General features: G+C 68.6%; 405 protein-coding genes, 5 tRNA genes, 2 pseudogenes and 3 riboswitches (2 of these 415 cut by a window edge). Of the genes and pseudogenes, 221 read left to right on the top strand and 191 right to left on the bottom strand.

Annotated elements, in window-relative coordinates:
* The 3 genes in view from ipdB to echA20 are tightly spaced (at most 5 nt apart) and all read right to left on the bottom strand, a layout consistent with a single transcriptional unit that may run on beyond the window.
* Positions 1 to 152, bottom strand: the 5' end (the start) of a protein-coding gene (gene ipdB, locus JWS13_RS18735; RefSeq protein WP_206006949.1) for a cholesterol ring-cleaving hydrolase subunit IpdB. Its footprint begins 610 nt before the window's first position; only the first 152 of its 762 coding nucleotides appear in the window; the start codon lies at positions 150 to 152; the stop codon falls past the left edge of the window.
* Entirely contained in the window at positions 149 to 1042 is an 894-nt protein-coding gene (gene ipdA / locus JWS13_RS18730) for a cholesterol ring-cleaving hydrolase subunit IpdA (protein ID WP_087558145.1), read from the bottom strand. Before ipdA ends, ipdB begins: the two co-directional genes overlap by 4 nt.
* Positions 1043 to 1047: 5 nt before the next feature.
* Positions 1048 to 1824 carry a (7aS)-7a-methyl-1,5-dioxo-2,3,5,6,7,7a-hexahydro-1H-indene-carboxyl-CoA hydrolase gene (echA20, locus tag JWS13_RS18725; RefSeq protein WP_072938840.1) on the bottom strand — a complete coding sequence of 259 codons (777 nt, stop codon included), beginning with the start codon at positions 1822 to 1824 and terminating at the stop codon, positions 1048 to 1050.
* Between the two features lie 80 nt (positions 1825 to 1904).
* Here echA20 and JWS13_RS18720 point away from each other — a divergent pair, with 80 nt between their 5' ends.
* The 6 genes from JWS13_RS18720 to JWS13_RS18695 all read left to right on the top strand — a co-directional run bounded on the left by JWS13_RS18720 (position 1905) and on the right by JWS13_RS18695 (position 7755).
* Positions 1905 to 2675 (top strand): SDR family oxidoreductase, encoded by a 771-nt coding sequence (locus JWS13_RS18720; RefSeq protein ID WP_420855014.1) that lies wholly within the window; start codon positions 1905 to 1907, stop codon positions 2673 to 2675.
* The gene (locus JWS13_RS18715) at positions 2672 to 3586 is read left to right on the top strand and encodes an SDR family oxidoreductase (protein WP_206006947.1); all 915 of its coding nucleotides are present in this window, start codon (positions 2672 to 2674) and stop codon (positions 3584 to 3586) included. Before JWS13_RS18720 ends, JWS13_RS18715 begins: the two co-directional genes overlap by 4 nt.
* Positions 3587 to 3735: 149 nt before the next feature.
* A complete protein-coding gene (locus JWS13_RS18710) occupies positions 3736 to 4599 on the top strand; it encodes a TIGR03619 family F420-dependent LLM class oxidoreductase (protein ID WP_206006946.1) in 864 nt (287 codons plus the stop codon).
* A gap of 89 nt (positions 4600 to 4688) precedes the next feature.
* On the top strand, positions 4689 to 5936 hold the full coding sequence (locus tag JWS13_RS18705) for a glycosyltransferase family 4 protein (protein WP_206006945.1): 1248 nt from the start codon (positions 4689 to 4691) through the stop codon (positions 5934 to 5936).
* Positions 5930 to 6670, top strand: coding sequence for a class I SAM-dependent methyltransferase (locus tag JWS13_RS18700; RefSeq protein ID WP_011597010.1), 741 nt, complete (start codon positions 5930 to 5932; stop codon positions 6668 to 6670). Before JWS13_RS18705 ends, JWS13_RS18700 begins: the two co-directional genes overlap by 7 nt.
* A complete protein-coding gene (locus tag JWS13_RS18695) occupies positions 6667 to 7755 on the top strand; it encodes a prenyltransferase (protein WP_206006944.1) in 1089 nt (362 codons plus the stop codon). Before JWS13_RS18700 ends, JWS13_RS18695 begins: the two co-directional genes overlap by 4 nt.
* Here JWS13_RS18695 and JWS13_RS18690 read toward each other — a convergent pair.
* From JWS13_RS18690 to JWS13_RS18670, 5 genes are read right to left on the bottom strand one after another with little or no spacing between them, the layout of a single operon-like run.
* A complete protein-coding gene (locus tag JWS13_RS18690) occupies positions 7731 to 8393 on the bottom strand; it encodes a class I SAM-dependent methyltransferase (protein ID WP_206006943.1) in 663 nt (220 codons plus the stop codon). The genes JWS13_RS18695 and JWS13_RS18690 overlap by 25 nt on opposite strands.
* A complete protein-coding gene (locus JWS13_RS18685) occupies positions 8390 to 8782 on the bottom strand; it encodes a carboxymuconolactone decarboxylase family protein (protein ID WP_206006942.1) in 393 nt (130 codons plus the stop codon). The genes JWS13_RS18690 and JWS13_RS18685 overlap by 4 nt, the downstream gene beginning before the upstream one ends.
* Entirely contained in the window at positions 8779 to 9660 is an 882-nt protein-coding gene (locus JWS13_RS18680; RefSeq protein WP_206006941.1) for an NAD(P)-dependent oxidoreductase, read from the bottom strand. Before JWS13_RS18680 ends, JWS13_RS18685 begins: the two co-directional genes overlap by 4 nt.
* Positions 9657 to 10406, bottom strand: coding sequence for an SDR family oxidoreductase (locus JWS13_RS18675; protein ID WP_206006940.1), 750 nt, complete (start codon positions 10404 to 10406; stop codon positions 9657 to 9659). The genes JWS13_RS18680 and JWS13_RS18675 overlap by 4 nt, the downstream gene beginning before the upstream one ends.
* A gap of 42 nt (positions 10407 to 10448) precedes the next feature.
* Positions 10449 to 11918, bottom strand: a complete 1470-nt coding sequence (locus tag JWS13_RS18670) for an aldehyde dehydrogenase (protein ID WP_206006939.1) — start codon at positions 11916 to 11918, stop codon at positions 10449 to 10451.
* Positions 11919 to 12031: 113 nt separating this feature from the next.
* Between JWS13_RS18670 and JWS13_RS18665 the strand changes: the two genes are divergently transcribed.
* Positions 12032 to 12928, top strand: coding sequence for an SDR family NAD(P)-dependent oxidoreductase (locus JWS13_RS18665; RefSeq protein ID WP_206006938.1), 897 nt, complete (start codon positions 12032 to 12034; stop codon positions 12926 to 12928).
* 95 nt (positions 12929 to 13023) lie between these two features.
* Here JWS13_RS18665 and JWS13_RS18660 read toward each other — a convergent pair whose 3' ends face one another.
* The gene (locus tag JWS13_RS18660) at positions 13024 to 13179 is read right to left on the bottom strand and encodes a hypothetical protein (protein ID WP_206011965.1); all 156 of its coding nucleotides are present in this window, start codon (positions 13177 to 13179) and stop codon (positions 13024 to 13026) included.
* A 230-nt stretch (positions 13180 to 13409) separates the two neighbouring features.
* Between JWS13_RS18660 and JWS13_RS18655 the strand changes: the two genes are divergently transcribed.
* Entirely contained in the window at positions 13410 to 14603 is a 1194-nt protein-coding gene (locus JWS13_RS18655; protein ID WP_206006937.1) for an NAD(P)-dependent malic enzyme, read from the top strand.
* A 392-nt stretch (positions 14604 to 14995) separates the two neighbouring features.
* Complete coding sequence (locus JWS13_RS18650; RefSeq protein ID WP_206006936.1) at positions 14996 to 17236, top strand: NADP-dependent isocitrate dehydrogenase; 2241 nt, start codon at positions 14996 to 14998, stop codon at positions 17234 to 17236.
* Between the two features lie 121 nt (positions 17237 to 17357).
* On the opposite strand, the gene JWS13_RS18645 is transcribed toward JWS13_RS18650, so the two are convergent.
* The 3 genes from JWS13_RS18645 to JWS13_RS18635 all read right to left on the bottom strand — a co-directional run bounded on the left by JWS13_RS18645 (position 17358) and on the right by JWS13_RS18635 (position 19238).
* Entirely contained in the window at positions 17358 to 17939 is a 582-nt protein-coding gene (locus JWS13_RS18645; protein ID WP_206006935.1) for a Clp protease N-terminal domain-containing protein, read from the bottom strand.
* Between the two features lie 58 nt (positions 17940 to 17997).
* Positions 17998 to 18522, bottom strand: a complete 525-nt coding sequence (locus JWS13_RS18640) for a hypothetical protein (RefSeq protein WP_206006934.1) — start codon at positions 18520 to 18522, stop codon at positions 17998 to 18000.
* Between the two features lie 113 nt (positions 18523 to 18635).
* Positions 18636 to 19238: a TetR/AcrR family transcriptional regulator gene (locus JWS13_RS18635; protein WP_206006933.1), complete on the bottom strand. Its 603-nt coding sequence runs from the start codon at positions 19236 to 19238 to the stop codon at positions 18636 to 18638.
* An 84-nt stretch (positions 19239 to 19322) separates the two neighbouring features.
* Between JWS13_RS18635 and JWS13_RS18630 the strand changes: the two genes are divergently transcribed.
* The 9 genes from JWS13_RS18630 to JWS13_RS18590 all read left to right on the top strand — a co-directional run bounded on the left by JWS13_RS18630 (position 19323) and on the right by JWS13_RS18590 (position 28159).
* A complete protein-coding gene (locus tag JWS13_RS18630; RefSeq protein WP_206006932.1) occupies positions 19323 to 20540 on the top strand; it encodes a cytochrome P450 in 1218 nt (405 codons plus the stop codon).
* A 63-nt stretch (positions 20541 to 20603) separates the two neighbouring features.
* Positions 20604 to 21164, top strand: a complete 561-nt coding sequence (locus JWS13_RS18625) for a TetR/AcrR family transcriptional regulator (RefSeq protein ID WP_160095594.1) — start codon at positions 20604 to 20606, stop codon at positions 21162 to 21164.
* Between the two features lie 5 nt (positions 21165 to 21169).
* A complete protein-coding gene (locus JWS13_RS18620; protein ID WP_206006931.1) occupies positions 21170 to 22396 on the top strand; it encodes a cytochrome P450 in 1227 nt (408 codons plus the stop codon).
* A complete protein-coding gene (locus JWS13_RS18615) occupies positions 22389 to 23174 on the top strand; it encodes an SDR family oxidoreductase (protein ID WP_206006930.1) in 786 nt (261 codons plus the stop codon). The genes JWS13_RS18620 and JWS13_RS18615 overlap by 8 nt, the downstream gene beginning before the upstream one ends.
* Entirely contained in the window at positions 23171 to 24523 is a 1353-nt protein-coding gene (locus JWS13_RS18610; RefSeq protein WP_206006929.1) for a cytochrome P450, read from the top strand. The genes JWS13_RS18615 and JWS13_RS18610 overlap by 4 nt, the downstream gene beginning before the upstream one ends.
* Complete coding sequence (locus tag JWS13_RS18605; protein WP_206006928.1) at positions 24523 to 24738, top strand: ferredoxin; 216 nt, start codon at positions 24523 to 24525, stop codon at positions 24736 to 24738. The genes JWS13_RS18610 and JWS13_RS18605 overlap by 1 nt, the downstream gene beginning before the upstream one ends.
* Positions 24738 to 25286 carry a nuclear transport factor 2 family protein gene (locus JWS13_RS18600; protein WP_206006927.1) on the top strand — a complete coding sequence of 183 codons (549 nt, stop codon included), beginning with the start codon at positions 24738 to 24740 and terminating at the stop codon, positions 25284 to 25286. Before JWS13_RS18605 ends, JWS13_RS18600 begins: the two co-directional genes overlap by 1 nt.
* Complete coding sequence (locus JWS13_RS18595) at positions 25280 to 26536, top strand: hypothetical protein (protein ID WP_206006926.1); 1257 nt, start codon at positions 25280 to 25282, stop codon at positions 26534 to 26536. The genes JWS13_RS18600 and JWS13_RS18595 overlap by 7 nt, the downstream gene beginning before the upstream one ends.
* A 12-nt stretch (positions 26537 to 26548) precedes the next feature.
* Positions 26549 to 28159 carry an acyl-CoA synthetase gene (locus tag JWS13_RS18590; protein ID WP_206006925.1) on the top strand — a complete coding sequence of 537 codons (1611 nt, stop codon included), beginning with the start codon at positions 26549 to 26551 and terminating at the stop codon, positions 28157 to 28159.
* Between the two features lie 43 nt (positions 28160 to 28202).
* On the opposite strand, the gene JWS13_RS18585 is transcribed toward JWS13_RS18590, so the two are convergent.
* The 3 genes from JWS13_RS18585 to JWS13_RS18575 all read right to left on the bottom strand — a co-directional run bounded on the left by JWS13_RS18585 (position 28203) and on the right by JWS13_RS18575 (position 30657).
* Entirely contained in the window at positions 28203 to 28868 is a 666-nt protein-coding gene (locus JWS13_RS18585) for a GNAT family N-acetyltransferase (protein WP_124393257.1), read from the bottom strand.
* Between the two features lie 100 nt (positions 28869 to 28968).
* Positions 28969 to 29484, bottom strand: coding sequence for a nitroreductase family deazaflavin-dependent oxidoreductase (locus tag JWS13_RS18580; protein WP_275957303.1), 516 nt, complete (start codon positions 29482 to 29484; stop codon positions 28969 to 28971).
* 9 nt (positions 29485 to 29493) lie between these two features.
* A complete protein-coding gene (locus JWS13_RS18575; protein WP_206006923.1) occupies positions 29494 to 30657 on the bottom strand; it encodes a steroid 3-ketoacyl-CoA thiolase in 1164 nt (387 codons plus the stop codon).
* A gap of 160 nt (positions 30658 to 30817) precedes the next feature.
* On the opposite strand from JWS13_RS18575, the gene JWS13_RS18570 reads away from it, so the two are divergent.
* Positions 30818 to 32074, top strand: a complete 1257-nt coding sequence (locus JWS13_RS18570) for a cytochrome P450 (protein WP_206006922.1) — start codon at positions 30818 to 30820, stop codon at positions 32072 to 32074.
* A gap of 95 nt (positions 32075 to 32169) precedes the next feature.
* On the top strand, positions 32170 to 33426 hold the full coding sequence (locus JWS13_RS18565; RefSeq protein ID WP_206006921.1) for an erythromycin esterase family protein: 1257 nt from the start codon (positions 32170 to 32172) through the stop codon (positions 33424 to 33426).
* 9 nt (positions 33427 to 33435) lie between these two features.
* Here the strand turns inward: JWS13_RS18565 and JWS13_RS18560 are convergent, their stop codons facing one another.
* Genes JWS13_RS18560 through JWS13_RS18540 form a run of 5 tightly spaced genes read right to left on the bottom strand, consistent with a single transcriptional unit; the run spans position 33436 to position 37973 of the window.
* Positions 33436 to 33849: a nuclear transport factor 2 family protein gene (locus JWS13_RS18560; protein WP_206006920.1), complete on the bottom strand. Its 414-nt coding sequence runs from the start codon at positions 33847 to 33849 to the stop codon at positions 33436 to 33438.
* A 10-nt stretch (positions 33850 to 33859) separates the two neighbouring features.
* On the bottom strand, positions 33860 to 34723 hold the full coding sequence (locus JWS13_RS18555; RefSeq protein ID WP_206006919.1) for a TIGR03619 family F420-dependent LLM class oxidoreductase: 864 nt from the start codon (positions 34721 to 34723) through the stop codon (positions 33860 to 33862).
* 17 nt (positions 34724 to 34740) lie between these two features.
* Entirely contained in the window at positions 34741 to 35916 is a 1176-nt protein-coding gene (locus JWS13_RS18550) for a thiolase domain-containing protein (RefSeq protein ID WP_206006918.1), read from the bottom strand.
* A complete protein-coding gene (locus tag JWS13_RS18545; protein WP_206006917.1) occupies positions 35916 to 36980 on the bottom strand; it encodes a thiolase domain-containing protein in 1065 nt (354 codons plus the stop codon). Before JWS13_RS18545 ends, JWS13_RS18550 begins: the two co-directional genes overlap by 1 nt.
* Before the next feature lie 12 nt (positions 36981 to 36992).
* A complete protein-coding gene (locus JWS13_RS18540; RefSeq protein ID WP_206011650.1) occupies positions 36993 to 37973 on the bottom strand; it encodes a Zn-ribbon domain-containing OB-fold protein in 981 nt (326 codons plus the stop codon).
* Positions 37974 to 38052: 79 nt separating this feature from the next.
* Here JWS13_RS18540 and JWS13_RS18535 point away from each other — a divergent pair, with 79 nt between their 5' ends.
* A complete protein-coding gene (locus JWS13_RS18535; protein ID WP_206006916.1) occupies positions 38053 to 39090 on the top strand; it encodes an LLM class F420-dependent oxidoreductase in 1038 nt (345 codons plus the stop codon).
* A gap of 57 nt (positions 39091 to 39147) precedes the next feature.
* Here JWS13_RS18535 and JWS13_RS18530 read toward each other — a convergent pair whose 3' ends face one another.
* Both JWS13_RS18530 and JWS13_RS18525 read right to left on the bottom strand, forming a co-directional pair.
* A complete protein-coding gene (locus tag JWS13_RS18530; RefSeq protein ID WP_206011649.1) occupies positions 39148 to 40107 on the bottom strand; it encodes a hypothetical protein in 960 nt (319 codons plus the stop codon).
* A gap of 172 nt (positions 40108 to 40279) precedes the next feature.
* Positions 40280 to 41104, bottom strand: a complete 825-nt coding sequence (locus JWS13_RS18525) for a crotonase/enoyl-CoA hydratase family protein (RefSeq protein ID WP_206006915.1) — start codon at positions 41102 to 41104, stop codon at positions 40280 to 40282.
* A gap of 79 nt (positions 41105 to 41183) precedes the next feature.
* Between JWS13_RS18525 and JWS13_RS18520 the strand changes: the two genes are divergently transcribed.
* Both JWS13_RS18520 and JWS13_RS18515 read left to right on the top strand, forming a co-directional pair.
* Positions 41184 to 42836, top strand: a complete 1653-nt coding sequence (locus tag JWS13_RS18520) for an acyl-CoA synthetase (RefSeq protein ID WP_206011648.1) — start codon at positions 41184 to 41186, stop codon at positions 42834 to 42836.
* Entirely contained in the window at positions 42837 to 43952 is a 1116-nt protein-coding gene (locus JWS13_RS18515) for an NAD(P)H-dependent flavin oxidoreductase (RefSeq protein ID WP_206006914.1), read from the top strand.
* Between the two features lie 36 nt (positions 43953 to 43988).
* Here the strand turns inward: JWS13_RS18515 and JWS13_RS18510 are convergent, their stop codons facing one another.
* Genes JWS13_RS18510 through JWS13_RS18500 form a run of 3 tightly spaced genes read right to left on the bottom strand, consistent with a single transcriptional unit; the run spans position 43989 to position 47870 of the window.
* A complete protein-coding gene (locus JWS13_RS18510) occupies positions 43989 to 45560 on the bottom strand; it encodes a long-chain-fatty-acid--CoA ligase (RefSeq protein WP_206006913.1) in 1572 nt (523 codons plus the stop codon).
* Positions 45557 to 46678 carry an acyl-CoA dehydrogenase family protein gene (locus JWS13_RS18505; RefSeq protein WP_206006912.1) on the bottom strand — a complete coding sequence of 374 codons (1122 nt, stop codon included), beginning with the start codon at positions 46676 to 46678 and terminating at the stop codon, positions 45557 to 45559. Before JWS13_RS18505 ends, JWS13_RS18510 begins: the two co-directional genes overlap by 4 nt.
* A 10-nt stretch (positions 46679 to 46688) precedes the next feature.
* Positions 46689 to 47870, bottom strand: a complete 1182-nt coding sequence (locus tag JWS13_RS18500) for an acyl-CoA dehydrogenase family protein (protein WP_206006911.1) — start codon at positions 47868 to 47870, stop codon at positions 46689 to 46691.
* 247 nt (positions 47871 to 48117) lie between these two features.
* Here JWS13_RS18500 and JWS13_RS18495 point away from each other — a divergent pair, with 247 nt between their 5' ends.
* From JWS13_RS18495 to JWS13_RS18435, 13 genes are all read left to right on the top strand, one after another.
* The gene (locus JWS13_RS18495; RefSeq protein WP_072947890.1) at positions 48118 to 48309 is read left to right on the top strand and encodes a ferredoxin; all 192 of its coding nucleotides are present in this window, start codon (positions 48118 to 48120) and stop codon (positions 48307 to 48309) included.
* 104 nt (positions 48310 to 48413) lie between these two features.
* Complete coding sequence (locus JWS13_RS18490) at positions 48414 to 49331, top strand: 3-oxoacyl-ACP reductase (protein WP_206006910.1); 918 nt, start codon at positions 48414 to 48416, stop codon at positions 49329 to 49331.
* 577 nt (positions 49332 to 49908) lie between these two features.
* Positions 49909 to 50673, top strand: a complete 765-nt coding sequence (locus JWS13_RS18485) for an MlaE family ABC transporter permease (RefSeq protein WP_015888557.1) — start codon at positions 49909 to 49911, stop codon at positions 50671 to 50673.
* 20 nt (positions 50674 to 50693) lie between these two features.
* The gene (locus JWS13_RS18480) at positions 50694 to 51545 is read left to right on the top strand and encodes an MlaE family ABC transporter permease (RefSeq protein WP_072947894.1); all 852 of its coding nucleotides are present in this window, start codon (positions 50694 to 50696) and stop codon (positions 51543 to 51545) included.
* Between the two features lie 12 nt (positions 51546 to 51557).
* Positions 51558 to 52733, top strand: coding sequence for an MCE family protein (locus tag JWS13_RS18475; protein WP_206006909.1), 1176 nt, complete (start codon positions 51558 to 51560; stop codon positions 52731 to 52733).
* Positions 52730 to 53752 carry an MCE family protein gene (locus JWS13_RS18470; RefSeq protein WP_257890603.1) on the top strand — a complete coding sequence of 341 codons (1023 nt, stop codon included), beginning with the start codon at positions 52730 to 52732 and terminating at the stop codon, positions 53750 to 53752. The genes JWS13_RS18475 and JWS13_RS18470 overlap by 4 nt, the downstream gene beginning before the upstream one ends.
* A gap of 2 nt (positions 53753 to 53754) precedes the next feature.
* Entirely contained in the window at positions 53755 to 54810 is a 1056-nt protein-coding gene (locus JWS13_RS18465) for an MCE family protein (protein WP_124393274.1), read from the top strand.
* On the top strand, positions 54807 to 56099 hold the full coding sequence (locus JWS13_RS18460) for an MCE family protein (protein WP_206006908.1): 1293 nt from the start codon (positions 54807 to 54809) through the stop codon (positions 56097 to 56099). The genes JWS13_RS18465 and JWS13_RS18460 overlap by 4 nt, the downstream gene beginning before the upstream one ends.
* Entirely contained in the window at positions 56096 to 57325 is a 1230-nt protein-coding gene (locus tag JWS13_RS18455; RefSeq protein ID WP_206006907.1) for an MCE family protein, read from the top strand. The genes JWS13_RS18460 and JWS13_RS18455 overlap by 4 nt, the downstream gene beginning before the upstream one ends.
* Positions 57322 to 58731, top strand: a complete 1410-nt coding sequence (locus JWS13_RS18450; RefSeq protein ID WP_206006906.1) for an MCE family protein — start codon at positions 57322 to 57324, stop codon at positions 58729 to 58731. Before JWS13_RS18455 ends, JWS13_RS18450 begins: the two co-directional genes overlap by 4 nt.
* Positions 58728 to 59489, top strand: coding sequence for a hypothetical protein (locus JWS13_RS18445; protein ID WP_206006905.1), 762 nt, complete (start codon positions 58728 to 58730; stop codon positions 59487 to 59489). The genes JWS13_RS18450 and JWS13_RS18445 overlap by 4 nt, the downstream gene beginning before the upstream one ends.
* Positions 59486 to 60004, top strand: a complete 519-nt coding sequence (locus JWS13_RS18440) for a h domain protein (RefSeq protein WP_206006904.1) — start codon at positions 59486 to 59488, stop codon at positions 60002 to 60004. The genes JWS13_RS18445 and JWS13_RS18440 overlap by 4 nt, the downstream gene beginning before the upstream one ends.
* 174 nt (positions 60005 to 60178) lie before the next feature.
* On the top strand, positions 60179 to 61189 hold the full coding sequence (locus JWS13_RS18435) for an NAD-dependent epimerase/dehydratase family protein (RefSeq protein ID WP_206006903.1): 1011 nt from the start codon (positions 60179 to 60181) through the stop codon (positions 61187 to 61189).
* Here the strand turns inward: JWS13_RS18435 and JWS13_RS18430 are convergent.
* Both JWS13_RS18430 and JWS13_RS18425 read right to left on the bottom strand, forming a co-directional pair.
* Positions 61159 to 62706, bottom strand: coding sequence for an alpha,alpha-trehalose-phosphate synthase (UDP-forming) (locus tag JWS13_RS18430; protein ID WP_206006902.1), 1548 nt, complete (start codon positions 62704 to 62706; stop codon positions 61159 to 61161). The genes JWS13_RS18435 and JWS13_RS18430 overlap by 31 nt on opposite strands.
* A gap of 33 nt (positions 62707 to 62739) precedes the next feature.
* A complete protein-coding gene (locus JWS13_RS18425; protein ID WP_005244525.1) occupies positions 62740 to 62913 on the bottom strand; it encodes a hypothetical protein in 174 nt (57 codons plus the stop codon).
* 166 nt (positions 62914 to 63079) lie between these two features.
* Between JWS13_RS18425 and JWS13_RS18420 the strand changes: the two genes are divergently transcribed.
* Both JWS13_RS18420 and JWS13_RS18415 read left to right on the top strand, forming a co-directional pair.
* A complete protein-coding gene (locus tag JWS13_RS18420; RefSeq protein ID WP_206006901.1) occupies positions 63080 to 64810 on the top strand; it encodes an ABC transporter ATP-binding protein in 1731 nt (576 codons plus the stop codon).
* Positions 64807 to 66555: an ABC transporter ATP-binding protein gene (locus tag JWS13_RS18415; RefSeq protein WP_206006900.1), complete on the top strand. Its 1749-nt coding sequence runs from the start codon at positions 64807 to 64809 to the stop codon at positions 66553 to 66555. The genes JWS13_RS18420 and JWS13_RS18415 overlap by 4 nt, the downstream gene beginning before the upstream one ends.
* Positions 66556 to 66581: 26 nt before the next feature.
* On the opposite strand, the gene JWS13_RS18410 is transcribed toward JWS13_RS18415, so the two are convergent.
* On the bottom strand, positions 66582 to 67517 hold the full coding sequence (locus JWS13_RS18410; protein ID WP_206006899.1) for a methionyl-tRNA formyltransferase: 936 nt from the start codon (positions 67515 to 67517) through the stop codon (positions 66582 to 66584).
* Between the two features lie 110 nt (positions 67518 to 67627).
* Between JWS13_RS18410 and JWS13_RS18405 the strand changes: the two genes are divergently transcribed.
* The 5 genes from JWS13_RS18405 to JWS13_RS18385 all read left to right on the top strand — a co-directional run bounded on the left by JWS13_RS18405 (position 67628) and on the right by JWS13_RS18385 (position 88482).
* Positions 67628 to 68431, top strand: a complete 804-nt coding sequence (locus JWS13_RS18405) for an alpha/beta fold hydrolase (RefSeq protein ID WP_087561113.1) — start codon at positions 67628 to 67630, stop codon at positions 68429 to 68431.
* Positions 68432 to 68510: 79 nt separating this feature from the next.
* Positions 68511 to 69710 (top strand): sensor domain-containing diguanylate cyclase, encoded by a 1200-nt coding sequence (locus JWS13_RS18400; RefSeq protein WP_206006898.1) that lies wholly within the window; start codon positions 68511 to 68513, stop codon positions 69708 to 69710.
* Between the two features lie 299 nt (positions 69711 to 70009).
* On the top strand, positions 70010 to 86725 hold the full coding sequence (locus JWS13_RS18395; protein WP_206006897.1) for a non-ribosomal peptide synthetase: 16716 nt from the start codon (positions 70010 to 70012) through the stop codon (positions 86723 to 86725).
* Positions 86726 to 86887: 162 nt separating this feature from the next.
* Positions 86888 to 88234 carry a lysine N(6)-hydroxylase/L-ornithine N(5)-oxygenase family protein gene (locus tag JWS13_RS18390; protein WP_206006896.1) on the top strand — a complete coding sequence of 449 codons (1347 nt, stop codon included), beginning with the start codon at positions 86888 to 86890 and terminating at the stop codon, positions 88232 to 88234.
* Positions 88231 to 88482, top strand: coding sequence for an MbtH family protein (locus JWS13_RS18385; RefSeq protein WP_005244517.1), 252 nt, complete (start codon positions 88231 to 88233; stop codon positions 88480 to 88482). Before JWS13_RS18390 ends, JWS13_RS18385 begins: the two co-directional genes overlap by 4 nt.
* A gap of 109 nt (positions 88483 to 88591) precedes the next feature.
* On the opposite strand, the gene JWS13_RS18380 is transcribed toward JWS13_RS18385, so the two are convergent.
* Positions 88592 to 90031, bottom strand: a complete 1440-nt coding sequence (locus tag JWS13_RS18380; protein WP_087561109.1) for a threonine/serine exporter family protein — start codon at positions 90029 to 90031, stop codon at positions 88592 to 88594.
* A gap of 1 nt (position 90032) precedes the next feature.
* Complete coding sequence (locus JWS13_RS18375) at positions 90033 to 90413, bottom strand: nuclear transport factor 2 family protein (protein WP_124393289.1); 381 nt, start codon at positions 90411 to 90413, stop codon at positions 90033 to 90035.
* Positions 90414 to 90485: 72 nt separating this feature from the next.
* Here JWS13_RS18375 and JWS13_RS18370 point away from each other — a divergent pair.
* Positions 90486 to 90560: transfer RNA gene (locus tag JWS13_RS18370), tRNA-Thr, on the top strand.
* A 144-nt stretch (positions 90561 to 90704) separates the two neighbouring features.
* Positions 90705 to 90911 (top strand): RNA polymerase sigma factor, encoded by a 207-nt coding sequence (locus tag JWS13_RS18365; RefSeq protein WP_206006895.1) that lies wholly within the window; start codon positions 90705 to 90707, stop codon positions 90909 to 90911.
* Between the two features lie 4 nt (positions 90912 to 90915).
* On the opposite strand, the gene JWS13_RS18360 is transcribed toward JWS13_RS18365, so the two are convergent.
* From JWS13_RS18360 to JWS13_RS18345, 4 genes are all read right to left on the bottom strand, one after another.
* The gene (locus JWS13_RS18360; protein WP_206006894.1) at positions 90916 to 92328 is read right to left on the bottom strand and encodes a lipase family protein; all 1413 of its coding nucleotides are present in this window, start codon (positions 92326 to 92328) and stop codon (positions 90916 to 90918) included.
* Positions 92329 to 92429: 101 nt separating this feature from the next.
* Positions 92430 to 93065 (bottom strand): TetR/AcrR family transcriptional regulator, encoded by a 636-nt coding sequence (locus tag JWS13_RS18355; RefSeq protein ID WP_206006893.1) that lies wholly within the window; start codon positions 93063 to 93065, stop codon positions 92430 to 92432.
* 43 nt (positions 93066 to 93108) lie between these two features.
* Positions 93109 to 95001 (bottom strand): glycoside hydrolase family 15 protein, encoded by a 1893-nt coding sequence (locus tag JWS13_RS18350; protein ID WP_206006892.1) that lies wholly within the window; start codon positions 94999 to 95001, stop codon positions 93109 to 93111.
* An 84-nt stretch (positions 95002 to 95085) separates the two neighbouring features.
* Entirely contained in the window at positions 95086 to 95973 is an 888-nt protein-coding gene (locus JWS13_RS18345; protein WP_206006891.1) for a sigma-70 family RNA polymerase sigma factor, read from the bottom strand.
* Between the two features lie 79 nt (positions 95974 to 96052).
* Here JWS13_RS18345 and JWS13_RS18340 point away from each other — a divergent pair, with 79 nt between their 5' ends.
* Positions 96053 to 96814: an SDR family oxidoreductase gene (locus JWS13_RS18340; RefSeq protein WP_206006890.1), complete on the top strand. Its 762-nt coding sequence runs from the start codon at positions 96053 to 96055 to the stop codon at positions 96812 to 96814.
* Here the strand turns inward: JWS13_RS18340 and JWS13_RS18335 are convergent.
* The 3 genes from JWS13_RS18335 to JWS13_RS18325 all read right to left on the bottom strand — a co-directional run bounded on the left by JWS13_RS18335 (position 96799) and on the right by JWS13_RS18325 (position 98112).
* On the bottom strand, positions 96799 to 97707 hold the full coding sequence (locus JWS13_RS18335) for a SigB/SigF/SigG family RNA polymerase sigma factor (RefSeq protein ID WP_206006889.1): 909 nt from the start codon (positions 97705 to 97707) through the stop codon (positions 96799 to 96801). The genes JWS13_RS18340 and JWS13_RS18335 overlap by 16 nt on opposite strands.
* Positions 97708 to 97750: 43 nt before the next feature.
* Positions 97751 to 97897 carry a hypothetical protein gene (locus JWS13_RS18330; protein WP_206006888.1) on the bottom strand — a complete coding sequence of 49 codons (147 nt, stop codon included), beginning with the start codon at positions 97895 to 97897 and terminating at the stop codon, positions 97751 to 97753.
* 71 nt (positions 97898 to 97968) lie between these two features.
* A complete protein-coding gene (locus JWS13_RS18325) occupies positions 97969 to 98112 on the bottom strand; it encodes a hypothetical protein (RefSeq protein WP_167372176.1) in 144 nt (47 codons plus the stop codon).
* Positions 98113 to 98333: 221 nt separating this feature from the next.
* On the opposite strand from JWS13_RS18325, the gene JWS13_RS18320 reads away from it, so the two are divergent.
* Entirely contained in the window at positions 98334 to 98660 is a 327-nt protein-coding gene (locus tag JWS13_RS18320; protein WP_124395687.1) for a MerR family transcriptional regulator, read from the top strand.
* An 11-nt stretch (positions 98661 to 98671) separates the two neighbouring features.
* Here the strand turns inward: JWS13_RS18320 and JWS13_RS18315 are convergent, their stop codons facing one another.
* From JWS13_RS18315 to JWS13_RS18285, 7 genes and pseudogenes are all read right to left on the bottom strand, one after another.
* A complete protein-coding gene (locus JWS13_RS18315) occupies positions 98672 to 99055 on the bottom strand; it encodes a hypothetical protein (protein ID WP_206006887.1) in 384 nt (127 codons plus the stop codon).
* A 240-nt stretch (positions 99056 to 99295) separates the two neighbouring features.
* Entirely contained in the window at positions 99296 to 101122 is a 1827-nt protein-coding gene (locus tag JWS13_RS18310) for a zinc ribbon domain-containing protein (protein ID WP_206006886.1), read from the bottom strand.
* A 726-nt stretch (positions 101123 to 101848) separates the two neighbouring features.
* Positions 101849 to 103012: an epoxide hydrolase family protein gene (locus tag JWS13_RS18305; protein WP_206006885.1), complete on the bottom strand. Its 1164-nt coding sequence runs from the start codon at positions 103010 to 103012 to the stop codon at positions 101849 to 101851.
* Between the two features lie 54 nt (positions 103013 to 103066).
* Complete coding sequence (locus JWS13_RS18300) at positions 103067 to 103417, bottom strand: hypothetical protein (RefSeq protein WP_124395682.1); 351 nt, start codon at positions 103415 to 103417, stop codon at positions 103067 to 103069.
* A 29-nt stretch (positions 103418 to 103446) separates the two neighbouring features.
* Positions 103447 to 104303: pseudogene (locus JWS13_RS18295) on the bottom strand (TIGR03620 family F420-dependent LLM class oxidoreductase).
* A gap of 41 nt (positions 104304 to 104344) precedes the next feature.
* Positions 104345 to 105151: an ABC transporter gene (locus JWS13_RS18290; RefSeq protein ID WP_206006884.1), complete on the bottom strand. Its 807-nt coding sequence runs from the start codon at positions 105149 to 105151 to the stop codon at positions 104345 to 104347.
* A gap of 48 nt (positions 105152 to 105199) precedes the next feature.
* Entirely contained in the window at positions 105200 to 105514 is a 315-nt protein-coding gene (locus JWS13_RS18285; protein WP_072942865.1) for a DMT family transporter, read from the bottom strand.
* Positions 105515 to 105524: 10 nt separating this feature from the next.
* A riboswitch (guanidine-III (ykkC-III) riboswitch) is annotated at positions 105525 to 105586 on the bottom strand.
* A gap of 774 nt (positions 105587 to 106360) precedes the next feature.
* Between JWS13_RS18285 and JWS13_RS18280 the strand changes: the two genes are divergently transcribed.
* Together JWS13_RS18280 and JWS13_RS18275 are read left to right on the top strand one after the other, a co-directional pair.
* Entirely contained in the window at positions 106361 to 107077 is a 717-nt protein-coding gene (locus JWS13_RS18280) for a response regulator transcription factor (RefSeq protein WP_192582108.1), read from the top strand.
* Positions 107078 to 107157: 80 nt separating this feature from the next.
* Entirely contained in the window at positions 107158 to 108540 is a 1383-nt protein-coding gene (locus JWS13_RS18275) for a sensor histidine kinase (protein ID WP_206011646.1), read from the top strand.
* A 3-nt stretch (positions 108541 to 108543) separates the two neighbouring features.
* Here JWS13_RS18275 and JWS13_RS18270 read toward each other — a convergent pair whose 3' ends face one another.
* On the bottom strand, positions 108544 to 108969 hold the full coding sequence (locus JWS13_RS18270) for an HIT family protein (protein ID WP_206006883.1): 426 nt from the start codon (positions 108967 to 108969) through the stop codon (positions 108544 to 108546).
* Positions 108970 to 109108: 139 nt separating this feature from the next.
* On the opposite strand from JWS13_RS18270, the gene JWS13_RS18265 reads away from it, so the two are divergent.
* Both JWS13_RS18265 and JWS13_RS18260 read left to right on the top strand, forming a co-directional pair.
* Positions 109109 to 110362 (top strand): bifunctional glycosyltransferase family 2/GtrA family protein, encoded by a 1254-nt coding sequence (locus JWS13_RS18265; protein ID WP_206006882.1) that lies wholly within the window; start codon positions 109109 to 109111, stop codon positions 110360 to 110362.
* Positions 110359 to 112500 carry an ArnT family glycosyltransferase gene (locus JWS13_RS18260; RefSeq protein ID WP_206006881.1) on the top strand — a complete coding sequence of 714 codons (2142 nt, stop codon included), beginning with the start codon at positions 110359 to 110361 and terminating at the stop codon, positions 112498 to 112500. Before JWS13_RS18265 ends, JWS13_RS18260 begins: the two co-directional genes overlap by 4 nt.
* 58 nt (positions 112501 to 112558) lie before the next feature.
* On the opposite strand, the gene JWS13_RS18255 is transcribed toward JWS13_RS18260, so the two are convergent.
* Both JWS13_RS18255 and JWS13_RS18250 read right to left on the bottom strand, forming a co-directional pair.
* The gene (locus JWS13_RS18255) at positions 112559 to 112957 is read right to left on the bottom strand and encodes a hypothetical protein (protein WP_087557772.1); all 399 of its coding nucleotides are present in this window, start codon (positions 112955 to 112957) and stop codon (positions 112559 to 112561) included.
* Positions 112941 to 113327 (bottom strand): hypothetical protein, encoded by a 387-nt coding sequence (locus JWS13_RS18250; protein WP_087557771.1) that lies wholly within the window; start codon positions 113325 to 113327, stop codon positions 112941 to 112943. The genes JWS13_RS18255 and JWS13_RS18250 overlap by 17 nt, the downstream gene beginning before the upstream one ends.
* Before the next feature lie 101 nt (positions 113328 to 113428).
* Here JWS13_RS18250 and JWS13_RS18245 point away from each other — a divergent pair, with 101 nt between their 5' ends.
* From JWS13_RS18245 to JWS13_RS18175, 15 genes are all read left to right on the top strand, one after another.
* Positions 113429 to 114568 (top strand): acyl-CoA dehydrogenase family protein, encoded by a 1140-nt coding sequence (locus JWS13_RS18245; RefSeq protein WP_206006880.1) that lies wholly within the window; start codon positions 113429 to 113431, stop codon positions 114566 to 114568.
* Between the two features lie 123 nt (positions 114569 to 114691).
* On the top strand, positions 114692 to 115480 hold the full coding sequence (locus tag JWS13_RS18240; RefSeq protein WP_087557770.1) for an enoyl-CoA hydratase/isomerase family protein: 789 nt from the start codon (positions 114692 to 114694) through the stop codon (positions 115478 to 115480).
* 39 nt (positions 115481 to 115519) lie between these two features.
* Positions 115520 to 115897: a Zn-ribbon domain-containing OB-fold protein gene (locus JWS13_RS18235; protein ID WP_206006879.1), complete on the top strand. Its 378-nt coding sequence runs from the start codon at positions 115520 to 115522 to the stop codon at positions 115895 to 115897.
* On the top strand, positions 115897 to 117045 hold the full coding sequence (locus tag JWS13_RS18230) for a thiolase family protein (protein ID WP_206006878.1): 1149 nt from the start codon (positions 115897 to 115899) through the stop codon (positions 117043 to 117045). The genes JWS13_RS18235 and JWS13_RS18230 overlap by 1 nt, the downstream gene beginning before the upstream one ends.
* Positions 117046 to 117054: 9 nt before the next feature.
* Positions 117055 to 118260 (top strand): acyl-CoA dehydrogenase family protein, encoded by a 1206-nt coding sequence (locus JWS13_RS18225; RefSeq protein WP_225858466.1) that lies wholly within the window; start codon positions 117055 to 117057, stop codon positions 118258 to 118260.
* A complete protein-coding gene (locus tag JWS13_RS18220) occupies positions 118257 to 119219 on the top strand; it encodes a phosphotransferase family protein (protein WP_206006877.1) in 963 nt (320 codons plus the stop codon). Before JWS13_RS18225 ends, JWS13_RS18220 begins: the two co-directional genes overlap by 4 nt.
* Before the next feature lie 52 nt (positions 119220 to 119271).
* A complete protein-coding gene (locus JWS13_RS18215) occupies positions 119272 to 120474 on the top strand; it encodes an acyl-CoA dehydrogenase family protein (protein WP_206006876.1) in 1203 nt (400 codons plus the stop codon).
* Positions 120471 to 121232 carry an SDR family NAD(P)-dependent oxidoreductase gene (locus tag JWS13_RS18210; RefSeq protein ID WP_206006875.1) on the top strand — a complete coding sequence of 254 codons (762 nt, stop codon included), beginning with the start codon at positions 120471 to 120473 and terminating at the stop codon, positions 121230 to 121232. Before JWS13_RS18215 ends, JWS13_RS18210 begins: the two co-directional genes overlap by 4 nt.
* 35 nt (positions 121233 to 121267) lie before the next feature.
* Positions 121268 to 122029, top strand: coding sequence for an SDR family NAD(P)-dependent oxidoreductase (locus JWS13_RS18205; protein ID WP_206006874.1), 762 nt, complete (start codon positions 121268 to 121270; stop codon positions 122027 to 122029).
* Positions 122030 to 122040: 11 nt separating this feature from the next.
* Positions 122041 to 123090, top strand: coding sequence for an NAD(P)-dependent alcohol dehydrogenase (locus JWS13_RS18200; protein WP_206006873.1), 1050 nt, complete (start codon positions 122041 to 122043; stop codon positions 123088 to 123090).
* A 72-nt stretch (positions 123091 to 123162) separates the two neighbouring features.
* Complete coding sequence (locus JWS13_RS18195; RefSeq protein ID WP_206011645.1) at positions 123163 to 124665, top strand: class I adenylate-forming enzyme family protein; 1503 nt, start codon at positions 123163 to 123165, stop codon at positions 124663 to 124665.
* An 87-nt stretch (positions 124666 to 124752) separates the two neighbouring features.
* Entirely contained in the window at positions 124753 to 125361 is a 609-nt protein-coding gene (locus JWS13_RS18190; RefSeq protein WP_083395629.1) for a TetR/AcrR family transcriptional regulator, read from the top strand.
* A 74-nt stretch (positions 125362 to 125435) separates the two neighbouring features.
* Positions 125436 to 125771 (top strand): EthD family reductase, encoded by a 336-nt coding sequence (locus JWS13_RS18185; RefSeq protein WP_179220216.1) that lies wholly within the window; start codon positions 125436 to 125438, stop codon positions 125769 to 125771.
* Between the two features lie 11 nt (positions 125772 to 125782).
* Positions 125783 to 126784, top strand: a complete 1002-nt coding sequence (locus tag JWS13_RS18180) for an MBL fold metallo-hydrolase (protein ID WP_206011644.1) — start codon at positions 125783 to 125785, stop codon at positions 126782 to 126784.
* Positions 126785 to 126823: 39 nt separating this feature from the next.
* A complete protein-coding gene (locus JWS13_RS18175; RefSeq protein WP_206006872.1) occupies positions 126824 to 127855 on the top strand; it encodes an NADP-dependent oxidoreductase in 1032 nt (343 codons plus the stop codon).
* 95 nt (positions 127856 to 127950) lie between these two features.
* Here JWS13_RS18175 and JWS13_RS18170 read toward each other — a convergent pair whose 3' ends face one another.
* From JWS13_RS18170 to JWS13_RS18145, 6 genes are all read right to left on the bottom strand, one after another.
* The gene (locus tag JWS13_RS18170) at positions 127951 to 128715 is read right to left on the bottom strand and encodes an SDR family NAD(P)-dependent oxidoreductase (protein ID WP_206006871.1); all 765 of its coding nucleotides are present in this window, start codon (positions 128713 to 128715) and stop codon (positions 127951 to 127953) included.
* A gap of 45 nt (positions 128716 to 128760) precedes the next feature.
* Positions 128761 to 130461 carry an ABC transporter permease gene (locus JWS13_RS18165; RefSeq protein ID WP_206006870.1) on the bottom strand — a complete coding sequence of 567 codons (1701 nt, stop codon included), beginning with the start codon at positions 130459 to 130461 and terminating at the stop codon, positions 128761 to 128763.
* Positions 130461 to 131627 carry an ABC transporter ATP-binding protein gene (locus tag JWS13_RS18160; RefSeq protein ID WP_206006869.1) on the bottom strand — a complete coding sequence of 389 codons (1167 nt, stop codon included), beginning with the start codon at positions 131625 to 131627 and terminating at the stop codon, positions 130461 to 130463. The genes JWS13_RS18165 and JWS13_RS18160 overlap by 1 nt, the downstream gene beginning before the upstream one ends.
* A gap of 150 nt (positions 131628 to 131777) precedes the next feature.
* Positions 131778 to 132554, bottom strand: coding sequence for an SDR family NAD(P)-dependent oxidoreductase (locus tag JWS13_RS18155; RefSeq protein WP_206006868.1), 777 nt, complete (start codon positions 132552 to 132554; stop codon positions 131778 to 131780).
* The gene (locus JWS13_RS18150; protein WP_206006867.1) at positions 132551 to 133588 is read right to left on the bottom strand and encodes an ABC transporter substrate-binding protein; all 1038 of its coding nucleotides are present in this window, start codon (positions 133586 to 133588) and stop codon (positions 132551 to 132553) included. The genes JWS13_RS18155 and JWS13_RS18150 overlap by 4 nt, the downstream gene beginning before the upstream one ends.
* 85 nt (positions 133589 to 133673) lie before the next feature.
* On the bottom strand, positions 133674 to 134369 hold the full coding sequence (locus tag JWS13_RS18145) for an alpha/beta fold hydrolase (protein ID WP_206006866.1): 696 nt from the start codon (positions 134367 to 134369) through the stop codon (positions 133674 to 133676).
* Between the two features lie 105 nt (positions 134370 to 134474).
* Between JWS13_RS18145 and JWS13_RS18140 the strand changes: the two genes are divergently transcribed.
* From JWS13_RS18140 to JWS13_RS18125, 4 genes are all read left to right on the top strand, one after another.
* On the top strand, positions 134475 to 136409 hold the full coding sequence (locus JWS13_RS18140; protein WP_206006865.1) for an oxidoreductase: 1935 nt from the start codon (positions 134475 to 134477) through the stop codon (positions 136407 to 136409).
* 73 nt (positions 136410 to 136482) lie between these two features.
* Positions 136483 to 137352, top strand: a complete 870-nt coding sequence (locus JWS13_RS18135) for a branched-chain amino acid ABC transporter permease (RefSeq protein WP_206006864.1) — start codon at positions 136483 to 136485, stop codon at positions 137350 to 137352.
* A 5-nt stretch (positions 137353 to 137357) separates the two neighbouring features.
* Complete coding sequence (locus JWS13_RS18130) at positions 137358 to 139931, top strand: branched-chain amino acid ABC transporter ATP-binding protein/permease (protein ID WP_206006863.1); 2574 nt, start codon at positions 137358 to 137360, stop codon at positions 139929 to 139931.
* A 74-nt stretch (positions 139932 to 140005) separates the two neighbouring features.
* Complete coding sequence (locus JWS13_RS18125) at positions 140006 to 140809, top strand: SDR family NAD(P)-dependent oxidoreductase (RefSeq protein ID WP_206006862.1); 804 nt, start codon at positions 140006 to 140008, stop codon at positions 140807 to 140809.
* Between the two features lie 68 nt (positions 140810 to 140877).
* On the opposite strand, the gene JWS13_RS18120 is transcribed toward JWS13_RS18125, so the two are convergent.
* A complete protein-coding gene (locus JWS13_RS18120; RefSeq protein WP_206006861.1) occupies positions 140878 to 142038 on the bottom strand; it encodes an ABC transporter substrate-binding protein in 1161 nt (386 codons plus the stop codon).
* A gap of 191 nt (positions 142039 to 142229) precedes the next feature.
* Between JWS13_RS18120 and JWS13_RS18115 the strand changes: the two genes are divergently transcribed.
* Both JWS13_RS18115 and purD read left to right on the top strand, forming a co-directional pair.
* Positions 142230 to 143552 (top strand): FAD-dependent oxidoreductase, encoded by a 1323-nt coding sequence (locus JWS13_RS18115; protein WP_206006860.1) that lies wholly within the window; start codon positions 142230 to 142232, stop codon positions 143550 to 143552.
* A 59-nt stretch (positions 143553 to 143611) separates the two neighbouring features.
* Complete coding sequence (purD, locus tag JWS13_RS18110; protein ID WP_206006859.1) at positions 143612 to 144865, top strand: phosphoribosylamine--glycine ligase; 1254 nt, start codon at positions 143612 to 143614, stop codon at positions 144863 to 144865.
* 70 nt (positions 144866 to 144935) lie between these two features.
* Here the strand turns inward: purD and JWS13_RS18105 are convergent, their stop codons facing one another.
* Together JWS13_RS18105 and JWS13_RS18100 are read right to left on the bottom strand one after the other, a co-directional pair.
* Positions 144936 to 145688 carry a 3-hydroxybutyrate dehydrogenase gene (locus tag JWS13_RS18105; RefSeq protein WP_206006858.1) on the bottom strand — a complete coding sequence of 251 codons (753 nt, stop codon included), beginning with the start codon at positions 145686 to 145688 and terminating at the stop codon, positions 144936 to 144938.
* Positions 145685 to 147073, bottom strand: a complete 1389-nt coding sequence (locus tag JWS13_RS18100) for an MFS transporter (protein WP_206006857.1) — start codon at positions 147071 to 147073, stop codon at positions 145685 to 145687. Before JWS13_RS18100 ends, JWS13_RS18105 begins: the two co-directional genes overlap by 4 nt.
* A 113-nt stretch (positions 147074 to 147186) precedes the next feature.
* Here JWS13_RS18100 and JWS13_RS18095 point away from each other — a divergent pair, with 113 nt between their 5' ends.
* The 6 genes from JWS13_RS18095 to JWS13_RS18070 all read left to right on the top strand — a co-directional run bounded on the left by JWS13_RS18095 (position 147187) and on the right by JWS13_RS18070 (position 151627).
* Complete coding sequence (locus JWS13_RS18095; protein ID WP_206006856.1) at positions 147187 to 148113, top strand: LysR family transcriptional regulator; 927 nt, start codon at positions 147187 to 147189, stop codon at positions 148111 to 148113.
* 23 nt (positions 148114 to 148136) lie between these two features.
* Positions 148137 to 149303 (top strand): pyridoxal phosphate-dependent aminotransferase, encoded by a 1167-nt coding sequence (locus JWS13_RS18090; protein WP_206006855.1) that lies wholly within the window; start codon positions 148137 to 148139, stop codon positions 149301 to 149303.
* A gap of 91 nt (positions 149304 to 149394) precedes the next feature.
* On the top strand, positions 149395 to 149682 hold the full coding sequence (locus JWS13_RS18085) for a PLDc N-terminal domain-containing protein (RefSeq protein ID WP_072942926.1): 288 nt from the start codon (positions 149395 to 149397) through the stop codon (positions 149680 to 149682).
* Positions 149683 to 149738: 56 nt separating this feature from the next.
* A complete protein-coding gene (locus JWS13_RS18080) occupies positions 149739 to 150158 on the top strand; it encodes a DUF1707 SHOCT-like domain-containing protein (RefSeq protein WP_206006854.1) in 420 nt (139 codons plus the stop codon).
* 105 nt (positions 150159 to 150263) lie between these two features.
* On the top strand, positions 150264 to 150860 hold the full coding sequence (locus JWS13_RS18075; RefSeq protein ID WP_206006853.1) for a PepSY domain-containing protein: 597 nt from the start codon (positions 150264 to 150266) through the stop codon (positions 150858 to 150860).
* Positions 150861 to 150946: 86 nt separating this feature from the next.
* The gene (locus tag JWS13_RS18070) at positions 150947 to 151627 is read left to right on the top strand and encodes a DUF998 domain-containing protein (RefSeq protein ID WP_206006852.1); all 681 of its coding nucleotides are present in this window, start codon (positions 150947 to 150949) and stop codon (positions 151625 to 151627) included.
* Here JWS13_RS18070 and JWS13_RS18065 read toward each other — a convergent pair.
* A complete protein-coding gene (locus JWS13_RS18065) occupies positions 151614 to 153137 on the bottom strand; it encodes an alpha/beta fold hydrolase (protein WP_206006851.1) in 1524 nt (507 codons plus the stop codon). The genes JWS13_RS18070 and JWS13_RS18065 overlap by 14 nt on opposite strands.
* Before the next feature lie 99 nt (positions 153138 to 153236).
* Between JWS13_RS18065 and JWS13_RS18060 the strand changes: the two genes are divergently transcribed.
* From JWS13_RS18060 to JWS13_RS18050, 3 genes are all read left to right on the top strand, one after another.
* Complete coding sequence (locus JWS13_RS18060; RefSeq protein WP_087557852.1) at positions 153237 to 153866, top strand: TetR/AcrR family transcriptional regulator; 630 nt, start codon at positions 153237 to 153239, stop codon at positions 153864 to 153866.
* Between the two features lie 22 nt (positions 153867 to 153888).
* A complete protein-coding gene (gene purB, locus JWS13_RS18055; protein ID WP_087557742.1) occupies positions 153889 to 155310 on the top strand; it encodes an adenylosuccinate lyase in 1422 nt (473 codons plus the stop codon).
* Between the two features lie 74 nt (positions 155311 to 155384).
* Complete coding sequence (locus JWS13_RS18050) at positions 155385 to 155798, top strand: HIT family protein (RefSeq protein ID WP_160099670.1); 414 nt, start codon at positions 155385 to 155387, stop codon at positions 155796 to 155798.
* A gap of 37 nt (positions 155799 to 155835) precedes the next feature.
* Here JWS13_RS18050 and JWS13_RS18045 read toward each other — a convergent pair whose 3' ends face one another.
* Positions 155836 to 156579, bottom strand: coding sequence for an NRDE family protein (locus JWS13_RS18045; protein WP_206006850.1), 744 nt, complete (start codon positions 156577 to 156579; stop codon positions 155836 to 155838).
* Between the two features lie 180 nt (positions 156580 to 156759).
* Here JWS13_RS18045 and JWS13_RS18040 point away from each other — a divergent pair, with 180 nt between their 5' ends.
* Entirely contained in the window at positions 156760 to 157599 is an 840-nt protein-coding gene (locus JWS13_RS18040; protein WP_206006849.1) for a pyruvate, water dikinase regulatory protein, read from the top strand.
* 11 nt (positions 157600 to 157610) lie between these two features.
* Positions 157611 to 159992 carry a phosphoenolpyruvate synthase gene (gene ppsA, locus JWS13_RS18035; RefSeq protein WP_206006848.1) on the top strand — a complete coding sequence of 794 codons (2382 nt, stop codon included), beginning with the start codon at positions 157611 to 157613 and terminating at the stop codon, positions 159990 to 159992.
* Positions 159993 to 160064: 72 nt separating this feature from the next.
* On the opposite strand, the gene JWS13_RS18030 is transcribed toward ppsA, so the two are convergent.
* The 4 genes from JWS13_RS18030 to JWS13_RS18015 form a co-directional block, all read right to left on the bottom strand.
* A complete protein-coding gene (locus JWS13_RS18030; RefSeq protein ID WP_087557851.1) occupies positions 160065 to 160487 on the bottom strand; it encodes a nitroreductase family deazaflavin-dependent oxidoreductase in 423 nt (140 codons plus the stop codon).
* Between the two features lie 86 nt (positions 160488 to 160573).
* Complete coding sequence (locus JWS13_RS18025) at positions 160574 to 162226, bottom strand: (2,3-dihydroxybenzoyl)adenylate synthase (RefSeq protein ID WP_206006847.1); 1653 nt, start codon at positions 162224 to 162226, stop codon at positions 160574 to 160576.
* A 36-nt stretch (positions 162227 to 162262) separates the two neighbouring features.
* Positions 162263 to 163033: an SDR family oxidoreductase gene (locus tag JWS13_RS18020; RefSeq protein ID WP_206006846.1), complete on the bottom strand. Its 771-nt coding sequence runs from the start codon at positions 163031 to 163033 to the stop codon at positions 162263 to 162265.
* Positions 163030 to 164172, bottom strand: a complete 1143-nt coding sequence (locus tag JWS13_RS18015) for an isochorismate synthase (protein ID WP_206006845.1) — start codon at positions 164170 to 164172, stop codon at positions 163030 to 163032. Before JWS13_RS18015 ends, JWS13_RS18020 begins: the two co-directional genes overlap by 4 nt.
* A 182-nt stretch (positions 164173 to 164354) precedes the next feature.
* Here JWS13_RS18015 and JWS13_RS18010 point away from each other — a divergent pair, with 182 nt between their 5' ends.
* The 9 genes from JWS13_RS18010 to JWS13_RS17970 all read left to right on the top strand — a co-directional run bounded on the left by JWS13_RS18010 (position 164355) and on the right by JWS13_RS17970 (position 188540).
* On the top strand, positions 164355 to 172157 hold the full coding sequence (locus JWS13_RS18010; protein ID WP_206006844.1) for a non-ribosomal peptide synthetase: 7803 nt from the start codon (positions 164355 to 164357) through the stop codon (positions 172155 to 172157).
* Positions 172158 to 172261: 104 nt separating this feature from the next.
* A complete protein-coding gene (locus JWS13_RS18005) occupies positions 172262 to 173299 on the top strand; it encodes an ABC transporter substrate-binding protein (RefSeq protein WP_206006843.1) in 1038 nt (345 codons plus the stop codon).
* Positions 173300 to 173405: 106 nt separating this feature from the next.
* Positions 173406 to 182660 (top strand): non-ribosomal peptide synthetase, encoded by a 9255-nt coding sequence (locus JWS13_RS18000; protein WP_206006842.1) that lies wholly within the window; start codon positions 173406 to 173408, stop codon positions 182658 to 182660.
* A gap of 35 nt (positions 182661 to 182695) precedes the next feature.
* The gene (locus tag JWS13_RS17995) at positions 182696 to 182935 is read left to right on the top strand and encodes a phosphopantetheine-binding protein (RefSeq protein ID WP_206006841.1); all 240 of its coding nucleotides are present in this window, start codon (positions 182696 to 182698) and stop codon (positions 182933 to 182935) included.
* A complete protein-coding gene (entS, locus tag JWS13_RS17990) occupies positions 182932 to 184203 on the top strand; it encodes an enterobactin transporter EntS (RefSeq protein ID WP_420855012.1) in 1272 nt (423 codons plus the stop codon). Before JWS13_RS17995 ends, entS begins: the two co-directional genes overlap by 4 nt.
* Before the next feature lie 71 nt (positions 184204 to 184274).
* Positions 184275 to 185225 carry an Lrp/AsnC family transcriptional regulator gene (locus JWS13_RS17985; RefSeq protein ID WP_206006840.1) on the top strand — a complete coding sequence of 317 codons (951 nt, stop codon included), beginning with the start codon at positions 184275 to 184277 and terminating at the stop codon, positions 185223 to 185225.
* 152 nt (positions 185226 to 185377) lie between these two features.
* Entirely contained in the window at positions 185378 to 185647 is a 270-nt protein-coding gene (locus JWS13_RS17980) for a hypothetical protein (RefSeq protein WP_206006839.1), read from the top strand.
* On the top strand, positions 185644 to 187116 hold the full coding sequence (locus JWS13_RS17975; protein WP_206006838.1) for a sodium:solute symporter family protein: 1473 nt from the start codon (positions 185644 to 185646) through the stop codon (positions 187114 to 187116). The genes JWS13_RS17980 and JWS13_RS17975 overlap by 4 nt, the downstream gene beginning before the upstream one ends.
* Positions 187113 to 188540, top strand: coding sequence for an amidase family protein (locus JWS13_RS17970; protein ID WP_206006837.1), 1428 nt, complete (start codon positions 187113 to 187115; stop codon positions 188538 to 188540). The genes JWS13_RS17975 and JWS13_RS17970 overlap by 4 nt, the downstream gene beginning before the upstream one ends.
* Before the next feature lie 65 nt (positions 188541 to 188605).
* On the opposite strand, the gene dctA is transcribed toward JWS13_RS17970, so the two are convergent.
* A complete protein-coding gene (dctA, locus tag JWS13_RS17965; RefSeq protein WP_420855011.1) occupies positions 188606 to 190081 on the bottom strand; it encodes a C4-dicarboxylate transporter DctA in 1476 nt (491 codons plus the stop codon).
* 125 nt (positions 190082 to 190206) lie between these two features.
* Entirely contained in the window at positions 190207 to 191301 is a 1095-nt protein-coding gene (locus JWS13_RS17960; protein ID WP_206006836.1) for a tartrate dehydrogenase, read from the bottom strand.
* A gap of 191 nt (positions 191302 to 191492) precedes the next feature.
* On the opposite strand from JWS13_RS17960, the gene JWS13_RS17955 reads away from it, so the two are divergent.
* Both JWS13_RS17955 and JWS13_RS17950 read left to right on the top strand, forming a co-directional pair.
* Positions 191493 to 192428, top strand: coding sequence for a LysR family transcriptional regulator (locus JWS13_RS17955; protein WP_206006835.1), 936 nt, complete (start codon positions 191493 to 191495; stop codon positions 192426 to 192428).
* Positions 192429 to 192461: 33 nt separating this feature from the next.
* Complete coding sequence (locus tag JWS13_RS17950) at positions 192462 to 193805, top strand: diacylglycerol/lipid kinase family protein (protein ID WP_206006834.1); 1344 nt, start codon at positions 192462 to 192464, stop codon at positions 193803 to 193805.
* A 22-nt stretch (positions 193806 to 193827) separates the two neighbouring features.
* Here the strand turns inward: JWS13_RS17950 and JWS13_RS17945 are convergent, their stop codons facing one another.
* The gene (locus tag JWS13_RS17945) at positions 193828 to 194862 is read right to left on the bottom strand and encodes a D-2-hydroxyacid dehydrogenase (protein ID WP_206006833.1); all 1035 of its coding nucleotides are present in this window, start codon (positions 194860 to 194862) and stop codon (positions 193828 to 193830) included.
* Positions 194863 to 194872: 10 nt separating this feature from the next.
* The gene (locus tag JWS13_RS17940; protein WP_206006832.1) at positions 194873 to 196321 is read right to left on the bottom strand and encodes an MDR family MFS transporter; all 1449 of its coding nucleotides are present in this window, start codon (positions 196319 to 196321) and stop codon (positions 194873 to 194875) included.
* Positions 196322 to 196483: 162 nt separating this feature from the next.
* On the opposite strand from JWS13_RS17940, the gene JWS13_RS17935 reads away from it, so the two are divergent.
* Both JWS13_RS17935 and JWS13_RS17930 read left to right on the top strand, forming a co-directional pair.
* Positions 196484 to 197368: a phosphoribosylaminoimidazolesuccinocarboxamide synthase gene (locus tag JWS13_RS17935; protein WP_206006831.1), complete on the top strand. Its 885-nt coding sequence runs from the start codon at positions 196484 to 196486 to the stop codon at positions 197366 to 197368.
* 3 nt (positions 197369 to 197371) lie between these two features.
* Positions 197372 to 199501: a S9 family peptidase gene (locus JWS13_RS17930; protein WP_206006830.1), complete on the top strand. Its 2130-nt coding sequence runs from the start codon at positions 197372 to 197374 to the stop codon at positions 199499 to 199501.
* A gap of 101 nt (positions 199502 to 199602) precedes the next feature.
* On the opposite strand, the gene JWS13_RS17925 is transcribed toward JWS13_RS17930, so the two are convergent.
* From JWS13_RS17925 to JWS13_RS17915, 3 genes are all read right to left on the bottom strand, one after another.
* On the bottom strand, positions 199603 to 199782 hold the full coding sequence (locus tag JWS13_RS17925; RefSeq protein WP_206006829.1) for a hypothetical protein: 180 nt from the start codon (positions 199780 to 199782) through the stop codon (positions 199603 to 199605).
* Positions 199783 to 199912: 130 nt separating this feature from the next.
* On the bottom strand, positions 199913 to 200602 hold the full coding sequence (locus JWS13_RS17920) for a response regulator (protein WP_015888664.1): 690 nt from the start codon (positions 200600 to 200602) through the stop codon (positions 199913 to 199915).
* Positions 200599 to 202164: a sensor histidine kinase gene (locus JWS13_RS17915; RefSeq protein WP_206006828.1), complete on the bottom strand. Its 1566-nt coding sequence runs from the start codon at positions 202162 to 202164 to the stop codon at positions 200599 to 200601. Before JWS13_RS17915 ends, JWS13_RS17920 begins: the two co-directional genes overlap by 4 nt.
* 161 nt (positions 202165 to 202325) lie before the next feature.
* On the opposite strand from JWS13_RS17915, the gene JWS13_RS17910 reads away from it, so the two are divergent.
* The 3 genes from JWS13_RS17910 (at position 202326) to JWS13_RS17900 (ending at position 205090) form a co-directional block, all read left to right on the top strand.
* Positions 202326 to 203711: a cation:dicarboxylate symporter family transporter gene (locus JWS13_RS17910; RefSeq protein WP_206006827.1), complete on the top strand. Its 1386-nt coding sequence runs from the start codon at positions 202326 to 202328 to the stop codon at positions 203709 to 203711.
* An 82-nt stretch (positions 203712 to 203793) separates the two neighbouring features.
* A complete protein-coding gene (locus tag JWS13_RS17905) occupies positions 203794 to 204288 on the top strand; it encodes a glutathione peroxidase (RefSeq protein ID WP_206006826.1) in 495 nt (164 codons plus the stop codon).
* Positions 204289 to 204385: 97 nt separating this feature from the next.
* Positions 204386 to 205090, top strand: a complete 705-nt coding sequence (locus JWS13_RS17900; RefSeq protein ID WP_206006825.1) for a DUF2334 domain-containing protein — start codon at positions 204386 to 204388, stop codon at positions 205088 to 205090.
* A gap of 50 nt (positions 205091 to 205140) precedes the next feature.
* Here the strand turns inward: JWS13_RS17900 and JWS13_RS17895 are convergent, their stop codons facing one another.
* Positions 205141 to 205788: an MBL fold metallo-hydrolase gene (locus JWS13_RS17895; RefSeq protein WP_206006824.1), complete on the bottom strand. Its 648-nt coding sequence runs from the start codon at positions 205786 to 205788 to the stop codon at positions 205141 to 205143.
* Positions 205789 to 205919: 131 nt separating this feature from the next.
* Between JWS13_RS17895 and purS the strand changes: the two genes are divergently transcribed.
* Positions 205920 to 206159, top strand: coding sequence for a phosphoribosylformylglycinamidine synthase subunit PurS (purS, locus tag JWS13_RS17890; RefSeq protein ID WP_005244409.1), 240 nt, complete (start codon positions 205920 to 205922; stop codon positions 206157 to 206159).
* Positions 206156 to 206833: a phosphoribosylformylglycinamidine synthase subunit PurQ gene (purQ, locus tag JWS13_RS17885; protein ID WP_206006823.1), complete on the top strand. Its 678-nt coding sequence runs from the start codon at positions 206156 to 206158 to the stop codon at positions 206831 to 206833. The genes purS and purQ overlap by 4 nt, the downstream gene beginning before the upstream one ends.
* Positions 206834 to 206889: 56 nt before the next feature.
* Here the strand turns inward: purQ and JWS13_RS17880 are convergent, their stop codons facing one another.
* Positions 206890 to 207537, bottom strand: coding sequence for a HemK2/MTQ2 family protein methyltransferase (locus JWS13_RS17880; RefSeq protein ID WP_206006822.1), 648 nt, complete (start codon positions 207535 to 207537; stop codon positions 206890 to 206892).
* A gap of 195 nt (positions 207538 to 207732) precedes the next feature.
* On the opposite strand from JWS13_RS17880, the gene malQ reads away from it, so the two are divergent.
* A complete protein-coding gene (gene malQ / locus JWS13_RS17875) occupies positions 207733 to 209838 on the top strand; it encodes a 4-alpha-glucanotransferase (protein ID WP_206006821.1) in 2106 nt (701 codons plus the stop codon).
* A gap of 7 nt (positions 209839 to 209845) precedes the next feature.
* Here malQ and JWS13_RS17870 read toward each other — a convergent pair whose 3' ends face one another.
* A complete protein-coding gene (locus tag JWS13_RS17870) occupies positions 209846 to 210436 on the bottom strand; it encodes a TetR/AcrR family transcriptional regulator (RefSeq protein WP_206006820.1) in 591 nt (196 codons plus the stop codon).
* Positions 210437 to 210529: 93 nt separating this feature from the next.
* On the opposite strand from JWS13_RS17870, the gene JWS13_RS17865 reads away from it, so the two are divergent.
* From JWS13_RS17865 to purM, 9 genes are all read left to right on the top strand, one after another.
* Entirely contained in the window at positions 210530 to 211735 is a 1206-nt protein-coding gene (locus tag JWS13_RS17865) for a macrolide family glycosyltransferase (RefSeq protein WP_420855010.1), read from the top strand.
* Positions 211736 to 211775: 40 nt separating this feature from the next.
* Positions 211776 to 212129, top strand: a complete 354-nt coding sequence (locus JWS13_RS17860) for a VOC family protein (RefSeq protein ID WP_206006818.1) — start codon at positions 211776 to 211778, stop codon at positions 212127 to 212129.
* A 25-nt stretch (positions 212130 to 212154) separates the two neighbouring features.
* Positions 212155 to 213438 carry a M18 family aminopeptidase gene (locus tag JWS13_RS17855; protein ID WP_206006817.1) on the top strand — a complete coding sequence of 428 codons (1284 nt, stop codon included), beginning with the start codon at positions 212155 to 212157 and terminating at the stop codon, positions 213436 to 213438.
* A 143-nt stretch (positions 213439 to 213581) separates the two neighbouring features.
* Complete coding sequence (gene purL, locus JWS13_RS17850) at positions 213582 to 215867, top strand: phosphoribosylformylglycinamidine synthase subunit PurL (RefSeq protein WP_206006816.1); 2286 nt, start codon at positions 213582 to 213584, stop codon at positions 215865 to 215867.
* Positions 215868 to 215870: 3 nt separating this feature from the next.
* Positions 215871 to 217640, top strand: coding sequence for an alpha/beta hydrolase (locus JWS13_RS17845; protein ID WP_124392583.1), 1770 nt, complete (start codon positions 215871 to 215873; stop codon positions 217638 to 217640).
* Positions 217637 to 218281, top strand: coding sequence for a CPBP family intramembrane glutamic endopeptidase (locus tag JWS13_RS17840; protein ID WP_206006815.1), 645 nt, complete (start codon positions 217637 to 217639; stop codon positions 218279 to 218281). The genes JWS13_RS17845 and JWS13_RS17840 overlap by 4 nt, the downstream gene beginning before the upstream one ends.
* 4 nt (positions 218282 to 218285) lie before the next feature.
* A complete protein-coding gene (locus tag JWS13_RS17835) occupies positions 218286 to 218672 on the top strand; it encodes a sterol carrier family protein (RefSeq protein WP_206006814.1) in 387 nt (128 codons plus the stop codon).
* A gap of 213 nt (positions 218673 to 218885) precedes the next feature.
* Positions 218886 to 220469, top strand: a complete 1584-nt coding sequence (gene purF / locus JWS13_RS17830; RefSeq protein WP_206006813.1) for an amidophosphoribosyltransferase — start codon at positions 218886 to 218888, stop codon at positions 220467 to 220469.
* Positions 220470 to 220589: 120 nt separating this feature from the next.
* Complete coding sequence (gene purM / locus JWS13_RS17825; RefSeq protein WP_124392587.1) at positions 220590 to 221669, top strand: phosphoribosylformylglycinamidine cyclo-ligase; 1080 nt, start codon at positions 220590 to 220592, stop codon at positions 221667 to 221669.
* A 112-nt stretch (positions 221670 to 221781) separates the two neighbouring features.
* On the opposite strand, the gene JWS13_RS17820 is transcribed toward purM, so the two are convergent.
* The 4 genes from JWS13_RS17820 to ygfZ form a co-directional block, all read right to left on the bottom strand.
* Entirely contained in the window at positions 221782 to 221982 is a 201-nt protein-coding gene (locus JWS13_RS17820) for a DUF3073 domain-containing protein (protein ID WP_005244376.1), read from the bottom strand.
* A gap of 181 nt (positions 221983 to 222163) precedes the next feature.
* Positions 222164 to 223117: an asparaginase gene (locus tag JWS13_RS17815; protein ID WP_206006812.1), complete on the bottom strand. Its 954-nt coding sequence runs from the start codon at positions 223115 to 223117 to the stop codon at positions 222164 to 222166.
* Positions 223114 to 223782 (bottom strand): MOSC domain-containing protein, encoded by a 669-nt coding sequence (locus tag JWS13_RS17810; RefSeq protein ID WP_206006811.1) that lies wholly within the window; start codon positions 223780 to 223782, stop codon positions 223114 to 223116. The genes JWS13_RS17815 and JWS13_RS17810 overlap by 4 nt, the downstream gene beginning before the upstream one ends.
* On the bottom strand, positions 223779 to 224900 hold the full coding sequence (ygfZ, locus tag JWS13_RS17805) for a CAF17-like 4Fe-4S cluster assembly/insertion protein YgfZ (RefSeq protein WP_206006810.1): 1122 nt from the start codon (positions 224898 to 224900) through the stop codon (positions 223779 to 223781). Before ygfZ ends, JWS13_RS17810 begins: the two co-directional genes overlap by 4 nt.
* 62 nt (positions 224901 to 224962) lie before the next feature.
* Between ygfZ and JWS13_RS17800 the strand changes: the two genes are divergently transcribed.
* The 5 genes from JWS13_RS17800 to cydC all read left to right on the top strand — a co-directional run bounded on the left by JWS13_RS17800 (position 224963) and on the right by cydC (position 231867).
* Complete coding sequence (locus JWS13_RS17800; RefSeq protein ID WP_072943033.1) at positions 224963 to 225835, top strand: aminodeoxychorismate lyase; 873 nt, start codon at positions 224963 to 224965, stop codon at positions 225833 to 225835.
* A 133-nt stretch (positions 225836 to 225968) separates the two neighbouring features.
* Positions 225969 to 227465, top strand: a complete 1497-nt coding sequence (locus tag JWS13_RS17795) for a cytochrome ubiquinol oxidase subunit I (protein ID WP_206006809.1) — start codon at positions 225969 to 225971, stop codon at positions 227463 to 227465.
* Between the two features lie 10 nt (positions 227466 to 227475).
* Positions 227476 to 228513, top strand: coding sequence for a cytochrome d ubiquinol oxidase subunit II (gene cydB / locus JWS13_RS17790; protein ID WP_206006808.1), 1038 nt, complete (start codon positions 227476 to 227478; stop codon positions 228511 to 228513).
* Positions 228510 to 230198, top strand: coding sequence for a thiol reductant ABC exporter subunit CydD (cydD, locus tag JWS13_RS17785; protein ID WP_206006807.1), 1689 nt, complete (start codon positions 228510 to 228512; stop codon positions 230196 to 230198). The genes cydB and cydD overlap by 4 nt, the downstream gene beginning before the upstream one ends.
* Positions 230188 to 231867 (top strand): thiol reductant ABC exporter subunit CydC, encoded by a 1680-nt coding sequence (cydC, locus tag JWS13_RS17780; RefSeq protein WP_206006806.1) that lies wholly within the window; start codon positions 230188 to 230190, stop codon positions 231865 to 231867. Before cydD ends, cydC begins: the two co-directional genes overlap by 11 nt.
* A 243-nt stretch (positions 231868 to 232110) precedes the next feature.
* Here cydC and JWS13_RS17775 read toward each other — a convergent pair whose 3' ends face one another.
* Positions 232111 to 233220, bottom strand: a complete 1110-nt coding sequence (locus tag JWS13_RS17775) for a type IV toxin-antitoxin system AbiEi family antitoxin domain-containing protein (RefSeq protein ID WP_206006805.1) — start codon at positions 233218 to 233220, stop codon at positions 232111 to 232113.
* An 87-nt stretch (positions 233221 to 233307) separates the two neighbouring features.
* Entirely contained in the window at positions 233308 to 234030 is a 723-nt protein-coding gene (locus JWS13_RS17770; protein WP_420855009.1) for a heme-binding beta-barrel domain-containing protein, read from the bottom strand.
* Between the two features lie 242 nt (positions 234031 to 234272).
* On the opposite strand from JWS13_RS17770, the gene JWS13_RS17765 reads away from it, so the two are divergent.
* Entirely contained in the window at positions 234273 to 235544 is a 1272-nt protein-coding gene (locus tag JWS13_RS17765) for a cutinase family protein (protein ID WP_206006804.1), read from the top strand.
* A 124-nt stretch (positions 235545 to 235668) separates the two neighbouring features.
* Here JWS13_RS17765 and JWS13_RS17760 read toward each other — a convergent pair whose 3' ends face one another.
* The 5 genes from JWS13_RS17760 to JWS13_RS17740 all read right to left on the bottom strand — a co-directional run bounded on the left by JWS13_RS17760 (position 235669) and on the right by JWS13_RS17740 (position 238820).
* Positions 235669 to 235974 (bottom strand): DUF1416 domain-containing protein, encoded by a 306-nt coding sequence (locus JWS13_RS17760; protein WP_072943045.1) that lies wholly within the window; start codon positions 235972 to 235974, stop codon positions 235669 to 235671.
* Between the two features lie 3 nt (positions 235975 to 235977).
* Complete coding sequence (locus JWS13_RS17755) at positions 235978 to 236814, bottom strand: sulfurtransferase (protein ID WP_206006803.1); 837 nt, start codon at positions 236812 to 236814, stop codon at positions 235978 to 235980.
* Positions 236815 to 236881: 67 nt separating this feature from the next.
* Complete coding sequence (locus JWS13_RS17750; RefSeq protein WP_206006802.1) at positions 236882 to 237334, bottom strand: DUF4395 domain-containing protein; 453 nt, start codon at positions 237332 to 237334, stop codon at positions 236882 to 236884.
* A gap of 236 nt (positions 237335 to 237570) precedes the next feature.
* The gene (locus tag JWS13_RS17745; RefSeq protein WP_206006801.1) at positions 237571 to 238044 is read right to left on the bottom strand and encodes a thioredoxin family protein; all 474 of its coding nucleotides are present in this window, start codon (positions 238042 to 238044) and stop codon (positions 237571 to 237573) included.
* Positions 238041 to 238820 (bottom strand): LmeA family phospholipid-binding protein, encoded by a 780-nt coding sequence (locus tag JWS13_RS17740; protein ID WP_124392600.1) that lies wholly within the window; start codon positions 238818 to 238820, stop codon positions 238041 to 238043. Before JWS13_RS17740 ends, JWS13_RS17745 begins: the two co-directional genes overlap by 4 nt.
* A 195-nt stretch (positions 238821 to 239015) precedes the next feature.
* Between JWS13_RS17740 and JWS13_RS17735 the strand changes: the two genes are divergently transcribed.
* The 6 genes from JWS13_RS17735 (at position 239016) to pstB (ending at position 244896) form a co-directional block, all read left to right on the top strand.
* A complete protein-coding gene (locus JWS13_RS17735) occupies positions 239016 to 239774 on the top strand; it encodes a winged helix-turn-helix transcriptional regulator (RefSeq protein ID WP_124392601.1) in 759 nt (252 codons plus the stop codon).
* Positions 239771 to 240688, top strand: a complete 918-nt coding sequence (mshD, locus tag JWS13_RS17730; RefSeq protein WP_206006800.1) for a mycothiol synthase — start codon at positions 239771 to 239773, stop codon at positions 240686 to 240688. Before JWS13_RS17735 ends, mshD begins: the two co-directional genes overlap by 4 nt.
* A 215-nt stretch (positions 240689 to 240903) precedes the next feature.
* Positions 240904 to 242022 carry a phosphate ABC transporter substrate-binding protein PstS gene (gene pstS / locus JWS13_RS17725; protein ID WP_206006799.1) on the top strand — a complete coding sequence of 373 codons (1119 nt, stop codon included), beginning with the start codon at positions 240904 to 240906 and terminating at the stop codon, positions 242020 to 242022.
* Positions 242023 to 242090: 68 nt separating this feature from the next.
* Positions 242091 to 243164, top strand: coding sequence for a phosphate ABC transporter permease subunit PstC (gene pstC, locus JWS13_RS17720; protein WP_206006798.1), 1074 nt, complete (start codon positions 242091 to 242093; stop codon positions 243162 to 243164).
* Positions 243165 to 243167: 3 nt separating this feature from the next.
* The gene (pstA, locus tag JWS13_RS17715) at positions 243168 to 244076 is read left to right on the top strand and encodes a phosphate ABC transporter permease PstA (protein WP_206006797.1); all 909 of its coding nucleotides are present in this window, start codon (positions 243168 to 243170) and stop codon (positions 244074 to 244076) included.
* A gap of 43 nt (positions 244077 to 244119) precedes the next feature.
* Positions 244120 to 244896 carry a phosphate ABC transporter ATP-binding protein PstB gene (gene pstB, locus JWS13_RS17710; RefSeq protein WP_015888703.1) on the top strand — a complete coding sequence of 259 codons (777 nt, stop codon included), beginning with the start codon at positions 244120 to 244122 and terminating at the stop codon, positions 244894 to 244896.
* A 142-nt stretch (positions 244897 to 245038) separates the two neighbouring features.
* Here pstB and phoU read toward each other — a convergent pair whose 3' ends face one another.
* From phoU to JWS13_RS17690, 4 genes are all read right to left on the bottom strand, one after another.
* Positions 245039 to 245737, bottom strand: a complete 699-nt coding sequence (phoU, locus tag JWS13_RS17705) for a phosphate signaling complex protein PhoU (RefSeq protein ID WP_206006796.1) — start codon at positions 245735 to 245737, stop codon at positions 245039 to 245041.
* 82 nt (positions 245738 to 245819) lie between these two features.
* A complete protein-coding gene (locus JWS13_RS17700; RefSeq protein WP_206006795.1) occupies positions 245820 to 247874 on the bottom strand; it encodes an LCP family protein in 2055 nt (684 codons plus the stop codon).
* Positions 247875 to 247993: 119 nt separating this feature from the next.
* Positions 247994 to 249136, bottom strand: a complete 1143-nt coding sequence (dusB, locus tag JWS13_RS17695) for a tRNA dihydrouridine synthase DusB (protein WP_206006794.1) — start codon at positions 249134 to 249136, stop codon at positions 247994 to 247996.
* Positions 249137 to 249214: 78 nt separating this feature from the next.
* Positions 249215 to 250171 (bottom strand): acyl-ACP desaturase, encoded by a 957-nt coding sequence (locus JWS13_RS17690; protein WP_206006793.1) that lies wholly within the window; start codon positions 250169 to 250171, stop codon positions 249215 to 249217.
* 405 nt (positions 250172 to 250576) lie between these two features.
* Here JWS13_RS17690 and JWS13_RS17685 point away from each other — a divergent pair, with 405 nt between their 5' ends.
* The gene (locus JWS13_RS17685) at positions 250577 to 251017 is read left to right on the top strand and encodes an MmcQ/YjbR family DNA-binding protein (RefSeq protein ID WP_124392608.1); all 441 of its coding nucleotides are present in this window, start codon (positions 250577 to 250579) and stop codon (positions 251015 to 251017) included.
* Positions 251014 to 251607 carry a hypothetical protein gene (locus JWS13_RS17680; protein ID WP_206006792.1) on the top strand — a complete coding sequence of 198 codons (594 nt, stop codon included), beginning with the start codon at positions 251014 to 251016 and terminating at the stop codon, positions 251605 to 251607. Before JWS13_RS17685 ends, JWS13_RS17680 begins: the two co-directional genes overlap by 4 nt.
* A gap of 3 nt (positions 251608 to 251610) precedes the next feature.
* On the opposite strand, the gene JWS13_RS17675 is transcribed toward JWS13_RS17680, so the two are convergent.
* Together JWS13_RS17675 and JWS13_RS17670 are read right to left on the bottom strand one after the other, a co-directional pair.
* Positions 251611 to 252699 carry an NAD(P)-dependent alcohol dehydrogenase gene (locus JWS13_RS17675; protein WP_206006791.1) on the bottom strand — a complete coding sequence of 363 codons (1089 nt, stop codon included), beginning with the start codon at positions 252697 to 252699 and terminating at the stop codon, positions 251611 to 251613.
* Between the two features lie 49 nt (positions 252700 to 252748).
* On the bottom strand, positions 252749 to 253222 hold the full coding sequence (locus JWS13_RS17670; protein ID WP_206006790.1) for a DUF4334 domain-containing protein: 474 nt from the start codon (positions 253220 to 253222) through the stop codon (positions 252749 to 252751).
* A 120-nt stretch (positions 253223 to 253342) separates the two neighbouring features.
* On the opposite strand from JWS13_RS17670, the gene JWS13_RS17665 reads away from it, so the two are divergent.
* On the top strand, positions 253343 to 253933 hold the full coding sequence (locus JWS13_RS17665; RefSeq protein WP_206006789.1) for a TetR/AcrR family transcriptional regulator: 591 nt from the start codon (positions 253343 to 253345) through the stop codon (positions 253931 to 253933).
* A gap of 7 nt (positions 253934 to 253940) precedes the next feature.
* Here the strand turns inward: JWS13_RS17665 and JWS13_RS17660 are convergent, their stop codons facing one another.
* The 4 genes from JWS13_RS17660 to JWS13_RS17645 form a co-directional block, all read right to left on the bottom strand.
* The gene (locus JWS13_RS17660; protein WP_206006788.1) at positions 253941 to 255086 is read right to left on the bottom strand and encodes an RNA polymerase sigma factor; all 1146 of its coding nucleotides are present in this window, start codon (positions 255084 to 255086) and stop codon (positions 253941 to 253943) included.
* Positions 255079 to 255498 (bottom strand): YciI family protein, encoded by a 420-nt coding sequence (locus JWS13_RS17655; RefSeq protein ID WP_206011641.1) that lies wholly within the window; start codon positions 255496 to 255498, stop codon positions 255079 to 255081. The genes JWS13_RS17660 and JWS13_RS17655 overlap by 8 nt, the downstream gene beginning before the upstream one ends.
* A gap of 428 nt (positions 255499 to 255926) precedes the next feature.
* Positions 255927 to 256241: a hypothetical protein gene (locus JWS13_RS17650; RefSeq protein WP_206006787.1), complete on the bottom strand. Its 315-nt coding sequence runs from the start codon at positions 256239 to 256241 to the stop codon at positions 255927 to 255929.
* A gap of 177 nt (positions 256242 to 256418) precedes the next feature.
* Positions 256419 to 256997, bottom strand: coding sequence for a DUF2510 domain-containing protein (locus tag JWS13_RS17645; RefSeq protein WP_206006786.1), 579 nt, complete (start codon positions 256995 to 256997; stop codon positions 256419 to 256421).
* A gap of 103 nt (positions 256998 to 257100) precedes the next feature.
* Between JWS13_RS17645 and JWS13_RS17640 the strand changes: the two genes are divergently transcribed.
* On the top strand, positions 257101 to 257910 hold the full coding sequence (locus tag JWS13_RS17640; protein WP_206006785.1) for a hypothetical protein: 810 nt from the start codon (positions 257101 to 257103) through the stop codon (positions 257908 to 257910).
* Between the two features lie 126 nt (positions 257911 to 258036).
* Here JWS13_RS17640 and JWS13_RS17635 read toward each other — a convergent pair whose 3' ends face one another.
* From JWS13_RS17635 to JWS13_RS17575, 14 genes are all read right to left on the bottom strand, one after another.
* Complete coding sequence (locus tag JWS13_RS17635; protein WP_206006784.1) at positions 258037 to 261633, bottom strand: phage tail tape measure protein; 3597 nt, start codon at positions 261631 to 261633, stop codon at positions 258037 to 258039.
* The gene (locus JWS13_RS17630) at positions 261633 to 261887 is read right to left on the bottom strand and encodes a hypothetical protein (protein ID WP_206006783.1); all 255 of its coding nucleotides are present in this window, start codon (positions 261885 to 261887) and stop codon (positions 261633 to 261635) included. Before JWS13_RS17630 ends, JWS13_RS17635 begins: the two co-directional genes overlap by 1 nt.
* Before the next feature lie 155 nt (positions 261888 to 262042).
* Positions 262043 to 262240 carry a hypothetical protein gene (locus tag JWS13_RS17625; protein ID WP_206006782.1) on the bottom strand — a complete coding sequence of 66 codons (198 nt, stop codon included), beginning with the start codon at positions 262238 to 262240 and terminating at the stop codon, positions 262043 to 262045.
* 14 nt (positions 262241 to 262254) lie between these two features.
* Positions 262255 to 262911 carry a hypothetical protein gene (locus JWS13_RS17620; RefSeq protein ID WP_206006781.1) on the bottom strand — a complete coding sequence of 219 codons (657 nt, stop codon included), beginning with the start codon at positions 262909 to 262911 and terminating at the stop codon, positions 262255 to 262257.
* A 106-nt stretch (positions 262912 to 263017) separates the two neighbouring features.
* Positions 263018 to 263587 carry a helix-turn-helix domain-containing protein gene (locus JWS13_RS17615; RefSeq protein WP_206006780.1) on the bottom strand — a complete coding sequence of 190 codons (570 nt, stop codon included), beginning with the start codon at positions 263585 to 263587 and terminating at the stop codon, positions 263018 to 263020.
* 55 nt (positions 263588 to 263642) lie between these two features.
* Positions 263643 to 264083 (bottom strand): helix-turn-helix domain-containing protein, encoded by a 441-nt coding sequence (locus JWS13_RS17610; protein ID WP_206006779.1) that lies wholly within the window; start codon positions 264081 to 264083, stop codon positions 263643 to 263645.
* Positions 264080 to 264337, bottom strand: a complete 258-nt coding sequence (locus tag JWS13_RS17605) for a hypothetical protein (protein WP_206006778.1) — start codon at positions 264335 to 264337, stop codon at positions 264080 to 264082. The genes JWS13_RS17610 and JWS13_RS17605 overlap by 4 nt, the downstream gene beginning before the upstream one ends.
* Positions 264334 to 264510 carry a hypothetical protein gene (locus JWS13_RS17600; protein ID WP_206006777.1) on the bottom strand — a complete coding sequence of 59 codons (177 nt, stop codon included), beginning with the start codon at positions 264508 to 264510 and terminating at the stop codon, positions 264334 to 264336. The genes JWS13_RS17605 and JWS13_RS17600 overlap by 4 nt, the downstream gene beginning before the upstream one ends.
* Positions 264507 to 264746 (bottom strand): FDXHR family putative zinc-binding protein, encoded by a 240-nt coding sequence (locus JWS13_RS46450; RefSeq protein ID WP_420855008.1) that lies wholly within the window; start codon positions 264744 to 264746, stop codon positions 264507 to 264509. Before JWS13_RS46450 ends, JWS13_RS17600 begins: the two co-directional genes overlap by 4 nt.
* Before the next feature lie 96 nt (positions 264747 to 264842).
* Positions 264843 to 266810, bottom strand: coding sequence for an AAA family ATPase (locus JWS13_RS17595; protein WP_206006776.1), 1968 nt, complete (start codon positions 266808 to 266810; stop codon positions 264843 to 264845).
* Entirely contained in the window at positions 266807 to 266998 is a 192-nt protein-coding gene (locus JWS13_RS17590) for a DUF6011 domain-containing protein (protein ID WP_206006775.1), read from the bottom strand. Before JWS13_RS17590 ends, JWS13_RS17595 begins: the two co-directional genes overlap by 4 nt.
* Positions 266991 to 267191, bottom strand: coding sequence for a hypothetical protein (locus tag JWS13_RS17585; RefSeq protein WP_206006774.1), 201 nt, complete (start codon positions 267189 to 267191; stop codon positions 266991 to 266993). The genes JWS13_RS17590 and JWS13_RS17585 overlap by 8 nt, the downstream gene beginning before the upstream one ends.
* Positions 267191 to 267517, bottom strand: coding sequence for a hypothetical protein (locus tag JWS13_RS17580; RefSeq protein ID WP_206006773.1), 327 nt, complete (start codon positions 267515 to 267517; stop codon positions 267191 to 267193). The genes JWS13_RS17585 and JWS13_RS17580 overlap by 1 nt, the downstream gene beginning before the upstream one ends.
* Before the next feature lie 172 nt (positions 267518 to 267689).
* Positions 267690 to 267938, bottom strand: a complete 249-nt coding sequence (locus tag JWS13_RS17575) for a DNA-binding protein (RefSeq protein ID WP_241032234.1) — start codon at positions 267936 to 267938, stop codon at positions 267690 to 267692.
* 122 nt (positions 267939 to 268060) lie between these two features.
* Between JWS13_RS17575 and JWS13_RS17570 the strand changes: the two genes are divergently transcribed.
* Both JWS13_RS17570 and JWS13_RS17565 read left to right on the top strand, forming a co-directional pair.
* A complete protein-coding gene (locus JWS13_RS17570) occupies positions 268061 to 268531 on the top strand; it encodes a helix-turn-helix transcriptional regulator (RefSeq protein WP_206006772.1) in 471 nt (156 codons plus the stop codon).
* Positions 268528 to 269685: pseudogene (locus tag JWS13_RS17565) on the top strand (site-specific integrase); the annotation flags it as partial. The gene JWS13_RS17570 and the pseudogene JWS13_RS17565, both read left to right, overlap by 4 nt.
* 218 nt (positions 269686 to 269903) lie before the next feature.
* Here the strand turns inward: JWS13_RS17565 and JWS13_RS17560 are convergent.
* Positions 269904 to 269976: transfer RNA gene (locus JWS13_RS17560), tRNA-Lys, on the bottom strand.
* A gap of 328 nt (positions 269977 to 270304) precedes the next feature.
* On the opposite strand from JWS13_RS17560, the gene JWS13_RS17555 reads away from it, so the two are divergent.
* From JWS13_RS17555 to JWS13_RS17535, 5 genes are all read left to right on the top strand, one after another.
* Positions 270305 to 270961 carry a TetR/AcrR family transcriptional regulator gene (locus tag JWS13_RS17555; protein ID WP_206006771.1) on the top strand — a complete coding sequence of 219 codons (657 nt, stop codon included), beginning with the start codon at positions 270305 to 270307 and terminating at the stop codon, positions 270959 to 270961.
* 98 nt (positions 270962 to 271059) lie between these two features.
* Positions 271060 to 271132 (top strand) — tRNA-Glu (locus JWS13_RS17550).
* Between the two features lie 95 nt (positions 271133 to 271227).
* Positions 271228 to 271301, top strand: a tRNA-Asp gene (locus JWS13_RS17545).
* Positions 271302 to 271367: 66 nt separating this feature from the next.
* Positions 271368 to 271444 (top strand) — tRNA-Phe (locus JWS13_RS17540).
* Between the two features lie 157 nt (positions 271445 to 271601).
* Positions 271602 to 272255 carry a TetR family transcriptional regulator gene (locus JWS13_RS17535; protein ID WP_206006770.1) on the top strand — a complete coding sequence of 218 codons (654 nt, stop codon included), beginning with the start codon at positions 271602 to 271604 and terminating at the stop codon, positions 272253 to 272255.
* 5 nt (positions 272256 to 272260) lie between these two features.
* On the opposite strand, the gene JWS13_RS17530 is transcribed toward JWS13_RS17535, so the two are convergent.
* From JWS13_RS17530 to JWS13_RS17500, 7 genes are all read right to left on the bottom strand, one after another.
* Positions 272261 to 272998: an ABC transporter ATP-binding protein gene (locus tag JWS13_RS17530; RefSeq protein WP_206006769.1), complete on the bottom strand. Its 738-nt coding sequence runs from the start codon at positions 272996 to 272998 to the stop codon at positions 272261 to 272263.
* Positions 272995 to 274818: a branched-chain amino acid ABC transporter ATP-binding protein/permease gene (locus JWS13_RS17525; protein ID WP_206006768.1), complete on the bottom strand. Its 1824-nt coding sequence runs from the start codon at positions 274816 to 274818 to the stop codon at positions 272995 to 272997. Before JWS13_RS17525 ends, JWS13_RS17530 begins: the two co-directional genes overlap by 4 nt.
* Positions 274819 to 274821: 3 nt before the next feature.
* Entirely contained in the window at positions 274822 to 275679 is an 858-nt protein-coding gene (locus tag JWS13_RS17520; protein WP_206006767.1) for a branched-chain amino acid ABC transporter permease, read from the bottom strand.
* Between the two features lie 22 nt (positions 275680 to 275701).
* On the bottom strand, positions 275702 to 276919 hold the full coding sequence (locus JWS13_RS17515) for an ABC transporter substrate-binding protein (protein ID WP_206006766.1): 1218 nt from the start codon (positions 276917 to 276919) through the stop codon (positions 275702 to 275704).
* A 118-nt stretch (positions 276920 to 277037) separates the two neighbouring features.
* Positions 277038 to 277862, bottom strand: a complete 825-nt coding sequence (locus JWS13_RS17510; RefSeq protein ID WP_206006765.1) for an SDR family NAD(P)-dependent oxidoreductase — start codon at positions 277860 to 277862, stop codon at positions 277038 to 277040.
* Positions 277863 to 277923: 61 nt separating this feature from the next.
* The gene (locus JWS13_RS17505; RefSeq protein ID WP_206006764.1) at positions 277924 to 278982 is read right to left on the bottom strand and encodes a lysylphosphatidylglycerol synthase transmembrane domain-containing protein; all 1059 of its coding nucleotides are present in this window, start codon (positions 278980 to 278982) and stop codon (positions 277924 to 277926) included.
* A 26-nt stretch (positions 278983 to 279008) separates the two neighbouring features.
* A complete protein-coding gene (locus JWS13_RS17500) occupies positions 279009 to 279791 on the bottom strand; it encodes an SDR family NAD(P)-dependent oxidoreductase (RefSeq protein ID WP_206006763.1) in 783 nt (260 codons plus the stop codon).
* Between the two features lie 139 nt (positions 279792 to 279930).
* Here JWS13_RS17500 and JWS13_RS17495 point away from each other — a divergent pair, with 139 nt between their 5' ends.
* A complete protein-coding gene (locus JWS13_RS17495; protein WP_206006762.1) occupies positions 279931 to 280668 on the top strand; it encodes a VIT1/CCC1 transporter family protein in 738 nt (245 codons plus the stop codon).
* Between the two features lie 12 nt (positions 280669 to 280680).
* On the opposite strand, the gene JWS13_RS17490 is transcribed toward JWS13_RS17495, so the two are convergent.
* Genes JWS13_RS17490 through JWS13_RS17480 form a run of 3 tightly spaced genes read right to left on the bottom strand, consistent with a single transcriptional unit; the run spans position 280681 to position 284143 of the window.
* On the bottom strand, positions 280681 to 281565 hold the full coding sequence (locus JWS13_RS17490) for a universal stress protein (protein ID WP_206006761.1): 885 nt from the start codon (positions 281563 to 281565) through the stop codon (positions 280681 to 280683).
* Between the two features lie 46 nt (positions 281566 to 281611).
* Positions 281612 to 283141, bottom strand: coding sequence for a CYTH and CHAD domain-containing protein (locus JWS13_RS17485; RefSeq protein ID WP_206006760.1), 1530 nt, complete (start codon positions 283139 to 283141; stop codon positions 281612 to 281614).
* A 45-nt stretch (positions 283142 to 283186) separates the two neighbouring features.
* A complete protein-coding gene (locus JWS13_RS17480; protein WP_206006759.1) occupies positions 283187 to 284143 on the bottom strand; it encodes a pseudouridine synthase in 957 nt (318 codons plus the stop codon).
* 84 nt (positions 284144 to 284227) lie between these two features.
* On the opposite strand from JWS13_RS17480, the gene JWS13_RS17475 reads away from it, so the two are divergent.
* Together JWS13_RS17475 and JWS13_RS17470 are read left to right on the top strand one after the other, a co-directional pair.
* Positions 284228 to 286270, top strand: coding sequence for a CocE/NonD family hydrolase (locus JWS13_RS17475; RefSeq protein ID WP_206006758.1), 2043 nt, complete (start codon positions 284228 to 284230; stop codon positions 286268 to 286270).
* A gap of 40 nt (positions 286271 to 286310) precedes the next feature.
* Positions 286311 to 287189 (top strand): oxidoreductase, encoded by an 879-nt coding sequence (locus tag JWS13_RS17470; protein ID WP_206006757.1) that lies wholly within the window; start codon positions 286311 to 286313, stop codon positions 287187 to 287189.
* Between the two features lie 21 nt (positions 287190 to 287210).
* Here the strand turns inward: JWS13_RS17470 and JWS13_RS17465 are convergent, their stop codons facing one another.
* Together JWS13_RS17465 and JWS13_RS17460 are read right to left on the bottom strand one after the other, a co-directional pair.
* Positions 287211 to 287633 (bottom strand): organic hydroperoxide resistance protein, encoded by a 423-nt coding sequence (locus JWS13_RS17465; protein WP_160102727.1) that lies wholly within the window; start codon positions 287631 to 287633, stop codon positions 287211 to 287213.
* 2 nt (positions 287634 to 287635) lie between these two features.
* Positions 287636 to 288088, bottom strand: a complete 453-nt coding sequence (locus JWS13_RS17460) for a MarR family winged helix-turn-helix transcriptional regulator (protein ID WP_206006756.1) — start codon at positions 288086 to 288088, stop codon at positions 287636 to 287638.
* A gap of 73 nt (positions 288089 to 288161) precedes the next feature.
* Positions 288162 to 288266: riboswitch (TPP riboswitch) on the top strand.
* A gap of 49 nt (positions 288267 to 288315) precedes the next feature.
* Here JWS13_RS17460 and JWS13_RS17455 point away from each other — a divergent pair.
* The 3 genes from JWS13_RS17455 (at position 288316) to JWS13_RS17445 (ending at position 291907) form a co-directional block, all read left to right on the top strand.
* Positions 288316 to 289080, top strand: coding sequence for a 3-oxoacyl-ACP reductase (locus JWS13_RS17455; RefSeq protein ID WP_206006755.1), 765 nt, complete (start codon positions 288316 to 288318; stop codon positions 289078 to 289080).
* A 1-nt stretch (position 289081) separates the two neighbouring features.
* Positions 289082 to 290377 (top strand): LLM class flavin-dependent oxidoreductase, encoded by a 1296-nt coding sequence (locus JWS13_RS17450; protein WP_206006754.1) that lies wholly within the window; start codon positions 289082 to 289084, stop codon positions 290375 to 290377.
* A gap of 84 nt (positions 290378 to 290461) precedes the next feature.
* Positions 290462 to 291907, top strand: coding sequence for a CitMHS family transporter (locus tag JWS13_RS17445; RefSeq protein WP_338050753.1), 1446 nt, complete (start codon positions 290462 to 290464; stop codon positions 291905 to 291907).
* A gap of 20 nt (positions 291908 to 291927) precedes the next feature.
* Here JWS13_RS17445 and JWS13_RS17440 read toward each other — a convergent pair whose 3' ends face one another.
* Positions 291928 to 292113: a hypothetical protein gene (locus JWS13_RS17440; RefSeq protein ID WP_206006752.1), complete on the bottom strand. Its 186-nt coding sequence runs from the start codon at positions 292111 to 292113 to the stop codon at positions 291928 to 291930.
* Between the two features lie 141 nt (positions 292114 to 292254).
* Between JWS13_RS17440 and JWS13_RS17435 the strand changes: the two genes are divergently transcribed.
* Positions 292255 to 292596, top strand: a complete 342-nt coding sequence (locus JWS13_RS17435; RefSeq protein WP_206006751.1) for a histone-like nucleoid-structuring protein Lsr2 — start codon at positions 292255 to 292257, stop codon at positions 292594 to 292596.
* Positions 292597 to 292677: 81 nt separating this feature from the next.
* Here the strand turns inward: JWS13_RS17435 and JWS13_RS17430 are convergent, their stop codons facing one another.
* Positions 292678 to 293082 carry a C40 family peptidase gene (locus JWS13_RS17430; RefSeq protein ID WP_206006750.1) on the bottom strand — a complete coding sequence of 135 codons (405 nt, stop codon included), beginning with the start codon at positions 293080 to 293082 and terminating at the stop codon, positions 292678 to 292680.
* Between the two features lie 282 nt (positions 293083 to 293364).
* On the opposite strand from JWS13_RS17430, the gene JWS13_RS17425 reads away from it, so the two are divergent.
* Positions 293365 to 293586, top strand: a complete 222-nt coding sequence (locus JWS13_RS17425; protein WP_087557655.1) for a hypothetical protein — start codon at positions 293365 to 293367, stop codon at positions 293584 to 293586.
* Here the strand turns inward: JWS13_RS17425 and JWS13_RS17420 are convergent.
* Positions 293583 to 295907 (bottom strand): FHA domain-containing protein, encoded by a 2325-nt coding sequence (locus tag JWS13_RS17420; RefSeq protein WP_206006749.1) that lies wholly within the window; start codon positions 295905 to 295907, stop codon positions 293583 to 293585. The genes JWS13_RS17425 and JWS13_RS17420 overlap by 4 nt on opposite strands.
* 132 nt (positions 295908 to 296039) lie before the next feature.
* Here JWS13_RS17420 and JWS13_RS17415 point away from each other — a divergent pair, with 132 nt between their 5' ends.
* Both JWS13_RS17415 and JWS13_RS17410 read left to right on the top strand, forming a co-directional pair.
* A complete protein-coding gene (locus JWS13_RS17415) occupies positions 296040 to 296804 on the top strand; it encodes an ABC transporter permease (RefSeq protein ID WP_206006748.1) in 765 nt (254 codons plus the stop codon).
* 102 nt (positions 296805 to 296906) lie between these two features.
* Positions 296907 to 298523 carry an FAD-dependent monooxygenase gene (locus JWS13_RS17410; protein WP_206006747.1) on the top strand — a complete coding sequence of 539 codons (1617 nt, stop codon included), beginning with the start codon at positions 296907 to 296909 and terminating at the stop codon, positions 298521 to 298523.
* Here JWS13_RS17410 and JWS13_RS17405 read toward each other — a convergent pair.
* The 3 genes from JWS13_RS17405 to JWS13_RS17395 all read right to left on the bottom strand — a co-directional run bounded on the left by JWS13_RS17405 (position 298492) and on the right by JWS13_RS17395 (position 303363).
* The gene (locus tag JWS13_RS17405) at positions 298492 to 300516 is read right to left on the bottom strand and encodes an APC family permease (RefSeq protein WP_206006746.1); all 2025 of its coding nucleotides are present in this window, start codon (positions 300514 to 300516) and stop codon (positions 298492 to 298494) included. The two genes, JWS13_RS17410 and JWS13_RS17405, sit on opposite strands and share 32 nt — an antisense overlap.
* Before the next feature lie 74 nt (positions 300517 to 300590).
* Entirely contained in the window at positions 300591 to 301856 is a 1266-nt protein-coding gene (locus JWS13_RS17400; RefSeq protein ID WP_206006745.1) for an amidohydrolase, read from the bottom strand.
* Between the two features lie 31 nt (positions 301857 to 301887).
* Positions 301888 to 303363 (bottom strand): MFS transporter, encoded by a 1476-nt coding sequence (locus tag JWS13_RS17395; protein WP_206006744.1) that lies wholly within the window; start codon positions 303361 to 303363, stop codon positions 301888 to 301890.
* Positions 303364 to 303504: 141 nt separating this feature from the next.
* On the opposite strand from JWS13_RS17395, the gene JWS13_RS17390 reads away from it, so the two are divergent.
* The 3 genes from JWS13_RS17390 to JWS13_RS17380 all read left to right on the top strand — a co-directional run bounded on the left by JWS13_RS17390 (position 303505) and on the right by JWS13_RS17380 (position 307885).
* Complete coding sequence (locus JWS13_RS17390; protein ID WP_206006743.1) at positions 303505 to 304497, top strand: Lrp/AsnC family transcriptional regulator; 993 nt, start codon at positions 303505 to 303507, stop codon at positions 304495 to 304497.
* Positions 304498 to 304596: 99 nt separating this feature from the next.
* A complete protein-coding gene (locus JWS13_RS17385) occupies positions 304597 to 307020 on the top strand; it encodes an ATP-dependent Clp protease ATP-binding subunit (RefSeq protein WP_206006742.1) in 2424 nt (807 codons plus the stop codon).
* Positions 307021 to 307099: 79 nt separating this feature from the next.
* Complete coding sequence (locus JWS13_RS17380; protein ID WP_206006741.1) at positions 307100 to 307885, top strand: IclR family transcriptional regulator; 786 nt, start codon at positions 307100 to 307102, stop codon at positions 307883 to 307885.
* A 36-nt stretch (positions 307886 to 307921) separates the two neighbouring features.
* On the opposite strand, the gene JWS13_RS17375 is transcribed toward JWS13_RS17380, so the two are convergent.
* Genes JWS13_RS17375 through JWS13_RS17360 form a run of 4 tightly spaced genes read right to left on the bottom strand, consistent with a single transcriptional unit; the run spans position 307922 to position 312555 of the window.
* Positions 307922 to 308917: a 2-hydroxyacid dehydrogenase gene (locus JWS13_RS17375; RefSeq protein WP_206006740.1), complete on the bottom strand. Its 996-nt coding sequence runs from the start codon at positions 308915 to 308917 to the stop codon at positions 307922 to 307924.
* Positions 308914 to 309852, bottom strand: a complete 939-nt coding sequence (locus tag JWS13_RS17370) for a hydroxymethylglutaryl-CoA lyase (protein ID WP_160098729.1) — start codon at positions 309850 to 309852, stop codon at positions 308914 to 308916. The genes JWS13_RS17375 and JWS13_RS17370 overlap by 4 nt, the downstream gene beginning before the upstream one ends.
* Positions 309849 to 311102 (bottom strand): CaiB/BaiF CoA transferase family protein, encoded by a 1254-nt coding sequence (locus tag JWS13_RS17365; RefSeq protein WP_206006739.1) that lies wholly within the window; start codon positions 311100 to 311102, stop codon positions 309849 to 309851. Before JWS13_RS17365 ends, JWS13_RS17370 begins: the two co-directional genes overlap by 4 nt.
* A gap of 25 nt (positions 311103 to 311127) precedes the next feature.
* Positions 311128 to 312555, bottom strand: coding sequence for a GntP family permease (locus JWS13_RS17360; RefSeq protein WP_206006738.1), 1428 nt, complete (start codon positions 312553 to 312555; stop codon positions 311128 to 311130).
* Between the two features lie 55 nt (positions 312556 to 312610).
* Here JWS13_RS17360 and JWS13_RS17355 point away from each other — a divergent pair, with 55 nt between their 5' ends.
* Complete coding sequence (locus JWS13_RS17355; protein ID WP_241032233.1) at positions 312611 to 312970, top strand: hypothetical protein; 360 nt, start codon at positions 312611 to 312613, stop codon at positions 312968 to 312970.
* Positions 312971 to 312993: 23 nt separating this feature from the next.
* Here JWS13_RS17355 and JWS13_RS17350 read toward each other — a convergent pair whose 3' ends face one another.
* The 4 genes from JWS13_RS17350 to JWS13_RS17335 are packed head-to-tail and all read right to left on the bottom strand — an operon-like array spanning position 312994 to position 316457.
* On the bottom strand, positions 312994 to 313602 hold the full coding sequence (locus JWS13_RS17350; RefSeq protein WP_124392651.1) for a response regulator transcription factor: 609 nt from the start codon (positions 313600 to 313602) through the stop codon (positions 312994 to 312996).
* Positions 313599 to 314714, bottom strand: coding sequence for a sensor histidine kinase (locus JWS13_RS17345; protein WP_241032232.1), 1116 nt, complete (start codon positions 314712 to 314714; stop codon positions 313599 to 313601). Before JWS13_RS17345 ends, JWS13_RS17350 begins: the two co-directional genes overlap by 4 nt.
* A 19-nt stretch (positions 314715 to 314733) precedes the next feature.
* On the bottom strand, positions 314734 to 315510 hold the full coding sequence (locus JWS13_RS17340) for an ABC transporter permease (RefSeq protein WP_206006736.1): 777 nt from the start codon (positions 315508 to 315510) through the stop codon (positions 314734 to 314736).
* The gene (locus JWS13_RS17335; RefSeq protein WP_206006735.1) at positions 315507 to 316457 is read right to left on the bottom strand and encodes an ABC transporter ATP-binding protein; all 951 of its coding nucleotides are present in this window, start codon (positions 316455 to 316457) and stop codon (positions 315507 to 315509) included. Before JWS13_RS17335 ends, JWS13_RS17340 begins: the two co-directional genes overlap by 4 nt.
* Positions 316458 to 316739: 282 nt before the next feature.
* Here JWS13_RS17335 and JWS13_RS17330 point away from each other — a divergent pair, with 282 nt between their 5' ends.
* On the top strand, positions 316740 to 317828 hold the full coding sequence (locus tag JWS13_RS17330; RefSeq protein ID WP_206006734.1) for a 3-deoxy-7-phosphoheptulonate synthase: 1089 nt from the start codon (positions 316740 to 316742) through the stop codon (positions 317826 to 317828).
* Here JWS13_RS17330 and JWS13_RS17325 read toward each other — a convergent pair whose 3' ends face one another.
* The 3 genes from JWS13_RS17325 to thpD form a co-directional block, all read right to left on the bottom strand.
* Complete coding sequence (locus JWS13_RS17325; protein WP_206006733.1) at positions 317829 to 318476, bottom strand: alpha-ketoglutarate-dependent dioxygenase AlkB; 648 nt, start codon at positions 318474 to 318476, stop codon at positions 317829 to 317831.
* A 57-nt stretch (positions 318477 to 318533) separates the two neighbouring features.
* Positions 318534 to 320684 carry an MMPL family transporter gene (locus JWS13_RS17320; RefSeq protein ID WP_206006732.1) on the bottom strand — a complete coding sequence of 717 codons (2151 nt, stop codon included), beginning with the start codon at positions 320682 to 320684 and terminating at the stop codon, positions 318534 to 318536.
* A gap of 172 nt (positions 320685 to 320856) precedes the next feature.
* Complete coding sequence (thpD, locus tag JWS13_RS17315) at positions 320857 to 321768, bottom strand: ectoine hydroxylase (RefSeq protein ID WP_206006731.1); 912 nt, start codon at positions 321766 to 321768, stop codon at positions 320857 to 320859.
* Between the two features lie 145 nt (positions 321769 to 321913).
* Here thpD and JWS13_RS17310 point away from each other — a divergent pair, with 145 nt between their 5' ends.
* The 3 genes from JWS13_RS17310 to JWS13_RS17300 all read left to right on the top strand — a co-directional run bounded on the left by JWS13_RS17310 (position 321914) and on the right by JWS13_RS17300 (position 324170).
* Complete coding sequence (locus tag JWS13_RS17310; RefSeq protein ID WP_206006730.1) at positions 321914 to 322561, top strand: LysE family translocator; 648 nt, start codon at positions 321914 to 321916, stop codon at positions 322559 to 322561.
* 88 nt (positions 322562 to 322649) lie between these two features.
* A complete protein-coding gene (locus tag JWS13_RS17305) occupies positions 322650 to 323693 on the top strand; it encodes a zinc-binding dehydrogenase (protein ID WP_206006729.1) in 1044 nt (347 codons plus the stop codon).
* A gap of 51 nt (positions 323694 to 323744) precedes the next feature.
* Positions 323745 to 324170, top strand: coding sequence for a VOC family protein (locus JWS13_RS17300; RefSeq protein WP_206006728.1), 426 nt, complete (start codon positions 323745 to 323747; stop codon positions 324168 to 324170).
* Between the two features lie 12 nt (positions 324171 to 324182).
* Here JWS13_RS17300 and JWS13_RS17295 read toward each other — a convergent pair whose 3' ends face one another.
* A complete protein-coding gene (locus JWS13_RS17295) occupies positions 324183 to 325214 on the bottom strand; it encodes an AraC family transcriptional regulator (protein ID WP_206006727.1) in 1032 nt (343 codons plus the stop codon).
* Entirely contained in the window at positions 325211 to 326398 is a 1188-nt protein-coding gene (locus tag JWS13_RS17290; RefSeq protein ID WP_206006726.1) for a pyridoxal phosphate-dependent aminotransferase, read from the bottom strand. The genes JWS13_RS17295 and JWS13_RS17290 overlap by 4 nt, the downstream gene beginning before the upstream one ends.
* 120 nt (positions 326399 to 326518) lie before the next feature.
* Between JWS13_RS17290 and JWS13_RS17285 the strand changes: the two genes are divergently transcribed.
* Positions 326519 to 327118, top strand: coding sequence for a carboxymuconolactone decarboxylase family protein (locus tag JWS13_RS17285; protein ID WP_206006725.1), 600 nt, complete (start codon positions 326519 to 326521; stop codon positions 327116 to 327118).
* Here JWS13_RS17285 and JWS13_RS17280 read toward each other — a convergent pair.
* A complete protein-coding gene (locus tag JWS13_RS17280; RefSeq protein ID WP_206006724.1) occupies positions 327093 to 328013 on the bottom strand; it encodes a sigma-70 family RNA polymerase sigma factor in 921 nt (306 codons plus the stop codon). The two genes, JWS13_RS17285 and JWS13_RS17280, sit on opposite strands and share 26 nt — an antisense overlap.
* Positions 328014 to 328292: 279 nt before the next feature.
* Between JWS13_RS17280 and JWS13_RS17275 the strand changes: the two genes are divergently transcribed.
* The 8 genes from JWS13_RS17275 to JWS13_RS17240 are packed head-to-tail and all read left to right on the top strand — an operon-like array spanning position 328293 to position 336376.
* Positions 328293 to 329363, top strand: coding sequence for an ABC transporter substrate-binding protein (locus JWS13_RS17275; protein WP_206006723.1), 1071 nt, complete (start codon positions 328293 to 328295; stop codon positions 329361 to 329363).
* Positions 329364 to 329401: 38 nt separating this feature from the next.
* Positions 329402 to 330490 (top strand): ABC transporter substrate-binding protein, encoded by a 1089-nt coding sequence (locus tag JWS13_RS17270; RefSeq protein WP_206006722.1) that lies wholly within the window; start codon positions 329402 to 329404, stop codon positions 330488 to 330490.
* A complete protein-coding gene (locus JWS13_RS17265) occupies positions 330487 to 331323 on the top strand; it encodes an ABC transporter ATP-binding protein (protein WP_206006721.1) in 837 nt (278 codons plus the stop codon). Before JWS13_RS17270 ends, JWS13_RS17265 begins: the two co-directional genes overlap by 4 nt.
* Positions 331316 to 332191, top strand: coding sequence for an ABC transporter permease (locus JWS13_RS17260; RefSeq protein ID WP_206006720.1), 876 nt, complete (start codon positions 331316 to 331318; stop codon positions 332189 to 332191). Before JWS13_RS17265 ends, JWS13_RS17260 begins: the two co-directional genes overlap by 8 nt.
* 24 nt (positions 332192 to 332215) lie before the next feature.
* Positions 332216 to 333559 carry an LLM class flavin-dependent oxidoreductase gene (locus JWS13_RS17255; RefSeq protein ID WP_206006719.1) on the top strand — a complete coding sequence of 448 codons (1344 nt, stop codon included), beginning with the start codon at positions 332216 to 332218 and terminating at the stop codon, positions 333557 to 333559.
* Positions 333556 to 334776: an MFS transporter gene (locus tag JWS13_RS17250; protein ID WP_206006718.1), complete on the top strand. Its 1221-nt coding sequence runs from the start codon at positions 333556 to 333558 to the stop codon at positions 334774 to 334776. Before JWS13_RS17255 ends, JWS13_RS17250 begins: the two co-directional genes overlap by 4 nt.
* A 13-nt stretch (positions 334777 to 334789) precedes the next feature.
* Positions 334790 to 335779 (top strand): LLM class F420-dependent oxidoreductase, encoded by a 990-nt coding sequence (locus JWS13_RS17245; protein WP_124392671.1) that lies wholly within the window; start codon positions 334790 to 334792, stop codon positions 335777 to 335779.
* A gap of 33 nt (positions 335780 to 335812) precedes the next feature.
* Entirely contained in the window at positions 335813 to 336376 is a 564-nt protein-coding gene (locus JWS13_RS17240) for a GNAT family N-acetyltransferase (RefSeq protein WP_206006717.1), read from the top strand.
* A gap of 7 nt (positions 336377 to 336383) precedes the next feature.
* On the opposite strand, the gene JWS13_RS17235 is transcribed toward JWS13_RS17240, so the two are convergent.
* Together JWS13_RS17235 and JWS13_RS17230 are read right to left on the bottom strand one after the other, a co-directional pair.
* The gene (locus tag JWS13_RS17235; RefSeq protein ID WP_206006716.1) at positions 336384 to 337052 is read right to left on the bottom strand and encodes a DUF3239 domain-containing protein; all 669 of its coding nucleotides are present in this window, start codon (positions 337050 to 337052) and stop codon (positions 336384 to 336386) included.
* 37 nt (positions 337053 to 337089) lie between these two features.
* On the bottom strand, positions 337090 to 338769 hold the full coding sequence (locus JWS13_RS17230; protein WP_124392674.1) for a DNA repair helicase XPB: 1680 nt from the start codon (positions 338767 to 338769) through the stop codon (positions 337090 to 337092).
* Positions 338770 to 338942: 173 nt separating this feature from the next.
* Between JWS13_RS17230 and JWS13_RS17225 the strand changes: the two genes are divergently transcribed.
* The 7 genes from JWS13_RS17225 (at position 338943) to JWS13_RS17195 (ending at position 349118) form a co-directional block, all read left to right on the top strand.
* Positions 338943 to 339704, top strand: a complete 762-nt coding sequence (locus JWS13_RS17225; protein ID WP_072944856.1) for an LppU/SCO3897 family protein — start codon at positions 338943 to 338945, stop codon at positions 339702 to 339704.
* A 148-nt stretch (positions 339705 to 339852) separates the two neighbouring features.
* Positions 339853 to 341064: an ROK family transcriptional regulator gene (locus JWS13_RS17220; RefSeq protein ID WP_206006715.1), complete on the top strand. Its 1212-nt coding sequence runs from the start codon at positions 339853 to 339855 to the stop codon at positions 341062 to 341064.
* 285 nt (positions 341065 to 341349) lie between these two features.
* Positions 341350 to 342417 (top strand): PhnD/SsuA/transferrin family substrate-binding protein, encoded by a 1068-nt coding sequence (locus tag JWS13_RS17215; protein WP_206006714.1) that lies wholly within the window; start codon positions 341350 to 341352, stop codon positions 342415 to 342417.
* Positions 342414 to 343283, top strand: a complete 870-nt coding sequence (locus JWS13_RS17210) for an ABC transporter permease (protein ID WP_206006713.1) — start codon at positions 342414 to 342416, stop codon at positions 343281 to 343283. The genes JWS13_RS17215 and JWS13_RS17210 overlap by 4 nt, the downstream gene beginning before the upstream one ends.
* Entirely contained in the window at positions 343259 to 343993 is a 735-nt protein-coding gene (locus tag JWS13_RS17205; protein WP_206006712.1) for an ABC transporter ATP-binding protein, read from the top strand. The genes JWS13_RS17210 and JWS13_RS17205 overlap by 25 nt, the downstream gene beginning before the upstream one ends.
* 11 nt (positions 343994 to 344004) lie before the next feature.
* Positions 344005 to 345366: an LLM class flavin-dependent oxidoreductase gene (locus tag JWS13_RS17200; RefSeq protein WP_206006711.1), complete on the top strand. Its 1362-nt coding sequence runs from the start codon at positions 344005 to 344007 to the stop codon at positions 345364 to 345366.
* A complete protein-coding gene (locus tag JWS13_RS17195) occupies positions 345363 to 349118 on the top strand; it encodes an ABC transporter ATP-binding protein (RefSeq protein WP_206006710.1) in 3756 nt (1251 codons plus the stop codon). The genes JWS13_RS17200 and JWS13_RS17195 overlap by 4 nt, the downstream gene beginning before the upstream one ends.
* A gap of 37 nt (positions 349119 to 349155) precedes the next feature.
* On the opposite strand, the gene JWS13_RS17190 is transcribed toward JWS13_RS17195, so the two are convergent.
* Positions 349156 to 350139 (bottom strand): alpha/beta hydrolase, encoded by a 984-nt coding sequence (locus JWS13_RS17190; RefSeq protein WP_206006709.1) that lies wholly within the window; start codon positions 350137 to 350139, stop codon positions 349156 to 349158.
* A 147-nt stretch (positions 350140 to 350286) separates the two neighbouring features.
* Positions 350287 to 352605, bottom strand: coding sequence for a helicase-associated domain-containing protein (locus JWS13_RS17185; RefSeq protein ID WP_206006708.1), 2319 nt, complete (start codon positions 352603 to 352605; stop codon positions 350287 to 350289).
* Between the two features lie 60 nt (positions 352606 to 352665).
* Here JWS13_RS17185 and JWS13_RS17180 point away from each other — a divergent pair, with 60 nt between their 5' ends.
* Complete coding sequence (locus JWS13_RS17180) at positions 352666 to 352854, top strand: hypothetical protein (RefSeq protein ID WP_015888783.1); 189 nt, start codon at positions 352666 to 352668, stop codon at positions 352852 to 352854.
* A 66-nt stretch (positions 352855 to 352920) separates the two neighbouring features.
* Here the strand turns inward: JWS13_RS17180 and JWS13_RS17175 are convergent, their stop codons facing one another.
* From JWS13_RS17175 to JWS13_RS17165, 3 genes are all read right to left on the bottom strand, one after another.
* On the bottom strand, positions 352921 to 353502 hold the full coding sequence (locus tag JWS13_RS17175) for a transglycosylase family protein (RefSeq protein WP_087557610.1): 582 nt from the start codon (positions 353500 to 353502) through the stop codon (positions 352921 to 352923).
* Between the two features lie 8 nt (positions 353503 to 353510).
* Positions 353511 to 353724: riboswitch (cyclic di-AMP (ydaO/yuaA leader) on the bottom strand.
* Between the two features lie 234 nt (positions 353725 to 353958).
* Positions 353959 to 354336 (bottom strand): YccF domain-containing protein, encoded by a 378-nt coding sequence (locus tag JWS13_RS17170; RefSeq protein WP_124392684.1) that lies wholly within the window; start codon positions 354334 to 354336, stop codon positions 353959 to 353961.
* A 44-nt stretch (positions 354337 to 354380) separates the two neighbouring features.
* Positions 354381 to 354620: a hypothetical protein gene (locus JWS13_RS17165; RefSeq protein ID WP_124392685.1), complete on the bottom strand. Its 240-nt coding sequence runs from the start codon at positions 354618 to 354620 to the stop codon at positions 354381 to 354383.
* A gap of 169 nt (positions 354621 to 354789) precedes the next feature.
* Here JWS13_RS17165 and JWS13_RS17160 point away from each other — a divergent pair, with 169 nt between their 5' ends.
* The gene (locus tag JWS13_RS17160; protein WP_087557839.1) at positions 354790 to 355200 is read left to right on the top strand and encodes a cold-shock protein; all 411 of its coding nucleotides are present in this window, start codon (positions 354790 to 354792) and stop codon (positions 355198 to 355200) included.
* Positions 355201 to 355264: 64 nt separating this feature from the next.
* Here JWS13_RS17160 and JWS13_RS17155 read toward each other — a convergent pair whose 3' ends face one another.
* The 3 genes from JWS13_RS17155 to JWS13_RS17145 all read right to left on the bottom strand — a co-directional run bounded on the left by JWS13_RS17155 (position 355265) and on the right by JWS13_RS17145 (position 358293).
* Positions 355265 to 355750, bottom strand: a complete 486-nt coding sequence (locus tag JWS13_RS17155; RefSeq protein WP_206006707.1) for a DUF2771 domain-containing protein — start codon at positions 355748 to 355750, stop codon at positions 355265 to 355267.
* A gap of 6 nt (positions 355751 to 355756) precedes the next feature.
* A complete protein-coding gene (locus tag JWS13_RS17150; RefSeq protein ID WP_206006706.1) occupies positions 355757 to 357427 on the bottom strand; it encodes an MFS transporter in 1671 nt (556 codons plus the stop codon).
* A 71-nt stretch (positions 357428 to 357498) separates the two neighbouring features.
* Positions 357499 to 358293, bottom strand: a complete 795-nt coding sequence (locus JWS13_RS17145) for a glutaminyl-peptide cyclotransferase (protein ID WP_206006705.1) — start codon at positions 358291 to 358293, stop codon at positions 357499 to 357501.
* Between the two features lie 38 nt (positions 358294 to 358331).
* Between JWS13_RS17145 and JWS13_RS17140 the strand changes: the two genes are divergently transcribed.
* From JWS13_RS17140 to JWS13_RS17130, 3 genes are all read left to right on the top strand, one after another.
* Entirely contained in the window at positions 358332 to 359165 is an 834-nt protein-coding gene (locus JWS13_RS17140; protein WP_206006704.1) for a DUF3027 domain-containing protein, read from the top strand.
* A 176-nt stretch (positions 359166 to 359341) separates the two neighbouring features.
* On the top strand, positions 359342 to 361909 hold the full coding sequence (locus tag JWS13_RS17135) for an NACHT domain-containing protein (RefSeq protein ID WP_206011639.1): 2568 nt from the start codon (positions 359342 to 359344) through the stop codon (positions 361907 to 361909).
* Positions 361899 to 362435 carry a phosphatase PAP2 family protein gene (locus JWS13_RS17130; RefSeq protein WP_206006703.1) on the top strand — a complete coding sequence of 179 codons (537 nt, stop codon included), beginning with the start codon at positions 361899 to 361901 and terminating at the stop codon, positions 362433 to 362435. Before JWS13_RS17135 ends, JWS13_RS17130 begins: the two co-directional genes overlap by 11 nt.
* Before the next feature lie 22 nt (positions 362436 to 362457).
* On the opposite strand, the gene JWS13_RS17125 is transcribed toward JWS13_RS17130, so the two are convergent.
* A complete protein-coding gene (locus JWS13_RS17125) occupies positions 362458 to 362709 on the bottom strand; it encodes a DUF2530 domain-containing protein (protein WP_206006702.1) in 252 nt (83 codons plus the stop codon).
* Between the two features lie 76 nt (positions 362710 to 362785).
* Here JWS13_RS17125 and JWS13_RS17120 point away from each other — a divergent pair, with 76 nt between their 5' ends.
* The 3 genes from JWS13_RS17120 to JWS13_RS17110 all read left to right on the top strand — a co-directional run bounded on the left by JWS13_RS17120 (position 362786) and on the right by JWS13_RS17110 (position 366284).
* Positions 362786 to 364240, top strand: coding sequence for an NCS2 family permease (locus tag JWS13_RS17120; protein WP_087557600.1), 1455 nt, complete (start codon positions 362786 to 362788; stop codon positions 364238 to 364240).
* A gap of 33 nt (positions 364241 to 364273) precedes the next feature.
* On the top strand, positions 364274 to 364705 hold the full coding sequence (locus JWS13_RS17115; RefSeq protein ID WP_072944816.1) for an Rv0880 family HTH-type transcriptional regulator: 432 nt from the start codon (positions 364274 to 364276) through the stop codon (positions 364703 to 364705).
* Between the two features lie 247 nt (positions 364706 to 364952).
* Positions 364953 to 366284 (top strand): MFS transporter, encoded by a 1332-nt coding sequence (locus JWS13_RS17110; RefSeq protein ID WP_206011638.1) that lies wholly within the window; start codon positions 364953 to 364955, stop codon positions 366282 to 366284.
* A gap of 12 nt (positions 366285 to 366296) precedes the next feature.
* Here the strand turns inward: JWS13_RS17110 and JWS13_RS17105 are convergent, their stop codons facing one another.
* From JWS13_RS17105 to JWS13_RS17080, 6 genes are all read right to left on the bottom strand, one after another.
* Positions 366297 to 367151 (bottom strand): FAD binding domain-containing protein, encoded by an 855-nt coding sequence (locus JWS13_RS17105; RefSeq protein WP_206006701.1) that lies wholly within the window; start codon positions 367149 to 367151, stop codon positions 366297 to 366299.
* Positions 367148 to 369523: a xanthine dehydrogenase family protein molybdopterin-binding subunit gene (locus JWS13_RS17100; protein WP_206006700.1), complete on the bottom strand. Its 2376-nt coding sequence runs from the start codon at positions 369521 to 369523 to the stop codon at positions 367148 to 367150. Before JWS13_RS17100 ends, JWS13_RS17105 begins: the two co-directional genes overlap by 4 nt.
* Positions 369520 to 370044: a (2Fe-2S)-binding protein gene (locus JWS13_RS17095; RefSeq protein ID WP_206006699.1), complete on the bottom strand. Its 525-nt coding sequence runs from the start codon at positions 370042 to 370044 to the stop codon at positions 369520 to 369522. Before JWS13_RS17095 ends, JWS13_RS17100 begins: the two co-directional genes overlap by 4 nt.
* A gap of 96 nt (positions 370045 to 370140) precedes the next feature.
* A complete protein-coding gene (locus JWS13_RS17090) occupies positions 370141 to 371265 on the bottom strand; it encodes a vWA domain-containing protein (RefSeq protein ID WP_241032231.1) in 1125 nt (374 codons plus the stop codon).
* Positions 371262 to 372155 carry an AAA family ATPase gene (locus JWS13_RS17085; RefSeq protein WP_206006698.1) on the bottom strand — a complete coding sequence of 298 codons (894 nt, stop codon included), beginning with the start codon at positions 372153 to 372155 and terminating at the stop codon, positions 371262 to 371264. The genes JWS13_RS17090 and JWS13_RS17085 overlap by 4 nt, the downstream gene beginning before the upstream one ends.
* Before the next feature lie 77 nt (positions 372156 to 372232).
* Entirely contained in the window at positions 372233 to 373072 is an 840-nt protein-coding gene (locus JWS13_RS17080; protein ID WP_206006697.1) for an SDR family NAD(P)-dependent oxidoreductase, read from the bottom strand.
* A 70-nt stretch (positions 373073 to 373142) separates the two neighbouring features.
* Here JWS13_RS17080 and JWS13_RS17075 point away from each other — a divergent pair, with 70 nt between their 5' ends.
* Together JWS13_RS17075 and JWS13_RS17070 are read left to right on the top strand one after the other, a co-directional pair.
* Positions 373143 to 373949, top strand: a complete 807-nt coding sequence (locus JWS13_RS17075) for a TrmH family RNA methyltransferase (RefSeq protein ID WP_124392698.1) — start codon at positions 373143 to 373145, stop codon at positions 373947 to 373949.
* Between the two features lie 2 nt (positions 373950 to 373951).
* Entirely contained in the window at positions 373952 to 374248 is a 297-nt protein-coding gene (locus tag JWS13_RS17070) for a DUF2537 domain-containing protein (protein WP_206006696.1), read from the top strand.
* Positions 374249 to 374260: 12 nt separating this feature from the next.
* On the opposite strand, the gene JWS13_RS17065 is transcribed toward JWS13_RS17070, so the two are convergent.
* Together JWS13_RS17065 and sepH are read right to left on the bottom strand one after the other, a co-directional pair.
* Positions 374261 to 375043: a DUF6928 family protein gene (locus JWS13_RS17065; RefSeq protein WP_206006695.1), complete on the bottom strand. Its 783-nt coding sequence runs from the start codon at positions 375041 to 375043 to the stop codon at positions 374261 to 374263.
* A 72-nt stretch (positions 375044 to 375115) separates the two neighbouring features.
* Positions 375116 to 375973, bottom strand: a complete 858-nt coding sequence (gene sepH / locus JWS13_RS17060) for a septation protein SepH (protein WP_087557591.1) — start codon at positions 375971 to 375973, stop codon at positions 375116 to 375118.
* 303 nt (positions 375974 to 376276) lie between these two features.
* On the opposite strand from sepH, the gene JWS13_RS17055 reads away from it, so the two are divergent.
* Positions 376277 to 376762, top strand: coding sequence for a nucleoside deaminase (locus JWS13_RS17055; protein ID WP_206006694.1), 486 nt, complete (start codon positions 376277 to 376279; stop codon positions 376760 to 376762).
* 64 nt (positions 376763 to 376826) lie between these two features.
* On the opposite strand, the gene serC is transcribed toward JWS13_RS17055, so the two are convergent.
* Both serC and JWS13_RS17045 read right to left on the bottom strand, forming a co-directional pair.
* Positions 376827 to 377948: a phosphoserine transaminase gene (gene serC, locus JWS13_RS17050; protein ID WP_206006693.1), complete on the bottom strand. Its 1122-nt coding sequence runs from the start codon at positions 377946 to 377948 to the stop codon at positions 376827 to 376829.
* Between the two features lie 41 nt (positions 377949 to 377989).
* The gene (locus tag JWS13_RS17045) at positions 377990 to 379120 is read right to left on the bottom strand and encodes a citrate synthase 2 (protein WP_005244097.1); all 1131 of its coding nucleotides are present in this window, start codon (positions 379118 to 379120) and stop codon (positions 377990 to 377992) included.
* 270 nt (positions 379121 to 379390) lie between these two features.
* Here JWS13_RS17045 and pdxH point away from each other — a divergent pair, with 270 nt between their 5' ends.
* The 5 genes from pdxH to JWS13_RS17020 all read left to right on the top strand — a co-directional run bounded on the left by pdxH (position 379391) and on the right by JWS13_RS17020 (position 384540).
* Complete coding sequence (gene pdxH, locus JWS13_RS17040) at positions 379391 to 380062, top strand: pyridoxamine 5'-phosphate oxidase (protein ID WP_206011636.1); 672 nt, start codon at positions 379391 to 379393, stop codon at positions 380060 to 380062.
* A 42-nt stretch (positions 380063 to 380104) separates the two neighbouring features.
* The gene (locus tag JWS13_RS17035; RefSeq protein ID WP_206006692.1) at positions 380105 to 381391 is read left to right on the top strand and encodes an MFS transporter; all 1287 of its coding nucleotides are present in this window, start codon (positions 380105 to 380107) and stop codon (positions 381389 to 381391) included.
* A gap of 52 nt (positions 381392 to 381443) precedes the next feature.
* Complete coding sequence (locus JWS13_RS17030; protein ID WP_206006691.1) at positions 381444 to 382406, top strand: aldose 1-epimerase family protein; 963 nt, start codon at positions 381444 to 381446, stop codon at positions 382404 to 382406.
* A 428-nt stretch (positions 382407 to 382834) separates the two neighbouring features.
* A complete protein-coding gene (locus JWS13_RS17025; protein WP_206006690.1) occupies positions 382835 to 384130 on the top strand; it encodes a citrate synthase in 1296 nt (431 codons plus the stop codon).
* Positions 384131 to 384177: 47 nt separating this feature from the next.
* On the top strand, positions 384178 to 384540 hold the full coding sequence (locus JWS13_RS17020; RefSeq protein WP_015888813.1) for an FKBP-type peptidyl-prolyl cis-trans isomerase: 363 nt from the start codon (positions 384178 to 384180) through the stop codon (positions 384538 to 384540).
* Between the two features lie 29 nt (positions 384541 to 384569).
* On the opposite strand, the gene JWS13_RS17015 is transcribed toward JWS13_RS17020, so the two are convergent.
* Both JWS13_RS17015 and JWS13_RS17010 read right to left on the bottom strand, forming a co-directional pair.
* Positions 384570 to 385910: a sensor histidine kinase gene (locus JWS13_RS17015; protein ID WP_206006689.1), complete on the bottom strand. Its 1341-nt coding sequence runs from the start codon at positions 385908 to 385910 to the stop codon at positions 384570 to 384572.
* Positions 385907 to 386623, bottom strand: coding sequence for a response regulator transcription factor (locus tag JWS13_RS17010; RefSeq protein WP_206006688.1), 717 nt, complete (start codon positions 386621 to 386623; stop codon positions 385907 to 385909). The genes JWS13_RS17015 and JWS13_RS17010 overlap by 4 nt, the downstream gene beginning before the upstream one ends.
* 82 nt (positions 386624 to 386705) lie before the next feature.
* Here JWS13_RS17010 and JWS13_RS17005 point away from each other — a divergent pair, with 82 nt between their 5' ends.
* Positions 386706 to 387623 (top strand): mechanosensitive ion channel family protein, encoded by a 918-nt coding sequence (locus tag JWS13_RS17005; protein WP_206006687.1) that lies wholly within the window; start codon positions 386706 to 386708, stop codon positions 387621 to 387623.
* A gap of 29 nt (positions 387624 to 387652) precedes the next feature.
* The gene (locus JWS13_RS17000; RefSeq protein ID WP_206006686.1) at positions 387653 to 388993 is read left to right on the top strand and encodes a cryptochrome/photolyase family protein; all 1341 of its coding nucleotides are present in this window, start codon (positions 387653 to 387655) and stop codon (positions 388991 to 388993) included.
* A gap of 21 nt (positions 388994 to 389014) precedes the next feature.
* Here JWS13_RS17000 and JWS13_RS16995 read toward each other — a convergent pair whose 3' ends face one another.
* Positions 389015 to 390223, bottom strand: coding sequence for an MFS transporter (locus JWS13_RS16995; protein WP_206006685.1), 1209 nt, complete (start codon positions 390221 to 390223; stop codon positions 389015 to 389017).
* 98 nt (positions 390224 to 390321) lie between these two features.
* On the opposite strand from JWS13_RS16995, the gene JWS13_RS16990 reads away from it, so the two are divergent.
* Positions 390322 to 390888: a TetR/AcrR family transcriptional regulator gene (locus JWS13_RS16990; RefSeq protein ID WP_206006684.1), complete on the top strand. Its 567-nt coding sequence runs from the start codon at positions 390322 to 390324 to the stop codon at positions 390886 to 390888.
* A 4-nt stretch (positions 390889 to 390892) separates the two neighbouring features.
* Here the strand turns inward: JWS13_RS16990 and JWS13_RS16985 are convergent, their stop codons facing one another.
* On the bottom strand, positions 390893 to 392827 hold the full coding sequence (locus tag JWS13_RS16985; protein ID WP_206006683.1) for a propionyl-CoA synthetase: 1935 nt from the start codon (positions 392825 to 392827) through the stop codon (positions 390893 to 390895).
* Positions 392828 to 392969: 142 nt separating this feature from the next.
* Positions 392970 to 394007, bottom strand: coding sequence for an alpha/beta hydrolase (locus JWS13_RS16980; RefSeq protein WP_206006682.1), 1038 nt, complete (start codon positions 394005 to 394007; stop codon positions 392970 to 392972).
* Positions 394008 to 394018: 11 nt separating this feature from the next.
* On the opposite strand from JWS13_RS16980, the gene JWS13_RS16975 reads away from it, so the two are divergent.
* The 3 genes from JWS13_RS16975 (at position 394019) to asnB (ending at position 398463) form a co-directional block, all read left to right on the top strand.
* Positions 394019 to 394642: a GOLPH3/VPS74 family protein gene (locus JWS13_RS16975; RefSeq protein WP_206006681.1), complete on the top strand. Its 624-nt coding sequence runs from the start codon at positions 394019 to 394021 to the stop codon at positions 394640 to 394642.
* Between the two features lie 290 nt (positions 394643 to 394932).
* Positions 394933 to 396447: an HNH endonuclease signature motif containing protein gene (locus JWS13_RS16970; RefSeq protein WP_206006680.1), complete on the top strand. Its 1515-nt coding sequence runs from the start codon at positions 394933 to 394935 to the stop codon at positions 396445 to 396447.
* A 174-nt stretch (positions 396448 to 396621) separates the two neighbouring features.
* Positions 396622 to 398463, top strand: coding sequence for an asparagine synthase (glutamine-hydrolyzing) (gene asnB / locus JWS13_RS16965; protein ID WP_206006679.1), 1842 nt, complete (start codon positions 396622 to 396624; stop codon positions 398461 to 398463).
* On the opposite strand, the gene JWS13_RS16960 is transcribed toward asnB, so the two are convergent.
* The gene (locus JWS13_RS16960; RefSeq protein WP_206006678.1) at positions 398460 to 399953 is read right to left on the bottom strand and encodes an acetyl-coenzyme A carboxylase carboxyl transferase subunits beta/alpha; all 1494 of its coding nucleotides are present in this window, start codon (positions 399951 to 399953) and stop codon (positions 398460 to 398462) included. The genes asnB and JWS13_RS16960 overlap by 4 nt on opposite strands.
* A 179-nt stretch (positions 399954 to 400132) precedes the next feature.
* Between JWS13_RS16960 and JWS13_RS16955 the strand changes: the two genes are divergently transcribed.
* Genes JWS13_RS16955 through JWS13_RS16940 form a run of 4 tightly spaced genes read left to right on the top strand, consistent with a single transcriptional unit; the run spans position 400133 to position 405156 of the window.
* On the top strand, positions 400133 to 400960 hold the full coding sequence (locus JWS13_RS16955; RefSeq protein ID WP_206006677.1) for an FAD binding domain-containing protein: 828 nt from the start codon (positions 400133 to 400135) through the stop codon (positions 400958 to 400960).
* Positions 400957 to 403674 carry a molybdopterin-dependent oxidoreductase gene (locus tag JWS13_RS16950; protein ID WP_206006676.1) on the top strand — a complete coding sequence of 906 codons (2718 nt, stop codon included), beginning with the start codon at positions 400957 to 400959 and terminating at the stop codon, positions 403672 to 403674. Before JWS13_RS16955 ends, JWS13_RS16950 begins: the two co-directional genes overlap by 4 nt.
* Positions 403675 to 403691: 17 nt before the next feature.
* On the top strand, positions 403692 to 404666 hold the full coding sequence (locus tag JWS13_RS16945) for an antibiotic biosynthesis monooxygenase (protein WP_206006675.1): 975 nt from the start codon (positions 403692 to 403694) through the stop codon (positions 404664 to 404666).
* A gap of 22 nt (positions 404667 to 404688) precedes the next feature.
* Complete coding sequence (locus JWS13_RS16940) at positions 404689 to 405156, top strand: SRPBCC family protein (RefSeq protein ID WP_206006674.1); 468 nt, start codon at positions 404689 to 404691, stop codon at positions 405154 to 405156.
* 9 nt (positions 405157 to 405165) lie between these two features.
* Here JWS13_RS16940 and JWS13_RS16935 read toward each other — a convergent pair whose 3' ends face one another.
* The 5 genes from JWS13_RS16935 to JWS13_RS16915 all read right to left on the bottom strand — a co-directional run bounded on the left by JWS13_RS16935 (position 405166) and on the right by JWS13_RS16915 (position 411391).
* Positions 405166 to 408348, bottom strand: coding sequence for a multicopper oxidase family protein (locus tag JWS13_RS16935; protein ID WP_206011635.1), 3183 nt, complete (start codon positions 408346 to 408348; stop codon positions 405166 to 405168).
* A gap of 89 nt (positions 408349 to 408437) precedes the next feature.
* Positions 408438 to 409631 (bottom strand): ABC transporter permease, encoded by a 1194-nt coding sequence (locus tag JWS13_RS16930; protein ID WP_206006673.1) that lies wholly within the window; start codon positions 409629 to 409631, stop codon positions 408438 to 408440.
* A complete protein-coding gene (locus JWS13_RS16925; RefSeq protein ID WP_206006672.1) occupies positions 409628 to 410524 on the bottom strand; it encodes an ABC transporter ATP-binding protein in 897 nt (298 codons plus the stop codon). Before JWS13_RS16925 ends, JWS13_RS16930 begins: the two co-directional genes overlap by 4 nt.
* 29 nt (positions 410525 to 410553) lie before the next feature.
* Positions 410554 to 411093 carry a hypothetical protein gene (locus tag JWS13_RS16920; RefSeq protein ID WP_206006671.1) on the bottom strand — a complete coding sequence of 180 codons (540 nt, stop codon included), beginning with the start codon at positions 411091 to 411093 and terminating at the stop codon, positions 410554 to 410556.
* A complete protein-coding gene (locus JWS13_RS16915) occupies positions 411086 to 411391 on the bottom strand; it encodes a helix-turn-helix transcriptional regulator (protein WP_072944757.1) in 306 nt (101 codons plus the stop codon). The genes JWS13_RS16920 and JWS13_RS16915 overlap by 8 nt, the downstream gene beginning before the upstream one ends.
* Positions 411392 to 411536: 145 nt before the next feature.
* Here JWS13_RS16915 and fdxA point away from each other — a divergent pair, with 145 nt between their 5' ends.
* Positions 411537 to 411863 (top strand): ferredoxin, encoded by a 327-nt coding sequence (gene fdxA / locus JWS13_RS16910; protein ID WP_005244047.1) that lies wholly within the window; start codon positions 411537 to 411539, stop codon positions 411861 to 411863.
* On the opposite strand, the gene JWS13_RS16905 is transcribed toward fdxA, so the two are convergent.
* Together JWS13_RS16905 and JWS13_RS16900 are read right to left on the bottom strand one after the other, a co-directional pair.
* On the bottom strand, positions 411864 to 413504 hold the full coding sequence (locus JWS13_RS16905) for an ABC-F family ATP-binding cassette domain-containing protein (RefSeq protein ID WP_206006670.1): 1641 nt from the start codon (positions 413502 to 413504) through the stop codon (positions 411864 to 411866).
* Positions 413505 to 413572: 68 nt separating this feature from the next.
* The gene (locus JWS13_RS16900; RefSeq protein WP_206006669.1) at positions 413573 to 414166 is read right to left on the bottom strand and encodes a class I SAM-dependent methyltransferase; all 594 of its coding nucleotides are present in this window, start codon (positions 414164 to 414166) and stop codon (positions 413573 to 413575) included.
* A 139-nt stretch (positions 414167 to 414305) separates the two neighbouring features.
* Here JWS13_RS16900 and JWS13_RS16895 point away from each other — a divergent pair, with 139 nt between their 5' ends.
* Positions 414306 to 415154, top strand: coding sequence for an aldo/keto reductase (locus JWS13_RS16895; protein ID WP_206006668.1), 849 nt, complete (start codon positions 414306 to 414308; stop codon positions 415152 to 415154).
* Between the two features lie 58 nt (positions 415155 to 415212).
* Here JWS13_RS16895 and JWS13_RS16890 read toward each other — a convergent pair whose 3' ends face one another.
* Positions 415213 to 415653, bottom strand: a complete 441-nt coding sequence (locus JWS13_RS16890; RefSeq protein ID WP_206006667.1) for a cupin domain-containing protein — start codon at positions 415651 to 415653, stop codon at positions 415213 to 415215.
* Positions 415654 to 415803: 150 nt separating this feature from the next.
* Between JWS13_RS16890 and JWS13_RS45995 the strand changes: the two genes are divergently transcribed.
* Together JWS13_RS45995 and JWS13_RS16885 are read left to right on the top strand one after the other, a co-directional pair.
* Positions 415804 to 415932 carry a hypothetical protein gene (locus JWS13_RS45995; protein ID WP_009478066.1) on the top strand — a complete coding sequence of 43 codons (129 nt, stop codon included), beginning with the start codon at positions 415804 to 415806 and terminating at the stop codon, positions 415930 to 415932.
* A gap of 4 nt (positions 415933 to 415936) precedes the next feature.
* Positions 415937 to 416308: a tail fiber domain-containing protein gene (locus tag JWS13_RS16885; RefSeq protein WP_206006666.1), complete on the top strand. Its 372-nt coding sequence runs from the start codon at positions 415937 to 415939 to the stop codon at positions 416306 to 416308.
* Here JWS13_RS16885 and JWS13_RS16880 read toward each other — a convergent pair.
* Positions 416268 to 418385 carry an MMPL family transporter gene (locus JWS13_RS16880; RefSeq protein WP_206006665.1) on the bottom strand — a complete coding sequence of 706 codons (2118 nt, stop codon included), beginning with the start codon at positions 418383 to 418385 and terminating at the stop codon, positions 416268 to 416270. The genes JWS13_RS16885 and JWS13_RS16880 overlap by 41 nt on opposite strands.
* A 57-nt stretch (positions 418386 to 418442) precedes the next feature.
* Positions 418443 to 421721: an ATP-binding protein gene (locus JWS13_RS16875; RefSeq protein WP_206006664.1), complete on the bottom strand. Its 3279-nt coding sequence runs from the start codon at positions 421719 to 421721 to the stop codon at positions 418443 to 418445.
* Between the two features lie 66 nt (positions 421722 to 421787).
* Here JWS13_RS16875 and JWS13_RS16870 point away from each other — a divergent pair, with 66 nt between their 5' ends.
* Positions 421788 to 422462 (top strand): hemerythrin domain-containing protein, encoded by a 675-nt coding sequence (locus tag JWS13_RS16870; protein WP_206006663.1) that lies wholly within the window; start codon positions 421788 to 421790, stop codon positions 422460 to 422462.
* On the opposite strand, the gene JWS13_RS16865 is transcribed toward JWS13_RS16870, so the two are convergent.
* Positions 422435 to 423928 (bottom strand): phospholipase D-like domain-containing protein, encoded by a 1494-nt coding sequence (locus JWS13_RS16865; protein ID WP_206006662.1) that lies wholly within the window; start codon positions 423926 to 423928, stop codon positions 422435 to 422437. The genes JWS13_RS16870 and JWS13_RS16865 overlap by 28 nt on opposite strands.
* A 114-nt stretch (positions 423929 to 424042) precedes the next feature.
* Here JWS13_RS16865 and JWS13_RS16860 point away from each other — a divergent pair, with 114 nt between their 5' ends.
* On the top strand, positions 424043 to 425143 hold the full coding sequence (locus tag JWS13_RS16860; protein WP_206006661.1) for a lipase family protein: 1101 nt from the start codon (positions 424043 to 424045) through the stop codon (positions 425141 to 425143).
* Here the strand turns inward: JWS13_RS16860 and JWS13_RS16855 are convergent.
* Positions 425136 to 426233, bottom strand: a complete 1098-nt coding sequence (locus tag JWS13_RS16855) for an NAD(P)-binding domain-containing protein (protein WP_206006660.1) — start codon at positions 426231 to 426233, stop codon at positions 425136 to 425138. The two genes, JWS13_RS16860 and JWS13_RS16855, sit on opposite strands and share 8 nt — an antisense overlap.
* Positions 426234 to 426377: 144 nt before the next feature.
* Here JWS13_RS16855 and JWS13_RS16850 point away from each other — a divergent pair, with 144 nt between their 5' ends.
* The 14 genes from JWS13_RS16850 (at position 426378) to JWS13_RS16785 (ending at position 441271) form a co-directional block, all read left to right on the top strand.
* Positions 426378 to 427109 (top strand): enoyl-CoA hydratase, encoded by a 732-nt coding sequence (locus tag JWS13_RS16850; protein WP_206006659.1) that lies wholly within the window; start codon positions 426378 to 426380, stop codon positions 427107 to 427109.
* A gap of 44 nt (positions 427110 to 427153) precedes the next feature.
* Complete coding sequence (locus JWS13_RS16845; protein ID WP_241032230.1) at positions 427154 to 428269, top strand: MBL fold metallo-hydrolase; 1116 nt, start codon at positions 427154 to 427156, stop codon at positions 428267 to 428269.
* 49 nt (positions 428270 to 428318) lie between these two features.
* Positions 428319 to 430769: an HAD-IC family P-type ATPase gene (locus JWS13_RS16840; protein ID WP_206006658.1), complete on the top strand. Its 2451-nt coding sequence runs from the start codon at positions 428319 to 428321 to the stop codon at positions 430767 to 430769.
* A gap of 126 nt (positions 430770 to 430895) precedes the next feature.
* Positions 430896 to 431087: an antitoxin gene (locus JWS13_RS16835; RefSeq protein ID WP_124395001.1), complete on the top strand. Its 192-nt coding sequence runs from the start codon at positions 430896 to 430898 to the stop codon at positions 431085 to 431087.
* Positions 431088 to 431192: 105 nt separating this feature from the next.
* On the top strand, positions 431193 to 432809 hold the full coding sequence (locus JWS13_RS16830) for a Na+/H+ antiporter (protein ID WP_206006657.1): 1617 nt from the start codon (positions 431193 to 431195) through the stop codon (positions 432807 to 432809).
* Positions 432806 to 434071, top strand: coding sequence for a lipase family protein (locus JWS13_RS16825; RefSeq protein ID WP_206006656.1), 1266 nt, complete (start codon positions 432806 to 432808; stop codon positions 434069 to 434071). The genes JWS13_RS16830 and JWS13_RS16825 overlap by 4 nt, the downstream gene beginning before the upstream one ends.
* Positions 434068 to 434433 (top strand): MmcQ/YjbR family DNA-binding protein, encoded by a 366-nt coding sequence (locus JWS13_RS16820; RefSeq protein WP_206006655.1) that lies wholly within the window; start codon positions 434068 to 434070, stop codon positions 434431 to 434433. The genes JWS13_RS16825 and JWS13_RS16820 overlap by 4 nt, the downstream gene beginning before the upstream one ends.
* Complete coding sequence (locus tag JWS13_RS16815) at positions 434430 to 435638, top strand: histidine kinase (protein ID WP_206006654.1); 1209 nt, start codon at positions 434430 to 434432, stop codon at positions 435636 to 435638. The genes JWS13_RS16820 and JWS13_RS16815 overlap by 4 nt, the downstream gene beginning before the upstream one ends.
* Positions 435639 to 435671: 33 nt before the next feature.
* Positions 435672 to 436466: a LytR/AlgR family response regulator transcription factor gene (locus JWS13_RS16810; RefSeq protein WP_206006653.1), complete on the top strand. Its 795-nt coding sequence runs from the start codon at positions 435672 to 435674 to the stop codon at positions 436464 to 436466.
* Positions 436463 to 436822 carry a cofactor assembly of complex C subunit B gene (locus JWS13_RS16805; protein WP_072944889.1) on the top strand — a complete coding sequence of 120 codons (360 nt, stop codon included), beginning with the start codon at positions 436463 to 436465 and terminating at the stop codon, positions 436820 to 436822. Before JWS13_RS16810 ends, JWS13_RS16805 begins: the two co-directional genes overlap by 4 nt.
* Before the next feature lie 7 nt (positions 436823 to 436829).
* Positions 436830 to 438587, top strand: a complete 1758-nt coding sequence (locus JWS13_RS16800) for a sodium/solute symporter (RefSeq protein ID WP_206006652.1) — start codon at positions 436830 to 436832, stop codon at positions 438585 to 438587.
* 184 nt (positions 438588 to 438771) lie between these two features.
* Positions 438772 to 439134, top strand: a complete 363-nt coding sequence (locus tag JWS13_RS16795) for a DUF485 domain-containing protein (protein ID WP_206006651.1) — start codon at positions 438772 to 438774, stop codon at positions 439132 to 439134.
* Positions 439131 to 440765, top strand: a complete 1635-nt coding sequence (locus JWS13_RS16790) for a solute symporter family protein (RefSeq protein ID WP_206006650.1) — start codon at positions 439131 to 439133, stop codon at positions 440763 to 440765. The genes JWS13_RS16795 and JWS13_RS16790 overlap by 4 nt, the downstream gene beginning before the upstream one ends.
* 74 nt (positions 440766 to 440839) lie before the next feature.
* Entirely contained in the window at positions 440840 to 441271 is a 432-nt protein-coding gene (locus JWS13_RS16785; RefSeq protein ID WP_206006649.1) for a type II toxin-antitoxin system Rv0910 family toxin, read from the top strand.
* Here the strand turns inward: JWS13_RS16785 and JWS13_RS16780 are convergent, their stop codons facing one another.
* A complete protein-coding gene (locus JWS13_RS16780) occupies positions 441272 to 442186 on the bottom strand; it encodes an ABC transporter substrate-binding protein (RefSeq protein ID WP_206006648.1) in 915 nt (304 codons plus the stop codon).
* A gap of 88 nt (positions 442187 to 442274) precedes the next feature.
* On the opposite strand from JWS13_RS16780, the gene JWS13_RS16775 reads away from it, so the two are divergent.
* Entirely contained in the window at positions 442275 to 444548 is a 2274-nt protein-coding gene (locus tag JWS13_RS16775; protein ID WP_476748554.1) for an ATP-dependent DNA ligase, read from the top strand.
* On the opposite strand, the gene JWS13_RS16770 is transcribed toward JWS13_RS16775, so the two are convergent.
* Together JWS13_RS16770 and JWS13_RS16765 are read right to left on the bottom strand one after the other, a co-directional pair.
* Positions 444545 to 444814 (bottom strand): hypothetical protein, encoded by a 270-nt coding sequence (locus tag JWS13_RS16770; protein ID WP_206006646.1) that lies wholly within the window; start codon positions 444812 to 444814, stop codon positions 444545 to 444547. The two genes, JWS13_RS16775 and JWS13_RS16770, sit on opposite strands and share 4 nt — an antisense overlap.
* Positions 444815 to 444835: 21 nt before the next feature.
* Positions 444836 to 445516 (bottom strand): hypothetical protein, encoded by a 681-nt coding sequence (locus JWS13_RS16765; RefSeq protein ID WP_241032229.1) that lies wholly within the window; start codon positions 445514 to 445516, stop codon positions 444836 to 444838.
* A gap of 106 nt (positions 445517 to 445622) precedes the next feature.
* On the opposite strand from JWS13_RS16765, the gene JWS13_RS16760 reads away from it, so the two are divergent.
* The 3 genes from JWS13_RS16760 to JWS13_RS16750 all read left to right on the top strand — a co-directional run bounded on the left by JWS13_RS16760 (position 445623) and on the right by JWS13_RS16750 (position 448855).
* Positions 445623 to 446309, top strand: coding sequence for a response regulator transcription factor (locus JWS13_RS16760; RefSeq protein ID WP_206006645.1), 687 nt, complete (start codon positions 445623 to 445625; stop codon positions 446307 to 446309).
* A gap of 23 nt (positions 446310 to 446332) precedes the next feature.
* On the top strand, positions 446333 to 447301 hold the full coding sequence (locus JWS13_RS16755; RefSeq protein WP_206006644.1) for a HAMP domain-containing sensor histidine kinase: 969 nt from the start codon (positions 446333 to 446335) through the stop codon (positions 447299 to 447301).
* 78 nt (positions 447302 to 447379) lie between these two features.
* Complete coding sequence (locus JWS13_RS16750) at positions 447380 to 448855, top strand: DUF4153 domain-containing protein (protein ID WP_206006643.1); 1476 nt, start codon at positions 447380 to 447382, stop codon at positions 448853 to 448855.
* Between the two features lie 108 nt (positions 448856 to 448963).
* Here JWS13_RS16750 and JWS13_RS16745 read toward each other — a convergent pair whose 3' ends face one another.
* Positions 448964 to 449770 carry an ABC transporter ATP-binding protein gene (locus JWS13_RS16745; RefSeq protein WP_206006642.1) on the bottom strand — a complete coding sequence of 269 codons (807 nt, stop codon included), beginning with the start codon at positions 449768 to 449770 and terminating at the stop codon, positions 448964 to 448966.
* On the bottom strand, positions 449767 to 450459 hold the full coding sequence (locus tag JWS13_RS16740) for a FadR/GntR family transcriptional regulator (protein ID WP_206006641.1): 693 nt from the start codon (positions 450457 to 450459) through the stop codon (positions 449767 to 449769). The genes JWS13_RS16745 and JWS13_RS16740 overlap by 4 nt, the downstream gene beginning before the upstream one ends.
* 95 nt (positions 450460 to 450554) lie before the next feature.
* Here JWS13_RS16740 and JWS13_RS16735 point away from each other — a divergent pair, with 95 nt between their 5' ends.
* Positions 450555 to 451016, top strand: a complete 462-nt coding sequence (locus JWS13_RS16735) for a PPOX class F420-dependent oxidoreductase (protein ID WP_206006640.1) — start codon at positions 450555 to 450557, stop codon at positions 451014 to 451016.
* A gap of 11 nt (positions 451017 to 451027) precedes the next feature.
* Here JWS13_RS16735 and JWS13_RS16730 read toward each other — a convergent pair whose 3' ends face one another.
* Genes JWS13_RS16730 through JWS13_RS16705 form a run of 6 tightly spaced genes read right to left on the bottom strand, consistent with a single transcriptional unit; the run spans position 451028 to position 457818 of the window.
* The gene (locus JWS13_RS16730; RefSeq protein ID WP_206006639.1) at positions 451028 to 452170 is read right to left on the bottom strand and encodes a CaiB/BaiF CoA transferase family protein; all 1143 of its coding nucleotides are present in this window, start codon (positions 452168 to 452170) and stop codon (positions 451028 to 451030) included.
* The gene (locus tag JWS13_RS16725; RefSeq protein ID WP_206006638.1) at positions 452167 to 454380 is read right to left on the bottom strand and encodes an acyl-CoA dehydrogenase family protein; all 2214 of its coding nucleotides are present in this window, start codon (positions 454378 to 454380) and stop codon (positions 452167 to 452169) included. The genes JWS13_RS16730 and JWS13_RS16725 overlap by 4 nt, the downstream gene beginning before the upstream one ends.
* A gap of 11 nt (positions 454381 to 454391) precedes the next feature.
* Positions 454392 to 455261, bottom strand: a complete 870-nt coding sequence (locus JWS13_RS16720) for an SDR family oxidoreductase (protein WP_206006637.1) — start codon at positions 455259 to 455261, stop codon at positions 454392 to 454394.
* A gap of 10 nt (positions 455262 to 455271) precedes the next feature.
* Positions 455272 to 456147, bottom strand: coding sequence for a MaoC/PaaZ C-terminal domain-containing protein (locus tag JWS13_RS16715; protein WP_206006636.1), 876 nt, complete (start codon positions 456145 to 456147; stop codon positions 455272 to 455274).
* Between the two features lie 7 nt (positions 456148 to 456154).
* On the bottom strand, positions 456155 to 456586 hold the full coding sequence (locus tag JWS13_RS16710; protein WP_206006635.1) for a type II toxin-antitoxin system Rv0910 family toxin: 432 nt from the start codon (positions 456584 to 456586) through the stop codon (positions 456155 to 456157).
* 47 nt (positions 456587 to 456633) lie between these two features.
* Positions 456634 to 457818: a lipid-transfer protein gene (locus tag JWS13_RS16705; RefSeq protein ID WP_206006634.1), complete on the bottom strand. Its 1185-nt coding sequence runs from the start codon at positions 457816 to 457818 to the stop codon at positions 456634 to 456636.
* A gap of 102 nt (positions 457819 to 457920) precedes the next feature.
* On the opposite strand from JWS13_RS16705, the gene JWS13_RS16700 reads away from it, so the two are divergent.
* Together JWS13_RS16700 and JWS13_RS16695 are read left to right on the top strand one after the other, a co-directional pair.
* Complete coding sequence (locus JWS13_RS16700; RefSeq protein ID WP_087556856.1) at positions 457921 to 458616, top strand: TetR/AcrR family transcriptional regulator; 696 nt, start codon at positions 457921 to 457923, stop codon at positions 458614 to 458616.
* 32 nt (positions 458617 to 458648) lie between these two features.
* Positions 458649 to 460949, top strand: coding sequence for a serine/threonine-protein kinase (locus tag JWS13_RS16695; RefSeq protein WP_420855007.1), 2301 nt, complete (start codon positions 458649 to 458651; stop codon positions 460947 to 460949).
* Here the strand turns inward: JWS13_RS16695 and JWS13_RS16690 are convergent.
* A protein-coding gene (locus JWS13_RS16690) for an Nramp family divalent metal transporter (RefSeq protein WP_206006633.1) crosses the window boundary here: on the bottom strand, positions 460939 to 461373 show its 3' portion. 840 nt of this gene lie beyond the right edge of the window; 435 of the gene's 1275 nt are visible here — the last part of the coding sequence; its start codon lies beyond the right edge, outside the window; its stop codon occupies positions 460939 to 460941. The genes JWS13_RS16695 and JWS13_RS16690 overlap by 11 nt on opposite strands.

Below are 461373 nucleotides of genomic sequence, written 5' to 3'. Positions count from 1 at the left end.
TCGGGTTCGGTGGTCAGTCGCGCGAGCCGGGCGCCGATCAACGGCAGCGTCGCCATCGGGCTGGCCATGATCTCGCCTGCGCCGGAGAAGATCTCGGCGCACGCGATCGCGCAGTACTCGGCGCGGGTGACGTCGGTGGTGGTCTCGGTCATGCCTGGGACTCCTCTGCAAATCGCTTCACGGCCGCCTGGTAGTCGTCCTCGCTGCCGGACAGGTAGGTGTCGACGAACTGCTGCCATCCCTCGGGGGTCTTCGCCGACTCGGCGTAGTGGCGCTGGAACTTCTCGTCGCGGCCGTAGCTGTCGCCTGCGAGGGTGAAATGGGCGCCGTTCGGTGCCTCGACGACGCCGTCGACCATCATGCGGTTGAGGATCAGATTCTGCAGCGGAACGGTTTTCACCAGTTCTTCGGTCTCGACCACGCGTTCGACGGAGACGAACCGCTTCTCGGCGGCCGCGCAGTACAGGTCGTCGAAGTACGGGTCGACGCCGGTGTAGGCGGCGTTGCCGTGCTTGTCGCCCAGGTTCAGATGCACCAGTGCCGCATCGAGATTCAGGGCCGGCATCGCGATCAGCGTCTCCGATTTTCCGGACGCGTCGGGGTAGGGGGAGGTGACGGTGCGCAGTTCGTCGCCCCAGAAGTTCCGGACGTCGGAGCCGAGTCCGGCGCGGATCGGCAGGAACGGCAGCCGGGCGGCGGCGGCCTCGAGTCCGCACTTGACCATGCCCTCGTCCATTTCGCGGACCTCGATCTCGCCGCCGGTGCGCGCCTTCGCGAACCACGGGTCGTAGAACGGGGCCGAATCGAGGGACACGAACCCGTAGTACGCCTTCTTGACCTTGCCCGCCGAGCAGAGCAGCCCCAGGTCGGGGCCGCCGTAGGTGACGACGGTGAGGTCGGTGACGTCCGAGCGCAGCAGCGCCCTGACCAGTGCCATCGGCTTACGGCGCGAACCCCAGCCGCCGAGGCCGATGGTCATTCCGCTGCGCAGTTCCCCGACCGCGTCGTCGAGCGACATCCTCTTGTCGCGCTTGCTCGCCATCGATGTCAGCCTTTCCTGTTGTTCGAGTTGGAGCGGGGCTTGCCGGTTTCGACGAACTCGTCGCGGTGCTCGTCCGCGACGCCCGCCAGGTTGAGTTCGAAGGTGTAGCCCTGCTCGAGGCGGTAACTGGTCTTCACGTCGACGGGGTCGATGCCGTTGATCGCTTCCTTGGCGCAGCGGATGACCCGGGTGTCCTTGGCCGCGATCTTGGCGGCGATGTCGCGGGCGGTGTCGTCGAGTTTCTCGCGCGGCACCACCTCGTACACCGACCCGAAGTGCTGGAGTTGCTGGGCGGTCACGTTCTGCGCCGTGTAGTACAGGGTCCGCATCATGTGCTGGGGCACGAGCCGGGCGAGGTGGGTGGCGGCGCCGAGCGCGCCGCGGTCGACCTCGGGCAGTCCGAAGACGGCGTCGTCCGATGCCACGATCACGTCGGCGTTGCCGACCAGCCCGATGCCGCCGCCGACGCAGAACCCGTTGACGGCGACCACCACGGGCACGGCGCAGTCGTAGACGGCGGCGAACGCGGCCGCGCAGCCCCGGTTGGCGTCGACCAGCGCGCCGTACCCCTCGGTGGCCTGCATTTCCTTGATGTCGACGCCGGCGTTGAACCCGCGTCCCTCGGCTCGCAGGATCACCACGTGGGTGTCCGGGTTCCGGCCCGCGTCGAGCACGGCGTCGGCCAGCTCGAACCAGCCCCGGGAGGGGATGGCGTTCACGGGCGGGTAGTCGACGGTGACCGTGGTGATGCCCCCCGGATCTGTCTCGCTCCGAATTCCCACTGTATTTCTCCTCGTCAGATCCGCACTTCACGCACCAAGCAATTGCTTGGTAGGGTAGCACGATGGAAACAGGTTCCAACATGACCGGAAGTGTCGTGCTCGTGACCGGCGGAGTTCGCGGGGTGGGCGCGGGCATCAGCCGCACCTTCCTGCGGGCGGGTGCGACGGTGATCGCCTGCGCTCGCCGGCCGGGCGACGACCCCGTGGAGGTGGACGGACGCGCCGCCGAATTCCTGCCGTGCGACATCCGCGACCCGGAGCAGGTGCAGGGTCTCGTCGACCGGATCGTCGAGCGCCACGGCCGCCTCGACGTGCTGGTCAACAATGCGGGCGGGGCGCCGTTCGCCCTCGCGGCGGACGCGAGCCCGAAGTTCCACTCGAAGATCGTCGAGCTGAACCTCCTTGCCCCGCTGCTCGTCTCGCAGGTGGCGAATGCTCAGATGCAGACGCAGGATTCGGGTGGCGCGATCGTCAACATCTCCAGCGTCAGCGGATCGCGGCCCTCGCCCGGCACCGCGGCGTACGGGGCGGCGAAGGCCGGGGTCGACAGCCTCACCACCAGCCTGGCGGTCGAGTGGGCGCCGAAGGTGCGGGTCAACTCGGTGGTCGTCGGCCTGGTCCGCACCGAACTCGCGCACCTGCACTACGGGGACGAGGCGGGGATCGCCGCGGTCGGGAACACGGTCCCGCTGGGCCGGATGGCCTGCCCCGAGGACGTCGGCAACTGCGCGGTGTTCCTGGCTTCACCGCTGGCGGCGTACGTCAGCGGTTCGACACTGACCGTCCACGGCGGCGGGGAACGTCCCGCCTTCCTGGCGGCAGCAACGGTATCTACAGAGGAGAAGGCATGAGTGGAGTGGTCGACGGTCGCGTCGTCATCGTGACGGGCGCCGGGCGCGGAATCGGACGCGCCCACGCGCTGGCGTTCGCCGCCGAGGGGGCGAAGGTCGTGGTCAACGACATCGGGGCCGGACTCGACGGTTCCGCGACCGGGGAGAGTCCCGCCGAGCAGGTGGTCGCGGAGATCGTGGCCGCGGGCGGCGAGGCCGTCGTCAACGGCGACGACGTCGCGGACTGGGCCGGGGCCGAGAACCTGATCCGGACGGCGATCGACACGTACGGGCGGCTCGACGTGCTGGTGAACAACGCCGGGTTCCTGCGCGACCGCATGCTCGTCGGGATGAGCGAGCAGGAGTGGGACGCCGTCGTGCGCGTGCATCTCAAGGGGCATTTCGCGACGCTGCGGCACGCCGCCGCGTACTGGCGGGCCGAGGCGAAGGCGGGCAATCCGGTCGACGCCCGGATCGTCAACACGAGTTCCGGTGCCGGACTGCAGGGCTCGATCGGGCAGGGCAACTACGCCGCCGCGAAGGCGGGGATCGCGGAGCTGACCATCCAGGCGGCCGCGGAGTTGAAGAACTACGGCGTCACCGTCAACGCGATCGCACCCGCCGCCCGCACCCGGATGACCGTCGGCGCCGGCGGCGCGATGGCCGAGGCGATGGCCGCCCCCGAGGAGGGGTTCGACGCGATGGCGCCGGAGAACATCTCCCCGCTCGTCGTGTGGCTGGGCAGTGTGGAGTCGAAGGATGTGAGCGGGCGGGTGTTCGAGGTCGAGGGCGGCAAGATCACCGTCGCCGAGGGCTGGCGGCACGGCCCTGCCCAGGACAAGGGCGCGCGCTGGGAGCCGAGGGAGATCGGGCCGGTCGTCGCGGACCTGCTCGCGAAGGCGGAGGACCCGGTCCCGGTCTACGGCGCCTGAGCAGGTGAGTGGCGATGTGTGCTCGGGGACGCATTGCCACTCACCTGTCCGGCCGCGCGGAGAACTGGAGAGTTGTTTGGACACATTGATAAACAGGTGTCCAGAAGTTAGTGTGCATGAAGGAAAAGGCTCTCGGCCAAGGAGAATTCGTGAAATTCGGCATAACGTTGTTTACGAGTGACCGCGGGATCGAGCCGGTCTCCGCCGCGAGAGGTGCAGAGGCCAACGGATTCGACTCGTTCTACGTGCCCGAGCACACGCACATTCCGGTGAAACGCGATGCGGCGCATCCCCAGACGGGGGACGCGTCGCTGCCCGACGACCGGTACATGCGCACCCTCGACCCGTGGGTGGCGCTCGCCACGGCGGCGGCGGTCACGGAGCGGATCGAACTGGGCACGTCGGTGGCGCTGCCCGTCGAGCACGACCCGATCACACTTGCCAAGACGATCGCTTCGCTCGACCACCTCAGCCGCGGGCGGGTGATCCTCGGCGTGGGGTACGGGTGGAATCTGGACGAACTCACCGACCACAATGTCCCGCCGGGGCGGCGGCGGACGATGCTGCGGGAGTACCTCGAGGCGATGCGCGCGCTGTGGACGCAGGACGAGGCGTCCTACGACGGCGAGTTCGTGAGCTTCGGTCCGAGCTGGGCGTGGCCCAAGCCGGTGCGGGTGCCGCCGGTGGTCGTCGGCGCCGCCGGAAACGACAAGAACTTCAAATGGATCGTGAAATCCGCCGACGGCTGGATGACCACCCCGATCGAGCAGGACATCGACGACCGCGTCTCCGCGCTGCGACGGATGTGGCACGAGGCCGGCCGGGACGGCGAGCCGCGGATCGTCGTGCTCGACGGCAAACCGGACCTCGACAAGTTGCGTCGCTGGAAGGACCTCGGCGTCACCGAAGTGGTGTATGGAGTGCCCGACCGTAGCGAGGAGGAGGTCCTCGCCTACCTCGGACGGCTGGCGGGAAAACTCGAGGGATTGCGCGAGTCGACCGCGGTGGGGTGAGTGAGTGCGGTTGGATGGAACGAGGACACACTCGGGTAAGAACGTGTTCTAGTATTGCTTGCCAGTTGCTCGAGGAGAGGCCGAAGTCCGTGCGCATCGCACTCTTGTCGTACCGAAGCAAGCCCCACTGCGGTGGGCAGGGTGTGTACGTCCGCCATCTCAGCCGTGAACTGGTCGAACTCGGCCATCAGGTCGAGGTGTTCTCGGGCCAGCCGTACCCGGACGTCGACCCCCGGGTGACGCTGACGAAGGTCCCCAGCCTCGACCTGTACCGCGAGCCGGATCCGTTCAGAACGCCGCACCCGCGCGAGTTCCGCGACGCCGTCGACGTGCTCGAGGTCGCGACCATGTGGACGGCCGGTTTCCCGGAGCCGCTCACGTTCAGCCTCCGCGCCGCCCGGCTGCTGAAGGGGCGCGCCGACGAGTTCGACGTGGTGCACGACAACCAGTGCCTCGGCTACGGGCTGCTGCAACTCCAGAGGGCCGGGCTCCCCGTCGTCGCCACCATCCACCACCCCATCACCCGCGACCGCGAACTGGATCTCGCCTCGGCGAAGTGGTGGCGCAAGGTGACGGTCCGCCGCTGGTACGGCTTCCTGCGCATGCAGAAACGGGTGGCGCGCGCCATCCCCGCACTGCTGACGGTGTCGCAATCGTCCGCCGACGACATCAGTGCCGCATTCGACGTTCCCGCCGCGAACTTGAAGACCGTCCCGCTGGGTGTGGACACCGAGGTCTTCCGTCCCCCGACGGCCGCGCGGGTGCCGGGCCGCATCGTGTGCGTCGCCAGCGCCGACATGCCGCTGAAGGGGGTGTCGACGCTCCTCGAAGCGGTCGCGAAGGTGCACACCGAACGCGCCGTCGAACTGGTGCTCGTCACCAGGCTGGCACCCGGCGGCGTCACCGAAAAGCTCATCGAGGCATTGGCCATCGGCGACGTCGTCCGCACCGTGTCGGGCATCGACGACGACGAACTGGCGACGCTGCTGGCGTCGGCCGACGTCGCGTGCGTGCCGTCGCTGTACGAAGGCTTCTCGCTGCCGGCCGTCGAGGCGATGGCGTGCGGCACCCCGCTGGTCGCGAGCCGCGCGGGCGCCATTCCCGAGGTGGTGGGAACGGACGAGGAGGCGGGGGTGCTGGTGACGCCCGGCGACCCGCAGGAACTCGCGGACGTGCTGGGCGCGTTGCTCGACGACCCGCAGCGCCGCGCCCGACTCGGGGACGGTGGCCGCCGTCGCGTGCTCGAGCGCTACAGCTGGGCCGCAGTGGCCGCGACAACCGCGCAGACCTATGCCGAAGCGATAGCGCAGACCCGTCAAGGAGGCCAACCGTGCTGACCGTGGACTTCGACCGGCTGGGTGTGAAGCCCGGCGACAAGGTGATCGACATCGGGGCGGGCGCCGGACGGCACTCGTTCGAGCTGTATCGACGCGGCGCCGACGTCATCGCCTTCGACCAGAACGCCGACGAACTCGCGGACGTCGAGAAGATGTTCGTGGCGATGGCCGAGGTCGGCGAGGTCCCCGCAGGCGCCTCGGCGCGGGTGGAGGTCGGCGACGCACTGAACCTGCCGTACGAGGATGCGACGTTCGACGTCGTCCTCATCTCCGAGGTCCTCGAACACGTTCCCCGCGACGGCCGCGCGATCGCCGAGCTGACCCGCATCCTCAAGCCGGGTGGTGTTGCGGCGGTGACGGTTCCGCGGTGGCTGCCGGAGAAGATCTGCTGGGCGCTGTCCGACGCGTACCACGAGGTGGAGGGCGGCCACGTCCGCATCTACCGCGCCGACGAACTGGCGGAGAAGCTCACCGCCGCCGGGCTGGAGGTGCGGGGCCGGGACCACGCGCACGCCCTGCATTCCCCGTACTGGTGGCTCAAGTGCGCGGTGGGAGTGGAGAACAACGACAATCCGCTCGCGAAGGCCTACCACCAGGTTCTGGTGTGGGACATGATGAAAGCGCCCTGGCTGACGCGCACCGCGGAGAAGGTGCTCAACCCGGTGGTCGGCAAGAGCGTCGTGTTCTACCTCGAGAAGCCGAGGGAACCGAGCGTGGTGAAGGCGCCGCGGTGAGAGCCGCCGGCGTCCCGTCGGTGCCGAACGTGCTGTCGGAGAGCCAGGTCCGGCAGACGGCACGGTCGATCGCGGCAGCGCAGGAGTCGTCGGGGGCGCTGCCGTGGTTTGCCGGCGGGCACACCGACCCGTGGGATCACGTCGAATCCGCCATGGCCCTCACCGCGGCCGGACTGCGCGACGAGGCGGAGGGCGCGTACGAGTGGTCGCGGCGCACGCAGCGGCCGGACGGTTCGTGGCCGATGAAGTTCCGCGACGGGACGGTCGAGAATCACGATTCCGACAGCAATTTCTGCGCCTATCTCGCGGTGGGGGTGTGGCACCACTACCTGGTCACCGGGGACCGGAACTTCGTCGACAGGCTGTGGCCGTCGGTGCAGGGCGGCCTCGACCTCGTCGTCGACATGCAGGCGCTCAGCGGCGAAATCTGGTGGGCCCGCGGCGAGAACGGCCAGGACTGTGCCGAGGCGCTGCTGACCGGGAACTCCAGCATTCACCACAGCCTGCACTGCGGTCTCCTGCTCGCCCGGTTGGTCGACGACCCGCAGCCGGAATGGGAATTCGCGAAATACACACTCGGCCACGCGATCAGGCAGCACCCGGAGTCGTTCGCGATCAAGGACGAATACTCCATGGACTGGTACTACCCGATCCTCGGGGGTGCCGTCCGCGGCGAGGCCGCGTCGGACCGCATCGACTCGCGGTGGGACGACTTCGTGGTCGAGGGGCTGGGCATCCGCTGCGTGGACCACCGGCCGTGGGTGACCGGCGCCGAAACGTGCGAACTGGTGCTGGCGCTCGACGCGATGGGGGAGCACACCCGCGCGCTCGCACAGTTCACCGCCATGCAGCACCTGCGGGACCCGGACGGCTCGTACTGGACCGGCCTCGTCTACAGCGACGGCAAGCGGTGGCCGGTCGAGCAGACCACGTGGACGGGCGGTGCGATGATCCTCGCCGCGGACGCGTTGTCCCGCACCACGCCCGGACACGGAATCTTCCGGGACGCGGCGCTGCCCGTGGGACTACCGATCGGCCACGACCGGTGCGGCGACTACTGTCACGCCAGCGGTTCGCCCGTCTGACCGCCCACCCGCTCGAGCACCCGCAGTGACCCGGTGACGGATGTTTCCTTGAATTGTCCCGTCGCCAGTGCCCGTTCGTAGATCTCGAACGGCGGGCGCCCGCCGTCGGCGGGGTCCGGGAACACGTCGTGGATCACCAGGGCGCCGCCGACGGTCACCCACGGCGCCCACCCCTCGAGATCCGCCGACGCCGCTTCCGACGTGTGGCCGCCGTCGATGAACACGAAGTCCACGGGTGTCCGCCAGAACGTCGCCACCGTCGACGACCGGCCCAGCACCGCCACCACGTACTCCTCGAGCCCCGAATCCGCCATCGTGTGCCGGAACCCGCCGACCGTGTCGAGCAGACCGGTGTGCGGGTCGACGAACGCCGGTTCGTGATACTCCCAGCCCGGCTGGTGCTCCTCGGAACCGTGATGGTGATCGACGGTGACGACGCGGGCGCCACGCGCCTTCGCCGCCGCCCCGAGGTAGATCGTGGAGCGGCCGCAGTACGTGCCGATCTCGACGCCCACCCCACCGGGAGTCAGGTACTGCATCGCGGCCTCGTGCAGGGCCGTCCCCTCGTCCTCCGGCATGAAGCCGGGGACGGAGTCGGCGAGTCGAAGTAGCTCTGGTGTCAGATGTTCGGTGCTCATGTGGCCTCTGCGTCCGGGGCGGCCGCTCTGGCCGCTTTCTTCCGCTTGTGTAGCACCCCGCCGATCATCGCGTCGAGTTTCGTCCCCAACGGCCAGCCCACGTAGTGGCACAGGAACAGGGCGATCTCGCGGAGTTGGTTCTCGTCCAGTTCCTCGTTGTGCAGGGCCGCGCCCACCTGGATCTCGGCGACGTCGACGAGTCCCTGCGCGGTGAGCGCCCCGAGCAGCAGAAGCCGGCGGTCGCGGATGCTCAGCCCGGGCCGCGACCAGATGTCGGCGAACAGGTGGTCGGCGGTGACGGCGAAATGCGCGCCGGGGCCGTCCTGCATCTCGAATCCGTAGACCTTCTCCATCATGGCCAGGCCCCGGGTGCGGGTGTCGTCGGTCATGGCTGCTCCTCCTTGTCCTCGTCCACGGTGCTGTCGACGCCGAGTCCCGGTCCGAGACCCGCCAACGCGAGGTGCGCGAGTGGCAGCGCGACGTCGAGCCGGGCGCCGAGCCCGATCGCCAGCGACAGATCCTTCTCCCCGAGGTCGCGGACGTGGGACATGATCGGGTACCAGTTGTCGTCCTCGTCGAGCGCGTCGGTGGTGTCGCGGAGCATGATCGCGCCGGCGCCGCCGGTGATCGCATCGGTGTGGCGGACCACCTCGCCGAGTTCGGTGATGTCGAGACCGGCGGCCTCGGCGAGTCGCTGCGCCTCGGCGGCGGCGGTGAACGACACGAAGTGCAGCAGGTTCCGGGCCAGCTTCATCCGGGTGCCCGCGCCCACGTCGCCGGCATGTACGACGAGTTCGGCCCAGTGCCCGAACGGCTCCCGGACCTTCTCGAACGCGTCTTCGCTCCCCCCGACCATCACCGCCAGCTTCCCCTGGTGCGCCCCGGGGGCGCCGCCGCTGACGGGTGCGTCGATCAGGTCGACGCCGCGGTCCCGGCACCGGTCGGCGAGTTCGACGGCGGTGACGTCGCTGATGGTGGAGTGCACCGCCACAACGGTGCCCGGTCGCGCGGTGTCGAGCAGTTCGGTGACCACCGCGCGGACCTGCTCGTCGTTCAGCACGGTCACCGAGATGACGTCCGCGTTCGCCGCCACCTCTTGCGGACTCGTCGTGATCTTCGCTCCCGCCTTGCCGAACGGTTCCAGCGCCTCCGGCCGGGTGTCGCACACGATGAGAGTGCCCGGCCGGTCGAGCAACCGCTTCGCCATCGGCGCACCCATGTTGCCGAGGCCGATGTAGCCGACGGACACCTGTTCTGTCGCGGTCATCGGAAGATCTGCCCGCCGTCGACGTTGAAGATCTGCCCGGTGATCCAGGCGGCCTCGTCGGAGAGGAGGAACAGGCAGGCGCCGACGAGGTCGTCGGGGGTGCCCATCCGTTTGAGCGGCAACGTTTTCACCATGTCTGCCACCATATTTCCCGGCGTCACGGTGCGGGTGGCTTCGGTGTCGATCGGCCCGGGCGCGATGGCGTTGACCCGGATGTTCATGCCGCCCACCTCGTGAGCCAGTTGCTGGGTAAGTCCGTTGATCCCGACTTTCGCGAGACCGTAGAAGCCGGAGTACAGCCACGCCGCCGTCGACGACTGATTGACGATGGAGCCGCCCCCGCGCTCGTTCATCGCCGGCCACACAGCGCGCGTCACGTTGAGGGCACCGTCGAAGTTCACGGCCATGAATTTCTTGTAGTAGTCCCACGGCACGGTGATCAGCAGGTCGAGTTTCATGCCGCCGTAGATCGCGGCGTTGTTCACCAGATGATCGATGCCGCCGAACTTCTCGACGGTGAACGCCGCGAGTTCCTGTGCCGAAGCCTCGTCGGCGACGTCGACGTCCTTGAACACCGCCGTCCCGCCGTCGGTACAGATCTGCTTGGCCACCGTCTCGCCGAGTTCCGCGTTGAGGTCGGCCACCACCACGTTGGCGCCCTCGCGGGCAAGAGCCCGCGCGTACCCCTCGCCGATGCCCTGTGCGGCGCCGGTGACGATGGCCGTCTTACCGTCGAAACGTCCCATATCGATTGACTCCCTGCATTATCGGGCCGGCTCGCCGGCGAATTATCGGGCCGGCTCCGCGACCAGCTTGGTTTCCAGGTATTCCTCGAAACCGGCCACACCCATCTCGCGGCCGATCCCGGACTGCTTGTATCCGCCGAACGGGGCGTCCGCGGAATACCAGACGCCGCCGTTGACGCTGAGCGTCCCGGTGCGCACCCCGTCGACCACGCGTTGCACCCGCGCGGGATCAGTGCCCCACACCGACCCGGACAGCCCGTACGGCGAGTCGTTGGCGATGCTGATCGCGTCCTCGTCGCCGTCGTGCGGAATGATCACGAGCACCGGTCCGAAGATCTCTTCCCGCGCCACCCTCGCGGAGTTGTCGAGGCCGCTGATCAGGGTGGGTTCGACGAAGAATCCGCGGTCCCGATCGGCCGGGCGGCCGCCACCGACCACGATCGTGCCGCCCTCCTCCCGGGCGAGTCGCAGGTACTCCTCGACCCGGGCGCGTTGCCGGGCGGAAATCAGCGGCCCGCAGATGGTGCCGGGCTTCGCAGGATCGCCCGCGCTCAGTCCGCCGAGTGTGCGGGCCGTGGCCTCGACGGCCTCGTCGTACTTCTCGCGGGGCACCAGCAGTCGGGTGGTGATGGCGCAACCCTGCCCCGCATGGGTGGACACGGTGAACGCGGCGACCCCGCACGCCCCCGCGAGGTCGGCGTCGTCGAGCACGATGAACGCGGATTTTCCGCCCAGTTCGAGGAAGACCTTCTTCAACGACTCGGACGCCGCCGCCATGACGGCCTTCCCCGTGGTGGTCGAACCGGTGAACGACACGAGATCGACGCGGGGGTCGGTGGACAGCTGTGCGCCGAGGGCATGGTCGCTCGACGTGACGATGTTGACGACGCCCGCCGGGAGATCGGTCTCCTCGGCGATGAGATGCCCGACGAGGGCGGCGCACCAGGGAGTGTCGGGGGCGGGTTTGAGCACCACCGTGTTGCCGGCCGCCAGCGCGGGGCCGATCTTGGCGAAGTTGATCTGGTGCGGGAAATTCCACGGTGTGATGGCCCCGACCACCCCGACGGCCTCCTTCAGGACGCGTCGGCGGGTCCGGATGCCCATCGGTTCGGCGACGCCCAGATCCTGTTCCCAGGCATAGCTTTCGGCGAGGTCCGCGAAATAGCCGAGGTCGGCGACCGGGCCCTCGAGTTGCGGTCCGGCGGTGAGGAAGGCGGGCGCGCCGACTTCCGCGATGGTGATGTCGCGCAGTTCCTCGATGTGGGACTGCAGTACGTCGCGCAGCTGTCGCAGGCAGCGGGCGCGGAAGGCGTGGTCGCGCGACCACGTGGTGTGGTCGAAGGCTCGCCGGGCCGCGGCGATCGCGGCGTCCATGTCGGAGTCGGTCGCGTCGGCGGCCCGTCCCAGCACGTCTTCGGTGGCCGGGTTGATCACCTCGAACGTGCCGCCGGAACCGGGAATCAGTTTGCCGTCGATCAGGAGAGCAGAGCTGTCGGTGGGGCGCAGAGTCATGGATTTTCGCTTCCGAGTCGGGTGAGTGTCACAGCGATCTCTGAAAACTGGACATGTGTCTGGACTATAGTTTGAACAACTGGATGCCGCAATGACGAGTTCCCGGAGGCGCGATGACGACAGGCGAGAAAAGACGACTGGACGGGCGAGGGGCCGTGGTCACCGGCTCGAGCAGGGGCATCGGGCGGGCCGTGGCGCACGCGCTCGCCGCGGAGGGTGCCGGTGTCGTCGTCAACGGCCGCGATCGGGACGCGGCGGAGAAGGTGGCCGACGAGATCGTGCTCCGCGGCGGCCGCGCGATCGCGGTCGCGGGTTCGGCCGCCGCCGACGGCGTCGCGGAGGCTTTGGTCGACGCCGCGGAATGCGCGTTCGGTGACGTGGACGTCCTGATCAACTGCGCGGGCGTCGCGGAGCCTGCCGGGTCGTCCATTCTCACCGTCACCTACGAGCAGTGGCGGGAACTGATCGACGCGCATCTGACGGCGACGTTCCGCACGTGCCGGGCCGTGGCGCCGCTGATGGCCGAACGGGGCAGGGGAGCGATCGTGAACACGGGATCGTTCGCATTCCTGGGCGACTACGGCGGAACCGGATATCCAGCGGGCAAGGGTGCCGTCAACAGCTTGACCCTCGCCATCGCCGCCGAACTGGCCGAATCCGGTGTGCGCGCCAACGTCGTGTGCCCCGGCGCGAAAACGCGGCTGTCCGAGGGGGCGGAATACGAACAGCACATCGACGAACTGCACCGACGGGGAATGCTCGACGACGCAACGCGTTACGGCTCACTGCATCCCGCGCCCGCCGACTACGCCGCCCAGCTGTACCTCTTCCTCGCCAGCGACCTCGCCGCAGGCATCACCGGCGGAATCTTCGCCGGATCGGGTTGCTTCGTCGGCAGATTCGACCGACCGACTCCGGCACTGCTGGCCTACCGCGACCACGCGACCGAGCCGCCGTGGTCACTCGACGAACTGGCAAAGCTGGTGGGTGAGGTATCACCTGACTTGTGAGGGTGCTCGATACACCAACGATGTCTATAACTACGTTGGAGGGGCTCAAAGTAAGTTAAGGCGCGCACCACCGAGCACCTGTAATCGACGGACAGTCACACTCCCACGGTCGCCGATGCGCGGACGGACACCTCTTCCGCGACGGTGGCTGCGGCGTCGATCGTCAACTCGTGCCTGCGCGCGGTGACCGTCGTGCCGTGGGCCCGGGGCAGCGCGCGCACGACCAGTTGCTCACGTCGAGAAGTACTCATCGAACCGCCTCGTAGAAGTCTGCGGCGGTGTTCCCACCTGTATTCAACACGCCTGCAAGCCATTCGACCGCATCTGCTCCGATGGGGCGTCACGTGGATCGGGGCCGTACTGACGCCACGGCGTCGAGCACCACGGAGGCGAGGGTTCCCTGTGCACCGCACTCCCACACTGATCGATCGTGACGACACGCTGACGTGGATCGTCGATACCGAAAGGGATTGGGTAGAGAATGACCATTGTGTCCGAACCCACCGCATCGCAGAAGGTCGAGCTGACCGACGAGGAGATTTTCGCCGGCCACGTCGGGGGAAAGCTGTCCGTGGAGTTGACGACTTCGCTGGACAACCAGCGCGACCTGTCCATCGCCTACACCCCCGGTGTCGCGCAGGTCTCCCGCGCCATCGCGGCCGACGAGACCCTGGCCGACCGCTACACCTGGACCAACCGCCTGGTGGTCGTCGTCTCCGACGGCTCCGCGGTCCTCGGCCTCGGGGATATCGGCCCCCGTGCGTCGCTTCCGGTGATGGAAGGCAAGTCGGCCCTGTTCAAGAACTTCGCCGGGTTGAACTCGATCCCGCTGGTCCTCGACACCAAGGACCCCGACGAGATCGTCGAAACCCTGATCCGGCTGCGCCCCAGCTTCGGTGCCGTCAACCTCGAGGACATCTCCGCACCCCGCTGTTTCGAGATCGAAAAGCGCGTCATCGAGGCCCTGGACTGCCCGGTCATGCACGACGACCAGCACGGCACCGCGATCGTCGTCCTCGCCGCGTTGAAGGGTGCGGTGAAGGTCCAGGACCGGGACATTCGTGGGTTGCGGGTCGTCATCTCCGGTGCCGGCGCCGCCGGCGTCGCGTGCGCGAACATCCTGCTCGCCGCCGGGATCGCGGACGTGACGGTGCTGGACTCGAAGGGCATCGTGTCTGCGGATCGTCGGGATTTGAACGCGGTAAAGGTGGACCTGGCCGGACGCACCAACCCGGCCGGTCGCCGCGGCGGCGTCGTCGAAGCCCTCGACGGTGCGGACGTGTTCCTCGGCGTGTCCGCGGGCACCGTCCCGGAGGAGCTCATCGCGACCATGGCGGCGAACGCCATCGTGTTCGCACTGTCGAACCCGGACCCGGAAATCCACCCCGACATTGCCCGCAAGCACGCGGCGATCGTCGCCACCGGACGCTCGGACTTCCCGAACCAGATCAACAATGTGCTCGCCTTCCCCGGTGTGTTCAAGGGCGCCCTGGACGCCGGCGCCCGCCGCATCACCGAAGGCATGAAGCTCGCCGCCGCCGAGGCAATCCTCTCGGTCGTCGGTGACGAGCTGGCTGTGGACAGGATCGTTCCCAGCCCGCTCGATCCTCGCGTCGCCCCCGCTGTCGCGGAGGCAGTCGCCGCCGCAGCTCGCGCAGAAGGCGTCACCGACTAGCGAGACCCCCTATCCGAGCATCCCGACCCCGGAACCCACCACCCATGGTTCCGGGGTCGGGGTGTCCGCGAGGAGTACTCGATAAAGGTTGTAATACCGAGGGATGCAAGAATTTCAGTCCCGATCGATACGCTGCCGGTGGTCGTGAAGGTAGTAAACCTACGGCGGTGTGCGGCCGATGGTCCCCGCGATCTTCCCCCGGTCGTCTTCCGGGACTTCTGTCCCGGGCCCGAACTGGACCCCGGAAGTTAGTGCGGTTTGTTACTCGCGGGTAGCGGTGCTCGGACAAGTCGCCGGCGATGCCGCAACGTAACCTGATACTCGTCGCGATCCGATAACTGCACGCTGAACCTGTGAATTTAACCGAACTGACGCGGGAGAACAACAAACAAATGAGCGCCCATAAGCCGCCGACCATCATCTATACGTTGACCGACGAGGCGCCGCTGCTCGCGACGTACGCCTTCCTGCCGATCGTGCGGACCTTCGCCGGTGCCGCGGGCATCGAGATCGATTCCAGCGACATTTCCGTGGCGTCGCGAATCCTGGCAGAGTTCCCGGAGAACCTCACCGAAGAGCAGCGCGTCCCCGACAACCTCGCCGAGCTGGGTCGCCTGACGCAGCTGCCCGAGACGAACATCATCAAGCTGCCCAACATCAGCGCGTCCGTGCCGCAACTCCTGGCCGCCATCAAGGAACTGCAGGGCAAGGGCTACAAGATTCCCGACTTCCCGGACGACCCCAAGTCCGACGAGGAGCGCGACATCCGTCAGCGCTACGGCAAGATCCTCGGCAGCGCCGTCAACCCGGTCCTGCGTGAGGGCAACTCCGACCGTCGCGCACCCCGGGCTGTCAAGCAGTACGCCCGCAAGCACCCGCACAGCATGGACGAGTGGTCGATGGCTTCGCGCAGCCACGTGGCGCACATGCGGCACGGCGACTTCTACCACTCCGAGAAGTCGATGACGCTGGACCGGGCGCGCAAGGTCCGGATGGAGCTGGTCACGAAGGCCGGCGAGACGGTCGTCCTCAAGCCCGAGGTGGACCTGGGTGAGGGCGACATCATGGACAGCATGTTCATGAGCAAGAAGGCGTTGCTCGACTTCTACGAGGAGCAGATGGAGGACGCGCGCAAGACGGGCGTCATGTTCTCGCTCCACGTCAAGGCGACGATGATGAAGGTTTCGCACCCCATCGTCTTCGGTCACGCGGTGAAGACCTTCTACAAGGATGCCTTCGCCAAGCATCAGGCACTGTTCGACGAACTGGGTGTCAACGTCAACAACGGTCTCGGTGATCTCTACGACAAGATCGAGACGCTGCCCAGCACGCAGCGCGAGGAGATCATCCAGGACCTGCACGACTGCCACGAGCACCGCCCCGAGTTGGCCATGGTCGACTCCGCCCGCGGCATCTCGAACTTCCACTCGCCCAGCGACGTGATCGTGGACGCCTCGATGCCCGCGATGATCCGCTCCGGCGGCAAGATGTACGGCGCGGACGGACGGCCCAAGGACGCCAAGGCCGTGATGCCGGAGTCCACGTTCGCGCGCATCTACCAGGAGATCATCAACTTCTGTAAGACCAACGGCGCATTCGACCCGACGACGATGGGCACCGTCCCCAACGTCGGGCTCATGGCGCAGAAGGCCGAGGAGTACGGCTCGCACGACAAGACCTTCGAGATTCCGGAGGAGGGCGACGCCAACTTCGTGGACGTCGAGACCGGTGAGGTGCTGCTCACCCAGCACGTCGAGGCAGGCGACATCTGGCGCATGTGCACCGTCAAGGACGCGCCGATCCGCGACTGGGTCAAGCTCGCGGTCACCCGGGCACGCAACTCCGGCATGCCGGTCCTGTTCTGGCTCGACCCGTACCGCCCGCACGAGAACGAGCTGATCAAGAAGGTCAACCTGTACCTGCAGGATCACGACACCGAGGGCCTCGACATCCAGATCATGTCCCAGGTGCGCTCGATGCGGTACACCCTGGAACGCCTGATCCGCGGTCTGGACACCATCGCTGCGACCGGCAACATCCTGCGCGACTACCTCACCGACCTGTTCCCGATCCTGGAACTCGGGACGAGCGCCAAGATGCTGTCGATCGTCCCGCTGATGGCCGGCGGCGGCATGTACGAGACGGGTGCCGGCGGCTCGGCGCCCAAGCACGTCAAGCAGCTGGTGGAGGAGAACCACCTGCGCTGGGATTCGCTCGGTGAGTTCCTGGCGTTGGCCGTCAGCCTCGAGGAACTCGGCACCAAGACCGACAACGAGCGCGCGAAGATCCTGGCCAAGACGCTCGATGCGGCCACCGGCAAGCTGCTCGACGAGAACAAGAACCCGTCGCGCAAGACCGGCGAACTCGATAACCGGGGCAGCCAGTTCTACCTCGCGAAGTACTGGGCGCAGGAACTTGCCGCGCAGAGCGAGGACAAGGAGCTGGCGGAGCGCTTCGCCGCCCTCACCCAGGCGCTGGACGAGAACGAAGACACCATCGTGCGCGAACTCATCGAGGTGCAGGGAAGCGCGGTCGACATCGGCGGCTACTACAAGCTGGACGGCGAGAAGACCGCCGCCGTGATGCGTCCGAGCGCGACGTTGAACAGCACGCTCGAGGCCGTGCGAGACTGAGCCTGAATCACGACACCCCCGGGTCTGACCCGGGGGTGTCGTGGTTTTCGGAGTTGTTTCCGAACAAGGTAATTCAGCGATGATGCTGTCTAGATCGTGGCGGCGGGACGATGGCCGGCGCCTATTCGGGTTGTTCGAGGGCGTCGACGATGCGGTCGTGAAGCCAGGTGTCGAGGCGTTGTCCCGCGGCGCGGGCGGCGAGATCGGCGCGGGTGTGTTCGTCGTCGCTGAGTCGGATGGGGATCACGTGAGTCGGGCCGGTGGTCGGATGCTGTTCGAGCTCGCGGCGGAGGTGTTCGCGCATCTCGGTGATGCCGATCGGGGCGATCTCGGTGAGGATCCGTGCCCCGGTGGAGGCGGGGTCGTCCAGGAGGGCGAGCAAGATGTGGGCGGTGCCGATTTCCTCGTGCCCGAACAGTGCCGTCTGGCGCAGGCTGGATTCGATGACCTTCTTGGTCTTCGGGGTGAACGGGATGTGCCCGGTGGGGTCGAAGCCTGCGTCTGGGCGGGTGTCGGTGAGCTTGCTCTCGATGGCGTGCGTGGTGACTTCCCAGGACGTGAGCGCGTCGCCGCCGGGTCCGCCGGCCTCGAGAATCCCGACGAGGAGATGCTCGGTGCCGACGGCGGGTTGGTGGTGTGCGCGGGCGGTCTCGGCGGCGACGATGACGACCCTGCGTGCGTGGTCGGAGAACCTTTCGAACATCCGCACCCTTCCTTGCCTGCGCCGCGGACGATCAGCCGTGTTTCGGTGACGAATGCGGTCAGCTGCCGAAGATCTTGCCCAGATCACCCGCATCTGGGATGGCGGCGGGTGGCGCGGGGGCGACACTCGGCACGGTGACGACCGAGGATGCTTGCTCCACGGTGTAGGCGGGCATCGGGAACTGGACCAGGAACTGCTCGATGCCGGGGTAGTCGGACACCCACAGAGCCGGGTCGTCGCCCTCGCGCCCGCAGGAGGCGAGTGCGACGTAGGAGCCGTCGGGGACGTCGAGCACCGACTGTGTGGTCGTCCCGGGTGGGATCTCGTCTTGCTGGTAGAGCGATTGCCCGGGGCCGACGACTTCGGCGATCGGTGGGAGCACGCCGTCGGGGGCGAGGGCGAGCGAGGTCGTGCAGCCGATGGTGGCACCGGTGTTGTTGGTGATCGTGTTGGTGACGGTCGATCCGTCGACACCGAAGGCGTAGGTGACGTCGGTGGCCTCGGCGGCCGATGCCGGCGCGGCGGTGATGGCCAGGGGGATGGTCGCTGCGGCGAGGAGGGTGGTGCGGGCGATCGTGCGCATCCTGGAGTCCTGTTCGTCGGGGCGTGAGTCGTCCTCTGTGAATGGTGCAGCAAAAAGCGACCGATCGGAATGGTTTCGGTGAATTGCCGTCGGGTCGTCGCAGGCCGCTGCTGTCAGGACCGTGTGGGCGTGTGCTCCGGCCACCCGACGCTGGCGAGTGCGCCGCGCAGTACGGATTCGTAGATCGAGTCGAGGTCCAGTTCGTTGCCGAGGAAGTCGGTGTTCACCAGCATCACGAAGCCGTGCATGGCGGCGAAGACGCTGACGGCGGCGTCGCGGGTGTCCTCGGGCGGCAGTCCGCACGACGCCAGCATCGTGCGGAGTGCCGTGTTGGCGTCGAGTGCGGCGGAGATGAAGGCGTCCCGGTCGACTGGGCTGGTGGTGAGTGTCTGGTACCGGTGCGGATGCGCGGTCGCCCAGGCGCGGTGCGCGTCGACGAGCGCACGGAGACCGTCGGGACCGGTTCGGCCCATGGCGATTTCGCGCAGATGCGCGCCGAGTTCCGTCATGGTGCGCACCTGGACGGCGCCGCGGATGTCGTCGAGGTTGCGGACGTGGTTGTACAGCGAGGCGGTGACGACGTTCAGCCGGGCTGAGAGGCTCGTCATCGACAGTTGTTCCCAGCCGTGCTCGTCGATGATCTCGATTGCGGCATCGACGACCTTGTCGCGGGTGAGGGTGCGACGTCGGATCGGTGCGTTCTGTCCTTTCGCCATGGCCTCAGCATACGGTCTTCCATTCTAAATGAAAGTGTGTAGTTTAAGACGCATCCCATTCGTTTATCGATCGAGGAGCAGTGAATGACCGCATCTCGGATTGATCTGAAGTCCCCCGACGTCTACGCAGAGGGGGTGCCCTACGCGTTCTTCGACCACCTGCGGTCGAGTGAACCCGTCTACTGGCAACCCGAGGAGAACGGCACCGGATTCTGGGCGGTGACCAGGCACGCCGACGTCGTCGCCGTGTCCCGCGACAGCGCGACGTTCTCGTCGGCGGTGGGCACCACCCAGATCGACGACTTCGACGAGCAGACCCGCGCGAAGCAGGCCGCCATGCTCGTCAACCTCGACCCACCCGACCACACCCGGTTGCGGCAACTGGTCAGTCGCGGATTCACCCCGCGCACGGTCAAGGTGCTCGAGGGGCACATCCGCGACATCTGTACCCGGATCGTCGACCGACTCCTCGAGGCGCGTGACGTCGACTTCGTCCCCGAGGCGGCGGCGCCGCTACCGCTGGAGGTCATCGCGGCACTGCTGGGTGCGCCGCCCGGGGACGTCGACAGGCTGTACGACTGGTCCAACCGGATGATCGGCTTCGACGACCCCGAGTACGGCACTACCCAGGCCGACGGCGAGATGGCCGCCGCCGAGATCTTCCTGTACGCGAACGAGCTTGCCGCGCAACGCCGCATCGAGCCGCGGGGCGACATCGTCACCAAACTCGTGCAGCCGGACGAGAACGGCGACACGCTGACCGAGATGGAATTCAACATGTTCTTCGTCCTGCTCGTGGTGGCGGGAAACGAGACGACGCGCAACGCGACCGCCGGTGGGATGCAGGCGTTCATCGATCATCCCGATCAGTGGCGGCGACTGCAGTCCGAGCCCGACCTGGCCGCGACCGCGGTGGAGGAGATCCTGCGGTGGGTGACCCCGGTGATGGATTTCCGGCGCACCGCCACCCGGGACGCGTACATCGGCGACCAGTTGGTCCGGGCCGGCGACAAGGTGGTGATCTACTACCCGAGTGCGAACCGGGACGAGGCGGTGTTCGACGACCCGTACCGGTTCGACATCGGCCGGAGTCCCAACCCGCAGATCGCGTTCGGTGGCAGCGGGGTGCACTTCTGCCTCGGCGCGCACCTGGCGCGCCTCGAACTGAGGATCCTGTTCGAGACCCTCGCCGCGCGAATCGACCGCGTGGAATCCACCGGTCCGGTGTCCCGGCTGCGGTCGAATTTCATCAGCGGCATCAAGACGATGCCCGTGCGGATTCACCCGCGCAGTCCGGTGTGAGACCCCGATTTTCGTTGCCAGCCGCCGGTAACTGTAGTAGCGTCCAGACACGTGTCCAGTAGTATGAATTTCGAGTCCACCCGCCGCCGTCTCACCGAGAAGCAGGCCGACACCGTCGACCGCCTCACCAGGGCGGCCGTCGAAGTGTTGCGTGAAGAGGGATTCGCCGGGCTCACCGTCCGTTCGGTGGCCGGGATCGCCGGTGTCGCGCCCGCCACGGCGTACACGTACTTCTCCTCGAAGGAGCACCTCGTCGCCGAGGTCTTCTGGCGGCGTCTCGCCGGCTCACCGCAGCCGGTGGACGACGGACTCGATCGCACTGGACGCGTCGTCGCCGTGCTCCGCCACATCGCCCTGCTGGTGGCGGACGAACCCGAACTCGCCGGAGCCGTCACCAACGCGCTACTCGGCCGCGACCCCGACGTGGAGCACCTCCGCGCCCGCATCGGGCTGGAGATCCGTGATCGCCTCGCCACCGCACTGGGCGAAGGCCATGATCCCGACGTCCTCGAGGCGCTCGAGCTGCTGTACGCCGGCGGCCTGGTCCGCGCGGGCATGGGATACGGGTCCTACGCCCAGTTCGCCGATCGACTCGAAACTTCCGCCAAGCTGATTCTGGAGTAGATGCCATGACCGCAGCCTCGATGCCCGGGGTGTCACACAATCCGGTGACGTTCAATCCGTACGACTATGGCTTCCACGAAGATCCGTACGTCACGTATCGAAGACTGCGGGAAGAAGCGCCGGCCTACTACAACGAGGAACTCGACTTCTGGGCGTTGTCCCGGCACGAGGACGTCGTCGCGGCCTTTCGCGACAACCAGCGCCTGTCGAGCGCGAACGGGGTGTCGCTCGACCCGGCGGCCTACGGTCCGCACGCCCACAAGACGATGTCCTTTCTCGCGCTGGACGATCCGCGGCACATGCGGATGCGTCAGTTGGTGTCCCGCGGGTTCACCCCGAGGCGGGTGAACGAACTCGAGGGGCGGATCCTGGACCTCACCCGGCAGTACCTCGACCCGGCGCTCGAGGCGGGCGAGTTCGACTGGATCGCCGAATTCGCGGGCAAACTGCCGATGGACGTGATCTCGGAACTGATGGGGGTGCCGGAGTCCGACCGCGGCGAACTCCGCCGGCTCGCCGACCTGGTGGTGCACCGCGAGGAGGGCGTCCTCGACGTGCCGCACGCCGCGATGGAGGCGTCGCTCTACCTCGTTGGCTACTACGCCGACATGCTGGCGGAGCGGCGCAGGAAGCCGACCGAGGATCTGACGTCCGCTCTGCTCGAGGCGGAGATCGACGGCGACCGGCTCACCGACGACGAGATCATCGCCTTCATGTTCCTGATGGTGGTGGCGGGCAACGAGACCACCACCAAGCTGCTCGGCAACGCGCTGTACTGGGGGTTCCGCTATCCGGACGAGGTCAGGCACGTGTTCGAGGACGCGAGCCGGGTGCCGGACTGGGTGGAGGAGACCCTCCGCTTCGACACGTCCAGCCAGATGGTCGCGCGGACGGCGGCCGTCGACCTCGACTTCCACGACCGGACGATTCCCGCCGGCGACAAGGTGCTGATCCTCATCGGCTCCGCGAACCGCGACTCGGCGGTATTCGAGGACGCCGACGAATACCGGATCGGCAGGGACACGTCCAACAAGCTCGCGAGCTTCGGCGGCGGCACCCACTTCTGCCTCGGCGCCCACATGGCGCGGCTCGAAGCGCGGATCGCCCTCACCGAACTCGTCTCCCGCATAGACGATTACGACGTCGACGAGGCGAACAGCGTGCGGGTTCACTCGACCAACGTCCGCGGTTTCGCCACCCTTCCCCTGAAAGTGCAGGTCCGCGATGCCTAGGTTCGAACCCAATCCGCAGCGCCGGCCGTCGATCGTCGCCGGGGCGTCGTCGGGAATCGGCACGGCGACGGCCTACGCGCTCGCCGAGGCCGGCCACCCCGTCGCGCTCGGCGCCCGCCGGGTCGCGGAGTGCGAGGAGATCGCGGAGAAGATCCGCAGCAACGGGGGAGAGGCGTTCGCGCACTTCCTCGACGTCACCGACACCGCGTCGGTCGACGACTTCGTCACCGCGGCGGAGAACGCCTTCGGCCCCACCGAGATCGCGCTGTCGGGGGCCGGCGACCTGGAGTTCTCCGTCGCACACGAGATGGACCCGGACCAGTTCCTGGACCAGGTCAACGTCCACCTCGTCGGGGCGCAGCGTCTCGCGCACCGCATCGTGCCCGGCATGATCGACCGCCGGCGCGGAGACTTCGTCCTCATCGGATCCGACTGCGCGGACACGCCCCGGCCCCGGATGGGCGCCTACAACGCCGGTAAGGCCGGTGTCGAAATGATGGGCAGGCAGATGCGGATGGAACTGGAGGGCACCGGTGTCCGGGCATCGGTCGTGCGCCCGGGGCCCACCCAGACGTCGATGGGAATGAACACCACCGAGGAGGTCATCGGACCCGTCCTCGAAGACTGGGCGAAATGGGGATTCGCCCGGCACTCGTACTTCCTGCGCGCCTCCGCGATCGCCGACGCCGTCGTCGCCGCCGTCGGTGCGCCCCGCGGCGCACACCTGGTGCTGATCGAGGTGCAGCCCGAGGCGCCCCTGCGAAAGGATGGAGAATGAATCTGGCTACCCCGCAGCGTGTGTCCGGCGGTGAGCACGAGCACGGACATCTCGACGAGCTGCGCACCGACCCGATCGCGCTGATGCGCCGCGTCCGGGAGGAGTGCGGAAACGTCGGCGTCTTCCAGCTCGCGGACAAGAAGGTGGTGTTGCTGTCCGGCGCCGAGGCCAACGAATTCTTCTTCCGCTCCACCGACGAGGATCTCGACCAGCAGGCCGCCTACCCGTTCATGAAGCCGATCTTCGGTGAGGGAGTCGTGTTCGACGCCAGCCCCGAGCGCCGCAAGGAGATGCTGCACAACCAGGCGTTGCGCGGTGAGCAGATGAAGGGGCACGCCGCGACGATCGCCCACGAGGTTGACCGGATGGTCGCGCAGTGGGGCGACGAGGGGGAGATCGATCTCCTCGAATTCTTCGCCGAGCTGACCATCTACACGTCCTCGGCCTGCCTGATCGGCAAGAAGTTCCGGGAGCAACTCGACGGCCGGTTCGCGCATCTCTACCACGAACTAGAGCAGGGCACCGATCCCATCGCCTACGTCGACGCGTACGCCGACATCGAGAGCTTCCGCCGGCGGGACGAGGCGCGGGTGCAGTTGGTGGCCCTCGTCCAGGACATCATGACGGGACGCATCCAGAATCCTCCGCAGGGCAAGGAGGATCGGGACATGCTCGACGTGCTCGTCTCGATCAAGGACGAGAACGGCGACGAGCGCTTCAGCGCCGACGAGATCACCGGCATGTTCATCTCGATGATGTTCGCCGGGCATCACACCACGTCCGGCACCGCGGCCTGGACGCTGATCGAACTGCTGCGGCACCCGGACTACGCCAAGCAGGTGGTCGCGGAACTCGACGATCTCTATTCGGACGGCTCCGACATCAGCTTCGGGGCGCTCAGGCAGATCCCGAAACTCGAAGCGGTGCTGAAGGAGACGCTGCGGCTGCATCCTCCGCTGATCATCCTGCTGCGCGTCGCGCGGGGCGAGTTCGAGGTCGGCGGCTACCGGATCGCCGAGAACGACCTCGTGGCGGCGACCCCGGCGATCTCCAACCGGATCGCGGAGGACTTCCCGAACCCGGACACGTTCGACCCGGAACGGTACATCGACCCCAACCAGGAAGACATCGTCAACCGCTGGACGTGGATCCCGTTCGGCGCGGGCAGGCACCGCTGCGTCGGAGCGGCGTTCGCACTGATGCAGCTGAAGGCGATCTTCTCGATCCTCCTGCAGGACTGGGAGTTCGAGATGGCACAACCGTCCGAGACGTACCGCAACGATCACAGCAAGATGGTGGTTCAGCTGCAGCAGCCCTGCACGGTGAGGTACCGGAAGCGAAGCACGTGATGAAAGTCGAAGCCGATCTCGACCTGTGCCAGGGCCACGCCGTGTGCGAAATGGAGGCACCCGGCGTCTTCGTCGTCCCCAAGCACGGCAAGGTCGAAATTCTCGACGACGACCCACCGGAGAACCTGCGCGCGGAGGTCGAGAGCGCCGTGCGTTTCTGTCCGACCCAGGCCCTGCGGATCCTCGCGCACACCGACTCAGAAGGAGATTCCTGATGGCCCCTTTCGACCGCGCCGAACTCGACGAGATGGTGCAGCGCTGGGTGGACGAGAACAAGCGGTGCGAGTCGGTCGGCGACTGGAAGCCGCTGGCCGAGATGTACACCGAGGACGCCACGTACGGGTGGAACTACGGGCCCAAGGACGACTTCATGGCCGTCGGCCGGGCCGAGATCCGCGACCTGGCGCTCGGGCAGGAAATGGACGGCCTCGAAGGCTGGGAATATCCGTACCAGCAGTTCGTCGTCGACGACCGCAGCGGCGACGTCATCGGATTCTGGAAGCAGGTGTCCGAACGCACCCGGGACGACGGCAGCCACTACCAGGTCACCGGGATCGGCGGCAGCTGGTTCCGGTACGGCGGCAACTTCCAATGGTCCTGGCAGCGTGACTTCTTCGACTTCGGCAACGTCTCGAGCCTGTTCCTCGAGATGATCACGAACAACGCGATGTCCGACGGCATGAACGCGCGGATCCAGCGCGCGACGTCCGGTCGGCTGCCGGGGTGGTATCCGGTCGGGAAGGCCCCGGTCTCGCTGTGGTGAGCACGGTGAAGGTGCCGGCGTCGTTCGCGGATCTGTCCCGCGAGGATCTGGCGATCCTCGTGCCGGAACTGCTGCTGTGCGGTCACCTCATCGACCGTTCCGGGATGCCGCACCTGATCGGGGCGTTCGGCCGCGAGGGCATGACGCAGGTCGCGATCGAGGAGTGGATGGCGTCGAGCCCGATCTACGCGCGGCGAATGCAGCGCGCGCTGGGGTTCGAAGGCGACGGCGTCGTGACGATCTTCAAGGGTCTGCAACTCGACATCGGTGCGCCGCCCCAGTTCATGGACTTCCGGTACCGCGTCACCAATCACGACCACGGCGAGTTCTGGCTGGAGCACTGCGGGGCGCTGATGGACGTCGAACCGATGGGCGACGAGTACGTCACGGCCATGTGCCACGACATCGAGGACCCGACGTTCGACGCCACCGCCCTGGCCACCAACCCGCGCGCGCAGGTGCGTCCCGTGCACCGTCCGCCGCGACGGCCCGCGGACCGGACACCGCACTGCCTCTGGACGGTCACCATCGACGACGCGCACGAGCCGCCGCCGGTCCCGGAAGGGCTGGTGACGGTGCGGAAGTCGCGGGCGGCGACGGTCGGGCTGTCGCCGATCGACACCGGCGGTCCGGGACAGCACGACTACGCGGGCGCGCTCCTCGCCGACCTGCGGTTCCCGGACTTCTCCCATTCGGCGCTGACCCGGATCGCGGAGGAGGTGTGCGTGCAGCAGCATCTGCTGACCCTCGGGTTCCTGCTCGCGGTGCGGGCACGTACCGATGCCGGTGCCGCGCTCGACATCGCCCGCAAGCAACTCACCGGCATCGCCGGCCTCACGGCGGAGCGGATCCGGAACGCGCTGGGTCTGCCCGCGGATCTGGAGGGGCTGGCCGTCGTCCTCGCCGTGCATCCGGCGCTGAATCCCCGTCAGTACGTGGACGTCACGATCTCCCTCGGCGACCGACTGCTGCTGACCCTCGGCCGGGAGTGCGGCGCGTCGGAGGACGGGGCGTGGCCGTCCATGATCGACGGCGATCACCTCGCGCCGTTGACCGCCCTGGTGCGCGGGGTGTCGCCGAAGTTCGCCGTGCAGGTGGTGGAGGAGACGGACACGGCGCTGACGGTGGAGGTCGTGACCGGTGAACCGCCGGCGAAGGAGGCGCCCGAGGTCGCGCTCACCCGGTTCAGCACCGGGGCCGACTTCGCCTTCACCGATCGAGGAATTCCCCTCCCACTCACAGTCGTCTGAGAGGACACTCCCGTGGCCTACAACCTGGCAGACCTGTTCGAGCACTCCGTCGACGTGATGCCGGAGCGGGTGGCGCTGATCTGCGGCGCTCGCCGCGTCACGTACCGGGAACTGGAGGACCGGGCCAACCGGCTGGCCCACCACTTCCTGGACGCGGGACTGACCGCCGGTTCGCACATCGGCGTGCACCTGCACAACTCCATCGAGACCATGGAGACGCTGCTGGCGGCGTACAAGATTCGCGCGGTGCCGGTGAACATCAACTACCGGTACACCAGCGACGAACTCGCCTACGTGTACGGCAACGCGGAACTCGACGCCGTGGTCCACCATCGGGTCTACGCGCCACGCATCGCGGAGGTCCTGCCCTCGCTGCCGAGGATCCGGCACACCGTCGTCGTCGAGGACGATCTCGGCGGCGCCGGTCTGCCCAGCGACTCCGTCCCGTACGAGGAGGCGCTGTCCGGCAGCGGCGACCGCGACTTCGGCGAACGCAGTTCCGAAGACCTGTTCATGATGTACACCGGCGGCACCACCGGACGTCCGAAGGGGGTGGTGTGGACCCACGAGGCCATCTGGCGCGTCCTCGGCGGTGGTCTCGACTTCTACACCGGTGAGGCGATCGACGACGAGTACCAGCAGTCGCGGGTCGGGGCGCAGGGGGAGCCGACGCTGTGGTTCGCGTTGCCGCCGCTGATCCACGCCGCCGCGATGATGCCGACGTTCACCGCGCTGTTCAGCGGAAACACGGTGCTGCTGGAATCGAAATTCGACGCCGACCGGACGTGGGAACTCGTCGAGCGGCACCGGGTGCAGATCCTCATCATCACCGGCGACGCGATGGGCCGGCCGCTGATCGAGGCCCTCGACCCGGCCCGGACCGACACGTCGAGCCTCGGTGTCGTCGCGTCGGGCGCCGCGCTGTTCTCCCCGGTGGTCAAGGACGCGTTCCTCGAGGCGTTCCCGGGGCTGCTGGTGTCCGATTCGATCGGTGCGTCCGAGACCGGTTTCGGGGGAATCGGTTTCGCGGCCAAGGGGGAGACCCAGGTGGGCGGTCCCCGGGTGCCGGCGGGGCGGTACGCGCTGGTGATCGACGACGCGGGCCGTCCCGTCGAACCCGGCTCCGGGATCGACGGCTGGTTCGCCAAGGGTGGGTACGTTCCGCTGGGGTACTACAACGACCCGGAGAAGACGCGGGAGATTTTCCGGGAGGTCGACGGACAACCGGTGGTCGTCACCGGCGATCGCGCGCGGATCGAGGCCGACGGGTCGATCACCCTGCTCGGTCGCGGCAACATGGTGATCAACACCGGCGGCGAGAAGGTGTTCGCCGAGGAGGTCGAGAGCGCGGTGAAGGCGTACCGCGACGTCTACGACGCCATCGTGGTCGGCGTCCCCGACGAACGGTGGGGGCACCGGGTCTCCGCGGTCGTGCAGGCGCGCGACGGCCGGGGCGTCGACTTCGCCGGCCTCGAGGACCACGTGCGGCAGAGTCTGGCCGGTTACAAGATTCCGCGGCTGGTGTGGGTGGAGGACACCGTCCAGCGCACACCGAGCGGCAAACCCGACTACCGCTGGGCCCAGGGCGTCACCAAACAGCGCGACCCCGACCACCGCACGTGAGTGGCGAAGTGTGCTCCCGCACGCTTCGCCACTCACCTGGGGGTCAGGCGGGAGCGCGGACGACCAGGACGGTTCCCGGGAACTCGGCGGCGAGTTCCTGACGGCTGTGCTTCACGGCCGCGGTGCCGTAACCCTTCTTCCGGGCGTCGGGGGAGATCCAGATCGCGACGTCGACCTCGCGTCCCGACAACTCGCCGAACACCATGCCGACGGCCGTGTTCTCCGCGGTGTCCTCACACACGAACCACGCGGCGGACTCGTCGTCGACCCGGCTCAGGCCCTCCGCGCGCTCCTTCTCGACCCGCTCCTCGGACCATTGCGTGCCCGCGTCGTCGACCTGCTCGACGCACCGGCGCCGGAACAGGGCGGCGTCCTCGTCGGTTTCGGTGAACGGGCGGAGGCGGAAGTTCCGGCCGGTGCTCGCCGGCCGGTCCGTCGCGGTCCACTCCAGCGTGGCGTCGAGGTCCTTCAGTTCCGTCTGGATGCGGCGCCGTTCGACCTTCGTGAGGCGGCGGAACGTCAGGTTGAGGACGGCTTCCGCGTACGCCTCGGTCGTCTCGAGGAGCCCGGCGACGGTGGTGAGGGCCTCGGCGTGGTCCTCACTGTCGACGATGGCGTCGAGAACCTCGTGCCGCTGCTCGAGTGCGCGCAGCAGGACCGCGGTGAGCTCTCGACGGTCGTGTATCCGATCTTGAACCTGTGTACTCATCTGCAATTCCTCGCCCTCGGCCGTCCTACAAGTCCGTACGCGTCAATACTGCAAGATGTCCTGCGACATGGCACGCGTTACCCGACGGTACATACAACTGCTAGCGGGGAGTGCAGACGACGACGGGGATCGTGCGGTCCGTCCACGCCTGGTAGTTGTCGAAGTCCGCGTACATGTCAACGAGCCGAGGCCACAGTCGCGCGCGTTCATCGGGGTCTGCCACCTGGGCGGTCATCGGCCGGACCCGCGACTTCACCTGAACGGTCACCTGCGGGTTCGCGCGCAGGTTGAGGTACCACATCGGGTGCTTCGGGAGGCCGCCCTGCGACGCGACGAGGATGATGCGGTCGCCGTCCGCCAGGAACAGCAGCGGGCTGATCCGGGGTTCGCCGCTCTTGCGGCCGGTGGTGGTGAGCAGGCAGACGGGCAACCCGCGGGGGAACGCGCTGCCCACCCGCCACTTGCTGCCCAGTCGCCCGCCCGTCCGCCGGTACAGCACGACGTTGACCTTCGACATCCACTTGATGAAGGATGCCGTCCACTTCGAGTCGAGGCCCGGCGGGCGAGCGGAGCGAGGGGAATTTGGCTCAGGTCGGGCGGGGACGGGCGCATTCATCGGGTGGCCCTAGATCCGCTCGATGATGGTGCCGGTGGCGAGCGCGCCGCCGGCGCACATCGTGATCAGGGCCGTCGACCCGTCGGTGCGCTCGAGCTCGTGCAGGGCCGTCGTGATGAGCCGGGACCCGGTGCTGCCCACGGGATGTCCGAGCGCGAGCGCGCCGCCGTTGACGTTCACTCTGTCCATGTCGGGTTCGTGCACCGACGCCCACGACAGCAGGACCGACGCGAAGGCCTCGTTCACCTCGAACAGGTCGAGGTCGCCGATCTTCATGCCGCTGCGTTCGAGGACGCGTGCCGTGGCCTGGACGGGTCCGTCGAGGTGGAATTCGGGTTCGGAACCGACGAGCGCCTGGGAGACGATGCGGGCCCGCGGTTTCAGGCCGAGGGCGCGCGCCCTGGCCTCGTCCATCAGCATGACGGCGGCGGCACCGTCGGAGATCTGCGAGGAGGTGCCCGCCGTGTGGATGCCGCCCTCGAGGACGGGCTTCAGCTTGGCGAGCGACTCCGCGGTGGTGTCGCGTAGACCCTGATCGCGGGTCACGACCCGGGTCTCACCGGTGAGGTTGCCGTCCTTGTCGACGACGGGTGCCGTCACCTGCAGCACCTCCCGGTCGAAACGTCCTTCGTCCCACGCCTGCTTGGCGCGGGCCTGCGACCGCACTCCGAGGGCTTCGACGTCGGCGCGGGTGATTCCGCGGCGGCGGGCGATGCGCTCCGCGGCCTCGAACTGATTGGGCATGTCGATGTCCCAGTCGGCGGGCCTGCGCGGGCCGGCGTTCTCCCCGACGTTCGCCCCGAGCGGCACCTGGCTCATGGCCTCGATGCCGCAGGCGATTCCGACGTCGATAGCGTCCGTGGCGATCAGGCCCGCGATCAGATGGTTGGCCTGCTGCGCGGAGCCGCACTGGCAGTCGATGGTGGTGGCGCCGACCTGCCAGGGCAGTCCGGCGTGCAGCCATGCGGTTCGGGTGATGTTGTTCGATTGCGCGCCGGCCTGGGTGACGCAACCACCGATCACTTGCTCCACCAGTTCGGGGTCGATGCCGGCGCGGTCGAGGATGCCCCGCTGAGCGGCGCCGAGGATCTTGGCGGCGTGCAATCCGGACAGCCAGCCACCGCGCTTTCCGATGGGGGTGCGAACTGCCTCGACGATGACGGGTGTGCCCACGGCGGGCTCCTTTCCTTGTCCTCAGAAAATAGAACAGGTTCTGCTATCCGGGCAAGGTCTGAATGAGCTTTCCTTTGCTAGTCGCCCGGCTTGTGCTTCAATGCTAGTAGAACGTGTTCCACATCACTGAGTGGTGTATGGCTTAGGGCAGGAGACAGCAGTGGCGCAGCCCAATCTTCCAGAGGGTTTCGACTTCACCGACCCGGACATCTACGCAGAACGCATCCCCTACCAGGAGTTCGCCGAACTGCGGAAGACTGCGCCGATCTGGTGGAACCCGCAGCCGCCGGAGATCGGTGGCTTCCACGACGACGGCTACTGGGTCGTCAGCAAGCTCGAGGACGTCAAGGAGGTGTCGCGGCGCAGCGACGTCTTCTCCACCCACGAGAACACCGCGATCGTGCGCTTCGCCGACGACATCCCGCGCGAAAACATCGAGATGCAGCGTTTCATCCTCATCAACAAGGACGCTCCCGAGCACACGAAACTCCGCAAACTCGTCTCCCGCGGCTTCACGCCGCGCGCGATCAACAGCCTGCGCGAAGAACTCACCGAACGCGCCGAGCGGATCGTGAAGGCCGCCGCCGACTCGGGGGCCGGCGACTTCGTCACCCAGGTGGCATGTGAGCTTCCACTGCAGGCGATCGCCGAACTGCTCGGCGTGCCGCAGGAGGATCGCCAGAAGGTATTCGACTGGTCGAACCAGATGACGGGCTACGACGACCCCGAACTGGACATCGACCCGAACGCCGCGTCGATGGAGATCCTCGGCTACGCGTACCAGATGGCGGACGAGCGCAAGAAGTGCCCCGCCGACGACATCGTCACGACGCTGATCGAAGCGGACATCGATGGAAATGAGCTCTCTCCCGAGGAATTCGGCTTCTTCGTGATCCTGCTGGCCGTCGCCGGAAACGAGACCACCCGCAATGCCATCACGCACGGCATGATGGCGTTCCTCGACCATCCCGATCAGTGGGAGCTCTACAAGAAGGAGAGACCCAAGACGGCGGCGGACGAGATCGTCCGGTGGGCGACCCCGGTCAACTCGTTCCAGCGCACCGCGCTCGAAGACACCGAGCTCGGCGGCGTGCACATCAAGAAGGGTCAGCGGGTCGTGATGCTGTACGGCTCGGCCAATTTCGACGAGGACGCGTTCGAGAATCCCGAGACGTTCGACATCCTGCGGGAGAACAACCCGCACGTCGGATTCGGCGGCACGGGCGCGCACTTCTGCCTCGGAGCCAACCTCGCGCGCCTCGAGATCGACTTGATCTTCAATGCGATTGCGGACCACCTGCCCGCTATCAGTAAGCTGGGAGATCCGCGGCGGTTGCGCTCGGGCTGGCTCAACGGTATCAAGGAGTTTCAGGTCGATTACAAGACTGCGTCAGGCGATTGCCCGGTCAGACACTGACCCCCCTGATTCAGCGGCGTCGGAGGGCACCCTCATCCTCTCCGACGCCGCTGTTCCCTTTCGCCGGCGTGGTGTCCGAGGGAAGGTGAGCCACCATGAGCGTGCGGGCCGTCGTCGAAGACTCGGGTGCCGGTTTCTCGGCGCCGGGCGATCCGAGCGTCACCGCCGCCCTCGGCGCGTTCCTTCGCCGCCTGGACACGGCGCCCCGCCTGCTCGGTTTCGGCGAGCCCATGCACGGGGAGGAGAGCTTTCTGCTGCTCCGCAACCAGATGTTCCGGTACCTCGTCGAACACGAGGGCTACCGCTCCCTCGCCGTCGAAAGCAGTTGCCTGAAGGGGATACTCGTCGACTCCTTCGTGCGGGGCGCGAACGGCCTGCCCCTCGACGACGTCATGGCCCAGGGTTTCAGCCACGGCTTCGGCGAGTCCCGGGCCAACCGCGACCTGGTCGGGTGGATGGCCGACTACAACAGCCGACGCGAACCGGGCGAGCACGTGCGGTTCTCCGGTTTCGACGCCCCCATCGAGATGACGTCCGCCGACAGTCCCCGACAGGCCCTGACCTTCCTCGACTCCTACCTGCGGACCCACCTCGACGAGCGGGACCTGCCCTGCACTCCGGACCGGATCTCCGCGCTGATCGGGGACGACGCCCGGTGGAGCGACCCGGCCGTCGCGATGGACCCGACCCGATCCGTCGGTGCCACCGCCGAGGCCGGACAGTTGCGTCTAATCGCCGACGACCTGATGACGCTGCTGGCGTCGGAAGCGCCTCGTCTCGTCGCCGCGGGCACCCGAGACGCATGGTGGGAGGCCGAACTGCACGGCCGCGTCGCGACCCGCCTACTCAGCTATCACGCCGGAATGGCGGAGAACTCCCCACGCCGCATCGCGAGGCTCCTGGGTATCCGCGACACCCTCATGGCGGACAACCTGTCCGCGCTGGCGCGGCGTGAGGCCGATCGGGGCCCGACGTTCGTCTTCGCCCACAACGGCCACCTGCTGAAGGGCGAAACCCACTGGGATCTCGCCGGAATGCACCTGCAGTGGTCGTGCGCAGGCGCCCACCTGGACCTGCGGTTCGGCGACGCCTACACGGTCATCGGTTCCGCCGTCGGTGAGGCGCCCGGCCACGGCATCGGACAGCCGCCACCGGGCACCCTCGAGGATCGGCTCTTCGCGGTCGGCGAGAGTTGTCTCGTGCCCGCCGCGCCGGTGGCGGACGCCGTCCGCGGCGCGGAGAAGCGCGCCGACGCGTCGGGCAACTCCACGTACTTCCCGCTGGACCCCGCGTGCCTCGGCGAACTCGACGCCGTCCTCTTCCTGCGGCACGTCGACGAGACCGCGGGGTGACCCGAACCCTCAGGCCTTGCGCAGTGTCTTCATCGCCCGCTCGACCTCCCAGAAGGCCCGCAGCGACGTGATCTTGCCTTCGTCGTTCACGCGGTAGACGAACACGCCCTCGGCGTCGATCTGCGATCCCGCCACCGTGGACCGGATGGTCCCGATGTTCACGTTCTCGTTGCCGCACACCAATGAATCGGTGATGAGGAATTCGAGCGATTCGGTGGTCGCGATCGTCATGTCGTAGAACCGGGAGATCGCGTCGAGGCCGTGATGACCCTTCCCCTCGGGGTCGAAACCCGAAGGGCCGACCGGATCTTCGACACACGCGTCCTCGGCGAACAGGGCCAGCCACTCGTCCTTGCGTCTGCCGCTGGCCGCCGCGCGGGACGCCTGTCCGGCGAGTCGGGCGGGATGGTCGGTCGTCGTCATGTCCACACTCCTATCCGATGTACTGGTCGGCGAACTTGCGCAGCGACTCCTGCTTGGCGTCCAGGGGTCCGTCGAAGCCGATGCCGTCGAACACCCACGGGACGACGATCGTGTCGGTCACCCCGGCATCGGCCAGTTCGGCGTAACCGTCCTTGCCGAAACGGTCGATGCAGACGGTCTGGATCTCGTACGGCAGCTCGGCGCGGCCGTACTCTTCCCGCAGTTCCCGCAGTCGCGCGATGACCTGGACGAGATCGTCGAACTTGATCATCGCCGACGTCCAGCCGTCGCCGACCCGGGCTGCGCGTCGCAGGGCCACATCGGTGTGTCCGCCGACGTAGAACGGCACCGGCTTCGTCGGGGCCGGGCTCATCTGCAGGCGGTCGAAGTCGTAGAACTCGCCGTGATACTCGACCATCCCGCCGCCGAGGATCAGCTTGATGACGTCGATCATCTCGTCGACGCGTGCCCCGCGCTTCGCGTACGGCACCCCGCACCATTCGAATTCCTCCGGTGCCCAGCCGATCCCGACACCGAATCCGAACCGGTTGCCGATCAGGTTGGCCACCGACCCCACCTGGCGGGCCAGGAGCACCGGATTGCGGGACCCCAGCTTGAGGACCTGGGTGTAGAACTCGATCTTCGACGTCACCGCGCCCATCGCGGCCGCCGCGATCAGCGGATCCACCCACGGCGTCTCCTCGGTCCACATCCGGGATCCGTCCGGTGTGTACGGGTAGTCGGCGCTCTGCTTCTCCATGAAGAACAGCGAGTCGGGGAGTGCGATCGACGAGAACCCGCACTCCTCGGCTGTTTTCGCGAGAGCCGGCAACTGATCGAGGGGATTCATGGCGATGCCGACGGTGAATTTCACTGGTGACGTCCCTACTACTAGTTGTTCGGCCGGTCGGAACCGACCACCCACATCGAGAAGTACTGCGAACCGCCGCCGTAGGCGTGGCCGAGTGCCTTGCGTGCGTCCTTCACCTGGTGGTCGCCGGCGCGGTGCATCACCTGCATCGCCGCCTCGGCGAACCGGATCATCCCGGAGGCGCCGATCGGGTTGGACGACAGGACGCCGCCGGACGCGTTGAGGGGGAGCCGGCCGCCGATGGCCGTCTCGCCGGCCTCGGTGAGTTTCCAGCCCTCGCCCTCGGCGACGAAGCCCAGATTCTCGAGCCACATCGGTTCGAACCAGGAGAAGGGGACGTAGATTTCGGCGACGTCGATCTCGTCGAGCGGATCCTTGATGCCCGCGGCCTTCCACAGCGCGGCCGACGCGTCCCGTCCGGCCTGCGGATTCACCTGGTCGCGTCCGGCGAACGTGGTGGGCTCGGTGCGCATCGCGGTCGCGTGAATCCACGCCACCTCACGACCGTCCGCGACGACCTGCTCGGCGGCCTCCTCGTTGCCGATCACCAGAGCGCAGGCGCCGTCCGAGGACGGACACGTCTCGTCGTAGCGGATGGGATCCCACAGCATCTGCGAGGCCTGCACCGATTCGAGGGTGATGTCGGGCTGCTTGAGGTGGGCGTACGGGTTGAGGCTGCCGTTCAGCCGGTCCTTCACCGCCACCATCGCGCCGATGTGATCGGGTGCGCCGGACCGTCGGATGTACGAGCGGACGTGCGGCGCGAAGTATCCGCCCGCGCCTGCGCCGACCGGCATGTGGAACGGAATCGGGGTGGACAGCGCCCACATGGCGTTCGACTCGGACTGCTTCTCCCACGCCACCGTGAGCACCCGCTTGTGCACCCCCGACTTCACGAGGCTCGCCGCCACGCACGCGGTCGAACCGCCGACCGAGCCCGCGGTGTGCACACGCAGCAGCGGTTTGCCGTTGGCGCCCAGTGCATCCGACATTGCGAGTTCCGGCATCATCGACCCCTCGAAAAGGTCGGGGGCCTTGCCGATCACGACGGCGTCGATGTCTTCCCAGCCCACCCGCGCGTCTTCCATCGCGCGGTCGATCGCCTCGCGCACCAGTCCAGCCATGGACACGTCGTGCCGTTTCGCCACGTAATGGGTCTGACCGGTGCCCAGTACGGCGGCCAATTGATTCGCCATCAGTTGCGTCCCTCCAAGACTGCGACCAGATTCTGTTGCAGCACAGCGCCACTCGTGGCGTGCGCCAGCGTGCGCCCGGCGTTGCCGTCCATGATGGCCTTGGCTGCGTAACCTATGCGTTCCAGACCCGCCGAGAACATCGGATTCCCGCTCAGCGGGCCACCCGACGGGTTGATCGTCGTCGCATCGGACAGTCCGATGGCCTCACGGAGGATCAGTTCCTGATGGGTGAACGGTCCGTGCAGTTCGGCCACGTCGATACCGCCGACGTCCCCGCCGGTGGCGGCGCGGGCCGCGGCCGTCGTCGACGGCGACACCGTGAGGTCGCGGGCTCCGAAGCCGGGCGAATCGATCCGGTGGTCGACCCCGGTGATCCACGCAGGTCGCTCGCACAGTTCACGCGCGCGGTCGCCGGCCGCGAGCACGACCGCCGCGGCACCGTCGGTGATCGGAGCGCAGTCGTGGGCGCGCAACGGATCCGCGACGAACGGGCTCGCGAGCAGTTCGTTGATGTCGACGTGCCCCGACAACTGGGTGTTCGGGTTGCTCTCGGCCGCGGCCCGGCTGCGCGCGGCCACCGCCGCCATCTCCTCGGACGTCCACTTCCCGGCGTCGAGTCCGAGGCGCGCCTGCAGTCCGGCGAGCGACACCGAGTCGAGGGCAAGCGGCGCGACCAGGTAGGGGTCGAGTTGCATCGAGAGGATCTTGCGGAGATTGCCCGCCGACGACTTGCCGAAGCCGTAGACCAGGGCGGTGTCGACCTCGCCGGTCATGATCTTGATCCAGGCCTCGTAGAACGCCCAGGCCGCGTCCATCTCGACGTGCGACTCGTTGATCGGCGGTACCGCCCCGATCGAGTCGACGGCCGAGATGAAGGAGAACGAACGGCCGGCCAGGTAGTCCGAGGAGCCCGAGCACCAGAAGCCGATGTCGGACTTCGTGATTCCCAGTTCCTCGTACAGCTGCTGGAAGCAGGGAACCAGCATTTCGACGCCGTTGGTGGTGCCGGAGGTCTCACGCACGTGCGGTGCGTGCGCGAACCCGACGACTGCGATATCTGTCATTGTGCCGCGCCCTTACAGGTGGTGTTTGTAGGTGTCGTACTCGGCGTCGGGCTCGCCCGTCGGCCTGAAGTACTCGATGTTCTCGAGCGTGTAATCCCACTCCTCGCGCGGTTTCCACTTGGCCTCCACACGCATGCCCATCCGGACGTTGGCGGCGTCGCAGTCGAGGATCAGGTGCAGGAACGCGATGTCGGCGCCGTCGAGCAGCACGTAGGCGGCGACGTACGGCGGCTTGATCCGCTGCCCGAGAAAGGGGACGTTCACGATGCAGAACGTCGTGACGATGCCCCGGTCCGGCAGTTCCACCTGCTCCTTCGTCGGGATGCCGTCGGTGGGGTTGGCGCTGCGCGGCGGGATGTACACCTTGCCGCCCGGTCCGGTGCGGCCACCGATCAGCTTGCCCTCCTTCAGCCCTCGGAGGTAGAAGCTCTCCTCGGCGGACGCGGAGTGCATATAGTCGAGGTCGATCGGCGTCGTGACCATCGTGACCGGTTCCGACTCCGACGACGGTCCGGATTCGCCGGTCGACTCCCCGGGTTCGAAGCACGCGATGTCCTGGATCCGCCCGACGCGTTCCTGCGCCCACCGCGCCCGCACCCGCATGCCGGTGCTCATCCCGGCGGGGGAGGCGACGTCCACGGCGTGCACCAGCGACGTGTCGGCGCCGTCCAGCTTGATCAGCGCCCACGCGAACGGGGTGGTGAGTGGCTGTCCGGCAATCGGTTCCGGCATCCACGTCCAGCTCACCACGGTCCCGGCGTCGGAGACCCCGACGAAATCGGTGAGGGGTTCGGCGGTGTTCGGGTCGAATTCGGGCGGTGGGACGTAGACGCGTCCGTCCGAGCCGCGGGCGCCGATGACCTTGCGGTCGCGCAGCGCGGTCACGAAGGCTCCGACGGTCGGGCCCACCGATCGGGTGTAGTCGAATTGAAGTTTCAGCGGGGCGCTCAACGGTTCGTTCGAGAATTTTTCGGCCACCGCGCTCTTTCCCATGCTCACAACTTCGAGTAGAACAGGTTCTAGTGTTTGTGGCAAGGGTCACTTCTGACGACGGTCGATGCGGAGGCACACGATGAAGCTCGGGTTGCAACTGGGATACTGGGGCGCACAACCGCCTGCGAATGCTCCGGAGTTGATCGCCGCCGCCGAAGCCGAGGGATTCGACGCCGTCTTCGCCGCCGAATCGTGGGGATCCGACGCCTTCACCCCACTCGCCTGGTGGGGTTCGAGGACCGAACGCGTCCGGCTCGGCACGTCCGTCGTCCAGATCTCGGCGCGCACACCCACCAGCACCGCCATGCACGCCCTCACCCTCGACCACCTCAGCGGCGGCCGGGCCATCCTCGGCCTCGGCGTCTCCGGACCGCAGGTCGTCGAAGGCTGGTACGGGCAGCCGTTCACCAAACCGCTCGCCCGCACCCGCGAATACGTCTCCATCGTCCGCAAGGTGCTGTCGCGGCAGGAACCCGTCACCAGCGACGGCCCGCACTTTCCCCTTCCCTACACCGGTCCCGGCAGCACCGGCCTCGGCAAGCCCCTCAAACCCATCACCCACCCACTCCGCCCCGACATCCCGATCTGGCTCGGCGCCGAAGGTCCCAAGAACGTCGCACTCGCCGCCGAGATCGCCGACGGCTGGCTCGCCATCTATTACTCACCCCGCCTCGCCCCCATGTACAACGAATGGCTCGACGAAGGCTTCGCCCGCCCCGGGGCCCGACGCAGCCGCGAGGACTTCGAAGTCGCGGCCACCTGCCAAGTCATCGTCACCGACGACCGGGACGCCGCCATCGCCGGCCTCAAACCCGTCACCGCCCTGTACGTCGGCGGCATGGGCGCCCCCGAACTCAACTTCCACGCCCAGGTCTACACCCGCATGGGCTACGGCGAGCAGGTCGAAGAAATCGGGCGCCTCTTCCGCGCAGGCCGCAAAGACGACGCCGCCGCCGTCGTCCCCGACGAGATGGTCACCGAAACCATGATCATCGGCAACGTCGACGAAGTCCGCGCCGACGTCAAACGCTGGGCCGACGCCGGCGTCACCATGCTCCTCGTCTCCTGCCGCGACGCCGACCACGTCCGCGAACTGTCCTCCGCGGTCCTCGGCTGACTCCCGCGCGCCGGGCGAATGTACCTTTCGGCGCATCTGAGGCGCTGAAAGGTACGTTCACCCGCGCGCGTCGAGCATCCGGACCTCCGGCCGGGGGCGGGACGACGCCAGTTCGTAGTGCGACCGGAGGTCGGTGATCACGCGGTCGGGGTCGTCGCGGACAGCGCTCGGCAGCGTCGGAAGGACGATGATGCCGTGGTTCTGCATCCGGGTGCGGCGCTCGACGGTCGACTTGTACGCCTTGGGTGCCAGATGCCAGTCGAGAGAGTCGATGTCCCACGCGAACGCGACCTCGTCGATCCAGCCGTCCGGCATGGCGATGAACTGCCCGGCGGCGTCGACGATCCTGCGGTTGAAGACCATTGGGGGTAGTCCGCTCCGCAGCCACAGTCTGCGGGCCTCGGCCTCGGACACCGAGTGGACGTCGGCGCTCACCTCGCGCAGTACGGCGCGGGGGAGTGCTGCGCCTCGGCCGCTGCCCGAGTCCAACTCCGCGATCAGCTCGGCGACGCTCACCTCGCCCCGCTGGACGACCTCGGCGATGAGGGATCGGGCGCTGTCGAGGGTGCGGCACCGTCGCGCCGCGTCGAGTAATGCGCGCGGTAGCGGTGCGCAGGGAAGACCGTTGCGTGTCACCGGTGCCGGCAACCGTGTCGTACGTTCGACGAGAACGAATCCCGTGGACTGTACGCGCCGGTGCGTGGCGATCAGGACGTGGGCATCGCCGGAGTAGGACGTTCCGTAGCCGTACTCGTGCAGCGCGGCACGACCGGTGAGGACGGCGTTCTCACCGCTGAGCACGATCGCGGCCACTGCACGCTGACGCGCGGTCGGGTGGCCGTTACCGAGCATCACGACACCCGGAAGGAGGCGTTGCCACGGCCCGCCCGGACGGCATCGAGCGTCGATCGCCGAATTCGACACACCCCACCGCCTCAACTCGGCGGTGCGGATGATTCCGGACCGGCTCACTCCGTACAGGTCTTCGAGGCGATGCCCCCACTCTCCGCGTCGCATGGAGTCGATCATGGCCCACCCGCCGTCGGCGGCAGTCCCGGTCACCAGGCGTTTTGGTGTGGCCTGTGGATAACTAGGGGCTGTGGATAACCCTCACACGCTGGGCGAATGTACCTCTCGGCGCCTCAGATGCGCTGAAAGGTACATTCGCCCGGCGGGAAGGGGTCGAGAGTCAGCGGCCCTCGAACTTCGGCGCCCGCTTTTCGGAGAAGGCGCGGGGACCTTCCTTCGCGTCGGCGCTCTTGAAGACCTCGGTGCCGAGGGCGGCGTCGATCTGGAAGGCCTCTTCCTCGTGCATGCCTTCGGTGTCGCGGATGGTCTTCAGGATGGCCTGGACGGCGAGGGGGCCGTTGGCGGAGATGAGGTCGGCGAGTTCGAGGGCCTTGTCGAGGGCCTGGCCGTCGGGGACGACGTGCCCGATGAGACCGATCTCCTTGGCTTCGGGGGCCTTGATGTGACGTCCGGTGAGCAGGATGTCGGCTGCGACGGTGTACGGGATCTGCCGAACCAGGCGGACGGCGGAGCCGCCGAGGGGGAAGAGTCCCCATTTTGCCTCGGAGACACCGAATTTGGCGCTCTCTCCGGCGACGCGGATGTCGGTGCCCTGCAGGATTTCGGTGCCGCCGGCGATGGCGGGACCCTCGACCGCGGCGATGAGGGGTTTGGTGAGACGCCGGCCCTTCAGCAGCGCCTCGATCTTCGACAGGTCCCAGCCGCCGCCGGAGAAAGAGTCGCCGGGGTGCTGCGAAGTCATGGCCTTGAGGTCGGCGCCGGCGCAGAAGGCGCCGCCGGCGCCGGTGAGGATGGCGACCCGGATGTCCGGGTCGGAGTCGACCTGATCCCACGCGTCCCGCATGATCGTCATCATTTCGCCGGACAGCGCGTTCTTCGCCTCGGGGCGGTTCATCGTGACGATCAGGACGTGCCCGCGTTTCTCGACGAGGCAGTGCGGCGACTGTGCCGAAATGTCGGATTTCTCGGTCGTTGTAGAGGACACTGAAGTCTCCCGAAGGGTGTGTGAGCTGGCTCTCAAATTGGGTCTTGCCAGAAACGGTAACACGTTCTACTTTGTTGACGTGGCCCTTAATATCGCAGACCTCGTAGAGCACGCAATCGACCTCGTTCCGGACCGCGTCGCGTTGGTGTCCGACGACCGGGAAGTGACGTACGCGCAGATGGAGGAGCGGGCCAATCGCCTCGGCCACTACCTGCGCGAACGGGGTGTCCGGCCCGGTGACAAGGTGGGCATCTACTGCCGGAACCGCATCGAGGCCATCGAGGCCATGGTGGCGGTTTTCAAGATCCGTGCGGTGATGGTGAACGTCAACTACCGCTACATCGAGAACGAGTTGCAATACATCTTCGACAATTCGGACATGGTCGCGCTCGTTCACGAACGTCGGTACTCCGACAAGGTGGCGAACGTGCTCCCCGAGACGCCGCTCCTGAAGACCACCGTCGTGGTCGAGGACGGCACCGATCTCGACTACGAGGGGGTCGAATACGAGGCGGCGCTCGCGCAGGGTTCCCCGGACCGTGACTTCGGCGAGCGCAGCAACGACGACCTGTACATGCTCTACACCGGTGGCACCACCGGAAAGCCGAAGGGCGTCATGTGGCGTCACGAGGACGTCTGGCGGGTGCTCGGCGGCGGCATCAACTTCATGACCGGTGAATACGTCGAGGACGAGTGGGATCTCGCGAAGCTGGGCGCGGAAAGCCCTGGCATGACGCGTTTTCCGATCCCGCCGATGATCCACGGCGGCAGCCAGTGGGCGGTGTTCCAGAGTCTGTTCGGCGGCGGAAAGTGTGTCATGCACCCCGAATTCGACGGCCATGACGTGTGGCGGATCGTCGATGAGCACAAGGTCAACCTGATCTTCATCACCGGAGACGCGATGGCGCGCCCGATGCTCGACGCGCTGGTGGAGGGCAACGAGGCGAGCGGCGAACCGTACGACCTGTCTTCGCTGTTCCTGATGGCGAGTTCGGCGGCGCTGTTCTCGCCCAGCATCAAGGAGAAGTACCTCGAACTGCTGCCCAATCGGATGATCACCGACTCCATCGGTTCGTCCGAGACCGGTTTCGGCGGCCTCAGCGTGGTCGCGAAGGGCGACTCGCACGGTGGCGGCCCGACGGTGAAGATCGACGCGTCCACCTCCGTCCTCGGCGAGGACGGCAACCCGGTGGAGCCCGGCTCCGGCGTGGTCGGCATCCTGGCGCGCAAGGGGCACATCCCGATCGGCTACTACAAGGACGAAGAGAAGACCAAGGCCACGTTCAAGGAGATCAACGGCATCCGCTACTCCATCCCGGGCGACTTCGCGCAGGTGGAGGCGGACGGCACGGTGACGATGCTGGGCCGCGGTTCGGTGTCCATCAACAGTGGCGGCGAGAAGATCTTCCCGGAGGAGGTCGAGGGCGCACTCAAGTCGCATCCCGACGTCTTCGACGCCCTGGTGGTCGGCATCCCCGACGAACGTTTCGGCCAGCGGGTGGCCGCCGTCATCCAGACCCGCGGTGCGACGCGCCCGAGTCTGCACGAGATCGCCGACGCGGCACGCAAGGAGATCGCGGGATACAAGGTTCCGCGCAGCCTCTGGTTCGTCGAGGAGATCAAGCGCTCGCCGGCGGGCAAGCCTGACTACCGCTGGGCGAAGGAACAGACCGAGACCCGGCCGGCCGACGACCACAACGGCAACGGTTCGCCCGAAAGTAAAGGCGCGTAAATGCATACGAGTTTGAGCGAGAAGTTCGGCATCGAGTACCCGGTCTTCGGGTTCACACCGTCCGAACACGTGGCGGCGGCGATCTCCCGGGCCGGCGGTTTGGGAGTGCTCGGCTGCGTCCGGTTCAACGATCCCGAGGAACTCGAGGCCGTCCTGGCGTGGATGGACGAGAACACCGACGGCAATCCGTACGGCGTCGACATCGTGATGCCCGCGAAGGTGCCCACCGAGGGCACGTCGGTGGACCTGGAGTCGCTGATCCCCGCGGAACACCGCGCGTTCGTCGACCGCACACTGTCCGAACTCGGGGTGCCGCCGCTGGATTCGGGTGCCGAACACGCGACCGGTGTGCTCGGCTGGCTGCATTCGGTGGCGCGTTCGCACGTGGACGTCGCTCTGAATCATCGAATTGCGTTGATCGCCAACGCTCTCGGCTCACCCCCGAAGGACGTCATCGACCAGGCCCACGAGAAGGGTGTTCCGGTGGCCGCGCTGGCCGGCGCCGTGGAGCACGCGCGCAGGCACGTCGCGAACGGTGTCGACATCGTCATCGCGCAGGGGTACGAGGCCGGTGGGCACACCGGTGAGATCGCGTCGATGGTGCTGGTTCCCGAGATCGTCGACGCCATCGGCGATTCCGCCGCCGTACTCGCGGCCGGTGGCATCGGCAGCGGACGCCAGGTCGCCGCGGCGCTGTCGCTGGGGGCGGAGGGGGTGTGGATGGGGTCGTACTGGCTCACCACGTCCGAGTACAAACTGGGCAGCGCGTCGGCGGAGGGACCGTCCGCGATCCAGCGCGCCCTCCTCGGGGCGACGTCGGCGGACACGGTGCGGTCCCGGATCTACTCGGGCAAACCCGCGCGCCTGCTCAAGACCAAGTGGACCGACGCCTGGTCGAAGCCGGACGCGCCGGCCCCGCTGCCGATGCCGCTGCAGAATCTGCTGGTCAGCGAGGCACATCAGCGGATCGCCGCGTCCGAGAACCCGGATGTCGTGGCGATGCCGGTGGGGCAGATCGTCGGGCGAATGAACGAGATCCGGCCGGTGGCCGAGGTGATGGACGAACTGGTCAAGGGCTTCGACTCGGCGGTCTCCCGCCTCGACAGCTTCCGGTAGGTGAGTGGCAAAGCGTGCGCCAGCACACTTTGCCACTCACCTGGGGGAGTAGCGGTCCCCGGCGAGGAACCACACCGGATCGGTGCATCCCGTGGCCTCGGCGCTCAGCACGCGGGTGAGCACCTTGAACGTGGCCGTCCGCGGGAACTCCGCACACACCCGGATCAGACTCGGGCGCTGCTTCGGACCCAGATCGGATTGCGCGTCGAGGAAGGCCGCGAACGCCACGGGATCGAAATCCCGCGTCGGCACGACGGCCGCCATCACCCGGTCCCCGACCTCGACGTCGGGTACCCCGTACACCGTCACCTGGGCGAAGCCGTCGTACCGCAGGAGGATGCGTTCGATGGGTGCCGATCCGAGGTTCTCGCCGTCGACGCGCAGCCACCCGGAACTGCGGCCGGCGAAGTAGACGAACCCGTCGGCGTCCCGGTAGGCGAGGTCGCCGCTCCAGTACTTTCCGTCGCGGATCCGTTCGGCGTCGGCCTCGGGGTTCTTGTAGTAGCCCGCGAACGCCCCCGACCCCGCGACGTTGACGAGTTCACCCGTCGCGGCCTCCGCGTTGACCACCCGGTCGGCAGTGTCGAATTCGGCAGGCGGGCAAGGATCTCCGGTGTCTGGATCGAGGATCGCGACACCCTCGGGGAGCCTGCCCAGAGAACCCGGTGGCGCCTCCGGTGTCGAGGAGATGGCGATGCCGCCCTCGGTGGAGCCGAACCCGTCGATCACTTCGGTGCCGAAGCGACGCGCGAACGCCGCGACCGCGGGCGCGGAGCCCTCGTTGCCGTACATCACCCGCAGGGTGTTGTCGGCGTCGTCGGGCCGTTCGGGATTCGCCAGCACATACGACAGCGGCTTCCCGACGTAGTTGGCATACGTGACGCCGAACCTCCGCACGTCGGGCAGGAAGTTCGACGCGGAGAACCTGCGCCGCAGCGCAATCGAGCTGTGCCCCGCGAGCGCCACGGACCACGCCGCCATCATGGCGTTGGAATGGAACATCGGCATCGACATGTACACGACGTCGTCCGGGGACAGCGCGAAACGCTCGGCGAGCATGACGCCGGGTCCGGTGATCTTCGCGTGCGTGCACCGCACCGCCTTCGGGTCGCCGCTCGTGCCCGACGTGAAGATGAGCATGAACAGGTCTTCGGGCGCGGCGGCCCTCGGCGTGAAGTCGGGGCGTTCCTCGGCGAGCAGATCGGACCATGCCGGTGAATCCACGTCGACGACGGGAACACCGGGGTCGACGCCGTCCAGCAGGGCGGACCGGCCGGATTCGGTGAAAACCACCTGGCAGTCGGCCAGCGCGATGTCGCGGGCCAGCGACTCCCCGCGCCGAGTGGTGTTGAGCCCCACGAGCACGGCGCCGGACAGCGCCGCCGCCCCGGCCAGGAGGGAGAACTCGGGGACGTTGTCCATCAGGACCCCGAAGTGCCGGGGCCGCTGCGCGTCGAGGAGGTCGTCGAGAATCGCGGCGCGTCGCAGGCTCGCCCGCACGTGCTCGGACCACGACACGAACCCGTCCTCGAAGTACAGGCCCCGTGCGCCGGAATCCGCGACACCGAGCAGCAGGTCCGACACGGTGCGGGCGAGCGTGGCGGTCATGCCGGGACGGTGGCCAGTTCGGCGCCGAGGACCCGCAACTGCTGCGTGGCCGAACCGAGCCGGAACTCGAGCGCCTTGGCGGCGAGGAAGTACCGGTGCACGGGGTGGTCCTCGTCGAGTCCGACGCCGCCGTGGACGTGGACGAGGGTGTGCGACACCCGGTGTCCGGCGTCGGACGCCCAGAAGTTGGCGGTCTGGACGTCGCCTTCGCTGGGCAGTCCCTCGCTGAGCCGCCACGCCGCCTGCCACAGTGTGAGCCGGACGCCCTTCACGTCGATGTAGCCGTCGGCGAGTCGCTGGGCCACGGCCTGGAAGCTGCCGATGGGCCGGCCGAACTGCACCCGCTCCCGGGCGTAGGCCGCGGTGAGTTTCAGGGATTCGTCGAGGACGCCGTACTGGTACGCGCACGCGCCGAGCGTGCCGCGCTCGACGATCCAGTCGACGATCTCGCTGCCCTGCTCGACGGTGCCGAGCAGGCGGTCCCCGGACAGCGACACTCCGCGGAGGGTCACCTCACCGACACTGGCCAGGTCGACGGTCTGCTGGCGGGTGACGGTCACCCCGGCGTCGTCGGGGCGGACGAGGAACACCGCGACCCCGTCCGGGGTGGTTGCCGGGACCAGGAAGAGGTCGGCGGACGGTGCCGCGTCGACCACGATCTTGGTGCCGTCGAGCGTCCAGCCGTCCGCGCCGGGTTCGGCACGGGTGGTGGGCGCGGCCGGGTTGTCGCCCAGTTCCTCGTCGAGGGCCACGGTGAGGATCTTCTCGCCCCGCGCGGCCGGAGTGCCCCAGTCGGCACGCTGCTGTTCACTTCCGTATTGCGCGATCGCCCCGGCCGCCATCACGATCGACGACAGGTAGGGGACCGCCGCCACGGCCCGGCCCAGTTCGACGAGGATGCTGCACTGCTCGAGGACGCCGAAACCGTCGCCGCCCACCGATTCCGGCAGCGCGGCACTGAGGACGTCCGACGACGCGAGCGCGGACCACAGCCGGCGATCGAGACGGTCCTCCGCCGCGTCGAGTTCGCGCAACCGGTCGTTGGTGACGAGATCCGAGACGATTCCTCGGGTGAGCCCGGCAAGATCCTGCTGGGCCTCGGTGGGAGTGAAGTCCATGGTGGTAGTCCTAACGCTTCGCGGGGGGCAGGCCGAGGGCGGTCATGGCGATGATGTCGCGCTGCACCTCGTTGGTTCCGCCGCCGAACGTGAGGATCAGCGACGACCGGTGCATCCGCTCGAGCCGCCCGCGCAGCAGGACGCCGGGGGAGTTCTGCCGCAGCGTGGCCGACGGTCCGAGGATCTCCATCAGCAGCCGGTACGCCTCGGTGGCGAACTCCGTGCCGTACACCTTGTTCGCCGACGCCGCCTCGGGGCCGGGAGCCTGATCGGTGGAGGAAGCGATCTCCCAGTTCATGAGTTTTAGGTACTCGGCCTTCGCGTGGACGCGTGCGAGATTGATCTGCACCCACTCCTGGTCGATGACGCGGCGGCCGTCCGGCAGCTTGGTGTTCTGCGCCCATTCGCGCACCTCCCGCTGGGCGGTGAGGACCGGCCCGGCGGACGTCAGGGCGACGCGTTCGTGGTTGAGCTGGTTGGTGATCAGCGCCCAGCCGCCGTGTTCGGGGCCGACGAGCGCGGACGAGGGCACCCGGACGTCCTGGTAGTAGGTGGCGCTGGTGTCCGGTCCCGCCATCGTGTGGACGGGGGTGTACGAGAAGCCTTCGGCGGTGGTCGGGACGATCAGCATGCTGATGCCCTTGTGCTTCTTCGCGCCGGGGTCGGTGCGGCATGCGAGCCACACGTAGTCGGCGTACGCGATCAGGCTCGTCCACATCTTCTGGCCGTTGATGACGTAGTCGTCGCCGTCCTTGACCGCGGTGGTGCGGAGGCTGGCGAGGTCGGTGCCCGCTTCGGGCTCGGAGTAGCCGATGGAGAAGTGCAGTTCGCCGGCCGAGATCTTGGGAAGGAAGAACGATTTCTGCTCGGGGGTGCCGAAGTGCATGATCGTCGGCGCCACCGAGTTGATGGTGAGGAAGGGGACGGGCGCGCCTGCGATGGCCGCCTCGTCGGTGAAGATCAGCTGTTCCATGGCGGATCGTTCCTGGCCGCCGTACTCCCTGGGCCACCCGAGTGTCAGCCAGCCGTCCCTGCCCATCTGGGCGACGACGTCACGGTAGACGTTGCCTTCGCCGTATTCGCCGGTGGTGGCGGCCAGTGCCTCTCGACGCTCCGGCGTCATCAGCTTCGCGAAGTACGCGCGCAGCTCTTCCCGCAGCTGTTGCTGCTGCGGTGTGTACGTGATGTGCATCGAAATACCTCTCCGGTCCGAGAGCGAAATCAGCTGAAATCTGGCACAGGTTCCAGTCTCTGCGGTGCATCGGCGGAGTCGGCTCGGGCCGGCCCCGGAGCGTGCCCGGTGGGCGTGCCCGCAGTCGTGGAACGAATCATTGCACACGACTGGAACAGGTTCTAGTGTTATCGCAGGAACGGCGTGCGCCACAGCCTGGCCGCACCCGGATCCATGAGTGACGAGACGAGATGAAGTGAGGGTTGCCATGGAGGTCAGAGTCGATTTCGACCGTTGTGAGGCCAATGGTGTGTGCGTGGGGATCGCACCCGACATCTTCGAGCTCGACGACGACGATCAGCTGCACATCACGAGTGCCGTTCCTCCCGCTGACCGGGAGGAAGACGTGCGTACGGCGATCGCCCAGTGTCCGAGGGCAGCGCTCACCGAGCACCCCTGAGGATTGTTGCCCGGAATGAGAACACGTTCTACAGTGACGTCGACCTACCGCCGCGCCGTGGTTCACGACCTCCGGCGAGCGCACAGAACCAGGAGAGCGTGTTCATGAATGCTGTGGCTGACCGCGAAGTGAACTTGGACGGCAAGGTTGCTGTCGTGACCGGTGCCGGATCCGGCCTCGGGAAGTTCGAGGCGATCGCACTGGCCCGCGCGGGTGCGTCCGTCGTCGTCAACGACCTGGCCGCGAACGAGGCGGTCGAGGCGACCCTGGAGGAGATCCGGGGCCTGGGCGCGAAGGTCGAGTTCGTGGCAGGGGACATCGGGGAACGGTCTACCGCCGACGCGATCATGGAGGCGGCGCAGAGCCGGCTCGGCAGCCTCGACATCCTCGTGAACAATGCGGGCATCACGCGGGATCGCATGCTGTTCAACATGTCCGACGAGGACTGGGACCTGGTGCTGAAAGTTCATCTGCGCGGCCACTTCCTGCTGTGCCGTTCCGCCGCGTCGTACTGGCGGGGCAAGTCGAAGGAGGCCGGCGCGCCCGTGTACGGGCGCATCGTCAACACCTCGTCCGAGGCGGGGCTCCTCGGCCCCGAGGGGCAGGCGAATTACGGCGCCGCCAAGGCGGGCATCACCGCGCTCACCCTGTCCGCCGCCCGAGGACTCTCCCGGTACGGCGTCCGGGCCAACGCGATCTGCCCTCGGGCCCGCACGTCGATGACCGAGAACGTCTTCGGGGAGGCCCCCGCGGAGGGGGTCGATCCGTTGTCGCCCGAGCATGTCGCCGCGCTGGTCGCTTACCTCGCATCTCCCGCCGCCGACTCCGTGAACGGTCAGGTCTTCGTCGTCTACGGCCCGATGGTGGCGTTGATGGCAGCCCCGGTCGTGGAGCGGCGCTTCGACGCCGCGGACGGCCGGTGGACGCCCGATGCGCTCGCCGCGGAGCTCGGAACCTACTTCGGGGACCGGGATCCGGCCGCGATGTTCTCGGCCTCCGCGGCGCTGCGCGAACTGGGCTGATCCGCGTCCCGCGGGGCGAAGAATCGACACGAAGCGGGTTTGCGTATCGTTTCCGCAGGTAATGCGTCCGCGATGGGCGATACTGAAGGCAACTGAACAGCTGCGGAGCGGGGCCGGGTGACGGTGGAGGGGTTGTGGAACGCGTGCCGGATTTGACTAGATCGTGTTCTAGTTTTCCGTCGTCGACCGGTTCGATCACCCTTGCCCGCGACACTCCCGAAGCGCCGGCGCCCAGCGGGCGCGCGCGGCCACCGGAATCGGACGCACAGACGATTCCCACGCTCGGCCTTATGCGATGATATTCATCTAAAGTTCTTGTGCTATAACGTCTTAGCGATACCGCTCCGTGCTTCCGGCCGGCACGAACTGCCTGGCTCGGTCGGGCGGCGACACGCCCGGACTTTCGGTCGAATCCGGCCCTCGGGGCGTGCTGAATGTGGGACGATTCTTGCTGATGAGCGACCACCTTTGACAGGTGAACACGTTCTAGTTAATATGACCTGAGTCACAGACCGCTGGGGGGGCTGGGCTCGAACTGACAGTCGGTGCTGGGCGAGATCATGGACGAGGAGGACGGATGGTAGACCTCCTCGAGGTGCCGTTGCGTGCGGTCGGCGGGTTCTTCACGATGTCGGGCGAAACGTTGAGGGCAGTCTTTTCGAGGCCCTTCCAGCGTCGTGAGTTCGTCGACCAGGCGTGGTTCGTCGCCCGGGTCTCGATGGTGCCCACCGTGCTGGTGGCCATTCCGTTCACGGTGCTGGTGAGCTTCACGATCAACATCCTCCTGCGCGAGATCGGCGCGGCAGACCTCAGTGGCGCGGGCGCCGCTCTCGGCACCGTCACCCAGGTCGGCCCCATCGTCACCGTGCTCATCGTGGCGGGTGCGGGTGCCACCGCCATCTGCGCAGACCTCTCCGCCCGCACCATCCGCGAAGAGATCGACGCGATGCGGGTGCTGGGCATCAATCCGATCCACCGCCTGGTCGTGCCGCGCGTGCTGGCCTCGACCGTCGTGGCGCTCCTGCTCAACGGGCTGGTCTGCACCATCGGCATCCTCGGCGGTTTCGTCTTCTCGGTCTACATCCAGGACGTCAACCCGGGTGCGTTCGTCAACGGCATCACGCTGCTCACCGGTTTCGGGGAGCTCGTGATCTCGGAAGTCAAAGCCGGTCTGTTCGGCATGATCGCCGGCCTCGTCGCCGCCTACCTCGGCCTGAACGTCAAGGGCGGCGCGAAGAGTGTCGGTGACGCCGTCAACCAGACCGTCGTGTTCTCGTTCATGGCCCTCTTCGTGGTCAACGTTCTCGTCACCGCCGTCGGCATCAAACTGACGGCAGGGTGATCGACTTGGTGGTGGAGTAGATGGCACTAGCGGCGGCCGGGCGCTTTCCCCGAACTCGCAGACGGTTCGCGTCGGCGTCCCGTTCGATCGACCGGCTCGGTGAGCAGGCACTGTTCTTCGCGCGGGCCATCGGCTCGGCACCCCGCGCCCTGATGCACTATCCGAGGGAGACGCTGCGGCTCATCGCCGAGATCAGCATGGGCACCGGTGCGCTCGCGGTGATCGGCGGAACGGTCGTCATCGTCGGCTTCCTGACCCTGTTCACGGGTGGCACCATCGCGGTGCAGGGATACAGCTCGCTCGGCAACATCGGCGTCGAGGCACTCACCGGCTTCTTCGCGGCGTTCATCAACGTGCGCATCGCAGCGCCGGTCATCGCGGGTATCGGGCTGGCGGCCACCATCGGCGCCGGCTCCACCGCCCAGCTCGGTGCGATGCGCGTGTCGGAGGAGATCGACGCGCTCGAGACGATGGCGATTCCGTCGATCCCGTACCTGGTCAGCACCCGCGTGATGGCGGGCATGATCGCGATCATTCCGCTGTACGCCCTGGCGGTGATCGCGTCGTTCATGGCGAGCCGGTTCGCGACCGTCGTGCTGTACGACCAGTCGTCCGGCGTCTACGACCACTACTTCTCGACGTTCCTGATACCCACGGACATCCTGTGGTCGTTCGCCCAGGCCATCGTCATGGCGATCGCGATCATGCTCATCCACACCTACTACGGCTTCAACGCGTCGGGCGGCCCGGTCGGCGTCGGTGTGGCCGTCGGCAACGCGGTGCGGTCCTCGCTGATCGCCGTCGTCACCGTCACCCTGCTCATCTCTCTCGCCATCTACGGCGGGTCCGGCAACTTCAACCTTTCGGGATAGGAGTGCCGGTAGATGACTGATTCGGGTGGGAAGAAGAAGCTCGCGGCACTCGTTCTCGTGGTGAGTCTTCTCGCGATCATCGGTGTGTCACTGGCCATGTTCAACGGCACGTTCGACGAGACCACGCCCGTCACCGTGACGTCGGATCGCTCCGGGCTGGTGATGGAACCCGACGCCAAGGTCAAGCTCCTCGGTGTCCAGGTCGGCCGCGTCGCCTCCATCGAACACGTAACGGACGGCGCCGAGCTGAAGCTGGCGATGTACCCCGACATGATGTCGCTGATCCCGTCCAACGCGACCGTGGAGATCAAGTCCACCACCGTGTTCGGCGCCAAGTACGTCGACTTCGTGATGCCGGAGAACCCGTCGTCCACCCCTCTGCAGTCGGGGGACGTCATCGCGTCCGAGAACGTCACCGTCGAGTTCAACACGGTCTTCCAGCATCTGTCCGACGTGTTGGCCAAGGTGCAGCCGGAGAAGCTCAACGCCACCCTCGGTGCCATCTCCTCGGCGCTGCACGGGCGGGGTGACGAACTCGGTGCCCTGCTCGAGCAGAGCGACAGCTACCTGGCGGAGATGAACCCGAGTCTGCCCCAGCTGCAGGAAGATCTGGCGAAGGCGGCGCAGGTCACCGACGTGTACGCCGACACCGCACCCGACCTGCTGCGGGTGCTCGACAACGCGACGGCCACCAGCGGCACCGTCGTCGACGAACAGGACAATCTGGACGCCGTGCTGCTCAACGTCACCGGGCTGGCCGACACGGCGAACACCGTCCTGACCGAGAACGAGCAGAACCTGGACTCCGCTCTCGGCCTGCTGCTCCCGACGACGGATCTGCTGGCCGAGTACTCGCCCGAGATCTCCTGCTTCATCGTCGGCCTGAACAACGTGATCCCCCTCGCCGAACAGCTCATCGGCGGCAATCAGCCGGGTATCGCGCTGAGTGCCAGCTTCATGTACGGGCAGGAGCCGTACACCTATCCGAAGGACCTGCCGAAAGTGAACGCGACAGGTGGGCCGAACTGCCACGGTCTTCCCAACCCTGATCTCAGCAAGCACGCGAATTTCGTCGTGGCCGACACCGGCACGGTGCCGTTCGTGCCGTCGACGGAAGTCCAGGTGCATCTGCCGAAGGTGTTCCAGCTGTTGTTCGCGGGTGTGTACCCCGGGCAGGGTGGGCAGTGACTGTGCGAGCGACCACGGTCAAGCTGCTGATCTTCGCGACGGTGATGTCGGTGATCTTCGCCGGGCTCGCCCTGGTGTTCAGCCAGTACCGTTTCAGCAGCTCCGACGGCTACCACGCCACGTTCACCGACGTGTCCGGGCTCAAGCCCGGCGACAAGGTGCGCATCGCCGGCGTTCCCGTCGGCGCCGTCGAGAAGGTGGGCATCGACGACGACAACCTCGCCGACGTCGACTTCACCGTCGACACCAAGTACTCGCTGTTCGACGGGACCAAGGCCACGGTGCGGTACGAGAACCTCGTCGGCGACCGGTACATGGAACTCCTCGAAGGCGCCGGATCGGTGGAACCGCTGCCGGACGGCGGGTCGATCCCCGTCGAGAACACTTCTCCCGCACTCGATCTCGACCTCCTGCTGGGCGGGTTCAAACCGCTGCTGCGGGCGCTGGACCCGCAGCAGGTCAACGACCTGTCACAGGCGCTGGTCCAGGTGTTCCAGGGGCAGGGCGGCACGCTCGTCTCGCTGCTCGGCAGCACGAGTTCGTTCACGAACACCCTCGCCGACCGGGACCAGTTGATCGGCGAGGTGATCACGAACCTCAACCAGGTGCTCGGCACCATCAACGACCGCGGCGACCAGTTCCGCTCGACGCTCGACCAGTTGCAGCAGTTGGTGAGCGGCCTCTCCCAGGACCGCGACCAGATCGGTGACGCCATTCCCCGCATCGCCGGGGCGACGGGCGATCTCGCCAATCTGCTCGAGGGTGCGCGGCCGCCGCTGCAGAGCACGATCGCCGAGGCCAACCGCACCGCGACGCAACTCCAGGCGGGCGAGGACGACCTCGACTGGGTGTTCCAGAATCTGCCCGACGCGTACCGCAGGCTCATCCGCATCGGCACGTACGGCAGCTTCTTCCAGATGTATGTCTGCACGGTCAAGTTCAAGTTCTCCGGCCCGGACGGATCGGATCTGCTCCTCAACATGCCGGGCGGTCAGACGGCAGGGAGGTGTGCACCGTAGCCATGAAGAGTGAACGCAATCCCGTACAGGTGGGACTCATCGGTGTCGCCGTCGCGAGCATGATCGTGATCGCGACCCTGCAATACGATCAGCTGCAATTCCTGTCGGGCGGTACGCAGTACTCCGCCTACTTCGAGGACGCGGGTGGGCTGATGACCGGCGACACGGTGACCCTCGCCGGTGTCGATGTCGGGAAGGTCGCCGAGGTGGAACTCGACGGTCAGAACGTGCTCGTCACGTTCACCATCCAGGACGGCATCGCCCTCGGCGACGCCACCGAGGCGAACATCAAGACCAACACCGTTCTCGGGCGCAAGTCGCTGGCGGTCACCCCGCTCGGGCACGACACGATGCGGGTGGGATCGACGATTCCATTGGAGCGCACCAACTCTCCGTACTCGCTCAACGACGCGCTCGGCGATGTGTCGACCACCGTCTCCGAGCTCGACACCGACCAGGTCAACAACGCGTTGAACGCGATGTCCGGTGCGCTCGAGAACACACCGCCCGAACTGCGCACCGCGCTGGACGGCCTGACCCGGTTGTCGGAGAGCATCAACTCGCGGGACGAGAGCCTGCGGCAGCTGCTCTCGCGGGCCGAGAACGTGACCGGAATCCTCGCCGAGCGCAGCGGGCAGATCAACTCGCTGATCGTCGACGGAAACCAGTTGTTCGGTGAGCTCGACCGTCGCCGCGCGGCGATCAGCCAGCTGATCGTGAACATCTCCGAGGTGTCCCGGCAGCTCACCGGACTGGTCCAGGACAACGAGGAGCAGATGAAACCGACGCTCGACAAGCTGAATTCGGTGGTCGACGTCCTGCAGCGCAACAAGGACAACATCTCGCAGGCGCTCGACGGGCTCGCGCCGTACGCTACGCAGCTCGGCGAGTCCGTCGGTAGCGGCCCGTTCTTCATGGCGTACGTCTACAACATCGGCATCGGCAACCTGTTCCAGGGACTCAGCGACGCCGTGACGTGGCCGGAGCATCTGCCCAACGACCTCCAGGCCTACCTGCAGACGGGTCCGTCCATCGAACTGAGGGAACCGCCGCGATGACGACGAACCCGGAAATCACCAACACGCGGAAGAAGTGGCTGATCCGCGCCAGCGTCGCCGCGGTCGTGGTGGTGCTGATCGTCGGCGCCGCAGTGATGTTCGTGCCCAAGCTGTTCCAGAACACGATCACCGCGTACTTCCCGGCGACCACCGGGCTGTACACGGGCGACGACGTCCGCGTGCTCGGCGTGAAGGTGGGGACGATCGATTCGATCGAGCCCGGCGCCGACTTCGCGCGGGTGACGATGAACGTGAACAAGAGCGTCGAGATTCCGGCCGACGCGAAGGCCGTCATCGTCGCACCCAGCCTGGTGTCGGGCCGGTTCGTCCAGCTGACACCCGTGTACGCGGGTGGGCCGACGATGGGCGACGGCGCGAGCATCCCGGTGGAGCGCACCGCCGTCCCGGTGGAGTGGGACGAGATCAAGACCGAGCTGAACAAGCTGTCGGAGGCGCTCGGACCGCAGGGCGCCGACCCGCAGGGCTCGCTCGGCACGTTCATCGACACCGCCGCCGCCAACCTCGACGGCAACGGCCAGTCACTGCGCGACACACTGCGGGAACTGTCGGAGACCATGCGGACCCTGTCCGACGGCCGCACCGACCTGTTCTCGACCATCCGCAACCTGCAGACGTTCGTGGCGGCACTGTCGTCGAGCAACGAGCAGATCGTCCAGTTCGAGGGCAGACTCGCGTCGGTGTCGAACATGCTCGCCACCAACTCCGACGAACTCGGAACCGCCCTGAACGACCTCGACCTGGCGCTCGGCGACGTCAACCGGTTCGTGGCGGAGAACCGCGCCGCCCTCAGCGAGCAGGTCGGCCGACTGGCGGACGCCACCCAGGTGCTCGCGGACAAGAGGCCGCAGATCGAGCAGGTGCTCCACGTGGCGCCCACGGCCCTGGCGAATTTCAGCAACATCTACAAGCCGGCGCAGGGGTCACTGGTCGGCGCGGTCGCGTTTGCGAACCTCGCGAACCCCGTGAACTTCATGTGCGGTGCCATCCAGAGCCTGCAGGCCAACGAGGCGAATCGCAGTGCCGACCTGTGCACCCAGTACCTGTCGCCGGTGCTGAACTCGCTGACGATGAACTACCTGCCCGCCCTGATCAACCCGACCACGGGTGTGAATGCGTTCCCGGATCAGATCGAGTACAGCCCGCCGAGTCTCGAGGCCTCCGTGCCGCCGCGGTCCGCGCCCCCGGTGACCGGCACCCTCGCCGGGATGCCGACGGTGGACGTGCCCCGGGACCTGAACGATCTGCTGCAGCCGGGAGGTGGGCGATGACGAAGCACGCACGGGTGCGTCGCGGCGGCATCGCCGCCGTGGCGATCACACTGACGCTGACCCTGACCGGATGCGAGTGGGAAGGGCTGAATTCGCTTCCCCTGCCGGGCACCGAGGGGCAGGGCGACGACGCCTACACCGTCGAGATCCAGATGCCCAATGTGACGACGCTGTCGCAGAACTCGCCCGTCCGGGTGAACGACGTGACGGTGGGTTCGGTGACGGGCATCGAGGTGCAGGACTGGCACGCCCTGGTCACCGTGTCGATCAACGGCGACGTCCAGTTGCCCGCCAACGCGACCGCCAAGATCGGCCAGACCAGCCTCCTCGGTTCGCAGCACCTGGAGCTGGCTCCGCCGACCGACGTCGAGCCCGAAGGCACACTCGAGAACGGCGACGTGATCCCGATCGAGCGGGCGGGCGCCTACCCGACCACCGAGCAGACGCTGTCTTCGCTGTCGGTGGTGCTCAACGGCGGCGGCATCGCCCAGATCCGCGACATCACCCAGGAACTCAACGCCGCGCTGGGCGGACGGGAGGACTCGATCCGCGACCTCCTTCCGCAACTCGACCAGCTCGTCACGAGCCTCGATCAGCAGCGTGGCGACATCATCGGTGCGATGGAGGGGCTCGACCGGTTGTCGGGCACCGTCAACGAGCAGAAGGCCACCCTGGACGCGGCGCTGGACGGCATCCCGCCGGCGCTGGACGTGCTCGTCACGCAACGGCAGAATCTCACCACCGCACTGGTCGAGGTGGGCAAGCTCAGCGACACCGCCACCCGCCTCGTCGAGAGCAGCGGTGAGGACCTGAAGGCGAACCTGCGCAACCTCACCCCGGTGCTGCGTGAACTCGCCAACTCGGGGAGCGCGCTGACCGAGGTGCTGACCCTGATGCTCACGTACCCCTTCCCGATGAAGACGATGGACAAGGCGATTCAGGGCGACTACGCGAACCTCATGATGACGATCGACATGACCAACGAACGCGTCGACAGCAACTTCCTCACCGGAACCGGTCTCGGAGGATCACTCGGCGGCGTCGAGGGCGCCGTGGGATCGCTCGCCGGGGTGGCCGGACAGTCCGGCGATCCGCTGCAGGCGCCTTTGCAGCCGGCGCCGAAACCGGCACCCGCACCGCCGGTGATTCCGGGGCTCCCGCAGATACCCGGACTGCCGCAGATACCGGGCCTTCCGCCGCAACTGGGAGGGGCTCCGACACCATGAGAATGACGAGATTCGTTCGCATTCAGCTGATCATCTTCTCGATCCTCACCGTCATCGGGCTCGTCGTGATGTCGATCCAGTACATCAAGGTGCCGGTGCTGTTCGGCGTCGGACGCTACGAGGTGAGCGTCCGGCTGCCGTCCACCGGTGGGCTCTACTCCCACGCCAATGTCGCGTACCGCGGCACCAACATCGGTGTCGTCGAGAACGTGACGCTCACCGGCGAGGGTGTGGAGGCGAAGATGTCGCTCGACAGCGACTACAAGATCCCGGCCGACGTCGACGCGGCGGTCAAGAGCGTGTCGGCGGTCGGCGAGCAGTACGTCGACCTGATTCCGCGGGAAGGAGCCGCCGACGGCCCGTACCTCGCGGACGGCGACGTGATCCCGGAGGATCGGGCCACCATCCCGCAGGACGTCGGCGAGATGCTCGACCAGGCCGACGAACTGCTCGCCAGCATCTCGGACACCAGGCTGCAGACGGTGATCGACGAGGCGTTCACGGCGTTCAACGGATCCGGTCCCGACCTGCAGCGGCTCATCGACTCGGCCCGCTTGTTCGTCGAGGAGGCCGACGCGAACAGCGACGCGACGAAGGCTCTGATCGACCAGGTCGGCCCGCTGCTCGACACCCAGACGGTCAGCAGCGACGCCATCCGCTCCTGGACCCAGGACCTCGTGACGTTCACCGACCAGTTGCGGGCGAGCGACCCGAGCCTGCGGTCGGTGCTGGAGAAGGGCCCCGGCGCGGCGCAGGAGGCCACCCAGCTGTTCCAGGACCTGCAGCCGACGCTGCCGATCCTGCTGCGGAATCTGGTGAGCGTCGGCCAGGTCGGGGTGATCTACAACAAGAGCATCGAGCAGGTTCTGGTCATCTACCCGCCGCTGACCGCGGCGCTCGTGACGGCAGCGACGGGTGGGCCCGTGGAGGACGGCGCGATCGTCGACTTCGCCCTGCAACTGCACGACCCCCCGGCGTGCACGACGGGATTCCTGCCCCCGGACCAACGCCGGTCGGGAGATCAGACCGACCCCATCGCGACACCGAACGACCTGTACTGCAAGGCCGCTCCGGACGACCCGTCCGTCGTGCGCGGTGCGCGGAACCTGCCGTGCATGGAGTTCCCCGGACGTCGCGCACCGACGGTCGAGGCGTGCCGCGAGGGCTGGGAGGCGTCGGGCAACAACCCGCCGTACGGGCCGATCATGCCGCCGGATGTACCCTCGTACACAGCCGTTCCGAGTTCCTACGAAGGCTCCGCGGGTGCACCGGTCGCGGCCGTGCCCTACGACCCGGCCACCGGTAGCTTCATTGGTTCGGATGGAAAGACGTACACCCAACCGGATCTGGCGGTGCAGGGAAAGGACTCGACGTGGCAGACGATGATGACAGGTCAGCAGATTTGAGTTCCGGAACAGACGAAACTGTGACCGACTCCGCGGAGCAGGCGCAGCAGACACCCGCAGCGACGGATCGGACAAGGCGCCGGGCCGTCCGGCACGCCGGCCCGCCGGTGGGGGAGACCGAGGCCCCGAAACCGGTGGTCCTCGCCAAGCCGGCGGCTGTGCAGGCCGCGCCCGAGGTGGAGAAGGTCTCCACGACGAAGTCCGCGTCCGAGGCCTCCGAGGCGCCGCCGATCGATGCGGTGCCGATCGAGACACCGAAGCATGGTCGGCCACTGAAGTCGTTGCTCGCGTGGGGTGTTACGGCGGTGGTGATCGTCGCACTGGTCGTCGCGGCGGTGGTCCTGCTGCTCGACCAGCGGTCCGCGCGCGAACGGGACGACCGCCGTCAGGCTTTCGTCGACACGGCCCGGCAGACGGTGCTCAACCTGACGACCATCCACCCCGAGACCGCGAAGGCCGACGTCGACCGGATCATCGCCGGCGCGTCCGGTCAGTTCCTCGAAGAGTTCCAGGGCCGGGAGGATCCGTTCGTCGGTGTCGTGCAGGACGCGAACGTGACCACCGAGGGTGAGGTCATCGAGGCCGGCGTCGAGAACGGGACCGAGACGTCGATCTCGGCGAACGTCCTGGTGGCCGCGCGGACGATGGTGAGCAGCAAGGAACAGCCGGAACCCTCACCGCGCGACTTCCGGATGCGGGTGACGATCAGCGACGTCGACGGCAAGTTGACCGCATCGAAGGTGGAGTTCGTGCCATGAGTGACAACAACGAAGGCAAGCGAAAGTTCGCACTCACCAAGGGTGTAGCGCTGAAGGTCGCGGCCGCGGTCGTGGTGGTCGCGCTCGCCGTCGGGGTGGGCTTCCTCTGGTACGGACACCGGCAGGATCGACTGTCCGAGCAGGCGCGCATCGACGCCGTCGACGCCGCGGGCAAGCAGGCCGTCGCGATGCTGGCGTACGACTTCGCCGACGTCGACAACCAGTTGGACGCTGCCGCAGACGGACTCACCGGTTCCTTCCGTGACGACTACACCACGCTCGTGCAGGGAACCATCGCACCCGGCGCCAAGGAGAAGCAACTCACCGTGCAGGTGTCGGTGCAGGCCGCCGCGCCGGTATCCACCACACCCGACGAGGCGGTGGTTCTGCTGTACCTGAACCAGACGACGACGAGCGCCGACGCCCCCGACGCCCGAACGTCGGGCAGCCGGGTGCGGGTGTCGTTGCAGAAAGTCGACGACCGCTGGCTCGTCGATCAGCTGACCCCGGTGTAGCTGCGGCTGCGCCGCCCGTGAGTACTTATTAACCGCCCGACGTTGATAAGTACTCACGGGGCGGAGCCATCCCCTTCACAAAATAGAACAAGTTCTAGTAGTGTCGGGGTCTCCTGGCCGAGTGCCGACGCACGACGCTGTGTCGCACGGCCACAACCGAACAGGGAGTCGTCGATGAAGGTTGCAGTAACCGGCGCCGCGGGATTCGTGGGCAACAATCTGCTGAATCTGTTGGTCGAGGCAGGGCACGAGGTGACCGCCATCGACCGCGTGCGTTCCCGGTACGCACCCGAATTCGGGGTTACGTGGGTGAACGCCGACGTACTCGACGTCGAATCCATGAAGCGGGCACTGGACGGCGCCGAGGTGGTCTACCACCTGGTCGCGATGATCACCCTCGCCCAGAAGGACGACCTGGCGTGGACAGTCAACACCAAGGGCGTTCGTACCGTCGCCGAAGCTGCTCTCGCGGTGGGAGTTCGGCGGATGGTGCACTGCAGTTCCGTGCACTCGTTCGACCAGAGCAGTTGTGGCGGAACGCTCGACGAGCACTCGCCGCGGTCCGTCGACGCGTCGATCCCCGTGTACGACAGGTCGAAATGGGCGGGTGAGATCGAACTCCGCGAAGTGGTCGACGCCGGCCTCGACGCGGTGATCTGCAACCCCACCGGCGTGTACGGGCCCGCAGACTACGGACTGTCGCGGGTGAACAGTTTGCTGCGCAACGCCGCTCGCGGCCGGGTGCCCGCGGCGGTGCAGGGCGGGTTCGACTTCGTCGACGTCCGCGACGTCGCCGCCGGACTGATCGCCGCGGGCGAGAAGGGCCGGACCGGTGAGAACTACCTGATCTCGGGGCACATGCTCGGCATGCATGATGTCGTGAGGAGGGCAGCGCGTACGGCGGGCCGTCGGGGGCCGCTGTACTCGTTCCCGCTCAGCGTCATCGAACGCGTGCTGCCGATCGCCGAACCGATCGGGACCCGGTTCGGATCGGACGTGCTGTCGCGGTCGGCGATGTCGGCGCTGCTCGCGGCGCCGGTCGTCGACGGCGGCAAGGCGCGGTCCGAACTCGGGTACGCCCCGCGTCCCGCCGACGAGACGATCCGCGACTTCGTCGCCTTCCTGGTGACGTCCGGTCAGCTGAGCCGGGGAGGTCAGTTGTCCCCGGTGGCGTCCTCGGTGTAGTCGGACTCGGAAGCCTCGGCGGGAGCGATCAGTGCGGGGCCCGCGGCGCCGCCGTGCGCGAGGGCGTCGAGGAAGGATCGCGCCCACCGGTCGACGTCGTGTGCGAGGACCTGCCTGCGCAGGGCCCGCATGTGGCGTCGGCCGTCCTCCTTCGGCTGGTTCAGGGCCTGCGCCATCGCGTCCTTGACGCTGTCGAGATCGTGCGGATTGCACAGGAACGCCTGGCGCAGTTCGGCGGCCGCGCCGGTGAACTCGCTGAGCAGCAGCGCGCCGCCGAGATCGCTCCGGCACGCCACGTACTCCTTGGCGACCAGATTCATGCCGTCCCGCAGCGGGGTCACCAGCATCACGTCGGCGGCGACGAAGAACGCGATCAGTTCGTCGCGGGGGATGGGCCGGTGGATGTAGTGCACGACGGGCCTGCCGACCTCGCCGTACTCGCCGTTGATCCGCGACACCGACTGCTCGATCTCGCCGCGCATGTGGACGTAGCTCTCCACGCGTTCACGGCTGGGGGTCGCGAGTTGCACGAGCACGGTGTCGGCGGGGTCGACGCGGTTTTCGTCGAGCAGTTCGTGCAACGCGGCGAGGCGGACGTCGATGCCCTTCGTGTAATCGAGGCGGTCGACGCCGAGCATGATGTGTTTGGGATTGCCCAGTTCCTTACGGATCTTCCTGGCGCGGTCCCGGATGGACTTGGACCGGGACTGCTCGTCCAACTGCCCCGAGTCGATGGAGATCGGGAACGCGCCGACGCGGACCGTGCGGAAACCCACCTGCACGACGCCCAGCTTGGAACGGACGCCAACGTTGCCGCGGGACGTCTGCTGGCCGGCGAGTTTGCGGGCCAGGTAGAGGAAGTTCTGGGCGCCGCCCGGGAGGTGGAACCCGATCAGGTCGGCGCCGAGCAGGCCCTCGATGATCTCGGTGCGCCACGGCATCTGCATGAACAGTTCCACCGGCGGGAACGGAATGTGCAGGAAGAACCCGATGGTGAGGTCGGGTCGGAGCATCCGCAGCATCTTCGGGACGAGCTGCAGCTGGTAGTCCTGGATCCACACGGTGGCGCCCTGCGCGGCAGCCTTCGACGTGGCCTCCGCGAAACGCCGGTTGACCTCGACGTAGGCGTTCCACCAGGCGCGGTTGTATTCGGGCTTGACGATGACGTCGTGGTACAGCGGCCACAGGGTGGCGTTGGAGAAGCCCTCGTAGTAGTCGGCGATCTCCGCGGCGCTCAGCGGAACGGGGTACAGCTCGAGATCGTCCTCGACCACGGGATCGAGCTCGGCGTCCGGGACCCCCGCCCAGCCGACCCATGCGCCCTTGTTGCGGCGCAGGATCGGCTCGAGCGCGGTGACGAGGCCACCGGGGCTGCGCTTCCAGCGGGTGGTGCCGTCCGGAAGTCGTTCGAGGTCGACGGGGAGCCGGTTCGCGACGACGACGAAGTCGGCTTGCCCGGAAACCGGATCAGAAGTCGAGCGTGATGACGATGCTGACGATTCCGAACTGGCAGCCACGGGCTTCCTTCGCAGTCGAAGTGGATGAAATTATCAGTCGAGCTTGGTGGTGGGTCCGATTCCGAGCATGGAGAGCAGCATTCTGCACTCGTCGGCATCTTCGGCGTATGCAGCGACAACGCGCTGGGCCTGGCGGGCGGTCTCGTCGGCTAGGGGTTCGAGATCCTCGTCCGCGATGTCGTTTTCGGCGGTCGTCTTCGCGGCCATCTTTGTCCTCTCGGGCTTGCTGCTGCGTCACGCGCAGTAGTTCGTATCGGCGACTCTATGAGAACCGGGCATGTCAACGCTAGTTGCCCATCGATTAGGGTTCTTCTAGTTAGGGTCTGCTTACTTTGTGGTGGGTGGGGAAGCGTCGGCGTTGGGAGTTACGCGCGTGAAGACTGGTGGCACCGCAATTCTGCGTCGCACCCTGGTGCGAAACAGGGGTCGGCTGGGGATCGGCACCGTACTCGTCTGCCTGCATCAGGTAGCCGAGACGCTGGTCCCGATCTCGATCGGTGTGATCGTCGACCGGGCCGTCGCGACCGGCGACGTATTCGCTCTCGCGGTGTGGCTGTGCGCCCTCGCACTGCTGTTCCTGGTGCTCACCGCGGCCTGGCGCTACGGTGCGCGTTTCATCGTCGTGGCGATGCAGAACGAGGCCCACCAGCTGCGGATGGAGGTTGCGCACCGCATCCTCGACCCGCGGGGAGTGCGCACCGACCTGCGCGCGGGTGAGCTGCTGTCCGTGTCGACGTCGGACGCCGACCGCGCGGCCTGGATCGCGGACATCACCCCGCGCGCCGCCGCGGCCCTCACCGCGGCGATCGGATCCGCGATCGCACTGCTGCTGATCGACGTGCCTCTCGGCCTCGCCGTCCTGATCGGCACCCCCGTCATCCTCGGTCTGCTCCAACTCGCGGCGCCGCTGATCACCCGCCGCGCCACCGACCAGCAGGCGGCGGTCGCGCGGGCGTCCGCGATGGCCACCGACCTCGTGAGCGGGCTCCGCCCCCTGCGCGGGATCGGCGCCGAGGTGTCGGCGTCGCGCCGGTACCGCGCGGCCAGCCGCGACGCGCTCGGCGCCACTCTGCACACGGCGAAGAGTTCCGCCGTGTTCGCCGGGGTGTCGATGACCGTCAGCGCACTCCTCGCCGTCGGGGTCGCGGGTTTCGCGGGCTGGTTCGCGCTCGAGGGCCGCATCACCATCGGCGAGCTGATCACCGTCGTCGGATTGTCCCAGTTCTTCATCGAACCGCTCGGCGTTCTCGCCGGCCTGCCCGGGTTCCTGGCCCTCGCCCGCGCGTCGGCGGACCGCCTCGCACTCGTCCTGGACGCGGAACCCCTGCTGCCCGCCGGGTCGGGCCGGACACTCGACGGCAGCGAACTCAGCCTCACCGGCGTGTCCTACCGGTCCCTGAGCGGACTGGACCTCCGGGTCACCCCCGGCGAACTGCTCGGCGTCGTCGCGTACCGCCCGCAGGATGCCGAGGCGCTGGCCGCGCTGCTGTCCGGGCAGGTGCCGCCCGACCGCTACGACGGCGAACTGACGGTGGGCGGGGTCCGGCTGTCGGACGCGGATCTTTCGCACGCCCGCCGGACACTGCTCGTCGAACCCCACAACGGCGACCTGTTCTCCGGAACCGTCGCGTCGAACGTGACCGCGGGCAGGCCCGGCGCCACGGCGTCCGAGGTGCACGCGGCGCTGTCCGCGTCCGCGGCGGTCGACGTCGTCGAAGCACACCCCGAGGGGCTCGACCACGAGGTCGCCGACCGCGGGTCCTCGCTGTCCGGCGGTCAACGGCAGCGCGTCGCCCTGGCCCGCGCACTGGTGGCGCAGTCACCGGTGATGGTGCTCCACGATCCGACGACGGCGGTGGACGCCGTCACCGAACACACGATCGCAGGCGGAATCGCGGACCTGCGCCACCGCACGGCTGCGTTGGATCCGACGTCTCCGACGGTCGCGAACCGTCAGACCACGATCCTCATCACGAGTAGCCCCGCGCTGCTGTCCGTCACCGACCGCGTCGTCGTGCTCGACGACGGAACGGTGGCCGGCGAGGGCACCCACTCGCAACTGGCCACCGAGAACGCGAACTACCGTCAGGCGGTCCTGCGATGAGTGAACTGCTTCCCATCGCGAACGCGCGCGACACCTGGGCGTGGCTGAGGACCGAGCTGGGACGGCGCCGCGGCCGGAGCGTGTTCACCCTGCTGGTGGCGGCTGTCGCGGCAGGCATGGCGCTGGTCCCCGTCTACGTCTTCGGCGTCCTCGTCGACCGCGTCCAGGACGGTGCGCCGCCGTCCACCATCGGCTGGGTGGTCGCGGTGATCGCGTCCGCCGCGGTGATCGGCGGACTGTGCGCCGGGTTCGCGTCGTACCTGATCCGCAGTCTCGGCGAGGGAATCCTGGCGGACCTGCGCGAGCGCACCGTCGATCGCGCGCTCCGGCTGCCGATCCACACAGTCGAACGCGTCGGCAAGGGCGACCTGCTGTCGCGCGTCGGCGACGACGTCGCGGTGATCGGCAAGGCCGTCACCGACGTGGTCCCCAACCTCGTCACGGCAGTCCTGCTGGTGGTGCTGAGCATGGTCACGATGCTCGGCATCGACTGGCGGCTCGGGCTCGCGGGCATGGTGGCGCTGCCGATGTACGCGCTGGCGATGCGCTGGTACCTGCCGCGGTCGGCGCCGGTGTACGCCGCCGAACGCGTCGCGATGGGAGAGCGTTCGCAGGCCCTGATCAGCAGCATGCAGGGTGCCCGGACGGTGCGCGCCTACGGCCTCGAAGACAGCCACCTCGATCAGATCAACGGTGCGTCGGAGAAGGCCCGCGACCTGTCCGTCGGCGTCTTCGCGCTGTTCACCCGGTTCGCGGGACGCGGCAACCGGGCCGAGTTCGTGGGGCTGGCCACCATCCTCGCCGCCGGGTTCGCCCTGGTGAACGCGGACATCGTCACCGTCGGCCAGACCACCACCGCGGCGCTGCTCTTCCACCGGTTGTTCAATCCGATCGGCATGCTGATGTACACGTTCGACGAGGTGCAGTCGGCCGGCGCGAGCCTGGCGCGACTCGTCGGTGTCGTCGACCTCGACGACGAATCCTCCGCCGGGACCGCCGCCGCCGGGGAGAACACGGACGCGACGCTCGAACTCGACGGCGTCCGCCACAGCTACGACGGCAGCCACGAGGTGGTGCACGGCATCAGCCTGCACGTGAAATCCGGTGAACGCGTCGCCCTCGTCGGCTCGACCGGGGCGGGCAAGACGACGGTCGCGGCGATCGCGGCCGGGTCGATCGTCCCCACGGCGGGATCGGTGCGGATCGGCGGAACCGCGTTGGCGGACCTCGAGCCGGGCGACCTCCGTCGCCGGGTCGCCATCGTCAGCCAGGAAGTCCACGTGTTCGCCGGACCGCTGATCGACGACCTGCGGCTCGCGGCACCCGACGCGTCCGAGGAGGACGCGGCGATGGCGTTGAAGGCCGTCGGCGCCGACGGCTGGGTGACCGCTCTGGACGACGGCGTCCAGACCGTGGTCGGGGAGGGCGGACACGAGTTGACCGCCGCCCAGGCCCAGCAACTGGCTCTGGCCCGACTCGTCCTCGCGAACCCGGCGGTCGCGATCCTGGACGAGGCGACAGCCGAAGCGGGCAGCGCGGGTGCGCGGGAACTCGAGGCGTCGGCGGAGGCCGCGACCCGCGGTCGCACGACGCTGGTGGTGGCCCACCGGCTGACGCAGGCGGCTGCCGCCGATCGGGTGGTCGTCCTGGAACACGGCCGGATCGTCGAGGAAGGTCCGCACACCCGGCTCGTCGCGGCCGGCGGACGCTACGCCGAGCTGTGGTCGGCGTGGGAGGGTCGGTAAAACCCGGGTAGTGACGGACGGGACGGTCAGCTCAGGTAGCCGCCGCCGTGGGGGAAGAAGTCGGTCCCGGCGAGTTCGGTGCCGTCGTCGAGGCGGACGCGCTGGATCTTGAGGCCCTTGTTCTGTCCGGTGCGGGCGTCGGGTCCGGCAACGATGACCATTCCGTCGCCTTCGTGGATGAAGACACGCCCGGGCGTTCCACCGTAATTTCCTTCGGATACGGCTGCCTTCAGAACCCGGACACGCTGACCCTTGAAATGGGTGAAGGCGTTCGGGTACGGGTCGGACTGCGCGCGGACGAGGCGTTCGATGGCGTCGGCGGGCCACGTCCAGTCGATGAGACTGTCTTCGGGGGCACGCTTGTGGAAGAACGTGGCCTGCGAGCGGTCCTGCGGCGTCCAGTCCGTGCGACCGGACTCGATCAGTGCGAGCGCGTCGAGCGTGATCGGGCCGATCATGTCGACGGTGCGGTGGAACAGATCGGTGACGGTGTCCGTCGGCCCGACCCGTGTCGACCTCTGCAAAACGATGTCGCCGGCGTCGAGTTCCTCGTCCATCAGGTGCGCGGTGAGGCCTACTTCTTCCTCACCGTTGATGAGCGCCCAGATGAGCGGGGAGAATCCTGTGTACTTGGGCAGGAGCGAATCGTGAATGTTGAGGGTGCCGTAGCGGGGAGAGTCGAAGACGTCCCGCGGCAGCCACGTGCGCCAGTTGTTGGCGACGACGATGTCCGGGTCGGCTTCCTTCAGGGCGGCCTTGAAGTTCTCGTCCGGCTTGGTGGCGATGTGCACGGGCACGCCGTGCTCGGTGGCGAGGTCGGCGACGGAGTCCGCCCACATCTGCTCGTAGACGTGATCGCTCTTGGGGTGGGTGATCGCGAGGACGACCTCATGGTCGGACTGGAGCAGGGCCTGCAGGGTACGGTGACCCCAGGTTTGATATCCGAGTGTGGCGACTCTCAACGCGGTCCTCCTGGACGAGCTTGTCGGTCAGCGCCGCTTTCGAGCGGCAGCAAAGCCAGCTTAGGCTATCCAATCTATTTCGGTGTGACCGCCCAGGGAAGGAAGGCAAGATGACGATCGCCACGATCAACGGGATCCCCCTGAATTACCAGGTCAAGGGATCCGGCGATTTAGTGGTGCTCATCATGGGAACCGGAAGCCCGGGACGGGTATGGGATCTGCATCAGACCCCCGCGCTCGTCGACGCCGGCTACCGCGTCTGCACGTTCGACAACCGGGGCATCGCGCCGTCCGGTGAGAGCGTCGACGGAATCACCATGGACGACCTCGTCGCGGACACCGCGGGACTGATCGAGCACCTCGGCGGCGGTCCGGCCCGTGTCGTCGGCACCTCGATGGGCGCCCGCGTCGCGCAGGAACTGGCCCTGTCCCGCCCCGATCTCGTGCTCAAAGCGGCCTTCCTCGCCGGTCACGCCCGCATGGACTACTTCCAGCAGACCCTCACCGAGGGTGAGCGCGCCCTCCACGACAGTGGTGTCGAACTCCCCGCCAAGTATCGGGCCGCGGTGACCGCCGTGATGAACCTGTCGCCCGCGTCGCTCGTCGACCCGCACACGGCCCGCGACTGGCTCGACCTGTTCGAGTTCAGCGGCGGCCGGACGTCGGAAGGCGTGCGCGCGCAGATGGAGATGGACCGCAGCTTCGATCGCAGGCAGGCATACCGGGCGATCACGGCGCCGTGCCTGTCCGTCGGTTTCGCCGACGACAGGATGATTCCGCCGTACCTGTCGCGTGAGGTGGCCGAGGCGATCCCGTCGGCCCGGTACTACGAGATCCCCGACGTGGGGCACTACGGCTACCTAGAACAGCCCGAAGTGGTGAACAAGGTACTGCTCGAATTCCTCGCCAACTGACGCGTGGCTGCCGCCACCGTGGTGAGTAGGGTGGATCTTCGAGTGGCTGGGGGACGATCACGGTGACGGCGAGGTTCTGATGGCGTTGGGCATTCCGCGCCTCGGGGTGGGCATCGTCCGGTATGACGTCGTGAACGGAACCTTGTGGTGGGACGAGAAGGCCGCCGCGATCTTCGGGGACGACGGTTCCCTGCCGCCGCTCGAATTGTGGCGGGAGCGAATCCATTCCGAGGACATCGGCACGGTGCGCCGCATGTTCGGGGACACCGCCGGTTCGGTCGGCGCGGAATGCGTGTTCCGCATCGTGCTGACGGATCGGTCGACCCGGTACATCCTCACCCGCAGCATCGACGTCACCACCGATCCGTCCGGCGCCCCTGTCGAGTTGACGGGGGTCGTCATCGAACTCGGACACGTGGCCGGCCGGGACGCGCAACTCGCGTCGCTGCTCGACCGGGTGGGTCTGGGGTTCTTGGCGCTCGACGAGGACCTTCGGATCATCTACGTCAACTCCGTCTGCCTGCGGCACGTGCGACGGTCGCGGGACGAGTTGCTCGGCCGCGTCGTCACCGAGGTTCTCCCCGAAACGCAGGGCAGCTACTTCGACGCACTGTGCCGCAAGGTTCTCGCCACCGGGACGCAGCAGCAGACCCGGGTGGATTCGTTGTATTGGCCCGGGGCGACGATCGAGGTGACCGCCGCGGCCGACGCCGGTGCGCTGGTCGTGCATTTCCGGGACGTCACCGCGGAAGTCACCGCCCAGAAGCGGGCGGAGGAGGCGCATGCTCTGCTTCTGCACGAGGCCACGCACGACAGTCTCACCGGACTGCTTAATCGCGCTGCCATCACCGAGCACCTGCAGCGCCTGTTCGAGCCCGGTGTCGGTCCTGCCGTCGCGTTGTTCCTCGACGTGGACGGGTTCAAGGAGGTCAACGACACCCGGGGGCATCGCGTCGGCGACCGCATCCTGCAGGCGGTGTCCGAGCATCTGCGGCACGCCATGCGGGCACCGTCCGCGGTGGGCAGGCTCGGCGGCGACGAGTTCGTCGCGATCCTTCCCGACGTCGACCAACTCGCTGTCGACGACGTGGTCGACCGGATGCTCGCCTCGATCACGACGCCGATCGACGTCGGCGACGAACTGCTCGTCGTGACGATCAGTGTGGGGATGGCGCACAGCACGTCGGCTCGCACGGTCGACGAGTTGCTCCATCACGCCGACATCGCCCTCTATGCCGCCAAGCGTCGTGGCGGGAACACCGCGGTCTGGCACGAGTAGGTTTCGGGGCGGTTGCTGGACACCCGCCCCCGGAATCCGGCACCGCCGGGGCTCCCGAGTGAGCGAACGCACAGTATGTTTACGAGGTAAAACCCGACGTAGTGACCGCTTTGGCCCGGGAAATTCTGTCGGCGATGCGGGGGACACGCGGCCTGGGAGATTGAACCGGAATTGCCGCTGTGATAACCCTCGCCTGTGAACTTGCTGGCAACCGGCTTGTTGCTGGTGGGTAGCCTAACCTAAACTCCCTCGGGTGCCCGTCGTTGGACGGACGCTCTCGACGGACGATCGGATCACCCATGTCTCCGGACCACTCGGCGGCTGCGCGCCCTCGGTACCTCTCGGCTGAGAGCGCTTCCTCCTCGACCGGCACCGGTGCGACGCCCGTCGCGCTTCCGGTGACGGCCGCGCAATCCGAGGTGTGGGTCGGGCAGCAGCTGAACCCGGGCAGCCCGGTCTACAACCTCTCGCTCGTCGTCGAGGTCGCAGGCCCGATCGATCTGGACCGGACCGTCGCGGCGATCCGGAAGACCGTCGAACGCGCCGACGCCCTGCACGTGCGCTTCGAACGCGGCGAAGGCAACGAACTGCTTCAGGTGCCGACAGCACCCGGCGAGTGGACGCTGAGCGTCGTGGACCTGCGCCGCGACGAAAATCCCGAAGCAAGTGCGCGCGCGTGGATGGACCGCGACATGGAGACGGTCGTCGGCATCGAGGGCGACGAACCGCTGTTCCGGCACGCGCTGCTGCGCACCGGGGACGAGTCGGTGATCTGGTACCAGCGCTACCACCACAGCCTCATCGACGGCTACGGCATCACGCTGCTCGTGGCGGACGTCGTCGATCGATACGAGCACCCGGAACTCGAGACGTCCACGGCGCCGTGGCCCCTCGACACCCTCGTGGCGTCCGATCGCGACTACCGCGCGTCGGCGCGCTTCGCATCCGACCGCGACTTCTGGATCCGGCAGGTCGTCGACGCGCCGGAACCGCCCCGGCTGCTCCCGCAGGTCGTCGACCACTCCGGGACACCGATCTCCGCCCTCGTCGAGATCGACGGGGACGACGCCGACGCGCTCTACGCCTTCGCCTCCGACGCCGGGATCCGGCGCACCCGGCTGCCGCTCGCCGCGGTCGTCGCGTACATCCACCGGATCACCGGCCGCCGCGACCTCACGTTGTCGCTGCCGATGACGGCGCGCGTCGGGCGTGAACTGCGCCGCATCCCGGGAATGTGCTCGACGATCCTGCCGCTCCGGGTGCAGGTGGATCCCGAGATGACGGTGGGTGAACTCGCCACCCGCATCGACACGACGCTGATCTCGGTGCTGCGGCACGGGCGCTACCGCGGTGAGGACCTCGCCCGCGAACTGCGGTCGATCGACCCGGACCGTCAGATCTTCGGTCCCGGAATCAATTCCATGATGTTCGAGCATTCGCTGACGTTCGGCGGATTCCCGGCGTGGGTGCGCGGTTCGGCGACCGGACCGGTCCGCGACCTCGACTTCTCGATCCGCGGTGGGCAGGATTCGGAACCCATCCGGATCGACCTGCGGGCCCCGGCCGGTCTCGGCGCCGAACTCGAGGAGCATCGCCGCAGACTGGAGCACTTCGTCGGGCAGATCGTCGCAGACCCGGCGCAGCCCATCGCGTCGCTCGACCCGATGACCGCGGCCGAACGTCGGCAGTTGCTGATGGAGTTCAACGACACCGCGGCCCCGCACGAATCGGTGACGGTACCCGAACTGTTCCACGCCCAGGTGGCGCGGACGCCGGATGCCGAGGCCCTGATCGCCGGCGACGCCCGGCTCACCTACCGGGAACTGGGGGACCGGGTGGCGCAGCTGTCCCGGCACCTCCTGGATCGCGGCGTCGGGCCGGAAACCGTTGTGGCGATCGGTCTTCCGCGGTCCGCGGAAATGGTGATCGGACTGCTCGCCGTCATGTGCTCGGGTGGGGCGTTCGTGCCCCTCGACCCGTCGTGGCCGGAGGACCGCCGGACGTCGGTGCTGGCCGACGCCGGGGCCGCACTCGTTCTCACCGGCCCCGGCGGGGTCACGGACGCAGGGGAGCGGGCCGTGCCCGTCGACCTCGCGGCGTGGGCGCACGACGGGCAGCCCACCGAACCGCCCACCGTGACCGTGCAGGGTGCGCGGCTGGCGTACGTCATCTTCACGTCGGGTTCGACGGGCAGGCCCAAGGGGGCCATGATCCGGCACGAGGCCGTCTGCGCGCGACTGCTGTGGCAGCGCGACGAAATCCTGGAATTCGGACCGTCGGACGCGTCGCTGTTCAAGGCGCCGCTGTCTTTCGACATCTCCGTGAACGAGATCCTGCTGCCCCTGGTGGCGGGTGGCAGGCTGGTGGTGGCCGAGCCCGGCGGGGAACGGGACCCGCAGTATCTCCTCGACCTGATCGCACGCGAATCGGTGACCTTCGTCTACCTCGTGTCGTCGATGCTGGACGTGCTGCTCGACCTGTCCCGGGGCACGGACCAATTATCGGCGCTGAAGCACGTGTGGTGCGGCGGTGAGGTTCTCACGCCCCGGCTGTTCGAGAGATTCCGCGCGCAACTCGCTATCACGATGTACCACGGTTACGGTCCGGCGGAGGCGACGATCGGGGTGTCGCACGTGATCTACCGGGAGGACGCCGCGCGGATCGCGACGTCGATCGGGCGGCCGAACCCGAACACCCAGCTGTACGTGCTGGACGAGCACCTGAACCCGGTGCCGCTCGGCGCCGGCGGCGAACTGTACGCAGGCGGATTCCTCCTCGGCCGCGGTTATGTGGACGCACCGGAGTTGACGGCGTCCCGCTTCGTCGCAAACCCGTTCGCGGACGACGGTTCCCGGCTGTATCGGACCGGCGACCTCGCCCGCTGGGCGCCGGACGGCACCCTCGACTTCCTCGGCCGCGCCGACAACCAGGTGAAGATCCGGGGCATGCGGCTCGAACTCGAGGACGTCGAGGCGGGCATCGTGTCGCATCCCGCCGTCCGGCACAGCGCCGTCGTCGTGCGGGAAACACCGACGGGTACAAAGTATCTCGCGGCCTACGTCGTCGCGAAGCAGGACTCGGTGCCGGACGTCGCCGAGCTGCGGGTCTGGGCGTCGTCGAAGCTGCCGGAGTACATGGTGCCGTCGGCGTTCGTCGTCCTCGACCGGTTCCCGCTCACCCCCAACGGAAAACTGGACCGGCGCGCACTGCCCGAGCCGGACCTCGGCGCGGCCGGTGAGAACGTCGCGCCCCGCACCGCCGCCGAGGAAACCCTGGTTGCGCTGATGGCGGGTGTCCTCGGAGTGGAGTCGGTCGGCGTCACCGACGACTTCTTCGCGTTGGGCGGCGACAGCATCGTCGCGATCCAGCTGGTCAACCACGCTCGGCGGGAAGGGCTCTCGATCAGCCCTCGGGATATCTTCCAGCTCCGCACCGCGGAGGCGCTCGCCCGGGCGCAGGACGGCCGGACCGCGGCCGCCGTGGATACCGGCGACGTCGCGGTCGGGGACGTTCGCAGCACCCCCATCCTCGCGCGCACCGCCGAGAGGGGCGGCGAGATCGCCGCGTTCCACCAGTCGGTGCTGGTGCAGACTCCGGCGGCCCTCGGCGAACCCGCCGCGCGGGCGGCCCTGGCGGCCGCACTCGAGCGGCACGACGCCCTGCGCGCGACGCTGGTTCGCGGTGACCACTGGACACTCTCCGTGCCGGAACCGTCCCCGGCTGCGGTCGACGGTATCCTCCGGGTCGTCGAATTCGACGGCAGCGCAGAGCAACTCGACAGCGAGACCCGCGCGGCGGTCGCACGGCTCGACCCGGACACTGGCACGATGATGCAGGCCGTCCTCTTCTCCGCGGTCGAGGGGTCCGGCCGGTTGCTGCTGATCGGACACCACCTGGTGGTCGACGGGGTGTCCTGGCGCATCATCCTCGAGGACCTCGCCCGCGCGGGCACGGCCGTGGTGGCCGGGGGCGTCCCCGAACTGCCTCCGGTCGGGACGTCGCTGCGCCGCTGGTCCGAATTGCTGGACGAGCACGCGAAGTCGGGCGCGTTCGACCACGAACTGGCATTCTGGGCGGACGCGGCGACTACCCCCGACCCGCTCGTCGGCTCGCGGGCGCTCGACCCGGCCGTCGACGTCGCCGGTGACGCCGACACCCTCACGGTGACCTTGTCTGCGGAGTTCACCGGGCCGCTGCTGTCCACGGTGCCCGCGGCGTTCCACGGCCACGTCAACGACGCTCTTCTCACCGGTGCCGCGGTGGCACTGCGGAGGTGGCGCGGCGGCGAACCCGGCCCCGTGCTCCTGGACGTCGAAGGGCACGGACGCGAGGAAGACCTCGTCCGCCGCAGCGACGGACCCGCCCTCGACCTCTCCCGGACCGTCGGCTGGTTCACCACCGTCTACCCGGTGGTGCTCGACCCCGGTGCGGCCGCGGACGAAGCGGGAATCGCCGACGCGCTCAAGGCGGTCAAGGACCAGTTGCGCCGCATCCCGGGTGCCGGGTTCGGCTACGGCGCCCTGCGCTACCTCGGTGCCGCGAAACCGGAACTCGCGCAGACGCCGGCACCGCAGGTGCTGTTCAACTACCTCGGGCGGGTGACGTCCGGCGACGGTGTCGATTGGCTGCCGCGGGCTATGGGCGGTGCCGACGACCCGCGGATGCCGCTCGGACATGCCCTCGCGTTCGACGTGATCGCCGAGGACGGCGCCGACGGTCCGGTGCTGCGGACGACGCTGACGTGGGCGCCCGGAGTGCTCACCCGCGACGCCGTCCGGGCCCTCGCCGACGAGTGGACCGCGGTGCTGCGGGTGCTCGCCGGGGTCGGTGATCTCGGCGGTCACACGCCGTCGGACTTCCCGCTCGTGTCGCTGACCCAGCCGGACGTGGACGCGCTGGCGGGCGCCGCCGACGTGCTGCCGCTGACACCGCTGCAGGAGGGCATCTACTTCCAGTCGGCGTTCGAGGACGCCGGCACGGACCCGTACGTGGTGCAGCAGGTGATCGAATTGACCGGACCCGTCGACGCGGCGGCGCTGCACCGCGGACTGCAGGCCGTCGTCGACCGGCACGCCGCCCTGCGCGTCGGGGTGCGGGCGGTCTCGGACGGCCGGGTGGTCCAGGTGGTCGGCGACGACGTCCGGGTACCGATGGAGGTACTCGATATCACCGGCGTCGCGGATCCGGCGCAGCGCGTGGACGAAGTGCTGGCGGCGGATCGGGCGCGGGGCTTCGACCTCGCCCGCGGACCCCTGCTGCGTTACACGCTCGCCCAGACCGAACGTGACAGGTTCCTTCTGCTGCAGTCGATTCACCACATCGTCGCCGACGGGTGGTCGGTGCCGGTGATGTTGCGCGAACTGATGGCCCTGTACAGCGTCGAGGGGACGCCGCAGGCGCTGCCGACGCCGACGCCCTACCGGAACTACCTCGACTGGCTGGGCGCGCGGGACCGTCAGGCATCGCTCGCGGTGTGGCGGGAGGCGCTTTCCGACGCTCCCGAACCGGTGGAACTTCCGGCACCCACGCGGACGGGGGAGTCGGGGATCCGCAGTGTCCGGGTGGCTCTGCCGTCGCAAGACACCGCCGCACTCACCGCGGTGGGCCGTGCCCGCGGGCTGACGCTCAGCACACTGGTGCACGGCACGTGGGGCCTGGTCCTCGGCCGGCTCACCGGCCGCGAGGACGTGCTGTTCGGTTCGACGGTGTCGGGCCGCGGCGGCGACCTGCCCGGTATCGAGACCATGGTGGGCCTGTTCATCAACACCGTTCCCACCCGGCTGAGGTACCGGCCCACCGACACGGTGGCCGCGGCCCTCTCCCGGTGGCAGCACGAGCAGTCGACGCTGCTCGACCACCAGTACCTCGGACTGGCCGAACTGCGCCGGGAAGCGGGACTGCAGAACCTGTTCGAGACACTGGTCGTGTTCGAGAACTATCCGCTCGGCGACGGCGCGGTCGCGGATCCCTCCGGCGCGGTGCAGTTGACCGGCATCCGTTTCGACGAGCACCCGCCGTACGCGATGACGCTGATCGTGATGCCCGGCGACGCGTTGACCCTCGAGCTGAAGTACGACGCCGCCCGCATCGACGAGGCGACCGCAACCCGGTTCGCGAAGTCGACGATCGCCTATCTCGCCGAGGTGACCCGCGACGCCGACCAGACCGTGTCTGCCGTCCCGCTGGCGTCGCGTGAGCCGATCGAGGCCGCACTGCGCGACGTCGAGGTGGAGTTCCCCGACACGACGGTGACGGCCCTGCTCGAGGAGCAGGCCGAGCGGACTCCGGACGCGGTGGCCGTCACGATCGAGGACGATCACCTCACGTATGCGGAACTGCACGCGCGCGCCAACCGTCTCGCCCGGCTGCTCGCCGAGCGTGGGGTGGCACCCGAATCGAAGGTCGCGGTGGCACTGCCACGTTCACTGGACCTGATGGTGGCGCTGCTCGCGGTCGGGAAGGCGGGCGGCGCGTACGTCCCGCTCGACACCGGGTACCCCGCGGACCGGCTGGCGTACATGCTGGCCGACGCGGAGCCGGTGTGCGTCCTCACCGACGGCACCGTGACGTTCGCCGGTTCCGGCGTCCCGGAGGTCCGGGTGTCCGACGCCGACCGGTACTCGCCCGAGCCGCTGACCGGTGTCCCGCTCGCACCGCAGCACCCGGCCTACGTCATCTACACGTCCGGCTCGACGGGACGGCCCAAGGGGGTCGTCGTGCCGCACACCGGCATCGTCAACCGCCTGCTGTGGGTTCAGCGTTTCCGCCCGATCACCCCTTCGGACAACGTGTTCCAGAAGACGCCGTCCAGCTTCGACGTGTCGGTGCTGGAATTCTTCGGACCACTCCTCGCCGGCGCGACGCTCGTGCTGGCCCGGCCGGACGGGCACAAGGACCCGGCGTACCTCGCCGACGTCATCGTGCGGCAGTCGATCACGCGCGTGCACTTCGTCCCGTCGATGCTCGAGGTGTTCCTCGCCGAACCGGCCGCCGCCCGGTGCACCGGCCTCCGGATCATCTCCTGCAGCGGTGAGGCGCTGCCCGTGGCGTCCGCGCGGCGAGTCGCCGAACTCCTGCCGGGAGTGGAACTCGACAACCTCTACGGCCCCACCGAGGCGTCGGTCGACGTCAGCTACGCCGCGTCAGTCCAGGGAATCGACGCGGCCGCGCCATCCGTGCCGATCGGCCTGCCGACGTCCAACACCGGACTCTACGTGCTCGACCGGTACCTGCAGCCCGTGCCCGCGGGTGCCGCCGGCGAGCTCTATCTGTCCGGTCCGCAACTGGCCCGCGGCTACCTGGGCAGGCCCGGGTTGAGCGCGGAACGGTTCGTCGCCGACCCGTTCTCCCGCAACGGGTCCCGCATGTACCGCACCGGCGACGTCGCACGGGTCGACGCGGACGGTGCCGTCGAGTACCTCGGCCGGATCGACGATCAGGTGAAGCTGCGCGGCTTCCGGATCGAACTGGGCGAGATAGAAGCCCAGATGGCGGCCTGCCCCGGCGTGCGGCAGGCCGCCGCCGTCGTGCGCTCGGATGCGCCCGGCCGGCAACAGCTGGTCGGGTACGTCGTCGGGGACGCCGATCTGAACGACGTCCGTGCGCGCCTCGCCTCGGCGCTGCCGGAGTTCATGGTGCCCGTCGCGTTCGTGAACGTGACGGAATTCCCGCTCGGCCCCAGCGGCAAGCTGAACCGCAAAGCCCTTCCCGCGCCGGACTTCGCGACGCAAGTGACGTCGGAGCCTGTTGTGGAGAGCGGGACCGCGGGGGTGCTCGCCGCCCACTACGCCGAGGTTCTCGGTCTCGGGGCGGTCGGGGTGGACGACGACTTCTTCGCCCTGGGTGGAGACAGCATCCTCGCCATCCGCCTGGTGAATCTCGCTCGCCGGGAGGGGATCACGGTCACCCCGCGGCAGATCTTCGAGCAGCGGACACCGGCCGCGCTCGCGCGACTGGTCGCGGCCACCGCCGTCGCACCGGCCACGCGGGTGGAGGAATCGTGCATCGGCGTCCTGCCGCCCCTTCCCGTCGTCCACCGGCTGTCCGAATGGAGTGGCGGAAAGAACCGCTTCAACCAGGCCGTCCTCCTGCACACCCCGGCCGGCACCGACGCCACCGTCCTCACGGCGGCCCTGCGCTCGGTGATCGCCCACCACGACGGCCTGCGGCAGACGCTCACCCGGCACGCACCGGGCGTGTGGTCGCTCGAGATCGCCGCCACCGCCGACCTGACGCTGCGCCGCGTCGACGTCACCGGACTCGACGCCGACGCGCTGCGCGAGACGGTGGCGGCCGAATCCGACGCCGCCACAGACCGTCTGAACCCCGACGACGGCACAGTGCTGTCCGCGGTGTGGTTCGACGCAGGCCCGCAGGAACTGGGCAGGCTCCTGCTCGTCGCGCACCACCTGGTGATCGACGGGGTGTCGTGGCGGACCCTGATCGAGGACCTCGCCATGGCGTGGGTGGCCGCCGACAGCGGCGAGAACGCGGCCCTCGACCCGGTGCCCACGTCGCTGCGCGGATTCGCCCGCATCGTCACCGAGCAGGCACAGGAACCGGCCCGCCTGGCAGAACTCGACCACTGGCTGCGGGTCACCGAACCCGGTGCCGACCTGGTGCCCGGCACCGAGGGGCACGCCGTGGTGAGCAGTGGCGCCCGGCGGACGGTCCGCCTGGACCGGCAACTCACGACGGCCCTGCTGACCACCGTGCCCGCCGTCGTCGGCGCGGACGTCACCGACGTGCTGCTCGCGGCGCTGCGACTGTCGGCCGACCGCTGGCTCGCCGAGCGCGGACGCGACAACGACCTGCTGGTCGACCTCGAGCGGCACGGGCGCGAAGAACTCGCCGAGGGCGTGGATCTCTCCCGCACGGTCGGCTGGCTCACCAACGTCACCCCCGTCCGGTTGCGCAGTCGGGCAGGCGCACTCGACACGCTCAAGGACGTCAAGGAACAACTGCGCGGCGCGCCCGACGGCGGCATCGGCTACGGCATGCTGCGGTACGTCAACGCGCGCACCGCCGGTCTCCTGGCGGCCCGGTCCGAATCGCAGGTGCTGTTCAACTACCTGGGCCGCATGCCGCACGCCGGACCTGGGCCCTGGACGTCGGCGGTCGAATCCGAATCCCTGGCAACCGATCCCGATGCCGACCTCGGCGGCCCGTACCGGCTGGTCATCAACGCGCTGTGCGAGGAGTCCGCGGAGGGCACCGAACTGCAGGCCGTGTTCGCCTGGTCGGAGGCCGACCTGAGCGAGGCCGACACCGTCGCGTTGAGCGACGGCTGGGTGGCCGCACTTCGGGAACTCGCCGACGCCGCCGCCGAACACCACGGACCGGCGATACTCACGCCGTCCGACCTCCCGCTCGTGACGCTGACGCAGGACGAGATCGACCGGATCGTCCAGGCGAGCCCGAGCGGAGTCGACACGGTGCTGCCGCTGTCGCCGCTGCAGGAGGGCCTGTACTTCCAGGCCGGGTTCGACTCCGGCAACGACATCTACACGGCACAATTCTCACTCGACTTCGAGCACCGCCTCGACACCGACCGGCTCGCCGCCGCGCTGCGGACCCTGCAGCGCCGCAACCCCACGCTGCGAGCGGGATTCGTCAGTGCGGGCCTGCCCGCGCCGGTGCAGTTCTTCGGCACCGGACTGGACGTGCCCGTCGCCGAGTTCGACCTGCGCGAACTCGACGAGACCGAACGCGAGTCCTACGCCGAGCAATTGACGGCGCAGGATCGGCTGACGCCGTTCGACCTGACCTCCCCGCCGCTGTGGCGGGCAATGGTGTTGCGCCTCGGCGATTCCCACGACCGCCTGGTGATCAACCGACAGTTCCTGCTGTGGGACGGATGGTCCAACGGTCTCGTCGTCAGCCAGCTGCTCGCCCTCTACGAATCGGGCGGCGACGACTCCGGGTTCCCCGCCCCGGAAGGGTCCTTCGAGGACTACCTGCAGTGGCTGGCCACCCGGGACGCGGACGCCGCACAGTCGGCGTGGACCGACGCGCTCGGCGGGCTCGACGAGCCGACGCTGCTCGCCGCGACGATCACCGGGGATCCGGAGCCACCGCAGCGCCGGGACGCGGTGCTGCCCGAGGAACTGAGCGAACGGCTCCGGGCCGGTGCCCGCGGCGCCGGTGTCACGTTCAACGCGGTACTGAACGCCGCGCTGGCCGTCGTCCTCGGAATCGAGACCGGCCGTCGCGACCTCGTGTTCGGCACCACCGTCGCCGGACGGCCACCGGAGGTCCCCGGCATCGACACGGTGACGGGCATGTTTCTCAACACCGTCCCCGTCCGGACGACGCTGCGCGCCGACGAGACCGTCGCCGACCTGCTGCGGCGCACCCAGTCCGAGCGGTTGGCGCTGACCCCGTACGACTACCTGGGGCTCGCCTCCATCCAGCGGGTCTCCGAGCACCGGCAACTGTTCGACGTGCTCTACGTGCTGCAGAACTTCGTGGACGAGAAGCAGGTGTCGGCGCTCAACGCGGCGCACGACATCAGCGGCGGCGACAGCATCGACCACACGCACTACCCGGTCACGGTCGTCGTGACACCCGGCGCGAGCGTGAAGGTGAAGTTCGAGTTCCACCCCGAGAAGATCCCGGCGTCGCGGGTCGAACGCATGCTGTCGCGGTACGTGGCCGTGCTCGAGGAGTGGTCCATCGACCTGTCGGGCATGGTCGGTGGAATCGCCGGCGCCGGAACACCGGTACCGGTCCAGCCGAGAGCCCTGCCCGATGCGACCATCGCCGACCTGTTCGCCGACGCGGCGCTCGTCCGCCCCGACGAGACGGCTCTCGTGTTCGGGGAGCGCGCCGTGAGCTACGCCGAACTCGACGCCGACGTGAACCGGATGGCCCGGCTGCTGCTGGGCCACGGCGCGGGACCGGAACGGATCGTCGCGCTCGCACTGCCGCGGACGGTGGAGATGGTGGTGGCGCTGTTCGCGGTCCTGCGCACGGGATCCGCGTACCTGCCGCTCGAACTCGACCATCCGGCCGAGCGTCTCGTCGCGATGCTCGACGACGCCCGGCCGACGGTCCTCGTCACCACGTCGGACGTCGCGGGGACGTTCGCCGCGGCCACCGTCGCCACGCTGGCCGTCGACACCCTCGACTTCGGCGCGGTCGCGTCCGGACCGTTGTCGGCTGCCGAACTCGGCGGGTTCGCGCCCGGAACCCCCGGGCGCCTGGACCATCCGGCGTATGTGATCTACACGTCCGGGTCCACCGGCAAGCCGAAGGGCGTCGTCACCCCGTACCGCGGACTGACCAACATGCAGTTCAACCACCGGGAGGCGATCTTCGAACCCGTCGTCGCCGCGGCGGGCGGCCGGCGACTGCGCATCGCGCACACCGTGTCGTTCGCGTTCGACATGTCGTGGGAGGAACTGCTGTGGCTGGTGGAGGGCCACGAGGTCCACATCTGCGACGAGAACCTGCGGCGTGACGCCGAGGCGCTCGTGGCGTACTGCGACACCCACGAGATCGACGTCGTCAACGTGACACCGACGTACGCGCAGCACCTGATCGAGGAGGGTCTGCTCGACGACGGCCCGGGCAGGCACCGGCCGCCGCTGGTGCTCCTCGGCGGCGAGGCGGTCTCGGACTCGGTGTGGAACCGGTTGCGCGACACGGACGGAACGTGCGGATACAACCTGTACGGTCCCACCGAGTACACCATCAACACCCTCGGTGCCGGCACCGCCGACAGCGCGACGCCTACCGTCGGCACCCCGATCTGGAACACGTCCGCGTACGTGCTGGACGCCTGGCTGCGTTCCGTTCCCGACGGCGTTCCCGGTGAGCTGTATATCTCCGGGGTCGGGTTGGCCCGCGGCTACCTCGACCGGTTCGCGTTGACGGCGGAGCGTTTCGTCGCCGACCCGTTCCGCGGATCCGCACGTATGTATCGGACGGGCGACCTCGTCCGCCGGCGTGAAGACGGGAACCTCGACTTCCTCGGCCGCACGGACGACCAGGTGAAGATCCGCGGCCACCGCGTCGAACTCGGCGAAATCGCCTCCGCGCTCGAAGCGCTGGACGGCGTGCGCCAGGCGGCGGTCGTCGTCGACTCGGGGCCGGGCGGGTTCAAGCGGCTGGTCGGCTACGCCGTCGTGAGTACTTGTCAACCGCCCGACGTTAACAAGTACTCACGGGCGCTGCGCGCAACGCTGCCGGACTACATGATTCCCGCCGCGGTCATCGAGGTCGACCGCCTGCCGATGACGGTCAACGGCAAACTCGACGTCAAGGCGCTGCCGTCCGCGGACGACGTGCTCGGCCGCAGCGGCGGTGCCCGCACCGAACCCCGCACCGACACCGAACGGGTGCTGTCCGAACTGTTCGGCGAGATCCTCGGCGTGCCCGCTCCCGGGGTCGACGACGACTTCTTCGACCTCGGCGGTCACTCGTTGCTGGCCACCAGGCTGATCAGCCGGGCCCGGGCCGCGCTCGACACCGATCTCACCATGCGCGACCTGTTCGAGGCGCCGACGGTGGCCGAACTCGCCACCCGGATCGGCGACGACACCTCGTCGACGCGTCCGGTGCTGGCGGCCAGGCCACGGCCGGAGCATCTGCCGCTCTCCGCTGCGCAGCAACGCCTGTGGCTCCTCCAGCAGGTGGAGGCAGGCGCGGGCGCCGCCGTCGCCTACAACTTCCCGATCGTCCTGCGACTGCGGGACGCACTTGACCCGGAGGTGTTCGGGCAGGCGCTGACCGACGTGGTGTCGCGGCACGAATCGCTGCGCACCGTGTTCGGGGAGCACGACGGGGAACCCGTGCAGGTGATCCTGGACGACGTCCGCCCCGACGTCGCGGTGGTGGACGGCACCGACGCCGATCTGGTCCGGCTCGTCACCGAGACAGTCGGCAGGCCGTTCGACCTGGCCACCGAGATCCCTTTGCGCGCGAGCCTCATCCGCGTCGGCGACGAGCAGGTGCTGGCGATCGTGCTGCACCACATCGCCACCGACGAGTGGTCGGACCGGCCGTTCCTGCGGGACCTGATGACGGCGTACGCCGCTCGCGCGCAGGGTTCGGCACCGGGCTGGGAGCCGCTGGCCGTGCAGTACGCCGACTACACGCTCTGGCAGCGCGACGTCCTGGGTGATCCGCAGGACCCGTCCAGTCTCGTCAGCCGTCAACTCGACTACTGGGCGAAGACTCTCGACGGGGCGCCGGAGGAGTTGGTGCTCCCCGCCGACCGCACCCGTCCGGCGCGGCCCAGCTTCGCGGGCGGCGCCATCGAGACGACGCTCGACGCCGCGACGACGCGGGCACTGCGTTCGCTCGCCCGGACGTCGGGGACCAGTATGTTCATGGTGCTGCACGCGGCGTCGGCGGCGTTGCTGCACCGTCTCGGCGCGGGCGACGATCTGCCGATCGGGGCGCCGGTCGCCGGGCGCAGCGAACAGGGCCTCGACGACCTGATCGGGTTCTTCGTCAACACCGTGGTGCTGCGGACGGACGTGTCGGGCAACCCCACGTTCGACCAGTTGCTGGCACGGGTCCGCGACACCGACCTGGCGGCCTTCTCACACTCGGACGTCCCGTTCGAAACCGTTGTGGAGAAGGTGAACCCCGCGCGGACGCTCGCCCGGAACCCGCTGTTCCAGGTGATGGTCGGCTACCACAGCCGGACGCCCGATTCGGCGCAGGCAGCCGGATCGGCCCTCACCCCGGTGGCGTTCGAGGAACGCACGGCCAAGTTCGACCTGGTGTTCAACTTCACCGAGTACCTCGACGACGAACGGGTGGAACTGCGCCTCGAATACGGTTCGGACCTGTTCGAGCAGGCCACCGCGGAGAAGATAGCGCGCAGGCAGGTCGAGGTGCTCGGCGCCGTCGCGTCCGACCCGGGGCTCGCCGTCGGCGACCTCGACGTGTTCCTCGGCGACGAACGCGAACTGGTGGTGCGCGGGTTCAACGACACCGCACATCCGGTGGCGGAGGAGACGTTCTACGAGGCGTTCGCACGCCACGTCGTCGCGTCTCCCGATGCCGTGGCCGTCGTCGACGCCGCGGGCGAGGTGACGTACGCGGAACTGAGTGCCCGCGCCGACCGGATCGCCGCGCTGCTGCATCGCCGCGGTGTCTCGGCCGAAGGCGTCGTGGGTCTGGCGGTCCCGCGGTCTTCGCAGATGGTGGCGGTCGTGCTCGGGGTGCTGAAACTCGGGGCGGCGTACCTGCCGCTCGACCTGAACCACCCGTCCGACCGCATCTCCTACATGCTCGCCGACTCCGCGGCGCGGGTGCTGGTCACCACGGTGGGGGAGAGCCCGCGCATCGCGGACGTCGACGGCCTCGTACGCGTTCTCCTCGACGACGAGTCCGTCGTGGAGGAACTCGGGGCCGGGGTCGACGAGTCGGTGCCGCCGCCCCCGCGGGGCCTGGACCACGCCGCGTACGTCATCTACACGTCGGGCTCCACCGGAAAGCCGAAGGGCGCGATCCTCACTCACGACGGGATCCCCAGCCTCGTCGCCACCGCCGAACAGCGGATGAAGCTCGTCCCGGGCTCGGTGGTGATGCAGTTCGCGTCGATCGGATTCGACGTCGCCGTCTTCGAGTTGTCGATGGCGCTCTGCACGGGTTCCCGCCTGGTCATCGTGCCCGACGAGTCCCGCGTCGCCGGACCGGAACTGACCGAGTTCATGGCCGCGCATTCCGTGACGCACGCGATCATTCCGCCGTCCCTGCTGGCGGCGCTGCCGTCCGGATGCGACGTCCCCGAGGGATGCACGGTGCTGGTGGGCACGGAGACGGTGCCGCCGGAACTGATCGGACGGTGGGCGGAGCGGCTCAACCTGCTGGCCGCGTACGGTCTCACCGAGGCCACCGTCAACAACACGCTGTGGCAGGCGCAGCCCGGATGGAACTCCGCTGTGCCGATCGGCATCCCGGACCCCAACGAACAGGCGTACGTCCTCGACGACCGCCTGCAGCCGGTGCCGCCGGGGGTGGCGGGCGAGTTGTACATCGCCGGCCGCGGACTGGCCCGCGGATATCTCGGCAGACCCGACCTCACGTCGGTCCGGTTCGTGCCCAGCCCCTTCGGCGACGCGGGCGCCCGCATGTACCGGACCGGTGACCGGGCGCGCTGGCGGGCCGACGGCAACATCGACTTCCTCGGACGCGTCGACGACCAGGTGAAGATTCGTGGGTTCCGCATCGAACTCGGCGAGATCATCGCGGCCCTCGGAAGCCATCCGGCGGTGAAGCAGTCGGCGGTCGTCGCCGACCGGTCCGGTGACATAGTCCGCCTCGTCGGCTACGTCACCCCGGCCGACGGACACGGCGCGGGGCAGATCGACCCACGGGCGGTGCGCGAACACGCCGCCGCGCGGTTGCCCGACTACATGGTGCCGACGCTCGTGGTCGTGCTGGACGGTGAACTTCCGTTGACCCCCAACGGCAAACTCGACCGCAAGGCGCTGCCGCTGCCGGACTGGTCGGCCCTGACCGGGGACGGCACTCCGCAGACGCCGGAGCAGAAGGAGATCGCCGCAGCGTTCGCCGAGATCCTGCACCTGCCGTCGGTGGGCATCCACGACAACTTCTTCGACCTCGGTGGCAACTCGATGGCGTCGATGCGGCTGGTGGGCCGGATACGTGGGCGGTTCGCCGTCGACATCGGCATCCGGGACGTGTTCGACAGTTCCACGGTGGCCGAACTCTCCGCGATCGTCGCGGCGGCCGCGGCCACCGGCAGACCGGTGCTGACCGCGTCCGGCACGAGGCCCGAGACGCTGCCGCTGTCCGGGCCACAACGCCGGTTCTGGAAGCAGTACCGGGCGGCCGGCGCCGACGCGCGAGCCAGTCACGCACTGTCGCTGCAGCTTCGCGACACCGTCGACCCCGAGATCCTGGCGCAGGCCCTCGACGACGTCACGTCGCGGCACGAACCGCTGCGGACCGTGTACGTGGAGGTCGGGGACACCGTGTTCGCCCAGGAGGCGGTGCGGCCGGCCCTCGAACTCGTCGACGTCGGGGACGGGGACGTGCACCGCACGGTCTTCGAATTGGCGCAGGCACCCCTCGACCTCACCGAGCACGCGCCGCTGCGGGTGCATCTGGTGACCGGCGCCGACGGCACCCAGGCTCTGCTCCTCGCGATGCACTACATCGCCGTCGACGAGTGGTCCGTGGTGCCGCTGCTCGGGGATCTGATGGGCGCATACGCCGCCCGCTCACATGGCGCGGAACCCGAATGGGAACCGCTGCCCGTCGGATACGCCGACTACGTGGTGTGGTCGCGGGCACTCGCCGGCGATGCCGCGGACCCGGACAGCCGCCGGTCCCGGCAGCTCGCGTACTGGCGCGAGACGCTGGACGGGATGCCGTCCCGGCTCGACCTTCCCGCCCCTGCCGTTCGCGGACCGCGGACGGCGGAGATCGTGCCGGTCGAGATCGACGCGGAACTGCACAGTGCGGTCGCGAAGTTCGCGAGCGACACGGGCACCAGTCTGTTCATGGTGTTGCAGGCGGCGCTCGCCACCGTGCTGACTCGGCACGGCGCAGGCACGGACATCCCGCTGGGGTCGCTCGTCGCGGGACGCACGGAGGAGACGCTGGACGCGCTGGTCGGCTGCTTCTTCAATATCGTTCTGCTGCGAACGGATACGAGTGGCGATCCCGATCCCGTGGAGTTGCTGCAGCGTATCCGCGCTGCGAATCTCGACGCGCTGGACAACCAGGACGTGGCGTTCGCCGACGTCGCGGAGGCGCTCGGCGACACGCCGGTGCTTCGTCCGCAGGTCATGATCGTTCATCACGAGCAGGCCAGACTGGGTCACCTCGACGCGCTGGGCGACTTCATGCCGGTACCGGTGGGTGTGCCGGATTCGGATCTGACGCTGAGCTTCTACGAGCCGATCGGCGGCGGACCCGTCCACGCATATTTCTCGTTCTCCTCGGATGTGCTGGATGCCGAGGAGGTCCGTGGCTGGGCGTCGGAGTTGTCGGCGCTGGTCACCGCATGGGCGGAAGGAGCCCGATGATCAGGAGTGATCCAGATCGCACATTCGGGGCGGACTTCGCCGCCGCGGGAGCCGGACGTACTTGGTACTGTGCTCGAAATAAGGATAGGCTTCACTATCTTGCCGGAAGACAGACGGCGGCTGGGTCGGGTGCGGCGCGGCGTCGAGGACGGACAACGAGCTATGAGTGAATCGCCGGAAACGGCCGGTACAGATCTCCCGGTGCGAGATGTCGTGGGTGTCGGATTCGGTCCCGCCAACCTCGCACTGGCCATTGCCATCGAGGAACACAATGCGAAGTGCCCCCCGCGCGAGCGGATCAGCGCGCAGTTCTTCGAGAAGCAGGATCGATTCGGGTGGCATCCCGGGATGCTGCTCGACGGCGCGACCATGCAGATCGCGTTTCCCAAGGACCTGGTGACGTTCCGGAATCCGCGCAGCGCATTCACCTTCTTCAATTACCTCTTCGATCAGGGTCGCCTCGTCGACTTCGTCAATCACCAGACCTTCTTCCCGACTCGGCACGAGTTCCACGACTACCTGCAGTGGGCGGCACGCCGAGTGGACGCCGACGTGCGGTACGGCACCGCGGTGGAGACGGTACGCGGAATCCGCGGCGACGACGGGTTGATCGACCGCTTCGAGGTCCGGGCCGCCGACGGCAGCGCGGTGATCGCACGCAACGTCGTGATGGGCGCCGGCCTGCGGGAACGAATCCCCGAGTGGGCCAACCCCTCTACGCGGTGCTTCCACAACCATCAATTCCTGTTCCGGCTCGGCGAGATGCCTGCCCCGGTCCACCAGCGGTTCGTTGTCCTCGGGGCGGGCCAGAGCGCCGCCGAGATCGTGCAGTACCTGCACGGAAACTACCCCGAAGCCGAAGTCCACAGCGTCTTCTCGCGTTACGGCTACAGCCCGGCCGACGACAGTCCGTACGCCAACCGCATCTTCGATCCGGAGGCCGTGGACGACCTGCACGGCGCCCCGGAGGAGGAGCGTCTGCGATTGCTGGATGTCCATAGGAGTACTAACTATTCGGTGGTCGACATCGGGCTCATCAACGAGCTGTACGCGACCGAGTACCAGGAACGCGTGCGCGGGCGCCGCCGGCTGTTCATGCGCCGCGCGTCGGAGATCATTGCCGTCGACGAGACTTCGGACGGAATCGAGGTGGCGGTGCGCAGCGGTGTGGACGGCCTCACCGACACTCTTGCTTGCGACGCACTGATTCTGGCCACCGGTTTCACCCCGGCTCCCCTCGAGCCGCTGCTCGGCGATCTGGCGCCGAAAACCCACCCGCCGCGGGAAGTCGGCCGAGATTATCGATTGGCGGTTTCGCCGGACGTCACAGCGGGAATCTATCTGCAGGGCGGCACGGAGAAAACGCACGGAATCACGTCGTCGCTCCTGTCGAACGTTGCCGTGCGGGCGGGAGAGATCGTTACATCTGTCGTAACAAGGCGTGGCCGCAACGGCACGCTTGCTAGTGTGAACGCACAGGACACGTATGCGACAAGCGAGGCGAGATGAGCACCAATCCATTCGATGACGAAGAAGGCCGCTTCTACGTGCTGGTGAACGATGAGGACCAGCACTCACTGTGGCCCACGTTCTCTGAGGTGCCGGCAGGCTGGCGCGTGGTTTTCGGCGAGGAAAGCCGGGCAGCCTGCCTCGAGTACGTGGAGAAGAACTGGACCGACATGCGGCCGAAGAGCCTGCGTGAGGCCATGGAGGCCGACGAGAAGTCGGGCGGACGGCACAGCGTCGACAAGAGCTGACCTCCCCGTCGCCCGCGTTTCGGCGACGATGTGGGCCGGGACGACCGTCCGGTGAGATTCCGGCGGTCGCGCCCGGCCGACGGCCGAGAGGCCGTCACCTGAAACTGCCTCAGGCCGCCTTCTGTGTGTGTGTTTCGACCGGCTTCCGCCGCCTCGTTTTGAAAACGGGGCGGCGGATGTCGTCTGTGCGGCGCAGGATGCGCGGCCTCCGCAGGGTCCGGGCGATCCACTCGCCGAGTGTGACACCCGCCGCGAGCGCGCAACCGATACCGAACGCCGCCAGCAGCGAGCCCAGTCCGATCACCACCTCGTTGTTCAGCAGGGCGTACAGACCCCGGTAGAGGGACAGACCCGGCAGCAGCGGCGTGATACCTGCCACCACGACGACCAACGGCGGCGTGAGCGCGCGGCGGGCCATCAGACCACCGGCGAAGCCGACCACAGTGGCGGCGAGTGCCGAACCGATGATCGGGCCGATGCCGAACTGGTGCGCCACCATGTACACGAGCGCGCCTGCCGCGCCGCCGAACCACGCGGCCGTGAGGGCCCGCTGCTCGGCATAACAGGCCAGCGCGTAGAACATCGACGCGAAAGCGCCCGACATCACCAGCACGGGGAGTTGCACGAGTTCCGTGATCTCGACGTTGACCGGGGGCAGGGTCGAGCCCAGCACGCCGGTCAGACGCAACGAGATGGCCACACCGGCGATGATGCCGCCGGTCATCATGACCACTTCGAAGAATCGCGCCGCCGCCGTGATCGGTGCTCCCGTGATGGCGTCCTGCACGGAACCGACCAGCGACAGCCCGGACAACAGCACCACCACACCGGCCGAAATGATCTGCGACGGTCTGATCTCGACACCCAGCTGATCCTGGAACGTGTAGAGCGTCGCCGCCGGCGTCGCCGCCACCAGACCGCCCGCCACCTGCTGGAAGAAGAACGGCAGACCGATGCGGTTGAGGACGCGGTTGACCCGGTAGATCACCATCGTCGTCAGGAAGGCGACGGACGCGACCAGCACCCCACCACCCATCAACACCGACACCGACGCCGCCATCGACGCCCAGGCGAGCGTCGCGATCCAGCGGTTGTACGGGTGCGGCGCCGTGGTGACCGCGGTCAGGGCCTCGTGCGCCTCGCTGGGCGTGACCGCTTCCCGGCGGATGCGCCGAGTGAGCCGGTCGACCGCCGCGAGCCGGGTGAAGTCCATCGAGCGGTAGTGCACGATCCGCATGGTGCTCGCCGGCGGGAGCGTGGGCCCGCGGTACGCCGACAGCACGATGGAGTTGTACGTGACATCCACATCGCACTGCGCGAGGCCGTACGTGGCGGCGATGAACTGCACCTGCTCAGCGGTGTCCATCGCACCGGTGCCGGACGCGAGGAGCACTTCACCGACCCGCACGGCGAGGTCGAGTACTTCGGCGACGACCGCATCGTCGGTGAGGTCGATCGGCTGCAGCGGTGTGGGTGCAGCGGTGACCGCATCGACCGTTGCGCGACGGTCGCCTGTGAGACGTTGGAGGGATTCTGTGAGCTTGGACATACTACGTGTCGGAGACAAGGTCTTTCTCGGTCAAATCGGTAGCGGAGAGTGCAGACTCGAGTGTCTCGTGGCGGAACGTGGAGATGACCTGATCGTGGACGACACGGAATGCAGAGGCCAGGATACGCGTCTCTGCCGGGTCCGTGGCCCACGTGGCCTGCTGTTCGACCACCAGCACTCCGTCGTAGTAATACATTCGCTTCGGATTCAGCGTGATGCCCGCGGTCGACGCCCATTCCCGCAGCGCCGCGAGGCCCTGAGTGGCACCTTTCGGTCCACCCATCTCGATGTCGTCGCTCGACAGCGACAGCAGAGTGTCGATGTCGCCGGAGTTGAGGGCGTCGTGCCAAGCGAGGACGGTGGCGATCTCCGAGGTACTCATGGCTCCAACGCTATCCAATGTGGGCGGAAGTAGCCGACGTTCCTGCAATGGATATGATGGGCGCGCGTGTCCGCCTCCTTAGCTCAGTGGTAGAGCACTCGCCTTGTAAGCGAGCGGTCGTCAGTTCAATCCTGACAGGGGGCTCCACCGCGGAATCGACTCCGCGCACAGAGGGCCACCTTCCCCCCGGAAGGTGGCCCTCTGTTGTTTCCCGCACACTCACCCCTGGGTGGGCAGTTCGTCACCCTGGGGTCCCTGTGTCCGAGCCCGGCGGTCCTTGACTATTGGTTCATGCAAGTGAATTCGTGCAGGTCGGCGGTATTGGACGCGGTCGAAGCGCTGCCCGCCCTCGAACGGGAGACGCTCGCACTCGTGTTCTACCGGGGAATGTCCTGCGACGAGGTCGCGGCGACGATGAAGACCACCGTCGACGTCGTCCGGGACCGGCTCCACGAGGGCTCGCGCACCCTGCTCGCCGGTGTCGGCGGCGGACTCTGAACCCTCACGTGCCGATCGGCTGACCGAGCAGGCTCGCGAGTGTGTCGCCGACGATCGACGACCACAGGGGCCACGTCTTCTCGTCGAGGGCCATCGATCCCACGTCGTGGGTGGCGCACCCGGCGCCGACCGGGACCCCGTCGAAACGGTCCCGCAGCCACATCAGCGCGCTCGCGGCCGCGACCGGTTCGAGGGACAGGTGCTCGCTGGCGTGGTCGCGGGTATACGTCACCCGGGCGTCCGGGTCCTGGCAGTACGTGTCGACGAGGCGGTCGACGGGCCCGACCGGCACCAGCCAGTCCGGGTTCGCCTGATACATGAACATGGGGACGTCCGGCACCCGATGGCCCATCCTCGTCCGGTCGAGTACCGATGCGACCACCGGATCGCGCAGCGGGTCGCCGCTCGGGCTGTCGAACAGGCCCCGCAGGTTCGCGAACGGCAGCAGCGCGGACTGATAACTGACGCACAGGTTGCCCTTGGCGGCCAGGAGTTGCTTGCCGAGGGGGTTCAGGTGGGTGTCGAGATACTCCGCGAGTTCGGGGTAGTCCCGGCTCACCCCGAAGACCCCGCCCAGCACGATTCCCGCGCCCAGGTTGTTGTCCGCGAGATCGACGAGGGCGCCGAGATCGGCCGGGATGCCGCCCTCGGCCGCGCCGACGATGTTCAGGTCCGGCGCGTAACTCTCGTGGAGTTCGGCGGCATGCCCCGTCGCGATCGCGCCGCCCGAGTACCCCATCAGTCCGACCGGGGTCTGCCTGCCGGACAGACCGAGGGGGTCGAAGTTCTCCGCCGCCCGGATTCCGTCCAGGGTGATGCGGCCCGCGAGGGGCCCGGCCGCGTAGGCGGCGTTCGGGCCCTGATGGTCCGGCAGTACGACGGCCCATCCCTGGGCAAGCGCGGCCTGGGCCTCGAGGAACTGCAGCGGCGCGACGACCTGGCCGGTCAGCGGCGCGGGTACGGACCACTGCTGCAGCGCGTACGAGGCGGCGCAGTACTTGCCGAGGGAGTCTTCCGCCGGCTGGAGCGACAGCAGATTGCGGACGCCGTCGATCGTGCCCCGCGGCTTGATCACCGTCGCGACCGCCGGGATCGCCTCGTCGCGCGAATTGTTGGAGCGGTACGACAGTTGCCACGCGTCGACGTTCACCGGAAGCACGGACAGGTTCGCCAGGTGTACTTCGCGGGCGGCGATGATCTCGCCGGGCGCGGCGGCCGCGACCACGTCGGAGGGCGGTTCGTAGAACCCGCGGTCGGCCTCGGGCCAGGCGGGGATGGCCGGGGCTGGTTGCACGTCCACCGGTGTTCCGCCGTCGGCGGGCGCCCCGACCGACGGTGCGGCGACGGCGAGCTGTGCGCCCACCAGCATCGCCCCCACCAGCAGCATTCGGTGTCGCAGCGCTCTCGATCTGATCATGTGGTCCTCCCCGGGCCGAAGTGAGACGTCCATGTCTCACTTTGAGTGCAGACCTTAGATCAGGTGTGACGGGTATCGCAATACTCGCGAGTAAGTTCCGGTCAGGCCTGATCGGTGACCAGCGCGATGAGCATCGTGCTCAGGACGTCCACCAGCACCGACGCGGACGGTCGGGGGGAGGCGGTGCTCCAGTGGTGGGCGAGGTCGTTGACCGCCCCGATGAAGGCGATCGACACCATCTCGAACCGCTCGGGTGGGTCGACGACGCCACCGTCGATCGTGCGGGTGACCGCTTCGAAGAGTTGCGCCCACTGCCTGCGGCGCTCGAGGCGGTACTGCTCGACGCGGGGGCCCGCCCCCACCACCTCCACGAAGATGATCCTCGCGCGGCGCTCGTCGGTGCCGACCGATTCGATGTAGGCCGTCATCACGGTGCCGGCGACGGTCCGCGGATCGCGGGACGGCGCCGCCTCGTTCGCGGCGAGCACGGCGTCGCGGGCGTCGTCCTGGATCGTGTCGTAGACGGCCAGGAGGATGTCCTCGCGGCTGCCGAACTCCTCGTAGAACTGGCGCCGCGACAGTCCGGCGTGGGCGCAGATGTCGCTGATCGAACTGTGGGCGTACGTCTTCTCCGCGAAGACCGACAGGGCCGAATCGAGGAACCGTGCCCGGCGGGCCGCGCGACGTTCGGCGACCGGTTGGCCGCTGTACGTCCGACTCGATTCGGCTCTGGACACGGTCTCAGCCTACGGTGGCGGGCACGTCGGGCCCGGCGTCGGCTCACATCAGTTCCCGCATCCGCTCGTGCAGGATGATGCGCCCCGCGGCCTCGATCAGCGCGAGGTGCGAGAACGCCTGCGGAAAATTGCCGAGGTGGCGGCCGGTGCTCGTGTCGAACTCTTCGGCGTACAGGCCCAGTGGGGAGGACACGCTGACCAGCCGCTCCATCAAATCGGTTGCCTCCTGCACCTGATCGACCACGGTCAGGGCCGACACCAGCCAGAACGAGCAGATCAGGAAACTGCCTTCCTTGCCCGACAGCCCGTCGTCGGTTTCGCCGGTACGGTAGCGCAGGACGAATCCGTCCTCGGTGAGATCGTTCGCGATGGCGTCGACGGTGGCACGCAGCCGGACGTCCCCGCGGGGAAGGAATCCGAAGACCGCGGCGAGCAGCGTCGACGCGTCCAGCGCCTCGGTGTCGTAGTGCTGTCGCAGCGCCCCCTTCTTCACCCCGTGCGCGAGGATGTCGGCGCGGATCTCCTCGGCCGTGGCACGCCAGGCGTCCTCGGACGCGCGATCGCCGCGGATGCCGGCGATCTTCGACGCCCGGTCGAGTGCCACCCAGCACATCAGCTTCGACGACACATAGTGCTGCGGTGCGCCGCGCGCCTCCCAGATCCCCTGATCGGGGTCGCGCCACACCGCCGAGGCGCACGCTGCCTGCTGCTGCACGAGCGGCCACAACCGGCGGGGAAGGCGCTTGCTGCGCACCGTGTGCAGCAGGATCGAGTCGAGGACGGCGCCGAACACGTCGTTCTGCCGTTGGTCGAATGCGCCGTTGCCGATCCGCACCGGACGCGCGCCCGCGTAGCCGGACAGGTCGTCGCGGGTCGACTCGGTGAGGTCGCGGGTGCCGTCGATTCCGTACATGATCTGCAGTGCGCCATCACCGTTCGACTCGAGGTCGGCGATGAACTGCATGAACTCGTCGGCCTCCCAGTCCAGGTTCAGATAGTGCAGGGCCTGCAGTGTGAACGTGGAGTCTCGCATCCAGGTGTACCGGTAGTCCCAATTACGTTCGCCGCCAGGGCTTTCCGGAAGTGACGTGGTGAGGGCTGCGACGGTGGCGCCGGTCGGCATGTACGTGAGGCCCTTGATGGTCAGGGCGGACCGCTGGATCGCCTCCCGCCACCGATGGTCGGGGAAGCGGGCGTGGCTGAACCAGCGCCGCCAGAACACCGCGGTCGCATCGAGTTGCGCGACAGCCTCTTCCGTCGTCTCCGGCGCGGCGAGTTCCGCCGCCCAGGTCAGCGCGCAGTACAGGGTTTCGCCCTTCTCGAGCATGTGGCGGGCGCGAACCCGGCCGCCCTCGATGCCGAGCGCCATGTCCGTCTGCAGGCGCAGCGTGAGCCCCGCACCGCTCGCGTCGGCGGTGTGCCGATCGCCGTCCACGAGAACCCACTCCGCCGGTGCGCGTCCGTAGTCGAACACGGGCTCGCACACCAACTCCACCTCCACGTTGCCGTCGAGGCACGTGACCGTGCGGACCAGCATGTGATCGGCGTCGTCGTCCGCGGGCGGCCTCGTGTGCGGGGTGACGGTGTCCTCACCGCGGGTCGGGCCCATCGTCAGCGCACTGCGCACGTTCACCCACCCGGTCGGGGTGTTCCACACCGCCGAAATGATGTTGGTGCCAGGCTCGTACTGGCGGGACGCCGGAACGTTGAGCCCGAACGGGCCGATCCGGAACATCCCGGCCTCGCGGTCGAGGAGGGAACCGAACACGCTGGGTGAGTCGAACCGGGGCACGCACAGCCAGTCGACGGAACCGTCCGGCGCGATCAGCGCCCCGGTGTGGCAGTTCGAGAGGAAGGCGTAGTCGGCGATCGGCGGGAACGGCGACGGCGCGGCCGCGCTCCGGGGTGGGGCATCGTCGTCCGAGGCAGTAGTCACGTTCGCGTCCCTCTCCCGGAGTGTCGGCTATCTCCATGCTGCGGGTCGCGGCGCCGACGGTCATCACCCGGTTCGGGTGACCGCTCAGTCCCCGAGGACGGCGAGATCGAGTCGGCGGACGCGATCCGGCTCCGCGATGACGTCGATCTCGGTGATCTTCCCGTCCGCGATCGTGAACGCCAGCACCAGGTACAGCCGCCCGCGGGGAGCCATCACGAGCCCGGCCGACCCGTTCACCAGGGCCACCTCGGTGACCCGGGCGCGTTCCGCGGATGCGAGCGCGCCCTTGGCCACGACGCGGGCGCCCCGGATCACGAGAGGTCCCGGGGTGGGGCCGACGGCCGGGTCGGCCCGGAGCACCACATCCGGATCGAGCAGGGCGACCAGCGCGTCGAAATCGCCGCCGCGGGTGGCGGCCAGATAGGCGTCGACGACCGCTCGCCTGCGGGCCGGATCCGCGGGGTCCGGCGCCGGGGAGGCGCCTTTCACCCGGCGGCGGGCGCGACTGGCGAGTTGCCGCACCGCCTGGGAGGAGCGGCCCACGATGGGGGCGACGTCGTCGAACGGCACGTCGAACATGTCGTGCAGCACGAACGCGAGCCGCTCGGCCGGGGTCAGTGTGTCCAGCACGACCAGCAGCGCCAGCCCCACCGAATCGGCCAGCATCGCTTCGTGTTCGGGGTCGCCGCCGTCTTCGTGGCCGACGGCCGGATCGTGCGCCTGCACGTCGAGAGGTTCCTCGCGCCGCTGCTCGCGTGAGCGCAGCACGTTCAGGCACACCCGCGACACCACCGTGATCAGCCACGCCTCGAGGTTCTCCACCTCGTCGGTGTCCGCGCGGATCGTGCGCAGCCACGCGTCCTGGACGGCGTCGTCGGCCTCGCTCACCGAGCCCAGCATCCGGTACGCGACGGCCCGCAGCCGCGGCCGGTGTTCCTCGAAACGCTCGGTCAGCCGGTCGCGGTCGTCCACCGTGTCACATTCCTTCCTCGCGGCGTGTCTCACAGGTAGACCCACCGACAATCAGCTGTCCGAAGAATCTGGAGAGATCATGACATCACCCATTCTCATCACCGGCGGTACCGGCACGCTCGGACGTCAGGTCGTCCCACTGCTGCGGGCGGCGGGGCGGGACGTGCGGGTCCTCAGCAGGCACGGCGGCGACCCCGTCGACGGCGTCGACCATCTGACCGGTGACCTGTTCGAGGGCAAGGGAATTGACCCCGCACTGGACGGCGTCGAGACCGTTCTGCACCTGGCGGGTGGCCCCAAGGGTGACGAGGTGGCGACCCGGAATCTGGTGGCGGCCGCCGCGCGCGCCGGGGTGCGGCACGTCGTCTACATCTCGGTGATCGGGGCCGATCGGGTTCCGCTCGGCTGGTTCACGTCCAAGCTGGCCGCGGAGCGAGCGGTGGCCGACGCGGGCCTGCCGTGGACGGTGTTGCGCGCAGCCCAGTTTCACGAACTGGTGCTGAGCATGCTGCAGAAGATGGCGAAACTGCCGGTGATCCCGGTTCCGGGCGGGCTACGCTTCCAGCCGGTCGATTCGGGGGAGGTGGCGGCGCGTCTGGTGGAACTGACGCTCGGCGCCCCGGCCGGCCTGGTTCCCGACCTGCCCGGGCCGACCGTGTACGGAATAGGCGATCTGGCGCGCAGTTACCTGCAGGCGAGCGGCAGGCACCGGCTGACGATGCCGGTCCGGATGCCCGGAAAGGCGGGCCGCGCATACCGGGACGGCGCCAACCTGTCGCACGAGGCGGCGACGGGCAAGCGGACGTGGGAGGACTTCCTGGCCGCCTACCCGACCATCTGACCGCCGGCGAGTTTCCCGCGCAGGTCCGCCAGGGTCTTGGTCAACAGCCGGGACACCTGCATCTGCGAGACGCCCACCCGCGCGGCGATCTGCGACTGAGTCATGTTGCCGAAGAACCGCAGGACGAGGACGGTGCGTTCGAGGTCGGGAAGCGAACCCAGCAGCGGCTCGAGGACGACATGGTCCTCGACGTGTGCGAGCGACGGGTCGAGGTCGCCGATCGTCTCCGACAGCGGGCGCTCGTCCTCCCCGAGCGGGAAGTCGACGGACAGGGTGCTGTAGGCGTCGGCGACCCGCAGACCCCGGACCACCTCCTCCTTGTCGATCCCGAGGGCCTCGGCCAGTTCGCTCGCCGTCGGGGCGCGTCCGAGTGTGGTGGTCAGTTCGGTCGTCGCGGTGGTGAGGGAGAGGTGCAGTTCCTGCATGCTGCGCGGGACGTGCATCGCCCAGCCGGTGTCGCGGAAGTGCCTGCGCACTTCGCCGGTGATCGTCGGGACGGCGTAGGACACGAAGCTCGCCCCGCAATTCGAGTCGAACCGGTCGACGGCCTTGACCAGGCCGAGGCGGGCGACCTGGATCAGGTCGTCGAGGGGTTCTCCGCGACCGAGAAACCGCCGCGCGATGTGTTCGGCGAGCGGCAGGCACCGCTCGATCAGCCGCTGCCGCAGCAGTTCGCGGCGGGGGTCGGAGACGGCGAGACGGCCGATGGCCTCGCACTGCGCGGGCACGTCCCGGTACTGGTCACGATCGCGGCGCGCGGTCTCCGGTCGCGCCTGCCGACGCTCGCTCCGTGCGGCGTCGGCGACGGGCTTCGGGCGATGCGCCGGCTTCGACCGCGTGGGGATGCGTCGGATGTCGAGCGATGGTTCGACGAGCTGGGTGGACACATTCATGGCTCTGCCCTTCTCTGACCTGCCGGCATCGGCAATGGCGTCGCTATTCGACGAGTGCGGGGGACGTGTCTGCGGCCTCGTCGGCGAACATCGCCTCGATCCGGGCCTTGATTTCCTCGGTGCTCATCGTTGCTCCGCCTCGCCTGGCAGTGCTGGTGGCGGAACCGTGGAATGCGGAGCTGGCGGGCATGAGGGTCGTGTCCTGTCGTGTGCGAAGTGTCGGTGTCGGTGTCGAACGGGTGCGGGTGCCGGGCCGTCCGGTCACGTCGGCAGGGACGAGAGGAGCGTGAGCGCGCTGAGAGCCAGCGTGGCGATCAGGCCGCCGGCGATCGCTCCGCCGCTGCCTGCGCCGAGAACGAGGACCTCCCCGTCGTGGGGTGTGCTCTGCGGGTCGTGGGTGGTCATCGGTTCTCCTTCGTGCGACCTCGTCGTGAGAACTAATCTGCGTTGAAGAATATAGATTTGTTCTACAGCGGTCGGACGGGAAGTTCAAGCCGAATCGGCAAGATTGCTGGTCCAGCCACGCGGCACTGCGGGCATTCCGGAGCGAACCTGCGCGCCCCGCGGCACATTGTGTTCACTGGGGCTTGCTAAGATTGATGCGCCCTGAGAAGAAGGGAGACCCGGTGACGTCCTCTCATGTGCCGCTTCGTTCGCAGCGGGGTGTGTACGGGATCTCGGTAACGTCGGAGCTGACGGGTATCGGACCGCAGACGCTGCGCCTCTACGAGCGGCGCGGGTTGATCACGCCGACTCGCACGGGCGGTGGCACCCGCCGGTACAGCGAGGACGATGTCGCGCGCCTCCAGAAGATCACCGAACTCGTGGCCGCCGGAGTCAATCTCATCGGCATCGGCCAGATCCTCCGGCTCGAGGCCGAGAACGCGGTGCTCGCGGCGCGAAACGCCGAACTGGAGCAACTCGTGCGATCCGAGGTCCCGGACCGCGCCTGAGCGGTGTGGGATCAGCTCGCGGGCTGGTCGTTGGTGGGGTTGAACTCGTCGAACGAGGCGTCGGCCGCCTGCCATTTACCCTCGGCCCGGATGTCGGCGAAGGCGTGGTCGAATGCGTCGACCAGCCACGCGTGCCCGGCGGTGGCCAGCAGTTCGTCGGACGTGCCGTCGGCGGCGCCCTGGTACAGGCTGACCCGCCACTCGGACGCGTCGTCGACGGCGTCGGTCAGTCCGTCGGCGGCGTTGGACGCGAGAAGGTAGCGGTTGAACTCGAAGTCGACCCGGATCGCATAGCCCGCACCGGTGTTGACCACGTTGGCCGGTCGCTGCGTGGCCGCGGCGAGCGCCGTGAGGGCGTCACGGTAGCGATCTGCGTGTTCCTGAGTACGGGGCACCGTCTTCTCGTCTCTCGCACAGAGGCCGTGGCGCTCACGGCCACGACACCTCGGCGAATCCGTCCGGGGTCGGCGGTAGTTCGCGTTCGGTTCGGGTCCGAGATTACGTGACCCGATGCTCGTCTTGGCTGCTACAGGTCAGGCATGGGGGGCGGGAGACGAAAAATCTATATCTTCAAGTGCAGATTAATTTCATTACTGAGAGTTACCATCAGTTGTTTCTTAAGCAGAAGGGAGCGTCTACGTAGATCTCGTACTGTCTGCCACTGGTGTGGCGGGTGTTGGAGATGTACGTGTGTCACGGCTACTCGCATCACTTTGCGGTGGTGTGGGTTTGACCGTGTCCCACACCGACGCTTGTGGTGCAGGAACATGCTGTTTCGGAGTCACCCCCGCCCGCAGTGTCACGGTGGGCAGGCTGTGTCGGACCCGGCGATGCCGTGGCCTGCTCGGGGTCGGACTGGTCTTGTCCCGGGACTTGCGGACCGGTGCGTGCTCGGCGACCCGGATCGCGGGCAGCTGCCCCCGCCGACGGGTGGCCTTGTTTTTGCCGAGCAGGGCGCGTTTGGCCAGGTTCACCCCGGCAATCTGGTCGCGGTTGCCGCCGACTCGGCAGCCCGGACACCATGCGGTGTGGTAGCCGCCGGGGCGGGTGAGCGGTTCGTCGCACCCCGGACATTGTGCGGAGGATCCGCGGGCGGGCACCGTGACCACCGCGATTCCGACACCGGCGGCGGTGTGGGCGAGGGCAGCGGTCGCCTTGCGGCGGGCGGACTGCGCGGCCCGGTTGTTGTTGACCCGTCCGTGTCCGCGGGTTTCGAGGGTCGTCAGATCTTCCACCGCGATCACCTGCGCGCCCGCTGCGGCGGCGTAGTTGGTGACCTGGCGGGCGAAGTGAAACACGAGTTCTCGGTTGATCTTCCCGCGTTTGACACCGACCGCGGTGCGGTGCTCGTTGAGGACGGCGATCTTCTCCTCCAGCCGGACACGGACCTCGGGTGGGGCGGTGGCGGCCAGCTTCTCCAACCGGGCCGCCTTGCGGTGCAGCAACTGCCCCTCGGTTTGCAGGCGTGCCAGTTTGGTCCCGAGGCCGCGGTCGTCGTAGGTGAAGCCCCGGTAATCCGAGGACAGTCCGTCCGGGTTTTCGGCTGCGGTGGCGGCGGCACCGAGCGTGGACGGGGACCAATCCACCCCGACCGCGACGGTCGCCGATCCCGGGTCACATTCGGGGACGAGTTCGGTCGCGGCGCAGCGCCAGAGCAGGCCCCGGTGGTCGAGGACGAGGGTCGGTAGATGCCAGCCGGTGATCGCTCGGCCGTGCAGGTGCGCGGGGATGGTGGCGGTCAGCCGGACACTGCGCCACTGCGCCCGCCCCGCCGGGGCCGGGCAGGTCGGCAGTTTCACCGTCAACACCAGCTCACGGCCTGTGACGGTGAGCTGCGCGAATTGCCGGTCGGCAGCGGAGAGTCGGGCAATCGCGCTCGTCTGCGGTGGTCCCTGGATGTCGGTGATCCGCACCCGGCCCGCCGGCACCGCGTCGCCATCGGTGTGGTGGGCGCGGGCGACGAGTTGGCGCCGCACGCCCCGAGCGAAACCCGCCGGCACACAGTCCGCGGCGCTGGTGGGTGGGGCTATCCGGCCGGTGGCCGGGTCGAACCGCTGGGCGAGTGCCGTGATCGCGGTGTCCCGGAAGGCGAGGGTCCGCAAGGTCGCCACCACCTGCGCGGTCACCACCCTGCTCACGCGCGAGGGCACGTAGGTGCCCTCGGGGTAGTGCGGGTTCCAGCCGAGGCGGGACGCGGCGACATGACCTTGTGCGGGCAGCCTGCGGTCCTGCCGATCCCGACCGGCCGCGAGCACATCGAATGTGACCGGCTGCCACAACCGCGCCGTCAAGTCGGTGCTGGCAGCGGCAATCAGGTCGAGTAGCCACCCAACCCGGGTGTTCACCTCGTCGAGTCCGATCGCGTCGCCGGTCGCGTCGTCGACCGCCACATGGGCGCGGGTTGTGACCGCGAACTGACGCTCCGCCGTCCGGGAAACACTGCGATCGCCCGGCAAGCTCATCGGTTACCGCCTCCCCGCCGTGCGCCATCACCGAAGAAGCCGGTGCTGATTCTGCGTCGACCGCAGCGCAGCGCACCAGCCGGACAACGATGCCGGCACCGCCCCGACGTCATCTCTCCACCCCCACATCGATGTCCCACCCGCCTCCCGCAGGACCTCGACTGTAACGCCGACCTCCGACACGTTCCGTCCGATCCAACGCCACCGGCGAACCAGGCCAATCGATCTCGCCACACCGCCCGCGTCTGCACCACCGTGAACCGGCCCACGGGTCTGTCGTCGAGCATCCGTACACGCCCTTGACCCCCCATTCTCACGGCTCGAATCGAGATCATCGCGGACCTCGATGCACTTCCCTGATAGCGGCTCTCGCGCACCATCTTTTCCCGATCCTCCGGCGACCCTCGTGCCGCCCTGCCGAGCCGGACACCCCGCTATAAAATGCCTCCACCATCTCCGCCATCTCCACCGTCGCTGCCGCACCCTCCGGTGTAGGCCAGCGGCAGAGAGACGCCCGGTCCGGACGGTCGCAGAGTTGGTGACCCGAACCGATATGCAGAGAAGGCAGCCAGCCTTCCGACGGCGGCCTCGCGCACCCCGATGACCGGCAACCACAAATTTTGTGGCGTCACCAATTCGCGGTGAACTGACAATGCGAGAAACTGATACGCAGTATTAGATAACGTGACAACGGCTGACAGCCTGATCTGACCGCTCCGAATCGGCTCAGCGGAGTTCGGCGAAGAACTCCCGGACGTCCGCGGTCAGAGTCTCGGGCTCCTCGAGTGCGGCGAAGTGGCCGCCGCGATCCTCGACGTCGGTCCACCGCGTGATCGCATGCTCCCGCTCCGCGTAGCGGCGGATGCCGACGTCGTGGGCGAAGACGATGACGGCGGTCGGGACGCTGGACACGGAATTGTCGGTGGCCCAAGAAGATTCCTGCATGTAGCCGACGTACGCGGCCGAGGAGGCGGTGCCGGTGAGCCAGTACAGCATGACGTTGGTGAGCAGGCGGTCGATGCCGATGACTTCGTGGGGAAGCGTCTCCCGCGGATACGTCCACTCGCGGAACTTGTCGACGATCCAGGCGAGCTGACCGACCGGTGAATCGGCGAGCGCGGCGCCGAGCGTCGCCGGTCGCGTGGACTGGATGGAGATGTAGCCGAACTCGTCGGTCATGAACCGCGACACCCGGTCCAGGCGGTCCTGCTCCAGCGGTGTCAGGCTCGCCCGCTCAGCTTCGTCCAACTCGTGGAACGGAACGCCGACGTTGCCGTTGAGGTGCACCCCGACCACCGCGTCCCGGGCGATGCGGGCGACCTCGGGCGAGACGCCGGCGCCGATGTCGCCGCCCTGGACCCCGTAACGGTCGTATCCGAGCCGGCCCATCAGCTCCGCCCACGCCCCGGCGATGCGGGTCATGTTCCAGCCCGATTCGCGGACCGGTCCGGAGAATCCGAATCCGGGCAGCGACGGCACGACCACGTGGAACGCGTCCGCGGGGTTTCCGCCGTGCGCCGCGGGGTCGGCGAGTGGCCCGATCACGTCGAGGAATTCGACGAAGGAACCAGGCCAGCCGTGGGTGAGGACGAGGGGCAGGGCATCCGGTTCGGGCGAGCGGACGTGCAGGAAGTGGATGTTCTGCCCGTCGATCTCGGTCACGAACTGCGGGATGGTGTTGAGTGATTTCTCCTGCGCCCGCCAGTCGAACTCGTCGCGCCAGTACGCGACGAGGTCGACCAGATAGGACGTGGGCACTCCCGTCGTCCAGTCGTCACCCGGGAGCGGGGTGCCGAACCGGGTCCGCGCGAGTCGATCGGCGAGATCGTCGAGTTGCGACTGCGCGATGTCGATGCGAAACGGTCGGATGGACTTCGTCGTGTCGGTCATGCAGACCACGCTACGAAGGATTGAGGACAGGTCCGGTCCTCGATCGAGAACGGGTCAGCAGGCCCCGGTCTTGGCGGCGTCGTAGGCCTGGATCATCTGGTCCTTGCGGTCCTGCGGAGCGTCCTTCCACTCCGCCGTCTCGGCCGACTGCGTGAAGAGGTCGTCGAGGGCCTTCGTGCGGTCGAACGTCTCGCCGCTCTGCTGCGCGCGGGCCTCGGCGCCGTTCGCGTACTGGAGAAGGCCCTTGCACAGGTCCGCGACTGCGGGCAGGTCCGCGGACGACGCCTCGGTGGCCTCGGTCGTTGCGCTCGCCGGGGACTCGGCCTCGGTGGTGGTCGATTCGGAACTGCACGCCCCGAGCAGCAGGGCGGCCGGGATCAACAGCGCAACGATGGTTCGTGTCATGCGAAATACATACCAGAGGCAGGTGTCGGTCAGTGTCGGCCGGTCGCTCCGAGGCCGTCCCGTGCGCGCAGTGGCAGCAGCCCCGCGAGCTGTCCGGCCACCTCGCCCGGCCGGTCGCCCAGTTCACTGACGACGACGTGATCCGCGCCGGCCGCGAGATGGCTGTGGACCCGCGCGACGATTGCGTCCGCATCGCCCCAGGCCACCAGGTCGTCGACCAGCCGGTTGCTCAGCCCCGAGATGTCGTCGGCACTGAACCCCATCCGCGCGAAATTGGCGGCGTACCCGCCCACCCCGGAGAGGAACCGGAGAGGAACACGGGCGGTGTCGCGGGCCCGGGCCGCGTCGGTGTCCAGCACCGTCATCAACGAGACGATGAGCGTGGCGTCCGGGCCGAGGATGCGCCGGGCCTCGGCGGTGTATTCGGGTGTGACGAGGAGCAGGACGGCCCCCGCTGCCCGCTCCCGCGCGAGTTCCAGCTTGCGCGGGCCCAGCGCGGCCAGGATCCGCCGCTCCGTCGGCACCGGCGGGTCGGCACGGTCGAGCCTGTCGAGGTACGCGTTCAGCGCGCGGAGCGGCCGGGGGATCTGCGGGCCGCCCAGTCCGACGACGAACCGGCCCGGCGCCGTGACCTGCAGATCGGCATGGAGCCGCGCGACCGCGTCCGCGTCGTACACGTCGACGGGGATGATGCGGTCGCGACCGGGATCGACTCGGTCGCCCGGACGGCGGCCGAGATCCGGTCCAGGCTGTCGATCTGTCCGCCCGCCAACCAGATCGCCGAATAGCCGAGGGATTCCAGCCGGGCCGCCTCGCCGAGATGTGTCTCGTCCGGTGCGATGTTCAGAGAGATGCCGACGGGTCCGAGGCCTTCGATGCGGGTCATGACCCGACCGTAAAACCTCGAGTTCGCTTCAGGTCAAGGCGTCAGGCGGGGCCGAGGGTGTAGTCGACGCCCGGACGGTCGCCCTTGCCCTTGTTGAGCCAGCGCCCCGGCAACTTGCCCGCCAGTTCGCCGAGCGGCCCGACGGCGGCGCTGAGAACGCCCACCGTTTCCTGCAGCAGGTCGACGCTCGCGCTCATCCGCTCCAGGTTGGGCGCCAGTGCCGTCAACGTCTCGGACAGCGCCACGATCTGATCGAGCGGGCCGCCCTCGGCGATGAGGCGTTCGAACGCGCCGCCCTCCGACAGCAGGGTGTCGAGGATGCCGTTCTCGGCGAGCGCCCGGTCCACCAGTCCGCCCGGCGCCGTGAGCCGTTCGACCGCGCCGTCCTGCGCGGTCAGCCGTTCGAGCGGTCCCTGCTCGGCGGTGAGGCGGTCGAGCAGGCCGTCCTTGGCGAGCAGCCGTTCCAGGGTGCCGTCCTCCGCGAGGACCCGGTCGAGCGGTCCGTCCTTGGCGAGGACCCGCTCGAGCGGGCCACCCGGCTCGAGCAGTCGTTCGAGGGTGCCGCCCTCCGACGTCAGACGGTCGACGGGGCCGCCCGGGGCGAGGAGACGGTCGAGCGGACCGCCCGGCTGAAGTGCCTGCCCGAGCGGCCGGTCGTTGGCCGCCAGCGAGGACAGTTGGCTGATCACCTGCAACGGGCTGCCCTGGGTGCTCATGCCTGTGACGACTCCGGTCCCGGCGACCGCGGTCCGGACCGTCACGAGGGTGGCCTCCGCGATACCGAGACCGACATCGGCCGCCGCAAGACCGGCACGCACCGGGAGGGTCACCAACGACAGCAGGTTCATGGAGTTACTGTAACCCGCGACACACAATCATCGAGCGTCTCGATCCGGTCAGTGCAGAGCCTTCAGTCCGACGACGCATCCCACGATGCCCAGGATCAGCAAAATCTTCACCGGCGTGGCACTCTCGGCGCCCGTCAGCATCGCGAACCCGACCGTCAGCGCCGCGCCGATGCCGACCCACACCGCGTACGACGTTCCGGTGGGGAGACTGCGCATCGCGTAGGCCAGACCCGCCATGCTGAAGACCAGGGCGACACCGAAGACGATGCTGGGTCCGAGTTTGCTGAATCCCTCCGACCGGCCGAGTGCGGTGGCCCAGACGGCCTCCAGAACTCCCGACAGCACAAGAACGATCCACGCCATGACAAACCTCCGGGCACCGTCTTGTCGCTGGCCGGGTACGGTGCGCTCGTCCGGATGTCGTGTCGACGAATTCCACGGTACCCAACGATGCGCTCCGCGCCCGTGAGTGGTGAGCGACTCCACAGACTCGCTCCGCGCGCACGACGCGGGAATGCGCCGAATATCTCGCAGATCGAGGCCTGCTGACTTATTGTCGAGCGCGACAGTGAATTCTGTGCGTATACCACGGAAGATAACGAGGAACATCATGATGCTCGGACTGCTCGCCGCAATCAACAGCGCTTTCACCCTCGGACTCGCCAACACGATCGGCACGTTCGGCGGAGTGGTGCTCAACATGAACGTCGTCGCCTGAACTTCCTGCCTGTCAAGACAACTCCATTTCACACAACCCCGCCGTCCGCTCGACGGCGGGGTTGTCTCGTGTTCGGCGACGGTGAGCGCGGGGGCTCCGGAGCGCAACTGTCCCATCCTCGCTCATGCGCCCGGAATTTCACCCTTTTTCGCTCGAGAAGAATGGGTGATTTTATTCAGGGAAATTGCGTGCGCGTGTCGCCACGAATTCGTCGAACGTGACTTAGTGTCATCCGCAACGCGCACGGACAGCGCGCACACACCCCTCAACCGGGGCGACGATGGAGGTCATGATGCTGGGACTGCTCGGGGCGCTCAACAGTGGTGTCACACTCGGATTGGCCAACACGATCCTGACGTTCGGCGGGGTAGTGTTCAACCTCAATATCGTGGTCAACTGACGATCGGAAATCAGTCCTCCCGGGCCGGCCGCACCGGCTCACAGGAACCTCCCAGGAAACCTACAGCGACAATCCAGTCTCACGCGTGATGATGGGTTGCGTGAATGATAAGCCTGTCGAAGCCCGCGTCCTCGTCGTCGACGACGAACCGAACATCCTCGAGTTGCTCTCCGTGAGTCTCCGATTCCAGGGATTCGAGGTGGCGACGGCGTCGACCGGGGCCGAGGGACTCGACACGGCGCGCACCTTCCGTCCGGACGCCGTCATTCTCGACGTCATGATGCCGGGAATGGACGGGTTCGGCCTGCTCAAGCGGTTGCGCGCCGACGGTGTGGACGCACCGGTGCTGTTCCTCACCGCGAAGGATGCGGTGGAGGACAAGATCAGCGGCCTCACCCTCGGCGCGGACGACTACGTCACCAAGCCGTTCAGCCTCGAAGAAGTGGTGACCCGGCTTCGCGTCATCCTCCGGCGGGCGGGCAAGGTGTCGGTGGAGGAGCAGTCTGCCCGCATCAAGTTCGCCGACATCGAACTCGACGACGACACGCGGGAGGTCTGGAAGTCCGGCGACCTTGTGTCGCTGTCTCCGACGGAGTTCACGCTGCTGCGGTACTTCATGGTCAACGCGGGCACGGTGCTGAGCAAGCCGCGCATCCTCGACCACGTCTGGAACTACGACTTCGGCGGTGAGGTCGGGGTGGTCGAGTCGTACGTGTCGTACCTCCGCCGGAAGGTCGACACCGGCGAGACCCCGCTGATTCACACCCTCCGCGGCGTCGGCTACGTGATGCGAGAACCGCGGCGATGACCGCGCCCGCGGCTCCCCGGGAGTCGGCCGAGGTGGGCGTGGCCGTCCCGAACAGGCCTGCGCGACGGTGGATCCGGGCGATGCCGCTGCGTATCACACTTGTCGGCGCCGTGCTCCTCCTGTCGGCGCTCGGCCTCCTCGCGTCCGGTGTCGCGGTGACGTCGGCGCTCGAGAATTCGCTGACCAACCGCGTCGACCACCAGTTGCACGACGCGGCCCAGGGGTGGGCGAAGCCCGGCAAGTCGCGGCCGTTGCCGCCGCCGGACGAACCGAACCCCGGTCGCCCGCCGAGCCCGTTCTTTGTCCGCACGACGCTGGCGAACGGAACGGTCCTGCGTGAGATCAACGACGAATCCGTCTCGCCCGCACTGCCGGAAGACCTGCCGTCGGTGCCCGTCACGGTCGGCTCGACCGACGACTCGGACGTGCGGTGGCGGGTGCTGACCACGACCGCGCCGGACGGAACCGAAACCACCGTCGCGATGACGCTCACCGAGAACGACGAAACGGTGAACCGCCTGGTCGTGCTGCAACTCATCATCGGAGTGGTGGTGCTGATCGCCCTGGGAGTGGTCGCGTATTTCGTGGTCCGGCGCAGTCTGCGTCCCCTCGTCGAAGTGGAGGAGACCGCCGCGGCGATCGCGTCGGGAGACCTGCACCGACGCGTCCCGGAACGGGACGACCGTACCGAGATCGGGCGACTGTCCGTGGCGCTCAACGGAATGCTCGCGCAGATCCAGCACGCGTTCGCCGCCACCGAGGCGTCGGAGGAGTCGGCGAGGCGGTCCGAGGAGAAGATGCGGCGATTCGTCGCCGACGCGAGTCACGAACTGCGCACCCCGCTCACCACGATCCGCGGCTTCGCCGAACTGTATCGGCAGGGCGCGATGACCGACACCGAAACCCTGATGAGCCGCATCGAAGGGGAAGCGTCCCGGATGGGGCTGCTGGTGGAAGACCTGCTGATGCTCGCCCGCCTCGATGCTCAGCGGCCCCTCGAGACCCGGCCCGTCGACCTGCTGTCGGTGGCATCCGACGCCGTGCACGGGGCGCGCGCCGTCGCCCCCGAACGGTCCATCGCCCTCGACGTCCGCCCCGGCCCCGGGACACCGGAGGTGATCGGCGACGAGGCCCGGCTGCGGCAGGTCCTCGGCAACCTGCTCGCCAACGCCGTCAAACACACCCCCGCCACCGCGGACGTCACGGTCCGGCTCGGCACCACCGAGCACACCGTTGTTCTCGAGGTGGCCGACACCGGACCCGGACTGACCGAGGAAGACGCGGCCCGGGTGTTCGAGAGGTTCTATCGCACCGACGCGTCCCGCACCCGGGAGAGCGGCGGCAGTGGGCTCGGCCTGTCGATCGTCGCGGCCCTGGTCGCCGCCCACCGCGGGTCGGTGACCGTCGACAGCCGGCCCGGGGAAGGTGCCACCTTCCGGGTGGAACTGCCGCGGTCGAGCTGACCGTCAGTCGGGGACGTTGTCCCCGTGGCCGAGTTCGCGCAGCGCCGCCTTGATCTTCGCCTGCGCCTCCTCGAGCGATTCCTGGGACGGATTCTGCTCGGCGTTGCTGATGTTGAAATCGCCGAGATCGTAGGCGGGGAAGACGTGCAGGTGCAGGTGGGGCACCTCGAGGCCGGCGATCAGCAGTCCCGCGCGGGGTGCGTCGAACGCCGGGCGAACGGCCTGCCCGATCGTGCGGGCCACGTCCATGACCTTGTTCCAGATCTCACCGTCGACGTCCTGCCACTGGTCCACCTCCTCGCGGGGCACGACGAGGGTGTGGCCCTGGGTGACGGGCGCGATGGTGAGGAACGCGACGACGTCCTCGTCCTCCCACACGAACCGTCCGGGCAGATCTCCGTTGATGATGGCGCTGAATACAGATCCCATGGCCGCCATTATGCGGCTTCGCCCCCGTGAGTACTTATCAACCTCGGGCGGTTAATAAGTACTCACGGGCGCGAAGCGCACAGGAAACTCCCAGCCTCCGTCCAGAGTGGTCGCAGTGTCCGGGCCGAATCTTGGATGCATGACGACGAATTCCCTCTCCCGAGCACCGGGCGCCATGGGACGACTCGAGACTTCCGGAACCTCCGAGACCGCGCCCCTGCTCGACGTTGTCGTGCCGGTCTACAACGAGGAAGCCGGACTCGAACGTTGCGTGCGCCGGCTGCGGCGGCACCTCGACGAGAACGTTCCCTACACCGCCCGCATCACCATCGCCGACAACGCCAGCGTCGACGCCACCCTCGCCGTGGCCCACCGCCTGGCCGCCGAGATCGACGGCGTCCAGGTCGTGCACCTCGACGAAAAGGGACGCGGCCGCGCCCTGCGTGCAGTGTGGAGTGCCTCCGACGCCGAGGTGGTGGCGTACATGGACGTCGACCTGTCGACGGACCTCAACGCCCTGATGCCGCTGATCGCCCCGCTGCTGTCGGGGCATTCGGACCTCGCCATCGGGTCCCGGCTCGCCCGTTCCTCGCGGGTGGTGCGAGGCCCGAAGCGCGAGTTCATCTCCCGCAGCTACAACCTCATCCTCCGCAGCGCGCTACACGCGCGGTTCTCCGACGCGCAGTGCGGGTTCAAAGCGATGCGGGCGGACGTCGCCCAGCGCCTGCTGCCGCTGGTCGAGGACACCGGATGGTTCTTCGACACCGAGTTGCTGGTGCTCGCGGAACGCGCGGGCCTGCGCATCCACGAGGTCCCCGTCGACTGGGTGGACGATCCGGACAGTCGCGTCGACATCGTCGCGACCGCCGTCGCCGACCTGAAGGGTGTGTGGCGGGTGGGCCGGGCGCTGTCCACCGGATCGCTGCCGATCGGCAGCCTGCGGGACAGCTTCGGGCGCGAGCCGCTGGTGCCCGGGGTGCCCCGCGGCATGGTCGGGCAGCTGGCCCGGTTCGCGGTGATCGGGGTCGCCTCCACAGTCGCGTACGCGCTGCTCTACCTGGTTCTGCATCCGGTCCTGGGCGCGCAGTGGGCCAACGCCGTCTCACTGCTCGTCACGGCCGTGCTCAACACGGCCGCGAACCGCGCGTTCACGTTCGGGGTCCGCGGATCCGAAGGCGCCGCCCGGCATCAGATGCAGGGCCTGCTCGTGTTCGCGTTCGGACTGCTCCTCACCAGCGGTTCCCTGTTCGTCCTGCACTCGGCGGCCCCGGACGCGTCCAAGCACGTCGAACTCGCCGTCCTCGTCCTCGCCAATCTCGTTGCCACCATCAGCCGTTTCATAGCCCTTCGCTGGGTGTTCCGGAACGCTCGCCCTGAAGGAGTTCACGCATGACGACGACCCTCGAACAACCGACGGTCGAAACCCCCGAACCTCCTCCCGCACGCCGGAGGTGGGAGCCCTGGGCACTCGTCGCACTGCTCGTCGGGACGGCGGTCGCGTACATCTGGGGGCTCGGCGCCTCCGGCTGGGCCAACTCCTTCTACGCCGCCGCGGTCCAGGCGGGTTCGGAGTCGTGGAAGGCGTTCTTCTTCGGATCCTCCGACGCCGCCAACTCCATCACCGTCGACAAGCCGCCGATGTCGCTGTGGCTGATGTCGCTGTCGGTCCGGATCTTCGGCCTCAGCTCCTGGGCGATGCTGGTGCCGCAGGCGCTGCTCGGCGTCGGTTCCGTCGCCCTGCTGTACGCCGCGGTGAAGCGGTGGTTCGGTGCCGCGGCCGGTCTGCTCGCCGGTCTCGTGCTCGCGCTGACGCCGATCGCGGCACTGATGTTCCGGTTCAACAACCCCGACGCACTGCTGGTGCTGCTGATGATCGCGTCCGTGTGGGCGCTGCTGCGCGCCGTGGAGGACGGACGCACCCGGTGGATGGTGCTGACCGGTGTGTTCGTCGGGTTGGGCTTCCTGACCAAGCAGCTTCAGGTGATGCTCGTAGTCCCGCCGCTTGCCCTGACCTACCTCTTCGCGGGACCGCCGAAGTTCGGCAAACGCCTCGCCCAGTGCTTCGCCGCACTCGGCGCGATGATCGTCTCCGCGGGCTGGTGGTTGCTGACCGTCGAACTGTGGCCGGCGTCGTCGCGGCCCTGGATCGGCGGTTCCCAGAACAACTCGATCCTCGAACTCACGCTCGGCTACAACGGTCTCGGCCGGTTGAACGGTGAGGAGACCGGCAGCGTCACGCCCGGTGGTGGTCGCGGGGACGCCGCGGCGGCGATGGGCGGCGCCGGCGAGGCCATGACCGGCGGCGCCGTGCCCGGCGGCGGGGTGCCCGGCGGCGGGATGCCCGGCGGCGGTCCCGGTGGCGGCGGCGGAATGTGGGGCAGCACCGGCATCACGCGCTTGTTCGAGTCGGCTCAGGGCGGTCAGATCGCCTGGCTGATCCCGGCCGCGCTGATCCTGCTGGTCGCCGGTCTCGCGCTGCGCGGCAGGGCGGCACGCACCGACACGCAACGTGCGTCGTTCGTCGTGTGGGGACTATGGCTGCTCGTCACCGGATTGACGTTCAGCTTCATGGCCGGAATCTTCCACGCGTACTACACCGTCGCGCTCGCACCGGCCGTGGCCGCGCTGGTGGCGATCGGTTCGGTGACGCTGTGGCGTCGACGGGACAGCCTGTGGGTGCGGGCGGTTCTCGCCGTGACACTCCTGGCCACCGCGGCCATGTCCTGGGTTCTGCTCGGGCGCAGCGCGTCGTTCGTGCCGTGGCTGAAGTGGGCCGTGGTCGTCGCCGGTGTTCTCGCCGCCGTGGCCGTGCTGATCCCGGCGCTGACCAGGGGCCGGATCGCGGCCGTCGTCACGCTGGCCGCACTGTTCACCGGGCTCGCCGGACCGACGGCGTACGCCGTCGACACGATCGCGACGCCGCACACCGGTTCGATCGTCTCGGCCGGACCCAATGTCGAGGGCGGACGCGGGGGCTTCGGCGGAATGGGTGGCCCCGGCGGCATGGACGGTGCCGGACGCATGGGCGGACGCACCGACGGCACAGCCGCGCCCACGATGCCGGGCGGTGCTGCTCCCGGCGCGCCAGGAGCGGCTGCTCCTGGGACCGCGGCCGCTGCGACAGCCGGTGCCGGCGACGGCATGGGCGGCATGGGAGCCATGGGCGGCGCTGCCGGGGGACTGCTCTCGGGCAGCAACCCCGGCGAGGAACTGGTGTCGCTGCTGGAGCAGGATGCCGGCAACTACACCTGGGTGGCGGCGGCCATCGGATCCAACAGTGCGTCCGGGTACCAGCTGGCCACCGAGGACCCGGTCATGCCGATCGGCGGATTCAACGGCAGCGATCCGTCACCGACGCTCGAGCAGTTCCAGCAGTACGTGGCGGACGGCAAGATCCACTACTTCATCGCCGGCGGCCGAGGCGGCGGAATGGGTGGCGACGGCACCGCGTCGGAGATCTCCACCTGGGTGCAGGCGAACTTCACCGCGGTCACCGTGGACGGCGTGACCCTGTACGACCTCACGTCCTGATCGACACGGCAGTGCGCACTTGCCGACCGTTCGCGGTCGGCAAGTGCGCACAGCTGTGTCAGTGGGCGAACGAGATTTCGGGGGTGCGGCAGATGAGCAACCTCCGCACGAGGCCGGACTCGTCGAGCTGCGCCGAGGTGTTGAACGACGCCTCGAATTCACCGTTCCGGGTGGTGCGCCCCAGAGCCAGTTCGACGTCACCCACCCGGGAGCCCGCGAGGATCTCGTGTACCAGCACGCTCTTCTCGCGTTGCTGCAGGTACCCGACGAGGCCTGCGCGATCGCCGACGAACTCGGCCGCCTTCCCGCCGCCGGTGGAGAATTGAATCGACATCCGGAAGTCGTCGGTGATCATCGTCAGGACGCGGTCGGGATCGTCCGAGTCCATGATCGCGAACCATGCGACCAGCACGGGCGTCGGTGACGTCCTCGAGTCCAGGTCAGTCGCGCTTGTCATGTGCCAACTCCCTTGTGAGAATGCTGAATTCGGTGTCGAAGGACACTTCGTATGCGTCGATGGTGCCGTCGGCGTCGAGGTGCATGGCGGCGAGGAAGTAGCCGGTCGTCTTCGTCTCGTTCTCGACGACGGAGCCGTAGGCGAACTGGACGTCGCCGGCGCTGCTCGTCCGCAGCAGCACGTGCCGTCGATCGACCGGGGGGCGTCCCCGGAGGTAGCTGAGCATGTCGGCGCGGCTGTGGCCGCGGCGGACGGTACCGGGAAGAACTATGGCGAACTCGATCGATTCGTCGAGCAGGGCAACCGCGTCTTCGATCCGGCCGCTGTCGAGGATCGCGTAGTACTGCTCGATCACGAGTGCATCGGTCATGAAATGAACTTAGTTCAACATGGGCGGGTCTGTCGAGAGTCCTTGCCGTCTCGACTTCTGCGAAACTAAACTGAACTCACGTCAATTTACAGGAGAGTTCAATGCAGTCCTCCCATTCCAGCCCCTGGCCCGAGACCGAACCCCCGGCGATGACCCCCGTCGCCGAGCACGAAGACATCCGCGACGTCATCCGCCGGCTACTCGACCGCCATTCGACGATCGAGAGCAGTCGACTCGCCGCCCGGTCGGAGTCCGGCTATTCCCCCGAGTTGTGGTCGCTGCTCGTCGAGGAGATGAACGTCGCGGCCCTGACCGTGCCGGAGGATCGCGGCGGCCTCGGATACGGCATGGTCGAACTCGGCATCGTCCTCGAAGAGTGCGGGCGCGCGCTGGTCTGCGAACCGGTGCTCACGTCCGCCACGCTGGGAGTTCATGCCCTGCTCTCGGCCGAAAGGTCGCCCCGGGTCGACGAACTGCTCGACCGAGTCGTCCGGGGCGAACTCGTCGCGACGGTGACAGCGCTGAGCGCGCAGACCGATTTCGTCGACGCCACACGCGTCGGCGACCGATGGTCGCTGTCCGGTCGCGTGACGAATGTCGTGCAGGGCGGCGCCGCCGATGTCGTCGTGCTGCTCGCGCACGCCGACGACGGACCCGGCCTCTACGCGGTCGATCTGCGGACCGCGCCGGTGCGGCGAACGGAACTTCCGGTGGTCGACCCCAGTCGACGGCAGGCCAATCTGCTCTTCGACGACGCGGACGCGGTGCGTCTCGTCGGACCCGGTGACGCACCGCGCGTAGTCGAATCGTTGCGGAGCCTCGGAGTGATCGGGCTGGCTTGCGAGCACGTCGGGCTGATCGACCGATTGCTGGACAGTACAAGGGAATACACCATGCAGCGCCGCCAGTTCGGGCGGTCGATCGGATCCTTTCAGGCTGTCAAGCATCGACTGGCGAACACGCTCGTCGAGCTCGAGAAGGCGCGATCGGCGGCGCGGTACGCGGCCGCGGTGTTCGCGGAAGACCCGGGCGCCGCGGCGCTTCCGGCCGCTGTCGCGGGTGCGGTCTGCACCGAGGCCGTGATCGCCACCGCGATGGAGGCCGTGCAACTCCACGGGGGCGTCGGCTTCACCTGGGAGCATGCGACGCACTCCTATGTTCGCCGCGCACTCGGAGACGAACCGCTGCTGGGGGATTCGCGGGCGCACCGCGGCCGCGTCGCGGATCTCGTCGGACTCTGACATCAGGCCGGCTGCTGCCGGCCGAAACCAAAGCTCCTTCGTCCCCGCTATTGACGGAGCGCCTCGCACCCCGTAGAACTGAAGTGAATCCAGTTCAGTTTCATTCCTCGAAAGGACCCCGACATGGTGGACACCGACCACATCGTGCTCGAGAAGGACGGCGACATCGCCCGCGTGTGGCTCAACCGCCCGCACAAGAAGAACGCGGTCACCGTCGAGTTGCTGCACCGCCTCGACGAGATCATCGTCGAGGTCGACAGCGACCCCGAACTGAAGGTGCTGGTCCTGCGTGGACGTGACGGCACGTTCTGCTCGGGATTCGACCTAGACGAACTGCGGGAGAAGTACGTCGGCTCCACCACCGCGATGGATGTCGCGGTGCTGTCGGCCCGGGTGTGCGACCGCCTGTACTCGATGAACACCCCGTCTGTCGCCGTCCTCGAAGGCTTCGTCACCGCAGGCGGTTTCGAGTTGATGATCTCCTGCGACTTCGCGATCGCCGCCGAGGACGCCCGGATCGGCGACTTCCACATCCGCCGCGCACTGTTCGGTGGGGCGGGCCCGATCTACCGGCTGCCGCGCATGATCGGCGTTCGCAAGACGAAGGAACTCATGCTCACCGGCAAGCTCCTCACCGGCAAGGAGGCGGAGGCCTTCGACCTGATCAACGCGTCGGCGCCGGCCGACGACCTGGACAAGCTTCTCGCCGAGTTCATCGCCCCGATCGTCGACAAGAGCCCGTTCATGATGAAGCTCACCAAGATGTGCATCGACCGCGGTCTCGACGCGGACATCCAGTCGCTCATGGTGATGGAGCACCTCGCCGTCGGCAACGCGCTGCAGTCGGAGGACGCACGCGAAGGCGTGAACGCGTTCCTCGAAAAGCGTGAGCCGAAGTGGGTCGGTCGCTGACCCGACCCCCCGACGACGAATCCCGAGGAGAGAATGAGGATGGGCGAGACACCCACCGCGCCGGCGCTCGAAGCGAGCCGCTGCGCCCACTGTTCGACCGTCGCGTTCCCGGCCACCACCGTGTGCTCGAGGTGCGCCGGGACAGTGACGTCGCCGTTCACCTTGAGTGCACGCGGAACGGTCTGGGCGTACACGGTACAGCGGTTCGCCCCGAAATCGCCGCCGTATGTTCCGCCGCCGGACGGGTTCTCGCCGTTCGCGGTCGGCTACGTCGAACTCCCCGAGGGAATCAGGGTCGAAGGCGTGCTCGACTGCCACGACTTCGACGAGTTGGACGACGGGGCGCCGGTGACCTTGGTCGCCACGGCACCGGTGCCCCGGTTCGCCACCGACGCTTATCTGAAGGAGACCCGCTGATGTCCACCGTGTCGATCATCGGGGCCGGACTGTCGAAATTCGGGCGTCAACCGGACAAGACCGGCCGCGGGCTCGCCCTGGACGCGATCGCGTCCGCCCTGGCCGACGCGGGCATCGCGTGGACCGACGTTCAGGTCGCGTTCGGTGGCAGCGACGGCTCCGGGCTCGCCGACACCCTGGTGTTCGAACTCGGACTCACCGGAATCCCGTTCACCAACGTCAAGAACGGTTGCGCGACAGGGGGTAGCGCACTGGTGTCGGCAGTCAACGCCATTCGTGCGGGCGCCGCCGACATCGCACTCGCGGTCGGCTTCGACAAGCACCCGCGCGGCGCGTTCGACCCGGCGCCACAGGACTGGGGTCTGCCCGTCGGGTACGGCGAGGCGGGTCTCATGGTCACCACCCAGTTCTTCGGTATCAAGATCGCGCGGTACATGCGCGAACACGGAATCAGTGCCCCCACACTGGCCGCCGTCGCGGAGAAGGCGTACCGCAACGGCTCCCTGAACCCGAATGCCTGGCGGCGTGAACCGATGTCCGCCGAGACGATCGCCGCCGCGGGCATGGTCAACGACCCCCTGACCCGGTACATGTTCTGCTCACCCGGCGAGGGCGGTGCGGCCGTCGTCGTGGCGAGCGAGGCCGCCGTCCGGCGACTCGGCGGGCGACCGGTGCACCTGCGGGGCATTGCGGCGGGCACCCGCCGGTTCGGCTCGTTCGAAGTGTTCGGTCCGTCGATACAGGGTGCGGGAACCCCGTCGAGTGTGAGCACGTCCACCGCGGCCGCCGCATTCGAGCAGGCCGGACTCGGACCTTCCGACGTGGACGTCGCGCAACTCCAGGACACGGAGAGCGGCGCCGAGATCATGCACCTGGCCGAATGCGGATTCTGCGAGCACGGCGAACAGGAAAAGCTGATCGCCGCGGGGGAGACGGAGATCGGCGGACGGATTCCGATCAACACCGACGGCGGCTGCATCGCGAACGGGGAACCGATCGGCGCGTCCGGCCTCCGGCAGATACACGAGATCGTCACGCAATTGCGCGGGGAGGCCGGTGCCCGGCAGGTGCCCGGCAGCCCGCGCATCGGATTCACCCACGTCTACGGTGCGCCCGGGATCAGCGCCTGCACCGTCCTGTCAGTCTGAGGAAGAGCGATGAATCAAGCAACGATGCCCGGCCTGGACCAGTTCGTGGACGACGCACGCGCATGGCTGCGCACGGTCGCCGAACCACGCACCCAGATCAAATGGGGGGTGGGACCCGACTCGGTCGCCGTTTTCGAGAACTGGACCGCGGCGCAGGAACGCGAAGAGACCGACCACATCCGCGCGTACGAGCAGACGAAGTTCGACGCCGGCTGGGGTTCGATGAACTGGCCGGTCGAATTCGGCGGACGCGGCCTGCCGATGTCCTACGTGCTCGCCTTCCGGCGGGAGGAGAACGCATTCGACGTTCCGCGCCGAACCGAAATGTTCTCGGTCACTCAGCAACTGGTCGCGCCGGCCATCGCCCAGTGGGGAACGCCCGAGCAGTGCGAGCGGTACGTGCGGGCGATGCTCCGCACCGACATCATCGCCTGTCAGCTGTTCTCGGAAACCGAAGCCGGATCCGACCTGGCGGCGGTCCGGACGAGAGCGGTCGAGCGGGACGGCCGGTGGACGATCACCGGACACAAGGTCTGGACGTCCGGGGCCCGGGTCGCCGACGTCGGGGTCGCGGTGTGCCGCACCGACCCCGACGCGCCCAAACACAAGGGCCTCACCGTCTTCCTGGTCCCGATGGACGCCCCGGGCGTCACCGTCCGGCCGATCCGCCAGATGACCGGGGGCAGTTCCTTCAACGAGGTGTATCTCGACGGCGTCGAACTGTCGGACGACTACCGGCTGGGGCCGGTGGGGCAGGGCTGGCCGGTCGCATTGACCGTGCTGGCGGCCGAGCGCCTCGACGCCGGGAATCTCGGCCTGGCCAACGCGGACCAGGCCGTCGAACTCGCCCGCCACCTGGGCCGTGAACTGTCCGAGATCGAGCGCGACAAGGTCGCGGATCTGGTGACGCGCAGCTATGTCCAGCGGGTGACGGGAATGCGGGTGGCCGCCGCGGTGGTCGCCGACAAGGATCCCGGTCCGGAGGCGTCGGTGGGTAAGTTGCTCGCCACCGACACCATGGCGCGCACCTCGGAAGTCGTCCGAATGCTGCTGGGGCGCGACCTGATCGCCGACTCGGGCGAGTGGGGCACATTCGCGTGGACCGAGCACGTGCTCGGCGCACCGGGATACCGCATCGCGGGCGGCACCGACGAGATCCAGCGCAACATTCTCGCCGAGCGCGTGCTCGGCCTGCCGAGGGAGCCCCGCCCGTGAGTGCAACGATCACCCTCGACGACCGTGTGGCGCGTCGCCTGCGCGAGCAGAACCCGGGCCTCGACGTCGGCCCGCTCGAGCCGCTACTCGGCGGGCACTCCGGACTGACCTACAAGGTCCGGACCGGTGACGGCGACCTCGTCGTCAAGGCCGTGCCCGAGGGGCAGCGTCCCATCGGGCGGCACGACATGGTTCGCCAGGCGAGGATCATGGAAACGCTCGGAGCCACAGCGGTTCCCGTGCCCCGAATCGTCACCGTCGACGAAGACGGTCCGGCGTGGTTCGCGATGGAGTGCGTCGCAGGCGAATCACTCGAACCGGTGCTCGACACGCCGGCGGTCGAACCGGCCGTCGCTGCCGCGCGGATGCGCCGGGCCGCCGAGGTACTCCCGCTGCTGCACGCGGTGCCCCTCGACACGATCCCGGCCGCCGGAGATCCGTTGTCGCCCGGCGCCGAACTGGTGCGGTGGCAACGCACCCTGGACGCCGTTCCCCCCGAACTCGTGAGCGGGGGCGAGGAGTTGCTGCGTCTGCTCGCCGCCGACGTCCCGGACGGGATGGCGCCCACGTTGGTGCACGGCGACTACCGGCTCGGCAACATCCTTGCGCGCGGCACGGAGCCGGCGGCATTGATCGACTGGGAGATCTGGAGCGTGGGCGATCCGCGGGTCGAGTTGGGCTGGTTCCTCGTCTTCGCCGACGGCACCAACTTCCCCGGCGTGGGTCGCGCGGTGCCGAACCTGCCGTCCGGGGACGAACTGATCGACCTCTATACCGGGGACCAGCCGGCTCTGCCGGACATGCACTGGTTCAACGCACTCGGCCGTCTGAAGATGGCGGCGATCATGGGCCACAACCTGCGCAGGCACCGGGAGGGCCGCCACCACGACCCCGACCAGGAACGGCTGCCCGACACCATCTCCCAGCTCATTCGCAGCGGCACCGCACTACTTGCCTGACCACTCTTTCGCGCACCGCTCGAGGCGCTGACAGGAACAGAAAGGACGACACGTGGACTTCGGATACTCCGCACGCACCGAGCGACTGCTCGAGCAACTGCGAACCTTCATGGAGGAGCACGTCTATCCGGCCGAGGCCGTGTACGACGAGCAGATCAGGTCGAACGACAACCCGCACGAACAGCCGAAGGTCATGCTGGACCTGCAGGCGAAGGCCCGGGAACTCGGACTGTGGAACCTCTTCATGACGCACGGCGAATGGGGCGCGGGGCTCACCAACCTCGAATACGCGCCTCTTGCCGAGATGGTCGGACGGTCGGTGATCGGCAACGAGGCGATCAACTGCTCGGCACCCGACACCGGCAACATGGAAATCCTCGCGATGTACGGCACCCCGCAGCAGCAGTCCCGCTGGCTCGCGCCGCTCCTCGACTGCACGATCAGGTCGGCGTTCGCGATGACGGAACCGGAGGTGGCGAGTTCGGACGCCACGAACATCACCTCGACCATCCGCCGCGACGGCGACGAGTACGTCCTGAACGGCCGGAAGTGGTACACCTCGGGCATTCTCGATCCCGACTGCAAACTCGTCATCTTCATGGGCAAGTCCGATCCCGACGCCCCGACGTACCGGCAGCAGAGCATGATCCTGGTGCCCGCGGATGCTCCCGGCATCGAGGTGCTCCGCGATCTGCCCATGTTCGGCTACCGGGACCGGCTCGGCCACGGCGAGGTCCAGTTCACGGACGTGCGGGTGCCGGCCGACCACATGCTCGGAGCCGAGGGCGACGGGTTCGCGATCGCGCAGGGCCGGCTCGGGCCGGGACGCATGCACTACGCGATGCGCGCGATCGGCATGGCCGAACGCGCCCTCGACCTGATGTGCCGGCGAGTCCTGCAGCGCACCGCTTTCGGCGGACCTCTCGCCGATCGCGGTGTGGTGCGTGAATGGATTGCGCGGAGCCGGATGGAGATCGACCAGATCCGGCTGCTGGTCCTTCAGTCGTCGTGGCTGATGGACACCCGCGGCAACGCCGCGGCCCGCTCGGAGGTCGCGGCGATCAAGGTGGCCGCGATGGAGGTTGCGCATCGCGTGGTCGACCACGCCGTCCAGGCGCACGGCGCCGCGGGGGTGAGTGACGACACGATCCTCGCCCGGCTGTACGCGATCACCCGGGCACTGCAGATCGCCGACGGCCCCAACGAAGTCCACCTGCGCACGATCGCGCGCCTCGAACTGAAGAAGTACGCATGAACACGACACAGGAGTTGAAAGGCAAGGTCGCACTCGTCACGGGGGCGACCCGCGGGCTCGGATACGCCATCGCCGGCGGGCTCGCCGCCGCAGGAGCGACCGTGATCGTGTCGAGCCGCAAGGAGGAGGCGTGCGTCTCCGCGGCCCGTGCGATCGTCCGGGACACCGGTGGAATCGCCGAACCGCTCGCACTGCACGTCGGGAAGTGGGACGCGATCGAAACTGCGGTCGAACACATCGTCACCCGATTCGGGAAGCTGGACGTCGTCGTGAACAACGCCGGCATCGCACCCCTGTCACCGACACTGGAGTCGGTGTCCGAGTCACTGTTCGACAAGACGATCGAAGTCAACCTCAAGGGCCCGTTCCGGCTGATGGCGGTGGCCGGCGCCAGGATGAGCGCGGCCGGGGGCGGTTCGATCATCAACATCTCGAGCATCGGCGCGGTGCGGCCCAGCCCACCGGAGGCGATGTATGCGGCGTCGAAGAACGGCCTCAACGCGCTGACGATGGCGTTCGCTCAGGAATACGCGCCACGGGTGCGGGTGAACTGCATCATGCCGGGCGGATTCGCGACCGACATGGCAGCCGACTGGGACGACGAGTTCATCGGCAAGATCACCGACCGGCTCCCCGCCGGACGGCTGGGGCATCCGGATGAAATCGCCGGCCTCGTCGTGCATCTGGCGGGGGACCGCGCCGGCTACACCACGGGCGCCGTGATCCCGGTCGACGGCGGACGCACCGCCGTCTACTGACGCGCGTGCCACGAACAGGAGTAGGAGCCAACCACATGCAGGTACCCGAGCTGTTCCAGCTGAGCGGCCGCGTCGCTGTCGTCACGGGTGCGTCGTCCGGACTGGGAATGGGTTTCGCGCGGACGCTGGCGGCGGCAGGCGCCACCGTCTACGCGGCCGCCCGCCGGGTCGATCGGCTCGAGGCACTGGCAGCGGAGGTCGACACCGTGGTCCCGGTCGAATGCGACATCACCGTCGACGCCGACCGCCGCCGCCTCGTCGACCGCGCCCGCGAGGAAACCGGCCACGTCGACATCCTGGTCAACAACGCCGGCAAGCCCGGACCTCCGAACGCCGAGGACGAGACCGCCGACGGATTCGCGTCGATTCTCGACGTCAACCTCGCGGCGGGTTTCCATCTGGCCACGTATGCCACGTCGACCGTTCCGGAGGGCGCAGGGATCTCGATCATCAACATCTCCTCGGTGATCGGTCTGGTGTCCACGGCGCCCATCGGCGGTGCGAGTTACGCGGCGTCGAAGGCGGGCATCCTCGGTCTGACCCGCGAGTTGGCGGGTCAGTGGGGTAGGCGGGGCGCCCGTGTCAACGCCGTCGTGCCCGGATGGTTCGATACCGAAATGACGGACGGACTGTTCGGCAACCAGCGCTCGGCCGACTGGGTGCGCCGCAACACGATGCTCGGCCGCGGTGGCCGGGCAGGCGAGGTGGACGGCGCCGTGCTGTTCCTCGCGTCGGATGCGTCTTCGTACGTCACCGGGCAGACGCTCGTCGTCGACGGCGGCTGGGCAGCCAGGTAGGCGACAGGATCATGGCCGTCGAAACGATGCGAGCAGTGCGCCTGACCGGCTGGGGCGAACCCGTGCAGGTCCAGCGCGTCCGAGTCCCCGAACCGCGGGGCGCCGAACTGCTGATCGAGGTCCGGGCCGCCGGGCTCTGCCGATCCGACCTGCACGTCATGGACGCACCCGCAGGTGCGTTCGACTACCCGCTCCCGCTCACGCTCGGGCACGAGGTGGCCGGAACCGTGGTCGGCGCGGGCCCGGACGCCGACCGGTCGTGGATCGGCGAGTCCGTGGTGGTCCACGGCGTCTGGTCGTGCGGGGAATGCCGCAACTGCAGGCGAGGGCGGGAGAACTACTGTCACGAACTGCGTCCGCGGGCGGACGGCAGGCTACGGGCGATCGGCAACGGTCTCGGCCACGACGGCGGTCTCGCCGAGGCGATGATCGTTCCCTCGGAACGGTTCGTGGTGCGCACCCGGGGGCTCGCTCCCGAGAGTGCCGCCCCGCTCGCCGATGCGGCCCTGACCGCCTACCACGCGATCCGCACGAACCGGGACCTCGTCGACGGCCACTCGGTCGCCGTCGTGGTCGGTGTCGGGGGACTGGGCCACCTTGCCGTCCAGATCCTTCGCGCTCTCGGCGCCGGAACCGTCGTCGCGGTCGATCCCCGCGAGGATTCGCGCGACCTCGCCCGCCGGTTGGGGGCCGACCGGGCTGTGTGCGAGGTGGCCGATGCCGGTGCCGGGCACAGCACCGCCGACGTGGTCTTCGATTTCGTGGGATCACCGGCCACGATGGAATCGGCTGCGCGGTTACTCGGCCCCGGCGGCCGCCTGGTCACCGTGGGCAGTGGCGGCGGCCGGCTCACAGTCGGCAAGGACGTCGGACTGCCCAGCGGCTGGCAGGTCAGCGCCCCGTTCTGGGGAACCCGCGCCGACCTCGAGGCGGTGGTCGACCTCGCGCAACGAGGGCTGCTGAGCGTCGAGTCGACCGCATACCGATTGGACGACGCCGTCGACGTGTACGACCGGCTGCGCCGCGGAGCAATCCGCGGGCGCGCCGTCCTCGTGCCGTGACCGGCGAGGCCTGCGCGATACCGCGCACGATGACCGACAATGACAGTGTTCGCTGAACAGGAGGATTGCGGGATGTGGGAGTTGGCTCGCGAATTCGTTGCTCGCGCAAAGAATTCGCCCGATGAGATCGCGGTCGTCGACGCCTCGGGCGAGTACACCGCCGCGCGCATCGCCGCGGCGGCGACCGAGCTCGCCGCACTGCTGGACACCGCTCGCGGGGGTTCGCCCACCGTGCTCGTCCAGGCGGACAACAGCTGGCGGACGCTGACCGCGGCACTCGCGGTCGGTCTGCGCGGCGGCGTCGTCGCAGTGTTCAGCAGGCACGCCACGCCGTCGGAGTTCGCCGTCGCCCTGCACGACATCGCACCCGACGCGGTGATCGCCGACCCCGGGTCCCTTGCGCACTGGGGCGCCTCGGACGACCACTTCTCCGGAGAGGCGACCGCGCTGGACGGCTGGTCGATGCGCTGGTCCCGGACACCGGTCAGCGACGTCGCCCGGTGGAACGGCGGGATCGCGATCGCGATGACATCCGGGTCGACCGGACACCCCAAGTGCGTCGTGCAGTCGGAATCTGCGATCCGATACGCCTGCCGCTGCACGATCGACGCGGTCGGCCTCGAACCCGGAGACCCGGTCGCCGCGTTCGTTCCGCTGTCGTCGGTGGCCGCATTCTGCTTCGGGCTGTACCTCCCCACGATGCTGGCCGCGCCCATGGTCTGCATGGACGGCTGGAAGCCTGCAGCCGCCCTCGAGGTGGTCAGGAAACACCAGGTTGCCTGGACGATGCTCGTTCCGACCATGGCGCTTCAGCTGGCCGTCGCACCCGACGCGGCAGGCGCGCTGACCTCCCTGCGGGCGATGACCGTCGGCGGCGGCCCGATGGACGCCGGTGCGCTCGGCCGCGCCGAACAGATTCTCGGGACGACGTTCCTGCGCGTGTTCGGGATGTCCGAGTGCCTCGGGCACACCACCCCGCTGCCGTCGGAAGAGCCGGCCGTACGCCTGGGACGGGACGGCAGGCCATTCCCCGGCACGGTGGTCCGAGCCGTCGACGAGCACGGCGCGCCGCTGCCCCCGGGGCGGGTGGGCGACGCTCAGGTCAACGGGCCCTCCCTCTTCGTCGGCTATGCCCGAGCCGGGGTTCCCGCGCCGCCCGAACTCACCGCGGACGGGTTCCTGCCCACCGGCGACCTCGTCGAGATCGCGGACGACGGGACCATCCGGGTCATGGGGCGGCAGAAGCAGATCATCATCCGCGGGGGCCGCAACATCGACATCAACGAGGTCGAAGCCGCCATCGCTCGCATCCCGACCGTGTCCCAGGTGTGCGTCGTACCGGTGCCGGACGAAATGCTCGGTGAACGCGCCGCAGCCCTGGTCGTGAGCACGGGTGCGCCGATTACCCTCGGTGAGGTGGTTGCGCACCTCGATGACATCGAGTTCCCCAAGTTCAAGTGGCCGGAGTTCGTGTTCACGATCGACGATCTGCCGCAGAACCGGGTCGGGAAACTCTCGCGGCCGGATGCGGTGGATCTCGCAACACGCCTGCTCGCCGGTGCAGAGACCACCTGACCTCCACCCGACCTGACCTCAGTTCAGGTAGTCTTACCGGTACCGACCCGACGACGAATGGATGGGTATCTCGTGTCCGTAGAAGCCATGACGCTCCGCGATGGTCCGCGTTCCAAGCGCGGGCTCATCCTCACGGCCGCAATCGAACGCTTCGGGGAAGTGGGCTTCGAGCACACGAAGTGGGCGTCGATCGCCGACGAGGTCGGTATCGGCCAGACCGCGCTCTACCACTACTTCGAATCCAAGGCGCACTGCCTGCTGACGATCATGCGTCTCGAACTGGCGCAGTCGCTCGAGCGATTCACCACCGCGATCGAGGGCATCGACGACCCGGTCGAGGCGTTGAGTGCCGCCATCACCAGCGCCCTGGAAGCGACCCCCCGCGACGCCCTGCAGCGCCGGATCCTCCAGAGCCACATGGATCTGCTGGCCACACCCCGTCAGTCCGAGAAGGAAGAAGCCGAGCGCCAGACGTCACGGGCGCTGGTGAATTCGATCGAAGAGGCGTGGTCTCTGCTCATCGCGAAGGGGATGGGCGCCGGGGCCTTCGCCGACGCCGATGCGCGTTTGATGGCCCGACTCGTCCTCGGACTCGTCGTCAGCGTGTGGCGCTGGTACCGGCCCGACGGCGACATGACACTCGACCAACTCAACCGGCACGTTCGCGACGCCACTCTGCGTATCGTCCGCGCGTAATCCGTGGCGGTCGTGGAGTGGCTTCCGCACACCCTCAATAATTGAACCTAATTCATGTCAGTAATGGAGTGATGATGTACAACCTGATCGTCCTGGCCTCCCGTCCGCACGACTGGAGCCACGAGCAGTTCATCCAGTGGTGGCGCGGGGAGCACGCCGACGTGACCTATCCGCTTCCCGGCCTGCGGCGCTGGCAGCACACCGAAGTGCTGGACGCGATGGACGACAGGTCCCGGGAATGGGACGGCGTGTCGATCCTGAGCTTCGACTCCCGCGAGGACCTCGACGCCGCGCTCGCCAGCCCGGAATGGCAAGCCGCAGTGGACAACGTGGGCAAGATGCGCGGAAAGCGCATCCTCGTCATGGGCGAGGAGAAGACGATGGTCGAAGTGGACAGCGCGACATCATGAGCGCGGGGTGGATGGAACCGGGCTGCTACGAAGTGGCGCCCGGTGTGCATCGAGTCCCCCTCCAGATGCCCGGCGACGGTCTCGGGGCCGTGAACGTCTACGCCCTCGAGACCCCGGACGGCCTGGCCCTCGTCGACGGTGGGTGGCGAGTCGACACGACGTTCGAGGAGATGGAGCGGGCACTGCTCCGGATCGGCCACAGCACCGAGCAGATTCACGACATCTACGTCACGCACGTGCACCGCGACCACTACACGTTCGCCGTCGAACTCCGCCGCCGTCACGGTGCACGCGTCCACCTCGGAGTCGCGGAGTCGGACGGTCTGGCGGCGGTCGGTGCCCTCGGCAGCAACGTTCCGACGGATTCGCTGCACGAACTCCGGCGCGCGGGAGCCCCCGTCCTGGCGGACACCGTCGAGGCGCTGACCGCCGCGGAACCGTTCCACCCCTCGGACTGGGAAGAACCCGACCACTGGCTCGCCGCGGGTCCGCTCCGCATCGGCCGGCACACGCTCGACGTCGTGCACACCCCGGGCCACACCAAGGGACACATGGTGTTTCACGACGTGCGCCAGGGGCTGCTGTTCAGCGGGGACCACGTCCTGCCCACGATCACGCCGTCGATCGGCTTCGAGCTGGGCGAGTGGGACCTGCCGCTGGGGCGCTACCTCGACTCGCTGTCCCGAATGCTCGACCGCCCCGATTCGCAACTCCTGCCGGCGCACGGAGATCCGACACCGAGCGTGCACCGTCGAGTAGAAGAGCTTCTCACGCACCACGACCAGCGATTCGATGTGATGCGCAACGCGCTGATCTCGCTCGGGCAGGGGACCGCGACCGCCGTGGCGCACGTGGTCACGTGGACTCGTCGCGAAAGGCCGTTCACCACGCTCGACCCGTTCAATCAAATGATCGCCACCTGTGAGACCCTCGCGCACCTCGACACCCTGGTCGACCGCGGCCGGCTCACCGTCCGACAACGAGACGGCCACGACGTCTTCGCCGTCGTCTGAGTCGACGTTTTCTCCGTGGTCCGAGTCGAAAGGATTCCTGTGCAGAGTCGTGAGCTCACACTGGCGCGCCATCCCCGGGGGAGGGTTGTACCGTCGGACTTTCACATCGACGTGGTGACGGTTCCCGAAGAACTCGGGCCCGGTGACATTCTCGTGCGCAACTCGTGGTCGTCGATCGACCCGTCCGTCAGGATGCGACTCGGACCCACCGGCCCCGCCGGCTACCTCCCGCCGTTCCGTATCGGGGCGACCCTGACCGGGTTGGCCATCGGGGAGGTGGTCCGGTCCCGTGCCCCCGGCTTCGAGCCGGGCGACACGGTGCTGCACATCAACGGTTTTCGTGAGTTCGCCGTGATCCGGCAGGACGGTGACACCCTCGCCGGTGCCGGTGGTGTGACGCGACTCGACACCGGCGAGCACCCGCCGCAGGCGTATCTCGGAGCGCTGGGCAGCGCCGGACTCACCGCATATGTGGGATTGCACTGCATCGGCGAACTCGCAGGCGGAGACGTCGTGTGGATCTCGTCGGCGGCCGGCGCGGTCGGCAGCCTCGCCGCGCAGATCGCCAAGCTCCGAGGTCACTACGTGGTCGGCAGCACGGGATCCGCCGAGAAGGTCCGGTTCCTGAGGGAGGAACTGAATCTCGATGCCGCGTTCGACTACCACACGCCGGACCTGACGCTGGCCCTCGACAGCGCGGCAGCCGACGGCATCGATCTGTATTTCGACAACGTGGGCGGAGCGCATCTCGGGGCCGCCCTGCAACGCCTCCGGCCGGGAGGCCGAGTGGCCATGGCCGGCGCGGTCGCCTCCTATGACGCAGAGGCGGCGGCCGCAGGTCCGGACAACCTCTTTCAGATCGTGGCAAAGAGCCTCACCGTGAAGGGTTTCCGGGCCGGTGCCTACGACCACCTGCTCGGGGACATGCGAGCCGAGGTCGGGAGCTATCTCCGCGACGGGCGGCTCGTTGCCGAGGAGACCGTGTTCGACGGTCTCGAGTCGGCGCCGGATGCCATCGTCGCGATGCTGCGCGGCCGCACCGTGGGAAAGACGCTGTGCCGTCTGCGGTGACGACCTAGCCACCCAGAAAACCCAGCCACGCAGCAAACCTAGCCCCACAACGAACATGGCCTCCGCATCGCGCGGAGGCCATGTTCGTCTGGGGTTCAGGCCGCGGTCCACCCACCGTCGGCGTAGATCTCCGATCCGGTGACGAAGGTGGAGTCGTCGCCGGCGAGGAAGGCGACCGCGGCCGCGATCTCCTCACCGCGCCCGAGCCTGCCCATCGGCGTGCCTGCCAGCATCTCGCGGTGACGCTCGGTGCCCTCCCAGCGTTCGAGCAACGGTGGCGTCGCGATGAATCCCGGGTGCAGCGAGTTGACCCGCACGCCCGCCTTCGCCCAGTGCAGGGCGGCGTTCTTCGTCATCGTGCGGACGGCACCCTTGGCGGCCGCGTAGGCGACACTGTTGCCCAGGCCGCCGACGGTTCCCAGAATCGAGCACATGTTCACGATGGAACCGCCGCCGCTGCGCTCGATCAGGGGACCGGAATGTTTCATGCCCAGCCAGGTACCGGTCTGGCCGATCCCGATCACGCGATCCCAGTGCGCCCGGGTTTCGTCCTCGGCCGTTGCGACACTGCCGATCGCGGCGTTGTTGACCAGGGCGTGCACTGCGCCGAACTGCCCCTCGACTGCCGCGACGACCGCCTCCCACTGTTCCTCGGAAGAGACGTCCAGGGCGTGCGCGGCATGTCGCTCGGGCCGGGCGAGAGTGCGGAGCAGGTCGTGGCAGGCGGATTCGTCGAGATCGGTGACGACGACGTGGGCGCCTTCGTCGGCGAGCCTGCGGACTATCTCGACGCCGATTCCACCGGTCGCACCCGTCAGCAGGACGACCTTGTCGCGAAGCCGGTCAGGGCCGACACTCATCTGTACTCCTCGTCGTTCGTTCGGATCGGGCGGGACATACCGATATCACAGGTTGCTCAACACGTTCCGGCCACCGACGAGCATCGCGAACACGACGCCGATGCTGGTCACGGCCGTCATGAGCAGCGCCATCGCCGCCACGAGCGGGTAGGAGCCGTTCTCCCACAGGTCGAACAGCAGCGTGCCCATCACCTGTGTCGTGGCGGCTCGGACGAGCAGGGAGGCGGCGAACTCGTGGGTCAGCAGGATGAACATCAGGGCGACGGCACTGAGCACGGTCGGTCGCATCAGCGGCAGGATCACCCGGACATTGGTGACGAACGGGCTCGCGCCACTGGTCGCCGACGCCTCGGCGTACGTCTCCCCGAGCGACAGCATCGCCGTCATCTGCATCCGGGTGGAGAACGGCACCATGAGCACGACGTACACCAGGATGATGACCGCTTTGGTGCCGTAGAGGATCAGCGGAGGCTGCGTGTAGGTCAGCAGGAACCCGACGCCGAAGATCACCGCCGGAATGCCCAGGGGGAGAGCCGTGATGACGTCACCGATGGTCCCCAGGACCCGGTGCTTGCGGCCTCGCACGAGCAACGTCGCGGTGAGGTAGCCGATCGGCACGCAGATCGCCACTGCCACGACGGAGGTGAGAAGACTGGTGAACACCGAGTCGACGATGCTCGCCGTCTGGAACAGTGCCCGGAAGTTGTCGAGCGTGAACAGATTCCAGGACAGCGATTCCGACCAGTACGGAGACACCGCCACGATGGCGAGCCCGATCAGCGGAACGACGAGTGCGAGAATCGCGTACACGGAGATCGCGGCGGCGGCCCAGACCGAGCGACCGGTGTTCGGTGCGAACGCTTTTCCGCCGTGGGTGACGAAGCGCTTCTGATTGCCGAGAAGCATCTTCTGCGCGAGCACGACGACGATGCCGAAGATGACGAGCGGTGAACCCGCCGCCGCCGCGGCCGCGAAGTCTGCCGGCGACTCCGACACGCGGCGGTACATTTCGGTGGTGAGCACCTTCACGCCCGCATTCTGCCCGAGCAGGAGGGGCCCGGTGAACTGGCCCAGTCCGAGAAGCAGCGCGATTCCGCCGCCGTACACCAGGGACGGACGCAGCAGGGGGAGCACGACGCGAAAGAACACCCCGAGCGTCGACGAACCGCTGATCTGCGCGGCCTCGAGGTGCTCGGAACTGATGTTCTGCATTCCCGCGCTGACGAACAGATACACGAAGGACGTGAGTCCGAAACCGGTGAGAATGATGATCCAGGGGGTGCTGTAGACGTCGACCGGTCCGGAATCCAGGGTGTTCCACCAGGGAAGCGTGCGCAGGAGTGCGTTCAGGTACCCCGGTCCCGGAGACAGGAGGAATGCCCACCCCACCACGTTCGCGACCGCGGGCATCACGATGGGCAGGATCGGGACGATCCGGAGAAAGCTCAGCCGGCGGGGCAGTCTGGTGGCCGCGAACGCGAGCACCGTTCCCAGCACCATGGCGATGGCGAGCGACGTGACGGCGAGGGCGATGGTCGTCCGGATGGTCTGCCCGATGTCGTACCGCCCGTATTGGGCCTGGTATCCGCGAGCGCCGTCTTCGAACGCCAGCGACTGCAGCCGGAACAGCGGGAGCACGACGAGGTACGCGAGAAACGCCAGCAGCGCACCGTACCCGAGCCGGGTGCGCCACACCGCGCTGACGACGAGCGGCCGCGCGCCGCGGCTCACGGCGACGGTAGCCATCATGCCTCCGATCGGGCTGCGGCCCGGGCGAGCTCGGGGGCCTGCAGATCGACGTGCCCGTCGGGGTGCGGGAACACGCGTAGTGCGCTGGGGGAGAAGCTGACCACCAGAGCAGATCCCGTGGCGGCGCCGCGCAACCAGGACCCGTGCCGTGCCGCATCCGCGCGCAGGTACAACCGCTCACCGCCGGCGTCGACCGTCACGTCGAAATAGCGGCCGCCGTACTCCGAGGTGACGAGTTCACCGGTCAGGCCGACGTCGCCGGGGGCGACCTCGTCGAGCGAGCGGTGCAGGGCGAGGTCGTCGGGGCGCATTCTTCCCAACGCCGCGTCGCCGGCGAGGTGCCCGCCCTGGATGAGGGCCGCATCGAGGTCTACCGGGGTGCCGGCGCGCGTCGTCCAGCCCTCGTGCCGCCGAACGAGTTCGAGTCGGTTCGCCATGCCGATGAACGCGGCAACATAGTCGGAGGACGGGGCCTCGTAGACCCGTTCCGGGGTGTCGTACTGCTCGATCTTGCCCGCCTTCATGATGGCGAGCCGGTCGCCGAGCGCGAACGCCTCGGCCTGATCGTGGGTGACGAATACGGCTGTGAAGCCGAGACGTTGGTGGAGCTGATGGATCTGGGACCGCACCTGATCACGCAGTCGCGCATCGAGATTGCTCAGGGGTTCGTCGAACAGCACCAGGTCGGGTTGGGCGACCAACCCGCGCGCCACCGCCACCCGCTGTTGCTGCCCACCGCTGAGCTGGGAGGGGTACCGGTCGAGCAGAGCCCCGCAGTCCACCATTCCCGCTGCGGTCTCGACCTGACCGGAGGCCATGGCGCTCTTCATCCGGCGGACCTTCAACGGGTAGCGGATGTTCTCCCGCACCGTCATGTTCGGCCACAGCGCGTAGGACTGGAAGACCATGCCGATGTTGCGCTTGTAGGCGGGAACGTTGATCCGGGCCGATGCGTCGAAGACGGTGTGGTCCTTGAACGCGATCGACCCGCCCTCGGGCGTCTCGAGGCCGGCGATGCAGCGGAGCGTGGTCGTCTTCCCGCAGCCGCTCGGGCCGAGCAGGACGAGGAATTCGCCGTCCTCGATGTCGAGATCGAGTTGGTCGACGATGGTGTTGGACCCGAAGGTCTTGGTCAGGTTGGAAACCCTGAATTGCGATGTCACCTGGCACCTGCCTGGTTGCGAGTGGTTTGTCTTGGAGGGCGTCCGCCCGCGCTCCTGGTCCGGAGCGTCGAGCTGGAGATAAACTGAACTCAGTTCATTTCAGCGTAGCGGTGGTAGGACCGGCGGGCAAGGAGTTGCCCGGCCGGTCTGTCACGACGACGAGAGCTTGGGAGTCCTGGCGCCCGCCGAGGTTCCACCGTCGATCATGAGATCGGTGCCGGTGACGTAACTGCTCTCGTCGCCGGCGAGGAACAGGATGGCCTTGGCCACCTCGAGCGGCAGACCCCGGCGTTGCATCGGAATGCTTTTCACATACGCATCCATGTCGTCGTCGGCGAAGTCGGCGCCCGCCGTGATGGCCGTGTCGATACTGCCCGGGCACACCGCGTTGACCCGGATGTTCCTCTCGGCGAACTCCAGCGCCGCAACGCGGGTCAGGGCGCGAACGCCGAACTTCGACGCGCCGTACGCACCGAGTTCGGCGGTCGCGAGGACGCCGCGCAGCGAGGACAGGTTGACCACCGACCCGCCCGCGGTCATCGCGGCGCCCGCGGCCTGCAGTCCGAGGAACGTGCCCACCAGGTTGAGGTCGATCATGCGTCGCAACTCGGCGAGTGAGGTGTCCATGATCGACGCCTTGGACGCGGCGCCGGCCGAGTTGACGAGAATACGCAGCGGGTGGCCGCGGTCCGCCATCTCGGCGGTCACGCGGGACCAGTCGGCTTCGTCGGTCACGTCCAGGTGCAGATAGTGGGCTCTCTCACCAAGTTTCGCCGCGACGCTGTTGCCGAGGTCGTCGTCGACGTCGCACAGGTACACCGTCGCCCCGTGGGCATGGAAGAGTTCCGCTGTCGCGGCGCCGATCCCGCGTGCCGCACCGGTGACGAGAGCGCAGGTGTCACGCAGTCGCGCGTCGTGTGACGTCACTGGATGAATCTCTTTTCCCAGTCGGCCTGGTATTCGGTGAGCGATTCGGGCGTCAGATCGGAAGGGTTGGGCATTGCGATGTCCTGGGCCCGCGCGACGCTTCCCTCGATGCCGGGGAGGGCGCTCGCGTAGCCGAGCGACAGCGCCTTCTGACCGGCAGGCGTGACCATGAAATTCGCCAGCACCTGAGCCGCGTTAGGGTGCGGCGCCGCGGACAGAGCATGCGTGAACCAGGGTGTTCCCCACGGCGGCGTGGGCAGTGCCCAGTCGACCGGTGCACCCGATTCCTTCTCCCGCACCAGGGGTTGCACCACCGGGGTGGCGACGATCTCGCCGGAGGTCAAAGCCTGGGCGACACCCAGCGCGCTCGGGTAGATGCGCGGTTTCAGTTCGGCGAGCTTCTGGAGATAGTCGGGGCCGAAGTTCTTTTCGAAGAATCGGTAGAAGTCGACGTAGGCGGCGATACCCGACGGGTTGACGATGCCGATCTTGCCCTTCAACGCCGGGTCGAGGAGGTCTTCCGGCTTCTGCAGACCGCCGGGCAGCGCTGTCGTGTTCCATCCGAGGGAGAACACCGCCGCGCTGGTCAGGAAGAACTTGTCGGAGATGATGCTCTTCTCGGGCTCGTATTCCGGCGCGTCGAACGCCGGGCCGATGAGGTCGGTCGAGTACGTGCCCGACTCCGCGGCCGTCTCGATCCAGGCGGAGTCGGTGAGCATGTGGACGTCGGCCGTGCCGCGTTTCGTCTGATTCTCGACCTCGACCTTCGGGTTGATGTCGGCATCCGTTCCCCGGACGTATTCGAGGGAGATCTCGGGATACTCCTGCTCGAACGCCACTTTGAGCGCCTCGAGATTGGCGGGGTTCTGGCTCGAGTACAGCAGCACGCTGCCTTCACTCTTGGCTGCTGCGACGACGTCGTCCCACGTGCCCGACACGGGTTGACTGACACCGGACCCGCCGGATCCGCAGGCGGCGGAAGCGAACGCGGCGACCACCGCGACCGCCATCAGCTTTATCGGCACACTTCTCATGGCATGAAAGTCCTTCCGGAATCGGTTCGCCGGATGCGAACCCGTGTATTCGTTTGCGGAGCGAGGGGATAGGCGCGCCGACGGCCTACGACGAGAGGCTGTGAAGCAGCGCGGCGACCTGATCGGGAATCGTCACCATGGCCATGTGGCCGGATTCGAGAAAGACGGTATCGCCGCCGACGACGGCGGCCGATCGCTCCTGCAGTTCGGGCGGATAGCAGGCGTCCTTCGTCAAACGTACGTATGTGCGGGGTATGTCGGCCCGGAGGCCGGACAGATCGACGGACTCGGTGAGTAACGCGGCGGAGTCGTCGACCAGTTGGTCGATCATCCAGCCGGTCTGCTCGGCGTCCATGTCGTTGCACAGCATCGCTGTGGCGCCCACGGGATCCTGGCGATACACACCGCCCTGTATCGACTCTTCCACTGCGGCGCGGACGTCCGGGTCGATCTGGTCGAGCACTCGCGTGCCATCGGCCGGGACGACGGCGGAGAGGAAGACGACGTGCCGTAGTCGGCCCGCGAGCGCCGGTATGGCCGGCGTGGCCGTCACTCCGGCGAATGAATGAGCGACCAGAACGATGTCCTCCAGGTTCGCCGCCTCCACATCCTCGACGACGGCCGCGGTGCAGTCGGCGAGGGTGACGGACCGCGGGTCGGCGGACCGGCGTGTACCCCGTCCAGGGAGATCGACTGCGAGAGTGTCGCCTTCGAGCAACGGTAGGAGCGGGTCCCAGCAGGAGGCGCCCATTCCTGCGCCGTGGATGAGAACGAACGACATGATTCCCCTCAAATTGAACTGATATCAGTTTGAATCTAAAGAAGTTGCCGTGTGATGTCAATCACCTGCTAGCGTGAAGTGAATCCAGTTCAGTTAGGAGCATTCATGACGCCTCCGCTTGCGGCCCGGCCGCTGCAGCTCGGCCCGGTCACGTTGGCCAACCGTCTCGTCGGGACGGCGCACGCGTCGGGCGCCGTCGCCGGCGGTGTCCCCTCGCCCGGCGACGCAGACTACTGGCGCCGCCGGGCAGCGGGTGGCGCGGCGATGCTGATCGTCGGCGGCACCGTGGTGTCACCGAGCTCGGCCAACCGCAACGGCAACATCACCGAGGCCTGGCGTCCGGACGTCGTCGCAGGCCTCGAGGCCCGGGCCCGGGCGATCACGGAGGAGGGAGCCGTCGCGGCGTGCCAACTGGTGCACCTCGGTCGCGAGACGCTCGGCGCCGAATTGTGGAGCCATCCCGTGGCACCGACCGTCGTCCGTTCGCCCCGAGAACCGACGCGTCCCCGCGCACTCTCGTCCGCGGAAGTGGAGGGGATCGTCGATGCCTTCCGCACCTCCGCTGTGCACGCGTGGTCCGCCGGATTCCCCGTCGTCGAACTGCATGCAGCTCACGGATATCTGCTGGCGCAGTTCCTCTCACCGGTCACCAACTTCGGCCCGGGCGCCGCGACGGTCTCTCAGCGGGTGCGGATCCTCGACCGCATCGCGGCCGCGATCCGCGACGCGTGTCCCGGTGTCGTCCTCGGCGTGCGCGTCTCCGCCGAAGGAGGCGAAGAGGCCGGCCTCGGCATGGACGGATTGTGTGAGCTCCTTCCGCGCCTCTCCGGCTTCGACTACGTCAACGTCACCGTCGGCGTCCGCACCACCTACGTCCGGGACATGGCCGTCACCGACCCGCCGCTGCTCGACGCGGTCGGACGGCTGCGCGCGGCCACTTCGACACCGCTGCTCGTGTCGCAGTCCTTCCGCACCGGTGCATCCATCGACACCGCCCTGCAGTCGGGTGCCGACCTCGTCGGCGTGGCACGACCGCTGATCGCGGACCCGCACTTCCCGCGGAAGTTGCTGACCGGCCGGGAATCCTCGATCCGCCCGTGTGTGTCCTGCAACGAGGACTGCCGGGCGTTCGACCCGGTCCTGCTCTGCTCGGTCAATCCCGACCTCGCTCCGCCGGGCCGATCCGCGCGCCCGGCGTATCCGCTGACCCTGGGCCCGACGCGCCGGTCCACGGACCGACGTCGGATCGCCGTGGTCGGTGCGGGCCCGGCCGGGCTCGAGTGCGCGATGCGGCTCGGACCCGACCACGACGTCACCCTCTTCGAGGGCCGCGCCCGGATCGGGGGCCAGCTCGCGATTGCCGCGGACGCACCGAACCGCGGCGGGTGGCGTCGCCTCCTCGACTACTACTCGGACAACCTGTCGGCGGTGACGATGCGGCTGGGCCACCGGGTGAGTGCCGCCGAATTGGAGGGCTTCGACGACGTGGTCCTGGCCGTCGGGGCCGAGGAGACGCTGCCCCGCGAAGCGGCAGGAACGAGATCGCTGCTCACGTCGCAGGCACTGGTCGGGGGTGAGGAACCGCTGCGCGGCGCCGGCCACGTCGTGGTGGTCGACGACGGATTCGGGCTCTGGCCCGCGGCGAGTTCGGTCGAAGCCGCACTCGCCGCCGGCGCGGGCCTCGTGACGGTCCTGACGCCGGCCGCCGCCTTCGCATCGGGCCTCCCCGCGGAAGGTCGCGTGCAGTATCTGCGCCGGCTGTCGGGCACACCGGTCGACGTGCGCGTGCTGTCGTCGATCGTCGGGGTCTCCGACGGCTCGGTCGAGTTCGAGAACACCCTGTCCGGGGTGCGGACCCGTCTCGACGCCGACCGCGTCGTCGTCGCCGGCGAGCGGCGCTCGCTCGACTGGTCGCTCGTCGCGCCCGACAACCCGCGGGTCCACGTCATCGGCGACGCGCTCGTCCCGCGCAAGGTCGCACACGCAATCGCCGAAGGCCATGCTGTCGCCCGTGAGTACTTATCAACCGCCGGCGGTTAACAAGTACTCACGGGGGGTGTAGCTTACTGAACTGAAGTCAACTCAATTTGAACCGGCCGCCCTCGGAGGCATCGTGGATCAGTTGTTCATCACCTTGACCACCGGCATCGCCAACGGTGCCGTGTACGGTCTCATCGGACTCGGATTGGTCATCATCTTCCGATCGACCGACGTCATGAATTTCGCAATGGCATCGCTGTCCACTCTCGCCATCTATGTTGCCCTCAGTGCCTACGGAGCCGGCGCGGGCATCGTCGTCGCACTGGTCGTCGCGGTCGCCTTCGGAACCCTCAGCGGAGTCGTGGTGCGGGAAGCACTGATCCGTCCACTGGGGCAGGGGAAGCTCTTCGCCGCGCTCGTCGTCACGATGGGGTTGTCGATCATCGTCGAGCATCTGATCGGCCGGTACTGGGGAGAGCAGCCGCGACGATTCCCGCAGCTCATCGACGGCACGATCTCGATCGGCAACTCGAACCTGATGCTGCAGGACGTCGCCACGATCGTCCTCGCCGCGCTCGCCGTGTCGGCCATTGCGTATCTCTTCACGCGTACGCCGCTCGGATCGGCGATGCGCGCGGTCGCCGAATCCGCCGAGACCGCCGAGATCATGGGCATCAACGCGCACAAGGTCGCGCGGACCGCCTGGGCCCTCGGCATGGCGCTGGCGGTGCTGGGAGTCTTCCTGTACGCCCCGAAAACCGGGGTCTCGCCGGTGATCCTCGCCCCCGTGTTGTTCCGTGCTTTCGCGGGCATCCTGCTTGGTGGTCTCACCAGCATGTACGGCGCCGTCATCGGTGGACTCATCATCGGTGTACTGGACAATCTCGCTGCCGCCTATATCTCCGCCAGCTTCCGCGACACGTTCGTCTTCTGCGTGGCGGTGCTCGTGCTGCTCATCCGTCCCCAGGGCATCTTCGGCCGCCAAACCTTCGAGAGGGTCTGATATCCATGGTCACACAAGACATCTCGGCCCGGCCCGCCGGACGCACTGCCCAGCGGCTGTACCGCGGCGGTCAGCTTCTCGGCGGCCCGGCTGCCGCGCTCCTCACGCTGGTGGTGCTCTCGTCCGGGCTCGTGCCGGGCTACCAGATGTACACGGTCGGACTTGCGGCGGTGTACGGACTGATCGTCCTGTCCATCTCGCTGCTCGCCGGGTGGACGGGTATCTGGTCGATCGGGCATCCCGCAATGGTTGCGATCGGCGCCTATGCAACGGCCTACGGCAGCAGTAACGGTTGGGGACTTGCCTTCACATCCGTTGTCGCCGTTGTCTTGTGCGCGCTACTCGGAGGCTTCCTCGGTTTCGCCGGCTCCCGCTTCTCCGTGCTGTACGTCGCACTTCTGACGTTGGCGTTCACCTTGGTGACCCTCGAGATCATCGGTGCGTGGAAGAGCGTCACCGGTGGCGATCAGGGAGTGCCGGTCGAGACGTTCGAGACCGCGTTCGGCGACCTCGTTCCGTCGTCCGACGAAGTCACCTACCTCGCCGTCGGAATTCTCGGTCTCGCGATCGCGGTGTCGGTGTTCCTGCGCCGCACGACCATCCGTATGCGCATGGTCGCCGCCAAGACGCACCCCCTGGCGGGCAGATCGATCGGTATCGCTCCCGAACTGCAGTCGAGCCTCGGCTTCGCGATCAGTGCGGGTGTCGCGGGCCTGTCGGGTGTGCTGCTCGCCTTGCTGTCGGGCTTCATCAGCCCGGAGGGCTTCTCGATGGTCTTCGCGGTCAACCTGATTGCCGCGACCGTCCTCGGCGGGACCGGCAGTGTGATCGGCGCCGTTCTCGGCGGCGCGTTCCTCGCATCCGCACCGACGCTTGCGTCGTCGCTGTCGATCGACCAGCCCTACCTGATCGGGGGTGTCCTGATCCTCACCCTGCTGTTTCTCGCCGATGGAATCGTCCCGACGGCCGGGAAGCTGTTGCGCCGATTCGTCCCGGTCACCCGGGCCCTCGGCCGCCCGGCGCTGTCGATATCGGGACCAGACCTCGGGGACGCTTCAGGATCGGACGCGAACGTGCGGGCGGATACCGCCGGCGCGGCGATGCTGACGACGGAGGGGCTCGGCGTTCGATTCGGTGGTCTTCAGGCCGTGCACGATATCGATCTCCGTGTCGGTGCGGGTGAGGTGCTCGCGATCATCGGGCCGAACGGCGCCGGCAAGACGACCTTCGTCAACGCCCTGTGCGGCCTGATCGGGGGCGGTGAACTCGTGGGGACGATGGAACTCGGTGGCCGGCCGCTGAACGGCGTACGGGCGACTCGTCGACGTTCGCTCGGCCTCGGCCGGACATTTCAGCATGCCGAACTTTTCGCGGAACTGACCGTTCTCGAGAATGTCAGCGTCGTCAACCGTTGGGAGCGCCGTGCCGATCGCGACTCTGCGTTGCAGGTACTCGCAAGTGTCGGGTTGGCCGATCACGTGCACCGACTCCCCGGAGAACTGCCGTTCGGGCTGCAGAAGCGGGTCGATCTGGCCCGTGCGATCGCGGCGCTGGCCGGCAACCCGCGATTGATGGTTCTCGACGAACCGTTCGGTGGCCTCGACGCGGATGAGCGTCGGACCCTCGCAGAGCACATCCGCCGACTCTCGGATTCCGGCACCTCCGTGGTCATCATCGACCACGTCCTCGACGACCTGTTCGCCGTCGCGGATCGGGTGGTGGCGTTCGACTTCGGTGAGTTGATCGCCGACGGAACCCCGGACACCGTTCTGCAGAACCGACAGGTCCGCGACTCCTACCTCGGAAACATCGACACCACACTGATCGCACCCGACATCGACCGAACGGCGACTCCATTGATCTCCGTGCGGGGGATCGAGCACCACTACGCGGGTGTTCGCGCACTGTCCGGCATCGACCTCGACGTCCATGCGGGCGGAATCCTCGGCATAGTGGGCGCGAACGGCGCCGGCAAGAGCACTCTGGGGCGAATCCTGCACGGCGATCTACACTCGACCGGCGGCACCCGGACAGTCAACGGCACAGATGCGCTGCGGCTCAGTCTGGTTCCCGAGGGGCGTGCCTTGTTCCGCACCCTGTCGGTGCGCGAGAACCTGGAGGTCGCGGCGTATGCCGCAGGAATCTCCGGCCGCCGGTTGCGTACTCGGCTCGAAGAGTTGCAGCACGGGCTCCCCGAACGTGTCCGCACCCGCATGAACATCCCGGCAGGCTCACTGTCGGGCGGCGAACAACAGCTTGTCGCCATCGCCCGGGCACTGATGGCCGATCCCGAAGTTCTGATCCTCGACGAACCCGCGCTGGGTCTGTCCCCGGCGATGGTCGACGAGGTCTATTCGCAGGTCAATGGTCTGGCACGCCGGGGCATCACGACCATCCTGCTCGACCAGTCCCTCGCCCGGGCGCTCGAATCCTGCAGTGAGGTCGTTGTTCTCCGTCAAGGTGAGGTCGTGGCGCGCGGCAACAGCGGCACACCGGGATTCAGTCGGATCGCGGAGGCAGCGTACTTCGGCACCGAGGTCCCCGCGCACAGCGGAGAGGTGCTCGTACCAGAACCGTGACGGCCGTGAGCATTTCGCGAAGTGGAATCACTGTCCGACTCGATCGGACTCGGAGAAGAGGGAGCATGGAGAAGATGAATGCGTCTCGGACGCCAGGGCAAGTCAGATTCGAGGGCGCAGTCGCGCTGGTGACCGGAGGCGGATCAGGAATCGGAGCCGCCGTTGTCGCGCAGCTCGTCGACGAGGGGGCTGCCCGCGTCTACGTGGCCGATATCGTGGGCGACGAGTTGCACCGGAGGTACGGTGACGATCCGAGGACGATCGCACGAGTGCTCGATGTCTCGGACTCGGCGGCCGTCGACGCTGCGATGGCGGGAGTCGTCGCCGCCGAGGGCCGGCTCGACGTCGTCGTGCACGCCGCCGGGGTAGACGACCCGGAGTCCAAGAAGATCATCACGGACGCGACTGCCGCGGGCGCCCCGATCGACCTGACGGCGAACCTCACCGACGCACGGTGGCGCCGCGTGATGTCGGTCAACCTGGACGGCACATTTCACGTGGTCCGCGCTGCCGTGCGGGAAATGAAGCCGAAAGGCGGCGCGATCGTCGTGATCGGCTCGTCCTCGGCGTTCGACACCCTGACGGGGTACCCGCACTACGCGGCGTCCAAGGCGGCCGTCCATGCTTTCTGCCAGGCCGTCGCCAAGGAGGTCGTGGCCTTCGATATCCGGCTCAACCTCGTGGCTCCCGGCCCGACGGATACCGCAATGGCCGCTCGCACACCGGACGAACTGAAAGTGCAGTGGGTCAATAACACACCGGTGCCGTATGCGACACCGGATGAGATTGCGGACAACGTGCTGTTTCTCGCCTCGGAGCAGGCCAGGAACGTGGTGGGGGCGGTGTTGCTCAGCAACCGTGGACGATTCACCGTCTGAGTGCCACCTCCACTGACAACTGTGTCCCGCCCATGAATTCAGGGGCGGGACACAGTGCTACTGAGGTGCTACTGCGGCGACACGAAGTCGCCGATGGGGACGAACTTGCCGTCCTCGACCTGGACCCGGACCACGCTGCGGGTGCCGACGTGCTCGTCGGCGCTGAACGTGAGCGGAGGCATGACGCCTGTGTCCAGGGTGCCGCTCGTGACTATCGCGTCGGTGATGGACTCGGACGTGATCTCGCCGTCGATCCTCGACAGGACCTGAGCGAACGCTTTCGCCGAGCCGTAGGTTGCCAGCGAGTAGAAATCGGGCTTCTCGCCGGGCTTGTACTTCGCCAGGGCCTGCCGGTATTCCTCGACCTCCGGGGTGTCGGCGGTGGGAGGCAGCGTGAGTGACACGGCGCGGAATCCGTCAGCATTCTTACCTGCCAGGTCGAGCAGGCTGTTACCGACCGTGGGTGAGTAGCCGTAGCTGGGAATCTTGACGCCCTGCAGCGCCATCTCGTTGAGGTAGGCGGCGGCCTCCTGGATCGGCAGGATCGTCAGGACCGCATCGGGTGCGGCCGCGCGGATCTGGGACACGAACGGGCTGTAGTCCGTGCTGCCGAGCTTGACCTCCACCGTCGACACCTCCGCGCCGGCCTTCTCTAGTTCGGTCGTGGCGACCGCGCCCACGTTCACGAACGCGGCCGGATCGTTGCGGATGATCGTGACCTTCTTGGCACCCTCGTCGAGTGCCCACTGCGCGGCAGCGCGCGCCTGGTTCTCGTAGAGCGTCTGGCTGCCGAACAACCCGTCCCGCGGCGGGTCGTACCAGGCGGCGGAGCCGCCGTAGGTCCCGAAGATGGGGATCTGGTTCTGTTCGAGGACGAACGGAAACGTTGCCTCCGTCGTCGCGGTGCCGTTGGCGCCGACGATCGCGACAACGCGGTCGCGAGAGACCAACTGTCGCGCCACCTGGATCGTCTGCTGCGGATCGAAGGCATTGTCGACCGGCGTCCACTCGACGGGGCGTCCGTGGATTCCCCCTGCCGCGTTGAGCTGATCGAAGAACGCCTGGGTGCCCGCTTCCTGCGGAAGACCGCCCGATGCCTGTGGCCCCGAGAGGGGAAGCCACGCACCGAGTTTGATCGGGCCACCCGCATCGCCCGTGCCGGCTTGCGTTCCGCAGGCTGTCAAGGTCGTGGCGAGAACCACGCCGACCGTGAGAAGAATTTTCCGCACATTCACTCCTTGAATCGAGTTCAGTTCAATGGATGTTATAGGGGAACTCGTGTGTCGGCAATCACAGTTTTGACCGGCGTGGAGGCCCGCGGCGGCGGCAGTTCTCCTGGGTTCTTGAACTGACTTCAGTTAAGGGGATAGTGTGTCGTTGGTAACACAACGATTCGGTCACATGCGATGAGGAGCCCTGGATGGCAGAAATCGAAACCGACGTACTTGTCATCGGCGCCGGAATGGCCGGGTTGACTGCGGCCGCGCGGGCGGCGACTCGCGGAAAATCGGTTGTCGTCGTCGAGAAGTCCGCGGCGATCGGCGGGTCCGCCCAGTTCGCCGGATACGCCTGGACCGCGCCTTCGCACGAGGTCATGGACGAGGTCAACCCGGACGGTGATCCGGAATTACGGCGGGCGCTCGTCGACGGATTCTCCGACGGAATCGACTGGATCCGGTCACTCGGCGTCCACTGCGCGGACGCGGTGACCGTACTCCGCTACGGCACCGGCCATCAGTTCGACACCAACCGGTACATCGACGAGTGTCGTCGCCGAATCCGAAGTCACGGCGGTGAGTTGCACTCGAGTGCGGAGACTCTCTCGTTGCTCGCGCTGGACGGTGGAGTCGTCGGTGCGCGGGTCCGGCTCACGGACGGTACCGAATGTGAAATACGTTCCCCGGCGACGATTCTCGCGACAGGCGGCTTCCAGGCGAGTCCCGAATTGGCCTCCGCGCACATCCACCCCGCGGCTAGCGAGATGCAACTGCGCTCCAATCCCACCAGTGCGGGAGACGGGCTACGCCTGGCCGAGGACGTCGGCGCGGCGACCGGGACGGATCGGTCCGGCTTCTACGGCCACCTCGTACCGACGGGCGTCCGATTCCGCGACCCGTCGGATTTCGTCGCACTCTCGCTCTACTACAGCGAGCACGCGCTGCTGTTCAACCTCGACAACCGTCGTTTCACGGATGAGACCGTCGGGGACCATCTGACCACGATGGACCTCCTGGAGCAGCCCGAGTCGCGAGGGTTGCTCGTTGCCGATACGCGGGTCTACCGCGACTGGATCACCGGCAGCTACGTGGAGGGCGCCGCGTCTCTCGACAAGTACGACCTCGCGCAGCGCCGGGGTGGGCGGTGTGGAATCGCCGAGAATCTCGACGAATTCGCCTACCTTCCCGAGGAGTGGGGCTACGACGGAGCTGCGATCGCGGATCAGATCCGGTCGCTCAATGCGGCCAGTGCGGACGGGCAGCCCCCGCGTAGGTTCGACTCGTCCCCGCTCGACGAGGGTCCGTACTACCTCGTCGAGGCATGCCCGGCTCTGACCTTCCCGCTCCACGGCATCCGCATCGACGAGCACGGCCGCGTCCTCGATTCGGCGGGTGGCACGATCAGCGGACTGTTCGCCGCTGGATCGGACACCGGCGGGCTCTACAACCGCGCCTACACCGGAGGCATCGCACCTGCCCTGGTGTTCGGGTTGGCTGCCGCGGACCGGGCAGCGTGCCGCCCGTGAGTACTTATTAACCGCCGGCGGTTAATAAGTACTCACGGGCGGGCCGTAGGCTGACACCCGTGCGCGTACTCGTTATCGGCTCCGGAGCCCGTGAACATGCCCTCCTTATCGCCCTTGCCCGCGATCCGGGTGTCAGTGCCCTGATGTGCGCGCCCGGCAATGCCGGGATCGGCAAGATCGCCGAGCAGCACTCGGTCGACATCGCGTCCGGGGAGGCGGTGGCGGCCCTCGCGAAGACGCTGGACGCCGACCTCGTCGTGGTGGGCCCCGAGGTCCCGCTGGTGCTCGGTGTCGCGGACGCCGTCCGCGCGGCGGGCATCGCCTGCTTCGGCCCGTCGGCCGACGCCGCGCGCATCGAGGGTTCCAAGGCGTTCGCGAAGGACGTCATGGCCGCCGCCGGTGTGAAGACCGCGCACAGCGAGATCGTCGACTCGCCCGCCAAGCTGGACGAGGCACTCGACCGCTTCGGGCCGAACTGGGTGGTCAAGGACGACGGCCTCGCGGCGGGCAAGGGTGTGGTGGTCACCACCGATCGGGACGCCGCCCGCGACCACGCGGCCGAACTGCTCGAGAACGGCCACCCCGTCCTCCTCGAATCCTTCCTCGACGGTCCCGAGGTGTCGCTGTTCTGCGTCGTCGACGGTGAGACCGTCGTGCCGCTGCTGCCGGCCCAGGACCACAAGCGCGTCGGCGACGGCGACACCGGACCCAACACCGGCGGCATGGGTGCCTACACGCCGCTCCCGTGGCTGCCCGAGCAGACCGTGACCCAGATCGTCGACGACGTCGTGAAGCCCGTCGCCGCCGAACTCGTCGCCCGCGGCAGTGCCTTCAGCGGCCTGCTGTACGCCGGGCTGGCGATCGGCAAGGACGGCCCCGCCGTCGTCGAGTTCAACTGCCGCTTCGGTGACCCCGAGACGCAGGCGGTTCTCGCGCTGCTGAAGAGCCCGCTCGGGGAGCTGCTGAACGCGGCGGCCACCGGAACGCTCGACCGGGTCGCGCCGCTCGAATGGCAGGACGGCTCGGCGGTGACCGTCGTCGTCGCGGCCGAGCACTACCCGGCGACCCCGCGCACCGGCGACGTGATCACCGGAGCCGACGGTGACGGCGTCCTGCACGCAGGCACCAAGCTCGTCGACGACCAGGTGGTCTCCGCCGGTGGTCGTGTGCTCAGCGTGGTCGGAGTCGGAGCCGACCTCGACGCGGCCCGCGCGGACGCGTACTCCAAGATCTCCGCGATCAAGCTGCCGGGAAGCCACTTCCGGAAGGACATCGGGCTGGCCGCGGTCGAGGGCCGCATCGCCATTCCCTGAGGTCGAAGCACTGTCGAAACAGGCGTGCACCCCCGGATGATCCGGGGGTGCACGCCTGTTTCGTCACCAGTCAGCGGGCGGTCCAGCCTCCGTCGATCGTGTAGGAGGCGCCGGTGACCATGCCCGCGTCGGCGGACGCGAGCCACGCGACGAGGGAGGCGACCTCCGACGGTTCCACCAGCCGCTTGATCGCGCTCTCGGTGAGCATCACCTTCTCGATCACGTCGGACTCGCTGATGCCGTGCACCTGCGCCTGATCCGCGATCTGCTTCTGGACGAGCGGCGTCAGCACGTACCCGGGGTTGACGCAGTTGCTGGTGACGCCGTGCGGACCGCCCTCGAGGGCCGTCACCTTCGACAGTCCCTCGAGCCCGTGCTTGGCGGTGACGTACGCGGCCTTGAACGCCGACGCACGCAGTCCGTGCACCGACGACACGTTGACGATGCGCCCGAAACCCGTCGCATACATGTGCGGCAGGGCGGCGCGGATCAGTAGGAACGGCGCCTCGACCATCAGCGTCTGGATGCGCCGGAAATCCTCGGGGCGGAACTCCTCGATGGGACTGATCGTTTGGATCCCGGCGTTGTTGACGAGGATGTCGGTCTCGAGCCGCAACTCGGTGAGCGGATCGGTGTCGAGGAGGTCGACGTGCCACGCCGTTCCGTCGATCTCGTCGGCGAGGCTCTTGGCGGCCACGTCGTCGAGGTCGGCGACCGTGACGTGCGCTCCGCGCGCCGCGAGCGCCCGGGCGCAGGCCGCACCGATGCCGCTGGCACCGCCGGTGACGAGCGCGGTGCGCCCGGCCAGGTTCTGCTCGGTCATGCCGGGACCCCGTTCTCGGCGTCGGCCGACTTCTCGTCCGCGAGGATCTGCGCGTCCGCCGCGTCGATCGACTCGAGCGAGATGCCCTTGGTCTCCCGGGCGACGACGACGGCGACAGCGGTGATCAGGCAGGCGATCGCCAGGTAGATCGCGATCGGAACGGCCGAGTCGTACTTGCTGAGCAGGCTGGCCGCGATGATCGGCGCCAGCGAACCGGCCACGATCGACGTCACCTGGTAGCCGAGGGAGACACCCGAGTACCGCATGCGCGTCGGGAACATCTCGGCCATGATCGCCGGCTGCCCGGCGTACATGAACGCGTGGAACACCAGGCCGATGATGATCGCACTGAGGATGACGGCGTTGTGCCCGCTGTTCATCATCGGGAAGGCGAAGAAGCCCCACGTGCCCGCGGTCAGCGCACCGATCATGTAGACGGGACGGCGGCCGATGGTGTCGGAGAGCCGGCCGACGAGCGGGATCGCCGCGAAGTGCACGGCGTGGGCGATCAGCATCCACCAGAGGATCTGCGCGGTGTCCGTGTGGACGACGATCTTGAGGTACGTGATCGAGAACGTGACCACCAGGTAGTACATGACGTTCTCACCGAAGCGCAGGCCCATCGCCGTCAGCACGCCGCGGGGGTAGCGCTTGAGCACCTCGAAGACGCTGAACGACGTTTCCTTGATGTGCTCCGCTTCCTTCTGCGCCTGGATGAAGATCGGCGCGTCCGTCACCTTGGTGCGGATGTAGTAGCCGACGAGGACGATGACGGCCGACAGCCAGAACGCCACGCGCCAGCCCCAGCTGAGGAAGGACTCGTCGGACAGCGTCGTCGTGAGGATCAGCAGCACCACGGTCGCAACGAGGTTGCCCGCCGGCACGCCGGCCTGCGGCCAGGACGCCCAGAAGCCGCGGGACTTGTTCGGGCTGTGCTCGGCCACCAGCAGCACCGCGCCGCCCCACTCGCCGCCGACGGCGAACCCCTGAATGAAGCGGAGGGTGACGAGCAGGGCAGGGGCCCAGTACCCGATCTGGCCGTACGTGGGCAGGCAGCCCATCAGGAACGTGGCCGTTCCGACGAGCAGAAGGCTGAACTGGAGCAGTTGTTTGCGGCCGAACTTGTCGCCGAAGTGACCGAAGACGATGCCGCCGAGCGGCCGGGCGACGAAGCCCACGGCGTAGGTCACGAATGCCGCGATGATCGCGTCGAGTTCGTTGCCGCCTGCCGCGAAGAAGACCTTGCTGAACACGAGCGTCGCCGCGGTGCCGTAGAGGAAGAACTCGTACCACTCGACGACGGTGCCGGCCATGGACGCGCCGACCACCTTCTTCAGCCCGGACGGCGGGGCTTCCTTCGCGTGCGCTGTTTCGTCGACGCTCATCTGTCGCTCCTCTTCACACTCCGCGCCCCGTTGTGACTCGGGGCACAGTTCATTGGTCCTGCCGAGTATTGATGCATATTTGTGCGCACACAATGACGCAACCTGCAACCCACATGTGCAAATATGCAGAAGTGACGTCCGGAGCAGCCCTACCCAGCCCCGACGACCTCCTCGTCCTGCTGGCAGTCGGGCGGACCGGTCGCTTCAACACCGCCGCCGACGACCTCGGGGTCAACCACACGACCATCTCGCGCCGGATCGCGAGCCTCGAGAAAAGCCTCGGCGGCCGGGTCCTCGTGAAGGCCGCCGGCGGGTGGGAGCTCACCGACCTCGGGCGGCAGGCGCTGACCGCCGCCGAACGCGTCGAGGCCGCCGTCCACGGACTGGTCACCGAACCCGGCGGCGCCGACCACCTGAAGGGCGTCGTCCGGGTCTCGGCGACCGACGGGTTCAGCGCCTACATCGCGGCACCCGCAGGCGCGCTGATCCGCAGCAGGCACCCCGACGTGTCCGTGGAGATCGTCGCGATCACCCGCCGGGCATCGCAGCATCGCTCGGGACTCGACATCGAGATCGTCGTGGGCAAACCGCAGGTGCACCGGGCGGAGGCGCTGTGGCTGGCCGACTACACCCTCGGCCTGTACGGCGCGCGGTCGTATCTGTCCGAACACGGCACCCCGACGCGGGTGAGCGATCTGGCCGATCACTCACTCGTCTACTTCATCGACTCGATGCTCCAGGTCGACGAACTCGACCTCGCACGCCGCCTCACCGTCTCGATGCGCGAATCGGTGACGTCGACCAACGTGTTCGTGCACGTCGAGGCCACCCGGGCGTCGGCAGGCATCGGGTTGCTGCCGTGCTTCATGGCCGACCGCCACGACGACCTCGTGCGGGTGCTGCCCGGGCAGGTCGAGGCCACGCTGGCGTACTGGCTCGTGGCGCGGCCCGAGTCGCTGCGACGACCGGAGGTCGCGGCGGTGGTGGGGGCGATCCGGGAGACGGTCGAATCGCAGCGGGATGCGTTGGCGGGGGAGTGAGCGCGTCACGCTAGCGTCATGGGGTGCGTCCCGAATCCCAGCGGTCCAACATCCAGACCTTCCACGTGATGGACGTGTGGAAGGCCGCCACCGAACGTCAGCGCACCCACGGCGACGTGCTGACGCTCGCGGCGGGGCAGCCGTCCACGCCCGCGCCGCAGCCGGTCCTCCGCGCCACGCGGGAAGTGCTCGACGGGCACCTGCTCGGCTACACGGAGACGTTCGGGATCCTGCCGCTGCGGGAGGCGATCGCCGGATATCACGCCGGCAAATACGGAATCGACGTCGACGCCGAGGACGTCGTCGTGACCACCGGTTCCTCCGGCGCGTTCACGCTGCTGTTCCTCGCCGCCTTCGACGTCGGCGACACCGTCGTGGTCGCCCGCCCCGGCTACCCGGCCTACCGGAACACGCTCGCCGCGCTCGGCTGCAACGTCATCGAGATCGACTGCGGAGCCGACACCCGGTTCCAGCCGACGGTCGCGATGCTCGACGCCCTGCCCGAGCCGCCCGCCGGGCTGATTGTCGCGAGCCCCGCCAACCCCACCGGCACCGTCATAGACCCCGGCGAACTGGCCGCCCTCGCCCGCTGGTGCGACGCCCACGGGACGTTGCTGATCTCCGACGAGATCTATCACGGCATCGGATACGGCGAGCAGGCGATGACCAGTTCGTGGGAGACGTCCCGCGAATCCGTCGTCGTCGGCTCGGTGTCCAAGTACTTCTCGATGACGGGCTGGCGGCTGGGCTGGATGCTGGTCCCCGAGGGGCTGCGCAGGCCGTTGCAGCGGCTGGCGTCGAACATGACGGTGTGCCCGCCCGCCATCTCGCAGTACGCGGCGATCGCGGCGTTCACCGAGGAATCGAGGGCCGAACTCGACGGCCACGTGCAGCGCTACGCCGTGAACCGGGAGCTGCTGCTGACCGGTCTCCCGGAGCTGGGCATCGCCGACCTGGCGCCCGCCGACGGGGCGTTCTACGTGTACGCCGACATCGGGCACCTGCTCGGCGGAACCCACGGCGCGACGTCGACGGAATGGTGCTCGCGGCTGCTGCAGGACACCGGTCTGGCGCTGGCCCCCGGCATCGATTTCGACACCGTCCACGGAGACAAGACCGTCCGGCTGTCGTTCGCCGGATCCACGGCCGAGGTCCGGGAATCCCTGGTGCGACTGGGCCGCTGGCTGTAGCCGTAGTTCGCTCTTGCGGCGGCGTCGCAGCAGTTGTTCGATGGACTTGGGCGCACTGCGTGTTCGGGCGCGCCAGGCAAGGAGAACGGCGATGCTGTACGTCGCGTTGCTCGCATTCGTGTTGTGGGTCCTGTGCTTCGCCGACGCCGTCACCACCGACGACGACCAGTTCCGGAACCTCTCGAAGGAGGGCTGGCTGGTGATCGTGCTGCTGCTTCCGCTCGTCGGCTCGGTGCTGTGGCTGGTGGCCGGGCGGCCGCAGAAGATTCCTCGTGATCGGCTGCCCGCCGACCCGGAGGAAGCCGAGTTCGTGCGGCGGTGCCGGGAACGCGCGGAGGAACAGCGCCGGCAAGGTTTCCACGGGCGCGACCAGGAATAGAAGGCCTACACTGTGGCTAGGATTACAGTGTTACAAACCAGGCGCGAGGCGACGACATGAGCGAGATCAGTCATCCACAGCCACCCCTTCCTGGCGGAGTCCGCATCGGGACCGTGGAGCGGGAGCAAGCAGCAGCGGCACTCGCCGAACATTTCGCAGCCGGACGGCTCGAGACCGACGAGTTCGACGCGCGGGTGCAGGCGGCGTACCTCGCCAAGACCGCCGGCGACCTCGTGCCGCTCTTCGCGGATCTTCCGGACAAGCAGCGCTTCACGTCCGAACCCGAACGGGTGCGCGTGCGACGCGACCCGCGGCGGGAGGCGGCGGCGCTGCGGGTACTCGTGTTCGTGGTGGCCATTCTCGCCGCGATCCTGTGGGTCGCGCTGGTCCGCGTCCCCCCGCTCGTCTTCCTGCCCATCATCTGGCTCGTGCTCGCCCGGCGCAGCTTCGGGCGGCGGTCGTGCCGGGCGTGGTGAGGGTCTGACTCGCGCCGGGAAGTGGCGAAAACTACCGCGAGGTCGGTTGTGGCTCCCGTACTCTGACAGGCAGGTTTGACGCCGTCGAGCGATCGAGGAGCCACGATGACCAGCAGAATTGTGCGCTGTGCGAGCCTGATCCCGGTAGTCGCGGCCTCCGCGCTGCTGCTGGGCGGATGCGGTTCCGACAGCAGCGACAGCCCGTCGACCTCCGCCAGTGCCACGACGTCGGCCACGGCAGCGATGACGTCGTCCCCCATGACCACGAGCGCCGCAGGGGCCGCGGCGGTCACCAAGGAACAGGCGGAGCAGACCGCTCTCGCGACGGTTCCGGGCGGCACGGTCGTGAACTCGGAGCAGCAGCAGCGGGACGGTAAGCCGGTGTGGCACGTCCACATCCGCGATGCCAAGGGCTGGGACTACGACGTCAACGTCGACGCGGCGACCGGCACGGTGGTGTCCGACAGCCAGGACGGGCAGACCACCACGACCGCCGCACCCGCACCCCCCGCAGGCGCGGTAACCCAGCAGCAGGCCGAGCAGATCGCTCTCGCGACGGTCCCGGGTGGCACGGTCTCGAATTCGGAGCAGCAGCAGCGGGACGGTAAGCCGGTGTGGCACATTCACATCCGCGATGCCAAGGGCTGGGACTACGACGTGAACGTCGACGAGGCGACCGGAGCTGTGCTCCCCGACAACTGAATGGGTAGAACGACTCAGGTGATCGCCTCGGAAGATGGGTGAATTACCCGATGTCCGGGCGGTGACGTCGCCCTAGCGTCGAGGTCATGGTCACCACGTCAGTTCGTCTGTCACACCCCGACTTCCAGTGGTGGGCGGCCCGCGCGGGCGTCGCGGGTCCGGTGCTGTTCACCGCGGGATTTCTCGTCCAGGAGACGTTCCTCCGGGACGACTACAGCCGGATCGCCGACCCGATCAGTGCTCTCGAGGCGGACCCGAGTGGCTGGATCCAGCAGCTGAACATCCTGGCCTTCGCCGTGCTGTTGACGATCTTCGCGGCCGGACTGCACCGTGGCATCGCGAACACGCGGTACGGCTGGACAGGGCCCGCTCTGCTCGGTGTGGCAGCGCTGGGGCTGATCCTCGCCGCGGTGTTTCCGTTGCGCGAGGATCCGGCAGGGGAGCCCTACGATCCGGGCCATCACGTGATCGCGGGGGTCACGTTCTTCTCCTGCAGTGCGCTCGCCCTGGCTGTGCTGTCGCACCGGTTCGCCGCCGATCCGCGGTGGCGTGGCCTGGCGCGCTACGTCGGGGTCGCCGGGATCGTCGGTCTGGGGTGTTTCGTGTTGCTCGGCCGGTTCGCGATGCCGGGCGGCGCACCGCTGCACGAGATCGCCGGGCTGCTCCAACGCATGACAATTCTCGCCGTGACGTTCCCGGCGCTGGTGGCGATCGCCCTGCGGCTCCGCCGCCTCGCCAGCCGGCCTCCGGCTCTCACCCGGTCGTGAACACCGGCATCTGCACCCGCGTCAGGCAACTCGTGTCGTAGCCGCCGGTCGGCTGCTCGAGGAAACCGACCGTGACGGCAGGGGCGCAGTCCGAGGACTGCAGCACGTCGTGGCCGAGCCCGGGAAACTCGAGCACCTCTGACCGCGACAGGGTGGCGGCAGCGATGCGCGCCTGCGACGGCGGGGTGACAGCGTCGAGCGACCCGGTGAGGAGCAGGGTCGGCACGGCACTTCCCGTGGGCTCGTGCACGCCGGCGTCGGACGCGGGCACGTCCCAGACATCGCAGTCGTCGAAGATCCGGGCGGCCTGCGGCACCAGCGACAGCACCGCGTCCGGGAAGTCCGGAAGCGCCCGCTTCGCGGTGGCGGCAACCTGCTCCCGGTCGGTGAACGCCGTCTGCTCGCCGCAGAACACCCCGAACGTCAGTCCGTAGCCGATGAGGCCGGGCGGCGTCACCGTGCCGAGCAGTGCGGTCGCGGCCGGGACGCCGTCGCCGGTGGCGGTCGCGTGGACGAGCGCCGGGAGTCCGGCGTAGTTGCCCGGCGCGAGGCTCTGCTGAATCACCAGATTCGCGAACGTGTACCCGTCGAGCACGACGCGCCTGCCGGACAGGTCGACGGTCAGCGGCGCGGCGGCCAGCCGGTTCACGGTCGCGGTGAATTCGTCCTCCAGACCCGGGTACGCCGCGGCGCACGCCCGCTGGGCCGCGCACGCGTCGAACAGTGCCCGGAAGCCCTCGGCGGCGCCCGGCCAGAAGCCCTCGATGATGTTGTTCTGCGTCGGCACGACCGAGTCCAGCACCACGCTGCGGATGCCGTCCGGGTGGTCGCGGAGCACGGTGAGCGCGAGGTCGGTGCCGTACGAGACGCCGTAGACGTTCCACTCGTCCAGGCCGAGCGCCACCCGCAGATCCGCGACGTCGGCGGCATTCTCCGTGGTGTCGTACGCGCCGAGGTCGTAGCCACCCCCGGCGACCCGGTCGCGGCAGGTCCGGGTGGCCTCGGCGTCGAGCGGGGCGGTCGCCGGATCGAGCGGGCTCAGACCCGTCTGCGCCGCCTGGAACTCGTCGATCTCGGGGCATGCCAGGAAGGGGTCGGAATGCATGGTGCCGCGCTGGCCGAGGAACAGGACGTCGCGGTCGCGGTTCAGCCCGAGCGGCGCGACCTGGGCGGCGCTCGCGAGCGCGGGCCCGCCCGGACCGCCCGTGAGATAGACGAGCGGGTCGGGGCGCGGGGTCTGAGACGTGGCAGCGAGCCGCGTCACGGCCAGTTCGATGCGTCGTCCGTCCGGACGGGAGCGGTCCTCCGGCACGGTCAACGTGCCGCAGCTGAACTCGGCGCCGAGGTCCAGTTGCGGCAGTCCGGGGACGTTCGGCGACGGGCACGCGGCGGCGGTGAAGACGGCCTCCGGATCGGGTGCCGCATCGCCGTTGGACCCGCACGCCGACGCCAGGACCATCGGCGCCGCCGCCGCACATCCCAGGGCCAGCATCCGCACCGACACCCGCATCGTTCCGACGCTACGCGGGTGCGCGCCGCCACCCACATACTTCGCGGTCTGTCGCCCAATCCGCCCTGGTGCGGCACCCGCGGCTGGCAGGATGAATTGGTGTCATCCGCGGCAACTCCGAAGGGCGAACGGCGCCGACAGGCGCTGGTCGAGGCTGCCGCCGACCTATTGCTCGAGGGTGGATTCGACGCGGTCCGGCACCGCTCGGTGGCCACCCGCGCCGACCTTCCGCTCGCGTCGACCACCTACTACTTCGAGTCCCTGGACGACCTGATCGCGAAGGCCGTCGAATGCAACGGCAACCGCGACCTCGCGGTCATGCGCGGCCGCGTCGAGGACGTCACGCATCGGCGCCGCGGCCGTGAGTCCACCGTCGACCTCCTCCTCGATTTGCTCGTCGGACCGGCCCTGATCAGTGAGGACTGCCGCGAGAGGCTGATCTCCCGGTACGAGCGGTTCACGGCCTGCGCGCGTCGCCCCGAACTGCGGGAAGTCCAGTTGCGGTTGCGCGCGCAACTGGACGACGTCCTCACCGAGGCGCTGCGGCGCTCCGACCGCGACGTCCGGCAGGAGCAGCTCCGCCGACTCGTCGCCGTCGTCGACGGAGCCGTGGTCACCGCGCTCGGCGAGCACGACGCCGACCTGCGGGCCCTCGCCCGGGCGATGCTGCTCGACGTCGTCGACGTCGTCGCGCCCGCCCTCGACCGGCCGGACCACGTCGAGCTGTAGCGCCGCCGTAAACTGAGGACTCGTGAGCCGCATCCCGAACGTCCTTGCCAACCGTTACGCCAGCCCCGAACTCGTCGAGTTGTGGTCGCCCGAGCACAAGATCATCCTCGAGCGTCAGCTGTGGATCGCCGTGCTGCGGGCCCAGGCGGAACTCGGGATCGACGTGCCGGCCGAGGCGCTCGCCGACTACGAACGCGTGCTCGAGCAGGTGGACCTCGACTCCATCGCCGACCGTGAGCGCGTCACCCGCCACGACGTGAAGGCCCGCATCGAGGAGTTCAACGCCCTCGCCGGCCACGAGCAGGTCCACAAGGGGCTGACCAGCCGCGACCTCACCGAGAACGTCGAGCAGCTGCAGATCCTGCGGTCGCTCGAGCACGTCCACGCACACGGTGTCGCGGTCGCGGCCCGGCTCGCCGAGCGGGCCGCCGAGTACAGCAGCCTCGTCATGGCAGGCCGGTCGCACAACGTCGCGGCGCAGGCCACCACGCTCGGCAAGCGGTTCGCGTCCGCCGCCGACGAACTGCTCGTCGCGCTCACCCGGCTGCGCGAGCTGATCGACCGCTACCCGCTGCGCGGTATCAAGGGCCCCATGGGCACCGCACAGGACATGCTCGACCTCCTCGACGGCGACGCGTCCAAGCTGGAGGCGCTGGAGCAGAAGGTCGCCGAGCACCTCGGCTTCTCCCACGTGTTCACGAGCGTCGGCCAGGTGTACCCGCGGTCGCTGGACCACGACGTGCTGTCCGCGCTGGTACAGGTGGCCGCCGGGCCGTCGTCGTTCGCGCACACCATCCGCCTGATGGCAGGCCACGAACTGGTCACCGAGGGCTTCCAGCCCGGCCAGGTCGGGTCGTCGGCGATGCCGCACAAGATGAACACCCGCTCCTGCGAGCGCGTCAACGGACTGCAGGTCGTGCTGCGCGGCTACGCGTCGATGGCCGCCGAGCTGGCGGGCGCGCAGTGGAACGAGGGTGACGTGTTCTGCTCGGTGGTGCGCCGCGTCGCGCTGCCGGACGCGTTCTTCGCGATCGACGGACTGATCGAGACGTTCCTGACGGTGCTCGCCGAATTCGGCGCCTACCCCGCCGTCATCGAGAAGGAACTCACCCGGTACCTGCCGTTCCTCGCCACCACCAAGGTCCTGATGGCCCTGGTGCGCGCCGGAGTGGGCAGGGAGACCGCGCACGAGGTCATCAAGGAACACGCCGTCGCCGTCGCGCTGGCGATGCGTGAGCAGGGCAAGGAGCCCGACCTCCTCGACCGTCTCGCCGCCGACGACCGCCTGCCCCTCGACCGGGCCGCCCTCGACGAGGCTCTCGCGGACAAGAAGGCGTTCATCGGTGCCGCCGAGGCGCAGGTCGCCACGGTCGTGGCGCAGGTGCAGAAGCTCGTCGACGCCAACCCCGAGGCGGCCGCGTACCAGCCGTCCCCGATCCTGTAGGCGGCTTCGCCGCCCGTGCGTGCTTGGCGAGTGCCTGCACTCCTTAACCACGCACAAGCACCGGAGGTGCCTACGTGAACTGCATTTTCTGCGAGATCGTGTCGGGCCGATCCGATGCCAGCGTCGTGCACGAGGACGAGAACGTGCTGGCGTTCATGGACATCCGGCCGTGGACGTCCGGGCATCTGCTGGTGGTCCCGAAGCGGCATGCGAGTGGGCTCGCCGACCTCGACCCGGGCGACGGTGCGGCGGTGTTCGCGGTGGGGCAGCGTCTCGCGACCGCGTTGCGGCACGGGCCGATGCGGGCCCAGGGTGTCAACCTGTTCCTGGCCGACGGGATCGCCGCCGGCCAGGAGGTCTTCCACGTGCACCTGCACGTGGTGCCCCGCACTGCCGGTGACGGATTCGGGCTGCGCGGAATGCCGAAGTCGCCGAGCCGGATCGCGCTCGACCAGACGGCGGGGGTCATCCGGTCCTCCCTCTCCTGAGGTGAGCGGCAAAGCGTGCGGGAGCACACTTTGCCACTCACGTGGGGAGAGGGCCGCTCTCGTCGAACCGTCGCTCGGTGATGTCGTAGGTGCCGTCCGCCCGGACCCGCAGCACGGTCGACGCCCGCGTCCCGTACTCGCCGTGGCGGATGAACCGGGACGACAGGGCGCGTTCGAGTTCGGGTTCGATGCCCGTATCCGGCAGTGCGTCCCACGGTGCCGGGTCGCTGTCGGCGAGCACGTCGAAGTACGCCCCCGGATCCGATTCGGGGCTGCCGTCGTCGGCGGCGAGCGCGGCGGCGAACGCCTGTTTGCCGCCCGTCACCTTCGGCCACGGGGTGTCGAGTTCGGCGTTGGACAGGCCGTGGACGCCGGGTTCGACGCGCTGCCTGCGACCGTGGGGCCGGTTGGTGACCCACCACAGTTCCGCGGGATCGCCGACGAGCAGGTTGAAGCTGCCGTACTCGGCGCCGGTCGCGGCCACCTGTCCGGCGTGGTCGGCGGGTGAGAGCCGGCCGCGGAGGAAGTCGACGGGCAGGTCTCCGCGGGACCGGGCCCCGGTCGCGGGGGCGCCGTCGCGGACGTTGGTGACGGCCGCGAACCGCAGGGCGTCGGAGATGCCCATCCACGTTCCGCCCGCGAGCAGATCGCGGCCCGCGACGAAGCCGTCGTCCCAACGGCGCAGCGGTTCGGTGGGACGGGCGTAGAACTCGTCGCGGTTGGCCGCGACGACCAGGGGGAGGTCGGGGCGGGTATGCCAGGCGAACAGGACCAGGCACATACGGACGTCTCCTCGTCACTCTCGGCTACACGGTTGCAGGCCCGAGCGTAGCCGCGGAGATGTTCCGCGACCTCCGTGAACACCTCATCAACGGCCCGTTACGCGACCTGCCTGACAGCTCGAAAAGCGTCTACGAAAGGATGGAGCCCACCGTGTGACGGCGACGATAGGAATGGACCGGTGACTGAGACGTATGCCGGTGACACGATCCCGGTTTTCTTCCTCTCGGACAGCACCGGGATCAGCGCGGAGACCATGGGCAACGCCCTGCTCCTGCACTTTCCCGACCACCGGTTCGAGCGGACAGTGATCCCGTTCATCACCACGCCCGACGACGCCCGCGAGGTCGTGCGCAGGATCGACGCCACGATGGACCGCGGCATGACACCCCTGGTGTTCGTCACGGCCGCGCTCGATGACGTTCGTCACGAATTGCAGCGGACCCGCGCACCTGTGATCGACTTCTTCGACATGCACATGCAGCAGGTCGAGTCCATCCTCGGCACCCGGGGCGCCCGGACCCCCGCGCGCCTGCACGGCGTGGGCGATGTCAAGCGCTACAACGCGCGTATGCAGGCCGTCGAGTACGCGATCGAACACGACGACGGCCAGAGTGTCCGCACGCTGGACAAGGCCGACGTGATCCTGGTTGCGCCGTCGCGCTGCGGGAAGACCCCGACGACCATGTACCTCGCACTGCAACACGGACTTCGTGTCGCGAACTACCCTCTGGTCGACGAGGATCTTGTGAGCACCGACCTGCCACGCCCCATCCTGCATCTGCAGGACCGCTGCTTCGGGATGATCACCACCGCGGCTCGTCTCAGCGCGGTCCGGACGGAACGTCGCCCAGACTCGACGTACGCGTCGCTGCGCCAGTGCGCTTACGAACTCAAGCGTGCGGAGGCGCTGTACCGCACGCACGACCTGCCCGTCATCGACTCGTCGGCCAAATCCGTCGAAGAAATGTCCACACTCATCCTGCAAGTGCTCGCACGCAGGGCCCACCGTCACGATTGAGGAGCCCGTCCATGAACAGCAACATCCGATGGTTCGCCGACCTCGGCCTCGCCGATCTCGAGCAGGTCGGCGGCAAGAACGCGTCTCTGGGCGAGATGGTGCGCAACCTGACCAACGTCGGGGTCCGGGTCCCCAACGGCTTCGCGACGACCGCCGACGCGTTCCGCCGATTCGTGAATCAACCGAGCGCTGCGGGCACCGTCCTGGCCGAGAAGATCAGCGCGCGGCTCGCCGAACTCGACACCGACGACGTGCAGGCGCTGGCCGAGGCGGGCCGCGAGATCCGCGCGGCGGTCATGGAGCAGCCGTTCCCGACCGATCTCGAGGCCGACATCCGGACGGCGTACGCGGAGCTGTCGGGCGGATCGGACGACGCGTCGTTCGCCGTGCGGTCCAGCGCGACCGCCGAGGACCTTCCGGACGCGTCCTTCGCCGGGCAGCAGGAGACCTTCCTCAACGTGCGCGGCGTCGACGCGATCCTGCAGGCGATGCACGAGGTGTTCGCGTCGCTGTACAACGATCGCGCCATCGCGTACCGGGTGCACCACAAGTTCGACCACGACGCCGTCGCTCTGTCCGCGGGCGTGCAGAAGATGGTGCGCTCCGACATCGGCACGTCCGGGGTCATGTTCACCATCGACACAGAGTCGGGCTTCGCCGACGCTGTGTTCGTGACCTCCTCGTACGGCCTGGGTGAGGCCGTCGTCCAGGGTGCGGTGAACCCCGACGAGTTCTACGTGTACAAGCCTGCCCTGCGCGCGGGCCGTCCTGCGGTTCTCAAGCGCGGCGTCGGATCGAAAGCGACCAAGATGGTTTACACCGCCGACCGCTCGGTCGGCCGGACGACGGAGTTCGTCGACGTCGAGCCCGTGGATCGGCGACTGCTGAGCCTCACCGACGCGGAGGTCGAGGCGCTCGCCCGCCAGGCGCTGCTGATCGAGGAGCACTACGGGCGTCCGATGGACATCGAGTGGGGCAAGGACGGCGTCGACGGCGAGCTGTACATCCTGCAGGCGCGTCCGGAGACCGTGCAGTCGCGGGCCGCGGTGACCGGCCAGCAGCGGTTCCGGCTCAACGAGACCGGCACGGTCCTCGTCGAAGGCCGGGCGATCGGCGCCCGCATCGGAGCCGGCGCCGTCCGGGTGCTCGAATCGGTGGAACAGATGCACGAGTTCCAGGCCGGTGAGGTGCTCGTCGCGGACATGACCGACCCCGACTGGGAGCCGATCATGAAGCGCGCCAGCGCCATCGTCACCAACCGCGGTGGCCGCACCTGTCACGCCGCGATCATCGCCCGCGAACTGGGCGTTCCCGCCGTCGTCGGTACCGGTGGGGCCACGCGGTCGCTCACCGCCGGTCGCGAGGTGACGGTCTCGTGCGCGGAGGGCGACACCGGTTACGTGTACGAAGGGCTGCTCGACTTCGACGTCACCGAGTCCTCGATCGAGGCGATGCCCGAGATCAGCACCAAGATCATGATGAACGTCGGTACCCCTGAACAGGCGTTCGCATTCTCCCGCCTGCCGAACAGTGGTGTCGGACTCGCGCGCCTCGAGTTCATCATCAACCGCCAGATAGGTATCCACCCGAAGGCCCTGCTCGACTTCGACACCCTCGACGGGCCGCTGAAGGAGCAGATCGGTGAGGCGATCGCCGCCTATCCGGGCGCCCGCGAGTTCTTCGTGGACCGGGTCGCCGAGGGCGTCGCGACGATCGCGGCAGCCTTCGCGCCGCATCCGGTGATCGTGCGCATGTCGGACTTCAAGTCCAACGAGTACGCGAAGCTCGTCGGCGGCGAACTCTACGAGCCCGAGGAGGAGAACCCGATGATCGGCTACCGCGGCGCGTCGCGGTACCTGTCGAAGGACTTCGCAGACTGTTTCGCCATGGAATGCGCCGCACTGAAGTACGTCCGCGACGAGATGGGCCTGACCAACGTCAAGATCATGATCCCGTTCGTCCGAACCCTCACCGAGGCCGAAGGTGTCATCTCGCTGCTGGCCTCGCACGGCCTTCGCCGCGGCGAGAACGGACTCGAGGTCATCATGATGTGCGAGGTGCCTTCGAACGCGGTCATCGCCGACGCGTTCCTGGACCACTTCGACGGGTTCTCCATCGGATCGAACGACATGACGCAGTTGACGCTCGGGCTCGACCGCGACTCCGCGCTGGTCGCAGACTCCTTCGACGAACGTGACCCCGCTGTGAAGCACATGCTCGCAGCGGCGATCTCGGCGTGCAAGGCGCGCGGCAAGTACGTGGGTATCTGCGGGCAGGGGCCCAGCGACCACGTCGATCTCGCCGAATGGCTGCTCGAACAGGGCATCGAGTCCATGTCGCTGAACCCGGACACCGTCGTCGACACCTGGACACGCTTGGCCACACTCGGCTGAACCGACCGCTCCCAACGCACTTCGCGCCGCGGAGTGCGTTGGGAGTGACGGTCCTTCAGCCGCGACGGCAGGTCACTCGAGCACGAAGACCGGGATCCGTCGTTCGGTCTTGGTCTGGTACTCCGCATACGGCGGAAAAGCGGCCACCGCCAGCTCCCACCAGTGCTCGCGCTCGGCGCCGTCGATCTCACGCGCGGTGAGGTCGCGAACCGTCGCCCCGTCCTGCACCGAGATCTGCGGGTGCGCCTTCACATTGAAGTACCACGACGGGTGGCCGGGTGCGCCGCCCTTGGACGCAACCATCGCGTACCTGCCGTCCTCCTCGACCCGCATCAACGGGACGTAGCGCTTCTTGCCGGACTTCGCCCCGGTGGTGGTGAACAGGACGATCGGGCGGTCCAACACCTGGACGCCGTCGGTCGTACCCTGTTCCAGGATCTTCTCGGTCTGGTCACGTACCCACCCCTCGGGGCTGAGTTCTGGCTGATCGCTCATACTCATCGCCAACGCCTCCGGGGCGCTCGCCATTCCCCGTGCGCGAAAACTCTCGGCGAAGCCGTGCCGGCGTCAATCGGCCGGCGTCACGACGTGACGAACGTCTTCTCCAGTGCCCGGCGCAGTTCGGATTTGCTGATCTTGCCGACACCGGTGACCGGGAACTCGTCGACGAACACCACCTTGTCGGGCACCTTGTAGTCGGCGAGTCCGCGGCCGCGGACGAACTTCTTGAGTTCGACGGCCTTCGGCTGCTCACCCTGGACGACGACGAACGCGCAACTGCGTTCGCCGAGGTACTGGTCGGGCATCGACACGACCGCGACGTCGGCAACGGCGGGGTGCGCGAGCAGGTGGTTCTCGACCTCTTCCGCGGCCACCTTCTCGCCGCCGCGGTTGATCTGGTCCTTCGCGCGGCCCTCGACGACGAGATAGCCGTCGTCGGTGAGGCGGACGATGTCGCCGGTGCGGTAGAAGCCGTCCTCGGTGAACGCCGTCGAATTGTGTTCGGGGGCCCGGTAGTACCCGCGGATGGTGTAGGGGCCGCGGGTGAGCAGATGACCGGACGTGCCGCTCGGGACGGGTTCGCCGTGGTCGTCGACGACGCGCACTTCGTCGTCGGGGCTGATCGGCCTGCCCTGGGTGGTGACGATCGTGTCTTCCGGGTCGTCGAGCCGGGTGTAGTTGACCAGGCCCTCGGCCATCCCGAAGACCTGCTGCAGCGTGCACCCGAGTTCGGGGCGCACCCGCTTGGCGGCCTCGGCGCTGAACTTGGCGCCGCCGACCTGCAGCACCTCGAGGCTCGAGATGTCCCGTTCGGTGCGGGCGGCGGCGGACAGCCACGCCAACGCGAGCGGCGGCACCAGCGACGCGATCGTGACGCCCTCCCGCTCGATGAGCGCGAACGCGGTATCGGGGCTCGGATCCGGGGCGAGCACCACGCGGCCACCGGCGTGCAGCACGCCGAGGATGCCCGGGGAGCTCATCGGGAAGTTGTGCGCCGCAGGGAGAACGACCAGCAGACGGGTGTTCTCGTCGATGCCGCAGATGCGGTCCGACTCACGCACCGAGTACAGGTAGTCGGTGTGGGTGCGGGGGATCAGCTTCGACACCCCGGTGGTTCCGCCCGAGAGCTGCAGGAACGCCACGGATTCCGGACCTGCCGCCGGTTCGTCGGAAATCGGGTCCGCCGACCGCAGTTCGTCGAGGGAGGTGAATTCCTCCGCGTCGCCGGCCACGAAGACTCTCGGCGGGTTCTCCGCCGACGCCACCACGTCGCGGGCGAGCGTGCGGTAGTCGAAGCCGGCGTGCGTGTCGGTGACGACGTAGGCCGCGGCGTCGGCGAAACTGCAGAAGTAGGAGATCTCCTGGGAGCGGTGCGCGGGCAACGCGAACACCGGCAGGGCGCCGAGCCGGAAGACCGCGAAGATCACCTCGACGTACTCGACGATGTTCGGCAGTTGCACCACCACGCGGTCGCCGGGCTGCACCCCCGACGACTGCAGCCCGGCGGCGAGCCGGTCGGCGCGGTCGGACAGTTCCCGGTAGGTGATCGCGCGGTCGGTCCCGGACGCGTCCGGTCCGGTCACGGCGATCGCGTCCCCGAATCGCTCGGCGCGGGCGCCCAGAAACTGCTGGAACGTCTCGTCCGTCCAGTACCCGGCGGCACGGTAGCGTGCGACGATTTCGGCGGGATAGCCGGTGGTGGTCTCCAGGGGAGCGCGAACGCTCGTGGTCATCGAAAGTCCTTTCACGGGCATGGCTGTTCGGGGCCGTCAGGCTTGGAGGGTAGCGCCGCCGTCGACGTAGAGGGCCTGCATGGTGATGTGCCGCGCCCGGTCCGACAGGAGGAACTCGACGGAGTCGGCGATGTCGGCGGCGTCGGCGATGCGGCCCAGCGGGATGCCGACCTTGAACGAGCCGAGGTCGCCGTCGATCGCGCCGCGCGCCCCGGTGTCGTCGGCGGGGTCCGACCACAGCGACCGCTGCATCGCGGTGTCCGTCGAGCCGGGGGCGACGATGTTGGCGCGGATCCCGTATTCGGCCAGTTCGAGGCCGAGCACCCGGACGATCATTGCGACGGCGGCCTTGGACGCGCCGTACGCGCCCATCCCGGTGCGGGGGACGCCGGCGGCATTGGACCCGACCACGACGATGGAACCGGCTGAGCGGTCCCGCATTCCGGTGCCGACGGCCCGCAGCACGTTGACGAGACCGGTGACGTTGACGTCGAACACGCGCTGCCAGCTCGCGGGATCGGCGTCGAGCACCGACCCGGTCTCGAGTATCCCGGCCACGTGCGCGAGGGCGGTGACGGGACCGTGCTCGTCCTCGATCCGGCGGACGGTGCCGGTGACGGCGTCGGCATCGCGGATGTCGATGACGGCGGTGCCGAGCGGAGGAGTGTCGAGCAGTGCGGCGGTGGCGGCGAGGCCCTCGGCGTCCCGATCGAGCAGTACCAGGCGGTGGCCGGACCGCGACAGGGTGACGGCCGTGGCCCGCCCGATGCCCTGCGCCGCCCCGACGACCAGTGTCGTGCCGCTCATCGGGGAAGTCCCAGTGCCGCGAGGACGGTGCCCAGTTTGGTTGTGGTCTCGGCGAGTTCGTCGTCCGGTTCGGAGGCGGCGACGATGCCCCCGCCCGCGTAGGCCGTGACGGTGGTGCCGTCGGCGTCGATCTGCGCGCACCGGATGGTGACCATCCATTCGCCGTCACCGTCGGCGTCGGCCCAGCCCACGGCGCCGGCGTAGAAGCCGCGGTCGCCCTCGAGTTCGCCGATCAGCGCACGCGCGGCGTCGGTGGGGGTGCCGCACACGGCCGGTGTCGGGTGCACGGCGACGGCGAGGTCCAGTGCGGTCACCGAGCGGTCCCGCAGCCGTCCCGCCACGGGTGTGCCGAGGTGCCACAGTTGCGGGGTGCTGGTGAGGGTGGGCCGGTCGGGGATGTCGAGTTCGGTGCAGAACGGTTCGAGGCTCGCGCGCAGCGCGTCGACGACGAGGGCGTGCTCGCGCAGGTTCTTCTCCGAGGAGGCGAGGTTCTCCGCTGTCTGCCGGTCGATCTCGGGGTCGGCGTGCCGGGGAGCCGAGCCGGCGAGGGGATGGCAGGTCACGGTGTCGCCGTGGCGGCGGATGAGCACCTCCGGGCTCGAGCCGACGAGGTGCCGACCCGACCAGCCGGGGCCCGCGGCGCTGAGGTCGACGCTGAAGCCGTTGCCGCCGAGGTCGTTCGCGACGAGCCTCGCGAGCAGCGTGTGCGGGTGCAGCGGTTCCTCGGCGTGCAGGACGACCGATCGGGCGAGCACCACCTTGTGCAGTGCGGCTTCCGGTTCGCGCAGCACGTGGATCGCGGCGGCGACGCGGGCGAGGTGCTCGTCCTCCGGCGGGACCGACGCGCCGGGGCGCACGTGCGGAAGCGCCCGCAGGCGAGGAGTCCAGCTGCCCGGGTGATGTCGCAGCGTCTGCGGTGCGACCAGCGCGGCGGGGTGCGACGGGTCGAAGGCGAGCGCGCCGGCCACCGAGGTGACGGTGCCGCTCTTCAGGGCAGCGGCGGCGTCGCGGGCGGAGTCGAACCCGGTGCGGATGCCGTCGGCGATCACGGTGCCGTGCGGGCGGGAGAGGACGAACGGCGCGCCCGGCGGAAGATCCGCCGAAGTCTCTGCGGACTCGGCAACGGCCGTCGATTCCATGTGTGATCACCTCTCGATTACGGACAACTCGGACACGCTCGGTGCGGTGGGGGCACCGCGACCCAGACCTTATACGGTAAGGCTAACCTTTGGTATTGTTCCCATTCGCCCGGCGCTCGCTTTGCAGGCCGTGATGTCCATTCGGACAGTTGAATTCGTCACCGAGAAGAGGATGTCAATTCATGTCGACCGCCGCAGTGCCCTTGACGCGTGCCCAGTCGGGCGTATGGTTCGCCCAGCAGTTGACCCCGGACAACCCCGTGTTCAACACGGCGGAGTGCATCGAACTGCGTGGATCCGTCGACCTGGCCGCCGCTGCCCGTAGCGTCCGGGGCGCCGCCGACGACGCGGAAGTTCTCACCGCCGGGTTCGGCGTGGAAGCCGACGGAACGGTGTTCCAGTATCCGGGAGCCCGCCCGCTCGCCGAACCGGTGCGCGTCGATCTGAGCCACTCCGAGGACCCGTGGGCCGCCGCGCAGCAGTGGATGGCCGACGACGTCGCGGGCGTCATCGATCCGCTCACCGACCCGTGTGTGCGTGCCGCACTGCTCGTTCTCGCCGACGACTGGGTCGTCGTGTATCTCTGCGTCCACCATCTGGTCATCGACGCGTACGGTTTCGGCCTCTTCTCCCGGCGGATCGCCGAACGCTACACCGCGGATCTGCGCGGCGACGACGTGCCCGCGTCGAAGTTCACCCCGGTCGGGCCGGTCGTGCAGGAAGAACTCGACTACCGGGACACCGCGGAATTCGCCGCGGACCGCGAATTCTGGTCCGGCTACCTGTCCGACGTCGACGAGGCCGTCCTCCTGGGCGGGGACGGCGACAACCCCAGCGACGGATCCGGGGGGATCGCCCGCCGGTCCCGCGCCGTGCGGTGGACGCTCACCGCCGACCAGCAGCGGGGTCTCAGCACGGTCGGCAAGGCGATGTCCGCGAGTTGGGGCGACGTCGTCACCGCGACCGTCGTCGCCTACCTGCGGGCCGCCACCGGCCGTTCCGACCTGACCATCGGCTTCCCGGTGATGAACCGACTCGGCAGCGCCTCGATGGGTGTGCCCATGTCCGCGGTGAATGTCGTTCCGCTGCGGCTGCAACCGACGGCCGCGCACACGCTCGGCGACCTGATCGGCGACGTCCGCTCGGCGGTGGCCGAGTGCCGGGCGCACTACCGGTACCGCGGCGAGGACATTCAGCGTGACCTGCGGCTCCCCGCCGGTTCCCGCGGCGTGATCGGACCGTCGATCAACGTCAAACCGTTCGGAGATCGGCTGCTGTTCGGCGACATTCGCGGTGGGGTGCACTCGGTCGCGCGCGGGCCGTTGCAGGACTTCATGGTGACGGTGCGGCCCCTCGACGCCGTCGGCGGTCTCGAGGTGTGGGTCGACGCGGACGCCGACACGTTCACCGAGGCCGACCTCGGCGTCCACGCCGACCGCCTGCAGCGCCTGTTCGCGGCGGTCGCGGATCTGCCGAACGGCGCCGGACCCGCGGTCCCGCTCGCCCGCCTCCCGATCCTCTCCGACGCGGAACTGCAGCGGGTGCTGCACGAGTGGAATGCATCCGACCTGCCGGTCCCGCCCGGACTGACGCTCGTCGACCTGTTCCACGCCGTCGTGGACCGCGACCCGGACGCGCAGGCCGTCGTCGACGCGGACACCACCCTCACGTACGGCGAACTGGAGGCGCGGGTCGGGCGGCTGGCCCGGCACCTGCTGTCGCACGGGCTGGGCAGGCACCGGCGGGTGGCCGTCGCGCTGCCCCGGTCGGTCGACACGATCGTGGCGCTGTTCGCGGCGCTCGAGGCCGGCGCGACCTGCATCCCCCTCGACCCCGACCATCCGGCCGAACGCCTCGGTCACGTTCTCGCCGAGACGGCACCGGGATGCATCCTCACCGGTGGCGACGCCACGTCGCGCATCGCCGAGATCGCCGCGGCGGCCGGGCTGTCCGAGCCGGTGGTGCTGGACGACGCCGCCCTCGCCGCGACGCTGACCGCTCTGCCGGGGGACCGTCTGTCCGACCTCGAGCGTGGACGCCGGATACACGACCTCGAAACCGCGTACATCATCCACACCTCCGGTTCCACCGGGCGGCCGAAGGGTGTGGAGGTGCCGCATCGCGGTGCGGTCAACCTGTTCCACAGTCACCGCCACCACGTCTTCTCCCGGGCCTGCGCGGCGGCGGGGAAGTCCCGGCTGCGCGTCGGTCACGTGTGGTCGTTCTCGTTCGACGCGTCCTGGGGCCCGCACCTGTGGATGCTGGGCGGGCACTCCCTGCGCATCGTCGACGAACTGACCCAACGTGATCCGGAACAACTCGCGGTCCTCGCCCTCGCCGAGGGCTGGGACTTCGTGGAGCTGTCGCCGTCCCAGCTCGAGCAGGTGATCGACGCCGACCTGTTCCCCGCGGGCAGCGTGCCGACGGTCGGGTTCGGCGGCGACGCCGTCACCGACCGGCTGTGGGAGCAACTGCGCGGCAGGCACGGCGAGGCGTTCAACTTCTACGGCCCCACCGAGGGCACCGTCGACGTCCTCGTCGCCGCCGTCGCCGACAGCGCGACGCCGGTGATCGGGCGGCCCGTCGCGAATCTGCGCGCCTACGTGCTCGACCGCAGCCTCGCCCCGGTGCCGCCGGGGGTGGACGGCGAACTGTACGTGACCGGACCGGGTGTGGTGCGCGGCTACCTCGGGGCACCCGGGCTCACGGCGGGACGGTTCGTCGCCAATCCGTTCCCGGGCGGGGAGTCCCGCATGTACCGCACCGGTGACGTCGTCCGGTGGGTGCCCGACGCGGACGGGAACTCCGCGCAGATCGTGTACCGCGGACGCGGCGACAACCAGGTGAAGATCCGCGGCTTCCGGGTGGAACTCGGCGAGGTCGAATCCGCGCTGACCCGGCTGCCGGGGGTGACGCGCGCCGTCGCGGTGGCCCGCACCGACAGCAGCGGCGTGTCGCAACTCGTCGCGTACCTGCTGGTCGACGAGGACGCGGAGGTCGCGGCCTTCGATGTCGCGGCGGCGCGGGCGCAGGTCGGGCAGTGGCTGCCGGCGTACATGGTGCCGTCCGCGTTCACCGTCCTCGATGCGCTGCCGCTCACGTCCAACGGCAAGCTGGACCGGAAGGCGCTGCCGGACCCCGACTTCGGAGCGCTGGTCACGTCCCGGCCGCCGTCCACCGAACTCGAGGCCGGACTGTGCGACATCGTCGCCGGGGTGCTCGGTCTGCCGTCCATCGGCATCGACGACGACTTCTTCCTGCTCGGCGGGCACTCGCTGTCCGCGGCGAAGGTCATCGCGCGGGCCCGGGACCGGCTCGGTGTGGAACTGAGCATCCGGACCGTCTTCGACAACCCGACCGTGGTGGCGATGACGGCGCAGTGCGCCGAGGACGCGACCGGTCCCGGCCGGCCCCCGCTGGCGCCCGTGGCACGCACCGAGACGATGCCGCTGTCGTTCGGGCAGCAGCGGCTGTGGTTCCAGTTCCGGTTGGAGGGACCCAGTCCCACCTACAACGTCCCGGTGACGATGCGGTTGCACGGCACGGTCGACGAGACCGCCCTGCGCGGCGCGCTCGCCGACGTCCTCGCCCGGCACGAGACGCTGCGCACCGTCCTGACGGACGTCGACGGCGTGGGCTGCCAGCGTGTGCTGGCCGACGTCCCGACACCGCTGGTCGTGGAGAACGTGACGGCGGCGGAACTCGACACCAGGCTCGTTGCGGCCGCCCGGCACGGCTTTGACCTCGAGACCGAGATCCCGATCCGGCTGCGGCTGCTGCGCGTATCGCCGGAGGAATCGGTGCTGCTACTGCTCGTGCACCACATCGCGAGCGACGAACTGTCCACCCCGATCCTGCTGCGCGACCTGGGCGCGGCCTACGAGGCGCGCACCGGATCGGGGACGGCCCGGCCCGAGCCGCTGCCGGTCCAGTACGCCGACTTCGCGGTGTGGCAGCGCGACCTGCTCGGCGACCCCGCCGACCCGGACAGCCTGTCCGCCAAGCAGATCGGGTACTGGAGCGAACGGCTCGCCGGTCTGCCCGAGGAGCTGACACTCCCGGTCGACCGGAGCCGCGCACCGGTCGCGACGTTCGAGGGCGCGCACGTCGAGCACACCCTCCCGCTCGACACCGTCACCGCGCTCCGCGCCCGTGCCCGCGAGGCCGGCGCGACGATGTTCATGCTCGTGCACACCGCCGTCGCGGTGGCACTGTCCGGTAGCGGTGCGGGCGAGGACATTCCGATCGGCACCCCCACCGCCGGCCGGCCGAGCACGGAACTCGACGAGCTGGTCGGGTTCTTCGTCAACATGGTGGTGCTGCGCACCGACCTGTCCGGCGACCCCACCCTCGCCGAGTTGCTCGGCCGCGTCCGGGCGACGGACCTCGCGGCGTACGCGCATCAGGACGTGTCGTTCGACCGGCTGGTGGAGGCCCTCAACCCGGAGCGCAGTGCCGCCCGGCACCCGCTGTTCCAGGTGCTCGTGCAGCACCAGGCGCCGCCGCCGGTCAGCCTGTTCGAGGAGTTCGCGCCGGAGGTGTCGTTCGTCTCCAACGACACGGCGATGTTCGACCTGACGTTCGACGTGATCGACGAGCCGGACGGATCGATGCGCGTCCGTGTCGATTACGCCCGCGACCTGTTCGACACCGCGACCGCCGACGCGCTCGCGGCGCGCACCGTCCGCGTGTTCGAGGCGCTCGCCGCGGATCCGGGTGTCCGGATGTCCGCGGTGGAATTGCTGTCCGGGCAGGAACGGTCGTGGCTCCGCCGGGGCGGCACCGACACGGCCGTGGCCGCGGACGGCGCCGTCACCCTCGACGTTCTGTTCGCCCGCCAGGTGGCACGCACCCCGGACGCTCCCGCCCTGGTCGGCAGGGAACGGGAACTGACGTTCGCGGAACTGGATTCGCGTGCCAACCGGATCGCGCGGCACCTGATCGACGGTGGTGTCGGACCGGAGTCCGTCGTCGCGCTCATGCTGCCCCGCGGGATCCCGGTGATCGTCTCGATCCTGGCCGTGTGGAAGGCGGGCGGCGCGTATCTGCCACTCGACCCCGACTACCCGGCCGAGCGGCTCGCCTACATGCGGGACGACGCGACCCCCGCACTCGTGCTCGACCAGGCGACATTCGACGCGTGGTCGGCGAGCGAGGTGTCCGACGCACCGATCGCGCCGCACGAACGCCGCGGCAGCACCACTGCGGACAATGCCGCGTACCTCATCTACACGTCCGGTTCGACCGGCCGGCCGAAGGGCGTCGTCGTCCCGCACCGCGGTATCGCGGCACTGCTTGCCACACAACACGAACGCACCGTCGGGGACGCGTCGGCCGAGCGACTGCGCGTGCTGCTCACGTATTCACTGGCCTTCGACTCGTCGGTCGATCCGCTGCTGTCGATGCTCGGTGGTCACACCCTCCACCTGCTGGAGTCGGACCTGCTCGCGGACTCGGCGGGCATCGTCGACTACGTGCGGCGGCACCGCATCGACGCGGTGGACTGCGTGCCGCTGCTGATGAGCGAACTGATCGCGGACGGGCTGATCGACCCTGCCCACCACCGTCCCACCGTCCTCGCCGTCGGCGGCGAAGCCGTGCCCGCGGACCTGTGGACTGCGCTCGGCGACGCGGCGGCCGACGGCATCCGGTCGCGGAACATGTACGGGCCCACCGAGGCCACCGTCGACGCCGCGGTCGCGGACATCCTCCCGGGCGCCCGGCCGACCATCGGCACCCCCGTCGTCGGTGGCCGCGCGTACGTCCTGGATCGGCGACTGCGGGCGGTGCCGCCCGGCGTGCCGGGCGAACTGTACGTCGGGGGACCGGGCGTGACCCGTGGTTACCTCCGGCGTCCCGGCCTGAGCGCCTCGCGCTACGTGGCCGATCCGTACGGCGGCCCGGGTGAACGCCTGTACCGGACCGGGGATCTGGTGCGGTGGTCCGCGGACCGGACGCTCGAGTACCTGGGCCGCGCCGACGACCAGGTGAAGATCCGCGGGTTCCGCGTCGAACTCGGGGAGATCGAACAGGTCCTCGCCCGGCATCCGGGGGTGGACGCGGCCGTGGTCGTGGCCCGGGAGGACGATCCCGGCCGCAAACGCCTCGTGGCGTACGCCGTGGGCCGCGACCTCGACACGGAAGCGCTGCGCGCACACGTCGCGGCCGCACTGCCCGACTACATGGTGCCCGCCGCGACCGTCCTGCTGGACGAGTTGCCGGTGACCCCGAACGGCAAGGTGGACCGGAAGGCGCTGCCCGCGCCCGACTTCTCGGCGCTCGGCACGTCGAGGGAAGCCGCCACGGACCTCGAGCGCCGGCTGTGTGCCGTCGTCGCGGAGATCCTGCGACTGGACACCGTCGGACCCGACGACGACTTCTTCGTGCTCGGCGGCGACAGCATCGTCTCGATCCAGCTGGTGTCGAAGGCGCGGGCCGCCGGTCTGCGCTTCACCGCGCGGGACGTGTTCGAGCACAAGACCGTCGCCGGACTGGTGCGGGTGCTGGAGATCGACGCGGCCGAGGTGGACGAGGCCGAGTTGGAAGCGTCGGCGGCGGGCCGGATTCCGGCCACCCCGATCGTGCACGACCTGCTCGAGCGCGGCGGCCCGTACACGAGGTTCGCGCAGTCCCGGCTGCTGACCGCACCGGCAGGCCTTACGGTAGAGGCGCTCGAGGCGGCGGTGCAACGCGTGCTCGACGTCCACGACATGCTGCGGGCCCGGTTCGACGGCACGGAGTTCGACGTGCCCCCGGTCGGCTCCGTCCGGGCCGCGGACGTCGTCTCGCGGGCGGACATCGACGGTCTCGGATCCGCCGAGCGGGAACGTGTCGTCGCGGAGACTACCGAACGTGCCTACGCGGCCCTCGATCCCGGGGCCGGGGTCATGGTCCGGGTGGTGTTCTTCGACGCGGGCGGCGGCGCCGGTGGCCGCGTCCTGATGGTGATCCACCATCTGGTGGTGGACGGGGTGTCGTGGCGCATCCTGGTGCCGGACCTCGCGGCCGCCTTTGCGGGGAAACCGATTTCGAGGTCGGGCACGCCGTTCCGGCTGTGGTCGGCGGGGCTCGCCGAGCAGGCCGCGGGCCGCGCCGGGGAGCGGCCGCTGTGGCAGCGCGCGACCGCGGACGGCGCCCACCGGGTCCGGCTCTCCTCCGGCCCACTCGATCCGCGGCGCGACACCATCGACGCGACCGCGCGGATCCAGGTCGAGGTGCCGTCCACGGTGACCGAGGCGTTGCTGACGACGGTGCCGGAACGCTTCCACGCGAAGGTCGACGACGTGCTGCTCACCGCACTCGCGTTGACCGCCGCCCGGCACGGCGGCGGCGCGGTCCCGGTGGACCTCGAGGGCCACGGACGTGAGGAGCAGGCCGTCCCCGGCGCGGATCTCGCCCGCACCGTCGGCTGGTTCACCACCCTGTACCCGGTGCTCCTCGACGCGCAGGGCATCGATCTGGGCGACGCGTACGCCGGCGGCGCCGCGGCCGGTGACGCCCTCAAACTGATCAAGGAACAGCTGCGCGAGATACCGGACAGCGGAATCGGATTCGGCATGCTGAAGTACCTGCATCCCGACGCGACGGCAGACGCAGGAGGGTCGGCGGCACCCGAGATCGGGTTCAACTACCTGGGCCGGTTCACGCTCGGTGAGACCGACGGCGGCGACTGGTCGACGGCACCGGAAGGGGCCGCGCTCGGTGGGGCCACCGACGTGGCCATGCCGGTCAGCCACGCCCTGGAGATCGGTGCGCTGACGGAGGAGTCGGACGACGGCCCGGTGCTGCGCGCCACGTGGGGGTACAGCCCGTCCGTCCTGTCGGAGGCACTCGTCGCCGAACTGGCCGAGGGCTGGGTCGCCGCGCTGACGGCGCTCGCCGGGCACGCCGGTCTGGCGACCGCGGGCGGGTACACGCCGTCGGATCTGACTCTGGGCGAATTGGATCAGTCGGAGATCGACGAATTCGAGCTCGAGTTCCAGTAACCAAGAGTTGGTAAATCGTAGGTATTGGCGAGGATGGCTGCTTCGGATAGCCTAACCAACCGAGCCCGGGCAACTGTCCGGCAATTCGAGATGCGGAGTGGGTCATGCAGTTGAAGGAACTGTCGCGGTTGCGCCAGGCGGTGGTTTTGGGTGCGACGGCAATCTTGGCCGTCGGAGTCGTGGGCTGTAGCAGCTCCGACGACAGCGCCGGCAGCGACTCCGGCGCCACCTCCTCGGCGGCGGTCAGCTCCGAGAAGCGGACGTTCGAGGCGCAGAACGGCGCTATCGAGATCCCGGCCGAGCCGCAGAGCATCGTCGCCTGCGGATATGCGGTCCTTCCGCTGATCCAGGCCAAGGCGAACCTGTCCGCGGTGTGCGAGTGGACCCGCGAGGTCGACAACATGGACGCCGAGACGAAGGCCGCGTACGACGCGTTGCCGAAGGTTGCCCAGGACGCGGACATTTCGACTCTCAACTACGAGGGTGTGTCCGCAGCGAACCCCGACCTGATCATCATGGGCGTCCCCGCACGTGCACAGTCGATGGTCGACATGGACAAGCTCCAGTCGCTGGCCCCGGTCGTCTTCCTCGGACCGAAGGCTCCCGGAGAGTGGCGCACGCTCGGCGAGCAGTTCGCTGACGCCGCCGCTGTATCCGACAACTACGGCGAGTTCAAGCAGCAGTACGACGACAAGGCCGCGCAGATCGCCGCGAAGTACAAGGATTCGCTGGGCACGCTGACGTTCGGCGGTGTCTGCGACACCTGCGCCGGTGACCCGGGCGAGTTCTACCGTGAGTTCGCGTCGTCCTACACCACCAACCTGTTCGACGACCTCGGGCTCCAATTCCCCGGTCAGCCCGCCGATCCGGCAAACGTCCACGGTGAGTTCGTGTCGACCGAGCAGATCGCGGCCGGCCTCGGCACCGTCGACGTCATCGTCTACGGCGTCGGCCCCGACGGTAAGGTCAGCCCCGAATTGCAGGCCCTGATGGACTCCCCGCTGTGGAAGTCGCTGCCCGCCGTGCAGGCAGGCAACGTCGTGCCGGTCCAGCACGCTCTGGCCGCCACCTACCAGACCGCCCTCCTCGCACTCGATTCCATCGACGAGGGACTGTCGAAGCTGCCCGCCAACAAGCAGTAACACAGTCGGGTTCGGCCCCCGGGTCCATTCGGGCCCGGGGGCCGAACCGTCTCCGATCCACCCCGCCCGTCCGCTCGCGGCGGTCCACCCGAACCGGAAAACTGAGATGACCCGCACTTCTGCGCTCGAAGACATCGTTCCGCTCTCGCCGCTCCAGCAGGGCCTGCTGTTCCTCAGCACGGTCGCCGCACCGGACGACGGGGACGACACGGGCAGTGCGGAACCCGATGTGTACACGGTGCAATCGGTGATCCGGCTGGACGGACCGGTCGACGACGACCGGATGCGGGCGTCCGCGCAGGCCCTCCTCGACCGGCACGCGGTAATGCGCACGTGCTTCCGGCCCCGCAAGGACGGGCGCCACGCGGGACTCGTCGTCCGCGCGGTGGAGGTGCCGTGGCGGACCGTCGACCTCACGGAACACGACCCGGCGGAACAGGAACGGCGGATCGCCGAACTGCTGGCCGACGACCTCCGGACCTGGTTCGATCTCGCCACGCCGCCGCTGGTCCGGTGGCTGCTGGTGCGACTCGCCCCCGACACCGTCCGGCTCCTCTTCACCGCGCACCACATCGTGGTCGACGGCTGGTCCACACCGATCCTGGTGCGGGAACTCCTCGAGATCTACGCGGCGGGCGGCACCGCGAACGGTCTTCCCGCCGTGCGCAAGTACAGCGACTACCTCGCCTGGCTCGGGCGGCAGGACCACGACCGCGCCCGGGCACTGTGGCAGGAAACCCTGGCGGGTCTCGACGAGCCGTGCCTGCTCACCCCGCCGGGCTCGACCCGCGTCACCACCGACTCCCGGGTCCTCGAACTCGACGTCCCCGCCGGCCTCGGCGACTCGCTCGCCGAGGTCGCCCGCACGAGCGGGGTCACCCTCAACACCGTGCTCCAGACCGGCTGGGCGCTGCTGCTGTCCGGGCTGCTCGGCCGCGACGACGTGGTGTTCGGCGCCACCGTCTCCGGACGTCCGCCCGAGTTGGCGGGAGTCGAGTCGATGGTCGGGCTGTTCATCAACACCGTGCCCGTGCGGGTGCGTCTCGACGCCGCCGAAACGGTGCGCGACCTGCTGCAGCGGGTGCAGCAGGGGCAGGCCCGCACCCTCGACCACCAGTACGTCGGGCTCTCGGACATCCAGCGCGACACCGGACTCGGTGAGCTGTTCGACACCCTGACCATCTTCGAGAGCTACCCCGTCGACCGCGACGCCCTCGAACGCGCCCAGCGCGACGGCGGTGTGTCCATCGCCGGTGTCGACGGCCACGACGGCACCAACTACCCGCTCGTCCTCACCGCCGGTGTCGCCGAGACGCTGAAGCTGATCGTCGACTACCGGCCGACGCTGTTCAGCGACGCCGACGCCGAACGGATCGGCGCACGGCTGCTGCACATCCTGGGCACGCTCGCCGCAGGCGGCAACGCACGCGCCGCGTCCGTCGCGGCGCTGACGGCACCCGAGCGCGAACTCGTCCTCGCCGAATGGGCCGTCGCGAAACCCGCGGTCGAATCCGGCTTCCCGACCGTCGCAGACCTGCTGTCCGAGCAGATGTCGCGGACCCCGCACAACCCGGCCGTCGTCTACGGAGACACGTCCCTGACGTTCGCCGAACTGGCGTCCGAATCCGCGCGCCTCGCGCGTCTGCTGATCGCCGCCGGCGTCGGACCCGAATCGCGGGTGGGTCTGGCGCTGCCGCGGTCCGCCGAGACGGTCGTCGCGATCGCCGCCGTCCTCACCGCGGGCGGCGCGTACCTGCCGCTGGACCCGTCGTACCCGGCGGACCGGCTCTCGCACATGGTGTCCGACTCGGCGCCGACCGTCGTGGTGACCACCGGAGCCGTGTCGCCGAAGCTCGCCGCGGTGCTGGACGGGGTGCGCGTCGTGACACTCGACGACCCGGCCGTCGCGGCGGAACTCGCCGCGCTGCCCACGGGCCCCGTGACCGAGTCCGAACGCCGCACCCGGCTGCACACCGACAACGCCGCCTACGTCATCTACACGTCGGGATCGACGGGTCTGCCGAAGGGCGTCACCGTCAGCCACGCCAACCTGCTCGACCTCCACGGCGCGCAGCGTGCGACGACGATGCAGCCGGCCGCGGGCCGCACCGCGGCCGAAGGCCCGTGGCGGGTGCTGCTGACCTACCCGTTCGCGTTCGACTCCTCCGTGGCCGCGCTGACGTGGCTGTTCGAGGGGCACGCCCTCCACATCCTGCCGGAGGAGCGGCGGTCGGACACCGCGTTCGTCGTGGAGTACGTGCGGGCCAACCGCATCGACTACGTGGACAGCGTGCCGGTGCTGATGAATCAGCTTCTCGACGAGGGACTCCTCGACCCGGGGGCATCCCACCGGCCGGCGAAGGTCACGGTGGGCGGCGAGGCGGTCACCCCCGCCCTGTGGGAACGGCTGGCGGGCACCGGCGGTGTCGAGGCCTACAACTTCTACGGTCCCACCGAATGCACCGTCGACGCGGCGTTCGCCCGGATCTCCGGTGGCACCGTGGCCATCGGCGGACCGACGCCCGGTACGTCCGTGTACGTCCTCGACGGGTGGCTGCGCCCGGTCCCGCCCGGCGTCGCCGGTGAGCTCCACGTGGCCGGGGCCGGTGTGGCCCGCGGATATTTGGGACGGCCCGATCTGACGTCGGGACGGTTCGTTCCCGACCCGTTCGGCGCTCCGGGTCAGCGCATGTACCGCACGGGCGACGTGGTGCGGTGGACCGCGGACGGGGCGCTCGAGTACGTGGGCCGCGGCGACGACCAGGTGAAGATCCGCGGATTCCGGGTGGAACTCGGTGACGTGGAAACGGCACTCGCGGCGGTCGCCGGGGTGCGGGACGCCGTGGTGCTCGCGCACACGGACGAGCGGGACGTGCGCCGCCTCGTCGGCTACGTCACCGTCGACGGATCGGCGGCGCCGTCGCCGGCGGCGGTGCGATCCGCCGCCGGGGAACGACTGCCGGACTACATGATTCCCGCGGTCGTGATCGTCCTGGACTCGCTCCCGGTGACCGCGAACGGGAAGGTCGACCGGAAGGCGCTGCCGGAGCCGGACTTCGGTGCGCTGGCCGGGTCGGGCGAGCCGCGTACCGACACCGAGGCCGCCCTGTGCGCGGTGTTCGCCGAGGTACTCGGACTCGACCGGGTCGGCGTCGAGGACGACTTCTTCGCTCTCGGCGGCGATTCCATCGTGTCCATCCAACTGGTGTCGCGGGCGCGCCGCGACGACCTCCGGGTGACGGCGCGGCAGGTCTTCGAGCTGCGGACCGCCGAGCGGCTCGCCGCCGCCGTGGACGCGGAGTCGGGCGCCGCGATCCCGGACACCGTGGAGGTGCCCGCCGAGGGCGACGTGCCGGTGACCCCGATCGTGTGGGAAGCCCTGCGCCAGGGCGGAAATCTGGACCGCTTCGCGCAGGCCCGGTTGCTGCGCGCACCGGCAGGCCTGACCGAACCCGTCCTCACCGGGGCCGTACGGGCGCTTCTCGCGACGCACCCCCTGCTGCGGTCGCGGTTCGCCGTGACGGACGGGACGCCGCAGTGGACGGTGCCGAATTCGGTCGATGAGGGGCCGAATCCGGTACGCCGCGTGGCGGTGCCGGACGCCGATGCGTGGCCGACGCTGTTCGAGGCCGAGCGGGAGCGGGCCTACGCCGCGCTGGACCCGGCGGCCGGGGTGATGCTGCAGGTGGTGTTCTTCGACTTCGGACCCGACCGGCAGGGCCGGGTCTTCGCCGCCGTCCACCACCTGGTGGTCGACGGCGTGTCGTGGCGGATTCTGGTGCCGGACCTCGCGTCGGCGGTCGAGCAGATCGCGGCAGGCCGCCCGGTGGCGCTCGAACCTGCCGGGACCTCGTTCCGCGGCTGGGCGACGGGCCTCGTCGAGGCCGCGGCATCGGACCGGGTCACGGCGGGCTGGCCGGTCTGGGAGGCCGCGGTGAACGCCGCCGAACCCGCGCTGGGACACCGGCCGCTCGACCGCACCCGCGACACCGTCGCATCCGCACGGTCGGTGGAGGTGCACGTCCCCGCGGACGTCACCGCGCAGGTGCTCACCACCGTTCCCGCCGCCTTCCGTGCCGGCGTCAACGACGTTCTGCTCACCGCGCTGGCCGTGGCAGTGGCGTCGGTGCGCGGAGGAACGGTCGTCCGCGTGGACCTCGAGGGGCACGGCCGTGAGGAACAGGTCGTGCCGGGCGCCGACATCTCCCGCACCGTCGGATGGTTCACGTCGCTGTACCCGGTGGCACTCGACCTTTCGTCCCTCGACCCGGCCGACGTCCTCGCGGGCGGTCCGGCCGCCGGACTCGCGCTCCGCCGGGTGAAGGAATCCCTGCGGTCCGTGCCGGACAGTGGCATCGGCTTCGGGTTGCTGTCCCGGCTCAACCCGGAGTACACCGGCCGATTCGACGACTACCGGCCGCCGTCCGTGATGTTCAACTATCTCGGGCGGATGACGCTGGGGGAGAACACCGACGGCGCCTGGTCCGGCGCACCCGAGGCGGATGCGCTCGGCGGGACCGTCGACCCCGGCACCCCCCTCGACCACGTCCTCGACGTCAACGCGATCACCGAGGACACTGCGGACGGTCCCGTTCTCAGCTGCGTGTTCACCGCCGCGGACGCCGTGCTGGACGCCGACGACGCCGCCCGCATCGCCGACGTGTGGGTCGAGGCGCTCACCGCGCTCACCCGGCACGCCACGGACCCGGCCGCGGGCGGTCTGTCCCCGTCCGACCTCACCCACGACACGCTGCCGCTGACCGATCTGGTCGCCCTCGAACACGAGGCCCGCGAGAACGCCGGCGCGGCAGTCGATGACGTCGTCCCCCTCACCCCGCTGCAGCAGGGCATGTTCTTCCTGTCCGGACTCGACACCACCGGTGTGGACGTCTACACGATGCGCACCGTCCTGGACATCGAGGGCGCGCTCGACACCGCGGTGCTGCGCCGGTCCGCGGAGGCACTGGTGGCACGGCACGCCAACCTGCGCACCGGTTTCCGGATCAGCGCGGCCGGAGAACCGATCGGGGTCGTCCTGGACGAGGCGATCCTGCCGTGGCAGGAGACGGACCTGCACCGGCTGCCCGAGGACGACGCCGCCGCGGAGTGGTCGGCCCTGCTCGACGACGACCGGAACCTGCGGTTCGACCCGAACACGGCGCCGCTGCTGCGCTTCACGCTCGTCCGGGTGGGGGAGAGCCGGTACCGGCTGGTGTTCACCGCCCACCACCTCCTGCTCGACGGGTGGTCGACCCCGTTGCTGATCCAGGAACTGATCCAGCTGTACGGCGCGGCGGCCGATCCGTCGGTGCTGAGGCCGGTCCGCCCCTACTCCGACTACCTGACGTGGCTGAAGGCACAGGACACCGAGCGCGGCCTCGCGGTGTGGACGGACGCCCTCGCCGGGGTCGAGGAGCCCACGCTGCTGGCCGCCGCCGGATCCTCGCTCGACCCGCAGATCCCCGGCGAGATCGTTGTTCCCGTGCCCGAGGGGCTGTCCGGTGCTCTGCTCGAACTCAGCCGGAGTCTGGGCATTACCGTCAACACCGCGGTGCAGGCCGCGTGGGGTCTGCTGCTCGGCTCGGTGCTGAACCGTCCCGACGTCGTGTTCGGTGCCATCGTCTCCGGCCGGGTGCCCGACGTGCCCGGCATCGAGACCATGGTCGGGTTGTTCATCAACACGGTGCCGGTGCGTGTCGGCGTCCGCCCGCAGGAGACGGTCGACGAGTTCCTGCGGCGGGTGCAGGGCGAGCAGAACAAGGTGATGGACCACCAGTACGTGGGGTTGTCCGACATCCAGCGCAAGGTCGGCATCGGCGAGATGTTCGACAGCCTCATCGTGTTCGAGAGCTACCCCGTCGACACCGAGGCGCTGGAGGCGGCGCAGCGGGCAGGCGGGATCCGGGTGTCGCACTCGGAAGGGCAGGACGCCACCAACTTCCCGCTCGTCCTCGTCGCGGGGCTCGAAGGCGAACTCGACCTGATGCTGGAGTACCAGCCCGCCCTGTTCACGAACGCCGAGGCCACCGTGCTGGGTGAACGGCTGGTGCGGATCCTCGAACAGCTCGCCGCGGACCGGACGCTGCCGACCGCGCGCATCGACGTGCTGTCGCAGTCCGAGCGCGCGCAGGTGCTCGGAGAGTGGGCGGTCACGGAACCCGCGGCAACGTCCGGGTTCTCGACCGTCGCGGAGTTGTTCGCCGCGCAGGCCGACCGCACTCCCGGCACGACAGCCGTGGTCTGCGGCGACGCCACGCTGACGTTCGCGGAACTCGGCGCGCGGGCAGCGCGACTCGCGCGACTTCTGATCGACGCGGGCGTCGGCCCGGAGTCGAAGGTGGGCCTCGCGCTGCCGCGGACCACCGACATGGTCGTGGCCATCTTCGCGGTCGTCTCCGCGGGCGGCGCGTACGTGCCGATGGATCCCGGGTACCCGGCGGATCGGCTCGCGCACATGGTGTCGGATGCGCGGCCCACCGTGGTGGTGAGCACGGCGACCGTCGCCGGGGAACTCGGCGGGATCCTGTCGGGTTCCGGGGCGAGCCTGCTGGTGCTGGACGACCCGGCCGTGCAGGGGCGCCTCGCGGCACTGCCGGGCACACCTGTCACCGACACCGACCGACGGTCCCCGCTGCGCGGCGCCAACACCGTGTACGTGATCTACACGTCCGGGTCCACCGGCGTCCCGAAGGGCGTGTCGATCACGCATGCGAACCTGCTCAACCTCTTCCACAGCCACCGGGAGTCCCTGTACGTGCCGACGGCGGCCGCGGCCGGTCGCGACAGCATCGGCGTCGGGCACGCGTGGTCGTTCAGCTTCGATGCGTCCTGGCAGCCGACGCTGTGGCTGCTCGACGGCCACACCGTGCACGTGTTCGACGAGGAAACGATGCGTGACCCGGACCTGATGGTCCGGCAGACGATGGAGCACCGCCTCGACTTCCTCGAGGTGACCCCGTCGTTCCTCGACCGGATGGTCGCCGCCGGACTGTACGAGCACGAACACGTTCCGGCCACCGTCGGTTTCGGCGGCGAAGCGGTCAACCCGGCGCTCTGGCGGACACTGCGCGACGTCGCGGACGGCCGGGCGTTCAACCTGTACGGGCCCACCGAGTGCACCGTCGACGCGCTGATCGCGAAGGCCGCCGACGCCGAGGAGCCGCTGCTCGGGCGGGCCGTCCACGGTGGCACCGCCTACGTTCTGGATCGGCTGCTGCGACCGGTGCCCGCCGGTGTCGCCGGTGAGTTGTACCTCGCGGGTGACGGTGTGGCCCGCGGCTACCTGGGCAGACCGGACCTCACATCGGGTCGCTTCGTGCCCGACCCGTTCGGCGCCGCGGGGGAGCGCATGTACCGCACCGGTGACGTGGTGCGGTGGACCCCGACGGGTCTCGGTCTCGAATACGTTGGGCGCGCCGACGATCAGGTGAAGATCCGCGGGTTCCGCGTCGAACTCGGCGAGGTGGAATCGGCGCTCGCCGCGGTGGCGGGTGTCCGCGACGCAATTGCGATCGCGCACACCGACGATCGGGGTGTGCGCCGCCTCGTCGGCTACGTCACCGTCGACGGCGCGCTCGACCCGGCCGTGGTGCGGTCGGTGGTCGCGGAACGTCTGCCCGACTACATGGTGCCGGCGGCGGTCGTCGTGGTGGGGGCGTTCCCCGTCACCGCCAACGGCAAGGTCGATCGGAAGGCGCTGCCCGAACCGGACTTCGGCGCCCTCGTCGGGTCGGGTGAGCCGCGGAACGACACGGAGGCGACGCTGTGCACGGTGTTCGCGGACGTGCTCGGGCTCGAGCGGGTGGGTGTCGAGGACGACTTCTTCGCTCTCGGTGGTGATTCCATCGTGTCGATTCAGCTGGTGTCCCGGCTGCGGTCCGCGGGCCTGCAGGTCAGCGCCCGGCAGGTGTTCGAACTCCGCACCGCCGGGGGGCTCGGCGCGCTCGCCGGCATCGCGGACGTGCCGGGGACGACCGTCGGAGCCACCGAGGCGGACGCCGTCGGCGACGTCCCGCTCACCCCGATCGTGTGGGAGCCTCTCGAATGGGGCGGCGACCTCAGCCGCTTCTCGCAGGCACGGCTGCTGGTGGCACCGCTCGGACTGGACGTTCCGGTGCTGGAACGGGCCGTCGAGGGTCTGCTCGGGACGCATCACCTGCTGCGGTCGCGGTTCGTGGTCACCGGCGGCGAACCGGACTGGGCGGTGCCGGAGACGGTCGGTGCGGTCGCACCGCTCGTGCGGCGCGTCGACGCCTCCGCGCTGCCCGCGGACGGGTGGCGGGCCCTGTTCTCCGCCGAACGCGAGCGGGCGTACTCCGCGCTGGACCCGGCGACCGGGGTGATGCTGCAGGTGGTGTTCTTCGACTTCGGTCCCGGCACGCGCGGACGCGTCTTCGTGGCCGTGCACCACCTGGTGGTCGACGGCGTGTCGTGGCGGATCCTGGTGCCGGACCTCGCTCTCGCCGTCTCGCAGGTCACCGCGGGGGAACAGGTGTCGCTGGACTCGGCGGGAACGTCGTTCCGGGCCTGGGCCGCCGGGCTCGCGGCGGCCGCGACCAGCGAGCGGATCACCGCGGGATGGTCGCACTGGCAGAGCGCGGTCGAGACGGACGAACCGCAACTCGGCGTCCGCCCGCTCGACCCGGCCCTGGACACGGTGTCGTCCACCTGCTCGATCTCCGTCCGCGTGCCGGCGGACGTCACGGAACGCGTGCTCGCGGCGGGAGCCGTCAACGACGTCCTGCTCGCGGCGCTCGCCCTGGCGGTGGCGTCCGAGCGCGGCGGCGACGTCGTCCGTGTCGACCTGGAGGGCCACGGCCGCGAGGAGCAGGTGGTGCCGGGCGCCGACATCGCCCGCACCGTCGGCTGGTTCACGTCGATGTTCCCGGTCGCACTCGACCTCGGCGGGATCGACGTCGCCGACGCGATCGCCGGGGGACCCGCGGCCGCGGTCGCGCTCGACCAGGTGTCCCGGTCGCTGCAGTCCGTGCCGGACAACGGAATCGGCTTCGGTCTGCTCCGCCGCCTCAACCCGGAGTTCGCCGACCGCTTCGACGGGTACCGGGCGCCGGCGGTGGTCTTCAACTACCTGGGCCGGATGACGCTCGGCGAGTCCGCCGGTTCGGCGTGGTCGGGGGCGCCGGAAGGTGTGGCGCTCGGTGGCTCGGTCGACCCCGCCACCCCCCTCGACCACGTCCTGCAGGTGGACGCGATCACCGAGGACACCGCGGACGGCCCCGTGCTGGACTGCGAATTCGCCGCAGCGGACGGCGTTCTCACCGCCGAATCCACCCGGATCCTCGCGGACCGGTGGGTGCAGGCCGTGACCGCACTGGTCGCGGTCTCGTCGGAAACGAAGTAAACGAAATCAATCGGATAGTCCACAAGGGAGATGGCATGACCGACAACAACGGAACGCTCGACCGGGCACAGATCTTCGCCGACACGGCGCGCATCCTCGACGTCGAATCGGACGAACTGCTGGCCGACGTGAGCCTGGTCGATCAGGGACTCGACTCGGTGCGGCTGATGGCGCTCGTCGAGGAATGGCGCAACGCCGGAGCGGACGTCGACTTCGTGACGCTGGCCAGCACACCGGTTCTCGACAACTGGGTCGACGAGCTCGTGGCGAAGTGAATCGGGGCTCGATCCTCGTGCGGATCCTCGACAAACTGGTCATCGACATCGACCCGCTGCGGACGAGCCGCGAGTTCCGGTACATCTTCGTCGCGCGGGTGGTGTCGATCTTCGGGCTCGGCTTCCTCGTCGTGGCGATCCCCCTGCAGATGTACGACCTCACCGGCTCCACCGCGCACGTGGCGGCCGTCGCAACGGTGCTGGGCCTCACCACGTTCGGTGCCACGTTCGTCGGCGGCGCACTCGCCGACCGGTGTGATCGCCGACGGGTCATCGCGATCGCCCGCGGCACGGCCGGGGTGTTCTTCGCGGTGCTGGCCGTCAACAGTTTCCTTCCCGAACCGCAGGTGTGGGTGATCTACCTGTGCGCCGTGGTGGACGGGGCGTGCGGCGGCATCTCGGCGACGGCGCTGATGGCCGTGACCCCCAGCCTCATTCCGCGGGACAAGCTGGCCGCGGCGGGGGCGTTGATGGCCTTGACCGCGGACCTCGGATCGATGATCGGTCCCGCGCTCGGCGGTGTGGTGATCGCACTCGGCGGGGTCGGCGCCAACTACACGCTGGCCGCGATCACGACGGCGATCACGACGTTCTGCATCACCCGGCTACCCTCGCTGCCGCCGCCCAACGAGGTGTCCGAGTCGCCGTTGCGCTCGGTGGCCGGGGGATTCCGGTTCGCGATCGGCGACCGGGTGATCGGCGGACTGCTGCTCGCCGGTTTCGTGTCGATGCTGCTCGCCGGCTGGGCGGTCCTCATTCCCGAATACGCCGCCGAGGTGCTCGGAGTCGGACCCGCGGCGATGGGCCTGCTGTACGCGGCGCCCGCGATCGGCGCCGTCGTCGGTTCCCTCACCAGCGGCTGGACGGGCACGGTGCGACGCTCCGGTCTCGCCGTGTTCCTCGCGATGCTGATCTCCGCGGCCGGACTGGTCGGGGCAGGCGCGGTCGGGTCGGTGATCGTCGCCGTGGCCGGACTGCTCGCGCACGGTTTCGGGGAGGCGGTGGCCGACATCCTCCGCTTCGCGACGGTCCAGAAGTACACGCCGGACGAGTACCACGGGCGGATCGCCGGGGTGTGGACCGCGCAGGTCACCGCCGGTGCGTCGGTCGGCGCGTTCGTCGCGGGCGTCGTCGCGGCCGTGGTCCCGGTACACCTGGCGCTGACCGTCTACGGCGCCACCGGGCTGGTGGCGACGGTGCTGCTCTGGGCGATTCTGCCGGCCCTGCGCCGACTGGACGAGAGCCGGACGCCGGCGCCCGTGGCCTAACATCGCATGCACACGTGGCGTCGTCGAGGACGCCGTCCGTGACGCAAAGGCATGGAGGGCAGGGTTCTGCAATGACCGAACGCAGGTTCTCGCTCGATCAGCGGATCGTCGCTGCCCTCCAGGTCGACGGGCGGTGCTCGTGGAGCCGGATCGCCCAGGCGCTCGGCGAACCCGAGCGGAACGTCACCCGGCACGGCATCGCGCTCCTCGAGTCCAGCCGGGTGGCCGTCACCGCCGTCGCGAACAGCGGCGGCACCGCGATCGTCCGCCTCCAGTGCTCCCCGGGAACGGTGCGGGTGGCGGCGAGCGCCCTCGCCCAGCGCAGCGACTGCATCTTCGTGTACATCCTCACCGGCACCGCCGACTGCGTGGCCGAGATCCACGTGTCCCGGGACCGCCTCCCGAAACTCGTCATGGACGAACTGCCCGCGACGATGGGCGTCGTCCGGAGCTGGACGGACCCCGTGCTGCGGTACTTCCGCACGGTCCGCGAATGGGAGGCCGGGGTGCTGACCCTGGCCGAGAAGGAAGGGATCGGCGGGGTCGCGCCTCCGGCGTCGTTCCTCACCGACCTGGAGCGCGGCACCCGGGATCCCGTCGACCGCACCATCATCCGCGAACTCACGCAGAACGGGCGGGTGGGCACCACCGCCCTCGCCCGGACCGCCGGGGTGTCCGAGGCGACGGCCCGCCGGCGCGTCCAGTCACTGCTCACCGAGGGCGCGATCAGTCTCCGGGTGGTGGTGGATCCCGCGCTGTTCGGGCTGCGGGCCGAGGCGATGCTGTTCATCAAGACGCAGCGCAACCGGATCGAACCGCTGGTGCGGGGGATGCTCGAAATGCCCTACGTGCGGTACGCCGCGGGCACGGCGGGCGAGTACCAGGTGGTCGCGAACATCGCCGCACCCGACGAGTCGGTGCTCTACGACTACATCACCACCGCCCCGTGGGTGGCGGACGCACTGGCGCTGGAAACCAACATGGTGGTGCAGGCGGTCAAGCGCAGCGGCCGGGTGATGTGACGGATTTCGACATCGGACTGCCCCTCCGACGCGTCTGATTGCGATCTCCGACAGCCGGGTGGCCGATTTCGCCGAACCTCCCTCAGCGGTTGAGTGCTGTGATCCGCACCACGCATGCTTCCTCTACTCCCCTGGATGGAAGAAGGAACAGCATGCAACGAGAAGCCCTTCTCGGGGCGATCGAGGATTCGCCGCAGCGCCGCTGGCTGCTGCTCGTCCCGGTCGCCCCGGTGCTCGCACTCGTCACCGCCGTGTGGCTGCCGTTTGTGAACACGGCCGAGCTGTGGCTGGGCATGCCCCGGCTGCTCGTCTGGTGCTCGGCGTGGGTGCTCCTGCTGCTGCCCGCGCTGGCGGCGGTGGAGTTCGGCCTCGTCCGGCCGTTCGAGGACGGCCTCCGCGTCGAGGAAGCGAGCCTCCGATGACGAACTCGGCTCTGTGGATCACCCTGGCAGGCATGATCGGTCTCGCCGTGATCGCCGTCGGCGGACACCGGAAACGCGCTCAGAGCCTGAGCGAGTGGACGGTCGGCAAACGGAACTTCGGTGTGGTCACCAGTTTCTTCCTGCAGGCCGGTGAATCGTTCACCACGTTCACCTTCCTCGGCGTCGCCGGAATCGCGTTCACCGCGGGCATCGGCGCCACCTACGCCATCCCGTACATCCCGCTCGGCTACGTGGCCCTGTACTTCATCGGACCGCGGATCTGGAAGCTCAGCAAGGATCGCGGCTACATCACCCAGGCCGACTTCTTCGCCGACCGCTACCGCAGTCCGCTCCTGGGCCGGTTGGTCGCGTTGTGCGGCATCATCTTCCTGCTGCCGTACCTGCAGTTGCAGATCACCGGCCTCGGCCTCATCGTCCGGCTCGTCACGGGCAGCGCGAGTTCGGGCACCCTCAGCATGATCGTCGCGACCGTCCTCGTCGTCGGGTTCGTGCTGTGGGCAGGCATCCACGGCCTGGCGCGCACCGCCTACGTCAAGGACGTCCTGATCCTGCTCGCCGTCGTGGTGCTGTCCATCGTGATCCCGCTGCACTTCGCCGGCGGCATCGGCGACGTGTTCGGCCAGATCGCGCAGACCCACAGCGAGATGCTGACCGTGAACCCCGGCGACTACGACAAGGTCTGGTGGACCACCAGCCTGCTGATCTCCGCGATCGGCTGCGGCTTCCTCACCACCCCGCACCTGTGGCCGCCGCTGCTCGCCGCGAAGAACGGCCGAGTAATCCGATCCAACAACACTTTTCTGCCGATGTACCAGGTGGTCATGATCCTCCCGATCATGCTGGGTTTCGTCGGGATCCTCGCACTGAACCCGAACACCAGCAGCAACGCCGTCCTGCTCACGCTGGCCGGGGGAGCGCTGCCGAACTGGGCGCTCGGCCTGATCGCGATCGCCGCCGCGTCCGCCGCGATGCTGCCCGCCGGCGCCATCTGCATCGGCATCTCCACCCTGGCCTCGCACAACCTGGTGAAGATCGAGAGCGAGCGCACGAAGCTCCGGTTCAACCACCTCGTCGTGATCGCCGCTGCCACCGTGGCCCTGGTGCTCGGCCTGACCCGCCCCGACCTGCTGGCCAACCTGCTGCTCCTCACGTTCGGCGGTCTCAGCCAACTCGCCCCCGGCCTGGCGCTCGCCCTGCCCGAGAAGCCGGTGCTCGCCAAGCAATCCGTGTTCGCCGGTCTGCTCGTGGGCATGCTCACCGTCATCGTGATGACCGTCTTCGACCTGAACCTCGCCAACATCGACGCGGGCATCTGCGGCCTGGTCCTCAACCTCGCGGTGATCGCCGCGGTCGAGACCGTGGTGCGCGTCGCCCGTCCCCGCACCCCGACCCCCGCGCCGTCGGAAAACCGTCCGGCCGCCGCCCCGATCCTGGAGACCTCGAAATGACCATCGACCACTACTCGACCGCGCGTGAGATGCTCACCGCACTCCGCAGCAAGGACATCTCGGCCCGCGAGCTGCTCGCCCTGCACACGGACCGGATCGCACACGTGAACCCGACGGTCAACGCGCTCGTCAGCCTCGACCTGGACCGCGCGCACGCCACCGCCGCCGCCGCCGACGAGCAGACGGCCGCCGGCGACCGGGTGGGTCCGCTGCACGGTCTTCCGTTCGCGTTCAAGGACACTCACGACGTCGCCGGTTTCCCGACAATCGCCGGCTCGCCGCTGCTCGTCGGCAACGTGCCCGAGACCAGTGAGCTGATCGCCGAACGCGTCACCACGGCCGGCGCCGTCACGATCGGCAAGACCAACGTTCCCGAGTTCGCCGCCGGATCGCACACGTTCAACCCCGTCTTCGGGACCACCACCAACCCGTACGACCCCACCAGGAGTGCGGGCGGGTCGAGCGGCGGCGCCGCAGCCGCACTGGGCGCGGGACTGATTCCGCTCGCCGACGGCAGCGACATGGGCGGCTCGCTGCGCAACCCGGCGTCGTTCTGCAACGTCGTCGGACTGCGCCCCACACCCGGCCGCGTGCCGTGCTGGCCCAACAGCGCGCCCTGGGATGCACTGGTGACGCAGGGGCCGATGGCCCGCAACGTCGACGACCTGGAACTGCTGCTGTCGGTGATCTCCGGGCCCGACGCGCGGATCCGCAGTTCGCTCAGCGCGGATGCGCTCGCGCCCAGGCTCGGTGTCGCCGGCCTGCAGGGTCTGCGTGTCGCGGTGTCCGCGGATCTGAACGGCCTCTTCCCACTGGACGCGCCGGTCCGCGAGATCCACGACCGCCAGTCGTCGATCTTCGCCGCCGCGGGTGCGGTGGTGGCCGAGGACGCACCGTCGATTCCCGACGCCGAGTGGGTGTTCCGCACCCTGCGGGCGTGGCGGTTCAAGATCGACCTCGGAGCGCAGGCGGATGCCACCCCCGACATGTTGAAGCCGTCGCTGCTCGACAACATCCGGCAGGCCGACCGGCTCTCCGCCGACGACATCGCGAAAGCCATGGTGGCGCAGGCGGAGATCCAGGCTCGCGCCGTCGAATTCTTCTCCCGCCACGACGTTCTGGTGATGCCCGTGTCCCAGGTGCTGCCGTTCGACGCCGAACTCGAGTACCCGGCAGCGGTGGACGGCCGCCGCTGCGACGACTACCTCGACTGGATGACGTCGGCGCTGACCGTGACGGTGCTGGGGTGCCCTGCGATCTCCGTGCCCGCCGGGTTCAGTGCCGAGGGCCTGCCGGTCGGCGTGCAGATCGTCGCCGCCCCGGGCAACGACCTGTTCCTGCTCGACGTGGCCCGGGCCTACGAGCAGCTCAACCCGGTCGGCGCCGTTCGCCCGCACCTGCTCGACGGGGCCACGCGGGTCTGACTCGGGGGCGCCGGCGGCGGTGACCGGCCGGGGGGCTCCGGTCACCGCCGCGCGGCGTGGGAAGGTCATCGCCGCGTGGTGTGCGCGGGGTCGAGGCGCTCGTGGTCGATGCGGACCGCGTCCGGATCACCGTGGCCGGGGTGCCTGTCGCGTGGTTCCTGCTCCAGCACCTCCAGGTCGAAGTCGTTCTCGACCTCGCCCTCGGATGCGGGAAGGACCTCGCCGGCGAAGACACGGCGGGCGCGGTCGACGTCGAGTTCGTGGTTCCATTTGGCGACGAACAGGGTGGCGACCGCGTTGCCGACGAAGTTCACCAGCGCGCGGCATTCGGACATGAACTTGTCGATGCCGAAGATGAGCATGATGCCGGCCGCGGGGATGGTGCCGAGTGTGCTCAACGTGGCTGTCAGGGCGATGAATCCGCCGCCGGCGACACCCGCGGCGCCCTTCGAGGTCAACAGCATGACCCCGAGCAGGCCGAGTTGCTGAGGGATCGACAGGTCGGTGTTGGTGGCCTGCGCGATGTACAGCGCGGCGAGGGAGAGGTAGATGGCGGCGCCGTCGAGGTTGAAGCTGTAGCCGGTGGGCACGACGAGACCGACCGTGGGCTTCTTCACTCCGGCGTACTCCAGTTTGCGCATCAGACCGGGCAGCGCGGGCTCGGCGGTGGACGTGCCGAGGATGAGCAGGAGTTCTTCCTTGAAGAAGCCGAGCATGCGGAAGATGTTGAGCCGCAGGTACGCCATGACCGAGCCGAGGACCACGACGACGAAGAACGCGGAGGTGGCGTAGAACAGCAGGATCAGGCTGCCGAGGCTGGTGAGGGTGGAGACACCGTACTTGCCGATGGCGAACGCCATGGCGCCGAACGCACCGAGCGGTGCGAGTTTCATGATGAAACTGAGGACCTTGAACACCACTGCGGTGAGCCGTTCGACGGCGTCCCGGATCGGTGCGGCGATCTGCCCGACGGCATTGATGGCCACACCGAAGATGACCGCGAGGAAGATGACCTGCAGGATGTCACCCTCGACGAACGGACCGAACACGCTGTCCGGGACCAGGTGGGTGATGAACTCCCACCACTCCTTCTCCTCACCGGCCTGGATGAGTTTGCTTGCGGATTCCGTGGTTTCGAGGGAGGACGCGTCGGCATTCACCCCGTCCCCGAGGCGGAAGAGGTTGATCGCGACGAGCCCGGTCAGCAGCGCGAGGATCGTTCCGACCTGGAAGTAGGTCAGCGCCTTGATTCCGGTCAGCCCGACCTTCTTCAGGTCCGCGACACTCGCGATGCCGCCGACGATCGTCAGGAACACGATCGGGCAGATCAGCATCTTCATCGCGGTGATGAAGGTGGTGCCGATCGGCTCCATCGCCTCGCCGGTGTCGGGCCAGAGCCACCCGACCAGGATGCCGAGCACGATCGCGATCAGGACCCAGAAATACAGTTGCCTGTACCAGGGTTTCTTCACCGTCGCCGCCTTCGCGGCGGGGTCCGCGGTCACCTGTGGGTAACTCGCTGCGCTGCTGAGTGTTTCCATGACATTCACCTCGGGTGAGAGTGTTCAGGTATGAAGACGGGGCGGCCGAGAGTTACCGACCGTTCGAGCAGTGACGGCCCGACCCGGCAGATCGTGCCGAGTCGGGCCGGCGGTGTGTGGGTCGGTCAGGCAGGGGTCAGTGCGGTCTGCAGGGCGTGCACGATGGCTTCGGTGACAGCCGCGGTGTCCGAGGTGCCGCCGATGTCGCGGGTCAGTGCGCCGCTCGCGGTGGCGGCCTCGATGGCGGCTTCGACGCGGCGGGCCTCGTCGTGCAGTCCGAAGTGGTCGAGCATGAGGGCGGCGCTGGCGATCGCGCCGATCGGGTTGCTGATGCCCTTGCCCGCGATGTCGGGGGCGGAACCGTGGACGGGTTCGAACATGCTCGGGAAGCGCCGCTCCGGGTTGAGGTTCGCGCTCGCCGCGACCCCGAGGCTTCCCGCCAGCGCGGAACCGAGGTCGGAGAGGATGTCGGCGTTGAGGTTCGACGCCACCACCACGGACAGATCCTCCGGGTGCAGGATGAACTTCGCGCTCATCGCGTCGACGAGGACGCTTTCGGTCGCGACGTCCGGGTAGTCGAGGGAAACGCGCTTGAAGACGTCGTCCCACAGGACCATGCCGTACTGCTGGGCGTTGGACTTGGTGACGCTGGAAACCTTCTTCACCGTGCGGGTGCGGGCCAGGTCGAACGCGAAGCGCATGATGCGCTCGCATCCCTTCTCGGTGAACAGCGCGGTCTGCAGGGCGACCTCGTTGCCCGGTCCGCGGCCGCTGAGGTTACGTCCGCCGAGGCCGGCGTACTCGCCTTCGCTGTTCTCCCGGACGACGACCCAGTCGAGTTCGGTGTCGTCCGCCTTGCGCAGCGGCGACTGCACGCCGGGGAGGAATTTCACCGGTCGCACGTTCGCCCACTGGTCGAAGTTCTGGGTGATGTTGAGCCGCAGCCCCCAGAGGCTGATGTGGTCGGGGACGTTCTCCCAGCCGACCGCACCGAAGTAGATGGCGTCGAAGGCCTTCAGGGTGTCGAGGCCGTCGTCGGCCATCATCTTCCCGGTCTGCTCGTAGTACCCGCAGCCCCACGGGAATTCTTCCCACTCGAAGGCGAAACGCCCACCGGATTGTTCTGCGAGGACGTCGAGCACGCGCCGTCCGGCAGCGACGACCTCCGTGCCGACGCCGTCGGCGGGGATCGATGCAATCTTGAACGTCTGCGGTGCCATGTCAGTGCCTCCATCGTGTTGTGCTCGTCACATTGTGTGATGCATCCATTAACCCGTCACACTCGCGTGGCGTCCATGACCAAGAAGTGATTCGCCTTATAGGTTTCACCTAATCGAGGGGTGTTTCCGCAGGTAGAGTGAGTGCCCCGGGCAGTGGTCCGGCGCGAGGTGAACGAAAACGAGGTGAGCCGATGGACGCACGGCAGTTGCGGTACTTCCTGGCGGTGGTCGATCAGGGTGGCATCAACCGGGCGGCGGAAACACTGCTGATCGCGCAGCCCTCGCTGTCGCAGTCGATATCCGCGCTCGAACGGGAACTCGGGGTGCCGCTGTTCCACCGCGTCGGGCGCAGGCTGGTACTCAGCGACGCCGGCGAAACACTCGTCGGCCCGGCCCGGGTGGTGCTGCGCGACCTCGAGGACGCGAAGGCGTCCGTCGATGCGCTGAAAGGGCTGCGCGCCGGCCGCGTCGACCTGATCACGATGCCGTCACCCGGGATCGAACCCCTCACCACGATCCTCACCAGTTTCAGCCGCACCTATCCGTCCGTCACCGTCAACGCCGAGGCGGCGTTCACACCCGAGGAGGTTCTGCACGCCGTCCGCACCGGCGTCTGCGAGGTCGGGATCCTCGGTTCCCCCGCCGCGGTGCGGGCCCCCGAACTCGACGTCGTCGCTTTGGAAAGCCAGCCGCTGATCCTCCTCTCCGGTCCGGGCGCCGAAACGCCGGAGCGCCCGGAGATTCGGAGATCGGAACTGTCCGGATTCCGGTTGATCGTGTCGCAGCGGGGGTCGTTGATGCGGACCCTCGTCGACGAGGTGCTCGCCAGCGGCGTCGCGGCCACCATCGTCGCCGAGGTCGCGCACCGCACGTCGATCCTGCCGATGGTGCTCAGCGGATTCGGCCAGGCCGTCATGCCGTCGTCCTGGGCGCCGTCGGCTCGGCAGGCCGGCGCCACCGTGCACCGCATCGTCCCCGAGTCCTACCTCCACGTCGCCGCCGTCTGCCGGCAGACCCACCTCACGCCACCCGCGCGGACGCTCATGGACGAGGCGCGCAAGTACGCGGCGCGAACACCCTCTGCGTGGGAAGTGCCCGCGGCGGAGCACACCGGTGATGGATACTGAACGGGGACGCCCGGAAATGGCGAGGTGGTGGCAATGGCACTCCACGAGAGGGACTCGGCAGGATCTGCGGATTCTGCGAGCGGGCGCCGGCGTTGGCTGGCCCGGGCCGCCTTCCTGGCGATCTTCGCCTCGGTTGCCGTGCTGCTGGTGTTCGCCGGGTTGCACACCCTGACGCTGCTGATCGTGGCCGTCGGCGCCGCCGTGGTGGAGGTCGCGGCGCTGTTCTGGTTCCTCACGAGCCGCGGCGCGCTCCGCTGGATCTCGCTGGCGGTGCTGATTCTGACTCCGATCGTCGTGATCTGGCTGCTCGTCAGCGCCCGTCTGCTGTGGGTGGTGCTGGTCGCCGTGGCGCTCGCCGCGCTCGCCGTCGTCTGCGCCCGCGCCGCCCTCGGCCGGGATCGCTCGGACTGGGTGATGCCCGAGCATCCGGCCGTGCCGCCGAAACGTGCCTTCCTGGTGATGAATCCGCACTCCGGTGGCGGGAAGGTCGGGAAGTTCGATCTGAAGAATCGTGCCGAGGCACTCGGCGCCGAGGTGGCCCTGCTCGAAGGACCGGGGACGGTCGATGTCGAAGCGCTGGCCCGGGACGCGGTGGCACGCGGCGCCGACCTGCTCGGCGTGGCAGGCGGCGACGGCACGCAGGCGCTCGTCGCCGGCATCGCCGCCGAGCACGACCTGCCGTTCCTGGTGATCAGCGCGGGCACCCGCAACCACTTCGCGTTGGATCTCGGACTGGACCGCGAGGATCCGTCGCGCTGCCTCGACGCGCTGACGGACGGAATCGAACTGCGCATCGACCTCGGCAAGGTCGGGGAACGGACCTTCGTCAACAACGCCTCGTTCGGCGCCTACGCCGAGGTGGTGCAGAGCCCCGCCTATCGGGACGACAAGACCGGAACGACCCTGCGGATGCTCCCCGACCTCATCGAGGGGCAGCGCGGCGCGCGCCTGCTCGCCCGTTTCGGGAACAAGACGGTCGAGGGACCCCAGGCCGTTCTGGTGAGCAACGGGCCGTACGAGATCCACGATCTGGCCGGTCTCGGGCGCAGGCCACGACTCGACCGCGGCGCCCTCGGCGTGGTGGCGCTCTCGGTGAGCAGCACGCGGCAGGCCGTGGCTCTGCTTCGTCGTGCGCGCCAGGAGGGGCTGATCCAGCATTCCGGTCGCGAGGTCGTCATCGACGCCGACGGGCCCACGATTCCCGCCGGGATCGACGGCGAAGCCCTCGTGATCCCGACACCGGTCCGGTGCACCGTCACTCCCGGGGCGCTGCGGGTGCGGGTTCCACGCAACCGTCCCGGTGTCCGCCCGCCGACCCGGCCGGTCGATTGGGTCCGGCTCCGCCGACTGGCATTCGGGGGCGCGGGTTCTGAATGACGCGGTACCGGTCGGGCGACCGTCAGTAACCCGCGTCGAAGTCGAACTCGTTGATCGGGGCGGCGTCACCCGACAGGTAGCGTCCGAGATTCTCGACGAACAGATCGACGATCTTCCCGTTCTCCGACGGCACGTTGGATGCGCTGTGCGGGCTGAGGATGACGTTGTCGGCCGTCCACAGCGGCGAATCGTCCCGCAGCGGTTCGGTGGACGTGACGTCCAGGACCGCCCCGCCCAGGCGGCCCGTCGACAAGGCTTCCGCGAGAGCGTCTTCGTCGATGATCGGCCCCCGCCCGAGGTTGACGACCAATGCCCCGTCGGGGAGGGCGGCGAGTTCGCGGCGTCCGATCAGGCCCCGCGTCTGCTCGGTGAGGGCGCAGGAGATGACGAGAATGTCTGCTGTGGGTAGATGCTCGCCGATCCGGTCGGTCGTGGTCATGACGTCGAAGGGCCCGCCGGCAGGTCGCGGGGTGCGGGCGACGCCGGTGGCGGTGACGGCGAAGCAGCGGAGCAGTTCCGCCGTGCGCGAGCCGATCTTGCCTGCGCCCACGATCAGCGCGTGCCGTCCCGCGAGTTCGGTCGTCGCGTGTTTGCGCCACGTCCGGTCGCGCCGGTCCGCGATGAGCCGGGGCAGTCCGCGCGCGAAGTGGAGGATGCCTGCGAGCGCGAACTCCGCCAGCGGGTCGGCGTGGACGCCCGCGGCGGTCGTCACCGTCAGCGGGGCCTGCGACAGCCCGAACCTCTCGATCAGCTGTCCAGCGCCCGCGGACGTCGCCTGAATCCATTGCAGATTCGGCGACTGTTCGAGGGTGCGTTCGGGGTGGCGCCAGTCGAAGTCGAACATGATGTCGGCGGTCCGCAGCATCGACGTCCACCGGTCGTGCTCGTCGGCCGTCAGTTCGCGCGGCACCCCGACGTGATCGCTGTGCCACCGCGGCCGGGGGAGCAGCTCGGGGGCGTACGACACCCGGATCCGTGGGTCGCTGTCCGCGATCCGCTCGACCAGGTCTTGCTCGAGATACGACGCGACGAGCACGTCGACGCACTTGTCGGGCACGGTGTCTCCTTCAGTGCTGACGATCGGACGCCGGTGCGCTCGGCTCGACGTCCGGTGTGGAGGCGGATTTCGGCATCGCCGCCGCCGCGAGGACGAGAACGACGGCCGCGCCGAGAGCGGCCAGGAACACCAGGTGCAGGGCGTCGGCCAGCTCGGCAGGCGCGGGGCTGTCGTCGCCGCCGAGTCGCGCGTTGACGAGCGCGCCGAACAGGGCGACGCCCACGGCGCTGCCGATGGACCGGGCGAACATGTTGGTCGAGGTGACGACGCCGCGTTCCGACCAGTCGACGCTCGACTGCGCGGCGATGAGGGTGGGGCTCGCGACGAGACCCATGCCGCCGCCGATGACGAAGCAGCAGATCGCCACCTGCCACACCGCCGACTCGATGGACAGGGCCAGGGTGAGTGCGGTGCCCGCGACGACCAGCAGGCTGCCCGCGGTGGCGGTGACACGGAAGCCGAAACGCAGGTACACCCGACCGGACTGCGACGCGGCGATCGGCCAGCCGATGGTCAGCGTGGCCAGCGCGAACCCGGCCACGAGTGCGCCCGTCCCGAGCACGCCCTGGGCGAACGTGGGGACGTAAGTGGTCAGGCCGAGGACGATGGCCCCGACCAGCAGGGAGACAAGGCTGCTCGCCGCGAGAACCCTGCGGGTGAACACCCACAGCGGCAGCACCGGTTCGGCGGCGCGTCGTTCCACGAGAACGAAGGCGATGAGGAACACGAATCCCGCGGCGAAGATTCCGAGGCTGACCGGTGAACTCCACGCCCAGGCCTGCCCGCCTTCGAGGAGTCCCAGGATGAGCAGCGTCGCCCCGACCGCCAGGATGCCGGCGCCGGCGTAGTCGACGGACCGCCGGGTGCGCACCCGCTTCTCGTCGAAGTTGCGGATCAGCATCACGGCCGCGAGCAGGCACAGGGGAATGTTGACGAAGAAGATCCACCGCCACGACAGGTACTCGGAGAACAGGCCGCCGAGGGTCGGGCCGACCACCGCCGACATTCCCCACACGCTGGCCAGGTAGCCCTGGGCCTTGGCGCGTTCGGCGAGGGTGTAGATGTCGCCGGCGATGGTCATGCTCATCGGCTGAACCGCTCCGGCGCCGAGTCCCTGTACCGCGCGGAACGCGATGAGCGCGGGCATGCTCCACGCGACCCCGCACAGCACCGAGCCGACGCCGAACAGGGCGATGCCGAGGAGCATCACCGGTTTCCGGCCGAAGATGTCGGCCAGTTTGCCGTAGATCGGCACCGACACGGCCTGGGTGAGCAGGTAGATCGAAAACAGCCACGGGAACTGTGTGAACCCGCCGAGATCCCCGACGATGGTGAACACCGCGGTGGAGATGATGGTCGCGTCGAGCGCGACCAGCGACGTCGTGAGCATCAGCGACACGAGAATCGGTCCGCGTTCCGAACGGAATCCGACGTCCACCTGGGCCGTGTCCGTCGCCATTAGCCACCTTTTCCCGTTACCGCGCTCACAAGAGTTCCTGAACAACGGTAACGACACCGGGCGGCAATCTGTTCCGCGGCCGTTGCGTGGGTGGCTGCGCGGTCTCCCCAGCTCGAAGGTCAGCGGCCGGCGGTCGGTGCCCGACCGATAGGCTGGATCACCGTGCGCCCCTCACTCGATTCATACGCCCATCTGGCCGGTGGCAAGGTCCGCGACCTCTACACGATCGACGACGAGCACCTCCTGTTGGTCGCGAGCGACCGGATCTCCGCCTACGACCACGTCCTCAGCACCCCGATCCCGGACAAGGGGCGGGTGCTCACCGCGATGAGCGTCTTCTTCTTCGGCGTCCTCGGCGGCAACAACCACCTGGCCGGCGAAGCCGACGACAGCCGGATCCCCGAAGAGGTCCTCGGCCGCGCGCTGGTGGTCCGGAAGCTGAACATGGTCCCCGTCGAATGCGTCGCCCGCGGCTACCTCACCGGCTCGGGGCTGATCGACTACAACGAGACCGGCGCGGTCTGCGGAGTCGCCCTGCCCGAGGGCCTGGTGGAGGCGAGTCAGCTTCCCGACCCGATCTTCACGCCCGCCAGCAAGGCCGAACTCGGCGAGCACGACGAGAACATCAGCTTCGAGGCCGTGGTCGAGAAGGTCGGTCAGGATCTGGCCGTGAAGCTGCGCGACGACACCCTCGACGTCTACGGCCGGGCCTCCAACTTCGCCGCGGACCGGGGCATCATCCTCGCCGACACCAAACTCGAATTCGGACTGGACGCGCAGAACAACCTGATTCTCGCCGACGAGGTCCTCACCCCCGACTCGTCGCGGTACTGGCCCGCCGACGGCTACGAGGCCGGGAAGGTGCAGCCGAGCTTCGACAAGCAGTTCGTCCGCAACTGGCTCACCGGCCCCGAATCGGGCTGGGACCGGGCATCCGACACCCCGCCGCCGCCGCTGCCCGCGGAGATCGTGGAGGCGACCCGTGCGCGGTACATCGAGGCGTACGAGCGGATCTCGGGTCTGTCGTTCGCGGACTGGGTGGGCTGAACCATGACCACCGAAGGCGCGAAGCTCACCCCGCCGGTCGCGAAGAAGGTCGCCAGCGAACGTGTCCACCACGGTCACACGTTCGTCGACGAGTACGAGTGGCTGCGCGCCAAGGAGGACGCCGAGGTCGTCGCGTACCTCGAGTCCGAGAACGCGTACACCGAGCAGCAGACCGCGCATCTCGCGCCGCTCCGCGACCAGATCTTCCAGGAGATCAAGTCCCGCACGCAGGAAACCGACATGTCGGTTCCCACCCGCATGGGCGACTGGTGGTACTACGCCCGCACCATCGAGGGCAAGCAGTACGGCGTCCAGTGCCGGGCTCCGATCGCGGGCGCCGACGACTGGACCCCGCCGGAACTGACCCCGGGCGTCGAACTGCCCGGTGAGCAGGTTCTGCTCGACGGCAATGCCGAGGCCGAGGGCCACGACTTCTTCTCCGTCGGCGCCTTCTCCCTCAGCCACGACGGCACGCTCCTCGCGTACTCGGTCGACGTGGTCGGCGACGAGCGCTACACGCTGCGGTTCAAGAACCTCGAGACCGGGGACCTGCTGCCCGACGAGATCCCCGACACCGCCCCCGGCGTCACCTGGGCGATCGACCACAGCCACGTCTTCTATCTCACCGTCGACGACTCCTGGCGTCCCGACACCGTGTGGCGGCACAAGCTCGGCACCGACCGCGCGCAGGACGTCACTGTGTTCTACGAACCCGACGAGCGGTTCTGGGTGTCGGTCGGGTCCACCCGAAGCGAGAAGTACCTCATGATCTGGGTGGGGTCGAAGATCACCAGCGAAGGCTGGGTGCTCGAATCGGAGAATCCCGAGGGCGACTTCCGGGTGGTGCTGCCGCGGCGCGAGGGCGTCGAGTACGGCGTCGAACACGCCGTCGTCGCCGGCGAAGACCGCTTCCTGATCATGCACAACGACGTCGTCGACGGTGAGAAGGCCGAGAACTTCGTGCTCGCCGAGGCGCCGGTGTCCGACCCGACGTCGCTGACCATCCTCATCCCGCACCGCTCCGACGTGCGGTTGGAGGAGGTCGACGCGTTCGCCGATCACCTGGTGCTCGGGTACCGCCGGGAGGCGTTGACCCGGCTCGCCGTCTGGCCGCTCGGCGAGAACGGCTACGGCGAGTTCACGGAGATCGAATTCGACGAGGAACTGTTCAGCGTCGGGCTCGGCGCCAACCCGGAATGGCGGCAGCCGACACTGCGGATGGCGTTCACGTCGTTCATCACGCCCGGCCAGGTGTTCGACTACGTGCTGTCGACGGGTGAACTCGCGCTGCGCAAGTCGCAGCCCGTGCTCGGCGACTTCGACGCAGACAACTACGAGCAGCAACGCGACTGGGCGGTCGCCGACGACGGGACGCGCATCCCGCTCTCGATCGTCCGGCGCAAGACGGACGGCACCGAGGCGCCCGCCCCGACGCTCCTCTACGGGTACGGCTCGTACGAGGCCAGCATGGACCCCGCGTTCTCGGTCGCCCGGCTGTCGCTGCTCGACCGCGGCGTGGTGTTCGTGGTCGCGCACGTGCGCGGCGGCGGCGAGATGGGCAGGCACTGGTACGAGACCGGCAAGACGCTCACGAAGAAGAACACCTTCACCGATTTCGTCTCGAGCGCACGGCATTTGATCGACACCGGACGCACCACACCGCAGCAGTTGGTCGCCGACGGCGGCAGCGCGGGCGGCCTGCTGATGGGTGCGGTGGCCAACCTGGCTCCCGAGCTGTTCGCCGGCATCCTCGCCAACGTGCCCTTCGTGGACCCGCTGACGTCGATCCTCGACCCCTCGCTGCCGCTGACGGTCATCGAATGGGACGAGTGGGGCAACCCGCTGGAGAACGCAGAGGTCTACGAATACATGCGCTCGTACAGTCCGTACGAGAACGTCGAGGCCAAGGACTACCCGGCGATCCTGGCGATCACCAGCATCAACGACACCAGGGTGCTGTACGTCGAACCGGCGAAGTGGGTCGCCAAACTGCGGGCCACCAAGACCGGTGACTCGCCACTTCTCCTCAAGACGGAGATGAGCGCCGGGCACGGCGGCGTCAGCGGACGCTACGAGAAGTGGAAGGAAGTAGCGTTCGAATTCGCCTGGGTGCTCGACACGATCGGCAACTAGGTACTGCGCCACCCGCGCCGGGGTTCCGACCTCGGCGTGTGGTTCGCGTCGGCGGGCGAGGCGGAAGTCGGCTTGTCAGTGGACTTTCCGTCTCGCCGGACTCAGATGCAGAAGCTGATGCTGGCCGACCCCAGGGGCAGGTTGAGGCAGACCGCGACGGAACCGACTGCCGGTGTCGGTGACGGGGCGGCGGGTGCGGCGACGGCTGCGGGGGCAGCGAGAGCGCCGAGTGACAGGGTCAATGCGATCGCGCCGAGTGTGGTGGCAATTCTGCTAGACATTGTGACGGTCCTTGACTGAGTGACGACGAGCCGGAGGTGACTCCCCTCAATCGTCCACCGATGTGATGCAGGTCACAACCTCTCGCGTGAACTGATGGTCTTGGCAACAGTTATCGGGTTCGTTAAAGGGTCAGCGCAGCGCGTACCGGACCTGGGGCCGCCCCGCCCGGCCGTACTCGGTGTGCCGGGTGAGCACACCGTCGTCGGCGAGCCGTTCGAGATACCGCCAGGCCGTGACCCGGGAGACCCCGATGCCTGCCGCCACCTCGGCCGCCGTCAGCGGTCCGGCGGCCTCGCGGACGCAGGCCGCGACGTGATCGAGGGTCTGGGGTGCAACGCCTTTCGGGGACGCCGCGCGCTCGTCGGAGGTGCGGAGGGCAGACATGGCCCGGTCGATGTCGTGCTGACTCAGCGCGTTGCTGCCGGCGGGCAGCGCGTCGCGGAATTCCCGGTACCGCTCCAGTTTGTCGCGGAACGCCGCGAACGTGAACGGTTTCAGGAGATACAGCGCGATCCCGCGCGCCACGGCGGTGCGGACCATCTCGAGGTCGCGGGCCGAGGTCACGGCGATCACGTCGGGACTCGGTCGCACGCCGCTCAACGCCGCGGCGACGTCGAGTCCGCTCGCGTCCGGCAGGCCGATGTCGAGCAGCACCAGATCGATGGGGTCGTCGCCGGCGTTCGCGGCGGCGACCGCGCGCATGGCCCCGCTGCCGTCGTGAACGACGGTGTGGACCGAAAAGCCCGGAACGCGTTCCACATACGCGCGATGCGCCTCGGCGATGAGCGGTTCGTCCTCGACGATCATCACCCGGATCACGAGGCGGCCCCTTCGATCGGGATCTCGACGACGATCATCGATCCGAGCGACGGCTCCGTGCGGATCGTCCCGCCGTGCCGGGCCACCACCTGCGCGACCAGCGCCAGCCCCAGTCCGCGCTGACCCGACTTGGTGGAATAGCCGCGCGTGACCGCCTTGTCGAGTTCGTCGGCGGGAATGCCGGGCCCGCTGTCGGCCACCTGCACCACCATCGTCGAATCCTGCTGACGGACCGTCACTTCCACCCACGCATCCTCTCCGGGGGATCCTGCCGCGCCGCGGGCGGCGTCGATCGCATTGTCCACGAGATTACCCACCAGCGTGACGAGTTCACGCGCACTGAGCGGCGCCACGGGCCCGAGGGCGGTGTCCTCGGTGACGGTGAGGTCGACTCCCCGCTCCGCGGCCACCCCCACCTTGCCGAGCAGCAGTGCGGCCAGCGCCGGTTCGTGCACCGCCGCCATCAGGCGGTCGATCAGCTCCTGCGACAACCGCAGATCCTCGGTGGCGAACGCGATCGCGTCGTCGTAACGGCCCAGTTCGACCATCGTGATGATCGTGTGCAGGCGGTTCGCCGATTCGTGGGCCTGCGACCGCAGCGACTCCGCGAAACCGCGGACGGAGTCGAGTTCGCCCATGATGCTTTGCAATTCGGTGCGATCGCGCAGGGTCAGCACCGTGCCGAGCCGCTGCCCCTCCCACGTCACGGGTTCCCGGCTGACCAGCAGCACGCGGTCCGCGGTCACGTGCACCTCGTCCCGGGAATCGCCCTCCTGCGACTGCCGCAGCGACTCCGGCAGCGCGGCCACCGGGACGGGGCCCTCCGGGAGGCCGAGGAGCCGGCGCGCCTCGTCGTTGACCACCTCGGCCCGCGCCGTGTCACCGCTGTCGCGGCCGAGGACCACCAGACCCTCGCCGATCGAGTGCAGGACGGCGTCGTGGTGCTCGTACATCTGCCGCAGCTCGTCCGGCGCCATCCCCAGCGTCTGACGACGCAAGCGCCTGCTCAGCAGGAACGAACCGGCCGCCGACACCGCCAGACCGATCGCGGCGACCGCGAAGATGGTCGGCAGGCTCGCGGCGAACTGGTCGCCGATCTTCGCCCGGGTGACGCCGACGGACACCAGGCCCGCGATCCGGTCGCCGTCGTACACCGGCGTCACGGCCCGGATCGAAGGTCCCAGCGAACCGGCGTACGTCTCGGTGAACGTCTCCCCGCGGAGCGCACGCTCGATGTTCCCGGAGAACACGCCGCCGATCAGCTCCGGGTTGGTGTGCGTGAACCGGATGCCGGCGGGGGTCATCACGACGATGAAATCGGTGCCCGTCGCGGCGCGGATCCGCTCGGTCTGCGGCTGGAGCACCGCCGTCGGGTCGGGGGAGCGCAACGCCTCCACGGTGCCGTCCGACAGCGCGAGCGTGGTGGCGACAGCGGTGACGGCCCGCCGGGTGGTCTCGTCGCTGTCGCGACGCTGGTCGACGATGGCCAGTGCCGTCCCGGCCGCGATGACCAGCACCAACACCACGAGCTGGAGGAGAAAGAGCTGCCTCGCGACGCTCATGGGCCGTCTCGGCGGGTGGTGAGGCAATGCATTTTCTCCTGAACGTAATGAACACAAACTTCACCAGCCAAGCGATCGCTTAGAAGATTCTTCCAAGACGTGATCGCGGTCACTAGCCGGCCTCACCGATCAGCTTGCCACTCGAATTGGAGGACAATCCCATGAGTACTGCGACAGGGAAGACGAAGAAACGCGACCGGACCCACTGGTTGTACATGGGGGTCATCGTCGCCGTCGTCGCGGGCATCCTCGTGGGGTGGCTGGCTCCGGGAGTCGGCAAGTCGCTCGGCGTGCTCGGCACGATGTTCGTCGACCTGATCAAGATGATGATCAGCCCGGTCATCTTCTGCACGATCGTGCTCGGCATCGGATCGGTGAAGGCCGCCGCGAAGGTCGGCAAGGTCGGCGGACTCGCCCTCACCTACTTCATCGGCATGTCGACCGTCGCCCTCGGCATCGGCCTGGTCGTGGGCAACCTGCTCGACCCGGGGACCGGCCTGAACATCAGCGCCGACACCGCGAGCACCGGCGCGGCGCTCGCCGAGAATGCCCACGGCGCCGGCGGCACCATGGACTTCCTCCAGTCGATCATCCCCACGTCGCTGATGTCGGCGCTGACCGAGGGAAGCGTGCTGCAGACCCTGTTCGTCGCGCTGCTCGTCGGCTTCGGGCTGCAGGCCCTCGGCAAGCAGGGTGAACCGATCCTCCGCGCTGTCGGCTCCGTCCAGAAGCTCGTCTTCAAGATCCTGTCGATGATCCTGTGGCTCGCCCCGATCGGTGCGTTCGGTGCCATCGCGAACGTCGTCGGCCAGACCGGTCTCGGCGCCGTCGTCCAGCTCGCCACCCTCATGCTCGGCTTTTACCTGACCTGCTTGATCTTCGTGTTCGGTGTCCTCGGATCCGTGCTCCGCGTCGTTGCAGGCGTTTCGATCTTCAAGCTGGTCCGGTACCTGGCCCGTGAGTACCTGCTGATCTTCGCCACCTCCTCGTCCGAGTCGGCCCTGCCCCGCCTGATCGCCAAGATGGAGCACGTCGGCGTCGAGCGCACCACCGTCGGTGTCGTCGTCCCCACCGGCTACTCGTTCAACCTCGACGGCACCGCGATCTACCTGACCATGGCCTCGATCTTCATCGCCGACGCGATGGGCCAGCCGCTGTCCTTCCCCGAGCAGCTGTCGCTGCTGGTGTTCATGATCATCGCGTCCAAGGGTGCTGCCGGAGTCAGCGGCGCCGGGCTCGCCACCCTCGCGGGCGGCCTGCAGAGCCACCGTCCCGAACTGCTCGACGGCGTCGGCCTCATCGTCGGTATCGACCGGTTCATGTCCGAGGCCCGCGCGGTCACGAACTTCTCCGGTAACGCCGTCGCCACCCTGCTCGTCGGTTCCTGGACCAACACGATCGACAACGAGCGCGTCCGCACCGTCCTCGACGGCAAGCTCCCGTTCGACGAGTCCACGATGGTCGACGACGGCCACGGCGACGTCGCCGAAGAGCAGGTCACCGAGAGCCCTGCCGGCGGCGAGCAGAAGGTACTCGTGAAGAGCTGACACCCCTCCGAAAGGAAACCTCTGTGCGCCCGGGCGATTCGAAGCCTGGGCGCACAGACGTTTGTTGGCTACGTTGGTGCGCATGACGACTCCTGTTCAGAACATCGGCATCAACACACTCGGCGGCGCGCCGACGTCCCTCGGCGAATACGACGGCCGCGCCGTCCTCGTGGTGAACGTCGCCTCGAAGTGTGGACTCACCCCGCAGTACAAGGGCCTCGAGAAGCTCGCCACCGACTACGCCGACCGCGGCCTGACCGTGATCGGCGTCCCGTGCAACCAGTTCATGGGTCAAGAACCCGGCACCGCCGAAGAGATCGAAACCTTCTGCTCCACCACCTACGGCGTCACGTTCCCACTGCTCGAGAAGATCGAGGTGAACGGCGACAACCGGCACCCGCTCTACGAGGAACTGACCAAGGCCACCGACGCCGAAGGCGCCGCCGGCGACATCCAGTGGAACTTCGAGAAGTTCCTCGTCGCACCCGACGGCACCGTCGTCAAGCGGTTCCGTCCCCGCACCGAACCCGACGCCCCCGAGGTCGTCGAGGCCATCGAGGCCGTCCTGCCGAAGTAGGCGGCTCCGCCGCTCGTGCGCCTTTCCGGTAGCTCCCACTACCGGAAAGGCGCACGAGCTTTGCCCTGTGTTCACGTTCACCTGTCACGCTGGTGCCATGACCGGACAGCTGATCGTGTCGGTGTCGGGGATCAAGGACGAGACGCGCGACTTCGCGGCCGCGTTCGCCGAGGAGATGGATGCGCGCGGCGTGCCGCTGTCGCTGCTCGTCGCCCCACGCCTGAAAGACAAGTATCGACTGGTCAACGACCCCGCGACGCAGGACTGGCTCCGCGCGCGCCGATCCCGCGGCGACGCCGTCGTCCTGCACGGATACGACCAGGCCGCCACCAAGCGCCGCCGGGCCGAGTTCGCCGCGCTGCCCGAGCACGAGGCGCGGCTGCGACTGCTCGCGGCCGACCGGGTGATGGAGCAGACCGGGCTGCGCACCAGGCTGTTCGCCCCGCCCCGCTGGCTGGCGTCGCAGGGCGCCGTGACGGCACTGCCGTCCGCCGGGTTCCGGCTGCTCGCCGGGATGACCGCCGTCCACGACCTCGACCGCGGGACGTCGGTGCGGTCGCGGGTACTGGGGATCGGGGAGGGATTCCGCGCCGAACCGTGGTGGTGCCGGGCCCTTGTCCTCGGCTCCGGCCGCACCGCCAAACGCGGGGGCGTGGTGCGCCTCGCCGTCACCGCCAAGCAGTTGGGCACGTCGGGTCCGCGGCAGGCGATGCTCGACGCCGTCGACCTCGCGCTCTTCCACGACGCACGGCCCGACGTGTACCGCTGGGAGCGGCGGATTTCGCAGATCGGTGCCGCCTGACCCGTGAGTACTTGTTAACCGCCGGCGGTTAACAAGTACTCACGGGGCCGTCAGGCCACCTCGACGCTGGACTCGCTCGGCATCGTGCGGAACTCGGTGCCCTCGGGCGCCATGTCCGTGTAGCGGCCGTAGAAGATGCCGGTGGCCTCGTTCGCGATGATCGCCTGGTGGATGGGCACCGCGACCCGCGGTGCGACGGCGCGCAGGTAGTCGATGGCCTCGGAGATCTTCAGCCACGGCGCGGCGGCGGGCAGCGCCAGCACGTCGACCTTCTGCTCGGGGACGAACAGGGAGTCGCCGGGGTGCATCAGCCGGGCCGGGTTGGTGGCGTCGCCGAGGAGGAACGCCGTGTTGTCGATCACCGGGATGTCGGGGTGGATCACCGCGTGCGCCCCACCGGTGCCGGTGACGTGCACGTCGCCGATGTCGAATTCGTCGCCGGCGTGCACCCCCGTCCATGCGCCGCCGAGTTGCGCCGCGGTCTGCGGGTCGGAGTACAGCGCCGCGCCGGGGTTCGCCTCGACGAGGGCGGGCAGTCGCTGCTGGTCGACGTGGTCCGGGTGCTGGTGGGTGACCAGGATCGCGTCCAGTCCGGTGATGCCCTCGAATCCGTGCGAGAAGTTGCCCGGATCGAAGAGGATGGTGGAACCGTTCAACTCGACGAGGACGCAGCTGTGGCCGAAGTGAGTCAGTCGCATGAATTCGAGTATGCGCCTGCACGCATGGCTCGTCCCGTTCGTCCGATGCGAACCGCAGGCAGGTAGCCCGGTAAACTTCCGGGTGCCCGGTGTTCCACTCTGGGCTCGCGCACTACTACAAGGAGCAGCACGTGGCCCGTGTCGTCGTCGAAGTCATGCCCAAGGCCGAGATTCTCGACCCCCAGGGGCAGGCCATTGTCGGAGCGCTGCCGCGGCTCGGCTTCGCTGGAGTTTCCGATGTCCGTCAGGGCAAGCGCTTCGAGCTGGAGGTCGACGGCAGTGTCGACGACGCTCAGCTCGAGAAGATCGCCGAGGCCCTGCTGGCCAACACGGTGATCGAGGACTGGACCGTGAGGCGCGTCGAAGCATGAGCGCCCGCGTCGGAGTCATCACTTTCCCCGGCACCCTCGACGACGTCGACGCCGCCCGCGCGGTGACCCTCGCCGGCGGCGAGGCCGTGAGCCTGTGGCACGGCGACGCCGACCTCAAGGGTGTCGACGCCGTCATCGTCCCCGGTGGCTTCTCCTACGGCGACTACCTGCGGTGCGGCGCCATCGCGCGGTTCGCGCCCGTCATGGGCAAGGTCGTCCAGGCCGCGCAGGGCGGCATGCCCGTCCTCGGCATCTGCAACGGCTTCCAGGTTCTGTGCGAGGCGGGCCTGCTGCCCGGCGCGCTCACCCGCAACGAGGGCCTGCACTTCATCTGCCGCGACGAGTGGCTGAAGGTCGAGGCCACGTCGACGGCGTGGACGTCCCGCTACGAGACGGGTGCGGAGATCCTCATCCCGCTCAAGTCCGGCGAGGGCCGCTACCAGGCTTCGGCGAACGTCCTCGACGAACTCGAGGGTGAGGGCCGCGTGGTGTTCCGCTACGTCGGCGACAACCCGAACGGTTCGCAGCGCGGCATCGCGGGCATCTCTTCGGCCAACGGCCGCGTGGTGGGCCTCATGCCGCACCCCGAGCACGCCACCGAAGCCCTCACCGGGCCCAGCGACGACGGACTCGGCATGTTCTATTCCGTGCTCGACAGCGTCATCTCCGCCTGATCCGATCGGCGCCGTGCGGGCCTCGGCCACGCACGGCGCCGCCCGGGCTCCCGCGCCTATTTGACGGCGCGGATCACCACGATTTCCTCGAGCGTCTGACCGGCCTCGATGAGCCCTCGACGCTCGAGCATCTCCCGCCGTTCGACGAGGACGGGTCCGAACGGGATCTCGGCCGTCGCGGCGACGTCCACCGTCATGTTCTGTTCCTCGAGCATCGTCAGCGTCTTCTCGACTCCGCTCAGGCCGGACTGCGCCAGTAGCAGAACCCCGCCGTCGACGAGCAAGTCGGGGGCCTGGAGGCAGATCCGGTCGAGCAGCGCGCGACCATTCTTTCCCGCGTCCCAGGCGCGCGCCGGACCGCGGTCGGGCACGGTGTCGACGGGCGCCGGGACGTACGGCGGGTTGGACACGACGAGGTCGAACCGATCTTCGCGGACGTGTTCGGTGAGGTCTCCGTGGATCACCCGGATCCGGTGCCCGCGGGCGAGCGCATTGAGCCGGATGCTGATCGCCGCCCGCCTCGACACGTCCACCGCGGTCACCCTGCCCGCACCGGCGGCCGCGGCGGCCACGCTCAGCGCACCGGTCCCGGCGCACAGATCGAGCACCCGGGAGTGGGGACCGAGTGGCTCCGCCGCCAGGACACCGGCCAGCAACTGCGTATCGTGTTGCGGGCGATAGACTCCGGGAAGACGTAGCAGCATTGAAGACTCCTCGGTTGCCGGGCGCATCGGCGTACACCAACCGAGTGCCACCGGGCGCTCACCGTGGACGCCGTGCGTCTGATTACCGAACAGTTACCCCAAGCGCCGCGGCGCCAATCACGCAGTCGGGTCCGACGGCCCCGGCGGCGGTCCGGAAGACGCGCGGAACCCGAGGGGAACTGGCACGATCGACGGGTGACGTACACCGAGCAGTTGCGTGATCTCGCGGCCCGGCACGGGGTGGCGACGTCGTACCAGGGTTGGGACAAGCAGCGTCACGACGTGGGAGACGACACGCTCCGCAGCGTCCTCGCAGCGCTCGACGTCCCCGCCACAACGGAGGACGAGGTGCGGCGCGCCCTGTCCGAGTGCGAGGTGGCGCCGTGGCGGCGGATGCTGCCGCCCGTCGTCGTCGGAACGGACGGATCCGAGACCCGTTTCGTGGTCCACGTCCCGCACGGCGAGAACGTGGACGTCACCATCGACACCGAGTCGGGCGGGACCGTCCGGGCCCGCCAACTCCAGGTGTGGGTCGATCCGCGGGAGGTCGACGGTGTTCTGGTGGGGCGCGCGACATTCGCCGTGCCCTCCGGGGTTCCGTGCGGGTGGCACACGGTCCGTGCATCCACTGCGGGCACCTCCTCGTCGTGCACGCTCGTGGTGACGCCGGCGCGGTTGACCACGTCCGACGCTCTGCGCGACCGCAGGCGGTGGGGTGTGCTCACGCAGTTGTACTCGATCCGGTCGCGTCGTTCGTGGGGTGTGGGGGATTTCGGCGACCTCGCGGATCTCGCGTCGATCTTCGGTTCCGTCCACGGCGCCGACTACGTTCTCGTCAATCCGCTGCATGCGGCGCAGCCCCGGCCCCCGATCGAGGCGTCGCCGTACCTGCCGACCACCCGCCGCTACGTCAATCCGCTGTACATCCGCGTCGAGGACATCCCGGAGACGGCGTACCTGTCGACGCGACGTCATGCGCGGATGCGCGACGCCGCAGCGCGATTCGCGCGGGCGAACGACCGGTCCGACCGGATAGCGCGCAACCCGTCGTACCGGGCCAAACTCCGGGTGCTCGAACGGATCTTCCTGGTCGAGCGCAGCCCGAGCAGGCAGCACGCGTTCGAGGAGTTCTGCCGCGTCGAGGGCGACGGCCTGCGGGACTTCGCCACGTGGTGCGCGCTCACCGAGAAACTGCCGCCCGACGACCCCCGGTGGCGGACGAAAGCGCAAGCACCGGACAGCGACTGGGTGCAGGCGCAGCGGCGCAAGCTCGCGCCGCGGGTCGAGTTCTACTCGTGGCTGCAGTGGGTGTGCGACGAACAGCTTTCCGCCGCACAGACCGCGGCCCGCGCGGCGGGCATGGACATCGGGATCGTGCACGATCTGGCCGTCGGCGTGCAGCGCGGGGGTGCGGACGCGTGGTCGCTGGGAACGGCTCTGGCGGAGGGCATTACCGTCGGCGCTCCTCCCGACGACTTCAATCAGCAGGGCCAGCAGTGGAATCAGCCGCCGTGGCGGCCGGATCGGCTGGCGGAACTGGGGTACGCCCCGTACCGCGACATGCTGCGCACCGTCCTGAAGCATGCGGGCGGCCTGCGGGTCGACCACATACTGGGGTTGTTCCGGCTGTGGTGGATCCCCGCCGACGCGCAGACGCCCGCCGACGGAACGTACGTCACGTACGACCACGAGGCGCTCATCGGGATCCTCGCGCTCGAGGCGGAGCGAGCAGGCGCCGTGGTGATCGGCGAGGACCTCGGGGTGTTCGAACCCGCGGTGCAGGACTACCTCGCCGAGCGCGGCATCCTCGGGACCTCGATCCTGTGGTTCGAACACGACGGCGAGCGGCCGACGCCGCCGGAGGAGTACCGGACGCTGTGCCTGACATCCGTGACCACACACGACCTTCCGCCGACCGCCGGCTACCTCGCCGGCGAGCACATCGAATTGCGGTCACGGCTCGGGCTCCTCGAACGCGACCTCGAACTGGAGAAGGAACACGACGCGCACCAGCGTGAGGCCGTCCTGCAACTGGCGCGCGACCGCGGATTGCTGGCGGACGACGCGTCGATCCCCGACACCGTGAAGGCGCTGTACCGGCTGATCGCCCGGAGTCCGTCGCTGCTGTCGGGTGTCGCGCTCGCCGACCTGGTGGGGGAGTACCGCATCCAGAATCAGCCGGGTACCGACGAGACCCAGTATTCGAACTGGAAGATCCCCCTGGCCGACGCGTCCGGGCGCGTGGTCCACGTCGAGGACCTCGCGCACGGCGATTTCGGGTTCGTCGAGGACGCTCGCTGACCTGGATTCAGGGTGCGAGGGCGCGCATCGCCAGGTCGACGACGGCGTCCGCGTGCTCGTGGGTGAGGGGGTGGGCTCCGGACTGCCAGCGGTAGAACATCGGTGCCATGAACAACTCGAAGGCCAGCGCGACGTCGACGTCGGACCGCACCTGCCCGGCGTCCTGTGCCGAGCGGAACCGCGCGGCGACGAACTCGAACTGCGGCCGGTAGATCCGTTCGACGATCTGTTCCCGCAGGGCCGTGTCCTGCAGCGATTCGATGGACAGCGCCCGGAACAGCGGTTCGAAATCGGGAGACGTGAACTCGTCGACGGTGGCGCGCAGCACCAGTCTCATGTCGGCGGCGAGGTCACCGGTGTCGGGCAGGGCCAGGGCTTCCTCGGCGCCGGCCGCGTTCTGTTCGTGCAGGGCGTCCACGACGAGTGCGCCCTTGGACCGCCACCAGCGATAGATGGTCTGCTTTCCGACCTTCGCGCGTGCGGCGATGCCTTCGATGCTGATTTTCGCGTAGGGCTGCTCGCGGATCAGCTCCTGGGTGGCCTGCAGGATCGCGCCCCGGGACCGTTCGGATCGGCGGGGATTGTCGGCGGATGGCATGAACGGATCCTAGATCAGACGAGACGTATCGTCTTGACTCGCCTGCGGCCCGATGTCACCATGTAGCGAGACGGACCGTTCCGTCTCGAAAGGATGAAGATGACCCGCTCACACATCGCCATGGTCAGCATCCCGGCGCCCGGGCACGTCAACCCCAGCCTGGAGATTCTCCGAGAACTCGTTGCACGCGGGCATCGCGTGACGTACGCCAACGACGCCGCCGTGAGGGACGTCGTCGAGAGCACCGGGGCGGAATTCAAGGAGTACGCCTCGACGTTGCCGCGCGTGAACACCGCGGGCGCGGCGGACGAGTCCGGGAAGTCCTGGGACGGCGACACCATCGATCACCTCACCCTGTTCCAGGCCGAGTACGAGTCGATGCTGCCGCAACTGCGGAGGCTGTACGAGCACGACCGCCCCGACCTGTTCCTCTACGACATCGCGGGAGGTCCCGCCCGCGTCCTCGCCGAGGAATGGGGCGTGCCGATCGTGCAACTGTCGCCGACGTATGTGGCCTGGGAGGGCTACGAGGACGACATGAAATCGTTCGTGGACACCATGCGCGCCGACCCGCGCGGTGCCGCACTGTACGAACGGCAGGGGAAACTGCTGCGGGACAACGGGGTCGAGACCGACCCGGACGAGTTCTACGGGCGCCCGGCCCGGGCGGTGGTGCTGATCGCGAAATCGATGCAGCCCAACGCCGACCGCGTGAACGAGGACGTCTACACGTTCGTCGGACCGGCGCTGCCCACCCGGCGGTCCGCCGACGGCCGGTGGGAGCGCCCGGCGGGCGCGGGCAAGGTGCTGCTCGTCTCGCTCGGCACCGCGTTCACCGATCACGCCGACTTCTACCGCCGCTGCATCGAGGCGTTCGGCGACCTCGACGGCTGGCACGTCGTCCTGCAGATCGGGCAGCACGTCGACGTCGGCGAACTCGGCACCGTGCCCGGCAACGTCGAGGTCCACCGCTGGGTGCCGCAGTTCGACATCCTGGGGCAGGCCGACGCGTTCCTCACCCACGCCGGCATGGGCGGGTCCAGCGAGGGCATGTTCACGGGGACCCCGATGATCGCCGCGCCGCAGGCCACCGACCAGTTCGAGAACGCCGACGCGCTCGTCGCCGCGGGAGTGGCGGTGCGCGTGGACAGTTCGGAGGTGTCCGCGGCCGGATTGCGGGACGCGCTCACCCGGGTCGACGCCGAGCCGGTCCGTCGCCGCAGCGCGGAGCTCGCCGCCGAGTTGCGTTCTGCCGGTGGAGTGGACGCCGCCGTCCGGGTCGTCGAGGAGTTCCTGTGAAGCCGCGAACCGTGTCGGTGGTCACGTCTACTCTGCGGGCATGGCACTCACACTCGGCATGATCACGTTCGACACCACCGACCCGGGGCCGCTCGCGAAGTGGTGGGCGAAGCAGACGGCGGGCACGATCGAGCAGGAGAACGACGGCTGGTTCTACGTCGTCGCCCTCCCGGATTCCGCCCAGAAGCTGGCGTTCCAGAAGGTCGACGATCCCACTCCGGGGAAGAACCGCATCCACCTCGACCTGGCGTCCGAGGACCTCGACGGCGAGATCGGCAGGCTGAGTGCCGACGGCGCGACGGAGGTCGCGCAGCACGAGATGGGCGGTTTCCGATGGGTCACGCTCGCCGATCCCGACGGCAACCAGTTCTGCGTCTCGGATCCCCACCCGTGACAGCGGGTCCTGCATGATTGACCCCATGCCTTCCACCACGTGGGCCGACGCCCAGGGACTCTGCACCTTCGTCGATGCCTCACCGTCGCCGTTCCATGTGTGCGCGACGGTGTCGATGTTGCTGACCGGCAACGGTTTCACCGAGTTGCACGAGACCGACTCGTGGCCCGGCGAGCCCGGCCGGTACTTCCTGGTGCGCGGTGGATCCCTCATCGCATGGAGCACCGAGGGGGTGGGCCGGACGGCGCCGTTCCGCATCGTCGGCGGGCACACCGACAGCCCGAACCTGCGCGTCAAGCAGCACCCCGACCTCTCGTCGGCGGGGTGGCAGCTGGTGGGTCTCGAACCGTACGGCGGCGCGTGGCTCAACTCGTGGCTCGACCGCGACCTGGGCATCTCCGGTCGGCTGAGCGTGCGGGCGGGCAACACGGTGGAGGAGAAGCTCGTCCGCGTCGACGACCCGATCCTGCGCGTCCCGCAACTGGCGATCCACCTGTCCGAGGACCGCAAGGGCGTGCACCTCGACCCACAGCGTCACCTCAACGGGGTGTGGGGTGTGGGCACCGAACGCCGGTCGTTCATCGACTTCGTCGCCGAGCGGGCGGAGGTGCCCGCCGACGCGGTGCTCGGGTGGGAACTGATGACCCACGATCTCGCGCCCAGCGCCCTGGTCGGAACCGAACAGGACCTCGTCAGCGCGCCGCGGCTCGACAACCAGGGCACTTGCTACGCGGGCACCCAGGCGCTGCTGTCGGCGGCCGAACGTCCCGGGGATCAGGTGCCGGTGCTCGCGCTGTTCGACCACGAGGAGGTGGGGAGCATGTCCGATCGGGGCGCATTCTCCGATCTGCTGAGCACCGTCCTCGAGCGCATCGTCCTCGGTCGCGGAGGTGGTCGCGAAGAATTCCTGCAGACGATGGCGGGGTCGATCTGCGCGTCCGGGGACATGGCGCACGCGACCCACCCCAACTACCCGGACCGGCACGAGCCCGCCCACCACATCGCCGTCAACGGGGGACCGGTGCTCAAGGTCAACCAGAACCTGCGCTACGCCACCGACGCGGCCGGGGCCGGTGCGTTCGCGCTCGCCTGCGATCAGGCCGGTGTGCCGCTGCAGCGGTACGTGCACCGGGCCGATCTGCCGTGCGGTTCGACCATCGGCCCGATCACCGCGTCCAGGACGGGGCTGAGCACCGTCGACGTCGGCGCCGCGCAGCTCGGAATGCATTCCTCTCGGGAGCTGATGGGCGCTCGTGACGTGCGTGCCTATTCCGACGCTCTTGCGGCCTTCCTCACACCGACGGCGTGACGGGGAGGGGCGAGGAGCGCCAGGTCGGTGCCGGAACGAGCCGCCGGATAGACTGACGTACGGCTCGTCGCCACCCGGCTTGCGCCGACCGTGACTCCCGGCTTGCCTCTCTTGACTCCCGTAGGGAAGGGACCCCACCTCCAGTGTCAGCACACCCGGTCGATACCGTCACCGCCGCCACCGCGACCCCCGACGTCGCACAGCCTTTCAAGGAGCTGGGTCTCAAGGACGACGAGTACGCCCGCATCAAGGAGATCCTGGGCCGGCGCCCCACCGAGGCCGAGCTCGCGATGTACTCGGTGATGTGGAGTGAGCACTGCTCCTACAAGTCGTCCAAGGTGCACCTGAAGTACTTCGGTGAGACCACGACCGACGAGATGCGGTCCTCGATGCTCGCGGGCATCGGCGAGAACGCCGGCGTCGTCGACATCGGCGACGGTTGGGCGGTCACGTTCAAGGTCGAGAGCCACAACCACCCCTCCTACGTGGAGCCCTACCAGGGCGCGGCCACCGGCGTCGGTGGCATCGTCCGCGACATCATGGCCATGGGCGCGCGGCCCATCGCCGTGATGGACCAGCTGCGTTTCGGTGCTGCGGACGCCCCCGACACCCGTCGCGTCGTCGACGGTGTCGTGCGCGGTGTCGGCGGCTACGGCAACTCGCTCGGCCTCCCCAACATCGGGGGCGAGACCGTGTTCGACGAGTCGTACGCCGGTAACCCCCTGGTCAACGCCCTGTGCGCCGGCACGATGCGCGTCGAGGACCTGCACCTCGCGTTCGCGTCCGGCGCCGGCAACAAGATCATCCTGTTCGGTGCGCGCACCGGCCTCGACGGCATCGGCGGCGTGTCCGTGCTGGCGTCGGAGACGTTCGACGGCGACGAAAGTGGTACCGGCCGGAAGAAGCTGCCTGCCGTGCAGGTGGGTGACCCGTTCACCGAGAAGGTGCTCATCGAGTGCTGTCTCGAGCTGTACGCCGCGAAGCTCGTGGTCGGCATTCAGGACCTCGGCGGCGCCGGGCTGTCCTGCGCCACGTCCGAGCTGGCCGCGGCCGGCGACGGCGGCATGCACATCAACCTCGAGCAGGTCCCGATGCGGGCCACCGGCATGACCGCCGCCGAGGTGCTGTCCAGCGAGTCGCAGGAACGCATGTGCGCGGTCGTCACCCCCGAGAACGTCGACGCGTTCATGGAGGTCTGCAAGAAGTGGGACGTCCTCGCCACCGACATCGGTGAGGTCACCGACGGCGACCGGCTCACCATCTCCTGGCACGGCGAGACCGTCGTCGACGTGCCGCCGCGCACCGTCGCCCACGAGGGCCCCGTGTACGAGCGCCCCGTGCAGCGTCCCGCGAGCCAGGACGCCCTGGTCGCGAACACCACCGCCGGCCTGAAGCGCCCGGAGTCCGCCGACGAACTGAAGGCGACGCTGCTGAAGATGCTCGCGTCCCCGGCGCTGTGCAGCCGCAAGTGGATCACCGAGCAGTACGACCGCTACGTGCGCGGCAACACCGTCCTCGCCGAGAACGCCGACTCCGGTGTGATCCGCGTCGACGAGAAGACGGGCCGCGGCATCGCGCTCGCCACCGACGCGTCCGGCCGCTACACCTCGCTCGACCCGTACACCGGTGCGCAGCTCGCACTCGCCGAGGCATTCCGCAACGTCGCCGTCACCGGCGCCACCCCCAAAGCCGTCAGCAACTGCCTGAACTTCGGATCCCCCGAGGACCCGGGCGTCATGTGGCAGTTCCAGCAGGCCGTCCGCGGTCTGGCGGACGGCTGCGCGAAGCTCGGCATCCCCGTCACCGGCGGCAACGTCAGCTTCTACAACCAGACCGGTTCCACCGCGATCCTGCCCACCCCGGTGGTGGCCGTGCTCGGCGTCATCGACGACGTGCACCGCCGCATCCCCACCGGTCTCGGACTGGAACCGGGCGAGACGCTGATCCTGCTCGGCGACACCCGCGACGAGTTCGACGGGTCCATCTGGTCGCAGGTCGAGCACGGCCACCTCGGCGGCGTGCCGCCGAAGGTCGACCTCGACCGGGAGCAGTTGCTGGCCGACATCCTCCTCGCGGCCTCCCGCGACGGACTGGTGTCCGCGGCGCACGACCTGTCCGAGGGTGGCCTCGCGCAGGCCGTCGTCGAGGCCGCGCTGGCCGGGGAGACGGGCTGCCGCATCCTGCTTCCCGACGACGCAGATCCGTTCGTCACCCTGTTCTCGGAGTCTTCGGGCCGGGTGCTCGTCGCGGTCCCGCGCACCGAGGAAACTCGCTTTACGGGTATGTGCACGGCCCGTAACCTCCCGTGGGTGCGCATCGGTGTGGTCGACGAGGGCTCCGATTCCGTCGAGGTCCAGGGCCAGTTCTCGGTCTCGCTCGCCGAACTGCGCACGACGTTCGAGGGAACTCTGCCGGCATTGTTCGGGTGATGAATGGTCGAATCGGGGGCGTTGGAGAGGGTTGACAGGGGGCCGCGGGAACTCTCGCGGCTAGTCGATCCTGCACTCCTCCACGGTCCCCGACTCGATCGGACCTGGCGTTTCCTTCGCCTCGACTTCACCGGCATCGCGTTCGCGACGCTGTTCTTCTGCTGGTCGCTGACGCCGTCGCTGCTGCCCCGCGACTGGCTGTTCCAGGGGCTGATCGGCGGCATCAATGCCGCGATCGGTTACGCGGTGGGCACGGCGATCGGCTGGCTGGTCCGCCGCTACGTCCTGAAGAATCGGTCGTGGTGGCCGCTGCCGGAGCCGTGGTCCACGGGCCTGCGCGTACTCGTGACGGTGACGTGCGTGTCGGTGAGTCTCGTGATGCTCGCGTACTCCGCGGCGTGGCAGCGTGAACTCGCCGCGCTGATGGGGGCGGAGGGCACCACCACCACGGGCTACATCCGCACCGGTGGCCTGAGCCTGCTCGTGGGTGCGGCGATCATCTCGGCGTGGCGGCTGGCGCGTGAACTGGTGCGGTGGATCGCGGGACGACTCATCCGGCGGTGGCACCTCGCGATCCCGACGGCCACCACCGTCGGCATCCTCATCGTGACGGTGCTGTTCTTCCTGCTCGTCGACGGTGTCCTGATGCGCGGCATCTACGCGGCCACGAACGCGGCGTTCAGCCTGCAGAATTCGACCACTCGCGACGGCGTCGAGCAGCCGCTCGACCCGGAGAAGTCCGGGAGCCCGGAGTCGCTGGCGCCCTGGGACACCCTCGGGTACGAGGGCCGGAACTTCGTGTCCCGCGGCCTCGATGCCGACGAACTCACGGCAGCCAACGGCATCCCGGCCAAGGATCCGATCCGGGTCTACGCCGGACTCGAGACCGCCGAGGACCCCGACGAACGCATGGACATCGTCATCGACGAACTCGAGCGGACCGGCGCGTTCTCCCGCAAGGTCCTCGTCGTCATCCCCACCACCGGCACGGGCTGGGTCAATCCCACTGCGGCGCAGGCGATCGAGTTGGTCCACAACGGCGACACGGCGCTCGTCGCCGGCCAGTACTCGTTCCTGCCGAGTTGGATCTCGTTCCTCGCCGACCGGGAGAAGGCCGCCGAGGCGGGAAAGCTGCTGATCGACCGGGTGCACGAACGGTGGTTGCAGGAACCCGAGGCGACCCGACCCAAGCTGCTCGTCTACGGCGAAAGTCTCGGCACCCAGGCCGGGGAGGGCGCCTTCGACACACTGAGCGACATCCGGCAGACCGTCGACGGCGTGCTGTGGGTCGGGCCGCCCAACTCGAACCGGCTGTGGGGTCAGCTGGTTCAGCGCCGCGACCCGGGCACTCCCGAGGTCGACCCCGAGTACGCGGCGGGCCTGGTGGTGCGGTTCGCCGACGACTCCGCCGACATGGTCGAAGACCCGGGGGAGTGGTTGTCGCCGCGCATCCTGTACGTCCAGCACCCGTCCGATCCCGTCGTGTGGTGGTCGCCCGACCTCGCGTTCACCCGGCCCGACTGGTTGAAGGAACCGCCGGGTGACGATCGTTCGCCGTCGATGAAATGGTTTCCGTTCGTGACGTTCTGGCAGGTGTCCGCCGACCTCACCAATGCCGCCGGGGTGCCGGACGGGCACGGCCACAATTACGGGACCCTCGTCCTCGACGGCTGGATCACCGTCGCGCAGCCCGAGGGGTGGACGCCCGCCGACACCGAACGCGTCCGGTCCACCCTCGAATCCCTGGCAGGGTCGGAGGGTCCGGAGAAGTGAGCAGGCTCGCGTCCGTGGCCGGTGCGGCGGCGGCCGTGCTGTGGAACAACGTGGTGCTGCCCGGTTCGGGGCTCGGCCCGTACGGGCGGGCCGTCGCGGGCGGCGCGCTCGGACTGTCGGTCGTGGGAGCTGCGCGGGCCGCGGGGTACGGCGTCGACGAACTCGGGCTGTCCGGGTCGGCAGTGCGGTCCGGGCTGCGGTCCGGCGCCGTCGTGTCGGTGGTCCCGCTCGCCGGATACGCGGTCGCGCTGAGCGTGCCCGCCGCACGCAGGCGGATTCCAGCAGGCGACAGCGTCACCGATGTCGCCGGCTGGGTGGGGTTCCGGATCCCGGTGGGGACCGTCGTGCACGAGGAACTGCTGTTCCGCAGCGTCCTGTCCGCCATGCTGCGCCGGGGCTGGACGCCTGCCACCGCATACGCCCTGCACGCCGTGACGTTCGGGTTGTGGCACGTGCGCGCCGCCCGGGTCGCCGGTGACCCGATCGCCGCGAGCGTGCTGCTCACCGGTTCCTCCGCGCTGCTGTTCGAGTGGTTGCGACGGCGCAGCGGCAGCGTCGTAGCTCCTGCACTGCTGCATCTTTCGGTCAACGTCGGCGGGGTGGTGGCCGCCGAGGTCGCGCGGGCCCGCACAGTAGATTGAGCGCATGCCGTCGCGTCGAGCCGTAGATCCCGCCGAACTGAGGGCCGCCGTACTCGAGGTCGGCCCGTGGCTGCGCGGCGACACCGAGGAGAAGCCGTCCCGCACCCAGCTGGCGGCAGCGGTGCGACTCAGCGCGCGGACGCTCGAGCAGGTGGCACCCGGTTCGAGCGTGGAGGTGCGGGTTCCCCCGTTCGTCGCGGTCCAGTGCATCGAGGGTCCCCGGCACACCCGCGGCACCCCGCCGAACGTCGTGGAGACCGATCCGCGGACGTGGCTGCTGCTGGTGACGGGACTGCTGGAGTTCGACGGCGCGACCTCCGGCGGCGGGGTGTCGGTGTCGGGGAGCCGCGCCGGGGAGATCGCGCACTGGCTGCCGCTGCTGCGCGTGTAGTCACCCGACGGCCTCGACGCCGCGCGGCATCGGACCTGCACGCGAAGTGATGCCCATCACACCTCGACGGCGCTGATCGATGCCGGAACCGATCTGTTTTCGGCCCGTCGTCCGGTAGTCCGGCCGGTTGGAACGGCACCGTGGGCGAAGCCGCGGCGGCGGGCACGTAGACTGACCTTGCCCCTCACACGCCCATCCCCAGGGAGCACCCCGGTGACCAGAGCCGATCTGTCGGTCCACAGTCCTAATCTTCTCTCTTCGAACCCGTCCGACGAGGACGAGAACGAGCCCCGCGAAGAATGCGGAGTCTTCGGCGTCTGGGCGCCGGGAGAGGATGTGGCGAAACTCACCTACTACGGGCTCTATGCTCTGCAGCACCGTGGTCAGGAAGCGGCGGGCATCGCCGTCGCCGACGGTTCGCAGGTGCTGGTCTTCAAGGACCTCGGGTTGGTCAGCCAGGTGTTCGACGAGCAGACCCTGGCAGCGATGCCCGGTCACGTCGCCGTCGGGCACTGTCGCTACTCCACCACGGGCTCGACCACGTGGGAGAACGCGCAGCCGATCTTCCGCACCACCGCCGCGGGCAGCGGCATCGCCCTCGGTCACAACGGCAACCTCGTCAACACGGCGGAACTGGCGCAGCGCGCCCGTTCGGCGGGCCTCGTCAACGACAAGCGTCCCGGCGGTGCCACGTCCGACTCGGACGTCGTCGGCGCCCTCCTCGCGCACGCCGCGACGGACAGCACCATCGAGCAGGCAGCCATGAAGCTGCTGCCGACGCTGCGCGGCGCGTTCTGCCTCACGTTCATGGACGAGCACACGCTCTACGCGGCGCGTGACCCGCACGGCATCCGTCCCCTGTGCCTGGGACGACTGGACCGCGGCTGGGTGGTGGCCAGCGAGACGGCCGCACTCGACATCGTGGGCGCGTCGTTCGTCCGCGACATCGAGCCCGGTGAACTCCTCGCCATCGACGCCGACGGCGTCCGCTCCTCCCGCTTCGCGAACCCCGAGCCCAAGGGCTGCGTGTTCGAGTACGTGTACCTGGCGCGTCCGGACAGCGTCATCGGCGGACGGTCGGTGCATTCCACCCGCGTCGAGATCGGCCGCCGCCTGGCCACCGAGCACCCCGCCGAGGGTGACCTCGTCATCCCGGTCCCCGAATCGGGCACTCCCGCCGCGGTCGGGTACGCGCAGGGGTCGGGCATTCCGTACGGCCAGGGTCTGATGAAGAACGCCTACGTGGGCCGCACCTTCATCCAGCCGTCGCAGACGATCCGTCAGCTCGGTATCCGCCTCAAACTCAATCCGCTCAAGGAAGTCATCCGCGGCAAGCGCCTCGTGGTGGTGGACGACTCGATCGTCCGCGGCAACACCCAGCGCGCGCTCATCCGGATGCTCCGCGAGGCCGGCGCCTTGGAGATCCACGTCCGGATCGCGTCGCCGCCGGTCAAGTGGCCCTGCTTCTACGGCATCGACTTCGCCTCCCCGGCCGAGTTGATCGCCAACGGTGCGGGCGGCAGCGGCGAGCCCGGCAGCTTCGACGAGATGCTCGAAGGGGTGCGCCGCTCCATCGGCGCCGACACTCTCGGCTACATCTCCACCGACGGCATGATCGCGGCCACCGAGCAGCCGGCGTCGCGACTGTGCGCGGCCTGCTTCGACGGCACGTACCCCATCGCGCTCCCCACGGAGACGTCGATCGGAAAGAACGTTCTCGAGGGAATGCTCGAGAGCGCGGCAGGCGGTCCCGCGACGCGGGAGAACGACAACGCGAACGCCCTCAGTCGGCCGTAGGCCGGTACATCGGGAGTCGGCCGGGGAACGTACTCCGGTACCGTAAGGACGCAATCACAGCACTCGATTGCCCGACCGACACGATTTTGACGAGCAACAGAAGGCTGGAGTAACAACCACATGACCGAGGATCCGACAAGTCGCCCTGGCGCGTCCTACGCCGCCGCAGGAGTGGACATCGCCGCAGGCGATCGGGCGGTGGAACTCTTCGCTCCCTTGGCCAAGCGCGCCAGCCGTCCCGAGGTTCTCGGTGGTCTCGGTGGATTCGCGGGACTGTTCTCGCTCAAGGGGGACTACAAGGAGCCGCTGCTCGCGGCGTCCACGGACGGTGTGGGCACTAAGCTCGCCGTCGCCCAGGCACTCGACAAGCACGACACCGTGGGCCTCGACCTGGTCGCGATGGTCGTCGACGACCTCGTCGTCTGCGGCGCCGAGCCGCTGTTCCTGCAGGACTACATCGCCGTCGGGCGTGTCGTCCCGGAGCGGGTCGCCGAACTGGTCAGCGGCATCGCCGAAGGCTGCATCCAGGCCGGGTGCGCGCTGCTCGGCGGCGAGACGGCCGAGCACCCCGGTGTGATGGCGGACGGCGACTACGACCTGTCCGCGACCGGTGTCGGTGTGGTCGAGGCCGATCAGGTGCTGGGCCCCGACCGGGTCCGCCCCGGCGACGTCGTGATCGCGATGGGTTCGTCCGGTCTGCATTCCAACGGTTACTCGCTGGCCCGCAAGGTGCTGCTCGAGATCGATCACATGAGCCTGACGGCGCACGTCGACGAATTCGGCCGCACGCTGGGCGAGGAGATGCTCGAGCCCACGAAGATCTACGCCAAGGACTGCCTGGCGCTCGCCGCCGAGACCGACGTGCGCACGTTCTGCCACGTCACCGGCGGTGGACTGGCCAACAACCTCGCGCGGGTCATGCCGAAGGGTCTGGTCGCCGAACTCGATCGCGGCACCTGGAGCCCCGCTCCGATCTTCGCGATGATCGCGCAGCGCGGACGCGTGGAGCGGGCCGAGATGGAGCAGACGTTCAATATGGGCGTCGGCATGGTTGCGATCGTGGCGCCCGAGGACGTCGATCGTGCGCTGGCCGTCCTGACGGCGCGGCACATCGACTGCTGGACGCTGGGCAGCATCAAGAAGTCGCACGACGTGTCCGCCGAGCGCGCACTGCTCGCCGGCGATCACCCGAGGTTCTAAGGATCGGTCGCCGTCTGTCGGAACGGGGCGAGCTAGTGGCCCCGACCGGCTGAAGATGTGGAAATGAGGGGGAGCCGGTATCGGCTCCCCCTCATTTCTGTGTCTTCAGATCTCAGCGCCGCCAGTCGTCGTCGTCCTCCCGGGAGTGACCCTCCCTGTCGGCACGCTGGTCAGCGAAGACCTCGTCCCGATGCGAGTTGGACGACCCACCTGAGAGCTCTCTTTGCAGGCTGTCAAAATCCGTGGTCGGTACGCTGTACTTCAGCTCGCGTGCAACCTTGGTCTGCTTTGCCTTAGCCCGGCCGCGGCCCATGGCTGACCCCCTCGCGCTTTCGCGGGGCGGCCTGGGGAATTTGGCGGCCCCGTTTGAGTGTGTAAGTTCCTGCCCCACACTCTAGCGTGGAAAAGTCCCTCGCGCTTCCATCCACACCCCGAACCGGTGTCTGTTTAGTCTCATCGAGGTCGCGAACTGCCCCGATGCCGGGAATTCGACTTCAGAAGACTCCCGGAATTGCCCGGACGGTCCCCACCCGGACGCCGCCGCCGAGCACGGGCTGCGATGCGAGGGCCGCCAGATCCTCGGTCCATTCGGCGCCCATCCGGTGCAGAAGCGCTGCGGCGAGGGGCAACCGGGCCCGTTCGTGACCGTCGTCGATCTTCAGCGCGAACGCCGAGCCGTCGGGGAGCGCGCCCGCGTAGACCCCGTCGGCGCCGGCCTTCGTCAGGAGCCCGGGAACGACCGGCATCAGCCGTGCGTCGTCCTTGCCGGTACCCGAGACGAGATACGGGTGCTCGCGGACGGCGTCGGCGACGGCGAGCTCGGGGGAGCCGGGCTCGCCGGTGACGAGCCGCGCGAATGCCCGCGCCAGGTGCGTCAGCGACAGCGGGACGATCGGCAGCCCGCATCCGTCGATGCCGAGTTCGGCGTCGACGTCGCCGCTGATCGAGCCGAGCGTCTCGACGACGGCGAGTTGCAGGGGGTGCGTCGGCTCCAGGTAGCTGTCCAGCGGCCAGTCGGCGGTCAGGCACGTGGCCAGCATCGCCGCGTGCTTGCCGGAGCAGTTCATGTACACCGGGCGGGGGAGTTCCCCGGCGGCCAGCAGTTCGGCCCGCGCGAGCTCGTTGGAGGGCAGATCCGCGGGACACCGGAGCTGGTCCTCGTCGAGGCCGTACCGGTCGAGGAGCCGCTCGACGAGTTCGACGTGGTCCGACTCGCCCTCGTGGGATGCGGTCGCGATCGCGAGCTCTTCGGAACTGATCGGTTCGAAGCCGTTCCGCAGCATCGTCACGGCCTGCCACGGCTTGTTCGACGACCGCGGGTAGATCGGCGTGTGCACCTCGCCGAGGGCGAGCGCGATCTCGCCGTCGGCGCTCAGGATCACCGCGGAACCACGGTGGACGCACTCACGGAATCCGGAACGGACGACCTCGACCAGTTCGATGCTCAATACGTGACCTGCACTTCCAGTCCGGCGATCCGTCGGCGGGCCTTGTCCGCGACGGTCGGGGCGAGGTTCTCCTGCTGTTCGAGCAGTGCCACGAACCGTTCCGGGTCGCGGCCGGTGAACAGGTCGCGCACGGTGACGCCGTGGCCGGGCACGTGGATGCGGTGGACGGCGTCGCCTGCGGTGATCGAGCCCTCGGTCACCACCCGCAGGTACGCACCCGTGTCGCCGCGCTCGGAGAACCGCTTGACCCATCTCGGCTCGGCGGCCCACACGCCGAACGTGCCGCACGGCGTCCGGGGGCCGGCCACCTCCAGTTCGGTGGTGCCGATCCGCCAGCGCTCGCCGATCACGGCGTCGCTCGCGGCGATGCCGTCCACCCGGAGGTTCTCGCCGAACCATCCCGGGGGCAGTACGCGGCCGAGCTCCGACGCCCAGCGCTGCGCCTCGTCCTCCTGGTACGCGTAGACGGCCTTGAACGGCCCGCCGTGGTATTCGGTGTCGCAGACGCGGTCGCCGGCCAGTCCGGTGGTCGTGACGGCCACCGGGCCGTCGACGGGCCGCTTGTCGATCGCCGTGCGGGTCACTCGCCGGGTGCCGCTGTCACGTTCGGTGTGCAGCACGCAGACGGCCAGCACCTCGCCGGCCGCCGCGGTCGTCCCGGTCACCGGCCGCGGAGCCGGTCGACGGCGGCGCGGCCGGCCTGGACCGCGTCGTCGACGGGCACGGAGTCGGGGTCGATGGACGCCGCGCACGGTCCGGTCACCAGTTCGGTGTCGGTGGGGATGGACCGTTTGACGAGGGCCAGCGCGATGGGGCCGAGTTCGTGATGGTCGATCACCGTGCCGATCCGTCCGACGGCGCGGCCGCCCGCCGTCACCGGGTCACCCGGTTCCGGCCTGCCCTCGGCGCTGCCGTCGAGGTGCAGCAGGACCAGGTGCCGCGGCGGCTTGCCGAGGTTGTGGACGCGGGCCACGGTCTCCTGGCCGCGGTAGCAGCCCTTCTCGAGGTGGACGGCGCCGTGCTCGGCGGGACCGCCGATCCAGCGGACCTCGTGCGGGATGGTGCGGTCGTCGGTGTCGAGCCCGATCCGGGGACGCACGGCGGCCACCCGGAGTGCCTCGAACGCCCACGTTCCGGCGGGGGCGGCGCCGGCGGCGGTGAGCCGGCCCCACCAGGTCGCGAGACCTTCCCGCGGGACCAGCAGGTCGAAGGAGTCGGCGGTCGGCCACGGCATGCGGCGGACGAATCCGCCCCCGGCGACCGCGACCGCGGCGTACGGCTCGGCGGGCGCGGCGACCCCGGCGGCGTCGAGGACGGCCGTGGCGTCGGGCCCGATCACGCTGAGGACGGCGAGTTCGTTGCCGTCGCGGGGCTCGGCCTTGGACCAGAACACCATCTTGGTGAGGAACGAGAGAAGGTCGGGTCCGCGGTCGGCTTCGGTGTCGATCCAGGTGACGCCGTCGAGGTCGGTCTGGACGAAGTGGTGTTCGACGCGGCCGTTGACGTCGAGGCTGAGGTTCTCGGCGCTCGAGCCGTCGGGGAGTGCGGCGACGTGCTGGCTGGAGATGGTGTGCAGCCAGGTGAGTCGTTCGGGTCCGCTGATCGCGATGACGAACCGGTGGGAGCGGTCGACGACCACCGCGGAACGCTCGGCGCTGCGTTGTTCGCCGAGCGGATCGCCGTGGTGCCAGGCGACGCCGGCGTCGGGGGAGCCTTCGGGCGCAGGGACCGCGCCCGGGGCCGTGACGAGTGGACTGGGTGAGACGGGCAGTTTGTCGACCACGAACCCAGTCTAGGGACCATGGACCTCGGGTGGCGGTCAGCAGGGTCGATAGGCTGGGTCTCATGTCTGATCGAGTGCTGGTGACACTGGACCACGAGGTGCGCGACGCGGACGCTCCGCTGCTGCATGCGGACGATCTGGCGGTGGTGCGCGGCGACGGTGTCTTCGAGACGCTGTTGGTGCGCGGCGGTCGCGCACTGAAGGTGGAGCCGCACCTCACTCGACTGGTCGCGTCGGCGCGGGCCCTCGGTCTGCCGGTGCAGGACCTCGACGACTGGCGGCTGGCGCTGGAGTTGGCGGTCGAGGAGTGGGGGTCCGAGCGGGAGGGCGCGATGCGCCTCGTGCTCAGCCGCGGCCGGGAGTCCGGTGGCGACGCGACCGCCTTCGTCACCGTCGGGCCGGTCTCCGACCGGATCCTGGACGCGCGCCGCGACGGGGTGTCGGTACTCACATTGGCCCGTGGCTATTCGGTGGATCTGTCGGCGAGCGCGCCGTGGCAGCTGCTCGGGGCGAAGACCTTGTCGTATGCCACGAACATGGCCGCCCTGCGGTACGCGGCCACGTTCGGAGCCGACGATGTGATCTTCGTCAGTAGTGAGGGCAATGTGTTGGAAGGGCCACGTTCCACGGTGGTCATCGCCCGCGAGAAGACGCTCCTCACGCCGCCGCCGGAGCACGGAATTCTGCCGGGCACCACGCAGCAGGCCCTCTACGAGGTGGCGTCGGGCAAGGGGTTCCGCTGCGAGTACGCGGCGCTGCGTCCCGCGGATCTCATTACGGCGGAAGGTGTTTGGCTCATCTCCAGCATCACCATGGCCGCGCGGGTGCGCAAGATCGACGGCCTCGCCCTGCCGGACGCGCCCCTCGCCGACGAGATCGTGGAGCTGGTCGACCTCGCGGTCGAGACGTCGGGAGCCGAGTCCGCGGAGGCTTGACAGGTCTACTACATTTCGTAGTAGCAAAGTCCTGCGGGGGAAACGACCCCGCAGTACGTTGTTTTCAAGGGTCGGGCGGAAGCCCACGCTCCGGCCCTGAAGCCTGTCCTACGGGCCCAGTTTCGGAGTAGCCATGGATGCCTTGGATGTCTCCCGGTGGCAGTTCGGCATAACCACCGTCTATCACTTCATCCTCGTACCGCTGACGATCGGGCTCGCCCCGCTGATCGCCGTCATGCAGACGATGTGGGTGGTCACCGGAAAGGACCACTGGTATCGGCTCACCAAGTTCTTCGGGAAACTCTTCCTGATCAACTTCGCACTCGGCGTCGCCACCGGCATCGTGCAGGAGTTCCAGTTCGGCATGAACTGGAGCGAGTACTCGCGCTTCGTCGGCGACGTGTTCGGCGCGCCCCTCGCCCTCGAGGGACTGGTGGCGTTCTTCCTCGAGTCGACGTTCCTCGGACTGTGGATCTTCGGCTGGGGCAGGCTGCCCAAGCTCGTCCACCTGGCCACCATCTGGCTCGTCGCGATCGGTGTCAACGCGTCCGCGTACTTCATCATCACCGCGAACTCGTTCATGCAGCACCCGGTGGGCGCGGTCTACAACCCCGAGACCGGGCGCGCGGAACTCACCAGCATCTGGGAACTGCTCACCAACAACACCGCCCTCGCGGCCTTCCCGCACGTCGTCGCCGGAGCGTTCCTCACGGCGGGCACGTTCGTCGCAGGCGTCGGCGGCTGGTGGATGGTGCGCAGCATGCGCAAGTCGAAGGAAGCCACCGAACCGGAGGTCGCGAAGAAGCACGAGGAGACCGCCAGGACGATGTTCCGTCCGGTCACGATCCTCGCGCTGTGGGTGATGGTCGCCGCCGGTGTCGGACTCGCGATCACCGGCGACATCCAGGGCAAGCTGATGTTCGAACAGCAACCCATGAAGATGGCGTCGGCCGAATCGCTGTGCCACACCGAAACCGGCGCCGACTTCTCGATCCTCACCGTCGGCACCCAGAACAACTGCGACAGCATCACCCAGCTCATCAAGATCCCCGGGCTCACCTCGTTCCTCGCGGACGGCAGCTTCGACTCCACCGTCGAGGGCGTCAGCGAGATCCAGGCCCGCTACGAGGAGATGTACGGCCCGGGCAACTACAAGCCCAACCTGTTCGTCACCTACTGGACGTTCCGCGCGATGATCGGCTGGGCGGCAGGGTCGGCGCTGCTCGCCGTGGTCGGCCTGTGGATGACCCGCGGCGGCCGTGTCCCGGACAAGAAGTGGTACGGCTGGCTGTCCATCCTCGTCATCCCGACGCCGTTCCTCGGAAACAGCGCGGGCTGGGTGTTCACCGAGATGGGCCGCCAACCGTGGGTCGTGGCGCCCAACCCGACCGGGGTGGACATGATCAGACTGACTGTCGACCAAGGCGTCTCGAATCACTCCCCGTGGACCGTCTGGGTCTCGCTCATCACGTTCACGGTGGTCTACGGCTCGCTGGCGGTCGTGTGGTTCACGCTGATCCGCCGCTACACGGTGGAGGGACCGCTCGAACACGACGCGCATCCACCGGGTGACGACCACGACGAGCCCGAAGAACCGGGCAAGCCCGAGCAACTCTCGTTCGCGTACTAGGGGGACGGTCATGGGACTTCAAGAAGTGTGGTTCATCCTGATCGCGGTGCTCTTCATCGGGTACTTCGTCCTCGAGGGCTTCGATTTCGGTGTCGGCATGCTGATGCCGGTGCTCGGCAGGCGCAAGGACCCGAACGGGGACACCCGACGGCGGGTGGTGCTCAACACGATCGGCCCCGTGTGGGACGGCAACGAGGTGTGGCTGATCACCGGCGGCGGCGCGTTGTTCGCGGCGTTCCCCGAGTGGTACGCCACCTTGTTCTCCGGTTTCTATCTGCCGCTGCTGATCATCCTCGTCGCGCTGATCGTCCGGATCTGCGCCATCGAGTACCGCGGCAAGATCGACGACGACACCTGGCGCCGACGGTGCGACTGGGGCATCGTCTTCGGGTCGTGGGTCCCAGCCGTGCTGTGGGGTGTCGCGTTCGCGAACATCGTGCGCGGCGTCGACATCGACGCCGACAAGCAGGTCACCTCGAACCTCCTCGATCTGCTCAATCCCTATGCGCTGCTGGGCGGTCTGACGACGGCGCTCGTGTTCGCCCTGCACGGCGCGGTGTTCCTCGCCCTCAAGACGGCCGACGAGGTCCGCACGGACGCCGTCGAACTGGCGTCGCGGCTGGCGATCCCGGCCGTTCCGGTGGCGGGCGCGTTCGTGCTGTGGACGCAGTTGGCGCACGGCAAGGGCTGGACGTGGATCCTCGTCGCGATCGCCGCCGCCGCACTCCTCGGGGTGGTCGCGCTCACCCGCGCCGAACGTGAGGGCTGGGCGTTCGCGCTCACCTCGATCGCGGTGATCGCCACCGTGGCCCTGCTGTTCGGCTCGCTGTTCCCCAACGTCATGCCGTCCACCCTGGACGCCGCGTACAGCCTCACCATCGACAACGCGTCGTCGAGTCCGTACACGCTGAAGGTGATGACGTGGGCCGCCGCGTTCCTCACCCCGGTGGTGCTGATCTACCAGGGCTGGACGTACTGGGTGTTCCGTCAACGGATCTCGACCAAGCACATCCCGCCGTCGATCGGTCTCCCGCTCGAGCGCAGATGAGCACAGCGGTAGGCGACGCACCCCGCCCCGCCGGGGAGCGCGGTTCCCGGCGCCCCGTCGATCCCCGCCTGTGGCGGTACTCGGCGGCGGCCCGCGGGTATCTCGTCCTCACGGTCGGACTGTCGATCGTCAACGTCGCGATGGTCATCGTGTCGGCGCTCATGATCGGCCGGGTGCTCGGTGGCGTCATCGTCGACGACGCCACCGACCTCGGTCGGTGGTCCACCGAATTGACGGTCCTCGCGGCCGCGGTGGGGATCCGGGTCCTCGGCACCTGGACGCAGTCCCGGTTCGCACACCGGTCCGCCTCCCGGGTCGTGGCGGAACTGAAGGGCGAGGTGCTCGGTGTCGCGACCCGGATGCGGCCGCGCGCACTCGATCCGCGGCGGGACGAGATCGCGACCGTGCTCACCCGCGGCATCGACGGACTCGTGCCGTACCTCACCGGGTACCTCCCCGCCCTGGTCCTCGCGGGCACGCTCACTCCGGCGACGTTGGTGGTCATCGCATTCCAGGATCTGACCTCGGCGGCCATCATCTTCGTCACGCTGCCGCTCATCCCGGTCTTCATGATCCTCATCGGCCTACTCACCCGGGGCAAGGCCGCCAAGACGCTGACCGCGATGACCACACTGTCCTCGCAACTGCTCGACCTGCTGGCCGGTCTACCCACACTCCGCGCACTCGGCCGCGAACAGGGGCCGGCGACGCGGGTACGCGAACTCGGCGACGCGCACCGCCGCACCACGATGTCGGCGCTGCGGGTGGCGTTCCTGTCGTCGATGGTGCTCGAACTCCTGGCCACTCTGTGCGTCGCGCTCGTCGCCGTGAGCATCGGCCTCCGACTCGTCTACGGCGGCATGGGACTCGAAGCGGGGATCGTGGCACTGATCCTCGCGCCCGAGGTGTACCTCCCGCTGCGGATGGTCGGCACCCAGTTCCACGCCGCGGAGGACGGAATGGCCGCCGCGAGCAGGGCCTTCGCCGTCATCGATGCCGACGAGCCGGTCGATTCCGACGGCGCAATCGTGGTGGACGCCACCGGGACGCGCCTCGAGTTCGACGACGTGGACGTCGCGTCGCGACACGGCCTGGCGCCGCACGGACTGTCCGGGACCGTCGAACCCGGCGCGGTGACCGTGCTGACCGGACCCAACGGCGCCGGGAAATCGACTGCGGTGCACGCACTTCTCGGCCTCGTCGAACCCGACGGCGGGCAGGTGCGGGTGGCGGGCGTCCCCGTGAATTCCCTCGACCGGTCCGCGTGGTGGGCGCAGGTGGCGTGGCTGCCGCAGCACCCCGTCCTCGTTCCCGGCACCTTGGGCGAGAACCTCCGGCTCCTCGGCGACGTCGTCGACCTCGAACAGGCTTGCGAAGCCACGGGTTTCGACGAGGTCCTCGCCGAACTCCCGGACGGCTGGAACACGCGCGTCGGATCCGGGGGAACGGGACTGTCGCTCGGACAGCGGCAGCGGCTCGCCCTGACCCGGGTGCTGGCCACTCGGCGTCCGGTCCTTGTGCTCGACGAACCCACCGCACACCTCGACGACGCATCGGAGCGGACCGTGCTCGATTCCCTGCGCAGCCTGGCCGACGCGGGCCGGACGGTCGTGGTGGTGGGGCACCGGCCGACCGTGCTCGCGGCCGCCGACCGGGTGATCGAGGTGAGCGCCGATGTCGCGTGACCCGCTGATTCGAGCACTGCCGCTACTCGACCTGAAACCGGGACGGGTGGCGCGGGCCGTCGCCGCCGGAGTCGCCACCCTGGGCAGTGCGCTCGCGCTGGCGGCGCTGTCGGCCTGGTTGATCACGAGGGCATGGCAGATGCCGCCCGTCCTCGACCTCAGCGTGGCCGTCGTGGCGGTGCGGGCCCTGGGCATCTCCCGCGGCGTCTTCCGCTACCTCGAGCGGCTGGCCACCCACGACACGGCGCTGCGCGGCACCACGTCCGCCCGCACCCGGCTGTACCAGCGGCTCGCCGACGGGGACCCCGCGGCCGCCGCCGGACTGCGCCGCGGCGAACTCCTCGCCCGCACCGGGGCCGACGTCGACACGCTCGGTGACGTCGTGGTCCGCGCGCTGATCCCGATCGCCGTGGCCGTCGTCCTGGCCGTGGCCGCCGTCGGCATCCTCGCGGTGATCTCGCCTGCCGCGGCGCTCGTCCTCGCGGTGGCGCTCGCGGTGTCGGGGGTCGCGGCGCCCTGGCTGTCCGCGCGAGCCGCCCGCCTCGCCGAGACGTCCGGGGCGGAGGCGCGCGCCCGGTTCAGCGAGGACGCCGTCACCGCCCTCGATCACGCCGCGGAACTGCGCGTCGCCGGTCGCCTCGACCGCGCCGTGTCGCGGGCCGTCGACGCCGAGCACGCCGCAGTCTCGGCGACAGACCGCGCCGCCGCACCCAGCGCGTTCGCGGACGCCGCCACCCCGCTGGCAGTGGGGGTGAGCGTCATCGCGTCGCTGCTCATCGGCATGGACCTGTACTCGTCGGGGACCATGAGCCCGATGGCGATGGGCATCCTCGTGCTCCTGCCGCTGTCCGCGTTCGAGGCCACGGCAGCACTGCCCGCCGCAGCGGTCGCGCTGACCCGGGCCCGCATCGCGTCCCGCCGGATCCTCGCTGTGCTCGACGCCGCCGTCGCGGATCCGCACCCCGGCGACCGGGACCTCGACGGACCGGCGGAAGTGGTCGCGAAGGACCTGCGGTGCGGCTGGCCCGGAGGGCAAGTCACGGCCCCGCTCGACCTCGACCTGCGGCCGGGTGCCCGCGTCGCGATCGTCGGGGGCAGTGGGTCGGGGAAGACGACCACCCTGATGACCCTCGCCGGGTTGCTGCCACCAGTCTCGGGGAGGGTCCGGATCGACGGCGTCGACGTCCACCGCATCAGGTCCGGGGCGCTGCGCCGGAACGTCGGGTTCTTCGCGGAGGACGCGCACCTCTTCGACACGTCGGTGCTCGAAAACCTGCGCGTCGCGCGCGGCGACCTGGACGCCGCGGAGGCGGTGACGGTCCTGGAGTCCGTCGGCCTCGGAGGATGGGTGTCGGAGCTTCCGGAGGGGGTGCACACCACCCTCGCCGGCGGTGCCCGGGCGGTGTCCGGCGGGCAGCGTCGCCGGCTGCTCCTCGCCAGGGCGCTGCTGTCGCCCGACCGGGTGCTGCTGCTGGACGAACCGACCGAACACCTCGACGCCGACGCGGGCGCCGACCTGCTGCGGAAACTGCTCGCGCGCGACGGCGGACTGGTGTCAGCGCAGCGCACCGTCGTGGTGGTCACCCACCAGCTTCCGCAGGATACCAGCGCTGACCTGGTGATACGGGTGGAGAAAGCTGAGAGCGAAAATGCGTTGCCGACTCCGTGAGTGCGGCGTACGTTCTTGAGTACACGAGGAAGGAGGTGGTCTGAAATTGAATGACAGACGGACACGTGAGGTGGCTGCCAGCTAGCCGCTACCGCTGACGGAATTCACTGACCGCGCGAGCGGCGAGCGAATCCCAGGCAGCTACCCGGCCCCCGAGCCCCCGGTCTGGTCCAAGATCGGGACCGGTGCACACGCACCGGAAGGCTCGGGGGCCGTTGTGCGCTTCGCGCCCGTGAGTACTTGTTAACCGCCGGCGGTTAACAAGTACTCACGGCATCGCGGGCACGGGTTCGACCCACTCCAGCCGCCCCGCTCGAGCACCGTGCGCACCTCGGCGGCGACCTCACACGAGCGTTGCGTCACCTCCTCCCAGCCGTACACCAGCGTCGCCTTCCCCGCGAGTTCCGCCGCGTTGCCGCGACGCCGGTCGCGCAGCGCCACCGACCGCGACGAGTGGTACCGCAGCCCGTCCAGCCGCACGAGGAGCGGAACCCCGCTGTCCGAGTAGTCCACGTCCTCGTACAGGGTCTTCCCGTCGACGAGCACAGGCGACTGTCGCCGGGCGGCCGGCAGTCCGTGGGCGAGTTCGACGTCGAGGGCGTACCGGTGCTCCAGGATCGACTGGACTCCGCTGGAGACGAACGTCAGCGCGTCGGTCAGTGCCCTGCGGTATCTGCGTGGCGGACGCTGCTCGATCCGCCGAAGGAGAGTGTGGACCGACGCACTGCTGCCGGTGACCGCCGCGACGAGGACCCGCGCCGCTCCCCGGGCCGACGGCTCCTCGACAGCCAGATCGACGACGGTGTCCGCCAGGGACGTTCGCGGCAGGAGTGTCGGGACGAGGATGTGGGCGTGCGCCCGGGACCGGTGCACCACGACCCCCGGGTGGAGAAGATCGCCCTCGCGCGGAACCAGACGGTCGGATCGCCGTCCGACCTTGCGATACGTCGGTCCCTGGGGCTCGGCGGACAATCCGTAGGGCACGGTGACGTGGATCGGACCCTCGGGGTCGACGGGCACCAGCGCCCACTCCTCGGCCGCCGTCCGGTGGCTGAGAATCGCGCGCGGACCACCGAACAGCAGCGCTGCCCACAGCATCATCGGCCGGTCGAGGGGTCCGTTGGTGACGGCGTAGACACCGTGCAACACCGCCGACCACTGGCCGGACTCCACCATGTGCTGAATTTGCCGGGTCGAGATGCCCAGCCGGCGCAGTTGGCGGGCCGTGACGAGGCCGTGCTGGTGGTCGAGGACTGTCTGGAACTCGGGCTTGAAGTCGATCGTCGCAGGTGTCATGGACGCGACGGTGCGCACCGAGGCCGACAGGAAACGCCCGGAAAGGGCCGATTTCAACCGGCCTGTGGATGAACGGAAGGTTGTGGATAACCCGCCCCGTGAGTACTTATTAACCGCCCGCGGTTAATAAGTACTCACGGGGCGCTAGCCAACGTAGCGGGACAGCCGCGCGGAGAGGTGGGGTCGCAGTTCCCCGTCCGCGATGATGCGTTCCTCGACGTACGCGAGGTCGCCGCCCTCGACGATGCCGTAGAGACGCTTGGCGCCGCCGACGAGAACACCGGAGGTGCTGCGGATCACGACGTCGGTCGCGAGTTCCCACGACGACTGGGTGAGGGCGCGGCCGTAGAACAGTTCGACGATGCCGGAGCTGTGGGCGAGGAGGAGTTCGACGACTTCCTCGTTGGTGCTGCCGGGAATGCCGTCTCCGCTGATCCGCCAGAAACCGGTCTCGTGGAGGTCGGGGCGCACGTACTCGCCGTCGGTGCCCAGAACCCAGGTCTGGGATTTCCACTCGAGGTAGTTGCCACCGTTGTGGGAGACGATGATCTGCTGCCCGAAGTGGTAGTCGCCGGTGTCGGGGTCGTGGCCTTCCCCTTCACCGCGCCAGACACCCACGAGCGGCAGTACCGCGAGGAGTTCGTTGTTCAGATCCGGGCCGAGGCGCAGATTCGCGGTGTCCTCGGGCAGCGGAAGGTCCGGAAGCTGCGGGATGTTCCGCGACGCCGTCGTCTTGGAACGCTCGATGGCGTCCGCGACGGCTGCGTCACCGCTACCACGGCGCACGGTGGGGGAGTCCCCAGTGGGTGCGCTCGTAGTCGGGTGCTCGGAAGGCGGATCTGCGCCTGCGTCCGGGGTTTGACTCACGACTCGTCGGTGACCAGGCGGTAGATCGTGTAGAGGGAGAACCACGTGATCAACACGGCGGCAAGGACAAGAAGTACCTCGAAGAAGATAACCACGGTGACATCCTAAACCGAACCCGTCGAACGGTCGAAACGGGAGGCGGCTTACCGTCTCTGCGGCTACGGTTTTCTGAAGGCGACCACCCGGTCGGTTCCGGATATCCTCATGCCGTCGTCTCGTCTCCCGCTCCTCCCGGAGGTCCCATGCTTCGATCCAGTCCTGCCCTCCCCGGCCTGGCGCGAGCCGCGATCACGGCGACGGTGCTGCTGCTCACCGTGTCCGCGTTCGGCGCTCCCGGTCTGGCCGCCGCGGCCCCGGACTCCGGCAGCGCAGGGTCGGGAAGCGCCGGCTCGGGGAACGGCGACACCGACCGCGTCGATCCGAACAACTACGCCGCCGACTGCCCCGACGTGATGATCGTCGCGGTGTCCGGCGCCACCGACTCCACGGCCGACCGCAACCCGCTGGCAGACGAGAACCGCCAACTGTGGTCGAATTGGGTGGGCAACGTGACGGTGCCGACCGGCGAGGCGAACAAGGACGAGCCCGGGACGGTGGGGTGGATGTACGTTCCCTACCCGTCCACGTACGGTCTCGGTCTGCTGCAACCTGTTCCGACATACCAGGATTCGATGGCTGCCGGGGTGGCGTCGATGAACAGGATCCTCGACGAGAACAAGGCGAAGTGCGGCGACGACACCAAGTACGTGCTGCTCGGATACAGCGTCGGCGCGGAGGTGACCGAACGGGTGGCGCGCGAACTCGGACACCGGGACAGCAACGCTTTGGTTACCGCCGACGACATCGCCGGTGTCGCGTTGATCGGTGACCCGTACCGTCCGGCGGGCACCCCGTCACTGGGCGAACCGGGCCCTCCCGGAGGCGGATTCATGTCTTCCGAGCCGGCCGACTACGGCGCCCTCGAAGGCAAGATCACCTACGCGTGCCGCCCCTACGACATCGCGTGCGACGCGCCGCAGGAGATCGCCGTCCTCGAGCTGGCGCTCGGGGTGCTGGGACAGTTGCACTTCACCCTGCTGAACCCCGGCCAGACCGTCTCCGACTTCGCGAACGCGGTGACGAACATGGCGGCGCGGGCGATCGTGCACATCGTCACCCACGACGACTGGTTCGCCTCCGACGAGTCCTTCCTCGACGTCCTGCGCAAGGTGGCCGACCGGACCTACGACCCGGACGGACCGGACCGGAACATGCAGGTGTCCCAGGAGCAGATGGTCGAGGCGCTGAACTGGGCGATGGGCCCCGGTTCCGACGTCGTGAAGGCGAAGCTCGCGGCAGAGGGCCCCGGGTTCGTCGAGGACAACCGGGACATCTTCGAACTCGTGATCAAGCCGTACATCTTCCTGGGCTTCATCCAGCACCTCTTCTACTGGAACAACAATCCGAACGACCCCTGGTACTGGGAGAGCGAGAAGATCGTCGACTGGATCACCGCGCTCGCGCACCAGCAGTAGGCGCTCCGCGCTCGTGCGCCTTTCTGGTAGCTGGAGCAACCAGAAAGGCGCACGGGCGGCGGAGACGCACGAAGAAGGCCCCGCTCCGGATACCGGAGCGGGGCCTTCCTGACAGTGCTGAGTCTTACTCGCCGACCGTGACGTCGACGTTGTGCACGCCTGCGCTGGTCGGGCTCACCGTGGCGGTGCCGTTGCCGGAGCTGGACAGTGCACGCACGGTCCAGTCGCCGGGAGCGGCGAAGAAGCGGAAGTCTCCGGTGCCCGAGGCGACGACCTCGGCGGTGAACTCTCCGCCGCCGTCGAGGAGGCGCACGAACGCTCCACCGATCGGCTGGCCGTCAGCCGCGAGAACGCGGCCGGTGATGACCGTTTCCTTCTCGACGTCGACGCCCGCGGGCAGGGTCTGGGTCTGTACAGGTGCTCCACACATGGCTCAGTGAACCTCCAACTCGATGGGTGCGCCGACGAGTGAGCCGTATTCGACCCAGCTGCCGTCGTAGTTCTTGACATCGGACTTGCCGAGGATCTCCTTGAGCACGAACCAGGTGTGGCTGGAGCGCTCGCCGATGCGGCAGTACGCGATGGTGGGCTTCGACTCGTCGTAGCCCTTCTCCGAGTACAGCTTCTCCAGGTCGTCGTCCGACTTGAAGGTGCCGTCCTCGTTTGCGGTGGTGCTCCACGGGATGTTGATGGCCGTGGGGACGTGTCCACGCTGCTGCGCCTGCTCCTGCGGCAGGTGCGCGGGGGCGAGGATCTTGCCGGAGAACTCGTCGGGCGAACGCACGTCGACGAGGTTCTTGTTGCCGATGGCGTCGATGACCTCGTCGCGGAACGCGCGGATCGTCAGGTCGGGTGCGTCGGCCTTGTACTGGGTGGCCGGGCGGGACACGGTCTCCTTGTCGAGGGGGCGTCCGTCGAGCTCCCACTTCTTGCGGCCGCCGTCGATCAGCTTGACGTCCTGGTGGCCGTACAGCTTGAAGTACCAGTACGCGTACGCCGCGAACCAGTTGTTGTTGCCACCGTAGAGAACGATGGTGTCGTCGTTGGCGACACCCTTGGCCGACAGGAGGTCGGAGAACTGCTGCTGATTCAGGAAGTCACGACGGACCCCGTCCTGCAGGTCCTTCCGCCAGTCGAGGCGGATGGCGCCTTCGATGTGGCCGCCGTCGTATGCGCTGGTGTCCTCATCCACCTCGACGAAAACGGTCTTGGGGGCGTTGAGGTTCTGCTCAGCCCAGTCGGCGGAGACTAGGACATCGGAGCGAGCCATGGTGTTCCTTTCGATGTGTTCTTACTTGTGTCGGGTGGATCGTGCGGTGGTTCCGGGTGTGAAATTTTCAGGCCGCGGGCCTCAGGCGTGCGACGAGTGGATAGATCTGGCAGCCGAGGCAGAACCCGAATGCGGCGTTGAGGAACGCTGCGAACAGGGCGAATGCGGTGGCCACGGCGCCGACGAGGCCGGCGCCGGTGAGGAAGCCGACGGTGCCGACGGCGGCGAAGACGAATCCGACGAGCTGTGCGAACCGCAGCGGGGCGGCGGGTTCGCGTTCGCTCACCGGAGCGAGTCGCGGCGCGACGAGGGTGCCGAAGATCCGGCCGTACGGGCTGCGCCGCGGCCCGGTGGCTGCGCCCGCCGCGAAGACGACCGCCTGCAGGGCCAGCAGAATTCCTGCTGCGACCAGCGAGAACGTCGACACGACGAGGACGGCGACGAGCACTGCGGTGGTGACCCAGGCGGCGAACCGGGGGCCACGAACGTCGACCTGCTCGACCTCGAGTGTTGTGGACATGAGAAGTGCTCCTGCGTTGAGTCCTGAATGCTTGCCTGGCGCCGAGCAACGACGGACGACGTCGTCATCGGGTTTCGATCACGTGCGCGGAGTCCGCGGTGTCAGCAGAAAGCGACAGCCCTGGTGATCAGCAACAGGTACAGCAACAAGCCCCGAGGCGGCACAGGTCTACCGTGCGGCGTCGGGTGAGCATGAGCTCGTGGCTGGATTGCACGACGACGAGTTTACCCGGTTCTTCAGGAATTTGAAGCCGGGGGCCGGGTGAGGGGTCCCAACGCTGCCTTCAGGTCGGCCGCCGCGGGCACCCCGGACACCCGGAAGCGTTGCTGCAGGTCGGGGTCGAGAATGAACGTCGTCGGCAACGACAGAACGCCGAGTTCCTTGGCGAGAGCGGGATACTCGTCGATGTCGACTTCCACCTCGACGGGAGGTTCCGGCTCGTCGGCGAGGTCCGCGACGACCTGTCCGACGACCCTGCGCACCGCCGCGCAGGGACCGCACCAGTCGGCGGAGAAGTGGAGAACGGTGGCCTGTCGACCGTCCCCCGAACCCGGCCCGACGCCCGCTGCCTCGAGGAGCGTGCGTCGCTCGCCGGTCACGACCGCGGTCGTCTCACCGGTGGTCCGGACCTTCCCCTGGCGGCGCTGCCAGACGAGCCCGAACGCGAGGGCCGCGAACAGTGCGATCAGTAACAGTGTGATTCCGGTCATCGGCTCTGCAGTTCGTTCAGGTCGATCGTGACGTTGTCGCCGACGCCCTCGATGACGATCTGGGAGCCCTCCGCGTACACCTCCGTCGGCTGGACGCCGAACGGCAATTCCTGGGGGTCGATCGTCCGGGTGAAGAGACCGAGGATCGCGGGGGCGAGGGGTTCGGGGATGGTGAAGTCGGCGTGGCCCTCGGGCCCGAAGTAGAAGTCGCTGGCGACAATCTTCACCTGACCGCCGTCGAGGACGAGGTCGGCCTGCACGCTGACGGTGGTTTCGAGGGGGCCGACGGGCACGGTGCCGGTGAGGACGACGCCGCCCGCGGTCGTCATTCCGGAGCCGCCCGAGCCGCCGGTCCCGTCCGACTTGCTGGCCGGCGGGGCCGAAACCTGCAGGTCGGGGATGTCGAGGAAGCGGCCGAGGTCGGTGGCGTCGATGAGCATGCGGCCGGAGAGGTGGTCGACCGGGAGGCTCTTCACGGAGCCGTCGACGAGGTCGGACAGCGGCGCGGACACGCCCAGGAGGGTGGACTCGATCGTCACTTCACCGACCACGTCGCTCTGCACTCCCTGGGCGCGGATCTCGATGTTCTCGTACTTCCCGTCCCATGCCTGGGTGAGGAACGGGAAGCCGTGCACCGTCACTTCGGGATCGGCGGTGAGGGACGCGCCCGCCCGCAGTTCCCGCGACACCCGGTACTCCGCGTAGGCCGCCGAACCGAAGTCGACGACGAGACCGAGTGCCACGAGGAAGACGATTCCGATGATGAGTTTCCGCACGGCCCCATTGTGACGGACACGGTGCCGGTGCAACCTCCGCGCCGGTTGCCGGGGTTCGGTGCGACGGACCTCGACGGCGGCGCGCTACTCTGTCACCGACAAAAGTGTCGATACCTTCAGTGTCGATCTACCTGGACCGGCGGACGAACGATCCGTCTTCCGGCCGGGTACGACGGCGACGAGATGGGAGGCTGTGTGGAGCTACTGCTTCTTACCTCCGACCCGAACCCCGAGGCAGTGCTGCCTGCCCTCGCCCTGCTGGCGCATTCGGTGCGGCCTGCCCCGACGGAGGTGTCCTCTCTCCTGGAAGCGAGCTCCGCCGACATCGCCCTGGTGGATGCGCGCACCGATCTCGCGGCGGCCCGCGGCCTCTGCCGGCTGCTGGGCAGTACGGGTTCCGCGGTCCCCGTGGTGGCGGTGCTCACCGAGGGTGGCCTGGTGGCGGTCAATTCCGACTGGGGTCTCGACGACATCCTGCTCCCGGGCACCGGACCGGCCGAGGTGGACGCCCGCCTCCGCCTGCTGGTCGGACGCTCCGGCGGCGTCGCCAGCCCGGAGGCGTCGGGCAAGATCACGCTCGGCGAACTGGTCATCGACGAGGGCACGTACACAGCCCGACTGCGTGGCCGCCCCCTCGACCTCACGTACAAGGAGTTCGAACTCCTCAAGTACCTGGCGCAGCACGCGGGTCGCGTCTTCACCCGCGCGCAGTTGCTGCAGGAGGTGTGGGGCTACGACTTCTTCGGTGGTACCCGCACGGTCGACGTCCACGTGCGTCGTCTGCGCGCCAAGCTGGGCAGCGAGTACGAATCCTTGATCGGTACAGTCCGCAACGTCGGTTACAAGGCCGTCCGTCCCACCCGCAGCAAGTCGGGTGCGCCGGTGCCGCCGGTCGACGACCTCGATGCCGAAGATGCAGATTTCGAATCCGCGGAAGGACCTGTGATCCAGTGAGCGCTTCGGTGCAGTCCTGGACCGATCGACTCGACGGCAAGCATGCCGCGGACGTGTCCGCGCTGCTCGACCGCGCGACGGCAGCGGACGGAGCCACGCCCGTGTCGGAGCAGGGCGTGCACGCCGTGTCCGGCGTCGGTGGCGACGGTGTGCGTCATCTGGTGGAGACCGACGCCGATCGGATCGTCGGGTACGCGCAGTTGCAGCCGGGGCACGGCGAGCACCCCGCGATGGCCGAACTCGCGGTCGATCCCGAGGCGCGCGGCCGGGGGATCGGTAGCCGGCTGGTCACCGAGGTCCTGTCCGAGGGTGGTCCGGATACCCGGGTGTGGGCGCACGGCAACCTGCCTGCCGCGCAGGCGGTGGCGCACCGCCTCGGGCTGAGCGGTGCACGCGAACTGCTGCAGCTCCGGCGTCCGCTCGAGGGCGCGGAACTTCCAGAAATCGTTGTGCCGGAAGATATTTCGCTTCGCGTATATCGGGGCGTCGAGGACGATCCCGAGGTGCTGCGGGTCAATGCTGCCGCCTTCGCCTGGCATCCCGAGCAGGGGTCGTGGACCGAACGGGAAATGGCCGAACGCCGCGCGGAGGCCTGGTTCGATCCGGCGGGACTGTTCATGGCGTTCGCCACATCGGACGAGAAGCGGCTGCTCGGATTCCACTGGACTAAGGTGCACCCGCAGCAGGGCGACGAGCCTGCCATCGGTGAGGTCTACGTGGTGGCCATCGGACCCGACGCCCAGGGGCGCGGTCTAGGCCGGTTGCTCACACTCGCCGGGCTGCACTACCTGCGTGACCGCGGGCTCGGTGCGGTGCTGCTCTACGTCGAGGGCGACAACGCGTCGGCGCTGCACACCTACGACCGGCTCGGGTTCGAGCGGTTCCACACCGACGTCGCGTACGCGCGAGCCTGAGGTGCTCCTCTACTTCGGCACTCGTCGTTCGTCTCGGAAATATGGGCAAATGCGCGGTCTGTTCACTTTCCGTTCACCGATCGTGGTCCAACTGGACATTAGCTACCCCTAGGTTTCTCCGTGGGCAGCGCCGTGCTGCCTGGTGCAGGATCCTCCCGGTCCGCGCCTCATGTCGCCGCCCGATCGAGGGCGAGACGGTATTTCCGGAGGACTAGGTGAATCTCAAGCGCAGTGGCGCCCTGCTCGGTGCAGTGGCCCTGGGTGCCATGACCTTGGCCGCGTGTGGCAGCGACAACAACACCGCGTCGAGCGGCGTCGACGCAGCCGCCTCGAACGCAACGTGCGAGGGCAAGGCCAACCTCTCCTCCGCCGGTTCCTCGGCGCAGAAGAACGCCATGGACCAGTTCGTCTCCACCTACATCTCCGTGTGCCAGGAAAAGGGCAAGACCGTCAACCTGGCATACAACCCCAGCGGTTCCGGTGACGGACGCACCCAGTTCATCGCAGGCCAGATCGATTTCGCCGGCTCCGACTCGGCGATCAAGGCAGAGCAGGCCGAGCAGGCCAAGGCCCGCTGCGTCGGCGGCGAGGCGTGGAACCTTCCCCTCGTCTTCGGACCCGTCGCCGTGGCCTACAACCTCGACGGCGTCGAGGATCTGGTGCTCAACGGTGAAGTGACCGCCAAGATCTTCAACGGCACAATCAAGAAGTGGAACGACCCGGCCATCGCCGCCCTCAACCCGGGCGCCACCCTGCCGGACCAGGACATCACCGCGATCATCCGCTCGGACTCCTCGGGAACCACCGACAACTTCCAGCAGTACCTCACGGCAGCCTCCAACGGCGCCTGGACCACCGGTGCGGGCTCCGACTTCACCGGCGGCATCGGTGAGGGCGCCAAGGGTTCGGCCGGCGTCGCGCAGGCAGTGGCCTCCGCCCCCGGCTCGATCACCTACGTCGAGAAGTCGTACGCGGACCAGAACAAGCTGTCGGCAGCACAGATCGACACCGGATCGGGCCCCGTCGCCCTGTCCGACGAGTCGGCGGCGAAGGCGATCGAGGGTGCGCAGTTCAAGGGTGCGGGTGAGGGCGATCTGACGCTCGACCTCGCCTCGATCTTCGGCACCAAGGAAGCCGGCGCGTACCCGCTGGTGCTCGCCACCTACGAGATCGTGTGCTCGAAGGGCTACGACGCCGACACCTCCGCGGCGGTCAAGTCGTTCCTGACCAGCGCCGCCAACGAGGGCCAGGACAACCTGGCCGAGCAGGGCTACGTGCCGCTGCCCGACTCCATGAAGGAGAAGCTGAACGCGTCGGTCGCCGCAATCGGCTGATTCACACGGTAAGTCGTTCGGACCCGCCCATGACTCGATATTCTGACGATGAAAGATTGGGAGCGCAGATGAGTGAAGCGCACACCGAATCAGCACCTCGCGCCTCCGGCTCCGCGTCAGGCGGGGCCGGGGTGGGCGGTCCGAACGGCACCCCGGAGGCCGAGTTGAGTTCCACCAAGGCCGAAACCCCGACCCCGACAGATTCACCTCGCGGCAAGGCCGTCTCGAGGCCGGGGGACCGGATCTTCAAGTCCCTCGCGACCACGTCGGCGATCTTCATCTCCATCCTCATCGCCGCGATCGGCATCTTCCTCGTCTGGCGTGCCGTTCCCGCGCTGAGCCGGAACCAGGTCAACTTCCTCACCAGCCGCGAATGGGTCACCCAGAACATCAACGCGATGGCGTTCGGTGTGCTCGACCTCTTCCAGGTGACGGTCCTGGTGTCACTGTTCGCGCTCGTCCTCGCGATGCCGGTCGCGCTGGGTATCGCGATCTTCCTCACCGAATACTCGCCGAACTGGCTCAAGCGTCCGCTGGCGTACGTCATCGACCTGCTGGCCGCGGTGCCGTCGATCGTCTACGGACTGTGGGGTCTGCTGGTGTTCGCACCGGCGATCAGGCCGCTTGCGATGTGGCTCAACGAGACTCTCGGCTGGTTCCCGCTGTTCGCGACGGGCAGCGGTTCGATCACCGGCGGCGGCACCATCTTCACGGCGGGCATCGTCCTCGCCGTCATGATCCTGCCCGTCATCACCGCCGTGACCCGCGAAGTGTTCGTCCAGACACCGACGTCCCAGATCGAGGCGGCGCTCGCCCTGGGCGCCACCCGGTGGGAAGTGGTGCGTACCACGATCATTCCGTTCGGAAAGTCCGGCTACATCAGCGGTTCGATGCTCGGCCTCGGCCGCGCCCTCGGCGAGACCATGGCGCTGTACCTGATCCTGCGCACCACGTCGCAGCCCTTCGGATGGTCGCTGTTCGACGGCGGCGCCACCATCGCGTCCAAGATCGCCCTCGGCTACGCGGAGTTCAACAACAACATCCAGGCCGGCGCGTACATCGCCGCAGGCCTGGTGCTCTTCGTACTCACGTTCGTCGTGAACGCCGCGGCCCGCGCCGTGATCGCAGGAAAGAAGGACTGACCCATGACCGCGACACTCGACAAGCCGGTCAAGGCACCCACCTTCCGGGGGGTCGGAACCCGGCGGCGCATCACCGATATCACCGCCACTGTTCTCGTGACGCTGGCAGTGCTCGTCGCCCTGGTCCCGCTGGTGTGGGTCCTGATCACCGCTGTCGTCAGGGGTATTCCCGCCCTGACGTCGGCCACCTGGTTCACGCACTCGCTCAGCGGACTCACGTCGTCGGCCGAGGGCGGCGGTATCTACCACGCGCTGATCGGCACGATCCTGCAGGGACTCGTCTGCGCGGTGCTGTCCATCCCGCTCGGACTGTTCGTCGCGATCTACCTCGTCGAGTACGCCGACCGGAAGTCGCGGCTGGCGAAGCTGACCACGTTCATGGTCGACATCCTCAGCGGTGTCCCGTCGATCGTGGCCGCCCTGTTCATCTACGCCCTGTGGATCGCGACGTTCGGTTTCCCGAAGTCCGGGTTCGCGGTCGCGCTCGCCCTGGTCCTGCTGATGGTGCCCGTCGTCGTCCGCAGCACGGAGGAGATGCTCCGCATCGTGCCGCAGGACCTGCGCGAGGCGTCGTACGCGCTGGGTGTTCCGAAGTGGAAGACGATCGCCAAGATCGTGCTGCCCACCGCGCTGCCGGGCATCATCACCGGCGTCATGCTGGCGCTGGCCCGCGTGATGGGCGAGACCGCTCCGCTGCTGATCCTGGTGGGGTACGCACCGTTCATCAACTTCAACCTGTTCGGTGGTGAGATGGGCACCCTGCCCGGCGTCATGGTCGCCGAGATGAACAACCCGACCGATGCCGGTACCAACCGCATCTGGGGCGCGGCGCTGACGCTGATCCTGCTCATCGCCGTCCTCAACATCGCGGCCAAGGTCGTCGGCCACTTCTCACAGGTCCGCAGCAAGTGACACATACACTCGATTTCGAACATCAATCAGTAGGGAGCCGGTAATGGCCAAGCGTCTGGATCTCAAGGACGTCAACATCTACTACGGCAAGTTCCACGCCGTCGCCGATGTCGGGCTGTCGGTCCCCCCGCGGAACGTGACCGCGTTCATCGGTCCGTCCGGTTGCGGCAAGTCGACCGTGCTGCGTTCACTGAACCGCATGCACGAGGTCACTCCCGGTGCGCGCGTGGAGGGTTCGATCCTCCTCGACGGTGAGGACATCTACGGTTCCGGCATCGACCCGGTCGGCGTCCGCAAGACGATCGGCATGGTGTTCCAGCGTCCCAACCCGTTCCCGACGATGTCGATCAAGGACAACGTGGTGGCCGGCCTCAAGTTGCAGGGCGAGCGCAGCAAGAAGCGTCTCGACGAGGTGGCCGAACGGTCGCTGCGCGGCGCCAACCTGTGGAACGAGGTCAAGGACCGTCTCGACAAGCCCGGTGGCGGACTCTCCGGCGGTCAGCAGCAGCGTCTGTGCATCGCCCGGGCCATCGCCGTCTCGCCCGACGTCCTGCTGATGGACGAGCCCTGCTCGGCGCTCGACCCCATCTCGACCCTCGCGATCGAGGACCTCATCACGGAGTTGAAGAAGGACTTCACCATCGTGATCGTCACCCACAACATGCAGCAGGCGGCGCGTGTGAGTGACCAGACCGCGTTCTTCAACCTCGAGGCGACCGGCAAGCCGGGACGCCTCGTCGAGATCGACGACACCGAGAAGATCTTCTCCAACCCGACGCAGAAGGCCACCGAGGACTACATCTCGGGCCGCTTCGGATAACGCACACCACCCGCGAACGCCCCGGCCGGATCCTCGGCCGGGGCGTTCGCGTATGTAGGGACTACTTCCGGTGAACGAACGGGACGCCCGTACGGTCAGACCGTACGAGCGTCCCGTTCGCGCGAAAAGTGTTGGGGGAGTTTTACAGTTCCGGGTAGGCGGTGAGGTTGTCGGCGTCTTTCACGGCGGTCTCGGTGTCGTCGGGCAGCTTGCCGGTGACGAGGAAGATCACCCGGCGGCCCACCTCGACGGCGTGGTCGGCGAAACGCTCGTAGAAGCGGCCGAGCAGGGTGACGTCGACCGCGGCGGCCACGCCGTGCTTCCACTCGCGGTCCATGAGCACGGTGAACAGGTGCCGGTGGAGGTCGTCCATCGCCTCGTCCTCTTCGCGCAGGCGCGCGGCACGCTCGGGATCGCGTGTCTCGAGGACCTCGCGGGCAGCGGCGCCGATGGAGACGGCGATGCGTCCCATCTCGGCGAAGTAGCCGTTGACCTCTTCCGGGAGTACGTGGTTGGGATGTCGGCGGCGCGCGATCTTGGCGACGTGGAGCGCCAGGGCACCCATCCGGTCGATGTCGGCGACGATCTGGATTCCGCTGACGACGGAGCGGAGGTCGCCGGCGACCGGTGCCTGCAGGGCGAGGAGGGCGAACGCCCGCTCCTCGCAGATGGTGCTGAGCTCGGTGATCTTGTCGTGCTCGCCGATGACCTGCTCGGCGAGCGAGAGGTCTGCCTGGAGCAGCGACTGGGTGGCTCGCTCCATGGCGACCCCCGCAAGCCCCGCCATCTCACCGAGCAGGTCGGCAAGCTCGGTCATTTGTTCGTTGTAAGCCACGCGCATGAGGTCACAGCCTACGGTGCACGGGAAACCAAGTCACGATCACACGGTGAACGCAGGGTGAACGACGCCGCTGATCGGGACGTCAATCGCAGGACGTGTCGCCCGCGTTCACAACGGCCAGGTCCGCGGGGATTTCCGCGTCCTCCGGCTGGCCGATTCGCACGTCCGCCATGCTGAGCGGGGTGTCGATCGGGCTCGGTGTCCGCACGGTCCCGGTGAAGCTCGAACCGATCGCGACCTCGACGACGGTGCCGAGTCCGGTGGTCGATTCGAGCACCGCACCCGGGAACGACGACGCCAGGGTCGCCGCCTCGGCCTCGTGGCCCGGCGAGAACCGGATGACGGTCTCGCTGCTGGTGCCCGTGTAGTTGCCGACGTTGTAGATCTGGAAGCCCTCGGCGGCCAGGGAGTCGGCGACGGTCGCGGCGAGCCCCGACTCACCCGACGCGTTCGACACCTGCACGGTCACGCTGGACGGGTCGACGGCCTGGACCGTCTGCGGGGTGGGCGCGGCCTGCGGCTCGGGGGCGGACGAGGGCAGGGGTTCCGCCCGCTTCTCGCCGGGCAGCGCCTCGTCGTCGATGATCGCGCGGAAGATGGCCTTGATGTCGTCGGTGCGGGGAATCTCGTTGCCCCACTCGGTGGTGCCCGCGGTGGGGACGGTCAGGAAGGTGACGGCGCCCGCGTCGACGTTCTGCAGTGAGCGGCCGAGCGTGACCAGCGACTTCGTGTCGATGTTCTCCACGAACGTGTCGCGGGTGAACGCGTTGATGAAACCGTTCAGTTTGCCGGGATTGAGCAGCACCTGACTGGACAGGGCGCCCCGCAGCAGGGCGGAGAGGAATCTCTGCTGCCGGTTGATGCGGCCGTAGTCGCCGTTGCCCTCCGCCTCTACGTGTCTGGCGCGGACGAAGTTCAGTGCGGTCTTGCCGTCGAGCATCTGGGTGCCCGGCTGCGGCAGAACGGTGCCGAGAACGTCGTCCTCGAGCGGCTGGGTGGTACAGACCTTGACCCCGCCGATCTCGTTGACCATCGACTCGAAGCCGGCGAAGTCCATGCCGACGAAGTGGCCGATCTTCAGACCCGACATCTTCTGAATCACCTTCACCAGGCACTTCGGTCCGCCGAGTGCGTAGGTGGCATTGAGTTTGTCGCCGTCGGCGGCGGGGAACGTCTCGTCGGTGTAAGTGCCGCTGTCGTTGTCCCAGCCCTTGCAGACGGGCCGTTCGACGTCGAGGTCACGGGGAAACGACACCGCGACCACCCGGCTCCGGTCGGCGGGGATGTTGACGAGCATCACCGTGTCGGCGCGGGAGCCCTCGGCGTCGTCGATGGTTCCGGCACCCACCTCGCCGCTGGCGCCGGCACGGGTGTCGGTGCCGACGATGAGATAGGTCTCGTCACCGGTCTGTCCGACGGCGTCGACGATGTCGGTCGACTCGGTATCGAGTGCCGCGATCTGGTCGAACTTGCCCTCGGTGGAGCGGAGGTAGCCCCAGACGATGCCGGTTCCGGCGAGCGCGACCACCGCCACGAGCGCGACGACGGCGCGTCCCACTGCACGGAGACGCTTGCGTTTACGGGTCTTGTTGAGAGCCAGGCGCGTGGTGCTCGGGTTGCCGACCACCTGCGGTACCGCGGTGGTCTCGGCGGAATCCGCGACCCACTCGGGTTCGGGCGGGCTCTGCGGCGGCTCCGGCGGCGGGGTCGCCGGAGGGGTCTTACGTGGCGGAACCCCGGGAGGCGGCGGCTGCCGCTCGTCGATCGGGGGAATGATCTCCGTTTTCTCCGGATCGTGGGGCTCGTTCGATTCGTCCCCGGCGGCCTTCTCGACCTTCTCGTCCTCGGCGACCTTCTTCACGAGGTCTGCGACGGAGAGCCCTTCGGTGGGCCCGCCCGCGGCCCGGCGGCCGATCCGGCCGCTGTCGTGGCGGGACGGTTCGGTGCGTTCCACCGGCGCACGATGCTCGGGGGAGGAGGTCCGTTCGGGAGGGCGCTGTTCGGGAGGCGACTGGCGGGGCGGGAGTCGCCGCGGCCGCCCCGACTGGGATTCCCGGTAGCTGGGATCCGCTAGAGGACGTTCCCAGGGGGCGCGGGATTCGGGAGTCGGTGAGTCCGCACTGTGATCATCACCCACCGATGCAACCTGACCTCTCCGCCGACTCGGACCTCCGTCGGCCCCGACGGATTCCAGCCATAGTACTTATCGAACGTCGAGGCTCCCCACATGTAGCGAGGTGACGCGCGTTCGTGCCGCTAACCACCAGAATGCATGAGGTCGGCGCCGGCGGGCACCAGGCAGTCGTCGGGGTCGTCGAGCCACCCCTCGGGGAGCGCGACCGTGCCGGGTGATCCCTGCCGCCCACGCGGACCCTCGGCGTCCTTGGGGAACGGGATGGTCGGATCGAGCTGAACGAGGAGGTCGTCGAGTTCGGTGAGTTTGCTCACGAGGGCCATCGCGACCCGCAGTTCGGACCCGGCGGGGAAGCCCCGCAGGTACCAGGACACGTGCTTGCGCAGTTCACGCAGGCCCTTGTCCTCGCCGTGGTGATCGGCGAGGAGTTCCGCGTGCCTGCGGATGATCGTGGCCACCTCGCCGAGGTTGGGCGGAGTGGGCTGCGGTTTTCCGTTCAGTGCCGCGCTCAGCTCCGCGAACAGCCACGGCCTGCCGAGGCACCCGCGTCCGACGACGACGCCGTCGCACCCGGTCTGTTCCATCATGCGGGCCGCGTCCTCGGCCGCGAAGATGTCGCCGTTCCCGAGGACGGGCACGTCCGTGACGTGCTCCTTGAGCCGGGCGATCTCGTTCCAGTCGGCCGTGCCGGAGTACCGCTGCGACGCGGTACGCGCGTGCAGCGCGACAGCGGCGGCACCCTCGCCGGCGGCGATCCGGCCTGCGTCGAGATGCGTGTGATGCTCGGCGTCGATGCCGACACGGAACTTGACGGTCACCGGGACGTCGGTGCCCTCGGTGGCCTTCACGGCCGCCGCGACGATCCGGCCGAACAGGGTGCGCTTGTACGGCAGCGCCGCACCGCCGCCCTTGCGGGTCACCTTGGGGACGGGGCAGCCGAAGTTCATGTCGATGTGGTCGGCGATGTTCTCGTCCACGATCATCTTGGCCGCGGCGTACGTGGTGTCCGGGTCGACCGTGTACAGCTGCAGCGACCGTGGCGTCTCGGTCGGGCCGAACGTCGTCATGTGCAGGGTCGCGGGCTGCCGCTCGACCAGCGCACGCGCGGTCACCATCTCGCAGACGTACAGGCCGGACGTGCTGCCCGCGCGCTCCGTCTCGAGCTCACGGCACAGCGTGCGGAAGGCGACGTTGGTGATCCCGGCCATGGGGGCCAGAACCACCGGACTGCGCAGCTCGAGCGATCCGATACGAAGGGATGACATTGACGACCTCTGGGAAAGTGCTGGAAAAAACTGTGCCCGGTACCGAATCCGGTACCGGGCACAGGATAACTGTTTACGTCAGGAAGCCTTCTGCTCGCGCTTCTTGGCCTCGCGGGCCAGCATGCGGTCGCGCTGCTCCTCGAACTTGGTGGCCTGGCCTTCGAGGTTCTCGAGGAACTTGCCGAGGCTCTCGCGGATCTCTTCGCCGCGGGAGGTGAAATCGTTCCGCTCGAAGATGTTCCACTTGCGCAGGACGGGCATCACGACCTCTTCGAGGTGCTGACGCAGGTCGTAGATGCCGTGCTTGGCCATGAGGACACCGTTGCGCCGGAAGTTCGGCATACCGGCGCCCGGCATCTGGAAGTTCTGGACGATCATGTTGACGGCCTCGAGCGCCTGGTCGGGCGCGAGGTCGAGGGCCGCACCGCACATGTTGCGGTAGAAGATCATGTGCAGGTTCTCGTCGGCCGCGATGCGCTGCAGCATCTTGTCGGCGATGGGGTCCTTGCACGCCTTACCGGTGTTGCGGTGGCTCACGCGGGTGGCGAGTTCCTGGAACGTGACGTACGCGACGGAGTGGAGGAAGCCCGCGTCGACGTCGGCGGGGGACGCGAAGCCGTTCGTCATGTGCTCCATGCGGAAGCGCTCGAGCTGGACGGGGTCCACGGCGCGGGTCACGACGAGGTAATCGCGCATCACGATTCCGTGTCGGTTCTCCTCGGCGGTCCAGCGACCGACCCACGTTCCCCACGCGCCGTCCTGCGAGAAGTTCTCGGCGATCTCGCGGTGGTACGACGGCAGGTTGTCCTCGGTGAGGAGGTTCGTGATCATCGCGGCCTTGGCGACCTCGTCGAGCTGCGACTGCTCGGGGTCCCAATCGCTGCCGCCCATCGCGGCGAAGTTGCGTCCTTCGTCCCACGGAACATAGTCGTGGGGATGCCATTCCTTGGCCATGGAGAGGTGGCGGTTGACGTTCTCTTCTGCAACCGGCGACAACTCCTGCAGCAGTTCGAGTTGGGTCAGGTCCCTCGCCATGTGTAATGCCTCCAGTAGCTCAAATTTGACTTTGTTCAGCCTACGGCACCGTAAGTAGGTTGGTAAACGCCGTCGGCGGCCCGGGAACCGTCGAAGTTACCGATCCGTAATGGACCTTCCGGGATGTGTCGCCGCCACGCGGCGAACTGTTACATGACAGTGTACTGATGAGGTTGCGTGTGCGGTGACCAGCGTAATCATCCCAGGGAGAGATCATCACCGCGACGCGCGGGCAGTTGTGGACGATCACAGATTTGTGGGTCTCCACAGATTCCCCGCCCCAACTCGAGCCGTGTCGGCGGTTGCGCTGGGGACGGTTGGTCCGGCTCCGAGTCTCCTGGGAATTCGATCCACCCCAGGTGTGAATATCGCCACCCCCGGACTTCCGGCATTGGTGGATCCCGTATGTCCGTTATGCCTGTTGCGGTCGGTCGGGGTGCTGCCGACAATCGTCACATGGGCAACAACATGAGCCGCCTCGAAGAGATCGCCGCCGAATTGCCCGAAGCCGTACGGGTGGACATCGAGCAGTGGGACGGGCACCCGACGTTCCGGGTGCGGGGCAAGAACTTCGTGTTCAGTGACGTGGACGCCACCCGGTTGACGGTGAAGCTCACCGTCGACGAGGCGGAAGCGGTGGTCGCGACGGAACCGGGGGCGGAGCCCGCGGGATACGGTCTCGGTAGACACGGCTGGATCGCAGTGGACGTCGCGGACGCGGACGGGCCCCGGTGGGAACAGTTGCGTGAGTGGATCAGGACGTCGTACACGCTCGTCGCGCCGAAGCGACTGGCCAAGCAGGTGCTGGACGAAGAACCGTTGCCGACGCAGGGAGACCAGTCATGACGACCGACAACAGCGCACCCACCGCCACACCGGCGAAGTCGGGACTGCCGTCGTGGGCCAAGAAGGCCATCGGGATCGCCGTCCTTCTCGTGGTGCTCGTCATCGCGTATTTCATCCTCGCGGCGTACCTCCCCCGGGCGTGGGCGCAGAACGTGGGCGGAATGGCGGACGGCAGCTTCGGCGGCGGCATCCTGTGGGGACTGTTGTTCGGCACCCTGTGCACTCTGCTGCCCCTGCTGCTGTTCCGCGGGGCGTGGCGGCTGTTCCGCAGGCGCCGGTTCAAGCCCGTGCAGATCGTGCTCCTGATCCTCGGAGTCCTTGTGGTGCTGCCCAATCTGCTGACGCTCAGCGTGGTGCTCGGCGGCAACAGTGCGGCGCACGCCGGCGAACGGATCATGGACGTCGACGCGCCCGGCTTCCGCGGTGCGTCGCTCGCCGGCGCCATCATCGGAGTGGTGCTGTTCCTCGGCGTCGCCGGAGTCAGCTTCACGTACCGCAAGCGCGGTGAGGATCTCGCCGAGATGCGCAGGGACACGAAAGCGAATGGCGGGCAGACCACCGGCGACGGGCCGTCACCCGCCGCGCCCTGAGATTCACCACACGAGCACGGGCTTGATCACCGCGCCGGCAGCCTGATCGGCGACGGCGCGGTTGATGTCCTGGAACCGGTACTCGGTGACGAGGCGGTCGAACGGGAACCTCCCCTCGGCGTGCAGCGCCAGCAACTGCGGAATGAACTGCTGCACGGACGAATCGCCCTCGACGCAGCCTCGGAGAGTCTTGCCGTTCAGCATCAGGTCCTGAATGTTCACCGTGACTTCGGGTGCGCCCAGTCCGACGACCACCGCGCTGCCTCGCGCCCGCAGCGACGACAGCGCCTGACCGACGACGGCGGGGATTCCTGTCGTGTCCAGGGTGTGGGTGGCACCGCCGCCGGTCGCCGCGCGGATCGCCGCGACGACGTCTCGCGTCCCGGGATCGATTGCGACCGCGCCGAACTCCGCCGCGAGCGCACGTCGCGCCGGTACCGGATCGACCGCGAAAAGCGTTGCGACGCCCACCGATCGGGCGGCGAGCAGTGCGGCGAACCCGACGCTGCCCGCGCCGAAGACGACCACACTCGAGTCGATGCCGGGGCGGAGCACGTTCAGTACCGCACCGGCACCCGTCTGGAACCCGCAGCCGAGCGGCGCCGCGGCGGCCAGGTCGACGGACTCGCCGACGACGACGATGTTGTCGGCCGTCGCGAGAACGTGGTCGGCGAAGCTGGACTGGCCGAAGAAGGCGGCGCGCACCGGTGCGCCGTCCTGAGTGACGGTGGCCGAGCCGTCCGCGCGCCTGCCCGAACTGTTCAAGCGGTGCGCGTCGACGCAGTAAGCCGGACCCGCATTTCGGCATTGATCGCAGTCACCGCAGTGGCGGTAGCTGAGAATCACGTGATCGCCGGGCGCTATCCCGCTCACGCGTGGCCCGACGTCCACCACGATCCCGGCACCCTCGTGCCCGAGGACGGCCGGACCGACGGCGTGGGGGAGCGCCGCTTTGGTGACGAGGTCCGTGTGGCACAGGCCGGTGGCGACGATCCGCACCAGAACCTCGTCCGCGCGGGGCTCGTCGAGTTCGACCGTCTCCAGCGTGAACGGAGAATCGGGGCCGCGGGTGACGGCTGCCGTGACCTGCATTGCTGTTCCTCGGGTTCCGCGCAGTGGGGGCTGGGACACGACCGGGATCTCAGTCCCGTTCCAGGAGGAAGTAGTAGTGCCTGCCGCCGTCGAGGACCAGTGCGGACTTGCCGTTCATGATGCCCATGAGCGTCGAGTCGTCCACCTTCTTGAAGTGATCGAAGATGGGGGCGCCGTCGTAGACCATGGTCGCGGTGACCTCGCCCCGGAACTCGATGTTCCACAGACTGGCCTCGCCGTTGCCGCCCTCGACGTCGGAGTAGAGGTTGCCGTCCGCGTCGCGGCAGATCAACGGCTTCGCGTCCTCGAGGGACTGGAACGTCTTTCCGTGCCAGCGGCTCGCGACCAGCTTGTCGTGCAGGCGGTGTCCGGTGGCGAAGTCGTCGCCCTTCCAGGCGCCGAGGATGTCCTCGGCCCGCACGGTGTCGAGTGCCGCCCACACAGTGTCGAGTTCGTCGGGGGAGACGCCGGTGTCGCGCTGTCGAAGCTCGTGGAACGTGCTGCGGGCCTGGTCGATGTCCATGGTCGTACCTCGGGTCTCGTGTGGAGGTGCAGGTCGAAGAGTTTCCGAACCAAGTTGTTCGTCAACGCGCACGCTACGCCGAACCAGATGGTTCGGCAACGGGCGATTTAGGATGTCGCCATGCGATCAGCGGGAGAAGCCACGCGCGAGCGGATCCTCGCCGCGGCCAAGGACGAATTCGCCCGCTACGGAGTCGCCGGGGCCCGGATCAACCGCATCGCGGAGGCGGCCCGGGCGAGCAAGGACCGCCTGTACGCGTACTTCGACAGCAAGGAAGCGCTGTTCGACGCCGTCATCCAGCAATGGATCGCGGAGACGACGGAACAGACGGCTCTGCGGGGCGACGATCTGCCGGGGTACGCGGGCCGCTTGTTCGACGACTACGTGGCGCACCCCGAGAACGCGCGGCTGCAGGAGTGGGCCGACCTCGAGATGCGGGAGCAGATCGCGGACAGCGACGCCCGGATCGTCACCCTCCGGCCCAAGGCCGCCGAGATTCGCCGAGGGCAGCAGGAGGGGTTCGTCGATCCGTCGTGGAACGCAGGCGAACTGCTGCTCGTGATCACCGACATCGCCCGGTCGCTGGCCACCGCACCCGGCGGCAGGAAGTCGGGGGAGCGCACGGTGGCGCAGCGGCGGCACACCGCTGTCGAGGCGGTTCGGCGGTTGATCCGGGTGCCCTCGGTGGAGGACGCGCCGGGCCGCGAGTGAGGGCCGCTCAGCTGCGCAGTAGCACGTTGAGCCGAGCGGCCTGTCGTGTGAGGTGGTCGCGTTCGGGGAGGTTGGGCGCCTTGTCGGCCGCCTCCGCGTAGAGCCGTGCCGCCGTTGCCAGGTCGCCGTCCCGCTCGTGGAGATACGCCGCCACCGCGGTGTGACGGGGCAGCGCGTCGTCTAGCGCCGCGAGTGCGGCCAGCCCGGCGCGCGGGCCGTCGGCCTCGCCGACCGCGACGGCCCGGTTGAGGCGGGCCACCGGGCTGTCGGTGAGGTGCACCAGTTCGTCGTACCACTCGACGATCTGCACCCAGTCGGTCTCCTCGGCCGCCCGGGCGTCGGCGTGGAGCGCGGCGATGGCGGCCTGGGCCTGGAACTCGCCCAGGCGGTCGCGGGCCAGTGCCGCCTGGAGTATGTCGACGCCCTCGGCGATCATGCGGGTGTCCCACAGGCGGCGGTCCTGTTCGGCGAGCGGTACGAGGCTGCCGTCGGGGGCGGTCCGGGCGGGGCGCCGCGCGTGGTGGAGCAGCATGAGCGCGAGCAGTCCCGCGACCTCCGGGTGGTCGATCGCCGCCGCGAGCTGGCGAGTCAGCCGGATCGCCTCGGCGGCGAGGTCGAGCTCGCCGGAATACCCCTCGTTGAACACCAGGTAGAGGACCCGCAGCACCGTCGCGACGTCGCCGGGCTGGTTGAACCGGACGCCCGAAACGGTCCGCTTGGCCCGGCTGATGCGCTGGGCCATCGTCGCCTCCGGCACCAGGTAGGCCTGCGCGATCTGACGCGTCGTCAGGCCGCCGACCGCGCGCAGCGTGAGTGCGACGGACGATGCCGGTGTCAGGGACGGGTGCGCGCACAGGAAATACAGCTGGAGCGTGTCGTCGACCGCCTCGATCGGTCCGGGCACCGGCTCGGCCTCGATGCGTTCCTCGCGCTGCCTGCGGGAGGAATGGGCGCGGGCGGTGTCGAGGAACTTCCGCCAGGCCACGGTGACCAGCCAGCCCTTGGGGTCGCGCGGCGGGTCGTCCGGCCACACGCGCACGGCCTCGACCAGGGCGTCCTGCACGGCATCCTCGGCCGCCGCGAAGTCGGCTCCGCGGCGGACGAGGATCCCGATCACCGTGGGGGTGAGGGCGCGCAGTACCGCCTCATCCACCGTGGCACTCCATGGTGGTCGAGGGTGCGGTCAGGAACGGGCGCAGCTCGAGCCATTCGTGGATCGGCTTCCCGCCCGCACCCGGCGCCGCGGACAGCTCGCCGGCGAGTTCGAGCGCCCGCTCGTAGGTGTCGACGTCGATCATCATCCAGCCGGCGATCAGGTCCTTCGTCTCCGCGAAGGGGCCGTCCGTGACCGGTGGGCGTCCCTCGCCGTCGTAGCGGACGAACGTGCCCTCCGGGGCGAGTGCCTGACCGTCGACGAACTCGCCGGTCCGCTCCAGCTTGGCCGCGAAATCCTGCATGTACTGCACGTGCGCGGAGATCTCCTCCGGCGTCCACTGGGCCATCGGCACGTCGTTGACCGCCGCCGGCGCGCCGCGGTAGTGCTTGAGCAGTAGGTACTTGGCCATCGCGAACTCCTTGGTGAGGTACGGCCCATTGTGGCCGTGGTCACTGCGGGGACGGAGCCGGTCGCGGATTCTCGACATCCCGCGACCAAGGGTGAGTACGCCGCCCGGTCGACGGGCGGCCACATGGTGACCACTCCGCCGCTCCGAACACGTCTATCGCACTACCTGACCAGGATGAACTGGTCAGGACGGTGCCCCCAGTAGGGCTCGAACCTACGACCTGCGGATTAAAAGTCAGAACCCCGACGTGATGCCTGATGATGTCGAGTGATTCCTAGGAACTGTTTCACCAGGTGGCGGGCGTTTCGTCTGCCACCTGGTGACGTCTAGTGATGTGGTCACACACCTCGTCTGTGACCACTCTGAAGCCACGTCACAACGGGAACGGCCCCCAACCTCCTGCCGAGGTTGGGGGCCGGGTGCGCGCCCTACACCTGGGCACGCTCGATGTGTTCGAACGTCAATTCGTACGCCCGGATCTCCGCGTCAGGGTCGACCTTCACGTCCTCGAGGTCGGGGTGCTCGAACGCCAATTCGATCCAGTGCTGCGGGTTAGCCGCGTGGTCGTACCTGACCGAGATCGTGTTGACCAGGGCACTGCGGGTGACCTTCCGTCCATCCCTGTCGATCGTGTCGACATCAACGATGAGCGGCGTGTCCTTCTTGTCGGGATCAGCGAGGTCCCTTGCGAGTGCGGTGTACGACAGGATCGTGGTCGGGTAGGGAACCGTGATGGGGAACATGAAACAACTTTCATGAGAAGTGACGCCACGGAACGGATGAACCGTGGGTTAGCTGAGAACCAGCACCAGCACATTGAGTGAATCAGCGGTCCGCCGAATCGGACGACCGAGGTTGCGGCGTGTCGAGCTTTTCGTCGGATCGAACGTGTGTGCTAATCACTGATGGGTCGTCAAGGTCTAGTTGATTCTGTCGATGCGAGTGGTGCCCTGGTGGGTGATGCACAGGAAGGTGGTGCGCACGTTCGCGCCGAAGGTGTTCTCCGCGTCGACTGCACCCTTAGTGATCCAATCCCCGGCCGTGTCCTCGTAGGTTGTCACCTCCACGAAGTCCGCGGTGGCCGGCGTCTTCAGGTTGTTGGTGACCAGCTTTTCGCACGTGATTTCGGCGCTCGACTGGGCGGCTAGCTCGGCAGATCTCGCATCGAACGCGGCCTCAGATGCAGCGGCTGCCGCGGCCTGCGATTGCTCCGTTGCTTCCTGCTCCTCAGCGGTGGGGCCCGTGATGGCGTGATACCCCACATAGACGCCAAACGCCACCACCACGGCGCCGGCAACCACCAACCATTGCTTCCATCCCCACGGGGGCTTCGGCGGTGGCGGCGGTGTCGACGCGTTCGTGGTGTGCTTCGTCCACCCGGTGCCGTCATGCCAGCGTGCAACGGCTTTGCGTTGGGGATCGGGATACCAGCCCGCGGGCGTTGTCGACGTCATGAGAGATGCATACCAGGCCAGTAAGACATTGGCGGACAATGTCATTCGAGCGACCGACACCTTGCGTTGCGTCAGCACAATTGCAGGCGCGCACGCAATCCGTGCTGGTAGTGGACATGTTTCGCGTGGTGGTTGCACCATCGGAAGGATGGATTCGAATCCGTTCATAGTCGGCGATCGCTGCGCATACCGGTCGAAGCGCGCAGAACCGCTGGTCGAGATCGAAGTACTCAAGTTCGGGAAGCTTCGAGGACACCAACAAAAGCGCCACCGGCGGCTTCAGATCCGATGGATTGACGACGAGTTCGAGGGCAGGGTGGATTGGGTGCCGTGCGGCCGCCTGAAGTGCCTGTGGCGCGATGTGGCCGCCTTCCGTGAGCGGGAGGCGAACTGGGCCGGGGTACGCGTTGCGCCAATGCGTGGCCTCCCCGAGGAAGTTGCGCTCGATGTTGCGGCGGAAGTGCTGCTCGACTCGGAAGCCATTGCGTTTGAGGTGAACGACGACGCCGGCGTTGCGCGGATCACGGATCGCAATGCGCTGGCTGCCCACCTCGGGGTGACCGGGGCGTTCTTCGAGGATCCGACCAACTTTTATGAGGATGGGGACCTGGTCGTGTGCTGGCGGGTGACCGAGCGGATCCTCCGGCGCGCCGTTGCGCGCAACCCAGATGCCATCTTGTTGCACGTTGCGGACATGCAACCACTATCGGACGCAATGCGGGAGCGCTACGGGCCGGGGTTGGATCTGCTGATGCAATGGGCTGGGCAACCGCGGCCGGGACTGTACGACGAGGTTCTGCGGCTGAGAGGCGAACTGGGGCGCATTACCGAGCTGGCAAGGGATGCCATCGCGAGCCTAAGGGAGAGTACTGACATGTCGAAGAGGACTCAGGCGTCCATGCGAGTGCGCGAGTTGGAGCGGCGACTCCTGCTCTTGGACTGGCCATTCGAGTCCTAACCCGAAATAAACCTGTGGCCCCACCCAAATGGGAGGGGCCACAGGCTCGGACTTGCGGATCTAGTGTCCGATGACGTTAACCTTTCTGCTGGTCAAGGCGTGTGTGGTCACACGGTGGTCACGTGATCACAGGCCGTTCTTCATGATCGCGATGTTCGCCATGCCTGCCCCCTGATCGACGTCGACCTGCACGTTGACGGTCTTGCCTTCCTGCGCTGCGTCGCGGATCTGGCTCAGGACTTCGAGGAACTGGCCCGCTGCCTTCTCCAGTGCGGGGTGGGAGTTGGCGCCGGTGTCGAACTGGCCGGTGAAACGCCCGTCCGCATCGAACCCGGACGCCACCGCGAAGGCGCCGCCGACACCGATGGCACCGAGGTTGTACAGGGCGGCACGGCGTTGGTTCGCGGTCATGCCCGCCAACCCGCCCGCGGTCAACGGGATGTCCAACGAGGGGCGGTCCGAGTTGCCGCGGTACCCGCCGAACCCACCGAGACCACCGTCCGCCATCGGCACCAACTCGTACCCGAACCGGTTCGCAACCTGCCTCGTGAGCGACAGAGACCGGGGACGCTTCGACGACCCGAGCGGGATGAACGCCTCCCCACCGGTCTCCGGTTCCCCGTACCTGTACACGGTTCCGTGCTGGATGCCGGCCTGGTCGGGGAGGTTGTCGATGCCACCGTTCGCCCGGTACTTGATTGCCGCGGAGAAGATGGTGTCCGACTTGGGGTCCGCGGGTGCGCCCGTGCTCGTACCCGTGGAGGACGAGGAACTACCGGGCCAGTTGGTGACGAACACCCGCTGCCCATCCGTCGACACCGACACACCCGAATCCGTCGTGCCAGTGACAGTGCCGCTGTCGGCCGACCCTGTGGAGCCGGCGCCTGAACCTGACGACGACTGACCGAGATCACCACTCATCGGAAACCACGCGTGCTGATCGAACATGCCAGCGTCCCAACCTGTATCCCCGCCGACAACAACACCCTCCGAACCATTCGATTCGAAGTTCGTCCCATCCGGATACGTCATCGCGGTGTGCCCGTTGGCGCCGCCACCGTTGTCGTACCAGCCGACCCGGATCGTTCCCTCCGGACCCTTGCCGAGGATCGCGCCCCTGGCCTGCAACCACGAACCCTCATTTACCGTCGACATCCGGGAGTCGAACGCATCCAAACCGAGCGCCTTGTTGATCGCCCCCGAGACGGCACCGGAACAGTCGATGCTGTCCGTGGAGAACCCGCCCATCAGATAGGTGGCGGGGTCCATGCTGCGAGCCCATGACATCGACGCGTCGAGACCGCCCTTCCCGATACCAGCACTTTCGACGACACCGCCGTTCGCGAACTTCAGCAGGCCGAACCCGAAGCGTTTCGCGACATCACCGAGGATCGCCTCGGAGCGTTGACGCTTCGACCCCGCGAGGGGGATGTATGCCTCACCGCCGGTTTCGGGTTCGTTCCAGATCCGGGTTCGACCGTCACCAATCTGAGCCTGATGGTTCTCCACACCGCCGTCCGCGTAGTGCACGTACCCGCCGGACCTTTCGAGCGCCTCGTTGGTGGTGGCCGCGGCCAGCCGGGACGCCTCGTTCTCCGCCGCAGCCAACGCCCGCACCTTCACATCAACGTTCACGCTTCGCTGCTGATTGATGTACGCGTCGAGGATGCGGTCGGCCTCGTCTGTCGTGGCGGTGACCTTGATGCCGTTCGGGGTGTTCTCCACCTTCAATCCCAGCGCTTCGAGGTTCTTCACCGTCTCCGGGCTGTTGTCCGAGATGGTGATCGACTTGTCATCGGGGATGCCTTCGACAACCGTCGTTCCCAGGGCCTGCATCAGTCGTGCTGACTCTTCGGCCTGCGCGCCTGCCTCCGCGACGCTGTCCCGCATCCCCTGAATGACAGGTCGGCCGGCGTCGATGACGTCGGCCATGCCGCGAGCCTTATCGCCGGCGGTACCGACCGAGTCCGCGAACCCGCGCATACCATCGGCGATGTCCCGGAAGTCGTCAGCCTGACCACCCATACCGGGGATCAGGTCGAGGACGCTGGCCTGTGCATCGACGAGACCAGCCAACTGCTGAACGACTGTGCCGATGGTGCCGCCGACACCCTCAGCGAAGAACGCCCACGCCCGCAACGCCCCCGAGGAGAACGCCATCGTGGCATCCAAGGCGGCGAACCCCGCATCGGCGAGTCCGGTGAAGAATGCAATGATCTCCGGCTTGTGCTCGGTGACCCAGGTCGCTGCATCTGTCATCGCCGGACCGAACGCCTGCGCCAATGCCAACTCGATCTCATCTGCTGACGTCACAATGCTGCGCTTCGCCGTCTCGAACGATGCTGCCGTGCCCTTACCGAAGGTGTCGGACGCGGTCTGCATGGACCCTTCGAGCTTGTCGAACTTCTGTACAGCCGTGGTGACGTCCCAGTTCGCGAGGGCGGAGTAGAAGTCGCCCGAGGTGTCACCGAGGAGTGCCGCGGCCGCGTTGTTCTTCTTGGTCTGGTCTTCGAGGTTGCGGATGGTGTCGAAGGTCTTGTCGAAGGCAGCGTCTGCCTCCGGGCCGCCCTTCTTGAAGATCTCATACATGGACTGACCGTCGAGGCCGATGTCATTGAGGGTGGCGACGATGGTGTCACCCTCCTCGGTGATGCGGCGGCCGAATTCACGAAGCGCGTCCGCTGCCCGGTCGGTGTTGTCGGCACCGAATCCCTTGCCCATCGACTGGTTGATCAGAGCGAGGGTGGTTTCCGCTGTCAGCCCCGTGTTCTTCCAGCCCGCCGAGTACTCAGACAGGGAATCGACAAGGTCGCCCTGGGCATTCATGCCGATTGTCCGAGCCCTGGTGATGAAGTCACCGGCCTCGTCGAATCCGTCGACCAGCCCCGAGTTCACCAGGCCGCCGACGCCGCGCAGCGTCTCGGCGGTCTCTGTGCCGAGCAACGAGTTGAGCGTTTCCGTCTTCTCGATAGCGGCCTGGATCTCATTCTCGGTGGAGCTCGCGTCCAGGAGCTTGAAGTCGAACAACGCCACCGTGGAGGCCATGTTTGCTTGGACGGACTCGCCGAAGTTCTTCGCGTAGGCCGCGCCCGAAGCCCGACCGATCTTCGCAGCAGTTTTGTCGTCGAGGTTCAGCTTCGCCTGGACGTCGTTGCGGGCGGCTTCCTGTTCCATGCCGTCCGCGATGGCATTCGCCAACACAGCGCCGGCGGCGACACCGAGCGCTGTGACACCGAGGAGTGATCCGGCGATGGGCCCGCCCTTGCCGCTCAGCGACCCGATTTTGGACGCGAATGCCGCGAGGAAGCTGCCGCCCCCGGATTCGCCGGTGCGGCCTGCGAGGTCCCCGACACCCTGGAATGCACCGGTAAGGCGTTCGCGGACACCCTCACCGATGCGGCCTGTTTCCTGGGATGCCCTGCGTGCGCTCTCCCCGATCTGATCCACCTGGCGGGCTGCGTCCCGCGATGACGTCCCCACCCGGTCGATGTCGCGGCTGGTGTCCCCTACCCGGCCGAGGTCGCGGCGAGCGTTCTGCGCGTTGGTGCCCAACCGGTCCGCGCCCTGCCCAGCATCACGGAGGGCGGTGTCGACACGACCGGCTTCAGTGCGGGCGGTACGACCAAGATCCTGCAACCGCTGTTCGGACTGCTGCAACCCGCGGGTGAAGCGGGTGTCATCAACTGTGAGGCGAGCTACAAGCTCACCGACGTCGAGCGCCATCAGAGCACCCCCTCTGCGTGGGCCTGCGCAAGTCGGACCGCCGTCTCCCGGGCGAGAACGTCATGCATCAGAGCGAAAAGCAGGCGATGGTGCTGCATGACTTCCTGCATGGCGACACTCAGGTCGCGGAGCTCTTCTGTGCTCATCATCGACAGCGCGAGTTGGACACTTTCGGTCGCACCGTCGTCGAGGCCGGAGAGCATCGATGTCAGATCGTCGTAGCTGGGCGGGGCCTTGTCGTCTCGGTTTACCATGTGTGGCTCCTGTCTTCAGTTGTGAACCTGCGGATTGAGAATCCGATTGGGGGTGTGTTTGCGCTGGTCGCGGTATGGGTGGTCACGTGGTGGTCACCAGCGATTCCTGCACCAACCGCGATGGCCCCAGCCGAAGCCGGGGCCATCTTGGGGTGTTACGGGTTGTCGTCACCAGGCGACTCTGCGATCAATCGACCGTGCCCGTCCCAGCGCCGGGTCGGGTCGGGCTTCTCCCTGTCGAGACGTCGGCCCTGGTTGTCGACACGGGGGCGGCTCGCCGCCTTGTCCTCCATCGACTGGCGGATAGCGCGGAGCCGTTCGCCCGGATCGGTGATGCTGGTGAAATCGTCCATTGGGATCAGTCCTCTCAGAGAATTTCCTGGATGCGGTGGAAGCTCATGGGCCATTCCCGGGTCTGTGCAGTGCTACCGCCGGCGCCGCCCATGATCTTCGGCCGCGCCCGGAAGTTGAGTGCTTCCTCGATTGCCACGCGCAGCCAGTCAACTCCCTGGTCTGCGAAGTAGGGATGGCGCACCTTCCATGCGGCGGTGTTGAATGCCCGCTCGTCCGGGCTGGTTGCCTGCGCGCTGGCGATCGCGTCTTCGTCGGTCATCCGCTGTTCCACGGTGGCGATGAGGTTGCGGATCGAGTCCACGGCCGCGATGTAGGCGTCCTGGACAGGCTGGAGTGCGGTGTCGGACAGCAACCGGTCGAGCGTGGCCTTGGCTTCCTCCACCTCTCGGGCTTGCCGTGCTTCCTCCGCCGCCTCGGTGGCCTTCTCCGCGGCTCGGCGGGCGGCCACTGCCTTCAGCTTGGCGAAGCGGGTCGACGTGGTGGCCTTGTCGAGCGCGTTGGGGTCGACGTCCTCGCCGGCCATGATCCGCTGCTCCAGTGCGGTCTCGCTTTCCACGGCGGCGGCCGCGGCGTTGTCGGCTTCGGTGGCGGCGGCGGTTGCCGCATCGGCTGCCTCGGTGGCCTTGGCTGCGGCCTGGGTGAAACGTCGAACAGTGTCGGTGATCTTCAAGGTGTCCTCCTGTGGACGGTTTGTGTTGTGGTGCATGTACTTGCGGATTTGTTCTCCGATGGGAGGTGCATTCGCACAGGTTGCAGGGTGTGTGGTCACGCCGTGGTCACCCAGCCGTTTCGTCGGCGAGTGCCGCTATCTCGGCGTCGATCTCGGCATCAGTCGGAGTCGGTGGCTCCTGACCGCCGTTCTCCTCGTCGTACTCGCCCGCGAACCTCTCCAACGCCTCCTGCATCTGCATGAGCATCGACTTGGCGGCTTCCGTACTGGCGCCCTTGGTGTACTCGGACAACGCACTATGAGTGTTGGCCAGGCGTTCGACAGCCTTCGAGAACTCCGCGGTCGCCTTCGCGTCGGGGAGGTCCATCGTCATACGCTCCGGTCCTGCCGGGGTGTTGACGATGACCTCATGGGACTCCCACAGCCGCTCACGTATCGCAAGAGCATCGGCGAGCGCGGCCTCCGCCAGCCTGAGACGGTTGTAGGCCAGCCGATCCCGAACGGCTGTCGAGGCTGCCGGCACACCCGTCCATAGCAAGCCCTCACGCTTCGCCCACCGACTCACGGTCGATGGATTGACGCCGAGGTCCCGGGCAATCGAGTTCAACGAACGTCCCTGGTGGTGACCCTCCCGGATCTTCGCCTCGTCCTCCTCGCTCAGCTTCGGTATAGCCATGGGTGCCTCCCATCCGGTCTCGCGTGCGCGCACGCATGGAACATTGCGCTGCGGCTCATCGTTCGGTCCCTGGGTTGGTTGTGAGCATCGCGGCGAGCCAGACATCCACCGTGGCGTAGTCGGAATCGGTGTTGTCGAACTCGTCGAGGCGTAGCGACTTGTCTGTGGCGACACCGGCGACGACTGCCAGGTCGCGGGCGTCTCGGGGGTTGTGTGGGCTGATGGCGTCGAGTGCTTGTTCGGCGATGTCGAGCCAGCGGACCGCGAGACGTGATCGTCGCGCCTTTGCGTCGAGCTTGGCGGCTTCTGTTGCCTGGACTGTGGCGGTTCGGTCGAATGTGACGCCGGCGATCTCTGCTGCTTTGGTGACGGTGCTTGGGGAGCAGTCGAGTTGCCGAGCGATCTCGTTTCGTCCGTGGCCTTCCGCGTGGAGCTTGGCGACGTCGGGTGCAATCGTCTCCCGCGTTGTTGGTGGTCGACCGGTCGCGGCGGTCATGGTTGCCGTGCCGTGGTTTGGAGTCCGTGTGCGACGTTGGCGAGGATTTCGGGGTGTTCGCCGGGGAGGTCGTGGTTGTTGGCGATTTCGCTGGTGAGCATGGCGGCGAGGTGTGCTTGGGCGAAGATGATGGGTCGAAGCTGTTCAACGTCGAGTTCGTTGACGGCTTCGACGAGCGCCGACTGGCCTGAGTCCTCGTTGATGTCTGCGGCGAGGGATGCGAGTCGGAACGCCTCTGAGAAGGTGTCTCTCATGCTGCGCCTCCGGTCAGGTAGTTGCGATGGGCGAGGTGGGGTTTGCATTGGATGCAGGGGATGGGGCGACCGTCGAGGTCTTGGCCAAGCCATCCGCGTTTGCAGTCGAGGTGATGGGGCCTGTTGCTGGGGGTGGCGGCTTCGACGTCTTCGCCGAACCTGTTGAGGGTCATGCGAGGACTCCTTGCCCGTCAGTGGTCCAGTGGGGGTGTTCGTGGTCGGTGGGGCGTGTGAAGCAGGGGTAGGCGCGGTCGGCGAGGACGAGGCCGGCGTCGGAGGGTGTTCGGCATTGATCGCCTCGGCGGTGGAGGTCGAAGGCGCTCAGGCTGGAGAAGGTGTGGTGGCATCCGCTGCAGTGGCAGGTATGCATTCCGCCCCATGTGGCTTCACACTTGGTGCAGGTGGTCATGCGTGCCTCATTTCTGCTGACGTAGTAGGAATCTGGGGGACTTTCGGGGTGCCCCTGGTGTGGTTGGGTGGGCGCAAGGTCTCCCGGATGCCGTTCTCATGCCACGTCTCCGGGCGGGCGGAGTGGTTCACCCGACACGCGCCACTGACCTAGGGGGCGGGGAGGGGTGTGTGTTTCTACACCGCTCTCTAGCCCCCCTGTGCTCCCTAGATCACTCTCTTTCATTCCGTTGACCTGCAAGGGAGCAGCTAGGGAGCTAGGGAGCGCAGATTCAGATACAGGGGTGGGTGTGCTCCCTAGTTGGGGGTCGATGCTCTCTAGGTTCGGCAACGACCAGAACCACGGCCCCTCACCCCCGGGCCGACTGGCTTTGATGCCCAGCTTCTTCTTGGCACGCTTCGCCTGATCCTTCGAGTAACCGTTCGCGTCGGCTGCGGAGTAGACGTCATTCGCCTTCTGGGAACCCATGTTCAGGAACGACATCAACCATTCTTCGATGCCGTTCCGGTCCTCCTTGCCATCCCCGCGTTCGTCGTCGTACTGGTCCGCGATGTGTTCCCGCATGGTCTGCTCGGATTCCCCGATGAGAACCAACTTGGGAACGGTGCCGTCGTCGTCCTCGGTGGGTGCGAAGTGCTGCACGCTGTCCATGCGGAACCGTGAGGCGGGGACCTTACCCACCAGGTTTGACTTCTCTGGGCCGATGAGCACACAGCCCTCATGTTCGGGGTCTGCCTGGGCGAAGAGCGACATACGCGCCTTCTTGCGGAGTTCTCCGCTGGCCCCGTACATGTCTCGTGCATTGCCCGTGGAGATGCGGTTCGTGTGCGTCAGGAGCATTACCGCGGCCCCGGTCTGGGTGGCAGCTTCCCGCCACGGATGCAGTGCCCGCCGCGCCTGCTGTGGATCCTTCACGGACAGCCCACCTGGAACGGTATCGAGCCAGGCGTCGACCACCACGAGACCGGGCCGGACGTGACTGTTGGTGATGAGGTGGATGTCGGCAGGGAAGGTCGGAGCCCCTGACCCGTCCTGTTCTGCACAGATCACGTGGATGCGGTCGAGGTCTGCGCCGGCCACTTCGAGGCGAGGTCGCACAGTTGATGCCCAGTCGTCCTCGGTGACGATGACGATGACGTCCTCGGGATCGCGTGCGGGGATGCCGAACTCGGGGACCGCCCGACCGGTGGTGACCGGGGAGGCAACCCAAACCCAGGCCGCCGATTTGCCGATACCTTCACCGCCGACCAGCAACGTGATTGCAGACCGGGGAATGCGCCCCTTGGCGAGCCATTGCGGCTGTCGTGCAGCCACCAACTCTGTTGCGCGCCATAGCTTTGGTCGAGCGAACTCGGCTTCTGCCTCGGCGTTGTACGGGCCGGGAAGTTCTGCGGATTCTGCGGCGGGGGTTTCGACCATTTGAAAGTCGTCCACACCTAATCCGGCGGCGATGTGGTCGGCGGCGTCCTTCCCGACCTTCGCCTCCACGATGACAACCGTCGCTTTGCCATCGAGAAGTTCCGCCACCTGCGCGGCATGCTTGCGGCCCGGCTCGTCCTTGTCCTGCACGACGATCACCGTCTTGCCGTACAACGGCGTCAGATCGGCGAGGTGCGCTTTCCCCGCGCCCATTGCGGTGCAGGTGGCGGTGACCCCTTCGGATTCGAGGGCGTGCACATCCTGCTCACCTTCGACCATGTAGACCGTGGTCGAGTTGGCCAACCTGTCTGCTCGATAGATCTGGTTGCCCTTGGTGTTCCCGGCCTGGGAAAACTTCTTCGCAGGGGTTCGGGAGACCTTGCGCCCATCCGGGTATTCGTAGGTGATGCCCTTCGGGTCATCGAACAAGTCGGTGATGGCCAACCCGACCGCACCGAGCACCTGGTCGAGAGTCTCCCCCGCGTGCGGGTGGACAAGCACCCGACCTACGGTTTCCGTTATCGTCACCGACCGGTCTGCCGGCGAATGACCCGGCGCCTGGGCCGAGGCCCGACCGCTCCCACGATGGGTAACGGTCAGGCCGGCGTTCTCGAATGCGTTGATGACGCGGTTGAAAGCGATCACGCGGCAGTGTCCTTTGCTCTTCGTGCGCAGACCGGACCAAGGTGCCGCTGAATGGATTTGTGGGCGACGAGCCACTGACCGCATGACAGGCACCGGACAGCGGGCCGGTAGCCGAGTTCGCGTAGCTCAGCGAGCAGTTCCTGCTCCTTGCGTTCCTGGTGGCCGCCGGTTTCGATGTGGTCATTCATCGCGGACAACCTCCTCGGCAGATTCGGCTTCACCAAGCGCAGCCGCCAACTCCGTGACGACGTGGACCGCTTCGGCGATCGACAGGGACAAGTGCCCCTGAAGCCCGAACGTGACCCGGACAGTCTTGGTTTCAGCGTTGTACTTGACGCTGGGCAGGTCGTCGATGACGAGATCGGTGATGAGGTACGCCATTACGCGGCCTCTCCCAACGAGCCAGCTCTGTTGAGATTGGTGGACAGGATGATTTTCGTGGCCCAGCCGACCTGGTTGTCGTGAACGACTGGCACCCACCCGGCCTCGGAGGTCGGGTCGGTAAAGAACGCATCCTCCGCAGCGGCGCTGAGGTACATGTCCTGCTGGTCGGTGAGGTCATGCCGGGGAATGATGTGGACGACGCCGTCGAAGACCGCGAGCTGCCCAATGTCCGCCACCGTGGTGCCGTCCGCCATCTGGGTGGAGACGACGCCATACGGGGGTTCTTGCTGGATGCCGAGGACGTCGGTGAGTTCGGTGTTCATCGCACACCGCCGAGGGCGAGATGCGGCACTCGTCGGGGGTGTGTGGCACACTGTCCGTACATAATTCTTTACTCCTTGGCGGGGGTTGGAATTCAGGCCCTCGGCGGCTTCTCGGGTGCAACCGCGAAGATCAACGCCGGGGGTTCTTCATTTCGCGGGCAGTTCGCCCGGGTCACGCGGCCGGGATCTTGTCGTCGGCGTCGATACCGAGCGCCTTGAGAAGGCCGGCGACGGGGACCACGTACTTGCGCCCGATGGTTAGGACAGGAAAGGGCAGGTCGCCACGCTTGGCAGCCTTGTATCCGGCGGTCGTGCCCATGCCGAAGATTCCGAGTGCGGTCTTCAGGTCGGTTCGGACTCCGAGACCTTCGATCGCCTCTTGCGTCCAGGTGATGTTCATGTCGATCGAGTTGCTGAGCATTGCAACCTCCATTTCGCGTTTTGCAGTTGCACGTGTTTCGCAAACCCAGATAAGCACGCCTCGCAACACCTGTCAACTTTTCGCGGTATTGCATGTTTCGCAAATTGCGATACGGTGTAGCGGTGGCTGAACATCATTCCGACCAAGAGGTCGGCAACAAGATCGTTGAACTCCGTGAGTCGCTGGGCATGACCCAGGGGCAGCTTGCTGAACAGCTTCGATCCAGAGGACTGGGCTGGTCGCAGGGAACTTTGTCGAAGGTCGAGACCGGGCAGCGGTCGGTGAGATTGACCGAAGCACCGGTCGTGGCGCTCGTCCTTCGGGTAAGAATCGACGAGTTGGCCGGCATCGAGGACGCTAGGCCAAGCGGGCAGATGCCTGCGCTTCTCCAGCATGAGGTACTCGATCAACTCGATCTGATCAATGACGCACTCCAGCAGGCCCGGTCGATCAAAACCCTTGCAGACCAATCAATCCCCGCCCTGGAGCGAAGCTGGGACACCACAAGCCGGGTTCTCGACCACCTAGTCGGGAAGGCTGAAACGGACTACGAGGCCGGCCCGCCCGTCGAACAAGAAAGAGGCGACCAATGAAGGGTTCGGTGTCGAAGAGGTGCAAGTGCTCGGTCGAGTACGACGCCAAAGGGCGGCGGAAGGCATGCCGCAAGCCCCACGGCAGCTGGGTGTTCATCGCCGACATGGGACAGGATCCGGCCACCGGGAAGCGCCGGCAGGTTCGCAAGTCGGGGTTTCGGTCGAGTGACGAGGCTGAGGCCGCGCTCGCGAAGTTCCTCCATGAGGTCGGCACGGGCCAGATCGCCCACGACGACAGGCTGACGGTGGCGGACTACCTCCGCTCCTGGCTGGAGGCCAAAGAGCATTCCGGCATCCGCCCGACCACGCTGCGGTCCTACGAGCAGCACGTGACCGCCTACCTGGTCCCACACCTCGGGCGCCTACGTCTCGGCGACCTCCGCGCCACCCACGTGGAGAAGTTCCTCCGCGACATCGCGCAGCCGAAAACGGCGCCGAAGCCTGGCGAGAAGATCGCCAAGGGCGCCCGACGCAACCCCAAGAGCCTCTCGCCGGCCACCATCCGCCGCATCCACGCCACCCTGCGCTCTGCTCTCACGTCAGCGAAGCGGAAGCATCTTGTGGCGTTCAACGCTGCGGAGAATCTGGAATTGCCCCGGGCTCAGCGTCCGAAGGTGAAGCCGTGGGAAGCCGACGAGCTCGGGAAGTTCCTGGACCACGCGACCACGGACCGGCTGGGGACGCTGTTCGAGACGATGGCAATGACGGGGCTTCGCCGCGGCGAAGCGTGCGGCCTGCGCTGGGAGGATGTCGACCTCGAAGCCAAGACCATCATCGTGCGTCAGCAGATCGTGGAGATTGACGGCACAGGTGTCGCCTGCTGGTTCTGCAAGGGGGAACACCGGCAGTTTCAGTTCGGGAAGCCCAAGACCGCCAGCGGTGAGGATCGTGTGGTTGGTATCGATCAGCACACGGCTGGTGTTCTGCTCGCCCACCGCTTCGCTCAGGAGCTCGAACGGGGGCAGTGGGGGAGCGCCTACGTGCACCACGGCCTGGTGTTCGCCCGGGAGAACGGGGATCCGTACCCGCCGCAGATGGTCACGGACCAGTTCAACAAGCTGACGAAGGCGGCCGGTGTCCGTTCGATCCGTCTGCACGACCTTCGCCACGGCCAGGCGTCACTGCTCCTCGCCGCCGGCGTCGACCTGACGATCGTGTCCAAGCGTCTCGGGCACTCATCGATCGCCATCACCGCGGACACATACAGCCATCTGCTCGCCGGTGTGGACTCGAAGGCGGCAGAGGCTGCGGCCGGCCTCGTACCCCGTTTCAGCAGGGACCAGAAAGGCGGGCGTGACCACTTTGTGACCACTCCCGCCAATCCGGACGTCTTCATTGCACTGCCTGACCAGGATGTTCCTGGTCAGGACGGTGCCCCCAGTAGGGCTCGAACCTACGACCTGCGGATTAAAAGTCCGTAGCTCTACCAACTGAGCTATAGGGGCGCGGGGCCAGAGTCTAGTGCGCAGACGGTGACCGGGAGAACAGCACCCCCGCCACGGCGCGCCGCCCGGGGGATCGAAAGGGTCGGCTCGGGTGCGCACCCCCTGCAGCGCACCCGAGCCGATCCAAATTATACCACTTGGTGTGTTTTCGGCAGCGGTCCGATTCCGGCCCCATAACAGACTTCAAGTTTGTTTTTCAGAAGTTTTGATGATCTTAAGAATGCTGTGTCGCTATTTTCAAAACAGGGATACTGTTATGTATGGCTCCAAGCTCGCCACTGTAGGGCGAAAGCGGGGGTTACTACATTTGGGAGAGGGATTCACCGTCATGGCACGTCAGCAGGAGCGTGCGCGACGCACTCGCGCTGCACTGGTGGAGTCGGCCGCGATCGAGTTCGCGAAGCGCGGCTATGCGGCGGCGTCGGTCAACACGATCCTCGAAGGCTCGAACGCCACCAAGGGAGCGATGTACTTCCACTTCCAATCGAAGGAGGAACTCGCCCGCGCCGTCCTCCAGTCCGGGGTGGAGCAATTCACCGCCCTGACCGACAGGTGGACGAGTCGCACGGACATCGGGCCCTTCGAGGCTCTGCACGGTTTCGTGATCGACCTGGCGAAGCTGTTCCATTCGAGCGTCATCGTGCGGGCCGAGTTCCGGCTGATCGTCGAACCCGAGTTCTACCCGGACGTGCGGTCCGTCGGCTCGCAGGTGTGGGGGCGAACCGCGCACGAGTTCGCGATCCGCGCCCAGCGGGACGGGTCGTTGCGCGCCGATGCCGACCCGGAGAAGTTCACCCGGGTCCTGGCGGCGTCTCTCGCCGGCCAGCGGTACATGTCCGACATGACCGCGCTGGAGGGCGACCTCGGCGCACGGTTCGTCGAATCGCTCGAGGTGATCCTCGAGGCGATGGCTTCACTCGAGTGGCTGGAGAAGTTTGCGAGGGACGGATGGCCGGATTTCACGTCAGAACTGCCCGATTCGTAGTCTGACCTGGCGATTTGGGAAATTCTCGATCCGTGTCCTAAGCTATCCAAGCTCCCAACGGAACGCCGTTGAGGTACTGGTTCGGAGAGATCCGACGGGCCCCCTTCGTCTAGCGGCCTAGGACGCCGCCCTTTCAAGGCGGTAGCGCGGGTTCGAATCCCGTAGGGGGTACGTTTGACCGGTGTCGAGCATGCGGTATGGTTCGACGGCAGTAAAAGTGACACGCAGTAACGCTTTACACTTGTAAGGCACAGCAGGAAAAGCAAGGCCCTGTGGCGCAGTTGGTTAGCGCGCCGCCCTGTCACGGCGGAGGTCGCGGGTTCGAGTCCCGTCAGGGTCGCAAGTGTGTTGCCGATACTCGGTATCGGCAACACAATGCGATAGGCATTCGGTTCGGGTGCCGTCCGGCCAGGTAGCTCAGTTGGTACGAGCGTCCGCCTGAAAAGCGGAAGGTCGCCGGTTCGATCCCGGCCCTGGCCACCACGATTCACAGAAACTCCGTTGTCGAGAACGTCGACAGCGGAGTTTTTTTCGTTCCCACCCCACGTGAGTGCGAAAGTGTGTTCCTGCACACTTTCGCACTCACGTGGGGTTAGCGTCGCGCGACGCCGGCGAAGTGGCTGTCGCTAGGCTGACGTCCATGAGCACTGCTGAAGAGCCGCTGACGGCGGGCCGCGACGGGCTGTTGTCGTTGCTCCGCAACGGGCAGCTGCCCTCGCGTGGGGCCAAGGCCCCGCAGCGGGAGCGGTACCAGCGGATCGTCGCCGCGGCGATGGAACTGGCGTCCGAGGGCGGGTACGACGCCGTGCAGATGCGGGCCATCGCGGATCGGGCGGGCGTCGCGCTGGGCACCGTGTACCGCTACTTCCCGTCGAAGAACCACATGCTGGTGATGGGCCTGCTGATGGTGTTCGAGGGCATGCGGTCCCGGTTCGAGAACGTCGCGATCCCCGGCGACACACCGTCCGAGCGGATCCTGTTCGTCCTCCGGAAGAACACCGAAGTCCTGGAGAAGGACCGGCCGCGGTACGAGGCCCTCGTGCGGGCGTTCATGTTCGCGGACGCGTCGGCGTCGGCCGAACTGGATGCGTTCGGCGCCCTGATGACGGAGATGTTCGCCAAGACCATCGGTGTCGAGCAGATCTCCGACGACCAGTTGAACGCGATCCGCGTGATCGGCGACGTCTGGATGTCGAGCCTGGTGTCCTGGGTGGCGGGCCGCATCTCGGTGGACGAGGTGATGGCCCACCTGGGGCTCGCGGTCCGTCTCGTGTTCCGCCGCCTCGGCGGCTAGCCTCCTCAGCCGACGCGCCCGAAGTAGGCGTCCCGGATCACCGCCCTGTCGTCGATCGCACCCGCATCCGCATCCATGACGACGCGTCCGACGTCGAGGACGGTGACGTGATCGGCCACGCTCATCGCGGCGTCGACCGCCTGCTCGACGAGCAGGACCGCCAGCCCGGCCTCCTTGAGGGTGCTCACGCGTTCCATGACTTCGCCGACGATCACGGGCGCCAGCCCGCCGGACGGCTCGTCGAGCAGTAGCAGGGTGGGTTTCGCCATCAGCGCCTGCCCGATCGCCAGCATCTGCTGCTGCCCGCCGGACATCGCACCGGCGAGCAGGCCGCGTTTCGCGCCGAGGACGGGGAACAGGTCGTAGATCCGCTCCACCTCTTCTCGGACGGCCGACCGTCTCATCCTGCGGACGTACCCGCCGAGAATCAGGTTCTGTTCCACGGTCTGCCGGTGGAAGACCCGCTTCCCCTCCTGCACATAGGCCATTCCCTGGCGGACCCGCCGGTGCGGCGCCACCTTCGCGATGTCGCGGCCGTCGAACTCGATCGTCCCGGCGGACACCCGGTTCAGTCCCGAGATGGCACGCAGGGTGCTGGTCTTCCCCGCGCCATTCCGGCCGAGCAGTGCGGTGACCTTGCCGGGCCACACGTCCAGCGAGACGTCCCACACCACCCGCAGGTCGCCGTACCCGGACTGCACGTTCCGCAGACTCAGCAGCGGTGTCGTCGTCTGCTCGCTCATGAGGTCGCCTCTCCGGCCAGTTCCGTGTCCTCGGCGACGACGCCGAGGTATTCGCTGAGTACGCGAGGGTTGTGTTCGATCTCGGACGGCGGACCTTCGGCGATCACGCGTCCCTGGGCGAGCACGACGATGGTGTCGGCGAGCGCCAGTACCAGGCGGAAGTTGTGCTCGACCAGCACGATCGTGCAGCCGGCGTCGCGAAGTTGCCGGATCAGGCCGGCGAGGCGTTCCACTTCGTCCTCGTCGAGGCCGGACGCGACCTCGTCGAGCAGCAGGACCCGCGGTTCGGCGACCACCGAGCGGGCGACCTCGAGCAGCCTCCGCATTCCCAGGGGGAGTGCGGTCGCGGTCTCGTCGCGTAGATGCGACAGTCCCACGACGTCGAGTGCGCGTTCGGCCTCGGCGATGTCGGCGGCGCGGACCCTGTGATGGCGGGGAAGCCGCAGCACGGTCGAGAGCATCGATACCCGGTCGGTGCTGTATCGACCGGAGGCCACGGCCTCGAGGACGGTGACGCCGTCGGGGATGTCGGGTGTCTGGAACGTGCGGGCCACGCCGCAGCCGGCGACCCGTTCCGGCGCCTTGCCCTGGACCTCGGTGTCACCGATCAGGATTCGCCCGCTGTCGGGGCGGTAGAACCCGCAGATCATGTTCAGCATCGTGGTCTTGCCCGAGCCGTTCGGTCCGATCAGTGCGGTGATGCTGCCCGGTTCCGCTCGCAGCGACGCGCTGTCGAGGGCCTGGTTGCCGCCGAACGCCTTCGAGATGCCGTCGACCACGAGCGCCCGACCCGGCATCGGTTCCATCGCCGGTCGATCCGTGTCTCCGGGGCGGGCGCGTGTTCCGCGGCCGGTCAGGCCCGCTGCGCGGTCCAACCGCGCCGTCGCCTGCTTGGCGACCTTCGCGAGGCCACCACTGAGGAGGACGCCGCCGAGGATCAGGAATCCGCCGTAGAAGACGAGGGCGTACTGCTGGAACTCGGACGACTGGTTCGGGCCGAGTTGCATGATCGCGGCCCCGACCGCCGCGCCGTAGACGCTGGTCGCACCCCCGAGGATGCACGCCGCGAGAACTGCTGTCGCGAACGTGAATCCGAACGCCTCGGGGGAGACGTACATGTCGATGTTCGCGAACAGGGCGCCCGCGAGGCCCGCGGGGAAGGCGCCGATCGCATAACCGAGAAGCTTCATCCGGAACACCGAGATGCCCACCGAAGACGCGAGGACGGGGCTCTGTTTGAGGGTGCGGAACGCGATGCCGTGCCGGGAGACCACCAGGTTGCGCAGGACCGCGAACCAGAGGATCGCGACGATGACGACCACCAGGTAGAACCGGTCGGAGTCGATCGCCTCACCGAACAGGGTGGCCGGTTCGATGCCGCTGAGCCCGTTGCGGCCGCCGGTGGTCTCTCCGAAGACGGCGATGATGTCCGGGACGAGCAGAACGAGGAAGAACGAGGTCATCGCCAATGACCAACTGCCGAGCCGCAATCCCGGAATTCCGGTGACGATCCCGACCGCGAGCGCGACCAGGCCCGAGACGGTCAACTGCAGCACGATGTCCGTGTATCCGGCGATCGACATGAGCCCGGCGGTATACGCCCCGGCCGCGTACATCGCGGCCTGGCCGAGCGCGAGTTCCCCCGCGTAGCCGAGGCTGAGATTGAGGCCGCTGACGACCAGCGCGAGGATGCAGGCGAGTTGCACCTGCCGCGACAGCGCGAAGCTCAGACCGAATTCCGGCAGGAACAGCATGAGGAGGCCGGCGGCGAGCGGGAAGAGCCAACCCGGAGCCGATCGAATCAGGCGCCACAGAGCCATTGCTTACACCACCCGTTCCCGCGTCCGGCCGAACAATCCGGCCGGACGCACCATGAGGATCGCGATGAGGACGACGAAGACCGCGATGTTGCTGTACTGGCTACCCAGTTCGAGTGCGGCGAACGATTCCACGAGACCGACGGTCAGGCCGCCGACGAGTGCGCCGGGGAGCGAGCCGAATCCGCCGATGGCCAGGGCAACGAAACCCTTGATCGCCAGCGCGGAACCCAGGGTGGCCACCGCGAACGTCTTGGGACCCACGAAGAGCCCGAGGAATCCGGCGAGCGCGCCGGAGAACGCGAACGCACCGAGGGCCAGCGCCCGGACGTTGACACCGCGCAACAGGGCGGCTTCGCGGTCCTCGGAGATGCCCAGGAGGGCGAGACCGGTCATGGTCTTCGTGCCGACCCGGCCGAGGACGACCACCAGCACGACCGCCAGAATCAGCAGCACGATCTCGACCGGATACGTGCGGCCGCCGAGGACCGTGATCGGGTCGTTCGAACCGAAGAACGGGACGGTGAGCGGTTCGCTTCCCCAGATCAGCTGTGTCGCACCGTTGATCAGGGTCGCGGCGCCGAGCGTGGTGACGAGCTGATTCTGGTGATCACGGACCGGCCGGACCGCGACGATCTCCTCGAGGCCGGCCAGGATCATCACGGCGACCGTCGCCGTCACCGCGACGACGAGGATCGGCAACTTCAGGGTGACCAGTCCGGCATAGGCGACGAACGTGCCGACCATCATCAGCTGGGCCTGAGCGAAGTTGAACGTGTGGGACGAGATGAAGACGATGTTGTAGCCGATCGCGACGAGCGTGTATACCGCCCCCAGCGCGAGGCCCGACCAGACTATGGTCACCGGTTTCTCCTGTGGTCGGGTGTCACGCGCTCGGGTTTCCGTACTGGCCGTTGAGGAGTGGGCTCGGCGGCACGAACTTGTACGCCTCGTCACCCGGCTTCGACGCATGCGAGTCGGCCGAGAAGTGGTAGGACGGGGAGAACGCGGTCTGGGCGCTGTCGAGGACCTCCTGGTTCTCGAGGGCCTCGGCGAGGGCTTCGGGATCGGACGAGGATCCGGCCTTGTTCGCGGCGGCCACGACGAGGGGCAGTGCGTCGTAGTTGTCGGCGAGGATCAGCGTCGACGGGATGTCGCCCATCGCCTTCATGTTCTCGACCATGGTGTTGACGGCGGCGTCGTTGGCGTCGTGGACCGTGCTCGAGAGCACGTGCATGACCAGGTTCGCCGTGGCCGGAGTGCCCAGCACACCTTCCGGTGCCGCCTTCGAGACCAGCGACGTTCCCGCGACCGACGTGTTGCCGACGAGCGGTATGTTCCAGTCGAGCCGCTGAAGGCTCGCGAGGAGGTATCCGAGTGGTGCCCCGTAGGCGTCCACGACGAGCGCCTGGGTGCCCCGGTTCTTCAGCGACTGCAGTTGTGCCGTCATGTCGAGTGCCGCGGTGTCGTATTCCTCGGATCCGGTGCTGCTCACACCTTCACCGCCCAGCGCGTCTTCCATCGCCTGTCCGAACACTTCACCGTAGGCGCTGCTTCCGTGGACGACGCCGACCGACTGGTAGCCCTTTTCCTTGATGTATCGGGCGATGGTCTCGGCGTTCTCGGCCGGTCCCGAGGCGAGGTCGAAGTTGAGCGGGTACTTTTCCGGGTTCGCCGAATCCTCGGTGGGCCCGATGTTGAACGAGAGGATCTTGTTCTGCGCGAGGATCGGCAGTGTCGCGGTGGTGATGGTCGACGGGCCGGAGTTGAGGAAGAGGTCGGGTTTCTTCCCCGACGCGATGGCCTCCCGCAGCTTGGACACGGCGGTGGTGGCGTCGCCCGCGTCGTCGACGACGGTGATCTCCACCTGGCGTCCGCCGACGCCGCCTGCCCTGTTCACGGCCTCGGCGCTCGCTTTCGCTGCGAGCACGGATGTCTGCGCGTTGGCTGCGAGCGCGCCCTGCCCGCTGATTCCGCCGGTCACGAGCACCCGGTAGGGGCCGCCGGCGGCGTCGGCGTCGTCTGCGCCCGCGCCGGAACACCCGGTGAGTGCGAGTGCGGTCACGGCGAGCGCCGCTGTGAGAGCTGAGGATCGAATTCGCATGGGCGCCCCTTCACGTAAGCAAGCAAGTGCTTGGTTTGGCAAAAGGTAGCAGAACTAACGGTCGATGTCCGCGGAATGTCTCACTCGGCGGGAGGATCTCGACGCGAACGGGCCGAGCTCAGCGAAACGACTGCCGGATCACCGGTTCTCGCCGTTCGAGGATGGTGGCGGTGTGCTGCCGGACCATGGTGTCGAGATGCGCGCCCTGCGGTGCGAGCCAGAAGTCGCCGCGGTCGATGCCCGCGAAGACCAACTCCGCGAACGTGTCTGCGTCGAGTCCGTCGGTGTCGAGCAATTCGCGCATCTGCGTCACCATCCGATCGACGGCCGGATGGGAGACGGCCCCGAACGGGTTGTCGAACACGGATGTGACGACGGGCCCGGGTGCGAGCACGCTTGCGGACACGGGGGCGTCGATCATGCTCAACTCCATCTGCAGGCACTCGGTGATCGCGACCACCGCGAATTTCGATGCGCTGTACGGCGACATCATCGGACCGGGTGCGAAGCCTCCGACCGATGCCGTGTTGACGACGCGGCCGGTGCCGCCCTGGTCGAGCATCCGCGGAACGAACGCGCGGATTCCGTTGACGACGCCCTTGATGTTGACGCCGAGTGCGGCGTCCCAGTCGGATTCGCCGAGTTGCCAGAGGAATCCGGCCCGCATGATGCCGGCGTTGTTGAAGAGCAGGTCCACCCGGCCGAACGAGTCGAACGCGAGTTCGGCCAGGGCGTGGACGGATCGGGAGTCCGACACGTCGGTGACGCAGGTGAGGGCGCCGCCCAGGTCCGCGGCCGCACCGTCGAGCGCGGCCGCGTCGATGTCGGCGAGCACCACCGCCATGCCGCGGGCGTGCGCATGCCGCGCTATCCCCGCTCCGATTCCCGAGGCCGCGCCGGTGACGACGACAACCTGCTGTGCACCTGATTCCGGTTTCGTCACGGCTCGACGGTAGGACCGTCGACGGCGGCCTCGGCCCGGTCCTCTCGCTCAGCGGGAAAATTCAGGTGCCGCGGCCCCACAGCGGTTCGAGGTCCGGGCCCTCCTCGCCCTGCTGCGCACCCCGGAAGCGCGCCGCGAAGACGATCCAGCCGATCGCGGCCATCAGCAGGAAGCTGACCAGCCGATACACGACGATCGCGGACACCGCTTCGGAGCCGGCCATTCCGCTGGCGGTCAGGGCGGGCACGAGCACGGCGTCCATGACACCGAGCCCGGCGGGCAGGAGTGGGATGGCCGAACCCGCGGCGTTGCCCGCCGCGTACGCGACGGCGAGCCCGGCGAACCCGGGATGGGCGCCGACGGCGTAGCACGCGAACGCGAGGCACGATGCGTCGGCGATCCAGTTGAACAGCGACCACCCGAACGCGCGGGCCGTGTCGCCGCGATCCATCCGGACGGCGCTCATCTGGTCGACGATGTGCTTCCACTGACGAACCCCGCTGAGCGGAGGCTTCTTTCGCAGTGCGTTGACGCCGCGCAGCGCGGTGATGCCCACGCCCTCGAGCGCGTCGGGTCGCGACGCGGCGTACTGGGCCACGACGAGGAAGGCACACAGGCCACCGAACGTGAAGATCAGCGAGAACGGGTTGGTCTTGGCTCCGACGAGCAGTGCGCCCGCCAGTCCGACGAGCGCCAGGCCGATCGCCTGGAGGACGCCGGCCATCACCAGTTGCCACGTCGCGATCACCGGCGACGCACCCCAGATCCGTGTCTGCCGGTACGTGAACGTCGTCGCGAGAACCGGGCCGCCCGGCAGCGTCACGCTCATCGAGTTGGACGCGAACGTCACCGCCAGCGACTGCCGCTGCCTGATGTGCACGCCCGCGACCCCCAGCAGGCAGCGCTGCACGCGGGCGAAGCTCGACATCGATGCCAGCGACGCGACGACGGCCGCCGCCACCCATCCCCATTTCAGGTCGCCGAGGTTCTGGACGCTCTCGGAGAGGTCCGGCCAGATGAGGACGAGCTCCACCGCGAGCACCACGACGAGAAGGCTGCCGATCACCCATGCGACGCGACGCCTGCGGGGCGTCGGGCGGGTGTTGTCGGCGTCAGTCATACGCATCTATTACACATGGCGGGTCTTCAGACCGTGTATCCGCCGTCGACGTCGAGCTTCTGCCCGGTGACGAATCCGGCCCGGTCGCCGGCGAGGAAGCAGACGGCCTCGGCGACGTCGGCGGCGGTGCCGAAGCGGCGTAACGGTATCCGGCTCATCGCCGCGTCGAGTGCGCGCCGGTCGAGTTCTTCGGAGGCGATGAGCCGCTCGGCCATGCCGTCGGTGAGCATCCCCGGGCCGACCGAGTTGAAGCGGACGCCGTAGCGGCCCTCCTCGGCGGCGAACCCCTTGACCAGTTGTTCGATCGCGCCCTTGGTTCCCGGGGAGAGGCCGTCGCGCACCGGGAAGCGGCTGGTGGCCGCGGTCGTTACGGCGACGACGGAACCGGACGCGTCCCGCAGCGCGGGCAGGGCGGCCTTGACGACGGTGAAGAACGCGACCGCCTCCTGCTCGAGGTGCTCGGCGTAGTCCCGGGGCGCGACCTCGGACAGGTGGATCATCGGGACGTGCGGTCCGGCGGCGTGGACCAGGATGCCGAGGCCGCCGAAGTGTTCGACGGTCTGCTTCACGACGCTCGCGACGCGCGGCTGGTCGGTGAGGTCGGCGGAGAACGCCCGCGCGGCGACGCCCCGGCCTTCGAGTTCGGCGACGAGGTCCTCGGCGACGTCGGCATTGGACCGGTAGGTGATGGCCACGTCGTGGCCGAGGGTCGCGAGTTGCCGTGCGATGGCGGAGCCGATGCCGCCGGTGCCGCCGGTGACCAGTGCGGCGCGGCGACGTCGGGGGGTGCTGGTGGCGGGTGTCGCCATGAGGAACTCCAAGCGTGTGAGGGAAGCGCGCCCCTAACCTAGCAACTGCTTGGTTCCGGTGTGCGGGGAACCGTGCACCGCAGCCGAGCGCAGCCTTGCCTGGCTATCCGACCAGGCCTTTTCGTCTTAGCCTGAACGCATGTCAGCAGAGAACGCCGAGCGGGCCGAGCCCTCGCGGCACCCCGACGAGCCGCACGCACCCAGTCTGGCGAGCCGCCTCAACTGGTTGCGGGCCGGTGTCCTCGGCGCCAACGACGGCATCGTATCGACGGCCGGTCTGGTGGTCGGGGTGGCGGCGGCCACCACCGAGCGATCGGCGATCTTCACCGCCGGATTCGCCGGTCTCGCGGCCGGGGCGGTGTCGATGGCACTCGGCGAGTACGTCTCGGTGAGCACCCAGCGTGACACCGAACGCGCGCTGCTGTCGAAGGAGCGTCGCGAACTCGCCGAGACCCCCGACGCCGAGTTCGAGGAACTCGTCGAGATGTACGAGGCCAAGGGGCTGCGGGACGAGACCGCCCGGGCGGTCGCCCGCGAACTCACCGATCACGATGCGTTCGCCGCCCACGTGGACGTCGAACTGGGCATCGACCCGGACGATCTGACCAACCCCTGGCAGGCCGCGGGATCCTCGGCGCTCTCGTTCACTCTCGGCGCCCTGATCCCGCTGCTGGCGATCCTCTTACCGCCTGTGCACCTGCGGATTCCGGTGGCGTTTTTCGCCGTGCTGGTCGCGCTCGCCCTCACCGGCACCGTCAGCGCGGCCCTCGGCGGCGCCCGTCGTACCCGGGCGGTGCTCCGCGTCGTGCTGGGTGGGGCGCTCGCGATGATCGTCACCTACGGGATCGGCCAACTGGTGGGGACGAGTATCTCCTGACCTCGGCGACCGTCACTCGCGCCGGCAGATCATGACCGGGCAGGTGGCGTGATGGAGCAGATTCTGACTCGTCGAGCCCATCAGCGCGCCGAGCAGCGGCCCCCGGCCGTGGCTGCCGACGACGATCAACTGGGCGTCGGCCGAATGCCGCAGGATGACGTCCGCGGCGGCGCCCTGCTCCGCCACCCGGGTCACGGCCACGTCCGGGTACCGTTCCGCCTCACCCGCGAGGCCCTCGGAGAGCAGCGCCTCCTCTTCCTGCTTGACGGCGTCCCAGTCGACGAGCATGCCGGTGCCGCCGGCGCCGAGTGTCGGGGAGCCCTGCCAGGTGTGGACGGCGCTCAGCGGCGCCTCGAAGAACGACGCGAACTCGAATGCGTGACCGACCGCTTCGCTGCTGACGTCGCTGCCGTCGACCCCGACCACCACCGGACGCTGGTCCGGCATGGTGACCTCGCCGCGGAGGACGGTCACCGGGCAGGGTGCGCGGTTGGCCACGTGCAGCGCCGTCGAACCGACCAGCACCGAACGGAACGCGCCCGCTCCCGTGGATCCGAGCACGATCAACCGTGCCCAGTCGGCGGCCTCGAGCAGCGCGGTGCCCGCCGGACCGGGACTGATGGTCGTCTCGATCTCGAGACCGGGGAACTTCGGCCCCAGCAGCCTCTTGGCCGTCCCGATGATGGCCTCGCCGTCCTCGCGCAGCTGACTGAGGAACTGCGATTCCAGCATGATCGCCGCCGGGCTGTACAGCGGACCGTCCTGCGGCAGCGCGTGCACGAGCGACAGCGTGGCGCCCCACTTCGACGCGACGGAGGCGCCCCACAGGGCGGCGGCGGTGGAGGCCTCGGATCCGTCCAGGCCGACGACGACGGAATGGCTGGCGGGTGTGCTCACGTCCGGTTCCCTTCGCTCACGCTGGTGGGTACTCCCCGACTGTGCCCTACTTCCAGACTTTTCGGGCCACCTTCTTCGCGCTCTTCCACTCCGGTTTCAGATCGGCCGCCAGTGCGTCGCCGCGATCGAGTTCACGCTGCAGCAGCATTCCGAGGCCCAGGCTCGATTCGGCGGAGTGCTGATCCTCCGCGACGGCCGCGACGATGTGCTCCCGTGCGACGACGGCGTCCTGGTAGTCGCCGAGCACGTCCTGAAAGTCCTTGAACTTCTTCTGCGCGCGGGCGGACGCCTTCGGCGTCAGTGACCGCGTGGACTCGATCGCGTAGCGCAATCGTTTGGCGCGCTTGCGCGCTCGGTGCGTCAGTTCGTCGCGCTCGGCCCGGGTGGTCGCGGCCGCCGCCTTCCGCACGCGCTTGTGGACGGACTTCGACAATGTGCGCAGGGTTTTCGCGACGGTCTTCTTCGACGGGCCCGAGTCCTCGGACGACTCGACTGCGGCGAGGAACGTGTCGAGCCCGGCGAGCAGGTCGAGGTAGCGCCGGGAGTTCAGGGCGGCCAGCGCCGCGGGCCGGGCCGCGGCGGCAAGTCCCGAGAAGTATTCGTCGAGGCGCGCCCGCACGACCTCGCGGTCGGGTATCTCCTCGGCGTCACCCAGCCGATCCACGAGGCGGCTCCACTGCACCTCGGTGTCCCGCGCCGGGCCGAGGGCCTGGCCGACCCAGCGGAGTTCGGCGATCAACTCGTCGACCGTCTCCTGGTCGCGCAGGCTGGACCCGTACACCTGGAGGACGCTCCGGATCCGCCGGGCCGAGACCCGGAGGTCGTGGACGGACTCCTCGAGGTCGCGCCGCACGCCGAGGTCGGCCGTCACGAGATTGTCCTTCTGCTCGGCCAGATACTCCAGAAGCAGCGTCCGCGGCGCGGACCGCTTGTTCCCACGCACGGGGGGCGGGGTGCCGCCCACCGCGTCGCCGAGTGCCCGCCGCAACTTCGACGGCGCGTCCGAGCGGGCGATTCCGGCATCGGTCAGCCGGGAGTCGATGGCGTCGAACAGTTTTCGGTCTCCTGCCGCGAGTTCGACTTCGATCTCCCGCCACACCCGCTCGTCGGTTCCGGTGCCCGTCTCGGGGACGGCGGCGATCACGACATCCGAGACGACCTCGGCGAGCGTCGTTCCGGCCGCGTCCACGAGCCGCTGCCGCTCGCGGTCGGTGCTGATGAGCGCGACCGGGTTCAGGGCGGCGCCGCGGGTGAAGGCCGTGAGCAGTTCCGCGAACTCGCGCGGAACCTCCGTCTCGGGGTGCTCGGGGTCGGGCGCCAGTTGCAGCTCGGTCCGCTCGTCCGTGCCTGCCGGGATCTTCAGATGCCAGCCGGCGTCGTCGCCGCCTTCCCGTCGGCGGAGCGTGATTCCGGCGCGGAGCAACAGCAGTTCGCCCGTGTCGTAGTACAGGGCGGACAACTGGACGGTGTCGCGTCGCGGTTCACCGTCGACGCCCGGAAGCCCCGACAGCGCCGGGAGTTGCTGCTCGGATGTCGCTTCGTACTTGCGTTCCACTTCGGACGTCGCGGTACTCATGTCCCCATCTTTCCGGCTGCGCGGGCCGGGCGAAAGAAGCCGAGGTCACAGCGGCCAGTCGAGGCTCCGGACGCTCGCGAAGCGCCGTGTGACGCCGGAGCAGGGGTCGGCGAACTCGACGGAACGGGCCAGCAGCCGCAGCGGCGTCGAATAGTCGTCGGCGGCAACGTCGTAGAAATCGGGATAGAAGTTGTCGCCGTGGATCGGGATGCCGAGCGAACTCATGTGCAGCCGCAACTGGTGCGTCTTGCCGGTGTGCGGGAGCAGCCGGTACCGGGCCGCGTCGCCGTGGACCTCGAGCAGTTCGATCCGGCTCTCGCTGTTGGCGGGACCGTCCACCTCGTAGGCCTTCAGGACCCCGCGTTCCTTGACGATTCGACTGCGGACCGTGGCAGGCAGCACGAGATCGGGGTCGTGGCGGGCGACGGCCTCGTACTCCTTGGTCACCCGGCGCTGATCGAACAGCGACTGGTAGTCGCGCCGCACCTCGCGCCGCACCGTGAAGATGAGCACCCCGGCGGTCAACCGGTCGAGGCGGTGCGCGGGTGTCAGTTCCGGGAGGTCGAGGTCTCGGCGCAACCGGACCAGCGCCGACTCGGCGATGTACGCGCCGCGCGGGGTGCTGGCGAGGAAGTGGGGTTTGTCCACGACGAGGAGGTTCTCGTCGCGGTGGAGGATCTCGATTTCGAACGGCACCCGCTTCTCGACCGGCGGATCCCGGTACAGGTACACGAATCGGCGGGGCGCGAACGGCGTGGACCCGGTGATCGGCTGCCCCCGCTCGTCGACGACTTCGGACGCGGCGACCTTCTCGCGCAGCCGGGTCTCGTCGTGCGGAAAGCGTGCGACGAGGTACTCGAGCACGGTGGGCCACGTGCCGGTGTCCGGCATCCTCAGCCGCGTCGGGTTGAGGCCGTCGCGGACGGGAAGTGGGGCGTCGGGCACCCCGTCACGGTAGTCGAGAGCGGACGGAAATCCGTCGTTGACCGCGAGGGGACTCATGGTTACTATCCGGTAAGTTTGTGACGCGGGCCACCCTGACTGGCCGCCGAGGCGCGTCATCGGAGGATTTCACGGGGGTTCGAAGTGATCGTGCGTCGATGGGCGTTTCGGCCGGGTGCGGTGGCAGTCGCGCTCGCAGTGGGGGTGGGACTCGCCGTGGTGCCCACGGTGACGGCGTCGGCGGATCCGACGGGCGGCGCCGCGGGGGCCGAGTGGAACACCGCGGTCGCTGCCCCGCCGAAGTACCCGGTGATCGCGATCGACTGGGACGTTCCCATCACGATGAGCGACGGAACGGTGTTGAAGGCCAACGTCTATCGCCCCGCGGACGCCTCGGGCACGCCGATCGACACCGCGATGCCGTCGGTCCTGAACGTCACGCCGTACACGAAGCTGGTCGGCAACCTCGTCGATTCCGTGCTCGCGGTGCCGGGGCTCGAGGACACGGTCGTCGACCTGGTGAACTCCTTCGATCTCGCCGGGACACCGCTCGACGGCGTCGGGGAGTTGTCGAAGGTGATCACCGGCGGCGGCATGCGCGTCTTCGGCGTCAACCGCGACCTCGTCCGGAACGGATACACCCAGGTGGTGGTCGATGCGCGCGGCACCGGCTTCTCGCAGGGCGAATGGCAGGCGCTCGGCCCGCTCGAGCAGCAGGACTCCGTCGAGATCATCGACTGGATGAGCAGGCAGGGGTGGTCCGACGGCAAGGTCGGGATGGCGGGGGTGTCCTATTCGGGAATCAACTCGCTGCAGGCCGCGGGGCATCGGCCGCCGGCGTTGAAGGCGATCTTCCCCACCGAACCGGGCAACGACCTGCTCCGCGACATCGTCGGGACGGGCGGTGGTCTCGGCGTCGGATTCATGCCGCTGTGGCTGTCACTGGTCAACGGTCTCAAGTTCGTTCCCGACGTCCAGGCACTCGCGCAGGGGAACTTCGACGAGCGGTGGCTGCAGGACCGGTTGCGGGATCCGCTGACGCTGTTCCCCGCACTGATCCAGGCGATGACCGCGTCACAGATCGGCGATCTCGACGCCGGCACGCTGCGGGTGGCGCAGGACGGCCAGTTCTACGAGGAGCGGAAGGCGCAGGCGGGGAACATCGACGTGCCGACCATGCTCTACGGCGCCTGGCACGACATCTTCGCGAACAGCGAACCACGGGTCTACAACGACATTCCGCTGCCCGCCGGTGAGAAGCAGCTGATCATGAGCGACGCCTACCACGTCTCGTTCGGTGGCGGCTTCGGCGAGCCGGGTGCGCCGCCGCGACTCGACGTCCTCGAACGCGCGTGGTTCGACAAGTGGCTGAAGGGCATCGACAACGGCATCGACGAATACGGTCCGGTCACGCTGTACCAGCAGGGCAACGGCTGGACCACCACCGATCAGTTCCCGCGGGCCGGTGTCGACTACCAGCGGATGTACCTGTCGGGTGCCGCCAGCGGCACCGCCGGGCACGCCGCCCACGACGGCAGCCTGGTGCCGGCGAAACCCGGCGACACGGCTCAGCTCACCGTCGCTCCCGGTCTCCGCGGGCTCTGCTCCCGCGACGGAACGCAGGGCACCGCGGGCGCGGCCGTCGTCTTCGGGTCGGTGTGCAGCAAGGACTCCCGCTTCAACGAGGCCGAGGGCCTGACGTTCACCAGCGCCCCCGTCACGCAGCCCACGGAACTGTCGGGTCCGGTCAACCTGCACCTCGAGACCGTGCTGGACGCGCCCGACGGATTCTGGGCGGTGACTTTGAACGACGTCGCCCCGGACGGCACGTCGACCCCGCTCACCAACGGTGCGCTCACCGCTTCGATGCGGGCCGTGGACGATTCGAAGAGCACCAGGTCGGCGAACGGCGACTACACCGAACCGCACCACTATCTGACGGTGGCCGCCCGTCAGCCGCTGATTCCGGGTGAGGTGACACCGGTCGACATCAACTTCGTGCCCACCGACGCGGTCCTCGCGCCGGGGCACCGGTTGCGCGTCGACGTGTACGCGGGCAGCGTTCCCCGGTACCTGCCGCTCGGGCCGATTCTGGCGGACAGCCAGCTGAAGCCGCAGCACGTGGCGTTGTCGCCGGACCGGCCGAGTTTCCTCAATCTGCCGCTGGTCGGGGCGCAGGCGTGGTGACGGGTTCACGCCGCGTCCCGGGATCCGTAGGGTTGACGGCATGACCAAGTGGACAGCTTCGGACATCGTCGATCAGAGCGGCCGCACGTTCGTCGTCACGGGCGCCAACAGTGGTCTGGGGGAGGTGGCCGCGCGGGCCCTGGGCAAGGCGGGAGCGCACGTCGTGCTGGCCTGCCGCAACACCCACAAGGGTGAGGTGGTCGCGCGGTCGATCGGTGACAACGCCGAGGTGCGCCGTCTCGACCTGTCCGACCTCGCGTCGGTGCGCGAGTTCGCCGCCGGCGTCGATTCCGTCGACGTGCTCGTGAACAACGCCGGGGTGATGGCGGTTCCGCAGCGCAAGACCGCCGACGGATTCGAAATGCAGATCGGCACAAATCATCTCGGGCACTTCGCGTTGACCGGACTGCTGCTCGGCAAGATCACCGATCGGGTCGCCACGATGTCGAGTGCGGCACATCAGGCCGGGACGATCCACCTCGACGATCTCAACTGGGAACGCCGCAAGTACAACCGGTGGAGCGCGTACGGGCAGTCGAAACTCGCGAATCTGCTGTTCACGTACGAATTGCAGCGCAGACTGGCCGCGGCGGGGTCGCCCGTCAAGGCAGTGGCCGCGCATCCCGGCTACGCGTCGACCAATCTGCAGGCGCACACCGAATCGGTGCAGGACAAGCTGATGGCCGTGGGCAACCGGATCTTCGCGCAGTCGGCGGAGATGGGGACGCTGCCGATGTTGTTCGCGGCCACCGCCCCCGACGTGATCGGCGGCAGTTACATCGGGCCGGACGGCCTGTTCGAGCAGCGTGGCCACCCGAAGGTGGTGGGCTCCAACAAGAAGTCGCGGGACGAGCAGACCGCGAAGGGTCTGTGGTCGCTGTCGGAGGACCTGACGGGCGTCGAGTACAAGTTCGGGTGACCCGACGCCCGCGCAGGTGTCTCAGTCTTCGGTGACCTCGAGGGTGACGTCGACGTTGCCGCGGGTGGCGTTGGAGTAGGGGCACACCTGATGTGCCTTCTCCGTCAGTTCGAGCGCCTCCGCGCGCGGCAGGTGGGGGAGGGACACCTCGAGGGTGACGGCGAGGCCGAATCCGCCGCCGTCCGTGGAGCCGATCCCGACGCGGGCGCCGACGGCCGAGTCGGCGACGTTCGCCCCGGCCTGACGCCCGACGAGCTGGAGTGCGGAGTGGAAGCACGCCGCGTATCCGGCGGCGAACAGCTGCTCGGGGTTGGTGCCGTCGCCGGACCCGCCCATCTCGGTGGGGATGGCGAGGTTCAGGTCGAGCCGGCCGTCGGACGTGCGGGCGTGGCCGTTGCGGCCTTCCCCGGTTGCGAGGGCTTCGGCGGTGTAGACGATCTTCATGGTTACTTCTCTCCTGTTGGGGTTTCGAAACTGTGGAGCGATTCGGTGAGGCGCGACAGGGTGTCCCGCAGGGCGACGAGTTCGTCGACGCCCATTCCCGTCGACCGGGCGAGTTCGGTGGGGATGCCCTCCGCGGCGGTGCGGAGGCCCGCGCCCTTCTCGGTGAGGTGGATCCCGACCCGGCGTTCGTCGGCCGACGAGCGCCTGCGTTCGACCAGGCCCAGCATGTCGAGGCGCTTGAGTAGTGGCGACAGCGTGCCGGTGTCGAGGTCGAGGGCGTCGCAGATCTCTCGCACCCCGCGACCGTCCTGTTCCCAGAGCACCAATAGCACGAGGTACTGCGGGTAGGTCACGCCCAGTGCGTCGAGCATCGACCGGTATCTCGCGGTCATCGCCCGGGAGGCCGAGTACAGCGCGAAGCACACCTGGCGGTCGAGGGCGAGGTTGTCGGTCACCCCTGAATAGTTGCACACAACTAGGTTGTGCACAACCAAGAAATCGAAAACGGTGAATGCCCTTACACTGTTGGCCAGTGACACGGGGTGCTGCCCAGCGAGGATCCGGGCGGCTGAGAAGACACCCGTCGAACCTGAACTGGGTAATGCCGGCGAAGGGATGTCGCGGAGACGGCCGTATGCGCTCATCCGATGTCTCGTCGCCGACCGATCGGAAGGTGACAGCAATGCAGCTCGACAAGCAGATCGTCCTGGTGACCGGCGGTGGCCGGGGCCTCGGTTCCGCCATCGTGCGCTCGTTCGCGGCGCAGCACGCGCGGGTGGTCGTGAACTACCGCAACAGCCGGGATGCGGCGGAGGAACTCGCAGCATCCCTGGGTGCGGACCGCGCGGTCGCGCTTCAGGCAGACGTCACCGATGCCGCGCAGGTGGCAGCACTGTTCGCCGCCGCGGAAGCGCACTTCGGATCGCCGGTGACCACCGTGATCAACAACGCCCTCGCCGACTTCTCCTTCAACGGCGACGCACGCGACAAGGCGGACGTCATCACGTGGGAGGCCTTCGACTCACAGTTGCGCGGCAGCGTGCAGGCGACCCTGAACACCACGCAGGCCGCGCTGCCGGGCATGCGCGCGCTCGGGTTCGGCCGCATCGTGAACATCGGAACCAATCTGTTCCAGAACCCCGTCGTCCCGTACCACGACTACACCGCCGCCAAGGCCGCCGCGCTGTCGCTGACCCGCACCCTCGCCGCCGACCTCGGGCCCGACGGCATCACCGTCAACATGGTCTCGGGCGGGCTGCTGCGCACCACCGACGCGAGCGCCGCCACCCCCGGCGAGGTGTTCGACCTCATCGCGGCGAGCACTCCGCTGCAGCGGGTCACCACCCCCGACGAGTTCGCCGACGCGGTCCTGTTCTTCGCGTCCCCGTGGTCGCGCTCGGTGACCGGCCAGAACCTCGTCGTCGACGGCGGACTGGTCAAGGACTGACATGAGCGACGCCCGGCAACTGCACTTCAACGCGTTCCTGTTCGGCTGCGGGCACCACGGCGCCGCGTGGCGGCACCCCGCCTCGCAGGTGGAGCGGCTCAGCGACATCGCCTACTACGAGGAACTGGCGCAGACGGCGGAGCGGGGTTGCCTCGACGCCGTGTTCTTCGCCGACGGACATTCGGTGCGCGACCCCGCGTCCGGGGGCATGTGGTTCCTCGAACCGCTCACCGCACTGTCCGCGATGGCGCGGGCGACCGAGCGGGTCGGTCTCGTGACGACCGTGTCCACCACGTTCTACACCCCGTTCCACGCCGCGCGGATGCTGGCGTCGCTCGACCACATCAGCGGCGGCCGCGCCGGCTGGAACGTGGTGACGTCGATGTTCGACGCCGAGGCCCGCAATCACGGTCTCGAGGAGATGCCGCCGCACGACGACCGCTATACGCGCGCCGCGGAGTTCGTCGAGGTGGCACTCGCGCTGTGGGATTCGTGGGAGCCCGACGCGCTCGTGCTCGACCGGGAGGGTCTCTTCGCGGATCCGGCCAAGGTGAACCCGGTCGGGCATCGGGGCAAGCATTTCCTCGTGGACGGTCCGCTGACCGTGCCGCACTCGCCGCAGGGGCGTCCGGTGCTGTTCCAGGCGGGCGCGTCGGATCAGGGCCGTGACCTGGCCGCCCGGTGCGCCGAGGGCATCTACGCCGTCGCCTACGACCTCACGGCCGCGCAGAGTTACTACGGCGACGTGAAGCGGCGCATCCGCGCCGCGGGCCGCGACGCCGACGCCGTGACCGTGATGCCCGGTCTCGTCACCTACGTGGGCTCGACCACAGAGGAGGCGCGCCGGAAGAAGGCGGAACTCGACGCGCTCCTGCCCGTCGAACAATCGCTGGCGCAGTTGTCGATGTTCGTCCAGCAGGACTGCAGCGCATGGGAACTGGACGCACCCGTTCCCGCGCTGCCGCCGCTGTCGGAGTTCACCGGACCGCAGGGCCGGTACGACACGATCCTCCGGATCATCGAGAAGGACCGTCCCACCGTGCGGTCGCTGCTGGGCACGCTGGCGGCCGGTGGCGGGCACTGCACCATGATCGGCACCCCGGAATCGATCGCCGACGAGATCGAGGTGTGGTTCCGCAGCGGCGGCGCCGACGGCTTCAACCTGATGCCCCCGCTCTATCCGAACGGTCTCGCCGACTTCGTCGACGAGGTGATTCCCGTCCTGCAGAAGCGCGGGCTGTTCCGCGCGGAGTACGAGACGGAGACTCTGCGCGATCATCTCCGGGGTCGCCGGTAGTTGCCACCACAAAGAACACAACCTTCTCTAAGTACGCAACAGTGACTGTGAGCGTCCCTCCCCCCGACACTGGCTGTTATCGCGATCACATCGCGGTGCAAGCTCGGACGAGGAGTGGCAATGCTGGTAGCGCTCGGCTTTCTGATGGTGGCCGTGTTCATGTTCTTGATCATGTCCAAACGGGCCACTCCCGTGGTCGGGCTGATCGCCGTCCCGGTCGCATTCGGCATCGCGGCCGGGGCGGGTCTCGGCATCGGCGACATGATCACCGATGGGATCAAATCGCTGGCCCCGACGGCCGCGTTGCTGTTCTTCGCGATCATCTTCTTCGGGATCATGATCGACGTCGGCCTGTTCGACCCGCTGGTGAAACTCATCCTCCGGCTCGTCCGCAACGACCCCATGCGGCTCGTCGTCGGTACCGCGGTGCTCGCGATGGTGGTGTCGCTGGACGGTGACGGATCCACGACGTTCATCATCGTGACGTCCGCACTGTTGCCGCTGTACATGAAGCTGAAGGTCAGCCCCGTCGTGCTCACGGTGGTCGCCGGCCTGGCGAACGGCGCGATGAACATCGTCCCGTGGGGTGGACCGACGGTCCGGGCCGCCTCGGCGCTGGGCATCTCGCCGTCGGACGTGTTCGTCCCGATGATCCCGTCGCTCGTGGTCGGACTCGTCGTCGTGCTGCTGTTCGCCGTGCAGCTCGGCTACAGCGAGCGCCGCCGCATCGGCACACTCGAACTCACCGACGAGCGTCTCCTCGTCTCCGCGGGCTCCAGCCTCCGCCGCTCCGGCTCGGGCTCGGGCACCGGGGGCAATGGTGACGCACCCCGGACGGGTGGCGGTTCCGGCGACGCCGGTTCGGACGACGGCCAGGGCTTCGCCGACGGCCTCGACCCCCAGCGGCCCACGCTGCGACCGAAGCTGTTGTGGTTCAACATGCTCGTGACCGTGACGCTGCTCGTCGTGCTCGTGATGGACGTGCTGCCGATTCCGGTGCTGTTCATGGTGGCCGCGGCGATCGCGCTGACGGTGAACTTCCCGCGGGTCAAGGAACAGCAGGAAGCGATCACCCGGCACTCGTCGAGCATCGTCTCCGTCGTCGCGATGGTGTTCGCCGCGGCCGTGCTCACCGGCGTATTCCAGGGCACCGGCATGGTCGAGGCGATGGCGCAGTGGCTGCTCGAGATCATCCCCGCCGCGCTCGGACCGCACCTGGCCGTCATCACCGGCATCCTGAGCCTGCCGTTCACGTTCTTCATGAGCAACGACGCCTTCTACTTCGGCGTCATGCCGGTGCTCGCCGAGACGGCGGCCACGTACGGCATCGAACCGGTCGAGATGGCCCGCGCCTCCATCACCGGCCAGACCTTCCACATGCAGAGCCCCCTCGTCCCGGCCATCCTGCTGCTCGTCACCCTGGCGGGGGTCCCGTTGGCGGACCACCACAAGAAGGTGCTGTGGCGCGCGGCGCTGGTGTCGCTGTCGATGCTGGTGGTCGGCGTGGTCCTCGGGCAGATCCCCTGGTGACCTAGACGTCCGCCGGTGACCTAATCGGCGGAGTCGGACTCGGTGTCGGTGGCGGGCCCCGCGGGGGTTGCGCCGCCTTCGCCGCTCCAGTCGGCGCCGGAACCCTTGTCGTCCTCGGCCGGATCGGACATCACGTCCTTGTCCGCGCCGGGGGCGCCGCTGTCGGTGGTCGTGGTCTTCGGTCCGGAATCGTCCTTCGGTGTCATGTCCGACGAATACCCCGACGTCGGGGTGTGCCAATCAGACGCTCGCAGGTCCACAGTGCGAAAAGCCCCGTCGGGGATTGGCAGGTGAACAATACTTCGACGTAGTGTTCCCCGGGTTATCGACGATGAAGGAGTGGAACTGTGGCGCGCAAAGTTGTTGTCGAACGCATCGACGACATCGACGGAACTCCGATCAAGGACGGTAAGGGGGAGACCATTCCGTTCTCAGTCGACGGCGTCGACTACGAGATCGATCTGAAGATCAAGAACGCCAGGGAATTCCACAAGACTCTCGAGTTCTACATCGAGCATGCAACTCGGGTCGGGGGCAGGAAGCGCCGGTCGACCACTGCGGTGGATCCGTCGCAGGGCCGTGGGCAGGCGAAGGAGATCCGGGAATGGGCGACGGCGCAGGGCTATGAGTTGTCCGCGCGCGGCCGTATTCCCGCCCAGATCGAGGAAGCGTACAACGCGGCGCACTGAGATCGCGTCGTCGCGGGTGGTCGAACAACGCCCCCAGCCACCCCCGACCGGGTTGGCTGGGGGCGGCCTCGGACGCGGCCGTCAGTATCGCCGCGCTGCGTGAAATGACATGGAGTTCAAGGCCACTCGCGTGACCGGCCGACCCGGAGCCGGGGCGTGGACGATGGTGTCGTCGCCCGCATAGATCCCGGCGTGGCCGCCCCCGTAGAAGAGGACGACGTCACCGGGCTGCAGGTCGTCCCGATCGACGGCGGTTCCGTGCAGGAGTTGCTCGTAGGTGGTGCGCGGAACCGATACGCCCGCCTGTTTGTACGCCCACTGGACGAGACCGGAGCTGTCGAACGCGCTGTGGTCGCCGGCGCCGCGGGTGCAGGCGACGCCGATTCTGGTGGTGGCGGCGCGCAGGGCGTGGCGTCCCGGCCGTACCGGATCGGCGCGAAACGTCTGAACCAGATGAAGCCCGTGGTTTCCGGTGTGAGGGTTCATGCCGTCGGTACTCCAGTGCGCTCGGTGTGGTGTCGCGTCTGCGGGGCGCGCTCTGATTACAGGGTGACCCCGACACGGGCGGGGCGCACCGGCCGAATTACCTGGATATGTGCCTGTCTTCCCGCGCTCTGCCGCCGGGTTCGTGGGTCGGCGGCAGAATCATTCGATACGGTCGGTTTGATACTCGCGAGTAGTGCAACGCACCCTTTAACGTCGAGCGGGCGCGTGTCAAGAGGAAAAAGTCCGCTATGTCCTGTGGGCTGGGATGGAGGAAGGCGGACGATGACGATCCGACAAACCGCGAACTGTGCCTTCGGCGTCGCGCGCCTGGCGTTCGATGCAGCGGCCGCCGTCCTGTCCGTTGCCGTGGCCGTACCGGTCGCCTTCGTCGCGGGCGAGGCGAGAACGATGGCCCACACGGCGCGAGGCGACATCACGCCGGCCCCCGAAAATTCGGATCGGGAGCACGTGCACGACCTGGGGACAGTCGTCGAACTGAGCTAGCCGGCACGGCGGGAACGGCGCAGCCGGAGCCGGGCGTACGTGACGACTGCCAGCACACAGCTGATGAGCACCAGCATGGCGATGCTGAGCAGCCACCACGACGCGGCGTGCTGCCACAGTGTGTCGGGCTCGGTGCCGGTGGCGTTGGTGCGCAGGTCGACCGTCGAGGCGGCGGCCGCGAACCCCCAGCGGGACGGGAAGAGCCACGACAGCTGTTCGAGGACCTTGCGTCCGGTGATGGTGATCAATCCTCCGCACATCACCAGCTGCACCATGATCGTGACCACCAGCATCGGCATCACCTGCTCGTTGGAGCGCGCCACCGAGGACAACGCCAAACCGACGAGGACGCAGGAACAGGTGGTGACGGCGATGTCCACGATCAGTTCGACGGAGCCGGAGGGAATCAGGCTGCCCTGGCCGGGAAAACCCTTGCCCACGAACACGATCACCACCATGATCACCGACTGCACGATCGCGGCGGCGCAGAACACGACGATCTTCGCCGTCAGATAGGCGGACGGGAGCAGCCCGGCGGCACGTTCGCGGTGATAGATCATGCGCTCGCCGACCAGGTCACGGATGGTCAGCGAGCAGCCCATGAACGCGGCGCCGAGGATCAGCACGACCAGGATCTGGGTGAGTTCGCCGGACTCGTCGAGGCCGGACGGGCCGAACCCGGTGTCGCCGGGCACGAGCACCGCGAGCCCGCCGAGCACGAACGGCAGCAGGGACAGGAAGATCAGGTACCCGCGGTCGGCGCGGATCAGCCGAACCTGGCGGCGGGCGACGGTGCTCAACTGCTTGCGCCGCGAGGTGTGCGCCGGACTGCCGAGAGGTCCCGGCGGGCTCGGGGCAGGCACCTCCACCGACGGGCGGGTGGCACGGTATTCGGCGAACACCCCGTCGGGGTCGGCCGCGACCCGGGCGAAGATGTCGGCCCAGTCGGTGCTGCCGAGTGCGGCCCCGACCCGGTCCGGCGGGCCCACGTACGCGGTCTTGCCGCCCGGTGCCAGGAGCAGCACCTGATCGCACATCTCGAGGTATGACAGCGGATGGGTGACGATCACGACGACACGGCCCGAATCGGCGAGCCGGCGCAACGTCGCCATGATCTGCCGGTCGAGCGCGGGGTCGAGGCCCGACGTCGGTTCGTCGAGGATCAGCAGGGACGGGCCGGTGAGCAACTCCATCGCGACGGACGCACGTTTGCGTTGTCCGCCGGACAGCCGGTCGACCCTCGTGTCGGCGTGTTCGGACAGTTGCAGTTCGTCGAGAACCGTCGCGATCACCTCCTCACGGTCCTCCCGGCTGGTGTCCGGCGGCAGTCTCAGCTCCGCCGCGTAGCCGAGCGCCTGCCGGATGGTCAACTGGCGGTGCACGACGTCGTCCTGGGGGACCATCCCGATGCGGGAGCGCAGCACCTGGTATTCGGCGTGCACGCTGCGTCCCTCGAACTCGACCACGCCCTCCGTGGGTCGTTCCGAGCCGGAGATGATGGTGGCCACCGTGGTCTTGCCTGCGCCGGACGGGCCGATCACCGCGGTGAGGCTGCCCGGCTGGGCGGTGAACGTGACGTCCTCGAGCAGGCGCCGCCCGCCTTCGATGGTGAGTCCGACGCCGTCCACGCGCAGACCGCCCGCGGTCGGAGCCACCACCCGCCGGGGAACGAGTTGCCCGTCCCGCACGCCGAAATCGGTGTTGCCGATCGTGACGACGTCGCCGTCGGTCAACTGCGCGCGCGACACCCGCGCGCCGCCGACGAACGTTCCGTTCACGCTCCCCAGGTCGTCGATCTCGAGGCCGGACGGCACGTGGTGGACGATCGCGTGATGGCGTGAGGCCAGCACGTCCTTGACGACGATGTCGTTGTCGGGCGAGCGCCCCACCGTGAGCGATCCCGCCGGAGTCTCCTCGTGCGGTGCCGCGGTCGGGGCGCTGGGTGTCCCGACGCTGATCGTGGACTCGTCCCATCGGGCGCCCACGTCCTGTCGCGTCGCGTCCGGATCCTCGATCGAGAGCCGCACGACCGGACCCTCGGTCGCGTCACCCAGTCGGACGCGGACGGGGCTCGTGACGGGAACCTTCTCGCGTCGCTCACCGTCGACGTAGATCCCGTTCTTACTGCCGGAGTCGACGAGCTGCCAGCCGTCGTCCCAGGTGAGCTGCGCATGTTCGCGGGACACCACGGGGTCGACGATCGTGACCTCCAACTGCGGATCCCGGCCGATGCGGACGGCTTTGCCCGCGCTGTGGGTCGTGCGGCCGTGATCGGTCTCGACCACGACCCGCGGGTGCTCTGTGTTCGCCCGGTCGTCCATCGCCACGGCCTCCGGTCAGCGTCATCGGGCGTTAGAGCGTCGACTCCTCCATGGTCGCACGCACTCCCCGGGCCGCGTGGGCAGAACGGATACTCCCGAACCCGGGGCCGCAAGTGAGGAACACTGGGCCCGGTGAGTACGTCCCTGGCGAATCCCGGTGTCGGACTGGCCGTGCTGTGCACCGTGATGGTCGTCTGCGCGGCCGGGGTCTACCGCTTCACCCGGCTCGGTAGTCCACTGGTCGTGCCCGCCGCGGCGATCCGGGGCGCCGCGCAGCTCGCCGCGGTGTCGCTGATCCTGGCCGCCGCTCTCGCCCAGTTGTGGTCCTCGATCCTCGTGCTGGTCGTAATGTTCGCGGCGGCGGTGGGAACGTCGGCTCGGCGCGCGAGAGCCGGACGGTCCGCGTTGTGGCTGGCGTTGTCGCTCGCGGCGGGAGTGGGCATCGTGCTGCCGTTGATGCTGGTGAGCGGGGTGGTCCCGCTCGAAGGTGTCGCTCTCGTTCCCGTCGGCGGGATCGTGCTCGGCGGCGCGATGACAGCCACCTCCCTCGCGGCGCGGCGCGGGCTCGATGCGGTCGAACAGCGGTGGGGCGAGGTGGAGGCGGGGCTCAGTCTCGGACTCAGCGTCCGCGACGCCCGCCTGGAGGTGGTCCGGTCCGCCGCCTCCGACGCGTTGCTTCCGGGGCTCGACCAGACCCGGACCGTCGGGCTGGTCACCCTGCCCGGGGCGTTCGTCGGGGTGCTGCTCGCCAGCGGTTCCGCCGTCCAGGCCGGCGCCGTCCAGATTCTCGTACTGGTAGGGCTGCTGCTCGCACAAACCTGCGCGGTGGCCGTGACGATCGAACTGGTGGCCAGGGAGGCCGTCCGCCGACCACGAGAGCACGCCGTGCCCACCTGAAAGCTGCGGCCACGGCCTCTGTCTGGCCCGAACCCCGGTCGATCCTGTGGCCGGTCCCGCATACTGGGCGGTGGTCGGTCCCTGCTGACGAGGCGGTGTCGTGTGGTGCATCCCGAGGTATTAGTGGTCGGAGCGGGTCCCGTCGGACTGACGGCGGCGATCGAACTGCGCAGGCGAGGTGTCGCCTGCCGCATCATCGATCCGCTGCTCGAGCCGCCGCAGTACGCGAAGGCGGTGGGAATCCAGCCACGCACCCTCGAAGTGTTCGAGAGCATGGGCGTGCTGCGGAACATCCTGGACGCGTCGATCGAGATGCTCGGGCAGATCGTGTACGTCAACGGCGACGAGGTCGCCCGGCTGGACTTGTCGCTCCCGGCGGACATCCCGTTCGCATTCATCGGGTTGCCCCAGTACGAGACCGAACGCATCCTCACCGAACACCTGGCCACGTTCGGCACCACGGTCGAACGCGGAACCCGGCTGACGGCGTTCGAACAGGACGACGACGGCGTCGTCGCCACGGTGACCGGGTCGGATGGCGACGAAACTGTCCGAACGCAGTACCTTTTCGGCTGCGACGGCGCGCACAGCGTGGTCCGCAAGGGTCTCGGTCTCACCTTCGAGGGCGGTGCGTTCGTCGAGCAGTACATGCTCGGCGACGTCGAGGTCGACTGGGCGATGCCGCGCGGCTACGGAATCCGGTCGATGCATCAGACGGACGGCGAGACCGACGACCTGCTCGTGTGCATTCCGCTGCCCGGGCGCCGTCGCTACCGGATGTCGATGCTGGTGCCCAGCGATCTCGCAGGCACCGGAACTCCGGCGGCCGACAAGATCGCGCACGGCTTCGAGGCCGGACCGGCACCCGAGCTGAGCCACATCCAGGCCGTGCTCGACCGGCTGTCGCCCCAGCCGACGCGGGCGTCGAACCTTCGCTGGTCGTCCGTCTTCCGGATCAGCCACCGCATCGTCGACTCGTACGGGCGCGGACGGGTGTTCGTCGCGGGCGACGCCGCGCACATCCATCCGCCGACCGGTGCGCAGGGCATGAACACCGGCATCCAGGACGCCCACAACCTGGCGTGGAAGGTCGCGCTGGCGGTGTCGGGTGCCGCGGCCCCCGATCTGCTCGACAGCTACGACGCCGAGCGGCGGCCCGTCGGGGAGGAGGTGGTGGGACGCACGGTGCGCAGCGCCCGGGAGGGGATCGGGGCGGGATCCTCGGACCCCGACTACGTGATCCGCCGCGAGGCGCAACTTCTCATCAGCTACGCGGACAGTCCGATCGTCGGCCGGCCGGAGTCGAACGCGGCACTCGTGCCCGGCAGCCGGGCACCGGACGCCCGAGGGCTGACGCGCACCACCGTCGCGTTTCCCCTCCGGCTGTTCACGTTCCTCGCGGGACCGAACCACACGCTGCTGCTGTACGCCGACGACTCGGTCGACGCGCGCGGGCTGGAACTGCTCGAGGCCGCCGCGACGTCGGTGGCCGCGGCGACCGGCGGACGCGTCGACACGTACCTCGTCGCGTCGCCTGCCGCCGAGGTCGGGGAAACGGTGCTGCCGCTGATCCGGGACCGCGACGGCGAGTTCGCCCGCGCCTACGGCGCAGAGGGTTCCGCCGCGTTCGTCGTCCGCCCGGACGGCTATCTGGGATTCCGGCAGAGTCCGGTCGCCGTCGACGGCCTCACGGAGTACCTGAAGCCGACTTTCCGCTGATCTCGGCGGTCATGGGCAGGCCGCGCCGGATGTCACCCGGCGCAGGCTTGCCGAGCGGTGCCCCGGCCCGGGTGGCCGAATCCAGCAGCCACGGCACGCTCGTGACCATCACCCCGGACGTGAACAGCAACCGGCCCTTGAGGCGCAGTGCATTCTGGTTGTGCAGCAGGTGTTCCCACCAGCGACCGACCACGTATTCGGGGATGAAGATGGTGACGACTCCGCCGGGGACTCGTTTCCGGACGGATTTCACGTATCCCACGATGGGTGCGGTGACTTCGCGGTAGGGCGATTCGAGGACCTTCAGTGGCACCGGAATCTCGTATTTCTCCCACTCCCGCTGCAGCTTTGCGGTGTCGGCGCCCTGCACGGTGACGGCCTCGAGCGTCGTCGGATGGGTGGCGCGGGCGTACGCGAGGGCCCGGGCGGTGGGTTTGTTGAGCACGGACACCAGCACGATGGTGTGCACCTGGGAGGGGAGGGTGAAGCTGTCCTCGTCGACGACGAGGAGCGCCGCGATCCGGTCGTAGTGCCGCCGCACCCCGCGCATCAGGAAGAACAGGATCGGCATCGCGATGACCACCAGGTAGGCGCCCTCGGTGAACTTCGTGATCGTGACGATGACCAGGACGGTGCCGGTGAGGACGGCGCCGGTGCCGTTGAGTGCCCGCCTGCCGCGGATACGACGCCGTTCGCGGGAGTCGGATTCGGTTGCCAGCACACCGTTCCAGTGCCGGACCATGCCGGCCTGGCTGAGGGTGAAGGACGTGAACACACCGAGGATGTACAGCTGGATGAGGTGGGTGACGGACGCCTCGAACAGGACGATCAGTCCGCCCGCCGTCACCGCGAGGAGCACGATACCGTTGCTGAACGCCAACCGGTCGCCGCGAGTGTTGAGCTGGACGGGAAGGTAACGGTCGCGGCCGAGCACCGACGCGAGCAGCGGGAAGCCGTTGTAGGCGGTGTTCGCGGCGAGCACGAGGATCAGCACGGTCGCGGCCTGCACGTAGAAGAAGCCGAAGTTGGTGGTGCCGCCGAACACCGCGGCCGCGATCTGGGCGATGACGGTGCGCTGCGGGTCGGTCTCGCAGTTTCCGGCGAACCCGATCAGATCGCACGGGTTCACCGCGACGTGCACCTTGGCGACGATGGCCAGCGCGGTGATTCCCGCGAACATCACGATGGCCGTCGCCGCCATCGCCATGAGGGTCTTCGCGGCGTTGGCGCTCTTCGGTTTACGGAACGCGGGCACCCCGTTGGAGATCGCCTCGACCCCCGTCAGCGCGGTACATCCGGACGAGAACGCGCGCAGCGCGAAGAACACGAGGGCCAGACCGGTCAGCCCGGACAGTTCCGGTTCGATGGTGTAGCCGGCACTTTCGGCGACGGGCGTCGAACCCGCCGCGACGCGGATGAACCCCGTCACGATCAGGATCATCACACCGGCGATGAACCCGTACGTCGGGAAGGCGAACGTGGTTCCCGATTCGCGGATCCCGCGCAGGTTCATCACCGTCAGCAGCACCACGAACGCCACGGCCAGCGCCACCCGGTGCGTGTTCAGGGCGGGCACCGCCGAGATCAGATTGTCGACGCCGGCCGAGACCGACACCGCCACCGTCATCACGTAATCGATGAGCAGAGCGGACGCCACCGTCAGGCCCGCGGACGGGCCGAGATTCTTGGTGGCCACCTCGTACGAGCCGCCCCCGCTGGGATACGCGTACACCACCTGGCGATACGACAGGGCGACGACCGCGAGAAGCACCACGACGCCGACCGCCAGATACGGTGTGAGATAGAAGTACGCGAGACCGCCCAGCGACAGGATCAGCAGGATCTCCTGCGTCGCATACGCGACGGACGACAGGGGGTCGGAAGCGAAGATCGGCAACGCCAGACGTTTGGTCAGCAACTGCTCCCCGAGATCGTCACTGCGCAGCGGGCGTCCCAGAGCCAGCCGCCGGACCGCTCGAACGAGAGCCACCACCAGTTCAGCGTAGAACCGCGGCGGGGTGCGGCGCGGGTTTTCGCTCTCAGGCCGCGCCGCACCCCGCCGGAGGGCTACACGTACGCCGGCCGGCGTGTGGCGCCGGGTGCCCGGGTGCGCTGCCGCTCGAGAACCTCGGCCCGCGCCTCGTCGTCGGTGGCGAGGTCGACGATCGCCGCGGCCAGGGCGTAGGCCCCGTCGACGATGGCGTCGTCGGCGCCCGGCGAGATCGCGTCGGCCGCGAAATCCGCTGTGTGCGGCGCGGCCGTCGAACCCATCACCCCGATCAACGGGTGGATCGACGGGAGGGCCTGGGAGACATTGCCCATGTCGGTCGATCCGCCGCCGAGTGCGCCGCCGTTCAGCGGTGTCATCACCCGGCCCCGATGCCCGAGGGCCGCGTCGAAACGGTCGGCGAGGAACGGGTGCTGGACGAGGGGCTCGTAGATCGGGTCGACAGGGGTGACGGCGTAGCTGCATCCGGTGGCCGTCGCGGCGCCGTCCACGCAGGCGAGCACCCTCTTCTTCAGGTCGCCGGTCTCCGCGAGGTCGAAGGAGCGCACCTCGGCCTCGACGACCGCGGTCGCCGGAATGATGTTGGAGACGTCGCCACCGGACAGCGTGACGGCGCTGACACGCACGGTGTCGGGCAGGTGCTGCCGCAGCAGTCCCACGGCCACCTGCATGACCGTCGCCGCGTCGCCCGCGTTGATCCCTGCGCTCGGCGCGGCCGCCGCGTGCGACGCCCGCCCGGTGAACTCGACCCGGAAGCGGTCGCGGGACTGCGACGTGCTCCCCGCGGTGGGCACGACGATGCCGGGACCGGGGTGGACCATCAGCGACACCGTCGCGTCCTCCCAGGCGCCGGCCTCCAGCATGTGGGCCTTGCCCGCACCCTTCTCCTCGGCAGGCGTCCCGAGAAGCTTGACCCGGATGCCGAGCTCGTCCGCCACCCGGGACAGCGCGATCGCCGCCCCCGCTCCGGCAGTCGCGATGATGTTGTGGCCGCACGCGTGCCCGATGCCGGGGAGGGCGTCGTACTCGGCGCACACCACGACCGTCAGCTCACCGCTGCCGTACGTGGCCTCGAGGGCGGTGTCCTGCCCCCATACGCCCACGTCCACCGCGAAACCGGCATCGCGGAGCAGGTCTGCGACGAGCGCCGCCGAACGATGTTCCTCGAACGCGAGTTCCGGGTGGGCGTGCAGGTCGTGGCTCGTGGCGACGAGGCGGTCGCGCCATTCGAGGACGGTGTCCTCCACGCGTCGCGTCAACTTCTCGGCGACTGCGTTCGGGCTGCCGGAGACGTCGATGTCGCCGGCAATTGCGGTGTCGGTCATGAACTTTCCTTTCTTCTGGAGGGAACGGTGATCACGCCTCGGCGGGCGCGGCGGCAGTGACGGTGGGCGCAGGGTGGTCGGCGGCGGGTCCGCGTGTCACCACCGCGAGGCCGGCGACGGCGAGGGAGAGCAGCCCGCAGATCACCCACACCGCTTGGTACCCCGCCTCGCTCGTGATCACGGAACCGCCGTCGAGCGTCGCCGTGAACCCGGACATCACCGCCGTGAAGCTGGCGCCGGCGATGGCACCGGCGACGGTGCGGGCACTGTTGTAGAGGCCCGATGCGATGCCGACCGAGTCCCGTGGCGCCCGTGCCACCACCACGTTGGGGAGCGCGGAGATGATGATGCCGTTGCCGAGACCGGACACGACGAGCCACACGAGGACGCTGACGGTGTCCGAGTGCAGCACCGTGAGCAGGGCGTACCCCAGTGCGGCGGTGACAGCGCCGACGATGACGGCGGTGACGTCGCCGACCCGCGCACCGAGCCGCGGTCCGGCGAACGTGCCGGCGAACGCCGCGATCGACGCGAACACGAGGACCAGCCCGATCAGCGACGACGACAGGCCGAGCCCGAATCCGGCCGCCGCCGGGTCGGTGCCGACGAAGAGTGCGATCGGGGTCTGGCTGCCGAACAACTGGGCCCCGAACAGGGCCGCGAGCAGGATCGGCAGCCCGACACCGGCACGGCCGGAGAGCATCGCGAAATCGACCAGCGGCGAGGACACCCGCCGCTCGAGCACCACCCACAGCGCGAGAAGCGTGCCGCCGAGCAGGAGACCGCCCAGCACCGGCCCCGACGCCCACCCGAACCTGTTGCCCGTGCTGATCGCGAACAACGCGAACGCCAGCCCCGCCCCCAGGAGAATCGCCCCGGCCCAGTCGAGGCGGCCCGACGTGCGCGCCGTCGTTTCGGGGACGAAGAACACCACGACGACGAGCGCGAGCGCCATGAGCGCCGCCGGAACGAGAAGCAGCACAGTCAGACTCAGGAACGATGCGAGGACCCCGGACAGGACCACTCCGACGCTGGCGCCGAGCGTGAGCCCGCCGACCAGCAAACCGATCGCTTTACCGGACTGCTCCCCGGCGCGCTCACGCACGATCGCGAACTCGAGCGGCAGGAACGCCGCGAGTGCGCCGGTGATCGCCCGGCCCAGGATGAAGATGCCGTACGTCGGGGCGAGCGCCGACACGACGCTGCCGACCGTGACCATCGCCGTCGCGAAAACGAGCATCCGCTTGTGTCCGTACTGGTCGCCCATCTTGGCGAGCAACGGCACGAGGACCGCGGTCGCGAGCAGATAACTCGTCTGCACCCAGTTCAGGTCGGCGGGACCGACCGAGTACTTCTCACCGATCGCCGAGAGGACCGGACTGAACCATGCCTGGAGGAATCCGCTCGACAGTTCCATGGCGAAGAGGAACCCGACGAAGCCGGCCGCGGCGCCGAGACGCCGGTCGGAACCGGCGCCGGTGGGAATGGGGGATCGGAGTGCTCCCATGTATGACCTCCAAGGTTGCGGGCCGCCTCGAAAGGCGACATGACAATATGAGCGAAACGACCGAATCGATGCGTCCGAGTGTTGGGTCAGTGAGTTTCTGCGGAGTAAATGCGCAGAAGTTGACGCTGAGGAGGTACTGATTTGCAGGAGAAGACGCCCACCGAGGACGAACTTCGACTAATCCACGCGTTGCAGGTGTGGCCGCGGGTGCCGTGGTCGCAACTCGGGCCGATCCTCGGGGCCGACCCGGTGACACTCGCGCGACGGTGGTCCGGGCTGAGTGAACGGGGCATGGCCTGGGTGACGGCCCAGCCGCCGATGTCCGAGGCCGCGCGCGGCGCGATCGTCGAGGTCGAGTGCGTCGCCGGGTCGATCGACGCGGTGATCACCGAGTTGTCCCAGGACACCGAGTGCATGTCGATCGACGTCGCCTCGGGTGGTCGCGACCTGATCCTCACCGTCGGCTGCCCCGACCCGACAGCGTTCAACCGGTATGTCGTGTCCCGCGTCGCGGGTATCCCCGACGTCCGCACCGTCCGCACGCACCCGGTGATCACCGCGATCTCCGGGGCATCGCAGTGGCGTCTGCGCGCCCTCGACGCCGACGAGTCGAGCGCGATCGACGCCGCCCGACGCCGGGACGCCGCCCGGCTCTCGGCAATGTTCGCCCGTCCGCCGGTCGCCGAACGCGACATCATCTCCATCCTGTCCCGCGACGGTCGTGCGACCACACGGACCGTCGCCGAGGCGCTCGGGACCTCCACGCGGCGGGCACGCGAACGGCTGAGCGCGACACTCGCTTCGGGTGCTTTCGAATTCCGCACGGACATGCCGCGCTGGGCCTCGGGGTATCCCGTCTGCGCGTGGTACTTCCTCCGGGTTCCCGCCGCCCAGATGGCGAGGGTCGGCGCCAACCTGAGCGGGCTGCCCGCGGTGCGGACGGTGTTGTCGGTGGCCGGGCCAGCCAACCTTCTGGTGTCGGTGTGGTTGCGCGGACTCTCCGACGTCGAAGGGCTCGAAGCTGTCGTCGAGCAGAAACTGCCCGCGGTCAGCATCCTCGACCGGTGCCTCGTTCTCGGCGTCCGCAAACGCATGGGCCGGGTCTTCGACGAGGCCGAGTTGCCCATGCAGTAAGCGACTGTGATCGCGCTCACATCCGGGACGGCCGGGAATTGATCGCAGGGTTGGCACGTTAGTTGAGTGAGTAACGCTCAACTTATAGGAGGCTGAGGAATGCCAGCATTCTTCGGGCCGGAGGGCCCAGGTCGCATCGACATCAGTCGGCTCATGAGCCGCTCCACCCAGGAGCTCATGGCTGCGGCTGCCCGCTTCGCCGCAGGTCGTGGCGACGCGGAACTCGATGCACTCCACGTTCTGCGCGTCATGACAGAACACGACCCCGTCACGTCCCTGATGCGCCGCGCAGGCGCCGACACGGCGGCCGTCGCCGATGCCGTCGAACTGCGACTGCCTCAGGGCCGCGATACGTCCGGCTTCGCGACACCCGCACTGAGCGGTGCGCTGAAGACCGCGCTCCTCGAGGCGCACCAGCTCGCGCGCGCTCTCGGTTCCACCTACATCGATCCCGAGCACCTCTTCCTGGCGCTCGCCGCGGATCAGGACCACGCCGCCGGCCGCCTGCTCGCGTCCGAGGGCATCACCCCGGAACGCTTGCAGACCGCAGTGCAGGGCGGGTCGGTGGAGGAGTCTCCGGACTCCGAGACCCCCACGCTCGACAAGTACGGCTTCGACCTCACCGAACGCGCACGCGGCGGCGGAGTCGACCCGGTGATCGGGCGCGCCGACGAGATCGAGCAGACCATCGAGATCCTGTCGCGCCGCACCAAGAACAACCCCGTGCTGGTCGGTGAGGCCGGCGTCGGCAAGACGGCGGTCGTCGAGGGCCTGGCCCAGCGCATCGTCGACGGCGACGTCCCCGACCGCCTGACGGGTAAGCGCATCGTGCAACTCGACCTGTCGAGCATGGTGTCGGGCACCCGGTACCGCGGTGACTTCGAGGAACGCCTGGGCAAGGTGATCGACGAGATCTCGGCCCACTCGGACGAGCTGATCGTCTTCATCGACGAGGTGCACTCCATCGCCGGTGCCGGTGGCGGCGCCGACGGTGCGATGGACGCGGGCAACATCCTCAAGCCGAAGCTCGCCCGCGGTGAACTGCACATCGTCGGTGCGACGACGCTCGACGAGTACCGCAAGCACATCGAGAAGGACCCGGCGCTCGAACGGCGCTTCCAGCCGGTGACGGTGGCGGAGCCGAGCGTCGAGGATGCGGTAGCGATCCTGTCCGGTCTGCGTGACCGGTACGAGGAGCATCACGGTGTCCGCTACACCGACGAGGCGATCACGGCCGCCGTCGAACTGTCGGCCCGCTACGTCGGCGACCGCTTCCTGCCGGACAAGGCGATCGACCTGATCGATCAGGCCGGTGCCCGGTTGCGGCTGCGGATGCCGAGCGTCGACGTCGAGGCCCTGCGGGCGAAGCTCGCGGAACTCGAACAGGCCAAGGAGCAGGCCGTCGCCGACGAGCAGTACGAGAAGGCGTCGAGTCTGCGCGACGAGGCCACGGCGGTCCAGGCCCGGATCGACGGGAAGTCCGTCGGCGCGTCCGACGCCGCGCCCGAGGTGACGGCCGAGCAGATCGCCGAGGTCGTGTCGCGGGCCACCGGAATCCCGGCCAGCCAGATGACGGAGGAGGAGAAGGAACGTCTCCGCCGGCTCGAGGACGAACTGCATCGCCGGGTCGTCGGCCAGGACGATGCCGTGAAGGCGATCGCCCGGGCGGTGCGCCGCAGCCGCACCGGCATGAACGATCCGGACCGTCCCGTGGGCAGCTTCCTGTTCCTCGGACCGACGGGTGTCGGCAAGACCGAACTCGCGAAGGCGCTGGCCGCCACACTGTTCGGTGACGAGAACAAGATGCTGCGGCTCGACATGAGCGAGTTCGGTGAACGTCACACGGTCAGCAGGCTCGTCGGCGCTCCTCCCGGCTACGTCGGATACGGGGAGGCGGGGCAGCTCACCGAGCAGGTCCGGCGGAATCCGTACTCGGTGATCCTGCTCGACGAGATCGAGAAGGCGCACCCCGACGTGTTCAACACGCTGCTGCAGGTGCTCGACGACGGTCGGCTCACCGACGGTCAGGGCCGGACGGTGGACTTCAAGAACACCGTCCTGATCATGACCAGCAACCTGGGGTCCGACATCATCTCCAGCAAGTCGGGTGCGCTGGGCTTCAGCACCGGTGACGCGGAGGCGTCGGAGAAGCCGCTGCGGGATCGGGTGATGGGCCGGCTGCGCGAGTCGATGCGTCCGGAGTTCCTGAACCGGATCGACGAGATCGTGATCTTCCGCAAGCTCGACACCGATCAGCTGCACCGGATCACCGACCTGCTGTTGGACGACAGCAGGAAGCGGCTGCAGTCCAAGGGCATCGAGATCTCGTTCAGCGACGCCGCGGTCGACTGGATCGCCGAGCACGGACATCAGCCCGAGTTCGGGGCGCGCCCGTTGCGCCGGTCGATCCAGCGGGCCGTCGACGATCGGATCGCCGATCTGCTGCTCGACGACATCCTGGTCGAGGGTGGCAGCATCGCGGTCGGCGTGGCCGACGACGAGTTGGACCTCGTGGTCGGCTGATCCCCCACGTGAGTGGCAAAGTGTGCTCCGGCACGCTTTGCCACTCACGTGTGTGGGTAGCCCGACTATCGTCGTGGGTATGCGAGCGGAAGACGGCGAATTGACCTCCAAACACCAGCCGTTGCTGGTGCTGAGCAAGATCACGGAGATCCTCGATGCCTTCAGCCTGTCGCGTCCGTCGATGACGCTGGGCGAGATCCACCAGGCCACGGGCCTGCCGACGTCGACGGTCCAGCGTTTGGTCAGCAACCTGGTGGCGCAGGAATTCCTCGACCGGTCCGGCGACCAGATCCGGATCGGCGTGAAGATGGCGTTCTGGGCGGCGACGGCCACCAAGGGACTCGACGTGCTGGCCGTCGTCACACCGGTGCTGAAGGAGATCCGCGACGCCACCGGTGAGACCGCCAGCTTCTTCCGGGTCGAGCAGGGCTACCGCGTGTGCGTGGCCATCGCGGAGACCGAGCACGCCCTGCGACGGAACATGTACGTCGGAAAGATCGTCCCCCTGCCCGCCGGGTCGGCGGGCCGGGTGCTGCTCGCCTGGAACCCGGACCTCACCGAACAGGTCCTCGCCGGACCCATCGAGCCGATGACGGAGGGCACCGTCACCGACACCTCGGTGCTGCGCGACCTGATCCACCAGGCGCGGGCCGACGGGTACGCGATCACGGCGGGGGAGCGGGAGGACAGCGCTTCGGGATTGGCTGCGCCCGTGTTCGATTCGTCCGGTGACGTGCTCGGCGCGCTGGCGATCAGCGGGCCGACCCTCCGCATGCCCCGCGAACAGTGCGAGAAGTGGGTGGACCTGCTCGTCGGCAGCGCCGAGCAGGTCACCCGGACGCTCGGCGGCCGCTACCCGTCGTGAGGCGTGCTCGTGCTTCACGACGGGTAGCGGCGTCCGTCACGACGTCCACGCCTCCGGGTTGACCGGGTGCGGTGGGATCCGGTTCTGCGCCATGGCCACCGCGTTTTCGGCGCACAGCCGCGCCATCTCGGACCGTACGGCGACGGTGGCGCTGCCGACGTGGGGGAGCAGCACGGTGTTCGGCAGTTCCGCGAGCCCGGGTGCGAGCGCGGGCTCGTCCTCGTAGACGTCCAGTCCGGCCCCGGCGATCTCCCCGGATTTCAGGGCGTCGACGAGGGCGGCCTCGTCGACGACGGGACCGCGCGCGGTGTTGACGAGGATCGCCGTCGGCTTCATCGCGTGCAGCACGTCCGCGTCCACCAGGTGCCGGGTCTGCTCGTTCAGCGGAACGTGCAGGGACAGGAAGTCGCTGGTGGTGACGAGGGTGTCCCAGTCGGTGTGGGTGACGCGTCCGGCGAACTCGCCGAGTTCGGCGTCCGGCACCGGCCGGTCACCGGGAGGCCGCGGGCAGAACAGCACCTGCATGCCGAAGGCCAGTGCCCGGCGGGCGGTGGCGCGGGCGATCCGCCCGAACCCGGCGAGTCCGAGCGTGCTCCCCGAAACATCCTGGCCGAGTAGCAGGTTCGGTTCCCATCCGGTGAACTTGCCGGAACGGACGAACGTGTCGGCCTCCACCGCCCGGCGCGCGGTGGCCATGATCAGCAGCATCGCGACGTCGGCGGTGGCGTCGGTGAGCACACCCGGGGTGTTGCCGACGAGGATCTTGTTGGCGGTGGCCGCACCGATGTCGACGTTGTTGAACCCGACCGCGTAGTTGGAGATCCCGCGGATCTTCGCGGCGGCGAGGAGGTCGGCGTCGAAACTGTCGCGTAGTTGGGACACCACCACGTCGTAGTCGCCGGACAGGCAGACCTCCCGCAGCCGGGCGGCGTCCGGAAGTTCCTCGGGCAGTTCGACGCTGCCCGCGGCGCGCAGCAGCGTGAGGGCGGGTTCGGGGATCGGGGTGGTGACGTAGAACCGGGCGCCGCTCATCGGCCGCCGCCGATGACCCACTCGAACGCGGAAGCGTTGGAGCGCGCGCCCTGCGCGGCCTTGGACCGATTGGCCTCGCCGAGTTCGGCGAGGGTCTTCTCGGACAGTTCCACCAGCGAGCCGAACGTGGTGGGGTTCAGCCAGTCGGGGCGGGTGGCGAACAGCAGGTCCTCGCTGGCGGTGTTGCCGCTGGCGCCGGGCGCGAACGGGCAGCCGCCGAGCCCGCCGAGTGCGCCGTCGACGGTCATCGCGCCCGCCGCGACCGCGGCGAGACTGTTCGCGACCCCCAGACCCCAGGTGTCGTGACCGTGGAAGACGATGCCGCGTTGCGGGGTCTCGAGCCGGACCCGGGAGACGAGGGAGTACACCTCGGCCGGGACGGCCTGGCCGAGGGTGTCGCAGACGACGACGTCGACGGCGCCGTGGGCGCGCGGATCGTTGGCGATGTCGATCACCCGCTGCTCCGGCACCCGGCCCTCGAACGGGCAGGTGAACGACGTCGCGATGCACAGTTGGATGCTGCCCCCGACGTCCTGCGCGAGTTCGATCGCGGCGGGCATCGCGGCGAGACTGTCCTCGGTGGACCGGCCGATGTTCGCCTGGTTGTGGGAATCGGACGCGGAGAAGCAGTACTGAAAATGGCGTGCGCCCGCGGCGGCGGCCTTCTCCACGTGCCGGGGCGTGGCGACCCACACCCAGCAGTGCTCCAGTTCCTCCGGGGTCAGCTCCGAGATCACCTCGACGGTGTTCGCCATCGGCGGGACGAGGTCGGGGCGGGCCATCGACCCGATCTCGAGCGCGGGCACGCCGAGTTCGAGGAGTCGTCGCGCGATCTCGAGCTTCCGGGCGGTGGGCAGCATCTTGCCGGTCAGCTGCAGTCCGTCGCGCAGGGTGACGTCGCGGAGCAAGGCGCGTGATTCGAAGGATTGCGTCATGAGATGTCACCTACCGTGTCGTTGACGAGGGAGTCGATCTGTTCCGGGGTCTTGCCGAGCAGCGTCTCGAGGACCTCCCGGGTGTGCTCGCCGAGGTCCGGCCCGACGTTGCGGATCGGCAGCGACTGTCCGCCGATCACCGGGACGATGCCGGGGAACCCGACCTGCTTCGGCTCGGCCTCGCCGGTGTCGACGGTGAACTGCTGAATCATGTTGCGGGCCGCGTACTGGTCGTCGCTGCAGATGTCGGCGGCGGTGTTGATCGGACCCGACGGCACCCCGGCGGTGTCGAGGATCTTCAGCGCGTCGTCGCGGGAGTACTGGATGGTCCACTCGCCGATCGCGGCGTCGAGTTCGTCGCGGCGGGCCCAGCGTCCGGCGTTGGTGGACAGGTCCGGGTCGGCGCCGAGGTCGGGGCGGCCGATGGTGTCCATGTAGCGCTGGAAGATGGCGTCACCGTTGCCGGCGATGATGATGCTGTTGCCGTCGTTGCAGGTGTACGCGTTCGATGGCGCGATGCCCTCCATGCGGCCGCCGACGCGTTCGCGTTTGATGCCGTACGCCAGGTAGTCGGGGATCAGCGATTCCATCATCGACAGGATCGATTCGTTCAGCGCGACGTCGATGATCCGATGCGGCAGGGGCGGGCCCTGCGTCCCGGCGACCTTCGCGGCCTCGCGCTGGAACAGCGCCATCACCGCCCCGAACGCCGCGTAGAGTCCGGCGATCGAATCGCCGATCGACACCCCGACCCGCACCGGCGGCCGGTCCGGGTCGCCGACGAGTTCGCGGAATCCGCCCGCGGCCTCCGCGACCGCGGCGAACCCCGGCCGTTGCGACATCGGGCCGGTCTGCCCGAACGCCGAGATCCGTGTGATCACCAGGTCCGGATTGGCCTCGTTCAACGCGTCCGGTCCGATCCCCCACTTCTCCAGGGTGCCGGGCCGGAAGTTCTCCAGCAGGATGTCGCAGTGGGCGGCGAGGTCGAGGACGAGTTGCCTGCCCTCCTCGGTGCGCAGGTCCAGCACGATCGACTTCTTGTTCCGGTTGATCGTGCGGTACAGCATCGAGGTGTCGCCGGAGTACAGGCGCCAGTTGCGCAGTTCGTCGCCGGTCTTCGGGCGCTCCACCTTGATGACCTCGGCGCCGAAGTCGGCGAGCATCCGGCCCGCCGTCGGTGCGGCGATGTAATTGCCCAGCTCGAGTACCCGAACGCCGTCGAGAGGTCGAATGGTGTTGTCGGAGAACATGGTGATCCTTAACTGATAGTGACGCTCAGAGAACGAGGCTCATGGGCAGGACGAGCAGTATTGCGACGACCGATGCCACCGATACTCCCACCGAACACGTCTTCAGCGTGCCTCGTGTGGTCTGACCCATCAAGGACTGCAGCAACCAGAAGGTGTTGCTCGTGACGTGCACCGCGAAGAGGGAGCCGGCGCCGGCCGCGAGAGCGATGAGGACCGGGTCGAGTCCGAGGGTGGGGGCGATGGGCGCGAGGATGCCCGCGGCGGTGATGGCGGAGATCGTCACCGAGCCGACAGCGATGTGCAGGACGGCGGCGATCACCCAGACCATCAGCAGCGGAGCGGCGTGATTGGCGGTGAAGTATTTGCCGAGGATGTCGCCGAGGCCGACCGCGGCGATGGTCGCGGCGAGGGATCCGCCGACACCGGTGAGGATGAGGATCTGGCCGCTCTCGCTGAACCCGCTGGCGATCGCCTTCTGGACGCGGTGCTGGCCGATGCTGAACCGGCCGACGAAGCTGGTGCCGATCAGTCCGATCAGCAACGCGATGAGCGGCTCCGACACGAACGAGACGACCGGATTGCTGATCTCGGCGATGTCCAGGATCGCGCCGGTCGCGATGAGCAGGAGGGAGAAGAGCAGCGGAGCGAGGAGCAGGATCAGCGGACGGTCGTGCTTGGTGTCCTCGGTGGTGACGGTCGCGGCGCGTTGCGCCTGGGCGACACCTCCGCCGGCGTCCGGCCGAGGGGTGCTGCCACCGGCGCCGTCGGTCCAGTCCTCTTCCTCGTCGTCGACGACCGTCTGATGGAAGTGCTCCTCGTCCTTGTCCGGGTTCCACCAACCACGGGTGAACAGGAACGACATGATCGCGACCGAGATCGCGACGGTCGGGATCACCAGGATCAGCCCGAAGATCAGCATCTTGCCGAGCGGCACACCGAGCAGTCCGGCCAGGGCGAGGGCGCCGACGCCGGGAACCATGAGGACGATGCCGCACTCCAGGCCGATGGCGAGGGCGGTGGCCATGCGGGCCGTCCCGACCCGGCCGACCTTCGGAGCGAGGTTGCGGGCGAGCGGCGCCGAGATGACGAGCAGGACGTCGAGGAAGATGGACTGCAGCAACGTCGCGATCGTCAGCGACATCGCATAGGGCATTCGTTTCGGCCCGAACACCCGGAGAAGCGTCCCGACCAGGCGCTGGATGGCGCCCATTTCCTTCAGCATGGCGCCCATCAGGACGCCGAAGGCGATCAGAAGTCCCACTTCGGCCATGATGTCGCCGAAACCGGTGCTGATGACTTCCACCGTCTTGGCCGTGCCGAGTCCTGTCGTGAGTCCGAGGTACGCGGATCCGACGACCAGCGACACCACGGGGTTGAACTTGAAACGCACGATCATCAGCACGACCGCCGCTACGGCGACCGTGGTGTTGATCAGGATTCCTACGTCTGACATGTGCGCGTCCTTCGAGGAGGCGGGCAGTGACTGGTGTCACAGGTACACCCATATTATGAGCACACACTCACGATATAAGCAATGCCGTCCGTGCGCCTTTCTGGTTGACGCCGGAAACGCACTCGTTCTCACGACCATCCGCGGGAACGCCCGGCACCACGTCGACCACGACGCCACCGCGGACACACCGGCCGGCGACACGTTCGTCGCCGACTGCAGCCGAATCGACTACCTCGTCGAGTTCTCCCCGGATCACGTGCAACTCAATCTCACGATTCCCCACCGGGTGCTCGCCGACACGGCGGTGCGCTGGTGGGGATTCGATCCGGGAGATGTTCTCTGGCAACGCAAATGCGCCGTCGGGGGCGACGGCCTCCGGCCCCGTGAGTGGCTGACGAGTCCAGGGACTCCCTAACCACTCACGGGCGGCGGAGCCGCCTACAGCCAGCCGTGGGACTCCGCCGCACGGACGGCCTCGGCGCGGGTGCTGGCGCCGGTCTTGCCGATCGCCGACGACAGATGGTTGCGCACCGTGCCCGCGGAGAGAAACAGTGCGGCCGCGATGGAGGCGACCGGCGCACCGTCCCGCGCCGCCCGCAGCACGTCGGTCTCCCGGTCGGTGAGCGGCGATTCCCCGCTGACGAGGCTGTCGGCGGCGAGGGTGGGATCGACGACGCGCAGTCCCGCGTGGACCCGGCGCACGGCGTCGGCGAGTTGCCGGGCCGGGGTGTCCTTCACGACGAATCCCGACGCCCCCGCCTGCAGGGCCCTGCGCAGGTAGCCGGGACGGCCGAACGTCGTCACGATCAGGACGCGAGTCTGCGGCACCTCGGCGCGCAGTGCCGCCGCGGCGGCGATCCCGTCGAGGCCGGGCATTTCGACGTCGAGCAGCGCGACGTCGGGGGAGTGCTCGCGGGCCGCGGCGACCACCTCGTCGCCGCGCCCGACCTCCGCGACCACCGTCAGGTCCGGTTCGAGGTCGAGCAGGGCGGCGAGGGCGCCGCGGACGAGTGCCTGGTCGTCGGCGAGCAGCAGCCGGATCGTCACGGGACCTCTTCTTTCAGCACGTGCAACGAGAATCCTCCGGGTTGCGGGTGGGTGATGACGACCCGTGCTCCGGCCGCGGCGGCGCGCTCCCGGAGGCCGACGAGCCCGTTTCCGTGGGCGAATTCGCCGCAGCCGGAACCGTTGTCGACGACGGTGACGTCGCGTTCGCCCACCGTGACCGCGCAGTGCGTCGCGCCGCTGTGCCGGACCACGTTCGTGACACCTTCGCGGACGGTCCATGCGAACAGCTCGCGCAACCCGGTGGGTACCGACTCGGTGCTGCCCGGTAGCTCGGCCTCGATCCCGGCCGCCCGCAACGCCTCCCCGGCCCGGGCGATCTCCATCGGCAGCGACAGTCCCCGGATTCCCTGCACGGCCTGCCGGACGTCCGCGAGGGCATCGCGGGAGAGACGTTCCAGGTCCGCCACTTCCGTGCGGGCCCGGTCCAGGTCGATGTCGAGGAGCCGGCCCGCGAGTTCGGCCTTGACGGTGATGACGGTGAGGGAGTGCCCGAGGATGTCGTGGAGGTCGCGGGCCATCCGGGTGCGTTCCTCCTGCACCGCGAGCCGTTCGCTCTCCTCCCGTTCCCGGACCAGTTCGATGTTGCGGTTGATCAGCTTGGTCACCCCGAACATCGCGAACGCCGCCGCGCACACACCCAGCGACAGCCCGGTGCCCGACCCCCAGTCCATCGCCGTGGAGATCACCTCCACCAGCACGGCGATCGCGAGGGCGGTGATGCCGCCGAGCCAGGCGGGCAGCAGGATGATCGCCGACACCGCGAGGAAGACGGCGGCGGACAACCCCGACGCCCCCACGGCCAGGGTCATGACCGCCGCGAGCGCGAACAGCGCCACCATGACCGGCAGCGCCTCGTTGAGGGGCGGCCGAAACTCGTTGTGCGCGCGGCGGGTATGCGACCACCGGAACATCGCGAGGTACGTCACCGCGAACGCGAGCGTGGCGATCATCCCGACCCAGCCGCGGACGTGACCGCGGTCGGCCCAGCCGTCGAGGAACGGCTGGAACAGGAAGACCGTCCACGCGGCGGCGAAGATGAATCCGAAACGGCCCCATCGTCTGGTCACGACGGGGCCGTCCGGGGTGGTCACGGAAGTCACGATACCGCCGTCACACTCGCTCGGTGTCGCGCTGGAACCGCCACACCGCGCCGCCGACGAAGATCGCCAGCCACACCGCGACGTTCACGGCCCACGTCCACTGCATCGCGTCGCCGGTGAGCGGTGCGTGCACGAGTTGGCTGAGCCCGTACGTGGGCATGAACTGTGCGATCGACGCCCACACCGAGCCGTCCTGCAGCGGCATGAACAGGCCGCCCGCGAAGCCGAGCACGGCCAGCCCGGGGCCGAGGATCTGCATGACGTTCTCGCTGGGCAGCAGGTATCCCATGAACAGGCCGAATGCCGCGAACACCGCGGAGCCCAGCCAGGTGATCAGGGCCGTCGTGAACCACAGGGACGTGTCCATGTGGACGGACGTGAACGCGCCCACGAGATAGACGACGCCGACGGCCGCGAGCCCGAGCGTCATCGCGACCAGCACCTTGACGAGGATGTAGACCCCCGGGGACAACGGGGTGAGCCGCAACTGCCGACTCCACCCGGACGCCCGCTCCACCGACACCATCGCGCCGCCGCTCGTCGTCGCGATCATCGCGCCGTACAGCGCCATGCTGATCATCACGTACGCAGAGACGTTCCCGTTGCCCGCGCTCTCCCCCGAATAGCTCGGGTTCAGCCCGAAGATGAGGAAGAACACGACCGGCATCACGAGGGTGATGATCATCGTGCGCCGATTGCGCAGCAGGCGTCGCAGTTCGAGTCCGAGGAGGGTGGTGTTGAGCCCGCCGAGCGGGGGAACGCGGCGGTGGGCGGCGAGGGTGGTCACGAGGTCGGTCCTTCCGTGGCGGAATCGTCGGAGGTGAGCGCGATGAACGCGTCTTCGAGTCCCCGGGAGACGATTTCGAGGTCGCTGGCGGGTGTCCGGGTGAGCAGATGGCGGGCCACGGCGTCGGTGTCCGTCGAGTGGATCAGGACGCTGTCGCCGCGCACCTCGATGCTGTCGGCGCCGGGAATCGCGAACAGCTGTTCCCGGTCAGCGCCCGGGAAGTGGGCGCGGACGGTGCGTCCTGCGGCCAGCGCCTTCACCTCGGCCGCGGTGCCGTCGGCGACGACTTTTCCCTTGCGCACCAGCACGATCCGGTCGGCATACGCGTCGGCCTCCTCGAGATAGTGCGTCGCGAAGACGACCGTCCGGCCGCTGTCTGCGTCGGCGCGGATCGCCGACCAGAAGTCCCGCCTGCCCTCGACGTCCATGCCGGTGGTCGGCTCGTCGAGGATCAGCAGTTCGGGATCGGACAGCAGTGCCATCGCGAACCGCAGTCGCTGCTGCTGCCCGCCGGAGCACTTGCCCACCAACCGGTTTCCGAGATCGGCGATGCCGGCCCGGGTGAGGACCTCGTCGACGGGCCGGGTGTCGGCGAACAGACTCGCGGTGAGCCGGACGGTCTCCTCGACCGTCAGTTCCTTCAGCAGGCCGCCCGTCTGCATGACCGCGGAGACGAGGCCCTTCGCGATCGCGGTGCGCGGATCCGTGCCGAAGACGGACACCTCGCCGGCGGTGGGGCGGGACAGTCCGAGGACCATGTCGACGGTGGTGGTCTTGCCTGCGCCGTTCGGGCCGAGGAACGCGACGATCTCACCGGGCCGGATCTCGAGGTCCAGCCCGCGGACGGCGTGAACGTCACCGAAGTGCTTGTGGACGCCGCGCAGGCTGACTGCCGGAGCCGGCGATGCGGACGCCTGCGCGGAGGTGCGGGGTTCTGTCGATGTCATGCATTCAGCGTGCGATCCGGGCGGCCTGCGACCCTCACACGTCCGTCACGACCTCACCGTGACAAATGTCAGGGGAGGGGGGTAGGTGTGGCGCCGATCCGGACCAGCCGTTACTGTGGCCGTCATGCAGCGCGCATATTTCTGGTTTAGCAGGCCGGCCCCGGGTGGGCCGGTCGGCGTAACCACGCGCTGACCTCCTCCACCCCAGAGCCGGATTACAGACCGGCTCGCGGGAATCTCCACAGTCTTCGAGGGCCGGCCTGAGAACAGGAACCCGAACCCATGACTGTCACTCTCGACACCACGACCAGCAGTGATCGCCTGGACGCCCAGCGCACCGTGAGCATCAGCCCGCTGGTGGCGCCGTCCGTCGTGCGCCGCGAACACGCCCCCGACGACGTCGCATCCGCGACCGTCCGCTCGGGCCGCGCCGACACGGTGAACGTGCTGAACGGCGACGACGACCGCCTGCTCGTCGTGGTCGGCCCGTGCTCCGTGCACGATCCCGTCGCCGCCATGGACTACGCCCGCCGGCTCGCCGCCAAGGCCGAGGAACTGCGCGACGACCTGCACATCGTGATGCGGGTCTACTTCGAGAAGCCGCGCACCACGCTGGGCTGGAAGGGTCTGCTCAACGACCCCCACCTGGACGGCACGTTCGACATCGACACCGGGATCCGGATGGGCCGCAAGCTGCTGCTCGACGTGTCCTCGCTCGGACTGCCGGTCGGCTGCGAGTTCCTCGACCCGATCATGCCGCAGTACATCGCCGACCTCGTCACCTACGGCGCAATCGGTGCCCGCACCGCCGCCAGCCAGGTGCACCGGCAGCTGTGCAGCGCGCTGTCGATGCCCGTCGGAATCAAGAACTCGACGGAGGGCGACGTGCAGGTGGCCGTGGACGGCACCCGCGCCGCCGCGGCGAGCCACGTGTTCCCCGGCACCGACCTCGACGGGCAGGCCGCGCTGATCCGCACCATGGGCAACCCCGACTGCCACGTCATCCTGCGCGGCGGCAGCGACGGACCGAACTACGACGCCGAGACGGTGGCGGACACCCTCGCCCGGCTGAACAAGTCCGGTCTGCCGGAACGCGTCGTCATCGACGCCAGCCACGGCAACAGCAGCAAGAACCACGAGAAGCAGGTCGACGTGCTGGACGACATCGCGTCCCGCCTCGAGGCAGGCGAGAAGGGGATCGTCGGTGTGATGGTGGAGAGCTTCATCGAGGCCGGACGCCAGGACCTCACCCTCGGAAAGTCGGAGGAGCTCACCTACGGTCAGTCGATCACCGACGCCTGCATCGACTGGAACACCACGGCCGCGCAACTCGACCGGCTGGCGCAGGCCGTCGCGGCCCGGCGCGGATAGTCACCGCACGCCCCGCGTCCGGAACTGGACGCTGATCCGCGGTCCGAGCGGACGGGCACTCTTCGGTACGCAATGCTCCCAGGTGCGCTGGCAGGAACCACCCATCACCAGCAGGTCACCGTGGCCGAGGGAGTACCGGATCGAGTGCCCGCCGCCGCGCGGACGCAGCAGCAGCGGACGCGAGGCGCCGAGCGACAGGATGGCGACCATCGTGTCCTCGGTTCGGCTGCGACCGGTGTCGTCGCCGTGCCAGGCGACGCTGTCGGACCCGTCGCGGTAGAAACACAGTCCGGACGTGGCGAACTCCTCGCCGAGTTCGGGCCGGTAATGCCTGCTCAGGGCGTCTCGCGCGGCGACCAGCAGTGGGTCGGGGAGCGGCTCGTCCTCTCCGTAGAACCGGACGAGGCGCGGCACGTCCACCACGCGGTCGTACATCTGGCGCCGCTCCGCATTCCACGGCACCGTCTCCGCGAGCGTCGTGAACAGGTCGTCGGAGCCGGTCATCCACCCCGGTCGCACGTCGACCCACGCCCCCGCCGTCAGCGTGCGGCGCTGCACCGTCGGCCCGAGTTCGCCCAGCTCCACACCGAATGACGCATCGTCGAACAGCGAAGCCTGCAGCGCATACCGCGCATCCGCGGAGGTCATGCGGCCATGCTACACCGGCAGTCGAACGTATGTTCCCATATTTTCCGGCGACGACGGCTACCGCGGCACCACGGGCTCCCGGTCGTCGCCGGTGTCGACGACGGCCTTCTGCCTGCTCGGCCACCAGAAGGCGCGGCGTTCGAGTGCCGACAGGCTGGGCACCAGCATCGGGGCCATCGCGAAGGCGGCGAGCGCGACACCGATCGCCACCCCGAAGCCGAGTTCGGCGAGGTTGGCCAGTCCGGTGAGGGTCAGGGACGCGAACGTCAGCGCGAGGATCAGGCCGGCGGCGGCGACGGTGGGGGCGTCGTTGGCGACGGCGATCCGCGCGGCGTCGCGAGGGGAGTACCCGTTGCGGAATTCCTCGCGCAGTCGCGAGGCGAGCAGGATGTTGTAGTCGGTGCCGATCGCCACGACGAACAGGTAGAGCACGATCGGAATGGAGAAGTCGATGCCGTCGTAGCCGAGGCCGTGCAGGAACAGGAGCACTACGGCGCCGAGCGTGGCGACGAACGTGAGGGCCACGCACACCAGCAGGTTGATCGGCGCGAGCACCGCCAGCAGGAGCAGGGCGAGGATCAGCGCGATCGCGACCGCGGCGACGGGAAAGACGAGGCGAGTGTCCGCCGCGAGTTGAGCGCGGACGTCGACGAACGTGGACGTCTGCCCTCCCACAACGACTTCCGAGCCGGGGACCGCTCCGTGGGCGGCGTCGCGGATCGGTCCCTCGACGAGATCGAGAGACGTATTCGAGTACGGGTCGTCGGCGAGAACGACAGTGACGAGCGCGGCGCGACCGTCCTGACTCGGTCGCGGCGGGGCGACCGAGGACACCCCCGGCACCTGCGTCAGCGCGGTCACGAGGGGTGTCAGTGACGCGGGGTCGAGCGGTCCGGGAGCCACGACGTACACCTGGGTGGGGCTGAGCGCGCCCGCGGGGAAGGACTTGCCGAGGGTGTCGAACGCCTGCTGGGACGGCGTGTCGGCGGGCAGTTCGCCGAGCGTGTTGTACGTCGACTTGTAGCCGGACGCGAACGAGGCGAGCGCGATCAGCACGAGGCCGATGACGACGGCGAACACGGCCGGGCGGCGTCCGATCGCGGCGCCGATCGCGGCGAACGGTGTGTGCGGGCTGTCGTGTCCCGGGCCGAGCGGCCAGAACAGGTGGCGGCCCAGCACGGTGAACACGGCGGGAATGAGCGTCAACGCGGTCACCAACATGGCGGCCACCGCGACGATGAGTCCCGGGGCGAGCGTGGTGAGGGAACCGAGTTTCGCCAGCAGCAGCGCGGCGAACGCGACGATGACCGTGAGCGCCGACGACGCGACGACGCGACCGACGACGTCGGTGGAGAACACGAGCGCTTCCCGGTGCGTGTCGGCGGTGCACCCTGCCGCGGCCTGCTGCCGCAGACGCTCGCGATACCGGAACAGCAGGAAGACGATGTAGTCGGTGCCGACACCGAAGAGGACCACCACGAGGATCGATTGCAGCGACGTGCTGACCTGGAAGTCGAACAGATCGGCGAGCACGGCGGTCAGCCCGGTGACCACCGCCAGCACGACGCCGATCACGAGGACCGGCAGGACCGCGATGACGGGGCTGCGGAAGATCAGGCCGAGCAGGGTGAGGATGACGATCACCGTGGCGATCGTGATGACCTTGTCGGCGTTGTCGTAGGCGGCGGTGGTGTCGACCTGGATGGCCGCGTTGCCGGTCAGCCCGCTCACCAGGCCGGTGCCGCTCAGTTGCTGCTCGGCGTCGTTCCGGACGACCGGGACGGCTTCGTTGACCTGGTCGTCGCCGGGTTGCCCGGCGAACACCACCTGCAGTGCGGCGGCCTTGCCGTCGGCGGACAGCGACGTGGGCGACCCCTGCACGCTCAGCACGCCCGGGATCGCCGAATTCTGCAGCGACGTCGCGAGATTGAGGGCAGTCTGCTGGTCGGCGGGAGACAGTGGGGCGCCGTCGGCGCGGACCACCACCAGGCTGCCGGTGGCACCGGACAGGCTGGGGAAGTACTGGTTGCCGACGGCCTGCGCCTCGGAGGACTCGAATGAACTGGGCAGGAATGTCTGCTGGTTACCGGTGGTGTAGTCGTCGAGGCTGGGTGCGAACAGAATGACCGCTATTGCGGCGACCACCCAGGCCGCGATGACTCGCCACGGGTGTGCGACGACGGTACGCGCGATGTAGGCAAACATCATTCCCCGTTCCGGGAGATGAAGGTTCGGCCGGCGCCCGGGGCCGGGCGGTCGAACCGTGCCAAGTCATCGTCGCACGCAGGGCGCCGCGAAGGCTACGGGTTCTGCCGCATCGAGAACACCGCGGCCCCGCTCCGACGTCAGGGAGCGGGGCCGCGGTACGTCGTTGTCCTCGTTACCGCAGGGGCGTGAAATCCCGGCTACCGAGGTAGCCGGGGCGCGGGGCGGGAGCCGAGAACGGATCCGTCAGAGTGTTTTCGACACTGTTGAACACGATGAAGAGGTTCGACCGCGCGAACGGCGTGATGTTGCCGTTCGAACCGTGCATGCAGTTCGAATCGAAGACGGTGGCCGAACCCGCGGGTCCGGTCATCGTGTCGATGCCGTACTCGTTGGCCATCCGGGTGAGCGTCGGCTGATCCGGCGACCCGGTGGGCGGAACGTAGCTGACCAGCGATTCCTTGAAGTAGTCCTCGGGGGTCTCGCCGGCGCACGAGACGAACGCGCGGTGCGATCCGGGCATGATCATCAGCCCGCCGTTGTGCCCGTAGTTCTCGGTCAGCGCGATCGAGATGCTCGCGGCGCGCGGCGCAGGCATCCCGTCCTCGGCGTGCCACGTCTCGAAGTCGGAGTGCCAGTAGAACGGGCCGCCGGTGAAACCCGGTTTGAAGTTGAGCCGCGACTGGTGGACGTAGACGTCCGAACCGAGGATCTGCCGGGCGATACCCACCACCTCGGGGCGGCGGACGATCTCGTCGACGACGTCGCTGAGACGGTGGACGTCGAACACGGACCGGACGGCGCCGTTGCCGTTCTCCCGCACGATGCGGTCGTCGCCGCGCAACGTGTCGGTCTCGGCGAGGCGGGTCATCTCGTCGACCAGGTCGAACACGTCGCGTGGCGGGATGATCGCGTCGGCGGAGTGGTATCCGCGCTTGTCGTAGTCGGCAATCTGATTCGCAGTGAGCGGACCGGACCGGGTATCACCCCGTTTCGTATCGAACCAGGTGACCGGGTCCTGACGGACGGTCATCGTGCACTCGTCGCGGTCCCTCGTGGGGTAGTTGTCGGCTACGGCCGTACGCATAACTCGTGTTTCACCCTTTCGGATTGGACAACGCTTTACTCTTCCGACGTTCTCACTGGTCGTCGACGAATGCAACCCGGACACAGGTCCACCGAGGCTGGACTGGACCGCGACGGCGCGTCGCCGCGGTGGGATCGTGACGGACATGACCGATTCGGTGGCGGTACTCGGGGTGGCGGCGATCGCGCTCGGCATGGTTCTCACGCCGGGACCCAACATGCTGTATCTGGTCTCGCGCAGCATCACTCAGGGCAGGGCGGCGGGCCTGGTCTCGCTGGCCGGTGTCGCTCTCGGGTTCCTGTGCTATCTGGCCGCTGCGGCACTGGGTATTTCGGCGGTGTTCTCCGCCGTCCCGCAGGCGTACACCGCACTGAAACTGGCGGGCGCGTGCTATCTGGGATGGATGGCGTGGCAGGCGTTGCGGCCCGGCGGTCATGCGCCGTTCGCGCCTGCCCGGGCACTGCCCCGGGACTCGTCCGCCCGGCTGTTCCTGATGGGCCTGACGACGAATCTGCTCAACCCGAAGATCGCGGTGATGTACCTGGCGCTGATCCCGCAGTTCGTGCACCCCGGCGCCGGTCCCGTCTGGGTGCAGAGCCTACTGCTGGGCAGTGTGCAGATCGTGGTCGCGCTCACCGTGAACGCGCTGATCGTCTGCGTCGCAGGAACTGTCGCGACCTTCCTGTCGGGACGCCCGGCGTGGCTGCGGGCGCAGAAGTTCGTGATGGGAAGCGTCCTCGGCGGTCTCGCCGTCCACCTCGCGCTGGACCGGGCCCGGCCCGCGGTCGTCTGAGCCGGCCGCGGCCCGGGTGGCCCGAATCATGCACACCCGGGCATTCTTCGCGGGTACCGTCGAGGCAACGACGACGAAGGGGTGAGCGATGGCCGGGACCATGCGGGCGGAACGATTCCACGCCGACACGAAAACAATTGCTGTGGAGGATATTCCGATTCCGGAGCCCGGCCCCGGTGAAGTGCTCGTCAAGGTGGAGTTCTGCGGCATCTGCCACTCCGACCTCAGTCTGATCGACGGCACGTTCCCGGCGCTGCTGCCCGAGGTGACCCAGGGCCACGAGGCGTCGGGCACCATCGCGAAAGTCGGTGCCGGAGTGACCGGCTGGGCCGAGGGTGACCGCGTCGTGCCGTCCGCGGGCAGGCCCTGCTTCGCGTGCCGCAACTGCCGCCGCGGAGACCTCACGAACTGCCTGAACATCCAGCTCATGGCGTTCGCCTACGACGGCGCGTGGGCCGAGTACACCGTCGCGCAAGCCGGGGGACTGACCCGCATCCCGGACAACGTTCCGTTCGAGCAGGCGGCCCTCCTCGCCGACGCGGTGTCGACGCCGTTCGGTGCGGTCGTGCGCACCGGCAAGGTCGTGGTCGGGGAGACCGTCGGCGTGTGGGGTGTGGGCGGCGTCGGCACCCACATCGTGCAGCTGGCGCGCCTGGTCGGCGCCGTCCCGGTGATCGCGTTCGACATCAATCCCGCTGTGCGGAAGCGTGCTCTGAAACTCGGCGCCGACTACGCGTTCGACTCCCGGGACGAGGACCTGAAGGAGAAGGTCGCGGAGGCCACGGGCGGCCGGATGCTGGACGTCGCGTTCGACGCGGCCGGACTGAAGGTGACGTTCGAGCAGGCACTGAACTGCCTGACGGTGGGCGGCCGCCTCGTCGCGGTCGGCCTGAGCGCGCAGGAGGCGTCGGTGGGGACCACCGCGCAGTTCGGACTGTCGCAGAAGCAGGTACTCGGCCATCTGGGGTACAAGAACGTCGACATCGAAACCCTCGCCGAACTGGTGTCGCGCGGCCGCCTCGACCTGTCGCGGTCGATCAGCGAGATCGTCCCGCTCGAAGACGTCGCGAAGGGCATCGAGAAACTCGCGAACCACGAGGGAGATCCCATCCGGATCCTCGTCAAACCCTGAGCGGGACGCGGCTCACCGGGACCTGTCGGTGCCCCGCTGTACCGTCGGGCCATGGGATATGAATTTCAAGTCACAGTGGACTCGGAGAACCCGCATACCCTGGCCAAATGGTGGGCCCAGGCGCTCGGCTGGGAGGTGGAGCCGAGCAACGAGGAGTTCATCCGCGGGCTCGTGCAGGCCGGCCACGCGCAGGAGTCCGACACCATCGAATTCGAGGGTGTCCTGGTCTGGCGGGAGGGCCAGGCCATCCGCGATCCGGAGCACCCCGAGCGCCCCCGCGTGCTGTTCCAGCTGGTTCCCGAACGGAAGACAGTGAAGAACCGGCTGCACCTGGACATCAGGGTCGGGGACGGCCGCTACGAGGTCGCCGAAAAGCTCGAGCAGGCCGGCGCCACCGTCCTCCACCGGGGTCGCCAGGGTCCGAGCGAGTGGGTCACGTTGACCGACCCGGAGGGCAACGAGTTCTGCGTCAGCTGACGCGACGGCCACTCAGCGGTAGGAACTCGGCGTGCTGCCGGTCCAGCGCTTGAAGGCGCGACGGAACGCGCTGGGCTCGGAGAAGCCGAGCCGCGCCGACAGGTCGTCCACGGACTCGCCGCGCCGGAGCCCGGCGACGGCGGCGTCGCGAAGCACTTCCTCCCGCAGCTGGTTCAGCGACGTCCCCTCCTGCCGGAGCAGCCGGCGCAGGTGGGGGACACTGATCGACAGCATCTCCGCGATGTCCTCGGCCGTCGAGGTGCGGCCCTTCATGCCGTGCTCGAGAACCCGGCGTACCTGCGCGGACGCCGTGCTGTCGTAGTCGCGCTCCGACATCAGCAGCGTCGGCGACTCCCGCAGATACTCCTCGAGAGTCTCCTCGGTCTGGATGATGGGCGCCCGCATCACCGCATTGTCGAATTCGACTGCGGGAATGTCGGAATCGAACGTCACGGGGACACCGAAGATGTGATCGTAGTTCTCGGCGAGCTGCGGCAGCGGCGCCGGATACGGCAGTTCCACCGCCAGCAACCGGACCCTCTTGCCCACGAGCCACGCCGCGAACCGGTGGAGCAGGATCAGCAGGAAGTCCGTGGTGACGCGCGTCGCCTCGAGCGACAACTGCACCTCCTCGGCGGACCGTTCGGCCGCCACCGGGCGGATGTCGATGGTCATCCGGGTGCCGCCGTGGGCACCGGGGCCGATGTGCAGCGCGGGCAGTGACGGCAGCGCACGGAGGATGTCGGCCATCCGCTCGAGGGCGGCGGACAGATCCGCGGTATGGATCAGCGCGAGGCACACGAGCCGGAACGTGCCGCGGGGGACCGGTGCCGGGCCGAGGCCGAACAATTCGTCGCCGGTGATCTGCCAGACGGCCTGGGTGAACGCGGTGACTTGGGTGGGCGTCAACCGGGCCAGCGGATCCCCGAGCGATGCCGTCGTGAGTCCCGCCGCCGACAGTGCGGGGGAGAGGTCGACGCCACTGCGCGCCGACAGGTCGAGCGATCGCCGCACGAAGTCGGCGGGGATGGTGCGCGCAGTCACGATCCGGACTCTCCGAGGGTCCGTAGCCGTCGTGCGGCCTCCTCGAGCACGTGATCCTGTTTGCAGAAAGCGAACCGCACCAGCGGGTTCCACGGCTGCGGATGGTCGGTGAACACACTGACCGGTACTGCGGCCACACCGATGCGCTCCGGGAGTGTGCGGCAGAAGTCGATGCCGTCGCGTTCGCCGATCGCGGTGATGTCGGCGCACAGGTAGTACGTGCCGCCGCCCGAATGGACCTCCAGACCGGACGCGACGAGCGCGTCGTACAGGACGTCCCGCTTGGCCTGGAGACTGTCCCGCAGTTCCTTCACCCACTGCTGCTCGTGGCTCAGCGCGTGCGCCACTGCGGGTTGGAACGGTCCGCCGCCGACGAAGGACATGTACTGCTTCGCGGTGCGGACCGCGTCGATCAGTTCCGCCGGACCGCACGCCCAGCCGATCTTCCACCCGGTGACGTTGAACGTCTTGGCGGCGCTGGACACCGAGACGGTCCGTTCGTACATTCCCGGGAGGGTGGCCAGGGCGGTGTGCGTGCGGCCGTCGAAGACCAAGTGTTCGTACACCTCGTCGCTCAGCACCAGCAGGTCGTGTTCGCAGGCCAGTTCCGCGACCGCGGCGATCTCGTCCGGGGTGAACACGGTGCCCGTCGGATTGTGCGGGGTGTTGATCACCAGCATCCGGGTCTTCGGCGTGATCGCGGCGCGCAGAGCGTCGAGGTCGACGACGAACCTCGTGCCGGAGCGGGCGAGCGGCACACTGCGCCGCACCGCCCCCGCCAGCGCGACCGAGGCGGCGTAGGAGTCGTAGTACGGCTCGATCAGCACCACTTCCTCACCCGGTTCGACCAGGCCCAGGATGGCGGCACTGATGGCCTCGGTGGCGCCGACGGTGACCAGCACCTCCGAGTCGGGGTCGTGGTCGAGCCCGTACCGGGCCAGGCGGTCGGCCGCGACCGCCTGCCGGAGCACGGGCATACCGGGGCCGGGTGGGTACTGGTTGAGCCCGTCCGCGATCGCTTGCCGCGCCGTGTCGAGCATGGACGCGGGACCGTCGGTGTCGGGGAAACCCTGACCGAGGTTGATCGCGTCGTGACGCACGGCGAGCGCGGTCATCTCGGCAAAGATGGTGGACGCGAACGGCTGCAAGCGCTGGACGGTGCGGTTGCGCGGCGTTGCGGGCATTACTGCAGCGTAGTCGGTGTGACGGCGACGGTTGCACACGGCCGCGTCACGTTCTGCGGGGCTGTCTCGTCTTCTCTGTAGACGGCGCGCGAAGGGCGCCCGGTGACGATGGAGGACGCAATGCCCCGCATTCCCGCAGTGGCCCCCGCGGACGCGAGCCCGCTGGTGAAGGTCGCCTACAAATATGCTGCCCACAAGTTCGACGAGGTGCCCGAGCCGTTCGCCGTGCTCGCCCATCACCGCAAACTGTTCGTCGCCTCCGCCCGGCACGAGATGGCGGTGCAGAAGGCGTCGACCGTCCTCCCGGCGAACGTGCGGGAGATCGCCGTCTTCCGCGTGGCGTGGACGATCGGCTGCTCGTGGTGCGTGGACTTCGGCACGATGCTGCAACGCCTCGACGGCCTGGACGTGGAGCGGCTGAAGCACATCGCCGACTACGCCGACTCACCCGCGTACAGCGACGACGAGCGCGCGGCCATCGCCTACGCCGACGCGGTGACGGCGACACCCACCACCGTCACCGACGATCAGGTCGCGGATCTCGAGCGCCGGTTCGGCCGGGCCGGCGTCGTCGAACTGTCCTATCAGATCGGTATCGAGAACATGCGCGCCCGGATGTACTCGGCGCTGGGCATCACCGAGCAGGGTTTCGGCACCGATTCGTGCCGGGTGCCGTGGGCCGACGACGCCGCGGTCACGACGGACGGTCCGGGAGCATGATCCCGGCGAACTTCTCCGGGTTGGCGATGTCGTACGCCGCGTAGACGAGACCGTCGCGGACGGTGAACCCACCCACTCGCGCAGGCGAGCTGCGGTGGGCATCGTCTCCGGTGAATCCGGCGGTGAAATAGCCGAGCTGGCCGTTGACCAGAACCAGCTCCATGGCGGTGAACACCTCCGGCCCGTACCGCTGGACGAGGCCGAGGAAGAAGCGGGCGAACTTGTCGGCGCCGCGGATGACGTTGACGGCGGTGCTCGTGGTGCCGTTGGCGTCGCCGATGACCAGGGCTTCCGGGTGCAGCGCCGCGACCACCGCGTCGAGGTCGCCGCCGGCGAGAGCCTCGAGCAGCCGCTGCACGGCGAGAGCGTGCTCCTCGTCGGGAACGGCGGGTGTCGTTGCGGCAGCCGCCTTGCGGGCTCTCGACGCGAGCTGGCGCGCGGCGGGCGTCTCGATGCCGAGAATCCCGGCCACCTCGTCGAACGGCACCCCGAAACCGTCGTGCAGCACGAACGCGACCCGTTGCGCCGGGGTGAGGGTGTCGAGCACGATCAGCGCCGCGAGGCGGTTGTCCTCGTCCCGGACGACCGCCTCCAAGGGATCCGGCTCGGCGGACGGGGACAGCGCGGTGACGACCGGTTCCGGAAGCCATTGGCCGACATACTGTTCCCGCCGCACCGCGGCCGAACGCAACCGGTCGAGGCAGATCCGCCCGACCACCGTGGTCAGCCAGGACCCGAGGTCGCGGATGGTCGCGGCGTTCGCGTCGTCGAGTCGTAGCCACGACTCCTGCACGGCGTCCTCCGCGTCACTGACACTGCCGGTCAGCCGGTACGCTACCGAGAGCAGATGCCGCCGGTGGGACTCGAATTCGTCTACCAGCGTCGCGGTGGGCATGCCGATATCCTACGTGCGGTCCAGACATAAAATCCGTCGTGTGCGTAACCGTTGACCCTGGTGGTGGGTCCGGACGTATGGTGTGGCGACCACACCACGTCCAGGGAGTCTGCCATGTTCCAGTGTTCCAGCTGTCGTAGCTGACCTGGCTTTTCCGCACCCCTTTTTCGTCTGCACGTCCTGCCAACCCCCCTCCGGCGAACGCCGGGCCGGCCGGAGTGCGCTCGCACGACCCGCTGCTTCGTCGTTCGCGGGCACCACACACCAGGAAGACCTTCGATGACTCGTCCCCGTTTCGCGCGGACTCTGGCGGCCGCGGCCGCCCTCCTCTCCCTCACCAGTCTCGCCGTTGCCTGCTCCAAATCCGAAACCACCACGACCGCCGACGGCAAGACCGTGCTGCGGTACGAGGGCACCACGGGCCAGGTCTCGTTCCCGGAACTCGCGGCCGACCTCGGCTACTACCAGAAGGTCGAACTGAACTGGATCGGCGACACCACCAGTGGGCCGCAGAGCATTCAGAACGCCGCCACGGGTCAGACCGACTTCGGTGGGGCGTTCAACGGGGCGGTGCTGAAGCTCGCCGCGGCCGATTCCCCGATCACGTCCGTCATCGGCTACTACGGCTCCGACAAGGAGACGTTCAACGGGTACTACGTGCTCGACGGAAGCCCGATCACGTCGGCACGCGACCTGATCGGCAAGAAGGTCGGCATGAACACGCTCGGCGCGCACCACGAATTCCTCGTGCGTGAGTGGCTGGCCCGGGAGGGGCTGAGCCCCGACGAGATCAAGCAGGTCGAGCTGACCGTCGTGCCGCCGGTGAATACCGAGCAGGCGCTGCGCCAGGGACAGATCGACGTCGGCACGCTCGGAAGCGTGTTCCGCGACAAGGCCGTCGAACGCGGCGGCATCCGCCCGCTGTTCACCGACGAGTCCATCTTCGGTTCCTTCACGTACGGTTCGCTGCTGTTCCGCAACGACTTCATCTCGAAGAACAAGGACGCCGTCGCCGACTTCGTGCAGGGCACGGCCCGCGCCATCCGCTGGACGCAGACCACGCCCCGCGCCGACGTGATCGCGAAGTACAAGGAGATCATCACGGGGCGCGGCCGCAACGAGACCACCGACCTCGTCGACTATTGGAAGTCGCCCGGTGTCGCAGGCCCCGGTGGCGTGATCACCGACAAGGAAATTCAGACCTGGATCGACTGGCTCGTCCGCAACGGGGAACTCGAGGACGGCAAGCTCACGCCTGCCGACGTCTACACCAACGAGTACAACCCGTACGCCAACGGCACGTACCCCGCCGACAGCGGTCCCGACGGACAAGCGCTGGCCGCCAAGTGAACTCCGCCCCAAGTCCCCACGAGAAGAAAGTGAAGTCGATGTCCCACTCCCGGTTCCGGCGCGGCGCCGTGCGCGCACTCGCGGCGACCGCAGCACTGTTCACGCTGGCCTCGGGAGTGGCGGGGTGTGCCGGCTCGTCGGACACCGCCACCACCGAGGACGGGAAGACGGTCCTGCGGTACCAGGGGTGGGCCGGCGACGTGGGATTCCACGAACTCGCCGAGGACCTGGGGTATTACGACAAGGTCAAGCTCGAATGGGTCGGCGACACCACCAGCGGCCCGCAGGACATCCAGTCGGCGGCCACCGGTGACGTCGAATTCGGTTCGGCCTTCAACGGAGCCGTCGTCAAACTCAACGCCGCGGGGGCGCCGATCACGTCGGTGCTGAGTTCCTACGGCGCGGATGCCGGCGAGTTCACGGGCTACTTCGTGCTGGACGGCAGCCCCATTCGCTCGGCGCGTGACCTGATCGGCAAGAAGGTCGGGATGAACACGCTCGGCGCGCACCACGAGTTCCTCGTCCGGGAGTGGCTGGCCCAGCAGGGCCTGACCCCGGACGAGATCAAGCAGGTGGAGCTGATCGTCGTGCCGCCGGTGAACAACGAACAGGCGCTGCGCGAAGGCCAGATCGACGTGGCCGCCATCAACGGGATCTACCGCGAAACAGCCCAGGAGCGCGGGGGAATCCGGCCGCTGTTCACGGACCGGGATCTGTTCGGCGCGTTCAGCTACGGCACGTACGTGGTGCGGGACGACTTCCTGGCGAAGAACGAGGACGCTGTCGCGGACTTCGTGCAGGGCACGGCCCGGGCCATCCGCTGGACCCAGGTGACCCCGCGCGAAGAGGTGGTCGCACGGCTGAAGAGCATCATCGAAAAGCGTGGCCGCAACGAGAGCGACGAGGCCATCGACTATTGGCGCAGCTCCGGAATTCCCATCGCCGGGGCCGTGATCCAGGAGAAGGAGCTGCAGACCTGGATCGACTGGCTCGTCCGGAACGGTGAGCTCGACGAGGGCAAGCTGACCGCGACCGACCTCTACACCAACGAATTCAACCCGTACGCCAACGGCACGTTCCCCGCCGAGAGCGGGCCCGACGGAGAAGTACTGGAAGGACAGAAATGAGCACCACCGCCTCGAATCCCGACCGGGTTCAGACGCCCAAGCTCCGCCTCGAGCACGTCACCAAGCAGTTCGACGTGCGCGGGTCGAAGGACAAGTTCACCGCGATCGAAGACATCGACATCGATCTCGCGGACGGCGAATTCCTCGTCCTCGTCGGGCCGAGCGGTTGCGGAAAGTCGACGCTGCTCGACCTGCTCGGCGGACTCAGCACACCCACGTCCGGTCGGATCCTGCTCGACGGCAAGCCGGTCACCGGCCCCGGCCTCGACCGCGGCATCGTCTTCCAGCAGTACGCGCTCCTGCCGTGGCGGACGGCACGGCACAACATCGAGTTCGGGCTCGAAGCCAAGGGACTGCCCAAGAAGGAACGGCGCGAACTCGCCGAGCACTACCTCGAACTCGTCGGTCTGAAGGGATTCGGCGACCGCTACCCGCACGAGTTGTCGGGTGGCATGAAGCAGCGCGTCGCGATCGCCCGCAGCCTGGCATTCGACCCCGAGGTGCTGCTGATGGACGAGCCGTTCGCCGCGCTCGACGCCCAGACCCGCGAGTCGCTGCAGGACGAACTGCTCCGCATCTGGAAGGCCACCGGCAAGACCATCCTGTTCATCACCCACGGCATCGACGAGGCCATCTACCTCGGGCAGCGGGTCGCCGTCCTGACGTCACGCCCCGGCCGGGTGAAGACGTTCGTGGACATCGACATCGACCGCAGCGGCGAGGACGTCCGGTCCAACGAGCAGTTCCGGCACTACCGACACCGCATCTGGACGCTGCTGCACGGCGAAGTGGAGCGTGCACAGGTAATCGAGAAGGAGGAAGCACATGTCTAGCGCACTCGCGACACCGGAAGTTCCCGTCGCCGCCGATCCGACCCGGACCGCGGCTCCGACGCCCGCTTCCACCCCGCCCGAGCCGGGTGCCGTCCAGCGTGCCGGCGCGGCGCTGGGTCCGCTCGCGTGGCGGATCCTGAAGCCGTCCATCGCGATCGTCGCCTTCCTGGCGCTGTGGGAGATCGCTCCCCGCGTCGGTCTCGTCGACGAGGTGTTCCTGCCCCCGTTCAGCACGGTGATCGAGGCGTTCTTCGACCTGCTCCAGAGCGGTGAGCTGTGGCAGCACGTGTCCGCCAGCATCTCCCGCGCGCTGATCGGCTTCTTCGTGGCCATCGTGATCGCGATCCCGCTGGGCATCGCCATCGCCTGGTACCGGCCCGTGTCGGACTTCCTGAACCCGATCCTGGAACTGTTCCGCAACACGGCGGCGCTGGCACTGCTCCCCGTCTTCATCCTGATCCTCGGCATCGGTGAGGAGTCGAAGATCGCCCTGGTGATCTACGCGTGCACCTTCCCGATCCTGCTGAACACGATCTCCGGTGTCCGCACCGTCGACCCGCTGCTGATCAAGTCGGCGTCCTCGCTGGGACTGTCGCCGGTGCGCCTGTTCCAGAAGGTGGTCCTGCCCGCCGCCGTTCCCACCATCTTCACCGGAATCCGGATGGCCGCGGCGTCGTCGATCCTCGTGCTGATCGCCGCCGAGATGGTCGGGGCCAAGGCCGGGCTCGGCTACCTGATCACGGCCTCCCAGTTCAACTTCCAGATTCCCAACATGTACGCGGGCATCGTCGCCATCTCGGTTCTCGGCCTGACGATCAACGCCGTTCTCGTACTGATCGAACGCAGGCTGTCCCGCTGGCGGGTCTAGTCCTTACCGGAAAAGAAAAACTACATGTCACAGGATTCCCAGTTCCACCTCAACGCGTTTCTCATGGGCGTGGGGCATCACGAGGCGGCGTGGCGCCACCCCCGCACCGAGGCGCACCGCGTCCTGGACGTCGCGCACTTCCAGGAACTCGGCCGGATCGCGGAGCGCGGCAAGCTCGATTCGGTGTTCTTCGCCGACGGTCTCGCCGTCGGACCGCGGATCAAGCACAACACGCAGGCGATCTTCGAACCCGTCACGCTGCTCTCGGCGATCGCCGTCGCCACCGAACACGTGGGGTTGATCGCCACGGCGTCGACGAGTTACTCCGACCCCTACACCCTGGCCCGTAAGTTCACGTCGCTCGACCACATCAGCAGCGGCCGGGCCGGGTGGAACATCGTGACGTCGGCCGGCGCGGACGAGGCCGCCAACTTCGGCGTCGACGGCATCCCCGCGCACAGCGGACGATACGAGCGCGCAGAGGAATTCGTCGACGTCACCCTGGCCCTGTGGGACAGCTGGGAGGACGGCGCGGTGGTACTGGATCCGGAGACCGGCGTGTTCGCCGATCCCGGCAAGGTCCACACCATCGACCACGACGGTCCGCGGTTCCGGATCAAGGGCCCGCTCAACTCGCCCCGTTCCGCTCAGGGGCGGCCGCTGCTGGTGCAGGCCGGATCGTCCGAGAGCGGCAAGGAGTTCGCGGCGCGGTACGCCGAGGCCGTGTTCACCGCGCAGCGCACCCTCGAGCAGGGGCAGGAGTTCTACCGCGACCTGAAGGCGCGCGTGGTGAAACACGGCCGCAATGCCGGCGACCTGAAGGTGCTGCCCGGCATCGTGCCGTTCATCGCCGACACCGAGGAGGAGGCGAAGGCGCTCGAGCAGTCGTTCACCGATCTGATCTCGCCCGAGTACTCGCTGCGGCAGCTGTCCACGATGCTCGGTGTCGATCTCACCAAGCATTCTCTCGACGCACCGTTGCCGCCGCTTCCCCCGCTCGACGAGATCCAGGGCAACAAGAGCCGGTACCAGCTGGTGAAGGATCTCGCGGCGGACGGATCGCTCACCGTCCGGCAGCTGATCGGGCTGCTCGGCGGCGGACGCGGACACCGCACGTTCGCAGGCACCCCGGAACAGGTGGCGGACGAACTGCAGACCTGGTTCGAGCAGGGCGCGGCCGACGGTTTCAACATCATGCCGCCGTACCTGCCCGGCGGACTCGACGACTTCGTCGACCGGGTCGTCCCGATCCTGCAGCAGCGCGGACTGTTCCGCACGGAGTACACGGCGACCACCCTGCGCGGTCACTACGGGCTCGCGGACGTCGACAACCGGTTCGCGGGCGTGGTCGACGAAGCGAGCGCATGAGCGGCGGTCTGAAGCCTCTCGTCACCACCGTCTTCGTCCCCGCCGCGATCTTCGGCATCGGACAGGGCGCCGCCGCCCCGGTCATGGCACTGACGGCCCGCGAACTGGGTGCGTCGGTGGCCGTGTCCGGGCTGATCGTCGCGGTCGTCGGGCTCGGCGCCGTCCTCGGCGACCTGCCCGCGGGCCGGATCGTCGCGAGGTTCGGGGAGCGGCGGTCGATCATCGGCGGCAGTGCCGTCGGCGCCACCGGAGTGCTGGTCTGCCTCCTCGCGCAGACACCCTGGATGCTCGGTATCGGTGCACTGCTGACCGGGCTCGCGAACGCCGTGTGGGGGCTGGCCCGCCAGAGCTATCTGGCCGATGCCGTGCCGATCGGGATGCGGGCCCGGGCGATGTCGTCGTTCGCGGCGATGTGGCGGCTCGGCTTCTTCGTCGGCCCGCTGCTCGGTGCCGCCGTCATCCTGGTGGTCGGCGCGCGGGGCGGGTTCATGGTGCAGTTCGTCGGCGTCGTGCTGTCCGGGTGGCTGATGTCGCGGGTGCCCGACCCGCCGCGCCGCGACCCGGCCACCGTGCGAGGGCACGCGACGCTGCCGTCGATCCTGCGTCGCCACCGGAAACTGCTGGCCACACTCGGAGCCGGATCGCTCATGATGGGCGCGGCCCGCGCCTCCCGGGAGGCGGTGCTCCCGCTGTGGGCCGCCCACCTCGGACTCGACGCCGCCCAGGTCAGTCTCGTCTTCGGTGTCGGTGCCGCCGTCGACCTGCTGTGCTCGTATCCGGCCGGACATTTCATGGACCGGTACGGCCGCAGGTTCATCGCGGTGCCGTCGCTGCTGGTGATCGGCGTGTCGTACCTGGCGTTGCCGTTCTCGCACGACCTGTGGTCGATCGGGATCGTCGCCGTCGTGATGGGAATCGGCAACGGCCTCGGCAACGGCGTCATCATGACCCTCGGCGCCGACATCGCCCCGCCGGCCACCCGCGCCGAATTCCTCGCAGCGTGGCGGCTCACCCACGACACCGGCATGTTCGCCGGACCGTTCGGGGTCGGCGCGCTCGCCGCGGTGGTCCCGCTCGGTGCCGCCGTCGCCGCGATCGGGGGAGCGGCGCTGCTCGGCGCCGGACTCCTGTTCCGGTTCATCCCGGTCTATTCCCCCTGGCCACCGCCGCCCGCGGCGGAGCCGGATTCCTCACCGCTCGAAAAACAGGAAGCATAGGTACATTCGTTTCATGCGCTTCGGATTGTTCGTTCCTCAAGGTTGGCGTCTGGATCTCGTCGGAATCGATCCCGCGGATCAATGGTCGGTGATGCGCGACTTCGCGTTGCGCGCCGATCAGGGTTCGTCCTGGGATTCACTGTGGGTCTACGACCACTTCCACACCGTCCCGGCCCCGACCGAGGAGGCCACGCACGAGGCGTGGACCCTCATGTCCGCGTTCGCGGCCGTCACGTCGCGGGTGCGTCTCGGTCAGATGTGTACGGCGATGAGCTACCGCAACCCCGCCTACCTCGCCAAGGTCGCCGCCACCGCCGACCTCATCTCGGGCGGACGCATCGAGATGGGCATCGGTGGCGGCTGGTACGAGCACGAATGGCAGGCATATGGTTACGGATTCCCCTCCGCCGGTACGCGTCTCGGCCGCCTCGACGAAGGCGTGCAGATCATGCGCCAGGCCTGGACCAACGGCACCGCGACCCTCGAAGGCAAGCACTACCAGGTCGACGGCGCCATCGTCCGTCCACTTCCGCTGCAGGACGGCGGCATTCCGCTGTGGATCGCCGGTGGCGGCGAGAAGGTGACGCTGAAGATCGCGGCAAAGTACGCGCAGTACACCAACTTCGACGGCACACCCGACGGATTCGCACAGAAGTCCGAGATTCTGCGGAAGCACTGCGACACTGTCGGCACCGACTTCGACGCCATCACCCGCTCGGCCAACTACAACGTCGCGATCGGCACCACCGAGGCGGAGGTCGAGCAGCGGTTGCTCACCCTGAAGGACCGGCTCACCCCGCACGTCGGCGCCGACGCCGCCGAGGGCGCGCTCGGCGCGTTCCGGGGCATGCCCGGTGTGGGAACGCCGGAACAGATCGTCGAGAAACTGTCGGCGCTGAAGGAACTCGGCATGTCCTACGGCATCTTCTACTTCCCCGAAGCCGCCTACGACACCTCGGGCATCGAACTCTTCGAGAAAGAGGTCCTGCCGGCGTTGCGGTGAGTAGGTCGGTTCCCCGGGCATAGAGTGGCGGGCATGTTCGTCGTCACCCTCGCCGCCGACAACGTGTGGCTGAGCCCGCCGGTTGTCACCGACATCGACGCGATCTGCTCGGCGTGCGGCGAGGCGTCGATCGCCGAGTGGACGACGATGCCCGCCCCGTACGCACGCTCGGACGCCGAGCAGTTCGTGCGGCAGACGGTGCCGACCGGCTGGGCCGACCGCAGCCCCACCTGGGCGCTGCGCGATCGTGAGAACGGCCCGGTGCTGGGGATGATCGGCCTGATGGCGCGGGATATGACCGCAGCGGAGATCGGGTACTGGCTGTCGCCGTCCGCGCGCTCGCGGGGGCTGATGACGACCGCGGTGAACCTGGTGTGCGATTTCGCGTTTCGGCCGGACGGGATGGCGCTCGAACGCATCGAATGGCGTGCGTTCGCCGGCAACCGGGACTCGGCGGCAGTCGCCCGACGGGTGGGCTTCCGGTTCGAGGGCATCCAGCGCGCCGGACTGGTGCAGCGCGGTGTCCGGCGCGATTCGTGGGCCGCCGCCCTGCTGGCCGGCGACCCCCGGCACCCGGCCGACGGCTGGCCCGGCTAGCGACCGGTCAGCGCAAGCCTTCCGGAAGGTCGTGCTCGGACACCGCGACCCGCTGGTCGGGGTTGGTGCGGATGTGCTCCGACTCGGCGATCCGGCTCTGCAGGAAATCCCACTCGACCTGATCGATGGCGACCTCCGCGCGGGACCGCACGGCCGCGTCGCGGGTGCCCCACGCGATCGGCATCGGGCTGACCATCTCCCAGGTGTCGGACAGGCTGTGGGTGCTGCGGTCGTTCAGCAGTGCGACGGACGGCACCCGGTCACCCACCCGCTGCTTCTGACCGGTGCGGATCGGAACGTTGCGGGTGACGAGCGCGTACGACGGGTGGCCCGCGGACGGCTTCGCGACGTCGATCAGCGACAGCAGGGTCACCGCGCGGGGATGGACCTCCGAGACGACGGCAGGCACCAGCGGACTCTTCGCGTACAGGTCCTCGATGCTGCCGACCTTCTTCGGCACCCAGAACGCCACCCACACGGACGTCAGCGCGGCAATCGCCACGACGGCACCCAGGATGATCGACCAGGGGTGGGCGAGCAGGATCAGGCCGACAGCGGCGGCCGCGAACAGCAGCGCCACCACGATCGCCGACACCTGCAGGCGTCGCATGTCGGCGAACGTCTGGTTGACGGACTTCGCGTAGGGCCGGTCGACGGTGAACTCGAAATGTCGCACGGCCCCAGCTTAGAGCGCCCGCTCCGGCGGCAGGCGGCTACCCGATGGCCGGGCCCAGCAGGTCGTCGGCGTCGGTGATCCGGTACGCGTATCCCTGCTCGGCGAGGAAGCGCTGCCGGTGGGCGGCGTACTCGGCGTCGAGCGTGTCCCGCGCCACCACCGAGTAGAAGTGGGCCTGGCCGCCGTCGTGCTTGGGCCGCAGCAGCCGTCCCAGCCGCTGAGCCTCCTCCTGACGGGACCCGAACGTACCCGAAACCTGCACGGCGACAGACGCTTCCGGCAGGTCGATCGAGAAGTTCGCGACCTTGCTGACCACCAACGTCTGGATTTCGCCCGCCCGGAAACGGTCGAACAGTTCCTCCCGCTCCTTGTTCTTGGTCGACCCCTTGATGACCGGGGCGTTCAACGCCTCACCCAGTTCGTCGAGCTGGTCGAGGTACGCGCCGATGATCAACGTCGGTGCGTCGGTGTGCCGTTCCAGGATCGACTTCACCACCGCGATCTTGGTGTGTGCGGTGGAACACAGCTTGTACCGCTCGTCGGGTTCGGCGACGGCGTACGCCATGCGTTCGGCGTCCGTCAGCGTCACCCGCACCTCGACGCAGTCGGCGGGAGCGATCCACCCCTGCGCCTCGATGTCCTTCCACGGTGCGTCGTAACGCTTCGGCCCGATCAGCGAGAACACGTCGCCCTCGCGGCCGTCCTCGCGCACCAGGGTGGCGGTGAGGCCGAGGCGCCGGCGGGACTGCAGGTCGGCGGTCATGCGGAACACCGGGGCGGGCAGCAGGTGCACCTCGTCGTAGATCACGAGACCCCAGTCGCGGGAATCGAACAGTTCGAGATGCTTGTATTCGCCCTTGGTGCGCCGGGTGATCACCTGGTACGTGGCGATCGTGACCGGACGGATCTCCTTGCGCTCGCCGGAGTACTCGCCGATCTCCTCCTCGGTCAGCGACGTGCGCGCGATCAGCTCGCGCTTCCACTGCCGTCCCGCGACCGTGTTCGTCACCAGGATCAGCGTGGTGGCCTTCGCCTTGGCCATCGCCGCCGCACCGACCATCGTCTTGCCCGCACCACAGGGCAGGACGACGACACCGGATCCGCCCGCCCAGAACGAGTCGGCGGCCATCTCCTGGTAGTCGCGCAGGTGCCACTGGCCGTCTGCCGACCCCGGGGACGTTCCCTCGAAGTCCAGGTCGATGGCGTGCGCCTCGCCGTCGACGTACCCGGCGAGGTCCTCCGCCGGCCAGCCGACCTTGAGCAGCAACTGCTTGAGACGGCCGCGCTCGCTCGGGTGCACCACCACCGTGTCGTCGTCGACGCGGGCGCCGAGCATCGGGGCGATCTTCTTGTGCCGGGTCACCTCGGTGAGGACCGCGCGGTCGAGGCTGACCAGCGTCAGACCGTGGGCGGGATTCTTCACCAGCTGCAGGCGCCCGTACCGGGCCATCGTGTCGACGATGTCGACCAGCAGCGGCTGCGGCACCGCGTACCGGGAGAAGTTGACGAGCGCATCGACCACCTGCTCGGCGTCGTGCCCGGCGGCGCGCGCGTTCCACAGCGCCAGCGGGGTGATGCGGTAGGTGTGGACGTGTTCGGGCGCGCGCTCGAGTTCCGCGAACGGGGCGATCGCCTGGCGGGCGTCGTTCGCTCGTTCGTGATCGACCTCCAACAGCAGGGTCTTGTCGGATTGGACGATCAACGGTCCGTCGGTCACGGAAGCCTCCTCGAAAATGCGGTGCCGGATGTAGCCAGCCTGTCCATTGTCCTGATCCGGGCGGCGGCGCGCCACGTCGCGGCCCCCGGCAGGGCCGATACCTGCACATCCGGGGCGGTCGGGGCCTAAATTGAGGGGCAGCCGGATGGATCGACCCAGAGACGAGGCTCGCGATGACCCAGCCCCCCGACGACCCGAACCGCCCCGATCCGAGCGTCCCCGGCGAGCCGCCGAACAACCCGCAGCAACCGTACCCCCAAGGTGGGCCGCAGCAGCCCTACCAGCAAGGTCAGTACCCGCAGCAGCCGTACCAGCAGGGTCAGTACGCCCAGCAGCCCGGCCAGTATCCGCCGGGCCAGTACGGGCAGCAGCCCGGCCAGTACCCGCCGGGTCAGTACCCACCGCAGCCGAAGAAGTCGCGGAAAGGGTTGTTCATCACTCTCGGCGTCCTCGCCGTCGTGATCCTCGCCGCCGTCGCCGCGTTCGGCGTGTACGCGGTCAAGAGCGCCGACGAGAACGCCCTCGACGTCGGCGACTGCCTGTTCTTCGAGTCCGCGTCGACCACCGCCGCCGACACCTCGCACGAGAAGCGGGACTGCTCCGACAGCGAGGCCACGTACGAGGTGGCGCAGAAGAACGACGGCGACGTCCAGTGCGGCGAGGACTACTTCTCCTACACGCTCGTCGGCGAGGACAAGGACGTGCAGACCACGCTGTGCCTCGTCCCGAACATGATCGAGGACTCCTGCTACCTGCTCGAGGACGACGGCCGGATCGTGCCGTCCGACTGCTCCGACATGCAGACCGTCAAGGTCGTGAGACGCGCGGACGGCCAGGACGACGAGACCCTGTGCAACGAGTTCGACACCGCATTCCCCATCGCCTTCTCCGAACCCCAGCGCACGTACTGCATCGAGGTCAATCTGGGTGGCTGACGCCCCGTGAGTACTTGTTAACCGCCGGCGGTTAACAAGTACTCACGGGGAGTTAAATTCACGGGAATCGAGTCCGTTGAACTGCACGTTCCCCTTCGTTAGCGTTCGAGGTCAGGCCACATCACTGCGCGCGGCGAAGGGGGGAACGATGGCGCGAACCCAGCCCGTCACCCGGCGCGGCGCCGGACGTTCCGGCGCCAGCGCGGGCACGGTGCTGCGTACGGTCCTCGACAGCGGGCCGATCGCGCGCAGCACCATCGCCCGCGTCACCGGGCTCTCGCCCGCGACGGTGACCACGGCCAGCGCGCAGCTCGTCGACCACGGCCTGCTGCGGGAACTGCCGGAGATCGCGGGTCCCACCGGGCTGGGACGGCCCCACGTGCCGGTGGACGTCGACGACAGCCGGTACGTCGTCTACGGCATCCATCTGGCGATCACGCACGTGACCACCGCGTTGCTCGACCTGCGCGGGCGGGTGCTGGCGCGGTCCCGGGATCCGCACTACGGGCTGGGACCGGCCGAGATCCTCCGGAACGCCGTGACGACCCTGGAGGCGCTGGCCGTCCAGCATGGTGAGCCGTCGGTTCCGATCGGCGTCGGCTTCGCGGCGGGCGGCTGGATCGACTCCGAATCGGGTGTGGTGCGCGAGCATCCGATCCCGGGCTGGAACGGGTACCCGGTCCGCGCGGATCTCGAGCAGCGCACGGGCCTGGACGTCCGGATGGATTCGCACGCGCGTGCTCTCATCGACGCGGAGGTGCTGTTCGGGGAACCGAGGGCGCGCGAGAGCGTGGTGCAACTCTTCGTCGGGAACGTGGTGGACGCCGCGTTCGCGACCGGCGGCGTGGTCCACCACGGTCCTCGCGCGGCGGCGGGCGCGGTGGCGCACGTGCCCGTCGAGAACAGTGTCGAGGAGTGCACCTGCGGACGCACCGGATGTGTGCAGGCCACCCTGTCGGATCGGGTGCTGGTACGCAGGGCGATGGAACTGGGCATCATCGAGCGGCCGATCTTCCGCGACCTTCTCGACGCGGGCCGTCGCAGGCACCCGGAGGCGCTGGCCCTGTTCACGGAACGGGCGCACGGCGTCGGGGTGGTGGCGGCGCGACTGCTCGATCTGTTCAATCCGGAGGTCCTCATCGTCTGCGACCAGAGCGTGAGCGGGATTCCCGGCTGTCTCGACACGGTCAGGCGGGCGGTCGCGGAGTCGTCGGCGACGTGCGACGATCCGTCGTGGTCCGTGCTGTCCACCAGCTTTCCGGGACGGGCACTGCCGGTGTCCGCCGGTTCCGTGATCCTCGCGGAGCTCTACCGGGCGCCGCTCACCAGCTTCGTGCGGCCGTTGGCCGGAATCTCGTGACGTGTATCACAGGGCCGGAGTTAATTCGGTGGGAAGCAATGTTGACGGGGATTGCGCTGGATCGCAAGGATATTGGTGTGAACATCACCACGGCGGACAGCGTGCGTACCACCTCGTGTCGCTCCGGGTCCTGTTGTCGCCGCACGCGACCGGGTCGCATCTGACGTCTCCGGCCTGACGTCTGCCGAAACATCGTTCCGTTCTTCCTTTCTCGCTCCTGCGTGGCACCCGACCTTCTGCGTCCGGGGTGCCCGACCGGAGACCACATCCTTCGAAGGATCACTCATGTCCAGTTCACTCGTGTCTTCCGCCGGGTACCGGCGCCTCACGCGCGCTGCCTTCGCCGGCGTCGTGGCGCTCGGGCTCGCGTCCTGCTCCTCCGGTTCCTCCGGCGGGCTCGCGCTCGATGATGCTGTGCCCGATCAGGTTCCGGAAGGAACCTCGCTCAGCGTGTCGATCAAGACCACCCGGCTGCAGCTCGAGGCGACCGACAAGATCGCCGATCTCCCGTTCACCGTGTCGGACTGGCCGGACGTCAGCGCCGGTCCCGACGTGATCCAGGCCTTCCGCGGCAACGCGGTCGATCTGGCCACCAACGCCGCGATCCCGCCGATCCAGGCGCACGCCACGGGGCTCGACGCGAAGATCGTCGCGGTCCGGGAGAAGGAACAGCCGCAGTACGTGCTGGCCACCGCCCCCGGCTCGGACATCGCGGCACTGCCGGACCTGCGGGGCAAGAAGATCGCGTTCTCGCCCGGGCAGGCACAGGGCGTGGTGATCCTGCGAACGCTGAAGGCGCAGGGCCTGACCACGAAAGACGTCCAACTCGTCGAGCTGCCCAGCCCGCAGTTCCTCACCGCGTTGCAGTCGAAGCAGGTGGACGTCGCGCCGCTGTCGGAGCCGACGGTGACGAAGTACCTGAACCAGTACGGACCGGACGGAGCGAAGGCGTTGCAGACCGACGCCGTGGACGCGCTCACCGTGCTCTGGGCGCCGGTGGAGGTCCTGCAGGATCCGGCCAAGGCGGCGGCGATCAAGGCGTTCATTCCGTTCTGGGCGCGCGGGGAGATCTGGGCGTGGGAGAACCAGGACGCGTGGATCCAGAAGTACTACGTGGAGAGCGAACAGGTGTCGGCCGAGGACGGCAAGCGCATCGTCGCCTCCGTCGGGCAGCGACCGTCGTACCCGGCCAACTGGGACGCGGCCGTCGAGTGGACGCAGGACACCGTCCAATTGCTTTCCGACGCCGGCTACTTCAGTGAGTTCGACGCCAACGAGCTGTTCGACCGCCGATTCGAAACCGTCGCCGCCGACGCCGTGCCGGCCGAGTACCGAGGCGGTGTGCAGCGATGACCAGTATTCTCTCCGCGCCCGCAGCCGTGCCGGCGCGCACGACCGCCGCCGGTGTCGACCGGTCCGGGTCCGGTGCCGCCGAGCGGCCGATCCGGCGACTCGGCCTGCGCAAGGGTTTCCCGTTCTCCCGGCTGGCCGGGGTGCTGCTCCTCCTCGCGGTGTGGGCGGTGGGCAGCCTGGCGGGCCTCATCGACCCGCGAAAGCTGTCCGCGCCGTGGACGGTGGTCACCACGGCCGTCGACCTGATCTCCACCGGCATCCTGCAGGAGCACATCGCCGCGTCGTTGAGCCGCGCCGCCGTCGGGTTCGCGTTCGGTGTGGTGATCGGGACGGCCCTCGCCGTCGTCGCCGGACTGACACGTTCCGGTGACGCCCTGATCGACGGGCCGATCCAGCTCAAACGGGCCATCCCGACGCTCGGCCTGATCCCGCTGCTGATCCTCTGGCTCGGCATCGGCGAGACGTTCAAGATCGTGATCATCGCGCTCGGCGTCGTCGTCCACATGTACATCCAGACCCACAACTCGCTGACGTCGATCGACAACCGGTACGTCGAACTCGCCGAGGTCCTCGGGCTGTCCCGGGCCACGTTCATCCGCAAAGTGGTGCTGCCGGGTGCGATGCCGGGATTCTTTCTCGGACTGCGCCTCTCGGTGACCGGTGCCTGGCTCACTCTCATCGTCGTCGAGGGCATCAACGCGGTGACCGGTCTGGGGAAGATGATGTACAACGCCCAGAACTACGGACAGTCCGACGTGATTCTCGTGGGGCTCGCCGTCTACGGCATCTTCGGTCTGCTGTCCGACGCCGTCCTCCGCTACATCGAAAGGCGGTCGCTGTCATGGCGCAAGACGCTCGCCGGTTAGAACCCGCCGCCGTGCAGGTGCGGTCCCTCGTCCGCGGATTCGGCGACAAGACCGTCCTCGACCACCTGGACCTCGACATTCCCGAAGGCCAGTTCGTGGCCCTGCTCGGCAAGAGCGGGTCCGGCAAGAGCACACTGCTGCGCGCGCTCGCAGGCCTCGACTACAACGTCGAGGGCCGCGGCGGAACGCTCACCGTGCCCGCGGAAGTGTCGGTGGCGTTCCAGGACTCACGGCTGCTGCCGTGGCTGCGGGTGCTGGACAACGTGACGCTCGGGCTGGGCCGCACCGGCACGAGCCGGGGCGCCTCCGCACTCGCGGAGGTGGGGCTCGCCGGCCGCGAGAAGGCCTGGCCCAGTGAATTGTCCGGCGGCGAACAACAGCGGGTGGCGCTGGCGCGGGCGCTGGTCCGCGAGCCCCAGCTGTTCCTCGCCGACGAGCCGTTCGGCGCCCTCGACGCGCTGACCCGGATCAAGATGCACGCGCTGCTGCAGGAGTTGATCCGCCGGCACCGCCCCACCGTCCTGCTCGTCACCCACGACGTCGACGAGGCGATCGCGCTCGCCGACCGGGTGCTCGTTCTCGACCGCGGGCAGATCGTCGTCGACGAGATCGTCGACATTCCGAGGCCGAGAGCGCTCGGCGACAGCAAGTTCCACGAGTTTCGCAATACGCTGCTCGGCGCCCTCGGCGTCGAGGTAGCGGCACAGTGAGGAGTTACACCATGAGTTCGTCACCCCAGCGCCGGCTGCATCTCAACGCATTCCTGATGGCGATCGGACACCACGAGGCGGCCTGGCGCCTGCCCGAGAGCGACCCGAACGCCAACCTCGACATCAAGCACTACATCTCGCTGGCGCAGACCGCCGAACGCGGAAAGTTCGACTCGGTGTTCCTCGCCGACAGCCCGGTGCTGTTCAGCAACCCGGAACGCAGGCCGAGCGGCAAGCTGGAGCCGACCATCATCCTCACCGCGGTCTCCGCGGCCACCGAGAAGATCGGCCTGATCGCGACCGCGTCGACCAGTTACAACGAGCCGTACAACCTGGCGCGGCGGTTCGCGTCCCTCGACTTCGTCAGCGGCGGCCGCGCCGGCTGGAACATCGTCACCACGGCAGGCGCCGACGCGGCGCAGAACTTCGGCCTCGACGACACGCCCGCCCACCGCAGCCGGTACGAGCGGGCCGCGGAGTTCGTGGACGTCTCCACCAAGTTGTGGGACAGCTGGGAGGACGACGCCATCGTCGCGGACAAGGACGTCGCGATCCACGCCGACTCCGCCAAGGTGCACGTCATCGAACACGAGGGCCGGTTCTTCAAGGTGCGGGGACCGCTCAACGTGCCGCGGTCGCCGCAGGGATACCCGCTGCTCGTGCAGGCGGGATCGTCGGAGGACGGAAAGGATTTCGCCGCCCGCTACTCGGAGGCGATCTTCACCGCCCAGCCCACCCTGGACGAGGGGAAGGCGTTCTACGCCGACGTCAAGGACCGCGTCGCCGCAGTGGGACGGGACCCGGAGCAGGTGCTGATCCTGCCCGGCATCGTGCCGGTCATCGCGGACACCGAGGAGGAGGCCCTCGAACTCGAAGCCGAACTGGAGCGGCTGATCTCGCCGGAGTACGCCCGCAAGCAGCTGGCGGCGCGGTTCAATCTCGAACCCGAGCAGCTCCCGCTCGACGAGGAACTGCCCGACGACCTGCCGTCCGAGGACGAGATCGAGGGCGCGAAGAGCCGGTACACGCTGATCGTGGACCTCGCCCGCCGGGAGAAGCTCACCGTCAGGCAGCTGATCGGGCGACTCGGTGGCGGTCGTGGGCACCGCACGTTCGCGGGCACCCCGGTCCAGGTGGCCGACACGATCGAGCACTGGTTCCGCAACGGCGCCGCCGACGGGTTCAACATCATGCCCGCCGTCCTGCCGTCCGGGCTGGAGAAGTTCGTCGACTCGGTGGTCCCGATCCTGCAGGAACGCGGACTGTTCCGCACCGACTACACCGAGACCACGCTGCGTGGGCACTACGGCCTGCCGCGGCCCGCGAATCAGTTTGCGGTCGAGAAGGATTCCACGCTGGTGTCTGCACAGTGACGACGGGAGCTCCGGAGAACACCGGCTGGCTGCGGTACCTGTTCGGTTACTGTCTGCGCCAGCGCCGCAATCTGGTTCTCGCGTACGGGGCGGCGGCGGTCGCGGCCGCGGCCACCGCCACCATCCCGCTGGCCGTCCGGCACGTGATCGACAACGCCGCCATCGACACGAATCATGCACTGGCACCGTGGATCGCGGTGCTCGTCGCCCTCGCGGCGATCCGCTTCGCCGCCGCCTACACGCGGCGGTACCGGTCCGGGCAGCTGTCCCTCGGCGTGCAGTACGATCTGCGCGGCGACGCCTTCCGATCACTGCTGCGCCTGGACGGCGTCAAACAGGACGGGCTGCAGACGGGGCAGGTGGTGAGCCGGTCGATTTCGGACATCACGCTGATCCAGATGCTCCTGCAGTTGCTGCCGCACATGGCGGGGAACCTGCTGATGTTCGCGATCTCGCTGGGCGTGATGGCCGTGCTGTCGCCGATCCTCACCCTCGTCGCCCTCGCCGTGCTGCCCGCGCTGTGGTTCATCTCCCTGCGCAGCCGCGTCGACCTGTTCCCCGCCAACTGGCATGCGCAGGAACAGGCGGCCGTCGTGGCAGGTGGTGTGGAAGCCGCCGTCACCGGGGTGCGCGTCGTCAAGGGATTCGGCCAGGAGGGCCGCGAACTCGAAGACCTCGAGAAGCGGGCGGGTGAGCTGTTCCGGTCCCGGCTGCGCGTCGCGCGGCTCACCAGTCGGTACAACCCTGCGCTGCAGGCGGTCCCGATGCTCGGACAGGCCCTGGTGCTCGCCCTCGGCGGGTGGCTGGCGCTGCACGGCACGCTGTCGCTGGGCACGTTCGTCGCGTTCACCACGTACCTGGCGGCGTTCGCGTCGCCCGTCCGTCAACTCGCGACCCTGCTGACTGTGAGCCAGCAGGGGCGCGCGAGCGTCGAACGAGTCCGCGAGGTGATCGACAACGCGCCGGCCGTCACCACCGCGCCCGGCGCCGTGGACCTGCCGGACGGGCCGCTCGCGGTGGAATTCGACGACGTCGCCTTCGGCTACGGTCCGTCGAACCGGTTGCTCGACGGACTGTCGCTGCGAATCGCACCCGGCGAGACCGTGGCGGTGGTCGGTGCCGCCGGTTCGGGCAAATCGACTTTGGCCATGCTCGTTCCGAGGCTGTACGACGTCGACGCGGGTGCGGTCACCGTCGGGGGGATCGACACCCGCAGGCTGTCGCTCGAATCGCTGCGCTCCGCGCTCGGCGTCGTCTTCGAGGACAGCTACCTGATGTCCGAGACCATTCGCGCGAACGTCTCGTACGGCAGGCCGGACGTCGACGAGGCGACGGTGCGGGAGGCGCTGCGCGTGGCGCAGGCGGAGGAATTCGTCGACGCGCTGCCGGACGGTCTCGAGACCGTCGTGGGGGAGCAGGGGGTGACGTTGTCGGGTGGTCAGCGGCAGCGCATCGCCCTCGCCCGGGCGCTGGTGACCGATCCGCGGATCCTGGTGCTCGACGACGCGACCTCGGCGGTCGACGCCCGCGTCGAGGCAGCCGTCCATCACGAACTGCGCGTCGCGACCCGGGAGCGGACCACGCTGATCATCGCGCACCGCCGGTCGACGCTCGCCCTGGCCGACCGTATCGCCGTGCTGGCGGACGGCCGCATCGTCGACGTGGGGACGAGCGCCGAACTCGACGAACGCTGCCCGCTGTTCCGCGCACTGCTGTCGAGTGCGGACGACGTCGCCGCCCCGGACACGTCGCCGCCGCAACCGGTCGTCGACGGTGTCACTGCCGAACTGTGGCGCCGAGAGGACGGTGACGAGGCGTCCGGGGTGTTCGACGCCAGGGCCGCAGCGGCTTTCGCGACCGCGGCGGCCGGTGCCAGCGGACCGTCCCGCGGCGGCGCGGCAGGCGGAATCCTGTCGTCGGCACCGCCCGGACCCGACGTGATGGCCCGGCTCGACGACCTGCCGCCGCTCACCGGAGACCCGGACATCGCCGCCGACGAGGCCCGGGCCGCCGACCCCGCGTTCGGACTCGGCTCGCTGCTGCGGCCGCTCCTGCTGCCGCTGGTCGCGGGACTGGTGCTGGTCGGATTGGACGCCGTCGCGCAGATCGCGGTGCCGGTCCTGGTCCGTACCGGCGTGGATCGGGGAGTGCTGCAGGGCGCCCGCGACCTGCTGCTGCTCGCGGCGGCCGCGACCGTGGTCGTGGTGCTGCTCGACTGGGCCGTCAACGTCGCGCAGACCCGGGTGACGGGACGTACCGGCGAGCGGCTCCTGTACACGTTGCGGGTCAAGACGTTCGCGCAACTGCAGCGGCTCGGTTTGCAGTACTACGAGCGGGAACTCGCCGGCCGGATCATGACCCGCATGACCACCGACGTCGACAGCCTGTCCAACTTCCTGCAGACGGGTCTGGCCACCGCGGTCGTCAGCGGGCTGACCATCTCCGGTGTGCTGGTGGCACTGCTGGTGATCGACGCGGAACTGGCCCTCGTGCTGGTACTCGTGGTGCCCGTCCTCGTCGCGGCCACCGTCGTGTTCCGTCGGAAGTCGGTGCCCGCCTACGCCGAGGCCCGCGACCGCGTCGGAATCGTCAACGCCTACCTGCAGGAGAACGTGACGAACATCCGCGTCACACAGGCATTTCGGCGCGAGGACTACAACGCGGCCCAGTTCGCCCGGCGGGCCTGGGACTTCCGGGAGTCGCGGCTCCGGGCCCAGCGGTACATGGCGCTGTACTTCCCGTTCGTCGAATTCCTGTCCGTGGTGGCGACCGGTCTGGTGCTCGCCGCGGGGACCGCGCGGATCCATGCCGGAACCCTCACCGTCGGCACACTGATCGCGTTCGTGCTGTACGTCGAACTGTTCTTCGCTCCCGTGCAACAACTTTCGCAGGTGTTCGACGGCTACCAGCAGGCGGTCATCGGGCTCGGACGGCTGCGGGGACTGATGCGGACGCCGACCACCACACCGCAGGCCGGAGATCCGATCGTCCTCGACCGAATCAGCGGCGGCATCGTGTTCGACGACGTCCACTTCGCGTACGAATCCGGCAAGGGCGAGGCGCTGCGAGGGGTGGAGCTTCACATCGAACCGGGCGAGACGGTCGCCCTCGTCGGCCAGACCGGCGCGGGAAAGTCGACGGTGCTCAAGTTGCTCGCCCGCTTCTACGACCCCACCGAGGGGACGGTGCGCGTCGACGGCATCGACACCCGCGCCCTGGACCTCGCGTCGTTCCGGCAGCGACTCGGCGTCGTCCCGCAGGAGCCGCACCTGTTCGGCGCCACCGTCCGCGACGCCGTCGCCTACGGGCGCCCCGACGCGACGGACGCCGAGGTCGAGGCAGCCAGCAGGGCCGTCGGCGCTCACGACATGGTGTCCGGGCTGACCCTCGGATACCTGCAACCGATCGGAGAACACGGGCGCAACCTGTCGGCCGGGCAGCGACAGTTGCTGGCACTGGCCCGCGCCGAACTGGTCGACCCCGACATCCTGCTGCTGGACGAGGCCACCGCCTCATTGGACCTGGCCACCGAGGACCGGGTCCGCCGCGCGACCGAGAACCTGTCCCGGCGGCGCACCACCGTCGTCGTGGCGCACCGGCTGAGCACCGCCGCGCGAGCCGACCGGGTGGTGGTCCTCGACGGCGGCCGCGTCGCGGAAATCGGAACGCACGACGAGCTGCTGGACCGGGGCGGCGTCTACCGGGAACTCTGGGACGCCTATGCGGCTTCGCCACCCGTGAGTACTTATTAACCGCGGGACGTTGATAAGTACTCACGGGGCCGAAGGCCTAAGCGCCGATCGACGCCTTCATCATCGGCAGCATGGCCCACAGCTGGTCCTGCCAGTAGCCCCAGCTGTGGGTCCCCTGCGCCGGGAAGTCGTAGTGCGCGGGGATGCCGAGGGTGTCGAGCCGCACCTGGAACGCACGGTTCTGGGCCAGGGCGATGGCCTCGAGGCCCATGCCGGTTCCGACGTTGAACACGTCGATCGCGGACTGCGGCTGATCGTGCGGTCCGGGGAGGCCTGCCCCCGCCGAAATCCACATCGGAAGCCCGCGCATCAGGGGGGCGGCGACGAACGGATCGTTACGAAGCCACGCCGGATCCCACGGCGGACCCCACATGCAGTCGGCGTTGTAACCACCGGAGTCGAGCATCGCGATACGGATCGCCTCACGCATGCCCGGCGCCGACAGGTTCAGATACCCGGACATCGACCCGGCGAACGTGAACTGGTCGCGGTGGTAGGCGGCGAGGATCAACGCCGCGTTGCCACCCATCGACAGTCCGGCGATGGCGTTGCTGGTGCGGCTGATGCCGTAATTGTTCGCCAGGAAGTCGGGCAGGTTCTGGGTGAGGAACGACTCCCACTTGTACGTGTACGGCTGGTTGTTGGTGTTGCTGGGCGCGTACCAGTCCGTGTAGAAACTGGACTGGCCGCCGACCGGTTCGACCACGGTGATCCCGTGATCGGACAGCCACGCGGCGTTGGTCTCGTGCTCCCACCCGCTGACGTCGTTGGTCGCGCGGAGTCCGTCGAGGAGGTAGACGGCCTTGTTGCTGCCGTTGTTCGCGAGCCACATGCGGATCTTGATCTGCCCGACCCCGCCGGGTGCGTCGACCCAGTGTTCACGCAGCCGGCTGTACGGGTCCGCGGACGCCGTCCCGCCGCCGACGAGGACGAACGCGAGGGGCAGGACCACCACCGCAATCATCAGCCGGACGACGCCTCGTAACCAACCGTGTAACGGCTTCGTTGCTGCGACACCCATGGTTCTGCCTCCTGGTAAGTCGTCCCCGGCCAGGTACATACCAGCAACACGGTATTGCGCGGCCCGGAATTCCTCGGCGTTTGCGCAGAATCGTTATCCGACCTGTGAGCACTTGTTAACGTCCCGCGGTTAACAAGTACTCACGGGTCAGTCGACGCGGGCCACCGACGTGATGCGGTGGAGAGTGAACCGGCGGACCGCGCCGCTCGCCGGGTCGAAGGCGTCGAGCTGGCCGCCGCCGACGCTGACGGGATCGACGATGCGGTGCGTCGCCACGCCCTGCGCGTCGACGTAACCGATCGTCACGCTGGAGCGTTCGCGCGCCGCGGCGTTGAGCAGGGCGATGGTCGCGGCGCTGCTGGCCCGCGACCCGTCGGACCGGATGCTGCCGGACCCTCGGGTGGAGGCGGCCAGGTCACCGGCGCGCAGGGTCCGGACGACCGCGTCGAGCTGGGCGTCCGTCGCGACGGCCGGGGTGCGGCTCGCGGGGGCTTTGCGCCGGGTCAGGACGCGGGCGCCGCGCGGGCGCAGGTCGACGAGGGCGCCGGACGAGTCCTCGCCTGCCGGCGCGAACCCGGCCGCCCGCAGTTCGCCGAGCACTTCCCGCAGCGGTGCCTGCGACACCGCCACCGTCGGCGCCAGCGCGCGCAGGGCCAGGGACGCCGCTACCGGTGACGCCAGGACCTCCGCGAGCAGCGTGGGGTCTTCGCAGCGGACGAACGACGCCGCGACACCGGCCCGGAGCCGGCCGTGCCGCCGCGCGACGTCGTCGATGAGATACGACAGCGACTGCGGGACCGGTGTGCGCGACCGGGTCGCGAAGAGACTGTGCAGTTCCGCCGCCGTCATCCCGACGTCGAGGGCGCGCCGGATGCTGTCCTCGCTGATCCGGTACATGGACGCCGCACCGGCGGACTCGATGTCCGCGACGAGGGTGACCTGCTCCAGCAGTTCCGGGGTCAGCGGTCCCGGTGCGACGACGGTGAGGTCGGCCTGCACGAGGACGTGGTCGACGGGTTCGGGCAGCGACGCGTGCATCTCGGCCTCGGCGTCACCGCCGTGGAGCAGCGCACGTCCGGGGGAGCTGAGCGCGCCGCGGGCGACGAGTCCGAGTGTCGCGGCCTCCTCGAGGGTGCGTTCCACCGCGTGGACGCGCAGCCGGGCACCCCAGCGGGGCCGGCGCCACGCCAGCAGGCGACTGACCTCGGCGGGGTCCGCCGAGTGCCCGGTGCCCAGTTCGGCCAGCAACCCCAGGATCGCCTGCCGGTCCCGCGGCGCGGACGGCGCGCGCACTTCCTCGGACAGCGCGGCGACCGGTTTGTCGTTGGCGTCGCGCATGCCGATGAACCACGCCATGCGCGGCAGTTCCAGCCACGCCGCGGCCAGCGCGTGCCACCGCCGGGCGACCGGGGAGGTGAGCCAGTTGTCGACCGCGGTGGTCGGGGCCCAGTAGTTCTCTCCGGTGTCGGACGTCGGGGCCGGGTCCGGGGTGCCGCTCGCGATCAGTCCCGCGGCCGACAGCAGTTCGACGAGCAAGCTCAGCCGGTTCTCGTCGATGCCGGACGTCTTGGCGATCCGCCGCAGTTCCCGGACCCCGAGACCACCCGCCCGCAGAGCCGGCGCCGGGATCTCGCCGAGCGCCTTGACGACGTCCTCGCAGTGGCGGACCAGTTCGATGGCCTCACCCGCGGCGGCCGCATTGATGTCGGCCGGTTTGTGCTTGCGGCCCGTCACGGTGGGCGCGGCCAGCGAGGTGGGGTCGAAGACGGCCTCGCCGCGCAGCACCTGCCGCACCTGGAACGGCAATTCGACGGTCTCGTCGTCGATCCACCGCAGCAGCCCGGCGGCGAGGAGCCGCTGAACGGGACGGTCGGGTGGGGTCCCGGGGGCCGCGTCCCGGGTGCGTCCGATCGAACTCGACTTCGCCAGTGTCTCGAGGATGTCCCGCTCGGCGGTCTGCAGCCCGGCCAGCGCCGCCGTGATGCCGGCCTCGTCGAGCGTCTCGACGGGTTCGGCGCTCCGCCCGACGCGCCACGGGATGGTGGCCACGACCGCGGGAACGATCCGCAGCGACGTCTTGTCACCCCAGACGATCCCGACGGACCGCAGGCCGTCCAGGGTGGCGTCGACGGTCTTCTTCGTCGCCCGCGACCGCACCGCGTCCTGCAGGGTGGCCCGGGGCACGGCCACCTCGTCGGCACGCTCGAGCGCCAGGAGTTCGAGGACACCGAAGTCCAGGGACGTCAGGTTGTCGGCCGCACGCGCGACCGACGCCCGTTGCTCGGCACGACCGGCGAGGACGACGATCGTGGCCGGCGGCGGGACCGCGAGATCGGGGCGCCTGCGGAGCAGATCCGTCAGTTCTGCGTCGCTGCGCGCGGCCAGCCAGTCCGCGAGCGTCGCGGCGCCGCGGGGGGAGACTGCGGTGCCGTTGGTGCTTGCGGTGGTGTCGTCGGTGTCGGTCATCGACTATCAGATTAGAGACCTGGGCTGTACGTCGCCGAATGCTCCTGTCAAAATGGCACCGTGGCTAACAATTCGAAGAAGCAGTATGTGGATCCAGGGTGGCCCGAAACCGCCGATGGAGATCACGCCGTGACCGAACTGTCGTCGACCCGTGCGGGCGGATTGTCCCCGTTCGGCGAGGACACCGAGTTTCCGTTGCCGGCGGAGTCGTTGCCGTACGCGCACCCGCACACGGTGATCAACCGCTGACCACGCGACAGAAGAGGGGCCCTGCACCGGATCGGTGCAGGGCCCCTCTTCTGTGAATTGCGGGGATTACTGCGCGAGCAGTCCCTTGTTCGCGTCGATGAGCTGCAGGATCTGGGGGTCGATCGCGATGCCCTGGGCCTTGACGGCCTCGATCGCGCTGTCGACGACGCCCGCGTACTGCGAGGTGCCGTTGGTGCTGGGGACGCCGCCCGTGAGGTCGGGGAGTGCCGGTGCCGCGGGGGCCTCGGGCACGGTGGCGGGGGCGTTGCGCTGGGTGGGTGCGCTGCTCAGGCCGAGGCTCGAGGAGCAGGACGGCCATGCGCCCCAGCCCTGGGAGTCGAGGACCTTCTCGGCGACGACGATCTGCTGTTCACGCGAGGCCTGGTTGGCGGTGGCTGCGTACTGGGTTCCACCGTGTGCGTTCCAGGTGCTCGGGGAGAACTGGAGTCCGCCCTGGAAGCCGTTTCCGGTGTTGATGCCCCAGTTGCCGCCGGACTCGCACTGCGCGAGGCGGTCCCAGTCGGAGTCGGGTGCCGCGTTCGCGGTGCCCGAGAAGGCTGCTCCGGCGACACCCATGATGGCGCCGGTGACGGCGACCTTGGCGACGGTGCGGCCGGTGGTGGTGGGCTTGCGATGGCGTCCGCTCATGATGGTAGAGATCCTCTCCACACGCGCCTGCGAGGTCAGCTGTCGGGTTCGGGCTGAGAGGTCGCCCGGCCTCGCCTCTCCTGGCTGGAGAGGGTCTGGCTTCACCCCAAGATCCGACTGTGCGAGGCACATTCGGACCGGTGTCCGTCTGGAAACTTGCGTTCCCTGGAGGACTTTGGGTCCCCCGTCCTCGTCCCTGGAATGCTTCGTCGGGACTCCGGTACCCGCGGGACGAGGTTTGGCGCGGCGGGCCGGACGTGGTCGATGTTTCATCGGCCGGTGACGACGGTAACGGGCCGAGGCCGCAGTGTCACCATTTGATAACGCGGTGTGTCTTCGCCTGTTGCGGGGCCTCATTGGGCGCGCCGGGACTCTTCCCAGCTAGTAGCGACGGGACGCGCGTATCGCCGTCCCGTTGTCCTTCCGTTATCGGGCCGTTATGTGAGTAAGCTCACATCACCGCGGTGCATCGACGATGTCCTTGCCGAGGGGCATCAGCGAGATGGGAATCATCTTGATGTTCGCGACGGCGAGGGGAATCCCGATGATCGTGATCGCCATGGCGACGGCCGTGACGACGTGCCCGATCGCGAGCCACAGACCTGCGATGATGAACCAGATGACATTGCCGATCACCGAGGCGACCCCGGCCGTCGGCTTGTCGATCACGGTCTTCCCGAACGGCCACAGCGCGTAGACGCCGACCCGGAACGACGCGATGCCGAACGGGATCGTGATGATCAGGATGCAGCACAGGATTCCGGCGACGAAGTACCCCAGCGCCAGCCACAGACCGCCGAAGATCAGCCAGATGATGTTGAGCAGAATTCTCATGATCGTCCCCTCGGTGGTTGGGAATGCCCCGGTGGTCGGGTGGGTCAGCGCGAGCGTCTGCCCTGCCTCAGTGCCGCGACGATTCCGAGGAGGAACCCGATCGGGCAGGCGAGGGCGATGAGGTAGAGAACGAGACCCGGTTCGGAATCGGAGACCACCGGGGTCAGGAAGATCGCCACGATCGCGACGAAACCGATCGCGAAGAGGGCGAGCGCGACCCGCAGGAGTCCGTCGCCCCTCCGGGGTGTCTGAGGAGTGCTCGAAGGAGTCGATTCGTGGGCCACACCAGCAACGATAGTGCCTGGAAACCCGAATGCCGGAGGGGGTCCGTGCAAGGTAGACTGTGGGCACTGCGCGTCCCGCACCAGAGGTGGGGCGCGCTGTTTTGCATACCAAGTGCAACCAATACCAAGTGCAACCAACTGCACTCCAAGTGATGAGCGGGTGAACGCGGTGCCGACCGGCAAGGTGAAGTGGTACGACGTCGAAAAGGGCTTCGGCTTTCTGTCGCAGGAGGAGGGGGAGGACGTCTATGTGCGTTCGTCCGCTCTTCCCGAGGGCGTCGAGGGCCTCAAGGCCGGTCAGCGTGTCGAGTTCGGCATGGCCGCCGGTCGACGCGGACCCCAGGCGCTGAGCCTGAAGGTCCTCGACCCGGCGCCGTCGCTGCGTCAGAACGGCGCCCGCAAGGAGCCGTCCGCCAAGAAGCACACGCCGGACGAACTGCACGGCATGGTCGAGGACATGATCACGCTGCTCGAGGCGAAGGTCCAGCCCGACCTGCGCAAGGGCAAGTACCCCGACCGCAAGACCGCCCAGCGCATCTCCGAGGTGGTCCGCGCCGTCGCACGCGAACTCGACAGCTGATTCGTCCGACGAGAAGGGCCCCGCGCTGTGACAGCGCGGGGCCCTTCTTCGTGGGCGGGTCGTTCTAGGCGGTCTTGATCGACCAGGCGGCCCGGGCCTGGGTGAGGCCCTGCTCGTCGATGACGGCGGACGGCAGCTGGATCTCGACGCCGGCCAGTTGCAGTTCTTCCGAGGACGGCACGGTCACGGCGCGGGTCTCACCGGCGCGGTGCACCTGTTCCTGGACGAGGACCTGACCCGAAGGATCCTGGTAGACGACGAGCATGCGCCACGGGGCGTCGACGATCTCCGGCGGCAACGACAGCTGCAGCGAGGAGCCGGGGGGCACGTCGAGTTCGGCGAGGTCGCCGGTCTCGCAGTCCTCGAGATACAGGTTGCAGTAGCCGAGCGGGGCGACCTGCTCGGCCCGGTCGTGCGCGAAGGCCGTGATCTCGGGCAGGCGGGGCGAGGAATTGCGGACCAGTGTGTAGACGACTCCGACGAAGGCCACCAGGACCACTATCAGGCCCACTGCGATCAGTGCGAGGATCTTCTTGGTTCGCGCCTGCATTCTCACTTACTTCACATTTCCTGTCGATCGGTCGGCCCGGTGGGTCGAGTGGTGCTCGGTCACTTCTTGTTCGGCCAGGTCGGGGCGTTTTCCTCCGAGCCCGGGCAGGAGGGTGCTGCCGCGGTACGTGAGGATGGTCTGGACGAGCCCGACGGTCATCACGGCGGAGACTACCGAGAACCCGATCCAGTATTCGGTGGGCAGCAGCACGCCCAGAGCCCCGCCCACGACCCAGCTCAGCTGTAGAACGGTCTCCGACCGCCCGAATCCGGACGCGATCGACTCCTCGGGCAGGTCGTGCTGCAGCGACGCGTCCAGCGACACCTTGGCGAGGGCGCTGGCGGCCGATGCGACGAGCGTGGCGAGGGCGGCGGTCAGGAGATTGTCGGTGATCGCGGCGAGGACGGCGATGATCCACACTGCGCCCGTGCAGCGCAGCACGATGAGGGCGGGGCGGCCCAGCTTGATCCGGGCGCCCGCGGCGTTGCCCGCGAAGTTGCCGATGCCGGCGGCCGCGCCGACCAAGCCGAGCATGGCGGCCTGGACCAGCGGTTCGTGGTCGGTCTTCGATTTCGCGACGAACGCGATGTACAGGGTGAGGAACCCGGTGAGCACACGGATGGTGCTGTTGCCCCACAACCCGGTGATGACCGCGCGGCCCAGTGGTTGCCGACGTTTGCCGGTCTTCGCGGCGGCCGGGGCCTCGGGTTGCAGCACGCGGGTGCGTCCGATCACCTCGGTCGGGTGTTCGTCGCCGTGGTACGTGAGGGTGGCGGGAACCTCGCCTTCGGTGACCTCGACCCACGACGGGATCCGCATGCTGAGGTACGCGCCGAGGGCGGTGATGACGGCCGCCAGCCACAGCGCGCCGACGGAACCGGTGGCCATGGCGAGAGCACCCGCGAGGGCGCCCGCACCGATGGTTCCGCCGAGAAGCCCGAACACGGTGAGCCGGGAGTTGACGCGTACGAGGTCGATCTCCGGTGGCAGCACACGTGGGGTGACCGCACTCTTGAGCACCGAGAACGATTTGCTGAGCACCATCATTCCGAGCGCCGCCGGATACAGCACCCAGCTGTCGAAGTTGAAGACGAGCACGATCGCCAGCATCGTCCGGAGTCCGAACGACGTGGCCAGCGCGACGCGGCGGCCGTGCTGGAGGCGGTCGAGCATCGGACCGATCAGCGGAGCGATGACGGCGAACGGGGCGATCGTGATCAGCAGGTACAGCGCGACCTTCGTCTTGTCCTCGCCCGTCGCGGCCGAGAAGAACAGCGTGTTCGCCAGGGCGACGGCGATGGCCGCGTCGGTCGCGTTGTTGGCCATCACCGCGTAGGTGAGCGCGGTGAGCCCAGACTTGTCCGCACCGTCCGCCTTGGCGGCCCGGTGGAACGTCGCGATGCCCTTGTTGGTGAGTTCCCGGCTGCGCATCGCCGCCACCCGGGTGACGGTGAGCTTGCGCGGCATCGGCGGCGCCTTGGGGGCGTCCGCCCGCTCCTCGTCGGACCGGGGACGCTGCCCGCCGCCGACCGGATGCAGGGGCGGCAGCGGCGTGCGCCGGCCGCCGGGGCGTGCCGCGGGCGGGTATTTGTCGTAGCCGGGATGAACGGGGGGCCCGGGATTCTCGTCAGGAGCCCGACCGCCGTCAGGCTCGTTGGGTTCGCGCGGTCCGGTCACTCCCTAATTCTGTCCTAGTCGGGAGACATGCGACCACAGCAACCCCGGCCAATGCTGGTCAGATCGGCCTGTCAGGGAACGAACCGCACCTCGAACATGGCCGGCCAGTACTTTCCGGTGACGAGGAACCGGTCCGTTCCCGGGATCTGGGCGATGCCGTTGAGGACGTCGACGTCCCGCGGGCCGGGCGGAAGCGCGTCGCGGACGGCGGAGGCGTCGATCTCCGCGGTGACCCGTCCGTCCGACGGATCGATGCGGACGAGGGTGTCGGTGGTCCAGACGTTCGCGTAGATCGCGCCGTCGTCCGCGCATTCGAGTTCGTTGAGCCGGGAGACGGGGTTTCCGTCCTGCATCGCCTGCACGGTGCGCCGGGGTTCGAACGTGACCGGGTCGCGGAACGTGAGGGTGGGTGAGCCGTCGCTCGTGACCAGGGCGCCGGGCAACGCGCAGATGCCCCACCCCTCGCCGTCGAACGGGACCCGCCGCTGTTCGGCGAGCGTCGCCCGATCGCGGACGACGGCGACCCCGTCACGCCACGTCAGCTGCCAGATCGTGTCGTCGCTCACCGTGATGCCCTCGCCGAACAGGGGAGACGGCAGTTCGGCGCGCGCCCGGACGGTGCCGCTGTCGAGGTCGGTGGCCTGCACCCAGGATTCGCCGGGGCGACCGGTGCCCTCGAGCAGTTCGGTGCCGTCGATCTCGAGGCCCTGGGTGAACGCATTCGGGTCGTGGTCGACGGTGCGGACGATCTCCGCGCGGAGATTCGTGCCCGCCGCGCCCGCCGCCACCGGACTCTGCGGGGAGCATGCGGTGACCATCCACGCCACCGCGAGCAGGGCTGGGACGAGGTGCCTCCGGCCGGTCATCGGACCAGCATGACAGCCCAGGTGGGCACGCACTTGCGGTGGTGCGGCAAACTGGTGGTGTGAGTGTTGCTTCTTCCGACGAGCGCGCAGTGGCGCGTCCCGTACTGACCGACGCCGTCGAGCTCGCCCGAACCGCATTGGTCCAACTGCAGGAAGGGGGAGTCGGCGACTATCTGGGCGTCACGTCCGAGGACGAGTGCGCCGCGACTCACCGTTTCGTTGCGGACCTTCCGGGCTACCGGGGCTGGCAGTGGGCGGTGGTGGTGGCCGCCGATCCCGAGTCGGACCGTGCCACCGTCAGCGAACTCGCCCTCCTCCCGGGACCCGATGCGCTGGTCGCACCCGAATGGATTCCGTGGGACCAGCGGATTCGGCCCGGTGACCTGTCCGCGGGCGATCTCCTGGCACCGCCTGCCGGTGACCCCCGCCTCGTCCCCGGCTACGTGGCGACGGGCGACCCCGAGATCGACGACGCCGCCCTCGAACTGGGCCTGGGCCGCAAGCAGACGATGAGCCTCGAGGGTCGCCTCGACGCCGCCCAGCGCTGGCACGACGGCGATTACGGCCCCGACTCGGAGATGGCCAAGGCCGCGCCGTCGACGTGCGGGCTGTGCGGTTTCTACCTCCCGCTCGCCGGGTCCCTGCACGGGGCGTTCGGCGTGTGCGGCAACGAGATGGCCGCCGACGGGCACGTCGTCGACGTCACGTACGGGTGCGGCGCCCACTCCGACACCCTGCTCCCCACGGGCGCCGGTTCGCCGCAGTACGACGCGTACGACGACGGCGCCGTCGAGGTCGTCGAGCGGGCCGCAACCGAGACGGAAGCTGCTGCCGAGGTCACCGACGCCGAGGAATCCGCATCGACCAGCTAGCCGATCCTTTCGGCACCGCCGCCCTGAGGGATTCGACGCTCCTCGCGTGGCGCACGTCCCCGACCCGCCTGCGGGAGGACGCCGCGGCCGAATCCGATCTGGCCCGCGCCGGCTACCGCGACCGGCTCCTCACCGAGCTGGCGCAGAACGCGGCCGACGCCGCGGCCCGCGCCGAAGTGCCCGGCGAGCTGTCCGTGCGCCTCGACGGACGCGTCCTGAGCGTGTCCAACACCGGCACACCGCTCGACGAGCCGGGAGTGCAGGCGCTGGTCGCGCTGCGGGCGTCGAACAAATCCGGGGCGACCGTCGGCCGCTACGGCGTCGGTTTCACGGCGGTGCTGTCGGTGAGTGACGAGGTCGAACTGCGGTCGACGTCCGGTTCCGTGCTGTTCTCGGCGGACCGCACGAGGTCGGAACTGCGGGATCTCGACGGCGCCGACCCTGGCGCGGGCGTGCCCGCCCTCCGGCTGGCGTGGCCCACCGAGACCCGCCCGGCCGCGGGTGCGGCGTCGGAAGTCGTGCTGACGCTGCGCGAGGACGTCGACGGCGAGTCGCTGCTCGCGTACATGGCGCGCGAGGCCCCCGACCTTCTGCTCGAGCTCCCGGCGCTCGTCTCGATCACCGTGGGCGACAAGCAGTTCCGCCGGCGTGAACGACCACTCGAGTCCGGGTTGACCGAGGTCGCGATCGGCGACGACCGCTGGTGGCAGTACGAGTCCGGGCGCGCACGCTGGCTCGTCCCGGTCCGGGACGGCGTCGTCGCACCCGTCACCGAGGACGTGCTGCGCGCCCCCACCCGCTCGGACGAGGAACTGTCGGTACCCGCGATCCTCGTCGCGGACATCGCCATGCAACCCGACCGCAGGCGCATCCTGCCCGGCGCCGCGATCGCCGAGTTGGCCACCGGATACGCCGAGTTCGTGGCCGCGGTGCCGCCCGAACAGCGACTGTCGCTGGTTCCCGTCCCCGCGTTCGCACGCAGCGAGGTCGACTCGGCGCTGCGCGACCATCTCGTCGCCGAACTCCGCGAGCACCCCTGGCTGCCGACCGTCGACGGCAAGGACAAGGCCCCCGGCCGGGCGTCGGTGGTCCCCGGGCTCACCGACGAACTCGCCGAACTGCTCGCCGAGATCGTCGACGGCCTGGTCGTCCCGGATCTGTCCGGCCCCCGCTGGGCGCCTGCACTGGCCGCGGTCGACGCCCACCGCCTCGGCCTGGCCCGCCTCACCGAACTGCTCAGTGGCATCGAACGGGAACCGTCCTGGTGGCAGCGCCTGTACGCGGCGCTCGAACCGCTGGCGATTGACGCCCTCGCCGCGGAGGAACTGGCGTCGATCCCGGTGCCGCTGTCCGACGGCCGCACCGTGACCGGCCCGCGAACGGTGTTGCTGGGTCACGACATCGACGGAGTCCTGGGTGTCGACTGGACGAGGCTCGTCCACCCCGACGCCGCGCACCCGCTGCTGTCGAGGCTCGGCGCGAAGACCGCCACGGCCGTCGACCTGCTCTCGGATCCGGCGCTGCGCGCCGAGATCGAGGACCTCGACCCCGACGACGCGGCGGCAGCCGAAGAACTGTCGGTCGCGGTGCTCGATCTCGCGGGCCGCGTCGATCCCGGCGGTCTGCCGTCGTGGCTCGGTCTGCTGCCCCTGCCGGATATCGACGGGGAGTTGCGCGGGGCGGACGAATTGCTGTTGCCCGGTGCGCCACTCGCCGAGGTCCTGGTGGACGACTCGCCGTTCGCGTGCGTGGACTCCGCGTTCGCGGAACGGGTGGGGGAGGACGCCCTCCGCGCCGTTGGCGTCGGCTGGGGCTTCACCGTGCTGCGCGCCGAACTCCCCACCGGACCCGACCACGACCTCGACGACGAGGACCGCTGGTGGGACACGCTCGACGACGACCCCGACGTGCTCGGCGCGGTGCGCGACCTGGACCTGGTGGACGAGGACCGCTGGCCGCAGGCGCTGACGATGCTCGCCCGGGACCCGGCGACGCGTCCGCTGCTCGCCGACCGCGCCGGGTACACGGCCTGGTGGCTGCGGCACAACGCCGAACTGGACGGCCAGGTGCTCGGTCTGCTCCGCGACCCCGCCGACGAGACGTTCGCCGGTCTGCTCGACCCCGTCGAGCACCCGGAATCCGCCGTGTTCGCCGCCGCACTGGCCCCCGCGACGGTCGATTCACCGGAACTCGCGCAACTATTGCTGGACCGACTGGCCGATCCGGAGCGCGAACCGACGCCGGCGGTGACGGCGCGGACCCACAGCCTGCTGGCGACGGCCGCGGCCGGGCACCTCCTCGACCTCGAGGAACTTCACCTGCCCGAACACGTGCGCGGCCTGACGGGCACCCTGGTCGACCCCGCCGACGCGCTGGTGCTGGACGAACCGTGGCTGGCCGCCGCCGTGCCGCGCGAGCGCTTGGTGGTGGGGAGCCTGGACACCGCCGAGTCGCTCGCCGATCTGCTGGACGTCCCGCTCGCCTCCGCGGCGATCCGCGGCACCGTCACCGGATCCGGCCGGGAATCCACGTGGGATCGCGAACCCGCCGCGGTGCTCGCCTTCGCCGCACTCGGCCGCGACCTGCCCCGCGGGGGCGTTGTCGTCCATCCCCGGCTCACGGTCAAGCTCACGGGTGCCGTCGACTCCGAGATCGCGGTCCCGTGGTGGATGGACGAGCAGGGCACCACGCATTGCTCCGAGTCCTGGGCCGAGGGCACGTGGGGCGCCGCCGGTGTCGTTTGACCAGAGCATCCTCGACAGCGCGGTCGAGGAGCGCACACCCTGGCTGATCGACGTCGTGACCGTCATCACGCACAGCGGCGGAACGGTCGCAGCCTGGATCGTGTCCACCGTCCTGACGGTGGTCCTCCTGCTGCAGGACCGCCGGCGGGAAGCCGTGCTCGTCGCCGGCGCGATGCTGTCGGGTCTGGCCGTGATGACCGCGCTCAAGAATCTGTTCGAGCGGCAGCGCCCGCCACTGCCGGATCGGCTGGTGGAGATCTCGTCGTTCTCGTTTCCGTCCGGTCACGCCATGATGACCGCGATCCTCGCGAGCGTGGTCGTCGCCGTCGTCCTCCGGATCGTGCTGGTGCGGCACGTCCGGAGCACGCTCGTCTTCCTGCTGGTGCTGTACCCGCTGGCCGTGGGGCTGTCGCGCGTCTACCTGGGCGCGCACTGGATGACCGACGTCCTCGCCGGGTGGGCCTTCGGCGCGCTGTGGGCGGCGTTCTGGATCCTGCTGACCCGCACCCGGCCCCGCCGCGCCTAGGACAGATCGAGTCCCTGCTGTATCACTCGAGCAGGCCCTGCTGCGCCCCGCGGCTGCCGCGCCGCGCCGCCCGCCGCTGCAACGCGAACAATCCGTACCCGAGGAATCCGACGACGACACCGGCTATACACGTCGGAAGCGCATCCGACCACCGGTTGCCCGTGACGATCACCACGACCGTCGCGACCGCCCACAGAGTGGTGCCCAGTATCAGCGCAGGTCGCGGGTCGGCGAGGCGCTGAGTGAGGGGTCGGCGATCTGCGGTTTCGTTCACCGAATGAACGCTACCCTCGCCGTGGTGCCCTAATCTCCAAGGGCGACGCGCGACTTCTGGCGATGGGGACTGAACAATGGGTGCTGCTCCGAAACTGCTCGACAACTACTTCAAGATCACCGAGCGTGGTTCGACGGTAGGCGCGGAGATTCGCGGCGGCGTGGTGACGTTCGTCGCGATGGCGTACATCGTGGTGCTGAACCCGCTGATCCTCGGCAGCTTCTCCCCGGACGACGCCGTCGCCAAGACGGACGTCCTCGGCAACATCCTCCCCGTGAACCAGGTGGCCGCGGTCACAGCCCTGGTGGCGGGACTGATGAGCATCGTGTTCGGGGTCGTCGCGAACTACCCCTTCGCGATCGCGGCGGGCCTCGGCATCAACAGTCTCCTCGCCGTCACCATCGCGCCGCAGGTCACCTGGCCGGAGGCGATGGGTCTCGTCGTGATCGACGGTGTCATCATCGTCGTGTTGGCGCTCACCGGTTTCCGGACGGCCGTCTTCAATGCCATTCCCGCCGAGCTGAAATCCGCCATCGCCGCCGGTATCGGCATGTTCATCGCGTTCATCGGTCTCGTCGACGCCGGGTTCGTGCGGCGCATCCCCGACGTCGCGGGCACCACGGTCCCCGTCGGCCTGGGCATCAACGGATCGATCTCCTCCTGGCCGACCCTGACGTTCGTGTTCGGTGTGCTGCTGATGGGTGTCCTGGTGGTGCGCAAGGTGCGCGGCGGCCTGCTGATCGGCATCGTCGTCACCACCGTGCTGGCCGCGATCATCGAGGCCGTCGCCGGTGTCGGACCGTCGCTCGGCGTGAACCCCCACGGCTGGAACCTCAGCGTTCCGGCCGCTCCCGAAGTGCTGGCGGAACTTCCGGACCTCAGCCTCGTCGGCGACGTCAGCATCTTCGGGGCGTTCACGCGCATCGGCGTGCTCGCGGCCAGCCTGCTGGTGTTCACGCTCGTGCTCGCCAACTTCTTCGACGCCATGGGCACGATGACCGGGCTCGGCAAGGAGGCAGGCCTCACGGACGAGGACGGCAACCTGCCCAACATCGGACGGGCCCTCGTCGTCGAGGGCACCGGCGCGATCGTCGGCGGCGGGGCCTCCGCGTCGTCCAACACGGTCTTCGTGGAATCCGCTTCCGGTATCGCCGAGGGCGCCCGCACCGGACTCGCGAATGTGGTGACGGGACTGCTGTTCCTGGCCGCGATGTTCCTGACCCCGCTGTATTCGGTGGTGCCGATCGAGGCGGCCGCGCCCGCGCTGGTCGTGGTGGGCGCGATGATGATCGGCCAGGTCCGGGACATCGACTTCACGAAGTTCTCGATCGCGCTGCCCGCGTTCCTCACCATCATCGTCATGCCGTTCACGTACTCGATCGCCAACGGCATCGGCGTCGGATTCGTCTCGTGGGTCGTGCTCAATGCTGCGAGCGGTGGTATCAAGAAGATTCACCCGTTGATGTGGGTGGTGGCGCTTCTGTTCGTGGCCTACTTCGCGGTCGGTCCGATCACCGACGCAGTAACGTAAACGGCGGCCGATCGGTCCCGTATTGTCATTCCCGTGACCACGGATACGCGAGCACTCGCCAGCGACCTCTCCCTGGCTGTCGTGCGCCTCACGCGTCACCTGCGTGGGCGCCGCGTCGACGCCCAGGTATCGCTGACCCAGCTGTCGGCACTGGCCACCCTCGCCCGCGACGGCGCCATGACGCCGGGCAATCTCGCGGCGCGCGAGAAGGTGCAGCCGCCGTCGATGACCAGGGTCATCGCGTCGCTGGTCGAACTGGGACTGGTCGAGCGGGCACCGCATCCCACCGACGGACGCCAGATCATCGTCACGCTGTCGGACGCCGGTCACGCGCTGATCGCCGACGAGACCCACGCCCGCGAGGCGTGGATGAACGAGCGGCTGTCCGGGCTCGACGAGTCTCAGCTGAAGACCCTCCGCGACGCGGTCGGCATCATCACGTCCATCGTCGCCGACTCGGAGTGAACCGCCGCAACTGATCGGCAGCTGCCCAGTAGTGCAACGGCATTCGGCTCCCCGGAACCTGGGCCAGGTTTCCGTTTCCGCGAAGTCGCGGAGCAAATCATCTGCCGGAGAACGCAATCGGCACCTCCAGTCGCCCTGCCACCGAGGCGCGCACAGGGGCAGGTCGAAGGCATTCCGGTGACGGGAGCAAGATGGAAGGGTGCCGCCCGAACCCGAGACCACCGCCCCAGACCAGCCGAAGACCGGCATGTTCGTCGCTCTCCGCACCCGGAACTACCGGTTGTGGGCGTCGGGGCAGATCGTCTCCCTCGTCGGCACGTGGATGCAGCGGGTGGCGCAGGACTGGCTCGTCCTGACGTTGTCGAACGGCAACGCTCTCGCGGTCGGGATCGTGATGGCACTGCAGTTCGGCCCGACCCTGTTTCTGTCCGTGTGGGGCGGCGTCCTCGCCGACCGGTACGACAAGCGGCGCATCCTCATCGCGACACAGGTGTCGATGGCGTTGTGCGCGCTGGTGCTCGGCCTGCTCGACGTCGGCGGACTGGTCGCCCTGTGGCACGTCTACCTCATCGCGTTCCTGATGGGCTGCGCGTCCGCGATCGACGCGCCGGCGCGGCAGTCGTTCACCATCGAGATGGTCGGCAAGGACTCGCTGCCCAACGCCATCGCCCTGAACTCCATGACGTTCAACACGGCCCGGATCATCGGCCCGGCGATCTCCGGTGTGCTGATCACCCTCATCGGCACGGGCTGGGTGTTCCTGCTCAACGTCGGCACGTTCACCGGTGTGCTCATCGCCCTGCTGATGATGAACGCCCGCGACCTGTTCACGGCGCCCCAGGCGGAACGCGGGAAAGGGCAGGTCCGGGAGGGTTTCCGCTACGTATGGAGTCGCGCCGACCTGCGGGTGCTGATGGTGGCGATCTTCATGGTGTCCACGTTCGGGCTGAATTTCCCGATCAGTCTCGCCGTTCTCGCCCGCAACACGTTCGAGCGCGGTGCGGACGCCTACGGACTGCTGTCGACCACTCTCGCCGTGGGCACGCTCGCCGGTGCCACGATCGCCGCGAAACGCAGGACCCCGCCGCGGCTGCGCACGTTCCTCGGGGCCGCGGCCGCGTTCGGGGCGTTCGAGATCCTGGTCGGAGTGATGCCCACGTATGCGCTGGTCGCGATCATGCTCGTCCCGACCGGTGCGCTCACCCTGACGTTCACGACGGCGGCGATGAACATTCTGCAGATGTCCGTGCCGTCCGAGATGCGCGGCCGGGTGATGGGCATCTACATGCTCTGTTTCCTCGGCGGCACCCCGCTGGGCAGTCCCGTTCTGGGCTGGTTGGCCGACGTCCTCGACCCCCGCGCCCCGCTCGTGATCGGCGGCGCGATCTCCCTGGTCAGCGGCATCGGCGCGGCCCTGTACCTGATGCGGCACCAGCGGGTGTGGATCAAGGTGCGCAGACCGGACGCCGGGCGCCACCTCCCGGTGATCGAATTGCGCAACGTGCCCGAACCGCGCCCCGTCGTGGTCTGCGACGCCACCGAACAGGCGGTGGAGGCCAGCCGCGACCCGCGGTCCTGACGGCCGGGCCGTTCAGACGCCGACCGCCGTCGCCACGGCCCGCCGGGTCAGCACTCTCGCGAGGTGGGTGCGGTACTCGGCGTCGGCGTTGCCGTCGGTGACGGGGTCGGTGCCCTCGGCGGCGTGCTCGGCCGCCGCCCGGATCGACTCCGGGTCCGCGGCCTTTCCGACGAGCGCGTCCTCGACGCCGCGAGCACGCACCGGCACCGACCCCATGTTGGTCAGCGCCACCCGCGCCTGCCGGATCGTGCCGCCGTCCACCTGGATCGTCGCGGCCACCCCCACGATCGACCAGGCCTCCGCGACCGTGTTGAACTTCTCGTACCGCGCCTCCCAACCGGTGTGTTTCGGGATCCGGACGTCCACGAGGATCTCGTCCGGTCGCATCGTGGTGGTGTAGTAACCCTCGAAGAAGTCGGCGACCGCAATGGTCCGTCTACCCGCGGTACCCGCCACGGTCAGGGTGGCGTCCAGGGCCAGCGCGGGTGCGCACAGGTCACCCGCCGGATCGGCATGCGCGAGAGCACCGCCCAGCGTGCCGCGGTGCCGGATCTGCGGATCGGCGACGGTGCGGCCCGCCTCGACGAGCAGCAGTGCGTGCTCGTGCACGAGCGGGTTGCGGATCACGTCGTAGTACGTGGTCATCGCGCCGATCACGATGCTGTCCCCGTCTTCGCGCACGCCGCGCAACTCACCGATCCGGCCCAGGTCGACGAGGGCGCTCGGCGAGGACAGCCGCAGCCGCAGGACCGGCAGCAGGCTCTGCCCGCCCGCGAGGATCTTGGCGTCCTCGCCGGCCTCGGCGAGCGCGGCCACCGCCTGGTCGACGGAGGTCGGGGCGACGTAATCGAAGCTCGACGGAATCATCGGGCACCTTCCTGAGCGGTGTGGACGGCACGCCAGACCCGCATCGGCGTCAACGGCATCTCGATGTCACGCACCCCGAACTGCCGGACCGCGTCGAGGGCGGCGTTGACGACGGCCGGGGTGGACGCGATCGTCCCCGCCTCGCCGACCCCCTTGACGCCCAGCGGGTTACCGGTCGCGGGGGTCTCGGTGCGGCCCGTGGTGAACGACGGCAGATCCGCCGCCGACGGAACCGAGTACTCGGCGAACGAACCCGACAGCAGGGTGCCGGACTCGTCGTACACCGCCTCCTCGTACAGGGCCTGCGCGATGCCCTGCGCGAGTCCGCCGTGCACCTGCCCCTCCACGATCAGCGGGTTGACCACGTGCCCGATGTCGTCGACGCACACGTAGGAGCGGATGCGGACCTTCCCGGTCTCGGTGTCGACCTCCACCGCGCACAGGTGCGTGCCGTGCGGGAACGAGAAGTTCTCCGGGTCGTACGCCGCCTCCGAGTCCAGGTTCGGCTCCACACCGTCGGGCAGATCGTGCGCGGCGAACACGGCGAGCGCGACGTCGGCGATGCCGACCGCCTTCTCGGTGCCTTTCACCCGGAACCGGCCGTCGGTGAACTCGAGATCGTCCTCGGCGCACTCCATCAGGTGCGCCGCGATGGGTCTGGCCTTCGCGATCACCTTCTCGGCGGCCTTCACCACCGCGATCGCACCGACCGCCAGCGACCGGGAACCGTACGTGTCCATCCCGCGCGGCGAGGTCTGGGTGTCGCCGTGCAGCACCTCGACGTCCTCGAACGGAACCCCGAGCTGATCCGCGACCACCTGGCTCCACGCGGTCTCGTGGCCCTGGCCGTGCGCGGAGGAACCGGTGACCACCTCGACCTTGCCGGTGGGCAGCATCCGGATCGCCGCGTGCTCCCACCCGCCGGCCCCGTAGGCCAGCGCGCCGAGGGTGCGCGACGGCGCCAGCCCGCACATCTCGGTGAACGTGGACACCCCGATGCCCAGTTGCACCGGGTCCTTCCGCTCGCGGCGCTCCGCCTGCTCGCGGCGCAGACCGTCGTAGTGGAACAACTCTCGCGCGTGCGCGGTGGCGGCCTCGTAATTGCCGGAGTCGTATGTCAGGCCCGCGACGGTGTCGAACGGGAACTCCTCGTGGGTGATCCAGTTCTTCGCCCGCAACTCCAGTGGGTCGAGCGACAACTCGGTCGCGAGTTCGTCCATCATCCGCTCGATCGCGAACGTCGCCTCCGGGCGCCCCGCCCCGCGGTACGCGTCGGTGGGCACCTTGTTCGTGAACACATTGGTGCACGTGAAGTGATACGCAGGGAACTTGTAGATGCCGTTGAACATGAACGCGCCCAGGATCGGCACCCCCGAGGTGACCAGCCGCAGGTACGCGCCCATGTCGGCGAGCAGTTCCACCTTCATCCCGGTGACGGTGCCGTCGCGGCGGGCGGCCAGCGTCAGCTTCTGGATCTGGTCGCGACCGTGATGGGCCGCGACCATCGATTCGCTGCGGGACTCGGTGTACTTGACCGGTTTGCCCAGTCGCCGCGCGACGAGCAGCGCGATGACCTCCTCGGGCGTCACCTGCAGCTTGCCGCCGAAACCGCCGCCGACGTCCGGGGCGACGACGCGCAGTTTGTGCTCCGGGATGTCGAGCGTCATCGCGAGCATGAGCCGCAGGATGTGGGGGATCTGCGTGGCCGACCACATCGTGATCTGGGCGCCGGTCGGGTCGACCACCACCGAGCGGGGTTCCATGAACGCCGGGATGAGCCGCTGCTGCCGGAACGTGCGTTCGACGAGTACCTCGGCGTCGCGGATGGCGTCCTCCACGTCGCCGCCGGTACCGGCCTCCGCGGAATCGAAGGTCCAGGTGGCACTGACGTTCGTCCCGAGATCGGGGTGCACGAGTTCGGAGCCGTCGGCGGCCGCGGACGCGAGGTCCAGCACGACCGGCAGGTCGTCGTATTCGACGTCGATCGCCTCGAGAGCGTCGTGCGCCTCGTAGGCGCTGCGCGCCACCACGACCGCGACGGCCTCGCCTGCGAAGTTCACCCGGTCGACCGCGAGGGACGGGGCGGGCGGCGACTTCATGTCCGGGGTGATCGGCCAGGCGCACGGCAGGCTGCCCTGTTCGTCGGCGAGGTCGGCGCCGGTGAGGACGGCGACGACCCCGGGCAGGTCGCGGGCGGCGGAGGTGTCGATTCCGGTGATGCGGGCGTGCGCGAACGGGCTGCGCAGGATCGCCAGGTGCTGCATGCCGGGCAGGACGAGGTTGTCGGTCCAGCGGGTGCGGCCCGTGATCAGGTGTTCGTCTTCCTTGCGTCTGCGGGCCTTGCCGATTTCCGGTTCGGTGGTGGCGGTCATCGCACACCTCCCGGCGCGGTGTTGGTCTTCGCGTCCTTCGGTGTTTCGGCGGTGCTGCCGCCGCGCAACCGCTGCGCCGCGTCCTGCACCGCGCTGACGATGTTCTGGTACCCGGTACAGCGGCACAGGTTGCCTTCCAACCCCAGCCGCACCGTCCGCTCGTCCGGGTCGGGTTCCTCGGCAAGCAGGTCGAGAGTCTGCATGATCATGCCGGGTGTGCAGTAGCCGCATTGCAGGGCGTGGTTGTCGCGGAACGCCTGCTGCACGGGGTGCAATTTCCCGTTGCGGGACAGGCCCTCGATGGTGAGGACGTCACCGCCGTCGGCCTGCACGGCGAGCACCGAGCAGGACTTGACGCTGTGACCGTTCAGATGAACGGTGCACGCCCCGCAGTTCCCGGTGTCGCAGCCGATGACGGTGCCGACCTTGCCGAGCCGATCCCGAAGATAATGGACGAGGAGCAGTCGTGGTTCGACGTCGTCCGTGTATGCCGTTCCGTCGACGGTGACGGTGATGCGCATCGCGCCTCCAAAGCCGAGAGCCTCAGGTGATACGTCCTACTCTGCGCCGACCGGGCCCGAACAACACCCCGAATCGGGGAACCGTTTCCGGATCGGTCACGTCCGGCGCGCCACCTCGAGCAATTCCTGCAGCGTCGCGAGACTGTGGCCTGCGAGGAGCCGGTCGACATACGGCAGCGCGGCGACGATCCCGGACTGCACCGGTTCGTACCCGTCCGCGCCGGCGTGCGGATTCACCCACAGCACGGCGTGGGCGAGCCGGCGCAGCTGAGCCATCTGCTCCGCGAGCAGGGTTGGGTCGCCGCGCTCCCAGCCGTCGGAGAAGATCACCACGACGGCGCCGCGGGCCACCCCGCGCCGGCCCCAGCGGTCCAGGAAGGCGCGAAGCGTCTCGCCGAGGCGGGTGCCGCCCGCCCAGTCGGGCACTGCCCGGCTCGCGGCGGCCAGTGCCATTTCCGGGTCGCGGACCCGCAGCGCCCGGGACAGCCGGGTCATCCGGGTGCCCAGCGAGAACACCTCGGTGCCCGCCGGGTTGCTCCGCGCGACGACGTGACCGAATCGCAGGAGCGCGTCGGCGTACGGGCTCATCGATCCGGACACGTCGATCAGCAGCACCATCCGGCGCGGCCGGGTGGCCTTGCGGTGGTGGCTCGGCCGCACCGCTTCGCCGCCCGCCGCGAGCATGTCCCGCACCGTGCGCCGCGGATCGACGGCGCCCCGGCGGGCGGGGCGCATCCGGACGGCCGGGCGGGTCGGGGGCCGCGGGCGCAGGGTGGCGATCAGCTCGGCGAGGTGCGCGCGCTCGGCCGCGGTGAGGTCGGCGATGTCCCGGTGGCGCAACACCTCGGCGTCGTCGGCCGCGACCCTCAGCCGCGGTGCGTCCCCACCGGTGTCGCCGCCGTCCGTCGAGGTCAGAGCGGCGGTTCTGGCCCGTCGGGGCTGCTCCCCGGACCGCGGCGTGTGCAACGGGACGGTACCGCCGAACCAGCCCTCGAACGCCGCGTCGTACCGGGGGATGTCGTCGGGACCGCGGCACAGGGTCGCGCGACCCGCCCAGTACACCTGGCCCGGATCGCCCACATCCACCTGGCACAGCGCCCGCGTGAATGCGGCGACGGCATCCGACGCGACCGGCAGTCCCGCCGCCGCGAGGGCGTGCGCGAACCCGGCGAATCCCACCAGCGGGTCGCCGGCGTCCGGGTTCGCGGGCACGGTGCTCACCCCGCCAGGAGCCGGTCCAGTCCCGCCCGGGCCACGCGTTCGAGGTCCTCGCGGTACTTGAGGACGGCGCCGAGCGTCGCGGCCGCGGTCTCCGCGTCCAGCACGTCCCGATCGAGTTCCTGCAGTGCACGCGCCCAGTCCAGCGACTCGGCCACCCCCGGCGGCTTGAGCAGTTCCATCTCGCGCAGGGAGCGGACGGCGTGGGCGACCTGGCCGGCGAGTTCGGCCCCGATGCCGGGGATGCGGCGGCGCAGGATCGCGACCTCCCGCGCCAGATCCGGGTGTTCGAGCCAGTGGTACAGGCAGCGGCGCTTGAGGGCGTCGTGCACCTCGCGGGTGCGGTTGGACGTGAGCACCACCAGCGGCGGTGTCGCCGCCCGCACCTCGCCGAGTTCGGGGATGGTGACGGCGTTCTCGTCGAGGACCTGCAGCAGGAACGCCTCGAACTCGTCGTCGGCGCGGTCGATCTCGTCGACGAGCAGCACGCACGGCGCCTCGGTGAGGGCCCGCAGCAGGGGCCGCGCCAGCAGGAACCGCTCGGTGTACAGGGAGCGTTCGACGGAGTCGGCCTCGAGCGATCCGTCGCTCGCCGCCTCCAGCGTCCGCAGATGCAGCAGTTGCCGCGGGAAGTCCCAGTCGTAGAGCGCCTGCGCGGCGTCGATGCCCTCGTGGCACTGCAACCGGATCAGCGGCAGGCCGAACGCCTCCGACAACGCGGCCGCGAGCGACGTCTTGCCGGTGCCGGGTTCGCCCTCGCAGAACAGGGGCCGTCCCATACGTATGGCGAGGAACGCGGCCATCGCGACGCCGTCGTCGGCGAGGTAACCGGTGGCGCCCAGCGCCCGCGCCAGTTCCGCGGGCGAACCGACCGTCGGCGTGGAATCACTCACGTCCGCGAGCCTAGATCAGTGCCCACGCCCCGGTACCCGACTCGGGCCACGGTGCACGCCGTCAACCGAGCATGCCGTCAACCATCCGGGTCCACCCGGCCGCGGTCCTCGCTCAACCGCCGGAACATCTCGGTGGCGCCGAACCGCGCGGCCACCCGCTCGGCGAGTCCCGGCGCGATCTGGGCCAGGGCGAGCAGGGGGCGGATCGGTGCTCCGCTCTCGACGACCTCCGGCAGGTCCCGCCGAATCGCCCGGATCACGGCGGCGGCGACCTTGTCGGTGCTGGTCTCGCCCGCCATCCGGCCGGCCCTGATTCCGCGTTCCGTCATCCGCTGGTACATGCCGTCGCCCGCGATGAACCCGGGACACACGACGGAGAAGCCGACCGGAGCGCCCGCGTACTCCGCGCGCAGCGACTGGGTGAGACCGATCAGGCCGGCCTTCGTCGCGGCGTACGGCGCGCAGTACGCCGGACCGATCTTCGCTGCCAGCGACGACACGAACACCACGTGACCGAGGCCGCGGTCGAGCATCCCGGGCAGCACCCGGCGAGTGAGAAGCAGTGGTGCGGTGAGATTTACGTCGACCATGGCGGTGAGCTCGGCGGGATCCAGCCGGGTGTAGGCCGAGACGTTCTCCACACCCGCGTTGTTCACCAGGACGTCGAGGGGGCCGACAGCTGCCTCGGTGCGTTCGATCAGCGCATCGAGCAGGTCCAGTCGGTTCAGGTCCCCAGGCACGGCCTCGGCGCGCGCACCGAGCGCACGCAGTTCCGCCACGAGTTCCGCGAGTCGGTCCTCACGCCGGCCGGACACGGCGACGGCGACACCCTCGCGGGCCAGGGCCCGGGCGACGACGCGGCCGAGACCGCCGGAGGCGCCGGTCACCAGAGCCGTGCGTCCGTGCAGGTGCTTCATTCCTTCGAGCTTTCGCGCCCGGCGGAGGGGAGTCAACGCTGTGACGCCCCGCATACGGCAATATGGACCGGTGGTTCACGTCATCGACATAACAGATCCGGCCGACACCAGGCTGGACGACTTCCGCGATCTCAACTCCTCGGACCGGCGTCCCGACCTCCCCGAGGGCAAGGGTCTGGTGATCGCGGAGGGTGTGCTGGTGGCGCAGCGACTGCTGGCGTCCCGGTTCGACCCGATCGGTCTGCTCGGCGTCGATCGGCGGCTGGAGGAACTGGCCGACGATCTCGACGGCGTGGACGTGCCGTTCTACCGGACGACGGCGGACGTCATGGCCGAGGTCGTCGGGTTCCACCTCAACCGGGGTGTGCTCGCGGCGGCGCGTCGCCCCGCACCCCTCGAACTGTCGGATGTGCTCGAGCACTCCCGGACGGTCGCGGTGCTCGAGGGCGTCAACGATCACGAGAACCTGGGCTCGATGTTCCGCAACGCCGCGGGGCTCGGCGTCGACGCCGTGGTGTTCGGCAAGGGGTGCGCCGACCCGCTGTACCGCCGGGCGGTCCGGGTGTCGATGGGGCACGTCCTCCGGGTTCCGTTCGCGCACGTGACGAAGTGGCCGCACGATCTGGACGCGTTGCGGGAGCGGGGGTTCCAGCTGATCTCGCTGACCCCGAACCCCGAGGCGGTGACGCTGGCCGAGGCGATGACGGGGGAGAAGGTGGCGCTGCTGCTGGGCGCAGAAGGGCCCGGACTCACCGAACACGCCATGCGCGCCACCGACATTCGTGCCCGCATCCCGATGGCGCCCGGAACGGATTCGCTCAACGTCGCGACGGCGGCGGCGATGGCGTTCTACGAGCGCGTCCGCACGGGCCGGTGAGGATGCTGCCCCCTCATTCCGCGTATCCGCCGCCGCCGCCGGCGGAAACACCGTGGTTCACCGGACTTCTCGTGGCAGCGTTCGCCGCGGCGGTGGTGGCCGTCGCGATCATGGCGTTCGGCTCGCAGCTCGCCCGGATCAACCCGGCACTGGCGGTGGTCCTCGAACTCGTCGTGGTGGCCGGGGTCGCGCCGTCGGTGTGGCGACTGCGCCGGACACCGGTGTGGCGGTGGCTGGTGTACGGCGCCGCGGCCGGAGTTCTCGCCGGCTGGTCGGCGCTGCTCGTCGGGGCCGCCTGACTCCGGCTGGCGTCAGAAGCCGAAGTAGCGGCGGAGCAGTCCGCCCTTGCGAGCGGGCGGCGGTGGAGCGGGCGTGGGAACCGGCTCGGGGGCGCGTTGTTCGACCTCAGCAGGTTGTTCTACCTCGGCGGGAGATTCGACCGGACCCTCGCCGGGCAGGTGGACGGCGAACCCGAGCACGGTGATCTTCTTCGGGTCGATCTCGGTGCCCTCCGGGGCGCCCGTGTACCGGAAGTTCAGCCATTCCCGGTTGGCGCCCTCGGCGAACTGCTGCGGGTGGAACGGCAGCGATTGTGGGTCGGGCAGCACGCCCGGCGGGTGTTCGAGCGGGAAGTCGCCCGCCCAGAACGGTCGCTCCCATACCAGGGGGATGCCGAGGTCTTCGTGGATGTGCACCGGCGTCGCGCTGAACGCGCGGATCAGGTGCCCGTCCTCCCACATCGCGAACGAGCCCCACGCGATGTCGGGCTTGGATGCGACGTAGTACGTCTTCGCGGATTCGGTGGGCCGGATGCGGGTTCCGGGCAGGGTCGACGGCCGGGGAACGGCAAGGTCGGGCCCGCACACGACGGTGACGCCGGCGTAGGTACCGATGTGCACGGTCCCGGCGGCATCGAGTCGCGCGGCCTCGGCCAGCGGAACCGGGCCCGTGGGGGTGGCCGCCAGATCGGGATGGAGGCGGGCGGCGAGTCGCCGCGCCGCAGCGAGGTCAGGCTCGGGGTGAGCGCGCAGAACAGCCGCAGGGTCGGGGACGTCGACGTACCAGATCGTTGATACCTTGGCCCCCACGGTCATCCCCCTCTTCCGGTGTCTTCCTGAAAGAGTACGACCCCGACCGTGTTCCCGGCCTGCTTACCGCGCCGACGGTCAGCGTCCGCTGCTGCGGACACCGAGCAGGACGTCATCCCACGAGGGGAGGGCGGGTTTGCCGCGCTTGTCCTTGTTGTTCGTCTGGTGCGGGGCGATCTTGGGTGCGGCCGGCTCCTCGGGCGACGCGGGCTCGTCCTCGGGCTCCTCGGTGACGTCGGCCTCGATGATCTCCTCGGGCTCGATCGTCGGCACCTCCACCTCGGTGGGGAACTCGGCGAGCTCGAGCTGCTCCGGTTCGTCCGACGCCACCGGCGCCAATCCGCGCAGCGGACGGCCGAAGTCGGGGTCGATCAGGTCGAACGCGGTGTCGTCGAGCGCGACGATGGTGCCACCGTGCGCGTCCGGCTGGTACCGCCAGTGCGCCGCGTTGGTGGTCCGACCGGCCTGCCACTGCAGCTGGGCGACCCAGTGATTGTCCTCGTCGCGCCACGCGTCCCAGGTGGCGTCGTCGATGTTGTGTCCCCGCGCGCGGAACGCCTGCGTGACGATCTCGGCGAGAGTGGGAACGGCGGGGCCGTTGTCGCGCACCGGGTGTCCGCCCTGCGCCATCTCGGCCGCACGGGAACGTTCGAGCAGAACCGGATACGCGAAACGCTCCACCTTCGCCAGGGGGATACCGGCCTCGTCGGCAACCTGTTCGACGGAGGCGCCGGCACGGATGCGGGCCTGGATCTCTCGGGGCCTGAGCTGACTGTCCATTTCGATCTCAATCTGGCCGAGTCGAGCGATGTCCCCGCGGGATGCGGCGCGGAGTTTGTCATCGGCGGGAAGCCGGAATTTTTCGCCGGTACTGGCATCTGCGCACACGACGTGCGATCCATCGGGCTCGAGACCGATCACTCGAAGCTCTCGCACGTTGACCTCCTTATCGCGCCGGCTCGCGACTCTGCACCCCGGCAACTGTAATTCATTCGTGACAGCCCGCGCGGCAGGACACGCGCGGGTAAATCCCGTCCCGGATTCGGCTGCGCGCTACGCTTCCTCGTTTCCCGATCGTTCCTTCCTGCGGGGTGTGCGCTGCCTCGTGCGGGTGACCTGGACGGGGTCGATCGCGCGGTACAACTCCGTCGGGATCGGCCTCCAGGACCGCGCCGCGGCGCGCATACTGATCGACACAGCCCGGCAACGGGGCGTCGGAACAGAAGTGGATCTGAGTCGATGAGCCAGAGCGATATCGACGACGTGGACCTTGCCCACCTGCGGCGGGCCATCGAACTCGCCGACGAGACGGGGGACGCGGGCAACAGGCCGTTCGGTGCGGTCGCGGTCGGCGCAGACGGTCACGTGATCAGTGAGGGCGCCAACTCCGTGGCGACGTCCGCCGACGTCACCGAGCACGCGGAACTCGACGCGATCACCACCGCCTGCGGTGAGGGCCGGACGGGCGACCTCGTCGGAGCCACCATGTACGCGAGCGGGGAGCCGTGCCCGATGTGCAGTGCGGCGATGGTGTGGGCCGGGATCGCGCGGGTGGTCTACGCGGCCTCGTCCGCGGACTTCTCCCGGATCCTCCCGGACGGGCCGCGGTTCACGCTGGGCTGCGCCGACGTGCTCGATGCGGCGAGCGTCGAGATCCAGGTGAGCGGGCCGCATCTCGGCGACGAGGCGCTCGCGCCGTTCCACCGCTTCCTCGACACGGACTGACCCGGAGACGCCGTCAGCCCCCGGCGCTTCGGTGCCGGGGGCTGACGGTCGTAGGTGCCGGGACTCAGCCGAGCTGCGCGACGACCCAGTCGATGCTCTTCGTGAGCTGCGAGACGTCCTCGGGGTCGATCGCCGGGAACATGCCGACGCGCAGCTGGTTGCGGCCCAGCTTGCGGTACGGCTCCGTGTCGACGACGCCGTTGGCCCGCAGGATCTTCGCCACCTGGGCGGCGTCGACCTTGTCGTCGAAGTCGATGGTGCCGACGACCTGCGAGCGGTGGCCGGGATCGGTGACGAACGGCGTGGCGTAATCGCTGGCCTCGGCCCACTGGTACAGGCGCGAGGACGAATCGGCGGTACGCGACGTGGCCCAGTCGAGGCCGCCGTTGCCGTTCAGCCACTCGATCTGGTTGGCGAGCAGCAGCAGCGTCGCGACCGCAGGCGTGTTGTACGTCTGGTCCTTGGAGCTGTTGTCCACGGCGATGGGCAGCGACAGGAAGTCGGGGGTCCAGCGACCCGAATCCTTGATCTCCGCGACCCGCTCGAGCGCCTTCGGGCTCATCAGCGCGATCCACAGTCCACCGTCCGCGGCGAAGCACTTCTGCGGCGCGAAGTAGTACACGTCGGCGTCGGCGACGTTCACCGGCAGGCCGCCGGCGCCGGACGTGGCGTCGATGGCGATGAGTGCGTTCTCCGAGCCCGCGGGACGCGAGACGGGGATCGCGACACCGGTGGACGTCTCGTTGTGCGCCCAGCCGATGAGGTCGACGGACGGATCGGAGACCGGCTCGGGTGCGCTGCCCGGGTCGGCGGAGACGACGATCGGGTCACCGATGAACGGGTTGTTCTTCGCGACCGACGCGAACTTGGAGCTGAACTCGCCGTTCGTGAGGTGCAGCGACTTCTCCCGGATCAGGCCGAACGCGGCCGCGTCCCAGAACGCGGTGGTGCCACCGTTGCCGAGCACCACCTCGTAACCCTCGGGCAGGGAGAACAGATCGGCGAGGCCGGACCGCACGCTGGCGACGACGTCCTTGACGGGCTTCTGGCGGTGGCTGGTGCCGAACACCGAGGCGCCCACCTCGACCAGCGACTGCAACTGTTCGGGGCGAACCTTGGAGGGTCCGCAGCCGAACCGTCCGTCGGCGGGCAGGAGGTCTGCGGGGATGATCGGTGTGGAGGTCATCGCTACTTTCTGTTCCTTACTGATTCAGGCGGGGGAGACGGTCAGCTGGTGTGGGCGATCTGGTCCCAGCCCTCGACGGACTCGGGGGTGCGGGGTGCGGGCCCGGTGTAGATGGCGGCCGGGCGGACGAGTTTGCCGAGGCGCTTCTGCTCGAGGATGTGGGCGCACCAGCCGGCGGTGCGGCCACAGGTGAACATCGCCGGCATCATGTGCGCCGGGACCTCGGCGAAGTCGAGGATGACCGCGGCCCAGAATTCGACGTTCGTCTCGATGGCCCGGTCGGGGCGGCGTTCGCGCAGTTCCGCGAGGGCGGCCTGCTCGAGGGCGGCGGCCGCCTCGTAGCGGGGTGCGTTCAGGCGTTTGGCGGTGGCGCGCAGCACCCGGGCGCGGGGGTCTTCGGCGCGGTAGACGCGGTGCCCGAAGCCCATCAGCTTTTCCTTGCGGTCGAGGATGCCCTTGACCAGGGCGCGGGCGTCGCCGGACTTCTCGGTGTCCTCGATCATCGGCAGGACGCGGGCGGGGGCGCCGCCGTGCAGCGGGCCGGACATGGCGCCGATGGCCCCGGACAGGGAGGCGGCGACGTCGGCGCCGGTGGAGGCGATGACGCGGGCGGTGAAGGTGGAGGCGTTCATGCCGTGTTCGGCGGCGGAGACCCAGTAGGCGTCGATGGCGGCGACGTGGGCGGGGTCGGGGTCGCCCTTCCAGCGGACCATGAACCGTTCGGTGACGGTCTTGGCCTCGTCGATCCGCCGCTGCGGGACGGCGGGCTGGTAGATGCCGCGGGCGGACTGGGCGACGTAGGACAGGGCCATGACGGAGGCGCGGGCGAGTTGTTCGCGGGCGGTGTCGTCGTCGATGTCGAGGAGGGGCTGGTATCCCCAGATGGGGGCGAGCATGGCGAGGCCGGCCTGGACGTCGACGCGGACGTCGCCGGTGTGCACGGGGAGAGGGAACGGTTCGGCCGGGGGCAGTCCGGGGCCGAAGCGGCCGTCGACGAGTAGGGCCCACACGTTGCCGAACGTGACGTGCTTGGAGACGAGTTCCTCGATGTCGACGCCGCGGTAGCGCAGGGCGCCGCCGTCCTTGTCGGGTTCGGCGATGTCGCTGGTGAACGCGACCACGCCTTCCAGTCCGCTGACGAAATCGTCCGGTATTGCCGCGCTAGCTGACATAGCTCGTGGACTCTCCTCGTTCGAGTGCCCCCGGTCAGAGCGGCACTGTCTCGGCGTTCGACAATTGCGCTGGGCGTGCATGCGGGATGGGCAGGCACCCTCGTCCGCGCAATCGACTTGCCGTCCCCGGGCATCGCACGATCGCGGCTGCAATCCGAGGGGACGGGTTCGGTCCCCAAAACTTTAGCCGGTGTCACCGGAGAGCAGATCAGTGCATACCCGGGAGTAGCGTTCTCGGCTGTGTCTCCAGATGCAGAACAGCCGAAACCGGTGAACAAGGACCTCGCGGCCATGCGCGTCGGCTACGGGCAGCAGGGCGCCGACGGACGGTACGACGACGCCGATCTGGATGCCGACCAGCTGAGCGACGGCTGGCTTCCCCTGATGCGCCGGTGGCTCGAGGACGCCGTGGAGGCCGGGGTTCCCGAACCCAACGCGATGACACTCGGCACCGTCGACGAGCACGGTCATCCGTGCACCCGCACCGTCCTGTGCAAGGGGCTGAGTGCCGACGGCGTGCTGTTCTTCACCAACTACGAATCGGACAAGGGCCGCCACCTCGACGCGGTGCCCTACGCGTCGGTGACGTTCACGTGGGTGCCCGTCGCCCGGCAGATCACCGTCCGCGGCCCCGTCGAGCGGGTGAGTGCCGAGGTCACGGACGAGTACTGGCACAGCAGGCCCCGCGGATCCAGGCTGGGCGCGTGGGCGTCCGAACAGTCGCGGCCGATCGCGTCGCGGGCCGAACTGGACGCGGCGCTGCTGCACGCGGGCGAGCGGTTCCCCGTCGACGTCGACATCCCGGTGCGGCCGGACTGGGGCGGAATCCTGATCCGCCCCGCGGTGGTGGAGTTCTGGCAGGGCCGCGCCAATCGGATGCACAACCGCATCCGGACGTCGCAGGCCGACGGCTCGTGGACGGTGGAGCGGCTGCAGCCGTGACCGCCCGGGAATAGTGAGCATGGGAAACGAGCTAAGGGAAGAATGACCGACACCGTCACCGAGAAGAGGAAGCGGCGGCTGCTCGCCGACACGGCGCCGCTGCAGAACCGGGACTACCGGCGCCTGTGGGCGGCCGGGATCGTGACGGTGATCGGCGGGCAGCTCAGCGTCGTCGCCGTGCCGCAGCAGGTGTACGAGATCACCCGCAACTCGGCGTACGTGGGCCTGACCGGTGTCTTCGCGCTGGTACCGCTGATCGTGTTCGGACTGTGGGGCGGCGCGCTCGCCGACGTCATGGACCGGCGGAAACTGCTCACCATCACCACCGTCGGCCTTGGTCTCACCGCGGTCCTGTTCTGGGTGCAGGCGGCGCTCGGCCTGAACAACGTGTGGCTGGTGCTCGTGCTGCTGGGACTGCAGCAGGCATTTTTCGCGGTCAACCAGCCGACCCGCAGCGCGATCATCCCGCGGCTCATCCCGGCGGAACAGCTGCCCGCGGCCAACTCGCTCAACATGACGGTCATGCAGTTCGGCGCGATCGCCGGACCGCTGCTCGCCGGGGTCATGATCCCGGTGGTCGGGCTGTCCACGCTGTATCTCGTCGATTCGATCGCCCTCCTGGCCACCCTGTGGGCGGTCCTCCGGCTGCCGGCCATCCCGCCGACGGGGGAGTCCCGGCGCGCCGGGCTGCGCGAGGTGTTCGACGGGTTCGCCTACCTCGCCACCCAGAAGGTGCTGCTCGCGTCGTTCGTCGTCGACATCATCGCGATGGTGTTCGGCATGCCGCGGGCGTTGTTCCCGCAGATCGCGCACGACACGTTCGGCGATCCGGCCTCCGGCGGTGTGGCGCTCGGCCTGCTGTTCGCGGCGATGTCCGTCGGCGCGGTGGCAGGCGGCGTGTTCTCCGGTTGGCTGCCGAGGGTCCGGCGTCAGGGCCGCGCCGTGATCGTGTGCATCGCGCTGTGGGGTCTGGCGATGGTGGGCTTCGGCGTCGTCGTGGGACTCGCCTCACCGGGCGGCAGTCCCGCGCTGTTGTGGATCGCTCTGGCGTTCCTCGCGTTCGGCGGCGCCGTCGACATGGTCTCCGCCGCGTTCCGCAGCACCATGCTCCAGCAGGTCGCCACGGACGAGATGCGCGGACGACTCCAGGGCGTCTTCATCGTCGTCGTCGCCGGGGGTCCGCGGATCGGCGACGTCCTGCACGGCGCCGCGGCCGCGGCGGTCGGAACGAGCGTCGCCGCAGCGGGTGGCGGCGTCCTCGTCGTCATCGGCGTGGTGATCGCCGCGCTCGCGTTCCCGGCACTGATGCGATACAAGGTCACGCGCTAGGTTCCTGTGCGCCATCACATATCTCGTGCAGATCTCGTGCACACTGAAATGCATGGGTGAATCGCAGTCGTCGAAGACGGACAGGCCTGCCACGGCTGGATTCGAGATCCGGGGCGGCGGCTACCGGGCCGGTATCGCGGCCACCGGTGCCGGACTCCGGCTACTCGAACGGGACGGTCCGGACGGGCCTGTGGCGCTCACCGAGACGTGGGCCCTCGGCACCCGGCCACCGCTGTCGGCCGGGCTGATCCTCGCGCCGTGGCCCAACCGGATCCGCGACGGCCGGTTCGTCTTCGACGGCATCGACCACCAGCTCGAGATCACGGAGCCGGGGTTCGCCAACGCGAGCCACGGATTCGTCCGTCGCCGGGACTGGCGTGTCGTAAATCACGCCGACGACCGCATCGAGTTGTCGATCGACGTCGGCCTCCACAAGGGGTGGCCGTACCCGCTGCGGCTCACCGTCGACTACGCACTCGGCGACGACGGCCTCACCGTGACGCACACCGCCACCAACACCGGGGCCATCCCGGCGCCGTTCGGGATGGGTTTCCACTCCTACGTCCGCGCCGGCGACGTCCCCCTCGACGAGTGCACGCTGCGCCTGTCCGCAGGCACCCGGCTGCCGCTCGACGAGCGCATGCTGCCCAGCGGGGGTTCGCAGGCCGTCGCGGGCACCGAATACGACTTCACCAGCCCCCGCGCGCTGGCGGGTGTGGCCCTCGACACCCCGTTCAGCGCACTGGACGTCGACGTGGACGGCAGGTCGCGGCACGAATTACGCGCACCGGACGGCACCGGAACGGTCCTGTGGGCGGCCCGGGAGTTCGGCTGGCTGCAGGCGTTCGTCGCGGACCCCGACGCGGGCAAGGCGTACCCTGGCCGCGGCCGGGCGCTGGCCCTGGAACCGATGACGTGCCCGCCGGATGCGTTCAACTCCGGCATCGATCAGTTGGTGCTCGCTCCGGGACAGCAATGGACCGGTGTGTGGGGCATGTCGGCGCTGGGGTCGTAGCGGTTCGAATTTCGACCGCCGAGTGCCCACTTGGTGAGACGGTGTAACACCGGTCGCGGTCCGGTCGATACGTCCGGCGGGGATTCTTCCGTCGCGGCCGACGGTCTTTGTGCCACTCTCTGTACTTCCCTCACCGCATCGGGTGACACGGCGTGCGTTCTCCGCCGCCCTCGGCATCGGTGCAGGTAACGAGGCCAGTCCAGTCCCCGGCAACTGGCCCTCACGGATTCCGCTCCCGCGCCGTGCGGGCAAATCGGACACTCGGCCAACCCGTTCGCCGACCCTTCCGCGAGGTCGCCGCACATCCCGCGGGAAGGCCGCGTCACGGCCCCTGAGCGGACCCGCCTTCGGCAGGCACGCCAGAGTGGGACTAGTTTCTACCTGAATGAAGTTGTTACTCATTGGTTTGAGCTTGAGAGGGATGCTTCGTGCCTGACAATGACACAAAGCCCACGCTTACCTACCCCGGTGGTGAGCACACGATGTCCATTGCCAGGGCAACCGAGGGCAATGACGGTATCGAACTGGGCAAGCTGCTCGCCAGCACCGGGTACACCACCCTGGACCCGGGTTTCGTCAATACCGCCTCCACCAGCTCCTCGATCACCTACATCGACGGTGAGAAGGGGATCCTCCGTTACCGCGGATACCCGATCGAACAGCTGGCCGGCAAGTCGACTTTCATCGAGGTCAGCTACCTGCTGATCTACGGTGAGCTGCCGACCACGGCGCAGCTCGAGTCGTTCACCGACCGGATCCGGCGCCACACCCTGCTGCACGAGGACCTCAAGAGGTTCTTCGACGGGTTCCCCCGGAACGCACACCCGATGCCGGTCCTGTCCAGCGCCGTCAATGCGCTGTCCGCGTACTACCAGGACTCCCTGGACCCGGCCGACCCGGAACAGGTCGAACTGTCGACCATCCGTCTTCTCGCGAAGCTGCCGACCATCGCGGCCTACGCGTACAAGAAGTCCGTCGGACAGCCGTTCCTGTACCCGGACAACTCCCTGAACCTCGTCGAGAACTTCCTCCGGATGACGTTCGGCTTCCCCGCGGAGCCCTACGAGATCGATCCCGAGATCGCCAAGGCACTCGACATGCTGCTGATCCTGCACGCCGACCACGAGCAGAACTGCTCTACGTCGACGGTGCGCCTGGTCGGCTCGTCCGACGCCAACCTGTTCACCTCGATTTCCGGTGGCATCAACGCACTCTGGGGCCCGCTGCACGGCGGCGCCAACCAGGCCGTGCTCGAGATGCTCGACGAGATCAAGGCCAGCGGCAGCAACGCAGGCGACTTCGTCCGCAAGGTCAAGAACAAGGAAGACGGCGTGAAGCTCATGGGCTTCGGGCACCGCGTCTACCGCAACTACGACCCGCGCGCGGCGCTCGTCAAGCAGACGGCGCACACCATCCTCGACAAGCTCGGCGGCGACGACGAACTGCTCGACATCGCGATGGCCCTCGAAGAGGCGGCGCTGACCGACGACTACTTCGTCGAGCGCAAGCTGTACCCGAACGTCGACTTCTACACGGGTCTGATCTACCGCGCGATGGGCTTCCCCACGCGCATGTTCACCGTTCTGTTCGCCATGGGCCGCTTGCCCGGGTGGATTGCACACTGGCGCGAGATGCACGAAGATCCCGCTACGAAGATCGGCCGTCCGCGCCAGATCTACACCGGCTACACCGAGCGTGACTACAAGGACGTCGCAGGTCGCTGATCGCGAACGCCTGTGCCGAACCATAGAGCCCTCATCGAGGAGGACACATGACCAAGCCCGAGATCGAGTTCCAAGAGGGACCCGCCCCGACCGACCTGGTCGTCAAGGACGTGGTGGTCGGAGACGGCGCCGAGGCCGTCCCCGGTGGCACCGTCGAGGTGCACTACGTCGGCGTCGAGTTCGAGTCCGGCGAGGAGTTCGACTCCTCCTGGAGCCGCGGCGAGTCCATCCAGTTCCCGCTGCGCGGCCTCATCAAGGGCTGGCAGGACGGCATCCCCGGCATGAAGGTGGGCGGACGCCGTCAGCTCACCATCCCGCCGGAGCTCGCCTACGGTCCCGCCGGCGCCGGACACCAGCTGTCCGGCAAGACGCTGGTGTTCATGATCGACCTGCTGGACGTGAAGGAATAGTCTCCACGGTCCGAAGGCCCCGCATCACCTCAGGGTGAGGCGGGGCTTTCCGCTTTCCGGGTCGTGTCGGTGTGCAATTCCACGACGAGCCGTGCGCCGCCGAGTGGGCTGACCTCGAAACGTGCGGTGCCGTTGTGAATTGCCGCCTGCTGGGCGACGAGCGCGAGGCCGAGGCCCGATCCGCTCTTCGTCGCGTTGGAACCACGGTGGAACCGTTCGAACACCACGGCCCGCTCGGCCTCGGGCACCCCGGAACCGTTGTCGTCGACGACGACGGTGGTGATGCCGTCGGCCGCTCGCAGTGTGATCGTCACCGCGGTGGCGCCGCCGTGCCGGACCGCGTTCTTGATGGCGTTGTCCAGAGTGAGGCGCAAACCGCCGGGCATGCCGCGGACCGTCACCGGGGCCGCGTCGACGGTCACCTGCAGGCCCGGATTGTGACGCATCGCCTCCTCCGCGGCGAGGTCGCTGATGTCGACGAGGTCGCAGTCCACGAAGTCCTTGTCGGTGGACAATTCGCCGCGGGCGAGGCGCTCGAGGTCGGACAGCGTCGACTCCACCCGCCCCTGCGCCCGGGCGAGGTCGCGCAGGATCTCGTTCTGCTGCGGCTGCGTCAGGTCGTGGGTGGTGAGGACCTCGAGGTCGGTGCGCATCGCGGTGAGCGGTGTGCGGAGTTCGTGCGCGGACACGGCGGCGAAGTCGCGGGCGGTCGCGAGGGCGGCGGTCGTCGCGTCCTGCGCCTCGGCGACGTCGCGCAGCATCGACTCCGCGGCGGAGGCCAGTTCGTCGGCCTCCCGCACTCCCGAGGACGTGGGTGTCAGCTTCGGTTCGCGCCGCACGATGCGGCCGGTCAGGTCGACGAGAGGCCGCACCGCGCGACCACCGAACAGCCACCCGAGGCCGCTGGCGGCGGCGACGGCGAGGACCCCCACGAGGGCCACCTGCCGTTGCTGCTCGGACGTCACGTCCTGCGCCTCGGCGTAGGGCACGGCCAGGGAGATCCGGGTGCCGAGGAGAGGAACGGTCGCGGTGTAGGCCCGGTATAAGGTGTCGCCCACCTCGACGGTCTGCCTGCCGGGGTCGAGTTCGGGCAGCTGGGTGGGGGTGCTGACGAGCACGGTGTTGCCGTCGGCGGAGCGGATCGTGATGGCGAACGCACCCTTGTCGCCCAGCGCGCCGAGGAACAGCCCGGCGGTGGCCGCATTGGGAACGAGGACGTCGGACGCCGTCTCCAGCCGCCGGTCGAGTTGCGACAGGTTGTTGCGGTTGATCGCCAGCGACACCAGGATGCCGAGCGCGACGACGATGATCGTCGCCCCCAGCGCCGTCGCGGCGGCCACGCGGGTCCGGAGGGAGAACGACCGTTTCACGACGGTTCCCGCAGCACGAACCCCACTCCGCGGACCGTGTGCAGGATCCGCGGCTGACCACCGACCTCGAACTTGCGCCGTAGGTAGCCGACGAACACGTCGACCACGTTGGTGTCGGCGACGAAGTCGTATCCCCACACCAATTCGAGGAGTCGCTCCCGGCTGAGCACGATGCCGACGTTGCGGGCGAGGACCTCGAGCAGTTCGAATTCCCGCTTGGTCAGCGTCACCTCCTCGCCCGCCATGAAGACGCGGCGTGCGGACACGCGGATCTCGAGCGCACCGATCCGGATCGGCGGGGTCGCGGGCGAATCGGCGGGCGCGGCGGTCGTCGTTCCGTGCCGCCGCAGCATCGCCCGGATCCGCGCGATCAGTTCGGCGAGGACGAACGGCTTGACCAGGTAATCGTCGGCGCCCGACTCCAGGCCGGAGATGCGGTCGTCGACGGTGTCGCGGGCGCTGAGCACACAGATCGGGATGTCGTTGCTCATGGCGCGCAACGCGGTCACCACACCGGTGCCGTCGATGACCGGCATGTTCATGTCGAGCACCATCGCGTCCGGGCGTTGTTCGCTGACCACCCGCAGTGCGTCGGCGCCGTCGACGGCCGTGAGGACGGTGAATCCGGACAGGCGCAGGCCGCGTTCGAGGGACGTCCGCACGTCCTCGTCGTCGTCGACCACGAGGACACTGGCTGAGTCTGTGACGGTCACCCCTGCATTGTGCCGTGGCGCGACCGGCGGAGCGTGCGGATGGCAGTTGTCGGAGCGTGTCTCGTCCGTACACTCGTTGGGGATGTTTCCTTCGCTGCAGGCCTTCGAACTGACCGAAACCAACCGTGACTGGCTGATTCACCGGCCGGCCGAGATCGCGGCCTACATCGTTCTGGCGCTCGTGCTGCGTTTCGCGTTGCACCGGATGATCGACCGGATGACGCGGCCCCGGGAGCCCTCGGACAAACCGGCCATGCTCCGTCCCCTGCGGGAACGCGCCCCGCGCGGCGTCAAGGAGGCGATGGTCAACGAGCGTCGCGCGCAACGCGCCCGGACGATCGGGTCGGTGCTCAAGTCGACGGTGTCGATCGTGGTGCTCGTCTGGATGGTGCTGCAGGTGCTCGCCGTCCTCGGCGTCAACGTCGCGCCGTTCATCGCGTCCGCCGGTGTGATCGGTGTCGCACTCGGTTTCGGTGCGCAGAATCTCGTCCGGGACTTCCTGTCGGGCATCTTCATGCTGCTCGAGGACCAGTACGGGGTCGGCGACGTCGTCGACCTCGGCGAGGCCGTGGGAACGGTCGAGACGGTGGGCCTGCGGGTCACCACGATCCGCGACGTCAACGGCACCCTCTGGTACTGCCGCAACGGTGAGATCGTGCGGGTCGGCAACATGAGCCAGGGGTACGCGGTCGCGGTGGTCGATCTGCCGATCGCGCACGCCGCCAACGTGCAACGGGCGTGCGAGGTGGCGCTGGAGGCCGTCACCGAGGCGGCCAAGGGTGACGCGATCGCGGCGGACGTGCTCGAACCCCCGGAACTGCTGGGCGTCAACTCGGTGACCGCGGAATCGGTCACGCTGCGGATCACCGCGCGGACCAAGCCCGGCAGGCAGTGGGCGGTGCAGCGGACGTTCGCCCGCGCGGCGCTGTCGGCGTTCACGCACTACGACATCGACGCCCCGTACCTGTCGGTGCTGTCTTCGGCTCGCTCCACCAACTGAGCGGCCCGCATTTCGTTACCGTGGCAGACATGGACACCGCACTCGTCTGGTTCCGCCGCGACCTCCGGCTCGGCGACCTGCCGACGCTCCACACGGTCGCCGAGTCGGGTGCGCGTGCGCTCGGCCTGTTCGTCCTCGACGATCGCCTGCTGAAGACGTCGGGCGGTGCTCGCCGGGACTTCCTGTTCCGCAGCCTCGCGGCGCTGGACGACAGCCTCGGCGGCCGGTTGCTGGTGGTGAAGGGCGATCCCGTCGAGGTGGTTCCGCGGGTGGCGAAGAAGGTCGCGGCCGAAGAGGTGCACGTCAGCGCCGACTACGGACCCTACGGTCGCGAGCGGGATGCCGCCGTCGCCGAGCACGTCGATCTGGTGGCCACCGGTTCGCCGTATGCCGTGGCGCCCGGCCGCGTGACGAAGGCGGACGGGGAACCGTACCGCGTGTTCACCCCGTACTTCCGGCAGTGGCTCGACCACGGGTGGCGCGCGCCGATCGACACCGGGCCCGCGACGGTGGAGTGGATGGACCCGGACGACGTGAAGACGCGGCGGGTGCAGATCCCGGAACCCGAATCCGACGGGTACGCCGCGGGGGAGGCGGCGGCGCTGGAACGGTGGGCGGAGTTCTGCGAGGACGACCTCGCCGGGTACGAGGACGCGCGGGATCGTCCCGGGCTCGACGCGACCAGCCGGATGTCGGTGTACCTGAAGTACGGCAACATTCATCCGCGGACGATGCTCCGCGATCTCGCCCGCCGCCGCAGCAAGAGCGCCGAGCAGTACCGGCGGCAGCTCGCGTGGCGGGACTTCTACGCCGACATCCTCTTCCAGCGCCCCGACAGCGCACGGGGAAACTACGACCGCCGCTTCGACCACATCCGCTACGACAGCGGGCCCGACGCCGAGGAGGCGTACACGGCGTGGTGCGAGGGCCGGACGGGATTCCCGATCGTCGATGCCGGGATGCGCCAGCTGAAAGCCGAAGGCTGGATGCACAACCGGGTGCGGATGATCGTCGCGTCGTTCTTCGTCAAGGATCTGCACCTGCCGTGGTGGCGGGGCGCCCGCTACTTCATGAACCAACTCGTCGACGGCGACCTGGCGAACAACCAGCACGGCTGGCAGTGGACGGCGGGATCCGGGACGGACGCGTCGCCGTACTTCCGGGTGTTCAACCCGACGACGCAGGGGGAGAAGTTCGACCCCGACGGCGAATACGTGCGGCGGTGGGTGCCCGAACTGCGCGGCATCTCCGGGAAGGCCGTCCACGCCCTGAAAGACGGCCGCCCCGAAGAGTATCCGCCGCCGATCGTCGACCACGCCCACGAACGCCAGGAGGCCCTGGCGAGGTACGGCGAGATCAAGACCCCGTGAGTACTTGTTAACCGCGGGCGGTTAAGAAGTACTCACGGGTGCACGGCGCACGAGGGCCGCCGCGGCGAGGACGATGACGAGTCCGCCGTAGATGCGGGTGGTGTCGACGAGCCCGACCTGCCCGACGAGGTATCCGGCGACCAGCGCGGGAACGCTGTTGGCGAGGTAGGCGATCACGTAGATGCTCGACAGCAGTCCCGCCCGCTCGTGCGGTTCGGCGAGCGGCATGACGGTGCGGATGGTGCCCTGGAAGCCGGCGCCGAATCCGATGCCCGCGACCGCGGTTCCCGCGAGAATCAAGGGTGCCGAGGATGTTTCGGCACCGACGAGGGTGACGGCGACACCGGCGACGAGGGCCGACGCTCCGACGACCAGGACGCGCCGCGCCGCGACGTTGCGCAGCAGGAACACCGCGAGTGCGCCGGTCCCGGTGAGCGTCGCGACCATGATTGCGCCGATCAGCGACGTGTGCACGTCGAGGGCGTTGCGGGCGAGTGACGGTCCGAGCGACAGGTAGAAGCCGCCCAGCGCCCACACGGCGATCAGGCAGGGTCCCGTGGCGACGAGCATTCTCCGCGCGGTGGACGGGACCGCGAGCGCCGGCCGCATCGACGCCAGCGCACCCTTCTGCCGGACCGCCGTCTCGGGTGCGGCCCAGATGCCGAGGATCTCGATCACGAACAGCGCGAGGAGCACCAGGAACACGGTGCTGGTGGGCCGGGGAAGATGTTCGCTGATCAGGCTCGATCCGATGGCGCCCAGTGCGAGACCGGCGGTGGGCGCGATGCTGTTGACGGTGGCGCCGCGTCCTGGTGCACGTTCGAGGTCGAGGAGGGTGGAACCGAGGGCGCTGATCGCGGCGCCGGTCGCGAAACCCTGCACCACCCGGGCGAGCAGCAGGAGTCCGATGCCTTCGGCGGTTGCGAACATGATCATCGAGACCGCCTCGAACGCGAGCGCCGTGATCAGCACGGGGCGGCGGCCGACGTAGTCCGACAGCGATCCCACGGTGAGCAGCGCCAGCAGCAGGCTCAGGGCGTAGATGCCGAAGACGAGCGTCGACTGCAGCGAGGAGAAGCCCCAGTTCGACTGGTACAGCTCGTACAGCGGTGTCGGGGCGGCGGACGCGCCGAGCAGGGTCGCGATCACGACCGCGACGAGCGTGAAGGCGGCGCCACGACGCAGCGCGGGTCGAGAGGTCGGTGGTGCTTCGGGTGCAAGGGTCGGCATGGGCGTACTCCCGGAGAACGTTAAAGCAAAAGGTTTGCGTTAACGGACGCTACGCCGCAGCCATTCTTAATGCAACATCTTTGCGTTAGCATGGGGTCATGAGTCCGGCTCCAGGTCCACGCCCCGGTGGGCGCAGCGCCCGCATCCAGCAGGCGGTGCACGCGTCCACCCGCAAGCTCCTCGACGAGCGCGACCGAGCAGACATCACCGTCCCGATGATCGCCGCCGACGCCGGGATCACCCCGTCGACCATCTACCGGCGCTGGGGCGACATCAACGAGGTGTTCGCGGACGTTGCGATCGAGCGACTGCGTCCCGACGCACCCCCGCGCGAAACCGGCAGTGTGCGAGGCGACCTCGTCGCCTGGGCGCAGGAGTACCTCGAGGAGATGTCGGCGCCGGTGGGGCGGGCGGCACTGCGCGACGTCGTGATGAGCGGCGACACCAATCCGCTCCAGTGCGCGACGTTCTGCCGCACCCAGATCGAGACGATCGTCGGACGCGGGGAACCGCTCGGCTCGGGCGTTCAGGTCGTGGTCGAGCAACTGATCGACCACGTGGTGGCGCCGATCATCTACCGCATCCTGTTCGACCTGAACCCACTCGAATCGGACCGCGTCGAGGTGCTGGTGGATCAGGCACTCGACGCGGCCGTCCGGGTCTGAACAGTCAGCCGCCCAACTGCTTCTTCAGCGCGTCGAGGACGGCGACGTCCTCGATGGTGGAGGGCACCGTGTACTCCTCGTGATCGGCGATCTGACGCATCGTCTTGCGCAGGATCTTGCCGGAGCGGGTCTTGGGCAGCGCCTGCACGACCGTCACGTCGCGGAACGTGGCGACGGCCCCGATCTGGTCACGCACCATCGCGACCAGTTCGGTGCGGAGGGCCTCGGGGTCGATGTCGACGCCGGCCTTGAGCACCACGTAACCGCTGGGCCGCTGCCCCTTGAGTTCGTCGCGGATCCCGACCACCGCGCACTCGGCCACCGCGGAGTGCCCGGCGACGACGGCCTCCATGCTGCCGGTCGAAAGCCGATGTCCGGCAACGTTGATGACGTCGTCACTACGCCCGAGGACGAACACGTACCCGTCCTCGTCGATGTACCCGGAGTCGCCGGTGAGGTAGTAGCCCTCGAACGTGGCGAGGTACGACTTCACGTACCGCTCCGGGTCGCGCCACAACCCGGCCAGCGTGCCCGGAGGCAGGGGCAGGCCGATCACGATGTTGCCCTCGGCCCCCGCCGGAACCGCGTTCCCCTGCCCGTCGACGACGCCCACCCGGTACCCGGGGACCGGGACGGTGGGGGATCCGGCTTTCAGCGGCATCGGTTCGAGCCCGCGCAGATTGGCGCAGATCGCCCAGCCCGTCTCGGTCTGCCACCAGTGGTCGACGACGGGACGGTCGAGGACGCGGGTGGCCCACGCGTACGTGTCGGGGTCGAGGCGCTCGCCCGCGGCGAACAGCGTCTTCAGGGAAGAGATGTCGTACTTCTCGATCTCCTGCGCGTCGGGATCGGCCTTGCGCACCGCGCGGATCGCGGTCGGCGCCGTGAACAGGGCCGCCACCCCGTGATCGGAGATCACCCGCCAGAACGCCCCCGCGTCGGGGGTCCCGACCGGCTTGCCCTCGTAGAGCACGGACGTGGCACCGGCGAGGAGCGGCCCGTAGACGATGTACGAGTGGCCGACCACCCAGCCGACGTCGGACGCGGTCCACCACACGTCGCCCGGCCCGATGTCGTAGATGTTGCGCATCGACCACGTGAGCGCGACGGCGTGCCCGCCGTTGTCGCGGATCACGCCCTTCGGCTTCCCGGTGGTGCCCGACGTGTACAGGATGTACAGCGGGTCCGTCGCGGCCACCGGAACCGGCTCCGCGGGTGCGGCATCCGCCACCAGCGCGTCCCAGTCGAACCACGCCGCGTCGCCGCCCTGGTAGTGGGCCGCCGACCCGGGGACCTGCTCCCGGTCCTTGACGATCACCGTGTGCGGAGGGGTGGCGGACAACTCCAGCGCCTTCGCCACCATCGGGAGGTATTCGACCGTGCGCCCGGGCTCGAGGCCGCCCGACGCCGTCACCAGGACCACCGGTCCGGCGTCGTCGATGCGCGTCGCGAGTTCCTTCGCGGCGAAACCCCCGAACACGACGGAGTGCACGGCGCCGATGCGGGCGCAGGCCAGCATCGCGATCGCCGCTTCGGGGATCATCGGCATGTAGACGATCACGCGGTCCCCGGCCACCACGCCCTGGTCCTTCAGGACGCCGGCGAACCGGGACACCTCGTCGAGAAGTTCTGCGTAGGTGTAGGTGCGGGACGCGTCGGGGACCATGGCCGAGTCGTAGATCAACGCCGCCCGGTCCCCGTTGCCGTCGCGCACGTGCCGGTCCAGGGCGTTGAAACACGTGTTCAGCGACGCGTCCGGGAACCACCGGTACATCGGGGCGGCGGAGTCGTCGAGCGCCAGCGTCGGCGGCGTCTCCCATTCGACGGCACCAGCAGCGGCCAGCCAGAACTCCTCGGGACTGTCGGCGCTCCGGCGGTAGACCTCGGCGTAGCTCTGGCCATGGTTGTCGCTCGAAGGCGCAGTTCCGGGGGAGCTCATCGATGCACGTCCTCTCGTCGTCCTGTGACCCGAAACACCCTATGCGACGTCGGGTGTCCGGGACACCGTCCGGACGGCCGGTGCCGAGGCCTGCGCCGAACGGTGGCCTTTCGTCGCCCGGCGGAGTTGTGCGGTGTGCCGGTCAGAGGCCCAGGGAGCCGGAGATCATCGGCCACGAGTTGTGCAGGTCGTCCTGCCAGTAGCCCCACGAGTGGGTGCCGGTGGGCCGGAAGTCGTACGTCGCGGGGATTCCCAGCGAGTTCAGCCGGTCGGCCAGCCGATGGGTGCACTCGTTGGTTCCGGCCTCGATGATGCCGCCCACGATCACCTGGTTGGCCAGCACGCCGACGTCCCCGTTGACGTCCGGGCCGTTGAGGTTCTCGTGGACGCCGGGCAGTCCGGTGGCATTGCTGATGTACAAGTCGATTCCGCGGAGCTTCTCGGCGTTGACGACGGGGTCGTTGGCCACCCAATCCGGGTCGTCGTACGGTCCCCACATGTTCTCGACGTCGCCGCCACGCACGCTGACGACGAACGTGACGTAATCGCGGCCGGGCTGGGTGCTCGTCTCGGCGCACCCGCTGAACGCGCCGACCGCCCGGTACAGCGAGGGCGCCGCCTCGGCGAGGCTCAGGACGGACGTACCCGACATCGACAGTCCCGCGATGGCGTTGGCGCCGGTCGTTCCGAGCGTGGCGTCGACGATCGGCGGAAGCTCCTCGGTGAGGAACGTGGTCCATTCGTTGACGCCGAGGACGGGATCGGGCTTCTGCCAGTCGGTGTAGTAGCTGTAGGCGCCGCCGACGGGAGTGACGACGTTGACGTTCTTGTCGGCGAAGAAGTCGACCACGTCCGTCCGCGCCTGCCACGTTGCCGAATCCTCACCGCCACCGGCACCGTTCAGCAGGTACAGGGTCGGCCGGGGGACGCTCGTGTCGGCGGGGCGGATGACCTCGAGGAGGATCACCTTATCCATCGCCGCCGAGTAGACGAACATGTTCAGCTGACGGTCGTTGACCTCCTCGATGTGGTCGAGGACCGAACCGTCGGCCGCGGCCGGCTTGTCGGCGGGAAGGGCCCGCCACTCGTCCGCAGACGCCGTCGCCACCTCACCGAACATGGCAGACGAGGCAATGACGGCGACCGCCAGGAGTGCCCGACAGTGTCCGATCGCGCTCATAGCCGCTCCTCGTGCTTGACTGCGGTGCCCGACAACCGTCCGCTGATATTCGGAAATATTTCCCCTTCACGGTAACCGGCAAACATTCCGCGGGGCGGCTGAACGGACACCGGACTTCGCGTTGCCGTCCGCCCTGTCGTGTCCGGGACGGCGCGAGGCCCCGGGATCCGCTGCTCGCGCGGGCAGTCGATCTCATCGGGACGTCCAAGCCGCTGAAACCGGAAGCAGCGATCGAGAAGCTCACCAAGAATCTGCGCGAAGAACTCGCCGAGCGCATCGTCGACGCGGGATGGGTCCGCGAGGAGAAGGGCAAGGTGCTCGGCATCTTCCCCACCACCCGGTGGCCCGAGGTCGACGGCAGCCACGAAGGCGCGGTGCGGAACGAACTGAGCGCCGCGCTCCTCGACGGCGTCACGCCCACTCCGCGCACCGCCGCACTCGTCTCGCTCCTCTCCGCCGTAGACGCCGCCCCGAAGCTGTTCCCGGACGCCGACCGTCGCGCCGTGAAGAAGCGGGCGAAGGACATCGCCGAAGGCGACTGGGCCGGCAAGGCCGTGCGCGCGTCCGTCGACGCCGTCAACGCCGCCATCGTCGTCGCCGCCACCGTCCCCGTCATCGTGGCGGGGAGTGGGTAGGCGGCGAGACCCCGCTGGGCGACTTCCGACGTACTGGTTTAGGCGAATTCAGTTGTGGCCGGCGATCGAGCCGTGCTGCCGGGTGCTCGACGCGGCGGCGAATGTCACCTCGGAATACCGAACTGCTCAATATCTTTGGAAGTTCGTGGTGTTGCGTCGGGCTCGGCTAGGGGGAGAGTCGGCCGTCCGGACAATGAGGTCCGTGCATGACGCCCCTGTCATGCAAGTGCGTTTGGAGTGCTTTGTTTTAAGTCTTGTGCCGTTCGGTGCGTTTCGATAGAATAGAACACATGTTCGATACGGGGGTATTGGATCGGGGGGTTCGCGAGACCGTCAGTTGTCTCGCCGACGCGGAATCCGACGTGGGTCTGGTCGAGTTGATGGCCGATCTGCATCGCAGTGAGTCGGTGGTGGCCGAACGGAAGCTGGCGGTGATCGCAGAGCTGTTCGTGCGCCGCACTGCCGAGATCGAGTCCGACGGGGCATGGACGTCGACCGCGCACGAAGTGGTCGAGGCCGAGATCGGTGCCGCACTCACCATGGGGCGAGCGGCGGCGGGCCGCCTGATCGGCCTGGGCATGTCGCTGCGCACCCGGTTGCCTGCGACCCGCGAGGCCATGGCGCGCGGCGACCTCGACATGTACCGGGTACGCCTGATCGAAGACGCGACGGCAAACGTCACCGACGACCGGATCGGCGAGGTCGAACATCAACTCCTCGAACAGGTTCTGGCCCCGCAACGGTCCGGTGGAACCGGGTTGACCGGCCGCAGGCTGACGAACGCCGCCAACCGCATCATCGCGAGGCTCGATCCCGCAGGGGTTCGGGCCAAGCGGGAGAAAGCGCAGGCCGACAGGTTCGTCGGAGTCAGCGCAGCCGAGGACGGCATGTGCCGCATCCTCGGATCCATCCCCGCCGTGCAGGGCCGGGCATTCGACGCACGGTTGCGCGAACTGGCGAACACCGTGTGCCCGAAAGATCTTCGAACCTACGAACAGCGACGGGCAGATGGACTGTCTGCGCTCGTCGACGGTGCCGGGTACGTGAAATGCGAATGCGGGCGGGTCGATTGCACTCAGGATTCGCGCAACGTGCCCACAGCCCGCAAGCCGCTCGTGCACCTGATCATGCTCGACTCCACACTCGCAGGTAACGATGAACCGGGCTACCTCGACGGCTACGGAATCGTCGACGCCGCACACGCACGTGAGATCGCAGCCGACGCCGACGTCGAAACGGTACGGCCCCCGAGCGTCACCGCGGCGACCACCTACCGTCCCGGCACCGTTCTCGACACCTGGCTGCGGGTGCTGGCCGGCGGGTGCGAATGGTTGCACTGCGATGTCGCGGCCTGGAACACGGACCTCGATCATCATCGGCCGTTCGACCATTCCGATCCCGCCGCCGGAGGTCCGACGGTGGCCGGGAACCTGACCGCCTACTGCCGAAACCATCACCGACTCAAACATTCCGGTCACTGGCAGGTTGACGCCGAGGGCGGAATCGAGATGGTAGCGCCCACCGGACATCGATACCGGCCGCGGTCCTCGGGAATCCTGGGCGCACGCGAGCGTGACCGTGTCGCCGACCCCGCGTCCCGCCGCCGCACCCGTGCGCAGAACACCGCTGGCCGGATCCGGGCCGAGCGCCGCCGCCGGCAGGCGCGCCTGGACGCAGCACGGCGAAGGCGTGGGACACCGAGCGCGTCGGAACCGTCGAACCCACCGGATCCATCGAAGTCGCCGAACCCGCCGACCAGCCCACCCGCCACTCGCGCGGCACCCGACGAACCCGCGCCGTTCTGACCGGCGGCGATTGTGGGCTCGCCGCCTGTGCGCCGAAAAGGGTTACCGTGGAATATAGGTGGTTAGCAAGAGTAAAGAACTGTCAATGTGATTGCTACGGTTCGGACTCGGTTTGCCGCCTCGCAACTGACCATGCGCCGAAGGAAGAGCGCCAGCGACAGCCGGAGGAACAAAATGTGCGGAATCACCGGATGGATCTCGTTCGACCGCGATCTACGCGTCGAGCAGTCCACCGTGGATGCGATGGCCGAGACGATGAACTGCCGGGGGCCGGACGATCGCGGCACGTGGGTCGTCGAACATGCGGCGCTCGGGCATCGACGGCTCGCGATCATCGACCTGCCGGGCGGGCATCAGCCGATGAGCGTGGACACCCCCGGCGGGACCGTGGCGATGGTCTACTCCGGGGAGGTGTACAACTTCGGTGAACTGCGCGAGGAACTGTACGGGCGCGGCCACCGGTTCGTCACGAACTCCGACACCGAGGTGGTGCTCCATGGATATCTGGAGTGGGGCGAGGCCGTCGCGGAGCGGCTCAACGGCATGTACGCGTTCGCCGTCTGGGATTCGCGGACCGACACCCTGGTGATGATCCGCGACCGCATGGGCATCAAGCCGTTCTACTACTACGAGACCCCCGACGGGGTGCTGTTCGGTTCGGAACCCAAAGCGATCCTTGCCAATCCGATCGTCGAGCCGACCGTCACCATGGACGGGATCCGTGAGCTGTTCGCGTTCGTGAAGACGCCGGGCCACGCCGTGTGGGAGGGAATGCGTGAGGTGGAGCCGGGCACGGTGGTCACCGTCTCACGCACCGGACTGCGGACGCACCGGTACTGGACCCTGCAGACCCGGCCGCACACCGACGACCGGGACACGTCCGTTGCGCACGTCCGCGAACTGCTCGACGACATCGTCCGCAGGCAACTGGTCGCGGACGTGCCGCGCTGCACGCTGCTGTCCGGTGGTCTCGACTCCTCGGCGATGACGGGAATCGCCGCGGAGCAACTCGCCGAGGTGGGGGAGACGGTCCGCACGTTCGCCGTCGATTTCGTCGGGCAGACCGAACATTTCGTCGCCGACGAACTGCGGGGCACCCCGGACACTCCGTACGTGCACGACGTGGCCCGCAGATCGGGGACGGCGCACCAGGACATCGTCCTCGACTCCGACGACCTCGCCGATCCCGCGGTGCGCGCGAAGGTCATCCGGGCACGCGACATTCCGATGGGTCTCGGCGACATGGATGCTTCGCTGTATCTGCTGTTCAAGGCGATCCGTCAGCACTCCACCGTGGCGTTGTCCGGCGAGTCGGCCGACGAGGTGTTCGGCGGCTACAAGCAGTTTTTCGATCCGAAGGCGCAACAGGCGAACGCCTTCCCGTGGCTCGTGCAGTTCGCCGAGCACTTCGGCGACGAGAGCAACATTTTCACCCCGGATGTGACGGCGGGGCTGCACATCGACGACTACGTGCAGGATTCGTACGACGCGGCGATCTCCGGGATCGACCGGCTGGACGGCGAATCCGACTTCGAATGGCGGATGCGCAAGATCTGCTACCTGCATCTGACGCGGTTCGTCCGGGTCCTGCTCGACCGCAAGGACCGCGCGAGCATGGCCGTCGGACTCGAGGTGCGGGTGCCGTTCTGCGATCACCGGCTGGTCGAGTACGTGTACAACACGCCGTGGTCGCTGAAGACGTTCGACGGCAAGGAGAAGTCGCTGCTGCGGGCCGCGACGAGGGATGTGCTGCCGCAGTCGGTGATCGACCGGGTGAAGTCGCCGTACCCGTCCACCCAGGACCCCAAGTACGCGGTGGCGTTGCAGCAGCACGGCAAAGACCTGCTCGGTGACCCGTCGCACCCGGTGTTCGGGCTGGTCAGCGCGGACTGGCTGTCGCGGGCGGTGTCCGTCGACACCCCGCAGATCACTCAGGTGTCGCGTCGCGGCCTCGAGCGCACCCTCGACCTCGCGCTGTGGATGGACATGTACAAGCCGACCATCAAACTGTCCTAGTTCAGGCCGAGGTTCCGGTAGCGGGCGAGCCGGGCCGCGAAGCGCTCGCTCTCCGGAACCCCGGTCAGGGCGCGGAGTTCCCGGGAGATGGCCTCGCCGACCCGTTTGGAGAAGTCGACGGCCTCGTCGGCGGCGTCCGGATGCTCGGGAATGATGGCGTCGATGACGCCGTCCCGCAGGAGGTCGAGCGCACGGATGCCCTGGGCGGCCGCCATCTCGGGTGCGTGGGTGGTGTCGCGGTGGACGATGGCGCTGGCACCTTCGGGAGGCAGCGGGGCCAGCCACCCGTTCTGCGCGGCGAGCACGCGATCGGCGGGCAGGAACGCCAGCGCCCCGCCGCCGGTGCCCTGACCGAGCAGAACGGACACGGTCGGCGTCTTCAACGTCACGAGGTCGGAGATGCAGCGCGCGATCTCGGGGGCCAGCCCCCGCTCCTCGGCCTCCTGCGACAACGCCGCACCGAGGGTGTCGATCACCAGGACGAGGGGGATCTGCAACTCCTCGGCCAACCGCATGCCGCGGCGTGCCTCGCGGAGGGCGGCGGGCCCCATCGTGTTCAGCGCCGACTGGCCGGCGCGGTCCTGGCCGAGCAGCACGCACGGCGCGCCGCGGAAACGGGCCAGCGACAACAGCACCGTCCCCTCGGTCTCGCCCTGACCGGTGCCGCTGAGGGGCACCTGCTCGGTGGCCGCGTGCCGCAGCAGGTGGCGGATGCCGGGCCGGTCGGCGCGCCGCGACAGCATCACCGACTGCCACGCGGGAACGTCGGGGATGTCGACGTCCGGCACCGGTTCGGTGGCGGCGGGTGGCGTCGGCGGATCGATCAGCACCCGCAACGCACGGTGCACGAGCCTGCGGAGGCGGGTGGCGGGCACGACGCCGTCGATGACGCCGTTGCGGTACAGGTTCTCGGACGTCTGCACGCCTTCGGGGAATTTCTCGCCGTACAGCGCCTCGTAGACGCGGGGCCCGAGGAACCCGACCAGCGCACCGGGTTCGGCCACCGTGATGTGCCCGAGGGAACCCCAGGACGCGAACACGCCGCCGGTGGTCGGGTTCCGCAGATACACGAGGTAGGGGAGGTGGGCGGCCTTGTGGGTGGCGACGGCCGCCGCGATCTTCACCATCTGCACGAAGGCGACGGTGCCCTCCTGCATGCGGGTGCCGCCCGACGTCGGGGACGCGAGCAGGGGGAGACCCTCGCGGGTGGCGCGTTCGATGGCGGACACGATCCGCTCGGCGGCGGCCACACCGATCGAACCGGCCAGGAACGCGAACTCGCACGCGATGACCGCCACCGGGCGACCACGGACGGTGCCGACGCCGGTGATCACCGATTCGTCGACGCCCGACTTCTCGGCGGCCTTCTGCAGGTCGGACCGGTACTTTTCGTTCGGCCGCGCGTCGACGGGCGCGGTGTCCCAGGAGACGAAGCTGCCTGCGTCCAGTACCAACTCGAGCACGTCGTGGGCGGAGATCTTGGCAGCCATGGACCTGAGAGTAGCGGTCGGGCCCGGCCGGTAGATGTCTGCTACGACCGGTGACGGTCGCGAGCGCGGGTGGAAGAAGGCAAAAAACGCCGAGAGGGCTACTGCGGTGTCTAGAGTCAGGTGAGTTGACGCAGGCCGGGTACGAGAACGACGACACTTTTCCCGAGTGGAGCAGTCATATGGACCTCAACACCATCACCGATGTCGTGCGGCGACCACCCGATCGGCCGGGCGCGCAGTGGCGGGACGGCGACGCGTGGCTGGCCGGGGGAACGTGGTTGTTCTCCGAGCAGCAGCCCGGCCTGCGCAGGCTCGTCGATCTGACGGCGCTCGGCTGGGATTCGCTGGTGCCGAGCGATGCGGGTCTGGGGATCGGGGCGACGTGCACGGTCCGTGACCTGTATGCCTTTGCGCCGCGGGGCGACTGGCTCGCCGGCTCGCTGTTCGCAACGAGTTGTGAGGCGTTCCTGGCGTCGTTCAAGGTCTGGAATTCGGCGACGGTGGGCGGCAACATCTGCATGTCGCTGCCCGCGGGTCCGATGATCACGATGGCCGTCGCGCTCGAGGCGACGTACACCCTGTGGGCGGCCGACGGGTCCGAGCGCACCGTGGACGCCGCCGATTTCGTCACGGGTAACCACGAGAACATCCTCGCGCCGGGTGAGATCCTGCGGCGCATCGACATCCCGGTCGGCGCCCTGCGCAAGCGTCACGCGCACCGCCGGTTCACACTGACACACCTGGGCCGGTCGACGCTGTTCATGATCGGAACCCGGTCGCCCGACGTCGACGATCTGCTGCTCACGATCACGGCGGGCACCACGCGTCCGATCCGATTCGCGTTCGACACCGTGCCCGACGCCGGGACGCTGCAGCAGAGCATCGACGCGTTACCCGAGGACGTGTGGTTCGACGACCCCAACGGCACCCCCGACCACCGTCGGCACCTCGCGAAGCATTACGCCGAGGAGATCCGGACCGAACTCGCGGCAGGAGGTCGGCGATGACGTACACCGTCAACGGCAGGACGTTCGACGAGGAGCCGCACCCCGGGCAGTGCCTGCGGACGTTCGTGCGTTCACTCGGCCATCACGGCGTCAAGAAGGGTTGCGACGCAGGCGATTGCGGGGCATGCACGGTGTGGCTCGACGGCGATCCCGTGCACAGTTGCATCACACCCGCGTTCCGGGCTGACGGGCGTGAGGTGACCACGATCGAGGGCCTCGGTTCGCCGGACGACCTGCATCCGGTACAGCGGCAGTTCCGGGACGCCCCCGGGTTCCAGTGCGGCTTCTGCACCGCGGGGATGATCATGACGTCGGCGACGTTCACCGATGCGCAGAAAGCCGACCTGCCCCGCGCGTTGAAGGGCAATCTGTGCCGCTGCACCGGCTACCGCGCGATCGAGGACGCGGTGAACGGTGTCGCCGCGATCGAGGTCGCCGAACCGGGCCGGGCCGTCGGCACCAGCGTCGGAGCGCCCGCGGCCACCGACGTCGTCACGGGCCGTGCCCGATTCACGATGGACACGGAGATCGACGGATTGCTGCACATGAAGGTGCTGCATTCGCCGCACGCCCATGCGCGCATCGTGTCGATCGACAGGACGGCGGCGCTCGCCGTCCCCGGAGTGCACCGCGTGTACACGTGGGAGGACGTGCCCCGGAAGCTGTACACGACCGCGATCCACACCGATCACCTCGTCGACCCCGACGACACGTACATCCTCGACGACACGGTCCGGTTCGCCGGACAGCGGGTGGTCGCGGTGGTGGCGGACACGGTCGGCGCCGCGGAGGAGGGCTGCCGCAGGGTGGTCGTCGAATACGACGTGCTGCCCGCGGTGTTCGACCCGGAGGAGGCGATGGCCGACGGCGCACCGCAATTGCACGGTTCGGACGACCCGTTCGTCCAGGACCCGGTGCGCAACATCCTGCTCGAACTGCACGGTGAGGTGGGGGACGTCGAGGCCGGGTTCGCCGAGGCCGACGTGATCCACGAGGGCACGTACTTCACGCCGCGGGTGCAGCATGCGCATCTCGAGACGCACGGGTCGATCGCCTGGATGGAGGACGGCCGCCTGCACGTGCGCACGAGTTCGCAGTCGCCGTCGATCGCGAAGGTCAAGCTGGCTCACCTGTTCGACCTGCGCCCCGACCAGTTGCGGGTGTTCTGCGAGCGGGTCGGGGGAGCGTTCGGCGGCAAGCAGGAGGTGATCACGGAGGATCTGGTTGCGCTCGCCACCCTCGACACGCGCAGGCCGGTGTCCCTCGAGTTCACCCGGGAAGAAGAGTTCACGACGGCGTCGCCGCGGCACCCGATGAAGCTGACGGTCAAGCTCGGTGCGCGGGCCGACGGCACGCTCACGGCGTTCCAGGTGCGCAACGTGTCGAACACGGGCGCGTACGGCAACCACGGGGGCGAGACGTTGTTCGCCGCCGGGGCCGCGATCTCGACGTACCGGTGCCTCAACAAGAAGTTCGACGCGTACTCCGTGTACACGAACACCGTGCCCAGCGGGGCGCTGCGCGGGTACGGCATGACGCAGCCCGCGTTCGCGGTCGAGTCCGCCATCACCGAGCTGGCGGTCGCGCTGGGCATCGACCCCGTCGAGTTGCGGCGCCGCAACATCGTCCGCCCCGGTGACTCACTCGTGGCGATCGACGACGGGCCCGACGACGTCGTGTTCGGGGAGGACGGGCTCGGGCAGTGCATCGACCTCGTGGACGCCGCACTGGGACGGACCGGGAACGGGCAGGTGCCGGGCGAGGATTGGCTCGTCGGCGTGGGCACCGCGTGTGGTCTTCACGAGACCGCGCCCCCGACCGAGCACATCTCGGAGGCGTGGGCGACGCTCGGCGACGACGGCGTGTACGAACTCGCCGTCGGCACCGTCGAATTCGGTGAGGGGACGTCGACGGCGCACGTGCAGATCGCGGCCACCCAGCTCGGCACCACGCCGTCGCGGGTACGTCTCGTGCAGTCCGACACCGACCGCACGGGTTTCGACACGGGGGCGTTCGCCAGTGCGGGCCTGTTCGTCGCGGGCAACGCCGTGTCGCAGGCGTCGGAAGCGCTGCGCACCCGCATTCTGGCGTTCGCCGCCGCGCACACGGGGGTCGACGTCGCGTCCTGCTCGATGGACGACGACGCGGTGCTCTGCGACGGCACACGGGTGCCGCTGACCGACCTCCTCGACGCCGCCCGGCCCCGCGGCATCCGGTTCACGGAGGCGCGCAAGGCGTACGGGTCGCCGCGCAGCGTCGTCTCCAACGCTCACGGTTTCCGCATCGCCGTCCACCGGGTGACGGGCGAGATCCGCATCCTCGACAGCGTCCAGGCCACGGACGCCGGGGTCATCATCAACCCGGTGCAGGTGCGCGGCCAGATCGAGGGCGGCGTCGCCCAGGGCATCGGATTCGTGCTGACCGAGAACTTCCACGTCGACGACAACGGTGTGATGACCAACCCCAACCTGCGCAACTACCGCATCCCCACCTTCGCCGACATTCCCCGGACCGAAGTGCTGCTGGTCGATTCTTCGGACTCCGTCGGTCCGATGCGCGCGAAGGGAATGGCGGAGTGCTGCATCAACCCGGTGGCGCCTGCACTGGCCAACGCGCTGGAAGACGCGACGGGCGTGCGTTTCCGCGAGTTGCCGCTCACCCCCGAGCGCATCTACAGCCGCATCGGCGAGAGCAGATCGGTTCCGACGACCTGAGCGGTGAGGAGTAGGCAATGGACACCGAGAAGGCCACCGGCAACGCCGCGACGGTCATCATCGGCCAGAAGGTGCGGGCCGGTTCCGAGGAGGCCTTCGAGGCCTGGCAGCGGGACATGAACGCGGCCGCGTCCCGCTACCCCGGGTTCCTGGGCGCCGAGATCTCCGCACCCACTGCCGTGCAACCCGACTGGGTGGTGGTCTACCGCTTCGACTCCGTCGCCCACGTACAGGCGTGGATCAACAGCGCCACCCGGCAGGACCGGCTGGATCAGGGGCAACCGTACTTCGACGGCCCCGCCACTCAGCAGGTCATCACCGGTGGCGGCGTGCGGGAGGCGGATCCGCTCGTGACGGTCGTCGTGACGCACCGCGTCCGCCCGGAACACGTCGACGACTTCCTCGCGTGGCAGGACCGACTGCGACTGGAGGAGAGCAGATTCGACGGCTTCCGCGGGAGCGAACTGTTCCGCCCCGTCGAAGGTGTGCAGGACGAGTGGACCGCGCTGTACCGCTACGACAACGCCGCCGACCTCGACACGTGGCTCACGTCGGCGACACGGCAGGAACTGCTCGCGGAGGGGGAGAAGTTCCACGACTTCGAATTGCGCACCATCGACAACTCCTTCGGCAGTTGGTTCGCGTTCGACGAGAACGGCCACGAGGCGCCGCCGCCGTCCGAGACCAAGACGTCGGTCGCCGTGTGGGTCGGCCTCTATCCGACGGTGGTGATCCTCACGCTCGCGCTGTCGCCGCTGCAGATGCCGCTGTGGCTCGGCCTGCTCGTCGGAAACCTGCTGTCCAGCTTCATCATGAGCTTCGTGACGATGCCGTACTACGTGAACCGGATACTGGGGCACTGGCTGCGGCCGGCGCCTGGTGTTCCCGAAGCGAAGACGAACCGTCGAGGGCTCGCCGTCGTCGCCGGGGCTATGGTGTTCTGGGTCGTCGTCTTCTATCTGGTGACCACCCAGTTCTGGACCCTGCCCTGACACCGAGAGAAACGGGTGCCACATGTCAGCCTCCGAAATCCGAGTGAGCCGAACGATCGACGCGCCCGCGAGCGCGGTCTGGAATGTCCTCACCGACCTGGACAACGCGGAGTCGGTTCTGAGCGGCGTGGAGAAGGTCGAGCGGTTGGACTCGACGCGCTACGAGGTCGGCACGCGGTGGCGTGAGACCCGGGTGCTGTTCGGCAAGTCGTCGTCCGAGGAGATGTGGGTCGCGGAGATCGATCAGGAGAAGCGCACCGTGGTGAAGGCGTCGTCCCGCGGCGCCGACTACACGACGGTGTTCACCCTGACACCTGCCGGTGCCGGCACCACCCTGACGTTCCACTTCTCGGCGGAAGCAACCGGCATGGGTGCTTTTTCGCGATTCCTGATGAAGGTGTTCGGGTCGTTCGCGCTGAAGGCCACCACCAAGATGATCCGGCAGGACCTCGACGACATCGCCGACGCCGCCGAGAAGCGGACCGCCTGACGCCGGCTCCTACCGGCCGCCGAGCGGCACGGATCCCTGCGCCGCGGGGAGCGCGGGGAGCGCACCCAGGGGCAGCGGCACCAGCGTCGTGGACTGCGGGTCCGGGCGCCCCAGCCCGAACTTGCGCACCTCGGCGCCACCGGGCCCGCCGCCGCTGACGAGCAGGTCGGCGCCTGTCGTGGTGCTGGTCGTGGCCACCTGCACGCCGGTGCCGGGGGTGCCGCCTGCGAACGGTGCGAACGACGCGATCTGGGTGAAGGCGACGGCGCCGTCGGAGTGATGGTTCGGGCTCTCCAGGTACATGCCCGGCTCGCCGTCGAGGCGGGACCCGCTCGACCACACCCGGACCGTGCCGTCGCCGCCGAGCATGCCGGTGACGATGCTCTTCGCGCCGCCCTCGGCGCCCGCCACCCAGCCCGTCGAGAGGGACACACCGCCGAGGTAGTTCTCGTCGAAGGCCAGGAACTCCGACGTCGTCCGCGGGCCGCCGGTGTGGCCGGCGTGCTCGTCCGCGGTGCCGTCGGCCTGAGCCGCGGCGGTGGGCTCGAACAGGTCGTACCGGAACGTCTTCACACGGGGCGCCTCTCCCGGCCCCGGGGCGGTGACGATGCTCGCCCGGCCCGACGCGGTGTCGACCAGGCCGGTGGCGACGGTGACCCCGGACCGCGAGCCGGGGTACGGCGTGAACGTCGAGAACGTCTCGGGTGCCGCGCCCTTGTCCGTGGGCAGGGTGGACGAGAACACCTTCACCTGCGTTTCGGTTCCCGGCCCGGTGCCGACGATGATGTTGTCGGCCAGCGCGTTTCCATCGATGTCCGCGCCCGCGACGTTCACACCCCCGCGGAAACCCTCGTCGAACGGGGCGAACCGGGTCAGCTCGGCGGTGAACGGGCCGGAGCCGACATCGTTGCCGTCGTACGCGACGACCTCCGGCGCCACACCGGCACCGGTGCCGACGACGAGGTCGAGAATCATGTCGCCGTTGACGTCGGCCATCGCCACCGTCGGGGCGCCCTCGAACGCCGGGAACGGGGTGACGGCGGCGATCACCTTGTCGCCGTTGCCGTCGTGGACCTGCACGGTGGCGGGGGTGCCCGGCGTTCCCGGCACCGCCACCGCGTACGTCGACACCTCGGGGATCACGTTGACGGTGGCCATCAGCCCGTTGTCCTCGTGGTTGAGGCGGTGGCAGTGGATCACGAAGGTGCCGGTGTACTCGGTAAATTTTGTGCGCAGCGTCACCGATGCGGGCTCCAGCGCGTTCTCGTTCGCGTCCGTGACGGGTGCGGGCACGTTGACGTTGTCCTCACCCCACGGCTGCACTCCGGTCCTGGTGCCCGTGACCGGATCGACGATCTCCATCACCTGGAAGTCGTTGACGTGGATGTGCATCGGATGCTCGTCGTTGTTGAGGTTCGTGATCGTCCATTCCTCGACCGAATTGAGGCGCGGCTGGATCAACGGGATGTTCGGGAACGTGTTGTCGTCGAACTCGTACGTGAACGCCTTCGGGTCGCTGTTGCTGGCCTTCTCGTTGCCGAACCCGCCGGACACCGTGAGGGTGCGCTTCACGTCGGGCGTCATCACCGACGTGTCCACGAACGACGTGTAGGCGTCCAGGTTCCGGCCCGGTTCGAACGGTGTGGTCCGGCCTTCGCCGCTGTCGGGGGTGACGTGGACGAGAGTCTGGGTGGGGAAGGTGAAGAAGCCGTCGGCGTAGCTGATGACCGACGGGTCGACAGTCACCGTGCCCAGTTCGGCCGGCGGATTGCCGGTGCCGTTGTTCGTGTAGAGCACACCGGGATTGGTGACGGGCTTCGCGCCGTCCAGCGGCGGCATGTCGAGCACCAGATCGCCGGTGTCCGGCATCGTCACGGCGATCGCGTACCGCGACGCCGGCGGAACGACGAGCCGGGTGCCGTCGCCGCCGACCGGCCGCTGCACCTGGGTGAAGGGGTTGCCGTCCTGGCCGACGATCGAGAACTGGGGATGCTTGCCCGTCGCGGTCTCGGTGAGCCGGAGCGGCATGTACGCGAAGTCGCTGATGTTCGCCAGCACCCAGATCTCCGTCTGGCCCGGCTTCAGTTTCAGCTCCGGCTGGAACTGCCCGTTGATCGTGTACTGCACGTCGCGCTCGTTGTCCGGTAGCGACGGATCGGCGGGGATGTTCGTCGAATCACTGCGGAAACTCTGCAGATTGCCCGGCACGAACTGGTTCTGCCCGCGGTGATTCGCCGGGGACAGGGGCCCGGCATACCAATTGGTGACGTACTGGGCGCCCTCCGTCGTCTCGGCGAAGTTCACCGGGGCGAGGCTCGGCGAGTACGTGCCGTCGGCGAGTTGCGATCCCTCCGGGGGCTTCAGGGTGCTCACGAACTGCGGCCAGTTGGGGTCGTTCAGCTGGTGCCCTTTGCCTTTGCGGTCGAACACGAAGTTGTACTGCAGCGCCATGTCGCGGATGGGAACGTCGTTCTGCGTCACCAGGGGAAGGTTGCCGTCGGGCCGTCCGATCTCCAGCAGCCCCGCGAGCCCCGCGTACGTCTGCTGCGCGGTCAGCGTGTGACGGTGACTGTGGTACCAGTACATTCCGTTCGGCATGTCCTTCGGCACCGCGTAGTCGTAGACGTTGCCCATCCCGGCGGGGATGTCGAGCAGCACGTTGTCGGCGTTGCCGTCCGGGCTCACGTGCAGACCGTGGGTGTGCAGGTTCAGCGGCGCGGACTCGAGGGCGGGCGGATAGATCGGCACGTCACCGCCCGCCGGCGTGAACGCGGGGTCGTAGAAGTCCTCGATCGTCAGGTCCCGCAGGTCGTTGTCGTAGTGGATGATCAGGCGCTCGCCGGGGTCGACGCGCAACGTCGGCGCCGGATACACGTCGTCGCCCGTGTTCGAGCCGTTCGAACTCGTGCCCTGCAGAACCTCGTATCCGAAGACCAGGAAGTTGGACACCGGTTCCGACACGGTGTCGAGGTCGACGGTGCCCTGATGGGCCGACAGCCGGACCTCGAGCACACCGTTCTCGCTCGACAGTTTGACCGGTTCCTCGTACGCGACCGGGGAGCCGTCGGGCCCGGCGTTGCCACCGGCCGAGGAGGTCGGCTCGTCGGACGTGCACGCCGTCAGCGCCGACGTCATGGACACGACCACGGCGACGGCGATGGCGACGAGCGGCTTCCTGCGGCGGACGACCATGGTGTTCCCCGTTCCGAAACGGCAGCTGAGCAGCATCGATCGACGATTCGAAGACTACCCGGGGAACGTGGGCGGGCGCCCGGAATTCATTACCTCCCGAGCGCCTCCTTCCAGGACACGACCTTGCCGATCCGCAGGATCGAACGCTGGTAGATCTTCGCGGCCAGCACGCTGAGTGCGGCGGTCACCGCGAGCATCAGCGCGATGGTGACGACGACCTGGACTGGGGACGCCACCCCGGCGGCGATGCGCAGCGGCATCAGGATCGCCGAGAACGGCGGAATCCAGCTGAGGACGTTGCTCAGGGTGCCGTCCGGGTTGCTCACCGAGGAGAAGGCGCTGAAGAACATGATGACGATCAGGACCATCAGCGGCGACGCGGTGGCGTTGACATCCTCCTGCCGCGACACCATCGACCCGGCCGCGGCGTAGAGGACGGCGAAGAACGCGAATCCGAGCACGAACCAGCCGAGCGTTCCGGCCAGCACCCCGAGCGCGGTCCCGGTCACGGTGAGCACGCCCGTCGCGAGTCCGGCCCCGACCCCGGCGACACCGTAGGCGGTCAGCTGGACGAGACCGACCGCGCCGATCCCGATCACCTTGCCCCAGAGCAGTTGCAGCGGGCGCAGCGTCGACAGGAGCAGTTCCACGACGCGGCTCGACTTCTCCTCGACCACACCCATCGCCACGTACATGCCGAACATCATGATCTGCATGTACAGCAGGACGACCACGGCGACGGAGAGGGCCACGCGCTGGCCCTTCTCCGGGTCGGGCGGGTCGAGTGCGTCGACGGTGACGACCGCCCGGCCGGTCGCGGCGGCGAGTTCCGCGGGGTTCACACCCTGCGCGGCGAGGGCGCCGGCCTGGGCCTGCTGCATCACGGCCGCGTCGATCACGGTGCGAAGTCCCGAGTTCAGCTCGGATTCGGTGACGGCCGTGACCGATCCGCCGGTGCCGGGAATCAGCGCGACGTCCAGGTCGCCGCTGCCCACCTGGTCCCGCGCGGCCTGTTCGTCGGCGGCCGGGACGACGTCGACGGGAGTCCCGGTCGCGTCACCGGTGGCGACGAGAACCGGCGCGAGCGACTGGTCGCCGACGAGTCCGATGGTGGAGCGGTCTTCGTCGCCGCCGGAGAACAGCGAATACGCGACGATGCCACCGACGATGGCCAGCAGGATGATCACGTTGCTGATGACGAAGCTCTTCTTCGCCACCTGCGTGAGGAATTCGCGGCGGGCGACGAGGCCGATCGCGCGGGCGGGGCTCAGCGGGGCACTCATGCGGTGACCACCTCTCGGAACAGATCGGTCAGGGTGGGCCTGTGCAGCGAGAACTCGTGCACCGGTCCGGTTTTCAGGGCCGTGTGCAGCACCAGCTGGTCGTCCACGTGGGCGTCGAGCGACAGCAGGGTGCGGCCGTCGAGGTGACTGATCGTGGTGACACCGGCCAGGTGATGGGCCCAGCCGACCGGCGCCTCCGGTGCGTGGACTTCCAGTTGGGCGTTGCCGCCGCCGCGCAGTTCGTCGACGGTGCCGACCGCACGCATCCGGCCGTGGCTGATGATGCCCACGCGGTGGCACAGGCGCTGGACGAGTTCGAGTTGATGACTCGAGAAGATCACCGGCACTCCGGTGTTCGCCTTCTCCACCAGCACGTCGCTCATGACGTCCACCGCGACGGGGTCGAGCCCGGAGAAGGGTTCGTCGAGAACCAGCACGGCCGGGTCGTGGACCAGCGCGGCGGCCAATTGGACGCGTTGCTGATTGCCGAGTGAGAGTGCGTCGACGGTGTCGCCGACACGGTCCGCGATGCCGAGACGTTCGGTCCAGCGTGCGACGGCGTCCCGCGCCGCGGAGCGGGAGATGCCGTGCAGTTCGGCGAGGTAGGCGAGTTGCTTGCCCACCTTCATCTTCGGGTACAGCCCGCGTTCCTCCGGCATGTAGCCGATGGTGCGCCGCACATCCAGGTCGACCGGTTTGCCGCCCAGCCGGACCTCGCCGGAATCGGCGGACAGGACGCCCAGCGCGATCCGCATGGTGGTGGTCTTGCCTGCGCCGTTGCTGCCGACGAAACCGAAGATCTCACCGGGGCGGACCTCGAAGGACAGGTCGTCGAGTGCGACGACGTCACCGTACCGCTTGGAGATGCCGTCGATCGTGAGGGTCTGAGACATGGGTCCTTCCCATCTGGAGGCGGGTGTTCCTACGAGGCCAGGTCGTCGGGTTCGGGGTCGGGTTGGGTCCAGCCGAGGATCATGGCCGGCGTGCAACCCCCGACCATCAGTGCGGTGACGACGAGCAGTCCCGCGGCGTACGGCACGTTGCTGTGATCGACGTCCAGCGCGCCGACGAAGATCAGATACATCGCCGGGAGGAGCGTCAACAGCTGGGTGACCGTGAGTCCGATCGAGCGGGCACTGTTGCGTTGCTGGATCTCCCACTCGTCGAGAGCGTCGCGCGGCGCGTCCCCCTGCCGCCCGGACACGATCTGGAGCATCGTCCACAGCGGGAAGAACAACAGGCACGCGGGCAGCCAGAGCAGCGGGCCGACCGTCATGTCGACATGACACACGATCCCGACGGCGGTCATGAACACGAATGTCGCCGCGAGGGCGACCACCAGGATTCGTCGGCGGCTGCGCGTCCGCCACCTCGGTAGCCACGTGCGGTAACGGCTCTCGTTCTGGAGGAATCTGCGCGTCCGGAACCCCTGGTACCTCTCGATCAGATTGGTCTCAGGCATGGGAACTCTCCCCGCTTCCTGTCGTGGACGGCGGTCGGTCGGTGCGATACAACTCGGTGGACAGGGGCCCGAACTCGGTGCGGGAGAAGATGGCCTCCACCGGGAGTTCGAACACCCACGAGATACGGAACGCCAGGTCGAGGCTGGGGTAGTGGTCGCCCCGTTCGAGTGCGCCGACGGTCTGGGGATTGACGTCGATCAGTCCCGCCAGCTGAGCCCGGCTCATCCCGCGTTCGGCGCGCAGAACGCCGATGCGGTTGTAGATGGGCAGGGAATCCCCGCGCCGCACTGGACTCATGCAACAAAGTGTTGTGAAAACCCAACAGTTTGTCAACCGTGGGCAATGGGGTGTGGGCGCCGAAATGACAGGTTGACCCTGGGGAATTGAGTGGCAGAGTGGAGGCGATTCGCGCAGGACGGCAGGAAAGGACAGGATTACAGACGTGACGTATACCATCGCGGAGCCCTGTGTCGACGTTCTGGACAAGGCATGCATCGAAGAATGTCCCGTCGACTGCATCTACGAAGGCGGTCGGATGCTCTACATCCACCCCGACGAGTGCGTCGACTGCGGCGCCTGTGAGCCCGTCTGCCCCGTCGAAGCGATCTTCTACGAGGACGACGTTCCGGACCAGTGGGTCGAGTACACCAAGGCGAACGCCGACTTCTTCGACGACCTGGGATCGCCCGGTGGCGCCGCGAAGCTCGGGAAGGTCGACTACGACCCGCCGTTCGTCAAGGCGCTGCCGCCCATGGCCGAGGGCGACTGACTACTCCTCGGACAGCCGGCCGCCGTCCATCCGCCAGCGGCGGGTGCTGCGTGTCGAATCCAGCATCCGCCGATCGTGGGTGACGAGCAGCAGCGTGCCGTCGAAGTTCTCCATCGCCTGCTCGAGCTGTTCGATCGCCGGAAGGTCCAGGTGGTTGGTGGGTTCGTCGAGCACCAGCAGGTTCACGCCCCGCGCCTGCAGCAGGGCGAGGGCGGCGCGGGTGCGTTCGCCGGGCGACAGCGACGCCGCGGGCCGCAGCACGTGGTGTCCCTTGAGGCCGAACTTCGCGAGCAGAGTTCGCACGTCGGCGTCCGGCCAGTCCGGGACCTGCGCCGCGAACGCGTCGGACACCTTCTCGGCGCCCTCGAACAGGCCGCGGGCCTGATCGATCTCGCCGATCGCCACACCCGAACCGAGTGAGGCGGTACCCGCGTCGAGGGCGATCTTGCCGAGCAGCACCTTCAGCAGGGTCGTCTTCCCGGAGCCGTTGGCGCCGGTGACGATGATCCGGTCACCCCAGTCCACCTGAGTGGTGACCGGGCCGAACGTGAACTCGCGGTCCCCGCCCCACGCGACGGTGGCGCCGTTCGCCGTCGCCACCACCGAACCGCTTCGGGGGGCGGCGGCGATTTCCATCCGCAGTTCCCACTCCTTGCGCGGCTCCTCGACCACCTCGAGCCGCTCGATCCGGCGTTGCGTCTGCCGGGCCTTCGCGGCCTGCTTCTCGGTGGACTCGGTGCGCAACCCCTTGCCGATCTTGTCGTTGTCCTTCGCCTTGCGGCGCGCATTCCGGACCCCGTGCTCCATCCAGTTCCGCTGCATCTGCGCGCGGTCCTCGAGATCCGAACGGGTTCCGGCGTACTCCTCGTACGCCTCCCGGGCATGCCTGCGTGCGATCTCCCGTTCGGCGAGATACGAGTCGTAGCTGCCGTCGTAGACCGCGATCTGCTGCTGCGCGAGGTCGAGTTCCACAATGCCGGTCACGGTGCGCGCCAAGAATTCTCGATCGTGACTCACCACCACCATCGCCGCGCGGCTCTCGCCGACGAAGCGCTCGAGCTGCTCGAGCCCCACCAGGTCGAGGTCGTTGGTCGGCTCGTCGAGCAGCAGCACGTCGTACCGGGACAGCAGCAGCGACGCCAACCCGGCGCGCGCCGCCTGCCCGCCGGACAGCGACGTCATGTGTGCGTCGAGCGGCACCCCCAGCCCGAGGTCGTTCACGACCTTCTCCGCACGCTCGGCGAGGTCGGCGCCGCCCAGCGCCAGCCAGCGTTCCAGCGCGGGGGAGTAGAGGTCCTCGTCCGACTCGCCGAGCGTTTCGGCGGCCGCGTTCATGGTGTGCTCGGCCTCGGTGACGCCGGTCCTGCGGCCCAGGAAGTCGAGCACGGTCTCGCCGGCGATCCGGTCCGGTTCCTGGGCGAGGTAGCCGACGGCGGCGTCGGGCGGGCTGAGCACGATGCTGCCTTCGACGTCCGCGGACCCGACCCCGGCGAGCGTGGTCAGCAGCGTCGACTTGCCTGCCCCGTTCGCCCCCACCAGTCCGGTCACGTCGCCGGGGGCGACGGTCAGGTCGAGGCCGGAGAACAGGGTGCGCTCACCGCGCGAAGCCGACAGTCCGCTGATGCGCAGTGTTGCAGTCACCTGACGATTGTCCCAGGACCCGTGAGTACTTGTTAACCGCGGGCGGTTAACAAGTACTCACGGGCGGTTTACCGCTTGACGAGCCGGAACCAGCGGGGGTCGGCCTTCTTGAGCGGTCCCGGCATGCCGGTCGTGTCGGCGTCAACGTCCGACACGAGTTTCCACTTCTCGAACGTGCGCTCCACGTCGGAGCGGGACACCCCCCGCGGCAGCGGGCCGCGATGTCCCGGCCCGAACGCGAACATCAGCAGCGTGGCGTGCGGTTCGGCCACGGTCGTCACGTTCTCGGCGTACGCGACCCGGGCGTGGTCGCTGAGCCCGTGGTAGCACCCCACGTCCAGGATCAGGTGGTACCCGCGGCCCACGGCGTGCTCGAGGTCGGTGGCGTCCGCGTGCATGAACCGCACGTCGACGCCCGCCTTCCGGGCCTTGGACCGCGCCTTGTCGAGGGCGAGCTGGACGATGTCGATCCCCGTCACCTGCCACCCCCGCCGGACCATTTCGATGGCGTGGTCACCGGTGCCGCATCCGATGTCGAGGACCTCGCCCGGTGGTGCGTCGAAGGGATCGATCAACGTCTCGATCTGGTTCCCGAAGACCCGGCCCGCCTTCACCCAGGGCGTGATCTTGAACCGATAGGCCAATGTGTACCCGAGGCCCATGTCCGCCCCTTTCACCGGGCGCGTCACCACCTGAACGCCGATGCCGTCGGATTACCCGGTGATACCGAAACGACACGCGAAAGTCCACATTCTGAGACGGGCGGGAACATCCGGTCGGGGTGCCCGGTTGGACAGTCCCATGGGTTTCAACAATGCACAGAGTCCTGTACCTACGGTCATGCTCAACGACGGGAACAGCATTCCTGCGCTCGGCTTCGGCGTGTGGCAGGTGCCGGACGACGAGAGCTACGCCGCGGTCGCCGAGGCGCTGAAGGCCGGGTACCGCAGCATCGACACCGCCAAGATCTACGAGAACGAGACCGGAGTGGGCCGCGCGCTCGCGGACTCCGGCATCGCCCGTGACGAGTTGTTCGTCACCACCAAGCTGTGGAACGACGACCAGGGTTACGACTCCACGCTCCGCGCGTTCGACACCAGCCTGAGCCGGCTCGGCCTCGACTACGTCGACCTGTACCTCATCCACTGGCCGGTGCCGTCCGCGGACCGCTACGTGGACACGTTCAAGGCCTTCCAGAAGATCAAGGCCGACGGGCGTGCGCGGTCGATCGGTGTCTCCAACTTCACCCCGGAGACCCTCGACCGTCTGATCGCCGAGACGGGCGAGGTGCCCGCGCTCAACCAGGTGGAACTGCACCCGCGGTTCAACCAGGCCGACCTGCGCGCCTTCCACACCGGGAAGGGCATCGCGACGGAGGCGTGGAGCCCGCTGGGGCAGGGCACCGTCCTCGAGGACGAGGCCATCGCGAAGATCGCTGCCGCGCACGGTAAGACGACCGCGCAGGTGATCATCCGCTGGCACCTGCAGATCGGGAACGTCGTCATCCCCAAGTCGGTGACACCGGAGCGCATCGCCGCCAACTTCGACGTCTTCGACTTCGAATTGACCCCCGAGGAGATCAACACGATCGGTTCGCTGACCCGCGCCGACGGCCGCATCGGGCCCGACCCGGACACGTTCGGCGCGTAGCACCCGTGCGCCTTTCTGGTTGTTCCAGGTACCGGAAAGGCGCACGAGCGCGAAGCGTCTAGAGCTGGAAGTCCGCGAAGTCGAAGCCCGGGGTGACGACGCAACTGACGAGGGTCGGTTCGTCGCCCTCGGGCTTCGCGCGCTGCCAGTGCCGCGGCGGGACGAGCAGTTGCGGTTGCTGGCCCGTCGCGACGTCCGCGCCGAGGATCAGCGTGTCGGGGGAAGCGGGTTCGCTTCCGTCGCCGCCGAGTTCGAGCCGCAGGGGGCTGCCCCGGTGGTACAGCCAGATCTCGGCGCTGCGCACGCTGTGCCATGCCGACTGCTGTCCGGGCATCAGCAGGAACAGGATCGCGGTGCCCGCCGACCGCGGTCCCGGGTAGTCGTCCGGCAGGCTCCCCTCCGGGATCGTGACGTCACTGCGCCACGTCTCGCGGTACCAGCCGCCCTCGGGGTGCGGGGCGAGGTCGAGCGTGCGGGCCCACTCCGGTAATTCCGTCATGGCCGCCATTGTGCCGTCCGGCGCCGCGTCGAGGGTGGGGTTGCACCACCCCTAAGGTGTCTTATCTCGGAGGCGCGGAGCAGCGAGAGTCGTAGGTGTTCAGAAAGCGGGGGCACGACATCCCGTACACCATCGACGACAGGAGACAACATGCTCGGAATCATGCTCGGATTGGGCGGAGCCGCAATCGGACTCGGAATCGGCGTCATGGCCCTCGGGGTCGGCCTGCTTCTCAGCGACGCGACGATCAAGCACGATGTCGGCGAACTCCCGGACTGACTCCGTGTGGGTCGACACCCGTCGGGGGCGGGTGCGGGCGCGAACAGCGGCCCGTACCCGCCACCCGCTGGCGTGGTTTCATGCGCTGCTGACCCGCAAACGCGGGGTGGCCGTCCAGGCGCCGCCCGCCAGTGCGAGCGAGGTGCTCGACCGCCTCGCCGAGATGCCGGTCAGCGTCTGGACCTACGGGTTCGATCACGAGTCGGTGCGGCACCTGGGACCGATGGCGCAGGATTTCGCCACCGCCTTCGGGCTCGGTTCCAACGACCGCCGCATCGCCATGGTGGACGCGAACGGGGTGTGCATGGCGAGCATCCAGGCCCTGTACCGGCGGGTCATCGCGCTCGAAGCGGAAGTGGAGCGCCTGCGGGCGTAGCCGCCCCGCCTCCGTCCCCGCCGGCTGCCGTGTCGCGGCGTCCGCCCGGCCGCCACCAGTTGACGTCGCCCAGCAGGTACATCGTCGCTGGCACCAGGACCATCCGCACGATCGTCGCGTCGATGAGGACCGCGGACGCGAGGCCGACGCCCATCATCTTCACGGTGACGTCGCCGTCGAGCGCGAACCCGGCGAACACCGCGACCATGATCGCCGCCGCACTGGTGATCACCCGGCCCGTCGACGCGAGTCCCTCGACGACGCTCCGGTGCGAGTCGCCCGTGGCGAGCCAGCGTTCACGGACCCGGGAGAGCAGGAACACCTCGTAGTCCATCGACAGTCCGAACAGGATGGTGAACATGAGGATCGGCACCCAACTCGACACCGGAAGCGCATGGGGGAGGCCGAGTAACTCTGCACCCCAACCCCATTGGAAGACCATCACCATGACGCCGTAGGCCGCGGCCACCGACAGCAGGTTCATGGCGGCCGCCTTCACCGCGACCACCGGCGCGCGGAACACGAACGTGAGCAGCACCACCGACAGCGCGACGACGAACGCGATCACCAGCCACAGCCGTTCGGCGAGACGGGCCGAGATGTCGGCGAACACCGCGGTGAGCCCGGTGACGTGGACGCCGTCGGGGGAGTCGGACCGGATCCGTTCGAGCAGTTCGGTGCTGCGGGGATCGCTGGGTCCGGTGGTCGGCTGCACCGAGATCAGTGCGGCCGTCGAATCGGCGTTCGTCAGGACCGGCGTCACGGACGCCACCCCGGGTTCGGCCGCGAGGTCACGCGCGATCGCCGGAAGTTCGGCTGCCGGAACCTTGTTCAGGTCGATCGCCACCATCAGCGTTCCGTTGGCGCCGGGCCCGAACTCGGAGTCGATCAGGTCGTACGCCTGCCGGATCGTGTTGGCGGCCGGTGCGCTGCCCGCGTCCTGCGGCCACGTCCGCATGCCCAGCACCGGCGCGGCCAGGAGCAGCAGCACGCCGAGCGCCGTCAGCGCCCACAGCCACGGGCGACGGCTCACCCGGATCGCCCACCGTTCGGTCAGCGGCGACGTCGTGCGACGTTCGGTCCGGGCACGAGACCGCTTGCCGAGCACCCGGGTACCCGCCAGCCCGCACAGTGCGGGCACCAGCGTGACGGAGGTGAGCATGACGATGCCGACCATCGCGAACGTGGCGTAGCCGAACGACGCGTACATCGGCAGCCCGGACAGCCGCAACCCGAACAGGGAGACGAGGACGGTGGTCCCGGCGAAGATCACCGACGTGCCGGCCGTGGAGTTGGCGGCGGCGACGGCGTCCCGGACCGGCATCCCGGACCGCAGGCCCTCGGTGTACCGGGTGACGAGCAGCAGTGCGTAGTCGATCCCGACGCCGATGCCGACCATCGTCGCGATGGTCGGTGCGATGGTGCTGATGCCGGTGAACCCGGCCATGATCGTGATGAGGCCCGACCCGATGCCCACGCCGACGAGCGCCACGGCGAGGGGCAGTCCCGCGGCGACCACGGAACCGAACGCGAACACCAGGATGATCAGCGCCAGGATCATGCCCACCGCCTCGGCGGTGCCCGACGGCTTGGAGATGTTCTCGGGCACCTGCCCGCCCAGTTCCACCTGCAGTCCCTGCGCCCGGGTGCCGGCGACCGCGGCCTCGAGGGCGTCGACGCCTTCGCTGCCCTGGAAGTCGGTGACCGGGATGCGGTAGTTGAGGCTGATCACCGCAGTGTCGGAATCCTGGGACATCCGCGGCGGCGACACGGCACTCACCCCGTTGACGTCCGCCAGTCTGCTCCCGAGATCGGTGAGGACCCCGGGGGCGAGCGGGCCCGCGTCGGAGTGCACGACCACCCGCGCATCCGCCCCGGACATCTCCGGGAATCGTTCGCTCAGCAGATTCGTCCCCTGCTGCGACGGCAGACCGGGCACGTTGTAGTCGTCGTGGTTGGTGCCGCCGAACGCGGATGCGGCGGCGAACACCAGGACGAGCAGCGTCAGCCACGCGGCGATCACCCGCCAGGGACGGGTCGCGGCGGCCGCGCCGAGGCGGGCGAGCAGGGAACTCATGAGGGAGCCTCCAGGAATGCCGGATGGTTCTGTCGCCTCCGACTGTGCGCCCGGCCGCTAGTGACCCACTTGGAACTCGCTTGGGTGGGTGGTCACCCGGGTGCGGGCGGCGTCGATCCAGGCCGGGCAGCCGCAGCGTTCGGCCAGTGCGAGCGCCGCGGCGTAGTGCGTGTGCGCCGCTTCGGGCCTGCCGAGCAGCATCTCGAGGTCGCCGAGGATCGTGTCGACGGGCCCGACCGCGAACGCCGCCGTGTCGCCGCCCCCGATCTGCCCGCTGTACGGGCTCAGTTCCGCGTGCACGGACGCCGCCTCGTCCCGCTCACCCAGCCCGGCGACGACGATGCCGCGCAGCGACATCATGAGGGAATGGAAGAAGTCGCGGCGGACGGGGCGGAGGTGGCGCCGCACCTGACGCGCCTGCTCCGGTTTGCCGTTGCCGAGAAGGGCGAGGGCGTGCAGATCGGCGAGCACGTCCGTCGCGGCGCTGTCGACCGTCGCGATCACGGCCTCGAATTCGCCGGCCCGGCCCTCGGTGAGCCGCAGCGTGAACACCGCGAGGGCGAAGACGCTGTCCGCGTCGAGGCCCGCCCGAACCATCAACTCGTGGCCCCGCTCGTAGTGGCGTTCCGCGGCGGCCAGGTCGCCGGTGAGGTGCGCGACCATCGCGCGGTTCATCTGCCGGGTCGCCTGCGCCTGCTGGAACCGGTACCGGTCCGCCAGTTCCGACTGCCGGCCCATGTGATGTTCGATCGCCGGGATGTCGCCGTTGCCGGACGCGATCTCGGCCAGCAGGTGATGGCCGAGCATGGTGAACACCGGTAGCTGGGTCCGGTCGCCGATCCGGAGCAGTTCGTCGCCGATGACCTGGTCGCCGAGTGTGCTGGTCGGCGAGCCGGTTCCGGCGTGAACGGCGCAGAGCACCAGCCCGAGAAGCACCGGATCGTCCAGGTCGCGGGCGAGGACCTCGGCCTCCCGGACCGCGGACCCGGTGCGCTCGTGATCCTCCGCCCCGATCTCGTGGACCAGCGTGACCAGCAGCCTGCACCGCACCGCAGGCTCCGGTTCCTCGTCCCGCAGCAGCGTCTCGATCAGGTCCACGACGGCCGTGTCCACCTCGCCGTAGCGCCGGTTGATCCATGGCGTCGGGGTGTCGACGAACGCGAGCACCCGGATCGCCAGATCGGTGCGGCCCGCGGCCCGGGCGAGTTCGAGGGCCCGCTTCCGCGAACGGGCCCCGTCCAGTCCGATGCCCGCCGCGAGTTGGGTGCGGCTCAGCTCGGTGAGGAGGTCGACGCGTTCGTCCACGGACGCCGCGTCGTCCGGCGGCAACCGGTCGGCCGCGCGGAGGGCGTCGTTCAGGTAGCCGATCTCCGCGTCGTGGGCGTAGCGGTCGGCCGCCTGCGCCGCGGCCGCGACGTTGTGGTCGAGGGCCTGCCGTGCTGTGGCAGCGGACAGCGCCTCGGAGAAATGGTGCGCGAGCGCCGCGACGTCGTGTGGTCGCAACTCCTCGAGCGCCGACCCGACCCGGGCGTGCCAGCGGCTCCTGCGCAACCGGGTGAGGTCGGAGTAGAGCGTGTCGCGGACGAGGGCGTGCGTGAACCGGACGGTCCCGGCGCGCGGCTCGCCGAGCAGTCCGGCGATCACCCCCGATTCGAGTGCGTCGAACACGGTGTCCTCGTCGACTTCGGCGGCCCGGGTGAGGACGTCGACGTCGGATTCGCGGCCCACGACCGCGGCCAGTCGCAGGACGGACACGGTCAGTTCGGGGAGGCGGGCGATCCGCCTGCGGAGAACGTCCCGGACCCCCTCGGGCACCTCCGACGTGGCCACCAGTTCGCCCTCACTGTCCAGGAGCCGGGCGCTCTCCTGCAGGTAGAACGGATTTCCGCCGGTCCGGTCGGCGAGCGCGCGGAGAATGCCGGGGTCGGGATCGCGGCCCGACACGTGCCGGATCAACTCCGCCGAGTCCTCGGGTCCGAGTCCGCCGAGGCGGATGCGCGTCGGTTGCAGCGACGCGAGGTCGGCGAAACAGTTCTCCAGGTTCGCGTCGACCTCGTCCGGGCGGAACGCGAGGATCAGCAGGATCGGCGACCGCTGCTGGGCGAGCCGCACGAGGATCGACAGGGTGTCCTCGTCGGCGCGGTGGACGTCGTCGAGGACGACGGCGAGCGGGCCGTGATCGCGGACGGTCCCGAGGTAGTCGGCGATCGCACGGTGCAGCAGGAACCGTCCGCTCGGGTCGTCCGGCCGCGCCGCGTGCGAACGGTCGTCGGCGAGCAGGGGTGCCAGCGCGTCCGCCTCGGCACCGGGGTCGACCGTCTCGCGCAGTGCCCGCAGGATCTCCACCCACGCCCAGGCGGGCGGGGCGCCGTCCACCTCGGGGCAGCGGCCCACCGCCACCTGCCACCCCGCGGCGTGCAGGGTGCGACGGAACCGGCGCAGCAGGGACGACTTCCCCGATCCGGCGTCGCCGCCCAGGAGTACCACCGGGGTGCCGGGATCGCTCATCAGGTCGGTCAGGGTCGCCAATTCCGCGGTGCGGCCGAGGAACCAGGGGGCCGGGGTGGTGTCGACGGGCACCGGGGCGGGTGCGGGTGCGGACGGAACGGTGCCCGTGAGGATCCCGTGTTCGAGTTCGGTCAGACCGGGACCGGGGTCGAGGCCGAGTTCGTCCGCCAGCCGGGCGCGGGCCTCCCGCAACGCGGCCAGGGCGTCGGCCTGCCGCCCGCTGCGGTGCAACGCCAGGGCGAGCAACCGCCACCCCTCTTCCCGGAGCGGATGGTCGCGGGTGAGGGACTGCGCGTCGAGTACCGCGCCCGCGGCGTCGCCGGACGCGACGGCGGCGGCCACCACCCGTTCGCGCGCCACCACCCGCAGTTCCTCGAGCCGGGCGATCTCGGCGAGCGCCCAGTGCTCACCGGCCACCTCGGCGAACGCGGGCCCCCGCCACAGGCTCAGCGCCCGCTCCAGGTCGGCGCGCCCGGTGCCCGCGGCGGAACGGACCAGGGTCTCGAACTCCCATGCGTCGACCGCGGACGAGGGCAAGGTGAGCGCGTAGCCGGGGGCGCGGCTCACCAGGACGGTGGAGTCCGCCCGCGGCGCGCGGCGCGGCTCGAGCGCCCGCCGCAGATTCGAAATGTATGCCTGAAGTGCACCGACGGCCCGCGCCGGGGGAGCCCCGTGCCACAGGTCGTCGACGAGCCGATCCACCGGAACCACCTCGCCGCGCGCGACGAGCAGCAGGGCGAGCACGGCCCGCTGGCGGGGGCCGCCGAGGTCCACCGCCCCCGCTTCGTCCTCCGCCTCGAGCGTCCCGAGTACTCGAATCCGCACCATCGTGCCCAGCGTAAGCACTAGTGGCCTCCAAGTGCTCTCCAAGACGCCGAACCGACCCTTGATCGCATGACGACTCCGACTGCTCACACGACCCGCCCCGACACCCGCGAGATGGTGGTGGTCCACAACTGCTTCCGCCGCCAGTTCGCCGCGCTGCCCGCGCTCGTCCGCCGGGTCCCCGCCGGTGACACCGCCCGGGCCGGGGAGGTGGTGACGTTCTTCGAGGAACTCGCCACCGCCCTCCACCACCATCATTCGAGTGAGGACGACCTGCTGTGGCCGAAGCTGCTCGATCGCGCACCGACCGACGCGGCGCTGGTGCTGCGGATGGAGGAACAGCACGAACGCATCTCCGAACTGCTGTCGCTGGCGCAGTCGCAGGGCGCGGCGTTCACGGCGGACGCGGCGGACGGCGAACCGCTGGCGAAGACGCTGACCGCGCTGTCCACGGCGCTGGACGAGCACCTCGGCGAGGAGGAGCGGCACATCCTCCCGATGGCCGAGCAGTTCATGACACTCGCCGAGTGGCAGGAGATGGGCGACCGCGGCCGCGCGTCGATCCCCAAGGACCGGCTGCTGGTGTTCCTCGGCTTCATCCTCCAGGGGGCGACCCCCGAGGAGCGTCGAATGTTTTTGTCGGAGATGCCCTTCGCGGCCAGGATGGCGTGGTCGATCCTGGGGCGGCGGGCGTTCCGCAAGGACTACCGGCGCATCTATGGCACCGAACCGGCCGCCTTCTGACGACGGATCACCCTGCGCCGCAATCGGACCCGGCTGGTCCGCTCCCAGAAGCTCGGCGGTGTGCGTTCCGGATCCATCAGTTCGTTCTCGGCCAGCGGGCTGTCCTCGTCCTCGACCGTGTCCGGCTCGAACTTCTCCAGGGTGCGGCCGCCACCGCGCAGCGCTTCGACGGTGCCCAGGAGCGACGACGTCTCGGCCAGTGTGTCCTCGAACAGCCCGGCCGGGACATCCAGGTGCTCGCAGACCAGCTGACGGCGAATGCCGAGGATGGTCTCCCGCAGTTCGTCACCGTTCGCAGTGTCCGCGGTGACCTCGACCGCCAGATCGCACTCGGAGTCGAAACCCATCGACCGGTTGTTGAGGTTCGACGAGCCCACCCGCAGGAGACGGTCGTCCATCACCAGCACCTTGGCGTGGACGTAGATCGGTTCACCGCCCGCCGTGACGGGGTAGTAGACGCCCAGCCGGTTCCCGGTGTCGGCCCGCCAGAGCAGGTGCAGCAACCGGCGGCGGGCGCCGTCCATCGCCTTCTGCTCGAGCCAGCCGTCGGCGTTGCGCGGCAGCACCAGCACGATCTCCGGCCCGTCCGGTTCGCGGAGTCGCGCGGCGATCGCCTCGGCGAGGGTGCGGGACGCCAGGTACTGACTCTCGATGTACAGCGACCGCTCGGCGCCTGCGATCGCGGCCAGGTACAGGGCCTCGATCTCCCGGACCTCGTCCCGGTCGTCGAGCTCCGGCAGGGTGCGTGCGACGCCCACGTCGACGCCGTGCATCGTCGGCTCCAGCCCCTCCGGCCACGGCGTCCGTCCCGCGATCTCGTCGACCGCCGCCAGATCCTGGCCCGTGGCCGCCTTCCACCGGGCGCGGGCCAGTTCGCCGATGGCCTTCGCCGCGTCCCCGTCGACGGCGGTCGTCGCGTCGTGCCACGGCCCGTACCGCTTGCCGTTCGGCTGCGTCCGGTAATGGTTGCGGTCCCGATGTTCGGGGGTGTCCCACCGGTCGACGGTCATGTCGATGCCGCCGCAGAACGCGAGCGCGTCGTCGATGACGACGATCTTCTGGTGGTGCGCCGAGCCGATCGGGTGGGCGGCGTCGAGTTCGAAGTGCAGGCGGCGGTCCGTCACCCAGTTGACCACGAAGATCGGCGTCATCCCGCGCCCGATCGCGGTGAACGCCCCGATGTTCCATTTGAGCAGGTAGATCTCGAGATCCGGACGTTCGCGCGTCAGCCAGGCCAGGAACCTGCCGAGCTGATTGGGTCCGTCGAGCGTCTTCTCGTCCGGTTCGAACTGGATCCTCGTGTCGAAGTCCCAGCCGATGAGGATGATGCGCCTGCGCGCCTGCAGCATCGCGGACTTGGCGTGCCGGAAGTAGTCCGCCGCGTCGACGATGCACGCGAGACGATCGGCGTGGGCAACCTGCCAGCAAGTGTCGCCGGGAGTCAGGATCGGGCTGTCGTCACTCATGTCTCTTCTGCTCTCCCGGTCTCGTGCGTCCCACTTCCCCGCGAGTGGACGATTCACAGTACTGCGCCACCCCCGCGCAGCTACCGTTGAGAGGTGCGGAGATGGTGGCGCATCGTGGCGTTGCTCGCACTGGTCAGCGTGCTGTGGGCACCAACTGTCGGTGCGGATCCTCTGCGGGCCGGATCGTCCCCCGGCACCGTCGTCGCGTCGTCCGAGTTGCCTGCCGAACTCTGGCTCCGCGGAACCGGAAGTGCGTACCGGATGACGTACCTGACCACCGACCGGCACGGCATCACCCCCTGCACCGGGATGGTGTTCGTGCCGCCCGGGACGCCGCCCGCCGGGGGATGGCCCGTCATCGCGTGGGCGCACGGAACGGTGGGGGACTCCGACGCCGACGCGCCCTCCGTGACGGGCGTCGACCCGCAATCCTCGGACTACGTGAGCAGCTGGCTGCAACTCGGCTACGCCGTGGCCGCCACCGACTACGTGGGCCTGGGCACCCCCGGGGTGCCGCCCTACCTCGACGGGAAGGTCGCAGGCCGCAGCGTCGTCGACTCCGTGCGCGCCGCCAGGGAGGTCGACGCCGACCTCTCGTCCACGTGGATGGCCGTCGGACTGTCCCAGGGCGGTCAGGCCGCCGTGTTCGCCGCGCACGTCGCCACGTCGTACGCGCCGGAACTCGACTACCGCGGGGCCGTCGCCAACGGGGTGCCGTCGAACATCGAGATGGTGTCGAACTGGAGCGGCCCCTCGTTTCCGCCGCAGGGCCTCGCCGGCCTCACCGTGTACATGTCGTACCTGATCGCCGGGGTCCGGGACGCGTACCCGGAACTGGACGTCGACAGCTATCTGACCCCGGTCGGGAAGCAGTTCGTGGACGCGGCTCCCGAAGTGCCGTTCCGGCAGTTCGCGGCCATGACCGGCACCGTGTCGGTGGCGCAGATGCTGTCGCGGGCACTCGACGTGCCCGCGCTGCAGGACGCGCTGCGCGAATACCTCGAGGTCCCGATCGCGGGATACGACCGTCCGCTGCTGCTCGTGCAGGGGGTCACCGACGCGTCGGTGCCGCTGCCGCTGACGGAGAAGCTCGTCTCCGAGATGCGCGGGGCGGGAACGAATCTCGACTACCGGCTGTACTCGGGTGGCCACTTCGGGAGCATGTACCAGGCCGGCCCCGACCAGGCCTCGTTCGTCGCCTCGCTGATCAGGTAGGGGCCGGCAACCCGAGGTGGCGGGTGAGTTCGCGGGCCGCCGCCTGCCCGGCCCGGTTCGCGCCGATCGTCGACGACGACGGTCCGTAGCCCACGAGATGGATCCGCGGATCCGACGCCACCTGGGTGGCCAGGCGCCCCGTCATCGTGATGCCGCCGCCGGGTCCGCGCAGCCGCAGCGGTGCGAGGTGATCGAGTGAACTGCGAAAACCCGTGCACCACAGGATCACATCGACCTTCACCTCGTGCCCGTCGGCCCAGCGGACGCCGTCCGCGGTGATCTCGCTGAACATCGGTTGCCGCGCCAGCACCCCGCGTTCGCGGGCGGCGCGGATCGCGGGCGTCACGGGCAGTCCCGTCACCGACACCACCGAGCCCGGCGGCAGCCCGCGGCGAACCCGGTCCTCGACGAGAGCGACGGCGGCCCGGCCGATCTCTTGTGTGAACGGCTCGTCCCGGAACTCCGGCGGGCGGCGCGTCACCCACGTGGTGGTGGTGACCCGGGAGATCTCGTCCAGCAACTGCACCGCCGAGATGCCGCCGCCGACGACGAGAACATGCTTTCCCGCGAAGTCCTGCGCCGACGAGTAGTCCTTGGTGTGCACCTGGCGGCCGGTGAACGACTCCGCGCCGGGATAGCGGGGGATGAAGGGGCGTTCCCACGTTCCCGTCGCGTTGATCAGGCCGCGGGCGGACACGACGCCGCTGTCGGTCTCGATGCGCAGACGCTCGTCGCGGGCACACACCACCCGGGTGTGCACGGGGCGATGCACCGGCAACTCGAACTGTTTCTCGTACGTCGCGAAGTACTGGGGAACCGCGCTCGACGCGTGCACCAGCGCGGCCTCGGGGTCGTTCGGGTCCACCCCGATCGTCGCGGCGAAGCCGAGCCCGGGAAGGTCGTGGACACCGTTGACAGTGCTCAGCGTGAGGGACGGCCACCGGAACTGCCACGCGCCGCCGGGTCCCGGCGCGTGATCGAGCACCACGAAACCGGACTCCGGTTCCACCCCGAACCTGCGCAGATAGTAGGCGGCAGACAGCCCCGCCTGCCCCGCGCCGATCACGGCGACGTCCACTTCACTGTTCATCTCGGTCCTCACCTCCACCCTCACAACTACCGGAGAGGCTCCTGTGTTCCGGCCGATCCCGCTGTGGTTGGGTGACAGACGTCCAGTCGGGTGGGCAGGGGAGAATTCGTCAGTGGACAGCAATCACGAAGAAAGCGAGTGGACATGATCGGGACGAGTCGTGACGGCGACGTCTTCACCCTCGAACTGCAACGACCCGACCGTCGCAATGCGTTGAACACCGAGATCTGCGACCTGCTGCGCGAGGAGACGGAGAAGTCCGTCACCGACGGCGCACGGGTGATCGTCCTCACAGGGCAGGGCAGCGCGTTCTGCGCGGGCGCCGACCTGTCGGGCGACGTGTACGCCGACGGGTTCACCGACACCCTGCTCGAGATGCTGCACACCATCGACTCGGTCCCCGTCCCCGTCATCGCCGCGATCAACGGCCCCGCGATCGGCGCGGGCAGCCAGCTGGCGCTCGCCGCCGACTTGCGGGTGGTCGCGCCCGAGGCGCGCTTCGCGATCCCCGCCGCCAAGCTCGGGATCTCCGTGGACCGGTGGACGGTGCACCGGCTGGCCGCCCTGATCGGCGGCGGACCGGCACGAACGATCCTGCTCGGCGCGGAAGAGGTCGGGGCCGACGATGCGCTGGCGCACGGCCTCGCCAACAAGCGCGGCGACCTCGCCGTCGCACAGCAGTGGGCGCACTCGATCGCGCGCCTGGCGCCGCTGTCGCTGCAACACCTCAAGATGGTGCTCAACGACGACGGCACCCAGAGCCCGCCGCCGCCCGAGCAGCTCGCGGCGTTGCACGCGGCGTGGAAGAGCTACGACGCGCAGGAGGCGCGGGCCGCCCGCGCCGAGAAGCGTCCCCCGGTGTTCCGCGGTCAGTAGCCGTCGGCCGCACCTTTCCCGCACGCGTGGTTACAGTTGTCGGGGTGAAAGCGAAGAACGCCGTGACGACTGTTCTGGCCACCGCCGCCCTCGGGTGGCTGACACGCGCCGCGTGGGGCCTCCCGTCTCAGATGGGCGCGTCGCGTGCCAAGGTGCGCCCGTACGCCGCGACGTCGCCGCGGTACCGCGACCGTCAGTTCCACAACACCGATCCGAGCAGCATGATGCTGTCCGGTTCGGAGACCGGGATCCTCAAGGCGCTGATCACGCGGGGCAAGGCGGGACGTCCACGCACGCCGATCCCGCTGGCGACGCCGCTCGCGCCCGTCGAGGCCGCCGACGTCGCCGTCACCTGGTACGGCCATTCGAGTGTGCTCGTCGAGGTCGACGGCTACCGGGTGCTGGCCGACCCGGTGTGGAGCCGGCGGGTGTCGCCGTCCGCGCTCCTCGGTCCGTCCCGCATGCACCCGACCCCGGTGCCGCTGGCCGACCTGCCCGTCCTCGACGCGATCGTCATCTCGCACGACCACTACGACCACCTCGACATGGCCACCGTGCAGCAACTCGCCGCCACCCAGAAGGCGCCGTTCGTCGTACCGGTCGGGCTCGGTGCGCACCTGCGTCAGTGGCGGGTGCCGGAGGAGCGGATCGTGGAACTCGACTGGGACGAGTCGACGACGCTCGGCGAACTCACCCTCACGTGCACGGAGGCCCGGCACTTCTCCGGCCGGGGCCTCGTGCGCAACACCACCCAATGGGCGTCGTGGGTGCTCGCCGGCCCGAGCCGGAAGGTGTTCTTCGGCGGCGACAGCGGATACACGACGCGGTTCGCCGACCTGGGCCGCCGCTACGGACCGTTCGACCTCACACTGCTGCCCGTCGGCGCCTACGACACCAGGTGGGCGGACATCCACATGAACCCCGAGGAGGCGGTGCAGACCCACGCCGACCTCAACTCCGGCGACGCGACCCGCGGACTGCTGGTGCCGGTGCACTGGGCCACGTTCAACCTCGCGTTCCACACGTGGTCCGAGCCGATCGTCCGGTTGCTCGCGGCCGCGCAGGAAGCGGGCACCCCGGTGGCCGTCCCGATGCCCGGACAGCGGGTCGACGCGCTGAAACCGGCCACCCAGACCCCGTGGTGGACCGCGCTCGGCTGAACCCGGCGCGCATCCCTCGGAGCCGAGCCCGGTTGCGTAGCCTTTGACCATGGCATACGACGAAACGGGCACCGACAGCGTTGCAGTCGTCGCAGTGGAGGGGCTGACGGCCGCGCAGGTGGCGGAGCGGGTGGCGGCGGGCAAGACCAACGACGTCCCGGATCGGGCCAGCCGGTCGGTGCGCGACATCGTGCGCGCCAACGTGTTCACCCGGATCAACGCGATCCTCGGGGTGCTGCTGATCATCGTGCTGGCCACCGGTTCGATCATCGACGGCATGTTCGGCCTGCTGATCATCGCCAACAGCGGGATCGGCATCATCCAGGAAGTGCGGGCCAAGCGGACCCTCGACAAACTGGCGATCGTCAGCCAGACCAAACCGGTGGTCCGCCGCGACGGCGTCGCCGTCGCGATGGCACCCCGGGAGGTCGTGCTCGACGACATCATCGAACTCGGCGCGGGCGACCAGATCGTCGTCGACGGGGTCGTGGTGGAGGCGGCGACACTCGACATCGACGAGTCCCTCCTCACCGGTGAGGCCGATCCCGTGCACAAGGACGTCGGTCAGCAGGTGCTGTCGGGAAGTTTCGTCGCGTCGGGCAGCGGCTGTTACCGGGCCACGAAGGTCGGAGGCGACGCGTACGCCGCGAAACTCGCGGACGAGGCCAGCAAGTTCACGCTCGTGCACTCGGAGTTGCGCAGCGGCATCGACAAGATCCTGAAATTCATCACGTACCTGATGATTCCGGCGGGTCTGCTGATCATCTACAACCAGTTGTTCTCGAGCGGCGAATCGATCCGGCCCGCGCTCAACGGGATGGTGGCCGCGCTGGTGCCGATGGTGCCCGAGGGCCTGGTGCTGATGACGTCGATCGCGTTCGCGGTCGGGGTGATCCGGCTCGGTCAACGGCAGTGCCTCGTGCAGGAGTTGCCCGCCATCGAAGGCCTCGCCCGCGTCGACGTGGTGTGTGCCGACAAGACCGGCACCCTCACCGAGAACGGTATGCGGTTGTCCGAACTGCGCTGTGCCGACCCGTCCGACGCCGAACCGTCCCGGGCGGCACTTGCCGCGATGGCAGCGTCCGACCCGCGGCCGAACGCCAGCGTCCTCGCGATCGCGGAAGCCTTTCCCGACGCCCCCGGCTGGGGCGATGCCACCGCGGAGGCCCCGTTCTCCTCGGCCAAGAAATGGAGCGGCCAGTCGTACGGTGGCCACGGCAACTGGGTCCTCGGCGCACCCGACGTGCTGCTCGACCCGGGCAGCGACATGGCCCGGCAGGCCGAGGAAGTCGGCTCCTCGGGACTGCGGGTGCTCCTGCTCGGCAGTTGCGAAGTCCCGGTCGACCACCCCGCGGCGCCGGGTGCGATCACGCCGCGCGCGCTGGTGATCCTGGAACAGCGGGTGCGTCCCGACGCCCGCGGCACCCTCGAATACTTCGCGAGCCAGAACGTCACCGTAAAGGTCATCTCCGGTGACAACGCCGTGTCGGTCGGCGCGGTGGCCGGATCGCTCGGGCTGCCCGGCGGCGACCGTCCCGTCGACGCCCGCGAACTGCCCGCCGACCGCGACGCCCTCGCCGAGACCCTGGAAACGGCCACGACGTTCGGCCGGGTCCGCCCCGACCAGAAGCGGGAGATGGTGGGGGCGCTGCAGTCTCGCGGTCACACCGTCGCGATGACGGGCGACGGCGTCAACGACGTGCTGGCGCTCAAGGACGCCGACATCGGCGTGTCGATGGGCTCCGGCAGTCCCGCCACCCGCGCGGTCGCGCAGATCGTGTTGCTGGACAACAAGTTTGCCACCCTGCCGTACGTGGTGGGCGAGGGCCGACGGGTGATCGGCAACATCGAACGCGTCTCGAACCTGTTCCTCACCAAGACCGTGTACTCGGTGCTGCTGGCGTTCCTCATCGGAATTACCGGTGTGCTGTCGCAGATCTTCCATTTCGAGCCGGTGCCGTATCCGTTCCTGCCGCGGCACGTGACGATCGCCGCCTGGTTCACCATCGGCATTCCCGCGTTCATCCTGTCGCTGGCACCGAACAACGAGCGGGCGCGCTCCGGGTTCGTGCCGCGTGTGATGCGTCTCGCCGTGCCGTCGGGGGTGATCATCGGTGTCACGACGTTCATTTCGTACCTTCTCGTGTACGCGGGGCCGGATCAGACGGAGACACAGAAGATTCAGGCGGGCACGTCGGCGCTCATCACCCTCATCATGATCGCCCTGTGGGTGCTGGCCGTCGTCGCCCGGCCGTACGTGTGGTGGAAGCTGGTGCTGATCTTCGGATCCGTGGCGGGATACCTCATCCTGTTCGCGCTGCCGTTCACGCGGGAGTTCTTCAAACTCGATCCGACCAACGTCGGCGCCACCACGTCCGCGCTCGTGTGCGGGCTCGTGGGAGTGGTTCTCGTCGAGATCGGATGGTGGGTCACGGGCCGCCTGCACGGCGAGCATCGCCGCCTCTTCGCGGCGCCGGAAGATCTTCCGGGCGTGCACTGACCGGAGTACTGCTCGCGGCGATCCGAACGGTTGGCGTCGCCGAGTCAATGCTGTGAGACTGGGGGCACGGCGAGTGATCGAACTCGCGCGGACACTGCGTGCGCATGCACCGGAGGAGGAAGAACGATGAGTTTCGTCGACACACTGAAGGGCCTGCTGGGCAAGGGGAAGGAAGCCGCTTCGCAGAACGCGGACAAGGTTCACGGCGCCATCGACAAGGCCGCCGACGTCGCGGACAGCAAGACCGGGGGCAAGTACAGCAACCAGATCGACAAGGCCGCCGACGCGGCGAAGAAGGCTGTTCCCCCGAAGGAGTGAACCCTTCCCAGACACACCGTGCGGGCCCCGGTTCTCGGACCGGGGCCCGCACGTGTCTTCGGCGATGACCCGCGCATCGCGGGCGGGCGCGGCAGAATCGGTGTCGTGAACGGCGTCCTCGTGCTTCTCGTCATCATCGTGGCCATCGCCGTGACGAGTTTCGCGAAGCGCCGCGATCTGCAGGCGCCGCTCGTTCTCGTCACCATCGGGTCGGTGGCGTCGTTCATTCCCGGGATGCCGCGCCTCGAACTGGACCCGGAGGCCATCCTCGGGGTGGTGCTGCCGCCGCTGCTGTACTCCGCGGCGCTCAAGTTCTCGGTGGCCACGTTCCGGCGCCACCTCGCACCGATTCTGCGGCTGGGGATCTTCACCGTCCTGGCGACCGCGGTGGGGGTGGGCTTCTTCGCCAACTGGCTGGTTCCCGAATTCACGCTCGGCGCGGCGCTGGTCCTCGGCGCCGTGGTCGCGCCGACGGACGCGGTCAGCGCCGTCGCGGTCGGCCGAAGACTGGGTTTGCCGAACCGGGTGATCGCGATCCTCACCGGTGAGGGACTCGTCAACGACGCGACCGCGCTGACCCTGTTCGCCGTCGCCGTGTCCGCCGTCGTCGGGGCGGAGATTCCCGTGCCCCCCGTGGTGTTCTTCGCCTACGAGGTGGTCGGCGGGGTACTGATCGGACTGGTGCTCGCGAAGATCGTCGAGTGGGTGCGCCGCCGCATGTACGACTCGCCGCTGGAAACGGTGCTGGGGCTGATGCTCCCGTTCGCCGCGTACCTCGCGGCCGAGGAAATGCACGCGTCCGGGGTGCTGTCCGTCGTCGCCGCGGGGTTCCTGATGGGGCACAAGGCCACCGACGCGTCCGTGGCCACCCGCATCCAGGAGCGGTCGCTGTGGGAGAGCGTCGACCTCCTGCTCGAGATGTTCGTGTTCGCCTACATGGGGCTGCAACTGAGGTTCGTCATCGACGACGTCCGCGACCAGGGCCTGCCGGTGCACCACATCTTCTTCTACGGCTTCGCGGTCCTCGCCGTGGTCATGGCGATCCGCCCGGCGTGGATCCTGCTGCACTGGCTCCGCCGCCGCCTCGGGCTGGCGATCAGGACGCCGGGCGGCTCGGTGGAACTGGGGTGGCGGGAGAGCGTCGTCGTGTCCTGGGCGGGAATGCGCGGGGTCGTCACGCTCGCTGCCGCGTCCGGTGTGCCCGTGGTGATCGCGAGCGGCCAGCCGTTCCCGGGGCGCGAGGTGATCCAGGCGATCGCGTTCGTCGTGGCCGTCGGCACCCTCCTGATCCAGGGCGCCACCATGCCGCTGCTGATCCGGATGCTCGATCTGGCGGATCCCGACGAACGCAGGCGCGAGGAGGAACAGGTGACGCTGGCCCGCGCGATCTCACGCGACGCGGGCGAACGGGCGCTCGTCGAATTCGCCGCGAACCCGCCCGAGGGAGTCGACCGCGCGTCGGTCACCGACATCCTCGACCGGGTGCGCCGGTCGATGCGGGCCCGCCTGCAGGCCGAGGAGGCGGAGGACGCCGCCGAGAAGCAGCGGGCAGGCGCACTGTTCGACCACTACCGCCGAGCTGCCCTGCGCGCGCAGCGGGAGGCGCTGATCGCCGCCCGCGATGCGGGCACGCTCGACGACGAAGTGATGCGTAGCGTGTTGGAAGGCCTCGATGTGGAGGAGGCCGCAGCCGAGGAACGGGTGCGGAGACGTCGCGAATGAGGTGCGAGGTGGGTGTGCGTCCGGTGCGAACCGCCGTGGTCGCGCTGGCCGGTGCCCTGGTGCTGACCGTTCCCCTCACGCTGGCCGCCTGCGCCACGGACGCGGCCTCCCCGGCTCCGCCTCCCACGACCTCGATGGCTGCACCCGCTTCTCCGTCCGTTCCCCCGGCGCCGACGGGCGACCAGCGGGGCGCGCTGATCAGTCGGCAGCCGGTGCCCGACATCGACCCGGCGATCACCGCCCTCGGTGCCACGGCCACCCGCGTCGTCTACCGGTCGACGTCCGGCGTCGACGGCGGCGGCTCGGAGGTGGTGGGCACGGTCTTCACTCCCGGCGGCCCCGCACCCGAGGGCGGCAGGCCCGTCGTGACGGTCGGGCACGGCACCACGGGCGTCACCGACGAATGCGCCCCGTCGTCGTCGCCGACGCTGCTGGGCACCACGAACCTCGTCCGGCCGCTGCTGCAGCGGGGGTACGTCGTGACCGTCACCGATTACCAGGGCCTCGGCACCGACGGCCCGCACCCCTACCTCGAACCGGACACCGCCGCCTACGACCTGATCGACGCGGTCCGGGCGGCGCGCACCCTGGTGCCGGACGCGTCGACGCGCTGGGCGGCGATCGGAGTGTCGCAGGGCGGGCAGGCGTCGTGGTCCGCGGCCGAGCACGCCGGCGACTACGGCGACGGCCTCGAGTTCGTCGGCGCGGCGAACCTGTCACCCGCGGCCGACCTGTCGGGGATCGTCGCCGACGGCACCGTCGAACCACTGTCGTTGCCGCAGAAGATGTTCCTGCCGTATCTCCTCGAGGGACTGCAGGTGATCCACCCGGAGCTGAACCCCGCCGACTACATGCGCGGCGCCCTCGCCGCCAGCCCCGACGTCACGCTGTCCTGCGTCGCCGCGAAACTCCAGGAGAAGTGGACGGTGGCGACCCAGCTCGCCCCGGCCGACACGGGACCGCGGACGGCGGCCGACGCCGAGCGCATGCGCGGGTGGCTGCAGGACATCGCACTGCCGAAGACCGGTGCGGGCGGACCGATGCTCGTCGTCGTGGGGGATCGGGACAACCTCATTCTGCCGCAATGGACTTCGCAGGCCGTCGACAACGCGTGCACGCTCGGCGATGTGGTCGAGTTCGACACCCGGCCCGGAGAGGGCCACGCGGACGGGCGATCCGTCCCCGGGGCGGTGCAGTGGATCGCCGACCGCTTCGCAGGCGTGCCCGCGCCGGACACGTGCAACGGGGGAGGAACGCCGTGAAGAAAGCCGACCTCGAACGGCTGCGGGCGCTGTGCCTCGCGCTGCCGGAGGCAACGGAGCGGGTCAGTCACGGCGAACCGGCGTGGTTCGTCCGCAAGGCACCACAGTTCGCGACCCTCGCCGACCGGCACCACGACGACCGGGTGTCGTTCTGGGCCGCGGCCCCGCCGGGCGCACAACAGGATTGGATGCACCGCGACCCCGGCCGGTTCTTCGTCCCGCCGTACGTCGGGGGCCGCGGATGGATCGGGGTGTACCTCGACGTCCCGCAGGACTGGGACGACGTCGCCGACATCGTCGAGGACGCGTACCGCACCGTCGCCCCGAAGACCCTGATCGCCCGACTGGACACCGGCGAATGACGGGATCCGTCGTCGCCGTGGTGGCGTTACTCGTCCTCGTTCCCCTCGTCACGTTCACCGCCGTGTGGCTGCGCGCCCGGCGCGAGTTGACGACCCCCACCGAGCGGGCCGTCCACACGACCCTGCACACCGCGTCGCTGGCGGCGCGCCCGTTGCGGCGGGGGCTCGACGAGACGTCGGCGGACGAGGCCGCGCCGCATCTGCGTCAGCTGACCGGCGCGCAGGCGCTGGGCGTCTTCGACGCCGCCGGTGACCTGCTCGCGTGGAGCGGACCGCACGAGGCGATGACCGAACAACTACGCGACGCGGCGGCCCGCGCGGTCGACGGGGAACGCCGGGTGCTCGTCGCCTACGGCGGCCTCGTCCGGGGTGCGGGCGACAACGCCGTCCGCGCGCTGATCGCCCAGCCGCTGCTCATCGAGGCCACCGGCGTGGTCGGTGTGCTCGGCATCGTCACCACCGAAGACCCCGGACCGGGCATGCTCGGCGCCGTCACCGAGGTCGCCCGGTACGCGTGCAGCCAGATCGAACTCGCCGACCTCGACGCGTCCCGCGCCCGCCTCGACCGCGCCGAGGTCCGGGCGCTGCGCGCGCAGATCAGCCCCCATTTCATCTACAACGCGCTGAACACGGTGGCGTCGTTCGTCCGCACCGACCCCGACCGCGCCCGGGAACTGATCCTCGAGTTCGCCGACTTCACCCGGTACTCGTTCCGGTCGGCGGGGGAGTTCACCCAGCTGGCCGACGAACTGCGCAACATCGACCGGTACCTCACCCTCGAGCGTGCCCGGTTCGGCGACGCCCTCGCCGTGAAATTGCAGGTGGCGCCCGAGGTGCTGAACGTGGTGCTGCCGTTCCTCGCGCTGCAACCGCTGGTCGAGAACGCGGTCCGGCACGGCATCGCCGCCAAACCGGACGGCGGCACCGTCAGCATCGTCGCCGCCGACGAGGGCACCGACTGCGTGATCAGCGTCGAGGACGACGGCGTCGGCATGGACCCGGAACTGCTGCGGTCGGGGTCGCTGGACGCGGTGGCCGAATCTTCCGGGGTCAAGGAGGCGGCGCACGTCGGGCTCGCCAACGTCGACGACCGCCTGCGCGCCGCGTTCGGCAACGACTACGGACTGGTGGTGGAGACCGCGCCCGGCGCGGGCACCAAGGTGAGCATGCGCGTCCCGAAGTTCCGGCGGGGGATCTCGACGTGAACGGGAAGCGTCCGTGCGACGATTGCTGTCGTTGTGAACCACACTGACGACAGGTCCCCGGACGCACCCCTCACCGTGCTGGCCGTCGACGACGAGAAACCCGCCCTCGACGAGTTGGCGTTCCTGCTGCGCGCCCAGGACGCGGTCGGCGACATCCGGACCGCCGGCGACGCCACCACGGCGCTGCGCATCCTCCGGGACGGCGACATCGACGCCGTCTTCCTCGACATCAACATGCCCGGACTCGACGGTCTCGAGCTGGCCGGCATCCTCGCGAACTTCGCGTCCCCGCCGCAGGTGGTGTTCGTGACCGCCCACGACGACCGGGCCGTCGCCGCCTTCGACCTCGGCGCCGTGGACTACCTCCTCAAACCGCTGCGCGAGGAGCGGCTGGCGGAGTCCGTGCGCCGCATCGTCGAGGGCCGCCGCAGGCGCCTCGACGCCGGGCCTCCCGCCCCCACCGACGAGGTGATCCCGGTCGAACTCGGCGGCATCACGACCCTCGTGCACCGATCCTCCGTCGAATGGGTCGAAGCGGACGGCGACTACGCGCGCCTGCACACCGCGGACGGCTCGCATCTCGTCCGCATCCCCATCTCGGCGCTGGAGACGCGCTGGGCGGACGCCGGGTTCCTGCGGGTGCACCGCTCGTACCTCGTCGCGCTGCCGCGGGTCACCGGGATCCGGACCGTCGGCACCGGACTGGTCGTGTGCCTCCGCGCGCACGGCGACCACCCGCCCGTCGAACTGCCGGTCAGCCGCAGGCACACCCGGATGCTCAAGGACCGGCTGGTGCGGGCGCCGAAACAGACGTGGACGACGCGATGAGTTCGCCCGAGCGGGTGCGGGTCGTCCTCGCCCAGCGTCGCGGGGCGCGCATCGTCCGCACCCGCGTCGAAGTGCAGGAACAGACCGCGGTCGGGGACGCGATGATCCGCGGGCTCGTCCGCACCCAACTCGTGCTCGCGATCCGGCTGGCGCTTCTCGCGGCGTGCCTGCTGTGCGCGGTGCCGCTCGTGATGTTCCTGTTCCCGGCGCTGTCGAACGTGTCGGTGCTCGGAATCCGGCTGCCGTGGGTGGTCCTCGGCGCGCTCGTGTACCCGGTGCTGCTGACCACCGGCTGGATCTACGTGCGGCAGGCCGAGCGCAACGAGCAGGAATTCACCGACCTGGTGGACGACTGAGCGTCCCGTGCCCACCGACCAACCCATTCCCTGGCTGACCCTGGCCGGTCTCGCGGCCGCCGCGGTCGCGACGGTGGCCATCGGCATCTACGGAGTGCGGTTGGCGCGCACCACCTCCGACTTCCTCGTCGCGTCCCGCAGCGTCGGACCGCGGTGGAACGCCGCCGCCATCTCCGGCGAGTACCTTTCCGCCGCATCCTTTCTCGGCGTCGCAGGCCTGATCGCGAAATACGGCGCGGACGCCCTCTGGTACCCGATCGGGTTTACCGCCGGCTACCTCGGGCTGCTGCTGTTCGTCGCCGCACCGCTGCGACGGTCCGGCGCCTACACGGTGCCCGACTTCGCCGAGTTCCGGCTAGGCTCCCGCCGGCTCCGCACCCTCGCGATGCTCGTCGTCGCCGCCGTCTGCGCCCTGTACCTCGTCCCGCAATTCCAGGGTGCAGGACTGACCCTGAACATCCTGCTCGGCGTGCCCAGCTGGGTCGGGGCCGTCGTCGTCGGGGTCATCGTCATCGCCAACGTCGTCGGCGGCGGCATGCGGTCCATCACGTTCGTCCAGGCGTTCCAGTACTGGCTGAAACTCACCGCGGTCGCGATCCCGGCGCTCGTGCTGTCGGTGTACTTCTTCAACGATCACCACGAACTGGGCGCCGCCGCACCGCCCACCGTCGGCGAGCAGACCACCGTCGACATCACCACCGACGTCGTCGTCCAGGTGTCCGAACCGGTGACGGTCGGCGGGTCGGGGACCATCGACGGCGTCGAGGCGACCGGTGACGTCCGGCTCGAACCGGGCGAACACCACCTCGGGGAGGGCACGACGATGACCCTCGAAGCCGGGGCGCCCGTACCCGTGGTCGCCGGCGCACCCGCCGACAACTCCGACTGGATCGCCCCCGGCTGGGGATTCGGCGGCGAACACCCCATGTACCAGGTGTACTCGCTGATCCTCGCCACCTTCCTCGGCACCCTCGGACTGCCGCACGTGCTGGTCCGGTTCTACACCAACCCCGACGGGCGGGCCGCCCGGCTGACATCGCTGGCCGTGGTCGGGTTGCTCGGCGTGTTCTACCTGTTCCCGACGCTGCTCGGGGTGTTCGCGCGGCTGTACGTGCCGCAACTGCTCATCACCGGCACATCCGACGCCGCGGTCCTGCTGCTGCCCGGCTCCGTCTTCTCCGGGTGGGCCGGGCAACTCCTCGCCGCGCTCGTCGCGTCCGGGGCGATCGCCGCGTTCCTGTCCACGTCGTCCGGCCTGCTCGTCAGCATCGCCGGGGTACTCAGCACCGACGTCCTGCGCGGCCGGATCCGGGACTTTCGGATCGCCGCCGTCCTCGCCGGGGCTGTGCCGCTCGCGCTGTCGCTCGCGGTGACGTCGCTGGACCTGTCGCGCACGGTGGGGCTGGTGTTCGCGGTCGCGGCGTCGACCCTCTGCCCGCTGCTCGTCCTCGGCATCTGGTGGCGTGGACTCACCGCGGTCGGGGCCGGTGCCGGGATGGTGACGGGCGGGCTCGTCGCCGGGTGCGCGGCCGGGGTGTCGGTGTTCGGCGGCCTCACCGCCGACGTCTGGAACGGCTGGCCCGCGGCGATGGTCGCCTACCCGGCGGCCGTCAGCGTCCCACTGGCCTTCGTCACGATGGTGCTGGTCAGCAAGGCGACAAAGCGTCACATCCCCGTCGACCTCAGCCGGATCTTCACCCGTATGCACGCCCCCGAACGGCTCGATGTGGGCTCCGACCGCGAGGGGGAGCTCCGCTCCCCGTGAGTGGTTAATGAGTCCCTGCACTCCTTTCGCACGCACGGGTGGCGGAGCCGCTTGTCGCGGTCGGGTGACCGTTCGCCGCACAGTCCGGCAGCTCGCCGTGTGACAGCCGCCACAGCCTGTTTCTGTGACTCACCTCTCACTAACGTCGGCACTCAGTTCACTTCACACGACCAAGGAGTCTGCAGTGACCACAGCCGACCTCAGTGAGGGCGCACCGCAGAAGCGGCGCACCCCTGATGCGCAAGCCTTCGTAGACATGCAGGCGAGCCCGGAGTTCCAGGAGTTGCGACACCGCCTGCGCAGTTTCGTCTTCCCGATGACGGCGTTCTTCCTCACCTGGTACGCGGCGTACGTCCTGCTCGCCACGTACGCCCCCGAGTTCATGGCGACCAAGGTGATCGGCAACGTCAACCTGGGCATCATCCTCGGTCTCGGCCAGTTCGTGACCACGTTCGTGATCACCGCGCTGTACGTCAAATTCGCCAACCGGGAACTCGATCCCCGCTCCTCCGCGATCCGCGACGAGCTGGAAGGACCGCTCCAGTGATCACCACACTCGCCGCAGCCACCGACGTCGGCAACCCGCTCCTCAACATCGCCATCTTCGTGGCGTTCGTCGTGATCACGATGACCATCGTGATCCGCGCGAGCCGCACCACCAAGAAGGCGTCGGACTTCTACACCGGCGGCGGCCAGTTCTCCGGACCGCAGAACGGTTTCGCCATCGCGGGCGACTACCTGTCGGCGGCGTCGTTCCTCGGCATCGCCGGCGCCATCGCGGTGTACGGCTACGACGGCTTCCTGTACTCCGTCGGCTTCCTCGTCGCCTGGCTGGTGGCGCTGCTGCTGGTCGCGGAACTGCTGCGCAACACCGGCCGGTTCACGATGGCGGACGTGCTGAGCTTCCGGCTCAAGCAGCGTCCCGTGCGGATGGCGGCGGCGCTGTCCACGCTGGTGGTCTCGCTGTTCTACCTGCTCGCGCAGATGGCGGGCGCAGGCGGGCTCGTCGCACTGCTGCTGAACATCGACGGCAAGGTCGGTCAGGCAATCGTCGTCGCGGTCGTCGGTGTGCTGATGATCGTCTACGTGCTGGTCGGCGGCATGAAGGGCACCACCTACGTGCAGATGGTCAAGGCGGTGCTGCTGGTCGCGGGCGCAGGCATCATGTTCTTCCTCGTCCTGTTCGCGGTGCGCGGCAACTTCTCCCAGCTGCTCGCGGACGCCCAGGCGACGGTCGCCGGCTCCACGAACGAGGCGATCGCGGGCCGCGACATCCTCGCCCCCGGCGCCAAGTACGGCATCAGCGCGATGAGCAAGCTCGACTTCATCTCGCTCGGCATCGCACTGGTCCTCGGCACCGCGGGCCTGCCGCACGTGCTGATGCGGTTCTACACCGTTCCCACCGCCAAGGAAGCCCGCCGCTCGGTGACCTGGGCGATCGGACTGATCGGCGCGTTCTACCTGTTCACGCTCGTCCTCGGCTACGGCGCCGCCAAGATGGTCGGCCCCGACGTCATCCTCGCCGCACCCGGCAAGGAGAACGCGGCGGCACCGCTGCTCGCATTCGAACTGGGCGGCACCATCTTCCTCGCCATCATCTCCGCGGTGGCGTTCGCGACCATCCTCGCCGTGGTGGCGGGGCTGGCGATCACGGCGTCGGCGTCGTTCGCCCACGACATCTACGCCAGCGTCATCAAGCGTGGAAACGCGTCGGAAGAGTCCCAGGTGCGGGTCTCCCGGATCACGGTCGTCGTGATCGGTCTCGTGTCGATCGTCCTCGGCATCCTCGCCATGGGCCAGAACATCGCGTTCCTGGTGGCGCTCGCCTTCGCGGTGGCCGCCTCGGCCAACCTGCCGACGCTGCTGTACTCGCTGTTCTGGAAGAAGTTCAACACCACCGGCGCCCTGTTCAGCATCTACGGCGGCCTGATCAGCTGCCTCCTGCTGATCGTGTTCTCCCCGGCCGTGTCCGGTAAGCCGTCGTCGATGTTCCCGACCGCCGACTTCGACTTCTTCCCGCTCGCCAACCCGGGCATCGTCTCCATCCCGCTGGCGTTCGTGCTCGGCATCGTCGGCACCTACGTCGGTCGCGGCAAGGCGGAGGATCCCGCCAAGCAGGCCGAGATGGAGGTCCGCTCTCTCACCGGTGTCGGTGTGGAGAAGGCCGTCTCGCACTAACTGGCCTCCGGCCCCGTGAGTACTTGTTAACCGCCCGCGGTTAACAAGTACTCACGGGCCGTTAGGCTGCCCCAATGGCGAAACTCACGGTCAAGACCGACGTTCCCCTCAGCCCCCAGGACACCTGGGACAAGGCCTCGAATCTGCGGGACTTCGACAAGTGGTTCGTGGTCCACGACGGCTGGCGCGGCGAACTGCCCGAGACCCTCACTGCTGGAACCGAGCTCAGTTCCGTCGTCACGGTGAAGGGCCTCCGCAACCGCGTGAAGTGGACGATCAAGGAGTACGACGCCCCCAACCGCATCGTCCTGAAGGGCGACGGCAAGGGTGGCGTGAAGCTCGGACTGGTGCTCGACGTCAAGGCGAAGGGCGACGCCTCCGAGGTGGCGTTCACCATCGAACTCGGTGGCGCACCCCTCTTCGGCCCCATCGGCTCGGGTGTCGCGAAGGCGCTGAAGGGCGACATCGAGAAATCCCTGCAGACGTTCGTCGAGCTGTACGCCTGATCAATCGAGGACGTGCGCGCCGCCGGTGTCGGTGATCCACTCGGCGGCAAGGGCGTCCAGCGTCCCGTCGGCGTAGAGGGAATCGACGGCCGCGGAGACGCACGCCGTGAGCGGGCTGTTCTTCTCCAGCACGAGACCGAAGAATTCGGTGACGGCGTTCGGACGCGGGAACTGACCGACGAGAACGCTGTCCTTCACCTCGTTGGCGGTGATCTGAAACCCGGTCGGGATGTCCACCACCAGCGCGTCGATGGTGCCCGCGGCCAGGGCGGCCTTGGCGTCGTCGGTGGTGGCGAAACTGACCGGTGCCTGGCGGGGCTGCACCGTCTGCGCGATGGCGTCGAAACTCGTGGACCCCACCTGCGCCCCGAGGCGGAACGGCGCGAGATCGGCCAGCGACTTGGCGCGCGCCGCGGGAGAGTTCTTCAGCGCCAGCACCGACTGCGTGACGGCGTAATACGGCGAACTGAAATCGACCGTCTCACGCCGGGTGTCGACGATCGTGAACTGGTCGATGGCGAAGTCGAAATCCTTCTCGCCGGCCGCCAGCGCGTCGTTGAAGTCGACGGTCTCGAAGTGCACCTGGTCCGGACCGTATCCCAGCTTCTCGACCACTTCCCGCGCGACGGCGCCCTCGTAGCCCTTGCCGTTGGACGGGTCGCCGTCGACGAACCACGGCCGGTACGACGGGCTGTCGGTGGCGATGGTGACCACGCCGTCCTGTGCGGTGATGCCGCTGCCGGGGGCGCAGTCGCCGACCGCCCGGGTGGACGGAAGTTTGGTGAACGCTTCGGGAATCGTCGACGCCTCGGCCTGCGAGTCGACCTGCGCCGTGGTGTCGGTGGAGCAGGATCCGGCGAGCAATGTCAGTGCAGCGGATATAGCGGCGGCGGCTGTCTTGGGACCTCGGTGCACCCCGTCATCTTGCCTGGCGGGTGGCGATCCGGCCAGCGAAGCGGCCGCGCGGCGCACAATATGTATGTATTGGCGGAGGGAGGAACGCGTGGCCACAGCGGGAACTCGGCAACTGACGGTCGAAGGGCATCGCCTGTCCCTGACCAACCTCGGCAAGGTCCTCTACCCGGAGTCGGGCACCGCGAAGGGTGAGGTGATCGACTACTACTCGCGGATCGCGCCGGCCATGCTGCCGCACGTCGTGGACCGTCCCGCCACCCGCAAACGCTGGCCCAACGGGGTGGACAGCGAGCCGTTCTTCGAGAAGAACCTCGCGGCCTCCGCACCGGGATGGCTGGAGCGCCGCGCACTCGAGCACTCGGATCGTTCCGTGCACTACCCGCTTCTGAACTCGGTCGCGGCCCTCGTGTGGGCGGGACAGCAGGCCGCACTCGAACTGCATGTGCCGCAGTGGCGGTTCGACGGGTCGCATCGGGGTCCGGCGACCCGCATCGTCTTCGACCTCGACCCCGGACCCGGTGTGGGTCTCGCCGAATGCGCGGAGGTGGCACGGGCCGTGCGCGACCTGGTCGCGAACCTCGGCTGGACCGCGTACCCGGTCACCAGCGGCAGCAAGGGCATTCACCTGTACGTGCCGCTCGACCGGAAGCTGGACGGTTCGGGCGCGTCGACCGTCGCGAAGCAGGTGGCGACGGGACTGGAGAAACTGCGCCCCGAACTCGTCACCGCGACCATGGCCAAGGCGGTGCGCGCGGGCAAGGTATTCGTCGACTGGAGCCAGAACAATCCGTCCAAGACGACCATCGCCCCGTACTCGCTGCGCGGGCGCTCCCAGCCGTACGTCGCGGCGCCGCGCAGCTGGGACGAACTCGACGACCCCGACCTCCGGCAGCTGCGGTTCGAGGAAGTGCTCGAACGGTGGGAGTCGGACGGCGATCTGCTCGCCGGACTCGATCCGCCGCTCGAGGACGCCGCCGCCCTCGCCGAGTACCGCCGCAAGCGTGATCCCGGACGGACACCCGAGCCGATGCCGCACACGGTGCAGCCGGGGAACGGCAACAGCTTCGTCATCCAGGAACATCACGCCCGGCGGCTCCATTACGACCTGCGACTGGAACGGGACGGGGTTCTCGTGTCGTGGGCGGTGCCGAAGAACGTGCCGACGACGACGGGGGAGAATCGCCTGGCCGTGCACACCGAGGACCATCCGCTCGAATACCTCACGTTCTCCGGGAGCATCCCGAAGGGCGAGTATGGGGGCGGCCAGATGACCATCTGGGACACGGGCACGTACGACACCGAGAAGTGGCGGGACGACGAGGTGATCGTCCAGTTGCACGGTGAGCAGGTGGAGGGCCGGTTCGCGCTGATCCGCACGAAGGGCGACCAGTGGCTGATGCACCTGATGAAGGACCAGACGCCGGGCGGGTCGCGGTCGTCGGAACTGCCGCGCGGGTTGTCGCCGATGCTCGCGAGCCCCGGCACCCTCGACGGCCTCGACGCCGACGAGTGGGCTTTCGAGGGGAAGTGGGACGGCATCAGGGTGATCGCCGAGATCAGTGGCGGCGAGCTGAAGATGACGAGCCGCGCGGGCAACGACAAGACCGGGGACTACGCGCAATTGGGTTGGCTGGCAGATTCTCTCGAAGACCACGAGGTGGTCCTGGACGGCGAAGTGGTCGCGTTCGACGAGCGGGGTGTCGCGAACTTCGGTCTGCTGCAGCAGGGCAACGAGCCGCACTTCCTCGCGTTCGACGTGCTGTACCTCGACGGAGTGTCGTTGCTGCGCAAGAAGTACACCGACCGGCGCCGCGTCCTCGAGGCGCTGGCGGCCAAGGTCGACGACCTGGACGTGCCGCCGCAACTGTACGGGTCCGCGCAGGAAGCCCTGGACGAGAGTCGCGGCAAGGGGTGGGAAGGTGTGGTGGCCAAACGCCGCGAATCCGTGTACCTGCCGGGCAAGCGGGGGTCGAGCTGGATCAAGGTGAAGAACTGGCGCACACAGGAAGCCGTGATCGGCGGGTGGCGCCGCGGTCAGGGCGGGCGGTCCAGCGGCATCGGTTCGGTGCTGCTCGGCGTCCCCGAGAACGACGGCCTGCGCTACATCGGACGCGTCGGAACCGGGTTCACCGAACGGGATCTGCAGGAACTCGCATCCACCCTGGGACCGCTCGAAACCGACACCAGCCCGTTCGTCGAAGATCTGCCCACCGCCGACCGCAAGGGGGCCGTGTGGGTGACCCCCACCCTCGTCGCGGAGGTGCGGTTCATGGATTGGACCGGCTCGCGAAGACTGCGGCACCCCAGCTGGCGTGGGCTCCGGGACGACAAGTCACCCGAAGACGTCGAGGTGGAGTCCTAATACCGCCAGGGCGCCGGCTCGAAGGGGTCCACCGCCGCGGTGTCGAATGATCCGGGCGATTCCTGCGTGGGGGTGTTCAGCGCCGGGGGAGTGAAGACCGGGAGGGGTGTGGACTCCGTGTCCACGTCACGCTGCTGTTCGGTGATACTCACGTCGGCGACCGGAGGCGCAGCTCCGCCTGCCACGGCGATCCCGGCCGCGCCGACGACGGAGAGGACGAACGCCGCGCCTGCGCCGATCGCGATGCGGGTCTTGATGGGGGACATGGTGTGAACAACCTCCGGTGATCAGGGACTGACGACGGTTCCGCCGCCGACGGGGCCGACTCCGCCGGGTGCCTGCGGGACCACGGGCGGGGCGGGCTTCGGGCCGCCACCGACGGGGAACGGATTGGTTTCGGGATCGAGCACGCCCGGTTCGACCTGGCCCGGTCCGTCGAACGGACCCTTCGGCGGGACAACGGGGTCGACCACGACCGGCTCCTCCACGACCGGCTCCTCCACGACCGGCTCCTGGTAGACGGGCGGTGCCGGCGGCGCGACCTCCGGTCCCGGTGCGGCCGCTTCGGTCTCGGTCGAGTAGCCGGGGTACACGGGGTTCCCGGGTTCGACAGGATTGACCGGTTCGACAGGATTGACGGGTTCGACGGGGTTCCAGGGTTCCACCGGGTTCACGGATTCCGCCGAATGGCCGGGGTCCGCGACGACGATCCGGCTCGGGGGCGTCGCGAGTGCCGGCGCCGGTTGCTGCGAGATGCTCCTTTCCTGGCTCGGGGTGGGAGCCCCCTCGGTGTGTCCACCGGCAAGAACGATCGCTGCGGCTCCGGCGAGGGAGAACGTGAGGGCGGCGGTTGCGCCGATCGCGATGCGGGTTGCGGTGTGGACGATGGGGTGCCTCCGGTGAGTTTGCGGTTCCCAGCTGGGCTGATAGACCAACCTTGCGCCGCGGCCGAGGCGTTCGACAGGCACCCCAGGGTGTGTATCCACCACCCCGCGGTGTTGTCGCCGGCAAACCTGCACAGAATCTTCACAGGCTCTGCCCGGGATCCGCACGTGCGCGCAATACAGTCGGGGAATGAGCCAGCGAAGAGTGCTCGTCGTCGACGACGAGGCGACGATCTGCGAGGCGGTCGCGGCGCGGTTGCGTGCGGAGGGCTTCGACGTCGTGACCGCGTCGGACGGTCCTACCGCGGTCGCGGTGTGCGAGGCGTCGTCGCCCGACGTGCTGGTGCTGGACGTGATGCTGCCGGGTTTCGACGGTCTCGAGGTCTGCCGTCGGGTCCAGGCGTCGCGTCCGGTTCCGGTGCTGATGCTCACCGCGCGCGCCGACGAGACGGACATGCTGATCGGTCTCGGCGTGGGCGCCGACGACTACCTGAGCAAACCGTTCAGCATGCGGGTGCTGGTGGCGCGGGTGCACGCACTGCTGCGACGGGCCGATCGCGCCCACGAGACCGTGCCTGCCGAACCGGGTGGACTGGCGGTCGGCGACCTCGAGGTGGACCTCGTCGAGCGGCGCGTCCGGCGCGGAGCCGACGAAATTCATCTGACACGAACCGAATTCGACCTGCTCGCGTACTTCGCTTCCCGGCCGCGGGCGGCGATTGCCCGGGAATCGCTCCTCGCCGAGGTGTGGGGGTGGGGCGACGGGGCGGGTAGCCGCACCGTCGACAGTCACGTGAAGGCGCTGCGCCGGAAACTCGGCGGCGATCTGATCCGCACCGTGCACGGAGTCGGCTACGCACTGGACGTGCAGCGGTGACCGCGGGCCGGATCCTGGACAGGATGCCCCGACCTCTCGATCCGCTGCGATCGTTCAAGGTGAAGACGGGTCTTCTCGTCGTGGCGGCGCTGTTCTTCGCGTCGCTGATGTTCTGGGTGACTGCTCGCTGGCCGTTCCGGTACGCGCTCGTCCTGGCGTTGCTGGTGTCGCTGGCCGTGACGCAGATCCTCGCGCACGGCATGACGTCTCCGCTGCGGTCGATGACGGCCGCCGCCCGTGCGATGGCGACCGGCGACTATTCGCGCCGGGTGCGGTCGACGTCGCGCGACGAGATCGGGGAACTGGCCCGCGCGTTCAACCAGATGGCGGAGGATCTCGAGGCCGCCGACCGGTATCGCCGCGAACTGATCGGCAACGTCTCGCACGAACTGCGCACCCCGATCTCCGCTCTGCAGGCACTGCTCGAGAACGTCGTCGACGGGGTGGAGCAGCCCGACCCGGCCCGGATGCGGGTGGCGCTCGATCAGACCGAGCGGCTCGGCCGCCTCGTCGCCGAATTGCTCGACCTGTCGAGAGTGGAAGGCGGTGCGGTGCAACTCGAGCGGGAGATCTTTCCGGTCCGCGAGTTCCTCGACGACGTGGTGCGGCAGTCGGAGGACCCCCGGCGGGTGACCGTCGACGTTCAGCCGCCGCACCTGCGCGCCGACGCGGACACCGCCCGACTGCACCAGGTGGTGGCGAACCTGGTGGACAACGCGTTCCGGCACGGCCCCGCCCGCACCGAGGTGGTGGTCCGTGCCCGGCCGGACGCCGGCGGCGTGGTCCTCGAGGTGGAGGACGACGGGCCCGGTATCGCACCCGGCGAGCGGTCCCGGGTGTTCGAACGGTTCACCCGCGGCGGCTCCACCGACGGCGGGACGGGCCTCGGCCTCGCCATCGCCCGCTGGGCGGTGGATCTCCACGACGGCCACATCGAGGTTCTCGACACGGCCGAGGGCTGCTGCATCCGGGTGAGTCTGCCCGCCGCCTGACCACAGCTTCACAACCGGGACACGACGTCCCGCGATGACGCCTGCCTTCATCCGGCAGCGACAACCAGGGAGGGACCCATGACCATCGCACCCCCGCAACCCGCAGTGCCCACCCGGCGCGACTTCTGGCCGAGACAGGCCTGGCGCCGCGATCGGACATCGATGGCGCCGCGCCCGATCGTTCTCGGGGCAGTGGCGGCGGGTGTCGTCGCGGCCCTGACCCTGCAGGTCACGGTGGTCGGTCTCGGGTACGTCCTGACCGGCACAGTGGTGGCGGTCGCCGTGTTCGCGACGCGCAGAACGATGCCGACAGCCACGCAGGCCGCCGCGATCCTCGGCGCCCTCGCCCTGCTGGCCGTGCTCAGTGTGCGCGGTGCGGGCTGGCTCGCCGCGGTCTGCGTGGCGCTGAGTTGGGTGGTGGGATCGTTCGCCCTCGTCGGCGGACGCACGTGGACGGGTCTGGCCGCCGGGTCGTTCGCGTTGTGGTTCACCCCGCTGCGGGTGGTGCGGTGGACGCGCCGGGGCGCGCGGCGGTGGCACGCGACCGGGACGGTGCCCGTGGGCCGCGTGTTCGGGGTCGCCGCCATGACCGTCGTATTGCTGCTGGTGTTCGGTTCGCTGTTCGCCGGCGCGGACGCGGGTTTCGCCGCACTGCTCGGCCGGGCCGCACCGACCGTCCACGTGTCGAATCCGTTCGGGCGGTTCGTGCTCGGCGTTCTGGTGTGCGGCGGGACCCTGGGCGCCGCGTACCTGCTGCGGCGAACACCCCGCGTCGATGCGCTCGCCCCGCGGCCGGGACACCCGGTTGCCCGGTGGGAGTGGGCGATCCCGCTGGCACTGCTGGATCTGCTGTTCCTCGGATTCGTCGCGGTGCAGCTGACGGTGCTGTTCGGCGGGAACACGCACGTGCTGACCACGGCCGACCTGACGTACGCCGAATATGCGCGACAGGGTTTCTGGCAGTTACTGGCGGTGACCGCGCTGACGCTGCTGGTGATCGCCGTCGCGGTGCGGAAGGCGTCGCGGGTGGAGGTCGCGGACCGGGTGCTCGTGCGGGTGCTGCTCGGACTGCTGTGCGGTTTGTCGCTCGTCGTCGTCGCGTCGGCGATCCACCGGATGTCGTTGTACGAGAGCCAGTACGGGTACACGCGACTGCGGGTGACGGTGCTGGTCACCGAACTGTGGCTGGGCCTGGTGTTCGTGCTGCTGATCGTAGCGGGCGTGCGGTTGTCTGGGCGGTGGCTGCCGCGCGCCGTCCTGGCGTCCGCGGTGGGCGGGGTGCTGCTCGTCGCCGCGATCGACCCGGACGCGTACGTGGCCAGGAAGAACGTGGAGCGGTTCGGCGACACCGGGCGAATCGACGTGAGCTACCTCGGTTCGCTGTCCGTCGACGCCGTCCCCGCCCTCGACCGGCTGCCGGAACCCGAACGATCCTGCGCCCTGTACCGACTCGACCGGCAGGTCAGCGGCGAGTCGGAGTGGTACGAGTACAACGCCGCCCGCAGCCGGGCGAAGGAACTGCTGGCCGCGCATCCCGTCCGCTCGTGCGAGTAACCGGGACCCCGCACGCTGTTTGCGGACCGATTTGCTGGAATCACGCGCAATTGCGCGGGAATCTGACCAATCCGTGTGCGGCTGTGGTGAGTGACGGTCCGCAGTCGGCTATCCGACCGGCTCGGGGACACGCGTCTGTGCGACCCACCGGCCGCGTTGCCGGTGGATTTCGATGGGGTGGTCGAAGCATTCGCTGATGGTGGCGGTGGTGAGGACGTCCGCGACGTCGCCCTGTGCGATCACCTGGCCGTCGCGGATGAGGACGGCGTGGGTCGTGGTGGTGGGGATTTCCTCGAGGTGGTGGGTGACGAGGATGCTGGCGAGGCTGGGGTAGCTTTCGCGCAGTTCGTCGAGGGCAGTGAGGAGTTGTTCGCGCGCCGCGAGGTCGAGTCCGGTGGCGGGCTCGTCGAGCAGGAGCAGTTGCGGTTCCGCCATCAGGGCCCGTGCGATGAGGGCGCGGCCGCGCTCACCCTGGGACAGGTTGGGCCACAGGGCGTCCGCGTGCTTCTGCATGCCGAGGGAGGCGACCAGTTCGTCGGCGCGGGCGATCTGCTCCGCGGACGGCGACCACCGCGGTGGGAAGTCGGGTGTGTTGGTGAGGCCGGTGAGCACGACGTCGCGCACCGTCAGAGGCGCGTCGATCCGGTAGCGCGGGTTCACGTGCCCGATGTGGGCGCGCAATTCGCGCATGTCGACGCGGCCCAGTTGGTGGCCGAGGACGCGGACGGTGCCACGCGTCGGGTGCGCGACTGCGCCGAGCATGCTCAGCATCGTGCTCTTGCCGGCGCCGTTCGCGCCGAGTAACACCCAGTGCTGGCCGCGTTCTATGCGGAGGCTGATGTCGCTGAGCAGATACCGTCCGCTCCGCACGAGGTCGACGTGTTCGATGCTGACGACCGAATCGGGGGTGGTCACTGATTTCCGCCTTTCCGCAGAATCGACATGGTCGGGTCGAGGTTGGCTGCGGTGGCGGCGACGGCCGCCTCGGCGTCGCCGGATTCCAGTGCGCGCACCAGATCGTCGTGGGCGCAGCTGGTGTCGGGCCGTCCCGGCTCGTGGTCGACGAGTTCGGCCAGCGCGTCGACGAGGAGCGGCCGGATCGAATCGAACAGGGCGGACAGGATCGAGTTGCCGGCGATCTCCAGGATCGCGGCGTGGAAGTCGAGGTCGGCGGCGACGAAGACGGCGGTCGACGAGGTGGTGCTGTCGTGCCGGGTGGACAGCTGTTCGCGCAGCCGCCGGAGATCTTCGGGGCGTGCGCGTTCCGCGGCGAGCCGGGCGGCCTCGATCTCGAGGGCGCGCCGCACCTCGTACACCTCGAGCAGGCGGGCGCGGCGCAGCAGCTTCCCCAGTCCCGCACCGCTCGTGGGGGGTCGCGCGACGAACGTGCCGACGCCGTGCCGCACGTCGAGCAGGCCGTCGCGGGCGAGCAGGCGAACGGCTTCGCGGACGGAGGACCGGCCGACGCCCAGTTCGGTGGCCAGTTCGGCCTCGCTGGGGATGCGGGCGCCGAGCGTCCACTCGCCGTCCCGGATCCGGGCGGTGAGGAGTTCCTCGAGCTGGGGGACCAGCGGTCCGCTGCGGAGGGTGGGACGTGCGGCCATGGGGCGACGCTAGCACAGTCCTCAGACGTCTGAGGACTGGCCCGGGGCCTAGTGTGAGTCCGGGAAGAACCACCGCAGCAGAGGAGAGGTGCACCATGGCCGTCGCCACCGCAGACCGTGTCACGAGGGAAGAGTTGCTCGACTTCGTCCGCCCGCGCCATCGCAGCGTGCTGATCACCCGGAAACGCTCCGGCGGCCTGCAGATCTCCCCGGTCACGTCGGGACTCGACTCGGAGGGCCGGATCGTCGTCGCCACCTACCCGCAGCGCGCCAAGGCCGCGAACGTGCGGCACGACTCCGCCGTGAGCGTGTGCGTGCTGTCCGACGAGTTCAACGGCGCGTACGTGCAGATCGACGGCACCGCCGAGGTGCTGGACCTGCCCGACGCGCTCGAACCGCTGGTGGAGTACTTCCGCGGCATCTCCGGTGAGCATCCCGACTGGGACGAGTACCGGGACGCCATGCGGAAGCAGAACAAGAGCCTGATCCGGATCACCATCGACGAGTGGGGACCCATCGCGACCGGTGGCTTCCCGCCGGGCACCGATCGCGGATAGGGCCCCGCCGCCTACTCGACGGCGCCGGCGGAGCGCAGTTGCTCGATGGCCGCCGCGTCGTAGCCGGCCCGCGCGAGGATCGCGTCCGTGTCCTGCCCGGGCCTCGGGGCGGGACGGGGAACGGGCGCCGGGGTGCGGCTGAAGCGAGGCGCCGGTGCGGGCTGGCGGATGCCGCCCACCTCGACGAACGTCTCCCGCTCCTTGTTGTGGGGATGCTCGTGGGCCTCCCACGGCGAGAGGACGGGCGACACGCACGCGTCGGAATCGGTGAACAGCGCCGCCCACTCGTCCCGCGGCCGGGTCGCGAACACGTCCGCGATCCGCGCCTTCAGTTCCGGCGCCGCGTCGAGGTCGTACTGCAACGGCAGATCCTCGCCCGACAGCCCGAGCACGTCGAGGAGTTCGCCGTAGAAGTGTGGTTCGACGCACCCGACCGCCACGTGCAGGCCGTCGGCGCACTCGTAGGTGTCGTAGAACGCGGCGGCCCCGTCGAGGACGTTCTGCCCGCGACCCTCCTGCCACAGTCCGGCGGCGTTCATCCCGTGGACGAACGCCGTCAGCAGCGCCGCGCCGTCGACCATGGACGCGTCCACCACCTGACCGCGGCCCGACCGCGTGCGCTCGTGCAGCGCGGCCAGGATTCCCATCGTCAACATCAGACCGCCACCGCCGAAGTCGCCCAACAGGTTCAGCGGTGGTACCGGCCGCTCGCCGGCGCGCCCGATAGGGTCGAGCGCGCCCGCGAGCGCGATGTAGTTGATGTCGTGCCCGGCCCGCGGTGCGAGCGGTCCGTCCTGACCCCAGCCCGTCATCCGCCCGTAGACCAGGGCAGGGTTGCGGGACAGGCAGTCGTCGGGACCGATGCCCAGACGTTCCGCGACGCCGGGACGGAAACCCTCGACCAGGATGTCGGCGCCCTCGACGAGTCGCAGAACCGCCTCCAGTCCCTCCGGGGTGCGCAGGTTCACCGCGATCGACCGTCGCCCGCGGTCGAGCACACCCGACGGCGCCATCAACCCGGTGCCGCCGTCACCGGCCCGCTCCACCCGGATCACGTCCGCACCGAGATCGGCGAGGATCATGCACCCGAACGGCGCGGGCGCGAGACTCGCGATCTCGACGACGGTCAGCCCGCTCAGCGGCCCGCCGGTCACGACACCCCCTGCGCGTCGCGGGGCAGTCCGAGCATGCGCTCGCCGATCACGTTCAGCTGCACCTCGGTGGTGCCGCCGTAGATGGTGGTGGCGCGGCCGGCGATCAACTGCTCCATCGCCTTGTCGCTCGGCTCACCCGGAATGCTCACGGCGCCCGCCGCCCCCAGTTCGGCGACGACGAACTCCGCGATCGACTGTCCGAGCCCCATGCCGAGCAGCTTTCCGACGCTCGACGTGGTGCTTACGTCCGTCCCCGACAGTTGCTTCAGCACGATGCGGGAACCGATCAGGTCGACGGCCTGGCTCTCGGCGACCAGTTCGCCGACGCGGAGCCGGCCCAGCGGGCCGAGGTCCCGGCCGCGGGCGAACTGCAGCAGATCCTTGTCGGTGGCGTAGGCCTCCATCTTCTGGCTCAGCGCCACCCGCTCGCCTGCGAGGGTCGTGCGCGCCACGTTCCAGCCGTCGTTCACGGTCCCGACCACGTTCTCGTCGGGGATGAACACGTCGTCGAGGAAGACCTCGTTGAACAGGGCCGACCCGGTCATCTCGCGCAACGGCCGGACGGTCACGCCCGGTATCGACATGTCCAGCACGAAGTACGTGATGCCCTCGTGCTTCGGCTTGGCAGGGTCGGTGCGGGCGATCAGCATGGCCCAGTCGGAGAACTGCGCGACCGTGGTCCAGATCTTCTGCCCGGTCACCTTCCAGCCGCCGTCGACCTTCTCGGCCTTCGTCGTCAGCGACGCGAGGTCGGAACCGGCCCCCGGCTCGCTGAACAGCTGGCACCACACCAGGTCTCCCCGCAGCGTGGGGACGGCGAGATCCCGTTTCTGCGCGTCGGTGCCGTGGGCGACGACGGCCTGCACCGCCCAGCCGCCCATCAGCAACTGCGGCATCGGGATGCCCGCCGTCTTGATCTCCTGGGCGATGACGATCTGCTCGAGCGGGGATGCGCTGCGCCCGTACGGCTTCGGCAGGTGCGGCTGCACCCACCCGCCGTCGCCGAGCGCGATCAACTGGTCGTCCTCGTCGAGGCCGACCAGCGGGGCGAGCGCTGCCCGCACCTCGGCGCGGATCGTCTCGGCCTCGTCCGGCAGTTCCAGTTCGGACGTGCGGGCGGTGCCGGCCAGCGACTGGTCGGCCACGCGGCCCGCCCGCTCTGCGCGGGTGCCGAGGAGCCCCCGGATCGCCAGTGCGCGGCGGTAGTACAGGTGCGCGTCGTGTTCCCAGGTGAAGCCGATGCCTCCGTGGACCTGGATGCAGTCCTGCGCGCACTGCACTGCGGCATCCGGGACGACGACGGCGGCGATGTCCGCGGCGAAATCGGCGGTGTCGTCGCCGTTGTCGAGGGCGGAGGCGGCGTCCCACAACACCGCGCGCGCCTTCTCCAGGGCGATGCCCATGTGCGCACACTTGTGCTTGACGCCCTGGAACTGGCCGATCGGACGCCCGAACTGCACCCGGGTCTTCGCGTACTCGGACGCGGTGGACACGCACCAGGACATCACGCCGATCGCCTCCGCGCCGAGGATCACGGTGGCGACGGACCGGACGCGCTGCTCGGTGAGCCCGTCGAGGATCCGGTCGGAACTCACCCGGACGTTCTCGGCCGTGATCCGTGCCGAACCGCGGAGCACGTCGATGCTGTCCTGCACCGTGACGGTGACGTCCGCGGAATCGACGACGGCCCAGCGCACGTCGTCGCCGACGGTGATCGGGAGCAGCACGGTGTCGGCGTGTCCGCCGCCGAGGACGGCGTCCGCGACACCGGTGACGTGGTACCCGCCGTCGTGCGCCGACGCGTCGAGCGGGCGGCCCAACGCGACTGCGGCGGTGCGCGATCCGTCGACGAGACCGGGAAGCAGTTCGATGCCGACCTTGGAATCCGCGGCCGCCACGAGGGCGGCGGACAGTGCGGTCGGGACGAACGGGCCCGGGGCGGCGGTGCGTCCGAGCGCCTCGAGCGCCACCGCCAGCGTGAGGAGCCCGGCGCCGTGACCGCCCTTGTCCTCGGGGACGTGCAGCCCCAGCAGGTCCTGGCCGACCAGCGCCTCCCAGAACGGCGGGAACTTGTCCTCGCTCTTGGACTCGACCGCGGACCGGACGTGATCCGGGGTGATGGTGCGTTCGGCGAAGGAGCGGACCGAGTCGGCGAGGGCCCGGTGTTCCTCGGTCAGTCCGAGCCCGAGCTCGTACGTGTTCTTGGCCATGTCGGAGCCCTTCAGCCGAGCCGGTCGGCGAGGTCGGCGACGGTCCACGGGCCGTCGCTTTCGATGGTCGTGACGTCGTGCCAGCCGGCGAGTTCGGAGATGGCCCCGCCCTGCACGGCGAACACCTTGCCGGTGATCTTGCAGTTCGCGTCGGCGAGACGCGCGACGAGCGGGGAGATGTTGGCGGGGCTGAACGCGTCGAACTCGCCCTCCGGCACCTCCTCGGCGAACAGCGCGCCCATGCCGGGGGTGGCCAGTGTGAGCCGGGTGCGGGCGATCGGGGCGATCGCGTTGACCCGCACGCCGTAGCGTTCGAGTTCGTCCGCCGCGACCAGGGTGAGTGCGGCGATCCCGGCCTTCGCGGCGCCGTAGTTGCCCTGACCGGCGTTGGGCATGAACGTGCCCGACGCCGACGCGGTGTTGATCACGGACGCGTTCACGGTCTCGCCGGCCTTGGTCCGTGCCTTCCAGTACGCGGCCGCGTGGTGCAGCGTGGCGGCGTGGCCCTTGAGGTGCACGGCGATGACGGCGTCCCACTGGCTTTCGGTCATGCCCGCGATGAACGCGTCCCGCAGGATGCCCGCGTTGTTGACCAGGACGTCGAGCCGGCCGAATTCGCTCACCGCCTGGTTCACGAGGGCTTCGGCGCCGTCCCAGGACGCGACGTTGTCGGTGTTCGCGGTCGCGCTGCCGCCCGCGGCGACGATCTCGTCGACCACCTGCTGCGCGGGGCCTGCGTCCGCACCGGTGCCGTCGTTGGCGCCGCCGAGATCGTTGACGACCACCGCAGCGCCCTCGCGTGCGAAGAGCAGTGCGTGCTCCCGGCCGATTCCGCGTCCGGCGCCGGTGACGACGGCTACCCGTCCGTCGAGTGTTCCCATGTGCGTGCTCCTAGGTTTCTGTGTCCGCGATGACGGCGAGGCCGTCCTTGATGACGAGTTCGTCGCCGACGGCGGTCTCGTAGGCGTACGACGTCGTCCCGCCGGTGGATTCGGCGACCTGCCGGAACTGCGTGGCGATATCCTGGCCGGGCAGGACGGGTTTCGCGAACCGCACCGCGAGACGGCGGAGGCGTTCGACCCGGCCGTCGGCGAGTTCGGTGAGCGCCGCCCACGACGTGAACGCCATGGTGCACAGGCCGTGGTTGATGATTCCGGGAAGGCCGGACATCCGGGCGATCTCGTCGTCCAGGTGGATCGGCATCGGATCACCGGAGGCGGGCGAATACCGGAACGTCTGGTCCTCGTCTATGTGCTGGGTGATCGACGCGACGGGAGCCTGCCCGCGCAGCGTCTCGTCGAACCGGTGTCCGGGCGCCTGTTCGCCGAGGCCCGCGCCCGCGTCGACCTTCCGGAAGAACGCGGTCATCCACTGCTCGTTGACCAGTTCGCCGTCATCCGTGACGGTTTCGACGTAGACGACGACGGTGGATCCGTTCGCGCGACCCTCGAAACCGATCGGCTTCGCGCGGACCACGAGGTTGTCGCCGGGCCGGATCGGGCGGTGGAAGTGGAAATCCTGTTCGCCGTGCACGAGTTTCATGAGCAATTCGACCGGGGCGACGGACAGTGCGGCCGGTGCCATCGACGTGAACGCGGGGACGACGGCGAACACCGGGGGCGCGACCTCGCCCGCGAGGTGGCGTTCGATGGGATCGTTGGTGGCCGCGGCGTACTCGGCGATGCGCTCGGCGGTGACCTCGAACCGTTGCGAATCGGTCCACTCGCCGAGGCCGCTCGTGTCGAATTCGACTGTGGGGGTGGTCATACGCGGATCAGCCCACCATGTCCGCGAACCCCGCGAGGGACGCCTCCAGATCCGCCTTGGCGTTCTTGGCGACGGCCTTGCCGATGGGGCCGACGATCATCGTGCCGGTGAAACTCGCGTCGATGATCGCCTTGGACCCGGCGCCGTCCGCTTCGACCTTCAGGGTGAATTCGACGGTCACCCCGGCCATGCCGGTGCCGGAGATCTTCACCATCTCGGGCACCTGCACCTCGGTGACGGTCCACTCGATCTTGTTGGCCATGCCCATCACGGAGACGACCTCGGTGAACTTCGAACCGAGTGCCACCTGGGTGGGGATCTCGCTCTTCCAGGACTGGTGGATGGTGAGCCACTCTTCCCATCGGGACAGGTTGGACAGCGCGTCCCACGCCTTGTCGGGGGAGGCGGGCAGGGACGCTGCGACGGAAACGGAAGCCATGATGTACTCCTGGTGCTCGAGGTGAAAGAAATTGGGGGAGGGAAGTTTCAGAGTGCGCGGTAGGCGGTGACGACGACGGCGCCGCCGAGACCGATGTTGTGTTGCAGGGCCACCGCGGCGCCGTCGACCTGCCGCTTGCCGGCGGTGCCCCGGAGTTGCCAGGTGAGTTCGCTGCACTGGGCGAGTCCGGTGGCCCCGAGCGGGTGGCCCTTGGAGATGAGGCCGCCGGACGGGTTGACCACCCAGCGGCCGCCGTACGTGGTGTCGTCGTTGTCGACGAGTTTGCCGCCCTCGCCCTCGCCGCACAGGCCGAGCGCCTCGTACGTCAGCAGTTCGTTGGTGGAGAAGCAGTCGTGGAGTTCGATGACGTCGATGTCGTCCGGTCCGATGCCCGCCTGTTCGTACACCCGGGCCGCGGCCGTGCGGGTCATGTCGGCGCCGACCAGGCTGATCGCGCTACGGTCCTCGAACGTGCTCGGGAGGTCGGTGACCATGGACTGGCCGACGATTTCCACGGCCTGCCCGGCGAGGTCGTGCTCGTCGACGAACTTCTCGCTCACCACGACGACCGCGCCGGAGCCGTCCGAGGTGGGGGAGCACTGCAGTTTGGTGAGCGGCCCGTAGATCGGCTTCGAGCCGAGGATCTCGTCGAGCGTGTACTCGTCCTGGAATTGGGCGTACGGGTTGTTCTGTGAGTGGCGGTGGTTCTTCACGCCGATCCTGGCGAACTGTTCCGCCGTGGTCCCGAACCGTTCCATGTGTTCCTTGCCTGCGGCGCCGAACATGTACGGGGCGGGCGGCATCGCGAACTCCTGCAGTTCGGCGAGCGCGAGGAGGTGGCGCATCATCGGCTGTTCCCGGTCGTCGTACGTCGACCCGAGCGAACCGGCCTGCATCTTCTCGAAGCCCAGCGCGAGCGCGCAGTCGACCTGACCGCTGCGGACCGCTTGGGTGGCCAGGTAGAGCGCGGTCGACCCCGTCGAACAGTTGTTGTTGACGTTGACGATGGGAATTCCGGTGAGGCCGAGTTCGTAGACGGCCCGCTGCCCGGACGTCGACTCGCCGTACACGTATCCGACGTACGCCTGCTCCACGAGGCCGTACTCGACGCCCGCGTCCTCGAGCGCCCGCCCGCCTGCCTCCCGCGCCATGTCGGGGTAGTCCCACTCGCGTGCACCCGGTTTCTCGAATTTCGTCATCCCGACGCCGACGACGAACACCCTGTTACCCATTGCGGCTCCCTGAGTCCGGAAAATGTGTGTGTGACACCCTGTCCCACCAAAGTAAGTGAGACATCCTGTCCAGTCAACAGTCGGATGGGTAACGTATGGGCGATGCCGGACAAAGTGGAAACCGCCGCGTCGCCCCAGGGTGATGGCCGCGCCACGCGCTGGGAGGACCACAAGGCGGAACGCCGCAGCCGGATTCTCGAAGCCGCGATGGAGGCCATCAACGAGGACGGCCCCGACGTGGGCGTCCAGCAGATCGCGAACCGCGCCGACGTGCCGCGGTCGGTGGTCTACCGGATCTTCACCGATCGCGGCGACCTCGACGAGCAGTTGCGCGGCCGCATCATCGAACGGCTGATGGCGGACCTCGCTCCCACGTTGACCCCCGAGGGGACCGTCGGCGAGGCGATCGCGCGCGCGGTCGAGACGTACCTGCGGTGGATCGTGGAATACCCGCGGCTCCACCAGTTCCTCGGCACTGGATCGCCGAGCAGGCGCACCACCGGTTCGCGTGTGGTGACGGGCACGAAGACCGCGATCGCGCTCCAGCTGTCGGGTCTGCTCGCCACTGTCCTCGACGCGGTCGCCGGCAACTCCGATCTCGCCGAGTCGCTGGCGTTCGGGTTGGTGGGACTCGTCGACGCCAGCGTCAACAGGTGGCTGAGCAACCCGCAGTCGCCGCTCGGCAGCGACGACCTCGCCGAGTTCCTCGAGGTGTCGATCTGGCAAGTGCTGCACGGCAATCTGACGCGGATCGGCGTCACCATCGACCCGTCGACCCCGGTGTCGGAACTGCAGTAGTCGGACGGGCATGGCCAGCTACCATGGCTTTCATGCCCTCCCGGCGAGGTTCACCGGCCGCTTCCGAGCAGGCCTGGGTGTCGGACACGGCGGTCGGCGACGCCGTCGCGCGCTTCGCCAGTGCCTGGGAGTCCTCGTCGTCCGCACCCGATCTGGTCGCGTATCTGCCCGTCTCTCCAGCACTCCGCCGGGTCACGCTCGTCGAACTGATCAAGGTCGACCTGGAGAAGCGCTGGCTGCGCGGCGACCACCCGAAGCGGCTGGCGCAGTACTGCGAGGAGCTGCCCGAACTGCGGCGGTGGCCGCTGCCACCGGACCTGCTGTACGAGGAGTTCCACATCCGGCAGCGCAGCGGCGAGCCGGTCGAGGCGAGCGAATACACGCTGAGCTTCCCGGCGCAGGCGGACGAACTCGAAGAACTGCTCGGCACCGGCGAATACCAGAGCACCCTGCTCCACCGCGGGGAACCGGCGTCGACGGTGTCCGCAGGGGATGCAGGCGCGCTCGACGACCTCGAGGTCGGCCGTCGGATCGACGACTTCGACCTCGTGACCCTCCTCGGCCGGGGCGCGTTCGCGCGGGTGTTCCTCGCCCGGCAGCGGTCGCTGCAGCGGATGGTCGCGGTGAAGATCTCCGAGGATCACGGCACCGAACCGCAGACCCTGGCCCAGTTCGACCACGACTACATCGTCCGGGTCTTCGATCAGCGACTTCTCGCGGGCCGCGACCTGCGACTGCTGTACATGCAGTACGTGCCGGGGGGAACGCTGCTCGACGTGGTCGCGCGGGTGCGGGAGACGCCGCCGGAATCGCGCAGCGGCGCCGTGCTGCTGGACGCGATCGACCGGGCGCTGGTCGGCCGGGGCGAGATCCGGCCCAGCGAATCCGGGGTGCGCCAGGAGATCGCGACGCTGACCTGGCCCGAGACGGTGGCCTGGCTCGGCCGCAGGCTCGCGCACGCCCTCGACTACGCGGGCGCGCACGGCGTACTGCACCGCGACGTCAAACCCGCCAACGTGCTGCTGACGGCGGAGGGTGTCCCGAAGCTGGCCGATTTCAACATCAGTTTCAGCGGCAACATCGCCGGTGCCAGTCCGGTCGCCTATTTCGGCGGTTCGCTGGCCTACATGTCACCGGAACAGCTCGAGGCGATCCACCCGGACCGGCCGGGGACCCCCGGCGACCTCGACACCCGCAGCGACCTGTACTCGCTCGCCGTCGTCCTGTGGGAGTTGCTGACCGGCGCAAGGCCTTTCGACGACAGCGACGCCGAGTTGCACTCCCACCCGCCCGGCGACCGCACCACCCTCGACGCGATGCTCGCGCGGCGCCGGGGACACGACGAACCGGCTGCGGGCGAACTGCCCGCCGACTGCCCGAACGCGCTGCGGCGGGTGCTGCTCAAATCGCTGGCACCGGAACCGAAGGACCGGTACTCCTCCGGCGCCGAACTCGCCCAGCAGCTCGACGTCTGCCTCGACGCCCACGCCCGCGATCTGGTCGACCCGCCGCCGGGGAGCTGGCGCCTGCGGATGCGCCGGTGGACGCACCCGATCATGTTCCTGGCCATCGCCGTTCCCAATTTCCTGGCCATCCTCTACAGCTACCACCACAACAGCACCCTGATCATCAGCAAGCTGCCGCCCGACGCGCAGGAGAACTTCGTGCGGATCACCCGGATCGACTACACGATCGCGTTCCTGATCGGGACCGTGGGCACCGTGTCGATGGTGATCTACCTGACGGTGGTGGCGGCCGGTCTGCGCCGGGGGCGGGTGTACTCGGGCGCGCAACTCGCGCGTGCCCGCAAGGACACTCTGCTGCTCGGCCAGCGGTGCGCCCTGCTGTGCCTCGGGCTGTGGGTGGTCACCGGCATCATCGTGCCGATCACGCTGGAGGTGAGCGGCAGTGAGGTTCCGTGGAACACCGTCGTCCACTTCACCGCGTCACAGCTGGTCTGCGGGGCGATCGCCGTGGTCTACCCGTTCTTCTTCGTGAACTTCTACGCCGTGCGCTGCCTCTACCCGGTCTTCCTGCGGCACGGCGAGATCAGTGCCTCGGACGCCCGGATGCTGCGGCGGCTGGGGCGGCGCAGCACGTTCTTCCTCGCCGCGGCCGCCGCCGTGCCGCTGCTCGGGGTCGCGGGAGCCACGTTCATTCCGCCGGAGGACATGCCCCGGGTCATCGTCGCGCTCCGCGTCCTGTGCGTCGGCAGCGTCGTCGCGTTCCTCGGGGCCTACTGGATGTTCCGGATGCTGTCGGAGGACCTGCAGGCCCTGCAGCGTGTCGTGTCCGGCGCGCCGCGGCACGAACGATCCGGTCTCAACCCGTGAACGTCAGCCAGAGCAGCGACACGTTGAGCACGACGATCAGCGCCGCCGCCACCCAGGCGGCGACCGTGGTGGCCGTCGCGTTGCGGTGGACGCCCATCAGGTCGCGGTCGGACGTCATCCGCACAAGGGGGACGACTGCGAACGGGATGCACAGGCTGAGGACCACCTGACTGAGGACCAGCGCGAACGTGGGGTCGACGCCGGCCGCCAGCACGACCAGCGCGGGGATCAGGGTGACCACCCGGCGCAGCAGCAGCGGAATGCGCATCGACAGCAGTCCGTACATGATCTCGGAGCCGGCCGCGCAGCCGATCGACGTGGAGGCCAGACCGGACGCCAGCAGGCCCACGGCGAAGATGACCGCGACGGTGGGGCCGAGCGAGTTCTGGATGGCGGCGTGCGCGCCATCGATCGAATCGGTGCC

It is taken from the genome of Rhodococcus pseudokoreensis (genome assembly GCF_017068395.1).
GTDB classification, from domain to species: Bacteria; Actinomycetota; Actinomycetes; order Mycobacteriales; family Mycobacteriaceae; genus Rhodococcus_F; species Rhodococcus_F pseudokoreensis.
Note: the sequence above shows the minus strand (reverse complement) of the source record. Positions and strands in the feature narration are given on the sequence as shown.

Excerpts from the sequence above, each read along its gene's own strand:
- JWS13_RS18530 (WP_206011649.1), bottom strand. The coding sequence starts at position 40,107 with ATGCGACGCGGAGAGTGGGGGCATCGCCTCGAAGACCTGTACGGAGTG.
- JWS13_RS18560 (WP_206006920.1), bottom strand. The coding sequence starts at position 33,849 with ATGACGACGACCGACCATCCCGCCCGACTCGCCGGACAGGCGTCCCGC.
- JWS13_RS17360 (WP_206006738.1), bottom strand. The coding sequence starts at position 312,555 with ATGTCAGACGTAGGAATCCTGATCAACACCACGGTCGCCGTAGCGGCG.
- JWS13_RS18250 (WP_087557771.1), bottom strand. The coding sequence starts at position 113,327 with ATGACCGATGCACTCGTGATCGAGCAGTACTACGCGATCCTCGACAGC.
- JWS13_RS16890 (WP_206006667.1), bottom strand. The coding sequence starts at position 415,653 with ATGACGGAATTACCGGAGTGGGCCCGCACGCTCGACCTCGCCCCGCAC.
- JWS13_RS17910 (WP_206006827.1), top strand. The coding sequence starts at position 202,326 with ATGAGTACTGCGACAGGGAAGACGAAGAAACGCGACCGGACCCACTGG.
- JWS13_RS17035 (WP_206006692.1), top strand. The coding sequence starts at position 380,105 with ATGACCGACACCGTCACCGAGAAGAGGAAGCGGCGGCTGCTCGCCGAC.
- JWS13_RS18080 (WP_206006854.1), top strand. The coding sequence starts at position 149,739 with ATGAGCGAGATCAGTCATCCACAGCCACCCCTTCCTGGCGGAGTCCGC.
- JWS13_RS18390 (WP_206006896.1), top strand. The coding sequence starts at position 86,888 with ATGAGTGAATCGCCGGAAACGGCCGGTACAGATCTCCCGGTGCGAGAT.
- JWS13_RS16815 (WP_206006654.1), top strand. The coding sequence starts at position 434,430 with ATGACGGGATCCGTCGTCGCCGTGGTGGCGTTACTCGTCCTCGTTCCC.
- JWS13_RS18095 (WP_206006856.1), top strand. The coding sequence starts at position 147,187 with ATGTGCAAATATGCAGAAGTGACGTCCGGAGCAGCCCTACCCAGCCCC.
- JWS13_RS17065 (WP_206006695.1), bottom strand. The coding sequence starts at position 375,043 with ATGACCGTGGGGGCCAAGGTATCAACGATCTGGTACGTCGACGTCCCC.
- JWS13_RS17985 (WP_206006840.1), top strand. The coding sequence starts at position 184,275 with ATGACCGAACGCAGGTTCTCGCTCGATCAGCGGATCGTCGCTGCCCTC.
- JWS13_RS17220 (WP_206006715.1), top strand. The coding sequence starts at position 339,853 with ATGGCGCGAACCCAGCCCGTCACCCGGCGCGGCGCCGGACGTTCCGGC.
- phoU (WP_206006796.1), bottom strand. The coding sequence starts at position 245,737 with ATGCGCGTGGCTTACAACGAACAAATGACCGAGCTTGCCGACCTGCTC.
- JWS13_RS17940 (WP_206006832.1), bottom strand. The coding sequence starts at position 196,321 with ATGGCGACGGACACGGCCCAGGTGGACGTCGGATTCCGTTCGGAACGC.
- JWS13_RS17755 (WP_206006803.1), bottom strand. The coding sequence starts at position 236,814 with ATGGCTCGCTCCGATGTCCTAGTCTCCGCCGACTGGGCTGAGCAGAAC.
- JWS13_RS16865 (WP_206006662.1), bottom strand. The coding sequence starts at position 423,928 with ATGAGTGACGACAGCCCGATCCTGACTCCCGGCGACACTTGCTGGCAG.
- JWS13_RS18190 (WP_083395629.1), top strand. The coding sequence starts at position 124,753 with ATGACGCTCCGCGATGGTCCGCGTTCCAAGCGCGGGCTCATCCTCACG.
- JWS13_RS17855 (WP_206006817.1), top strand. The coding sequence starts at position 212,155 with ATGCCTTCCACCACGTGGGCCGACGCCCAGGGACTCTGCACCTTCGTC.
- JWS13_RS16875 (WP_206006664.1), bottom strand. The coding sequence starts at position 421,721 with ATGGTGCGGATTCGAGTACTCGGGACGCTCGAGGCGGAGGACGAAGCG.
- JWS13_RS17110 (WP_206011638.1), top strand. The coding sequence starts at position 364,953 with ATGTTCGTCGCTCTCCGCACCCGGAACTACCGGTTGTGGGCGTCGGGG.
- JWS13_RS17070 (WP_206006696.1), top strand. The coding sequence starts at position 373,952 with ATGCTGCCCCCTCATTCCGCGTATCCGCCGCCGCCGCCGGCGGAAACA.
- JWS13_RS16880 (WP_206006665.1), bottom strand. The coding sequence starts at position 418,385 with ATGAGTTCCCTGCTCGCCCGCCTCGGCGCGGCCGCCGCGACCCGTCCC.
- JWS13_RS18230 (WP_206006878.1), top strand. The coding sequence starts at position 115,897 with ATGTCCACCGTGTCGATCATCGGGGCCGGACTGTCGAAATTCGGGCGT.
- JWS13_RS17120 (WP_087557600.1), top strand. The coding sequence starts at position 362,786 with ATGGGTGCTGCTCCGAAACTGCTCGACAACTACTTCAAGATCACCGAG.
- JWS13_RS18325 (WP_167372176.1), bottom strand. The coding sequence starts at position 98,112 with ATGACCACCCACGACCCGCAGAGCACACCCCACGACGGGGAGGTCCTC.
- JWS13_RS18435 (WP_206006903.1), top strand. The coding sequence starts at position 60,179 with ATGAAGGTTGCAGTAACCGGCGCCGCGGGATTCGTGGGCAACAATCTG.
- JWS13_RS17210 (WP_206006713.1), top strand. The coding sequence starts at position 342,414 with ATGACCAGTATTCTCTCCGCGCCCGCAGCCGTGCCGGCGCGCACGACC.
- JWS13_RS18460 (WP_206006908.1), top strand. The coding sequence starts at position 54,807 with ATGACGACGAACCCGGAAATCACCAACACGCGGAAGAAGTGGCTGATC.
- JWS13_RS17980 (WP_206006839.1), top strand. The coding sequence starts at position 185,378 with ATGCAACGAGAAGCCCTTCTCGGGGCGATCGAGGATTCGCCGCAGCGC.
- JWS13_RS17645 (WP_206006786.1), bottom strand. The coding sequence starts at position 256,997 with ATGACATTGTCCGCCAATGTCTTACTGGCCTGGTATGCATCTCTCATG.
- JWS13_RS18720 (WP_420855014.1), top strand. The coding sequence starts at position 1,905 with ATGACCGGAAGTGTCGTGCTCGTGACCGGCGGAGTTCGCGGGGTGGGC.
- JWS13_RS18100 (WP_206006857.1), bottom strand. The coding sequence starts at position 147,073 with ATGAGCGTCGACGAAACAGCGCACGCGAAGGAAGCCCCGCCGTCCGGG.
- JWS13_RS18025 (WP_206006847.1), bottom strand. The coding sequence starts at position 162,226 with ATGACCACGAGCGTTCGCGCTCCCCTGGAGACCACCACCGGCTATCCC.
- JWS13_RS17585 (WP_206006774.1), bottom strand. The coding sequence starts at position 267,191 with ATGGCGTACCTCATCACCGATCTCGTCATCGACGACCTGCCCAGCGTC.
- JWS13_RS18340 (WP_206006890.1), top strand. The coding sequence starts at position 96,053 with ATGACATCACCCATTCTCATCACCGGCGGTACCGGCACGCTCGGACGT.
- JWS13_RS17465 (WP_160102727.1), bottom strand. The coding sequence starts at position 287,633 with ATGAAGATCGTCTACACCGCCGAAGCCCTCGCAACCGGGGAAGGCCGC.
- JWS13_RS17635 (WP_206006784.1), bottom strand. The coding sequence starts at position 261,633 with ATGGCGCTCGACGTCGGTGAGCTTGTAGCTCGCCTCACAGTTGATGAC.
- JWS13_RS18065 (WP_206006851.1), bottom strand. The coding sequence starts at position 153,137 with ATGCGGGTGTCGGTGCGGATGCTGGCCCTGGGATGTGCGGCGGCGGCG.
- JWS13_RS18300 (WP_124395682.1), bottom strand. The coding sequence starts at position 103,417 with ATGACACGAACCATCGTTGCGCTGTTGATCCCGGCCGCCCTGCTGCTC.
- JWS13_RS16870 (WP_206006663.1), top strand. The coding sequence starts at position 421,788 with ATGACGACTCCGACTGCTCACACGACCCGCCCCGACACCCGCGAGATG.
- JWS13_RS18145 (WP_206006866.1), bottom strand. The coding sequence starts at position 134,369 with ATGTCGTTCGTTCTCATCCACGGCGCAGGAATGGGCGCCTCCTGCTGG.
- JWS13_RS17240 (WP_206006717.1), top strand. The coding sequence starts at position 335,813 with ATGTTCGTCGTCACCCTCGCCGCCGACAACGTGTGGCTGAGCCCGCCG.
- JWS13_RS18070 (WP_206006852.1), top strand. The coding sequence starts at position 150,947 with ATGGTCACCACGTCAGTTCGTCTGTCACACCCCGACTTCCAGTGGTGG.
- JWS13_RS18490 (WP_206006910.1), top strand. The coding sequence starts at position 48,414 with ATGAATGCTGTGGCTGACCGCGAAGTGAACTTGGACGGCAAGGTTGCT.
- JWS13_RS18310 (WP_206006886.1), bottom strand. The coding sequence starts at position 101,122 with ATGAGCTTGCCGGGCGATCGCAGTGTTTCCCGGACGGCGGAGCGTCAG.
- JWS13_RS16750 (WP_206006643.1), top strand. The coding sequence starts at position 447,380 with ATGACCATCGCACCCCCGCAACCCGCAGTGCCCACCCGGCGCGACTTC.
- JWS13_RS17480 (WP_206006759.1), bottom strand. The coding sequence starts at position 284,143 with ATGAGTCCCCTCGCGGTCAACGACGGATTTCCGTCCGCTCTCGACTAC.
- JWS13_RS17505 (WP_206006764.1), bottom strand. The coding sequence starts at position 278,982 with ATGACTGACGCCGACAACACCCGCCCGACGCCCCGCAGGCGTCGCGTC.
- JWS13_RS17880 (WP_206006822.1), bottom strand. The coding sequence starts at position 207,537 with ATGCTGCTACGTCTTCCCGGAGTCTATCGCCCGCAACACGATACGCAG.
- JWS13_RS17100 (WP_206006700.1), bottom strand. The coding sequence starts at position 369,523 with ATGACCGCCACCACCGAACCGGAAATCGGCAAGGCCCGCAGACGCAAG.
- JWS13_RS18640 (WP_206006934.1), bottom strand. The coding sequence starts at position 18,522 with ATGCGCACGATCGCCCGCACCACCCTCCTCGCCGCAGCGACCATCCCC.
- JWS13_RS17970 (WP_206006837.1), top strand. The coding sequence starts at position 187,113 with ATGACCATCGACCACTACTCGACCGCGCGTGAGATGCTCACCGCACTC.
- serC (WP_206006693.1), bottom strand. The coding sequence starts at position 377,948 with ATGACCTCCACACCGATCATCCCCGCAGACCTCCTGCCCGCCGACGGA.
- JWS13_RS18140 (WP_206006865.1), top strand. The coding sequence starts at position 134,475 with ATGACGCCTCCGCTTGCGGCCCGGCCGCTGCAGCTCGGCCCGGTCACG.
- JWS13_RS18115 (WP_206006860.1), top strand. The coding sequence starts at position 142,230 with ATGGCAGAAATCGAAACCGACGTACTTGTCATCGGCGCCGGAATGGCC.
- JWS13_RS16855 (WP_206006660.1), bottom strand. The coding sequence starts at position 426,233 with ATGAACAGTGAAGTGGACGTCGCCGTGATCGGCGCGGGGCAGGCGGGG.
- JWS13_RS17260 (WP_206006720.1), top strand. The coding sequence starts at position 331,316 with ATGTCTAGCGCACTCGCGACACCGGAAGTTCCCGTCGCCGCCGATCCG.
- JWS13_RS17185 (WP_206006708.1), bottom strand. The coding sequence starts at position 352,605 with ATGACCGACACCGACGACACCACCGCAAGCACCAACGGCACCGCAGTC.
- JWS13_RS16960 (WP_206006678.1), bottom strand. The coding sequence starts at position 399,953 with ATGGCTGCCAAGATCTCCGCCCACGACGTGCTCGAGTTGGTACTGGAC.
- JWS13_RS17020 (WP_015888813.1), top strand. The coding sequence starts at position 384,178 with ATGACCAAGCCCGAGATCGAGTTCCAAGAGGGACCCGCCCCGACCGAC.
- JWS13_RS17170 (WP_124392684.1), bottom strand. The coding sequence starts at position 354,336 with ATGAGAATTCTGCTCAACATCATCTGGCTGATCTTCGGCGGTCTGTGG.
- JWS13_RS18200 (WP_206006873.1), top strand. The coding sequence starts at position 122,041 with ATGGCCGTCGAAACGATGCGAGCAGTGCGCCTGACCGGCTGGGGCGAA.
- JWS13_RS17930 (WP_206006830.1), top strand. The coding sequence starts at position 197,372 with ATGACCACCGAAGGCGCGAAGCTCACCCCGCCGGTCGCGAAGAAGGTC.
- JWS13_RS17320 (WP_206006732.1), bottom strand. The coding sequence starts at position 320,684 with ATGATGTTTGCCTACATCGCGCGTACCGTCGTCGCACACCCGTGGCGA.
- JWS13_RS18620 (WP_206006931.1), top strand. The coding sequence starts at position 21,170 with ATGACCGCAGCCTCGATGCCCGGGGTGTCACACAATCCGGTGACGTTC.
- JWS13_RS17950 (WP_206006834.1), top strand. The coding sequence starts at position 192,462 with ATGGCACTCCACGAGAGGGACTCGGCAGGATCTGCGGATTCTGCGAGC.
- JWS13_RS16785 (WP_206006649.1), top strand. The coding sequence starts at position 440,840 with ATGGCGAAACTCACGGTCAAGACCGACGTTCCCCTCAGCCCCCAGGAC.
- JWS13_RS17095 (WP_206006699.1), bottom strand. The coding sequence starts at position 370,044 with ATGCGCATCACCGTCACCGTCGACGGAACGGCATACACGGACGACGTC.
- JWS13_RS17525 (WP_206006768.1), bottom strand. The coding sequence starts at position 274,818 with ATGGCTCTGTGGCGCCTGATTCGATCGGCTCCGGGTTGGCTCTTCCCG.
- JWS13_RS17485 (WP_206006760.1), bottom strand. The coding sequence starts at position 283,141 with ATGAGTACCGCGACGTCCGAAGTGGAACGCAAGTACGAAGCGACATCC.
- JWS13_RS17860 (WP_206006818.1), top strand. The coding sequence starts at position 211,776 with ATGGCACTCACACTCGGCATGATCACGTTCGACACCACCGACCCGGGG.
- JWS13_RS17335 (WP_206006735.1), bottom strand. The coding sequence starts at position 316,457 with ATGACATCGACAGAACCCCGCACCTCCGCGCAGGCGTCCGCATCGCCG.
- JWS13_RS16735 (WP_206006640.1), top strand. The coding sequence starts at position 450,555 with ATGGCCGTCGCCACCGCAGACCGTGTCACGAGGGAAGAGTTGCTCGAC.
- JWS13_RS16940 (WP_206006674.1), top strand. The coding sequence starts at position 404,689 with ATGTCAGCCTCCGAAATCCGAGTGAGCCGAACGATCGACGCGCCCGCG.
- JWS13_RS17615 (WP_206006780.1), bottom strand. The coding sequence starts at position 263,587 with ATGGCTATACCGAAGCTGAGCGAGGAGGACGAGGCGAAGATCCGGGAG.
- JWS13_RS17845 (WP_124392583.1), top strand. The coding sequence starts at position 215,871 with ATGGTCGAATCGGGGGCGTTGGAGAGGGTTGACAGGGGGCCGCGGGAA.
- JWS13_RS18330 (WP_206006888.1), bottom strand. The coding sequence starts at position 97,897 with ATGCCCGCCAGCTCCGCATTCCACGGTTCCGCCACCAGCACTGCCAGG.
- JWS13_RS18380 (WP_087561109.1), bottom strand. The coding sequence starts at position 90,031 with ATGTCCAAGCTCACAGAATCCCTCCAACGTCTCACAGGCGACCGTCGC.
- JWS13_RS16700 (WP_087556856.1), top strand. The coding sequence starts at position 457,921 with ATGCCGGACAAAGTGGAAACCGCCGCGTCGCCCCAGGGTGATGGCCGC.
- JWS13_RS18335 (WP_206006889.1), bottom strand. The coding sequence starts at position 97,707 with ATGAATGTGTCCACCCAGCTCGTCGAACCATCGCTCGACATCCGACGC.
- JWS13_RS17865 (WP_420855010.1), top strand. The coding sequence starts at position 210,530 with ATGAAGATGACCCGCTCACACATCGCCATGGTCAGCATCCCGGCGCCC.
- JWS13_RS18625 (WP_160095594.1), top strand. The coding sequence starts at position 20,604 with ATGAATTTCGAGTCCACCCGCCGCCGTCTCACCGAGAAGCAGGCCGAC.
- JWS13_RS17900 (WP_206006825.1), top strand. The coding sequence starts at position 204,386 with ATGACCGGACAGCTGATCGTGTCGGTGTCGGGGATCAAGGACGAGACG.
- JWS13_RS18550 (WP_206006918.1), bottom strand. The coding sequence starts at position 35,916 with ATGGCGAATCAATTGGCCGCCGTACTGGGCACCGGTCAGACCCATTAC.
- JWS13_RS18075 (WP_206006853.1), top strand. The coding sequence starts at position 150,264 with ATGACCAGCAGAATTGTGCGCTGTGCGAGCCTGATCCCGGTAGTCGCG.
- JWS13_RS17275 (WP_206006723.1), top strand. The coding sequence starts at position 328,293 with ATGACTCGTCCCCGTTTCGCGCGGACTCTGGCGGCCGCGGCCGCCCTC.
- JWS13_RS45995 (WP_009478066.1), top strand. The coding sequence starts at position 415,804 with ATGCTCGGAATCATGCTCGGATTGGGCGGAGCCGCAATCGGACTCGGA.
- JWS13_RS18130 (WP_206006863.1), top strand. The coding sequence starts at position 137,358 with ATGGTCACACAAGACATCTCGGCCCGGCCCGCCGGACGCACTGCCCAG.
- JWS13_RS17765 (WP_206006804.1), top strand. The coding sequence starts at position 234,273 with ATGCTTCGATCCAGTCCTGCCCTCCCCGGCCTGGCGCGAGCCGCGATC.
- JWS13_RS16970 (WP_206006680.1), top strand. The coding sequence starts at position 394,933 with ATGTTCGATACGGGGGTATTGGATCGGGGGGTTCGCGAGACCGTCAGT.
- JWS13_RS17870 (WP_206006820.1), bottom strand. The coding sequence starts at position 210,436 with ATGCCATCCGCCGACAATCCCCGCCGATCCGAACGGTCCCGGGGCGCG.
- dusB (WP_206006794.1), bottom strand. The coding sequence starts at position 249,136 with ATGTCATCCCTTCGTATCGGATCGCTCGAGCTGCGCAGTCCGGTGGTT.
- JWS13_RS18670 (WP_206006939.1), bottom strand. The coding sequence starts at position 11,918 with ATGACTCTGCGCCCCACCGACAGCTCTGCTCTCCTGATCGACGGCAAA.
- JWS13_RS17555 (WP_206006771.1), top strand. The coding sequence starts at position 270,305 with ATGGCACGTCAGCAGGAGCGTGCGCGACGCACTCGCGCTGCACTGGTG.
- JWS13_RS17625 (WP_206006782.1), bottom strand. The coding sequence starts at position 262,240 with ATGGACGATTTCACCAGCATCACCGATCCGGGCGAACGGCTCCGCGCT.
- JWS13_RS17580 (WP_206006773.1), bottom strand. The coding sequence starts at position 267,517 with ATGAACACCGAACTCACCGACGTCCTCGGCATCCAGCAAGAACCCCCG.
- JWS13_RS17655 (WP_206011641.1), bottom strand. The coding sequence starts at position 255,498 with ATGGCCAAGTACCTACTGCTCAAGCACTACCGCGGCGCGCCGGCGGCG.
- JWS13_RS16710 (WP_206006635.1), bottom strand. The coding sequence starts at position 456,586 with ATGGCTTCCGTTTCCGTCGCAGCGTCCCTGCCCGCCTCCCCCGACAAG.
- JWS13_RS17995 (WP_206006841.1), top strand. The coding sequence starts at position 182,696 with ATGACCGACAACAACGGAACGCTCGACCGGGCACAGATCTTCGCCGAC.
- JWS13_RS17055 (WP_206006694.1), top strand. The coding sequence starts at position 376,277 with ATGAGCCAGAGCGATATCGACGACGTGGACCTTGCCCACCTGCGGCGG.
- JWS13_RS17290 (WP_206006726.1), bottom strand. The coding sequence starts at position 326,398 with ATGCCCGCAACGCCGCGCAACCGCACCGTCCAGCGCTTGCAGCCGTTC.
- JWS13_RS17385 (WP_206006742.1), top strand. The coding sequence starts at position 304,597 with ATGCCAGCATTCTTCGGGCCGGAGGGCCCAGGTCGCATCGACATCAGT.
- JWS13_RS18450 (WP_206006906.1), top strand. The coding sequence starts at position 57,322 with ATGAGAATGACGAGATTCGTTCGCATTCAGCTGATCATCTTCTCGATC.
- JWS13_RS18610 (WP_206006929.1), top strand. The coding sequence starts at position 23,171 with ATGAATCTGGCTACCCCGCAGCGTGTGTCCGGCGGTGAGCACGAGCAC.
- JWS13_RS17215 (WP_206006714.1), top strand. The coding sequence starts at position 341,350 with ATGTCCAGTTCACTCGTGTCTTCCGCCGGGTACCGGCGCCTCACGCGC.
- JWS13_RS18275 (WP_206011646.1), top strand. The coding sequence starts at position 107,158 with ATGCCGCTGCGTATCACACTTGTCGGCGCCGTGCTCCTCCTGTCGGCG.
- JWS13_RS16935 (WP_206011635.1), bottom strand. The coding sequence starts at position 408,348 with ATGGTCGTCCGCCGCAGGAAGCCGCTCGTCGCCATCGCCGTCGCCGTG.
- JWS13_RS18655 (WP_206006937.1), top strand. The coding sequence starts at position 13,410 with ATGACCATTGTGTCCGAACCCACCGCATCGCAGAAGGTCGAGCTGACC.
- JWS13_RS18495 (WP_072947890.1), top strand. The coding sequence starts at position 48,118 with ATGGAGGTCAGAGTCGATTTCGACCGTTGTGAGGCCAATGGTGTGTGC.
- JWS13_RS18285 (WP_072942865.1), bottom strand. The coding sequence starts at position 105,514 with ATGGCGTGGATCGTTCTTGTGCTGTCGGGAGTTCTGGAGGCCGTCTGG.
- JWS13_RS17250 (WP_206006718.1), top strand. The coding sequence starts at position 333,556 with ATGAGCGGCGGTCTGAAGCCTCTCGTCACCACCGTCTTCGTCCCCGCC.
- JWS13_RS16980 (WP_206006682.1), bottom strand. The coding sequence starts at position 394,007 with ATGAGCGCGATCGGACACTGTCGGGCACTCCTGGCGGTCGCCGTCATT.
- JWS13_RS16725 (WP_206006638.1), bottom strand. The coding sequence starts at position 454,380 with ATGGCCAAGAACACGTACGAGCTCGGGCTCGGACTGACCGAGGAACAC.
- JWS13_RS17325 (WP_206006733.1), bottom strand. The coding sequence starts at position 318,476 with ATGACCTCCGCGGATGCGCGGTATGCGCTGCAGGCTTCGCTGTTCGAC.
- JWS13_RS17375 (WP_206006740.1), bottom strand. The coding sequence starts at position 308,917 with ATGAGCGGCGCCCGGTTCTACGTCACCACCCCGATCCCCGAACCCGCC.
- JWS13_RS18480 (WP_072947894.1), top strand. The coding sequence starts at position 50,694 with ATGGCACTAGCGGCGGCCGGGCGCTTTCCCCGAACTCGCAGACGGTTC.
- JWS13_RS17915 (WP_206006828.1), bottom strand. The coding sequence starts at position 202,164 with ATGAGCGTCGCGAGGCAGCTCTTTCTCCTCCAGCTCGTGGTGTTGGTG.
- ppsA (WP_206006848.1), top strand. The coding sequence starts at position 157,611 with ATGAACAGCAACATCCGATGGTTCGCCGACCTCGGCCTCGCCGATCTC.
- JWS13_RS18500 (WP_206006911.1), bottom strand. The coding sequence starts at position 47,870 with ATGCACATCACGTACACACCGCAGCAGCAACAGCTGCGGGAAGAGCTG.
- JWS13_RS18265 (WP_206006882.1), top strand. The coding sequence starts at position 109,109 with ATGACGACGAATTCCCTCTCCCGAGCACCGGGCGCCATGGGACGACTC.
- JWS13_RS18245 (WP_206006880.1), top strand. The coding sequence starts at position 113,429 with ATGCAGTCCTCCCATTCCAGCCCCTGGCCCGAGACCGAACCCCCGGCG.
- JWS13_RS18165 (WP_206006870.1), bottom strand. The coding sequence starts at position 130,461 with ATGGCTACCGTCGCCGTGAGCCGCGGCGCGCGGCCGCTCGTCGTCAGC.
- JWS13_RS17800 (WP_072943033.1), top strand. The coding sequence starts at position 224,963 with ATGTCTGATCGAGTGCTGGTGACACTGGACCACGAGGTGCGCGACGCG.
- JWS13_RS18465 (WP_124393274.1), top strand. The coding sequence starts at position 53,755 with ATGAAGAGTGAACGCAATCCCGTACAGGTGGGACTCATCGGTGTCGCC.
- JWS13_RS17310 (WP_206006730.1), top strand. The coding sequence starts at position 321,914 with ATGACCGATTCGGTGGCGGTACTCGGGGTGGCGGCGATCGCGCTCGGC.
- JWS13_RS17455 (WP_206006755.1), top strand. The coding sequence starts at position 288,316 with ATGCAGCTCGACAAGCAGATCGTCCTGGTGACCGGCGGTGGCCGGGGC.
- JWS13_RS17000 (WP_206006686.1), top strand. The coding sequence starts at position 387,653 with ATGGACACCGCACTCGTCTGGTTCCGCCGCGACCTCCGGCTCGGCGAC.
- JWS13_RS16930 (WP_206006673.1), bottom strand. The coding sequence starts at position 409,631 with ATGAGTGCCCCGCTGAGCCCCGCCCGCGCGATCGGCCTCGTCGCCCGC.
- JWS13_RS18235 (WP_206006879.1), top strand. The coding sequence starts at position 115,520 with ATGGGCGAGACACCCACCGCGCCGGCGCTCGAAGCGAGCCGCTGCGCC.
- JWS13_RS18650 (WP_206006936.1), top strand. The coding sequence starts at position 14,996 with ATGAGCGCCCATAAGCCGCCGACCATCATCTATACGTTGACCGACGAG.
- JWS13_RS17200 (WP_206006711.1), top strand. The coding sequence starts at position 344,005 with ATGAGTTCGTCACCCCAGCGCCGGCTGCATCTCAACGCATTCCTGATG.
- JWS13_RS18605 (WP_206006928.1), top strand. The coding sequence starts at position 24,523 with ATGAAAGTCGAAGCCGATCTCGACCTGTGCCAGGGCCACGCCGTGTGC.
- JWS13_RS18715 (WP_206006947.1), top strand. The coding sequence starts at position 2,672 with ATGAGTGGAGTGGTCGACGGTCGCGTCGTCATCGTGACGGGCGCCGGG.
- JWS13_RS18000 (WP_206006842.1), top strand. The coding sequence starts at position 173,406 with ATGACCCGCACTTCTGCGCTCGAAGACATCGTTCCGCTCTCGCCGCTC.
- JWS13_RS18385 (WP_005244517.1), top strand. The coding sequence starts at position 88,231 with ATGAGCACCAATCCATTCGATGACGAAGAAGGCCGCTTCTACGTGCTG.
- JWS13_RS17665 (WP_206006789.1), top strand. The coding sequence starts at position 253,343 with ATGCGATCAGCGGGAGAAGCCACGCGCGAGCGGATCCTCGCCGCGGCC.
- JWS13_RS16995 (WP_206006685.1), bottom strand. The coding sequence starts at position 390,223 with ATGCCGACCCTTGCACCCGAAGCACCACCGACCTCTCGACCCGCGCTG.
- JWS13_RS18290 (WP_206006884.1), bottom strand. The coding sequence starts at position 105,151 with ATGAACCTGCTGTCGTTGGTGACCCTCCCGGTGCGTGCCGGTCTTGCG.
- JWS13_RS17795 (WP_206006809.1), top strand. The coding sequence starts at position 225,969 with ATGGATGCCTTGGATGTCTCCCGGTGGCAGTTCGGCATAACCACCGTC.
- JWS13_RS16985 (WP_206006683.1), bottom strand. The coding sequence starts at position 392,827 with ATGAGCTCCCCCGGAACTGCGCCTTCGAGCGACAACCATGGCCAGAGC.
- JWS13_RS17495 (WP_206006762.1), top strand. The coding sequence starts at position 279,931 with ATGTCAGCAGAGAACGCCGAGCGGGCCGAGCCCTCGCGGCACCCCGAC.
- JWS13_RS17400 (WP_206006745.1), bottom strand. The coding sequence starts at position 301,856 with ATGACCGACACCGCAATTGCCGGCGACATCGACGTCTCCGGCAGCCCG.
- JWS13_RS18280 (WP_192582108.1), top strand. The coding sequence starts at position 106,361 with ATGGGTTGCGTGAATGATAAGCCTGTCGAAGCCCGCGTCCTCGTCGTC.
- JWS13_RS18580 (WP_275957303.1), bottom strand. The coding sequence starts at position 29,484 with ATGAATGCGCCCGTCCCCGCCCGACCTGAGCCAAATTCCCCTCGCTCC.
- JWS13_RS17330 (WP_206006734.1), top strand. The coding sequence starts at position 316,740 with ATGACTGTCACTCTCGACACCACGACCAGCAGTGATCGCCTGGACGCC.
- JWS13_RS18360 (WP_206006894.1), bottom strand. The coding sequence starts at position 92,328 with ATGATCAGATCGAGAGCGCTGCGACACCGAATGCTGCTGGTGGGGGCG.
- JWS13_RS16835 (WP_124395001.1), top strand. The coding sequence starts at position 430,896 with ATGAGTTTCGTCGACACACTGAAGGGCCTGCTGGGCAAGGGGAAGGAA.
- JWS13_RS16705 (WP_206006634.1), bottom strand. The coding sequence starts at position 457,818 with ATGGGTAACAGGGTGTTCGTCGTCGGCGTCGGGATGACGAAATTCGAG.
- JWS13_RS18010 (WP_206006844.1), top strand. The coding sequence starts at position 164,355 with ATGTCGACCGCCGCAGTGCCCTTGACGCGTGCCCAGTCGGGCGTATGG.
- JWS13_RS16770 (WP_206006646.1), bottom strand. The coding sequence starts at position 444,814 with ATGTCCCCCATCAAGACCCGCATCGCGATCGGCGCAGGCGCGGCGTTC.
- JWS13_RS18020 (WP_206006846.1), bottom strand. The coding sequence starts at position 163,033 with ATGAGCGGCACGACACTGGTCGTCGGGGCGGCGCAGGGCATCGGGCGG.
- JWS13_RS18210 (WP_206006875.1), top strand. The coding sequence starts at position 120,471 with ATGAACACGACACAGGAGTTGAAAGGCAAGGTCGCACTCGTCACGGGG.
- JWS13_RS18455 (WP_206006907.1), top strand. The coding sequence starts at position 56,096 with ATGACGAAGCACGCACGGGTGCGTCGCGGCGGCATCGCCGCCGTGGCG.
- JWS13_RS17440 (WP_206006752.1), bottom strand. The coding sequence starts at position 292,113 with ATGACACCGAAGGACGATTCCGGACCGAAGACCACGACCACCGACAGC.
- JWS13_RS16840 (WP_206006658.1), top strand. The coding sequence starts at position 428,319 with ATGGCATACGACGAAACGGGCACCGACAGCGTTGCAGTCGTCGCAGTG.
- JWS13_RS18375 (WP_124393289.1), bottom strand. The coding sequence starts at position 90,413 with ATGAGTACCTCGGAGATCGCCACCGTCCTCGCTTGGCACGACGCCCTC.
- pstA (WP_206006797.1), top strand. The coding sequence starts at position 243,168 with ATGACCGCGACACTCGACAAGCCGGTCAAGGCACCCACCTTCCGGGGG.
- JWS13_RS16760 (WP_206006645.1), top strand. The coding sequence starts at position 445,623 with ATGAGCCAGCGAAGAGTGCTCGTCGTCGACGACGAGGCGACGATCTGC.
- JWS13_RS18440 (WP_206006904.1), top strand. The coding sequence starts at position 59,486 with ATGAGTGACAACAACGAAGGCAAGCGAAAGTTCGCACTCACCAAGGGT.
- JWS13_RS18400 (WP_206006898.1), top strand. The coding sequence starts at position 68,511 with ATGGCGTTGGGCATTCCGCGCCTCGGGGTGGGCATCGTCCGGTATGAC.
- JWS13_RS18195 (WP_206011645.1), top strand. The coding sequence starts at position 123,163 with ATGTGGGAGTTGGCTCGCGAATTCGTTGCTCGCGCAAAGAATTCGCCC.
- JWS13_RS17835 (WP_206006814.1), top strand. The coding sequence starts at position 218,286 with ATGCCGTCGCGTCGAGCCGTAGATCCCGCCGAACTGAGGGCCGCCGTA.
- JWS13_RS18105 (WP_206006858.1), bottom strand. The coding sequence starts at position 145,688 with ATGACCGAGCAGAACCTGGCCGGGCGCACCGCGCTCGTCACCGGCGGT.
- JWS13_RS18255 (WP_087557772.1), bottom strand. The coding sequence starts at position 112,957 with ATGACAAGCGCGACTGACCTGGACTCGAGGACGTCACCGACGCCCGTG.
- JWS13_RS17430 (WP_206006750.1), bottom strand. The coding sequence starts at position 293,082 with ATGAACCCTCACACCGGAAACCACGGGCTTCATCTGGTTCAGACGTTT.
- JWS13_RS16720 (WP_206006637.1), bottom strand. The coding sequence starts at position 455,261 with ATGGGAACACTCGACGGACGGGTAGCCGTCGTCACCGGCGCCGGACGC.
- JWS13_RS16950 (WP_206006676.1), top strand. The coding sequence starts at position 400,957 with ATGACGTACACCGTCAACGGCAGGACGTTCGACGAGGAGCCGCACCCC.
- pstC (WP_206006798.1), top strand. The coding sequence starts at position 242,091 with ATGAGTGAAGCGCACACCGAATCAGCACCTCGCGCCTCCGGCTCCGCG.
- JWS13_RS17225 (WP_072944856.1), top strand. The coding sequence starts at position 338,943 with ATGACCCAGCCCCCCGACGACCCGAACCGCCCCGATCCGAGCGTCCCC.
- JWS13_RS17905 (WP_206006826.1), top strand. The coding sequence starts at position 203,794 with ATGACGACTCCTGTTCAGAACATCGGCATCAACACACTCGGCGGCGCG.
- JWS13_RS18565 (WP_206006921.1), top strand. The coding sequence starts at position 32,170 with ATGAGCGTGCGGGCCGTCGTCGAAGACTCGGGTGCCGGTTTCTCGGCG.
- JWS13_RS17305 (WP_206006729.1), top strand. The coding sequence starts at position 322,650 with ATGGCCGGGACCATGCGGGCGGAACGATTCCACGCCGACACGAAAACA.
- cydB (WP_206006808.1), top strand. The coding sequence starts at position 227,476 with ATGGGACTTCAAGAAGTGTGGTTCATCCTGATCGCGGTGCTCTTCATC.
- JWS13_RS18535 (WP_206006916.1), top strand. The coding sequence starts at position 38,053 with ATGAAGCTCGGGTTGCAACTGGGATACTGGGGCGCACAACCGCCTGCG.
- JWS13_RS18260 (WP_206006881.1), top strand. The coding sequence starts at position 110,359 with ATGACGACGACCCTCGAACAACCGACGGTCGAAACCCCCGAACCTCCT.
- JWS13_RS18270 (WP_206006883.1), bottom strand. The coding sequence starts at position 108,969 with ATGGGATCTGTATTCAGCGCCATCATCAACGGAGATCTGCCCGGACGG.
- JWS13_RS16920 (WP_206006671.1), bottom strand. The coding sequence starts at position 411,093 with ATGCCTGAGACCAATCTGATCGAGAGGTACCAGGGGTTCCGGACGCGC.
- JWS13_RS18680 (WP_206006941.1), bottom strand. The coding sequence starts at position 9,660 with ATGACCGCGACAGAACAGGTGTCCGTCGGCTACATCGGCCTCGGCAAC.
- JWS13_RS17960 (WP_206006836.1), bottom strand. The coding sequence starts at position 191,301 with ATGGCACCGCAGACGTTCAAGATTGCATCGATCCCCGCCGACGGCGTC.
- dctA (WP_420855011.1), bottom strand. The coding sequence starts at position 190,081 with ATGGAAACACTCAGCAGCGCAGCGAGTTACCCACAGGTGACCGCGGAC.
- JWS13_RS18485 (WP_015888557.1), top strand. The coding sequence starts at position 49,909 with ATGGTAGACCTCCTCGAGGTGCCGTTGCGTGCGGTCGGCGGGTTCTTC.
- JWS13_RS17605 (WP_206006778.1), bottom strand. The coding sequence starts at position 264,337 with ATGAGAGACACCTTCTCAGAGGCGTTCCGACTCGCATCCCTCGCCGCA.
- JWS13_RS17155 (WP_206006707.1), bottom strand. The coding sequence starts at position 355,750 with ATGCAGGCGCGAACCAAGAAGATCCTCGCACTGATCGCAGTGGGCCTG.
- JWS13_RS17355 (WP_241032233.1), top strand. The coding sequence starts at position 312,611 with ATGAGCACACACTCACGATATAAGCAATGCCGTCCGTGCGCCTTTCTG.
- JWS13_RS18475 (WP_206006909.1), top strand. The coding sequence starts at position 51,558 with ATGACTGATTCGGGTGGGAAGAAGAAGCTCGCGGCACTCGTTCTCGTG.
- JWS13_RS17535 (WP_206006770.1), top strand. The coding sequence starts at position 271,602 with ATGAGCACTGCTGAAGAGCCGCTGACGGCGGGCCGCGACGGGCTGTTG.
- JWS13_RS17745 (WP_206006801.1), bottom strand. The coding sequence starts at position 238,044 with ATGACCGGAATCACACTGTTACTGATCGCACTGTTCGCGGCCCTCGCG.
- JWS13_RS16740 (WP_206006641.1), bottom strand. The coding sequence starts at position 450,459 with ATGGCCGCACGTCCCACCCTCCGCAGCGGACCGCTGGTCCCCCAGCTC.
- JWS13_RS17690 (WP_206006793.1), bottom strand. The coding sequence starts at position 250,171 with ATGGCGAGGGACCTGACCCAACTCGAACTGCTGCAGGAGTTGTCGCCG.
- JWS13_RS17685 (WP_124392608.1), top strand. The coding sequence starts at position 250,577 with ATGTCCGTTATGCCTGTTGCGGTCGGTCGGGGTGCTGCCGACAATCGT.
- thpD (WP_206006731.1), bottom strand. The coding sequence starts at position 321,768 with ATGCGTACGGCCGTAGCCGACAACTACCCCACGAGGGACCGCGACGAG.
- JWS13_RS16925 (WP_206006672.1), bottom strand. The coding sequence starts at position 410,524 with ATGTCTCAGACCCTCACGATCGACGGCATCTCCAAGCGGTACGGTGAC.
- JWS13_RS17280 (WP_206006724.1), bottom strand. The coding sequence starts at position 328,013 with ATGCCCACCGCGACGCTGGTAGACGAATTCGAGTCCCACCGGCGGCAT.
- JWS13_RS18415 (WP_206006900.1), top strand. The coding sequence starts at position 64,807 with ATGAGTGAACTGCTTCCCATCGCGAACGCGCGCGACACCTGGGCGTGG.
- JWS13_RS17255 (WP_206006719.1), top strand. The coding sequence starts at position 332,216 with ATGTCACAGGATTCCCAGTTCCACCTCAACGCGTTTCTCATGGGCGTG.
- JWS13_RS17650 (WP_206006787.1), bottom strand. The coding sequence starts at position 256,241 with ATGTTCCCCATCACGGTTCCCTACCCGACCACGATCCTGTCGTACACC.
- JWS13_RS17760 (WP_072943045.1), bottom strand. The coding sequence starts at position 235,974 with ATGTGTGGAGCACCTGTACAGACCCAGACCCTGCCCGCGGGCGTCGAC.
- JWS13_RS16955 (WP_206006677.1), top strand. The coding sequence starts at position 400,133 with ATGGACCTCAACACCATCACCGATGTCGTGCGGCGACCACCCGATCGG.
- JWS13_RS16825 (WP_206006656.1), top strand. The coding sequence starts at position 432,806 with ATGAGGTGCGAGGTGGGTGTGCGTCCGGTGCGAACCGCCGTGGTCGCG.
- JWS13_RS17925 (WP_206006829.1), bottom strand. The coding sequence starts at position 199,782 with ATGTCTAGCAGAATTGCCACCACACTCGGCGCGATCGCATTGACCCTG.
- JWS13_RS17045 (WP_005244097.1), bottom strand. The coding sequence starts at position 379,120 with ATGTCAGCTAGCGCGGCAATACCGGACGATTTCGTCAGCGGACTGGAA.
- JWS13_RS17820 (WP_005244376.1), bottom strand. The coding sequence starts at position 221,982 with ATGGGCCGCGGCCGGGCTAAGGCAAAGCAGACCAAGGTTGCACGCGAG.
- JWS13_RS17680 (WP_206006792.1), top strand. The coding sequence starts at position 251,014 with ATGACGACCGACAACAGCGCACCCACCGCCACACCGGCGAAGTCGGGA.
- JWS13_RS17145 (WP_206006705.1), bottom strand. The coding sequence starts at position 358,293 with ATGACCGGCCGGAGGCACCTCGTCCCAGCCCTGCTCGCGGTGGCGTGG.
- ipdA (WP_087558145.1), bottom strand. The coding sequence starts at position 1,042 with ATGGCGAGCAAGCGCGACAAGAGGATGTCGCTCGACGACGCGGTCGGG.
- JWS13_RS16990 (WP_206006684.1), top strand. The coding sequence starts at position 390,322 with ATGAGTCCGGCTCCAGGTCCACGCCCCGGTGGGCGCAGCGCCCGCATC.
- JWS13_RS18600 (WP_206006927.1), top strand. The coding sequence starts at position 24,738 with ATGGCCCCTTTCGACCGCGCCGAACTCGACGAGATGGTGCAGCGCTGG.
- asnB (WP_206006679.1), top strand. The coding sequence starts at position 396,622 with ATGTGCGGAATCACCGGATGGATCTCGTTCGACCGCGATCTACGCGTC.
- JWS13_RS17470 (WP_206006757.1), top strand. The coding sequence starts at position 286,311 with ATGACCAAGTGGACAGCTTCGGACATCGTCGATCAGAGCGGCCGCACG.
- JWS13_RS17610 (WP_206006779.1), bottom strand. The coding sequence starts at position 264,083 with ATGACCGCCGCGACCGGTCGACCACCAACAACGCGGGAGACGATTGCA.
- purM (WP_124392587.1), top strand. The coding sequence starts at position 220,590 with ATGACCGAGGATCCGACAAGTCGCCCTGGCGCGTCCTACGCCGCCGCA.
- JWS13_RS17270 (WP_206006722.1), top strand. The coding sequence starts at position 329,402 with ATGTCCCACTCCCGGTTCCGGCGCGGCGCCGTGCGCGCACTCGCGGCG.
- JWS13_RS17365 (WP_206006739.1), bottom strand. The coding sequence starts at position 311,102 with ATGTTCTCCGACAACACCATTCGACCTCTCGACGGCGTTCGGGTACTC.
- JWS13_RS18150 (WP_206006867.1), bottom strand. The coding sequence starts at position 133,588 with ATGAGAAGTGTGCCGATAAAGCTGATGGCGGTCGCGGTGGTCGCCGCG.
- JWS13_RS18510 (WP_206006913.1), bottom strand. The coding sequence starts at position 45,560 with ATGACCGCCACGCTCGCCCGCACCGTGTCGGACCTGCTGCTCGGTGTC.
- JWS13_RS17420 (WP_206006749.1), bottom strand. The coding sequence starts at position 295,907 with ATGGACGACCGGGCGAACACAGAGCACCCGCGGGTCGTGGTCGAGACC.
- JWS13_RS18365 (WP_206006895.1), top strand. The coding sequence starts at position 90,705 with ATGCAAGTGAATTCGTGCAGGTCGGCGGTATTGGACGCGGTCGAAGCG.
- JWS13_RS18660 (WP_206011965.1), bottom strand. The coding sequence starts at position 13,179 with ATGAGTACTTCTCGACGTGAGCAACTGGTCGTGCGCGCGCTGCCCCGG.
- JWS13_RS17005 (WP_206006687.1), top strand. The coding sequence starts at position 386,706 with ATGTTTCCTTCGCTGCAGGCCTTCGAACTGACCGAAACCAACCGTGAC.
- JWS13_RS17190 (WP_206006709.1), bottom strand. The coding sequence starts at position 350,139 with ATGGGTGTCGCAGCAACGAAGCCGTTACACGGTTGGTTACGAGGCGTC.
- JWS13_RS18515 (WP_206006914.1), top strand. The coding sequence starts at position 42,837 with ATGCATACGAGTTTGAGCGAGAAGTTCGGCATCGAGTACCCGGTCTTC.
- JWS13_RS17450 (WP_206006754.1), top strand. The coding sequence starts at position 289,082 with ATGAGCGACGCCCGGCAACTGCACTTCAACGCGTTCCTGTTCGGCTGC.
- JWS13_RS17530 (WP_206006769.1), bottom strand. The coding sequence starts at position 272,998 with ATGAGCGAGCAGACGACGACACCGCTGCTGAGTCTGCGGAACGTGCAG.
- JWS13_RS18630 (WP_206006932.1), top strand. The coding sequence starts at position 19,323 with ATGACCGCATCTCGGATTGATCTGAAGTCCCCCGACGTCTACGCAGAG.
- JWS13_RS17750 (WP_206006802.1), bottom strand. The coding sequence starts at position 237,334 with ATGTCCACAACACTCGAGGTCGAGCAGGTCGACGTTCGTGGCCCCCGG.
- JWS13_RS18505 (WP_206006912.1), bottom strand. The coding sequence starts at position 46,678 with ATGGACTTCACTCCCACCGAGGCCCAGCAGGATCTTGCCGGGCTCACC.
- JWS13_RS18240 (WP_087557770.1), top strand. The coding sequence starts at position 114,692 with ATGGTGGACACCGACCACATCGTGCTCGAGAAGGACGGCGACATCGCC.
- JWS13_RS17640 (WP_206006785.1), top strand. The coding sequence starts at position 257,101 with ATGGATTCGAATCCGTTCATAGTCGGCGATCGCTGCGCATACCGGTCG.
- JWS13_RS18425 (WP_005244525.1), bottom strand. The coding sequence starts at position 62,913 with ATGGCCGCGAAGACGACCGCCGAAAACGACATCGCGGACGAGGATCTC.
- JWS13_RS18545 (WP_206006917.1), bottom strand. The coding sequence starts at position 36,980 with ATGACAGATATCGCAGTCGTCGGGTTCGCGCACGCACCGCACGTGCGT.
- JWS13_RS16895 (WP_206006668.1), top strand. The coding sequence starts at position 414,306 with ATGGGTTTCAACAATGCACAGAGTCCTGTACCTACGGTCATGCTCAAC.
- JWS13_RS16695 (WP_420855007.1), top strand. The coding sequence starts at position 458,649 with ATGCCCTCCCGGCGAGGTTCACCGGCCGCTTCCGAGCAGGCCTGGGTG.
- JWS13_RS18645 (WP_206006935.1), bottom strand. The coding sequence starts at position 17,939 with ATGTTCGAAAGGTTCTCCGACCACGCACGCAGGGTCGTCATCGTCGCC.
- JWS13_RS16805 (WP_072944889.1), top strand. The coding sequence starts at position 436,463 with ATGAGTTCGCCCGAGCGGGTGCGGGTCGTCCTCGCCCAGCGTCGCGGG.
- JWS13_RS17030 (WP_206006691.1), top strand. The coding sequence starts at position 381,444 with ATGGGTGAATCGCAGTCGTCGAAGACGGACAGGCCTGCCACGGCTGGA.
- JWS13_RS18015 (WP_206006845.1), bottom strand. The coding sequence starts at position 164,172 with ATGGAATCGACGGCCGTTGCCGAGTCCGCAGAGACTTCGGCGGATCTT.
- JWS13_RS17395 (WP_206006744.1), bottom strand. The coding sequence starts at position 303,363 with ATGGGAGCACTCCGATCCCCCATTCCCACCGGCGCCGGTTCCGACCGG.
- JWS13_RS18635 (WP_206006933.1), bottom strand. The coding sequence starts at position 19,238 with ATGGCGAAAGGACAGAACGCACCGATCCGACGTCGCACCCTCACCCGC.
- JWS13_RS17895 (WP_206006824.1), bottom strand. The coding sequence starts at position 205,788 with ATGCGACTGACTCACTTCGGCCACAGCTGCGTCCTCGTCGAGTTGAAC.
- JWS13_RS18675 (WP_206006940.1), bottom strand. The coding sequence starts at position 10,406 with ATGGGACGTTTCGACGGTAAGACGGCCATCGTCACCGGCGCCGCACAG.
- JWS13_RS18225 (WP_225858466.1), top strand. The coding sequence starts at position 117,055 with ATGAATCAAGCAACGATGCCCGGCCTGGACCAGTTCGTGGACGACGCA.
- JWS13_RS18030 (WP_087557851.1), bottom strand. The coding sequence starts at position 160,487 with ATGAGCGATCAGCCAGAACTCAGCCCCGAGGGGTGGGTACGTGACCAG.
- JWS13_RS46450 (WP_420855008.1), bottom strand. The coding sequence starts at position 264,746 with ATGACCACCTGCACCAAGTGTGAAGCCACATGGGGCGGAATGCATACC.
- cydC (WP_206006806.1), top strand. The coding sequence starts at position 230,188 with ATGTCGCGTGACCCGCTGATTCGAGCACTGCCGCTACTCGACCTGAAA.
- pstB (WP_015888703.1), top strand. The coding sequence starts at position 244,120 with ATGGCCAAGCGTCTGGATCTCAAGGACGTCAACATCTACTACGGCAAG.
- JWS13_RS17955 (WP_206006835.1), top strand. The coding sequence starts at position 191,493 with ATGGACGCACGGCAGTTGCGGTACTTCCTGGCGGTGGTCGATCAGGGT.
- JWS13_RS18205 (WP_206006874.1), top strand. The coding sequence starts at position 121,268 with ATGCAGGTACCCGAGCTGTTCCAGCTGAGCGGCCGCGTCGCTGTCGTC.
- JWS13_RS17105 (WP_206006701.1), bottom strand. The coding sequence starts at position 367,151 with ATGATTCCGTCGAGCTTCGATTACGTCGCCCCGACCTCCGTCGACCAG.
- JWS13_RS16915 (WP_072944757.1), bottom strand. The coding sequence starts at position 411,391 with ATGAGTCCAGTGCGGCGCGGGGATTCCCTGCCCATCTACAACCGCATC.
- JWS13_RS17285 (WP_206006725.1), top strand. The coding sequence starts at position 326,519 with ATGCCCCGCATTCCCGCAGTGGCCCCCGCGGACGCGAGCCCGCTGGTG.
- JWS13_RS17575 (WP_241032234.1), bottom strand. The coding sequence starts at position 267,938 with ATGCTCAGCAACTCGATCGACATGAACATCACCTGGACGCAAGAGGCG.
- JWS13_RS18540 (WP_206011650.1), bottom strand. The coding sequence starts at position 37,973 with ATGGGAAAGAGCGCGGTGGCCGAAAAATTCTCGAACGAACCGTTGAGC.
- JWS13_RS18125 (WP_206006862.1), top strand. The coding sequence starts at position 140,006 with ATGAATGCGTCTCGGACGCCAGGGCAAGTCAGATTCGAGGGCGCAGTC.
- JWS13_RS16900 (WP_206006669.1), bottom strand. The coding sequence starts at position 414,166 with ATGGGCCTCGGGTACACATTGGCCTATCGGTTCAAGATCACGCCCTGG.
- JWS13_RS18305 (WP_206006885.1), bottom strand. The coding sequence starts at position 103,012 with ATGACCGACACGACGAAGTCCATCCGACCGTTTCGCATCGACATCGCG.
- JWS13_RS17600 (WP_206006777.1), bottom strand. The coding sequence starts at position 264,510 with ATGACCCTCAACAGGTTCGGCGAAGACGTCGAAGCCGCCACCCCCAGC.
- JWS13_RS17300 (WP_206006728.1), top strand. The coding sequence starts at position 323,745 with ATGGGATATGAATTTCAAGTCACAGTGGACTCGGAGAACCCGCATACC.
- JWS13_RS17675 (WP_206006791.1), bottom strand. The coding sequence starts at position 252,699 with ATGCAGGTCACGGCAGCCGTCACCCGCGGCCCCGATTCTCCGTTCACG.
- JWS13_RS18685 (WP_206006942.1), bottom strand. The coding sequence starts at position 8,782 with ATGACCGACGACACCCGCACCCGGGGCCTGGCCATGATGGAGAAGGTC.
- JWS13_RS18170 (WP_206006871.1), bottom strand. The coding sequence starts at position 128,715 with ATGAGTGTCGGCCCTGACCGGCTTCGCGACAAGGTCGTCCTGCTGACG.
- JWS13_RS16945 (WP_206006675.1), top strand. The coding sequence starts at position 403,692 with ATGGACACCGAGAAGGCCACCGGCAACGCCGCGACGGTCATCATCGGC.
- JWS13_RS17500 (WP_206006763.1), bottom strand. The coding sequence starts at position 279,791 with ATGGCGACACCCGCCACCAGCACCCCCCGACGTCGCCGCGCCGCACTG.
- JWS13_RS17380 (WP_206006741.1), top strand. The coding sequence starts at position 307,100 with ATGCGAGCGGAAGACGGCGAATTGACCTCCAAACACCAGCCGTTGCTG.
- JWS13_RS17175 (WP_087557610.1), bottom strand. The coding sequence starts at position 353,502 with ATGAGCGGACGCCATCGCAAGCCCACCACCACCGGCCGCACCGTCGCC.
- JWS13_RS18615 (WP_206006930.1), top strand. The coding sequence starts at position 22,389 with ATGCCTAGGTTCGAACCCAATCCGCAGCGCCGGCCGTCGATCGTCGCC.
- JWS13_RS18395 (WP_206006897.1), top strand. The coding sequence starts at position 70,010 with ATGTCTCCGGACCACTCGGCGGCTGCGCGCCCTCGGTACCTCTCGGCT.
- JWS13_RS18405 (WP_087561113.1), top strand. The coding sequence starts at position 67,628 with ATGACGATCGCCACGATCAACGGGATCCCCCTGAATTACCAGGTCAAG.
- JWS13_RS18585 (WP_124393257.1), bottom strand. The coding sequence starts at position 28,868 with ATGAGTACACAGGTTCAAGATCGGATACACGACCGTCGAGAGCTCACC.
- JWS13_RS17265 (WP_206006721.1), top strand. The coding sequence starts at position 330,487 with ATGAGCACCACCGCCTCGAATCCCGACCGGGTTCAGACGCCCAAGCTC.
- JWS13_RS18690 (WP_206006943.1), bottom strand. The coding sequence starts at position 8,393 with ATGAGCACCGAACATCTGACACCAGAGCTACTTCGACTCGCCGACTCC.
- JWS13_RS17080 (WP_206006697.1), bottom strand. The coding sequence starts at position 373,072 with ATGAAGCACCTGCACGGACGCACGGCTCTGGTGACCGGCGCCTCCGGC.
- JWS13_RS17975 (WP_206006838.1), top strand. The coding sequence starts at position 185,644 with ATGACGAACTCGGCTCTGTGGATCACCCTGGCAGGCATGATCGGTCTC.
- JWS13_RS17515 (WP_206006766.1), bottom strand. The coding sequence starts at position 276,919 with ATGCGAATTCGATCCTCAGCTCTCACAGCGGCGCTCGCCGTGACCGCA.
- purQ (WP_206006823.1), top strand. The coding sequence starts at position 206,156 with ATGAGCGCCCGCGTCGGAGTCATCACTTTCCCCGGCACCCTCGACGAC.
- JWS13_RS16850 (WP_206006659.1), top strand. The coding sequence starts at position 426,378 with ATGATCGGGACGAGTCGTGACGGCGACGTCTTCACCCTCGAACTGCAA.
- JWS13_RS17425 (WP_087557655.1), top strand. The coding sequence starts at position 293,365 with ATGACGATCCGACAAACCGCGAACTGTGCCTTCGGCGTCGCGCGCCTG.
- JWS13_RS18045 (WP_206006850.1), bottom strand. The coding sequence starts at position 156,579 with ATGTGCCTGGTCCTGTTCGCCTGGCATACCCGCCCCGACCTCCCCCTG.
- JWS13_RS17590 (WP_206006775.1), bottom strand. The coding sequence starts at position 266,998 with ATGAATGACCACATCGAAACCGGCGGCCACCAGGAACGCAAGGAGCAG.
- JWS13_RS16755 (WP_206006644.1), top strand. The coding sequence starts at position 446,333 with ATGCCCCGACCTCTCGATCCGCTGCGATCGTTCAAGGTGAAGACGGGT.
- JWS13_RS16715 (WP_206006636.1), bottom strand. The coding sequence starts at position 456,147 with ATGACCACCCCCACAGTCGAATTCGACACGAGCGGCCTCGGCGAGTGG.
- JWS13_RS18665 (WP_206006938.1), top strand. The coding sequence starts at position 12,032 with ATGACGACAGGCGAGAAAAGACGACTGGACGGGCGAGGGGCCGTGGTC.
- JWS13_RS18005 (WP_206006843.1), top strand. The coding sequence starts at position 172,262 with ATGCAGTTGAAGGAACTGTCGCGGTTGCGCCAGGCGGTGGTTTTGGGT.
- JWS13_RS17245 (WP_124392671.1), top strand. The coding sequence starts at position 334,790 with ATGCGCTTCGGATTGTTCGTTCCTCAAGGTTGGCGTCTGGATCTCGTC.
- JWS13_RS18185 (WP_179220216.1), top strand. The coding sequence starts at position 125,436 with ATGTACAACCTGATCGTCCTGGCCTCCCGTCCGCACGACTGGAGCCAC.
- JWS13_RS17630 (WP_206006783.1), bottom strand. The coding sequence starts at position 261,887 with ATGGTAAACCGAGACGACAAGGCCCCGCCCAGCTACGACGATCTGACA.
- JWS13_RS17370 (WP_160098729.1), bottom strand. The coding sequence starts at position 309,852 with ATGACGCAATCCTTCGAATCACGCGCCTTGCTCCGCGACGTCACCCTG.
- cydD (WP_206006807.1), top strand. The coding sequence starts at position 228,510 with ATGAGCACAGCGGTAGGCGACGCACCCCGCCCCGCCGGGGAGCGCGGT.
- JWS13_RS18180 (WP_206011644.1), top strand. The coding sequence starts at position 125,783 with ATGGAACCGGGCTGCTACGAAGTGGCGCCCGGTGTGCATCGAGTCCCC.
- JWS13_RS18085 (WP_072942926.1), top strand. The coding sequence starts at position 149,395 with ATGCTGTACGTCGCGTTGCTCGCATTCGTGTTGTGGGTCCTGTGCTTC.
- JWS13_RS17670 (WP_206006790.1), bottom strand. The coding sequence starts at position 253,222 with ATGGACATCGACCAGGCCCGCAGCACGTTCCACGAGCTTCGACAGCGC.
- JWS13_RS17205 (WP_206006712.1), top strand. The coding sequence starts at position 343,259 with ATGGCGCAAGACGCTCGCCGGTTAGAACCCGCCGCCGTGCAGGTGCGG.